Below are 461,373 nucleotides of genomic sequence, written 5' to 3' on the forward strand. Positions count from 1 at the left end.
GAATGGTGAATCTTTAACAGTTACCTTCAGGTATCTGAAAGAAGCTGAGCCGAACGAACTGTTTGGTGTTGTATACGGGGTTGTGAAGGACGCGAACGGTAATCCTATGCAGGGAGTAAAAGTCGAACTTCATTCCGATCCACGAATTACTTTTACCAACGAGAACGGCGAGTACCGCTTTGAGAATGTCGAGCTTGGGAAGCATACGGTTATATTGAAAAATCCATTTACCGACAAAGAAATTTCTCGGATCAACGTTGTTGCGTACAAGGACTACAGAGACTCAGATTCGACTACGGTTGAATCGGTGCAAGTAGCAGAAGAAGTAAAACGGTCAATCGAATTAAATGAATCAATGAGTACTCAACGGGTTGACTTCGTTATTGAAGCCATTGAACAACCAGAACCGGTATCGCCTGACAAAAAGTTCCCTATCATTCCGATAGTGGCGACTCCCCCGCTAATCATTATTCTTCTGGCGTACTCCAGAAGAAGGAATGTAGGTATTTACAACGGAGCTAATCTGCTGATCAAAAAGATTAGGGTGAAGGCGAAGCCTGAAACTGTCATTGATCTTACTGGTTATGCTGCAAGTGCATTCAAAGTGGTTTTCCGAAAGCCAAATAGTTTCAGGAATATTGATTTGTACATTAAATATGGCGACACCATTACGCAAGTCGAGTTGGCAGACGATCTAAACTTCATCGTGTTTTCTCCAGAGAATTAAATACAACAATACAGAAACACCTCGCGCTAAACGAGGTGTTTTCTTCTGTTCAGGGGTATAGACCCCGCCGCGCGAAGGTTTTCGAGAATTTTTGAGTTAATATCGTCTGACCGATGTTCTTGTGTTCTTGAAATACAAAGCATCGATAATTAGCCGATGAAACTAGTTGGTATTTTATATAGGCAACAGTTTTTCAATACGTTCTTGACCTCTAACGATTTCATGAGTTGATGTGAGAAAAATCTTATTAACAACAAGAGGAAAGGGTGATGATAATGACAGCTACACTGAATGAAGCAAGCACCTTAACCAAGACAAAGGACGAAACGCATACTCCACAATCCGATACAATTGACGACCTGCACTTCTCGTTCTTCTCCACTGACGAAAGCGAGATCAATGCTGGCATCGGGATGGGCATCGATCCGAGTCACAATTTTGACCGGGAGAAGAGTGACACTGAACCATTTGACGACCATGCCGAATTAGTCGTTCAAGTAGCCGAAGTCGATGATGCTGTACCGACATTAGAAAGCGATACTCCCGAACATCAAACCGATGAACCTGACACTCCCGCGGCAGAGCCGGAGAGAGAACGCTCATCTGGACTAATTATTCATTCTGACGAGTCAATAGAAACTGAATCCAGTCCGCCTGAACCTGATAATATTTTCGAGAAGAGCACCAAGCTTTTCGCTGAAGCACGAAGAGCTATGGATACTATAAAAATTGATCCAGCAGTACTTGAACCCAAATCTATTACTCCAGCACAAGACTCGCTCTATATCGAAGCCGATGTAGATACGATAATGTTTCCTAATGAACAGTTTGAAAATGACTATCAAGCTAAAAGTATTCCTGCCATAGAGAAAATTGTTGAAGTTCAGAGACCTATCGATGCAAACAAGAAAACAGCGACTCATACTCAAGGCACTAAACCAGTAAACCGTTTATATCGGTTTTTGCATAATGGGGTCAGGGAGATAATCAGTAAGATCGTTACAGCGATAAAGATTATTTTGATTAGTATCGTACTTATCTCAATAGTATCAGTTTTTTATGTACATTATGTTGATCCAAGTGTACCAGTAACCGAGATTCCAATGCAGTCTTACACGACAGTCAAAGAGTTGATAATCGCTATATACAAAGACATCTTGGAGTTTGTCAGGGAAGTAGCAAACAAGTAAATCATAGCTTCAAATATATTCATTCAAGCCCCCATCCCTCCAACCCAAGCTCAAGATTTGGATCGGGTATCAGGGGCGTTTCTTTTACATTCTGCTGACTTGATTTATAAAAGATGCGAGTAAGTTATACATACCGAACACAAATTTATAAAATCATGAAGGTCACTTTATAAAAACTAAGCTGAAAGTCACTCATCCCTTCCTTCTTATGTAGAATCCAGTCGAATTAAAGAAGGGGTTCGAACGGGAAGTGGAGAATATTTACTTTTATAGGATCAACGAAAAGCAATTCAGAAAAGAGTGATTAAATGACGAAGAAAAATGACCCGCTTGATGAAAAGAGCTCAAAGCAGCTTGCCGATATACTTAAGGATTTGTTTGGAGACAGCGATCCGTTCCCTGTGTTGAAAAGGGAATACAAACCGCTCCCTTTAAAGAAAAAGGGCGATATTGAGTATGAAGTCAGGTGGCACACGACTGATTTAGAAAAGGATGGACATAAGGTCATCCATGTAGCCCAGAACCGATTCGGGGAAAGTGTCATGATTTACCGCTTAATGTATGGTGACGGGATGGATGATGTAAACATTCATCTTAGGGTGAAGGTCATTTCCAAAGATGGGGTAAAAGCTCCAGATTCGAACGTCCACGTACATGTTGAGAACAAACATATGGATATCGCGGATATAAAGATTGAAGGAGAACGGGTTAACAGAGGTTACGGCTCGATCATGATGGAAGGGCTAATGAAGATTGTCCATGAAATGCAAATCAAAGTTATTACAGGATGGATTTCCTCTGTTGATTGGGATCACATCGACAGGTCGGAACATTTCTACAGAAAACACGGTTTCGACTGCCAACTCGATCATGAGAATAAGCGAGGTACCATTGTTTGGGTTAACCGAGAACTCGGATCTACTCAAGATTAACAATAGTGATTTATCCACGTTCTACGAAAAAGGGAGTTGAGAAGATCTGACTGTTATATTGAATGTAGTACTGACTGTAATTGAAATTTTACTCTATAATTTAGCGTTGCTAGTTCTTCTGATAGTACTCATACTAGCGCTGATTTTATTCTTCATGATTAAGCATAAAAGGAACATCGATGAGACACGTAATTTTATCAAAGAGTTGTTTGATAGAATACTGACATGGAATGAACGTTGGATTCCAGATGGATTAGACAAATGGGAGGAAGAAATCAGTCAAGATGGTGGATGCCAAAAGGTATCGTTCAGAGATTTTTTGAAGAGTTGCGGTTTTAGCTTTATTTTATCTGATAAATATTCTGCTTATTGGGGAGACCTGCAAAGTGTTGAACTTAAAGGTGTTAAGGTAGAAACGGAAAACTATTCGTTTAGTGTAAAAAAGTTAATTCACAAAGATCGGCAGCTAACTCTGATGTGTAAAATAGAGGGCAGTCATGACCAAAAGCCTCCAAGAATTAATAAAAATGGTGGGAAAATTAAAATTTACGGTCGCGAACTAAATGTAGAAATATTCCCTCTAGAAGATGAGGATACCACGCACATTATATCTGTAAATCAACCACTAGGAAATAACGAGATTTCCTATGGAACAGAGATATCAATAATATGCAAGCTGAATAAAAACGATTCAATAGATAATATAATTGAGGTACCACCCTTTGAGGTACCAGAAGTGACTGTCCCGACCCAGGTGAGCGATGTTTTCTCCAAAAGTAACTATTTATTGTTCTGTGCCTTAGGGGGATTTAATTTCATAGCACTTATAGCTGTCTTTATGATATCCCTCCTGCTAATTATATCTTGGAAGGTATTACCCTTCGTTATAGTAACAAGCGTTATATTTATATTGCTTTCGGTAAAGTTGAACATGAAGTTATTTGGAGTCATCTACAATTCATTGAGATCATAGTGGAAAAGGATATCATCTTTATTGAGTGGATAACGTGGAAGGAGCGAGTGTGTTAGCCAATGTATACAATAAATTTGGTCGAGTCATCGATACACAGTAATTATCTGAACAACAACAACTCTCGGATTAAGCTTGAATTTGACTTGCGTATATATGAAGATACTATCCAGTTCGTTAATATTTCGTTAACTGACCAATTTAGTCGCCTTCAGAATGTATTAGATATTCAGGTAAGTGCAAAGTCGAGCTATAGTGTTATCAAGAAGACTGTCGGACAAATCCAAACATCACTTTGGGTATTTAATCAAAACTCTGGTCACAACAGGTGGGACTGGATCATTGACTCTAACGACATTTCCACCCTAGAAGGGGTCAGGAATGGCGATCTTGAATTAGACATCGAAGTAAAAGCCATTGTTGAGATAACAGAAAATGGTAGTAAGATGATTCCGATCATAGGAAGAGAACGTGTTCGCTTCTCTGAAACGGACTGGATCTCTTTCATCAGGCATTTTGGGTATTCGACAAAATATGGTTTGTCGTTACCGCCATCTTTACTGAACGACAAAAATTGGATTGAGGCATATGATAGTCTTAATGATGCTAGGGAGCATATTCAAAGAGGCAAAACCTACGATGCTTTACGTCAATGTCTTTCAGTCATTGAGTCATATATTGATACTGATAAGCGGGGCGGTCCATACAGCGAAAGGGTTTGGGAAGAACTACTTCATGATATTACTCCCCAGAAGAAGGATGGGATCGCTGGTTTATTTGCAGGCGTAGCAACCTATTTGAATAAGGTTGGACATCATAGGAATTCTAGGCAAAAGGTCAATGGCAATTTAGAAACAATCCCATTAGATCAATATGAGGCAGAACTCCTGTTGGGGATATCGCAGCTTGTTGTGACTTATTTGGAAAGACTAAGGACGGATAAATAGGTTCGGGAGTGGGTTATAAAAAAGAAATGGTGATTATAATGAAAGCCTGGGCAAATATCGACACCTCACTGAAAACGTACACTGTTCACCTAGACCATGATGTATGTCCGCATGTCACTGAAATGAAGTACGGAACTGAGCTGGGATGGAAGAAGCAGCATGGAACAGGAAGTTGGAAACCGTTCCGCTCAAAAGAAGAAGCTGTAGATATTTACGATAATAGCTACAAAGAAAAGCTAACCCTAATCGAGTGTAATAACTGCAAGTAAAACAATTGAAGAGGCAGTACAGAATTCGCATGTTGAGTTCTGTACTGCCTTTTTGTATTTACGGAGATTATTGTAATTCAGCAGTTATTGCAGCATCTACTCTATAAGTACAGGACACGCTCTCCTTCGAAACTTCGATTAAGAAAGGATGATAGTCATGAATTTCCTTATTAGCGTAGAAAGGAGCTATAAGCGTTACAAGCGATTATTGCATTCAAAAGGTATCGATCGACGGACGAAGCTAATCCTCAGTGAGAAGTATAACGCCCTCCGACAGATTATTATCTTTCTATACGGAGATTTCCTCGATAACACTACGACTCATAATCAGCAGTGTGTGGAGATTTTCCAAACGAACAATTTCAGTATTCCTGAATCGGCATCCGATCTCAACTTGCCGGAGGACACTCTAAGGAAGGTTCTAACCAGTGTTGATCTAGAAATGATGACGATTGTCGGTAAAAGCACAATCGAGAATATCAACAAGGCTAGGACTATTTGGGACATTCAAAAAGCTATGAGGGGATTCAATAAAATGTTAAATCGGTTCCGTTATTCTGCTTAAATTGTTCTAGAAAGTGTATTTTCAATCATGACATTGATCCCGATTTGGCAGTTGCTACGGCATCAATTTTATATAAGTAGTCGATGCCCTTTTGTTCTGTCAATTGGGGTTCGATCTTCAATCACTATATTTTTCCGAAGAAAGGATTTGATCGAATGAAGTTCTTATCGAGACTTGAGAGTAATTATATTCGCTACTCGGATTTGATGAGTTCAAGTGGGACTGATCCGATGTTGAGACCACTTATTACGGAAAAGTTCAATGCCTTAAGATTTATTGCGTTCTTTATGGTTAATGAGTTCACAAGTCGCTTGTCTGGTCAATATCAGCTTTGCGTAAAAAGCTATATTTCAAACAAGCGTAACCTTAAAGCTGCAGCCGCTCAGCTAAACATTTCAGAAGAACAATTAAGAAGTGCCCTTTCTGAAGTCGATAATAAGATGCGTGTCTTTGTAGGTGAGAGGACGATTGATAATATCAATAGGGCAAAAACGATTCGGGGTATCCAAAGTGCACTGAGTCACTTCCATAATAATTGGCAAGGCTTCTCGGCTCAAAGTTCCTGATCTTGACGTAGCCTTGTAGAATTTATTATCAAAAATTGTTAGTCTTCTCTACGAGGCTCACAAATCGATTTTCTTGTATGGGTGGCTGTGCTATCGCTATTAAATCGATTACAGGGCGTTTAATTCTATATGGGGTAAGGCTTCACACTTTTTGCTTTGTTGTCGTTCAGGTTCGGCTTTGATTACATTACAATAGAAGGAACGCGTTTAAATACGATGTCGGCTTTTATGTTGGTAATAACCAGCGAATCATGCTATATTACCAAACAAATTTTCTATTGTATGAATCGATGCAAAGGATGATCGCTGTGGACTTGAAACAAAGAGTGGCTTTGTTCTACGGGCTTCGGTGGGAAACGTACCGGGAGACGTGTCTAAGAATAATAAACGAGAAAAATATATTGATGGATACTGATGTGAATCATGCGGTTCGCACACTTAAGCGAAGCGATCTCGAAGATCTTGAACTTACTTTGCTTGAGTTAATTGAGGAATTTGAAAAGAGTCAGTGTTAAATATCATATGGGTTGGAAAAAGGCAGTATAGGACTCGTTCATCGAGTTTTATACTGCCTTTCTTTTATAGCTCGTAAAAATAGTTGCTGGAATGGTCGAGGGCAAGTCCAAATTCAGCATCGGTATCTAGATTAACTATATAGAAGTAACGGATGCGGTATTGCATTTAGTTGCTAATCCTGAGGATTTCACCTTTGGGGTATGGCTCCCAAATGTCTTTCTCCCATATAAGAAGAAGCGATTCGTTTTCCGTTCCCGAGGTCGTGCCAATAGTTATCAGGATCGTCTTAAAAGAACACTATTCCTTCTTTGTTAGTGAAGTCGTTTCAAAACGGTTTGTCCTTCGGGTCATAACTCTTGAGTATTGCCCCTCTCAATTCCGTCCGATTTTTAGACGGTAGAATGCGGGTTTAGTCGGTGTCATAACTGGGGGTCATAAGTAAATTAAAAAATTGCTGGTGGTGATCTGAATTATGCCGAAATACGGGTATGCCCGAGTAAGTACTGTGGGTCAGTCAAGGCACGGTAACAGTTTGGAGCATCAGGTAAACCAACTATTATCGGAAGGGGTCGATCAATCCTTTATTTTTGTAGATAACTTTACTGGCTCGAAAATGGACCGCCCTCAATTCACAAAGCTATTACAAATATTAAAGGCTGGTGATACATTGGTTGTCACCAAACTGGATCGGTTTGCTCGTTCCACAGTCGAGGGTGAAAAGATTGTTAAGAATTTAATCGAACGAGGCGTTCGAATTCACATTCTTAATATGGGAATCTTGGACAACACACCGACCAGTATTCTGATACGCACCATCTTTTTCGCTTTCGCTGAATTTGAAAGAAACATGATCATTGAGCGAACTGCTGAAGGTAAAGCAATCGCCAAGCAGAAAACTGGATTCCGAGAAGGTCGACCACCTAAATTTACTAAAGTGCAGTTGGATTACGCGATTAGTTTACTTCAAACCCATAGCATGAATGAAGTCGTAAGCATAACACGGATCAGTGAAAGTACCCTAAAACGTGAGCTTCGAAGAAGAAGGAGTCCTATTTAAAAGTTTGATTACAATGGATCGCTTTCGAGCAAATTGAGCTTGATTAAATCGGGGGTGAGGCAATGTATCGATTACGAGAACTTGTAAAGTCCATCAATAAAGGCGTAGCAGCTGTCGAACGCAAAAAGCTCTTACCAAATGAGCCTAAGCAGATCATACATGAATGGTCACCGAACAATTTTCGTCGGCTTATTGTCGGGTTCGATTGGGCAGTTATTCAGCACTTTGTTACAAGTCAGCGTTTGCGTACTTTAATTGAACGTGTTGATTTAAGAACAGTATGTAAAAAAGATGAGGAGTTAATGGATTCGGAATCACACAAATACAAGTCGATCCTTTCTTCAGTTATCTCAGGGCGAGTTCTTTCTTCTCTTGAGGAGATCGTGTTTTGTACTGAGGAGTATCCCAAGAGGATGCTTTCCAGTGACACTTTTCTCAAAGATCTGATTGATGGAGATACGAATTACAACACTCGTTTTCCAAGACTTCGGCATATTTCCTACTGTTCATGCACGGTGGAAAAACTGTGGGATCTTCTTGAAAGGACAAGAAAGCCAACTGAATTAGTACTGGATGCAATTAAGGAAGAAGGCATTCAGATTCACCATTTCATTGAACCACATATAGAGGATTGGTGGTCTGGAACTTCGCTTCGCCCTCAATTCTACAGTATGGATTCAAGTATCCTTCAGGAGTATTTCGATAGGTTGAAGAATGAAATAGTAGTTGCTAAGCGTATTGAGCGGTTAGAGAAGATGATTAATAAGGATGATTTCGAAGCAATTGAAAAGTATAGCTCTACTATCATTTTGGTTATCAAGTGGGGGTTCGACTTAATCGACAAAGGGCAACAAGTATTTAATGAGGCTTCAGTAGACTGTCAGACAGTGTGGGCGCAGTATCTGTCATTTGAGAATGTATGCCAGGGTGTCCGTTATGAGCTTATCAAGAGTCCTGAATTTATCAAAGTGGTTATGCGGATTGATTTCGAGCGCATCGTTAAAGCCATGAGGAGTTACGGGGATGATGAAGATAACGTCCAAGTTGTACAAAGATTTCGTGATACGGTGATCAATCACATTTTGAAAGCAGAGGATGATTATGAGCTGGAGATAAATAAAGAGAGCATCGCTCATAGCCTGTTGATCCTACAAAAATTAGTAGGTATTACATTCGGACAGGTTGTTAGTGTCATCTACCTTTCGTTTATCAAGTACCTGACCCAAAATTCGGTCGAGAATGCTCAATACCACTTCGGCAGATTGAAAGCGCATATTCCAGATTTGACATACACCAGACCTATGATCGAGTACTGGAAAGATCATCTCAGTGATGGGGTAAGCAAGAGAGCGATGGATGCCATTGGAGCAAATGAAGTGTTAGTCGAGCAGTTCGACGTTCGCGCTAAATTTATTGAAGCTATCAAGATGTTAAATGGCTTATCGGTAGCAGGGGATGTGATCAAGGATGGATTTGTTGGGACAACTCCATAAAAACAATGAAGTAATCGCCGCGGCGGTCTATATATCAGTAGAAAACATGGATCGAGAGGAAGCTGAACGAGTTATTGTCGCGCAGCTCTACCAAATTCATTCTTTCGCTGACCAGCACAGTATAGTCATCATCGATTCTTACATTGAAAGAGAAGACGGTGAAACTGAACGGAAACGGCTTCGTGAAGATGCAAGAACTGGTCGGTACCGAGTAGTTCTTCATTGTGGGGATATTGATTCGGATAGTTTTTATGAATTTGGGGTCGTTGAAATAAATGTTCAACGGTACGAAGGAAAATGAAACCGTAATAAGGGAGAAGGTTACTATGGCTGAAAGTAGTGTAAAGGAGTTCAGAGATGAGTGCCTGAGCGTAATTTCAAAGCTGGAGTCATTACTTGAAATTGGAATTAGTAATAATGAAATCAAACCGTATGATATTTCTGCATTAAAGGAAAGAGTCTTATCAATCAGAACGGATAATGACATAAAACGGTTTATGGATGGATGGGACTTTATAAGGTTACAGAATCTCATGCGACTATGCGGCAAGGTGTGTTGTAAACATGTAGTTGAGCCGAACACGATAATGCAAATCTTTACTTGTAATGGTTGTCCGATTTTCTCGTTCGAGAAAAAATATTTATAGAAAGGGGTTCTCGGAAATGATAGGAAGACCCGATGGTTTACTCATTGCTCTATTTATTGACAAGCAACAGTGCTGTCATTCTGGAACGTTTGTTGGAAACTACAGTGAGTTTCGCCCCGATGTGAATCTTTTGAACAATCAGGATAAGTTACAAAAATACTATGAGGACAGCAGGTATCTATGTGTCATGCTTCATAATTGTATACGTACCCAAAAGGATTTCAAGGAGGTAATTGGATTAACAAATGAGAACGTACAAATAAACTGGGTAATAATCTTTGATGCCTTGGATCACATTTTCAAGCATTATACTGCGATGTCTTCATCTGGACTGCCCATAATCCAAACTATGCCATCTATTAAACAGGATGCGATTAAAATTAGACATTACCTAAGAAAACGGAAAGAAGAATTCGATTTGATCAGTTTGTCGGCTTTGAACATCCCTGCACCGATGGAGTTCGGGATGCAATTGAAAAGAGTGGTTGTTGGAGCGGGGGCATTTAACTAATTATCCAGTAATTGAAGGTGTCGATGAAATCCTCACCTATCGTTTGACGGATGATTATTTAATTGATCGATTAAAGCTCTAAGCCGATTTTCATAATGCCTATCGAAGAAAAAATGGATAAATAGTTGGTCATTGAAGAATTTTTTATAAATCTACAGTACAAATGAATTTCAGCACATGACGACAGAAACAAAACATATAAACAAGACAACGACTGTAAGGAATCAAACAAAGATCAAGCAGAGAAAGAACAGCAATCCAGGACAGGTAAGCTCTGAGGGAAACCTATATGGCTTCTCCGATTTCCCTCTATCTCACCATCCTCGACCAGAAAAACCACTCTACCCACTTCACCCGAGACTTATTGTAAACGGTGAAAGAGTTAGTAAGGAGTCAGTACCAGGGCTGAACTTGAAGCGGTTATAACACATTTCAATCATGAGAGGGGTATAAATATGCTCTTGCGTCATATTTGCGAGGTATGTGGTAAAGAAGAAGTTCTGTCTCCAGAACAGGGATACGATCAAGGATGGGACTACCCTCCCCAAATGGGTCAGTTCAAGATCATATCTCCGAGAACCTGTGGAAATTGTGCAATTAACGGCACTTTATGGTGGGCAATAAATATGGAAGGTAAGCAAGCTGACAGTTTTAACGAGAAGCAGCTCCAAACGTTCAATCGTATCTTGCAGGAGCCAGAGAGTATTCTGGTAACTTAATTAAACCGGAGGTCTATCAAGGATAGTTTTTTCGTCACATTGCAGATGCCAATAAAAACGGCATCTTTTTTATATGTGGTGATGTTCTTCCTTATTTATTGAAATTCTGAAGCAAATTTTCCTCTTTAAGCGGCACAAATCTCTTTTCTTGAAGGGGTTGAACTGGCGAGATTGATAATAAAGCGGTCGGTAAAAGCTTTAGCGGTTTGCAATCAGCAGTAGTGAGTAAATTATACAGAAACAAAAATCACACTTCACAGGGGGTGTGATTTTTTTTTTGCGTTGTACTACTTCGATAGGGTATCACGATCTTTGCTCGGGGGGAGTTGAAAACAACTTACGGAGTTGGCTCAAGAGTCGTAGACATAAGAGTAGAAACAAATTTTAATGACAAATATCAAGGAGGAAGAATGGCATGGAAAAACGAGAGTCCAAGTTCGGAGAAGTAGTTGATTGCATCGCTGGGTTAGGAATCGTCGTAAACAAGGACAATGAAGAAGGGCTGGCTTGGTATGGTCTGTATGGCTTAGTGAATGAGGAAGACGAATTAATAATCCCATGCGAGTATCTTAACTTGCAGATGGTTGATTACGGTTTGATTAGGGTTGAGAATCAGAGCGGTATCTACGCATATTTGGATCATCGAGGGAAAGAAGTAGTTCCCTTCTCGAGGGGTTACAATCTTGTGGGATCATTCTCTGATGGGAGAGTTGTCGTAGGTAAGTACACTCAACCCGTGGGGGAGTATCTAGACAAGTTTCATGAAAATGAGGAAGAAGATGATCCAATTGATTTCCTTGACGACCCTTTCAACGGTTCTGAGCGTTCCATCTTACATTATAACCCTTATTGTCCTAAGCTCATGGGTTACATCGACCAATATGGTAATGAAGCAATCCCATTACAGTATCAAGAAGCTAAAGATTTCTCCGAGGGGTTAGCCGCAGTTAAAGGTTGCAATGATAGGTGGGGTTTCATTGATAGTACTGGTCGGACGGTAATACCTTTCGAGTTCGATGAAGTGTTTGAATCTTATATTCCCGGTTATGAAGGTTTTATTGAAGGAACGGTAGTTGTCAAGAAGGAGGGCAAGTGGGGGACGATCAATCAAGAAGGTGCTACGGTAATTCCATTCGAATTCGATGATGTCCTCAAGTTTTATGTTGAAGGTGCGATTGTTTTTAAGAAAGATGACAGTTGGGGTGCAGTCACCCAAAGTGGCGAGATTATTGTTCCATTCCTCTATCCTGAGCAGGGTAGAGTTATAAAATTGTTCAAAAAAATAATGCATCTAGAGGAAAATGCCAAACTCTTAGTATCTCCTTGTAAAAAGCAATCAGTTAGGTAAAACCCTTAATGGAGATGATGTCTCCCGACATCATCTTTTTTAATTTCAACATATTGCTCAAGAGTCATAGGCAAGATAGTGTACGCAAATGAAAACTAGGAGGAAAAACAGAATGGAAAAGAAATTGGTTAAGCTCGTAGGCTACAGCAGTACAGCAAAATCTGGAATTGGTGAGTACAGGGATAACAAGGATAGAGGACTAACTGGCTTTTACAGAAACGAGAATGAGAACTCATTTGAGGTTATGGAATTAAACAAGGGTCATCGAGTTGTAAGCTATAAATTCCCGAAGATCGAAATTCCGTTCAAGTCAAAAATGCATAGTTGGCGCAACTTAGCATTCAGTTGTGATTGGTACTACAAAGATGAGCAGGCTAGAATCGACAAACTTAAAGAAGCTGTGGAAGATAGACAAAAACCATTTGGATATGTAGCACTAACAGATGATGCTATGTTCTGGTTCGACGGAATGGCTTTAGAATATGCAATGACGCAACAAATCAGGTATGGAGTTTCATTTGGATTCGTTGGTAATCACACTTTTGGGCAGCACTTCGATTTAGAAGCCTTTATCAAATCATATGAGTTGTTGGAAGAAGCTCACTACGGAGAACGAAAAGGTTTCATCATGAATGAGTTTGTCCAAAGCAAAATCCGGGCACTAAGTGAGCAAAAGATTCTCGACTGCCTTCAGGGGTATTTAAGTGGGAAAACAAATAGCGATTACGACCTGATCCTTTTGGGTTTACTGTTCGGTCACCCTATCGAAGCGACATTTGCAAGACTTGTCGGAACTATGGTATACAACAACATGCCCTAATCACTTCTTGGGGTTTCTTCTATCGATGCTTAAAGAACAGCACAATAACATTCGATCCTAATCAATTTATTCAAACGGAGGAATTTACAATGAAATATTACGTCTATGCAAGAAGTGCAATGCAATTCCCTGATGCAATCATAGCCCAAGTCAAAAAGTGCATGCAGTATGCCAATGAAAAAGGGTTTCTCATTGAAGAAGTATTCATCGATGACGGGTTTAGCGGCTTAGACGATGATCGACCAGGCTACAAAAAGCTCTTGAAGACCGCCCTGAACGGAGATACAATCATTGTTGCTTCAGCGGGATCTTTGACCCGAGATTTTGCTAAGGTATCAGAGCTAGGTAATCGGTACAGTTTAGTGTTGTTGGATAAAATCGCGTTATAAGGGGTAAGCAGAGCCGCCAACTAATTTGGCGGCTTTTCTGTATTAGGTTTACCCGATTTTCAATACGAACTGTCCTACACAGCTTACCCACTTATCCACCTTCCCCATGTAAGAAGTCACAATTTTTATTGAGAACAAACATTCGCTGACAGACTCATGTCAAAATTCACTTGTAAAATAAGAAGCGTAAGCAGTACCTTAGCATCAATGCAAATTTTTGCAGTATCACATAATGAAGCAGGCAGGTATTTATTGCAGATTGTCGAATTGGTACAATATACCTATAACCATTCGTTCGAAAGGGATATTTCTATGGGCGATAAAGATAAGAAAAAAGGTCATAACGGTTTAATTGATTCGACTATTGGAGCAGCAACAACAGAAAATATTGAGCGTTATGGTCGTGCAGCATCGGAGTTTATCAAGGGGTATAAAGGATCTGTCGATGCCGATGGAGACATCATTAGAAAAGGACTCAAGCAGATGTCCGAATCGAAGGTGCATCCTGATTTTAAGTATCAGAATATAAAGCAGCAAGCTGGATTTTCAGCCGAGATCCATTATGTTGATAAAACGAACGCCGAAAATATTATCAATAAGAACGACACTCGAGTCTACCGATCTAATGATATCGGTAGAGGAAATGACCCGCAATTCGACGTCTTATCTATTGATGATTCGGGCAACCCTACGTGGGGTGCTCAAATGAAGTTTTATGGGAAGTTTGAGACTCCGGAAGAAATAAAGAAGAGTTCAGAAGAATTGGTAAGGAAAATGACGAAAGATGATTGGAATAGATATCGTGGGAATGATGTCTTAGTCCCACAAGAGCAGTACGAAATTGCAAAGAAGTACGCCGAGGATAAAGCAAGGGACTTGACTGAGCAAGCTGAAAAACTTAGAACACAAGGGCAGTTCGATAAAGCTGGTATCTTAGAAGAGAAGGCAGAGAGGTATCGTCAAGTTTCGAGTGACTTAAAGGATAGCGGAATTACTTCAAAAGAAGCCATATTCCTGCGCGAACATCCCAAATTAGCAACTGCAAAATATGTGTTAGAAACTGCACATCAATCGGGTCTTGAAAATGCAAAGAGCGCAGCTGTAATTTCTGTAGCGATCTCAACTGCCCAAAACGTAACTAGTCTCATTAGAGGTAAGAAGCGTGTCGGAGAGGCGATTGTGGATGTAGCCAAGGATACTGCGGCAGGAGCTGCTACTGCATATGTCATAGGTGCTACTGATACTGCTATCAGGGGTTTCATGGCAGCAAGTAAGGAAAGTGTCTTTGTTAACCTATCAAAGAGCAACATGCCTGCTATGATCGCCACTGCCACAGTTCAAGTGGGTAAATCGCTAATTCGATATGCCAAAGGTGAAATAGATAGCCTTCAGCTTGTTGAAGAATTAGGTGAAAAAGGTACCGGCATGATGGCAGCCAGCTTTGGTGCGGCAATAGGAACAGCAGTATTCCCAGGCGTAGGAACAGTCATTGGGGGTATGGTTGGATATTTAGCAAGCTCATCAATCTATAATGCATGTATGCAGACCCTTCGAGAGGAACGATTTTCAGCAGAAAGAAGGGCAAAGATAAGTGCAATTGCATCAGCCGCTATAGAAGCGATGAATAAACAGGGTAATGAACTACAGGAAATGGTTGAAAGATTTTACGCTGAAAGACAGAAGGTTTTTACTGAATCACTTTCTATGATTGAAACTGCAAGTCGGTTTGAAAATATTGAGTTATTCACGCAAGGGCTAAGTAATATTGCGATTGAAATGGGTGGAGCCTTAAAATTTAAGAATTTCACAGAGTTTGATACTTTTATGTCCGACAAGAATGCGGTCTTAGAATTTTAATTTTATCAAGGAGGAGTATACATGCCATTACCATTAATACCTGCAATTGCAGCAGGGATAGCGGCTATTACTGCCGCGGCAGGAGTCAAGAAAGGCTTCGAAGCAAAGAGGGATATGGATAGAGCTAAATCCATTAACCAGACGTCCCAGGACATTGCAAAAGAGTCGGAAGACTTTATTGCAATGGCAAGGGAAAGTACAAATGAAGCCATTACAGAGCTTGGACAGGAGAAAATTCGAATTCTTACAACGTCGATCAATGACTTTGTATTGAATTTTGAAAAAATTAAGAATATCGATCTTAAAAACAGCCAAGGGATCGATGAACTCAAAAACTTCAATCCGACAAGTGAGAGTTTTAAGCAATTAAAGGAGGCATCATTTGAAGCGAAGAAAATTGCGATTAACGGATTAGCGGCAATCGGGTCTGGGGCTTTACTTGCCTACGGTACATACAGTGTTGTTATGAGTGGACTTGGTGGGCTTATAGTTACAGCTACGACTGGTACGGCATTAGGTACCCTTTCAGGTGTAGCCGCGACAAACGCGACACTGGCGTGGCTTGGTGGAGGGGCTTTAACCGCAGGCGGTTTAGGAGTAACAGGCGGTATGGTTGTTCTTGGGGGTATTGTGGCTGGACCAGCACTTGCCATTGGTGGAGCTATTTTTGCGAGCCAAGCTAAATCCGCTTTAAACGATGCATACGGCAACTATGATAAAGCCAAGGCTTTTAAGAAGCAGGCAAGGAACATCGGTATAGCCTTGAAAGCAATTTTTACTCGAGCGAATCAGCTAACTGAGCTATTAAAAAAGCTAGATGTCTTTTTTGCTTATCAAGTAGGAGTGTTACGCGATATTATTGATTCAAAAGGGGTTAACTGGCAGGATTATTCTAAGACAGAACAAGAAGAGATATACAAATGCGTCCAATTAGCTCAGGCTATTAAGGTTATTCTCGATTCGCCGCTTCTTAAGCAAGAGGGTCAATTGGATGAAGCCACAGAATATGTGCTTGAGAACGGTAATAAGTACCTCAATACGCTGATGAATCAATAAATGTTTAACTGTGATCAATGCGGATTGTGTTGTAAAAAGGTAGGGATGACCGAGCAATACAAACATTTGGATCGGGGCGATGGGGTATGTCTTCATTTTGACGTGGAGACGAATCTATGTAGTATTTACGAAACACGCCCCGTCATATGTAGAATAGATGAATCATACGAGTTGTTCTTTAAAGATCAAATGACTCTGGAACAATTCTACGCAATAAACTATAAGTCATGCGACATGCTTAAGAGATTGGAGAGTAATGGAATGAGTGATTTAAAGTCTGCACTGGTTGAAAAGTTTGAAGAGATCTTTGGCTATACACCCGGCGATGAATATGCACCAAGAGTTAAAAATGCCAGGGAAATTATTTGCCAAGGTCAATACAACAAGGATGAAATAATCGATATTACTGATACGAGCATTGGAAGCAATGGAAAGTCTGGATTAGTCTTAACGATTGACTCAGTTTGCGTGAAGGATTCGGCAAACTTCACTTCAAAATTCATAGCAAAATATGAGGATATTGATTATACAAGTATTAACGAAGATCGATTTTTAGGTTTAGATATTACTGCCCTAGAACTCCATATGAAGTATGGTACAAAATATCAAATCAGTATAGATAAAATTAGCAGGAGAAAATTGATGGATTTTATCGATTACGCAATCTCAATTTATCAAGAAGACGATGCGCTTGAATGGTAAGCTAGTAATTGATTCTTTAAAGCCAGGTGCAAATATATGCATCTGGCTTTTGTACTAAATGACGATAATCATTATAAGATTTTATCTTGGAGGAAACGACTATGACTTTAACTACTGATAAAAATGGCTGAACCAGTTCATTATAATGAACTTAAGACTTATCTCGAGGGGGCTAACCGGATGAAAGCATCGCTAGACTTTATTAAGCAATTGGAGTTATTGTATGAGCAGTACGAGCAAGAGGTAATCGAGAATCTGAAAGCCGGTCTTCTTAAAGAGAACACCGCCAAGACATACCTAACCCATTCAACCAATTTTGTCAGATGGTGTCGGAATGACTTTGTGCCTGGGGACAGAAACAAGTAGTGTAACAGTGTCTAGCCGCGGCGGGCTAACAACATGTTGTTAGCCATGCAAAATCATCTGCAGACTACAGAACCATATGCTATGATGTGGAAAAAGACGGAATAAGGGGGTATTACAATGCCTGTTCCTGACAAGAAAATTGTTATTAACAAGTTGGAGAAAAAGTACGGCTGCTCCTTTTCTATGATAAAGGGGAAGAAAATTATGTATCAGGGAATTGCGGATGGAAAACGAATTGTCATTTGTACTCCACACTCCAAGATTCATACGATCGGTAGGGGTTGGTTCGACCTTACGATAAAACAGGTCGAACTCTTGGATGATGCGGACTTAGCAATTTTAGTGATTCGTTTGGAAGATGGTAATATCTATATTGTAGATTTCAAAGAACTGCGTAAAATGATGACCCTTGATAATCAGATTGTGAATCCTAGAGAAGGTGAGCATTGGAAGTTCTATATTTGGGGAAATAACATTCAGGTGAGGGGTTGCTTGAATAAGTTTCAAGCAGTGCCTGAACGAATGATATCATAGCGACTGAGGTAAATGAAATGACAAAATTATTTTTACATAGTCGAGAAATGAGAAGCGTATTTCAGCTTTTAGGTAAACACGAGAATGATATAAGCTATAGTGTGGCATGGGGGTTGACGCAGTGTCCTTCATTTCTGAAGGTCTTTCTCCAAAATGTTCTTAAATGGAACGGTGATGTTAATGAAGTTGAAATTCGGATGCAGGAATATGAAAAGGGCAAAGGATTCACTGATATAGAAATTGAGTTGACCCAAGAATTTCACTTAATTATTGAGGCGAAGAGAGGCTGGAACCTTCCAGACATCACACAGCTTCAAAAGTATGCAACCAGAACATCCTTCATACAAAATCCTTGCCATGATAAGCGACTGATTGTATTGAGCGAATGCAGCAGAGATTACGCCAAGCACCGTGTCCCAGATCAAGTAAATGGTTTTCCGGTTGAGGTATTATCATGGAAGGACTTTTACCAATACTCCAAGCTGGCACATTCACTCGGAACACATGCTGAGAAGCGGTTATTGCAAGAATTGAATGTTTATTTGGGGAGTTTGATGACAATGCAGAAGCAAGACTCGAATATGGTGTATGTAGTATCTGTTGGAGCTGGATCTCCTGATGGTTGGTCAATTTCATGGAGAGACATTATTAGCAAGAAGAGGAGATACTTTCACCCTGTCGGTGGTAATGGATGGGTAAAAGAGCCACCTAACTACATTGCATTTCGTTATGATGGAAAACTGCAATCGATTCATCACATAGAAGGGTATGAGGTTGTCACTAACATGTCTAAAGTTTTTTCGGAGGCTACAGACGAGGAGTGGAAACCAAGTTTCGTATATCACTTAGGAGTTCCATTTGCTCCAAGTAATGAAGTTAAGACCGGAAACATATACCCCAATGGCAGAGTGTGGTGTATGTTGGATACATTGTTCACTTGCTCAACGATATCCGAAGCGAGGGATCTCACTAAGTCGCGTCAAAATAGTTAAAGGAATGGTCATGCTGGTTTCATCTCAAGAACATTTAGGCAAATGAAAAGAACCGAATCGATGTGGTATGGATGCACACTGATTCGGTTCTTTTTGTAGCTACAGCTTTCTGTACATCTGCTGATTTTGCGGCGTTTTCCCTAATATCTCAAGGGAGTTACTCGCATGGTTCTCGGCGTAGTTTAAGAACATGGAGCCAAGCTTAGTACGATTGCCCTTAGCGATCCGGTTCCATTCAAAGCCCCGAAACAGGTCTTTGACAAGGAACTCCTCACCTTGATCCAGACTTGGAACAGTTGCTTTGGCAATGTTCATCAAGTCTTCCAGAGAAGTGTTTTTATCGATTCTCATTTGACATTCTCCTTTCTGTTCGAGATTTACTCATAGTAGCTAATAGCTAGTAGCTTATAGCTACATAGTACATCTGCTTTCTATATCCGTCAAGTTGTATTTATTTGGGGTATGCTCAACAATTACTTGCATTAAATCACCGTCCAAGTTAGAACTACAACAACCTCAATGAAAGGCGGTAACGCCTATCTCATTGAAGATGTAAATTCTAATTGGAGGTTGTTATGGACAGAAAAGAAATCATAAAGACGTTAGGCGATCATTTTGGAGTAAAGCCTAAGTATATGGGGGTTCCGAGCTTCATTTATCAGATTGAGACTGATACGGAGATTTACTCGATTGACAGAGCGGGCAAGATCACGACTTCGAATGGCAAGGAGGTTGATCTCGACAGCGTATTAACTGGACAGGTTGCTGCCATACAAGACGAACCGCTCGAACCCACTGCACCAGTTGAACTGGTTGTTCAAGTTAATTCAGGCGATCCAGTCAATTCGACAATAAGCTCAAACGCCCTACTTGAAGTAGCAGTGCCGCTGGAAGGTCACACAGGGATAACACTTAGAAATTTGATTAATTTGCTTTACAGCAAACAAGTACTTGTAAAAAGATCACTTGGAATTGAATCGAATATTATCGAAGAAAGTTTTGCCAAAGCAATCAATGAAGCTAATGTCGATACACTGGAAAGTTTCAAGACAACGATATCAGAAATTGGTAAACAATACTGCCCAGGCATCACGTTCAGTTTTGATAGCAGTACGATCATCTTTAAGTTTTTCCAAGCAGAACGCAGTCCTGAAGAGATACATGCCTACACGCAGCTTGTCGGACTGTTAAACCAGACTGCGATGAAGTTAAAGTATACATCGCCCAAAGGCAAGGACACCGACAACGATAAGTTTACCTTCAGACTTTTCTTGATCCGGCTCGGTATGGTGGGAGAGGAGTATAAAACAACCCGCAAAATATTGTTGGCGAAGCTTGATGGTAACTCTGCATTCAGGGATGGCAAAAAGCCAGAGAAGGTTTCGACTGATGTATTAGAGGTTAACGAAACTGATGCTAAAGACATGATTTCAAGTACCAGGAAGGGATAATACACCATCTGTCGAATATTGCATCAAGAAATTCGTCTGGTAGGGTATTTTGTTCCAAAAATGAATCTTAAGTTGATGTGCTACATAGTTAGGCTGCCCACTGTCTGATAGCAAATGAATCAACCCTGTCAAAGTCGAATGACAGGGTTGATTTTTGCGAATTATTAACTGACAGGCTTCCGTTTTCGTTTGACTTTGTCTGCCTTTAGTTCTTCAACAACCTCAGAGATTGATAAATCATATTTCTTGATGGCGAAATCGACCACCAACATCAATTCCTCGTAAGTCCACATTACGACTTTCTTTTTGTACCTTCCGGCAAGATCCTGCAACACGGCTACAAAACCCTGTTCAAGTTCCCCTGCTACCACTATTCCTAAAACATTGACAGTAGTGTCCTTACATTTATAAACAAACTGTTGAAGCATCTCATAAGCTTTTGTGTCTGTTGGTTTTATCGGTTTCTTCTCGTAACTCTTGGCTATCCCTACAAATACCGCATCGTCCATACCAAGCATCTGGATTGTAAAGCTGATATCACCGTATTCTTGTCCATGATGCGGATGTAATTTATGATCAGTAAACGTTACAAAAGGTTTCATTATGCAGCGGACGCTTTTTTCATGCTGACAGGCTTGGCAGGCATCTACACTATGTTTAGAACATTTCTCTCTAAGTAAGCTCAACACTTCAGCAAGTTCTTCGCGGCGTTTAGGGGTAATTCTCCGATCCCAAACGGGCTTAAATTGTTGTAGTTCTCTCACTTTGAACATGACTTTCGAAGAGACTCTAGATGAATAGTGAACGACATTGTTTTGAAGATAGAAGGATTCTTCCTCATGAGAAAATCCCTCATCAGGAAAGTACTTGCTTATGATCTTTTCGGTAAGTTCGACTATAGTTGATTTAGGATTAATTACGACTCCATCATACCAGGAGTCTATTCTGACCTTATGATCCATTAAGCAGCGAACGTTATCCTGTTGAAGTTCGGTGTAACAGAATGAACATATGACCTTTGGAGCCTGTCCTCTTTTTACGGAAACCGTTAACAAGTCGGTGTTTCCGCAGTGATTACAGGTGATATCTGTATAATGGTCGCAACTATCGCAGTAAGGATAGAAGTGGGTAATGGTATGCTTCTTCAGTGAACCTACAATTTTATCAACATTTAAGTCGTGGAGCTTGAAGCTATCAATCTTTTTTACCTTACAGGTGACAACTGCCTTAATGACTTCCAAAATAACTTTTTTCTCGTCATTTGTAGTTGTGAAGGCAACAAGATCGGGATCTTCATCAAGTCCAAATGATTCGAACTTATCATCGATTTCGCCATTTTCCTGTATAGAGTTAATGTAATTCATGATCTGTCCGATTCGCCAAATCCCCCAACGTCTCATTTCAGAGGCTTTAAGCTGACGGGTAAGATAAATCTTGCCTTTGTCATTGTTGACCCCAAGAGTTGAGAAGAAGTCTCCGTCCTCGTCGATTGCTTCTTGATAAACTGAACTTGGCGAGTCGTACCCATCGAATTCAGTAAGTTGACCAACCTTATTACCAAGATCACTGTCAGCCAAAGTAACTTTGCTTGGCTTACCCGATTCGGGGTCAGGATTGCTCAAAGTGGTTCTTTTCATTGACTCTTTGCTAAACACACTGTCGACAATCTTTTTGGTGATGTTTACAGGTGAAACAAAGCAATCAAAGGCTCTTTCAAGAGTTTTGGATATTGTTCCAACTAATGACTCAGTAGGTATACTAATGCTCACAAAGCGTTGGTCAAAGTTGATCCATAAGAAACCGAACTTCAATTCGTAAATAAAATCGGACTGTTCGGTTTCAGGATTGATGTAATTATATCTCTCTTGATATTGTAACGAGATTTCTACCGTTTCGTGATTGACAACGGTTTGGTCAATAGCAAGTAGCCCAAATATGGTGTCATTGGGGTAAGTGATTGGCTTGAGCAACTCATTCATTTTGGACACACCAGTATTATTCTTGTGATCTGCAATGAATGAGGATGAACTCAGTTGAGGGTTATGCGGACGCAGCATAAACAGCCGAAAATTGGGTCTGCGGCTGTATCTATTATCTTCAAAACAGGTTTCGATATCAGATTCAGTTATCTCTGGTGAGATAGCCACAATCTCCACTAGTTTTTGCTTGTCAAGTCGCTCCAAAGCCACTTTTAAATCTCGTTTAACTTCACGTTTGACAACTACACGATAACGATTGATTAAATCCTGTTCGTCTACCTTTGAATATAACAGGTGACGTATAACTCCGTTCTGAACATGAAGTAATTTATCTGCGTGTTTTTCCGACATAATAACCCCCCTCTAAGAAACATTGAATATTAAGACTATTGTATCACATTTCCAGAATTGTGATGAAGAATGTCGATTAGGAGGCATTGGTTCAGACACTACTGCATCTATTGCGAGAGCAATCCATTGAAAGAGAAGCTTAATAATTGGGGCTTTAGAAGGATATCGGATGGGAATTGTAGAATATTGTAAGACTCCTGTGTATGAGTGGGGTAAAGAACACCTAAGGAGGTTTTACATTTGTCCTATCAGTCGGAAGCCCAGCTTGAGAAAAATCTGATCGAGCAACTTGTTCGTCAAGGCTACGAACGAGTGACAATAAATGACTACGATTCGCTTTTAGGAAACTTTAAACAGCAACTGAATAAGTTCAATGAGAAGAAATTAAATGGTCAGCCGTTAACAGATGCAGAGTTCAGCCGATTCCTAACTCAGATTGATGGAAAAAGCAATTTTGACTCAGCAAAGATTCTTAGGGATAAACAAGTGTTCCAGCGTGATGACGGAACAGAGGTCTATCTTGAGTTGATGAATACCCGTGATTGGTGTAAGAACATTTTTCAGGTCACCAATCAGACAACAGTCGAAGGGACGTATAAAAACCGTTATGATGTAACAATCTTCATTAACGGCTTACCCGTAGTACAGATCGAGTTAAAGCGCCGCGGCTTAGATTTTAAAGAGGCGTTCAATCAGATTCAACGGTATCGAAAACACTCCTTCAGGGGGTTATATCGTTATCTGCAGATGTTTGTTGTCAGCAATGGGGTTGATACGAAATATTTTGCAAACTCCGATGGTGACATCTTGTATTCACATACCTTTTTCTGGTCGGATGCAGAAAATAATCGGATCACCAATCTGAGCGATTTCACTTCCAACTTCCTAGAAAAGTGCCATATGGCGAAGATGATCGCCCGATACATGGTATTGAATGAAACCGAGAAGTTGTTAATGGTCATGCGACCGTATCAGGTCTATGCAGTTGAGGCACTTATTAAGCGTGCCTTGGAAACTAAGAACAACGGTTATATCTGGCACACAACTGGTAGCGGAAAGACATTAACCTCATTTAAGTCGAGTCAAATCCTTGCGAACGAACCGCATATAAAGAAGGTCTTCTTCCTTGTTGACCGTAAGGATTTGGATAGTCAGACATTAGCTGAATTCAACAAGTTTGAACCGGATTCGGTGGACATGACGGATGATACGGATAAACTTGTGGCACAAATTTCGGACTTAACGAAGCCGTTGATCGTTACTACAATTCAAAAGATGGCGAACGCTATAAAAAATCCTCGATATGAGGAGATCATGAAGCCGTATCAACAGGAGCGTGTTGTCTTCATTATTGATGAGTGTCATCGTAGCCAGTTTGGTAAGATGAAAAGACTCGTTGACAATCATTTTAAAGAGGCACAGTACTTTGGTTTCACGGGAACACCTTTGTTCGAGGAAAACAAAAGCCAAGACGGTCGGGTAACCGCCGATATTTTTGAGAAATGTCTACATACGTATCTGATTAAAGATGCGATCCATGATGGCAATGTCTTGGGGTTTTCGGTGGATTACATCCAAACGGTTGATGTTTCAATTAACGAAAAGGATCAGACCCGCGTAAAAGGAATTCTGACTGATGAAGTCTGGATGCATGATGATCGAATCCGTTTGATCGCTGAGAACATCATAAACCATCATGATCGGAAGTCACGCAGTAAGGGGTATACAGGACTATTCACTGTGGATAGCATCCCGATGCTGGTTAAGTACTACGACACCTTCAAGTCCATGTCACATAACTTGAAGATTGCCGGCATTTTCACCTATGGACAGAATGAGGACAGTGAAGGCGATGGACAAGACGAGCATTCTCGGGATAGCCTTGAACGTATCATCAAGGACTACAATGCTATGTTTGGAACCAACTTCTCAACAGATAAGTACCAAGGATATTTTGCCGATGTTTCTCGTAAAGTCAAGACTGCTCAGATCGATATCTTACTGGTAGTCAACATCTTTTTGACAGGATTCGACAGCAAAACTTTGAATATCCTCTACATGGATCGCTTCTTAAAATATCATAATTTGATTCAAGCCTTCTCTCGCACCAATCGGACGGAGAAAGCGACCAAACCTTACGGGAATATTGTATGCTTCCGCAATCTCAAGGAAGATACGGACGAGGCAATCAAGTTGTTCTCAAAGACAGATAGCGTCGATGATGTCCTGATGAAGAGTTACGAAGAATACCTTCAAATGTTCAGGGCAGCTCTGGTAAAAGTCAAAGCTCTCGCCGCTACGCCAGCGGAAGTAGATGCTTTGGAGCGGGAGGAAGAAAAACAAGAGTTTGTCATTAGCTTCCGTGAGCTTACCAAATATCTGACTCGTCTCCAAACTTTTACCGAGTTTGAATTCGACTCGGCTCGATTGGGTATTTCTGAACAGGAGTACCAGGATTACAAGAGCAAGTATCTCCGTATTTATGACGAAGTTAAGCGCGGCGGGGGTAAAGAATCGATCTTGGCGAACGTTGACTTCCTAATCGAGCTGATGCATACCGATCGGATTAATGTAAGCTATATCATGAATCTGATCCGGAACATCGATTTCGATAATGAAGAGCAGCGGGACAAGTCGGTAAAAGATATTGAAGATGAGATCAATCGGGCTGATAACGAGCAGCTACGACTCAAAGCGAATTTGCTGAAGGACTTCTTGCGAAAAGTAGTACCAACGTTAACCAATGCAGATTCGGTAGACGATAACTACAATGCCTTCGAACAAGAAGAACGTATGAAGGAAATTGAAGCATTCGCCAGTGAAGTGGGGTTATCGGCTGAAGTAATACAAGGCTTTGTACAGGAATATGAGTACGGCGGACTGGTCAACCAGCAAGAGATCAGTGATGCTGTTAAGTTGCCATTCCTCAAAAAACGAGCAATGATTCAACGGATTATCGAGTTCATCTCAGAGCACACCAAACGTTTTTCATAGTGCTATTTATAAAAATAGCAGAAAAGGACTTGCCTTTTCTGCTGTTTTTTATTATATTGAAGTTGTTGGTTTAATGCTATTTTAATAAATAGCAAAAGGGGAGGGTTGGTTTGAATTTAGAACAATGTGCATCGGTGGTGCAAGGGGCATTTTTATCCCGTATACAGACGTCACCTTCATTGGAGGCAGTAAAGCTTCCGGTCTACACGATGAAAGAAATGAACGAGTGGTTAAGTCCTGATCCCACATCGGTAGAGAATCAGCAAGATGCTTCTGATGTTCATGTAGATCAAGGGCGTTTGGTATCTTTACCACTCGCCAAAGAGGGTTTAGTCCTAATAAGCTTGACTGGACAACGAGCAGTAGCATTGCAGCAGGAGCATGCTGGAAAGTTGATCCCTTCTAACTTTGCCATCATTGAGCCTACAGGTGAATTGCATCCTGACTATCTGGAGTGGTATATCAATGAACATCCAGATTGTCGCAAACAATTGAAGATCGCAACGCAAGGTTCCAGTATAGCAGCTTTGTCGATTCAAATGCTTAGGACTTTGGAAATTTTTTTGCCACCTATGGACGATCAAGTGAAGATTGGTAGCGTCCATAGATTATTACATCGAAAAAATCGACTACTTCAGGAGAGAATCGTATGGGAACAGCAATATATCAAACAGTTATTGATGGGGTATCTAAAGGGGGAGGTAAACAGATGACAACGACCGAGTTACAACGTCATCAACAAGCCGAGTTACATAAGAAGCTTTGGGACATGGCAAATGACCTACGCGGTCAACTCGAAGCTTACGAGTTTAAAAACTATATACTTGGTTTAATCTTTTACCGTTATTTGTCTGACAAAACAGAGGATCGGGTTAATAGTCTTCTTAAGGAAGACAATATTTCTTACAGAGATGCTTGGAAGGATCAAGCTTATCGGGATGCTTTAAAAGATCAGCTCATTCAGGAAATTGGCTACGTCATTGAACCAGACTACCTTTTTTCGAGCATGATTGAGGAGATTGGTAAAGGAGAGCAAGGCAAATTCGATATTGAAATGCTACATAAAGCGGTCACCGCAGTAACAGAATCAACCCTTGGAGCGACGAGTCAGGATGACTTCCAAAATTTATTTGATGACATGGATTTGAATTCCTCCAAACTAGGGCGTGATGTAAAGTCTCGCTCCAAGCTAATCGCAAAGGTCATGGTCAATATTAATGATATCCCCTTCTTACATGATGATGTGGACATTGACGTTCTGGGCGACGCTTATGAGTATTTGATCGGACAGTTTGCTGCCAATGCGGGGAAAAAAGCTGGTGAGTTCTATACTCCACCACAAGTTTCCAAAATCATTGCTAAGATAGTTACGCTGGGTAAGAATGACTTAAGAAATGTCTATGACCCGACTTGCGGTTCAGGATCGTTGCTCTTGAGGGTCGCCAAGGAAGCGAGAGTCAGAAAGTTTTACGGGCAAGAGAAAACCTCAACTACTTATAACTTGGCTCGTATGAACATGCTCCTGCATGATGTGTCTTATCATAACTTCGATATTCAAAATGCCGATAGTTTGGATGAGCCGCGGCATCTAGATATGCGTTTTGAAGCCGTAGTAGCAAATCCTCCATACTCAGCAAAATGGAGTTCTGATGAAAAGTTCCTGCAAGATGAGCGGTTTAGTGCCTACGGAAAACTAGCTCCCTCATCCAAAGCCGATTTCGCTTTTGTTCAACATATGATTCATCATCTTGATGATAACGGAACAATGGCAGTTGTCCTTCCTCATGGGGTATTGTTCCGCGGTGCGGCAGAAGGAGTAATTCGTAAATACCTGATCGAAGAAAAAAACTACTTGGATGCGGTGATCGGCTTACCAGCAAACATTTTCTTTGGGACAACGATTCCAACGTGCATTCTTGTGTTCAAAAAGTGTCGAGAAGCGAATGATAACATTCTGTTTATTGATGCTTCCAATGATTTTGAGAAAGGTAAGAACCAAAATCGTCTTCGTGATGAAAATGTGGAGAAGATCGTTGAAACATATACGACTCGGCAAACTATCGAGAAGTATTCATATGCCGCTAGTATTGATGAAGTCAAAGAGAATGACTATAACTTGAATATTCCACGTTATGTTGATACTTTTGAGGAGGAAGAACTAGTCGATTTGAACAATGTACAAGCAAGAATTAAAGAGATTGATTCAGAGATACTACAAATTGATAAAGAATTAGAAACGTTTTTCAGAGAACTTGGAATACGGGAAGGTAACTAATATGAAGATATTGCCGAAGCTAAGATTTTCAGAATTTACGAATGAGTGGAAGCATAAAAAGCTTGGTGACTTAACAATAAAGGTGGGAAGTGGAAAGACTCCTAGAGGTGGTAGTTCCGTATATACTGATGAGGGCGTAGTATTTATCAGAAGCCAGAATGTTTTGAATGGACAACTGTTCTTGGATGACGTTGCGTATATTTCGGAGGAAGAAAATAACAATATGTTATCTACTCAAGTATATGAAAACGACATACTATTGAATATCACTGGAGCATCTATTGGTAGGAGTTGTATAGTTCCACTTGGTTTTCCAAGAGCCAATGTAAATCAACATGTCTGTATTATTCGAGTAAATAAAGGCTATGATCCTTCCTTCATAATGAATCAAATTATCTCATATAAGGTTCAAAAGCAAATTGATAGCTTTCAAGCAGGGGGAAATAGAGAGGGTTTAAATTTTGAGCAGATAAGAAATATAAGGGTTAGCATAACATCTGAAACAGAACAGCGTAAAATTGCATCTTTCCTCTCACTATTAAATCAAAAAGTGGAGAGACAGAAAGAGAAGATCGAAGAACTAGAGTTGTTCAAGAAAGGTTTGCTCCAAAAGATTTTCTCACAGGAGATTCGATTCAAAGACGAGAATGGGCAGGAATTTCCTGAGTGGGATTCATCGGTCTTAGAGGAATTAGGTTCGTTTACTAGAAACTACAGCTTTTCACGCAGTGTCGAGGGAGAAGGGGAATATCAACATGTTCATTACGGTGATATTCATTCTAAATTATCGGGAGTGATTACCTCACAGACGGAGCTTCCGTCATTAAGTATCGATACAGAAACAACATACACACTTCTTAAAGACGGAGACGTTGTATTTGCTGATGCATCCGAAGACACTTCTGATCTAGGTAAAAGCGTTGTTCTTCTTGAAGGTAACAATAGAAAAATAATTGGTGGGTTACATACCCATTGTTTTAGACCATATAGCCGGTTAGACTCGTTGTTTTTGCATTACTTTACACAGACTACTGAGTACAGGAAGTTTATTAATGTAAATGCAAATGGGGTATCAGTTTTTGGACTGTCAAAGCCAGCGTTATCAAGTCTAGAAGTTCCACTTCCTGATATTAAAGAGCAAAGAAAGATATCTGGTTTTCTCTACAAGTTATCTCAGAAGATTGAATTGCTTAAAAAGAAAAATACCGAGCTAGAAGTTATGAAAAAGGGTTTTATGAATCAAATGTTCGTCTAAAGCAAGGGGAATGACTCCCTTGCTTTTTATTTCTATTTGTTGTTATTTACCACCCAACAATGCCCCTTAACATCCACATAGAAATCCCATGTTTCCGGATCGAAATCGACCCAATTTTTCCTTGCTCCAAGAAAGCTCACTGCTTCAAGAACCATCTCATCATATCCAGAGCGCAATTCCTCAAACTCAGACATCAACTGTTCAATCTGTTTTTTCTTAAGTTCAATCACATCGATTATTTCCCGTAGCGACTCAGTTCTTTGTTTAGTAAGCACTCCAATGTATTTGCCGTGTTGTTCGATAATCCTATCGTTTTGCTCATAATCGTGATGCTTGAGTCTACTGAGTGGTTGACGAGAAAGAAAATCATAAATTTGAGCCAATTCAACATCTCCCTGTTTTTATGACCATTATACACATGCATCCTGCGAACTTCTAAAGCCGCCAATAACTGGCGGCTTTAAGCTTTAGCTTGTATCAAGTCATTCCCGTTTATGTCGAGCAACTCGTATGCTTTCCCTATCATGTCTTTGTCGCGGTCGAACAAGTGAATCGACTTATCATGAATACCACTCGTCGCAGTGACAAAATTCATTTGTTGTACCATAAATTCAGAATTGCAGAGTACAACTACTTTATTGCTATATGTAGTAAGCTCTTGCTGAAATAATACTGCTTTTTCTGCCACCTCTATTGAGTATACGGCTGGTTTTCCGTCAGTTGCCTTCATATCTCGATGATCAACAAAGACGCTAAGTTCTTCTTTTTGAAATGCGTTGCATATCCCCAACAGGGTTTTAGACATATGATCTACATGTTGTCCGTTCAGCAAGCCACTAACTTGAAAGGACAGAATCCGTTTATCACTGTCCAAATGATACTTGAACCGTTCAGAGATTGGAACGGTAAAGTCATGCGGTTGGTAAGCGAGGGTATCTGAAAGCCTTTCGACAGCAAACATATACGAAATTGATACATTCAATGCTTTAGCAAGTCGTTCGATATTATCCAAGCTGATATTTCGAAGTCCTCGTTCTACACCACTGAGATAGCTCCGATCCATTCCTGCTCGGTGAGCCAAGACTTCTTGAGACATCCCACTTCTTGCACGAAGTTCACGTATTCTATTCCCAAACTCAATTCTTATATTCACAAAATCCACCTCAAACTAATGCACTTTAATTAAGTCATTTCCGTTAATGTCAAGCAACTCGTATGCTTGTCCGACCATATCTTTATCACGACCGAAAAGAGGAACCGTAGGAATGCCACTTTCTTGGGTAATTCTTTTTAATTGGTGCACTTGAAATTCCGAATTACAGAGAACTACGGCTTTACTGCTATATAAAAGCAAGTTCCGTTGAAAAGCTATAGCTCTATCGGCAACTATTGGCGAGTAAACTACCGGTTCGCCATCAGAAGCTTTCATATCACGGTGATCAACAAATAATCTCAGTTCACCTTTCCCGAATGAACTACAAATTCCCATGAGGGTCTTGGACATAAAATCAACATTATCTCCTGTTAATAACCCATGAACCTGAAAGGCGAGTACCCTTCTGTCAGCATCAAGTTGATACTTAAACCTCTCTGTAAACGGTATCGAAAAATCATTTGGTTGATATGCAGGGGTTGACGAGAAGCGTTCGCTCGAGAACATGTACTCAACCGATACAGAAAGCGCCGCGGCGATCTTTTCGATATTAACCAGGCTGACATTGCGTTCTCCCCGTTCGACACCACTTAAATATGTACGATCAAGCCCCGCGCGATATGCAAGCGATTCCTGAGACATGCCACTTCTCGCCCTCAATTCACGGACTCTTTGCCCAAATTCATTCCGTATGTCCACAAACAAAAAGACCTCCTTCCCATATTCTTCTTAATAAGTATATCGGGATAGTAGGTCAAAAGTTATAGATATGATGGATAATTTAGTCGAGGTGGTGTTTTCGATGTGACTTAAAGTCAACTGACTAAGGAGTAGGTTCTAAATATCATGGACTAAGGGTTATCTGATTAAACAGGCGGTCGTCTGTCTTTCCACTCATCAATTTTTCGGGGGTCAACCTTCAACACTTCACAGATATGCAATGCAATATTGACAGTTGGAGTTGTCAGACCGTGTTCAATGTTTTGATAATGCTTCAAAGATATATTAACAGCGCGGCTGACGCTCTCTTGGCTAAGATTCTTCTTTTCCCTAGCTTCTTTCAATTTCATAAAGGATACAGCCCCTTGCATTCGTTTCCTTTATGTTAGGGAATACGCGAATTTTTGATAACTAATTATAGTTGGCGAAGTATAGTTCCTATATTATACTTATCAATATATGTCGAAATGCCTACTCTGGTAAGGAATAATGAGGATTTGTCTAGAAGGGGCAGTGGGACAGTGTTAAATAAAGTCTAACCAAAGGAGAAGATGCACTTGTCGAGTTCAGCACCACAATTAATCATCACATTCTTTTTACTCGTGATTATTGTTCCACCGCTAATTGCATTCTTTAAAGTCTCAGCTGAGGGAAAGTTAGGTCGAGGTGCAATTTTATCGGAAGAAGTATTGAAAAAGTTCAGGGAAGTATTCGCAGAACCAACGGAGAGATATATTGCTTCAATTGGTAATGGTTATATCATCAACTTCCTATCAGGGGGTTCGCTTGCCAGTGGATTTTCCGTCATTAGTAACAAGCGGGTTTACTTCAAAGGAAAGTGTTACTACAAAGAAGCTGGTAAGTTGAAAAAGTCTTTTGAAGAGCGGATGGTTGATCTGAAGGATGTGACCGGAACAGGTTACACCAGGGTTAATCCGATATCACTGTTGATTACTTCCTTATCTTCACTAGTTTTATCAATCATTCTTTTCGGTGTTCTAAGTAGCTTGGGAAGTAGTGATCAGGCAACAGTTATGAACATTTTGACATTTGTATTGATCGCTTCAATATTGAGCTTTTCAATCACGCTAACTGCATACATATTGAAACGCAAAAATTTGTTCGAGATCTCCTTCGCAGGGGGTATGATTGCCTTCAACATCAATTTGTATGATAAAGCAGAGATCGACGATTTTCAGAAGCAACTTAGAAGGGCTAAAGACCATGTTGTAGAATCAGCGCCTACTCAGGTTGCAGCGGCAGCCGCGCCACAAACGCCCACTGAAACTAACTCCAAACTTGGAATTGCTGACGAGATAAAGAAATACTCCGAACTACTACAGCAGAAGCTTATCACCCAAGAAGAGTTTGACGAAGCAAAAAAGAATCTCCTGTCCAATGGTAACAAATGAGTACTGTCGTTAAAGGATTAACCTTGAGCAATGGTGAGGAGATCAGAGCGGTATTAGGTAAAGGTAACATCGGGAACAAGGGTCAAAAGCCTGTAGTAGTTCTTACCAATAAGTACATCCACTTTTTCGGTGAACATTATCGGTATGATAATGGCGACACTTCCAGAAAAATATTCGAACCCGAATCGATACCGCTTCAAGATTTCATTGGTGCTGGCTACATACGTAAAAGATCGAGACGTAATCTCTACTACCTTGTAACGGTCGGGGTATTAATCACGATCCTGATGCAGATCTCTAGAGGAATGAAGAAATATGGTGCGCATTTTAGCCAAATTAAGCTTTATAGCTCGATATTGGCAGGAGTCTTTGTTATCGCCTTGGTTCTTTATCTATTTAAGAGGTACAAGCTGTTCGAAGTCGCCTTTGTAGGGAAAAGGATTTGTATTAGCGAACACCACTTTGAAAAATCAGATATCCAGTTATTTATCCAATCGATGTATCAGGCGAAGAGAACAGTTCAATAACTTGGCTTTTAGAGCAATTGCTCATGATAAGCATACAACAATGAAAATGGAGTGATGGAAAATGAAGAAGATATCTATGATGTTGGTCTTGTCTTTGGTTATTTCCCTGTTTACTTCACTAACGGTTATGGCTGAGAGTGGAGCGAAAGTTGAGACGAAGCAAGGAGGTTATGTTTCAATCTCAAACGTAACTGATAAAAAGCAGTTTATTGATGAAGGATCAGGTGTTGGAGATACGGTTTTTGTATCCGACAAGCCAGTAACGCTTACTATTACCGGAAAAGACCCGCATCCGAGTATCAGTTTCCTCCCTGACGCGAAGCTTGGTGGTGAGTCCTTCATTATGGGAGAAGCTTCCGAAGATATCGCTGTAAAAGGCAGTACCGTAAGTCTCAGCAAGAAGGGCTATTATGGGGTGAACGTGCGCTTCGGCAGCGAGTTTTCACCTGATACTGTTGCCGAATTCGTGGTGCAGATTGTAGGCGAAGGAACTGCAAGTAATGATCCTAAGACTAACTCCGAATCCGGTAACAGTGAAGCCGAACAAGGTATGTCGACAGTAAATGTTCTTAATGAAAATTCGGGGTATAAGATTAAATTCCCGAGCAGTTCTTTAAAGCTACAGAAAGTTAAGGGAAATGACGATGAGATCGGTGGTTTTGAAGTCTCTGCGATCACCTTAAAGACCCCGAAATTTGAGAAGGACTCTAATGTATTCTTGTTTGATCTGGTAACTACAAATTCAAAGGCTCATTCAGTTTATGTGAGTGTCGACAGCTATTTTGGTGGTCAAATGAAATATGTAGACGAGGAATTTAAAGACGGTAAGGTTTCCGTATATATGCCTAGTGTTACATTTGAATCTGTTGTTACAGACGATGTATTAGTTGCGTCTATTGAGGTTTATGACAAAGATCGTAATGTGATCGACTCGTTTAAGAATATTTACTTCATGTATGAAGGATTCAATCGTTACAAAGTGGTTGATGCAGATACAAATCAGTCGAGCAAGCCTGTATCTGCCAAGCCCACAGCATCCAAGGTTATTGTCAACGGCAAAGAAGTATCCTTTGAAGCCTACAACATCAATAACAACAACTTCTTTAAACTTCGCGACATCGCTTCAGTTGTGAATGGCACCGAGAAGCAATTTGAAGTGAAATGGGATGGAGCAAAGAATGCAATCAGCCTTCTTTCTGGTAAAGCGTACACTCCAGCGGGCGGAGAGCTTAAAGTATCCGCTAAGCCAGCAACAAAAGAAGCCAAGCCTACTTCTTCCACCTTATATATTGATGGCAAGGAAGTAAGCTTGGTAGCCTACACAATTGATGGTAATAACTACTTCAAGCTCCGCGACATCGCAAAAGCGTTCAACATTGGCGTAACATGGGATAGCAAAACAAATACAGTTGGAATCGACACGAAGATTGATTACAAAGATGAAGAGTAATTGACCATTAGGGGTTCCATTTTGGATGGTGTCTGTAACAGGCACCATCTTTTATTTTGCCCTTGTTGTATTTGGGGGCATCGAGGGAAGCGGATTTCAGTCGCATTATTTCTTTTGTTGAGCCATAGGAGCCATCCGAGATACAATTAGTGGATAAACATACAATTTTCCTAGCAGGGGGTAAACGATGAGCCTACCTTACGATAGAGAAGCCGAGTTGAAAGAACGATTCAATCAGTTCATAGCTAATAAAATAACCGGCTCCAATGAAGATTACTATTCTCGGATGTCAGTTGAAGACTTCGAAGACATAAAGACTACGTTGAAGGATATACACAACATTATTACATACAAAACGACCATCCGTTTCATTGACTGGGTAAGTGAACGCTTCCCTTATGTGAAGGAGAATTATCAAGTTTACTTGGAACAAGTACTAAAAACCAGACCGAATGATAATGGATACGATCTCATCGTTACTGGAGAGGTCAATATTATTGCCGAGATCAAATGTAACAAGCCGATCAATAATGGTTACAAATTTGGTTCAGCCCAAAGAAACGGAATCGTAAAAGATATTCTGGGGCTACTTGAAGGGAAATCAAAAGTAAAATCGAATCCCGCGGCAGCGTTTAAATTTTTGGTGATCTATGATTTTGGCGATCATACTTTATCCGCCGCGCAGCACTTAATAAAGAATTTGCAGGCTGATCTTAAGGAGAAGGTCGAAATTTATGAAGATAGTAACCTGCTAACGACAGATAAGGTGTATGTCGTATTCATTAAGTAAAGATTGGAAACAGGTCGTAACCACTTATCCGATTGGAAGGTGGTTTTTCTATAATTGAGCCAAAACTATCGATGGGTTAAAATATAGAGAATACTACCAATGATTGCTTCATGTGAAAGGAGAATTGAAAATGGATGTCATAAGATTAAACGAATTATTACCTTTAGACAAGAAAGTAACCACTATTTATACAGGTTCGGAGCTTCTGCTTGCCTATGAACTCGACAAGTATGCCCAAACCTTGCTTAAGAAGAAATTGGTTTTGTCCGATGTAACAATTTCAGAGGAATTGCTCATCGGTGAACACTTCAGTTTCGTGGTAACAAACGGGCTTGATGTGGGGTTCAAACCAATCGGGACATTGAAACCTTACTCCGATAGGAACTTCTTTACAAAATCGGTTGAGGGAGTCTACTTTAAGAAAGATACCGATGATGAAGTAGTGTTTGAACTGCAATCAGATATTATGGCTAATCAAGTCTTGAATGCTTCAAGTAAAAAATCTGCAGGATACATCAGCTTAATTGCTTATATCATGGTAAGAAGTGCTAAGGTCAACAAACCTATTCCGAAATTAATAATTGATCATGGGGCAGTTTATCCTGATGGTTTCGAATATGTGGATCTTTACATCCTTATGCGATTCGGAAATAGTTTGCTCGATGGATTAGTCGAGATAAGGTATCTTGAAGAATCGAGCACAGATAAAATACAACTTGATAAATTCTATAATGAAGCCGCAGATGGTCCATCCGAAATTAAAGAGCATCAATTTGATTGGATAGCTTTCGTTATGCAATTCAGACAGCGGGGATGGATGAACCGATTCTACAATAAAGCAGAAAAGTTTCAATATCTTACAAGCGAATTCGAGATAGGTGATGTCGTACTGCTGTATGAACGTATAGGTGCAACGGAGTCCAATCCGGGTAAACTTTCTGAGTGCTACCCTGCAGTAATTGAAGGGTTTGATGAAGACTCTATCTCATTAACATACTATCCAAGAGTCAAGACGCGATTGACAGAGGAAATTGAAATTGAAGCCATAAATTCAATTCCCGAAGAATTGCGTGTAGCCCAAAAGATACCTACGTATGTAAGGGAAAAAGGGAATCGAACTCTTATAAGTCATCGAGATGATAAAATTATGAGATACGATCAAGAGACTTACTTTTTTGGAAAGACAGTAAAGTTCAATCTAAATGATTTTGGTGTAGAGCGGTATACATACAATGAAAATAATTTTCTTCAACAATTATTTGAAACAGATGGAAGCTATCAGTTCATTCCCACAAATGAAGGAGACAAACTAGCCTTCTTCTCAACAATTGATACGGTCTATCATGTGTTCGAAGATTACAATGTTGAGTATAAAAAAGATAGGTTCCTAGAGAAGTATTATTATTCAAAAAACAGAAAGCCAGGATACTCGATTAGATTATTAGATCCGAAGGAGGGGTAAAATGGGTGCTGGTAAGAAAACAAAATATAATTCAAGATTTCTAGAAATCGGTCATCAGATAATAGCGGATATGCCAAAGAGTCGAAAAGAGAATTTATGTTCATTGTCTCATACTCTACATTTTGTTACTTTACTCGGATTTCAATCATTTAAGTCAAAGCGTAATGTCGCAGATGGTGTGAGGAAATCTGAACCATGTCCTACAAAGGTAGGTATCACCTTGATCTCTGATGTAGATATTGACGATGTTCCTGTCATTGATGTTCGTTTGGATAAGTATACGGGAATAAGTAAAGATCAGATCGGAAAACGTAAAGTAAAAGCAAATGAAAAGTTTGATCTTACCTATTACGAGTTTATGTTCTTGATGTTAAGGGATGAGTACGCTGGTTTTTTTGAAGCTAATGATGATCCTAGAGGTGGCTATGTTTCCTTATATTTGAAAGCATTTGAAAAAGGAGACGCCAAGTTACCCACACCATCGATTCAATTTAAGAGAAATAAGCCCAAGAACAAATCAGGTTATAGAGAAGATGTTGTTCCAATTACTGAACAGATCATCCCAATCGACAAGAAAGTTCAAGGTGAATGGAAGGTAATACCGAAGTACGCAGATAAGTATGGTCCATTACTGGAGCATCTACTGAAAAAGAGAGAAGAAGGCAAGAAGAGGAAAGCACAAAGCATGAGGGAACTGCATTTAACATCCAAATAAAAACCTGACTACAGTGTAGAATACCTTTGGTGGTCTACACTGTTTTTATTCATCCAAAATAAATTAGGGTCATTTTTTTTATGCAGGAGTTGAGACGAAAATTGGGAAAGTGCTCAAGAGTCTCGGAGAGTGATATACAAACCCGAGAAAGGTGTGCTTAAAATGGCAGCATCATATCAAACTCTTGAAGTCATGAAATCCTGTGTTTCACCAATTGTAGAACAGCTCGATGAGCGGCTGGCTCTTAAGGAACGGGGAATAACTTATGGAAAGAAAGATTTAGAAATGAACGCAAATACCTTTGCCACTTACACATTAAGTCGAATGCATCTCGTTCAGCTAGGTAACGCGCAGATTTATACCTATTGCAGTAAGGGGTATTACATCGAAATGAACGATAGGATGTTAAAGGCAATCTGCCGCGGCATTATTCATGAAGCAAAAACGGATATCTGGTGTCGGAAATGGGAGGGTGAGTACTTCGAGGCTTTAAGGAGAGAGATACCATTTGTTGAAGAAATGAATCCCGAAAAGGGGCTTATAAACTTAACGAATGGTATGTTAAATCTTTATTCGATGGAAATTATTAATCATGACCCAAGCTACTTATCCACCATTCAAACTCCGATTGAATATGACGGATCAGCATCGTGTCCGAAGTTTGAAGAATTCCTATTCGACATCTTTGAAGGTGATAGGGAGCGTATCATGCTTGTTCAGGAAATAATGGGTTACTGCTTCATACCGGACATTAAGATTCAAAAGGCATTCTTCTTCATTGGTTCAGGATCAAATGGTAAGAGTGTATTATCAGAAGTCATCCGTCACCTAATCGGAATCGGAAATGTGTCAAATGTTTCGTTGAAAGATTTAGGCGGTCGTTTTGGAATGCAGAACCTTCCGGGAAAATTGGTGAACGTTTCGACCGAAAATGAATTTGATCGGAAGTTCAATACTCAGAACTTTAAAATCTTAACTGGTGGAGATGCGGTAAACGTCGAGCAGAAGTTTAAGGCTTCTTTCAATACACGATTATTTGCAAAGACGATTGTGTTGCTGAACAGTATGATGGATTCCAATGACTTAACGAATGGGTATTTCCGCAGGCTTCAAATCATTCCGTTCAACAAAATTTATCGGGAGTTGCGAGCAGGGGAAGCTCCTATTGAGGGGGTAAGCTACATGGACAAGTCTTTGCTCGATAAGTTGCTGACAGAATTACCAGGCATACTGAATTTTGCAATGAAAGGTTTGGCTCGTTTAATCGAAAACAACTTTAATTTGACCGAGAGTAAAGTGTGTGAAAAAGCATTAGAGGATTATAAGGTCAGTCAAAACCCAATTCCCGAGTATTTCAATGCGCGGGTATATTGGGATGAAGGTGAAGTGACCTTAAGATCAGATTTCAAGCGTGATTTTTCTAGATGGGCTGAAAATAACGGTTTGGACAATGTGAAGTCCATAGGCTCAACAAAGTTTTGGGAGATGTTCAGCAGAGTTCTCATCGAGAAAGGCATTAAAGTTCGCGAGAAGAAAATCAACGGTGATTATTATGTCGAAGGGCTCGGGATTTACTTTTATTATCCGGAGTGAGTTTTTGAAGTAGCTCGCTTGCGAGCTTAAGGAGGAAAGCTCTATTTTGTAGAATTTCAATTATGAAGCACTTATTTCTCTGACTGTTTCTTGTCAGGAAGTGAGTGCTTTTTTTATTTGAGTCTAATTAATCTTTACCTGTAATTGAGTTGATTTCGTGTTACGGATATTTTTCAAGAGTCCTTAACAAGCAGGCATGGAGTTACCGCTCCAAATATCGTGCAAACGGAGTGTTAAACATGTCTGTAGTCATTAGTAAGTCAATCGAGTCAAGAAAGTCCTTCCTCTCCAAGGTCTGGTATTCCAACATGTCAGTGTTGCGGGTCATTGGAGGTGCATTATCTTGATTAAAGTGAAGATGGATAATGCAAATAAGTTGGTGTATGTCTGGATGACTGAGCAGGATAAGGATTCGGCGGAATTTTTGGAACTCAAGGAAGATCTCAAGACCAGAAAATTCAAGTCCTATAAACTAATCACATTCGTTTCTGGGACTGATGATGTCCTTGTTGATCTTGAAAAATTAGTGCTTCAAAATGCACTCAAAAACAATGTTGAACCAGTTTTCGATACCAAGGTACAATGACCCAAATCCAATGAAAATATAAGAAATGGGGTATCAAATATGACTAATTTTAAGGTTGTAAATTCTGGAGATAAGTGTTTGTTGATTGGTTATACACGTATTAGCCGCGATGAAGATAGAAAGAATTATGCTACAATTATTGCCCAAAAGAAGATAATTGCAAATCATGCAAAAGAGGTTTTTGGAAAAGAAATTTCTGAAAAGTATTTGTACGAAGATGATAATTACAGCGGATATTCATTCAACAGACCTGATTTTAATCGGATGTTAGAAGATATTAATTTTGCAATTGAAAATGGGTATCAAGTAGTACTTTTGGTAAAGGACATATCACGAATCGGGCGGCATAATGCTTATACATTGCTGTTTCTCGAAGATATGAAAAGGCTAGGTGTTCGAGTAATTCTAATAAGTGATAGCTACGACTCATTTGTTGATGATGACTCGATACTTGGAATTAAAACGTGGTATAATGAGAGGTATGTCAAAGATATAAGCACCAAAATAAAAGATAACAACAAGACAAAAATGATTGATGGCAAGTATTTGTCAGCAGTCCCTTACGGCTACAAGAGAGATTCGCTTGACCGAGAGAAAGTAATTATTGATGAAGAGACTGCTTGGGTAGTTAAGAAGATCTTCGAAATGTATTTACAAGGTGACGGCTACAGAAAAATTTGTATTTACCTGACTGAAAACGAAGTACCTACTCCATCAATGGTTATCCAAAGAAACAAGGAAGCTGAAGGTAAAGTTTACAAAAAAGATGTTACACATGTTTGGGTTCAGCGAATGGTTCAAAGAATCGTAAGAAATGACTTTTACATTGGAGTACTTCGACAAGGTAAATATAAGCTTGCTGAGATCAACGGGAAAATTCTGAGGGTCGATCCATCTCAGCACTATGTGTTTGCAAATAATCACGAACCTCTGGTAAGTGTAGAGGATTTCGAACTTGCACAGGAGATTGCTGAAAAACGTCTCACCATGCATTATAGAGGTTCGGGACATAAGCATGTAAACCTATTCACTGGCTTTCTTGTTTGTGCCGATTGCGGACGCGGTTTTGTTGCACTTAATAAGGAAGGTAAACATAAGTCCTACATATGCGGGACGTACAGAAGAGTAGGTAAAATAGCTTGTACAACACATTACATCTTAGATCGAACATTGCTGCTTGCAATAAAAGCCCACCTTGTTGTCCTCAGAGAAAAACTAAGCGATGCAATTAGTGGTTTTGATGGTAAATTGAAAGATCAGGTGAAGAGAACTGACAATCTAGATAAATCCCTCCAGAGGCTAAATTCAAGTCTAAAGCAACTTTCTGATGAACTGAAAGTAACAATGAAGCAGAGGATAAATGAAGTTGCTCGACGCCCCGAAGATGAGGAAATTATCTTAGAAACATATGCAGAAATTGAAGCTGAGAAGCGTTTGCTAATCAAAGATATTCAAAGGCAGATTGATGATTTAACTGAAATCAAAAAGCAATCTTCGAGGTTTCATGAAGGTTCAGTTACTGCTTTGAGCGTTCTTGATGAACTTATCGGAAAAGAGATGTTTGATCGTAAGGATCTTGGTTTGTTGGTTGATAAAATAATTGTCAACGAAAACGGAGAACCTACAATTTACTTGAAAGCCAATATTGAGAAATTGCTACAGTACGAAGGTGGGGATCATGACCCTGATGGTAACGGTGGCGGCTTTAAAGCCACCGTTACTTATAAAGCGGGGGCGGTAATCAAAACATTAGTTTCTACTCTAGCGTCAAACTTTTATGGAGGGGAACTCGTCAATGATACTGTCGGCTTAAAAGTACCATCGTTCACTACAAAGCCGGGGCATACGGCATTCAAGGCCTCGGCGCCATTTTGGTGGAACGGATCGAGGGTTGTTATTTTACCGTTGTGGGCTTGCCAGTTTCGCTATTGTCGGACATGCTGCCGGAATTTGGGATCAACGTCTTATAGTATACAACCTCTTAATAAACGCGAAATTGAGATTTGAATGAAGGGAAAGAAGGGGAATAAATGGAGACGCAAATGTACATGTTGCGCGACATCCCCCATCAGGAACGACCACGGGAACGCATGCTTCAGTATGGGGCGGGCGCCTTAAGCGACGCAGAGCTTCTAGCCATTTTGCTGCGGACGGGAACACGGCAGGAGTCTGCCATTCATCTTGCGCAGCGCATTTTGAAGCAGGTTGGCAGCATGCGCCGGCTTGTGGACATGAGTACTGAGGAAATGATGGCCATCAAGGGAATCGGCAGTGCCAAAGCCGTGCAGCTCAGAGCTGGAATTGAGCTTGGGCAGCGGCTGGCCCGTACCCGGATGGATCAGCCGGTCGTCATCCGCAGTCCGCGCGATGCGGCCGATGTACTTATGGAACAACTGCGTTATTTGCAAAAGGAACATTTTGTTTGTCTATTTTTAAATACGAAAAATCACATTATTGCTCAAGAGACGCTTTCAATCGGCAGTCTGAACGCCTCTATCGTCCATCCGCGCGAGGTATTTCGCGCAGCCATCAAGTGCAGCAGCGCTTCGATTGTGTGTGCGCATAATCATCCGAGCGGAGATCCGACGCCGAGCCACGAGGATATTTCCATGACTTTACGCCTAAAAGAAGCAGGGGAAATCGTAGGAATCGAGGTGCTGGATCACCTGATTATCGGCGATGGGGAGTTCGTAAGTTTGAAGGAGCAAGGCTTGATGTAATATAATAGTTGAGATTGACGAGGAAAGGGAGATTACAGCATGTTAGGGAGCTTCACGAAAGACTTGGGAATTGATTTGGGGACAGCGAATACGCTCGTTTATGTCCGGGGAAAAGGTATTGTTGTAAGAGAACCTTCTGTTGTTGCGATCCGTACGGATACGAAAAGCATTGAGGCCGTCGGCGAGTCCGCCAAAAAAATGATCGGACGCACGCCGGGCAACATCCGTGCCATCCGTCCAATGAAAGACGGCGTTATCGCCGATTTCGACACGACGGCAACAATGATTAAATATTTTATCCGCCAGGCTCAAAAACAGCGTTCGATGTTCCAGCGCCATCCGAATGTGATGGTATGCGTGCCATCCGGCATTACGGCTGTTGAACAACGTGCGGTCGAAGACGCTACGAAGCAAGCCGGCGCGCGCGAAGCCTACACCATCGAAGAACCGTTTGCGGCGGCCATCGGCGCCGATTTGCCGGTTTGGGAACCGACAGGCAGCATGGTGGTGGATATCGGCGGAGGTACGACGGAAGTAGCCGTGATTTCGCTTGGCGGCATTGTAACCAGCCGGTCCGTGCGCGTTGCCGGCGATGAAATGGATGAATCGATCATCCAGTACATCAAACGCCAATACAATTTGATGATCGGCGAAAGAACATCGGAACAACTGAAAATGGAAATCGGCTCCGCTCTGCCGCTGGAGAAAGTGGAAACGAGCGAAATCCGCGGACGCGACCTGGTTACCGGATTGCCTAAGACGATTACGATTACTTCGGATGAAATCAGCGAAGCCCTATCCGATACGGTGACCGCCATCGTGGAAGCCGTGAAGGTTACGCTTGAGAAATGTCCTCCGGAGCTGGCCGCCGATATTATGGACCGCGGCATCGTGCTGACAGGGGGCGGAGCTCTGCTGCGCAACCTGGACAAGCTGCTTGCCGAAGAAACGGGCATGCCTGTCATTGTGGCCGAAAATCCGCTGGATTGCGTCGCAATCGGTACCGGCAAGGCGCTCGAAAATATTCATTTGTTTAAATCCCGCAGCAGCTCGGCCGTACGCTCGAAGCGTTAAGCCGGAACTGGCGGGTCAACGTCAACCCCTGATTGTGGGAGAGAAATCAGAAGAGTTAGAGGGTGTTGAAACTGTTTAAGCTGCTTGGCAACAAACGCTTATTTGTCATTTTGATCGCCCTTGTTATGTTTATCGCACTGATGGGTTTCACGCTTGGTCCAAGAGCATCGTTATCGTGGCCTGAGAAGTTCATGAGGGACACTGTCGGTTTTGTCCAGAATATATTTTATAAGCCCGCTGGTTACGTAGCGGGCTTGTTTAAAGATATCGGCAATATGCGAGAAATATACGAGGAAAACGAAAACCTGAAAATTGCGCTTGCTCAGTATACGCGCGAGAAAGCAACATATAATTTCATTGAAGAAGAGAACAAAAAACTCCAAGAAGCGCTAAAATTTACAGAAGCTCAGATGCAGAAATATAACTATTCCTATCATATAGCGCAGGTGATCAGCGTAAACTCCGATCCGGTCAACCAATCTTTGGTTATTGACCTGGGGGAACGGGACGGGGTCAAGGTGGGACAATCCGTCATTTCGGTAAAAGGCATGGTCGGCGTCGTCAGCCATGTCAGCAATTTTACGTCGACCGTCAAACTGATTACTTCGATGGATGCCAAAGACCCGAATTCCAACGGAATTGCCGCCACTTCGATGGATAATCATCAGACATTCGGCATTGTGGAGAGTTATGACGAAGCAAGCAAGATGCTTTTGATGAACCAGATCAAAGAGGACGATCCAATCAAAAAGGGAGATATGATTGTCTCGCTGGGGGATACGGACAAATACCCGCGCGGCCTGATTATTGGTAAAGTTAAGAGCGTGGAGGAAAGCAAATTCGGCAAAACCCGAACGGCAATGATTCAACCGGAGGCGGAATTCCAGGATTGGAAGCTGCTGTTCGTCGTATTTACCCCGGAGGCGCCGAAGTAAATGACGATTCGTAAGCAAGTTCTGCTGCTGCTGCTGTTTTTGTTGTTTATCATGGAAGGAACCATCGTTCCGTGGATATTGCCAAGCTCATGGCAAAATGTCCTGATGCCGAATTTGGTCTTTATCGTATTGCTTTTTGTTTCTATTTATCATAATCGCCATACGGCTCTTGTTTTAGGCATTATTTTCGGCATGCTGCATGACGTTGTTTTTTACGGGGAGATGATCGGGCCTTTTTCGCTGGTGATGGGGTTCTCGACTTACATTATGGGATTTATTTTCCGTGTCCGCCGCGCGCCCATGCCATTGATGATGACGGTCGTTATTTTAGGAAGCCTGCTGTTCGACAGCATGCTGTATGCCATTTACCGGTTATTTTCCCTCACGCAAGTTACCTATGACTGGAATTTGCTGCATCACATTTTGCCTAATCTTGTTTTGCATTTTGTGTTCGGTCTGATCATCTATGTCCCTCTGCGCAAGCAGCTGGAGAAGATCGCAAGCCGGGAGAGAAAAGAGAAGGCGGCGTAATCTACACCGCCATTTTTCTTTTTCGGCAGGAACTTTGCCATCCGAAGACGAAATGTAAGTAGGATAGGGGGGACAGGCATGGCAGTAAAATCGAATCATGTTACGATTAAGGGCATCAAAGATGGCCTGGTATTCCTGCTTGACGATGAATGTGAATATGAGGAATTACTCGGTGAACTCCGCTACAAGCTGGAGCACAGCCATCAAAATATTTTGACCGGCCCCATCATTCACGTGGATGTCAAAATGGGGTCAAGAAAGATTACGGCAGAACAGAAGCAAGACATACTCGACATTTTAAAACAAAAAGGGAATTTGCTCATTCGCTCTGTCGAATCTCCTGATTCGGAGCCTGAGCAGGCACCCGCGTATGTGATCATGACTGGTATGGTGCGATCCGGACAGGTGCTGAACCATGATGGGGATTTACTTTTTTTAGGTGACGTCAACCCGGGAGGCAGTATTTTATGCACGGGTGATATTTACATACTGGGCGCGCTAAGGGGAATGGCGCATGCCGGGACCAAAGGCAATGAGGAGGCGATCATCGCCGCATCTCATTTTGCTCCGACGCAGCTGCGGATTGCGCAGCAAATCAGCCGTCCGCCCGATGAATGGGAGATGCGTGAAACGAGTATGGAATTCGCTTTTTTGCAAAATGGGGCCATGCGAATCGACAAAATTAGCAACATCGTACGTTTGCGGCCTGATTTTAACGTGTTTAAAGGGGTGTAGCACATGGGAGAGGCTATTGTCGTTACTTCCGGTAAAGGCGGTGTAGGCAAAACGACCACATCGGCTAATATCGGAACTGCACTTGCGCTGCTTGGCAAAAAGGTCTGTCTGGTGGATACGGACATCGGCCTCCGCAATCTGGATGTCGTCATGGGGCTCGAGAACCGAATCATCTATGATTTATGCGACGTTGCGGAAGGACGCTGCCGCTTGAATCAGGCGCTTGTAAAAGACAAACGTTTCGATGAGCTGTATATGCTGCCGGCTGCCCAAACGAAGGATAAAAACGCCGTATCGCCTGAGCAGGTTCGGGATATCATTTTGGAACTGAAAAAAGAGTATGAGTACGTTATTATCGACTGCCCGGCCGGGATTGAGCAAGGCTTCAAAAATGCGATTGCCGGCGCGGACAAGGCGATTGTCGTAACGACGCCGGAAAATGCGGCCGTTCGCGATGCGGACCGGATTATCGGACTGTTGGAAAGCTCCGACATCGAGTCGCCGAAGCTGGTTGTCAACCGCATTCGTCCCAATATGGTTAAAACGGGAGACATGCTGGATATTGAAGACGTGCTTCAAGTACTTAATATCGATTTGATCGGAATCGTCCCTGATGACGAGCATGTCATCAAGGCGGCGAACAGCGGCGAGCCGACGGTTATGAATCCCGATTCGAAAGCAGCCATCGCTTACCGCAACATTGCCCGCCGCATTCTTGGGGACACGGTGCCTCTGATGCATCTGGATCAGAAAAAGGGCATGTTTTCGAAATTCAAAAAATTGTTTGGCATCGGTTGATGCTTCGCCTTCCTCAGGAGGTTCGTGTTTCCTGCCACAAATCATGTTTCTACGATCAAAAGACGCTCATCTGAGCGTTTTTTTGATTATAGAGCTTTGTGGGGTTAAGTTTTTTGGGGTCCCCGCAAAGTATTTGGAATAGCAACGAAGCGTAGGCTCCACTTTGTGGGGTTATTTTTGTATGACTTTTCCGTTAAAAAACAGCCAATCATGTATAAGCGCTCTTCAAATCAGGTTAAGTTACATTGTACGGGACTTTTTGTCCCGGCACAGCTGCAATTGGCATAAATCCCCCTCGTGAAGAAGGAGTGAACAAGAATGTTCGGTATCCTGGCATCCATTTTTGTCATACAAATTGTTTATGTTTCTTTTTTTACCCTGCGCATGATCCTGACTTTAAAAGGGCAGAAATATTTTGCGGCAGTACTCAGCATGTTTGAAATTACGATTTACGTGCTTGGCCTCAGCATTGTTCTTAAATATGTCAATCAGCCGATCAGTCTCATTGTCTACGCGGTAGGTTACGGTCTGGGCGTGCTGGTTGGCTCCTGGATCGAAGGGCGGATCGCCCTTGGATACATTACGATGAAGGTGATCGTCAATGATCCGGAAAGCAGCATGGCCAGTTCTTTGCGGGAAAATGGGTACGGTGTGACCTCCTGGATCGGAAGCGGCCGGGATGGACACCGGCTGGTGTTTGAAGTGCTCGCCAAACGAAAAAACCAGAAAAAATTGTATGACACCATCCTAAAGCTGGACCCGAAAGCTTTTATTGTCGTTACAGAGCCGGTGCTGCTTCATGGCGGGTTTTGGGCCCGCGGCACAAAAAAATAATAAAAATTTGTTTCAACCTCTGCAAAATTGGGTAAGTAAATTAGACATATTGTTTGCGGGAGTGCAGGTGACGGGCCTTCTTGCAAAAAAGAAGGAGCGTTTTTTGCCTGCGCATTTTGCATTTGTCCATTCGGGCTAGAAGCAGCAGCACTACTTTTCGGGGCCGATTTGGATTGTTTTTTCCATCGTTTGAAATCATTTCACTCCCATTATCAATTCCTCTTTTTTCGTTTAAAGCGTCATGCTTCGTTTGGCCCCAGTAATTACATAATAGGCTGCACGTCTTTTTGTTTTTAACCTTCCGCCTTTTCTTCAGCACTTTTTGTTCCCCGATGGATGATTTGCCAAATGCTCCGCATAATATGGATACTGTTTGCAAAGGGGCGATTGAATGATTGTACTTGATCATGTGAACAAGGTCTATGATAATGGCTTTCACGCGTTGAAAGACATTAATCTCGAATTCAAAAAAGGGGAGATTACCGTTCTGATCGGACCGAGCGGCTGCGGCAAGTCGACGACGATGAAGCTGATCAACGCGCTTAACACGCCATCATCAGGCAAGGTGCTTATCGACGGTAAAGATATCTCGGGCATGAATCCGGTTGAACTGCGGCGCAATATCGGTTATGTCATTCAAAGCGTCGGATTGTTCCCGCATATGAATATTTCCAAAAACGTAGGCGTGGTTCCGCGTTTGAAAAAGTGGGACAATGACAAAATCGAGAAAAAGGTTAACGAACTGCTGGACATGGTCAATCTGGACCATAAAATTTATGGCACCCGTTATCCTTCCGAGCTAAGCGGCGGCCAGCAGCAGCGTGTTGGCGTCGTGCGCGCGCTTGCAGCCGATCCCGATGTTATTCTGATGGATGAACCGTTCTCCGCGCTTGATCCGATCAGCCGCGAGCAGCTTCAGGATGAACTGATCCGGCTGCAGCAGGAACTTCACAAAACGATCATTTTCGTTACGCATGACATGGATGAAGCGCTTAAAATCGCGGATACGATCGTGCTGATGAAAGACGGCGAGGTTGTGCAGGCAGGAAGACCTGATTCGATTTTGCGTCATCCGGCCAATGAATTTGTACGGAATTTCATCGGTTCGAAACGTCTGCAAGATGGCAATGAAAGCACCTATGAAATTCCGCTAGTGGATGAAGTGATGATTACGAATCCGGTGACGGCCTTCCCGAACAGAGGACTTGCCGAAGCGATCAAAATGATGGAAACGAAGCGGGTCGATTCCCTGCTGATCGTTGACCGGAACCGTCAGCTGCAGGGTGCGGTGTCGATCTATCGCGTGCTTGACCAATACGGCGAAGAGGGCAAAAGCGTTGCCGACGTCATGCATCCCGTCCGTTTTTCCGTGACTTCCGGAACGACGCTTCCGCAGGCGATCGAAATCATGGATAAACATCAGCTAAGCAATCTGCCGGTGATCGGCGAGAACAACCGGTTCCTCGGGCTCATTACAAGAGGCAGTGTGGTCAAGCATTTGGCCGAAGTGTATCCAACGATGGTTCCTCCGCTGCTGAACGGAGAGGATGAGTGATATGAATGCATTCTGGAGTTTTATCACGGAACGTTATCCGGATATCCTCAAAGCGCTGCAGGAACATCTCGTTTTGTCATTTTCAGCAGTGATCCTGGGGACGATCATCGCGGTGCCGATCGGTATTTTGCTGGTGTACAACCGGGTCGGCTGGATCAACAGCGCCGTTTTTTTTATCGCTAATTTATTCCAAACCGTCCCGAGCCTGGCGCTCCTTGCGATCCTGATTCCGCTGCTTGGCATTGGAATGAAACCGGCTATTCTGGCGCTGCTTCTGTATTCCTTGATGCCGATTCTGCGGAATACCTATGACGGATTTCGTTCGGTTGACAAGGGTGTGCTCAGTTCTGCCCAAGGGATGGGGTACAGCACGGCGCAGACGATCCTCAAGATCCAGCTTCCCTTATCGCTTCCTTATATTATGTCTGGAATCCGCATTACGACGGTGTACATTATCAGCTGGGCGACGCTTGCATCCCTGATCGGGGCTGGAGGCCTGGGCCAGTTGATCGTGTCGGGACTCGGCGTCAACAAACCGGAAATGATTTTTATCGGGGGCATAGGAGCGATTTTGCTCGCTTTGATCGCCGACGGTTTGCTTGGGCTGCTTGAAGGCTGGCTCGGCAGACGTTACCATCAGACCCGGGAGTCCGCCGTATGAGCAAAAGCCGAAGAAGCGGCCAAGAAAGGAGCGAGGGAAGCGTGATGAAACTGATAAAGCTGAAATGGATGCTGATGCCGATCTGTGCAATCCTGCTTGCCGGTTTGACTTCCGCTTGCGGGATTCAAAGCCAGGTTACCATCGGGACTCAAACCTATACGGAATCAAAAATTATCGCCGAAATGTACAAAGCTCTCATTGAAGACCGTACAAATCTTAATGTGGGCATCATTCCGGATCTGGCGTCAAGCTCGTTGGTCATCAATGCCATGAAAAGAAACGATGTTCAAATGGCTACTTTATATACAGGTGAAATCTTTAATAACCATTTTCCTATCAGCGGCTCCAAAGACCGTCAGCAGGTTTTGAAGGAAGCGCAGGAGGGGTTCCGGAAATACTACCAGTTCTCCTGGCTGGATCCGCTCGGATTTGAAAATACTTATGCGTTTACGGTGCGGAAAGATCTTGCCGACTCCAAAGGTTACACCAAAATTACCGATGTGAAAAAGGATATGGATGCGATGAAGCTTGGCGTGGATACCACCTGGCTGGAAAGAAGCACGGATGGTTATCCCGCATTTTCCAAAGCGTACGGCATCAAGTTCGGCCAGGTATTTCCGATGGAAATCAGCCTGGTGTACAGCGCGGTAGCGAACAAACAGGTGGATATCGTACTGGCTTATTCGACGGACTCCCGGCTGAAGGCGTATAACTTAAAAACGCTGCAGGATGACAAGCAATTTTTCCCTCCTTATGATGCGAGCCCGGTGCTTCGTTCGGACCTGCTGAAAAAGCATCCCGAAATCCAGGAAGCGATTGCCCCTTTAATCGGCCATCTGGATGCGGATACGATGATTGCGCTCAATTACCAGGTGGACATCGAGAAAAAAAGCGAGCGGGAGGTTGCAGTCGCATATTTGAAGGAGCAGGGCCTCTTGAAAAGCTAAAGGAGGGTAAGGAATGCAAAATGAATCTTTGACGTTTATGGACTTCCTGTCCTATGTTTCACGTAACAGCGGGATGTTGTGGGAGTATTTCATTCAGCATATTGTGATGGTGGTCATCGGCTTGGGGCTGGCGGTCGTTGTTGGAGTGCCGCTTGGCATTCTTTGCTCCAGAAGCAAGTGGGCGGCCAAAATCATTTTATTTATCACCAACATTCTTCAGGTGGTGCCCAGCCTCGCGATGCTGGTCATTCTGATGTTGTGGCTGGGACTCGGGACGAAGACGGTGATGGTGGGATTATTCCTGTATTCGCTGAATCCTATTACGCGCAATACTTACGTCGGACTAAAGCAGGTCAGCCCAAGTTATCTGGAATCCGGCAGAGGAATCGGCATGAGCGCTTTTCAATTGCTTGTAAAAGTCCGCTTTCCGTTGTCTTTGACCTATATCATGTCGGGTCTGCGCATTGCGGCCGTCATCGCGATCGGCGTCGTCACCATTGCGCCGCTGGTCGGCGGAGGCGGACTTGGACGGGAAATATATGCTGGCCTGAACAGCAATAACTCGCTGCGCATTTTTGCAGGCGCCATACCGGCCGCCCTTCTTGCCATCGTGGCCGATGTCGTGCTCGGGTATCTGCAGCGCAAAATGGATCTGGCCAAACGGAAGTCCGGTACGGCCCCTTCCCCTACGAATGCCCAGAATATAGGATGAGGTTTTAAGGCCGCGTTCATGTTCACGGAACTCCTTCCTAGCGAAGGGGTTCTTTGTTACCCGATTCTCTTCGTACCATATGCTTACCCTAAAGCTGCAGGCTTGTTCTAAAACAGGGACATCCCCTCATAAAATGAAATAAAGTGCGTGTTCAAAAAGGCCGGTTTTCAGCACCGAAGCTTAGCTTCCGATGTGCGTTTTTTCAAAACGCTTGAGTTGGATGAAGCGAGGGACTGGGGGACTTTTTGAACAACCTCTTAAAAACAAGCCTCGAAAGGGGATTAAGCGATGAATACGAAATCCTCCATCAAGCAGCGCAGGGATGAGCGAATCAGGGATCTTTTGCTGCGCGAAGAAACGGTCAAACCGCTGCCCCAGCCCATCCAAGATCCGCCATTATGGAACAAGGGAAGGCTGCCCGATCCGATTGAACCGGAGCCCGATCCGGAAAAAGTTTGGAAGACTGAGCATACGAAAGGCCGCGGCCCGTTCAGGTATAGAACGCGTTTTGTCTCCGGATTTATGTGGCGTTTGTTTTTCAGCGCGCTTCTTTTTATTTCGATATGGGGGATCTTCAAGTTTCCTCAGCCGTGGAGCGCCAAAGTCCAGGAGTATGTCATGCAGTCGTTGAATCGCGAAATGGATTTTCAGGCGGTGGAGGCGTGGTATGAGTCCCATTTTGGCAAAGCGCCGGCATTTATTCCGATTTTTAAGCAAAATCAGAACTCTCCACTGAAGGTAAATGCATCCAAATCATTGTATCCGCCTATCGAAGGCGATATCGTTCAGGCATTTGCCGTCAATTTGAAAGGCGTGGAAATCGCCCCGCGCAAGGTTTCGAATGCTCCGGTTCAGGTGAAAAGCATGGAAACGGGACGCGTCACTTCGGTTACCGGCGATGCTGAGAGCGGAATAACCGTCACGATCCAGCACACCGGGAAGCTGATAGCATCTTACGGCCATCTGGGCGAAACCCGCTTGAAAAAAGATGATTGGGTCGAAAGCGGCGATGTGGTCGGACAGTTGCAGCCTGCGCCGGAAGGAGAGACGCCGACTCTGTTTTTCTCCGTTAAAGAGGACGGTGATTACGTGGATCCGGCGGAAGTGATTCCCATTGATTAACATGCGGGGAATCAAGCTGTCACTGCATCCTTTTTTCGTTATTTTGATGCTGTTTTCCGTCATGACGGGGCATTTCCTGGAGTTGATCGTCCTGTTTTCCATCGTATTGATCCACGAATTGGGCCATTTGGCGGCAGCGCTTCTGTGCGGCGTCCGCATCCGCTCGATTCAGCTCCTCCCGTTCGGCGGAGTAGTTGAAATGGAAGATCACGGGCAGCTCACTGCCTGGAAGGAGATCGGGATCGCCATCGCCGGACCGCTGCAAAACGTTGTGATGATCGGCGCCGCGCTCCTGTTTCGTGAACTCGGATGGGGGGACGGCGCTTTTTTGGCTTATGTCATTTATGGCAACGGAATGATCGCTTCGTTTAACCTTCTCCCGATCCTTCCCTTGGACGGGGGGAAAATCCTTCAGGCCGCAGCCAGTTTATGGTTTCCTTATCACCAAACCCTGCTTTGGTCTTCGAGAATCAGTCTGGCGGGCAGCGCCGGCATGGTTTTACTTTCGGTTTCCTCCCTCCTGCTGGGCGAGGGCAGGATCCAGCTTAATCTTCTTATGATCGGTATTTTTTTGTTATATTCGAATTGGATGGATTACCGCCATATTCCCTACCGTTTTACCCGATTTCTGATGAACAGGGAAAAAAAGTATGGCGAAGCGGCCCGCATAGGAACATTGGCCCAGCCAATCATTGCGGATCCGGCGAAACATTTGGAGGGTATTTTGCGTCTATTTAAGAGGGAGAAGTATCATGTCATCTATGTGTTGAACAAGCAGGGGGGCTTGATCGCCATGCTTCCCGAGCAGCGATTGATTTCGGCTTATTTTGCCACAGACCGCCCGCGTACCTGATTATGGCATGAGCGGGTCTACACATACAACGAAAAATTGAAACAGAGGATAATCCCATGTAGGAGCTATGAACTAAACAGTGCGTGTTCAAAAAGGCCGGTTTTCAGCACCGAGAAGGTTGGATAAAGCTAGGGACGAAAGGAGCGGAGCTACACGTTTTCGTAGAAAACGACTTCGTAAGCATCTGCTTGTAGTGGGTACGTGAGCACCTGAAATGTTTCCGAAGGAAACATACTTCGTAAGCATCTGCTTAGGCCCGACTGAATTCAAGATTCGATGCCCTGGCCTGCTTCCTGATTCACTTCGTGCTAGATATAGAATTTATAAGTTATCAGCTACGCTGATGAAATTCTATATCGCAAGAAAAACTACAGCTAAAGGTGGTCTGTCTGCTGTGATAGTACGTCAATAGACGTTTTTCTTATCAAAAGCGGACTTTTTGAACAACCTCTAAAAGAGAATTCATGGCGAGGTGGGATGGAAATGTCTTCTAGCAGGGGTGAAGCCATGAAACAAATGATTGTTCATTGTGAACCGAAACTGACGCAGATGGCCCTCTTGGAGGAAGGCAAACTTGTGGAGTTTGCAGCTGAACGCAGCCAGAACCACAGTCTCGTAGGAAGTTTTTATAAAGGACGTGTCGTCAACGTGCTTCCGGGCATGCAGGCGGCTTTTGTGGATATCGGTCATAAAAAAAATGCATTTTTATATGTAGACGACGTTCTGCATCCGAATCTGGAGAAACAGCCGAAAGAGAAACCGGCGATCGAATCGCTGCTGCGTGTTGGGCAGGAAGTGATTGTGCAGGTGATGAAAGAACCGCTTGGCAACAAGGGCCCCCGCGTAACTACGCATTATTCGCTTCCGGGCCGGTGGGCCGTGTATATGCCTAATGCGGATTATGTGGCGGTCTCCAAGAAGGTTACCAAGGAGCAAGAGCGCAGCCGCCTGAAAATGCTCGGCGAAGAAATCCGGCAGGGTGGAGAAGGCGTGATCCTGAGGACCGTCTCCGAGGATGAGCAGCCGGAGGCTATCGCGGGCGATCTGGATTTGCTCCGCAACCAGTGGAATTTGATTCGGAAACGGGCTGAATCGAGCGCGGCGCCTGCTCTATTGCATCGGGATCTAAGCATCGTGCAGCGGTTCATTCGCGATGTGTTTGACCCGCATCATGATGAATTGAAAATCGACGGCGCTAAGGAAGCCAAGGAGGCTGAACTGTTTCTGGAGGAAATTACCCATGGCAGCCATCTGCCTGTCAGCGTCTATCAAGGGCATGAGCATATTTTCAAAGCCTACGGGGTGCAGGAGCAGTTGGAGCGGGATTTCTCGCGTAAAGTCATTTTGGAAAGCGGCGGTTCCATCGTGTGGGATCAGACGGAAGCTCTTACGGTGGTGGACGTAAACACCGGCAAATATACCGGCGGGGAGAATTTGGAGGATACGGTGACGCGAACCAATCTTCAGGCAGCGGAGGAGATCGCCCGGCTCATTCGGCTGAAAGATGTCGGCGGAATTATTATCGTAGACTTTATCGACATGGAGCAGGAGCAGCACCGCCAGGAAGTGGTGGACAGGCTGGAAGTCGGAATGAGCAAAGACCGCACGAAAAGCCATGTCGTCGGGTGGACCAAACTGGGCCTTCTCGAATTGACGCGCAAGAAGGTGAGGGACGATACGTCCATGCTGTTCACCAAGCCGTGCGATCAGTGCGATGGAACAGGCAGAATAAATCTGATAGGCATCCATTGACTAAGATGCTGGTCGTATGTTAATATCTATGAGTATGTGTCCGGTATTCATGCTTGTCACATGCTGTAACCGCTCCGGTCGGGTTGAAAAGCGCAGCTTACGGGCGGCCACCTGGATCAGGCGAGTCTGAGACATGAGGAGGTGCAAGCAAATGTACGCAATTATCGAAACAGGCGGTAAACAATACAAAGTTCAAGAGGGCGACGTATTGTACATCGAAAAACTGAATGCAGGCGACGGCGAAAGCGTAACTTTCGACCGTGTGTTGGCCGTATCCGGCGATAAAGGTTTGGTAGCTGGTACGCCGGTTGTTGCCGGTGCATCCGTAACCGCAAAAGTGGAGAGACATGGCAAAGGTCAAAAGGTTGTAGTATACAAATACAAACCTAAGAAGAACTACCACAAGAAACAAGGCCATCGTCAACCTTACACAAAAGTAACCATCGAAAAAATCCAAGCATAAGAAGGTGCGCGGATTGATTAAAGTGCGCATTTTACGCAAGCAGGATGGCAGCATTCATGGATTTGAAGTGAAGGGGCATGCGAACTATGCGAAGCATGGCGAAGACATTGTGTGTGCCGGCGTATCGACGGTCACGGTCGGAACCGTGAATTCCTTGGAAACATTAACCGGAACGATAATGGATAGCAGAATGAATGACGGCTTTTTAAGCGCCTATCTTCCTGGTGACGGGATGGAGGCCGGAGGCCGACAGGAACAGCTGCTGCTTGAGTCCATGGTTGTAATGCTGAATTCGATCGCAGAATCATACGGGAAGTATATTCAAATACAAGAAGTTATCATCTAAGTAAGGAGGTCGACAACATGTTAAAATTGAACCTTCAATTGTTCGCATCGAAAAAGGGTGTTGGTTCCACAAAAAACGGACGTGACAGTGAAGCGAAGCGCCTTGGCGTGAAGCGTGCTGACGGTCAAATCGTTACTGGCGGAAGCATTTTGGTTCGCCAACGCGGAACTAAAATTCATCCTGGTACGAATGTGGGAATCGGCAAAGACGATACTTTGTTTGCAAAAGTGGACGGCGTCGTGAAATTCGAGCGTTGGGGCCGCGACCGCAAAAAAGTTAGCGTCTACCCTGTTGAAGTCGCTCCTGTAGCGGCAGCGGTGGAAGCGTAAGTTGTCTTCCGCACCACAGGTTGAATTAACGAGAAGAGCCTTCGGCAATGCTTGCCGGAGGCTTTTTTTAAAATCTTAAGAGAATTGACGTACTCTCTAAGAAGGTAAACTGCATTTAGCGGTTGTTTTTCTTGCTTAAGAAAGTATAAGCTGCGCGTATACTCTGATCTTATATTTATCGCAGAATCGCTTACCGTCCTCGAAAAGGACGACGTAGGCGTTTCTTCGGTTCCGGCAGAGGATGGAAGGATCAGGAATTGCCAGTAAAGGCTGTCCGGACAAAAAGTGATGATTTTTTAGGCTCCCTTAGGCATTCTCTAGGCATTTATAAGCAGCAGGGATTAAGTAGGATATGTTTTTATGCAGCGGATGGATGAACTACGAAGGATTGCTGTGTTATACTGGTAATTGATGTAAGGATGATCGGTGATCAGGAACGGGGAGAGGCCATTGAAATCCTGGAAAAGCATATTGGCTGTATTCGTTGTATCTCTTGGAGTACCTTTGTATTTTGTCATTCAGGACAAGTCTTTGATTTGGAGCATCGTGCTGGCGTTGTGGGTAGCCGCAGTGCTGGCGGGAGGATATGTGGTGATCAGCCGCAGGCAAGAACATGAGAAGCAAATCCTGCTGCGCAGCTTTGAGGAGGCAGCGATTCGGACGCTGAATCATCACCGCCATGATTGGATGAACGATCTCCAGATCTTGTATGGTTATATCCGGCTAGGGAAAATTGATAAAGCTGTCGAGTGCGTGGAAAGAATAAAAGAGCGGATGAATCAGGAAAGCAAAATTTCGAAGCTGGGGATTCCGTCTTTAGTGTTCTTTTTGCAGTCGTTCCGGACAAATGGCAGCAATCTTGAGCTTGAGATCGCCGTGGATCAGGACATGCAGCTTGATAAGCTGAGTCCCCGGGACGGCGCCGATTTGGCGACGGTGATCATGCAGACGATTCGCGCTTATCAATACAGCGGCAAAGTTTCGTGTGGAGAAACGCGTAAGCTGCTGCTCGGCCTGCGGCAGAACGGTCCTGAAATTATCGTATGCTTTGAGGTAGAAGGCGCGGTGGGGGACCCGGAACTGCTTAAGGAGCAAATTTATAATGTGGTACAAGGCAAAAAAATGAAAGCGGAGCAGCTTCATCCCTCCCAGGCTTCATTTGAATTGCACGTGCCGTGTGAGTTATGAGGAAGGTGAAGTCATGTTTGTAGATAAAGCGAAAATTTACGTCAAGGGAGGCGACGGCGGCGATGGGCTTGTTGCCTTCCGCCGGGAGAAATACGTACCTGAAGGCGGACCTGCCGGCGGCGACGGCGGCAAAGGAGGCGACGTGATTTTTCGCGTTGACGAAGGCCTGCGTACACTGATGGATTTCCGTTACCAGCGCCACTTCAAGGCTAAACGCGGGGAAAAAGGGCGGAATAAAAGCCAGCAAGGCGCCAACGCAGAAAATATGATCGTGCGGATCCCGCCGGGAACCGTTCTGATCGATGATGATACGGGCGAGGTATTGGCGGACATGGTTCGGCATGGACAGCAGGTTGTCGTAGCGCGCGGCGGACGCGGCGGACGCGGCAACATCCGTTTTGCGACGCCTAACAATCCGGCTCCGGAGCTGGCCGAGCATGGCGAAGAAGGCGAAGAGCGATACGTTGTCATGGAACTTAAGGTCATGGCAGATGTCGGGCTTGTCGGATTTCCAAGCGTCGGCAAATCCACGCTGCTGTCCGTCGTTTCGGCTGCTCAGCCGAAAATCGGCGCATACCATTTTACAACGATTACCCCGAATCTCGGAATGGTTGAAGTGGGAGACGGCCGCAGCTTCGTCATGGCCGATTTGCCAGGACTGATCGAAGGCGCGCATGAAGGCGTGGGTTTGGGGCATGAGTTTTTGCGCCATGTGGAACGGACGCGGATCATCATCCATGTGGTGGATATGGCCGGGTCGGAAGGCCGCGATCCGTTCGAAGACTGGGAGAAGATCAATCAGGAGCTGAAGCTGTATAACGAGGCTCTTGCCGAGCGGCCGCAAATTGTGGCGGCGAACAAAATGGACATGCCTGAGGCCGAAGAGCATCTGGAGATGTTCCGGGGACAGGTGGCAGCCGTAAGACCTGACATCGAAATCATGCCGATTTCTTCGCTTACCCGTCAAGGGATTCAGGAGCTGCTTTATCGGGCGGCAGACATACTCGATTCGATTCCGCAGGAGGTTCACGTTGAGGAAGTGGCCGAAACGGCGGAAAGAAAAGTGTATAAGCTCGATAAGAAAGAGGAAGAGGATTCGTTTACGATTACGCGCGACAATGAAGCGTTTGTGGTGCACAGCGCCAAGATCGAACGGATGCTGAAGAGACTTCAAATGAATTCCCACGAAGCCATCATGAAGCTTGCCCGCACGATGCGCCACATGGGCATTGACGACGAACTTCGCAAACGCGGGGCGGTGGAAGGGACGATCGTCCGGATCGCCGATTTTGAGTTTGAATTCGTGGAAAGCAGCAGTTATTATTAAAAGAAATGAAAAGCCGTTTGCGGTGCACAGAAATGTGCCTGAACGGCTTTTTTTCATATCATATAAACTTCCGGGGTCCCCGCAAAGTAAACGGAATAAGCTTCAAAGGCTACACGATACTCAGTACTTTTGCTCCGCAAAAGCGCCCCTCTGTGAGAGGCGTCGGACTTCTTTCCGATACTCTTTGTAGGGTAATTTTAATACATAGAAAAGAGGATTCCCAAAGCGGGCGTTTCTCTTTTCTTCCGGATAAAAAGGGGCAATAACTATTGACCACAGGGACACATTTCTTTATAATGTCCACTATATGAAAACATGAGTCTTTGAGGAGAGGACGTTCGTGAAAGAACGCTATTATTTGGTCCGTGAGGATATTTTGCCTGAAGCCGTGGTCAAAACGATGCAGGTAAAGCAGCTGCTTGCGACCGGTGACGCGAAGACGGTGCATGAGGCTGTGGAGCAGGTTGGGATGAGCCGCAGCGCTTTTTACAAATACAAAGACGGCATTCATCTAATCAACCAGCTCGAAAGGGAGCGGATCGTTACGATTTCCATCGACATGGAGCACCGCTCAGGCATGTTGTCCAAAGTATTAAGTCTCGTTGCCGGCTTTGGCGGAAACGTGCTGACGATTCACCAGAGTATCCCGCTGCAGGGCGTGGCAAACGTGGTCATATCAGTAGAGGTTTCCCGTTTGAATGAAGAGCTGGGAGATATGCTGGAAAGCCTTCGCGGCTGTGCCGGCGTTAAACGCGCTAATCTCATCGGCCAGGGCTAGTTTTTGGAATAAGAGAAAACAAAACGAAATGGATGCAGGAAACAGGAGGTAGGAAAGGGAATGAAACCGGTAAAAGTAGGATTATTGGGGCTTGGCACCGTAGGAACGGGTGTCGTTAGAATTGTGGAAGGTCATCAGGAGGATTTGAGCAGTCAGGTCGGCTCTCCGATCATCATTGAGAAAATCGCCGTGAAAAACAGTGATAAATCCCGCAGTATAGAGGTGGATAAAGGGAAGTTGACGGAGGATCCATGGGAAGTGATCCGTGATCCCGAGATTGATGTGATTGTTGAGGTTATGGGCGGTATCGAACATACCAAAGCATATATTCTGGAGGCGCTGGAGCGTGGGAAGCATATCGTCACCGCCAACAAGGACCTGATGGCCTTGCACGGCTCGGAGATTTTGGCCAAAGCCCAGGAAAAGCAGTGTGACGTGTTCTACGAAGCCAGCGTTGCCGGCGGCATTCCAATTATACGTACTTTGATCGAAGGTTTTTCATCCGACCGTATTTTGAAAATTATGGGCATCGTCAACGGGACAACCAATTATATTTTGACGAAAATGAGCCAGGAAGGCGTATCCTACGAGGCAGTGCTTGAAGAAGCGCAAAAGCTGGGATATGCGGAAGCGGATCCGACCTCGGATGTGGAAGGTTTGGATGCAGCCCGCAAAATGGCCATTCTCGGAACGCTGGGCTTCCGCACCAATGTGGAGCTGAAAGATGTCAGCGTGCGCGGAATTTCCCAGGTTTCGAAAGAAGATATTATGTATGCGAAACGTTTGGGGTATGAAATGAAGCTGCTCGGCATCGCTGACCGGGAAGATGATCATGTGAGCATCAGCGTTCAGCCAACGATGGTGCGCAAGGGACATCCAATTGCCTCCGTCAACGGCGTGTTTAATGCGGTTTACGTGTACGGAGAAGCAGTGGGTGAAACGATGTTTTACGGTGCGGGCGCCGGCGAAATGCCAACGGCAACTTCGGTCGTTGCTGATTTGGTCGCGGTGATCAAAAACTTGAAGCTTGGCGTCAACGGTTTGAAGGCTATCGTTCCTTATAAACCGAAAAAGCTGAAGAGTGACGAACAAATCGCTTTTAAAAATTTCATTTTGCTGCATGTGGACGACAAGGCCGGCGTGCTTGCCAAAATCACTCAAGTATTTGCGGAGTTCGGGGTCAGCCTGGAATCCGTTGTGCAGCAGCCGAATGAACTGAACCCGGAAGCGGAAATTATTATCGTTACGCATCATGCGAGCAAAGCGAGCATGGACAAGGTGCTGCAGCATTTTGAAGGGCTTGAAGTTATTCGCAAGATCAAAAGCGTCTACCGTGTGGAGGGGTAATTATCCGTTTTATTACGTTTACCCGTTTTTATATAAAGGATTCCCAAAAATCCTGAACAAAGAAAAAAGGAGCCATACCGATGTCATACCAAGGACTGCTTCAAACTTATAAATCATATCTGCCAGTCAATGAAAATACGCCCCTGCTTACGCTTAAGGAAGGCAATACGCCGCTGATCCGCGCGGTGAATCTCTCGGAGGAACTCGGACTTGATCTGCATTTTAAATACGAGGGACTGAATCCTACCGGTTCTTTTAAAGACCGCGGCATGGTTATGGCGGTTGCCAAGGCCATCGAAGAGGGCAGCCGCACGATCATGTGCGCTTCTACGGGCAATACTTCCGCCGCTGCAGCCGCTTATGCGGCCCGTGCAGGCCTAAACTGCATCGTGCTTATTCCGAACAATAACATCGCACTTGGCAAACTGGCGCAGGCGATGATATACGGGGCCAAGGTTATTGCCATTGAGGGCAACTTCGACCGCGCGCTGGAAATCGTGCGCGAAATTACGGCCAAACATCCGATCACGCTCGTCAACTCGGTGAACCCATACCGCATCGAAGGGCAGAAAACGGCTGCGTTCGAGGTAGTCGACCAGCTGGGCAAAGCGCCTGACGTGCTGGCGATCCCCGTCGGGAATGCAGGCAATATCTCGGCTTATTGGAAAGGTTTTAAAGAATATCATACCGCAGGCAAAGCATCTTCGCTGCCGAAAATGGTCGGCTTTGAAGCCGAAGGCGCTATGGCTATTGTTAAGGGCGAGCCAATTCTTGAGCCTGAAACGATTGCCACGGCGATCCGGATCGGCAACCCGGCAAGCTGGAAAACGGCGGTTGCTGCGGCTGAGGAGTCTGGCGGACAAATCAATTATGTGACGGATGAAGAAATTTTGGCCGCCTATCGTATGATCGCCTCCCGCGAAGGAGTGTTTGCCGAACCGGCTTCCGCAGCATCGGTTGCGGGCGTATTAAAGCTGAAACGGGAAGGTTATTTCAAAGGCGGGGAATCCGTTGTATGCGTGCTTACCGGCAACGGCCTCAAAGACCCGAACGTAGCCTTGAGCACCGTTAACGCCGATCCGCTTGTTGTACAAGACACTGAAGAGGCAGTTATGGAGGCCATCGCCAAGTTGGAAGAGGCCAAAGCATGATCAGACCGGAAGGAGTATGTGTAAGGGTTCCTGCCAGCACTGCGAATCTCGGTCCCGGGTTTGACACGCTGGGCATGGCTTTGTCATTGTACTCATGGATCGGGATGAAAGCATCCGATGAAACGGTGATTCGTTTGTACGGAAGTGAAATGGAAGGAATACCGACGGATAAAAAGAACCTGGTTTATCAGGTGGCTCAAATGGTGTTTCGTGAAGCGGGCATTCACCTGCCCGAGCTGGAAATATCGATGTATTCCGACATTCCGCTCACCCGTGGTCTCGGCAGCAGCGCTTCCGCTATCGTTGGCGCGCTTTATGCCGCCAATGCCTTGATCGGATCGCCATTGTCCGAAGCGAGGCTGTTCGATATGGCGACTGCGATCGAGGATCATCCGGATAATGTCGGGGCTTCGTTGTTCGGCGGGCTTATTACGGCGATATGGGACGGCGAACATGCAGATTATATCCGGATGCAGCCGCATGAGGATTTGGAAGTGCTTGTCGTCATTCCGGAGTTTCAATTGTCGACGTCAGAAGCGAGAAAGGTGCTCCCCGATAAAATCAGCCGCAAGGATGCGGTATACAATATCAGCAGATCTTCTTTGCTTGTGGCCGCTTTGTGCCAAGGCAGACTAGATCTGATCAGCCGGGCAATGTCCGATCGCCTGCATCAGCCGTACCGGGCGGAGCTTGTGCCGGGCATGGCCGAAATATTGGATCATGCTGCGGAGCATGGGGCGCTGGGGATCGCGTTGAGCGGTGCCGGACCGACATTGCTTGCGCTCGCCCACCGTCGTTCCGGGCGAAAAGAGGAACTGGAGGCCTATCTGCTGAATACGATGAAAGCCGAGGGCATACGCGCCTCTGTACGGTGGTTGAAGCCGTCATCCGAAGGGGCGCGTCTGCTCGGCAGCATGCCATCCGGCTCACTTTTGGAAATGATAGAAGGGGAAATACACACATGAAGCGAATTGCATTATTGCCCGAAGGTTCGGTATCGCACGAGGCCGCGCTGCAATTACTCGGGGATGAACCGGCAGAACTTGTATACCACAAGCTGATCTCAGACGTGTTTTTATCGACGGTCCACGGAAAAACCGATTATAGCGTCATCCCCATAGAAAATACCATTGAAGGCTCCGTAAGCCTTCATATGGATTGGCTTGTTAATGAAGTGGATCTTCCCATTCAGGTGGAATGGGTTTATCCATCGATCCAAAACCTGATTGGAGACCGCAAGGAATTTGTGGCGGATTCGGGGGAGGTAGACTTTACGCGAATCCGGCAAATCTTGTCACATCCCGTGGCGACGGCCCAATGCCAGCAATTTATCCGCAAACATGCACCGCAGGCAGAGCTTGTGAATGCAGGAAGTACGACGGAAGCGGTGGGCATTGTGAAAGAACATCCGGGGCAGGGTCTTGCGGCCATCGGGACCAATCTCGGGGCATCCATACACAAGCTGGATGTATTGGCGCAGCGGGTGACCGACCATGACAACAATTACACCCGGTTCATTCTGATCGGCAACCAGCCGCTGGCTAAGCTTCCGCAGCAGATCAAGCAAATGAAAACAAGCATTCTGGTTACGCTGCCGGAGGATTTTCCGGGTGCGCTCCATCAGGTATTGGCGGCATTTGCGTGGCGGCGTCTGAATTTGTCCCGCATTGAGTCCCGCCCAACGAAGAAGAAACTGGGCAGTTATTATTTTTATATCGATGTTCTGGAATCGGTGGATTCCGTGCTGCTGACCGCGGCGATTGAGGAAATCAAGGCTTTGGGCTGTCAGGTGCGCGTTCTTGGCTCCTATCCAAGCTATACTTATCAGGAATTAATCTCGGAGGTGCTGTAGTTTATGTCAGAGCAGTGGATCTATCTGGATGGAGAATTCGTCACCAAAGAAAATGCGAAGGTATCGGTATTCGATCATGGTTTTTTGTACGGCGATGGTATTTTTGAAGGCATCCGCATCTATGAAGGCAATATTTTTAAATGCGATGAGCATTTGGAGCGTCTTTATGATTCCGCAAAATCGATAGACCTTATCATTCCGCTGTCTTTGGAGGAAATGCGGGAGGCGATGGCGGAGACAATCCGCCGCAACGATATGAGAAACGGGTATATCCGTCTTATTGTCTCCCGCGGAGCGGGCAATTTGGGGCTTGATCCAAGACGCTGCCCGAAACCGACGGTGCTGATCATTGTGGAACAGCTTGCGATCTACTCGGAAGAAGCATACAAACAAGGCCTTCGTGCCGTATCGGTATCCACGCGCCGCAATCTGCCCGACGCCCTGAATCCGAAGATCAAATCGTTGAATTACTTGAACAATATTTTGGTGAAAATCCAATCCAATCTTTATGAAGCGGATGAGGCGATAATGCTGAATGCGCAGGGCTATGTGACTGAAGGCTCTGGCGACAACATTTTCATCGTCAAAAGAGGTGTTGTGTACACTCCTCCTTGCTATCTGGGCGCGCTTGAAGGCATTACCCGCATGGCCATTATCGAGCTGTGCGAGAAGCTTGGTTACAAGCTGAAGGAAGAGCCGTTTACGATGCATGACATTTACATTGCGGATGAAGTATTCTTCACAGGTACGGCGGCGGAAGTTATCGCAGCGCGCGAAATCGACGGACGGATGATTGGCAAAGGCGAAGCAGGTCCGATTACGTTGAAACTGCTCGAAGAATTCCGCAAAGCGGTTACCAAGGACGGCTACAAAGTCTGGTAGCTATACGGACGTAGCGCCCGGTTCACGCGGCCGGGTTACCGAAAAATCCTTTCATGACAAGCTCATGGAAGGATTTTTTTGTCATAAGGGATGTCATCCGCCTATCCCGTGCATAAGATGTAGTAACGAAGGCGGACGATTTATGCGCCTATAAGAAGTTTAGGAGGTATTTGCCGCGTGAAGATACACATCGTAAAAAGTGGCGACACTTTATATGAGCTTTCTAAAAAGTATGGTATTCCTCTGCAAAAAATCATCGACGCAAACCCGCAAATTTCCGACCCCAATCAGCTGCAGATCGGACAAAAAGTCAAAATACCGGCTGAACCGGTGCAGGTTCCAAGTGCTGATCACATCATCCATAAGCATGTCGTCAAGCAAGGGGACACACTTTGGAAGCTGTCGAAAGCTTGGGGAGTATCCCTGAAAGAGATGATCGACGCCAATCCCCAGCTCAAAAATCCGAATGCGCTGCTTGTAGGAGAGGTAGTCAACATCCCTAAAGTCAAAGGCGATCCGGTAGCCAGCGAAAATGCCCATGCAAACGAAAATGTGAACGTGGCTCACGAAAAGTTACATCCTGGTGGAAAACATTTTACCGGTCCGAAAGAAGAAATCACGGCTCCAAAAGCGGAAGCTACCGCCCCGGCCCATTTGCCGCCGCAGCAGCTCGAAATGCCCAATCTCCCTAATCTTCCGAATGTACTGCCAAACATTACAAATGTAATGCCTGAAGTAACAGTGCCGAACATTATGCCGAACGTGCTGCCCGAAATGGTTAAACCAAACGAGACGCCAAACGTAAAGCCCGAAATGATTAAACCAAACGAGAATCCGAACATCATGCCGGAGATGACAATTCCGAACGTGATGCCGAACGTAATGCCTGAAATGATTAAACCGAATGAAAATCCGAACATCATGCCGGAGATGACAATTCCGAACGTAATGCCGAACGTAATGCCCGAAATGATTAAACAGCATGAAAATCCGAATATCATGCCGGAGATGATCATGCCAAACATGATGCTGAACGTGATGCCTGAAATGATTAAACCGCATGAGAACATGAATATTATGCCAGAGATGATCATGCCAAACGTCATGCCAAACGTGATGGGGGAAATGCATGTACCTAATGCCAAACCGAATATTATGCCTGTAGCCGAAAATAAACCTGCAGAGATCAAACCGATTGCTAAAGAGCCTTGCGGCTGCGATGATAATCAGTGGATCGGGGGAGCACATCATCCTTTTATGCAATACACGACCCCTGTTCACGAAGTAGGTTCTTATTATCATATGCCTTGTGACGATGGTGTTTTGGCTGAGCAAGTTTCAGAACATAAACATCATCATATGGGTAAAACATCGCATTATCCAGGCATTGTAGAGGGCGCAGAAGATCATTATACATCTAATCAATCCTGGGTAAGCCCTGCTACTCACGTACCTGGGGACGGACATTGGGATCATCACCATTGGGAAAACCATCAATCGCCTGTTGCTTACGAGCTAAGTATGCAGTCTCCTGTAAGCCATCATCCGAATCAGCCATTTCATCATGAACATATAGCGCCGATCTATGCCCCTAGTCCTTGCGGTTGTTCCGGAACGGCTCCGGTTTATCATGCGCCTGAACCTGCTTTTGTGGATCCATACTGCTATTCGCATTTTGTTCTCCCTCCATGGTGCTACCCGCACCCTATGATTGCGCCGGTAATGGAACCTTATGGCGCAGAACCGAATGCGCAGCTGGGCGCATACAGCCATGGGCCGAATATGCCGTTTCATGACCCGAATACGAGTTTTCCCGGATTGGGCGGCATGGTTGAGCCGATCTGGGACCGGGCTGAGCTAACAACCGTATATCCTCCACAGCAATCTGAAATTGAATCTGAATCTGAATCCGAGTCCGAAACTGAATCCGCGCCTTCCGCCAGCATAAATTCGGTCGAGGTGGCGGCTCAAGCGCCGAGGGAATCTTTTGAAACGGAAGAGACCGTAGGGAAGGCGGAGGCCGAACCCGCCAAAAAGGTAAAAACGCTGAGCAGTTCCAGAACTTCCCGCGATAAAGCACCAGCCAAAAAAGCCAAAAGCAAAAACAATGCCTCAAGACGGAAAAATCCTTGGATCAAAAGATAAAACTTTGACGAATCGATCCAATGCAAGCCTATTTTGTTGCAGATCGCACAAACAACAATTGTATAAAGCGGTCTCCCGCAGGTTGCAAAAACTTTGTGGGAGACCTTTATTTTGTCTGTCTGTTTATGTTAAGTAAATCATGTTAAAGCGTTCGAAAGACTAACGAGATTCTGACTATGCAGATGCTTAGCAGATAAGATGAGGAAGTAGCAGCCGTAAAGTCAATGATTGCATACGAACAGAAGTCTACAGTTTTTTTAAAAAAGTACTTGCTAATTACAAGACTAATATGTTATATTATTGTTCCGGCCAAGAAAACTATTAAAAGCCGGATAGTTTTTAAGAGAAAAAAAGTTTTAAAAAAAGCTTGCAAATCTCTGAAAAACATGATATATTATAAAAGTTGCCGCTGAGATAATGCGGTGAATAAAATGAAAGATTTTGATCTTTGAAAACTGAACAACGAGTGAGATAAGGGTTTCGCAACGAAACCAAAACGCGAGATTGTCGGGTTCATGACAGCTGTCTGAATCGATGATCAAGCAAATGAGAATTAATTTCTCGTCAGATTCAAAATGAGTCACAAACTTTCTTGGAGAGTTTGATCCTGGCTCAGGACGAACGCTGGCGGCGTGCCTAATACATGCAAGTCGAGCGGACTTGATGAGGAGCTTGCTCCTCAGATGGTTAGCGGCGGACGGGTGAGTAACACGTAGGCAACCTGCCTGCAAGACCGGGATAACTAGCGGAAACGTTAGCTAATACCGGATAATTTATCGCTTTGCATGAAGCGATAATGAAAGACGGAGCAATCTGTCACTTGCAGATGGGCCTGCGGCGCATTAGCTAGTTGGTGAGGTAACGGCTCACCAAGGCGACGATGCGTAGCCGACCTGAGAGGGTGAACGGCCACACTGGGACTGAGACACGGCCCAGACTCCTACGGGAGGCAGCAGTAGGGAATCTTCCGCAATGGGCGAAAGCCTGACGGAGCAACGCCGCGTGAGTGATGAAGGTTTTCGGATCGTAAAGCTCTGTTGCCAGGGAAGAACGACCGTTAGAGTAACTGCTAACGGAGTGACGGTACCTGAGAAGAAAGCCCCGGCTAACTACGTGCCAGCAGCCGCGGTAATACGTAGGGGGCAAGCGTTGTCCGGAATTATTGGGCGTAAAGCGCGCGCAGGCGGTCGCTTAAGTCTGGTGTTTAAGGCCAAGGCTCAACCTTGGTTCGCACTGGAAACTGGGTGACTTGAGTGCAGAAGAGGAGAGTGGAATTCCACGTGTAGCGGTGAAATGCGTAGAGATGTGGAGGAACACCAGTGGCGAAGGCGACTCTCTGGGCTGTAACTGACGCTGAGGCGCGAAAGCGTGGGGAGCAAACAGGATTAGATACCCTGGTAGTCCACGCCGTAAACGATGAATGCTAGGTGTTAGGGGTTTCGATACCCTTGGTGCCGAAGTTAACACATTAAGCATTCCGCCTGGGGAGTACGGTCGCAAGACTGAAACTCAAAGGAATTGACGGGGACCCGCACAAGCAGTGGAGTATGTGGTTTAATTCGAAGCAACGCGAAGAACCTTACCAGGTCTTGACATCCCTCTGATCGGTCTAGAGATAGACCTTTCCTTCGGGACAGAGGAGACAGGTGGTGCATGGTTGTCGTCAGCTCGTGTCGTGAGATGTTGGGTTAAGTCCCGCAACGAGCGCAACCCTTGATTTTAGTTGCCAGCACTTTAAGGTGGGCACTCTAGAATGACTGCCGGTGACAAACCGGAGGAAGGCGGGGATGACGTCAAATCATCATGCCCCTTATGACCTGGGCTACACACGTACTACAATGGCCAGTACAACGGGAAGCGAAGTCGCGAGATGGAGCCAATCCTATCAAAGCTGGTCTCAGTTCGGATTGCAGGCTGCAACTCGCCTGCATGAAGTCGGAATTGCTAGTAATCGCGGATCAGCATGCCGCGGTGAATACGTTCCCGGGTCTTGTACACACCGCCCGTCACACCACGAGAGTTTACAACACCCGAAGTCGGTGAGGTAACCGCAAGGAGCCAGCCGCCGAAGGTGGGGTAGATGATTGGGGTGAAGTCGTAACAAGGTAGCCGTATCGGAAGGTGCGGCTGGATCACCTCCTTTCTATGGAGTACCTCGCTTCCGTAGCGAAGCGGTACAAATAATAACGGTCAGCGAAAGCTGCCGGATCACTTTGCGAATGCAAAGTAACCATCTCACTCGTTGCTCAGTTTTGAGAGAGCAAACACTCTTTCAAATCGCCGATTCTGTTCATTCCACTTGTGAGAATGACATGAGAGCCGGTCTTGATCCTTGAAAACTAGATAACGAAACGAATTTGCGTTTTAGAAATATCCTTTTAGCTGCTTGTGTCTTCATTGTAAGACCAAGTAAAAAAAAAGTAGCAGCGAAGGTTTTGAGATCAGCGATCCTTTGCGAGCTTGTTTCCACCTTGATTTAATTCAATCGAGAAACAAGCGAACAACAGAGCGATGAGCGCAAAACCAGAGCGAACATGGTTAAGCTACTAAGAGCACACGGAGGATGCCTAGGCGCTAGGAGCCGATGAAGGACGTGGCGAACAACGATACTGCCTCGGGGAGCTGTAAGCAAGCTTTGATCCGGGGATGTCCGAATGGGGAAACCCGGCTGGTGTAATAGCCAGTCACTCACATCTGAATACATAGGGTGTGAAGAGGCATACCAGGGGAACTGAAACATCTAAGTACCCTGAGGAAGAGAAAACAATAGTGATTCCGTCAGTAGCGGCGAGCGAACGCGGATTAGCCTAAACCGGTCAGCTTGCTGGCCGGGGTTGTGGGACGTCTCACATGGAGTTACAAAGGAATTGGTTAGGCGAAGAGGTCTGGAAAGGCCCGGCATAGAAGGTAAAAGCCCTGTAGCCGAAAGTCAGTTCCCTCCGAGACGGATCCCGAGTAGTGCGGGGCACGTGAAACCCCGTATGAATCTGCCAGGACCATCTGGTAAGGCTAAATACTCCCTAGCGACCGATAGTGAAACAGTACCGTGAGGGAAAGGTGAAAAGCACCCCGGAAGGGGAGTGAAATAGAACCTGAAACCGTGTGCTTACAAGAAGTCAGAGCCCGATCTATGGGTGATGGCGTGCCTTTTGTAGAATGAACCGGCGAGTTACGTTCCCGTGCAAGGTTAAGGTGAGAAGCCGTAGCCGCAGCGAAAGCGAGTCTGAATAGGGCGACTTAGTACGTGGGCGTAGACCCGAAACCGTGTGATCTACCCCTGTCCAGGGTGAAGGTGCGGTAACACGCACTGGAGGCCCGAACCCACGAATGTTGAAAAATTCGGGGATGAGGTGGGGGTAGCGGAGAAATTCCAATCGAACTCGGAGATAGCTGGTTCTCCCCGAAATAGCTTTAGGGCTAGCCTCGGTGGGACAGTCGTGGAGGTAGAGCACTGATTGGGTGCGGGGCCCGCAAGGGTTACCAAGCTCAGTCAAACTCCGAATGCCATAGACTGATTAACCGGGAGTCAGACAGTGAGTGCTAAGATCCATTGTCAAAAGGGAAACAGCCCAGACCATCAGCTAAGGTCCCCAAGTGTGTGTTAAGTGGGAAAGGATGTGGAGTTGCACAGACAACCAGGATGTTGGCTTAGAAGCAGCCACCATTTAAAGAGTGCGTAATAGCTCACTGGTCGAGTGACTCTGCGCCGAAAATGTAACGGGGCTAAACACACCACCGAAGCTATGGCTTGATACGTAAGTATCAGGGGTAGGGGAGCGTTGTGTACAGCGTTGAAGGTGTACTGGAAAGAGCGCTGGAGCGTACACAAGTGAGAATGCCGGTATGAGTAACGAAAAGATCAGTGAGAATCTGATCCGCCGAAAGCCCAAGGTTTCCTGAGGAAGGCTCGTCCGCTCAGGGTAAGTCGGGACCTAAGGCGAGGCCGAAAGGCGTAGTCGAAGGACAACAGGTTGAAATTCCTGTACCACCGTAAACCGCTACGAGCGATGGGGTGACGCAGGAGGGTAGTGACGCGAGCTGATGGATGCTCGTCCAAGCAGTGAGGCTGATGTGTAGGCAAATCCGCACATCGTAAGGCTGGGCTGTGACGGGGAGGGAAAATTACAGTACCGAAGGTCATGATCTCACACTGCCAAGAAAAGCCTCTAGCCAGGTGAAGGTGCCCGTACCGCAAACCGACACAGGTAGGCGAGAAGAGAATTCTAAGGCGCGCGGAAGAACTCTCGTTAAGGAACTCGGCAAAATGACCCCGTAACTTCGGGAGAAGGGGTGCCCCGGTAGTGTGAATAGCACGAGGGGGCCGCAGTGAAAAGGCCCAAGCGACTGTTTAGCAAAAACACAGGTCTGTGCGAAGCCGTAAGGCGAAGTATACGGGCTGACGCCTGCCCGGTGCTGGAAGGTTAAGGGGAGCGGTTAGGAGCAATCCGAAGCTGTGAACCGAAGCCCCAGTAAACGGCGGCCGTAACTATAACGGTCCTAAGGTAGCGAAATTCCTTGTCAGGTAAATTCTGACCCGCACGAATGGCGTAACGACTTGGGCGCTGTCTCAACGAGAGATCCGGTGAAATTTTAATACCTGTGAAGATGCAGGTTACCCGCGACAAGACGGAAAGACCCCATGGAGCTTTACTGCAGCTTGATATTGGATTTGGGTACGATCTGTACAGGATAGGTGGGAGCCTTTGAAGCCTGAGCGCCAGCTTAGGTGGAGGCGCCGTTGGGATACCACCCTGATCGTATCTAGGTTCTAACCTGGTACCGTAATCCGGTGCGGGGACAGTGTCAGGTGGGCAGTTTGACTGGGGCGGTCGCCTCCTAAAGAGTAACGGAGGCGCCCCAAGGTTCCCTCAGAATGGTTGGAAATCATTCGAAGAGTGCAAAGGCAGAAGGGAGCTTGACTGCGAGACCTACAAGTCGAGCAGGGACGAAAGTCGGGCTTAGTGATCCGGTGGTACCGCATGGAAGGGCCATCGCTCAACGGATAAAAGCTACCCTGGGGATAACAGGCTTATCTCCCCCAAGAGTCCACATCGACGGGGAGGTTTGGCACCTCGATGTCGGCTCATCGCATCCTGGGGCTGAAGTAGGTCCCAAGGGTTGGGCTGTTCGCCCATTAAAGCGGTACGCGAGCTGGGTTCAGAACGTCGTGAGACAGTTCGGTCCCTATCTGTCGTGGGCGTAGGAAATTTGAGAGGAGCTGTCCTTAGTACGAGAGGACCGGGATGGACGTACCGCTGGTGCACCAGTTGTTCCGCCAGGAGCATGGCTGGGTAGCTACGTACGGAAGGGATAAGCGCTGAAAGCATCTAAGCGTGAAGCCCCCCTCAAGATGAGATTTCCCAACTAGTAAGACCCCTTGAAGACGACGAGGTAGATAGGTTGGAGGTGGAAGTGCAGCAATGCATGGAGCTGACCAATACTAATCGGTCGAGGGCTTATCCTAAATTACCCCAAAAAGTGAAGCGTATGCTTCGCGGATGATTCCGATTACTTTTCGGGGGCCCCGGGAACAAAACCGGGAAATGCTACGGAGAACTTTAAAACGCAAAACGTTTCGTATCTAGTTTTCAGGTGATCAAACATCTGAACTGATTTTTAAAGCTGCATGTCCTTTCTAAGGATGGATATTTTGCCGGTGAGTAATCATCGAAGCAAAGGCAGCGCAAAAATCCTGTTTGGTGGCGATGGCGGAGGGGTTCCACGCGTACCCATCCCGAACACGACCGTTAAGCCCTCCAGCGCCGATGGTACTTGGACCGAAGGGTCCTGGGAGAGTAGGACGCCGCCAAGCATACATATTCCCTGATAGCTCAGTTGGTAGAGCACTCGACTGTTAATCGAGTTGTCACAGGTTCGAGTCCTGTTCGGGGAGCCATTTACGGCCCGTTGGTCAAGGGGTTAAGACACCTCCCTTTCACGGAGGTAACAGGGGTTCGAATCCCCTACGGGTCACCATTTACTACTTTAGATTCAACTGGGGATGAGAATCCAATAGGGTTCGTCGGAGCGTCAACTTCGGTAGCGCCGCTTCGTAGTCTCGAACGAAGTGAGAGTATCCCCTACGGGTCACCATTTACTACTTTAGCTTCATCATGGAGGCTTAGCTCAGCTGGGAGAGCATCTGCCTTACAAGCAGAGGGTCGGGGGTTCGATCCCCTCAGCCTCCACCATAATTATATCAACGAAGTTTTTTAATGACGCGGGGTGGAGCAGCTCGGTAGCTCGTCGGGCTCATAACCCGAAGGCCGCAGGTTCAAATCCTGCCCCCGCAATTAACCTTCCTTACATAGGAAAGTGCCTCTGTGGAACCGTGGTGTAGAGGCCTAACATGCCTGCCTGTCACGCAGGAGATCGCGGGTTCGAATCCCGTCGGTTCCGCCATTATTGAATTACTTCAGGGATGAGAATCCGTATATCGGGTTCGTCGGAGCGACGACTTCGTTAGCACTGCTTCGCAGTCTCGAACGAAGTGAGAGTATCCCGTCGGTTCCGCCATTCTTTGCGAATTCAATTTTCTCATTGAGAGCCATTAGCTCAGTTGGTAGAGCACCTGACTTTTAATCAGGGTGTCGAAGGTTCGAGTCCTTCATGGCTCACCAGTTTTACTTATTGCTTTTGCGGACGTGGCTCAGCGGTAGAGCATCGCCTTGCCAAGGCGAGGGTCGCGGGTTCGATTCCCGTCGTCCGCTCCAATATATGCGCCCTTAGCTCAGCTGGATAGAGCGTTTGACTACGAATCAAAAGGTCAGGAGTTCGAATCTCTTAGGGCGCGCTTTATAAGCCGGTGTGGCGGAATTGGCAGACGCGCGCGACTCAAAATCGTGAGGGAAACCGTGGGGGTTCGAGTCCCTTCACCGGCATTATATTTCATTTCGGGATGTAGCTCAGCTTGGTAGAGCACCTGGTTTGGGACCAGGGGGTCGCATGTTCAAATCGTGTCATCCCGATTTCAAAGCCATCGAAATTATTCGATGGCTTTTTGTTGTATAAATCCGTTGTCCCCAGGCAAAAATAAGATAAAAAGACAGGGAATAGAAGGGGATTATCGTGAATGCATCTTGGATCAAAAAGAAGCTGCAGAAACAATGGCGTCGGTGGAGACGCCGGTCTTTAACGTTGGGATTATCTTCACTGGTCGTTGCGATGGTGTGGGTCAGCATGTATTTGCCTGATAAAGTTCAAAGCCTGCTAAGCAGCACACCGCCAGTAGCTATAGAAACGCTTCAACAATATCAGCAATCCGAAGGGGTGGATAAGTCGGCGGATCCAAACTTTTGGAATGAACTCAACAAATACAAACAAATCAATGAGGTCGTGGTCCGCCATAGTTATGTTTGCGGAGTAGAAGAACGCGCATTAGGCAAATTAAACACGGATGAAATTTATAATCTTCTCAATGAACATCCGACCTGGAAAGGGCAATTCGAAGGCCAGGGAAAAGTTGTATTGAACGAAACCATTCCGGACCTATCGCCGACGTGTAAACAACGGGCATACATGAGCATGGACAAGGACGGGAATTTATCTTTATTTGATGGCCCTCCTGAACAGGAAAAGGTGATCAGGACGTTTTTCCAATTGGATATTAATTCGCTAGAGTCCTCGTTACCCGAAGATGCTTTGAGACATCTGTACGATGGCATTCGTATTCAAGATATTGATGAATATAACAGCGTATTGTCCACATTCAGTGATTATGCACGAAAAGGTTAGACCTCCGTTACTTCTTTAGTTATGCTTCCATCCAAATCCGTAAAATCAAGATCCGCTCCCGGAATCACCGGGGGTGGATTTTTTTGATTTGCAATATTAATACTGTCGAACAAAGTCGTAACGTCCCTTCGGATAATTGACGTGAGGTCGGTTCATTAAACTTTTGGGACTCTTATCTCTTGGGAGAATAATATCTAAATATATTGGAAGAATTGAACAAATTATGAAATGTATATTTTTTATAGGAATATAGTAACTATTTGCGTTGACTTTTCCAAGGGGTAAATAGTAAAGTTCTTTGTAGAGGCTAGCTTATTTGATCAAACAGATATCCGGATAACAAACAGCGCCATTCTCTAAACCCAATAGAATAAAAGGATTTGGTCGTTTTGAACAGTTGTGATTTGCTATTGCTGATCGATTTAATGCAAGGAATAGACTACGATGATGCCGTTTTATGCACGGGGCTAAACAACCAGTTGTTCATGAGTAACTATGCAGATAAACAGTTATTTATGCTTCAAGGCAGAGGTATTCTTTTCGTTGACGACCTTCTTAAGCGCTTACATATAAACCACGAGATTTTAACAATCGACGAACTTCTCCAATTTGACAAAAACTTGTTGAATCAAGTATTGATTATCCTTCCGCACATCGACTTCGACAAAATTCAGCACTTTCAAAAAAATGTTGTTCAATTTATCAATCTGTATAGCTCATACACTGTTACCTCTATTAATGATGGAGAGATCGTATTAAGGGGGGTGGAAGAAGATGAATTCATAACCAAGAGGCTTAGCCTGAGAGATTTCTACCATTTATCCAATACGAAGATTAAGCCACTCTATGTATCCCAACGGATTGTTTACATACGAGATACTTTTGTCCCCCAAGAAATGATTACAGAATGTCTGGCAAACAATCTAAGGGAATTACTTGTGGACGACACCTACTTTGATGAAAAAGGAGGGTGGACTAGAGGTATTTCATTTTACGATGCAGTGAAGGACAAATTAATTGAAGGTTGGGATGATGATTTTAATAAAGTGAGTAAATTTGTTTTTTTTCAAAGCATGCTTAACGGAAGTTCCTTTTTTTACAGAAGAGAATTTTCCAATGCTCTAAAAAATAAATATCTTGTTGATGAAGAGATTATAAACCTCTTATATCAATCAGGAAATCTTTGGAGGAAATTGGGGAGATATTTAAGAGGACTCGTTGTTGAAAACAAACCGTTAGATAAACTATTTATCGAACATACTTTGACTGACATCAAGAACATAGAAACGTACACATTTAATAAAATGATTACCAATATGACGATTAAGGTGTGAAACTATGTTATTTAAAATTGAAGAAGGTCTTTGGTTTGATAATGAACACGTAGCAATTTACAAAGCGAAAGAATTACACCCGGACATGCTTAAAAATAAGAACCAACCTTCCGTCGGTGACGGTATCGAAAAAAGACGTGAAGATTGGAGACCCACCCTTATCTTTCTTTCAACGACCACATGTAATTTGCGATGTAAATATTGTTTTGCCGACTGTGGATCTTTCGGTGTGATTAATGAGAAAAAATCCTTTTCCTTCGATGATTATGTACAGGCGTATACGAAAATGTACAGTATGTTTGACGGAATATCATCGATATCTTTCTTTGGGGGCGAGCCGTTAATTAATTTCAAAGAAATAAGAAAATTTGTAAAGTACTTATATTCAACTTATAGCAAAGATCGGATTCCAAGCTTATCGGTGAATACCAATGCAACAATTATGAATCCTGAAATTATGGCTTTTCTAAAAGAATACAACTTCATAATCGGGACAAGCGTAGATGGTCCTAAAGCGGCTCATGATAGCAATCGAATAAGAGTGAATCAGTCAGGAACCTACGATCAGGTGATTGATAACTTGAAACAAATCAAAGAAAATGATTTGAACATAATTACCCAGTATACGTTTACGAAGCAGCATCTGGATCTATATGAAAAAGGAATGGCTAAAGAATGGTATGAGGGCATGGAGAGCCTGCCCATTAATAATTATGATCTAATACCTGTAAGCACAGCAGATATGCGCCACAGAATAGATATGAAGGACCCCGAAACGGTTCAAAAGTATACCGATTATTGTGAAGAAACGGCTGAATATTATCTCAATAAAATTTTAAACGAAGACATTTCCAAGGTGCCAAGAATGTTCATGGGATTATTCCTTAGAATCATGACCAGAACAGTACACAGGGATTGTTCAGCTGGATATTCCTTCTCAATCACTCCTGACGGGAACGTATTTCCTTGCCATGGTTTCGCCGGCAACCCTGAATTTGCAATAAATATGAATGATTTAAATGCGGAAGATGATTTCTCCAATAATCCTTGGTTCAAAAAGGTAAGAGAGATGAATCGCCTGAAAGTGACAAAATGTCAAGATTGTATTTCAAAAACAGTATGTGGCGCGTGGTGCAAAGCATTGGTCTTTAATGTTAAGGGAGAATTGAATGATGTGCTAGAGGAACGTTGCTTACTGATCAATACGTACACACGCAAAATCGTATCATTTCTGGTTCATGAGTATCCGAATCATAAAGAACAAATTAACAGAAAGGTGATTGAATATAATAGGGCTCAAAAGGAGCTTGAAGTAGCGTATGAGAGTTAGAGAAGATGTATGCTACTGTTTGAACAGGACTCTATTAGGGAAGAAACTAATGATTGGGATTAAAGAGAAAAATAGTTTTGTGACATTCAGCGGGGATTATGTATCCAAAGTGACCGACTTTATCGACAAATATAAACGCGAGGATATTCCGACTGAAGATCTTAGCGACGAGGACATAAAAATATGCAAAAGCTTAGATAAGATCGGATACTTGGACACATCCGTGGTATCTAGCAAAGAGACCTTTAATGAATTTAAAAAAATGGGGAAGGTATTATTTCGAATATGTCCCAAGAATAGCAGCTCTAAAGCCATTGGAAATAATAAGTTTGGCGCATGGGCCTTTATTTTGAGCGCGATCTTTATGGCTGGCTTCTGTTACTTTAATAGAAACTATATGCCTGCAAACATCGATTATGTGAACATGAGGATTTGGGAGATTTTATTAACAATAATCCTTTTTCCTCCATTAATAATGGCGTTTCATGAGCTTGGCCACTGTATCGCAGCTTGGTTTCAAGGGGTCAAAATAGCAAGCATCAGTTTAGGCTGGTTTTTTATCTATCCCCTTGTGTTAGTCCAATATCTCGGCATAAATCTAGAGACTCAGCGTCAAAAGCTGATTGTCATCGCTGGTGGCGTATACATGAACTTGCTCATGGCGGCAATTGGCGTCGGGTTGAAAGCATTCTTTCCAACAGTTTTTTTTGGGGCTGTCATTGATATATGGATTCTAGCTAATATTAGCACAATCATTACAAATGTTGGCTTGTTTGGCATGACAGATGGATACTTTATGTTTACTACTGTTGTGGGTGTGATGGATTTAAGGATGAAGGGCTATAAATATCTCAATTCAAAATTACGCAAAGCTAGAATAAATCTCAGGAATACCTACAGGCTGTGCGGGTGGTTATTAATCGGCCTCTATCTAAATGGAATAGTCAACATATATATACAGATCAATTATATTTCGAGTCTCTTTCATATTACGAAATGGATTATGTACGTCGTTTTATCGGTATTCGTTGCCTTGATGTCTATTAAATTTCTTCAACGAGTAAAGAAAGCTTTTTAATCCGTTAAAAAACAGCGTTATCTGCTGTTTTTTATAATCCCAAATAAACTGTAAAGGAGGGGGGAATAGGATGACCAACAATGAAAAAAACGTCGAAATGGAAGTCTTTGATCTGGAATTATTCGAAGAAGTTGAAGAAATCGTCACAGCTAGTTGGACGGGATGCGCAAGCTGCTGCAATTGATAACGTCATTTCCATCATAAGATTTCGGAATGTTTAGCTTAGACTGTAAAGAATAAAAAGGAGGGATAGGGTATGGCATTAAATCATGAAGAAAACGTCGAGATGGAAGCCTTTGAGCTGGAATTATTCGAAGAAGTTGAAGAAATCGTCACAGCTAGCTGGACGGGATGCGCAAACTGCTGCAATTAATAACGTCATTTCCATCATAAGTAGTCGGAATGTAAAGCTTACGCTGTAAAACGAATAAAAAGGAGGGATAGAGTATGGCAGTAAATCATGAAGAAAAAGTCGAAATGGAAGTCTTTGATCTGGAACTATTCGAAGAAGTTGAAGAGATCGTCACAGCTAGCTGGACGGGATGCGTAAGCTGCTGCAGCTAATCTGTAAACATGCCGCGTTCGCTTTCTTCCTCAGATGTTAATTCTACATGGATATTGGATTGACAATCTGAGGAGACTGCGGACAGGGATTACCCCGAAGCACTAAGGATATCTCCTTTTCGAATCTAACGTCTTAACCAGAGAAGGTGAAAGAGTGAAAAGCATCATGTGGAACCTACAAAAAAACAATAAAAAACAAATCTTCGTTTCGATCATAACATCGATTATGAATCTCATTGTAATAAGTGTATTTTCCATGTTAGTGGTGGAGATTTTGAATGTAAGAGAACAAACGAAGGTTATTTCAAGAGACGAAAATATGATGACGTATTTAACGGCGTTGATTGTCATATCGCTTATGATTATATTGTTCTCTCTATGGGTGATCAGAATCGTTCATCAGAGTTTATTTCATGCCAGAAAGGAATTTAATATACAACTTCGATTGGCAGGGATATCAGCCAAGCAATTAGTTGAGCTATATATGAAGGAAGCCTTGCCGGCGCAAATCATCGTTGTTCCAATCGGCATTGTTTTAGCGGAAGCTGCGTTCCATTGGATCAGTATTCAAAATGATATGTCCGTAGCATGGATAAATGCCCCGATTTTGATTGGTTCCGTTATGATGCATCTTTTAACAATAACAATTTGCTTAGCTATCACGTTTAGGAAATTGGTCAGATTCGATCCGGTAGAGGAGCTCCGGAGTCCGTACAAAGCAGGGCGAGTCAGAAAGCTGACAAAGACAGACCTGATTAAGGGGATAATTGGAATCGCTTTGATTTTATCAGGATTGATCTTCAAAACGGACGACAATCCGCTTGTACAGTTCTTGCCTTTAATCGGTGCTTTTTTAATATTTGATCTCATTCTCATCAGTGTTCAATACATATTAAAATTTATCGGGGTGAAAATGAAAATATTACCCCTTTATATGAGCCATGGGAACACTTTGGGAAACTACAAAAAAATAGATCCGATTCTTTCGACTCTAATTGTTGGGATTATGGTAAGCATAGGTCTTATGGGTATGTTTAACACTGCGAGAGTCATAACTAGAGAAACAGTGGAACAAAATGTATATTTTCAGCATATGATCGTGAATGAGCAGGTTAAACAAAGGATGACGGAAGAAGATTATCGTACCAAAATCAAAATGATCGACCCTAACGCTAAAGTTGCCTATGGCATTAATCTGGAAGCGAAAGATAAGGATGACGTTGTTAACACCGTTTTTGGAATTGATCCTGATTACATAAAATATGGGGAAAAGTTCGCCTTAACGGATGGAACAGATCCAACGATGAATTTAAGCAATGAAAATTTCAATGGAATATATTTGCCGAATTATTTTATTCCAGACAAGGATATTGGCAGCGACTACAAGCTGACGTTAAACGGCCATACAATGAATTTTGTTGTCGAGGGAAGGTTTATAGCCAATGGGAGCAGAGGAAGATATGGCTTTGTAAGCAAGGCATATCTGCAAAAATTAATGGGGCAAGCCGACCTGGTTAACTCAATGTATATTTTTGAGGGGAATGAGAAACTGGTCAGCAGTATGAGAGAGGACCCGAATGTTCTCCATCAAACGTATTTAGAGAAGGAAAGCATAGCGAATAATAGCTATAAAAATGCGATAAAAGGGACCGAGATATTTCAATTGTCATCTTTTGCAGTCGTCATGATTTCTGTTTTGATGCTTATACATTTTTTAACCACGACCTCTAGTAATAATGTGTTTGATATAAGCAGGTTTAGAGCCTTGGGAGTCCCTTCGAAAACATTAAAGATATCCTATATCGGGCAAGTTGCCAGTATTGTTACCCAATCCTTCCTGTTTGGAACCGTATTGGCTTATGCGTTCATAAGTGTGGGAATCACGATGGTTCTGGAGTATATCGATGTTCAAGTAGATCCCGTTATACCATGGGGCCCGGTTCTGATGACTTACCTGATCGTATTGACAGTCGGTCTTGTCGCGGCAGGCTTGTCTATTAAAAAGGCATTTCGGCCCGATTATACCAATCATTTAACGATACTAAATTAGGTTTGGAGAATATGTATGAAGAAATCGAGTATAGTTGCACGCAATTTGACGTATACCGTTTTTGAGGGAAGTGGCGAGAGAAATATCCTGAACCACATCGACTGCGAGATTGAAAGCAGCACATTGACAACGGTTACCGGCCCTTCAGGCTCGGGAAAAACGACTTTCATGTATGCGCTTGCGGGTTTGCTGAACATTTCCGAGGGAGAGGTGCTCTACTCTGACAACTCGATCTACAAATTAAAGCAAAATGATAGAGATCTGTTCAGATTAGAGAACATTAGTTTTATTTATCAGCACTTGAATTTATTTGGTTTTATGAATGTCGAAGAAAATATAACGCTTAATTACACGCTTCGAAAAAAGAAGATAACCCCGGAAATCAGCCAGAAAATAGATTGGTATTTAGAACTAATGAAGCTGGGGAAAATCAGAAAAAAGGAAATCCAATCTTTATCCGGCGGGGAAAAACAACGAATAGCGATTATCCGAGCTTTTATTTCTAAAGCGGAATTTATTTTTGCTGATGAACCAACTGGAAATTTGGACTATAAGAATAGCCTTTTATTTATGGAATGTCTGAAAGATATTATGAAGGAAAATCATTCAACCGTTATTTTAGTTACGCATAATAAAGAAATTAATGACTATGGGGATCAAAAAATAACATTAATGGATGGGAATATTATCTAGTATGGAGGCGGTCGTATGAATAATGTGAATGAAAGATGTAAAGAAGTGTTGGATATGCTGATAGATGCTCTGGGATTAGAGGATGTAGATAAAGATAACGTTAATTATGATGCACCTTTGTTTTTAAGCCAGGACACAAAAAATGAGGGCTTGGGGTTGGATTCGGTAGATGCTTTGGAAATTGTTGTAGCATTGCGGTCGAAATACAATTTGAAATTGAAGGACGAAGATAAAGGAGCGATGAGAAGTATTTCGACACTTGCAGCATTCATAGATAGCCATGTAAATCAAACGGTGGTGTAAGTGATGGAAACGAGGAGAGTCGTCGTAACGGGAATGAGCGTAATCGCAGCTAATGGTAACGATAAAAATGAATTTTTTGAAAACTCGCTAAATGGGGTAGGCGGAATACGAAAAACGAATCTTTTCCCGTCTGATCAATTGAGGACAGATTATTTTGGACAAGTTCAGAAGGAATATGTGTATGAGATCCAATCCGCTCAACAGGATACAAGATTGGAAAATATTTTTGATGATTTATGTACGGATTTATTATTGGATTCAGGAATCACGGTAGACGATATAAGAGGGTTTGGTTATAAGGCCGGATTTTCATTTGCAACTTCAGTAGGTACAAATGATTATACAACCGCACATGTCAAGGGGATCCTTGTAAATGCTCTTTCCAAAAGCAATCTTCATAAATTACCGGTAAAACTGGGGATTCAGGGTCCGATCTTTACAAATACATCAGCCTGCTCAGCTGGAACAACGGCTATTGGAACCGGGTTTTCGTTAATCAAAGCGGGGAATGCCGACATGGTTGTTGCCGGAGGAATAGATCCCTTAACAGAATTCTCAAGTTATGGCTTCCATGCTTTGCAAAGCTTAAGTAAAGAACCGTGTAAACCGTTTGATAAGAATAGAAGCGGCATATCTATAGGAGAGGGAGGAGCTCTTTTTTTACTGGAAGAATTACAAGCTGCGAAGAGCCGGAATGCAAAAATTTATGGTGAAATCATTGGATACGGATTAGGAAATGATGCATACCATCCAACAAGCCCAGACCCAACAGGCAAGGGGGCTTATCGAGTTATGAGCCAGGCGATCGAACAATCCGGATTGGCATCCGAAGATATCTACTATATCAACGCGCATGGTACAGGAACCGTTCTTAATGATGAAATGGAAGTTAAGGCTATGAATGAGCTGGGCGGAAATTATTATGTATCTTCAACGAAATCGTTAATAGGGCATTGTCTTGCTGCGGCAGGTGCGATCGAAATGGCGGCGACGGTTCTATGCGTATCTGAAGGAGCTGTTTTTCCAACCATTAACAGTATGGATGTTGAATTCGATCATCCGAAGATAACATTCGTGAAGGATAAAGGTATAAAACAACCAGTAAAATACGCACTTTCAAACTCTTTTGCATTTGGCGGCAATGCTGCAAGTATTCTAATTGGAGCGTACAAAGATGAGTAATGAAACGATAAAATACAATGTTAGCATTGCTCCTAGATTTGAAGATATGGACGCATACGGAATTATACATCATAGTCGATATTTGATCTATGCCGAAGAAGCAAAGCTGGCTTTTATGAAAGACCCCAAGTTTTTTGCAACCGATGTTGCAGCAGCATATGATAAATTTCTAGTCACGGAAGTAAACATAAAGTACATCAGATCTGTGAAGTATTTCGCTAATACATTACTTGACATTGAACTTCAATTTTCAATAGAAAATGAAGTGAAAATACGATTTGATTTTGCCATTTATCAAAATAAATCCGTTGCCTGCAGAGGTTATTCAATTCATGTTGTAACGGATCATGACAATAGATTAAGGCTGGAATTACCTGTTTCATTGAAGAATAGATATCAAGAGCTTATTTCGCAGGGGGAAAGAAGTTGATATGGATATAAATATAATGACAACTGGAATGGTGACACCTGCCGGAAATGATGAAAATACAATATGGACGAATATAATTGGCAACAAAACAGCGACTCAATTAAATAAGAAAATTAGCTTTACATCGGTGGTGTCTCCCGGAAAAGCAAGGAAGATGAGCAGATTTTCTCAATTGGGCTTATGCGCAGCTGTATCAAGTGTGAATAACATCGGCGATGCTTTTGCACAAATGGATAGAAACAGAGTGGGGGCTATTTTTACGACCGGTTACGGTCCTTTGGAGACGAATCTGGAGTTTGCCAAACAGATGATTCAGGATGAACCGGATTTTTGCAGTCCGACCGTATTTATGAACACCGTTCATAATGCTTGTTTAGGAAATATAGCGATGGAGTTGAAAATTACAGGCCCAAGTACAATGTTATTAGGCTCCAATCATTTTATGCTGTCAAAACTGATACTTGAAGAGAACAAGGCTGATTTAATCCTTGCCGGTTCAATAGAAGAATATAATGAGGAGTTAAAAGAGTCGCTCGAAGAAAATGGTCTGAAATCGAGTGACATTGGTGAAGCTTCTATCGTTTTTGGATTAGCCAGAGCTTCAAAAGACAGAAGTGACAATATTAAATTGACTGAAGTCGTTTCATTTGGATTGGGTTTTAATCCTTATGAGCATATAACGGAAGATAAAGTGAAGGAAAGTCGCTTGGGTGATTATTTGAAAGTTTTTTTTGAAAATAACCAAGTAGATGCCGTAATCATAAATGATAGAACTTCTGCCCTTGGACAATTTGAATATGAATTTTTGTCTGATCGAGCTGCCAAATGCATCATCATCGATAAATGTAATGATTTTTTTGGAAATGTTCTAGGATGCGACTTAGGACTAAAGCTGCTTGTAGCCAAATTATGTCTTGAGAACAATACGATACCGCCCAGTCTAAATACTAAACAGTTACAATATTCTTGCTTTGGCAAAGTGGCTGTATTATCAACTGAAATTACCGGCAATTATTCTATTGCTGTTTTAGAGAAATAGCCCAGCATGAACTAGGAGGAGCTTGCATGGACAGAAAACAAATCGTAATTATCGGTGGATCGAAGGGAATTGGAAAATCAATCGTAGAGGAGTTCATTTCTAAAGATTGTAACGTGATTTTCAGCTACTGCAAATCTGAGAGTGATGCGCTTGCAACCATAGAGAATTGTAAAAATGACGATGTAATCGTCAAAGCTCATTATTTGGACGTAACAAGCAAAGACTCGATTCAAACCTTTGTTGAATTTGTTGAACATAACTGCAGTAAGGTGCATGGAATTATTTATTGTACGGGAATCGTAAACGACCAGGCCATGATCCTTATGGAGGATGATAGTTTTGAGGAAGTTCTTCTTACGAATTTGCATGGATGTTTTTATGTCATAAAAAGTTTGCTCCCCATCGTGGACATGAAGTCAGGGGCCAGCATCGTAATTATAAGCTCTACGGGCGGAATTAGACCGGATGCTGGGCAGACGAACTATGCCGCATCGAAAGCAGGCATGATCGGGTTAATGGAATCGATGGCAAGGGAATTTGCCGAGAAAAAAATTAGAGTTAACGCAGTAGCCCCCGGTTTTATCGAGACAGATATGGTTAATATGGAAAACCCAAAAATTCAAAAATCGATTGCCCAAATCCCTATGAAGCGATTGGGTAGAACCGAGGAAGTAGCGAAAGCAGTGTACTTTTTATACAGCGATGATGCATCTTATATAACGGCTCAGACATTAGTGGTTGATGGAGGCAGATTATAGTGTCATTTCGTGAAGCTGCGAATTTGGAGAGCTGCTCTATTATACATTATTTTGAAAAAGCCGTAAAAACGAATGTTAAGGAAATCGCCGTTACGGATCAGAATGGTTCCTATACATATGAAGGTTTGGATCAGGCAAGTTCAGACATCGCCTATTATATTAAGAATCATCTGGCAAAGGAGAATCAAATCGTAGGCATACTAATGGACAGAACAAAAGAATCCATTAGCGCCATGCTTGGGATATTAAAAGCGGGACATACTTATATGGTTATGGATAAAAAATATCCTATGGAACGAATAAAGTTCATGGTTTCAGACGCTAACGTCAAATTAGTTCTTTGTGACGAACCGGAAATGATACATCATGGAGAAATTGAACATCTTGTTTATTTAAACGATATATTGGAAAATTCCGGGTGCGGTATTCCTATGAATCCCTATATTCATGACGTACATCACGGGGCATATATTATCTACACATCAGGCTCCACGGGCAAGCCTAAAGGTTTGGAAGTCAGTCATTTTAATTTGCTTGGATTGTATAAACATTGGACCAATGGCAATTTTGAACTCCAGGGTAGAAGCAGGTTAAGAACGGCCGTTATTTCACCTTTTGTTTTCGATATGAGCGTGCTCATGATATTTTTTAGCTTATTTAAGGGATATCATCTTTATATATTTTCGGATGAACAAAAACAAACCGGTAAAGATATTGTTGATTTTCTATCTGAAAATCAGATCGATTTTATGGATGCAACGCCAAATTACGTAAGGCTGATCGATAACTATCTCACTCTTCATCTAGGAAGCCGTTTAACAGTGAAAAGGATGTTTTGTATTGGAGATGTGTTAAGTTACAAATTGGCGAAAAATATCATAAACAATAGCGAATATCCGAATTTCAAGCTTTATAATACGTACGGACCAGCAGAATGCACGATATTTGTTACCTACTTTATACTGGATAGATCCAATATAGAAAAGTATTCCAAAGTATTCATCGGAAAAGCGACTAAAAACAGCTTTTTGCGAATCGTAGATGATTATTCCAATGAGTGCTTGCCAGGCCAGGTTGGAGAGCTTGTTATTTTGGGGGATAGTGTAGGGAACGGTTATATCGGTAAATGTGAAATAAAGTCCAATCCCTTTCAAGTAACTAACGGGATAAAGTCATATAGAACGGGGGATTTGGTAAGACTGGACGAAAGTGGAAACTATGAGTTCATTGGAAGAAAAGACAGACAGCATAAAGTAAATGGATACCGGATCGAGCTTGAAGAAATTGAATATTCAATAGAGTGTATAGAAGGAATTAGTGAAGTTAAAGTGCTGGTTGAAAAAGATAAATTTGGTTTTTCACGGATAAGCGCTTTTTATACAGGAGAGAGAGAATATAAGGCGGATGAAATAAGAAATAAAATAAAAAAATTGCTGCCTTATTATATGATTCCACAAGAAATACTGTACTGCAGCGAGTTTCCAACGACCCATAATGGAAAAGTGGATTATGCTGAGCTTCGAAGCCTTGCATGCGATCTTGAGGGGGAATCCCCCAATGATGTAAGCGCTTATGCTAGTTCTATGCTCTGTCAGCTGCTAGATTGCAAGATTGATGATCTAAATCGATCTTTTTTTGAAATGGGCGGCAATTCGATAACCTTGCTAGCTTTCATTAGCGGTATCAACGATAAGTTTGATTTGAATGTCGACATATCCAAAGTATATCAATCCAAGAACTTAAATAATCTTTTAAACTACTTGGGAAATCTGCAAGCAGACCAAGGTTCTTGCAACCATTCGTTTCATAGAAGCTGCAAGGAATTGATACCTGTCATTGAGCCTCAAAAGAAGCTTATCATTGAAGAACACAAACTCATGAAAAGCGCACCCAAGGAGCTAGATATTCATCGTTTTTCTTTATTGTATCAATTGATATTCCGCAAATCCATAAATGTATCGAGAATGAAAAACGCTATAAATCTGGTTATGTCAAAAAATGAAATATTTTATGTTCGTTTTTTGAAAAAAGGGAACCGCTATTTTATGAAATTGGATGACGAATATCATCGAATAGAGATCAAAACGAAGCGGAAACAAGAGCATATTTTATCGAATCTGTCGATGTTCTCGCTGGATCGCAAAGAAATGATTGAATTCATATGGGATGACGATACTTCATGTCTCTACTTACATATAAAGCATATACTGCTTGATTATATTTCAGTTCAATACTTTATCGATGATATTTTAAAGGCATATTATCATACGGGGGAACTTCCCGAAAGAAAAGGTTTTTTTTCTTACCTCAGTATGAGAAACGATATGAACGCAGAGACAGGCATCGAATATTGGAAAGAAAAAATGAAAAACAAGCCTGCTCGTACATGTATATTAGCCGATTCTTACGGGGAAAACCATTTCGATGTTATCACAACAAATTGCACGACCGAAATCTACGAATGCCTAAAAGATGCGGCTGCCAAACATGCTACCTCTATCTTTGTGGTGTTGCTTTCTGCTTTTTTGAAGGTGGTTTCCGAATATAGTCGCCAAGAAACACTGCTTATCGGTTGCTATTTTCCTGGCAGAAATTATCGATATGATAACGGGATCTTGGGCATGTTTACCAATGTCCTGCCTTTAATCATCAACATGACTAACGGCAAGGATGGCATGCTTCTGAATAAGGTTGAACAAGAGATATTAGATATCATGGAAAATCAGGACGTTTCACTGAGTAAATTATATCAGCTCATGCCTCTGTCGGACATATCTGACGGGGAGTTATTTGATATCTGTTTTAATTATCAGAATGATTGGATTGCTCGAAATGAGATATTAGACCAAGCCGTGCATATACAGACGATGAATATAGATCCTGATATTACGAACAGAGATTTTTATTTTGGCGTAATTGAAGAAAATGGTGGAATGAGATGGGAGATTAAATTTAATCGCGGTAAATATTCTGATCGATTCATTCACCGTTTTATCCATGATCTTAATAAAAAAATAGTACGATAAAAAGCTGCTAAAGCCTAAGATCAAATATGAATAAGGGACGATTATGGGAATGGAAAACATAGATATAAAAGCTATACTTCCACATCGATATCCGTTTTTGCTCGTTGATCGAATTGTGGAAGTGAAAAAAAATGAGTATGTGAAATGCCTTAAAAACGTTAGTAATAATGAACCCTTTTTTTCCGGGCATTTTCCTGAAAAAAGTATTTTTCCGGGCGTCCTATTAATAGAGGCATTGGCACAAGTTACAGGGATTATGTATGCCTATGAGCCCAATGAAGATACTGAGAGCCTGATCGGGTATCTGGCCGGAATCAAGTCCATGCGTTTTTACCGTCTAATTACTCCTGGTGATCAAATTATTTTAGAGTCAACATGCAAGATGACATGGGACAATATCATTGAAGCGGAAGTAACTGCCTACGTCGGCGATGAACTGGCAGCTAAAGGAGTTATAAGAGTAACTAAAAATGATGCATAATAGCAATAATGATGATGAAATATTGATTGCCTACATGAGTAATCAGTATGATTTCAGTTATTACAGCAAAATAAAACAGACCATCATACTGGATTATCTTCAGAAACAAAATGCCGCTTTCCATGCAGAAAATGATCAATTTCGTATTCTAACAACGAAGTACGGAAAACCCTATGTGGAATGGGATCGCCAAAGTAAATGCGCTAGTCCCGTCCACTTTTCCGTAAGCCATTCTAAAGATTACTGGATTATGGCCGTTTCATCCAATCCTGTTGGTATGGATATCGAATGGGCAAAAGAAAGAAGCTATAAAAGTGAATGCAGTATTTTTTTCCATGAAGCAGAACAGCTTTATTTAGAAAAACGGCCTTGGGAGCTAACTAAAATTTGGTCTGCAAAAGAAAGCTATTCAAAGTATTTAGGGATTGGCATGTTAAAAAGCCCCCAATTTTTTACCGTAATCGAAAATGATCACTTAATGAACAGAATAGGAACAATTGATATATTGCCATTATATTATTTTGAGGGATATCATTGCTTTATTTGTGGTCAGATAAAAAATTATAGATTAGTGAAGTATGACTGACGCAAATATAAAGTTTATAAAAAAATGACCGGATTGTTCATGTTTTTATCATATTCTTCATTTTAAAGTCTGTTGTTTTCAATTACGATAGAACCATAATCAAAATAGTATTGCGGGACTGGTTAAAGGAGCAGCATCGGGGATGGTTATTCGCCATCCGCTATTTGTGGATAACAGCCGGAATGAGCCAAGTTCCGTAAAACAAGAGGGAGAAGGGAAAATCTTGAGCACAAATACACATTCAGTCGTTATTGTCGGGTATGGAGGTATGGGAAGTTACCATGCCAAACTGATCGCAAACAACACGCGTTTGAAAGTCACAGGTACTTATGACATTTTGGAGGAACGGCGGAAAGTATCCGAAGAAGACGGTTACCCGGCCTATGAAAATTATGAAGCTGTATTAAATGATCCTGCCGTAGATGTTATTTTGATTGCAACGCCAAATGATGTTCATAAAGAGCTTGTTATCACGGCGTTAAGACATGGAAAACATGTTATTTGCGAGAAGCCTGTAACGATGTTTGTTAAGGACTTCGAAGAAATGATGGCGGTTTCAGAGGAAACCGGACGCGTCTTGATGGTTCACCAGAACCGCCGCTGGGACGAAGATTTCCTGATTATCAAAGAAATGTATGACAAAGGCATGATCGGGGACCTGTTCCAGATCGAATCCCGGGTGCATGGTGCTAACGGCATTCCTGGCGACTGGCGTCACTTGGAAGCTTATGGGGGCGGAATGCTGCTGGATTGGGGCGTTCATTTGCTTGACCAATTCGTGTTTATGATCGACAGTCGCATCAAAAGCGTAACCAGCCGCCTCAGCTTTATTTTGGGTGATGAAGTAGATGATGGCTTCGAAGCTACGTTGGAATTTGAAAATGGCGTAACTGCGATTGCCGAGGTAGGCACCACCAACTTCATTACGCTTCCGCGCTGGTATGTGAAGGGAACCGAAGGAACGGCCGTTATCGAAGACTGGTCGCTGAAGGGAAGAGCGGTGATCCAAAACCGCGAGGTGGGAAAAGTTGAACCGAAGCCGATCAAAGCCGGTGTCGGATTGACCAAAACGATGGCTCCGCCTTCCGAAGAAGCAACTCTGACGGAGTCCTTGCCAGAGCCATTCCAGCATAAGAGCAGCTTCTATGACAACTTTGCGGATGTCGTGGAAGGTGAGGCGGAACCGATCGTTAAAAACAACGAAGTACTGCGCGTTTTGAACCTGATTGAAAATGTGTTTAAAGCGGCCCGTACCCGTGAGGTAGTAAAAGACTTCGATATCTACGAGCCTAAAAACTAAGGGGATTCCAAAAGTATTCCCGATCGTCGCGAGCATGAAGGATAACCCTGGTTAATGTGAAGGGGAACCTTGGTCTAAAATTAAACAGCATATAAGTTTGATTTTCAGTGGCCGTCGAAGGAATTCGATGGTCTTTTTTCATGACAGAAGAAGTGGGAGGGGGTGTTATGCAGTCTGATTCATGTCATCTTTGGGATTAAGCGGATTAAAAAAGGTACTCCATTCGGCCGTAATGACCTCCTGGAATACCTCATTTTTCAGTCGTTTAAAATGTAATGGTCCAGTTCCGCGTGTCCGGCAAGTTACCGGATTGCAGGCCGGTGATCGTGTCATAAAGCTTTTGGGAAAGTTCTCCGATTTTACCCTCGTTAATCTTCATGGTGTGTTCTTTCCAATGCAGCTCGCCGACCGGTGAAATAACCGCAGCCGTGCCGGTGCCGAATACTTCCTCCAACAGGCCTTGCTGACTGGCTTCAAAAATTTCATCAATGGAAAGCTTGCGCTCCTCCACAGGGACTCCCCACTCTTGAAGGAGGGCGATGACCGAGCTGCGCGTGACACCCTTCAGGATGCTGCCGTTGATGGCCGGAGTAATCACTTTACCACCGATTTTAAAGAAAATGTTCATGCTTCCGACTTCTTCGATATATTTTTTTTCAATGGCATCCAGCCAAAGCACTTGGGAAAATCCATCTTTTTTGGCGTTTTCCTGGGCTTTGATGCTTGCGGCGTAGTTGCCGGCCGCTTTGGCAAACCCGATTCCGCCGCGAACGGCGCGGGTATAGTCGCTTTCGACATTGATTTTAACGGGTTCCAGACCGCCGGAGTAATAGGCGCCGACAGGCGACAAAATGACGATCAATTGATAGGTGTAAGATGAACGTACTCCAAGGCATGGTTCCGTAGCAATGATAAACGGCCTGATATATAAAGAAGTGCCTTTTTCCGTTGGAATCCAGCTTTTATCGATTTCGATCAAGGTTTTGATGGCATGGATGACAAAGTCCCCGTCGATTTCAGGAATGCCGAGACGGTCGTTGGAGCAATTCAAACGCTGCATATTTTGGTCGGGTCTGAACAACAGCACCTTGCCGGAATCCGTCAAATAGGCTTTCATGCCTTCAAATACTGCCTGGCCGTAATGGAATACCATCGCCGCAGGATCCATCACGATCGGTGCATAAGGTACGATTCTGGGATCATGCCAGCCTTTGTCCTTATGATAATCCATCACAAACATATGGTCCGTAAAATATTTGCCGAAGCCAAGCTTTTGACTATCCGGCTTTTCCCCTGGTGTTGCGGTTAACTGAACTTTGATCTCCTCGCTCATGGATACGCGCTCCCATCTTACATTATAATACATCTACTATAGTTAACAAAAAATGATTGGTCAATTCAATGTTATCAATTAAAATAATAGTTATCAACTATGGTGGAGGATTATACCATGGACTTTCGTCTGCTAGAGTATTTTTTGGCGGTATGCGAGGAACTTCATTTCACCAAAGCCGCTGCCAAATTGGGTATCAGCCAGCCGACGCTCAGCCAGCAAATCCGGCTGCTCGAAGAAAGAATCGGGACTCCTTTGTTTCGGAGAATCGGCAAACGAAATTATCTTACAGAAGCCGGACAGACGTTAAAAGAACATGCTTTGAATATTTTTCACGAGCTTGAACAGGCCCAAACGGAAATCAACGAGCTTAAGGGGATGGCGCGCGGCAAATTGACCATTGGCTGCTCCGGCAATCATTTGCTTACGGAAACGCTGATTTCTTTTCATCGCAAAATACCCGGCATCTCTATCTCGGTGCTTGAGCTTGCAACGGAAGAAACGAAAAAAGGCCTGCTGGATAACAAACTTGATCTTGGCGTGGTATTTTTGCCGCTGGATGATGACCAATTGGTCAGTATGGAGCTTTACACGGAGGAGCTTTGTCTTGCGGTTTCAGGGACGCACCCTCTGGCAGGGAAAAAGTCCGTTATGATGAAAGAGCTGGCGGAAGAACCGCTGGTTCTGTTTCCGGAAAAGTTTCTGGTACGGCGGATGATTGATGTTTACAGCAAAGAAGCCGGGCTGCGGATGGAGCCGATTATGGAGCTTTCCACCATGGATTCCATATTGCAGCTTGTACGGCTCAACGTCGGGGGAACGATTCTGCCAAGGACTTATTTGAATTTAATGCAGCATGCGGATGTACAAATCATCCCGATCGTAAATCCGGTTCCGCAGAAAAAAGTAGGCATCGTTTACCGCAAGCAAAAATTCATGAACGCCTCGGTGGCCGCTTTTATCCGTGAGCTTATCCACACCTACAATCCGTCCAAGTCGGTTGACGAGGAAGCAAATTCATAATGTAAGCAGGGTGCTTTAAATCTATTATGAAATTGATTCGAAGCTAGTCTATCAATGAGATCTACCTACTAGCGCAAAAATACTCTTTTCTGCCCGGACATAGACTTGGTATGAAGTTTTACATTATAATGAAGAGAACGAATACATATGTTCGCTTTAGTTCAAGGGAGAGAAATCATTTGCGCATTTTAGGAATTGACCCGGGGATTGCCATTGTTGGTTTTGGTTTCATCGATAAAGCCGGGAGCAAAGTGACTCCGGTGCAATACGGCTGTATTCAAACCGAAGCCCATACGCCCGATGAGGAGCGGCTGCTGCATGTGTATGAAGCCATGCTGCAGTTGATAGACAAATATAAACCGGATAGCGTCGCGTTTGAAAAGCTGTTTTTTAACCGGAACGTAACGACAGCTATGTCGGTCAGCCAGGCGCGCGGGGTTTTGATTCTGGCTGCGACCCAGCGCGGTTTGCCTGTGACGGAGTACACGCCGATGCAGGTCAAGCAGGCCATCGTCGGCTACGGCAAAGCCGAGAAGAAGCAGGTCCAGGAAATGGTGCGGATGTTTTTGCGGCTGCAGGCCGTACCCAAACCCGATGATGTAGCGGATGCTTTGGCGGTGGCAATCTGCCACGCCCATTCGTATACGTTAAATTCGAGAATAAATGAGGTATTGCGAAAATGATAGATTTTTTAAGAGGACCTGTCGCTCATCTGGAGAATGAATATATTGTGGTTGATGTTCAGGGGGTGGGATACCGTGTATTCTGCCCTAATCCATTTATTTTTGCCAAAATGGAGGGACCGGTGACCGTATATACGCATCACCACGTCCGGGAAGACGCCATGCTGCTGTTTGGTTTTCCGACCAGGGAAGAGCAGAGGCTGTTCCGCAAATTGATAGAGGTATCCGGCATCGGTCCGAAAGTTGCATTGGGCATTCTCGCGGGAGGCACGCCGGAGCATTTGGTCACGGCCATTTACCAGGAGAATATTACATTCCTGACCAAGCTGCCGGGAATCGGCAAAAAAACCGCCCAGCGCATGGTTCTTGATTTGAAAGACAAGCTGGACGGTTTCGGCACGGAAGTCATTGCAACAGGGCTGTTCGCCGTACCGGAGCCGGAAGCAGGGGATGGTTCGGCCTGGTCCGAAGCGCGGGAAGGTCTCAAGGCTTTGGGGTATACGGATGCGGAGCTTGACCGTGTATGGCTCAAGATCAAGGATGATACGGCGTTTGGGGATTCGGTGGACATATTGATGAAAAAGGCGTTAAAGCTGCTCTATGCAGGTTGAACAGGGATGGACAGCTGAGGAAAGAGGGGCGACACGAATGGAAGACCGGATCATTTCGGCCAATTTAATGATGGAAGACCAGGCGGTGGAGCTCAGCCTTCGCCCCCGATATTTGAATGAATATATTGGACAGAACCAGGTTAAGGAAAATCTCAAAATCTATATCGAAGCGGCGAAAATGCGCAACGAAGCGCTGGATCATGTGCTGCTTTACGGCCCTCCGGGCCTTGGCAAAACGACGTTGGCCAATATTATCGCCAATGAGCTTGGCGTGAATTTGCGTACCACGTCGGGGCCGGCGATCGAACGGCCGGGGGATCTGGCAGCGCTGCTGACCAATCTGCAGGAAGGCGATGTGCTCTTTATCGATGAGATCCATCGCCTGCACCGGACGGTGGAGGAGGTGCTGTATCCGGCGATGGAGGATTTTGCGCTCGATATTATGATTGGCAAAGGCCCGAGCGCGCGTTCCGTGCGCCTGGACCTGCCTCCGTTTACGCTCATCGGGGCAACGACCCGCGCCGGGCTGTTGTCCGCACCGCTTCGCGACCGGTTTGGCGTCGTCAGCCGGCTGGAGTTTTATACGGTCGATGAGCTCAGCTACATTGTGTCCCGGGGTGCGGACATCTTCGGGATTGAAATCGTGGGTGACGCTGCGGAAGAGATTGCCTTGCGCTCCAGGGGGACACCGCGGATTGCCAACCGCCTGCTGCGCAGGGTGCGTGATTATGCCCAGGTCCGCGGCGACGGCGTAATCACGCCGGCCGTTGCAGAGGAATCGCTGAAAATGCTGCAGGTGGATCCACGGGGATTGGATCAGATTGATTATAAAATGCTTACGGCAATGATCAACAGCTTTAGGGGTGGCCCTGTCGGCTTGGATACGATCGCGGCAACCATCGGGGAAGAAAGCCAGACGATCGAAGATGTCTATGAGCCGTATCTGCTGCAGATCGGTTTTCTGCAGCGGACGCCGCGCGGACGAATGGTTACGGCTGCGGCGTACCAGCATTTGGGACTCCCGATGCCGGAGCTGCGCTGACCGTAGGGGATAAGCTATACAGCAATTTTCAACTGAATAATAATGAACTACCTCTAAAAGACTTCATGGGATGCAAGGAGGAAATAAGAGAGTGAGAAACGTAACGATACCGAAAGTTGTTTCATGGTGCAGCAAAGGATTGCTTGCCGCTTTATTGGTAGCGGGGACTTTGCAGGTGCCTGGCGAGGCGGCCGCTAAGACGGCTGAACATATTCGCGTCGGATTGTATATGGATTTGGGCAGCACATATAAAGCCACAACAGGGGCGGTAACGATCTCTTCCGGCAAAGCCTGGACGGCGGGATTTAATGCAGCGGCGGGGCAAACCTCCCTGATAACGCTGGCGGCAGGAGAAGAGGCGAGATTCAGCGTCGACGGTTTCCGGGTCAAGGTGCTTGAAACGAAAGATCTGTCTGCCGCTACCGCGGCCTATAAAAAACTCGCGGCCACGGCCGACAAGCCGATATTATTTGCAGTACAATCCGCCGGGGGACAAGTTTATCAACTATACACCGGATATTATGCCAATGAGCAGACAGCCGTGTCAGCAGCAGCACGAGCAGCCAAGACCGCCGCAGCATATTTGAATGGACAAACGCCTGCCGCCAAAGGCGCCAAACATTTGACTGCAGGTACATACGCCTCCGAGAGCGAAGCCGCGGCTGCGGTAAGCACGATCAAAGCGGCAGGATTTGACGCCATGGCTGCTTTGGTGCAGACGCCTGATGGCGGCAGCCGCTATGAGGCCTGGATCGGCGAAGAAGCAAACGACAAGCAGCTGGCGGCGCTGAGCAGCAGCGTCAGCGCTGCTCTTCCGCAATTAAAGTTATCCAATGCCGACTCCAGTCTTCCGGCCTTTATCATCCGCGAGGATGTGAGTCTTGGCCAAGCCGTTAAGCATTTGCAGCTTAGCGGCAGCGAGGCCAAAGGCTGGATTGAGAGTGCGGGATCGGAACTCAAGGTGAAAGAAAAATCGAACCGTTCCTATCGCGGCGCGATGGAAATCAGTTCCTTAAACGGCCAACTGGCTTTGGTGAATGATGTTCCATTCGAGCAATATCTGTATTCGGTCGTCGGCGGCGAAGTGCCTGCCTCATGGCCGGCTGAAGCTTTGAAAGCCCAGGCGGTAGCGGGTCGCAGTTATGCGGAGTATCAAATCAGCCAAGGCAGTAAATTTAAAATCGCCGACGTCGTTGACACGACGCTAAGCCAAGTATACAACGGAACTTCGTCCGAGTCGGAAAACGTGATTAAGGCTGTCGACGATACTCAGGGAGAGGTTATACTCAAAGACGGAAAAGTGGTTGAAGCCGTATTTTCATCTAATGCCGGCGGGGTTACTGCCGATCCGTCCGAAGTGTGGAACAGCGGAGGGGACGCGTTTGCGAGCGTACCGAGCGAAGGCGATGAAGCGGCAATTAAAGGCCAGAAAATGTGGTATCATATTTTGCTTTCCTCCGGCAAATCCGGGTTTGTCCGCGAGGATAACGTAAAAGAAACCGAAACCGAAACGGTTACGGAGGGCGGACTGGCCCAAATGACGGTAACGGCCAAGGATACGAATGTCCGTCCGCTGCCGCTCATCCAATCCGATGCAAGTCCCGTAGCCAAAATGAATCCGGGCGATACGGCCGTTGTACTTGAGAAGGTTACGGAATCGGGCCCATATTCGTGGATTCGCGGGCCATACACATCAGCCGATTTGGTAAAGAGCCTGAAAGGCAAAACTGCAACTCCGGTTCCTTCCACGATCACTACGCTGGAAGTAACCAAACGGGGACCTTCCGGCCGGGTTACGGAGATGAAAGCAAACGGTCAGATCATTGACGTAAAGTATCCGGATCTGTTACGGTCCGCTTTTAATGGACTTCCAAGCACGTTGTTTGATATTGTGCAAACTGGAAGCTATACTGTACTGGGTGCAAACGGCACAACTCTTAACATCTCCGGTTCGGCCGATACGACGGTGCTTTCGGCTTCCGGACAAAGCACGGTGAAAGGCGGCGAGACCGTCGTCATGAACGGAGACCTTAACGCGCGCAGCACCGACGCCGGCTCGAGCTTCTGGTTTGTGGGCAAAGGTTACGGTCATGGACTCGGGCTCTCGCAATGGGGAGCTAAAGGGATGGCGGATGAAGGGTATGGCTACCAGGATATATTGAAACACTATTATCAGAACGTTACTATTGTTAAGGAATGACACAAATATGAATGTAGAGATGTATGACTTTGATTTGCCAGAGGAATTGATTGCCCAGACTCCGCTGCTGGAACGTACGGCATCGCGTTTGCTGACGCTGAACAAGCGCAGCGGGGCTATTGCCCATCATACCTTTAAAGATATTGTTGATCAGCTTCAATCCGGAGATACGCTTGTACTGAATGATACCCGGGTGATTCCCGCAAGATTGTTCGGAATCAAAGAGGATACGGGCGCCAAAGCGGAAGTGCTGCTTTTAAAAAATCTCGGCGAAGACCGCTGGGAAGCGCTCGTAAAACCCGGTAAAAAGCTGAAAACGGGCAGTGTTATCGTCTTTGGGGACGAACTTAAGGCGACGGTCGAAGAGGAAGGCGATATGGGAGAACGGGTGCTGAAGTTTTCCTATCAGGGAATCTTCCAGGAGATTTTAGACCGTTTGGGTCAAATGCCGCTTCCTCCCTATATCAAAGAAAAGCTTGACGATCGGGAGCGTTATCAAACCGTTTACTCCCGGAATGAGGGTTCTGCGGCTGCGCCGACGGCGGGCTTGCATTTTACCAAAGAGCTTTTGGAGGAAATCCGCCGCAAAGGCGTCACGATTGCCTATTTAACTCTCCATGTCGGCCTTGGCACATTTCGTCCGATCTCTGTCGACCGGATTGAGGATCATGTGATGCATTCGGAATATTATTCGATTTCCCAAGAAACGGTCGATATTTTAAATGCGGCGCGCGCACGTGGCGGACGAATTATTGCGGTAGGCACTACCTCATGCCGGACGCTGGAAACGGTAGGAAGCCGCTATATGGACGGACCGCTTGAGGCATGCAGCGGCTGGACGGATATTTTTATTTATCCGGGGTATGAATTTAAGGTGGTGGATGCTCTCATCACGAACTTTCATCTGCCGAAGTCTACGCTGGTGATGCTGGTCAGCGCATTGGCGGGCAGGGAGCATATTTTGCATGCGTATGAAGAAGCCATCAAAGAGAAGTACCGCTTTTTCAGCTTCGGCGACGCGATGTTTATCTATTAAGTCCGGTTATAGCGGAATTACAGAGGATGGTAATATAAATGACAGCAGCAGTTTATTATGAACATATCAAAACTTGCAAACAATCAGGAGCCCGACTTGGCCGCGTCCACACTCCCCATGGTGTGATTGAAACGCCCACCTTTATGCCGGTGGGGACGTTGGCAACGGTCAAAACCATGAGTCCTGAAGAACTCAAAGCGATGGATGCGCAAATCATTTTGAGCAACACCTATCATTTATTCCTTCGTCCCGGGCATGATATCGTCCGGGAAGCGGGGGGACTTCACAAGTTTATGAATTGGGACCGTCCGATTTTGACCGACAGCGGCGGTTTCCAGGTGTTCAGTTTGAGCGAAATGCGCAAAATTACCGAGGAAGGCGTTCATTTCCGCTCCCATTTGAACGGGGACAAGCTGTTTCTTTCTCCCGAGGTAGCGATGGAAATTCAGAACGCGCTCGGTTCCGATATCATGATGGCATTTGATGAATGCCCGCCATATCCGGCGGAATACGATTATGTGAAAAATTCGCTGGAGCGCACGACCAGATGGGCCGAACGCTGCCTCCAAAGCCATAAGCGTCCGCATGACCAAGGGCTCTTTGCCATCGTTCAGGGCGGCATGTATGAAGATTTGCGCAAACAAAGCGCCCGTGATTTGACTTCCATGGATTTCCCGGGGTATGCTATTGGTGGACTCAGCGTTGGAGAGTCCAAGCAGCTTATGTATGAAGTGTTGGATTATACCGTTCCTTTGCTTCCCGACAACAAGCCGCGTTATCTGATGGGCGTCGGATCTCCGGATGCGCTGATTGAGGGTTCGATTCGGGGAGTGGACATGTTTGACTGTGTTCTTCCGACTCGGATTGCACGTAACGGAACGACAATGACAAGCCAGGGACGGCTCGTGGTCCGAAACGCTCAATACGCCAGAGATTTTGGTCCCCTTGACCCTGCATGCGATTGCTATACTTGCCGGAACTATTCAAGAGCCTATCTGCGGCATCTGATTAAAGCCGACGAGACATTTGGCTTGAGACTGACGACGTATCATAACTTGCATTTCCTCATCAATTTGATGAAGAAAGTGCGGCAAAGCATCATGGAAGACAGGCTGCTTGATTTTCGCGATGAGTTTTTTGAACAGTATGGGCTTCATGAAAATGATAAAGGTTTCTAAGCCAGGGATCTTTTTTGCAAGTCCCAAAACAGCATTACAGGGTTAGTCCATGAAAGGGGGGAAAAGAGAACATGTTTAATATGTTTGAAAGCTTTGAATTGGCTGCGGATGCGACTCCAGCTGGGGGCGGCGGTCTTGTAGGTTTGATTCTGCCGCTTGTTTTGATGTTTGCGATCTTCTATTTCCTGCTGATTCGTCCGCAACAAAAGAAACAAAAAAGCCGCAATTTGATGCTGGGCGCATTGAAAAAAGGCGATAAAGTGGTGACGATCGGCGGTCTTCACGGAACCATCATGGAAATTACGGATGACGTCGTTGTGCTGCGGGTGAATGATGTAACCAAGCTGACATTTGACCGCAGTTCGATCAGTCATGCCAAAAGCAGTCCGGCTGAAAGCGAAAGCTAAACCGAAGCTACATAAGTTGGCTTTGATTCTAACTATAGGTAATGATCAAAAAGGCAGCTTCCCCTGGGGAAGCTGCCTTTTTGGCAATAAGATGTTCTGATTAAAAGCTATCAAACATTCTGCCGGACTGGCGAATCATATAACGATCCTTTTCTTTCAGAGAGAGCTTGGCAAACAAGATGCCGAGATTCGAAGCCAGAAGCCCCAGAATCGTACCTGCGACCATGTCCGTCAACCAGTGGATGCCCAAATAAAAGATGCTGAAGATAATAATAATGGCGCTGATCGTCGTGATGATCCCAAATCGGCGGTTACCCGACCGCAAACCTAAAACCATCAGGGTAACGGAAATGGATGTATGAAGACTTGGGAAGCAGTTGTCCAGACCGGATAAAGGCCTGTACTCCTTTTCGAAATTCGAAAATACATCAAGCATCAAGAAGGAGACCCCCGAAGGCGGGTACGACCAAACTTCGTTGACCGGAAAAAAGAGATAAAACGGTATAGCAATAGTGTAGTTAATTATGATTGCAATACAGGTCGCGAGAACAAATACTTTATTTTGCTCGGAAATATATACGCCAATCGAAGCGACGAGCAGTGATTGAAACACGACGACATAGAAGAAAACAGAGACAGGCGTAATATAGCTGCTGTGGAAAAAGTCTTGCAAATTTTTTACAAAATGACCTTCAAGACCGAAAACCCAAGGCGTAAAGTCATAATGCAAATCGAGCATTTTCTCTACCTGCAATTCGTAACTATTGACCAGGAGAATACCTACCATAATGGCAAAGAACAGCAAAAATTTACGAGAGACAAGCAATTCCTTAATAAAAAGATAAGCTGCTTTTAACGGATTGCGGAGCGTACCCAGCCAAATCAATAAGAGAATCGTTATTCCTGAGGCAATGGATATGCTCAGCATGGATTGATATAGCAAATTTGAAGAAGCCTCCTCTTGTAAGAATCAACTGGAATTAGTTTACCACATTTCAAGAGAAGAGACCTCTATTAATTATTTTTCAGGTTTACACCGAACATGCCGCCAAGGGCTGCCGAAGCAAACACGGTACTAACAAGTACCAGGTCTCCGACGCGAAGATGGCTGTCCAGTGCGAGAAATCCGATCAGCATAATCATCAGACCGTATAAAATGCCGGTAACCCCGCCATTGTACCAGCCCCTTTTTCCCGATCGCTTGCCGGCAATCAGTCCGCCGAGGGCGGCTGCGATGGCATGAACTACATAAACGTAGCGGGAGAGGTTTTCCTCATTCATTCCGCTGGACCAGAGCAAAAGCGAGAGGACAAGCGCGCCGATCATCATCCAGAGGAAAGAATAATACAGTCCCGACAGGATCGGGTTGGTGATACGGAAAGAAAATACGCGCCGGATCATGTGCATAACTAGAACCCCCTTAATATAATCCTTATTCCTTAAGTTATTGTAAATCTATGTCCAAGCCTTACCGGGTAGTACAAGTAATTTTCTAATCGCTATACCGCTGCGGAAGTGCATGGGAAAATTGGAAAACGGCCAAAATATCAGCATAAGTTTCCGCGAAAGAAGACGAGAAAGGAAGTTGGCCATATGACGTCGCATGTACTGATCATCGTTTTTCGTACCGTACTCATGTATTTCGTCATTTATTTAACGCTTAGGATTATGGGTAAGAGGGAAATCGGCAAATTATCCATTTTCGATCTCGTCATATCCATCATGATTGCAGAGATTGGCGTATTCGTGTTGGAGGATATCATGCGCCCGATCTCTGACGGCATTGTTCCAATGGTCACACTCGTCATCATCCAACTCTCCATCGCTTATATCAGCTTAAAGAGCAGAAAAATTCGCTTGTTATTTGAGGGAAAGCCGAGCATTCTGGTATCGGACGGCAAATTGCATCGGGGTGAAATGAAAAAACAGCGCTATAATCTGGATGATCTGCTGCAGCAGCTGCGCGGGCAAAACATTAAAAATATTGCCGATGTGGAATTTGCCATCCTGGAGAATTCTGGACAGCTTACAGTCATTCCTAAATCCAAATCCGAAACGAATCGGAACCCTTCCGCACGCCTGCATCCTGAAGTAGAGTTAGGATATAAAGCGCAATTCAAGCCCAAATCGAGAAAAAAAGTGCTCGTTCCGGCCGGATCGTTCAGCTACAGCACGCTTCCTATTCCGCTGATTATGGATGGGATTGTGCAGGATGACAACTTGCGCCTTCTGAAAAAAAACCGCTTCTGGCTAAAAAACCAAATTCAAAAACGGGGCGCCGCCGAGTTTAAGGATGTTTTTTTATGCTCCATTGATCATCAGGGCAGGGTGTATGTCGACCGGAAATAATCAGTGATTTTCATGCCGCTGGATTTCGGGGTTCGTCGGATGGGCCAAACCATCTGCCGATCACGGGCACTCTTCTGAGGTCGCGCGGCGAAACCAGCTTGATCGCAAAGACACTAATCAAAAAACCAACGACACCGGCCAGAAGTGCCGCGAAGAATTGAAACCAGCTGACATTGTTAAAAGGCAAATAACGGTAGGCATAGGTTGTTATCGCTGCCATGATGATCATGGCGCACGCAAGCTTCAGCATGTCAATCAGCTTGAAGCGGTACGCAAGCAGGCGGCTGACGCTGTAGCCGTGCATAACGGTGACGATAATACTGTTAGCGATAATGGCGATGACGGCGCCGTAAATCCCGTATTGAGGCTGCGAGGATAGGTACCAGATCAGAAAAAGTTTGGTCGATGCGCCAACCAGCATGTTAAACAGTGCTCTACCCGGCCGATCCAATGCCTGCAGCGCTGCCTGCAGCGGAGCCTGTACATATAGAAAAAGCGCAAACGGGGCGAGCATGCGCAGCATTCCCGAGATTTCCGTATTGTTGTACAGCAGCCCGCACAGCGGTTCGGCCAGCACATACATAACGACGGCAAAAGGTGCGCCGGTAACCAGGGCCAGACGGATGGTTTGATTCATCCGCTTGTGAATGGTGATCCGGTCTTTGCGGGCGGCCGCTTCGGACAATGACGGAACCAGGGAGACTGCCAGGGATGAGGTCAACGCCCCGGGCAAAAGCAAAACGGGAATGATCATGCCCTGCAGGGCGCCGTACTGCGCCGTGGCTACGGATGTCGCGATCCCGGCGATCGCAAGGCTTTGGGCGGTAATGATGGATTCAAACAGATAGGAGAAAGAACCGACGAGTTTGCCTGCCGTGACGGGGACGGTAATGTTCATCAGACGGTAAAACAGACCGCGTTTTTCCAGGGCGCTGCGTTTTGCTTGATCCGCCGCCTCGGAAGGCAAATGCCGTTCTTTACGGAATTGCCACAGCAGGGCAAGCAGTCCGAAAAACTCGCCTGCCGTTACCCCAAGCATGGCCCCGGCTGCGGCAAAAGCAAGTCCCTTTGGCAGCAGCAAATACGAAAACCATAACATGCATACGATTCTGGCCAGGGTTTCGATGATAGAAGAAGAGGCGGAAGGAATCATATTTTGTTTGCCCTGAAAGTACCCCCTGTACACGGATGATACCGCTACGATGACAAGCATCGGACTCATGCTGATAAAGGTGTAATATACGCGCGAATCCGTCAAAATATTTTGCGTGACCCATGGGGATAGCCAAATGGAGAGCATCATAAACAGAATTCCCAAGCCGACCGTCAGGATAAGGCTGACCCGGAGGACGAAAGCCGAATTTTGCGGCTTGTTCTCCGTCTCGGCTTCGGATACCAGCTTGGCCACCGCAAGCGGAATGCCACCTGTGATTACGGTGACCAGCACCAGAAAAAAGGGATAACCCAGCTGGTAAATGCCGACACCTTCGGCTCCGATGATCCGGGGCAGGGCGATCCGCGGAATAAAACCCAGGATCCGGTTAACGATTCCGGCTGCAAGCAAAATCATCGTGCCTTGAATAAACGTCTGTTTTTTAGGCGTTAGCTTGTTCAATTGTCCACTCCCTCTTCCATGTCGAAGCTCTGCTGCAACAGCAATTGTGACAGACCTTTTGTATATATGGATATGCTCTACTCGTCCATTCATACCACGGACTTTTTACAGCAGAACATTTGTGGGAAAAGAAGGAATAGGGGCCGTGAAGGGCGAATGTAGATTATACTAGACTTGAGAGTGACATCAGGCAAGCAGAGAGGAGGCTACACATGGTGGGCCCGGAGCAGATGAGTGAAAGCGAAATTGACGCCGTGATCGAGGCTTTATGCCAAAGCAAGGCGGAGGAATTCAGACTTGTCGGATATGAGTATGTCACCAGCAAAGACGTTTGGAAATGCATCAGCAGCAAATACGAAAAGGAAGGAATTCCTCCACTCTACAAACTGGTTAACGATATTCTCTCGCTTAAGGCGTTGACGTTTATGAACTATATGACAATATCTGCATATAAAGGTTCCTCTTTCGATTAAGGAAGAGGAACCTTTTCTGGTCGGCCTATGCAGGAGGAAAAGACAGGGAAATCAAAAAACCGACAAATATTGATAAATTGACTGCCTTTTGACGCATGGCTATAATAGGAATATTGAGAACGAAAGGGGAACTAGGAACGGCATGAAAAGAATCGCTACTTTCATTATCGTCGTGCTCGTTGCGACGGGGATCATGGCTTGGTCCACGCCGGGATTACTCGACAGTGTCCGGTTAGGCCTTGATCTTAAGGGAGGCTTCGAGATTTTATATGAGGCGACTCCGCTTGAACCGGGACAAAGTGTTACAAAGCAGTCCCTTACGCGTACGGCGGAAAGTTTGGAAAAAAGAGCGAATGCGCTCGGCACCAGCGAACCTGAAGTCACCACAGAAGGCACCAACCGGATTCGCCTTAAACTCGCAGGTGTAACAAACGAAGCCGAAGTCAGAAAAAAAATGAAGGAACCGGCAGTGTTGACTTTCCGCAGCGCAGACGGCTGTAAGGTGCCTGAAAAGAACGCTACGGAAAAAGATATATATTGCAAGGTGGAACTTGTCGGAAGCGACTTTGTCGAGAACGGGGCCGCTGTTGGTTACGACCAGTTGAACCGTCCTGTTATCGATATTAAAGTCAAGGACAAAAAGAAATTCGCCGATGTCACCAAACGTTTGGTTGGACAAAACCTCGCGATTTTCCTCGATGAAACGATGCTTTCGGATCCGCGAGTCCAACAAGAGCTGACAGACGGAAAAGCGCAGATTACAGGCAGCTACACCTTAGATGAGGCCAAGCAGATCCGCGATACGATCAATCTCGGCGCTTTGCCTTTGAAACTGACGGAAAAATACTCGCAAAGCGTAGGCGCGACACTTGGTAAACAGTCGCTTGAGAAAACGATCGAAGCCGGGATTATCGGCTCCATCGTCATTTTAGTGTTTATGATCGGGATGTACCGTTTGCCTGGCATAATTGCAAGCTTTGGTCTGATCGTTCATACATGGCTGCTTATTCTCGTATTTGTATGGGCCGACTTTACGCTGACGCTGCCAGGGATAGCCGCGTTTATTCTCGGGGTCGGGATGGCAGTCGATGCGAACATCATTACCAATGAACGGATCAGGGAGGAATTCCGCAACGGCAAAAGCGTTATGTCGTCGGTTAAAGCGGGCAACAAATCTTCCTTGCGCACGATTCTCGATTCGAATATTACGACGATTATCGTCGGTGCGGTCATGTTCGCTTTCGGAACAGGCGCTGTCAAAGGTTTCGCGCTCGTGCTGATCGTCGAAATCCTGTTGAGTATCTTGACCAACGTGTATTTCACCCACTTCCTGCTAGGTCTGTTGGTTAAGGCAGGACTGCTTAAAAAACCGAAGCAGTTCGGGGTAAAGGAGAGTGAAATCAATGCACTTTAAAAAGGAATTTGACTTTGTAAAGCTGAGCAAATATGCGTATATCTTCTCGATCGCACTTACGATTGCGGGGATTATCGCCCTTGCCGCTTTCGGTTTGAACTACGGCGTTGATTTCCAGGCAGGCTCGAACGTGGACGTGAAGCTTTCCAAAACCCTGACGAAAGCCGATATAGAACCGGTGCTTGACAAGATTGGAATTGCCAAAGATGCAACGATCTCCCCAGGGGAGAATCGGATGGGTATCCGCTTCACGAAAGTATTAACCGAGGACCAGGATGAACAGCTCAAAGCCGCTCTGCTTAAATTGGATGGCAAGTCTTCCATGGAAGTGAACACTGTCGATCCGGAAATGGCGAAGGAACTCGGGCGAAACGCTATCTATTCCGTTCTCATATCCTGTATCGGGATTATCATATACGTAAGTATCCGGTTTGAATGGCGTTTTGCCGTGGCCGCCATCATCGCGCTGCTGCATGACGCGTTTATGGTTGTAGCCGTCTTCTCCATCTTCCGGTTGGAGGTCAGCCTGACTTTCATTGTCGCTGTGCTGACGATCATCGGTTACTCGATCAACGATACGATCGTTATCTTCGACCGTATTCGCGAGAACTTGCGTTTCGGCAAGCAAAAAACACGTGAGGACCTGACGAACCTGCTCAACCACAGTGTCAATCAGATGCTGATGCGTTCCTTGTATACGGCATTTACCGTATTCATTGCAGCCTTCTTTCTGTTCCTTTTCGGGGGAGAATCGATCAAAATGTTCTCGCTCGCCATGGTTATCGGCCTGATCTTCGGGGCTTACTCCTCGATCTTCATCGCCAGCCCGCTGTGGTTGTTCTTTAAACACAAGCAAAAACCTAACCGGAAAGCGGTCAAGCCTTCCAAAGCGTAAGGCAAGCTGTACTACGGGTGAAAGCCGCGTCTTCTGCGACGCGGCTTTCAATCTGATCAAGAACTTTTCATGTGAATCTCATCCACAGCTCACTCATCTCGAAAACACGGATGTAAGGGATCGAAAGGCGGCAGTTGCATCCATTTCAAAGAATAGAATCGGCATGCTGGGCCTGCCGGAGAGGAGGCAAACATGAGCAATCAACGTTCACATTCTTCCGATACCGTCACCTGGACGGGGATGATCGGCGACTTGTCGCTTGCTGTTTTTAAAGGCGGGGTAGGATATTTCACTGGCAGCAAGGCTTTGCTGGGCGACGCCTTGCATTCTGCCTCCGATGCTGTGTCCGCTTTGAACCGGCTTATCCCTAGGCGCTCGTCTTTGAAAGGGAAAGGGAAAAGCAAACGTCCAACCCGGCCGTACAAGACAGAACCTGTGTTTGCAATTATTTTTGCGGTGCTAGTTCTGATGGGAGGGCTGCAAATCGCAGTCGCTTCAATCAGGGATATCGCTTCAGGGAACATTCGCATACCAAGGCAATTTGCTCTGATTGCTATTTTTATGTCTTTGGCTGTCAAAGAAGCCATTTTCCAGTTTCAATATCATTATTCGAAAAAGCAGGGGGATGGGCGGCATACGGCTTACGCTGAAGAGCATCGTTTCAGCTTGTATTCCTCATTGATCGTATGCATCGGCGTATTTCTGTCCGTGGCCGGAGATACCTTTGGGTGGAAAGCAATGACCTATATGGATCCGGTTGCTGCTTTGGTCGTAGCGGGTTTGGTGCTCCGGAAAGGGTATCTATTGATCATGAATTCGTTATACGGCTCGCTTGCTTCCGAAACGGAGCAGGAGGATGCCATCAGCTTTATCGAGACGGTTCAGCGGGTGCACGGGATTATTACCGTTGATGACCTGAAGACCAGGGAGCAGGGGCATTATATCACAGTGGACCTCAAGATTAGCGTAAATCCACGGATTACTGTTCTTGAAGCGAATGAGATCGCCGAACGGGCTAAAAAATTGCTGATGAACCGCTTTGTGCATGTTAGTGACGTGAAAATTCAAGTCGTTCCTTATGATCCCGGTTATCCGTACAAAACCAATCATCAGCTTGCGGATAACGATATGCCGACACTGATTCAATAGTTTTTTAGGGAATGCAAGTTTGTCAGCGCGATCAAAAAATAATAGACCATTCGATTTCCGAAAGTAGCCGTAATGACGGGCATTTTCCGTGCGAATCTGATTCACGATTTTTTTTGATCGCGCCTGACGGGCAGGGAAAGAAAGGTGAAGACGATTGTTAGAATCAAAATATTCCTGGCGGACTCCGGCCGGCAGCAGGGAGAAGGCGCGAAGTTTGGCAGAGGCTCTCTCGGTATCTCCGTTAACGGCTTCGCTTCTTGCTTCAAGGGGGATTGACAGCGCTGAAGCAGCGGCAAATTTTTTGAACGGAAATTTGGATGCACTGCATGATCCTTATTTGCTGCTAGGCATGGAGAAGGCCGTGCCAAGAATCCAACAGGCGATTGATCATGGGGAACATATTTTGATTTATGGGGATTACGATGCGGATGGCGTTTCCAGCACTTCATTAATGATTTATTTCATGCGGCATATGGGGGCTTCCTACGATATTTATATTCCGCATCGCTCCAACGAAGGATATGGACTACATAATCATGCGCTGGATTGGGCCCATCAGCAGGGAGTAAGCCTCGTGATTACAGTGGATACCGGAATCAGTGCGGTGGAGCAAATCGCGTATGCCAACGCTTTGGGGATCGATGTCATTGTAACGGATCATCATGAACCTCCGGAAGTGCTTCCCGAGGCTTATGCGTTGATCAATCCTAAGCAGCCGGGATGTCCGTATCCTTTCAAAGGCCTCGCGGGCGTGGGTGTAGCATATAAGTTAGCTCAGGCAGTACTGAAACAGCCGCCGGTCGAATGGACGGAAATCGTAGCCATCGGAACGATCGCCGACCTGATGCCATTAACCGGTGAGAACCGCATCTTGGTCAGCCGCGGCCTGGAATCCATGCGCCGCACCTCCTTTCCCGGCATTCGGGCTCTGATGGAAGTAAGCGGGATTGCTCCGGGAGCTGTCACATCCACCAATGTGGCATTCGGGATGGCGCCGCGGATCAATGCCAGCGGACGCCTCGATCATGCCGGTTCGGCGGTGGCCTTGCTGACGACGGAAGATGCCGAAGAAGCGCAGCGGCTGTCTCATGCACTGGATGAACTCAACAAAGAAAGACAACAGGTCGTGGAAACGATCGTGCAGGAAGCGCTTCTTCAATTGCAAGCTAAAATGAAGGATAACAACGTTCCGGATGTGATTGTTCTGGCAGGGGAAGGTTGGAACGTGGGTGTCGTAGGAATCGTCGCCTCCAAAATTCTCGAGCGGTATTACCGCCCCGTCATTATTTTGGGCATAGATCCGGAGACCGGAATGTGCAAAGGTTCAGCCAGATCCATCCCGGGGCTTGATATTTACGAAGCGCTTACTTCCTGTAAAGATCTTATGGATCATTATGGCGGCCATCCGTCCGCAGCCGGAATGAGTCTGAATCGGGAGCAGCTTGAGGCGTTTGAACAGGCCTTGAACCTCTATGCCGGACAGGTATTAACGGAAGCGGACTTTGTGCCTGTCATGCCAACGGATGGAGAATGGACACTGTCGGATATTCCGCTCTCTGTCGTTGACGAAATCGAAATGCTGGAACCCTTTGGTATGGCCAATCCGATGCCAAAGCTGATTTTTCGGGGAACGCAGCTGGCAGAGATACGGAAAATAGGCAAGGACGGCAAGCACTTGAAGCTTGTTGTCCGGCAAGGCGGAACGCGCATCGAAGCTGTAGCTTTCGGCAGGGGAGATCTGGCGGAGCTGCTTGAGGAAGGGATGACGCTCGATATTCTTGGGGAGGTTTCCATTAATGAATGGAACGGGTCAAGAAAACCCCAGCTTATGCTGCAGGACTTGAATATACCGGGTCCACAGGTATTCGACTTCCGTGATTCCAAGCAGCCTTGGGCTGACATGCAGCGGGTATACAACGCGGTTTCTGCGCATTTGCGGCTGGATTATCGGCATATCGCTGCCGTGTTTAATCCTCGTCTCGAAAGTTCCCCCAAATTGGAATTGAATGATTGTACCCTTTGGGTATATGATAAGAATGCTGGAATTTCGGCATTTAACGATGCGGCGAATATTTACGGTACGGATCATGTTACAACACTGTTTATGATTCATGCGCCTGATTCCGCAGATCAGTTGGATACGCTGCTTGCCTCGTTCAAGAATCTATCCAACTTATTTCTTCTTCATTCCGGACGAAGCAAGGCAGAGCGGATCACAATTCCGGATCGTGAACAGTTTAAACTGCTGTATGTACTATTGATGCGTATGGCGGCAGAACCGATCAGGGAGCAGGAAGCGCTTGTGCGTCTTAGTAAGCAGTCTTCCTCGACCCTTCGCATGGTTACGATGATGATGGACGTATTCGAGGAGCTTTCGTTTATACAGCGGCGCGACGGCTATATAACGATCATTCCGAAGCCGCCAAAGCGGGAGCTCAGCAGTTCCATGCATTTTTCCGCATTGGGCAGCTTGGCCGAAATGGAGCAGCATTTGCTGTATGCAAGCACCTCACAGTGCACCAGCTGGATGATATCCCGCCTGGAAGGCGTCAGCTAAACGCATGACCTTTTGTATATTACTTAGGAGGAGATTAGATTGAACTATAAAGATTATATTCGGGTGATTCCCGATTTCCCGCAGCCAGGGATCAGCTTTAAGGATATTACGACATTGCTTCAGAACGGAGAGATCTACAAAAAAGCCATCAACGACATGAAAGAGATGGTATCCGCCCTGAAAATCGATGTTATTGCCGGTCCTGAGGCGCGTGGATTTGTTGTAGGAGCTCCTCTGGCTTATGCGCTTGGCGTCGGCTTTGCTCCGATTCGTAAAAGCGGAAAACTTCCATACGAAACCATTGAGATCGGATATGACTTGGAATACGGCAAGGATCGTCTGGCGATGCATACGGACGCTGTCCGCAAAGGACAGAATGTATTGATTGCAGACGATTTGCTTGCAACCGGAGGTACGATTTCTACATCCGTCAATCTGGTGAAGCAGCTTGGAGGCAATGTCGTAGGGGCTGCATTCCTGATTGAGCTGGCGGCTCTGAACGGCCGCAATAAGCTGCCAGGGGTGGAAGTATTCTCCTTGATGACCTATGAAGACTAAACTGAAATGAATAAATGCTGATCCGGAAGAGACGTTTCCCGGGAAATAATACCTTTGGCTGATTACGGCCGAGGGTATTTTTTTGCTCTTTTTCCCCATTCCCTAATAAAACTTCAGTTGGCATATATCCGCTTGGTTCCTAAGGGGCCACAACTAATTCAACCGGAATAAAACTCCTATTTTTCATAATAAACAGAAAAAATTCTTTTTCAGGCGCTATAATTTTGTTATAATTTCCATTGAAAGCGGTTTAATATCTGTTTTTGTTGAAAAAACACCGCTGGAATCGGTCAGTCTTCTTTGGGATGACATCTTTAGACTTTTTATGTCTGAAAAATCTTGTGCATCACTATTACGCAAAGGGGCCGAGAACATGAAAAAGAGTAAAAAAAGAACTGTCAGCGTTTTATTGTCTGTGTTGCTGCTATCGTTTTTGTTGAGCGCTTGCGGAGGAGGAAAGTCAGGCGGGGAAGAAGGCGGTAAAAGCGCCGGTCCCGTTAAGCTGGAGTTTTGGACGATTTCGCTGCAGCCGACTTTTACCGATTATTTCAACAAACTGATTGCCGATTATCAAAAATCGCATGAGGGCGTGACCATTGAGTGGAAAGATTATCCGTACGATGCAGTCACCAATAAACTTCTGACCAGCATTGCCAGCGGCAGCAGTCCGGATGTGGTGAACCTGAATACCGAGTTTGCCAGTCAAATGGGATCCAAAGGCGCAGTGGTTGATTTGAATTCTTTCCTGACCGATGAGCAGAAACAATCTTATTTTGAAGGGATTTACAACTCGACGGTAATTGATGGCAAAGCCTATGCGCTTCCTTGGTATACGGGTACGGAGGTTTTGTTCATGAACACCAAAATCGTCAAAGATGCCGGGCTTGATCCGGCCAATCCGCCGAAGACTCAGGATGAGCTGGCCGCATGGGCCAAACAGATCAAAGAAAAGACGGGCAAATCGGGTTACGCGAGACAATGGGTATCCAACCTGTTCCCGAGGGAAGGCATTAAACTCCTGAACGATGACAAGTCGGCCGCGGCCTTTAATACGCCGGAAACGAAAACGATTCTGGAAGACATCAAGCAGAAAATCGCGGACGGCATCATTGTGAAGGAGGACGTACCTTTTACAAAGCAGATCCAGTATTACTCCAGCGAGCAGGTGGCCTTTGAAATGTCTGGGCCGACATTCATCAACTTTTTGAAAACTTCCGCACCGGACGTATACAAAAACACCATCGCCGTGCCGCTGCCTACCGGCCGTTCTGGCGTACGCCTGTCCAACAGCATGAATCTTGTCGTGCCGGCCAAATCGAAACATCAAAAAGAAGCCGTGGAGTTTGCGGCCTTTGTCACGAACGCAGAAAATCAAACTTCCTTTGCCAAAGCGGCTAATACGCTGCCGTCAACCAAAGAATCGATCAAAGATCCGTTTTTTACCGAATCGGACAATTCACTTGAGTCCCAAGCCAAAATTACCTCCGCCAACAGCTTGGATAAAGCGATTGATTATATGGTCGGCGTACCGAATGCAACGGATATCAACGCGGCCATAGCCAGAGGTTTGCAGAAGATCATGCTTAACGATGCGGATATCAATGCCACGCTGGATGCGATGGAGCAAGAGGTTAATCAGGTATTAAAAAAGTAGCCGGGCAAAAATGATCCGCTTATTGAATCCATGACTGACTATGGATTTTGGCAAATTGCTCGGGTGAGGACGGTGATACAAGGCATGAAAAAATGGGTTCATTCCGAATCCTTTACAGCATGGACGTTTATGGCGCCCGGACTGATTCTCGTTGCCGTATTTGTATTTTGGCCAATCATTTATGGAATTCCGCTATCTTTTACCGATTATTCCGTCATTTCCGAAACGCATTACGTCGGCTTTGATAACTTTGTCACGGCCTTTCATGATTCCAATTTTCTCACATCTTTATGGAATTCGCTGCTGTACGTCATCATCGTTCCAGTGATTCAGATCCTGTCGATTTTGATGGCTATTTTGGTCAATGGTAAAATCCCCGGCGTGAAAATTTTCCGTACCGCTTATTACATCCCTGTCGTCACTTCGATGGTCGCCGTGGCTTTGATCTGGAGCTGGCTGCTCAGCAATAACGGCGTGGTCAATTTTATTTTGCTTAAGCTGGGGTTGATCCATGATCAAGTCGCGTGGCTGTCGACAAGCAGTACGGCATTGTTTGTGCTGATGTTCATCACGATGTGGAAAGGGCTCGGGTATTATATGATGCTGTATCTGGCCGGGCTGCAGGGCATCCCTTCGGATTTGTATGAAGCCGCGCGGGTAGACGGCGCGAGCCGCTGGCATGTCATATGGAGCATTACGATCCCGCTGCTGCGTCCGCATATTCTGTTCTGCTCTTTAATTTCATTAATGGCAGCGATCCGCGTCTTTGACGAGGTCTACATTTTGACGAAAGGCGGACCAGGTACTTCGACCCTCACTTCCAGCGTGTATATTTTCCAAAAGGGCCTGGAGCAGTTTAATTTCGGTTATGCCTCGGCACTCGGACTGATTGTGAGCGTTTTGATCGGCGGGCTTAGCGTGCTGGTGTTCCGTTTTAATCAGAAAGGCGGTGTCAATCCATATTGATAATCGCGATTTCAAAAAACAAATGGCTTACTATAATCAGATTATTGATTGTTTACGTACTGTTGCTGGCGCTGGCCGTATTTATGATGGGACCGTTTTTATGGCTGCTCAGCGTGTCGCTCATGCCAGGCAAAAATGTGTTTTCCAATCCGCCGGCCATTTTGCCGACCTTTATCGATTTTGATAACTACGTTAAGGTTTGGCAGTTTATGAACTTTCCGAAATACATCTATAACACGGTGGTGATTACGGCCTTAGGCGTTGTATTTAACGTCATATTGGCCGCATTGACGGCCTACCCGCTTGCCACTTTTCGTTTCAAAGGCCGAAACCTGATCTTTGGATTGCTTATTGCCACCATGATCATTCCTTCATCAACCGCGATGATTGTTCATTATTTGACGATCCAGTGGCTGCATTTGGCGGATTCATTTCTGGGCGTCGTGCTGCCGTCCGCCGTTTCGGTGTTTAATATTTTTCTAATGCGCCAGACTTTTCTGGGCATTCCGCCGGATATCCGTGATTCGGGCAAAATGGATGGCGCATCCGAATTCCGGATTTGGTGGCAGCTGGTGCTGCCGCTGGTCAAACCGGCTATTGCCGTCATTTCGCTGCTGGAGATGATGGCGTTCTGGAACAATTTCCTATGGCCGATCGTCGTGCTCGATGATCCACAAAAGTATCCGCTGGCTGCGGCGCTTACCTATTTAAACGGACAGTTCTCTTATAATTTCGGCTGGATTGCGGCGGGGACGATGATTTCCGTGCTGCCGATCATTATCGTGTTCCTGTTCACCCAGCGCTACTATATGGAAGGGATTGCGGGTGCGATCAAAGGATAGCAGCCAATACACTGAATTTCATGAGTAAAAGGGAGCTGGCACAGTCATGACTAAACGAAACAAAATCGTATTTATCCCGCTGGACGAACGGCCTTGCAACTATGAATTCCCGTATCTGCTTGCACAGGGGACCGGGGTGCATATGGCGCGTCCGCCTATGGAGATGATGGGCCTCAAAAAGAGACCGGGAGACACAAAGCGGCTGTGGGGTTGGCTGGAGGAACAGTCTGCAGATGCGGACGGGGCCATCATTGCTCTGGATACGCTTTTGTATGGCGGCATCGTTCCTTCCCGGCTGCATGATATGGACCATCCGCAGGTGGCTGAACGCTTGCAAAGGCTGCGGGAACTCAAGCGGTGGAATCCGGATTTGAAAATATTCGCTTTCCAGCTTATCATGCGCTGTCCGCAATATTCGCTGTCGGATGAAGAGCCTGATTATTACGCGGATTGGGGCCGGGAGATTTTCCGGAAAGGATATATCGGCCATCGTTCGCAGCTCGGGATTGCAACGACAGAGGAGCTCGCGGAACTGGAGGATATCAATCGCCGCCTTCCGGCCGAGGTTCTTGAGGATTATATGGGCCGCAGAGCCGTTAATACAAGTGTTATCCTCGATGTCCTGGACTTGATTGCTGAGGGGACAATTGATTTTATGATTATCCCTCAGGATGACTCGGCGCCATACGGACATACGGCTAAAGATCAGCAAAAGGTAAGGGCGAAGATTTCAGAGCTTGATCTGGAACTGAAAACGTATATGTATCCGGGAGCGGATGAAGTCGGCTGCACGCTTCTCGCCAGAATGCTGAATGGTAACCTGAACAAAATTCCACTCATCTATCCGCGAATGGCTTCGGTGAAGGGGCCTTTTGTGACGCCGCTGCTCGAAGACCGTTCATTCTATGAAAGCTTGAAATATCACATCATGGCCGCAGGGGGCTTGATCGCATCTTCGGCGGCTGAAGCGGACTTGATTCTGCTTGTAAATACGCCGGGAGAAACGATGGTGGAAGCGACCTCGCAAGAGCAAGCGAATTTCAGTTACGACGTGTACCGGAACATTGTCGAATTGGTGGAGTACGGGGATTATATGCTCCGCAATCAGGGAAAACCCGTGGCCGTTGCCGATATCGGATATATGAACGGGGCAGACCGGAAGCTGGTGAAGCTGCTGAAGCAAAAAGAAATGCTGTTTGAGCTGGCCGGATTTGCCGGCTGGAACACAAGTTCCAATACACTTGGAACGGTTATTGCCCAATCGATGATCTACCTGCATGATGGCCCTACGCAGCAGCATCTGGATTTCCTGGCGCTTCGCTACGCGGAAGACTTATGTTATTGTTCCATCGTCAGAACGGCTTTAAATCAAGGCGAAGTCGAAGCGATGGGGCTGAGCAGGTTCGAGCTGGACGGACAACGCGGGAGGGTAGCGCAGCTGGTGAAGCAGCGGCTGGCGGATGCGCTTGAGGAGCGGGTGAACGGTAATGCAGGCCGGGTAGAAATTTTGGACTGCTGCATGCCATGGAACCGGACCTTTGAAGTGGGGCTTAGCGCGCGTTATCTTTTATCGGAATCATAATCAATTAGAAAATCGTTTATCGACGTACATTCTAAGAAGCCAGATCGCATTTAGCGGATGTTTTTCATTCAAGCAAAGAGCCGGCAGCTCCCGTCAAGGGGCTTGTCCGGCTCTTACGCTTTCTATCGATCATCAGTCAGGATTTTTTTCGACCAACTCATCATTTTTTTCATTGGAAAGTCCAAGCACCTCGATGAGTTTGAAGAACAGGCTGAGCGCGATGCCGACGATGGTAGCCAGCGCCATGCCTTTCAGATGAACTTTGCCGAGATCCAGTTGCACGCCGCTGATACCGACCACCAGCACAAGCGTGGCCAGAATCATGTTGGTAGGCTTGGAGAAATCGACCTTTTGCTCTACGAAAATGCGCAGACCCGAAGCGGCGATGACCCCGAACAGCAGCAGCGAGACGCCGCCCATGACGGGCACCGGAATATTGGCAATCACCGAGGAGAAGGTTCCCGAGAAGGAAAGGATGATCGCAAAGATCGCCGCGCCGGCAATAACGAAGATGGAGTACACTTTGGTTAATGCCATAACTCCGATATTTTCCCCATAGGTTGTGTTCGGCGTGGAACCGACGAAACCGGAAAGGATGGTAGAAATACCGTTGCCGAGCAGAGAGCGGTTAAGCCCGGGGTCTTTGGACAAGTCCTTACCGACAATGTTGCTGGTCACCAGCAGATGTCCGATATGTTCGACGATAACGACAAGCGATACGGGAATGATGGTAAGTATGGCATTCATATCAAATTTAGGAGTTGTAATCGTTGGCATTGTGAAGAGATGCGCATTTGCGATGGCTTCCTTATTAATCATGCCAGGCATAAAATAGGCGATGGCATATCCGGTAACGATCCCGATCAGAATATGAATGATTTTGGGAAAACCGCGGAACAGGACGGCGCCGATGACGGTAACGCCAAGCGTGGTCATCGAAAGGATCACGGCATTCGGATTAAACCAGTCGGCCGATGCGCCGGCCTGAGGGACAATGCCTGCCATACCGGCCGCGACGGGCACGAGCTCCAGACCGATCGTGGCGACGATGGCACCCATGGCTGCAGGAGGGAAAACGATGTCAATCCATTTGGTTCCGGTATACTGCACAATCAATCCGACAGCAATGAATATGAAGCCGGTAACTATAAATGCTCCGAGGGCAAGCGGGTAATTGTCCGTGTTACCCATCAGGACGAATTGCACCGGGGAAATAAAGGCGAAGCTTGATCCGAGGTAGGCGGGGATTTTGCCTTTACAGATCAAAATGTAGAGCAAGGTTCCGATTCCGTTCATCAGCAAAATCATGCCGGGGTCGACGCCGAAAAGGTTTGGTACAAGCACGGTGCTGCCGAACATGGCGAACAGATGCTGCAGGCTCAGCAGTATGCCCGGCCCCCAAGGAAGCTTTTCATTGACTTGAATTTCGCGTTGCAAATGGCTCACTCCCAAATTTCGAATTGTTTTTCGTTTCACGAATTGCATTCAATGAACTAGATTATCCAAGAAAACGACTTTTTTCAATCATTTTTTTTGCGATCGCAGCAAGAATTGCAAAAAAAGAGAAGATTGTTGCCGTGATTGCTTCTTGTTCCTCGCAAGAAATATTGACGTAGAGCCTTTCAAGCGTCATAATTATAGGAAATCTTGTTTGACCAGGGAACCTGCTTAGGATAAACGTCTGCGGGTTCTATTTCATATAGAAGGGAAACGGAAACGACTAGAATGGGCATTATGCGATTACTTGAAAAGGCTGAAGCCTATATAAAAGAGCCAGATTTGGAACGCATCCGGGAAGCCTATGATTTCGCGGATCAAGCCCACCACGGCCAGGTTCGCAAATCCGGCGAACCCTATATTCTGCACCCGCTCGCGGTTGCAGATATTGTCGTGAACTTGATGATGGATGCGACCTCCATCGTCGCCGCGCTGCTGCATGATGTCGTTGAGGATACCACCGTTTCACTGGAGGACATCAAAGCCAAGTTCGGCAATACCTGTGCGATGCTGGTTGACGGGCTGACCAAACTGGAGCGGATCCAGTTCCGTTCCAAGGAAGAGCAGCAAAACGAAAACTACCGTAAAATGTTCATCGCCATGGCGCAGGATATCCGCGTTATCGTCATCAAGCTGGCGGACCGGCTCCATAACATGCGTACACTGAAATACCAATCGGAAGAGAGCCAACGGCGGATTGCTTATGAAACGCTGGAAATTTTCTGTCCGATTGCGGATCGTCTTGGTATCTCGGCCATCAAAAGCGAAATGGAGGATCTGTCGCTCCGGTACTTGAATCCGCAGCAGTATTACCGCATCGCCAACTTGATTCATAAGAAACGCGCGGAACGCGAGCAATTTGTGGAGAACGTTATTTCACGGATCAGCGAAAAGCTGGACGAAATGGGTATCGAAGGAGATTTGTCGGGCCGACCGAAGCATATTTATAGCGTTTTTAACAAGATGACGACAAAAAACAAACAGTTCAATGAAATTTATGATCTGATTGCCATTCGCATTATTGTGGACAATATCAAGGACTGCTATGCTACGCTTGGAATCATCCATACTTTGTGGAAGCCGATGCCCGGACGCTTCAAAGATTACATCGCGATGCCGAAAGCGAACATGTACCAATCGCTGCATACGACGGTTGTAGGACCGAACGGGGAACCTACGGAGGTACAGATCCGCACCTGGGAAATGCACCGCACGGCTGAATACGGGATCGCGGCACACTGGGCATACAAAGAAGGTACCACGCCTGGGGGCAATTTTGAAAATAAAATGACGTTTTTCAGGGAGATTCTGGAACTGCAGCATGAAGCCAAGGATGCATCGGAATTCGTGGAATCTCTGAAAATGGATTTCTTCTCGGACCTTGTCTTCGTCTTTACGCCGAAGGGCGAGGTTATTGAGCTGCCTGTAGGCTCGGTGCCGCTGGACTTCGCTTACCGCATTCATACAGAGGTCGGAAACCGGACGATCGGCGCCAAGGTGAACGGGCGAATCGTACCGCTTGACCATCGTCTGAAAACAGGCGACATCGTGGAAATCCTCACCTCCAAACATTCCTACGGACCAAGTGCGGACTGGTTGAAAATTGCCCAATCTTCCCATGCGAGAAGCAAAATCAAGCAGTGGTTCAAAAAAGAAAAACGCGAAGAAAATGTGGAAAAAGGCCGCGATATGATCGAACGCGAGCTGAAAAACCGCGGTCTGGATCCGGCAGAGTGGACGACGGACGAAAAGCTGCTGGATGTGGCCAAAAAATTCGCCTTCAACGATGTGGATGATATGCTCTCAGGCATCGGTTTTGGCGGCATTACGGCATCCCAGATCTGTACTCGTTTAACGGAACGCCTGCGTAAAGAACAGGAAGAAGCAAGCCTGCTTGAGCTGACCGCAGAGAAAAAGGAAATCAAGGCGCCGCCTGAAAAAAGAACGCGACCGACTAACGGCGTGCGCGTCAAAGGCATCGACAATCTGCTTGTCCGCTTTGCCCGCTGCTGTAATCCGGTTCCGGGCGACGATATTGTCGGTTACGTCACGCGCGGACGGGGCGTTTCCGTTCACCGTACCGATTGTCCGAACATTGCGGTATCATCCGACGGCGAAGAAGCAGAACGTGTGATCGAGGTGGAATGGGAAGACGAAATCGAAGCGAATTACAGCGTGGACATCGAGATTACGGGCCATGACCGCAACGGACTGCTGAACGAGGTACTGCAGGCGGTTTCCGAGAGCAAAACGAATATTTCCGCCGTTTCCGGACGTTCGGATAAAAATAAAATGGCGCTGATCCACATGACGATTCTGATCCGCAACACCGATCATTTGCATTCGGTTGTCGAACGGATTAAGCGCGTGAAAGATGTTTATACCGTGCATCGGATTATTCAGTAACAGTCAAACTCCATCATTCGTGGAGTAATGCGAAAAGGAGCGTAATAAACCATCATGAGAGTTGTAGTACAACGGTGCAAAGAAGCGAAAGTGACGGTTGACGGGGAGACCGCGGGTCAAATCAATCAGGGATTGATGGTGCTAGTGGGCGTAACCCATGAAGACACGGAAAAAGATGCGCAATATTTGGCTGACAAGGTGGCCGGTTTGCGGATTTTCGAAGACGAAGAAGGTAAAATGAATTTCAGTGTCGCCGATGCCGGCGGCGAAATTTTATCCGTTTCGCAGTTTACGTTGTACGGCGACTGCCGTAAGGGCAGACGTCCGAACTTTATGGCGGCGGCTAAACCCGATGCGGCGCTTGCGCTTTACGACTGCTTTAATCGCGAGCTTGCGGCCAAAGGTTTGAAGGTTGAGACCGGACGTTTCGGCGCATTGATGGACGTGGAGTTTACCAATTGGGGGCCGGTCACGCTAATCATTGACAGTAAGGCGACGGCATAGGAACTCATCCGTTCGGGAATGCTGATAAAATAACCCCAGAATCAGCTTTTGCCGAAGGAGCTGTCATTTTATGCGTCAATCTTCCCAGGGAACTGCATTAAAAGAGCTGCCGCTCATTCCGCTCGAATCCGTAAAGGAAGCGGTAAAGCTGGAGCGGACAGGCAAAATTCCTTTTCCTTTATGGCATGGTTACAACAAAGGAACAGGATCGTCTCCATTCCGGCTGCGTTAATAAAAGAAAAAACGGCAAAAAAGCAGGTTTCTCATTGATTGAGATCCTGTTTTTTTTGAAAACCGATTCAAATTTCAGATTTAAGCCTGTTAGACATGCTTTCAATAGGGTAATTACAAAGTGTGCATGTCAATCCAATTCGTTCATGAAGGAGGCTAATGATCATGACAAAGCAAATTCAGGCTTATTTTAAAACTGAAGACGATGCGGAAAAAGCGAAAGCCCATCTGATCGGGGAAAATATCGAACATTTGGAAGTCGGGCGAATGTCAGCAGCGCCAAGCGGCCGCAGAAGAATCCTGCTGCCGTTAGTGCCTGCAGGTATGGCGGCCAACCCGAATCCGAGCGGAGCCTCCGGGATGGCCTGGGCGCCAGGAGCGGCTGGCATCCCGGCTGTTCCGGTGGTCGAAGAGGGAAGCGGTCTTCACCTTCAGCATGAAGGCATTCCGCCGGAATATAGTGGTGAAGAACATGAAGAAATTGAGGATGTTCCCGAATGGGCCGATTTGGATGCGGATGACTACCGCAACCTGGAATATATTTTGTCCTGTAAAGTAAAAGATAAAGACCATGCTGACATTGTTGATACTCTCCGGCATCATGGGGGGTATGTCGAAATTTTTGATTAGCACCGCCTGAAAAGTAAAAGACAAAAGCTAAGCGGATATACAGATCTTTTAAAACGCTTTCCTGTTTGTAATATAACTGTAATATTAGCTTCATCATCCTTTAATATAGCCTGTTTATAATAACTGCATGACCCCCTTTTTTAATATATAACCTTTGGACCTACAATACGGATTGTAGGTTTTTCTTTTGTTTCCCCCCTTGACTTTACTGAAGCGGTTCATTACAATCAAAAAATAATCTAAAAATCGATTCAATGACGGGACCAAGTAGTTCGTGACCCACCATCTCAGAGAGGAATCCCTAAGGCTGGAAGGATTCCATGGATGACCGGATGAATGACTTCCCAGAGAACAGGCGGCGAAAGCAAAAAAGCAGGCTCCTCGAGCGGGCAAGCTTGTGTTAGTAGACGTGCTGCGCGTAGCGGGCGTTAATCGTATGAAGCGGATGCATCGTAATGGTCAAGAAGCATCCGGAATGTGGGTGGCACCACGGGTGGTTGATTAAATCCAATCCCTCGTCCCTGTTTGCTTATGAGAGCGGCAGGGCGAGGGGTTTTTTGGTATATCCTCATCTTGCAAACCTGATCTTTATCTTGGAAAGCTTTGATTAAAAATATGATTCGAATGGAGGTAGACCGATGGCTTACCAAAAACCGACAGGCACTCAGGATTTTTTGCCGGGTATGGTGGAAAAGTGGCAATTTGTCGAGGAAAAAGCCAGGGACTTATGCCGGCGTTTCAACTACCGGGAAATCCGTACGCCGATGTTTGAGCAAACCGAGTTGTTTGAACGGGGCGTAGGGGAAACGACGGACATTGTCGAAAAGGAAATGTATACATTTAAGGACAAGGGCGACCGCAGCATGACGCTGCGCCCGGAAGGAACCGCAGGAGTTGTCCGCTCCTATGTAGAGAATAAGCTGTATGGGGAACCTGATGTCAGCAAGCTCTATTATATCGGGCCGATGTTCCGCTATGAAAGACCACAGGCGGGACGATACCGCCAGTTTCACCAGTTTGGCGTCGAAGCCTTCGGTGCTGTCGATCCGGCAATCGATGCCGAAGTGGTATCTCTGGGCTACCAATTCTGCAAGGAGCTTGGGCTGCAAGGGGTGAAAGTAGAGATCAACTCTGTCGGCAATCCGGCCAGCCGCGCGGCATACCGCGAGAAGTTGCTGGAATTCCTCACTCCGATGAAGGACAACCTCTGCAAGGACTGCCAATCCCGCATGGAGCGCAATCCGATGCGCGTCCTCGATTGCAAAGTGGATCAGGATAAGTTCGTGAATGCGCCTTCGATTCTGGACAGTCTCGATGAGGAATGCACGACCCACTTCGAGCAGGTGAAGCAGTATTTGACGGATATGGGCGTGGACTTCTACGTGAATCATCGTTTGGTTCGCGGGCTCGACTATTATACGCATACTGCGTTTGAATATAAGGCGCAGGGCATCGGCGCGATCGATACGATCGGCGGCGGAGGGCGGTACAACGGTCTGGTCAGCGAAATCGGCGGACCGGATCAGCCGGGGATCGGGCTTGGCCTCGGCCTGGAACGGATCTTGCTTATTCTTGACAAGCAGGAAATCGAGCTGAATGCGGTAAAACCGCTGGATGTTTATTTTGTGGCGCTGGGCGAAGCCGCGGACCGCGAAATCACGAAACAGCTGTATCAGGCGCGCAAGGAAGGCTTGTCGGCCGAACGCGATTACTTGGGCCGAAAAATGAAAGCCCAATTCAAATCGGCGGACCGCATGAATGCCAAAATCACGGCCATTCTCGGCGACGATGAGTTGGAGCGGGGCGAGATCGCGCTCAAATTGATGGCTACCGGCGAACAGCAAACGGTCAATCTGAACGAATTGGTTGAAAAGTTAAAGGAATTTGCCGAAAAGGCTTAAAGTTCGTGATCAAAAGCGGACTTTTTGAACAACCTCTTAAAACATAATAAAGGAGTATGAGAAAGCATGCTTAGGACTCATGACTGCGGAAGCCTGACTACAGGCCATATTGGGGAAACCGTAACACTGAATGGCTGGGTGCAAACCCGCCGCGACCTTGGCGGGGTATTGTTTATCGACCTGCGTGACCGCAGCGGTATCGTACAGATTGTATTCAACCCTGCATATTCCGGCGATGCGCTGGCGATCGCCGACAAGGTCCGCAGCGAATATGTGCTGTCGGTGACCGGTAAAGTCGTAAAACGCGACGAAGAAACAATCAATCCAAACCTCGCGACTGGCGAGATCGAAGTTCATATTACCGAAATTGAAGTATTGAATACGGCCAAAACGCCTCCGTTTTTCGTTGAAGACGGCATAGAAGTGGACGAATCGCTTCGTTTGAAATACAGATATCTGGACCTGCGTCGTCCGGAAATGCAAAAAACGCTGATGCTGCGCTCGAAAGCATCAAAAATATTCCGTGATTTCCTGGACGAGAACGGATTTGTCGATGTGGAGACACCGATTCTGACCAAGAGCTCGCCGGAGGGCGCCCGCGATTACCTGGTGCCTAGCCGCGTGCATTCCGGTGAATTTTTCGCCCTGCCGCAATCTCCGCAGCTGTACAAGCAGCTGCTGATGGTAAGCGGTCTGGAACGTTACTACCAAATCGCCCGCTGTTTCCGTGACGAGGACCTCCGTGCGGACCGTCAGCCTGAGTTTACGCAGGTCGACATCGAGACTTCCTTCCTCGACCGCGATACGCTTCTGAACATGATGGAGCAGCTGATGGTGAAATTGTTCAAGGAAACGATCGGCGTTGAGCTCGAAACTCCGTTCCAGCGCATCACGTACCAAGAAGCTATGGGCAAATACGGCTCCGACAAGCCGGATCTTCGTTTTGGCCTTGAGCTTGTCGAAATGAATGACATCGTGGCGAGCAGCGGCGTTAAAGTATTCGCATCCGTTATCGAAAAAGGCGGCGAAGTCAAATGTTTGAATGCTAAAGGCTGCGGTACTTGGAGCCGCAAGGACATCGACGACCTCGGTCCTTATGCCGCACGCTACGGCGCGAAAGGCTTGGCATGGATTCAAGTGAAAGACGGCGAATTCAAAGGGCCGATCGTGAAGTTCTTCACTGAGCAGGAAATCGAAGCGGTTAGAGAACGTACGGGAGCCGAAGACGGAGACCTGCTGCTGTTCTCCGCCGACAATAAAAAGGTCGTTGCCGACGTGCTAGGCGCGCTGCGTCTCAAAATCGGACGCGATCTTGGCCTGATCGACGACAATGTGTTCAAATTCGCGTGGGTTACGGACTTCCCGCTGCTGAGCTATGACGAAGAAGCCAAACGCTACGTAGCGGAACACCATCCATTCACCCGTCCAAACGACGAGGATTTGGAGCTGTTCGACACCGATCCGCTTAAAATGCGCGCACAAGCATACGACATTGTACTGAACGGCTATGAAGTGGGCGGCGGTTCGATGCGTATTTATAAACGCGAGGTTCAGGAGAAGATGTTTGATGCTCTTGGCATGACTCCGGAACTCGCGCGCGAGAAATTCGGCTACCTGCTGGACGCTTTCGAATACGGCACGCCTCCGCATGGCGGCATCGCTTTTGGACTCGACCGCCTCGTCATGCTTTTGGCCGGACGCAGCAATTTGCGCGAAACCATTGCATTCCCGAAAACGGCAAGCGCCACGGACTTGCTGATGGACGCGCCGTCTCCGGTCGATCCATCGCAGCTTGACCAGCTTCATATCAAACTGGCCAAAAAACCTGAAGATAACAAGGTCAAAGCCTAAGTAATAGAGGGAGGGCTCCATACACGATGCTCAACCAATTTTCCCGGACGGAACTTGCCATAGGGCCGGAAGGTCTGGAAGCGATGAAAAACAGCACGGTGGCCGTACTCGGCATCGGCGGAGTGGGCTCCATTGCAGTGGAGGCCCTCGCCCGCACGGGCGTCGGCAAGCTGATCCTGATCGACAAGGATGTCGTGGATATTACCAATATTAACCGGCAAATCCATGCGCTCACGACGACCGTCGGACAGAAAAAAGCCGACCTGATGGTCGAGCGGATTAAGCTGATCAACCCCGAATGCGAAGCGATCGCGCTGAATATGTTTTATACGGAAGAAACCTACGAAGAATTGTTTAAGTTTGACCTGGATTATGTATTGGACGCGTCCGACACCGTCTCTTACAAAATCCATCTGATCAAGGAATGTCTCAAACGCAAAATCCCGATCATCTCCAGCATGGGCGCGGCCAATAAAATGGATCCAAGCCGCTTCCAGGTGGCGGATATCTCCAAAACGACGGTCGATCCGATCGCGCGCGTCATCCGTACCAAACTCCGCAAGGAGGGCATCAAAAAAGGCGTGAAGGTCGTATTTTCGACCGAAGAGCCGATGAAGCCGCGGGTAGACGTAACGGAGAAAATCGTACCGGAAAATGCCCCTGCCATCCGCAAAGCGAAACAGCCGCCTGCCAGCAATGCATTCGTTCCGCCGGTGGCGGGTTTGATCATGGTTAGTGTGGCCGTCAAAGATCTGCTGAAGAAAGCCGGAATCGAAGTATAAAGAAAACCCGGTGCAGCATAACAGTCATATGGCGTGAATGTCCGTATATAACGGCGGTCACGCCTTTTTTAAATATAAGAGTTTATAATGTTCCGGGGGCCCCCGCAAAGTAATCGGAATAAGCTTCGAAGGCCGCACGTCACTTTGTGGGGTGATGTTATTTCGGATTCGGGTACAATTAGAACGTTTGTTAGATCTTTGGCGGTATCAGAAAGAGGAGGATTTCCTTTGAAATCAGGGTTTTGGCAAAATAGTCTCGGTCTCAGACCGGGCGACAGCTGGAAAAAAGAGCTCATTGCCGGAGTGGTTTCGTATTTTTCAGTTGTATACATTGTTATGGTAAACGCTAATATTTTGCATGATGCGGGCATGCCGCTGAAAGCGGCGATGATCGGCACCATCTTGACCTCGATCACCGGCTGTCTTTTGATGGCCTTTGGCGGCAAATCTCCGATCGTGGTCGTGCCAGGGATGGGGATCAACGCTTTTTTCACTTATACATTGGTCCATTCCATGAAACTGAGCTGGCAGGAAGCGCTGCTGGTGGTGTCGATAACGGGCGTTCTGTTTACGATTGTGGCCTTTACGTCCTTGTATCGGAAAATCAGCGAGTCCATACCGCATAATCTGCAGCACGGAATTACCGTCGGCATCGGACTGTTCATGACCTTCATCGGCCTGCAAAAAAGCGGTATCGTCATTGCGCATCAAACGACGTTTGTCGCCATCGGCCACTTTAGCGAACCGGCGGTGATCGTAGCCTGCATTACGCTGCTGCTGGCGCTCATTTTATTCATCCGGGGCGTTCAGGGCGGCCTGCTAATCAGCATTTTGGCGGGAACGGGACTGGCTTATTTGCTTGGTGCCATCAAGCCGCAGCAGCAAATGGAATCCGGTCATATTTTCAAGGAATACGGCACATTATTCGGACAGCTGTCATGGTCGGGAACCTTCAGTCTGGTCTTCTGGATCGCTGTTTTTCTGCTGTTATTGATCGTCGTTTTTGAAAATATCGGCCTCATCGCTTCTCAAACGCAGATGATTGATCGTCCCGAACGCTTCAAGGGAAGCTTGCGGGCGCTGTCGCTTACGAATATTTTCGCGGGAATTTTCGGCAGCAGCCCGGTTGTGGCGGCGGCGGAGACAACCGCAGGCATTGCGGCCGGGGGCCGGACCGGCATGACCTCTCTGGTGACCGCCGTGTGCTTCAGCGCCACGTTCTTTTTTATTCCGCTGCTTGCCTTTATTCCTGACAGCGCAATTGCTCCGATTCTGATCGTGATCGGCGGACTGATGGTGCAGAACGTCAAGGAGATGGATTTTGGCGATCTGACGGAAGCATTCCCGGGGTTTCTGATCATGGTCATGATTCCTTTCACATACAGTATTGTGGATGGCATGGCTTTCGGGTTCATCGCCTATCCGATCGTCAAACTGGCCCTAGGCAAGGGCAAAGAAGTTTCTCCGGTGCTTTATGTTATAGCCGCTTTGTTTGTCGCAAACTTTGTGCTGCATGCCTTGCTATAGACAGCATGAGGGAAAGGGGAACAGGACCGCTTGCCTTCCGGCAAGCGAGCTTGTGTTTTTCTAAGAGTGTTCACGAGAGTCGGGAGGAGGAATGACATGACACTCATACAATCATTCACAGAAGGACAAGAGATTACAGGGTTTTATCTATTGAAATCATCCACAATCAAACAAACGAATGCTACGCCGCCCAAGGATTATCTGGATATCATCCTATCGGATACGAGCGGGGAAATCTCGGCCAAATACTGGGATGCTTCCGCTGCAGACAAGGAGACCTTTTTTGCGCCGATGCTGGTAAAGGTCCGCGGCGTGGTCCAGCTGTACCGGGAACGCTTGCAGTTTAAAGTGAATAAAATCCGTCCGGCTGCCGAAGAGGACGGCTATCATATTACGGATTTTGTGCGCTCGGCGCCGGTCCCGCCCAATGATCTCGTATATGCCATCAAAACGGCAGCTTCGACGATTCAGGACACCGATATGCAAGTCATTATCGACCACTGCTTCGGCAAGGTCGGGGATAAACTGCTGCATTACCCTGCGGCTAAAGGCATGCATCATGCCTTTTATGCCGGTCTCGCCTATCATATGACGCGCATGCTGGAGCTGGCCGAATTCGTATGCATGCAGCGTCCTTTCCTGAACAGGGATTTGCTTGTGGCGGGCATCATTTTGCATGATATCGCCAAAACGGAAGAGCTGACGGCAGAGCTGGGCATCGTAAGCGAATACAGCTTTACCGGGAAGCTGCTTGGACATATTCCGCTTGCGGCTAGCTGGGTTACCGAGGCCGCAACCCAATATGGCATGGATTTGAACTCGGAAAAAATCGTGCTGCTGCAGCATATGATTTTGGCTCATCATAATTTGCCGGAATGGGGAAGTACCGTTCAGCCGCAAATTCCTGAGGCCCTTGCCCTTCATCTAATAGACCAGATGGATGCCAAGCTGCAGGCTGCGGAAGACGCGCTTGCCACCATGCCGGCGAATGAGGATTGGACGGCGCCGGTACGAGCGCTGGAGAACAAGTCGTTTTACCGGGCTAAAGGAAACTGAGACGCGGCAGGCGAGGCTTAAATACGTATTACAAAATCCCCGCAGGGCGTTTTAAAGGAGATTCATCATTCGAATGGTAAAACTACGTTCCGGGTTTGTCGCCGCTGCTGCGGTTCTTTGGATATTCGCGATGGTTGTGGCAGCCCATGCCGACTCATTGCGCAAGGGGGTTGTTCAGGTGCAGGAAAGGGAATCGCATAATGAAACCAAAAAAGAAGCTGGCGTAACGGAGAAAGCGGGCAAAAAGAACACGATCCGGGTACTGACCTACAATATTCACCATGGGGCGGGGATGGACCATGTCGTGAATTTGCAACGGATTGCCGATGTCATCCGGTCTACCAATCCCGATCTGGTTGCGCTGCAGGAAGTGGACCGTTATTTGATCCGAAGCGGGATGGCAAATCAAGCTGCTGTACTAGGCAGATTAACGGGCATGCATCATGAATTCGCCAAAGCGCTTGCTTTGGAAGGCGGCGAATATGGAATCGCCATTCTTTCCAGGCTTCCGATGGAATCGGTGCATACGATCATGCTGCCGAACGAAGCAGGCGGAGAACCCCGTGTAATGCTTACTGCAAAGCTGCTTCCGGGGCAAGGGCTGCCGGCGTTTGTGTTTGCAAATACCCATTTGGAATGGCAGGAAAACGCGGAGCTGGCTGAAAAAATCCGGAATGATCAGGCGAAAAAAATCCGGCAGTATCTGAAGGGGAAAACGCCGTATATACTGGCTGGCGACATGAACGCGCTCCCGGATTCGAAGCCGATGCATGTCCTGACGAAAGACGCGGAGGATGCAACGGTTTCAATTGGACCGACCCATGAGGAAGACGGGAAAATCGATTATATTTTATTCGACAAAAAAAGCGGGTGGAAGCTGGCTCTTACGGAGCGGATTCAAGAGAACACGGCGTCGGATCATTATCCCGTGTTCTCGATTTTTGAGTGGAGCCCACAGGGGAACATGACAAAGAATTAGCTGAAAAAGCCTATGTATAAGGGTTTTGTACATTCTTTATCCAAGGCGGACTCTGCTTGCACGGGATCAGGGTCCGTTTTAATTCTGCTAAAGGGAAAATACAGCAAAAAAACCGAAAAGACGCTCTATATAAGAGATCTTCCCGGTTTATGTAAAAAAAATATAAAAATTCGCGTTATTTTGTGAAACATATTGAAAGTAACATACGTATATGATACTATAAAATGTGCCCCAAAAATTATTATTAAATGATAATCAATTCCATAATAACATAATTTTCAATATAGGTCAATGGATTTTTTGAGGGGCAGGAGCGAAAGAGAATGGTCATCACGTAGAGATGATCTTTAGGGGGAGGGCGTACACGTGGCAAACGAGGAACACAATCATTTGGAAAAGGATGAAGCCGGTACGAACGATCATGAGCAAGCAGAATCTTATGCCGATGTAGAGCTTCTGCCGACAGGCATAAAAAATGACGACTCCGTGCGCATGTATCTGAAGGGAATCGGCCGCGTCGGCTTGCTGAGCGCGGAGGATGAAATTAATTTGGCCAAGCGGGTTGCCGAAGGGGATCAAGAGGCAAAAAAAATAATGGTGGAGGCCAACCTGCGCCTGGTTGTCAGCATTGCCAGACGTTATGCGGGACGGGGAATGCAGCTTCTCGATTTGATTCAGGAAGGGAATATGGGTCTGATCAAGGCTGTCGATAAGTTTGATTATACAAAAGGTTTCAAATTCAGTACTTATGCGACATGGTGGATCAGACAGGCGATCACGCGGGCGATTGCCGATCAAGGCAGAACGATCCGTATCCCTGTCCATATGATCGAAACGATCAACAAGCTCACTCGCGTCTCCAGACAACTGGTACAGGAATTGGGACGCGAACCCGAAGTAGAGGAGATTGCGCGTGAAATGGAGATGAGCGTGGAGAAGGTTCGGGAAATCATGAAGATTTCACAGGAGCCGGTCTCGCTTGAAACGCCGATCGGGGATGAAAATGATTCCAAGTTGGGCGATTTTATCGAAGATCATGACGCGCTTGCTCCCGTAGACTCCGCTGCTTATAAATTTTTGAAAGAGCAGCTCGGCGACGTGCTGGATACGCTAACGGAGCGGGAAGAAAACGTGCTTCGTCTTCGTTTTGGGCTGGAGGATGGCCGTACGCGGACGCTTGAAGAAGTAGGCCAGGTGTTTGGCGTAACGCGGGAACGGATTCGCCAGATTGAAGCCAAGGCTTTGCGCAAATTGAGACATCCCAGCCGAAGCAAAAGGTTGAAAGATTACATCGAATAAATGGGCTGTGGAAAGACGATGCTAAGGGCCAAGAGATTACAACTATTGACAACAATGGTTGTGCTCCTCTATACTGTGGCTTAGTTGCGAGTTTTTTCTTGCACCCGGGCATATGTATCCGTCACTGCAGATTAAGCTTTCGCATATCATGTTTTATGTAAATTAACTGATATGAGGTGGAAAGGAAATGGAAAAAGTATCAACTGTTCTTGTAAGAGTATTGGCTTAAGACGGGAGAAGTCTGCCCTTTTTTAACAAGCCATCTCGAGAACAGTCGATATGATCCGAATCCTTTCTTACTCTGAAATAAAAAGTGGGTAAAGTGGGTAAGGTGAGTTCGCCTTACCCACTTTTTGTTTTCTGCTAACAGAAAAAGAAAAAAAGCATATTCATTCAATTTCATAACGTCTGTTTCTCCGGATGGCTTTCGTTTGTGAAGCAAATCGAAACCAAAAGGAGAGAAAAAAAGATGAGTATTTTAAACGTTACAGATTTGACGCATATGTATGGCGACCAGATGACATTCCAACGCTTGAATTTCCGGTTGCTCCCTGGAGAGCATGCCGGCCTGGTCGGCGTTAACGGCGCTGGCAAGTCGACCTTATTCCGTCTGCTTACAGGCAGCCTGCTGCCGGATGCGGGCTGCATCGAATGGTCGCCGCAGGCAAAGGTTGGATTTTTGGAGCAGCATATCAGCCTGCAGGCGGGAATGACCATCAGAGAGTATTTGGAGCAGGCGTTTTCGCATTTGTTTGCGATGGAAGCGGAAATGAACCGTTTAGCTGCACAACTTGCAGAGCCTGGGGATCAGCTTGAAATCCTTTTGCGCAAATACGGAGAACTGCAGGCTGCGCTGGAACATCATGAGTTTTACCGGATTTCCTCCAAAATCGAAGACATCGCTTCCGGTCTGGGCATCACCGACCTGGGGCTCGACAAAGACGTAAGCAAGCTGAGCGGCGGGCAAAAAACCAAACTTCTGCTGGCTAAGCTGCTGCTGGAAGAGCCGCAGGTGCTTTTGTTGGACGAACCGACCAACTACTTGGATAAGGTGCATATCGAATGGCTCACCGGTTATTTGAAACGTTACCAGCATGCTTATATCGTCGTTTCCCATGACGAGCATTTCCTGAACGAAATTACGACCGTGATCTTTCACTTAGCGCATCAAAATATCAAACGTTATCCCGGCAATTACCGGCAGTTTCAAAAGGAACTGGCGTTGGGGCAGGTCCAGCAGCAGACGGCGTACGAGAAGCAAACCAAGGAGATTCAAAAACTGGAAGACTTTATTGATAAAAATCGGATCCGCAAAGCCAAGCAGGCGAAAAGCCGCGAGAAAATGCTCAGCAGAATGGTCCGGGTGGAGAAACCAACGCATGGCCCTTCTCCGCGTTTTATGTTCGAGCTGCCGGGAGCTTCGGCTGGAGCGGCGGTTTTCGAAACGAAACAACTGCAGGTAGGTTATGACCGCCCCCTGTTCAAACCATTGTCGCTGAGGGTACGAAGAGGCGACAAGATCGCGATTGTCGGCGAAAACGGCGCCGGCAAGTCAACGCTGGTGAACACGCTGCTTGGCCATCTCAAACCGCTGGGCGGGGACTTACTCGTTCCAGAGCTGCTCCAAACGGCTTATTACCGCCAAGAGGACATCGCGCCGGCAGAGACGCCGCTTGTAAAGGTGCATTCGCTGCGGCCGGATCTGACGCACAAGGATATCCGTAAAGTGCTGGCGATGTCCGGACTTACGGCAGAACATATCATCAGGCCGATCCGGGCGCTCAGCGGCGGCGAGCAGGCCAAAGTGCGTTTGTCGGAACTGATGCTGACGCCAAGCCATCTGCTGGTTCTGGATGAACCGACGAATCATCTGGACACGAGGGCTAAGGAAGCGCTGAAAAAAGGGTTGATGGAATTTCCGGGTACGGTTCTTCTGGTCTCCCACGAGCCCGCCTTTTATGAGGGTTGGATTACGGATGTTTGGAAAGTGGGGGAGTGGAGAAACGCCCGCGAATAATTTTGAAGGGAAATCACGGCCCGCACTCGGCAGGCCGGCGGTAATCAAGAAGCTATGGAGAATATGCCTTCCATGTGATATACTGTAAATCCTTTCTAAGCGGGCTTACAGCTCACGACTAAGCACCAGCTTATCAGGACAGGGACGTTCTGTGGCAGCTTTGGACACGAAATATTTTGCAGATGAATGTCATAGAAACAGTCCTCCCGAAGCCTTTACGGCTTACGGAGAATCTTTTAGGAGGTAACTGAAATTGGAGCAAACTTTTCAAAGTGCCTATCAAGAGGAAAAACGAAGGCTGGATGCAACGATCGCGGAAATTGACAGACAGCTGCAGCGGCTGCGCAGCATTGAGGTTTATACCGGACATGATTTTACAGAGCAAGTGCTGGAGGCAGGACGCGAGGAGAAAAGACAAGCGTTGGCGAAAAGCCTGCCGGCCCCCTATTTCGGACGGCTGGATTTTCAGGGGGGGAAGGATTTGGAGCCAAGGCCGCTTTATATCGGCAAAATTGGCGTCGATCATGCTGAAATCGGCGAACAGCCGATGGTCATCGACTGGCGTGCGCCGATCGCCAGCGTATTTTATTCCTTCACAGGCGGGGACGAGCCGGCAGCCTACGAGGCGCCGGAGGGCATCATCGAAGGGATGGTGTATTTGAAGCGCAACTTGGTGATCCGTCAGCAGATTTTGGAACGGGTATCCGATACCTTCGACCGGAGCAGCGATCAGCCGGCCGTATCGGATGAGTTCCTCGTCTACCGGCTCGGCGAAAATAAAGACAACAAGCTGCGCGACATCGTCTCGACCATCCAGGCGGAACAGGACAAAATCATCCGTGCGGCCAAAAATACTGCCTTGATTATCCAGGGGGTTGCGGGAAGCGGAAAAACGACGGTGGCGCTTCATCGTCTTGCCTACTTGCTTTATCAATACAAGGAACAGATTACGGCTGAAAAAATGATTATTTTTGCGCCGAACCATATGTTCCTCGATTATATTTCCAATGTGCTGCCCGAACTTGGCGTGGCCGATATCCAGCAAAGCACCTTTGCGGATTGGGCCTTGCAGCTGCTCGGAATCGAACTTCCGGTTGCGGACGCATCGGAAACGCTCGCTTACTGGTTCGAATCGGCAGGGGGCATGCCTGAAGTGACAGACGAGGCTCCCGGCCGCTTCAAAGGCTCCATCGCGTTTATGAACATGGTTCGCGCCTGCGTGGAGTCCATGGAGAACGCTTCGGTGCCCGAAGCGGATTTCATACCATGGGAAGGAGCGGTCCTTTCGCGCGATACGATCCTCCACTGGTTCCATGAGGAATATAAACCTTATCCTTTGGCCAAACGCAAGGAGCGGGTTATGGCAAGAATTCACCGCTGGATCGAGATGGAGCTGAAAAAGTCGCCATCGGCCACCGTGCTGAAGGAACGGAAGAAAAAAGCTTCCCAGCGCGAAAAATCCTACGCATCCAAATGGCCGAAATATGAGCCGCTCATGCTTTATAAGATGATGTTCAAAGCAGCGAAAATGCAGGCAGGCTGGCCTGAAGAAGTGCTAAAGCCTATCCCTGGCGGCATCATGAAATCCACGCAAAAGGATTTGAAGCAAAACATCATTCGTGAAGAGGATCTGCCGGCGCTTCTGTATATGCATTATCTGCTGAACGATATTACGGGGGAACAGCGCTTCGACCATATCGTCATCGACGAAGCCCAGGATTTTTCCCCGTTCCAGGTTGCGGTGCTGGATCTGTTTGTCAAAGGCCATTCCTTTACCATTCTCGGTGATCTCTCCCAAGGCATTCATGCATACCGCGGCGTTCACGTCTGGGAGGAAATGAGTTCGCTCTATGCCCCCGACCAGACGGCCTATTTTGCGCTGACGCGCAGCTACCGGTCAACGATGGAGATCATCGAATTCGCCAACCGGATCTTGGAGAAGGGCGTGAAAAGCGATCTGCTGGCGGTGCCTGTATTCCGGAGCGGCAATCCTGTGCGATTGATTGCTTATGGAAACAAAGGGCAGCAGCGGGCCCAGGAGCTTCGCAAAGGGATGCAAAAGCTGTCCGCCGGCGAATACCGCACGGTCGCCATTTTGACCCGGACGCTCCAGGATGCGCAAGCGCTGTATGAGCGGCTACGGCCGGACATGCCGGAACTGCATTTGATCGATGGCGCCAAAAAGGTGTACGAGGGCGGCCTCTCTATCCTGCCTGTATACCTGTCAAAAGGTCTGGAGTTCGATGCGGTCATCGTTGCGGATGCGGATGAGCAGCATTACGGCGCTTCGGCCTGGGATGCCAAGCTGCTGTATGTCGGCTGCACGCGCGCGCTGCATGAGCTGTGGCTCATGCATGAAGGTCCTTTGCCGGATTTTTTGCAAAATATGAATGAAGATATCGCGGTTGCAGGCTGGTAACATGGTCAAACCAAAATGATCAAAAAAATCAGGTAAAGAATATATATACTTGTTCTTTCGCTTGAAGCGAAGCTCTAAATATGAGTTAATAAAGGTGTCGGACGGCCGACTACTTTCTACAGAAAGGAGCTGATGCAATTTTGATCACAAATTACGAGGTGGTTTCCGCCTAAAGCGGAAATCGCAATGTGCAGGGAGACCGGTACAGGTCTCCCTAATTACCTTTTAAAAATATACGTACATAACAGAAAGGAGGGAACGATAAAATGTTCAAAACCAAAACAGTTAAATCGAACCAACATATGTTTAAGGAGGACGTTTATCGTGAATTACAGAAATGGGAGGGATGTGCTTCCCCCTAGTTTGCTGAAGGAGCTTCAGAAGTATATTGAGGGTGAATTGATTTACATCCCGAAAAAAAGCAGTGAGCGTGTCGGCTGGGGAGTCAATAGCGGCACCCGGCAGATGATCGAACGCAGAAATAATGAAATATACGACCTTCATTGCAACGGTCATTCAGTGGAAGCCTTAACCAAAACCTATCATTTATCCGTGGAAAGCATCCGGAAGGTGATCTTCAAAAAGCGGGCGGAACGGGAAGCGGACGCAGTAAATCAAAATATGTCCGCGCGCCGCTAAGATCACATGCGAGCCATGGATAAAGAAATGCTTTTATACAAGCCATTTGCCTTGATAACCAGGGATTTTATAGCAATTATAAAAATAAATATTGATCCCTGCCCGAGGGCATCCCTAAAAGTTAAAAGAACTTAGGGATGCCTTTTTTCGCTTGCGGACTTGTCATGAACAAATCATGAATAACGGCAGATTACCTGTCCCATTCGTCTCGTATGGACGAAAAAAAACAGTCTCATAAAAAAGGGAGATCATCATGCGGCATCAAGTGACTGAAGAGTGGAATGAGGAGATGTGGCTTCAGGCTGAACCCATCTATCAGGAAGGTTTTCCGGAGCATGGGCGAAAAAACCGAAAACTGATTAAACGGATGTTTGAAAGAGGGCTGTGCGCGCTGCATCTCTGGCAGGTGCAAGGCGTTCCAACGGCCATGGCGCTGACGGGAATGGACCGGAAGGAAAATCTGCTGGTCATCGATTACATCGCAGTACGGGGCAGCGTTCGCGGCAAAGGTTTAGGTCTAGGTTGTCTGCAAGATCTAAAAACATGGGCGCAGGCCAAAAGCTGCAGAGGCATCGTCATCGAAGCGGAAGCGGATCCGTCCCCGGAAAACGAAAGGAGAATCGCTTTTTGGGTAAAAGCGGGGTTTACGTTAACGGATTACGTGCATGCGTATATCTGGGTGCCTGAAACATATAGAGCGATGTATCTGAGCTTGGATACGGAGAATCCCGTAAAATCACTAGAACAGGGCAAAAACTTGTTCAAAGCCATTCTTCGTTACCATGAAAAAGCTTACCGCGGCAGTAAATAATTTTTAATGTGCATATAGGATTGGGACAGCCACCTCGCCCGATTCGAGGGACTCCGGCTGGACGAGTATCCGGCGATATACCAAAAGCGCTGAAAAAATAGGAAATGGCAAGGATACCTGCAGCAGCCGGCAGGTATCCTGTTTTTCTGGGAGAATGTTATAAGAGACAACATACACACCCAATGGGAGGACTCAAGCGATGAATGAAAAGATTCAATATGCCGCACAGGTGAAGCCTACGGAAAGGCAGCTGTCCGTTCAGGAGATGGAATTTTATTCGTTTATTCATTTTACGGTTAATACATATACCGATGCCGAGTGGGGGACAGGAGAGGAAGATGCGTCGATATTTAATCCGACTGAACTTGATGCGGACCAATGGGTTGCAGCGGTGAAATCCGCCGGGATGAAGGGATTGATTTTGACATGCAAGCATCATGATGGATTTTGCTTATGGCCGAGCCGGTATACAGAGCATTCCGTCAAGAACAGTCCATGGAAAGGTGGACAAGGGGATGTGGTCCGGGAGGTATCCGAGGCCTGCCGCCGGGGAGGAATCAAATTCGGCATTTACCTTTCTCCTTGGGATCGGCATGAGCCGTCTTATGGCGATTCTGAGGTTTATAACGAATATTTCAAAAATCAGCTGCGGGAGCTTCTTACCGGATACGGCGACATCTTCTGCGTCTGGTTCGACGGCGCTTGCGGCGAAGGACCGAACGGAAAGCGGCAGGTGTACGATTGGGATGCTTATTATTCACTGATTCGGGAATTGCAGCCGGGAGCGGCCATTTCCGTATGCGGTCCGGATATCCGTTGGTGCGGGAATGAAGCGGGACATTGCCGCGAATCGGAGTGGAGCGTCGTGCCGGCATTTCTTCGCGACAATGAAAAAATCCAGGAAAATTCCCAGCAGGAGGATGACCGTGAATTTGCCCGCAAATACAGCTCGGAGGATGAGGACTTGGGGAGCAGGCAGGTGATCGAGCAGGCGGATGAGTTGATCTGGTATCCTGCCGAGGTGAATACGTCGATCCGTCCGGGATGGTTCTATCATGCGGCGGAGGATGAGCAGGTGAAGCCGCTGGAAGAACTCATCGACGTCTATTACGGGGCTGTTGGCGGCAATGCCACGTTTTTGCTGAATCTTCCGCCTGACCGCCGTGGACTCATCCATGAAAATGACGTGCAGCGCCTGAAGGAGCTTGGGGAATGGATGAAGAAGACTTTCCATGCCAATCTGGCATCGGGAGCCTCCGCGCTAGGATCGGAGACGTCGGACGGCCATGATGCCGCATCGGTGCTTGACGGCAGCCGGGATACATTTTGGGCGCCGCATGAAGGGACGGAGCAGGCTTCGGTGACTTTGGACCTGCAGAAAACAGTGAAGTTTGACCATGTCGTGCTGCAGGAATACCGGTACACCCAGCGGATCGAACGCTTCCAACTGGAATATATGGAAGAAGGCGAATGGCATACGTTCTTTAAGGGAACGGTCATCGGATACAAACGCATCTGCCGTTTTCCGGCCGTGACAAGCCGTTATATCCGGCTTACGATTACCGAGTCCAGATGGTGTCCGAATGTTTCCGCATTTGAAGTGTACTACGGCGGTTAAAGCGAATGATCTGCCCGGCCCGGGTATGGTATGATAGGGGGGACAGCTTCAGTTACTATTGCACATGCATGACCGCTGCGGCTACGGATCGTTCTTACGATCGCTGTTGCCTCCAGATTTCTTGAATCTATCCTATTAAGGATAAAAATCCGGAGACAGCTTATGCTTTCGATGCTAGTTTTCCTTCGGAAAGCTTTTAGGCGAACGCTAACGCTTCTTCAGAACGATTCCGTCCCCTCCGCTACTACGTCTGTAAATATACGTAACTGAAACTTAATGATGTTGATTTTAGCTCAAGGACGTGAGTACAGATGGACTTATTTTCTTTCCAGCAGGAGGAAGAGCGTGACGGGAGATTGCTGGCCGACCGGATGCGCCCGACCACGCTGGATGAATATATCGGGCAGGAACATATTATCGGACCCGGCAAGCTGCTGCGCCGGGCGATCGAAGCGGACCAGGTAACTTCCATCCTTTTATACGGCCCGCCGGGCTGCGGGAAAACGACGCTGGCCCACATCATCTCGCAAAAAACGCAGGCCGATTTTGTACGCTTGAATGCGGTGGATGCATCCGTCAAGGACGTGCGCGAAGTCATCGACCGCGCGCAAAACAATAAAGCGATGTATGGAACAAAAACGATTCTGTTTCTGGATGAAGTGCATCGCTTCAACAGCTCGCGGCAGGATGCGCTGCTGCCGGCGGTGGAGAAAGGAACGATTATTTTCATTGGGGCGACGACGGAGAACCCGTTTCATTATGTCAACGGGGCTTTGATGAGCCGCTCCACCCTGTTTCAACTGCAGCCTTTAACGAGAGAACATTCCATGAAAGCGATGAAGCGGGCGCTTGCCGACGAGGGCAAAGGGCTCGGATTCATGAAGCTGCGGGTTGATGAAGAGGCGTTGGATCATATCGCGACGATGGCAAACGGAGACATCCGCCGGGCGTTAACCGCGCTTGATCTTGCGGCCATGACGACGCCGCCCGAAGACGACGGCACCGTTCACGTTACGCTCGAAGTGGCGGAAGAATCGATCCGCCGACCGACGGTACGTGCGGATGAATCGACGCAATACGACGTGCTGTCGGCTTTTCACAAGAGCATCCGCGGCTCCAGCGACGCCGCCTTGTTCTGGTTCCTCTACGCGGTGGAGAAGCTCGGCATGGACCCGATGGTGTTCATCCGCCGCCTGATTGCCGCCAGCAGCGAGGATATCGGCCTTGCCAACCCGCAGGCCATGGTGCAGGCCGTCAGTGCTTTGGAGGCATACCGGAACAACGGCTGGCCGGAAGCGAAGCTGAATATCGCGCAGGCGATCCTGTTTGCGGTCGAAAGTCCGAAATCCAACGCTGTTTATACGGCGATTTCGCGGGCGATGACGGCGATTGATGAGCTGAAATCGGCAGAGGTGCCCCTGCATCTGCGCGATACGCATTATAAAGGAGCCGTGAAGCTTGGACATGAAGGATATAAGTATCCCCATGATTACCCCGGACATTATGTCAAACAGGATTATTTGCCTAAGGCGATTTCGCGCCGCGTGTTTTACCAGGCTACGGAGCAGGGGAACGAAGCCAAAATTCAGATCAACCAGGAGCGCAGACGCAATCAGTTTCTTTCCAGAGATGAATAATCGTATTACAGGGAAATATTCAAACAACGAGCAGGATTCCATATATGGGATATAGAATGTTTTGCACAGACAAGAAAAAAGCCGCTGTCCGGATTGACCGGACAATGGCTTAAGGTCTGTGCATTATTTTTGCTTGATGGCAGGCGGCTCGAACGGGATTTTCTCCACTTTATCGATGATCCCGCCACCGAGGCAAACCTCATCCTGATAGAATACGACGGCTTGGCCCGGCGTAATTGCTTTTTGCTGCTGGGCAAACCGAACATGAACGGTTCCGTTCTCCAGCCATTCCAGCGTAACTTGCTGATCGGGCTGCCGGTAGCGGAACTTGGCGGTGCAGTTGAAAGGTTCTTTGGGCACATTCCCTTCGCCTGCAATCCAGTTCACGCCTGTAGCAATCAATCCCGTCGAATACAGGCTGGGGTGCTTGTCTCCCTGCACGACGTATAGAATGTTGTGCTCTAAATCTTTGTCGGCTACGAACCAAGGCTCGCCGTTACCTGAACCGCCGATGCCGAGGCCCTGGCGCTGACCAAGCGTGTAGTACATCAGGCCGTCATGACGGCCTTTGATTTCGCCGGTAACGATATCCACCATATTGCCGGATTGGGCAGGCAAATATTGGCTTAGAAATTCCTTGAAATTGCGTTCGCCAATAAAGCAGACGCCTGTGCTGTCCTTCTTCTTGGCCGTGTACAGACCTGCGGCTTCCGCGATGCGGCGGACCTCGGGTTTGGGAAGATGGCCGATCGGGAACATCGCTTTGGACAGCTGTTCCTGATTCAATGCATTCAAGAAATAGGTTTGGTCTTTATTGTTGTCCACGCCGCGTAGAAGCTTGAAGACGCCGTCTTCTTGCACGAGGCGGGCGTAATGGCCTGTAGCGACATAATCGGCGCCGAGATCGAGCGCTTTATTCAGAAATTCACCGAATTTGATTTCGCGGTTGCACATGACATCCGGATTTGGTGTACGTCCCGACTTATATTCATCCAAGAAATAGGTAAATACTTTATCGAAATACTCTTTCTCGAAATTGACTGTGTAATAAGGGATATCTATCTGTTCGCACACACGGCGCACATCTTCTGCGTCCTGCTCGGCGGTGCAGACCCCGAATTCATCGGTGTCGTCCCAGTTCTTCATGAAAATGCCGATGACATCGTACCCCTGCTCCTTGAGCAGAAGCGCGGTAACCGAAGAATCAACGCCGCCGGACATCCCGACGACAACGCGTGTGTTTTGGTTGTTGTTTGACAAGAATAATCACCATTTCTATTTTGAAATTGTGCCCATGAACGTATTGTAACATAACCTGTCATGATTCACATCAGAAAAGCTTTTGTCCATAAGTGAAGAACATTTTAGAGTTTTGTCATTGTTTATTTACCAAAAAGCTGCCGGATATGTTAACATAAGCAAAGGGTTATGATCGGAATACGCAGATTTGCCTCAGGGCTTTTAGGTCTGACGGAGTCCGGACAAATTAACGAAACATGAATTTTTTGAAAGAGGTGCCATCTTTGAAGATATCGACAAAAGGGCGTTATGGCTTGACGATCATGATGGAGCTTGCGGCGAAATACGGCGAAGGCCCCATCTCTTTGAAAAGCATTGCTGAGAAAAACCAGCTTTCCGAGCATTATTTGGAGCAGCTGATCGCTCCGCTGCGGAATGCGGGGCTTGTCAAAAGCATCCGCGGGGCATACGGCGGTTATGTTCTTTCCCGCGAAGCGTCCGAAATTACAGCCGGAGACGTTATCCGTGTTCTGGAGGGGCCGATTTCCCCGGTGGATTTTACCGAAGAAGACGATCCGGCCAAGCGGAATCTGTGGCTTCGTATCCGTGATGGCATTGCCAATGTGCTGGACTCGACCACGTTGTTTGATTTGATATCCTATCAGGAGCAGGATACCGCCGATAACTACATGTTTTACATTTAAAAAAGGAGATGCTTCAGATGAATTCCATTTATTTGGATCATGCGGCATCCACACCCGTACATCCAGAAGTTGCGCAAGAAATGCTGAAAGTGATGACAGGCCAATACGGCAATGCATCCAGCGTCCATGCTTTCGGCCGCTTAGCCAAACGCACGGTGAGCGGCGCCCGGGACCGGATTGCCAAGGCCCTTTCCTGCCATCCGGATGAACTCGTATTTACCGCTGGCGGAACGGAAAGCGACAATCTCGCTATTTTCGGCGTCCTTTCCGCCACCGCTAATACCGGTAAGCATATTATAACTTCAGCTATCGAGCATCATGCGGTTTTGCATGCTTGCGAAGAGCTGGAGAAGACGGGATATCGCGTCACCTACCTGCCGGTTGATTCTACAGGAAGGGTTCGTGTAGAGGATGTTAAGAGCGCATTGACAGAAGAAACGGTGCTGATCACCGTCATGTACGCCAATAATGAAGTCGGCACGGTGCAGCCGGTCAGGGAAATCGGCGAGCTTGCGCGCAGCCGCGGCGTTCTTTTCCATGTGGATGCCGTTCAGGCTTTGGGCGCTGTACCGATATCTTGCCATGATCTGCCGGTGGATTTAATGAGCTTTTCCGCTCATAAAATCAACGGGCCCCAAGGAGTTGGCGCCCTTTATGTCCGCCGAGGGGTGCATCTTGGGCCGCGTTTGCATGGAGGGCTTCAGGAGAAAAAACGCCGCGCCGGAACCGAAAATATCGCGGGAATCGCCGGCTTCGCCAAGGCGGTGGAGATTGTAACGGCCCAATTGGAGAAGCGCAGAGATCATGATTTTGAGCTCCGGCAAACATTTATCCGCTTGCTGGAACAGAAACTTGGAGAAGACTCGTTTATTATCAATGGACATCCCTCTGAATTTTTACCTCACATTTTGAATATCAGCTTCCCGGAAACAGATACGGAGACGTTTCTGATGAACCTGGATATGGAAGGCGTTGCGGCAGCCAGCGGCTCGGCATGCACTTCGGGTTCAATTGAACTGTCCCATGTACTTCAGGCTATGAAACTTCCACAAAATGTTTTGCGTTCCGCGATTCGTTTTAGCTTTGGTTTGGGTAATACTACTGAAGATATGGAATACGCCACTGAAAAAATTGCAACCATTCTTCGTCGTTTACGTAATAGAAGTTAGGGATTCTCTATGTATGGACAAGGAGGGATATGTATTCCATACCACCCGGAAACCGGAAAAGGACGGATGCCCTGGGCATCGGTCCCGCCCATAGCGGGACTCCTTCGGGTTTCAATTTCAGTTGGATAGGTGGGATCCTGACCGTGAAGTTCCAAGAATTGATCGGGCTTGCCGTTTTTGATGTGGAAAAAGGCAAGGCGATCGGCAAGATCAACGATGTTCATATTAGCGAAGACTGGAAGATTCAAGCGATGGAGCTTGAAGGCAAAGGTCTCTTTTCCAGCTCGGCCAAGTCAGTATCCTGGGAGGATATTCTGGCCTATGGCGAAGACGCTGTGATGATTCGTAATCAACAGGCTGTTCGAAAGACGGAAGCCGACGATATACAATTCACTTACCTTCTGGGTAAAAACAAATTAAAAGATTTAAGCGTCCTTACGGAGGACGGCGTTCTTCTCGGTAAGGTATCGGACGTTTATTTTGACCAGGAAATGGGAAATACAATACTAGGTCTGGAAATCAGCGACGGTTTCGTCTCGGATTTGATGGAAGGCCGGAAATGGTTGCCGCTCGCGCAGGACATGTCCATCGGGAAAAATGCGATCATGGTTCCTTCAAGAAGCGAGGAACGCCTGGAGAAAACCATTCATTCTGTTAACGGATAGGTGATATATGAATATGAGTATGAGATGTCCTAACTGCAATTCCAAAGATATCGGTAAAATCGGCTCCCATCAGTTTTATTGCTGGGGCTGCTTTATTGAACTTACGGTCAACGGGGAGAAAATGTCCGTTTATCAAGTAGAGGAAGATGGAACGCTCAGTTCGCTGGATGATCTGTTTTTCGAGGAAATTCCCCAGGAATTCCCGCACATTCATGCATCGAATTAAAGGGCTTATAAACCTGAATCTTCTTTAGAAAAGAAGCCTATCACTAGCGCTCGCTTGCTGGCGCACGTTAGTGAGGGGCTTCTTTTTTATATAAGTTGAACAAGTGGTTGTCTTTTTTTGATCGTATGCCGATATGTTTTTTTACTATTTCAGTGCGGTTATGGCCTCGAACGCAAGGGAACCAAAGGTTAATTTCTCGCTTTCGTACATATAATAACGTGTACAGCAAGTCCGAAAGGAGGATAGCCGCTTGGAGAAGCTGACCGCAAACAAATGGTTCCGTCTTTTGATCTGGTTCATTCTCGCCCTGATCGCGCTTTATTTCATATGGCAGCTGCGCCCCATGTTCACGAACGTCTACCGGTTTCTTAAAGCCGTATTTGCGCCCTTTATCGTCGCGATGATCATCTCTTACGTATTAAACCCCGTCGTTTGCCTGCTAGCCGACCGGAAAATGCCGCGAAGCATTGCGGTACTGCTGATCTACGCGGTGTTTCTTACCAGTTTGGCGGTCATTCTTATCAACTTGATTCCGATGCTGCTGGAGCAGATTGAAGAGCTGAATGAGCATTTGCCGGAAATGACCATGCATGCCCAGAGCCTGATGACGCGTCTGGATCAGAAACTATTGCCCGGGGGAGTCACGGCTGGCGTAAACCAATGGTTTCTGCGCTGGGAGGATCGGATTGCGGCGGGGATTTCCGACTTTATCGACAATATCGGCACAACGATCAATCTGGTGCTAAACATATTCATCATCCCGTTTCTCATCTTTTATATCCTTAAGGACTTCGACGTGTTCGAACGGGCAATCGTTTCGTACCTGCCCCGTTCCCGGAGAAAGGCGACGGTCAGCCTGCTTAAGGAAATCGATCTGGCGCTGGGCAATTACGTGCGGGGGCAATTTCTCGTCTGCTTGATCATCGGCGTGCTTGCTTACATCGGATATATGCTCGTCGGCATGCCTTATGCGTTATTGATGGCGAGCATCGTGGCCGTTTTTAATATCGTTCCTTATCTGGGCCCTTTTCTGGGAGCGGCTCCGGCGGTGGTGATGGCATCGACCATCTCATGGAGAATGGTGCTGCTTGTCATCGTCGTCAACTGGATATGCCAGCTTTTGGAGAGCAATGTCATTTCGCCGCAGGTGGTGGGCAAAACGCTTCATTTGCATCCTATGACGATTATTTTTGCGCTGCTGGTTGGAGGGGAGATTGCGGGCGTTATGGGGCTGATTCTGGCCGTTCCGTTTTTTGCGGTGCTTAAGGTGCTTCTTCAGCATTTTTTTGCTTATTACATCAAGCGAAAAACGACATAAAGCCGCCTCATTGACATTCAAATCATCCGCCGATATACTTGTTAACATATGAGCAAAATAGACAAAACGGCGATGAAATAAAGTACGGCGGGAGCACTCCATGGACAGAGAACGGATTCCTTCATGCGTTACAGCGTGTCGGCTGCAAGAATCCGCATGCGGGTACCGGCCGGAAAGCTGATTTCGGAGTGCGGGCAAAACCCGCCGGTTGGCCCCGTTATAGGCTGATACGAGGAGATCGTTCCCCTTGAGGCGGTGCGCGCGAAAACGCTGCGGACAGGCAAGAGCGATAACCAGGGTGGTACCGCGATATGATCGTCCCTGAATAATATTTCAGGGGCGTTTTTATGTTGTTTTTTGAACCTGAAATAAACAATATCAAATCTGGAGGCTGTACATGATGAAAGCAAGTGAAATTCGTTCAAAATGGCTGGAGTTTTTTGCTAGTAAAGGACATAAAATCGAACCAAGCGCACCGCTTGTTCCGCACAACGACCCGTCGCTGCTGTGGATCAATGCCGGCATGGCTCCGCTCAAACCTTATTTTGACGGCCGGGTCAGCCCGGAAAATCCGCGTCTGACCAACTCGCAAAAATGCATTCGCACCAACGACATTGAAAATGTAGGCAAGACCCGCCGCCACCATACGTTCTTCGAAATGCTCGGCAACTTCTCGATCGGAGATTACTTCAAAGAAGAAGCCATTACTTGGGCTTGGGAGTTTCTGACCGGAAAAGAATGGATCGGATTTGATCCGGAACGTCTGTCGGTAACGGTATATCCGGAGGATGAGGAAGCTTTCAAGCTTTGGAATGAGAAAATCGGGCTGCCTGCAGAACGCATCGTGAAGCTGGAAGACAACTTCTGGGATATCGGCGAAGGTCCTTGCGGCCCATGTACCGAAATTTTCTATGACCGCGGCGACGCTTACGGCGACCTGTCCGATCCGGAAATGTATCCGGGCGGCGAAAACGAGCGTTTCCTGGAAGTATGGAACCTCGTATTCTCTCAATTCAACCATAACAAGGACGGCTCCTATACGCCGCTTCCAAATAAAAATATCGATACGGGCGCAGGCTTGGAACGTTTCGCATCGATTCTGCAAAATGTGGACTCGAACTTCGACACCGATTTGTTCCAGCCGATCATTCAGCAAACGGCTAAGCTTGCCGGCGTGAAATATAACGACAGCACGGAAAAAGACGTGGCGCTTAAAGTCATTGCCGACCATATCCGCACGGTTGCTTTTGCCGTCGCCGACGGCGTGCTTCCTTCCAATGAAGGCCGCGGTTATGTCATCCGCCGTTTGCTCCGCCGCGCCGTTCGTTACGGCAAGGTGCTGGGTCTGGACCGTCCATTCCTCTATACGCTGACCGAAACCGTTGGCGACATTATGGGCGTATACTATCCGGAAGTTGTTGAAAAACGTGAATTTATCGAAAAGGTGATTCGCACCGAGGAGGAACGTTTCCACGAAACACTGTCCGAAGGCCTTGCCATTTTGGAAGAGATCAGCAAAAAAGCGCTGGAAAGCGGCAGCAAAATGATCAGCGGTCCCGATGCTTTCAAACTGTACGATACTTACGGATTCCCGTTTGATTTGACCGAGGACTTTGCTGCAGAGCATGGGCTTACGGTGGATCGCGAAGGTTTCGATGCTTCCATGCAGGAACAGCGTGACCGCGCGCGTGCGGCCCGTCATGAAAGCGGCGGGATGAAGGTGCAGGGCGGCGTACTTTCCGACTATACGGTTAAAAGCGAATTTGTTGGATATAATGACACGGTAAAAGAGTCGAAAATTTTGGCCATCATTGTGGATGATGCCATGGTGGATATGGCCGGGGAAGGACAATCTTGCCAGGTTGTTCTCGATGCGACTCCTTTCTATGCCGAAAGCGGCGGCCAGGTCAGCGATGAAGGGCTTCTGCGCGGCGGCACCGTAACCGCGAAAGTGGAAGGACTCTTTAAGGCGCCCCATGGGCAGCATGTGCATATCGTAACGGTGGAAGCCGGAGACCTGAAGGTCGGCGAGACGGTAAAAGCGGAAGTGGATCAAAGCAAACGCCGCGATATCGTGAAAAACCATACGGCGACTCATTTGCTGCACAAAGCGCTTAAAGAAGTGCTTGGCGACCATGTCAATCAGGCAGGATCTTTGGTCGAACCGCAGCGTCTTCGTTTTGACTTCTCCCATTTCGGGAGCATCGCGCCGGAAGAGCTGGCCGACATCGAGCGCCGCGTGAATGAGCAGATTTGGAACGGCATCGATGTGAACATCGAATACAAACCGATCGACGAGGCGAAAGCGATGGGCGCCATGGCCCTCTTCGGCGAAAAATACGGCGATATCGTGCGCGTCGTACAGGTTGGCGATTACAGCCTTGAGCTTTGCGGCGGATGCCATGTCCGCAATACGTCGGAAATCGGTATTTTCAAGCTTGTGAGCGAAAGCGGGATCGGTTCCGGGGTACGCCGGATCGAAGCGGTAACTGGACGCTCCGCGTATCAGTTTATCGAAGGCCAGCTGGATTTGCTGAAGCAATCTGCCGAGCTGCTGAAATCCAATCTGCAGGATGTGCCGAAGCGGATCGAATCCGTACATGCCCAAGTGAAGGAACTCAGCCGTGAGAACGAATCGCTGCAAAGCAAGCTGAGCATGATTGAAGCAGGTCAATTGACCGAACAGGTCAAATCAGTAGGCGGCAAGGAACTGCTTGCGGTCCGCGTCAACGTCGGCAGCATGGATGCGCTCCGGAATCTTGCGGACGAGCTGAAAAATAAGCTTCCTTCCGCTGTGCTGGTTCTAGGCGCGGCAATCGAAGATAAGGTCAACTTCGTCGTATCGGTGCCGCAGGAGCTGACCAAGTCCGGTCTGCATGCAGGCAAGCTCGTGAAGGAAATTGCGACGGTTTGCGGCGGCGGAGGCGGCGGCCGTCCGGATATGGCGCAGGCAGGCGCCAAAGATGCAAGCAAGCTGGATGAGGCGCTTAAGCTGGCTGAAGAACTGGTAGCCAAAGCATAAAATATGTTAAAGGAGGATTTTGCAGACCTGAACTAAGGTTGTGCAAAATCCTTTGATTAAAATATATGATATGACATATAATTCGAATAAATTTCGTATTATTTGTCCTGGAGTTTACTTACATCGGGATGATTATGTTATATTAGAAGAGGAAATGAAGCCTTAGGGATCAATTCGTCTGAGCATGCCGCCAAGCATGCTTTTGAAGAAGCGAGGTGTTTCGAATGGACTCCATGGATAAGACGATGAAGTTTAATGTGAAGGGCGATGAGAAGGAAGCATCCGCCAAGGATATCCTTCTTACGGTGTATGATTCATTGGTTGAGAAGGAATATAATCCGATCAACCAGATTGTCGGCTATCTTCTCTCGGGAGATCCGGCGTACATCCCTCGCCATAACAATGCCAGAAGTTTGGTAAGGAAAAAAGAGCGTGATGAGTTGATTGAAGAGCTGGTCCGGTTCTATTTAGCCAATCACCGATAGGAGAGTTGTAACTTGAGAATCATGGGATTGGACTACGGCGACCGCAAAATTGGTGTTGCCGTCAGTGATTTACTCGGATGGACCGCGCAGGGGGTTGAAGTGGTGGAACGCCGCCGCGACGGCTCTGAAATGCAGCGTATCGCGGAATTGACCCGCGAGTACGAAGTGGAGGAAATCGTCGTCGGTTTGCCTAAAAATATGAATGGCAGCATCGGCCCCCGCGGAGAAATCTGTATTGATTTCGCTGACAAGCTTAAAGACATGCTGAAATTACCCGTCCACCTGTGGGATGAGAGGCTGACAACGGTGTCTGCCGAGCGGACACTGATTGAAGCCGATGTCAGCCGAAAGAAGCGTAAGCAAGTTGTGGATAAAATGGCTGCAAGCTTGATTTTACAAAATTATTTGGACTCAAAGACTAAAGGGTGAGGGTGATAACAGATGACTAATGAGCGTAACTATTTTGAGGAAGAACCGGATATTATTTATATTCCCGACGACGAAGGCAATGAAGAAGAATTCGAAGTCATCATGAAATTCGAAGTTGACGGATCGGATTCCAAGTACATGATGGTTGTTCCGCTGGAAGCGTCAGACGATGACACGGATGAAGTGTATGCCTTCCGCTATGAGGAAGACGGGGACGACCTTAAGCTTTACATGATCGAAGACGATGATGAGTGGGAGATTGTGGAGGAAACTTTCAATACACTCGTCGCTGAGCTTGATGGAGGTAATGAGCATGAATGATTTCTCTGCAGACCAGGCCGTATGGACTTCCGTTTTGAAGGAAACATTCGGTCCGACTGTGGAGCTGGAAGACGAAGACGGTTCCACCGAAGTCTACGATCTTGCAGCGGAATTTGAAGTATGCGGTCAAACCTATGCGGTTCTGCAAAGTCCTGGGAACAAAGACGGTGAATACAACATTTTGAAAGTAGTCAAGTCGCCGGAAGGTAATATGGAGCTTGTGACCATCGATGACGATGATGAATGGGAAAATATTACCGAGCTTTACGACGAAATGACCTTTCCTGAGGATCGCGAGGATTGATTGTGCGCACTTTGCGGCTGCTTGGTGAAGGCTGAATTCAAACATGAATAACCTGAAGAGGGCGGTGCAGACCGTCCTTTTTGGCTGTGAAGGGTTGGATTTTTTTGAAAGCTGTCAAAGTTGTGATTGTGATTCTGGTCATCCTGCTGCTTGGAGCAGGCGGGGGCGCCTATTATATATGGAACGGTCTGCAGCCCGTCAAAGCTTCGGATCAAGCTGTACAATTTACCATCGAACCCGGAAGCGGCACGTCCCAAATCGCACAGGTTTTGCATAAAAACGGCTTAATCAAAAATGAAACGATATTTAAAGGGTATCTGAAGTGGAAGAAAGAAGGGACGCATTTTAAGGCTGGTGTTTACGAGGCCAAGCCGGGGATCACGTTGGACGAGCTGATTGCCAAATTGAACAGCGGGGATGTCATGAAAGAATCGATGAACCGGATCACGATTCCCGAAGGGTATACCATTGAGCAAATAGCGCAAAAGGTAAGCGAGGCAACCGGGACGCCAGCGGATGCTTTTTTGCAGGTGGCTGATCATCCGGGGAATGAGGCGACCGTTGCTTTTAGTGAGGCTGCGAAGATCGGGAATCTAAAACACGCGGCAGAAGGATATTTGTTCCCGGAAACCTATGAGTTTAAAAAGGACGCCGGCGTCAATGACATTTTTCATAGAATGATGGAACAAATGCAAAGTAAGATTGACAACATTCCCGACCTGCAGCAGAGATTAAAAGATCGAGGCATCACGCTGCATGAGATGCTGACGATTGCGTCGCTTGTTGAACGCGAGGTTGTCGTGGATAAGGAGCGTCCGCTTGTGGCCGGAGTCATTTATAATCGTATTGATAAAAAAATGAAGCTGGAAATCGATGCTACCGTACAGTATGCGCTCCCTGAGCCGAAGGAAAGGCTGCTATATAAAGATTTGAAAGTGGAGAGTCCTTATAATACCTATTTGCATGAAGGCCTTCCGCCAGGACCAATCTGCAGTCCAAGCCTTGCGTCTATTGAAGCCGCATTAAGTCCGGAAGCATCCGATTATTTATATTACGTCACCAAGAAGGACGGTTCGCATGAGCATTTATTTGCCAAGACGTATCAAGAGCATTTAAACAATATCAAAAAGAGTAAAAGCTAAGCCGAAATAAAAGAGGTGCGGTATGACGAAACAACATAAGCTAATGATTACAGCCGGATCATTGGAGGAATGTTCAGCATATATCGATGCGGGCGCAACGGAGCTGCTGATCGGCGATAGACGGTATGGGATCCGGATGCCGGGGTATTTCCTGGAAAACGATATTCGAGAAGCAGTGCGTCTGGGACAAGCACGCGGCGTCGATGTCATCGTAAACATGACCAACGTCATGACCAATGATATGCTGGAAATGCTGCCGGATTACGCAGCATTTTTGCAGGATGCCGGGGTATATGCGGTTGAATTCAGCGACCCCGCGATTATGGCTGCGGTCAAAAAATATGCGCCATCGCTTAAGCTTCATTGGAATGCGGAAATGATGTCCACCAATTATGCGACAGCCAATTACTGGGGACGCAAAGGGGCGTCGCGTATTGCCGCGGCCAAGGAACTCAATATGGATGAGATTTTGGAGCTGAAGCAGCATCTGGACATTGAAGCGCAAGTTCAGGTTCACGGCATGACGAATATTTACCACTCCAAACGGAGGCTGGTGGAAAGCTATATGATTCGTCAGGGGCGTCCTGTTGACGGCGGGAGCCTGAATATAGACCGCGGCCTTTTCCTGACCGAGGATGAGCGCCCGGGGGAAAAGTATCCAATCTATGAAGACGAGAGCGGAACGCATATTATGAGCTCCGATGACATTTGCATCCTGGAGGATTTGCATCTGCTGCTGCAGGCCGGAATCGAAAGCCTGAAAATTGAAGGGCTTTTGAAACCGATCGCTTATAATACGGCCGTCATTAAGGCTTATCGCAAGGCCATCGACGCATATGCGGCAGACCCTGGCAGCTATCGTTTCCAGGAAGAATGGCTGGATCCGATTCGCGAGCTGCAGGATCCGGAGCGCGAACTGACCTTCGGATTTTTTTACAAGGAACAAGTTTATTAAGCAAGAGGGGGACCATTACCGTGGAAAGTACATTATACAAACCGAAATATCGTGGGGAGCGGGTCCGCCTTGCGAAGCCGGAGCTTTTGGCGCCGGCCGGGAATTTGGAGAAACTGAAATTCGCTGTCCATTATGGAGCGGACGCAGTATACATTGGCGGACAAAAATACGGGCTCAGATCCAATGCGGACAATTTTTCATTCGAGGAAATGCGCGAAGGGGTCGAGTTTGCCAAGCAGTACGGGGCAAAAGTATTCGTAGCAACCAACATCTATGCCCATAATGAAGATCTCGACGGAATCGAGGAATATTTGCTGGGTCTGCGTGACGCAGGAATTGCGGCGATTATCGTCGCGGATCCGGCCATTATCGAAGTGGCACAGCGCGTAGCACCGGAGATTGAGGTTCATCTCAGCACCCAGCAATCCACCCTGAATTGGCAGGCGGTGCAATTCTGGAAAGAGGAAGGCTTGCCGCGCGTCGTGTTGGGCCGGGAAGCAAGCCTGGAAGAAATATGCGAAATCAAAAAACATGTCGACGTTGAAATCGAAGCATTTATTCATGGGGCCATGTGTTCATCGGTTTCGGGACGCTGCGTATTGTCCAACCACTTTACGGACCGGGACTCCAACCGCGGAGGCTGCTGTCAGTCCTGCCGCTGGAAATACGACCTGTATGCAGACGGCGGGAATATGGCGGAAGGTTTCGCCGAAGCGGCTGCCCCGGCAACGATGGAACCGGGCGTTACGCGGATACCTCTCTTTGGCGAAGAGGATATTGCGTTTACGATGGGATCGAAGGACCTCTGTATGCTGGAGCATATTCCGGACTTGATTGAAGTCGGCATCGACAGCTTCAAAATCGAAGGACGGATGAAATCCATCCATTACGTAGCTACGGTCGTGAACGTGTATCGCCAGGCCATCGATGCTTATTTCGCCGATCCTGAACATTATATGCTTAAGCCGGAATGGCTGGAAGAGCTCAATAAAGCGGCGAACCGCCCGCTGAACACCGGATTTTTCTATGATACGCCGGATCATGAGGATCATATCTACGAACCTGAGGATAAAGCGGCGCCGTTTGACTTTGCGGGGCTTGTGCTCGAATATGACGAAGCGACTCAAACAGCCCTTATACAGCAACGGAACTTCTTCAAAAAAGGCCAGGAAATCGAATTTTTTGGCCCGAAAGGCACCTTTTTTAAACAAACGGTAGGCGAAATATGGGATGAAGAGGGACAACTTCTGGATGTAGCACGCCACCCTTTGCAGCGCATTCGCATGAAGGTGGATCATCCGGTCGCATATTTTGACATGATGCGGAGAAAGCATTCTTAGGTCGTTTTTCACAAAAAATTCACAGAGCAAGCTGCTGGACACTATTGTTCAGCGGCTTTTTTTGTATAGGGACGTAAGAAGCATGCATATTAGGAAAATAGTTGTAAAGAATTTTGCGAAAAACCAAAGGATAATGGTGGAAAATGTCGAAGAATAAGATATAAGGTTAGAAATTTAAGCGGTAGGTGAGGAAATTGGGAGAGGTTCAAAAGAAAGAACAGGAAGAAGGTAAGAAAAAACGCTGGGGGAAACAGCAGCATAAAGGAGAACAGGAGGTGGCGGCAATTCCCAAGAAAGATGATGCGGGTAAGATGAAATTCAGCATACGCGGCGCTGGAGCACAGCTCAGCAGGATGAATCCTTCCAAATCCGTCGGCGTGAAGCTGTTTTTGATCTTTTTTGTGGCCATCGTATTTTTTGTGCTGATTTTAGGTCTTACGTCGTATAGCAAGGCCAAGAGCACTATTCAGCAAAATGCGGCAACTGCGAATAAACAGACCATTATACAAACATCCCAAAAGCTTGACATCATTTTGAAGCAATATGAGGATACTGCGCTGCTGATTTTCTTTGATCCCGAAATGCAAAGCTTGATTAACGACTTATCGTCTACACAGACAAGCGCGTACGATATGTTTGTCTTGAACGATAAAATAGGCAAAAAGCTGAGTAATCAGATCAACAGCGGTAGCATCAAATCCATTTATTTGGTGCCTTCGAAGGAAGATCAAAATCCGATCGTTGCCGGAAGCGCAGGCATCGATATGTCGGAAGTACGCAATGAGGCTTGGTACAAGGAAGCTAAAGGCAAAAATAAAGCCTTCTGGATTCCGACCGAAAAGGGAAAAGACGGGACAAATAGTTTCAGGCTCGTCCGTCCTCTGCAAAGTTTGTCCAATAGCGGGCAAACCTATATGATAGTCTTCGAGTTGAAAGCATCGACCATTGAAGATCAATTAAAAAATATCGATTTGGGCGAAGGCAGCAAACTGCAGCTGGTCTCGGCCGACAACAAGGTAGTCGCTTCCAGCGATGACGGGGAGGCGGGGAAAGAATCGGTATTTACCTTCATGCAGGGTCAGAAGGATGCCGCAAGCAGTCTGGAAACCAAAGACGACAAGGGCAACGGCGTATTGGCCGGTTATGACACTTTGCATGTTAACGGCTGGCGACTGGTAGGCACGATTCCTACCAAGCTGCTCGTCAAAGATGCGCAGGGCATTATGATATTGACGCTCGGATTTATGGTTGGCGTCGTTATTATTGCGATTCTGATCGGCTGGTGGATGGTTCACATGATCGCAAAACCTTTAAGTCGGTTGAAGGATCTGATGATCGAAGGTTCCAAAGGAAATCTGAAAGTGCGGACAGACTATAAATCTTCGGACGAAATCGGCGAGCTGGCTGCAAGTTTCAATATGATGATGGATCAAATTACGCAGCTTGTTGAGCAGACGAACACGACGGCGCGTGCTGTCCTTGAGACCGCTGCCGAATTGACAGATGCGTCGAAGAAAACGGCCGTTTCGGCGAGGGAAATCGCCATTGCGACCGAGGAAATCGCCAATGGTGCGAGCAGCTTGGCGACTGAAGCCGAGCGCGGCAATGAATTGACCGAAAACATTTCGAGCCAAATGCAGATCGTTGTATCGGCCAATGAAGAAATGAGCAGCTCTGCTCGCCATGTCGAGCAGTCCAGTCAGCGCGGAACGAAACATTTGAACGAACTGATGGACAAGACGCATCAAACGGAAGAGATGACCCAATCCTTGATGCATAAGGTTGACAACCTGAAGCAAACGACCAATTCGGTTAATAAAGTGCTTGATGTGCTGCAAAATATTACGAAGCAAACGAATATTTTATCGCTTAACGCGACCATTGAAGCTGCGCGTGCAGGCGCCGCCGGTCAAGGTTTTATGGTTGTAGCCGACGAAATCCGCCAACTGGCCGATCAATCCAGACAATCCATCGATATGGTAGGCCAGATTGTAGAGAAAATCATGGCTGAAATGAATGAAACGGTGCTGGCTTTGCAGGAAGCGAATCCTTTATTCCGGCAGCAGATGGATTTTGTGAAGGAAACCAACGATATTTTCGTTTCCGTACAGGAGCAGATGGGGGATTTCACGAAGCGGCTCGATTCAGTAACCGAATCGATTGGCACGTTAAACCAGTCGCAGGTGATTCTGTCCGAAGCGATGAGCAACGTCAGCGCGGTGGCCGAAGAGTCTTCCGCTACTTCGGAAGAGGTCGCCTCGCTCAGCAATGAGCAGCAGAACATCGGCGAACAACTGGTACAGCTTTCGGGCAAACTCGAAAATGTATCCAATGAACTGAAGGAAACCTTGTCGTTGTTTACGCTGTAAGATTCATATATCAATGCCGCCCCTAAGGCAAAGCCGATAGGGGCGGCATTTTTTTGACATATCAGAAAGTATAACCTCCCGGGGTCCCCGCAAAGTAATCGGAATAGGTTTCGAAAGTCACGCGTCACTTTGTGGGGTTGAATTTCCGGGGTCCCCGCAAAGTAATCGGAATAAGCTTCAAAGGCTACACGTCACTCCGTACTTTTGCTCCGCAAAAGCGCCCCTCTTCGAGAGGCGCCCTTACTTCTTTCCGATAATCTTTGCGGGGTTATTTTGCGCCGATTGGGGGCTTTCCAAATAGGGCATAATGGAAAAAAAGTCGTAAAAGGATCGGTGCGGTATGATGTTCAAGCATAAACAGCGTATTTTTTACGGATTGATTATTTTAACGGGGATACTGGTTGTACTTATCCTTAGATTGGCGTATATCCAGCTGGTACTCCGGGTTTCCAGCCTGCCGGAGAGCGTGTACACGCTGCAGGAGATGTCGGTTTTGCAGCGTGAGCGTGGAGTCGTGCTGGATTCCGGAAGAGGGAATATATATGACCGGAGGGGCGTGCCGATAACCGGAGAAACCGTTTCGGCGGCGGTGTTGTTCCCGATCGACAAGAAAACGCTGGCCAATGAAGACGGCAGCCTTGATCCGGTAGCGAAGGTCTTAGGCGTCGATACATCCAGTTTGATAAAGATGTGGAATGGCCTAAGCGTCCCGGTTTTTTGGCAGGGCGATTCCCGCAGCGCGCCGCTTGCATTGACGCCGCAGCAGGCAAAGCGGATATCGGAGCTGAATTTCAGCGGCATCGAAGTTCTGCCATATACCCAGAGATACTTAAACAAACCAAGCGGAATGCAGTGGCTCGGTTTCCTGTCGGAACTTTCAGGGCAAAAACATATGCCCCATACGGGATATGCATTTCGTGAGGGAGCGGCAGGACTGGAAAAGACGCTGGAAACGCTCCTTCGCGGCGCCGGGCCCACAACGGCGTATTATTCCGTCGATGGAGCCAACCGTGCTATACCGGGAACGGGCATTCAGCTCAAATCGCCGAATAATCCTTATTATCCGCTGCGGATCAACACAACGATCGATTTATCGCTGCAGCGCCAGATCGAAGAGCTTACGCAAAAGGCCGGCATGAAGGAAGGTGCCGTCGTTTTGCTTGACGCCAGCAATGCGGATGTGATTGCGATGGTGTCGCGGCCATTTTATAATCCGCTGGACATCCATCCCGAGCAGCGGGAATGGAATAACCGCGCGGTGCAAGCCGCCGTTCCCGGCTCGATTTTCAAAATGGTGGTGGCGGCGGCAGCGCTGGAGACAGGTGCAGCATCTGGGAGCGAAGTATTCTATTGCCCCGGTAAATACGGCAAGTATGGCTTGTCCTGCTGGAAAACATCCGGACATGGTTCGCTTACGCTGGAGCAAGCATTAGCCAAATCCTGCAACGTCGTGTTTGCGGAGTTGGCCGAACGGATGACGGGGGGAGATTTGGAAGCCGCTGCAAGCAGACTGGGCCTCGCGCGAACTGTAGGATGGGAGGCCAAAAACAAGCTCGGCATGCCTGTGCTGAGGCCTTTTGATCATGAAGAAACCGGTAGCGTATTTATAAGTGAGACTGCAGCTTTGGATGGCGGGGTACGGGCCCAGTCGGGAATCGGGCAGAGGGATGTACGGGTGACGCCGCTGCAGGCCGCCAATTTGGTGGTGACCCTTTTGCATAGGGGGCAAGTCCGGGCGCCGCGCATTCTTGAGAGCATATCTTATGCAAACGGTCAAATCCTGCAGCGGTTCAATCCCCATCTTGCGCCTGCAAATACGGGGAGCATCCGGCCTGAAACGGCGCATTTATTGACCGAATGGATGCGGACGGTTGTGACGGAAGGAACCGGAACTTCACTTTTGAAGGCGAAATGGCCGCTTGCAGGCAAATCAGGAACCGGGCAGGTGCTAACAGCGGGAGGGCAGCGCAACAACCAATGGTTCATCGGTTATGGACCTGCCGACCAGCCGAAATATGCCGCAGCCGTTTTGTTTCAAAATATGCCTTCAGGCGGCAGCAACCAAGCCACCGCTTTATTCGGAGAGATCATGAATCTGCTTGCTTCCCGGAAGCCGTAGGCTCCGGCGATTTGGCGTTCAAGTCAAACGGGGAGACATCAAATTCGTCCTCAGGCAAATGGATCCACTTTTGGAGATATCCCTGCTGCATCAACTCTTTCAACAAAATCAGCAGCACCGGCGAAAGCACAAGGCCCGCAATGCCGAACACGGAGAGCGAGATAATCATGAAGGACAACATGAGAAAAGCGGATGAGATCCCGATGGATTTGCCGGAAATTCTCGGTTCCAGAAGCTGACGCGTCAGCAAAACGACGGCGAGCAAAATACATAGACCGACGGCCAAGCTGGTATTGCCGACGATAAAGAGATAGACGATCCATGGAATCAGGACAACCGGCACGCCCACCAAAGGCAAAATGTCAAACACGGCGCAGACGAGTGCCAATGACAGCTCATTTCCTGTTTGCAAGATCAGGAGGCCGACATATACCAGCACCATGGTGATTATGACCATAATCAATTGCGCCTTGATGTAGGAACCTATCGCTTTTAAAACATATGTGGTCAGGAAAGCGTGGGCATTTTTCAATGTTTTTGGGGACTTGTCCCGCATAATTTTGCGCCATCCGCCAATTTCGGCGCTAAGGAAAAAGGCAAGAATGATCGCGACGCCAAAATTGGCCATAAAAGTTGAGAACGAGCTGAAGAATGATACCATATACTTTAAGAAACCGGTCATCCAGACGGTGGCATAATCGGTGAAGTTTTTGAAGTTTTCATTCATCTTTTCCGTGATGCTTGCCGGCAGAGCTTCGATTTTATGCTGGAGAAAAGCTGTAGTTTGGGTGAAGGCCGTTTGAATCATATGCGTATATTGGGGCAAATTATCCTGAACCTGGGCAATTTGGGATACAACAATCAATCCAAGGCCAAATAAAATGCCAAGAATGACAAGAACGAACAATATAACGGAAATGGCTGCTGCCAGCGTTTTAGGCAAACCTCTGCGGTTCAAAAATTTAGCCATGGGTTCGATCATAAAAAAGACGAGAAAGGATAAAAATACGGGGGCTGCGATCTGGTATAACCTGCTGAAGGCGTACATAATCAATAGCACGGTCAGCACAATCATCCCGATGTCCAGAAAGGTCCTCCAATATTTTTTGTAAAGGGGAAGCATAATCGATTATCACTCCTAAGTGTTTGGGTGGGGTCCTTGCGATTGTTACGAAAATTTATAAAATTATGCCTATTTTTCGAAGGGCTGTGATAAAATAAAAGGTAGCGTCTTTATAATTTTCAGAAAAAGGTACAGCTCCGAATACCTTCATTTTTGCTCTAATGCAAAAAAATTGCATGATAGAGCTGATTTGCCAGTTTTGGCGCTGTATGCCACTTCTAGATTTCATTCTATAGGGATACCTGCCTTTCGGCAAGTCAAAGTCAATCAGAGAAAAGTGGGGATTATGACATGGAGACTTTGCTGCTTTGGTTGTTCTACATTTCAACTTTTTATGCGTTTATTCCCGGACTTATCACCCGTATTTTCGGTTTCCGCGTTTTCCGAAGGGGCAGCAGCGAAAATGAATTTGCGCTGACCTTTGACGACGGCCCAGATCCGCAGTATACGCCCCAACTCCTGGATTTATTGAAGAAGTATGACGCCAAGGCCACCTTTTTCGTGGTCGGCTCCCATGCCGAACAAAATCCGGAACTGGTGAAACGCATGTATGATGAAGGCCATCTGATCGGCATTCATAATTACGTGCACAAGTCCAACTGGCTCATGCGGCCGGCGACCGTAACGAAGCAGATCATGAAGACGGATAAAATCATCCATTCGATTACGGGCGAGCGCTCCGGTTATTATCGTCCTCCATGGGGAATCGTCAATCTCTTCGATTTGAAGAAAAAACGACGCCGCAGATTCAAAATCGTACTCTGGTCCGCCATGTTTGGCGACTGGAGGGAAAATGTCGGCGCCGATCGCTTGACGGAAAGGATTCTAAGCAAGCTTCAGCCGGGAGAAGTAATGCTGCTGCATGACTGCGGCACGACCGCCGGAGCAAACCCTAACGCTCCGCAGCAAATGCTCATTGCTTTGGAAAGGGTGCTGAAAGAAGCGGAGCAGCGCGGTTTGAAGAGCATCCGGATCGACGATATGGTCAAGGCCAAGGAGAATGCGCCTGAAAGGAAAGTGCCGCGCTTCAAGCTGGTAGTCGTCAAACTGTGGTTGTTGTGGGAAGCTATCTTCCACAAAATGTTCCGGCTCAAAACAGTCAATCCGTCTGACCCGCTCCTGCACTACAGAGTGCGAAAATACAGCGGAAAGTCCATCGAGATGGAAGATAAGACGCTGCTCCAAAAAGGAGATCAAGTCGTCGAGCTTCATCTCGATAATGAAAAGATGTTTCAAATGGGAATCAGGTCGCGATCTTCCGTTCATTTGGCTATTCAGATGATCCGATCCATGGAGAAGGAATTTCCGAGGTTGGCCCAGCTGTTGGCTCAGGATTCGGCGGCAATGGACGCCAAGGCGCTTTATGGCGTGTCGATGGTCAACCGCGGACCCGAACAGTTCGGGTTCCAGATTGTAGATTTGAAGGACGGGCTTTTTTCTACTTCAAGCCGGCTTTATTTGAAATTTCTGTTAAGCGTTATTCATCCGTCCGGACAATCACGGTTAAAGGAACATGCCCAGCGGTTGGTTCCGAAAATGCTGCTTATGCCGATCGGCGAGTTTATGGAGCGGTATGCTGAAAGCGGCTCCCACCGCCGCCATCAAGAGCCCAACCGGAGGGGCACTGAGCCGGCGGAGGGGACAGAGCATCATGAGCGGAATCTGGGAACAGCGCAAGGATTGGAAGGTTCTACTTCTGCTATTTGAAATCTGTTGATCAACCGCAAAAAAAGAGGCGGTACCATCGGCATCAAGCCTTTCGGTACTGCCTCTTTTTGAAATGAGGAATCAGTTAGATCTTCATGACGCCGCCTTGGCTGGCATTGGTTACAAGCTTGGAGTAACGGGCGAGATAACCGGTTTTCACTTTTGGTTCGAAGCCTTTCCATTCGGAACGGCGGGCAGCCATTTCCTCTTCGCTGACATGAAGCTCGATTTTACGGTTATTAAGGTCGAGTTCAATGATATCCCCGTCTTTGACAAATGCGATCGGTCCGCCTTCTGCGGCTTCCGGTGAAATATGGCCGATGCTGATGCCGCGGGATGCGCCGGAGAAGCGGCCGTCGGTAATCAGGCCGACTTTGGCGCCAAGCCCCATACCGGCGATTTGGGAAGTCGGAGCAAGCATTTCAGGCATCCCGGGTCCGCCCTTAGGCCCTTCATAACGAATGACAACTACCATGCCTTCCTTCACTTTGCCGCCTGCGATACCTTCAAGCGCTTCATCCTGAGAATCGAAGCAGATGGCAGGTCCTTTATGGTAACCGCCGACCGAAGGATCAACCGCACCGACTTTAATGATCGAACCTTCCGGGGCCAGGTTGCCGTACAATACGGCCAGACCTCCGCGTTCGGAATAAGGCTGGTCGATCGGGTGGATGACGTTTTTATCGAGAATTTCGCAGCCGGCTACGTTTTCCGCAAGCGTTTTGCCGGTTACGGTGATACGGTCGCCGTACAGGGCGCCAGGTTTTTTCAAAAGTTCATGCAATACGGCGCTTACGCCGCCGGCGGCATGGACATCTTCGATAAAGTAATCGGATGCTGGAGCCAGCTTGGAGATATGAGGCACGCGGTTCGCGACTTCATTGATTCGCTCCAGCGGGTAATCAATGCCTGCTTCTTGGGCAAGAGCCAAGGTGTGAAGCACAGTATTGGTGGAGCCGCCCATCGCCATGTCCAGCGCAAAAGCATTGTCGATGGATTCCTTTGTAACGATATCGCGCGGTTTCAGATCCATTTTGACAAGCTCCATCAGCTGCCGTGCCGATTGCTTGACGAATTCCTTGCGCTCCTCTGCGACCGCCAGGATCGTTCCGTTGCCCGGCATGGCCAGACCCAGCGCTTCAGCCAAGCAGTTCATGGAGTTGGCGGTAAACATGCCGGAACAGGAACCGCAGGTTGGGCAGCCGTATTGCTCAAGTTCCAGCAGATCCGAATCGGAAATTTTACCGATTTGGTGGGCGCCGACGCCTTCGAACACGGACGTCAAGGAAAGTTTGCGGCCTTTGCTGTCCACGCCGGCTTTCATCGGTCCGCCGCTGACGAAGATGGTCGGGATATTCACGCGAAGCGCGCCCATCAGCATGCCTGGCGTAATTTTATCGCAGTTCGGAATGCAGACCATGCCGTCGAACCAGTGTGCCGAAACGACGGTTTCCAAGGAATCGGCGATAATTTCGCGGCTTGGCAGCGAATAGCGCATGCCGATATGGCCCATCGCGATTCCGTCATCGACGCCGATGGTGTTAAATTCGAAAGGAACGCCGCCTGCTTCGCGGATGGCTTCTTTTACAAGCTTGCCGAATTCCTGAAGATGGACATGCCCCGGAACAATGTCGATGTAAGAATTACATACTGCAATAAACGGTTTGCCGAAATCTTCATCTTTTACGCCGGCTGCACGCAGCAGACTGCGGTGCGGAGCGCGGTCAAAGCCCTTTTTGATCATGTCTGAACGCATTTTGTTAGCTGCCATGATGTCTCTTCCCCCTAATTTAAAATGAATGTGTAAGTATCTCGCTTTACCGCGGTTACTGAAAAAAGTGCCCGAATAAACGATTTTAAATGAGTCTATCATAAAATGAGAGGTTTTTCTAGCAATGATCGTAAAGCTGCTGGGAGGAAACATGCGCCGACACGAAAAAAGGCAGCCCCCTCCCGGTGAAGGAAAGAGCTGCCTTGATTAGCTTTTATTTTGATCGTTTATCCAGACGGATCAGTTTTTTCCGCCCTTGCGTCCGATCTCTTGATAAAACTCCTTGTCATGGTTTTCGGAGGTGGCTTCGCCGCCCTTGCGTCCGATTTCCTGATAAAAGTCCTTGTCATGGTTTTCGGAGGTGGCTTCGCCGCCCTTGCGTCCGATTTCCTGATAAAAGTCCTTGTCATGAGTCTTCGCGGTCGTCTGGCCGCCTTTGTGTCCGATCTCCTGGTAGAATTCCTTGTCATGGTTTTTGGAAGTGGCTTCGCCGCCCATACGTCCTGCTTCTTCTCTGCTCATTTTGGTTTCATTATTACGTGCCATTACAAATCACTCCTTGGTGGATGTTTTTTGTTAGCTGCGCGCATTTTTTACTTACCACATATTCGTCGGAGTGAAACACAATATGATCAAAGCTGGGCGCTATCAAATTTCAATCATCGCTTAAAAACAGGATATAAATATCCGTTATGAAGTTCTGCCGATAGACATTCGCTCCAGACGCAAAATCCATGTCACGGGAGGTTCGACCACAGGCCGGGCCATTTTTCTGACGATCGGCTGGGCCAGGGCAACGGCCAACAGCACCGCCCCTGCAATCAGCAGCATCGCCGCTGCCGGATGATGGATATAGCTGTAAAGGCCCGACACAACGGCCAGACGGATGATAAAACCGTGCAGCAGGAATACGTACAGCGTACGCCGCCCCAAATCAGTGAGATGGCTTTGCCCGAATGGCACCCAGGCCAAAAATGCGGCGGCCGAAGCAAATTGCAGCCCGTATAAGGCAAGCCGGTATAAGCCGGCGTACCATTCGGTGTGTCCAAGCTGCATAAAGGTCATGCTGCCGAAAAGCCAACCTTCCGGCATTTGCAGCCCCCACAAGGCAATAATGACAAACAGCGTTGCCGAGGCAGCGGCGGCAATCATTCTTTTTTTCTTGGTGAAAAATTGCACAAAGGCATCAAACGAAAAATGATAACCGATCACGAAAAAGGGCAGGTATACAAACGTCCGGCTGAAACTTAACCAGGCCCCGTCAAGCGGCAGATAGCCGATCAATACTCCTAGCGCCAGCGAAATCACGACTTGGGTGGTCGGCGAAAGCTTGCGCATCCCCAGCGTCAGCAAACGCCATCCCATATGGCTGGCCAGAAACCAGAGCAGCAGGTATGGAGCGAAAAACGAACGGTGAATGTTTTCCACCCGGAAAACGGTCATATCCAGAAACGAATACAAGCTTTGAAAAATGATATATTGCAAACCGATCTGCAGCAGTGTTTTGCGGCCGGCCGTGCCGTCAAGCCCGCCTTTGGCGAAATACCCGGTCACAAATACAAACAGCGGCATATGAAAGGTAAAAATCCATAGAAATAACGCATGCAGGCCGTCCATTTGATGGATCAACGGCTCAATGGCATTTCCGATAAAAACGGTCAAAATCAAGATAAAACGCAAATTCAAAAAATAGGTTTCTCCCTGCTTGGGCAACGTCTTTACCATGATGACTCCCTCCAATTGATTACATCTTTAAACTACTATGGTTTAAAGGAAAGGATTGTGATTTTAATCACAATAGAAAACGCTAACATTCAAATCAAGTGTGTCAATGTGATGAATTTGTTTCGTATTGACAACCCCAGCCGCTCCGCTGACAATAGGTAGAGACTTCAATATGGAAAGGAGTAGACTTTAATGCGGCAGGATAAGGCAGCTTTAACGCCTGAACTGGTTACTTTCGGTGAGAGTATGGGATTGTTTACGGCGCAGGACTCCAGGGGTTTGGAATATGCTTCGACTCTACATAAATCGTTTGGCGGAGCGGAAAGCAATGTCGCTATCGGCGTGGCCAGATTGGGGCACCAAGCAGGCTGGTTCGGGGCCCTCGGAAGCGATCCGATCGGAACGATGATATATAAAGCGATTCGCGGCGAAGGCGTCGATGTATCGCGTGCGGTGATCAACGCCGAAACGCCGACGGGGCTGATGATCCGTGAAAACACGGCAGGCAAATCTTCGGTTTATTATTACCGCAAGTTTTCCGCAGCAAGCCAAATGCAGCCGGAGCAATTGGATGCGGCGTATATTGAAAACGCTAAAATTTTGCATGTGACAGGCATTACGGCAGCCATTAGCCCATCGGCCTTGGCATGTGTTGAGCGAGCGATGGATATAGCGCGCGGCGCTGGCGTAAAGATCAGCTTCGACCCCAATTTGCGGCTGAAACTGTGGACATTGGAACAAGCACGGGGCGTATTGCTGCGGTTGGCGGAGAAAGCGGATTATTTTCTGCCCGGGCTTGATGAATTAAAGCTTCTTTACAACGTGGAGGAAGCCGAGGCAGTATTTGAAAAGCTCTCGGATTTGAATGCGGTTTCCGTGATCAAGGGCGGGCCCGATTTGACCTATGTGTTGGAGAATGGCAACCTCACGGAAGTCCCTTATTTCAAGGTGGATCAAGTGCTGGATACCGTTGGGGCCGGCGATGGCTTCTGCGCGGGGTTCATTGCGGGTCTGTTAAATGGAAATACGACGGTGGAAGCTGTCCGCCTCGGCAACCTGACGGGTTCGATGGTGATTCAAGCGGTGGGCGATTGGGAGGCGCTGCCGACCTGGGAACAGGTTGAGGCCAAGCTGGCGCGCAAAATGCATATTGAAAGATGATATTTCGTTGAATGTCCGGGGAATACATAGATACCTTTGTGAAAATATTGACAATTTCGGTGATTGTTGTATTCCAATAGACATCGTCCCGGGATTTCCATATAATGAGTGAAAAGGAGCGTATAATTGTGAAAAAACTCCAGGTTTTACAAAAAATCATTGATAGTGGTGTTGTGGCGGTTTTGCGTGGAGACTCTGCGGATCAAGTTGTTGCCATGGCCGAAGCGGCCATTGCCGGCGGCATTAAGGTTATTGAAGTTACTTTGACGGTGCCTGGGGCCCTGCAGGCGATTGAGAAGCTGAGCCGTCTGTACAGCTGGAAAACGGAGGATTCCGACAAGTTTGCCATCATCGGGGCAGGTACGGTGCTGGAGCCTCAAACCGCTCGTGCCGCGATCATGGCTGGGGCCGAATTTGTGGTTGGGCCGTCGCTCAATCCGGAAACGGTTAAAATATGCAATCTGTACCGTGTGCCGGTCATGCCGGGAGTGATGACCGTTGCCGAAGTACAGCATGCCCTGGAGCTTGGCGTCGATATCGTGAAGCTGTTCCCGGGAAATCTGTATGAACCGGGCATCATTAAAGCGATGAAAGGGCCGATGCCGCAGGCGAACTTCATGCCGACTGGCGGGGTATCGTTATCGAATCTTCAGGACTGGATCAAGAGCGGAGCCGTGGCTGTCGGGATTGGGTCTGATTTGACAACCGAAGCCGTCAAGGCAGGCAATATGGATTTGGTGCGGAGCAAGTCCGAACAATATATGCAAGCTTACCGCGCTGCTAAACAGAATTAATGCACGTACGAAGCCCTGCGGGGCTGATATGCGGCTGCTTCAGCCGCTTCCGAGCGGCTGATGAACAGCCTGCCGTCCCTCGGGGCGGCAGGCTGTTCACGTAGCTGCAGCTTCGATAAATCTCGAATTAGAGCAGACAAGGGCATGAAACTTGAACATATGTGGAGGTGCACAAAGAGTGCGGAAGACTGAAACATTGGCTTCTTGGATAGAACAAAGCAACAATATTGTTTTTTTTGGCGGAGCGGGTACCTCGACGGAAAGCGGCATTCCAGATTTTCGCTCCGCCGCCGGTTTGTACCAAACGGAACAGCATTCCCCTTATCCGCCTGAGGTTATGCTCAGCCGCTCCTTCTTCGTCAAGATGCCGGAAATATTTTTTGATTTTTACCGCGGCAAAATGCTCCATCCCGATGCCAAACCCAATGGCTGCCACAGGCTTTTGGCCAAATTGGAGGCGCAGGGCAAGCTGAAGGCCGTGGTTACCCAAAACATTGACGGATTGCATCAAATGGCCGGCAGCAAGGAAGTTTTGGAACTGCATGGTTCGGTACACCGCAATTATTGCATGGGCTGCCGCCGCTTTTTTGAACTGGAGAAGGTGATGGCCAGCAAGCATCTGGTCCCGCGCTGCCCGTACTGCCAAGGGATCATTAAACCGGATGTCGTGCTGTATGAAGAAGCTCTCGACCAGCATGTCCTCATCAGCTCGATGGATAGAATCGCCCATGCCGATTTGCTGATCATCGGTGGTACCTCCCTGACAGTGAATCCGGCTGCGGAACTGGTTTCTTATTTCCGGGGAAGCCGTTCGGTGCTGCTGAATCTGGACCCTACCCCTTACGACAGCAAGGCGGGGCTTATCATTAACGATAAAATCGGAGATGTCATGGAAGAGGTCGGCCAGCTGCTGCGAATATGAAGCTTAAATGGCGGGAGAGAACAACCTCAAATACAGAAAGGCGGAGTTCATATGGCTTACACACCAAGCGAAGCACGTTATGAAGAGATGATTTATAATCGCTGCGGCCGATCGGGACTCAAGCTTCCAGCCATTTCCCTTGGTCTCTGGCATAATTTTGGCGGCGTTAATATGTTTGAGAATGCCCGGGACATGGTTACGCGCGCGTTTGACCTCGGAATTACGCATTTTGACCTCGCGAATAATTATGGACCGCCGCCTGGCTCCGCCGAGGAAACCTTCGGCAAAATCCTGAAGCAGGATCTGCAAGCCTACCGGGATGAGCTGATCATATCGTCGAAGGCCGGGTATTATATGTGGCCCGGGCCTTACGGCGAATGGGGCTCCCGCAAATATCTCATCTCAAGTTTGGATCAAAGCTTAAAGCGGCTTGGCGTGGATTACGTTGATATCTTTTACTCCCACCGGTATGACCCGGATACGCCATTGGAAGAAACGATGATGGCGCTCGATCATATCGTTCGCTCTGGCAAGGCGCTCTATGTGGGCATATCCAACTACCCGGCCGAGCAAACCGCGGAAGCGATTTCGATCCTGAAATCCTTGGGGACTCCGCTTTTAATTCACCAGCCGAATTATTCGATGCTGAACCGCTGGATCGAAAACGGCCTGCAGGAAGTGCTTGAAGCAAATGGAGTCGGAACGATCGCCTATACGCCTCTGCAGCAAGGCCTGCTGACAAACAAATATTTAAACGGCGTTCCGGGCGATTCACGGGCTGCAAGCGCATCCGTCTTTCTGAATGCGCATGATATCACGCCTGAAGCCTTGCGCAAAATCCGCGCATTGAACCAACTGGCTGCGGCCCGCGGCCAAAGCCTGGCGCAGCTTGCGCTGGCCTGGGTGCTTCGCGGCGGAAAGGTGGCTTCGGCTTTGATCGGCGCCAGCCGCGCCAGTCAGATCGAGGACAATGTGGCGGCGCTGAAAAATCTGGAGTTCAGCCGTGAGGAGTTGGACCGTATCGAAGCGATCCTGAAAAAAGAAAACGAGTCGTAAATATCACTATGTTCCCAATTCAAACAACCAGCCCGCATCCCTGTGACAAGGAAGATGCGGGCTTTTGAAATTCGGCCCCGGGCCCAATCAAACGAGACAGTCGTGCATGGAAACAGGCGAAGCCGCCACCAGAGCACGGTATTGGCTTGGCGAATGGCCGCACAGCCGCTTGAACTGCCGCGAGAAATAAAGCGCGTCGGTCAGTCCGACTGAGGCTGCGATCTGCTCGATCGACAGCTCGGGGCGTTCCCGCAGCAGCTTGCGTGATTTATCGATCCTAAGCTTCAGCAGATAAGTCACGGGGGACATGCCGGTCTCTTTTTTGAAAATGCGGGACAGGTAAGCGCGGTTATATCCGAGACTTTCGCTCATTTGTTCGATCGAGACCGGATGTGCGTATTGGGCGGATAAGTAGTGGATCATCTGTTTGACTGTCCGCTGAACCTGGGACTCGATCCCTGTCAGACGGATTTCGCTCGCCAGAATTTCCCGGGCTTCGGAAAACATAAGATACAGATAACCGAGCGCCGCCATATCGGCGCTTTCCTTTTTGCTGTAAAAGGCGTTTGATATATGGCTGATAGACGATGGAATCAGGCTTTCCGGGCCGGTGAACAGCACGCACTGGCCTCCCGTAAAACCGGCGTTTTCAACGAGAGTTTTGGCATCGCTTCCGGAGAACGCCATCCAGCGGTAGCGCCACGGGTCGCTTACATCCGAGGCATAGCTGATCAGCCGGCCGGGATGAATCAGAAAGCAGCTGCCTTCCCCCAGCTCATAGAAATGCTGTTCGGACCGGAATTGGCCCCGGCCGCTCTCCACGTAATGCAGCAAATAGTAATCGTATATTTTGGGTCCGACGATATGCAGCGGTTTGGTCTGGCTTTCACCAGCGAACAGCACATGCAGCGGGCTTTGATCATGATAGACGGGATTGGATGCCACGCTGTAGGTTTCCTGAATGGGCATAAGAAGGACTCCTTTTTTCGATAATGTCGTATATCAACAATTATAAGCGCCAAAGTCACATATATCCATATTGAACAAACATAATTGCATTAACAGACACGGTGTTTTATTTTTATAATCAAATCAGAAAGTAACCATAAGGAAAGGATGGGTGCATCGCAAATGGATTTGAATTCGCTTAAACAGCGGTTTATCGAAAAATACGGAGACAACGGAAACGAGATACGGGCATTTTTGGCTCCCGGGCGCGTGAATCTGATCGGGGAGCATATCGATTATAACGGAGGTTATGTTTTGCCTGCCGCGCTCGAGTTTGGGACGACGCTGCTGGTCCGCCGACGGGAGGATGAAACGATCAGACTTGCCACAACCAATTTTCCATATGAATATGAGTTTAGCCTGAAAGAATTGGGCAATAAAAAAACCGGGGAATGGGTCGACTACGCCATCGGCGTCATGGTGGAAAATAAAAAATCCGGCTGCCCGGTCACGAAGGGATACGATCTGCTTTATCATGGCGAAATTCCGAACGGAGCCGGCCTTTCTTCATCCGCCTCGATTGAAGTGGTGACGGGATTCGCGCTGCAAACGATGGAAGGTTGCACTGCCGACACCGTACAGATCGCGCTTCTATCGCAGAAGGCCGAGAACGAGTACGTCGGCGTCAACTGCGGCATTATGGACCAATTTGCCGTGGCGAACGGCAAGCAGGATCATGCTATCCTGCTGATGTGCGATACGCTGGAATATAAACATGTACCTTTCAGTACAGGGGCTTATAAAATCGTCATCGGCAATACGAACAAGCGCAGAGGGCTCGTGGATTCGGCATACAATGAACGCAGACAGCAGTGCGAAACGGCATTGGACATTTTGAAAAAGGAAATGGGCACGCTCCAATTTTTGGCGCAGCTGAAACCCGAGCAGTTCAGCACGCTCCAGGCACATCTTACGGACGAAACGGTCAGACGGCGGGCCAAACATGTCGTTGAGGAAAATCAGCGGGTTTTGGATTCGGTTGAAGCCTTGAAAAACAACGATCTGATGCGGTTCGGCAAGCTGATGAACGAGTCGCATGCTTCGCTGAGGGATTTGTATGAGGTCAGCTGCGAGGAGCTGGATGTCATGGTCGAGGAAGCGCAGCGCATTCCGGGAACGCTTGGCGCCCGCATGACCGGCGCAGGTTTTGGCGGCTGCACGGTATCCCTTGTACATGAGGAAGATGTCGACCTGTTCGTGCAGCAGGTGGGCCAGGCCTATGAAAAACGCACGGGACTTCGAGCGGAGTTTTATGTGTGCGGTACGGGCGACGGAGTAAAAGAACTGAAGGAGGATAAATGAGATGGCGATTCTGGTAACAGGTGGAGCGGGATATATCGGTTCCCATACGGTAGCTGCATTGCTTGCGCGCGGCGAAGAAGTTGTCGTGCTGGATAATCTGCAAACAGGACACCGCGATGCGCTGCTTGGCGGCAAACTGTATGAAGGCGATTTGCGGGACAAAGAGCTGCTTTCCAAACTGTTTAGCGAAAACAACATCGATGCTGTCATTCATTTTGCGGCCAATTCGCTAGTGGGCGAAAGCATGCAAAAGCCGGTCAAATATTACGACAACAATGTTTTTGGAACGCTTTGCCTGCTGGAAGCGATGGATGCCGCCGGAGTGCGCCGAATCGTTTTTTCTTCCACCGCGGCGACTTATGGCGAACCGGAACGCGTGCCGATTATGGAAAGCGACCGGACGCAGCCGACCAACGTTTATGGCGAAACAAAGCTGATGATGGAGCGGATGATGTCCTGGTTCGATCAGGTTCTGGGCATCAAATACGTCGCCTTGCGTTATTTCAATGCGGCAGGCGCGCATGACAGCGGCAAAATCGGCGAAGATCACCGCCCGGAAAGCCATCTGATCCCGCTGGTGCTGCAAACTGCGCTCAAGCAGCGCGAAAGCATCGCAGTGTTCGGGGACGATTATCCGACAGAGGATGGAACCTGTGTCCGCGATTACATCCATGTAAGCGATTTGGCTGATGCCCACCTGCGTGCGGTGGATTATTTGCGCAAAGGCGAGAGCAGCAACGTGTTTAATCTTGGCATCGGCTCGGGCTTCTCGGTGAAGGAGGTCATTGAAACGGCCAAAAAGGTGACCGGGCTTGAGATTTCTGTAGTCATCCAGCCGCGCCGCGCCGGGGATCCGGCAGTACTGGTCGCCTCCTCCCAAAAGGCGAGGGAAGTGCTTGGATGGAACCCGACCCGCGACAAGCTGGAAGACATCATTCAAAGCGCATGGAGTTGGCACCAAAGCCACCCGCATGGTTACGGAGACTAGTAAGGGGGAGAAGAAGTGACTGTATCCGCAACAGCCAGAACGACAGAACAAACTAAAGCTCTGACCGCAATTGAGCAATTGGTTCACTTTGCGCTCGAGCGTGGATTGATTGAATCCGTGGACGAAGATTACGCCCGCAATCTGCTGCTGGAGATGTTCGGCTTCAGCGAGCCCTATCTCGGGGAAGAGGAGCCGGAACAGCTTGAGGGTCCGCAGCCCGCGCTGGATATTTTGATCGATTATGCTTTTGGTATCGGCCTGTTTCCGGAGAATACGGACACTTACCGCGATCTTTTGAATGCCAAAATCATGGGGAATTTGCTGGCCCGTCCTTCGGAGATGCTGCGGGAATTCAACCGTTTGGCGCATGCACATGGCATCGAGGCGGCGACCAACCGCTTCTACCAGCTATCGATTGACAGCAATTACATCCGCATGGATCGCGTGAGCAAAAATGTCTACTGGGAGCACGAATCCGAATACGGTGTCATTGAGATGACCATCAATTTATCCAAACCGGAAAAGAGCCCGAAGGAAATCGCCATGGCGAAGCTGCTGCCGCCTCCGGTCTATCCGAAGTGTCTGCTGTGCCGCGAAAATGTCGGGTATGCCGGACGGGTTAACCACCCGGCTCGCCAGAACCTCCGGACGATTCCGCTCACGTTGAATGGGGAACCATGGTTCTTCCAATATTCGCCTTACGTGTATTACAATGAGCACTGCATCGTGTTCCATCATGACCATGTGCCGATGAAGCTGACCAAAGACACCTTGCGGCGCCTGCTCGAATTCGTGGATGTTTACCCGCATTATTTTATCGGTTCCAATGCCGATCTTCCGATTGTCGGCGGCTCGATTCTGACCCATGATCATTTTCAGGGGGGACGGCATACTTTCCCGATTCAAACAGCGCCTAAGGAAGCGGTCTTTAGCCATCCCGATTATGCGGGGACAACGGCCAGCATCGTGAAATGGCCGATGTCCGTGCTCCGTCTGACCGGCACGGATAAGGAAATTTTGCTGGAACTAGCCAATAAGATCTATGAAGACTGGAAGCAGTACAGCGATCCGGACGCGGATATCCTGGCATTCAGCGGTGAAGGCGCAAACAAGGTGCCGCATAATACGGTTACGCCGATCGCACACCGTACGCCGGACGGAAGTTATGAAATGGACCTGGTTCTGCGAAACAACCGGACCAGCGAAGAATATCCGGCAGGCATTTTTCATCCGCATGAAGAAATGCATCATATCAAGAAGGAAAATATCGGCCTGATTGAAGTGATGGGCCTGGCGATTTTGCCGGGACGCCTTAAGGAGGAACTGGATCTTACGGCCGATATCCTTGCCGGTGACACCGAGCTTTACGATACCCTGGTAAGGCAGGAGAACCCTTCGCTTGCCCAGCATAAACCGTGGATTATGGAGCTAATTGCGAAGTATGGCAGAAGCCGCAGCAAGGAAGAGGCTTGGAAGCTCGTGCAGTCCGAAGTCGGCAGCATTTTCGTGGAAATATTGGGCCATGCAGGCGTATATAAAAGAACGGAGGCCGGGCAAGAAGCATTCCGGCGCTTCGTATCGCATCTTGGATGCCGTCCGGTTGAGTAATATGATATAACCTCTGACTTATACGAAAACCGCCCGAACTCCCTGCGTTAAGGGAAGGGCGGTTTGTTTTTGTTCCGGATGAAGCATTATAATGGATAGGTACCATTTATATGTTGACTTCGGGAGGCGATGTGAGAGTGAATTCATTTGAATTTCATAATCCGACCAAGCTGATTTTCGGTAAAGGCAAACTGGATGCATTAAAAACAGAAGTCCCGAAATACGGAAAAAATGTCCTGCTCGTATACGGCGGAGGCAGCATCAAACGCAGCGGCCTGTATGACAACGTTAACGCCCTGCTGAAGGAAATCGGCGCCCAGGTAACCGAGCTGAGCGGTGTTGAACCGAATCCGCGTTTATCGACGGTGCATAAAGGTGTAGACCTGTGCCGTGAACATAATATTGACCTGATCTTGGCCGTCGGCGGCGGCAGCGTCATTGACTGTGCGAAGGCAATCGCCGTTGGGGCCAAATACGACGGTGACATGTGGGATTTCGTGGAGCGCAAGGCGGTTGCGAAAGATGCGCTCCCGCTTGGCACCGTGCTGACGATTGCAGCGACAGGATCCGAAATGAACGGCGGTTCGGTTATCACGAACGAAAAAACGCAGGAAAAAATGGGTTGGGGCAGCCCTTATGCGTACCCCGCTTTTTCTATCCTGGATCCCGTTCTTACCTTCACGCTGCCAAAAGACCAAACGGTCTATGGGATGGTCGATATGATGTCCCATGTGTTAGAGCATTATTTCCATAAGGAAACAAACACGCCGGTTCAGGACGGTTTTTGCGAAACGATTCTGCGGACCGTGATCGACACGGCACCCCGACTGATCCATGATCTGGAAAATTATGAAGACCGTTCGACGATTATGTACTGCGGCACGATGGCGCTGAACGGCGTATTGAATATGGGGTATGCCGGGGATTGGGCGACGCACAACATCGAGCACGCCGTTTCGGCGGTATATGATATTCCGCATGGCGGCGGCCTGGCGATCCTGTTCCCGAACTGGATGAAATACAATCTGCATGTGAATCCGGGACGGTTTAAGCAGCTTGCAGTCAATGTATTCCATATCGACCCGGCAGGCAAAACCGACGAAGAAGCCGGGCTTGAGGGCATTCAGGCACTGCGCGACTTCTGGAGTTCCATTGGCGCGCCGAGCCGCCTTGCCGACTATGATATCGATGACAGCCAACTCGAAGTTATGGCCGAGAAAACCGTCCGTTTCGGACCATTCGGCAGATTTAGTACCTTAAATAAAGAAGACGTCGTTGAGATTTACAAGATGTCTTTGTAACAAATAGCGACAAAGGGGCTTTCCGCGAGGAGGCCCTTTTTGCTGATCATTCATATAGCTTTTCTCGTAAAGCATCAAACAATTTAGCTTATGTAAAAAAATGGGACAATTAGGTATAATGGAAGTGTCCAGATTTTTATTGCTCAGATTTAATGGCAGAAATTTTGAAAACGCATACACCAGATTGCCCCGGCCATCAAATTTTTAGACATAATCCATCTTAAATTCATCATACCCGTCGATCATTTGAACTACAGAAATAAGTTGGTTTCCGTGAAATGGACGATAATCAGGATGTAAAAGCGTCATGCGAAGAATTTGAAAAAACGAAGGTGGGACCGCTATGGAGCATAAAAAGAGATATCATGCCAAATCCCTGCAATATCAAAATCGGCTGATTGTGGTGGAAGGACCTGTATCTCCGGAACAACTGCGGGTTATGCGCATGCACCCAGAACTAAATGCATTCCGTCACCCACAGGACCAGAAGCAGGCGCTTGAAGAGATTGCAAGGCTATTGGAAGGCAGAATTATTTTAGCACGCGACGGCCAAACCATTGTCGGCTATGTTACGTTTCATTATCCGGATGAACAAAGTCCTTGGTCGGAACGGAATATGGATGATTTGATCGAATTCGGAGCCATTGAGGTAGCCGGTTCTTACCGCATGCTCGGGTTGGGGAAAGAAATGATGCTGCTTTCTTTTGAGGGCGGTCAAATGGAGGATGCAATCGTATTTGCAACCGAATATTACGAATATTGGGATATACATAACAGTAAGCTCAGCGCATGGGATTACCGCCGGATGACGGAACAATTGTTGAAACATGTCGACATGTTCAGATATGACACAGACGACCCGGAAATATGTTCCCATCCGGCGAACTGCCTGATGGTCCGTATCGGCAAGGATGTGCCGCTATCGTCCATAGAGAAATTTGACCGTATGCGTTTTCGGAGAAGTTTTTTGTATTAACAATCTTTCGGATTCCCATATTTCGTGCCCAGAATTTTTTCCGGCAGGAAAAATTTGAAACAAGATCGAACCTTATTACGTATATCCTTATATAGAATCAATTTCATAATGGATAAAATGCCGAGTGTTTGGCAGTATGAAATTGATTATAGGCAGATTGAAAATTAGGATTTTGCAAAAATCCAAAAAGCGACTTTCTAAGGTCGATATACAGGCCAAAATCCGTTTTACTTGCCCTGTATATTTCATCCGGAAGCGGAACCGAATTTTGCAAAATCCAGGGTTTGGGAGGATGCTACCATGGAAACGCTTTTTTGGAGCTGTCTGGCAGGCGGAATCCTGTTTGCGGTGGTCAGCGTCGTTTTGGGCGATCTGGTCAGCCATGCCCTTGACGGGCTGCTCGACTTTTTGTCGGTCGATTTCCTGAAACCGATGGTCATCGCAAGCGCAGTGACGGTGTTTGGCGGAGCGGGCATTTTGCTTACGCATTACACGAGCTGGAGCAATGCAGCGGTGGTGTTGATATCGGCGGTCCTTGCCATAGTGATTGCGGCGCTTGTTTTTTTCTTTTATGTCAAGCCCATGAACAACAGTGAAAACTCCACCGCATATTCCATCCGCGAACTTTCGGGCCGCATTGGCGAGGTCACCATACCGATTCCCGAATCGGGTTTCGGCGAGGTCATGATCAAGCTCGGGGCCGGGAACACCGTGCATATCGCTTCAAGTCTCGAACGCTGCGTGCTTGCTGCCGGCACAAGGATTGTCGTCGTTGACGTACATGACGGGGTATTGCGTGTTACCAAATTAGACGAGAAAAGAGGAGATGTGGTTTGATGGATTTGCCTGATTACCTGCTTATCCCAATCATCGTTGTCGGGGTTATCATTATTTTGGGATTGGCTTTCTGGGCCCGCTACAAAACGGTAGGTCCGGATGAAGCCATGATCGTAACGGGTTCCTTTTTGGGAAGCAAAAATATTTCGGAGGATGAATCAGGGCGCAAAATCAAGATCGTCCGTGGGGGCGGAGCCTTTATTTTACCGGTTTTTCAGCGGTCGGAGTTTATCTCCTTACTTTCCCACAAGTTGGATGTTTCAACCCCGGAGGTTTATACCGAACAGGGGGTTCCGGTTATTGCCGACGGCGTAGCCATCATCAAGGTTGGCGGTTCGATCGAGGACGTCGCGACGGCGGCGGAACAATTTATCGGCAAACCGATTGATGCGCTGAAGGGTGAAGCCCAAGAGGTGCTGGAAGGCCATCTGCGGGCGATTCTCGGCTCCATGACCGTGGAGGAAGTGTACCGGAACCGCGACAAGTTCGCGCAGGAGGTTCAAGGCGTGGCGGCCCGTGATTTGAAGAAAATGGGGCTGCAGATCGTCTCCTTTACGATCAAGGATGTCCGCGACAAGCAGGGATATCTGGATGCGCTCGGCAAACCCCGGATAGCAGCGGTGAAGCGGGATGCCGAAATCGCGGAGGCCGAAGCAATGCGGGACGCACGGATTCAAAAGGCGAATGCCGAAGAGCAGGGGCAGAAGGCCGAGTTGCTGCGCGATACGAACATTGCCGAAGCCACGAAGGAAAAAGAGCTGAAGGTCGCGTCCTTTAAGAAAGATCAGGACACTGCCAAGGCTGAAGCCGACCAGGCATACCATATCCAGGAAGCCCGCGCCAAGCAAACGATGGTCGAAGAACAGATGAAGGTCGAACTGGTCCGCAAGGAACGCGAAATCGACTTGCAGGAAAAAGAAATTATGGTTCGGCAAAAGCAATACGACGCCGAAGTGAAGAAAAAAGCGGATGCCGACCGTTACGCTGTCGAGCAGGCGGCCGAAGCGGATAAAGCGCGTAAAATGCGCGAGGCCGACGCATTGCAGTATTCCATTGAAACGCAGGCCAAAGCATCAGCAGAACAGAAACGTCTGGAAGGTCAGGCAATTGCCGATGCGGAGCGGGCCAAAGGTACCGCCGAAGCCGAGGTTATCCGCTTGCGCGGTCTGGCCGAAGCCGAAGCGAAGGAAAAACTCGCGGAAGCGTTCCAGAAATTCGGAGAAGCAGCCGTGCTCGACATTATCGTCAAGATGCTGCCTGATTTGGCAGGGAAAATCGCGCAGCCGATTTCCTCGATCGACAAGCTTACGGTCGTGGATACGGGAAAAGGCGAAGGCGCGGCCCGCGTGAGCAACTATGTGACCGAACTGATGTCCACCGCACCGGAGATGCTGAAAAACGTATCCGGCATCGATGTTGAAGGGTTGATCAAAAACTTGACGGGAAAATCGAAACCTGCTCCGGTCGTGGCCCAGCAGGAACGCGAGCTGGTGAATCTCGAAGCGGGGGCGGCGCAGGAAGATTAATTCGCCGTATAGTACGCAATAGAAATTGATGTATCAAGAAGGCATGGGATAAAGCCGTGAAGGCTTCCGTTCCATGCGCAAGCGTTGGTCGATCAACAAAAAATGGCGCCGCAGGGATTCATCCCTTGCGGCGCCATTTTTGGCGGTTCTTGTAGCGCGATCAGAGGCCCTTTAGCTTAGCTGCAGGCGCAATTCAGCACCGGCTTGCGCGCGGCCGTCGTTTCGTCCAGACGGGTAACCGGCGTATCGTAAGGTGCATTCAGAAGCAGCTCCGGCTGCTCCTCGGCTTCCTTGGCGATTTGGATCATCGTATCGATAAACGCATCCAGCGTATCTTTGCTTTCGGTTTCCGTCGGTTCGATCATGATACATTCTTCCACATTAAGCGGGAAGTAGATGGTTGGCGGATGGTAGCCGAAATCAAGCAGGCGTTTGGCTACATCCAGAGTACGCACACCATATTGCTTCAGCGGCGTGCCAGACATCACGAACTCGTGTTTGCAGATGCCTGGATACGGAATATCAAAATAAGGTTCAAGACGTTTCATCATGTAGTTGGCGTTCAGCACGGCGCATTCCGATACGCGGCGCAAGCCTTCAGGACCATAGCTACGCATGTACGTATACGCCCGGACCAGAATGCCGAAATTGCCGTAATAAGCTTTTACGCGGCCGATCGATTGCTCGTTAGCGCCTTCCAGCGTAAAGAGGCCTTCTTCTGTTTTCGTAACGTACGGTCGCGGCAGGAACGGCGTGAGCAGACTTTTTACGCCGACCGGGCCTGCGCCGGGACCGCCGCCGCCATGCGGCGTGCTCATCGTTTTGTGCAGGTTCAAATGCACAACGTCAAAGCCCATGTCGCCAGGGCGGGTGATGCCCATGATGGCGTTGGAATTAGCGCCGTCGTAGTACAGAAGCCCGCCGGCTTCGTGAACGATTGCGGCTATTTCCTGGATCTGCTCTTCGAACAGGCCGAGCGTGTTCGGATTGGTCAGCATCAGGGCAGCCGTGTCGCTGCCGACTGCTGCGCGCAGCGCATCCAAGTCGACCAGTCCTTTGTCCGTGGACGGGATCGTGATGGTTTGCAGCCCGGCAACGGAAGCGCTGGCCGGATTCGTACCATGCGACGAGTCCGGCACGATCACCTTGTCGCGCTGCTCTCCGCGGCTTTCATGGTATGCGCGGATCATCATGAGGCCGGTCCATTCGCCATGTGCGCCGGCGGCCGGCTGCAGCGTTACGGCATCCATGCCGGTAAGCCCCGCCAAATCCTGCTGCAGCTGATACAACAGCTGGAGTGCGCCTTGGATGCTTTCTTCGGGCTGATAAGGATGGAGTTTGGCGAATCCCGGGTAGCGCGCTACATCTTCATTGACTTTCGGATTGTATTTCATCGTGCAGGAGCCAAGCGGATAAAATCCGTTGTCCACGCCGAAATTGCGGCGGGAAAGCTCGGTATAGTGGCGGATAACATCAACTTCGAATACTTCAGGCAAAGCCGCCGGCTCGCTGCGCAGCATGGAGGCCGGAATGACGGATTCCGCTTCCAGCTCCGGCACGTCGAGTTCCGGCAGGGAGTATGCGATACGTCCGGGATGGCTCAGTTCAAATATCAATGCTTTTTCCTGTATCATAAACAGCCCTCCAGCAGTGATGCGAATTGGTCAATCTGTTCTTTGGTTCTGCGTTCGGTCACGGCGATCAGCATATGTCCTTCAAGCTCCGGATACGAGCGGCCAAGGTCATAACCTCCAAGAAAACCTTCCTTGAGCAGCTTCTTGTTGACGTCGGAAACGGATGCGCCGCCAGGAAGCTTGATTACAAATTCATTAAAATATGGAGCCGTATACGCCAGCGTCACGCCAGGCACTTTGGTCAGCCGATCTGCGGCGTAATGGCTTTTTTGCAAGTTAAGTTTGCCGACATCGATCAGTCCCTGTTTGCCCATCACCGACAAATATACGGAGGCGCAAAGCGCAAGCAGCGCCTGGTTCGAACAGATATTCGAGGTCGCTTTTTCACGGCGGATATGCTGTTCACGGGCCTGCAGCGTCAGCACAAAACCGCGTTTGCCGTTCCGGTCGACCGTCTGGCCGACAATCCGTCCCGGCATTCTGCGCATATGATCCTTGGATACGGCGAAAAATCCGCAAGTCGGACCGCCTAACGAAGCTGCAATGCCAAGCGGTTGGGCGTCTCCCACCACGATATCGGCGCCAAGCTTGCCGGGTGCTTCCAGAAGTCCCAGCGACAATGGATTGGTGCTTACAACCATGAGGCCTTTGTGGGCATGGATCAGGTTGCCGATCGCAGCGAGATCTTCAACCGAACCGAAGAAGTTCGGGTTTTGCACCAGAACGGCGGCGGTATCGCCTGTGACAACCTTGGCCAGTTCTTCCATGTCCGTTACGCCATTTTTGGTGCCAACTTCCACGATGTCGAGTCCGAGACCATGGGCATAGGTGTGAATCACCTGTCTGGATTCCGGATGAACGGCAGAGGAGATCACGAGCTTGCTGCGCTTGGTAGCCGCACTTGCCAGTGAACCGGCTTCAGCAAGGGCTGTCGCGCCGTCATACATGCTGGCATTGGCAACAGCCATGCCCGTAAGTTCGCAAATATAGGATTGGAACTCGAATATGGCCTGCAGCTCGCCTTGGCTTACTTCGGCTTGATAAGGCGTATAGGCGGTATAAAATTCCGATCTCGATACCACATGGTTGATCACGGACGGAATATGATGGTCATAAAGTCCGGCGCCAAGGAAGCTTGGGTATTGGTCGGTATTGGCGTTTTTGGCGGCAAGGGCGGACAAGTGGGTAGTAAGGGCATATTCGTCCAGACCTTTGGATACGGGCAGTTCGCCTTTAAACCGGATTTCGTCCGGGATATCCTTGAACAAATCTTCGATGGAGTTCAGTCCGACGGTTTTCAGCATTTCCTGCTGATCCTGCTCGGTCATGGGCAAATAACGATGTTTCACTTGGAGTCAGCTCCTTTTCGGGCTCTTTTGTAAAAAGGCGTGCTTACAACTTCGGCTTTCAGACGTTTGCCGCGTATTTCCACTTCAACCTGCGTGCCGGTCGCGGCATGATTGCTGTCAATCAAAGCAAGGCCCAGGTTGCGTTTGAGGGTTGGCGATTGGGTTCCGGTAGTGATTTCACCGATCTGCGTGTCGCCGGCATAAACAGGATAATGGGAACGCGGGATGCCGCGGTCAATCATTTCCACGCCGACCAGTTTCCGCGGAACGCCGCTGCTTTTTTGCTGCTGTAGCGCTTGTTTGCCGATAAAATCATCCTCTTGGTTCAGCTTCACGAAAAAGCCGATGCCGCCTTCCAGCGGGGAGATTTCTTTGGACAGTTCCTGGCCATAAAGCGGCAGCTTCGCTTCAAACCGGAGCGTATCGCGGGCGCCGAGTCCTGCGGGCAGCAGTCCGTGCGCTTCTCCATGCTCGAACAATCCTCTCCATACAGTGGGAGCATCCGCCGCTTTAAGGTAAATTTCAAATCCGTCTTCACCGGTATAACCTGTGCGCGAGATAAGGACGGATGCGCCGAACAAGTTTACATTTTGCAGGAAGTGAAACGAACCGAGCGCTGACAGATCCGCATCTACGAGGGGATTCAGAATTTCCTCCGCTTTAGGTCCTTGGATCGCGAGAAGAGCCGTTTCGTCGGATTGATTGGTCATTTGAACTCCATTTTTCAGATGCTGCTGCAGCCATTCCCAGTCTTTGTCGATGTTGGATGCGTTGACGACAAGCATGTAAGACTGCTCTTCCAGCTTGTAAATCAGCAAATCATCAACGACGCCTCCGTCCGGATAACACAGGGCACTGTACTGCGCCTGGCCGGGTTCGAGTTTAGTTACATCATTGACGGTCATGTACTGAATAAAGCTTTCGGCCTCCGGACCGCTCACCATAAACTCTCCCATATGGGACACATCGAATAAACCGGCGGCTTCACGAACGGCCTCATGCTCTTTATGAATGCCGCTAAACTGGACCGGCAGCTCCCAACCGCCAAAATCGATGCACCGCACGCCAGGGATTTCGGCATACAGAGGGTAAAGCGGGGTACGTTTCAGCTCGGACACGTTTCCATCTCCTTCTCTATTCACATTTTTAAAAAGAGGATTTTGCAAAATCCCGAAAACACAAAAAGGACAGGCAGAAGAATAAGCATACCGCATTTTGCGGCATACCGGTTCTTATGCTCTGTCCTTGGTACCTGAGAGTTACCTTGCCAAATACGGCCGCTGTAAGACTAAAGGATAATAAAGCTTCAGTGCCGGCAGGCAAGTTTCCCCTTGGGTGATTCTTCGGTCAAGAATTCTCTCCAGAGATGCGTCCGATAATGGTCCTTTTGCCTGAGAGATTCACCCTGTTGTAAGGGTTTACTCCTTCGGCGTCACTATATAAAAGAGGTTGTTCAAAAAGTCCGCTTTTGATAAGAAAACCAATCGAGGTCAATACAAGGATGAGCGACCGCGATGCAAAGGTAGGTTTTCTTGCGATATAGAATTTCATCAGCTGTGCTGATAACTCATGAATTCTATATCTAACACGAAGTGAATCAGGAAGTGAACTCGGCATCGAATCTTGAATTCAGCCGGGCCTTCTGGTGCTCACGTACCCACTACGTACGCTCCGCTCCTTTCGTCCCTATCTTCATCCAACCTTCTCGGTGCTGAAAACCGGCCTTTTTTGAACACGCATTAAATCAGTAATCTCTCCCATTACCTTCATCCGCTATTGAATTGTCTTACTACCATTAATACTCAAAGGCGGCGGGAATGTCAACAGAATTATGAGGCAAAAACCCAGGATTCAAGGCAAGGAAGAATCTCACAAAATCTTTTGATTTTTTCTTCCTTTTTTATACAGATTAATGACCGGCTCCGGCATTGCGCTTGGCGCCATGAAGTACATCCGCAGCGGCATGCGGATATAGGCGGCAGACACTCCACAATATGCATAGCGGCAAGGGCTGGCCTTGGATGCGGGAAATGGCTTTCGTTATATTGACACCGCTGTTCCCTCTGCTTTATTCTTAAGGTGATTAGGATTGTAAATGGTTCCAAAACATAATTGATTTCGATATATAGCGGATGAAGGCGAACGGGAGAGACCGTCCCCGGCAAGGAGGGCGGCACCGAAGGAGCAAGCTGCATGTACGCACATACAGGCGGCTAATCTCTCAGGTACAAGGAACCGTCGCCGGACGCGGCTCTGGAGAGAGCGTCAGCCACCCAAGGGGAACGCGGAAACGGTGATTTCCGTTTAAACTCTCAGGTACAAAGGACAGAGAAAAAGGTGCTGCATGCCTTTTTTGCTGTCTTTTTCTTTTGAAAACTATGCATTGTATGCGTTTTTCAGCAGAGCTGATGATGTCCGCGGGACATAAACCATTTTGAAAACTGTTCAAATTCCTGATACGAATACTTGCACAGGAGCGTGGAAGTCCTTGAGATTCAAAAATGTATTTTCTATCATCGGTCCGTCCATGGTGGGCCCCTCCAGTTCCCATACCGCTGGCGCCGTACGAATTGGGAGAGTTGCGCGCAAGCTGCTGGGTTGCCAGCCGGAGAAAGCGCAGATGACCTTGTTCGGATCTTTTGCCGAAACCTATTGGGGGCATGGGACGGATTTGGCTTTAACGGCCGGGCTTCTTAATTTTGACACAGACGATGAACGGATTCCGGAAGCCGATCTTGAAGCGGAGAAAGCCGGGATGGTCACGGAATGGGTGCAAGGAAAAGGAAACGGTCCCCATCCAAACTCCGTGAAAATATCGCTTTGGGGCGGAGACCGCAAGGCCGAGATCGTGGCGGCTTCGATCGGCGGAGGTACGATAGCGGTTTACTCGCTGAACGGTTTTGACGTGCAGATTACAGGGGAGTATCCGACGATTGCCGTCACCCATTCCGACCGTCAGGGCGTGCTTGCCAGTTTGACATCGCTGCTCAGCCGCGAAGGGATCAACATCGGTTATATGGACGTGGACCGCAAAGGACGAAGCGAAGCGGCCATGACGGTGTTTGAATTGGATTCTGCTCCTGAGGGGAGCCTGATCGAAGAGATGTTGAAACTGCCGCATGTTTTGGAAGTGACGTTGATTGATTTGACCCAAAGGAGCTAATGGACTTATGAGATTCGAAACGCTGGATCAGCTGGCAGAAATCTGTCTAAAAGAAAATAAAACGATTGCAGAAGTAATGCTGGCGGATCAAGCCAAGGAAACGGGCATTTCTGCGGATGAGGTATTCCGGCAGATGGCGGAATATTATCAGGTCATGAAGGAAGCCGTCCAAAAAGGACTGACAGGCAATACCAAATCCCGCAGCGGGCTGACGGGGGGCGACGCCAAAAAAGTGGCGGATTACATGCGGCAAGGCGAATCTTCGCTTGGCGGTCCGTCCGCGACGGCGATGGCATATGCGCTGGCCGTATCTGAAGTGAACGCCTCCATGGGCAGAATCATTGCCACGCCGACCGCCGGCTCCTGCGGGATTATCCCCGGCGTGTTCGTCAGCGCGCAGGAGCGGTTCGGCTGGGATGACGACAAGCTGGTTCACGGCTTGTTTACCGCCGGCGCGATCGGCTTCGTTATCGCCAACAACGCTTCGATTTCCGGCGCGGAGGGCGGCTGCCAAGCCGAAGTCGGATCCGCGATCGGCATGGCGGCCGGGGCGATGGTCGAGCTGCGGGGAGGTTCGGCGCAACAGGCTGTACATGCCGTAGGCCTTGCTTTGAAGAACTGCCTGGGCCTCATCTGCGATCCCGTTGCCGGGCTGGTTGAAATCCCCTGCATCGTGCGGAACGGTCTGGGGGCCGTCACCGCGCTGGCAGCAGCCGATATGGCCCTTGCCGGCGTCGGCAGCGTGATTCCTGCCGATGAAGTTATCGGCGTCATGCTTGAGGTGGGCAGCGCCATGCCGACCAAACACCGCGAAACCGGTAAGGGCGGTCTGGCCGCAACACCTACCGGACGCAAGCTGACCAAAGAACTGGTCGAGCAGCGCCGCCGCAAAGCCAAGGAAGCCAAAGAAGCCAAACAACCACCGTCAGACACCAAATAATGGCTCATCAAAGTAACATGTTACGAAGATCATTACACTAATCGAAGGAGAGTTGTGAACAAATGAGCAATGTGAAAGAGAACCGTTGGTACAGCAAGGATCATGAATGGGTAGAAAAGGTAAGCGGAAACGTCGTGCGCATCGGAATCAGCGATTTTGCGCAGCATCAGCTCGGAGATATCGTGTTTGTGGAGCTGCCGGAAGAAGGCGCGGAAGTTGCAGCCGAGGAGAGCATCGGGACTATCGAGTCCGTAAAAACCGTTTCGGATCTGTTCTGTCCTGTCGGCGGTCAAGTCACGAAAATCAATTCGCAGCTCAGCGATGAGCCCGAACTCGTAAACAGCGAGCCGTACGACGGCGGATGGATGTTGGAGATCGAGGTGGAAGGCGATCTGGAAGAGCAGCTGTCGGCACTTCTGGACGCGGAGCAATACGAGAAATTTATTGAAGAATAATTATATATTTTACGGAGGGCCGTCCCAAGATTTATGTGGGGCGGTTTTTTTGTTCCCTATACTAGTGGGAAATAGAACATGAGAAGGGGGGAACCTAACATGAGAAACATCACAATCGAATTATGATTGCGAGTGCTAAGACTTGAAGTGAGCCCCGGCCAATGGAATCAATTGATTGAGGACATGAAGTGAGCCCCGGCCAATGGAATCAATTGATTGAGGACATGAAGTGGTCCCGGCAAACGGAATCAATTGACAGAGGACATGAAGTGGTCCCGGCAAACGGAATCAATTGACAGAGGACACGAAGTGGTCCCGGCCAATGGAATCAATTGACTGGCTGCTCCATCCGGAAAGTTGCAAAAGTGCATCTATTTCAGCGTTCCAGGCGATTATGGCTAGAAAGCTTGCAAAAGTGCATCTTTTCCCCAGCTTTTAGGCATAAGCAAACGATCCATGGTCAAATGGATGTACTTTCGCAACAATTTTGCGTTTCACGCTATAGAAAGCCTGAAAAGGATGTACTTTCGCAACAATTTTTCATTTAACGCTATAAATTCCTGATAAAGAAGTACCTTTGCAACATTTCTCTATTTTACATGATCGGCTGTCTGAAAAAGGCAGCGCCCTGAATTCATTTCATCATGGATTAATATCCAGGTTCAATCACTTCATATACATCCATGAAGGAAATTGATCCCGATTGAACGAATTTTCCTTTTTATACATATTAACGGCTATAAAAGAGCATTTTGCAAAAATCCAAGGAGCAACTTTCAATCAGCAATATATAGAGCGAAACGGTTTAGTTCGTCTATATATTGTACCCGGAAGCGGTTGGGATCGAATTTTGCAAAATCCTGAAATATAAATCACCGAACGGCCGTTTCAAATTTGGGCTGTTGCAAAGCGCATATAAACCTTTGCAATTGGCAACACAAACACATAGGATGTGATGAAGCTATTTTTGCATACATCGAATGTTTATGTTGTGGTGGTGTATAAATCATGTATGACACAGCTTATTACGACGGCCGCGATCTGGGCTGCACTTATTCCGGAATGGAAAGCATATTTAGGCTTTGGGCGCCGGACGCCAGGAAGGTATCATTGGCTCTTTACCAAGATGCGGGCAGCTATAACTCCGAAGGAAAGGTAACCGACCATGCAGGCGGCCTTGAAATCGGCATGAAGGAATGGAAGGATGGCGTCTGGTTCCTCCGTTTCTTTGGCGATCTCGCAGGGCGGTATTATATGTATAAAATCGAAGGCCGGGATGGCGGCATCCGTTATGCCGCAGATCCGTATTCCCGCGCAGTCAGCGCTAATGGGGCAAGATCGGCCATCGTCGATTTGAAAGCTTGGAACCCGCCGGGATGGGAGGAAGATAAGCGGCCGCCTATGGAGAGTCTGCAGGATTCCGTGCTGTATGAGCTGCATGTGCGGGATTTTTCGGCGGACCCGGAAGCGGGTTTTAAGTATAAAGGCAAATATAAAGCATTTACGGAAACAGGACTGCGCGATGATGAAGGAAATAAAATCGGCATCGACCATCTGGAGGAGCTTGGCGTTACGCATGTCCATCTGCTTCCGGTTTCCGATTTTCAAACGGTGAACGAGCTGCGGGTGGATGATCCGGATTCATCCGAGCCGAAATATAATTGGGGGTATGATCCGCAGCATTATAATGTGCCGGAGGGCTCTTACGCAACCGATCCGCTTAAGCCGGGGGTGCGAATTCGCGAGTTTAAGGAAATGGTGATGGCTCTGCACCGCAAGGGTATCCGCGTCATTTTGGATGTGGTATATAACCACACGTACAACGTGGAAGAAGGTCCGTTTGAACCGGTTGTTCCGGGATATTATTATCGTAGGGATGCCGAGGGCAAGCTTGCGAACGGTTCAGGCGTCGGCAATGAGCTGGCAACGGAGCGACCGATGATGCGAAAATACATTTTGGATTCGGTCCGCTACTGGGCAGAGGAATATCATATTGACGGCTTCCGTTTTGATCTGATGGGATTGATGGATACGGACACGATCACGCAAATTGCCGATGAGATCCACCGCGAGGTGGACCCTTCGATATTGATTTACGGGGAGCCGTGGACAGGCGGAGAGACGCCTTTGCCTTTGCGGCAGCAAACGCTGAAAGGCACTCAAAGAAGCAAGGGGTTCTCCGTCTTTAACGATCATTTTCGCGCAGCGATTAAAGGCGACAGCGACGGGCAGGGGAAAGGGTTTGCCACAGGCCGGCCGGAAATGGAGGCGGAAATTATCGAGGGCATTAAAGGGGCTGTGCATGATTTTGCGGATTCACCGCTAGAAACGATCAATTATGTGACCGTCCATGATAATCTGAATTTGTGGGATAAAATTTTAAAGACGCAGGGCCAACAAATGGAAGCCGGATTTCAGGAAATCCGCGACGGGGAGCTGGTCGGCGGAGGAAGCTTACGGGAAATGGTGGAGCGGTCCGAACCCTATCGAAGCGTAGACAAGGAGCATGTTCTGCAAAGCGAGACGGTAAAGAGGGCTATTTTGGCCAATGGCATCGTTCTGACCTCGCAGGGAATACCCATGATTCAGGCCGGCGACGAACTGCTGCGCACGAAATACGGCGACCATAACAGCTACCGCAGCGGGGATATCGTCAATGCGATCCGTTGGGGAAACAAGCGGAAATTCAAACCGGTTTTCGATTATTACCGCGGACTGATCGAGCTCCGAAAAAACCATCCGGCCTTTCGCATGACCTCCAAAGAGCAGGTGGAAAAACATTTGAAGATGCTTCGCAGCGAGGATAACACGGTGGCTTATATGCTGAAGGATTATGCGAATGGCGACGTTTGGAAAAATATTATTGTCGTTTATAACGCCAACCGCCATGAAATCAACCTGGACATTCCGTTTTCCTTGACCGGATGGAAAGTGGCGGTGAACAGCAAACATGCCGGGAATGAGGCTTTGGACTGCATCGTGGATGAAGAAGTGGCCGTTGCCGGTTTGTCGATGATGGTGCTGTATGAAGAAGTAGGAGGCACGCCGCGCCAGGTTAAAAAAGTCGAAATTCAATATGAACGTCCCGACGGCAAATACGATGGATGGAATTTATGGGTTTGGGGCACAGGTTATCACGAACGGCGGGTAGATTTCGAACGGATGGAAAACGGCAGGGCGGTCGCTTCATTTATCGTTCCGTCCCATGTCAAAAGAATCGGTTATATCGTGCGTTTGAATGATTGGGAAGCAAAAGATGTGGAGCGCGACTCTTACATTGAGCTTGGCCCTGGCCAAAGCGCCGCAACCGTGTTGATCCGCAGCGGTTCGGAGCATTCGAAAAAAATAAGCTGACGGTTCATGACGCCGCGCCGCCCCGGATAGGGGCGGTTTTTTGAGATTATAGAGTCTATAAGTTTTAAGTGGAGCTTAAGTCATTTTATAATCGCAAGAAAACATCCGCCAAATACGGGCTGTTTTCTTAGAAAGTACGTCGAGATGTTTTTCTTTCTTGATTTTCATGAAACTGCTTGCCCTTGAATTTCCAGGATTTATAATGAGTTTAGAAATGAAGGGAGGCGGCAAACTTTGAAAGAAAAAGTTCTGGGAGCTTACGCCAAACTCGCCAAAGATTATGAGCTGCATGTGGATGCCGAGAGCGGAGCCAATGCTTATTACGAGCGGCCGGCGATGCTGGCGTTTTTGCCCCAAGACATGACGGGCTGCTCCGTGCTTGATGCCGGATGCGCCGCAGGCTGGTACACGGAGCAGATGGCCGGGCGGGGAGCCGAAGTTGCAGCCATTGATGTCAGTCCCGAGATGGTGGAGGCCGCGCAAAGACGGGTTGGAAGCCGGGCCGGGGTGCAGGTGCAGGACTTAAGCGAAGCGCTTCCGTTTGCCGGCGAAACATTCGATTTGATCCTGAGCTCGCTAACCTTGCATTATGTTGAGGACTGGCAGCCTGTTTTTGCGGAATTCCGGCGCGTCTTGAAGCCGGGAGGACGGCTGCTGTTTTCAGTGCATCACCCTTTTATGGACTTTACGGTTTTTGACCGGCCGGATTATTTTGCCAGGGAGCTGATTGTCGACCGCTGGACGAAAAAAGAAGTGGGAGAGGTGGAAGTCGCGTTCTACCGGAGACCGCTGCAAGAAATCATCAACACCACCACGGATTATTTTATCTTGGATAAAATGATTGAACCCCTACCGGTAAAGGAATTTTTGGAACGTCTGCCGCAATCGGCAAAATTTTATGACCGTCTTTTGCATCGTCCTCATTTTTTGATTGTTGAGGCGCATAAAGTTTTGTGAGGAGTCGCGAATGATTTGACAAGTTGTGTATTCGGGGCTAAAGTAATACGTGAAGCAACTGTAAATCATTTTATATGAAATCCACTGGGGGAGTCGCGACGAAAGCGGCTGAGACAAGGATACTTGGACCCTTTGAACCTGATCCGGATCATACCGGCGTAGGAAAGTGGAGTCGGACTTTACAAGTTCCGGTGGACATTTTTATGATATGGGAAAGGATGAACTTCAAGAATCCGCATCCTTATATCGCAAAAAGCAACCGCTAAAAGCGGTCTGTCTACTTTGGGAATACGTCGATAGACGTTTTCCTTAAGATGAACCTGATGAAGCCGCTCCATTTTCGGGGCGGCTTTTTTGACATATCAGACAGTATAAACTCTTACGGGGTCCCCGCAAAGTAATCGGAATAGGCATCGAAGGTCACGCGTCACTTTGTGGGGTTGAATTTCCGGGGTCCCCGCAAAGTAATCGGAATAGGCATCGAAGGTCACGCGTCACTTTGTGGGGTTGAATGTCCGGGGTCCCCGTAAAGTAATCGGTATAATCTCAAAGGTCACTTAGTACTTTTGCTCCGCAAAAGCGCCCCCCTCTTCGAGAGTCGTCGGAATTCTTTCCGATACTCTTTGTGGGGTTATTTTGTATGCGGCCTTCGCGCCCCCCTGCTTGGATTTCATCCCAATTTCATGCGGAGGTGCAGATTTATGAGGAGTTTTACGGAGGAACTGAGAAGCGAGGCGGAACCGATCTTCAAGGCGATTTTTGATCATCCGTTCGTCAGGGGGATTGCGGAAGGGTCTTTGCGAAAAGAGCAGCTGGTTCATTATGTAAAACAGGATTTTGAATATTTGAACGCTTTTATGCGAATATACGGAATTGCGATTTCCAAATGCGAGAGCCGTGAAACAATCGAGTTTTTTAACGAACAGATCTCGTTTATTCTGCACAGCGAAACGCATCCGCACAACAACTTCTGCCAAGTTGCCGGTGTTTCATATGAGGAAATGCAAGGTTATCCGCTTGCTCCGTCGGCAAGCCATTATACCCGGCATATGCTGGCTGTTGCCCATGAAGGGACGCTTGAAGATATTATGGCTGCGCTGCTGCCATGCCCATGGACCTATACCGAAATCGGCAAAAGATTGCTGGAGGAGATCCAACCTGATGCATCCCATCCGTTTTATGACTGGATGCATTTTTACGGGGATATGGAAGACGGCGTCACCGGGCAGATGCGCAGACTGTTGGACGGGTGGGCAGAATCGTTAAGCCCGGCGCGAAAAAAACGTCTGAAAGAGCATTTTATGGCAAGTTGTCAGCTGGAATACTTGTTTTGGGACATGGCCTATCGTCTGGAAGAGTGGCCGGTAAACATGACGGAAGGGGAGAAGGTGGGATGACGGCGATATCGGAAATGCAGCTTCTTCCGCAGGAGATCAAACGGCGCCGGCCGCTCGTACATAACATCACGAATGTGGTTGTGACGAATTTTACGGCTAACGGACTGCTGGCCGTCGGAGCATCCCCCGTCATGGCGTACGCGCGCGAGGAGGTTGCGGATATGGCGAAAATGGCAGGCGCCTTGGTGCTGAACCTGGGGACGCTGAGCGCGGAGCTGGTGGAAGCAGCGATTCTTGCCGGCCGCTCGGCCAACCAACATGGCGTTCCCGTGCTTCTCGATCCGGTGGGCGCAGGGGCAACGCCATTTCGAACCAAAGCGGCGCTGGAGATATTAAACAATGTCCGCGTCTCCTTGGTACGGGGCAATGCGGCCGAAGTGGCGAATTTGATCGGCGAAGCCGCCGCTATCAAAGGCGTCGATGCGGACGGCATGGAGGAGGCGGAAGCCCCGACCGATCTGGCGGCGCGGGCAGCGCATCGGATCGGAAGCGTCGTGGCCATTTCGGGCAGGGAAGACGTGATTACGGACGGCGAAACCGGATACGTGATCCACGGAGGCCACCCGATGCTGACGCGGGTAACGGGAACCGGCTGCCTGCTCACATCCGTGATGGGAGCGTTTGCAGCGGTGGAGTCCGATATATTAAAAGCCGGAGCGGCAGGATTGGCTTTTTATGGCGCGGCGGCGGTCAGAGCATATGCAGCCGCTGGCAAGCGGGGGCCGGGGAGCTTCCAAACGGCATTTCTTGACGCTTTGGCCGAGATGGATCAATTTCCGGTTGCGGAAGACGCTGTTATCCGCCACAAGATTCCAGCCGGAAGAGGGTTTCTGCAATGATAAACCAACGGCAGATGAAAGAATACCTGCGGCTGTATCTGGTGCTTGGCAGCGTGAACTGCAAAACCGATCCCGCATCCGTGGTGGAGGAAGCCATCCGCGGCGGCGTGACGATGGTACAGTTTCGGGAAAAAGGGCGGCATGCACTAAAAGGAGAAGCCAAAAAGGAGCTGGCGATACGCATCCATTCGGTATGCCGCCGTTTCAAGGTCCCGCTGATCATCAATGACGATGTGGATCTGCTGTTGGAGATAGATGCGGAGGGGATCCATATCGGCCAGGAGGATGAGCCGGCGCATGAGGTGCGGGCGCGAATTGGCGATAAAATCTTGGGACTTTCGGTTCATACGCCGAGGGAAGCAGAATTGACGGCAGCACAGCAGGTGGATTATTTGGGGGTCGGGCCGATTTATCCGACCACATCGAAAGAAGATGCCCGCCAGCCCCGGGGACCGGAGATGCTGCGCGAAATCAGGTCCATCGGCACGCCGCTGCCTATGGTCGGAATCGGAGGAATTTCCGCGGAACGCGCGGCGGATGTGATTCGGGCCGGTGCGGATGGATTGGCGGTCATTTCAGCGATCACAGGTGCAGAAGACATATGCCAAGCCACCCGGAAGCTGGCTGAGGCAATTCCGGTCATAGACCGCCACAATTCATGAAGCAAGAACTGATCAAATCATTTCCCCACATTCATTGTTATTGGAACCTGCCGTTTGGCGGGTTCTTTTTCATCCGTGCAAATCATTGGTTCTACTTGTGTTTGAAAGCCTCCGGTAAATTGGGTTGGCTTCAAATTAGTGTTAGAATGTAAGCATTAGAGCTCACGAAGAAAGGGTGTACGAATTTGGAAGAACTCATCATTCGCATACATTGCGGTCTTATTGAAGGCATTAAAGATAACGGCGTACGGGCCTGGCGGGGGATTCCATATGCGCAGCCGCCTGTTGGAGAGCGGCGCTTCCGCAAACCCGCACCCGTCAAGCCCTGGACGGGAACAAGAAAAACGGAAACGCCTGGACCACTAGCGCCGCAGCCCGTAGATCCGGCCGGCGGGGCGTTTGGCCTCAAACGCGATACCTTCCCGCAGTCGGAGGACTGCTTGTATTTGAATGTATGGGTACCGGATATACCGGTGGAGGAGCCGCTGCCGGTCATGGTTTGGATTCACGGCGGAGCGTTTGTAACCGGCGGAGGCGGATTGCCGATTTATGACGGTTCCGAGCTGGCGCGCCGGGGCGGCTTGATCGTCGTCTCTCTAAGTTACCGGCTTGGGCCGTTTGGGTTTGTCCATTTGGGTCCCTTTTCCGGGGAAGGGGAAGACAGATATGTCAGCAATGCCGGACTTCTGGATCAGATTGCTGCGCTTGAATGGATTCAAAACAATATCGCCGCATTTGGCGGTGACCCGAAGCAGGTGACTGTGTTCGGCGAATCGGCCGGGAGCATGAGCATCGCCGCATTACTCGCCATGCCTGCCGCCAAAGGCCTGTTCTGCCGCGCAATTATGCAGAGCGGCGCTTCGCAGGCGCTTCCGGACCGGAATGGCCGAATTCTGGCGCAGAACCTGCTTGACGAGCTTGGCGTTCCGCAGGATGACCTGGACAAGCTTGCTTCGATTCCGACGGAGGAAATCATGCGGGCAGGCAACAAGCTGAAGCAGGCGGCAGGAGCCGGAGCAGTGATGCTTTTCCAGCCTGTCATTGACGTCAAGGAGCTGCCTCTTTCTCCGCTTGAGGCTGTTGCCCAAGGCGCGGCCGCGGGAATTGAAGTGATCATCGGCACCAACCGCGACGAAGGAGCGCTGTTTATTAAAGATGGCATGCCGCTTTTGGCAGAGGAGGAGAACGCCAAAGCTTATGTTGCGGTTACGGGCGCCCCGGAAGCGGAATCCTGGATCAGGGATTATCCGTTAACGGTCGATGGACAGCGCGAGGCCATGACCGAGCTGTACTTCTGGAGGTCGTCGCTGCAATTTGCCGATGCCCAGTTAAAGCATGCGCCTGTATGGATGTACCGTTTCGATTTCGGCATGACTCCGGGGCATCCTTTGCTGGGCAAGGCATTCCATTCGGCGGAGATTCCGTTTGTGCTCCACAATCTGGATCTTCTTCAGTCTGCCGGAACTCCGGTAGATGAAAGAATGCGGAGCGTGGCGGAACAGATGGTGAATGCCTGGGCAGCCTTTGCAAGGAGCGGTAATCCTTCGACAGAAGGCTTGGATTGGCCGGCTTATCGCGAGGATCAGCGGTGGACGATGGTTTTTGCGGAAGAAAGCAGGGTTGTCCGCGACCCCGAAGCCGAAAAGCGCCGAAAGCTGACCGGAAAAAATTAAACCATGTTGCAGGCTGGCGGATCGCCTGTTTCTGTTTTCCATAATTTTTGAGAATAATATGCTCAAGGAGGCATGGAATGAGGAATTCAATCTATGAATTGGTGGAGACCAGCGACACGCTGCCCTTCGATGTTGCCCTGCACAGCGTCAATTATGTACCCAGTCACTGGCATAACAGCATGGAGATTATTTTCGTGCTGCGCGGCACGCTGGAGGTGACTGTCGATAGCCGGCAGCACAGCCTTTCGGAAGGCGACGTGCTCGTGATCAACTCGAGCCATGTACATGAAGTGATCGGGCTGGATATGAACATCATTGCGACTTTTCTGATTCCGGACGGTTTTATCAAGGCGAACCTGAAAGGTTTCGAGTCTGTCTATTTCGACTGCGATTCCCGGTCGGCAGGCAAGGAGCAGCGCCAGGGGCTTGACCGGATCCGCCAGCTTTTGGCCGAGATGGTTCACCTCCGGTATAAAGGGGGAGAAGTATACGAGCTTGAAATGCAGATCCGGATGCTCGGCGTGCTGTCAGCGCTTGCCCAGCAGTTCCGCGCCGAAGCGCAAAGCGGGGCGATGAACGAGAAATACAAAGAGCGAATGCTGCGCATTATTACCTATATCGACGAGCATTATGATGAGCCGCTTTCGCTGCAGGATATTGCGGAGCGGGAGTTTTTGTCCGTCCCGTACCTGTCCAAATTTTTCAGCGACAACATCGGCCTCAATTTCCAGTCCTATCTGACCAGCATCCGGCTGAAAAATGCGGTCGAGGAGCTGCTGAGCTACGAGGAAGAACGGATTGCCGATCTTGCGCTGAAGCACGGCTTTCCGAACGCCAAATCCTTTTACTCCGCATTCAAAAACCGATACCATATGACGCCGAATGAATACCGGAAGCAATACCGCCCGGGCATGGGAGAGCGCCAGGATAAGCCTTCCTCCAACTACCTGGCCTTCAACCAGTCAAGCGCCTTAGGGATTATCAACCAGTATTTAAAGCGCAGCAAGTCCGATGAGCAACCGCAGGTGCAGGCGCTATCGGCCAAAGTTGATGCGGTGGATTTATCCGCGCCCGGCGTTTTGGTTCGACATACCTGGAAAAACATCATCACGATCGGAAAAGCCAAAGAAGGGCTGCATGCGGATGTGCAGGAACAGATACGTTATGTGCAGCAGCGCTGCCCCTTTCACGCGATCCGGTTTCACGGTATTTTCGATGATGAGATGATGGTGTACCACGTGGATGGAGACGGTAATCCCCATTATAATTTTCGTTTCGTGGACCAGCTCTTTGATTTTTTGTTGTCAGTCGGATTGAAGCCGTTTGTCGAACTTGGATTTATGCCTTTTGCGATGGCGGCGGATCCGGATAAAAAGGTGTTCTACAAACATAGTTATGTAAGCGGACCGCAATCCGTGGAACGCTGGTGCGAGTTGGTTGAACATTTTCTGCACCACTGCATGAACCGATATGGGCAAGACGAGGTGGAGAGCTGGAAGCTGGAGTTTTGGAACGAACCCGAACTCGATGTGTTTTGGCCCGGATCGCGTCAGGAATACATGGACTTTTACCGCCAAACCTACCGGAAGGTCAAGCAGGTGTCGGAGCGGCTGCAGATCGGGGCACCCGGACGGATCATCAGTTTGTTGTCGACGGACTTCAACCGGGAGTTTTTTGCTTTTTGCCGGAATGAAAAATGCGTGCCGGATTTCATTCCGGTTCATTTCTATCCCCATGAGCAGCTGGATGAGATGGTGAGCGCGGAGCAGTTGAGCCGATTGTACCAACAGGAGCCATACCGTATTATGCTCGATCAGTTCGGAGGCATCTCGCCCGATCCGGATTATCTCAAGCATATGCTGAAAAGTGAAATATCCAGTTTGGCGGAGCTTGAACTATCCGGGCTGCCGGTCTATCTTACCGAATGGAACTCCACGGCATTTCACCGGGAACTGACGAATGATACGTTATACAAAGCCGCTTATATTGTTAAGAACATCGTCGAAAACCTCGACCGCATTGAAGGTTTCGGTTACTGGGTTTTGAGCGACAACATTGAGGAGACGCCCGCATCCGAACGGCTCTTTCACGGTGGTCTGGGTCTCATCGCACAGTACGGCATCCCGAAGCCGGCCATGCTTGCTTACGAGCTGCTGGCGAAGCTGGGGGAACGCTTGGTTACGCGAGGCAACGGATATATTGTGACATCCGGAAGAGGGCGTTACCAGGTGCTGAGCTACAACTACTGCCATTTTGATGATCTGTACGCGCTCGGAGATATTTCGTTTATCGATGATAAAAATCGGTATAGCGGATTTAAAGAGGAAAAGACGTTCAAACTTGAGCTGGAACTGCGGAATATTCCCAAAGGCCGCTATCGCATGGTCACATATCATGTGTCCAGAGCGCTGGGCAGCAGTTATGACGAGTGGGTGCGCATGGGGGCTCCGGCTTACGTCAACGCGGAGGAAATTGCATATTTGAAAGCCGCCGCCCGGCCGCGCATGGAGATCAGGCAAATCGATATCGAGGATTGCGCTGCTTACACCGTCGTGTTGGAACCGCATGCGATTGAGCTAATGGAGTTGTTTAAGCTGGAATAGGTAAGGATGGTAACATCTTACCCGGAATCCCCTTGTTTGTGTCAATTTTTAATGTCGTCCGCCCAGTTGATCGAAGCGCTTTCAAAAAAACCCTTAAAAATTGCAATTGAACACGGTAAGCCGCCGCCTGTCTGAAAGGAGGCGGTTTCATTTATACTTATATATGTAATCGCTTTCAATTTACTATGGGAGGTAACCGATATGTCGCAAACAACGATGAACGGGCAGGTGAAAACGCCTTTGGGCCGTTTGACTTTCGGCATCATGTTGGGGTACGGCCTGATGATGATCGCGCTGATGACCCCGGCGGTGCTGCTCTTGACGTTTAAAATGACTGAAATCGATCCAAACGGATATACCACTTCTTACGGTCTGGTTGCGGGGGTCGGCGCTTTCTTTGCCCTAATTGGCAATCCGATCGGAGGCGCGATAAGCGACCGGACAAACATATCATTCGGGCGCCGGCGCACATGGATTTTAATCGGGCCCCTGTTTGGCTGTGCTGCTTTATTTTTCGTAGGTATGGCAACGCAGGATTGGCAGGTAGTCGTCGGATGGTCAATCGCGCAGCTCTTTTTCAATTTCGGGATGGCTGCCTATACGGCGCTGGTTCCCGATCAGGTACAGGAAGAAAAGCAAGGTACGATTTCGGGCATGATCGGGCTCGTGCTGCCGGTGGCTATGGCCGTCGGGATGGTGCTGATGATGCTGATGACACATGTGCCTTCTGCCACGAAATGGGCCCTTTTGTCCATCATGGGCATTGTGGGACCGGTGCTTAGCCTGTTTTTGATTCGTGACGGCAAAATTGAGCGGCAGCCCAAAACGAAGGAGCAAGTGCCGCTCGGCGAAAAAATCAGCAAGATCTATCCAAGCCCTCGCAAGTTCCCGCATTTTACCTGGGCTATCGTATCCAAGTTTTTGCTGATGATGGGATATTGCAGCACTTTGTATCTGGCAGTCATGCTGGTCAACCGAATGGGCTTTACGGAAGCGCAAGCAACCAACAGCGTCGGTACGATTAACATCATTTCGATGCTGGCGATGGCGGTGACGAGCATTTTCGGCGGCGTGCTGTCCGATAAATTCCGCAAACAAAAACCGTTCCTATATGGTTCGGCGCTGATTATGGTGATTGGCATTTTGATGTATGCATTCATTCCGCATTATGCTTCCTTTATTGTCGCTTCGGCAATCATCGGCCTTGGGGCAGGCTGCTTTACGGCGGTGGATATGGCGCTTGTGGCCCGGATTCTGCCGCGCAAGGAAGATGCCGCCAAAGATTTTGGTCTCATGAATGTTGCGAATGCGCTTCCGCAATCCATCGTGCCTGCGATCGCGCCGCTGCTGCTCGGTATTGGGGGCTGGTCTTTCTTTTACATCGTCTTGGCCGTTTGCGTCCTGTTGGGAGCCGCAGCCGTGAAGCCGCTGCCCGAAATTGGCGAAAAGACAGAGAAAGGGCAGGGAGCGGAAAGCAGCCAAGCTGCAATCCATCACGTTTAATTTAATGCCCGATTACATCCTGGGAGGGAGAAAACCATGACTAGAAACTTAAAAGAATTGATTGCGCAAATGACCGTTGAAGAGAAGGCGAGCTTATGCTCGGGATTAAATATGTGGCAAACCAAAGCCGTGGAGCGGGTAGGGATTCCGTCGATCGTTATGACCGATGGTCCCCATGGATTGCGCAAGCAGGAGAGACCTGGAGATATGTCCAGCAAAACCGTGCCGGCAACCTGCTTTCCGAGCGGAGCGGGCCTCGCTTCTTCTTGGGACCGCAATCTGATCCGTGAAGTGGGGCAGGCGCTTGGCGAAGAATGTCTGGCGGAAGACGTACAGATTATTCTGGGTCCTGCTGTTAATATTAAGCGATCGCCGCTGTGCGGACGCAACTTTGAATACTTTTCCGAAGATCCGTATTTGGCATCGGAAATGGGTGCGCAGCATGTGCTTGGCGTTCAGGAAAAAGGGGTCGGCACATCCGTCAAGCACTTTGCAGCGAATAACCAGGAAACGCTGCGCAACTCCATCAATACGATTGTCGATGAACGTACTTTAAACGAAATCTATTTGCGGGCATTTGAAGGACCGATTACTGAAGGCGATGCCTGGACGGTGATGTGTGCCTATAATTTGGTGAATGGGGACTTCTGCTCGGAAAATGAATATTTACTGACCGATGTGCTCAAAAAACGCTGGGGACACGGTGGATTCGTCATGACGGATTGGGGAGCGATCAACGAGCGGGTGAAAGGGCTGAAGGCAGGCCTTGAGCTTGAAATGCCATATGCGGGACCGGAGCGCGACCGCATGATTGCAGAAGCCGTCAAATCGGGCGAACTGGATGAAAAAGTGTTGGATGAAGCCGTGGAACGCATGCTCAAGGTCATCTTTGCCGCATACGATGCGCGGCAGGAAGGCTACCGGTATGACCGCGAAGCGCATCATGCCCTTGCTAGAAAAGCGGCTGCAGAATGCATGGTGCTTCTGAAAAATGAAGGCGGCTTGCTTCCGCTGAATCCTCAACAATCTGTGGCGGTAATCGGTGCATTGGCGGATAAGCCCCGCTATCAGGGCGGAGGAAGCTCGCATATTTCTCCATACCGTTTGGATGAGGCCCTTGCAGCGGTCCGCGAAGCGGCTGAAGGCGAGGTCGGATATGCGCAAGGCTACAGCCTGACGGAAGATGTTATGGATGATGCGCTTATGAACGAAGCGGTCGAGTTGGCAGCCGCAAAGGATGTTGCCGTGATTTTTGCCGGGCTTCCCGACTCCTTCGAATCGGAAGGTTTCGACCGGACTCATCTCGATATGCCGTCTTCCCAATGCGAGTTGATCCGGCGCGTGGCCGCCGTTCAACCGAACACGGTCGTCGTTTTGTCCAACGGCGCTCCAATCGTTATGCCATGGCTGGATGATGCAAAAGCCGTTCTTGAAGGTTATCTGGGCGGGCAAGCGACAGGCAGCGCCGCAGCGGACGTATTGTTCGGCAAGGTGAATCCGAGCGGCAAGCTCGCGGAAACGTTCCCGGTCCGGTTGGAACAAACGCCTGCTTACCTGAACTTTCCGGGAGGCAAAAACGAAGTCTTTTACGGGGAAGGGCTGTTTGTCGGATACCGTTATTACGAAGCGAAAAAAGAGAAGCCGCTGTTCCCGTTCGGCTATGGTCTAAGCTACACGACCTTTGCTTACGAACAAATCGAGATAGATAAGGAACTGATCAAGGATACGGAATCGGTCAACGTGACTGTCACTGTCCGCAACACCGGCAGCCGAGCAGGCAAAGAAATCGTTCAGCTGTATGTCAAACCGGTGGACAGCTCGGTGGTAAGACCGGTGAAGGAACTGAAAGGCTTCGAGAAAGTAAGCCTGCAGCCGGGCGAAGCGAAGAAGATAACTTTCACATTGGACAAACGCGCTTTCGCTTACTTTAATACCGAGATTCACGACTGGTTCGCCGAAACCGGCGCATACGAAATCGTTGCGGGTCCGTCTTCAGCGGATACGCCGCTTGCGGCGGAAGTTAAAGTGGTCTCCACCGGCGTTCCATTCCGAAAGGTCACTCGAAATACCAAGTTTTATGAGCTGCTTGCCATTCCGGAAACGGCTGCGTTTGCGGAAAAAGCAATGAATGACAGCGTGGAAGGACTTAAACAAATGGGGGCTTTGTTTGCCGAAAGCATGGGAGACGGCGGCTTGGCACAACTGTTTGATGCGGTCGTGAAATGGAAGAAATACGACGGGCTGCGTTCGATGGCTGGCCTGATGGGCGGCAATACGAGCGAAGCGGATTTGGAAAAGATCATCCGCGAATTGAATGAAAAGTTAGGACTGTAAGCAGGTGCACAAGGAAGGGAGACGGACATGAAAAACAACAAGACAACCGGTACGACGGAGCAAATCGTTTATGTTCATAATCCGGGAGGACCCACATTAGGGTACTCTAAGGTCTCCGGCGTCGGCATTCTCGAGCAGGACGGCTTATTTTTCAAGGACCTGAATCGAAACGGAAAGCTGGATCCTTATGAGGATTGGCGGCTGCCTGCCAAAGAGCGGGCCAAGGATCTGGCTTCCAGAATGTCGATCGAGCAAATCGCCGGCCTCATGCTGTACAGCAGGCATCAGGCGGTCCCCGCTGCAAGCGGCGGCTGGTTTGCCGGAACTTATAACGGGCAGCCTTACGAAGCGAGCGGAGCCCAGCCCTGGGATCTGACCGATGAACAGAAGGCGTTTCTGGAAAATGACCATCTACGGCATATCCTGATCACAACGGTCGAAAGTCCGGAAATTGCCGCACGCTGGAATAATCAGGTGCAGGCTTTCGCCGAGGGCAGCGGACTTGGCATTCCGGCAAACAACAGCTCCGACCCGCGCCACAGCCCGGATTCAAGTGCGGAATTTAATGCCGGATCAGGCGGGAAAATCTCGATGTGGCCGGAACCTTTAGGCCTGGCAGCGACATTTGATCCTGCCGTTACCCGCAAATTCGGCGAGGTGGCTTCCAAGGAATACCGCGCATTGGGAATAACGACAGCTTTGTCTCCTCAGGTGGACATTGCCACCGATCCGCGCTGGTTCCGGTTTAACGGGACCTTTGGCGAAGATCCACAGTTGTCTGCCGATATGGCACGCGCTTATGTGGATGGCTTTCAGAATTCCGAAGGAGAACGCGAGCTTGCGGAGGGATGGGGTCTAGACAGCGTTAACGCGATGGTGAAGCACTGGCCTGGAGGCGGCTCGGGAGAAGCGGGGCGCGACGCCCACTTTGGATGCGGCAAATACGCGGTTTATCCGGGAGGACGTTTTGCGGATCATCTGAAACCTTTTATCGATGGAGCTTTCAAGCTGGAAGGAAAAACAGGGAAAGCTTCCGCCGTCATGCCGTATTACACGATTTCGTTCGGACAGGATCCGGTGAATGGCGAAAATGTCGGCAACTCCTACAATGCATACCTGATTCGCGACCTATTGCGCGATGAGCATGGATATGACGGCGTCGTTTGTACCGATTGGATGATCACGGCCGATGAATCGGCCAGCAGAGACTCATTCCTGTCGGGGAAATCCTGGGGAGTGGAGCATCTGACCGTAGCCGAACGGCATTACAAGCTGCTTATGGCAGGCGTCGATCAGTTTGGCGGCAACAACGAAATCGGTCCCGTGCTGGAGGCGTACCAAATGGGGGCCGCCGAACATGGCGAAGAATGGATGCGGGCCCGGTTCGAGGCATCGGCCGTACGGCTGCTGCTGAACATGTTCCGCCTTGGTTTGTTCGAAAATCCATACTTGGAGCCGAATCATAGCGCGGAAATCGTGGGCTGCCCTGAATTTTGCAAAGCAGGTTACGAGGCCCAACTGAAATCCGTGGCGATGCTGAAAAATAAAAACAATGTGCTCCCGCTTGCACGAAAAACAAAGCTGTACATTCCGAAGCGGTTTATCGCGGCGGGGAAAGACTGGTTTGGAAATCCTACGCCGGAAAAGCTGGAGTATCCAATGAGTCTCGATGTTGCGGCAAAATATTTTACAATAACGGAAAATCCGGAAGAGGCGGATGCGGCGCTTGTTTTCATCGAGAATCCAAAGTCGGGGTTCGGATACAGCCAGGAAGACCGCGATCGCGGCGGCAGCGGTTATGTGCCAATCAGCTTGCAGTATAAGCCGTATACAGCCGAAACTGCGCGCGAGGTCAGCCTTGCGGGCGATCCGCGCGATAGCGACATCCTGAACCGCTCCTATCGGGGCAAAAGCGTCAGAACGCATAATGAAGCGGATTTGGACATGATTTTGAAAACCGTGGACGCGATGAAAGGCAAACCGGTCATTGTCAGCATGCTGTTATCGAATCCGGCGGTCGTTAGCGAATTCGAGCCTTATGTGGATGCGATTGTGGCGAACTTTGGCATTCAGGATCAGGCACTGCTCGATATTTTATCCGGGGATGCCGAACCTTCAGGTCTTCTTCCGATGCAAATGCCTGCCGATATGCGTACGGTCGAGCTGCAGCTTGAAGACGTGCCGCATGATATGGATTGTTACAAGGATTCGGAAAACCATGTCTATGATTTTGCTTTCGGTTTGAACTGGAGTGGCGTCATCGACGATGAACGCACCCGCGCTTACCGTCAAGGAATCACCCCAAACAAGCGTTGAATCAAAAAGCAAAACGGATGGGAATCATAAGCATGCTGCTGCAAAAGGATTCAGCCAAGCGAAAAATGCCGATTTACAACAGCTGGCGTGATTTGATAAAGTAAATGGCAGATTCTCTTGGACAGGATTGCATATGAGAATTGACAGCTGAATCCCGACATAGAAAGAAGGCAGAAAAGAAAATGAATCAAACCGTATTGTCTCCGCTTGTCAAAGCGCTGGGCCTTCAGCCTCATCCGGAAGGCGGATGGTATAAGGAATTGTGGAAGGCGTCATTTGAAATTCCGAAGGAAGTGCTTCCTGCTAAGTACTCCGGTTCGCGTCCTTCGGCTTCATCGATTTATTTCCTGCTTCATCCGGGCGAGTTTTCCAAATGGCATCGGGTGTATTCGGATGAAGTGTGGTTATGGCATTCAGGATCGCCACTGCAGCTTGTCCTGGGAGGAGACGAAGAGAATCCGGGCGAGCGCAAAGAAATCGTTCTCGGCACGGATTTGGAAAAAGGACAGGTTCCGCAGGCGCTGGTTCCGGCAAATGTATGGCAGGAAGCGCGTCCGCTAGGCGATGAACCGGTTCTCGTCTCCTGCGTTGTATCCCCGGGTTTTCATTTTGACGATTTTACCATGATTGATTAAAAGGCTTTATGGATTACGAGAAACCTGCTGCGATATGATGCGGCAGGTTTTTTTGGCAGTATAGAATTTATAAGTTTTTTTGGGGGTCCCCGCAAAGTATTTGGAATAAGCATCGAAGCATAGGCTCCACTTTGTGGGGTTATTTTATAATATCTTCTGGGTTCCCGCAAAGTAATCGGAGTAAGCTTCAAAGGCCACGCGTCACTCCGTACTTTTGCTCCGCAAAAGCGCCCCTCTGTGAGAGGCGCCCTTACTTCTTTCCGATACTCTTTGTGGTTTTTTTTGGCGTTAGTCATTGTATTTCGGGAAATATTCATCAAAAATGTTTGGACCGCCTCCGTAAAGGGTAAAAAATAAATATGCCGACTTGTTTGCGGCTATATTAAGGGAGGTAATTCAAAGATGTCATCACATTCGCTTACAGCAGAACAGAGAAACGACACAAATCATTCGAGTTTGCGCCGTCTTAGAGAAAAAGGTCGTATTCCTGCCGTAGTATACGGTTCCCAAACCGATAGCATACCGATCAGCGTGGATGCGAAGGAATTGATGAAGGTTGCCAGAACGGGACGTACGGAGATGTTCAAGCTTAAAGTGGAAGGTTCCTCCGACCTGAATGTCATCATTAAGGATTTTCAAAAAAAGGGCGGGGAATGGTCGCATGTTGACTTTTTGCATATCTCTGCCGACAAGCCGCTGCGTGTTCGCATTCCGATTGAATTCCTTGGCACTGCTGAGGGTACGAAAGCCGGAGGCGTGCTGCAGCATCAGGAAACGGAGCTTGAAGTTGAAGGGCTTCCCGCTAAACTGCCGACTTCGATCGAAGCGGATATTTCGCATATGAAGATGGGTGACAAGCTGGTTGCCGGAGACATCAGGCTGCCTGAAGGAGTAAAATTAATAGCTTCACCGGAAGAGGTTATTGCTACGGTAACGGCTTCCCGCGCTGCTGTGGAAACCGAAGCGGAATCCGAGGAACAGGCCGAATCTGAGGCTGATACAGCTAAAGCAGGAGAGTAACCACTAACGGATAAACATATACACAAGCAAAACCCGGCCAGATTCGGCCGGGTTTTTAAGATTATAGAAGTTTTAAACGGGAGCTTATACAATTCTATAATCGCATCCGCTAAGTGCGCGGCCCTCGCTTCTTAGAAAGTACGTCGATAAACGTTTTTTCCAAAATGCGGTATTCCGGAACGTTGGGTGCGCTGATTCCCCGCTAAACATTCCTGTGTAGGCTAAGAAAATGGTCTTTGAAAAAAAAAGGAGCGCCTCGTATGATAGGGGTGAGACGGGTCAAATGCCCTAAAAACCTATCAGGAGGCGCCTACTATGAAGTTTACTCGAATTGAAGTTACAAATCAACGGATTGAACGAATTACCACCCAGCACGCTATCGTGGGGATCGACATCGCCAAAGAGAAGCACGTCGCTCAAGTGACCAACTTCCGCGGTATCGTACTCACGCGTCGGCATCTGACCTTTGCAAATACGCTCGAAGGCTTTGAGAGGCTGATGCGCTTTACCCAAGAAGTACAGAAGAAGCAGGGATTGACATCGGTTATCGTCGGCCTCGAGCCGACCGGACACTACTGGTTTAATCTAGCCCATTGGCTGCGGAAACAAGGAATCGAGGTCGTCCTGGTGAACCCAGTCGTGACGCATCGCAACAAGGAGAACCGTGACAATAGCCCGTCCAAAAACGATGCCAAGGATGCCCTAACCATTGCCGATGCGGTCAGCCGCGGCTTCTATACCGAGTTTACCCCGCAAGCAGGCCAATTGGAGCAACTCAAGACGCTGATGAGCGATCGGGAATTCTGGGTGAAATATGCTATCAGTTTGGGTAATCGCATCGTCCGCTGGATCGACATGTACTTTCCGGAGTTCCAGCTTGTTTTTAAAGACTGGAAGGCCGAGCGCTCGTTGGCTTCCCTGCGGGCTTTTCCTTTACCGTGCGAGTTGCAGGACCTGAACGCCGATGAAGTCATCCAGCGCTGGCACGAACAAGGCATGAGACGCCCGGGTGGAGTTACCGGGAAAGCGAAGGCGGTCCAACTCATCCAGGCGGCCAAACGCAGCATTGGCCGTACCGAGGGATTGGAGCAGGCAAGGCGAGATCTGCAGCGCCTGCTGACGGCGTACGACCAGATTACAAGCCACCTGCAAGAGATGAAGGAAGAAGTCGAAGCGCTGCTAGGGAAGATCCCCATGGCCAAACAGTTGCAGAGCATCCCCGGGATGGGCCCGACCACGATCGCAGCCTTGCTGGGATTCGCCGGCGATCTTGGTCACTATGCCCATGGACGGCAGCTCTTGCGCCGCGCCGGGCTCAATCTGGCTGAACGAACCTCCGGCAAGTACAAAGGTCAGATCAAGCTCTCCAAACGCGGAGACAGTGCGCTGCGCAAATATTTCTTTTTGGCTATGCTCACCTTGGTGCGTGAAAACCCGGACTTCAAACGGTGGCATGAACACAACTTGAACAAGGGCATGAAGAAGATGGCTTCGTTATTCAAATTAATCGGCAAGCTGGCCCGGATCGTCATCGGGATGGTCCAGCGTGGAGAAACGTATCGCCCTGAGATCGGTGTGAAGCAGGCCGCCTAACCCCGAGGATTCCTATCGATCCCGTAGCACCTGTCGCCCCGTCGTATTACGAATATTGTCTTATTCGCAGGATCTCTAATATGCACAGAGAACCGAGTGCCAGTTTCGCAAGGGCATAGACCCGTCACCTAAACGCTATCGGTCTCCACGCCTTGGGTAGGTATGACGAAGGAATGGAAGGACAATGATCCGTTGAGACATGGGAGGGTGAACCTCCAAGGGCCAAGTGGAGCGTGCAGTATACCAGCACCCACGAAGTGCGTATAAGCGTAGCTTCTGTTCTTGCACGCCCGTTTGTCGAAAAAAGCGGTGTCTACTTCTTCATTCCGGCTCTCGTTCTGTTTTACAAGGCGAAGGAATTCTGCGAATAAGTGAGTATTCGTGAGAAAACACCTTAAATACGAGGGACGAAACTGGGTATAGTTATTTGGGCGAGACACGGCCTAATATCCTCTATTTCATCCAAATAGCAATCCACCGTTTCGTTAGAAACTTCAAGGCCTCTATTTTGGCTCAATAGCGATCTACCGTTTCGTTAGAGAACTGGAGCGGGCTCAGCAGCGTAATAGCGTTATATAGATGCTTTATAGAGCTGATCACCTCATTTTTTCTCCACAGTTACTCAGCGGCGCTCATCCAATCCTCGTATAACTGCTGAATTTTCGCTTTCAGCCGCTCGCTATCCTCGTGCAGTTCCGCCAGTTTGTTTGCGTCACAGGCAATGGTCGGGTCCATCATCCGTTTCTCAATGTCCAGAAGCTGTTGCTCGGCGTTTTGAATTTCGGATTCCCAAGCTACGGATGCCGTTTTGGAAGTGGACTTGGGCCGTTTTACGGCAGGGTCGAAGGAAACCGCAGCGGTGGATGTCAGAGCCGCTTTAGGTGTCTCCGGCTGTTTTATAGGAACCGGACGGGCATGGTATTCTTCCAATCCGCCCGGGATCACCCGCAACTCACCTTCTTCCAAGCTCCAGATTTGACTCGCAAGCCGGTTAATGAAGTAGCGGTCATGGGACACCGCCAGGATCGTTCCCGGGAATTCCTCCAGTGCTTCTTCCAGCACTTCTCTGGAATCGATGTCCAAATGATTGGTCGGCTCATCGAGAATCAGCAAATTCGGCTTCAGCTCCATCAGCACGGCAAAACGCAGCCTCGTCCATTCCCCGCCTGAGAGGCTCGAAATATTTTTGAAAACATCCGCTCCGTAAAAGAGAAAGCGTGCCAGCTTGCTCCGTGCCTCGCCTTCTTCGATTCCGGCCTGCTCACGGTAGAACTGCAGTACGGTCTGCTGCGCATGTTCCGGATGCTCCTGCTGCGCCAGATAACCGGTTACGACGCGGGAGCCCAAGGCTAGGTTTCCTTCGGTAACCTCCTCACTGCCCAAAATCATTTGCAGCAGGGTGCTTTTCCCGCAGCCGTTGGCCCCCAGCATCATGACGGTTTCCCCGTACCGAAGCAAAGCGTTTATACCCCGGAACAGGAAATGATCACCGAAAGCTTTGCCTACATCGTCAAGAACCAGCACCTGCTTGCCGGAGCGGTCATCCTGCTGCAGCTGCAGGTCCATTTTTTTGCGTTCGAGCACAGGACGTTTTAGTTTGACCATGCGGTCCAGCGCTTTTTGCATGGAGGCTGCGCGGCGGTGAAAGCTTGGGTTCGGCGGATTGGCTTCGTTGCCCCATTGGATCAATTGTTTGATGCTTTCCTGCATTTTTTTGATCTTTTTCTGCTGTTCCTGATATTGCGCGAATTGAAGCAGCAGCCGTTCTTCCTTCTCTTTTTGGTAACCGCTGTAGTTGGTATGGTAAATAAAAGCTTCGCCGTCTTCGATTTCAATGACCTTGGTGACAAGCCGGTCAAGAAAATAGCGGTCATGCGAAATGGTCAGCACGGTGCCTTTGTAATCCGCCAAAAACTGTTCCAGCCACTCCACTGCGGCCATGTCCAGATGGTTGGTGGGTTCATCCAGCAGCAGAATATCCGGCTTTTCAAGCAGCAGCGCCGCCAATCCGATTTTGGTCTTTTCTCCGCCGGAAAGGGAAGCAAAGGGTTGGGAAAGCTGCTGCGCAGGGATGTCAAGACCGTTTGTCACCTTCGTGATGGAAGATTCAATCTCGTAACCGTCAGCGCGTTCGAACTGCTCCTGCAATTTGCCGTATTCCTCGAGCCAGCCCGCCATAGCTTTGGCGTCACCGGTTTGATCAGGGTCCGACATGAGGGCTTCGAGCCCGCGCATCCGCTTCTGCCATTCAAGCGGGGCGGCAAAAGGACGGAGCAGGACGTCATATACGCTTTCCGCAGGCGAGGCTTCCGGAATTTGCGCGAGCAAGCCGATCTTAGCCCCTTTTTGAATCGCGATGGTTCCCTGATCGGGTTTGTCACCGTCTTCCCCTTTGAGCAGGCGGAGCAAGGTTGTTTTGCCGCTGCCGTTGCGGCCGATCAGCGCGGCTTTTTCTCCCAGCGAAATTTCGAAGCAGATATCGGACAGCACCAGTTCGGCGCCATGGTATTTTTGTACGTTTTTGCATTGAATCATCATTTTATTTTCCTCCATAGATGCCGGAACCTACAGAAAAAAACCGCAAGGAAATGTCCCTGCGGCTGAACGTTCAACGCTTATTGTCCGTTGAAGTTAAGGTAGGAGCGGCATTTCGCAATTTTTTGAAGCAACCGGATATTTAAAAATGGACAGACTGATCCCGTGAAATGTTGATGCATGAAAAATTCCGGATAATGCCATCGGTAATTGATTGATCCGGTCGTTCGAAAAATTGCGCACCACTTCTACCTCACCTCCTGTTTTACAAAGTTATGACCAATTGTACCCGGTTTTTCATCAGACTGCAAGGGCTCGCCATCGTATTTGTGGATATTTTGGGCGGGAAGGATGTTTGCCTTCCGGGGAAGAGGCGGATGAAGTAATCTTTGAATCGTATTTAAGCAAAATGAAGCGCAGAAAAACAGTATAATAAAATAAAGTGTAAATTAAACAGCAATATGGAGGCCGTGATGAAAAAAATCATGTTTACCGGCGGCGGTTCCGCCGGCCATGTGACCGTAAATATGGCGCTGATGCCGCTTTTTCTAAAAGAAGGCTGGTCCGTGGAATATATAGGTTCCAAGCAGGGAATTGAGAGGGAACTGGTAGGCTCTCTCGCCGAAGTGAAATATTTTCCGATCTCGACAGGCAAGCTGAGAAGATATTTGGACATAAAAAATATTAAGGATCCCTTTAAGGTGATCAAAGGCGTGCATCAAGCCTACCGATTGATCAAAACGCGCAAACCGCAGGTTTTATTTTCAAAAGGGGGATTCGTATCCGTCCCGGTCGTGATCGGGGCATGGTTAAACAAAGTGCCTGTCATCATTCATGAGTCCGACATTACGCCGGGCCTCGCGAACCGCATCTCGATTCCGATGGCATCCGTCGTCTGCACGACGTTCCCGGAAACGGCCGAACAAATGAATACGGCCAAAAGCCGATATGTGGGCGCGGTGGTCCGGGAGGAGCTTCATCAAGGCAACGCGGATCGCGGAAGGGATTTTTGCGGTTTTGAGCGGAATCAGTTTGTTCTGCTGATCATGGGAGGAAGCCTTGGAGCCCGCAAAATAAACGAAACGGTAAGATCGGCGCTGCCTACCCTGCTAAATTATTTTCAAGTCGTTCATATATGCGGGAAAGGGCAGGTCGACCCGAGCCTTGACATACCCGGCTATTGCCAGTACGAATATATCAACGATGAATTGCCGGACGTCCTGGCCATGGCGGATTTGGTGATTTCCCGCGCCGGCTCCAATTCGATTTTCGAGTTTTTGTCGCTTCGAAAGCCGATGCTGCTCATTCCGCTCACCCTGCAGCAGAGCAGGGGGGATCAAATCCTCAACGCCCGTTCGTTTGAAAAGGCGGGATACGGCAAGGTATTGGAGGAGGAAAACCTGAATGAGGTTACCCTCGTTTCAGGGTTGATGGAGGTGTTCAAAAGCCGGAAGGAAATCGTTGAAAACATGAAAAACAATGCGAATTCCGATGCCCTGTCCGCCGTATTCCATCTCATTAAAGAGACGGCCAATCGACAATAAAGAGAACAGGAGTTCTTGATTTTGCGGAATGTATGGTATATTGATAAGAAGATGATAAGAAAATGATAAGAAAATGATAAGAAGCGATAGGTACTACCCGGAAAGGACGGACTCATGCTGGCATTTACCGCGGAACGAATTCGAATTTTATGCGGCGCGACAGGTTATAAACGCGGAGAAACGATGATGGAGCACGGCCAGGTGATGGTGGCGGAGCGGGATGACGAAGGCCGCTGCAGCAGGGCCGTCGTGCAGGACCAGGAAGTTTTCCATGTTCATATCGAACTTGACGATAACGATTTTCATGCGGAATGCGAATGTGCCGCTTTCGGCGGTTACTATCCATATTGCAAACATATCGCGGCCGTTTTAATCCTTATGCTGGAGGAGGATAAAAATGGAGGACAGGCCGTTGGGCGCCGCCCAGGACAAGTGATGCCGCTGCCGACCACTGGCGTGACTTCGCGTGATATCCGGCTGACGAGCGGATTGATCGACCTGTTCGACAAGGCTGCAAGCCATAGGCGCAAAAAGGCGGGCCAAAAACTGGCGAACGCTTTAAAGGAAACGCTTAGCGTTGAATTTTTGTGCAAAATTACGGATGAATATTTGCCGGACCCCAAGTTCCGAATCGAGATGAAAATGGGGCTGAAAAAGCAATATATCGTGCAGAATATCCGGCAGCTGCTGCTGCATGTCGATGAAGGGAAACAGCTCCCTTTTACCAAGCTGTTTATGTATGATCCGGGTTTGCACAGCTTCCGGGACGAGGATTGGGCCGTCATTGAGCAGCTGATGCGCATAGCAGACAGTGAATTTGCTTATGATGAAACCGGAAAATATTATGCCGGCTTTTCCTCATCGGGAAATCAGCGTTTGCTGACCATTCCCCCTCTGGCATGGGACGCGCTGCTGCCGCTGTTGATCGAAGCCGGGGCACTTTTGGAACGGGATTTTGGCGATCCGGTACAGCTGCAGGCGGCGGAAGGGACGCTTCCGGTCTCGTTTGAAATCAGCAGCGGCACGGGCGAAGCTTACAGCTTTGAAATCCGGGGGCTCAAAAGGGTCAAGGTGATGAACGCATATCGCTGCGCTGTTTTGGAGGATCGGATATACCGTCTGCAAGACCGGGAGCTTTTTCTGTTATCCGAAATGAAATCGATGCTTTACCGCCATGACCATGCAAAAATTCAGGTTTCCCCGCATCAAATGGATGCGCTTATGGAGCGGGTGGTTCCGGGTTTGCGCCAAATCGGCAGCGTCTCGGTGGATTCCGCAATCCGCGAACGTATCGTTCAGCCGGCGCTGTCCGCCAAGCTTTATTTGGACCGGGATGAATCCGTGCTTAAGGCTAGGGGCGAATTTGTGTATGGAGGGATTGTGATCGATGCCCTCGCGGATGACTGGGATGCGCGCAAAGACAGCGAACTGATCCTGGTAAGGGATTCGGATAAAGAACGGAAGCTGTTGGATCTGCTGACCGAAAGCAGTTTTGTAAAGTGCGAAAAGGAATGGGTGCTGGATCTTGCGGAGGAGGAAAGCGTATATGACGTGCTGTATCATCTGCTGCCGCGTCTCGATTCCTGGGTCGAGGTTTATGCCACCGATTCAGTGAAACAGATGATGCATATGGGACGCAAAGCTCCAAAGATCAAGGCCGATGCGGATCAAACCATGAATTGGCTGGAGATCAGCTTTGAATTGGATGGGATCAACGAGAAGGAAATTCGCAAGATTTTGCTCAGCATCGTGGAGAAAAAGAAATTTTACCGCCTCTCCGAGGGTTCGTATTTATCGCTTGAAGGGGAAGCTTTCCAGCTGTTTGGCGAGTTGTATGAAGACTTCGGCATGAAAAAAGGGGACGTGACCGGGAGCCGGATGCAGCTGCCTGTTGTCAGAGGGCTTCAGCTTCGGGACCGGGAAAGCGGCAGTTTGCAGCTCGGCAAATCGCTGCGCGCTCTGCTGGATCACATGCTCCGTCCCGGGCATGGGGAATTCGCGATCCCGGCGGAGCTGGAAACCGTCTTGCGGGATTACCAGAAGGAAGGTTATCAGTGGCTGAAAACGCTGGGCTCCTACCGCTTTGGCGGCATTTTGGCCGATGATATGGGCCTTGGCAAAACGCTGCAAAGCATAGCCTTCATTTTGGCGGAAGCGCGTGAGCAGGCGGTGCGCCAGCCGATCTTGATCGTTGCGCCGGCATCGCTGGTTTACAATTGGGAAAGCGAGTTCCGGCGGTTTGCCCCGTCCCTGAAAGTCCAGGTGGCGCTGGGCGCGAGAAAGGAACGCATCGATTCTCTTCTGCGCATCGCGGATCGGGAGTCGGAAACAGAAGCCGATGAACAAACGCCGGATCAGGATGCGGATGTCATCATCACCTCCTATCCGTCGCTGCGCAAAGATATTCGTATCTATAGGGAGATGGCGTTCAGCACTTTGTTTCTGGACGAGGCACAGGCGATCAAAAATGCATCGACCCAAACCGCGCAAGCTGTGCGGGAACTGACGGCAGGATGCAGGTTTGCGCTGACCGGTACGCCGATTGAAAATTCCGTAGACGAGTTATGGGCGATTTTTGATGCCGTGTTTCCGGGGCTTTTTGCCGGGATCAAAAACTTCAGGGGGCTTACGCCCGAACGGGTTGCCAGAATGGTTCAGCCCTTTATTCTACGGCGGCTGCGTGCCGACGTGCTTGAGGAGCTGCCGGAACGGATCGAGACGGTGCAGCAGTCGGAGCTCAGCCGGGATCAGAAAAAGCTCTATGCAGCTTATCTGGAGGAATTCAAGGAAGAGACGATCCGTGATCTTGAATTTGAAGGTTTTCAGCGGAGCCGCATGAAGATTTTGGCCGGCATTACCCGGCTGCGCCAGCTATGCTGCCATCCGGCCTTGTTCGTTGAGGATTACGAAGGGGAGTCCGGCAAGCTGGAACAGCTGCTTGAGATGGCGCAGGACTGCTTGGAAAGCGGCAGAAGGATTCTGATTTTCTCCCAGTTCACGAGCATGCTGCGGATCATCCGCAGTGAGTTCGGCAAATTAGGCATTCCCGTTTTTTATTTGGATGGACAAACCCCGGCCAAAGAGCGTCTGGATATGTGCGACCGTTTTAACGCCGGGGAACATGACGTATTCTTGATTTCGCTCAAAGCCGGAGGTACAGGGCTGAATCTGACCGGAGCGGATACCGTCATTTTGTATGATTTGTGGTGGAATCCCGCAGTGGAAGAGCAGGCGGCGGGGCGGGCTCACCGGATGGGGCAGAAAAATGTGGTCCAGGTCATCCGGCTGGTAACGAAAGGAACCGTGGAGGAAAAAATGCTGGAGCTTCAGCAGCGGAAAAAAGACCTGATCCGCGATGTGATGGAGCCTGGCTTCGATTCGCAAACGGCACTGTCGGAACAGGAAATTCGCGAACTCCTCGCCCTGTAGGTTTAATTTATACCAGAGAATCCCATGATAGTCATGGGGTTCTCTTTTTTCTAAATGCGGTCTGTCTTCTGTGAAAGTACGTCGAAAGACGTTTTTGTTAAGATATTAGAAAGTATAAGTTTTTTGGGGTCCCCGCAAAGTATTTGGAAGAAGCATCGAAGCATAGGCTCCGCTCAGTACTTTTGCTCCGCAAAAGCGCCCCTCTTTGAAGGGCGCCCTTACTTCTTTCCGATACTCTTTGTGGGGTTATTTTATTTTGTTTGAGTATTTATGAAGGAGTTTTGGAGGGGATGGCGAAAATGTATCTAGTATATTTGGCCTATGATCTGATATTCATGGATTTTTGATATGAGGAGAAGAAGGATATGGGATACAGTACCGATGAGAATCCATCTGCCGGGTTTCCGCTGCTGCAGTCTTTTCTTGACCGGAAAAAAGAAAACGAGGTTTGCCGAAGACGAAAGGAACTGCTGGCGCAAAAACATTCCTTGAAGAATAACCGGACGGATGGGAACGAAGCCGAAAAACACGCATTTGAAGCGGCATGGTATGATCATCAGTTAGAGTGGATTGCATCCGTACACCGGATGTGCGGGGAATCGATTGCATGGGATCAAATCGCGGCCACAATGCCTCCGTTTCCGAGGGGAGAGAAGGGCCCGCGTGAAAAGCTGGCTGAAGCAAGCTGCCTTGAATACAAGCCGACACGGATGCAAAAGCTTTTGAAGCAGGATGACGCCATCAGGCGGGAGCTGGAGAAGCGGCTTGAAGAGGCCAAGGAGCAGGATCGGCAGGAGTATACCCGTTGGAAGAATGTAACGGATTTTGCGCACAGTATTCTGGAAGGGAATCGTACAGCCTACCTGCAGGTATTGGAAGAAATCGCGCCGCTAGCGGATCTGCAGATGATGGGAAGCGGACTTGAGTATACCGTTGTGGATGCGTTGACGGTAGAAGTGGAAATGGACGTGAACTCCGGGCAGATGATCCCGCATGAGTCCAAACAACTGAGCGGGGACGGAATGTTTACGGCAAACCCGCTTCGCATGGAAGAGCGATATGAACTCGAACGTCAATACGTATGCGGTTCGGTGCTCAGGGTCGCCCGCGAATTGTGTGCGGTGCTGCCGGTCGATACGGTTCTCGTTCATGCCAAAGATACGAAATTCAACCGGGAGACAGGTCAGGAGGAATATGTGACGGTGTTGTCGATCCGGTTTGAACGTCCTTTGCTATCAAAATTGGATTTGGAGAAGGCGATCTGCCCCCAGCTGAAGGCTTATTTTCATCATCATGTCAAGTTCGATGCCGCATGGGGGTTTTTGCCGGTTGAGCAGTTGGGCCGCCTTTAAATATCATAATATGATCATGCCGCTGGACTGCGGGATTTTGCCTGATTTATTCATCAGATGCAAAGTACCGACGGGACGACGGCTTTTTTTATGCATGCTAGGCAGTCATTCCCTTTTTTGCCCCATTTTCATCTTGGCTACATTACTTTCAGAACATTTTGAAGTAAACGTTGCGGTCTGAACGACTGCTGGATGGATTCCAGCAGCCAATATCTCTAAATCGCCTATTTTGCGCCCTGATCAAGGGCGCTTTTTTAGTCTATAGGATGAGGAAAGTTATCCAATACCGGCGCTTCACGCGTAAAACCTGGATGAAAATTAAGCTTCAAAAGGCTTGAGAATCCGGGCATACGGCGGAAATCATAAAGTTTTGTCATCAGGGTTCCTGACAATATAGCGTTTTCATTTTGTTGAGTGTCAGGCTGACGCTGGCTAGGATTGGATATAGGGCGAACGGCATATTGCAAAGTTTCGTTCTACAAAAATCTAAAAGGAGGCTATTCTCATGGCCCAATCTACTTCTTTCTCCGCGTCCGGCGCCGCACGGGTCGGGGTTCAAAAATTCGGGCGCTTCCTGAGCGGCATGGTCATGCCGAACATCGGAGCGTTCATTGCGTGGGGCTTGATTACCGCACTTTTCATTCCGACAGGCTGGATCCCGAACGAATACTTCGCTAAGCTTGTCGACCCCATGATCAAGTATTTGCTCCCGCTGCTGATCGGGTATACCGGGGGCACGATGGTGCACAAGCAGCGCGGCGGGGTCATCGGCGCCCTGGTCACCATGGGTGTCATCATCGGAACCGACATTCCGATGTTCCTCGGCGCAATGGCGGTTGGACCAGGCGCCGCCTGGGTGCTCAAGAAATTTGATCAAGCCGTTGAAGGCAAAATCAAGTCTGGCTTTGAGATGCTGGTTAACAACTTCTCACTTGGCATCATCGGCGGCGTGCTCGTTCTGATCACTTATTCGATCGTTGGACGGATCATTGAAGCCGTAACGAATGTTCTTTCTTCCGGCGTCGAGTTTCTGGTTCATCATCATCTGATTCCGCTGGTCAACATTTTGATCGAGCCAGCGAAAGTGCTGTTCCTGAACAACGCCATTAACCACGGCGTTTTGAGCCCGATTGCGATTGAGCAGGCACAGAGCGCAGGCAAATCGATCCTGTTCATGCTGGAATCGAACCCGGGTCCGGGGCTTGGCGTCCTGCTCGCGTATATGATCGTTGGCCGCGGTTCGGCCCGTCAATCCGCCTCAGGGGCTGCGATTATCCACTTTTTCGGCGGTATTCATGAAATTTACTTCCCTTACATTCTGATGAATCCGCGCCTGATCCTTGCCGCAATGGCTGGCGGTGTGACAGGAACATTCACGTTCTCGCTGATGAACGCAGGCCTCGTCGGACCGCCTTCACCCGGCAGCATCATTGCTTACCTGGCTATGGCGCCGCGCGGTGAAATTCTTCCGGTGCTCAGCGGCGTGATCACCGCGGCGATCGTATCCTTTGCCGTGGCCGCGCTTCTACTGAAGACGAGCAAGAAGTCGGAAGAGGACCGGGAAGATCTGGATGAGGCAACCCAAAGAGTGAAAGACATGAAAGCTGCAGGAACTTACACTGCAGCGGCTGCCGCTGCATCAGAAGGGGACAAAGAAGCTACGCCTAACACCGGAGTAACTGGTACCGCAGCGCAGAAGAGCAAGGAGGAGGTTCATAAGATCATCGTTGCTTGCGATGCCGGAATGGGATCCAGCGCCATGGGCGCTTCAATTCTACGCAAGAAGATGAAAGCCGCAGGATCGGCAATCGAAGTGATTAACACGGCCATCAGCGACATTCCGTCCGACTCGGATATCGTAGTGACGCATAAGACGCTGACGGACCGTGCTCGCGAAGTGGCACCGCAAGCGGAGCATATTTCCATCGACAATTTCCTGAAGAGTCCGGAATATGACGAGCTTGTAGAACGCCTGAAATAACTATAAACGCTAGGGCGAATGGATGCGGGTATTTGGGCCGGCATTAGCGCCTATTGCGACCGTTATGGAGGCTTATCGGATGGAACTGACACACCGCGTTGGACAGATCCTGGGTTTGTTACTGCGCAGCCCGTATGAAAGCACGGTTGCGGAAATCGCGAGCAGCATTCGCGTCAGCCCGCGGACTGTGCACAGGGAACTGGATGCGGTAGAGAGCTATCTGCACCGCTATGGGATTACCCTGCACCGCAAGGCCGGTTCCGGACTCATCGTGGAAGGCAAGCCCGATGAGATTGAAAAGGTCCGGTCGGAACTGCTCGTTCCGGCCAATGTTGAATTCTCGGCGGATGAACGGCAGATTTACCTGCTTTACAGGCTCCTGGCATCAAGGGAACCGGTTAAGCTGTTCACGCTGGCTCACGAGATGAAGGTAACCGTCCCTACCATCGGAGCGGACTTGGATGATTTGACGGACTGGATTGGCAATCAGGGATTGTTGCTCATTCGGCGGCGCGGCTACGGGGTGGAAATTACCGGATCGGAGTCGCTAATTCGCGAGGCAATACGTAACCTCATACAGTATCGGCTGGATGATCTGTGGCTTATCGCCGGAGCTGGCCAAAAGCCGCTGCATCCGGTGGATGCGAAGATGGCCGAATTAGCGGGCGTGGACTGCATTACGGTGATTGAAGAAATTTTATGGAAGTGGGAGGAGATGGAACAGAAGGAGCCTTTCAGTGAAGATGCCTATACCGATCTGCTGATCCGTCTCTCCATTGCCGCGTCCCGCATTCGCTCAGGCATCGAAGTCAGCGAAGCGGAAGCCGCGCGGCTCGCTAATTTGCAGGGATTTGGCCGGGCAGGCGGAATGCCGCTACCCGATACGAAGCTAAAGGCGGCAGATACCTTGTGCAGGCAGCTCGGCGAAGCGCTGAATACGACCTATTCATCCGCTGAAGTGAAGTATGCAGCCGAACTGCTTGAGAGGGCTTCCGCGCATTCAAGCGGAATGCTCCCCGCGGACGATTTGGAGCTGGCCGGATCGGTCAGGTCGTTCATCCGAAAAATGGGGGAACTGGACGCGAACGATTACACCGCGGACCGATCCCTCCGGGATGGTCTGTTCACTCATCTGAAGGCGGCAATGGAGCGAATTAGCGCCGGGCAGCGTATCCGTAATCCGCTGCTGGAAGCGATCCGCAAAAATTATTCGGTGCTGTTCGGCCGGGTCCGGCAGGCAGCGGATATCGTATTTCCGACCATCCTTATTCCGGATGAGGAAATCGCTTTTTTGGTGATGCATTTCGGGGCTTCACGCGAGCGGCTCGGACAGGTTCACCCGCATGTGCGTGCGGTGATCGTATGCACGAGCGGGATCGGAACTTCCAAAATGCTGGCAGCAAGGCTTCGGAAGGAATTTCCTCAGATGCACATTGTGGAGCAGGCATCATGGTATGAAGCCGCCCGGATCCCGAAAACAAACTACGACCTTATCATCAGCACCGTGGATTTGTCGATTCCCGAAGAGCAATACCTGAAGCTTAGCCCGCTGCTAACCCCTGCAGAGGCGGATAAACTGCGTGACTATATCCGAAGACGCGTCATGCAGAAGACGTTGAACGAGATTCGGGCAGACAAACCGAAGCCGCCCAAACTCTTGGAGGATTTTGGCCCTCCGCCCGGAGAGTTAGAATCGACTGCCAGCTGTGGTGAAGCGGACCGCAGGCCCGAGATGGAAGGCTTGCTTTCCCTGAGCAAAACCGTTCAGCAGAGCATCGAGCTGCTCGAAGCCTTCCGGGTTCTTCCGCTACGGATAACAGGGGCGCCAAGTCTTGGCAAGTGGCTTCGCGCTGCTTGCAATCACCCGGAACTCGGGGAGGTCATCAGCGATCCTGAAGCTGTCGTCCTGCAACTGCTGCAGCGTGAACAGCATGGGACGCAGCTGATCCCGGGGACGGAGCTGGCGTTGTTTCACACGCGGAGCGAGATGGCGAAACGACCGTCCTTAATGCTGTTCGAGCTGGATCAGCCGTTCAAAATGGACGATTCGGGCCCTGTCGAGCTGTCGCGTTTTCTGCTGATGCTGGCCCCGAGACAGCTGACCGGCGAAAGCTTGAAAGTACTGAGCGAAATCAGCGCAACGCTGCTGGACAGCGATATGATCGAGGCGCTTGCGGAGGGGCGGGAGCACCGGATAAGGGATCTGATGTCCGCCCATCTCCGCGCTTACTTAAAAAACAAACTGGAGAGAGAGTGATCATCAATGAGCATTTTATCCGCAGATCAAATCCGTTTAAAGGTGAAAGTATCCGACAAATACGAAGCCATTCGCATGGCCGGCCAGATGCTGGTCGACGGCGGTCACGCGGATTATGAATATATCGAGAAAATGATAGAACGCGAAAATGCGCTCTCAACCTATATGGGCGCCGGGCTCGCCATTCCCCACGGTACCAATGAAGCCAAAGGGATGATCAAATCCACCGGGCTTGCCGTGCTGCAAATCCCGGATGGAGTTGATTTCGGCGGCGACGAGCCGGCCGTGCTGGTGGTCGGAATCGCCGCGCAAAACGGCGAACATATGGATATTCTGACCAGCGTCGCCATGGTATGCTCGGATGAGGACAGCATGGAAGCCATCCGTACGGCGAAGACTGCGGAAGAAATATTGGGCATTTTTGAAAGCGGGATGGAAGAATGAAGGCTCTTCACTTTGGCGCAGGCAATATCGGCAGAGGATTTATCGGTCTGCTGCTGTCGCAGTCGGGATACGAAGTTGTCTTCTCCGACGTCAATGAATCGTTGGTCCGGTCGCTGCAGGAACGTGGATCTTATACCGTAACCATCGCGGACGAAAATGGGGAGCGTATCCCCGTTCACGGAGTACGTGCCATTGACGGCCGGGACCTTGCTCTGGTTGCTGAGGAGGTTGCGACGGCCGATTTGGTTACGACGGCGGTCGGCGTTCCGATCCTGAAGCATATTGCGCCGGGCATTGCCGCAGGGATCAAGCTTCGCATGAAGCGAGGAGGTTCTTCGCTTCATATCATTGCATGCGAGAATGCCATCGGGGCCAGCACCCAGCTGAAGGAACATGTTATGGGTCTGCTATCTTTGGAAGAGAAGCAGCAGGCGGCTTCGATCGCAGCTTTTCCGGATTCGGCGGTGGACCGTATCGTGCCGCTTCAGCATCATGAAGATCCGCTTGCCGTTACGGTGGAGCCCTTCTATGAATGGGTCATCAACCGCTCCCAAATGTTCCCGGGTGCGAAGGAAATCAGCGGGGTTCATTACGTTGACGACTTGATTCCTTACATCGAGCGGAAGCTGTTTACCGTGAATACCGGCCACTGCAGTGCAGCCTATGCCGGTTACCGCAAAAGGTATGACACCATTCAGGAAGCCATGAAGGATGAAGAGGTGGTTGGCCTCGTTACCGGAGCGCTGCAGGAAACGGGAAGCATGCTGGTGCGTGCCTACGGCTTCGACGCTGCGGAGCATGAAGCTTATATCCACAAAATTGTAGACCGTTTCCGCAACCCTTATTTAAGTGATGAGGTTATCCGGGTCGGCCGTTCTCCAATTCGCAAGCTTTCGCCTGATGACCGTCTGGTGCGGCCGGCACTTCGGGCTTGGGAGCAGGGAGGAAACATCGGACATTTGACAAAGGTGATGGCGCTTGCGCTCAAATTCGATTACGCGGGGGATCCGGAGGCAGCCCGGCTGCAGGGTCTGATCGGAGAGAAGGGCGTACGCCGGGCGTTTGCCGAAGTGAGCGGGCTTGAATCCGATCATGCTCTGACCCAGCGCGTCATGGACGATTATGAACGGTGATGATGGATAGATAGGCAGCAAAGTAAATGGTGATTGGGCTCAGAAAAGATCGTAAACACTAAGGAGGTATTGCCATGAGCCATCTGTTGACAGGCGTTCCCGCATCGCCGGGCATTGCCATTGCCAAAGCTTACCGGCTGGAATCGGAGGGATCCGTACCGCAGCGGAAAGCGGTCGATGACATTGCGGCCGAGAAAAAGCGGTTAAAGGAAGCCGTCGAAGCGGCAAAAGCCGATATCGACAGGATCCGGGAAGAGACACTGGAGCGGCTTGGTCCGCCAAAGGCCGAAATTTTCGAGGCGCATTTGTTTCTTCTTGAGGACCCCGACCTGATTGATGCCGCGATGGACCAGATCGAGAGTGAAGGCATCAACGCAGAATATGCGTTGCATGAAGTGGCATCGGGAATCATGGAGGCTCTGCGTTCCATGGATAATGAGATGCTACGTGAACGGGCGGCGGACGTAAAAGATATTACCGGGCGGGTGATCACTAAGCTTGAGGGGCGTGAGCACATCGCGCTCTCCGAACTGAACAGCGAAACGATCCTGATCGCCAAGGATTTGACCCCTTCGGATACTGCCCAATTGAATCTGGAATTTGTGCGCGGATTCGTGACAGAAATTGGAAGTCGCACTTCCCATTCCGCTATTATGGCGCGTTCGTTGGAACTGGCAGCCGTTGTCGGCGCGGGGTCGGACGCTTCCGGGATCCGCACGGGAGACATGGTCATTCTGGATGCGACCGCAGGTCAGGTGATCGTGAACCCGTCGGACCGGCAGCTGGAGGAATATTCGGTACGCAAGCGGGAATATGAGGAGTATCAAATCCGGATGCGCAGCTATGTGGAACGTCCATCGGTCACTGCGGACGGCGCCCAAGTCGAGCTTGCAAGCAATATTGGCGGCATCGATGACCTTGAGAAGGTGCTCGCGAATGGAGCTGACGGCATCGGTCTGTTCCGAACGGAATTTCTGTATATGGGCCGCACCACGTTCCCGACCGAAGAAGAACAGTATTCCGTTTATAAACATGTGTTGGAAAAAATGGGCGGCAAACGTGTCGTGATCCGCACATTGGACATTGGAGGAGACAAGGAGCTGTCCTATCTGCAGCTGCCGAAGGAAAACAATCCGTTTCTAGGCCTTCGCGCCATCCGCCTGTGTCTCGAGCGCAAGAATTTATTCCGCATCCAACTAAGAGCGCTGCTCCGGGCAAGCGTGCACGGCAAACTCGCGATCATGTTTCCGATGATCGCCGTCCTGAGCGAACTTCAGGAAGCCAAGCGGATACTTGCTGAAGAAAGAGCCAAGCTGGAGCAGGAGGGGATCCCGGTGTCTCACTCCCTGGAGGTCGGCATCATGATCGAAATTCCCGCCGCAGCCCTGGCGGCCGATATTTTGGCCAAGGAAGTGGACTTCTTCAGCATCGGCACCAACGATCTGATCCAGTATACGATGGCGGCGGACCGCATGAACGAATCGGTCTCCTACTTATATCAGCCGCATCACCCATCGATTCTTCGCCTGGTGCAGCTGGTCATTCAGGCGGCCAATCGGAACGGAAAATGGGCCGGCATGTGCGGAGAGATGGCTGGTGATTCAGCAGCGATTCCGCTGCTGCTTGGTCTGGGACTGCATGAGTTCAGCATGAGCGCGTCATCCGTCCTTCCGGCACGGGAGCTGGTCTCCCGCTTGTCCAAGCAGGAATGGTCCCGGCTGACGGAACAGGCGCTTGGCATGAGCTCGCAGCAAGAGGTGCTTGATTTTGTAAACCAACAACTTAGGAGTGAAGCATAAGCTATGGTATCCCAAACTTTTACTGTCATCCACCCGCAAGGGTTTCACGTCCGTCCAGCCAAGCTATTCGTGGAAAAGGCCAATACATTCCCGTGTAAGGTCACCTTGTTCAAGGGCGAGAAGAAAGCCAATGGAAAAAGCTCTCTTGGTCTGTTGACACTGGGAATTTCAAGGGGGGACGAAATCCGTCTGGAAGCCGACGGCGATCAGGAGGAGCAGGCCTTGCATGAGCTCGGCCACATGCTTACGAAAATTTACGAGGAATAGGAATATGTGCAAGGCTTCTGCTACACGCAGCTTACAGATGTGGAGCAGAAGATCAACGGACTGCTCACCTATGACCGTGTACCTAAAGTTCCGCTCGAGAGGATCCGCCGGATGGTGTTGAATCGGTCCGCAGATTAACCTGAAAAAACCGCGCCCCGCGCTGCCGCATTGGGATCGATGCTGTGTGCGGGGTTTTTTTGTTGCTTCCCAAAGCGAAAGAATCCCGCGTTCAATTATGAATTGGTACCATGTCCTCTTGATCCGCGGCAGGGAGTATTTGTTAGAATATAATAATAAATTGGCAAAATGCCTTTGTAAATAACATGCCTAATGTAAATGTAAAAAGAGAGCATCAGGAGAACAGGAACGGGAGTGAGCGGATGAAGAAATGGATGCTGACGCTGGCGGCTTTTGTGCTGATCATGGTGATGACCGGCTGCCGGGAGACAGGTTATTCCATGGATCGAGCGGATGTGAAGGCCCATATTATGCCTGATGGCGATTTGTACGTAGAAGAACTGTTTACTTATTCGTTTCAAGGCAGTTTTAAGGGAACGACGAGGTATGTCGCTGCGGATCATAACGATATCGAGTTTTTTGAAGCCTATGCCCCGCCGAAAGGCAAAAAGCTGGGGAAATTCTCCTATGAAAATCTCGAGCGTCTGAAAACGGAATGGGATAAGGACAATGATACGTATTACACATACAATGCGGCCAAGGATGAGGTCAAGCAGGTGTATTACCGCTACCGGATTCATCAGGCTGCCGTAAAATACAGCGACATAGGGAAGCTGGACTGGAGTTTTTTCAAAAAAAACGAACAGGACATAGCCAATGTCACCGTGGATGTGTACCTTCCTTCAAGCTACAATCCGGCCAATGTTCATGCCTTTCTGCATGACCGGACAGGCGGAAAACTGACGACAGGAGGTGAGTCGGCTGCTCATTACGAAAATCCGGAGCTGTCCCAATACGGCGATGCAGAAATAAGGATCTTTTTTCCGCAGGAGCAGATGCCGCTCATGGTCGAAAGCGATGATCAGGCATCCTACCAAAAACTGCTGGCATCCGAGCAGAAATATCAGGAGCGGATAGATGCCCGGGACGCGTTCATGCAAAAAGCGGATGGTCCAATTCAGGCGCTGATCGTTATCAGTCTTTTCGGCAGCGTGATGTACTCCCTCTCCTGGAGAAAAATAAAAGCGTGGCTCAGCCGCCGCGAAGTTACGGAGGAGGAACTGCAGCAGCTTGATCCTCTGCTCAAATCCTATATATGGCGAAAAGGAAAATTGAAGCAAAAAGATTTTGTGGCCGGGCTTATTTCCCTAAAAAGACGCGGTTTGGTTACGGTAAAGGAAGTTTCCGCATCCAAGCGTTTTTTGGAGGAACCTACGGCGCCGGATATGACGCTGCAGTTTACTTACCATGGTACTTTGGAGCAGCTTAATGAGGCGGATCGCCATTTGATCCAGTGGCTTTTCAGCAAAAGGAACAATACTTGGGTATTCCAGTTGGATTCTGTAGCCGGGCCGACATTCAAGGAAAAGGAACACCCCGAGCGGCTGACCTATTACCGCCAAGCAGCGAAAAAGCATGAGGAACGGTTCAAAGAATGGAAAAAGATCATTTCAGACATAGAGCCGTACTCGCGCGAGGTCAGGGTTAACAAGCTTTCCGGATGGCTGGTGCCGCTGATGGTCATCTTACATTACGGGTTGCTGCTTTATCTTTTTTATGCCGATGCCGCCTCCCGTCTGGAGGTTATATTAGTGGCAGTTATAGTGGGCATTTTCGGCGCTGTCGCTTGTTTGAAACATCGCTCCAAGCTTTGGATCATCCTTTATTTCGTTGCTTGTTTTGCCGCCGGAACCCAGTTGGCTTACGAGAAAGTGGCGGACAACTATTTGATTTTGGCGCTCTGCTCGATGCTGTTTGCGGTCCTTGTTCCCAGACATGTCTTGTCTGCAACGATGCTGCGGTACCGGTATGCGCTTAAGGCATGGAAGAAGAAGGTTAAAAAAGGCGATGATTTTTGGACGGGGAGCGAAACCGATGTGGAAAGGAATGCGGAGAATGCGGTTTTGATCGGCATGATTCCGGAATATATGAAAAACATGAACACCAAGAGACAGGAAGGAGCGACCGCATATGCGGCTGCGGCTCCGATTCTCTTCAGCGTCAATTTTCTATCTTCGCTGCAATATACGCAAAGTAATCTTAACTTTACGCCCCCAAGTTCTTCCACCGGTTCGGGAAGCAGCTACAGCGCCAGCGGCGGAAGCGGCGGCGGGGGAGGTACAGGGGCTTTTTAGCCCCTGTATTTTTATGCATAAAGTTTGTGTTTTACCTCACATCGGATGGCATGTATCCAAAAATCCGTTTATAATAGAGAACAGAATGAAAGCAAAGAGATACTATATTGATTGCTTTGGGAGGATTTTATGAAACAGATTAACATTGGTATTGTAGGCTACGGAAATTTGGGCAAAGGCGTGGAAAAAGCAATCCGCCAAAACCCTGATCTTCAGCTTGAAGCGATCTTTACCCGGCGGGAGCCGCAGGGCGTACAGGCAAGCGTTCCAGTTTTACATATCTCGGAAGCGGAAAAATACGTCGGTAAAATTGACGTCATGATCCTGTGCGGAGGATCGGCAACCGATTTGCCTGAACAAGGACCGGAGTTCGCCAAGCTTTTCAATACAGTTGACAGCTTCGATACGCATGCGCGCATTCCTGAGTATTTTGCGACGGTGGATGCCGCAGCTTCTGCCGCTGGACATGTCAGCGTTATCTCCACAGGTTGGGACCCGGGCCTCTTCTCGCTGAACCGCATGCTTGCGGAAGCGATTTTGCCTGAAGGCAAAGAATACACGTTCTGGGGCCGTGGCGTCAGCCAAGGTCACTCCGATGCCATCCGCCGCGTGGAAGGCGTTAAAAACGGCGTGCAGTACACGATTCCGGTGGAAGCGGCGGTGGCTAAAGTGCGTGCCGGCGAAAATCCGGAACTGACAACCCGCCAAAAGCATCTGCGCGAATGTTTTGTCGTGGCCGAAGAAGGCGCGGACCTGGCCCGGATTGAAAAAGAAATTAAAGAAATGCCGAATTACTTCTCCGACTATGATACAACGGTTAACTTTATCAGCGAAGAAGAGCTGAAAGCCAACCATTCGGCGATGCCTCACGGCGGTACCGTGCTTCGCAGCGGACGTACCGGCGAGAACAGCACGCAAATCATCGAATTCGGCCTGAAGCTCGACAGTAATCCGGAGTTTACGGCCAGCGTGCTGGTCGCTTATGCGCGTGCGGCGGCAAAGCTGTCCGCTCAAGGAGACAAAGGCGCCAAAACGGTATTCGATATTCCGTTCGGCCTGCTGTCGCCTAAATCGGCAGAGCAGCTGCGCAAGGAATTGCTGTAACTTATAAGCGAACCGGTTGCATAAAGGCATCATTCCATCCATAATGGGTTGGAATGATGCCTTTTTCCATTTCATTTGGAAGAACGGACCGAAAGGAGCGGAAATCCTCATGTTAGACCCGCGCTCATTATATCTGCGGAGCATGATGCTGAAGAGGGAAGAGGTGCCTTCGTTTCGGAGATATCCTTTTAATTTGCCTGCGGTTCACGATTTTGCCAGCCTGTCATTTCGCCAGCCGGTGACCTTTATTGTGGGGGAAAACGGTTCGGGAAAGTCGACGCTGCTCGAAGCGATGGCCATCGCCTGGGGTTTTAATCCCGAGGGAGGAACGGTCAACTTCGCTTTTGAAACTCAGGCCTCCCATTCGGAACTGCATCAATATCTGCGCTTGGCCAGGGGGACGACAAGGCCGAAGGATGGCTTCTTCTTCCGGGCGGAAAGCTATTATAACGTAGCAACGAATATTGACCGGTTGGATGCCGAGGAGAGCTTCGGCCCTCCCATCAGGGATTCGTATGGCGGCAAATCGCTTCACGAGCAGTCTCATGGCGAAAGTTTTTTTGCCGCTTTCATGCATCGGTTCGGAGGCAGGGGGCTGTATCTGATGGACGAACCGGAAGCCGCCTTGTCTCCGCTGAAGCAGCTGTCTATGCTGTCCCGCATACATCAGCTGGTCGCCAAGCGGTCGCAATTCGTGATCGCAACGCATTCGCCGATTCTGATGTCCTATCCGCATGCTGAAATATGGCTGCTGGATGAAAAGGGCATGCGCCAGGTAGAGCTGGAGGAAACAGAGCATTATATCATCACACGGAAAATGATGAATAACCGCGAGCAGATGCTGGATATTTTGCTGGAAGAAGAGTATTGACAGCCTGGCTTGCCATGGCCTAGGGAATTAAACGCGATTGAAGCGAATTTTTAGAGCGTGTTTAAATATCATATTGTTGTCTACTATATTTCTACAAAAAAAGCGGCTGTTCACCGGTTCAAGAGAGAACCAAGCGAACAGCCGCTTTTTAAAGCTTAAGCTTGTGAATTTACGCTTTTACGCCGAGCACGGCTTCCCTGCACTCGTCGGAGCAGAAGGATTGGTGCTCTTCTTCGCAGTCCGTGCAGCAAACATGTTGTTTGTTGCACACCGGATTCGCGCAGTTGATGTAGCGGTCTTCCGTTTTGCCGCAGTGATGGCATTTGGCAATAACCACGTCTTCATCGGTACGGTTGATCGGCACCGAAATGCGTTCGTCGAAGACGTAACATTTTCCATCCCACAGGCGACCTTTTACTTCAGGGTCCTTGCCGTAGGTGACGATGCCGCCTTCAAGCTGGTTAACATCTTGGAAGCCCTCATGGATAAGGAATCCGGTCAGCTTCTCGCAGCGAATGCCGCCCGTGCAGTAGGTTAATACTTTTTTGTCCTTGTACTCGCTAAGGTTGTTGCGGATCCACTCGGGAAACTCGCGGAAAGATTCGACCTCGGGACGGATGGCGCCTCTGAAATGACCGATGTCGTATTCATAGTCATTGCGGCCGTCGATGACGACGACGTCATCTCTCTCCAGCAAATCATGCCATTCCTTCGGTGAAAGTCTTTTTCCGCCGATTACGTTCGGGTCAAGCGGTTTTTCGTAACGGAACGTTACGAGTTCCTTTTTATGGCGCACGAAAATTTTCTTGAACGCATGGCCGTCGGCTTCGTCGATTTTAAAGAAGACGTCGGAGAACAGAGGATTGGCTTTCAGGTCATTCATATATTTTTCGGTTTGTTCCACTGTTCCGGACAATGTGCCGTTAATCCCTTCAGACGCGATCAAAATGCGTCCTTTGACGCCAAGATCCTTGCAGTATTGCAGATGTTCCGCGGTAAACTGCTCCGGATCAGGGATATTCACGAACTTATAATATAGCAAAATGCGGTAATCTTTTGATGCTGTCATGATTATTCACCTATCTTGTTTTGTAAATTTATCTTAAGAATTGAGAATTTTAAGTTTCCGGCGAGACCAAGACATCCCATAAGCGTAAAATAACCCCACAAAAGAGTATCGGAAAGAAGTCCGACGCCTCTCAAAGAGGGGCGCTTTTGCGGAGCAAAAGTACTGAGTGGAGCCTATGCTTCGATGCTTATTCCAAAAGGCGGTCTATCTTCTGAACTCACGCCAATAGACGTTTTTCTAATCTATTGTAGATGATCGGAGTAGCGATAGTCAACTTCAAAAGTGTGGAACTCATCCCATAAGCGGCTGTAAAACGCTGGTATAGCCATTATTTCCAGCTTGCTCGCGGGAAGAGAATAAATTCGAGAAAATGAAGAAGATAATCGATAGAGCTTGCCTAAAAAGACCGATATAGTAAGGTTGTACTTGAGAAAAACTACCACTAAATGCGGTCTGTCTTCTATGAAAGTACGTCGATAGGCGTTTTTCTTAAGATATCAGAAAGTATAAACATTCGGGGAAGCGCATCCTGATATCGCAAGAAAAACTACCGCTAAATGCGGTCTGTCTTCTATGAAAGTACGTCGATAGACGTTTTTCTTAACATAGCGCGCCTAGCCAAGCTAGGCACAACTCATTGATGAAAGTTCAATCGAGGTAAGAGCCAAGTCGCCTCGTAGCTGACAGGCAACTGGTGGAGAGATCCTAAGGTTGAAGCCCTGTGACAAAGTAACTCCGAGAGGAGTGCGAGCAAAACAGCAGGCCGTAACATGAAGTGAATCCTGCCGCGTCGTCAAAAAGACCTGAAAAGGACAAGAGGGAGTCGAGCCTCGTATGTTTGGGCGAAGACCATGGAACGCGTGAAGCCCTTGGAAGTGCAGCGCGGAAGAACTCTCCGGCGTAAGGGGATCGGCATGCTGGGAAAGTTGTGCTTGGAACTAGGGAGACCCTAACCCGCACGAGATTTTTTTTCGTAAGGAGCGGACCTATAAGCCCGAAAGGTGAAGTGGCGAGCTGCGGGAAGGGAGTCGGAGGGGGCCGTAGTACCTGTGAAGTGAGGACAACAAAACCTCATGGAGGGAAGGGCGCTGAAAGGCAATACCCTACTTTGTTCAAGTAAGTTGAGGAGGTACGAGTGAGTGAATGCAGTCAAACCTGCTAACTACGCCAAAGCCAAAGCTCAAGAACTTCAAGACAAGCTATATCTTGCCGCCAAGGAAAATCCTAAGCGAAGGTTTCATGCACTCTACGACAAGATTTATCGGGAAGATATTCTTTGGGAAGCATGGAGACGAGTCAAAAGCAATAAGGGCAGTGGAGGTATCGATGGAATAACGATTGATCACATCGTGAAGGTATACGGGGCGGAGCGGTTCGTGGAAGAAATCCGTGAAAAACTGATTTCGGGAACGTATCATCCACTACCGGCCAGACGCAAAGAGATAGCCAAGTCGGACGGAAAACTTCGCCCGCTTGGAATTCCTTCTATAATCGATCGCGTTGTGCAAATGGCAACCAAAATCGTAACTGAGCCGATCTTCGAAGCGGATTTCAAGGATTGCTCCTATGGATTCCGACCCAAACGAAGCCAACATGGTGCCATTCGCCATATCCGACGAGAGGTCAGAAAAGGCGTATATTGGGTAGTAGATGTTGATATTAAAGGCTACTTTGACAACATTCAACATGAAAAGCTGATGAAGCTTGTGGAGCAAAGAATAAGCGACAGAAGAATACTCAAGCTGATGTGGAAATGGCTGAAGGCAGGATTCGTAAAAGATGATCAGTTCTACGAAACCGACCTCGGAAGCCCTCAAGGCTCAGTCATAAGTCCGTTACTTTCAAATATCTACCTGAACTACCTCGACACGATCTGGGAAAACAAATTCACTGAACTTGGCGCCATCGTTCGATACGCGGACGATCTAGTCATCCTGTGCAAAACCAAAGAGCAAGCGATGAAATCGATAGATGTACTGAAAGCTGTATTTAGCAAACTTGAGATACAGATCAATACATCCAAATCCAAGCTCATCAACCTATGGGACGATAAGAGGGGATTCGACTTTCTGGGCATGCATCACCGAAAAATTCCAAAGCAGGTGAAGGGTGTGGATCGCTATATGTTGCGAAGTTACCCCTCGAAGAAAGCCATGAAGAATATGAAGGAAAAGGTAAAGGAAGTCACTGAGCCGCGTAATCGACTATTCTGGACAATGAACAGAATGGTCGAAGAACTCAACCCGAAGATTCAAGGGTGGAGAAATTACTACGCGATAGATTCTTTTGCTGATCTATTTCTGAATAAAATCGACTGGTACATTCGGAAAAGGTTGACCTTGTTTTGGAACAAGAAACGTAATCGTCATAAGAAGCACAGTAAATCCAGAGTCGCGAGCATTGTTGCGCAGCATTCGGGATTAAAGAAACTTGTAGGATAGGAAAGTATCGCAAAGCGGAAGAAAGAAGAACATCGGAAAGCCGGATGACGGAAAACGTCACGTCCGGTTTGATGCAGGGGGAGCTGGAAAAGTAAAGAAGAGGGCTTTCACCCTCCAATGAAATTTCAGTTCTCTACTCTACAACTTCCCGGGTCCCCGCAAAGTAATCGGAATAAAAGGCTACACGTCACTCAGTACTTTTGCTTCGCAAAAGCGCCCCTCTGTGAGAGGCGTCGGACTTCTTTCCGATACGCTTTGTGGGGGTATTTTAAAAAGCTGTACGGTCAATTTAGGGGGACTTGCCGATGCGAGAATTTTCATTTGGGGGAATGTTCCGCCGGAACCCGCTGCGGTCCATCGGAACGAGAATTGCGCTGATTATGGTTTTGGCCATCCTGACTTTTGTAGCGATCACCGGCGGGGTGTCCTATCAAATCTCCAAAAGAGCGCTGGAGAGGGAAGTAACCGGCGCGTATCTGGAGACCGCGTTTCAAACCAGCCGCAAGCTTGATTTTTTATTCCAGTCCTTTGAGCGGATTTTGCTGCAGATGATGGTAGACAAAACGATGCAGCATACGATCCTGGAAATGTTTGAACGGAAGAATGATCCGGCGGAATATACGCAGCTTGCCGATTCACTTGATACGATTTTGCAATCCTATATGTTTTCGAGCGCGTACATCACCTCCATTGAGGTGCTGCAAACCGACGGCACGGTCATTCCGACGCGTTCGGGGCTCTTGGCGAGTGCAAATTACGGAACGAAAAGCTGGTTCAACAACATTATCGGAAATAGCGGCAAGTCCGTTTGGATTGATCATAATTTGGTTGGCAATCGGAATACGAACCCGACCGTTACGGTCGGAAGAGTGATTTCCGGAGAAGGTTCATCCCAAGGATACTGCGTGATTCTGATAGATATCGATCTGGCGGCCATCAAGGAACAGGTGGAGCATGTATATATGGGGGACGGCGGCAGCATCCAGGTGATCAGTCCCGAAAATCAGGTGATTTACAGTAAAGCTGCTTCGCAAATCGGCCGAACATCAAGCATTTCTTTGCCTCCGGAAGGCATGAGCATGCCCAAGTATGCATCACTCGGTTCGGATCAATCGGAGCAAATTGTGATGGCCAAATCGGAAATAAACGGCTGGTTCACCATCGGCGTGATTCCTGTCAGCGAAATGCTGAAGGACGCGAAGAAGATTTTCCAGGCGACATTATGGGTTCTCTGCTGCGCTTTCGCGCTTGCTGTTCTGATAGGCTGGCTTGCAGCCCGTATGATCGGGAGACCGCTTGGGCGTTTGCGCGAGCTGATGAAGCAGGGGGCGGGCGGCAATTTGATGGTGAGAACAAATGCTACTTCCAGTGATGAAATCGGCCAGGTTGGCCGGAGCTTTGATGAAATGATGCATCATTTAACCGAACTTGTGCATCAGACGGGGACATCCGCTGCAGATATGCTTGAGATGGCCGGCGAGCTTTCAGGCGTCTCCAAGGGTACCGAAGAAACAGCCAAAGAAATTGCCTCCGCTACTTCAGATATTGCCAAAGGCGGGGAAGAACTTGCATGTGCCGCCGAACAGGGCAAAGAGCTGGCGCAAAAATCAAAAGAGCAGACGGAGAGGCTTGTTGGGACCAGCGCGGTCATGCAAAAGCTTGCGGAAGATGTCAATAGAACCAGCCGCATGGGGACGGAATATATGCTTGAGCTCATGCAAAAGACCGGGAACATGGAGGAACGGATTGGCTCCATCACCGCCAAGATAGCAAAACTGCAGGAAAGCACGGAGTCGATTTCGAAGGTGGTTGAAATTTTGACCGGGCTGATGAAGCAGACGAATATACTGGCATTTAACGCTACGATCGAGGCGGCGAGAGCTAGTGGCAGCGGCAAAGGATTTAAGGTGGTGGCCGACGAAATCCGTGTTTTGTCGGAGCAAGCCAAGGAGTCGGTGGAGTCGGTTGGGCAAATCACGGACGCAGTCCGAAAAGATATTGAAGAAACCGCTCTCGTTTTGCAGGAGTCAAACCCGATTTTCATGCAGCAAATTTCATCCGTAAAAAAAGCAGACACGCTTTTCGCTCAGGTAGGCTGGCAAATGGATGAGTTAATGAAACATCTGGTGCTGGTCAACGGTTCCATTCTCGAGCTGAAGCAGTCTCAGCTGCTGCTGACGGACGCGATGGCGGCCGTAAGTACCGTGTCGGATCAATCGCTGGCTGTCTCCGAGGAAGTCGCTTCGCTCAGCAGCGAGCAGCTTGGCATCAGCTCGGGTCTGGTACAGCTGTCCAGAAAACTTCAAGTGTTATCAGGCGCATTAAAAGACTCCCTTTCCCGGTTTAAAACCTGAGCCGGGTGGAAGTCTTTTTTTGCAGTATAGAATTTATAAGTTTTTTTGGGGGTCCCCGCAAAGTATTTGGAATAAGCATCGAAGCATAGGCTCCACTTTGTGGGGTTATTTTATGACAAAAATCGCGATATAGAGGGAAATGACCGAGCTGATGATGTTTTAGCTTATTTAATGGCTCCTGCCGTAATTCCGTTTGCAATTTGCCGCTGGAAGAACATATAGACGACCAGTACTGGAACCATGGTAATTAACAACCCTGCGAAAAGCGGACCCCATTCGGTGCGGTATTGCATTTGCGCCTGCATCATGGCGATCCCGACAGGCAGCGTATAGTGGTCCGGATCATTGACCAGAATCGTGCCGATGATATATTCGTTCCAAATGTTCAGGACGTTGACGATGCCGACCGTAATCAGACCAGGCTGGGACAAAGGCAGCATCACCCTGAAAAAGATGCCGAAATACGAGGCGCCGTCGATCGCAGCTGCTTCTTCAAGCTCTTTGGGCAGGCTTTTGAAAAAGCCGACTAGGACGAAAATGCCGAAAGCGATCAGCGTAGAGGCATACACCAGAATCAGACCCAGTGACGAGTTCGTCAGATTCATGGAGTTCAGCAGGAAAAACAGCGGAATCAGCGCCAGGCTAAAGGGAATCATCATGGACGCGATATAGATGAGATAAAGCACGTTGCTGCCTTTAAACGGATATCTTGCGAGCACGTACGCCGTCGAAGCGGCCAAAAACAATCCCAGCAGCGTCGAGCCGACCGTAACTACAACGGAATTCATAAAATATTTATCGAAGCTGAATTCGCTCCATACATAAGAAAAGTTGCTCCACAGCAGTGGAAGATCCGGAAGGGACCAAGGCATTTTACGGAAAAACTGATCATTGTTTTTGAGTGCATCAAGCAGTGTCCACAGGAGCGGATAAAGCACGGACAACCCCCAGATGATCAGTATGGCGTAGAATATGATTTTGAAAAATGGATTTAAACCGCCTGATTTCATCGTTTATTCCTCCCGTGCTATTTTAAATCAACTGATCTCAACCGTTTCCTGACGCATTAACCGCTGCAGAATGAGGGTCGTAATCAGCGAAGCGACCAAAATCAGGACGCCGATGGCCGCACCGTAACCGAAATGGTATTGGGTGAAAGCCATTTGGTACAAGTAGGAGCCCATAACCTGGGTCGAGTTGTCGGGTCCGCCGTTCGTCATGATCATGACGATGACAAAGGAGCCGTTGAGCGTCGTCATCATGATGTTCAGGATCGACACCTTCATTTGCTCCCATATGAGCGGCAGCGTGATATGTTTAAACTGTGCCCATTGGCCTGCGCCCTCAAGGCTGGATGCCTCGTAATACGAATCCGGAATGCCCTGGATAGCCGCGATGAGAAGGATCATGTAAAAGCCGATGCCCGCCCAAATCGCCGGAGGCAGGAGCATCCAAATCGTATGGCTTGTAAAGCCGAGCCAGGTGATATCCACCTTGTCCTTCGTAAATAGCGACAGAAAGGAGTTCAAAAAGCCGATTTGCGGATTATAGATGAAATTCCATAGCACGCCAATGACGACAACGGAAATAACATTCGGAATAAAAAAGATGGAGCGGAAGAAATTCGATAACTTGAAACCGAATCGGGTTAATGCGACCGCAAAAAAGGTAGCTATAATCATAATGCCGATAATTTTGCCGGCGACCAGAAAATAGTCGTTGCCTATGGCGTTCCAAATAATCGGATCGTGGAACATTTCCTTGAAATTGTCGAAACCGATAAACGTTTTATTGTCCGAAGAGCCTGACCAGTCAAACAGGGAATAATACATCGCCTGAATCACGGGATAAATCGTGAACAGGCAGAAAAACAGAAATGTGGGAAGTATGAAGGTTGCGATAAACAGGTTGCGCTGCCACTTGGCTGTACCCAATTTCATCCGGTTAAACCTGCCTTTCCAAAAATAAATTTAAGAGGTACCGACCTTTTTGAACACGAAATTTAAGGAGGATGACCGAAGAGTAAATCCTCGTCATCCTCCGTCCCGATTCACCAGCAGTTATTTTTTTGCCGAAGCTTTTTTGGCTACTTCTACTACGCGTTCAACCCATTGTTCAGGGGTGATTTTGTTGATCGTCAGAGCGTCCGTTGCATCCTGCATGGCCTTGTCTACGTCGGCGTTAAACGTAATGGCAGGCACGACGACCGTATTCGAATCCGTCAGGTATTTGGCGGCGTCTTTAACATGGCTAGGCGCATTGGACGCGCTGATGTCGCCTTTGATGTTGGAAGGAGCGCCGCTAAGCTCTGCCCACTGGGAAGCTTGAGCTTTGGAGAAGACGAACTCCAGGAAGGCTTTGGCGGCTTCTTTGTTCTTTGCATTCTTCGCGATGGCTACGTTCGCTGTGGATGTGTTCGCAACGACTTTTCCGCCGGCATCCTGCGTAACCGAAGGGATGAAGCCGAAGGAGAATCCGCCCGGAACGTCTTTGGCCATTTCGTTTGGCAGCCAGAGGCCGTTCGGAATGAAAGCATCCTTATGCTGCAGGAAAAGCATTTGAGAGTCTGTATGGTTAATTTGAATGGAGGCTTTGTCAATGAATCCTTTATCGCGCAGCTCCACGATTTTCTTCAGGGCGGTCAATACAGCCGGTTTTTGGAAAGCCTCGACTTTGGAAGCCGCCATGTCCTGAAGGATCGATATATCGTTGTTATTTGCGGAAACGATTGCCGGATAGAGGACAGAACCATTGATGTAATAAGGATATTTGCCTGTGTGGATAAATGGCGTTACGCCTGCTGCTTTAATTTTGTCGCTCACAGCCAGGAAGGACTGCCAGTCTTTCGGCTCTTCCCAGCCTTTTTCTTGGAAGAAGGCTTTATCCCAGAATATGCCCCAAGAGTTCAGAACGAGCGGAATATCATAAACCTTGCCGTCGAATTGTTGTGGGGGCTGAGCCAGAATATCGGTAATTTTATCGCCGTCGATATTTTTGGCATCCTTCAGCCAATCGGTCAGATCTTCGAGCTGCCCGTCTTCGACCATTTGCCGGTCGTTCAGATTCGGTCCGTCGATGTAGACGAAATCAGGCGGATTGCCTCCGACCCAGCGCGGTTTCATTTGATCATTGATTTTCGGGCCGCCGCTTTCTTTAATTTTCAAATCCGGGTTGGCAGCCTGGAAGTCGGCGATGACCTTCTTCCACCATTTATCGCCGTATCCGCCGACGAAGTATTGAATTTCGAAATCGCCCGTCAGTTTTTTGGCTCCGCTGTCGGTTCCCGATTTGTTTCCTTCATCCTTGTTCGTTGCCGCCGGTTCTTCTTTTTTTGGGGGCTCGGGTTGTTTCGCTTCTTCTTTGGAACTGCCGCAGCCTGCAAGCGGAGCGACGGTCAGCAAAGCCGCGATGCCGAGTGCGGCCAATCTTGTTTTTGACATCATAAAAGCTAACCCTCCTTCGATTATGTTCAACGCCATATTTGTCTATCGCCATTAATTTACAGCGCCTACATTCATCATAGAGAGATAGGACTTACAGCTCCATCGAAATTCTTCCATGAATTCTTTGTTATTTTCTTTTCTCGAAAAATTGAGGAATAAAGGGATATTTACGTTTGGACTGCGGCAGCTTTTCCATGGTTCGTCTGTCTTATTGCTTATGAAGCAAGAGAAGCCGCTTCTGCTCTGTTTCCGCAAATTGCTGCAGATCATCGAGCGCCTGCTTTGGCGACAAACGGTCATGAAGCACGGCCTCCCCCAATTTCCGGGCGGTATCCATGACGGCCTGCCATTCGGGCTGCCCGATCGGATAAAAGCTTGCTGTCCGCAGCGCGGCCAAATCGGCTTTCATATCCTCATTGGCGGAACCGAGCCGCTCTCCGGTTAGCTTGGTTACGGGCAGGAATCCCTCCTCCTGGATGATTTGCTCGTAGACCGGGCTGGAGTACAGATAATCCAGAAATTTGGACAACGCCTGCTTGTTCGTATGGTCGGTTTTGAAAGAGACGAGCAAATCCTGCACTCCGAAATTAATAGGCTTGACGCCGTCCTTGACGGGAATCGGCCCCTTATCGAATTCGAGCCCGGGAAATTCGCGCGGGACGACCTTGGCGAAATAGTTGCCCGAGATCATCATTCCAAGCTTGCCGTCCCCAAGCACGCGCTGCTTCTCGTCCCGCGTCGTTACGGATGGGTCGGAATCGGTCAAACCTTCCATATACATCTCCTTCAAAAAGGTCAGGCCTTCCACATTTTCGGGCGAGTTGATAGTCCATTTTCCGTCCTTGATCCAGCCGCCGCCTGCCCCGATGAAAAAATAAGAAAGATAGGCCTGGATTTCATTGTCGGTCAGATCGACGCCAAAGCCGCGGGCTTTCCCGGTATTTTTGATTTTGCGCGCATCTTCTTTTAGCTCAGACCATGTTTGGGGAGGGGAGGCGATCCCCGCATCACGGAACAGCTCTTTGTTGTAATACAGCTTTCGTACCGAAGACACGAATGGAATGCCGTATTGCTTTCCTTTCCAATTGCTTCGCTTTAGCAGGTCCGGATAAAATTGGGCCTTCAGTTCCGGCGAGATGATCTCGTCCATGTCATTGAGCAGTCCGTTGTTGGCAAAATGCGTATACACGTTGGTGTTGAGAAGATCCGGCGGCTGGTTTTTGCTGATCATGGTGGTGTAAATGATATCGAGAATATCCCAGTTGGCCACTTGAAGGTTAATGACGATATCGGGATTTTTCAGCATAAAGTCCTGAACCAGACTTTCAAGCAGCGGTCTCGTTTGCGAGCTGTACTCCGAGGCGACAAAGTTGATCACCGCCGGCGCTTCCTCTTTCGGCTGCGGCGTTTTCCTGGTTTGTGCCGAACTCGAGCAGGACAGGAGCAGCGGCGTTATGAGCAGTAAAGACAAAAATAATTTTGCGAGTCCGGACAGCAGGCGGGGGTTCATCTGGCTCTCACACCTTTCGTATCAGGTCCTAACAACCATTATTTATCGATAAACGGGAATAACAGTTTCTGGTTTTCCTGGGAATACATATTTTCTTTGGTGACGACGATGGAATTGGTATAGGTGACAGGTTTTACCTTTTTCCCTTCCAGCAAATCCAGCGCTGTCTGCACGCCCAAATACCCGATGTTGAAAGGCTGCTGCACGACGGTCGCGTTCAGCGTTTCTTCTTCCAATAGACGGATTTCGTTGTTGGAGGTGTCGAAGCCGATCAGCTTGATCTGCCCGCTTTTATTGGCGTCTTTAATGGCTTGGGCCGCTCCCAGTGCCGCCGACTCGCTCAGCGCGATGATGGCGTTCAAGTCGCTATGATCCCTCATGATCGTTTTGGCGATCAGGTAGGCGCGCTCTTCGGAATCCGAGCAAAAATAAGTGCCGTACACGCTGTCCGAATATGGGAGGAGGGCTTCACGGACGCCCTTTTCCCTCTCCGTGGATACGCCTGACGTGACAAAATCGCTGATAATGACCGATTTGGGTTTGTTCCCCGTCTGCGCAAGCGTAACCTTGCCTGCTTGAACCCCTGCGGCGGTATGGTCATTGGAGACAAACGTCGGCGGAGTTTCCAGATTAACCGGCGTATCGATAATGACCAGGGGGATGCGGGCCTCCTGTATTTTTTTCAGCTCCGCGATAACGCGGTCATCGTTGATCGGAGCTATGACGACCGCTTGCTGTTTTTGATCAAGCACCTCTTCCAGCAGCTGGACTTGTGTATCGATATCGGTCTCCTGCAGCGGGCCGCTGATGGCGATCCCCGCACCGGCTTCCTTTGCGGCTGCCTGGGCCCCGGCACTGACCGTTTGCCAAAAATCCGAACGGATATTATGTTCCTTCAGGATGACGGTAATGCTGCGCTCCTGTTCCGGAGTGGGAATGAACAGCTTAAAGTACAAAATGATATAAACGACCGATGCAATAAAAATGATGGTCATGAGCAGAGTGGCACGTTGTATTCGCATGGGCTGCTACTCCTTTATTTTGGGAATGGTAATGGTCACGGTCGTACCTTCCTCCGGCTCGCTCCGGATTTGGATGCCGTATGTGCCGCCAAAAAACAGCTTCACCCGTTCGTTGACATTGCCGATTCCGATGCCGCTGGTGGATTTCGTTTTCTGCTTTTTGCTGTCATGCACCGTCCAGATTTCTTCGAGCTGCCCGGGCGTCATGCCCATTCCGTCATCTTCGACTTCAAAAATAATGACTTCTTCCTGCTCGCGGCCGCGAATCGTGATTTTGCCGGGTTCCGGCTTATTGCGGATGCCATGGTAAATGGCGTTCTCCACAAAAGGCTGCAGAAGGATCTTTAACGTATTGTAATGCAGGATTCCTTCGGAAACGTCGATCTCATATTCGAGCTGCTCGCCGTACCTCATTTTCTGAATCAGCAAATAGTTGGTGATATGCTCCACTTCAACCCGGATCGGGACAAGCTCCTTGTCTTTGGTGATGCTGGCGCGAAAAAGTTTGGCCAGAGCGGAGGTCATCAGCACGACTTCCTCGTGTTTTTTCTGTTCGCCCATCCAGATGATGGAATCGAGCGTATTGTACAGAAAATGGGGATTGATTTGGGATTGGAGCAGCATCAGCTCGCTTTTTCTTTTGCTTTCCTGGTTCTCTATGATTTCCTCCATCAAATTTTTGATCTGCGCCAGCATCAGGTTAAAGGCGCGTCCAAGCTGGCCGATTTCGTTAATCGGTTCAATATTGGTCCTGACGTCGAAATTGCCGCGTTCAACCTTCTTCATGTCGCGCTGCAAAATCCGCAGCGGCTTCGACACGCGGTAGGACAGAAACAGCGACAGGAGCAGAGAGAAGAGAACGCCGATAATGGCATACAACACAATGGAATTGCGGATCGTGCCTTCGCCTGCAATCAGATCGTCAGTATATGCCACGCCGACGATTTTCCAGCCGAAGTTCGTATCCTGAACGGAATAAATGCGCTTGCCTTTGTCATCATCGACGGTGAAGGAGGAGCCGCTTTTGGCCGCAGCCGCCCGGGAAATCTGCTCGGAACGCAAATTGCTGTAGATAAGCTGCTGCTGCGGATGGTATATGATGTTCCCCGATTGATCGACGATAAAGACGTATCCTTTTTTACCCATATTGATTTTGCTGCAGATATCGTTGATGATGCTCAGGTTCAAATCGACCAGGAAAATGCCTTCGCCGCGGATGCCGTCCGTGCTTTTCAGTTCGCGGCTTAGCGATACGACCCAGCGGTATTCGTTTTGGATGATGTTCTGGACATGCGGAGGCGAGATGACCGATTGGCCGCCTTTGCTTTTGGCCTCCTTGTACCAGGACTGTTCTTCCGGTTTGGTATGCGGATTCAGAAGCGTAATTCTCCGGTCGGAGACATTAAATCCGTTATATCCGAAAACCATGATCGCCGAGATGTCTTTGCGCGAGTAAAGTATGGCCTGGAATAGATCCGAAATCCGCTTTTCATAGGGCATCCGGTCGCTCTTGTTGATAAAGTTGTTGTTGGAGATATAATATTTGACGTCCTTGTTCGTCATCGCCAGTATGCTGATGTTTTCCATGTTGTCGATGTAGGATTGGATATTGGAGTTGACCTGCCTGATAATTTCCTGAACATAGCTCTGGGAGTTGGTTTCAACCGCATCGACCGACAGATGGTAGCTGTTCAGGCTGATGACCATGACCGTAACCAGGATAAGGCAGGAAAAGGTAAAAAAGATGCTTGATTGTATGCTTTTGAACGGCCGAAAGGGAAGAAATGAGGCATGTTTTTTTAACATCAGGCCTGAATCTCCTTGGCAAGCCGTTCGCGATACTCCCGCGGGGTCATGCCGGCATGTTTTTTGAAGAGAATGCTGAAGTAGTTGGGATCCCCATATCCGACTTTTCCGGCGATTTCATAAAGTTTCAGCGCGGTATGCTGCAGCAGCTCCTTGGCTTTATCCATGCGCACCCGGGTCAGGTATTCCACGAAGGTTTCGCCGGTATGCTGTTTGAACACCAGGCTGAAATAGCTTGTGCTCATCAGCACGTGGCGGCAAATATCCTGCAGCGATATTTTTTCTTGCGAATAATGGGTTTCGATATATTCGGCAGCCTTGCGGACTTGTGCCAAAGTGTAGTGATTGCGGTTATCGGCAATAGCCGTCATAACGGAAGCCGCGCTTTCTTCAAGCCAGTTTCCGATTTCATCCAAAGTCTTGAATTTGTATACATCGGTCAGCTGAATCCTGAAATCTTCGAGACCAAGCTCCTGCGTAGCGTTGACCAGGGAGAGGATGACCTTCTGGATATGGAGAATGCTGGAGTCGAGCGGAGCCATGCTCACTTTAAGATCAGCGACAAATTTCTGGATCAACTGGCGCACATCTTGCAAAGAGCCTGTTTTCACCGCGGAAGCCAGCTGTCTGTCCCAATCGTTCCTGGGCTGAGTTCCGCCGGCGGGACGGCCTTCGACATCCAAGATGCTAAGCACCCGGTTCTTGCCGAGCAAAAAGCGGTAATCAAGCGCGGAGAGCGCATTGGCGTACGAGACCGGAAGCTCTTCCGCATTTCTTACGGCCTGCCCGACGCCGATGCTGACCGTAAATTTCAAAAACTTATCGATGTAATAACGGGCCTCTTCGGCGATACGGTACGCCTGCTCGTAAAGCGCGGATTCTTCGGGTTCGCCGGCAAGCAGCAAAACGATGCGTTCCTCCCGCGTCCGAAAAAGCAGTTGGCCTTCGCGTCCGGCGATCTCCTCGAGCACGTTAAAGGCCGCGTAGCGGAGAATTTCAGTATCGCCGCCCCGATCGGAACGGATTTGCCGTTCTCCAAAATCATCGATATCCACCACCATGACCAGCTGCAGCGGAGCAAGCGGATTCAGTCCGAAATATTGGAATCGTTCCGCAATCTCCGGAGCTTTGAGGCCGTTTACGACCAGCCGCTCCAAAAAACGCTCCTTCAGCAGCGGCAAGCTTTGCTTTAACTGGCTGTACAGACGGCTCAAATCCTCATGCTGCCGGGTTACCTCATCCATTTCGCGCTTGACCTTCTGCAGCAGCTCCCGCATTTCATGGGCTGTAATCGGTTTCAAGATAAAGTCGGACACTTTCAGCCGGATCGCCTGCTGCGCGTATTCAAATTCATCAAAGCCTGTAAGGATAATGATTTTAACGTACGGATATTTCCGGACCACGGCTGCAGCCAGCTCCAGCCCGTCCATAAACGGCATGGAAATATCGGAAATGATCACATCCGGCACGGTATGCTCCATCGCTTCAAGCACCTCGCGGCCGTTGGCAAAGTCGCCAACCAATTCAAAGCCATGCTCCTGCCAGTTTATCGTTCGTTTCAGCCCGTCACGGACAACCGCTTCGTCATCAACGATAAAAACGTTATACACCTCGGCGTCCCCCTTGTCTGTTAACATTGGATCTGGAATAATTATACTTTAAAAGGATATTTGTGCATACCGTCCTGTCGATTTTTGCATGCTGCAAGCCGGATGTGCGAATCCGCACAGTGCGTGTTGGAATTGGAAGATTATAATAAGCGGACCCAAGACGAGGGGGCGGGGCAGCAGCCGCTTACGCTGCAGCCACGGCTTTTGTTTTTTCGGTTTTGACAGAATATAGGCACTGTGATTTAATTTGGATTATGTGACCTAAATGCAAAATTGGAAAATAACAGGAGGTGGATCAGGTGGCAACGATCAAAGATGTGGCGAAACACGCGAATGTATCGACCACCGTGGTATCCAAGACGCTAAACGGATATACCGACGTCAGTGAAGAGACCAGAAAAAAAGTGCTTAAGGCCGTGGAGGAATTGAATTATTCCCCGAATATGCTGGCCAAAAACTTGAAACAAAAAGTGACTAAATCCATTGCCCTCATTTTTTCGAATTTTGAGTACTCCAACGGCAAAGACGGCGTTTTGTTCAAGATGATGACAGGTATTTTTGAAGCGGCATCGCATTATAATTACGAGGTGCTTCTCTACACACGCAGCTTGTCCGAGCAGCAGGATAAGTCGTATTGGCAGTTCTGCAAAGAGCATAAAGTATCGGGAGCGGTTATTACGGGATTGAAAACAACGGACCCGTATTTTTTGGAAATCGTGGACAGCAATTTTCCTTGCGTCGTGATCGACGCGGACATTACGGGCATGAACACCGGCTCCATCATGACGGAAAACGTGGAAGCGGCCAAATGTGCGGTCCAGTATTTGATCGATCACGGACATCGCCATATTGGAATGGTGAACGGGCATAATTACGCGGTTGTCAGTAAGGAACGCCAGGAAGGTTACCGTCAAGCGCTTAAGGAGAACGGAATCGCATACGATCCGTCGCTTGTCGTCAACGCCGACTATACTGAAGAATCCGCTTATGAGCTTGCTGAAGGATACCTTAAGGCCCATCCGGAGCTGACGGCTATTTTCTTCGCGAGTGACCTGATGGCGATCGGATTCATGAGCCGCTGCCGCGAGCTGGACGTGTCGATTCCCGAAAAATTATCGATTATCGGGTTTGACGATATCGTTTTATCCAGTTATACAACCCCAAGGCTTACGACAATCCATCAGGATTTTCAGCAGATGGCCTTTTTGGCTTTTGAACAGGTGATCCGTATTCTTGAAAAAAAAGAAGCCGGGAGCCATCAAAAAATTTCTTTTCAAGTAGTTGACAGGGAATCTGTAGCGATGATATAATCATGCCGGAAGCGCTTTCAGATTTTTGATATTTTTTTAAGGATTTCGAAATCGATTTCGATTCAACGAAATCAAGGTTTTTAGAGAGAGGAACAGGAGTTGAAACACATGCTAAATTATCATGCAATAAACAACCCTGAACTTACACAGTGGAGCTTTACAGAGACAAAATTCAATCCGCTGGCTCAGGGAAAATGCGAATCGGTGATGTCCCTTGGCAATGGTTATATGGGGCTTCGCTCGGCTACCGAGGAAGCTTATATTGGGGGAACCCGAAACTTATTCGTGAACGGGACGTTTAACCGGTTTGACGATTTGGAGGTAACGGAGCTGCCGAATGCGGCGGATGTTACGCAGGTGGAGCTGCTCATCGACGGCCAGCGTTTCTCACTGGAGACCGGGAGCGTGACCGACTATGAGCGCACGCTGAACCTGCGCGATGCCGAGCTGACCCGTTCCTTTGTTTGGAGGAGTGATCAGGGAAAAAGAATCCGGTTTGAATTCAAACGGTTTGTGTCGATGCATGATCTGCATCTGATCGGGATGAAGGTGCAATTGACCCCTCTGGATGAAGGCATCACGCTTCGTCTTGCGTCCGGCATTAATGCCCAGATGAGCAATTCGGGCAGCCAGCATTTCCATGAGGGCGAAAAACGGATCTTTGACAAAAAATATTTGCAGCTGATTCAAACGACGACAGAATCCAAGGTTGATTTTGTGATGAATGCCCTGCACAGTTTTTGGATCGACGGCGTTTCCGCCGAAATCAAGCCGCAAATGGAAATTGAACGCCGCAAAATGGAGATGGCTTACAGTTTGGATTTGCAGGCGGGACAGACGCTGAAAATGCAGAAGCTGATTCAAGTGCATACAAGCCGCGATGCGGATGTTGAAGGCGCAGGCGAGCTCGAAAAACTTCGCGCGCATTCGCTGCAAGCGCTTAAGAAAGCCGAAGAAGCCGGATATGACCAGCTCTTTGAACAACACCGCCAGGCATGGGCAAGCATTTGGGAAAAATACCATTTCGAAATCGAATCCGAAGACAGCTTTGATTTGTTGGCTTTACGGTTTGCGATTTACCATTTGATGGTGATGACGCCGGTGCATGACCGCCGTATGGGAATCGGCGCCAAGGGATTGAGCGGAGAAGGGTATAAGGGGCATTCCTTCTGGGATACCGAAATCTTCATTCTGCCATTCTTTATCTACAGCGAGCCGAAAGTGGCCAGAACGCTTCTGGAGTACAGATATCTTGGACTTGAGGGAGCAAGAAGAAAAGCGCGGGAAAATGGATTCAAAGGCGCGATGTATCCTTGGGAAGTCGCTTGGCCAAGCGATGGGGAAGTGACTCCGGTATGGGGCGCCGTAGACATCGTCACGGGCAAGCAAACGAAAATCTGGTCCGGATTTATTGAGCAGCACATCACTTCGGACATTGCTTACGCCGTATGGCATTACTATCAGTCTTCCGGAGACCAGCAGTTCATGGATGAATGCGGTTATGAGATGATCTTCGATACGGCAACCTTCTGGGCAAGCCGTTTGGAGTGGGACGAGGAAGGCTCCAGATATGTCATCAACGAAGTTATCGGCCCGGACGAATACAAGGAGCATGTAGACAACAATGCGTTCACCAACTATATGGCGCATTTCAATCTTCAATTGGCCCTTGAATATTACAACGAGCTGAAGACCCGCAATCCGGAATTGCTGAGCCGCCTAGAGTCCAGTCTGAACTTGGATCAGGCTTCACGGGAATGGCAGGAGAAAGCCGACGCGCTCTACTTGCCGAAGCCGGACGAACGCGGCATTATCGCCCAGGACGACACCTATTTGCAAAAGCAAATCATCGATCTGGCGCCATACAAATCGCAAACGAAAGTGGGAACGTTGTTCCAGGATTACAGCCTTGATCAAGTCAATGAGATGCAGATATCCAAACAGGCGGATATTCTGATGTTGTTCTATCTGCTGGAAAACCGGTTCGCTCCGGAGCTGAAGCGGGCAAATTACGATTATTACGAACCAAAAACGCTGCATGATTCTTCGTTGTCCTTCTCAACGCACAGTATTCTCGCAAGTGATTTTGACGATAAAAAATTGGCCTATCAGCTTTTCCGTCGGGCTACCGAAATCGATTTGGGACCGCATGAACACTCGTCTGACGCAGGTATTCACTCAGCCTCCCTCGGAGGAATCTGGCAATGCGTTGTTATGGGATTTGCGGGAGTGAGAATGCTAAATGGTGAGCTTCACCTGCATCCGAAAATGCCGGACACATGGAAGCGGTTATCCTTCCCGCTTTACTGGAAGGGCTCAAAGCTTAAGATCAGCATCACCGAGGATCAAGTAGAGATAAAAACGGATCAAGACGCCGAAATCGAACTCGTGATTTACGGGAAGAAAACGGCTTTTACCGGACAGCTGCAATTCGAAATGATACACATTTAATTTTCATTTAGGGAGGTCAATTGATTATGAAAAAATGGTCTGCAGGTCTCGCGTTTATTTTGATGTTCAGCATGGTGCTCAGCGCATGTTCCTCCGGTTCTTCCAAAGATGCCGGCAGTGACGGCAAAGGCGACGGCGCTTCGGATCAGGTCGTTGAACTTAAATTCACGACTTGGGGAGAGCTTACGGCCGACTCCGTTGAGAAAAAGCTGGCTGACCAGTTCAATGAAACGCATCCGAATATCAAGGTTACTTTTGAGCCGGTTCCGGGCGATGGTTATGCTACGAAGCTGACGACTTCGCTGGCAGCTGGTCAAGCGCCGGACGTATTTCTGATCGGCGAAGGCGACTATTTCAAATACGTCGATAAAGGCGTTGTCGAACCGCTGGACGATTTCATTAAATCCGACAGCTCGTTCAAAACGGATATTTTCCAGCCGGATCTGATCAACATGGGCAAGATCAACGACAAGCTGTACTATTTGCCAAAAGACTTTAACCCGCTCGCTCTCTGGTACAATAAGCGGATGTTCGACGAAGCCAAAATCCCTTATCCAAATGAAAAGTGGACTTGGGATGATATGATCAGCGCCGCCCAAAAATTGACCAAAAAAGACGACAAGGGCAAAGTCAAGGAATTTGGCTTCAATGCTACGAAATGGGAATATCCGATTTATATCTACCTCTGGCTGAACGGCACCGATATCGGCAATGAGGATGGAACGAAGGCTGAAGGTTTCATGAACAGCGACAAGACCGTTGCCGCGATGGAGAAATACGTAGCCCTGACCAAAGGTGACAACCGCGTATCTCCGACTCCTCAAGATACCGAAACGCTTGGCGGAGACTCCTCCATGTTCATGACGGATAAACTGGCTATGATGATTACGGGACGTTGGGTCAAATCTGACCTGGATAAATCGGATGTGCAATACGGATCGGCTCTGATTCCTACCGGCGCAAACGGCGAACGCGCGAGCATCATCGCGGCTGCCGGCTGGGCCATGAATGCAAACGGCAAGCATAAAAAAGAAGCTTTTGAACTCATGAAATGGCTCTCCGGCACCGAAGCGCAAAAGGCTCGTTCCGAAAAAGGCCAAGTGCTGCCTGCAACGATCGCTGAGCTGGATCAAGTGAAAAGCAAGGAAGTTGTAGACAAACCGGTTATCGAAATGATGGCATTCGCGAAAAAACCGATTTCCATGCGTTCCGTTAACGCTCCGATCTTTACGGAAGAATTCAATAAAGCAGTTGAAAAAGTGCTGCTGGAGAAATCTACCGTCAAAGAAGCACTGGACGAAGCGGCTAAAAACGTAGACAGTAAGGTTAAGAAGTAAAGCGGAGGGGTGGAGCTGCATCCATGCCGTTTCACCCTCAAGCTACACCGGTTGCGGCGGCCCGGAAACGGGCCGTAACCGCACCCGTCAGTCAAGGAGGTCTCCATGCGAAATTCACGATCAGAGAGAGCCGGCTATTTATTCATCCTTCCTTGGTTTTTGGGTTTATTGATTTTTACATTAGGGCCCATGCTGTTTTCCTTGGTGCTGTCTTTCAGTAAATGGGACATCATCACGGGCATCGGTTCGATTGAATTCGTAGGACTGGATAATTTCAAGGCTATTTTTCATGATGAGTTATTTTATCAATCCCTAAAAGTTACGTTTATTTTTGCACTTGTATCCGTACCGCTGTATCAAATCGTATCCATTTTGATTGCGCTGCTGCTTAATATGCGCACGCGGGGCATGAAGTTTTTCCGCCTCATTTATTTTATGCCTTCCATCATCCCTGCCGTGGCTGTTTCGATGATGTGGATCATGATCTTTAATCCGGAGTATGGGATTCTGAACCGTGCCCTGGCATGGTTCGGCATTGAAGGGCCTGCCTGGCTTCAGGATCCGAATTATGCGCTCGGGGCGTTGATCGTCATGGGCATTTGGGGTGTGGGCAATACCATTATCATTTATCTGTCCGGCCTTCAAGGGGTTCCGGAAGAGCTTTACGAAGCCGCTCAACTGGATGGCGCGGGAGCGTTCCGCCGGTTTATGAGTGTAACAGTGCCAATGATTTCGCCGACGATCTTTTTCAACCTGATCATGGGGATTATCGGCGGGTTCCAATACTTCACGCAGGCCTTCGTGATGACCAACGGGGGACCGCTCAACTCCACGCTGTTCTATAATCTTTATTTGTACAACAAGGCGTTCGTCAGCTTTGAAATGGGATATGCTTCGGCATTGTCCTGGATACTGTTCGCCATCATCCTGATCTTCACTCTCATTGTCATCCGCAGTTCTTCCATGTGGGTTTACTACAATGGCGACGATGACCGGGATTAAGGGAGGGAAAACATCAATGATTATCAATCGACATAAATGGAGTATCGGTCGGCTGATCACTTTTCTTGTATTGATTGCAGGGGCTGCGATCGTCCTTGTTCCGCTGCTGTGGACCGTATCGACCTCGCTCAAATCCCCGGCGGAGGTATTTCAGGATTCCTTCATTCCAAAGGTATGGCATTGGGATAACTACAAAAATGCGGTGACGGCCGTTCCGTTCTTTTTATTCCTCAAAAACACGCTGATCATTCTGGTGCCGGTTATGATCGGCACGGTCTTCTCTTCAGCGTTATGCGCATATGGCTTCGCTCGTTTCAATTTCAAGGGCAAGCGCTCTTTATTCCTGGTGCTGCTCGCAACCATGATGCTGCCCGGCCAAGTTACGATGATTCCGATGTTTATCATATTCAAGGAGGCCGGTTGGGTCGATACCTTCCTGCCGCTGATCATTCCTTCGTTTTTCGGTGGCGGTGCCTTCAACATCTTCCTGATCCGCCAGTTCATGCGCGGCATTCCGAAGGATCTGGACGAAGCGGCTTTTATGGACGGGGCATCCCGTTGGAGCATTTTTACGCGGATTATGCTTCCGCTCAGCAAGCCGCCGCTGATTGCGGTTGCCATTTTTACATTTATGGGCGTATGGAATGACTTCCAGGGACCGCTCATTTATCTGAATACGAACACCAAATATACGCTTGCGCTCGGCTTATCCATGTTCAAGGGATTGTACAACGTGGAATGGAATATGCTGATGGCGGCAACGGTGCTGATTATGCTGCCGGCCATTATCGTATTTTTCTTCCTGCAGAAATATTTCATTGAGGGTATTTCCTTGTCTTCGGCCATGAAGGGTTAAGCAGCAGGATAACCGGGTTTGATCACGGATAGAAGAGGAGAATTGGATGAAGAACATACGCAGCAGACACCCGTTTCCGGTTTATTTGACGGCAGGAGAATATATGAAGGCGATCGGCACGCAGGATGGATATTTTCCCGACTTCGGACATCATCTCGCGGGCGAAATGGGCGGCATCTGGCTGCATCCCATCAAGCTGCTGGACGGCTTCTGGCTTCGGATCAAGGATAAGAAACGCGATATTTCCGTATGGGCCAAAGCCGATGAATTTATCAATTATGCCTGGGGCAGCGAATTCCGCTACGATCATGGACTCGGACATATTCCGGTCTCGATAAGACGGACCCAGTTTGCTCCGGAGCTGGAAAAAGGCATGGTCGTGAGCTATGAGCTCCACAATTATTCGGACCAGCCGGTTGAACTTGAACTGGAGCTGCTGTGCCGAACCGATCTGCGCCCCGTATGGTTCTCGGAGGAAATCGGGATTCGGGACGGCGAAGAGGACCGTTTTGAGACGGTATCCGCTTGGGCTGGACTTGCGAAGGACAGTGGAAACGACTGGTTCGTTAAATTTGGAGCGGATATGCCTGGCGTAACGGGACAGCGGCTGCGTACGGGCGCCGGGTTGATCGGTCCGGAATGGACGGCGGGAAAAGGCACGGGGCTGTCCATTACTTCCGAGAAAACACTTGCACCCGGCGAAGTTTACGCATTTCATGCGTATATTGCCGGTTCCTATACTTCCCAAGCGGAATGTGAGGCAACGTACACCCGTCTTCAAGACCATGAAGAGCTGCTTCGCGACAAAAAGCGGAAATACGAGCAGATCGATGCCGTTTCCCGGTTGGAAGTGGAGGGCGAAGAACGGCTGAACGATATTTTCAGTTGGGTAAAATGGAATACACAGTGGCTCGTGCAGCGCGTGGATTCGATTGGCCGCGGGCTGACGGCAGGATCGCCGCATTATCCGTGGTGGTTTGGCTGCGATAATTCCTATTCGATTCAAGGTTTGATGGCGATCGGGGATTTCGAGCTTGCCAAAGATACGGTGGACATTTTGCGCCGCTCGTCCTGGGAAACCAACGGCAACGGACGCATTGTCCATGAGATCACGACGATGGGCGCGGTGGCGAATCCCGGGAACACGCAGGAAACGGCCCATTTCATTGCAATGATCTGGGAGATGTTCTGCTGGACGGGGGATCTTGCATTTTTGCGGGAAAACTATGAGACATGCGTGAAAGGAATGGATTGGCTGCTGCAGGAGATGGATCCGGATCAGGATTTATTCCCTTCGGGCTACGGCATCATCGAAATTTCAGGCTTGAACATGGAATTGATCGACTCTGCCGTATATACGGCGCAGGCTGCGTGGGCGCTTGCGCAAATGAGCGGTGTTTTATTCGATTTCGGCAATGCAGAAGCGTACCAAGCGCTCGCCGACCGGATGAAAAACGCGATCAATGACATGTACTGGTGTGAAAGCGAAGGTCTCTTCGCTGATGCGGTCGCTCCGAAAAAAGATATCGTGCCGAAAGTGGATCATCTGGCTCGCATTGCCGAGAAGCATGGCATCTCGGGTTACCGTGAATACTTGGAGGGGCTGCTTGGTTCGGCTGAAGACGAAGAAGCCGACCGCGGCTGGCTGCTCAACAAAAACTGGGTTATTGTCACCCCGATGGAAACGGGAATTGCCGATCCGGAGAAGGGGCGCCGCGCCTTGGAGCGTATGCGGTCCGGCGAATTTATCGGCGAATATGGAACTTATCTGTCCGGATTGTATCAAAGCGAAATCATGACCATTTCCACTGGCGCGCACGCGGTCGCAGAGGCCGTTTATGGCAATCCGAATGCAGCGCTGGACTTGCTGCAGCGGATGATGAGCACCTTCTCCATGGCTTTGCCGGGTTCCATGAACGAAATGTCCCCGGACTACGGATGCGCGGTCCAGGCCTGGACGGTATATGCGGTGGCTGTTCCAATCATCCGGCATTTGATCGGGATCAAGCCGCTGGCTCATCTGCGTTCGCTGCATATTAAGCCGCTGCTTCCAGACGCCTGGGAAGGCAAGCAAATCACGCTGCGGCAGCTGCGGATCGGGGATACTACCGTGGATATTACGCTTATGTCTAAGCTGGGAACATTGCAAGCGGACATCATCAATCCATCCGGCTACAAGGTTATTCTCGAATGGAACGGCGAAACTTATATTTCCGAAGAAAAGCAAATATCGATCACAATGTAATACCATATAAGAGCGCGTAAGAGCGCGAGTTCAAAAAGGCCGGTTTTCAGCACCGAGAAGGTTGGATGAAGCTAGGGACGAAAGGAGCGGAGCGTACGTAGTGGGTACGTGAGCACCGGAAGGCCCGGCTGAATTCAAGATTCGATGCCGACCCCGCTTCCTGATTCACTTCGTGATCAAAAGCGGACTTTTTGAACAACCTATAAAATGACGGATAGGCAATCAGGAGGGCGTGACCATGAAATTACAGGCCGTATTATTTGACCTGGACGGGGTCATTACAGATACAGCAAAATATCATTTTACAGCATGGAAACAGATGGCGGAGCGAATCGGCATCGAGATCGACAGCGAATTTAACGAGTCGCTGAAAGGGATTGAGCGGATGCAATCGCTGGAACGTATTTTGATTCATGGGCAGCAGGAACATAAGTATACGCAGGAGGAAAAAGAGCGTCTTGCTCAGCAAAAAAATGATGAGTATGTCGCTTTGCTGGCCAGCTTGACTCCGGAAGATACCTATCCAGGGATCAAGGAATTGCTGCAGCAGCTTCGGGATAATGGAATTCCGGCAGTTATTGCTTCAGCCAGCAAAAATGCGCCGCTGATCCTGGATGCTCTTCAGCTGAGGGACTATTTCCATGCCATTGTAGATCCAAGCGGCATTCCAGGGAAACCGCAGCCGGATATTTTCCTGAAGGCAGCGGAGCAGGCAGGGGCGGACCCGTCATGCTGCATCGGCGTCGAGGATTCCCAAGCAGGCATCGAAGCGATCAGAGCTGCAGGCATGTATGCGGTGGGTATCGGTGAAGAGAATATCCTCGGACCTTTCGGAGCGGATATCGTATATGCATCGACCCGGGAGCTCTCACTGCAAAAGCTGCTTGCGGCAGCAAATCTCGAATAGATGTAAGGAAACAGACAAAAAAATGCACGAAGGCAGCCCAGGGTATGAGACCCTGGGCTGCTTTATAGTTAAGATATGGGGTCCCCGCAAAGTAATCGGAATAGGCTTCGAAGGTCACACGTCACTTTGTGGGGGTATATTTGTGGGGTTATTCAACGCCTTTTCCCGGTATTCCATGGGGGAGATTCCCTCCAGATCGCGGAAGACCCGGTTAAACTGTTTGACGTTTTCGAATCCGACCTGCTCCGCAATTTCGTATACCTTTCCATGAGTTCTTTTCAGCAGATCTTTTGCTTTTTCGATCCGTACCTTTTTTAGATAGGGAACAAAGCTCATCCCGGTAAAATGTTTAAAGGATTCACTGAAATAAGAATAATTCAGCGAGACATAATTGGATACGGTCGCCATGTTGAGCGGTTTGTCGTAATTCCGCCGGATATAATCGATGGCTGCTTTCATCTCCGCATGCCCGACATGCGCATCTTTAATATCATTAATGTAGCTGTCCAGCCGCAGCAGCAGGTCTTCCGCAGCATGGATATAGCCGCTTAGCGTTTCGCTGTGGTATAGATAACCTACTTTTTTGTAGCTTTTCAAAATTTCAACCGATGCTTCCCCATAGCTTGCAAATACCTGGTCAAATACAAGTTCATTCAATAAGCGGCTGAGCTGTTCGAGATACGAGATATCATAACGTTTGATTTCCTGCACGTCCATGATCCCATGCAGCACATCCGCGATCTCCTGCTTTTTTCCTGTTCCCAACAGATTGGCCAGCTTGCGGAATTTTTCTTCCGGATAGTCCTGTGGCGCGAAGAGACGGTTGACATCTTCATAATAAAAGAGGGCGCCGTTCTGATTGATATTTAGCATTTTATATTTCAGAGCTTGTTTTCCCTGAATGTAGCTGGTTTTAACTTGTTCGGGCCCTACCGCATTCGCGCTGACGCCAATCCAGACCGCCAGCCTCTTGTCATGCAGCAGCCGGGTGAAAGCGGCCTTGGCTGGCTCATCCGAAGCAATGACGACCACGTTTTTATCTTTATCTTCAAAGCAGACGCAGGCATCACCCGAAAAAGCATCAGCCCACAGCTTTTTCAAAACCTCATTTTGCGAGCGTGAGGTTTGCATCACGCCGCAGACATAGGATTGATTCAAGAGATGAAGGCCAGCCTTGGCGCACCGCTGCTCCATTTCGGGTTTCGAAATATCCGGATGGAGGAAAATATAATTTAACTGGTCGGCTGCGTGTTCTTCGCGGTATTTGACCAGTTCTTCGAGATTGCGGTTCATCTCATGCTCCTGCTTCAGATCGTTTGTTGTCCGCTCCAAGGCTTGGTACAGCTCCTCGCGCACGATCGGCTTCAGTAGATATTCCCTGACTTTATACGATATCGCCTCTTTAGCGTATTGAAAATCATCATAGCCGCTGAGGATCACGAAAGCCGGAGGAAGGGGATCTCGGCTGAGCTCCTGAATAAGCTCCAGACCATCCATGCCGGGCATACGTATATCCGTTATGAGCATATCGGCTTTTTCATCGCGGTACAGCTCCAAGGCCTCCGCTCCTCCTGCGGCTAGCCGGATGCTGTACATGAAAGGATACTCTCTTTCGATCATGGCTTTTAAACCGGCCCTTATGTTACGTTCGTCATCCACGATTAAAAGTTTGTACATATCAGGATTCGCCTCCATTGAAGTTGTGACGAGGGATTTTCATCAAAACCCGGGTGTATATTCCTTCTTCGCTTTCAACCCATAAGCCGTATTCATGACCGTAAAACAGCTGCAGCCGCTGGTGAACATTGCGCAGGCCGATGCCGCTGCCCTTTCGTTCTCCATGAGCGAGACCGTCGGTGACGGCAGTTAGAACAAGCGGAGGGCCTTCGTGTTCCAAACAGCGGATCTTGCGGTTCAACTCCACTGTTTTTTCGGCGGACATTCCTGTTCCGTCATCTTCAATGACGATAATCTGCGCCCGGTTTTCAGTGAAGGTTTTTAACGAGATATTCAAATCGGAGTTTTCCGAATTGCCGCTGCGCAGTCCATGTTTAACGGCGTTTTCGATGATGGGCTGCAGGGACATTTTCAGCACCTCAAGTTCATACTCCGGCTCTCCCAGCTGCATACGGAAATGAATTCTTTGTTCAAAACGCAGGTTCATCAATGCGAGATAATGGCGGATATGATTGATTTCCTCGCGCAAACGGACAAATTCGCCGCTCCATCTCAGGTTGTAACGCATCATGCTTCCCAGCGAGGTCAAGGCATCGGAGATAGGCCGCTGATTTTCCACTTCAGCCAGCATTTTGATGTTTTCCAGCGTATTGTACAGAAAGTGCGAATCGATCTGGTTTTTCAGCGTTTTCAGCTCGGCTTCCTTGGTAGCAGCCTGTTTGTTGACCGCATCGGCGATGAGCTCATTGATTTTGTTGATCATTTTACGGAAATGATGGGTAAGTTCCCCGACCTCGCTGCCGCCGCCAACCGGGAGCTGGATATTGAAATCTCCGAGGCGGATTTTTTTCATCGACAGCGTCAGCTGCCGCAGTTTTTTCAAGATAAGCGAATTGAGAAAAAAGGTAGAGACGGACAAAATGGCAATCAGCACTACATTCACCATCAGAATGTTATTGCGCGTTTTGTTTAGCTCGGCCAGCACGGCCTGCATGGAAGTGATCTGCACAATGTAGGCCCGGATGCTGTCTATGTACGTATACACGATAAGATAAGGTTTGCCGGATAGGTTCAAGTTAAAATGAACGAATGTGTTTTCAACCGTATGATGAAGCTTATCGCCTAACCTCGCTTCCGCAAGCTGGACGTTGGAGAGCAGGGGGGCTTTATCGGGATAGTGCATCCGTCCGTTGTCATTTATAATAAGCATTTGCGATTGCCCGGTGTCGTTGATTTTGAAGGTGCTGGGAAAAAAGCTGGTTAGCAGCATATCGACTTGGATCAGGCCAATATGTTTGCCTTTTGGATATTCGATTTCGCGAAGCAGGGACATTTTCTGGCGGAACTCTTTTTCATCCCGAACAAGATTATGGATCGGCTCTTTGTCACGTTCCGATATCTGCCATAAGCCCGCACCGTTCATGCGGTCGAGCTTCTCGTACCAGGCCTCGTCCCGCACCCTGTTTTCCTTCAGGAAAACGGGCCAGATTTCGCTGAGGAATGGATTGTCCGAGAATATGCGGATATGCTCGAGATCCGGGTTATTGAACTGAAGGCGCAATATGCTGTTAACGGTGCTGTTGCTGAAATCGATCAGCTCAGCCGTGTCCGTTTCATCCGCACGGTCGAGATAATACATGACTTCACGGTCGGAGAGGGTCAGCTGCACAGCACGCTCCATCGTTTCCATATTGTTTTTGATGTTGTTTTTTTCGATTTCGATCGAATTTTCGCTTTTACGGATGATGTCTTTGGTGAAACTTTCGTTCAGCTGCCTGAAAATGATTAATGAGAACACGATGCTCGGGATCAAAATGATGATGATATAAGAGAAAAACAGACGCTGCTGCAGCGAATAATTCTCCAGTTTGCGAATGAAAAGCCGTATCCATCCGCGTAAGCGTTCGTACATTGGAATCACATCCGGTTTGTTTTTGCCATGCGGCATGATCTAAAGATGAAAATCCAAAAAGCCCGCGCAAAAATGGGGCTTTTTGGATGGTTCACTGCTATTTATTTCAGGATTTTTGCAAATCTTTATTTCAGAAACTCTGCAAGCTTTTTCACATTGTCTTCGAATTTGGCCTGTTTATATGCCTCGACCTTGTTGAAACCGGCTTTGTCCCGCTTCTCGAGGAACTCGTTCCAGATCTTGTCGAATTCTTCGTCCGATTTGCTGATTAGGAGCTTCGGCAGCGTTTTGCCCCAAGTTTGCGCAATCTTGGTGCTGGCGATGCCTTCTGCCGAGTTGCCTGTCGGATTGATGTTGTCGTATTGCGAGAAGCTTGTGGTTTTGCCTTTGGTCCAATCTTCCATTTGCTTGAAAGGTTCGACGCTAGGCGGCTGCCATTGCAGGATCATGTTGGTGTCCTGCATCATCCAGAAGGTGAGGGAAGAGCCGTATTTTTTATCGAACGCGGAACGGTCCTTGTTCAGCAGCTCCAGCACTTCCGGTTTGAATTGGTCTTTGCCGTCAATCGTATCATAACTTACGCCTTTTTCGCCGAGGTAAAGATCCTTTTGACCTTCTTCGCTGATGAGGTATTCAAGGAACCGGATGGCTCTGGCTTTGTCTTTGACCTTTTTGGAGATCAGCGTTACTGTCCAGCCGGAGATGCCCGGTCCGGCGAGCGTCGGCGGGTCCAGCTTCGAGTTGGCGGGGCCGTCAACCGCGATATATACGGAATTCGGATCTTTGGCATACAGTGCATTCTCTTGGGCCGTCAGGTCGCTGCGCTGATACAGCATGGCGAAATAACGACCTTGGGCGATTTTCTCTTCCATCTGCGGCCGTTTGTCGATGAAGACGTCTTTGGCCAGCAGCCCTTGCTCATTCGCCTGACGGAAGGTTTTCAGCCAGCGAATATATTCGGGATCGGTTTGGCGGTCATATAGTTTCCCGTCTTTTTCATACGGAATCGCCAAGTAGTTCTGCAGGTAGCCTTCAAGGCTGCCGTTGCCTACATCATTAAACTCGGTCAAGCCAAACGGGATCAGTGGTTGTCCTTCCACTTGAGGGAATTTCTCCTTGGCCATTTTGAGCGCATTCAGGAAACCTTCGGGGGTGCGCATATCCGGCTTGCCCAGCGCTTCATACATGTCTTTGCGGACAAGGAACGTCTGGTTGGAAACATAATCCCGCGAATATTTCTCAAAATCTTTCGGCGAAGAAGAGGAGTTCGGATACACATACGTGTTGCCGTCATCCTGTTTGTACCAAGCCAGCTTGGCCGGATCGGCCACTTTCATAAAATAAGGATCATATTCCTCCGCAAGTTTGTTCAGCGGCAGTACCAGATCGCCTTCGATCATGGATTTCACGCCGTCTTCCCACCAACCCAGCGTAATGAAATCCGGGAGGCTTCCGGAAGCGATCATCGTGTTCAGCTTTTCGTTCTCATTGCCTGCCGGCACGATGAAGTTGAGGCTGACGCCGGTTTTTTTCGTGACGTATTGGGAGGTCGGATCCACGCCCCATTTGTTCGCGAACCAGGAGAAATTCAAATACCAGTCGAACGTGATCGGCGAAGTGTCGAGTTTCCAGCCGGGTTCATCGGCGGATGCCGTTTTCGTTTCCGGGGAAGATTCGGTCTTGTTCCCTGGCTGCTCTGCCGATTTGGGTTCGTCCTTGCCGGATGAGCCGCCGCATGCGGCGAGCGAGAGCATCAGCGTAAAAGCCACGAGCAGCAGGCTGCTCTTGCGAAATGCGTTTTTTCTCATCAAATTTACCCCTCTCGTTATATTTTGGTGAAGCATGTGTTGCCGATTAGAAAAAAGCTTCCTATTAGTGCGTGTTCAAAAAGGTGCTTCCTGATTCACTTCGTGTTAGATATAGAATTTATAAATTATCAGCTGCGCTGATGAAATTCTATATCGCAAGAAAAACATCTGCTAAAAGCGGTCTGGCTTCATAGAAAGTACGTCGATAGATGTTTTTCTTATCAAAAGCGGACTTTTTGAACAACCTCTATTAACCTTTGATGGAGCCGATCATAAGACCTTTGACAAAATACCGCTGCAGGAACGGGTATGCGATCACGATCGGCGCCGTTGTCACCACCATGGTCGCCAGTTTGATGGATTGAGAAGTAACGTTTTTGGAAATGCCTCCAGGCATGGCCGATGCCATCTGGTTGGAGCTGGATTGCGCGACGATCCGATAGAGATAGGTTTGAATCGGCTGCAGATCCATATTGTTGATGTAGATCATGCCTGTAAAATAATCATTCCACTGATAGACCCCGTGAAAAAGGGCGATAGTAGCGATGACTGGCATGGAGACCGGGATAATGACGCGTACGAAGATGGAAAAATCGTTGGCTCCGTCGATTTTCGCCGCTTCCTCGAGTCCATCCGGGATTTCCCGGAAGAAGGTCATAAATATAATCAGATCGAAAAAGCTGAACATCGCCGGAATGATATAAACGAGAAAGTTATCCAGCAAATGCAGGTCGCGGATCAACAAGTAGTACGGAATAAGGCCGCTGTTGAAAAAAAGGGTGACGGTGCCGATCAAAATATACACCTTTTGTAAGGCTAAATCCCGGCGGGAGAAGGCATAGGCTACCATCGCGGTAAAAAAGACATGCAGCACCGTACCGAGCAGCGTCTTCGCCACCGTCACGCCCATCGCGGTCATGATACCGCTGCTGCGGAAAACAGCTTCATAGCTTTCCAGGCTGAAGATCCGCGGCCACCAATAGATGCCGCCGCGCATGGCGTCCTGCCCTTCATTAAAGGAGTTTACGAGCACATACCAGATGGGATAGAGCGTTACAAAGCAAACGGCCAGCATGATCAGCACGTTGAAAGCGTCAAACGCCACATCCCCGGCGGTTCGGCGATTCAGTTTGAACATGGGACTTTAACCACCTTTGTATCAGAATAGGGATGTATCATTGATTTTTTTGGATACCGAATTGGCGATCAGGAGCAGCACAAGCGCAATCAGCGATTTGATCAGGCCTACGGCCGTGGAATAGGAGAAACGGTTATTCACAAGGCCGGTTTGATATACGTACACGTCGATCACGTTGCTGGCGCTTTCGTTCAGCGAGTTGCGAAGCACCAGGATTTGATCGAAGTTCGAGTTCAGAATGCCGCTGACGGCCAGAATAAAAAGAATCGTGATGGTGCTTTTGATGCCTGGCAGCGTCACATACCACATCCTTTGGAAGCGCCCGGCGCCGTCGATGGTTGCGGCCTCGTGCAGATCCGGAGAAACGCCGGCAATCGCGGCCAAATAGATAATGGCGGACCAGCCAAGTTCCTTCCATATATCCGATGCAACGACGATACCCCAGAAATATTTGGGCTCCGCCAAGTAACTGATCGGTTCCTTGATGATGTGCAGCGCCATCAGGATATGATTGATGATCCCCACATCCGCAAGCCAGGTAGCCAGGATACCGCCGAGAATGACCCAGGACAGGAAATGGGGCAGATAGGAAATGGTCTGCACCGCTTTTTTTAGCCGGATGGACCTCAGCTCGTTCAGGAAAAGGGCGAACAAGATCGGCAGCGGAAAACCGATAATCAGCTTGAGCAGGCTGATGCCGAGGGTATTCCAGATGACCAACGGCAGATCTTCGTCTTCAAAAAACGCTTTGAAGTTGTCCAATCCGACCCAAGGCGCTTCCGCAATGGAATGGGTGATGACATACTGCTTGAATGCGATAATGATGCCGTACATCGGTATGTAATTGAAAATAATCATCCAGGCGACGCCAAGCAGCGCCATCACCTGCAAGTATTTCTGACTCCACAGCTTGCGCAGCAGCGTTTTCCTCCTGCCCCCCGGGGCAGCGGAATCCGGCTGCATAAACTCTGCGCCGAGTTTGGCACTCATGCGATCGAACCTCCTGTGTATGTGTAAGTGCTTTCAAATCATTGCACTTCTAATTGTAGGCCGGGATGAAAGGAAGAAACAGGTATGAAATTTCGTTTTTAGGGTTGCGTTTTTCGGATTTTACTCAAAAATAAACCCGGAAGGTCATTGTGAAAGGAACGTATGTTTTGTTACGATCATGGCATTAGGTTTCAAAAATTGGCGTTTTGAACGGAAAGGAGGAGCTGCCGGTGTTTCAATATACAGATGAGGAATACGAAAGGGTGGATTTCAGCCAGGCGGATTTAAGAAATGGGGAGCTTAAGGGGTGCATCTTTACTCGCTGCAATTTTCGCGGAACGCAGCTCGATGAAATCTGGACCAGCGGCTGCCGGTTTATCGAATGCGATTTTGGCGGTGCGGCTTTTAATGCATCTTTACATACTCGTTCGGCGTTTACGAACTGCCGTTTTGCGGGAGCGAACCTGTTTGTCGCCAAATTCGAGGATTGCAAGATGGTCGGCAGTGATTTCGCTGGAGCGCTTCTTGATGGTATAACCATTCGGGGAGGGGACTGGTCATACACGAACCTGCGGCAGGTAAATTTGTCGAAGCAGATACTGAGGGGCATGAGGTTGATGGAAGCGGATCTTAGCGAAAGCAATCTTCAAAAGGCGGATCTGCGGGAAGTCGATCTTACCGGGGCGAAGCTGTTCAAAGCATCCTTAAAGGGAGCCGATCTGCGCGGAGCGAAAATGGATAGAATCGACTACCGGTCATTTGATCTAACGGGGGTAAGGATTGATTTGGAGCAGGCCGTGAATGTGGCCCGTTCCTTTGGAGCCAAGGTGGATTAATTGAATTTTATATATGGTTGTAATCATAAAACAAAGGCATCCAAGCTGTCACCAGCTGCGGATGCCTTCCGTATAAATGAACGCCTATTGATCTCTGTTCGCCGATTTTCGACATGGATAGCTATAATTCTGCAAATTCTGGATACAATATACATATTCGCGGGTCCCTCTCGGAAAGATGATGCTGATCCTAGCGGGGGGCCAGAGGAGGAGGCGGTTCATTAGATGAATAGCGATGAATGGATCATACACCTGACCGAGCTGCGCAAACGGCTGATTTGGGTAATGCTCTTTTTTATCGTAACGCTGGCTGCGGGTTTGTATATGTCGCCCCAAGTGCTGCTGTATATTAAAAATCGTCCCGCCGCCGCCGGCATCGCTTGGAATGTGTTTTCATTGACGGACGGCATGTTCATTTACATGAAATGCGGCTTTTTGGTCGCTGTGTTTTTCACGCTGCCGCTTGCGCTGTACCATATCTGGGCATTTGTCCGTCCAGGCCTGACCGCAGAGGAGGCGAAAAAAACCTTTTGTTTTATTCCGCTGGCTTTTGTCCTGTTTATCATCGGGGCTGCCTTCAGCTTTTATGTCGCTTTTCCGATGATGGTCTCCTTTCTATCCCAAATGAACAAAACGGTTGGAGCCGTAGAGACCTATGGGATGGACAAATATTTTTCGCTGCTGTTCAGCGTTGTGTTTCCGTTAAGCTTGGCTTTTGAAATGCCTGCGGTTGTCCTGTTTTTGACCCGGCTCGGCATTCTTGGGCCTGCGCTGCTGAAAAAAGCCCGGAAATATGTCTATCTGGTTTTGGCCATCGTCGGCTCCATGATTTCCCCGCCGGATTTCGTGTCGCATCTGTCCGTGACCATACCGCTGATTATGCTGTTTGAGCTCAGCATTCTTGTTTCCGGCTGGTATATGCGCAAGAAGGAGACAAGCAATCCACTTATCGATCCGAAAGGAGGCGCGAGCCATGTTTAACAATATTGGATTACCAGGGCTGCTTATCATTTTGATGATCGCTTTGGTCGTATTCGGACCATCCAAGCTTCCGCAGCTTGGACGGGCTGTCGGCGATACATTGCGGGAATTCCGTTCATCCACCAAAGGGGTGGTCGAGGAAATTACGAATGAAACGGAGATTGAACCGGAAAAGCTGGCTGAAAAAAATTAGAATATCTTATAGAAAAAACACCTCCTTGATACGCCGAAAGCGTCAGAGGAGGTGTTCATGTTTTGCGGTTCATTTGCCGGTATGCAGCTTAGCGCTGGCTTTAATCTTTTGCAGTTCGCTTGTTAATTTGCTGAGCGGCTTGCCTGCACGCACATCGGTTTTCACTTTTTTAATGGTCTTGATCGCCTTGGGATCGTGTACGGTGTAAATTTTCACTTTTTTGCCGTAAACGCCTTCGACCTCATGACGGATCAGGTCCCGGTTCGTTTCGGTGATGTCCCGCTGGCCGATGGAATAGCCGGTGGCCTTGGGGCTCATATACCCTTTGCCGGATGCACCTTCATTGGGGCTCAGCACATTATGGGGCTGGGGTTTGGAGTTTTTGCTGCGGATGTGGTGATCGGGATCGCCGATATAAACCGAATCTCCGAGCGCGAGCACGCTGATCCCCGTGATGCCGGCCGATTCCAGCCGATTCTCGAGGGTGATGGATTCGGGGGTGTCATGCAGGCTGGATGTGCCGATGCGGCCATAGACGCCTGAGCCCATTCCGCTGTAGGTGGTTCCGTTTTTATTGGTTGTCCGGACTTTATCGCCGTTAAAATGCGGAATGACTTTGATGCTTTTCGTATGCGGATGGTGCTCGGCCGGATGATGTGCATGCTGCTGATGCTGTGTTTTGGATTGGATTTTGACAGGCGCCGTTTGCGTTTTTTGCTTCACTGTATTGCAGCCGGCTAAAGCAATCGCGACACATAAAGCGGGAACGGCCGCCTTTGCCCAGGGTCCTTTCATGGATATTCCCTCCCTTGTGTTAAAACATAGGTTTAGCATTATCTTTTGCAGGATGTATTATTTGTGGGATTATTCGACAAAATAACAAAAAAATGAATTTTCACCCATCTATATTGGTGTATTTCCATATCAACAGGAGGTTGACTTTTATGGCCAATGGAACTGAAGAGCAGGATTTGAAAGACCATAAAGAGCCCGACCAATCGCGCCGCAACTTCTTGAAAAACTCCGGGTATGCCGTGGGCGGCCTCATCGTCGGCGGCGTGGTCGGAAGTTTGCTCCGGACTCCAAAGAAAGCGGCTACGAACAACAATGTAAATAACGGAACAACGTCGAAAACTCCTGCCGGCGAAGTCGTTAACTTCAACCAGGCGCTGATGTATTTTACCCAAGAGCAGTTTCTGATTGCAGAGGCCGCAACGGACCGCCTTTTTCCTTCCGATGCTAATGGCCCCGGCGGGAAGGAGCTTGGCATCGCTTATTTTATTGACCATCAGCTCGCGGGCGAGTGGGGCACAAACGGCAGAGAGTATATGCAAGGGCCCTTTTTTAAAGGGGAAACGACGCAAGGGTATCAAGGCCGCTTGAAACGCCGGGAGATTTTTGATATCGGGCTTCAGGAAATGCAAAACTACAGCAATAAAAAATACCAGAAAAAGTTCAAGGATCTGGCGCCGGAAGAACAGGACGCCGTGCTGAAGGCCTTCGAAACGGACGAAGTCAAGCTGACCACCATTTCAGCCAGCGGCTTTTTCAAAACGCTTTTCTCAAGCACGATGGAAGGAGCTTATGCGGATCCGCTTTACGGCGGAAACGGGAACATGGGCGGCTGGAAGCTGAAAAACTTCCCTGGCAACCAGATGTCCTACACCAATATCATCGAAGCGGATAAATTCGAAAAAATCCAGCCTGTCAGCTTAAGAGAACATCTACCACATTCCTAAAAGTGCGTGTTCAAAAAGGCTGATTTTCAGCGCCACAACATCTAAAAACAACCTGAGGTGATACGAATGGCAACGAAATTGCCCAAAACAGATGTCGTCATCGTCGGCGTCGGCTGGGGCGGCGGCATTATCGCAGCGGAGCTGACCAAAAGCGGATTGTCCGTCGTCGGACTGGAGCGCGGCAAAGAACGCAAAACCGAAGACTATTACATGGTGCACGACGAATTGCGTTATGCGCTTCGTTATGAAATGTTCCAGGATTTATCCAAAGAAACGATCACGTTCCGCGGGAACGAAAAAATCAGGGCTCTGCCGATGCGATCCTACGGTTCCTTTCTGCTGGGCGATGGCCTTGGCGGCTCCGGCGTTCACTGGAATGGACAAACCTTCCGTTTTTTGCCATACGATTTCGAGATTAGAAGCAAAACGATCGAACGTTATGGAAAAAGCAAAATTCCGGACGGCATGACCATTCAGGATTGGGGTATTACGTACGACGAGCTGGAGCCTTATTTTGACAAATTCGAAAAAACGGCGGGCATCTCCGGCGAAGAAAACCCGCTCGCAGGCAAGCGATCCGCCAAGTATCCGACGCCGCCGATGAAAACGACCCCGGGCATGAAGATGTTCGCCGACTCCTGCAAAACCTTGAAATATCATCCGTATCACATGCCTTCCGCGAACTTGTCGGAGCAATACACCAACCCGGACGGCATCGCGCGCGCAGCTTGCCAGTACTGCGGTTTCTGCGAACGTTTCGGCTGCGAATACGGCGCCAAGGCGGACCCTGTCGTGACGGTGATCCCGGTAGCGGTGAATACGGGCAAATTCGAGCTGCGCACGCATTCGAACGTAAGGCGGATTTTACATAAAGGCGGCAAGGCGACGGGCGTATTATATGTCGACACGACCACAGGCGAAGAATACGAACAGCCGGCGGATATCGTCGTGATGACGAGTTATGTTTTTAACAATACGCGGCTTTTGCTGCTTTCGGGAATCGGCAAACCCTATGATCCGAAGTCGGGAACGGGCGTCATCGGCAAAAACTATGCCTATCAGGTGCTTAAGGGAGCGGGCATCGGATTTTATGAAAACAAGGAATTCAACATCTTCGCGGGCGCAGGTTCGCTTGGCATGTGCATGGATGATTTCAACGGCGATAATTTCGACCATAAAGATTTGAAATTCATCCATGGCGCCAACATATCCTTCAGCCAAACCGGCGCGCGCCCAATCCAGAACAATACCGTTCCTCCGGGCACGCCGACATGGGGCAAAGATTTTAAGGCGGCATCCATCAAATATGCCAACCGGCATCTGAATGTGGGCGCTCAGGGGGCCTGCATGCCGTTCCGTCACCATTATCTTGACCTGGATACGACGTATAAAGACGAATTCGGCGATCCTCTAATGCGGATTACGTTCGACTTCGAGGACCAGGATCGGGAACTGGTGAAATTCATGGGGACCAAATGCGGCGAAATTTTGAAGCAGATGGGCGCGGATAAAGTCGTTGCAAACACGGAACTTGCGCCTTATGAAATTACGACCTATCAATCAACCCACAACACCGGAGGCGTCATTATGGGCGGCAGTCCCGATACCTCTGCGGTAAACAAATATTTGCAAATGTGGGATATGGATAATCTGTTTGTTGTCGGGGCTTCGGCATTTCCGCATAACAGCGGCTACAACCCTACGGGGACGGTAGGCGCGCTGGCTTACCGGGCGGCGGAAGGGGTTCTTAAGTATCACAAAAAACCGGGAAGTCTCGTTTAGAGGCATATATGAAAAGCACAGAAGCCGCGAAGGGGAATGTTCCCTTTTGCGGCTTTTTTAATTATCCGCTGATGAAGTTTTTTGCTGCCGGCACGACTTTGGTTCTCGCGGCTTTTGTTTTTTTCTTCGCCGGCGCCGAGAAGGGCTTATACCCTCCCGGATAGATCAAGCCGATTTTGCAGCCCAAGTCCAGGGAAAGCCGCTCCGCAGAGGTTTGTTCCTCCTGCTGGATCAGATGGAGCAATATATGCGCACAGGCTTTGGCATCATCAAGCGCATCATGGTGATGAAGCGGGATGCCGTACCATTCGGCAAGCACGTTCAGTTTGTGGGAGGGCAGCCAGTTCAGCATTTTTTTGCTGAGCAAATACGTGCAGTAATAATGGAAGCTTGGATATTCGATTGAAGCACGGTCAAGACAATATCGCAGTACGCTCATGTCAAATGAAGCGTTATGCGCGACGATGTGTTTGCCGTCAAGCAGCGGCTGCAATTCAGGCCAAAGCTCATGAAAGGTGGGCATGCCCTGTACCATCGACTCCGTTATGCCATGAATTTGTATGTTGCGGTAATCAAAAGGCTGGCCGGGATCGATCAGCCAGGACCGTTCAGACACGACGGCGCCGTCCTTCACTTCGACCAGGCCGAGAGAACAGGCGCTGCTGCGGTTTGCGTTTGCGGTTTCAAAGTCAATCGCTATAAAATCCATAAGTAGTGCTCCTTACTAACATTGTATGTTCATAGTAAAACAGGAGAGAGGGGATTACAATCTTGCTTTTCGTTTTGCGTATGGGCTGAGCGGTTTTAATTACTGAGATCGATTTAAAGGACATATCTAGTATCTAAGCACTCTAAAAGGGTGCTCTTTGGCCATTAAGGCCTTTAGGGCACCCTTATTCCATCAGTTTAAGAAACTCCTGCAAAACTTGCGATTTCTCCTCTTTTCTCCACACAAAAGACATCTCCATGCTGTAATCGGCTTCATCCAACTCTCGATAGATGACCCCGATGTTCCTCTGATTCTGGAATGAGGCGGGGACAAAGGCAACACCCACACCTGCAGATACAAAAGCAACAATGGTCAGAATTTCCGGCGTTTCCATAGATATTTTGGGCTGATATCCGGCTTTATAACATAGATTGATAACAGCATCATGGTAAATCGAACCGTTATTTCGGGAAGGTATAATAAATTCTTCATTGGCAAGATCTTGTGTACGTAAACTTGTTCGGCTTGCTAATGGATGCGTATCTGGAAGAGCCACGATGAATTTCTCCCTAAGAATGACTTTGGAATTCAATAAAGGATTTTGGATTGGGGTCCGAACGATAGCCAAATGAATACTTCCATCATGCAAAGCTTGCAATTGGTTGGACGTTTTCATTTGATGTATCACCAAATTCACTGAAGGAAACCGCAAACGATAGTTCTGCAGAATAGGAACAATATTATAAGTAGTCGAACCTACAAATCCAATGTCAAGTCTGCCTGTAGCACCCTTATGAGCCTGTTCTGCGGCGTTCGCAGCCCTTTCAATATGTTTCAAAGTCAGCCGGCATTCTTCTAAAAATACCTTTCCCGCTTCTGTAAGTTCAACTCGTTGCTTGTTGCGAAATAATAGCGGAAATCCCAATTCATTTTCTAACTGGCGAATTTGTTGGCTAAGGGGTGGCTGTGCAATGTTTAAGCGGGAGGCGGCCCGGCCAAAATGCAATTCCTCAGCAACGGTAACAAAGTAACGCAGATGTCGTAGTTCCATTATCTTCCCTCCCGTTACTATCATTTTACATCTTTGTAGTTTAATTTAAAATGCATTGCCCTACAATCATCGCATCATACATACGGCATATTACGAGAGACGATATGAATATTAGACGGGTGAATAGAATGATTTTAAACTTTAGTTAATGTTGGAAAATAAGATGAACATCATAATTAGTGCTTGAAAAAGGCGAAAGTAGCGGAGGGGACGGAATCGATCTGAAGAAGCGACAGCGTTCGCCTTTGTCTCCGAATTTCTACCTTTTTGAAAAATAAAATTCAAGAAATTTGGAGACAACAGCGATCGGAAGAACGATCCGTAACCGCAGCGGTCACCTCGCACAATGTCAAGAACTAATTTCAGTATTGAGCCAAAAAATTCATAAAGGAGAGGAAAACGATGAGTACGCAATATCAACCTGGTCTTGAAAACGTGATCGCAAGTGAGACAACCATTTCTTATCTTGATGTTGAGAATGAAGAGATTGTATTGCGTGGTTATAACTTGATCGAACTTGCGAAACAAGTGACATATTTGGACATTGTCGGGTTAATGTTGGACGGTACCCTGCCCACAAGTGATCAGCGTATTTCGTTGGAAGATCAATTGAAATCCGAATATGATTTTCCACAAGATGTACTTTCTATGCTGAAGCTGTTCCCCGAGAAGGCGAATTTAATGGATGTCCTAAGAACAGGAGTCTCAGCTATTGCCAGTTATGACGATGAACTCGAGGATCGGTCCCGAGAAGCGAACTATCGAAAATCGATCCGGTTGTTAGCCAAAGTGCCGCAAATCGTCGCTAACGGTTACCGTGCCGTATCCAAGCAGCCTTTCGTGGAACCGCGCAAGGATCTTTCCTATACTGGCAATTTTCTATATATGATTACAGGCAAAGAGCCCATGAAAATGGAGGAAATGGTGTTTGACCAATCCTTGATCGCGTACAGCGAACATGAAATGCCAAACTCCACTTTTGCCGCACGGGTTATCGCCTCGACCCAAGCCGATATATATGGAGCGTTAGCTGGTGCAGTTGCATCCCTTAAAGGCACTTTGCACGGCGGCGCGAACGAAGCGGTTATGAAAATGCTGCTCGAGGTTGGATCGGAAGCCGATATTGAACCGCTATTGATGGATAAATTATCCCGGAAAGAACGTATTATGGGCTTCGGTCACCGTGTTTATATGAAAAAAGTAGATCCGCGCGCAGTGCTTATGAAAGAAGCGTTAGCCGAATTGGTTAAGGAAAAGAATCAGCAGGAATTATTACGTATGTGCGTCATAGGGGAAGAAGTGATGAAGCGGGAGAAGGGACTTTATCCAAACCTGGATTATTATGCTGCCCCGGTTTATCATCTTCTCGGGATTCCCATTGAATTGTTTACACCGGTTTTTCTCGCCGCAAGAACGATCGGCATTTGTGCGCACGTTATAGAGCAGCATGAAAATAATCGGTTGTTCAGGCCGCGCGTCCTTTATAAAGGACCACGGAATTTACATCCCCAAGATTCTTCATATATTCAAATTGGAGAGGGAGAGCTGAATGAACACTGTTAAATCTATACAAGCGAATGATGTAAGAGTCGATCCGATCCTGGTTGAGATTGCGGATTATGTATTGGATCATGTTGTAGAGAGTGAAGAAGCATATCACATCGCTCAGCATGTCCTGTTAGATTCAATAGGAACTGGAATATTATCATTGCGATTTCCGGAATGCACGAAGCATCTCGGACCGATTGTTCCAGGGGCATTTCTGCCAGGCGGGGCAAGGGTACCAGGAACGAGATTCGAACTTGATCCTGTTCATGCGGCATTCAATATCGGCTGCATGATCCGGTGGCTCGATTATAATGATACCTGGCTTGCTGCCGAGTGGGGACATCCTTCGGATAACCTCGGAAGCATACTTGCAACCGCTGACTACTTAAGCCGAAGACGTGTATCAGAAGGGCTTACGCCACTGAAGATCAAAGATGTGCTGACTGCCGCCACCAAAGCCCATGAAATTCAGGGCGTACTGGCGCTTGAAAACAGCTTGAATCGCGTAGGTCTGGATCACGTGCTCTTTGTAAAAGTTGCGTCTACGGCAGTGGTTACGGCCATGCTGGGAGGAAATAAGGATGAGGTTATCAATGCGCTCTCCAATGCGTGGCTCGATGGCGGCAGTTTAAGAACTTACCGCCATGCCCCGAACACCGGATCGCGAAAATCCTGGGCGGCTGGCGATGCCACAAGCCGGGCGGTACGTCTGGCTCTGATGGCCGTAAACGGGGAAATGGGATATGCCACCGCGCTTTCGGCACAAAACTGGGGATTCCAGGATGTTTTATTCAAGGGTAAGGAATTGACCCTCGGACGCCCGCTTGGTTCTTACGTCATGGAAAACGTGCTGTTTAAAATTTCTTTCCCTGCTGAATTTCATGCACAAACTGCGGTCGAATGTTCCTTTGAACTTCACGAATCGGTGAAAGACCGGTTAGACGAGATCAGTCAAATTACGCTGACCACGCATCAATCGGCTATCCGGATCATTGATAAAAAAGGCCCTCTGAACAATCCTGCAGACCGGGATCATTGTTTACAATATATGGTTGCGATCGGGTTGTTGTTTGGTACGTTAACCGCAGAACATTATGAGGATGAGTTGGCAAATGATCCAAGAATCGATGCGCTTAGGGATAAAATGATCGTCATCGAAGATGAACAGTACAGCAAAGATTATCTCGATCCGGCGAAACGATCCATTGCCAATGCGATTCAAATACACTTCAAAGATGGAACTCACACGGAAAAGGTCGTTTGCGAATATCCGATTGGCCATCGGCGGCGGCGTAAAGAAGGTTTGCAGAAAGTTATCGAAAAATATGAAGCCAATTTATTAACGAGATTCCCGCGGAAAAAGACAGCCGACATTATACAACTCTCATTAGATTATGACCGCTTGCTTAAGACGCCGGTTCAGCAATTTATGAACATGTTTGTGATCTGATTTGCGAAAATTAAGGCTTACTGGAGGTAATTATGGCTTGGCTAATTGAAGAGGAACCGGACCAAAAGCAGTTGGCTGCACAATTCCGAAAGCTTGTTAGTGGCCCAACGATTGTTAAAATTCCCGGAGCTCATGATGGGATGGCTGCAAGAATTGCCAAACAATTTGATTTTAAAGCGATCTATCTCTCTGGAGCCGCTTATACGGCCAGCAGAGGTTTGCCGGATTTAGGCCTTATCTACTCCAACGAGGTAGCTGAGCGTGCACGCGAGCTGATTCGCGCATCCGGACTCCCATTGTTGGTTGATATCGATACAGGTTTCGGAGGTATATTAAACGTAGCCCGAACCGCAAAGGAAATGGTGGAGGCTAAGGTAGCAGCCGTTCAAATTGAGGATCAGGAAATGCCGAAAAAATGCGGCCATTTAAATGGCAAGAAGCTTGTTTCCGCTGAGGAAATGGTTCAAAAAATCCGTACGATCAAAGAAGTGAGTCCTACACTTTTCGTTGTTGCCCGTACAGATGCGAAAAGCGTGGAAGGAATCGAGGCGGCAATGGATAGAGCTAAACAATATCTGGCTGCGGGGGCGGATGGTATTTTCCCGGAAGCATTGGAAAGCGAAGAAGAATATAGACGTTTCAGTTCCTCTGTAAATTGCTCTTTGCTGGCCAATATGACTGAATTCGGAAAAACTCCATATTATACTGCGGATCAATTTGAAAGCTGGGGATATAACATGGTAATCTATCCCGTTACCTCCCTGCGAGTGGCGGCCAAAGCGTATGAGCGGGTTTTTGCGGAGATCAGCCAAACCGGGACGCAAATAAATTCACTCCATGATATGCAGACGAGACAAGAACTTTACGATTCGATTCGGTATTATGATTATGAAGCGTTGGATGGAAAAATAGCGAAGACCGTTTTGCCGAAACCGTAAAAAAGATTATTTACCATGCAAAGGCGCCGTGAAACAACGGCGTCTTTTTGTGGTGTGGCGTGCCCAACCAAGCACGCATCTCTAGCCGGTGTAAGCCCGATCTAACAATGTTAATAGTAAAACAGGAGAGAGGGGATTTCATCTTGCTTTCGTTTTGCCGAAGCTTGGCTGAAAATGATACAATAATACATAAAAAACTGGAAGAGGCGAAGCCATATGACAATGGAAAACAACCGTATGCTTGTATTCGTAGGTTCTTATGCCGAGGAATCCACGGGCGGCGTGTATGTATATGAATTTGACGAAAAACTTGGGGAACTGGCCCGTCTGGATCAAGTCTCCGGACTAAAAAATCCGACTTTCCTTAACTTGGATACGAAGCAGCGCCGCTTGTACGTCATCAGCGAAACGGCTGCGGAAGACGGCTCGAAACGAAGTGACGCCGTTTCATTTCATATTCTTCCCGAAGAAGGGAAGCTGCGGGAGATCAACCGCGCGAATGCGCTTAACGGCCCTTCATGCCATATCCAGCGCAGCGCGGACAACCGTTATCTGACGCTTGCCAGCTATCATAAGGGTTCGATCAGCTTGGTTGAGCTGAAGGCAGACGGATCTGTAGGTCCTGTATTGGATATCCGGAATCATCAAGGGCAGGGGCTAGAGCAAAAATCGCATGTTCACTCCTCCTTTTACAGTCCGGATCAGCGTTTTTTGTTTGTAAGCGATTTGGGTCTGGATACGATCTTCATCTACCGGATCGATAGCGGGGAAGGGAAGCTTGTACTTCACGGAGAGGCTAAAGTCAAGCAAGGTGCGGGGCCGCGCCATCTGACCTTCCATCCAAACGGAAAGTTCGCCTACGTGATCAATGAGCTGGATTCCACCGTGACCGCGTTCAGCTATGATGCGGATCAAGGAGCGTTAACGGAAATCGAAACCGTATCGACGCTGCCTGAAGGAACCACCGTGGATAACGGATGCGCGGAAATTACCATTTCCGAAGACGGACGTTTTCTGTATGGTTCCAACCGGGGACATGACAGCATTGTCGTATATGCGGTTGATCCGGCGGCAGGCCGGCTGAATGTCATTCAGCATGTGTCCGTAGAAGGGAAGCATCCGCGGCATTTCTCCATCGTTCCAGGCGGCCGTTACGTGCTTGCGGTGAATCGGGATACCAACAATTTGACGGTATTTGCGAGAGACGGAGAGAGCGGCAAGCTGAGCTACACCGGCAAGTCGTATGAAATTTCGAAGCCTGTCTGCGTTTGGGCCGATCGGTTTTAATATGAATCCTCAATTCGACGAATCAATGTTGCATTCAAGGAAGGGGAAGATATGGATAGAGATCGGCAAATTTTAGCGTTAATCAAAGAAAACCCATTTATTTCCCAACAAGAATTATCAGCGAAACTCGGACTGTCCAGATCAGCCGTCGCCGGTTATATATCCGCTTTAATGAAAAAAGGTGAAATCATCGGACGAGCCTACATCGTTCGGGAGGAGTCACGGATTACTTGCATCGGCGGGGCCAATATAGATCGCAAATCACAAACTTTGCAGCCTATTCAATACGGAACGTCCAACCCGGCAACGATTAAACAGTCTACCGGAGGCATATCGCGAAACGTGGCGGAGAATTTGGGCAGGCTGGGATGCCGAGTTTCCCTGATCACTTTAATCGGAGACGATCAAGAAGGAAAATGGCTCATGGAAGAAACCAAGCGCTACGGAGTGGATGTCAGCCAATGCTTGGCCGTGAACATGGAAAAAACAGGGACGTATACCTCTGTTTTTAACGATACAGGCGAAATGGTTCTCGCAGTTGCCGATATGCAAATCTACGACCAATTCAGCATCGAATTCATTGAAGCGCGTTGGTCGCATCTGGCATCGTCCAATATCATATTCGCCGATTCCAACCTTCCCAAAGAATCTTTGACTTATTTGATCAAAAGATGCGAAAAAGAACAGCTGACGTTATGGGTCAAGCCGGCTTCCGCACCCAAAGCTTCGAGACTCCCTTTTAATCTGCAGGGGATCGAGCTGCTGATTGCCAATCGCGAGGAAACAGCAGTATTGACTGACCTGGAAATTGCCACGATTGACGACTGCAAGAAAGCGGCTGAACAGATCATTCAACGCGGAGCCAAGCAAGTGATATGCACCTTGGGGCGAGAGGGAGTGTTCTGGGCAGCGCGTGACGGAAGACAAGAGCATCTCCTTCCCTTCCAAGGAGAGGTTCCGTACAGCACTGGCGGTGAGGAAGCCTTGATTAGCGGCGCGCTGTTCGGTATGACGCATGGGGAACCATTCGAGCAAGCTGTACGTTTAGGGATGGCTGCTTCAATGATCACCTTGCAAACCTCCGATGCCATTGCTGACATCACGATTGAGCAGCTTTATTCGCTGGTTAAAAAAATAACAATACATGATTAAATTTCGTGATCGATTGTTTTGAAACAATCAAATCATCAGATATGAATCGCCGATCGTTCCTTACGCCAGAGGACCGATCGGTTTTTTTGCGTCAAGAATCAGTGTTTGCTAATCAAAAAAAAGAATTGACAAACAATAATGTAAGCGTATACTAAACATAAGTTTATAATAACAACATTTGTTTAGGGGGTGTGGAATTTGCGTGATGCCTTTCGCGATGCCTTTATTGAGGGAGAACTAAAATCCCCCATGATCTGTATCGGGGGAGCAAATGTTGATAAGAAATTGTATGTCAAAAATGAAATCGTTAACAAAACATCGAATCCGGTCAAATCCTCCAGAACAGTTGGCGGAGTAGCAAGAAACATTGCAGAAAACTTGGGACGGTTAGGGGAAGACGTTATCCTGCTTTCGGCGAGAGGGAATGATCCAGACTGGCTGGACATTTACCAGTCGTCCTCACCGTATATGAATTTGAACCATGTCACCAAGTTCGAGGATGCAACTACGGGCTCCTACACAGCTGTTTTAGACCAGAACGGCGATTTATCGATAGCGCTGGCGGATATGGATATTTTCGATCGGCTTACGCCCGAGCTGCTTTTGAAAGACATCGATCTTCTTCTCCAAGCGAAATGCATTATCGTGGATTTGAATTGTCCCATTGAAACGATCGAGTTTCTACGTGTCTTTACAGCCCGGCATCAGATTCCATTCGTCATTATCCCCGTATCGTCCCCCAAAATGAACAGGCTTCCAAGAAATCTGTCCGGCGTGAGTTGGCTCATCGTCAATAAAGACGAAACAGAATATTACATGAACATCAATATCCGCGATATGAAAGATTGGGAGGAGGCAGTCGCCAGGTGGCTGGAGATGGGAATCAAAAACGTGATCGTAACCAACGGTTCCAAGGGAGTCGTTGCAGGATTTGAGAATGGAGGAATCCATCATTATCCGGCAATCGCAGCGCCGATTGTCGTCGACGTCACGGGAGCGGGAGATTCTTTTTGCGCAGGCGTGATCTATTCCTGGCTGCAAAGGAAAAAAACAGATTCCATTATCCAATCCGGTCTGGTGAATGCGCAAAAAACGATCATGTCCCAATGTACGGTCCGACAAGAATTATCCCGAAAACAATTTAATTTAGAGATGGAGGAATTTCAAATGAAACAATACATCGAACTGTCCGCAGAGGTACAACAAGCCAAAGAGGAAGGAAAAGCCATCGTGGCTTTGGAATCTACGATCATTTCCCATGGCATGCCTTACCCGCAAAACGTCAAAACCGCCCGCGAGGTTGAACAAATCATCCGGGATCAAGGCGCCGTTCCGGCAACGATCGCGATCATTGACGGAAAAATCAAAATCGGCTTGACGGATGATGAACTGGAGCTGTTCGGAAAAAGCTCAGGCGTGGCTAAAGTATCCAGACGCGATTTGGCCCAAGTGATCGCAACCAAACAACTGGGTGCAACGACGGTCGCAACGACCATGATCTGCGCTGATTTGGCGGGCATCAGAATCTTTGTCACAGGGGGGATCGGCGGGGTTCATAAAGGCGCAGAAACGACGATGGATATTTCCGCAGACCTTGACGAGCTGGCCCAAACGGATGTGGCCGTCATTTGTGCAGGCGCTAAATCCATCCTGGATCTGGGGCTTACCCTGGAATACCTTGAAACCAAAGGGGTACCGGTCATTGGATATCAGACGGAATATCTGCCGGCATTCTACACGAGAAAAAGCGAGCATAAGTTAAACTTCTCGACGGATTCTATCGAAGTTATCGCCGAAACGTTGAAAACCAAATGGGAGCTGCACCTGAAGGGCGGGGCCGTGATTGCAAATCCGATTCCTGAAGAGTATGCCATGGATGAAGAGTTTATCAATGGAATCATCGCTCAAGCGATCAAAGAGGCCGAAGACAATCATATTATCGGCAAAGACAGCACGCCATTCCTGCTTGGAAAAATCAAAGATTTAACAAGCGGCCAAAGCCTTGCTGCCAACATCGAGTTAGTCAAGCACAATGCGAAAGTCGGCAGCCAAATCGCAGTCAGCTTCAACAATAAAACGAAATAATACGTAATAATAAGAAATACGAGTTCATCCGAATTGAATCTGGTTATATAAAAACTGCATCTCATATTGTTAGATGATGTCTAACAATTGAGGTGCATTTCATTTTTGGGACAACCTCTTTTTTTGCTAAGATAACAGAGAGCATGTTTATCGCATCAGCAATAGGCATGATGAAATGGATTCATTTATAAAGTATTTATTAACTTTCAGAGCAGCGAAGTTTCGCTCGTTATAATAAGCATCAAGGAGAGGGATACACCATGGGGATACTGCCTAATCAGGCGAAAGCCAAAATATTGATCGTCGAAGATGATCCGCAAATCGCGCGCATTGTTTTGGATCATTTGCGGCGGGAAGATTTTGAGTGTACATGGGCTTCCACCGGCCTTGAAGGTTGGGAGGAGTTCCGCCGGATGAAGCCGGATCTCGCTGTCGTGGATATTATGCTGCCGGAGATGGACGGTTTCGATCTATGCCGGAATATCCGTCTCGCCAGCGACGTGCCGCTTTTACTGATGAGCGCGAAGCAGGAGGACCAGGCGAAGGTAGAAGGGCTTGAGCTCGGAGCGGATGATTACATCACAAAACCGTTCAGTTTGACCGAAATGACGGCACGCATTAAATCGCATTTACGCAGATTCCGGCGTTATCAACATCCGGATCACGTGAACAAAGAGCAAGTCTGGAGCTATGAAGGCGGACTGACGCTGGACATCGCGAAACGGCAAGCTGTTATGGAAGGAAGAACCCTAGAACTGACCTCAAAGGAATGGTCGCTCCTGCATTTGCTTGCCGCTCATCCGGAACGTTTATTTACTAAAAAAGAGCTGTATGAGCATGTCTGGCAGCAAACGGACGCCGAAGGCAACAATACGGTGACCGTACATATCAAATCGCTGCGCGGCAAGCTGAAGGAAGATCCGCGCGATCCGCGCCTGATTCAAACCGTATGGGGCAGCGGATACCGCTTTATCGGAGTCAAGCTGCCATGAAGATGAAAACATGGGTTTTGCTGAGTTACCTGGTTGTCATGCTCCTTCCCCTTGTGGCCCTATATGGTTTGTACCTGATCCTGAACAGTTTTTATGAACGGCAGAACGTCTCGGAAACCATCACGGCATCCAAAGAAATGACGGCGATTGAAGAGAAGCTTGAGAATACCCGATGGTACCGCGTTCAGCCGAGAAGCAATTATGCTCCAATCGAGTCGCTTACGGGTCCGTCCGTCTGGATAGATTTATACCGCAGTGACGGATTTAAGCTTTATTCTTCTACGGATAAGGATGTATTCGGCTACATGATCAAAAGAGACATGGAAAGCTTGTATGCGGGGCTTTATGATCGAAAAGAAACAAACAGAACCTTTTCTATCAAAAAACCGGTATTTGCGGACGGCCAGGTCATCGGATTTTACGAAATAACTTTAGCCCGGAAAAAATGGACGGAAGGGGTGCGCAACCGCACTTTCATAATCGGAGCTTTGCTTCTGTTGTTTCTTGCCGCTTTGTATGTGGCGATTGCGTTTCTTCTGAATCGTAAGCTGGGCAGACCGCTCGGGTTATTAATTCGCAGAATGCAGGCATTTGCCAAAAACGAACCGCTCCCGGAAGCCAGGTATACCGCCGGAGGAGAGATTGGCGAAGCGCTGCAGCAATTTGACCGGATGCGACACCAGATCGAAGAGGCAAGGCAGGAAGTAGAGCGGCAGCAGCAGGCTAATAATTTTATGGTAGCTTCTCTCTCGCATGATCTGAAAACGCCTTTAACTTCCATCCGTGCTTATGCAGAGGCTCTGGCCGATCCTGCCAGGCTCGAGAAACAAGAGCGGGCCGAATATGAAACGGTGCTGCTTGCAAAGGTGGGTCAAATGCAGCAGATGATCGATGATCTGGCCGTATATACCTCGCTTCGTTCTTCCAGCCTGCCTGCCGAGCCGGTAGTGGTCGAAAGTGAAGAGTTTTTCGATATGCTGCTGTCCGGGTATGAGGCTTTAACAGGAGAAAACGGATTAAACCTGACGACCTCCGTCCGGTTGACCGGCTGCTGCAGCGTTGAACCGAAACAAATGACAAGGCTGATGGACAACCTGATGAGCAATGCGGTGAAATACGCGTGTTCCGGGGGGGTGGTCTGGGCTTCGGCGCAGGATTCGGATCTTGATTTGCCGGCATGGATTTTTCCGGAGGTCAAACCCGGAATCAAGCGCCCGGATGAACCCGAAATTTGGCTGCTCGTTCAGAACGAAGGCCCGGTTCCGGGACCCGAACAACTGCGGCTTTTGCATGAACCATTTTACCAAGCCGATACCGCCCGTACGTTAAAAAGAGATAAAACAAGCTCGGGCCTTGGGCTGAGCATCGTGGATATGATTGCCAGACGGCATGGGGGAAGCCTCGAGCTGCATGCTGATCCTGACCGGGGAATGCTTGCCTTATGCCGCTTGCCCAAACTTGCCCAAAATAAAAGGGAGATGAAATAAAATGATGAAAAGAACTTTGATATTATGCGCAACTTTGCTTATGACCGTCGTTGCCAGCGGATGTACACCAGGCGATAAATTGTCGCCGGATGAGCTGATCTCAAAAGTGGTTGCCGCCGATCCCCAGGTTGCTCCTTATGAGGTCGAAGGTAAGGTGCGGTATTATGAAGATAATAAATTAACCGAGGACAGCACGTATTCAGCCCTGTATGATCCTGCAAATGGCCGGGTACGGTATGAATCAAAGGCGAAGGGCGAAGTCACGATTTCCGTTAATGACGGTAAACAGATCACTTTTTACCAAACCGCAAAAAAAACAGCAACGATTGGAAGTGCGCCGAAACTGGGTATCTCTGGAGATCATTCTTTGAAAGGCCCGACCCTTAAAATGATAGAAGCGGTCCGGAAAACGCATGATTTGGAGACGCTGCCCAACGAAAAGGTTGCCGGCCGGGATACCTATCATATCCGCATGACGCCAAAAACAGAAGGTACGTTGTATGGCAAGCAGGAGCTGTGGATCGACACCAAGACCTGGAGCGAGCTCAAAGCAATCGTGGAAAACGGGAACTCCAGATTCGAGAGCGAAGTCACGCATCTTAACGATTCACCCGTCATTTCGGACGACAGCTTCAAGCTTAAGCTGCCTTCGGATGTGAAAGTAACACGGATGGAAGATCTTGCCGCGAGCAAAAAAATTACGCTTCAGGAAGCGGTGAAGGCGGTAGGAAAGTCTTTTAATTATTGGAATCGGGAGGACATGAAGCTTGACAGCATCGAGCTTGATGAGCTCAAGGGGAAGATTAACCGCAGCGAAATCACCTTGAATTACATGAAGGATGGCGTTGCATACGTCAGTCTGAGTATTTTCCCGGCGCCTTCCACCAAAGACAAGAACTTCGGCATGATTGACGTCAAATCGATCGAAGTCCGCGGACATAAGGGAATTTATGACGAAAATATACGCTTCATCATCTGGGATGAAGACGGACTGAGATATTCACTGCAGCTAGCACATCCGGATTTGAAGCTTGACGAAGCTTTGAAGCTTACTGCGGCGATGCAACCTGCGAAATAATGTTCAACAAGCCGCCCGGCTTCGGGCGGCTTGTTCTTTAAGCAGCACTAACTCATTGTTTTCGGGCTTTGCCGCTGCCGACTTGCCTAACTGCAAGTGCCTGCTTATTTTTAGCCCATTTAAATGTGCCCCCGCTCAAGGCGGGATACTGCTAATTCTATTGCTTGGATTTATAAAACTCATGATACAATTTCATTAACGCCCGTTTTTCGATGCGTGATACATAGCTGCGGCTAATGCCAAGCTCTTTGGCAATCTCCCGCTGCGTCCGTTCTTCGCCGCCGTGCTCCAGCCCGAACCTGCCCTTAATCACCTCTTGCTCACGGTCATCCAGGATGTCGAGATTGCGGTAAATTTTGCTTTTTTCGATTTTCAGCTGCACCATATCCGCCACGTCATCGTTTTCGCTGCCCAGGATATCTATCAATGTAATTTCATTGCCCTCTTTGTCAGTCCCGATCGGATCATGAAGCGAGACATCTTTCCTTGTTTTCTTCAAAGATCTCAAGTGCATTAAAATTTCATTTTCTATGCATCTCGCCGCGAAGGTGGCCAGCTTGGTTCCTTTGTTGGGCTGGAAGCTTTCAATCGCTTTGATAAGGCCGATGGTTCCAATGGAGATCAGATCCTCCAAATCTTCGCCGGTGTTGTCGAATTTTTTGACGATATGGGCTACAAGCCGCAGATTATGCTCTATAAGCATATTACGGCTAACCGGATCGCCCTCTGCCATACGCTGGAGATGCATCGTTTCTTCTTTTTCGGTCAATGGCTGTGGAAAAGCGTTGTTTTTCACATAAGAAACGAGCAATGTCAACTGCTTGATAAACAATGCGATGGTCGAAAACAATTCCATTTTGTATCAGGCACCTCCCATGTCAATGAGCCGAAGGGGAAGAGCCCGCTCCAGCACACAGTGAAGCTCAGTTCTACATTGTATGTGGGCAAAGGCCTATGTGTGCCTGTTTTAGGCAAGAAAAAAATGGCATAGAGATGATAAGTTAGACTGGATGTTTGTTCCTTCTATGCCGTATCATGGAGATGGGGAAAATCAAAATCCAATGAAAGCGTCTCCTTTGCAGATGCGGAAATAAAAGCGGATGAAATGCGGATTTTGTAAAAACATGCAAAACAATGGGGGGGCTAGGCGAAAAGATGGGGACAAGCTTAAAATTCAGGGAAGACGGCACGTTTATTATCGTACAGTTCACGGATGTCGAATTTATCGATGAATATGATTTCGACCCCGAATCACCCAAAATGGATGAAGAGACGCGGCGTATGATGGAAATGGTCATACGGGAAGAACAGCCCGATCTGATCGTATTTACCGGTGACGTCATTGCCAGCGCCAGAACTAAAGATCCTATCGGATCCTTCCGCAGGGCCGTGTCGGTCGCGGAGGATAACGGTGTTCCGTGGGCTGCTGTATTTGGCAACCATGATTCGGAAGGAGAGGTGCCGAGATCAAAGCTGCATGAAGTTCAGCTGGAACACGCATATTGCGTGGCAAAAGCCGATCCGCCGGGAGTGAGCGGCAGCGGCAACTTTGTGGTGACGGTCATGAACGAGCGGAATGAAGCGGCAGCGGCGTTATATTTTCTCGATAGCGGGGATTATTCACCGTTCGGGGGATATGATTGGATTCATCGGGACCAGATCGAATGGTATGCTTCCGAGTCGGGGAACCTGACGCGGCAAAACGGCGGGAACCCGTTGCCTGCGTTAGCCTTCTTTCATATTCCTCTCCCGGAATACAACGAGGCGTGGGATCGCCATGTTTGCTACGGACACCGGCTGGACGGAACCTGCTGCACCCCGACCGTCAATTCCGGATTTTTCGCAGCGATGCTGGAAATGGGGGATGTAATGGGCACATTTGTAGGCCATGATCATGCCAATGATTTCTGGAGCACGCTCCATGGCATCCGTCTCTGCTACGGCCGCGCAGCCAAATATGTCAGCTATGTTGATGGCAAACGCAGCGATTATTTTCCGACAGGGGCGCGGGTGATCCGTTTAAAGGCAGGCGAGCGTGAGTTTGACACATGGATCCGGGAAAATGACGGGACCGTCGTTTATGAGCAGCCGGAACACCTGCCGGAGTATGGCGGGAAAAGGTAATCGCGGCCGGCCTCGTAACCCCAACTCAAAGTGAAACGGAGGGAGTAGCTGGTGTGGAAATATATTTTGAACCGTACGCTGCAATCCATAGTTGTATTGTTAATTGTATCTTCAGTTGCATTTTCTCTGATGCATTTGATGCCCGGGAACCCGTGGACAAGATTTGGAATGACGGAGCAGCAGTTACAGGCAGTAGAAGAAATGAAGCAGCTGCACGGATTTGATTTGCCGATATATCAACAATATATCCGCTGGCTGGCAGGCCTTTCGCAAGGTTATTTGGGACTTAGCTATGATTTTGTACCGATTGACAGCTTTATCTGGGATTTTGCGCGAAATAGCTTGATTTTACTCGGGACGGCATGGTTGATTTCGCTGATGATTGCCATCCCATGGGGAATACATAACAGCTTGAAGCCGGGCGGCGTTTCCGACAGATTGGCCACGCTCCTCGGACTTATCGGTTTTAGCATACCTGCCTTTGTGCTTGGGTACTGGCTGCAGCAGCTGTTTGCAATGAGGCTGTTGTGGCTGCCGCCGAGCAGTATGCATACCCCTTCGAAAGCCGGCGATATTTTTGACTTGATTCAGCATATGGTTCTTCCCGTTGCAACGCTAACCTTGGGCATGTTGGCGTATTATCTAAAGTTTATCCGTAACGGAATGCTCGAAGTTTTGGAATCCCCTTACTTGATCACAGCCAGAGCCAAGGGGGCATCCGAAAGAAGAGTCATTTACCGCCATGCTCTGAAAAATACCCTTATTCCGATCATTACGTTGATTGCAATTGATATTCCCGCACTCATCGGTGGATCGGCCGTTGTAGAAAATGTCTTTCATTGGGAAGGACTTGGCTTTTTAATGTTGACCTCGGCTTTGCAACGGGATTTACCGGTTTTAATCGCCATCATATTGATTTTATCCATTTTTATTATTGCCGCTAATTGGTTGGCTGATGTTCTCTATACCCTCGTCGATCCACGCGTTCGATTAACTGGAAAAAAACGATCGTAAAATATTTAGTAAAAGGCTTTTCTGGTCATTCAAGCAGAAGATTTGGATGGCCTCCTCATTTTTCAGTCTTCAGACCGAGTGAAATTCCATTCCGGCGGTTGATTTCTTAACCGTCCCATGAGGATATGATGGGAATATAATATTTAGGAGGTTGTTCCCATGAACCGGATGAATCCCGTTACCCAGATTACCCGCGAATTCGCTGCCGGAAATATAGTTCAATTAAAAATGGATATTCAGGTTTTAGGAAATGTGAGGATTTATTTCGATGCCGGGGAGACGTGTTCGGTTTCTGCGTGCGGGGACCCGCACCTAATGCCCGACATTATGGAATACATGGACGATACGTTGTTTATATCGGCTAAAAATCTGAAGACTTATCTTACCAAAGGGCAAAGGGAAAAGCTGTTGCTTGAGATCCATGTGCCCGAACAGACCAAACTTTCGCTTAACTTCTTAGCTGGCGTCGTTATCTTGGAAGGAGGAACAGGCCAAGTAAAAATAAAGGGCTGGTCAGGAGAAGTAAGCGGCCGGACATATTCGCAGGATGTTCATATCAAACTTCACTGCGGCGATGTCTCACTGAGAGGACTCCCGGGAAAAGCGCGGATTGAAATCGGTCTGGGCAGCGCCTCTTTAGGCTGGGCCGAGCTTGGGGGAAGGGAAGATATCGATATCAGCTGCCGTTTTGGAGGCGTTGATTTGCTCTTGCCTCCGGAGTCATCCGAGAAACAGGAAGAGGGAGGAATTCTCAAAAAGTTTCGGATGCAGAATCGCATAGGGTCTAGATTGAAAGCGCGTGTTGGATTTGGTGGATTGGATGTCCTGGAAAAGCAATGAAGTGCATCAGTGATAAGCGGTTCTGATAAAAATACCATATTTGACTTTTTCTTCTTTTTAGGGTTTGATCAGTATATAGCATCCTTTGAATAAGCTGAACACTATCTGAATTTTAAAGCAGAAGATTTTTTCGGATACCAAGCAGTTAAAAGGAGGCCTACCATGCATAATCAAACTCAAGCCGATCCGCCCAAAAAGACCGCGCTCGTTACGGGAGGAAGCCGGGGAATCGGGCGCGGCATCGCGCTTGCGCTGGCTGAAGCCGGCTATGAAATCATGATCACCCATTATCGTGACGATGTTATGGCAGAACGAACGGCTGAAGAAATCGCCCGTTTGTCGGGCAGGGTATGTACGGTGCGCGAAGGCGATTTGCGGGAAGCGGAGGAAGCCGTAGGAACTGTCGCAGAGGCGATAAGGGCGATGGGGCAAATCGATGTGCTTATTAACAATGCGGGGATCGGCATGTATTCCTCTATCACCGAGCTTCCGCTTGCGCATCTGGATGATACCATGAACCTGAATTTCCGCGCCCCCATGCTGTTGATGCGAGAGGCATCGAAAGATATGATAGAAGCCGGGCGCGGCGGCAATATTATCAATATCGTATCCACGCATGCGGAGCGGGCCTATCCGGGCGATGCCGTATATGGCGGACTCAAAGCCGCGTTAAAGCGGGCTACGGAATCGGTGGCTCTGGATTTGTCGCCATACGGCATTCGGGTTAATTGCATTGCTCCCGGCGGGATTCTCGTGCGGGAACGCGAGCCGTTTCATGACCAGATCGGCGCCAAGATTCCGCTCGGAAGGGTCGGCATTCCTGAAGATATTGCCCAGGCGGCGCTCTGGCTTGTATCCGACCATGCCTCATACATTACCGGCATTACGGTCCGGATTGACGGCGGACTGATCCTGCCGGGCATGCCGGAAGATGGAGAAAGTACATGGGGCTTCCGGAAGGTTCAGCCTTTTACAGTGAATTCATGAGCGGGAAAACGAACAAACGGCAGGATCCGGTTCAGGCCGGATTACTGCCGCTTCTTGTGAAAATGAAGTCTTCAGATCGTCTGCTTGGGTGACGGATTATCGGGCGTGCGCTGCATGCGGCGTTTGATCTGTTCCAACGTCCGTCTGGATACCGTAATCGTGCGGGGATAAGCGAATTCATCCCTAAAATGAAGGGTATTGCCATCGATATTTGTAATTCTATTCACATTCACGAAAAGATTAAGCGCCGCGCGGACGAAATTGGGCTGCGCTTTGAGCGAAGCCAGTTCAGCGGAGGAAAGTCTCTTTTTTATAATATAGTTCCTGCCGTGAAAGATAACCTGCTCATGACTGCCCGTTTTGAAGAAAAAAGCATCGGTGACAGGGTCGAAACTTTGATATTCATATACCACCTTATCGTTTTGGTTCATCTTGCAAAAGCCCCCTTTTAGAAGATGATTTCCGTTAGCGCTTTCATTTTAACATAATTTTGTACTGTATATCATATTTTTTTGTGAAATTTATCAATTTTTTTGTAAGCTTGGACAAAAATGAAATGTAATTCAGCTATTTGATCGGATAATAAAAGTATTGCTAGGGGAAAAACAGCCTGCGAATCCAGGTATATCGGAATTCGCAGGCTGTTTGTTAAGAATTTACAAGTTTTTTGGGGTCCCCGCAAAGTATTTGGATTAAGCATCGAGCATAGGCTCCACTTTGGGGTTATTTTAAGCAGCGGTTTCGGAAATCAGACATTTTCCAAAATCGTGTTCAGCGTCGTCCGGTCAAGACCTTTAACAAGCTTGATCAGCAGCTCTTTGGCCGCATCGTAATCATCCGTGTGAATGATCGAAGACGAGGTATGAATGTAACGGGAGCAAATTCCGATCACGGTCGACGGTACGCCGATACCGCTCAGATGAACTTGTCCGGCATCGGTTCCGCCCTGGGATACGAAATACTGATATTTGATCTTATGGGTGTCGGCCGTATCCTGAACGTATTCAACAAGTCCGCGGTGGGTCAACATCGACGGGTCAAAAATGCGGAGCAGCACGCCTTGCCCGATATGGCCGAAGGAGCCTTTGTCTCCGGTCATGTCGTTAGCCGCGCTCGCATCGAGAGCGAAAAAGATGTCGGGCTGAATCAGGTTGGCTGCGGTCCGGGCGCCGCGCAAACCCAGCTCTTCCTGAACGGTGGCGCCGCAGTATAAAATATTCGGAAGTTTTTCCTTGTGAACCGCTTCAAGCAGTTCCACGGCCAGGCCGACACCGTAACGGTTGTCCCACGCTTTGGCCATAATTTTCTTCGGATTGGCGAGCGGCGTAAAGTCGCAAATCGGTACGATTTGCTGTCCTGGCCGAATGCCGAAAGATTCCGCATCCTCGCGGTTATCCGCGCCTACATCCAAATACATCGTTTTGATGTCAACAGGTTTGTTGCGTTGCGATTCATCGAGCAGATGCGTAGGAATGGAGCCAACCACGCCGATGACCGGACCTTGAGGCGTAATAATTTTCAGGCGCTGCGCCAGAACGGCTTGGCTCCACCATCCTCCGAGCGGCTGAAAGCGAATCATGCCGGTGTCGGAGATGCCTGTCACCATAAAACCGACCTCGTCAAAATGGCCGGCAACCATAACTTTAGGTCCTTGCTCATCACCCCGGAGCACACCGAAGAGGCTGCCGAGACGGTCCTGGACAAACTCATTCGTATATGGAGTTATCAATTCCTTTACATAATTGCGAAGTTCTTTTTCAAAGCCCGAAGCTGCGGGGAATTCCGTCAGCTTGCGGAACAGGTCCATTGTTTTTTGTTCCATGCTTTAATACGTCTCCTTTGCCGTTTCATTTCATCGTTTCGGTTTTATCACACCGCATTTGATGTTATCCATCCTATAGTATGAACGCCTTAAGTCGGATTGTCCATGATCCTGGGGGGGACGCACATTGTTTTTTTTTTCGAATACGATATATGTGGATGAACGTCCAGATCAGGTGCAGAAAGGAGCATCAACCATGGAGTTCATGCATGCCAACAGAGAAATGATTTTGGTTATCGTGCTGTTTATTTTTCTTCTTATCGTACTGCTGTGTTTTTGAACGGGGAGTGGCGGCAATCGTTTTTCCCGCGGGCATTCCATTAAACAGCTGCCGAAGCAAAGATGCTATGGCGGCTGTTTGCCGTGAACGAACGACTCTTTTATACATCATAATTTTGCAAAAAAACCACATAACAATCCATTGCAAGACAAATAATGAAAAAGGAAAGAAGAAGAGGAGGTGCTGGCATTGCCTGCAGGCGCAAAAAATAAGGGGGGACATTTCAGCCTGGACTCCCTGACGCACACGGAATATCAAGAGATTGCACAAAAGCATGAGCCGCCGCGCAGCATTTTCAAAAACTGCTTGTTGGCCTTTTTGTTCGGCGGCGGCATCTGCCTGCTCGGACAAGCTATTCAGCAAGGTTTCGTAGCCTGGTTCGATATGACGGTGAAGGAAGCCGCTAGTCCGACAGTTGCCGTGCTTATTATTATTTCCGTTATTTTGACCAGCTGTGGCGTATACGACAAAATCGCACAGATCGCGGGCGCTGGTACAGCAGTCCCGGTGACCGGGTTCGCCAACTCGATGTGCTCGGCAGCTTTGGAGCATAAAGCTGAAGGCTACGTGCTTGGGGTGGGTGCGAACATGTTTAAGCTGGCCGGATCCGTGATCGTTTTCGGCACCGTGGCAGCCTTTTTCGTCGGACTGGTGTACGCCGTCTTCGGGCTTGAGGGAGTGCATCATCCATGAGATTAAATGGCCAGACCTGGGAATTCACCTCGAAACCCGTCATCCTGTCTGCGGCGGCGGTGGTGGGTCCCGAAGAAGGCCAAGGGCCGCTTTCCACCGATTTTGACTATGTGTACGATAATATCGATATCAACGAAAAAACATGGGAGAAAGCTGAGCGCAGGCTTTTGGAGCAGGCGTCCCAGCTGGCTGTAGTCAAGGCGGAGCTCACCAAGGATCAGATCCAATTTTATGTGGGCGGGGATCTGATGAACCAAATCATCAGCAGTACCTTTGCAGCCAGAACGCTGGGGGTTCCTTACTTGGGGGTTTTCGGAGCTTGCTCGACATCGATGGAAAGCCTTGCGCTCGCCGCGCTTCTCGTGGATACAGGGGCAGCGGAGCGTGTTCTGGCCGGAACGGCCAGCCATAACTGCACGGCTGAAAAGCAGTTCCGTTATCCGACGGAATACGGCGCGCAGAAGCCGCCAACAGCGCAGTATACCGTGACGGGCGCGGGCTGCAGCGTTGTCGGCAAGAATGGAAAGGGGCCGGTCATTGCCAGGGCCACGATTGGCAGAGTCATGGATCTGGGGATCAAAGACCCGCTTAATATGGGCGCCGCGATGGCTCCGGCTGCAGCGGATACTATTGCCGCACATTTTCGCGATACAGGGCTTACCCCCGGGTATTATGACCTGGTTATTACCGGCGATCTGGCTTCCGTAGGCCTGCCTATTGCCAAAGAGCTGTTGCAAAAGGCGGGGGTTCATATGAATGGGACGGAGTTTACCGACTGCGGTTTGCTCATATACGATCTTCAGAATCAAACCTACGTGAAAGCGGGCGGAAGCGGCTGCGGCTGCTCGGCTGTCGTTACTTACGGACATTTGCTGAAAAAACTGATTCATAAAGAACTAAAAAAGGTGCTTGTCGTGGCAACGGGGGCGCTGCTTTCTCCGCTTTCGTACCAACAGGGGGAAAGTATTCCCTGCATCGCCCATGCGGTAGCACTGGAAATGGAGGATTAGACATGCAGTTTTTATGGGCATTTATCATTGGCGGGTTAATTTGCGTGATCGGGCAAATCATGATGGATGTGTTCAAACTGACCCCGGCGCATACGATGAGCACGCTGGTTGTGGCAGGTGCGGTGGCGGACGGTTTTGGCTTATACGATCCCCTTGTGAAATTTGCCGGAGCCGGAGCATCGGTACCGATAACTAGTTTCGGTAGTTCCCTTGTTCACGGAGCGCTGCAGGAGCTTAAAAGGGACGGGTGGATCGGGATCGTCACCGGGATTTTCGAAGTAACCAGCGCGGGGATATCGGCGGCAATCATCTTCTCCTTTTTGGCCGCTTTGCTTGTCCGTCCACGTGGGTAAGCCAAAACATTCCAGCATGCGGCAGAATCAGCGGGGCTGTCCAAAGGCAAAGATTTATGCCTGGGGAGAGCCTCTTTTGCATGAGCAAAAGCTGCAGCTGGTTCCCGATTTTTTTACAGAGAGAATCTGTTGAGGTATACTACGAATTTAGGAGTCTTGCACAATGTACTTCGCACGAATAAATCATGTACAATGTAAGATATATGTTTCTTAAGATCTCAGGAAGCATAAACTTCCGGGAAGAGCATCCTGATACCGCAGGAAAAGCATCCCCTAAACGAGTCTGTCTTCTTACAGAGTCGGCGATGAACGTTTTTCATATCTCAAAATTTAACATTCATATTTTTGGTAAGCGATTCCAATTTATATGAAAATAGCATGTTACAAGGAGGCAAGGATCTATGCCCGTAAGCAGCGAATCCCTGCAAACCGTTTCAGCCATAAGAACCAATCTTGAATCCTGCATTTTAGGCAAAAGCTTTGAAATCCAGCTACTGCTTACAGCACTTCTTGCAGAAGGGCATATCCTGATCGAAGACGTGCCAGGTACAGGCAAAACCCAAATGATCAAAGCGCTGGCCAAGTCCATGAACGGCGATTACCGCCGGGTTCAGTGCAATCCTGATATTCTTCCGAGCGATATAACGGGCGTATCCGTATTCCATCCGCGCGAAGAACGTTTCTTTTTCCGTCCGGGTCCGGTTATGACCAATATTTTGCTGGCGGATGAAATCAACCGCGCCACGACAAAAACGCAATCGGCGCTGCTTGAAGTGATGGAAGAACGGAATGTGACGGTGGATGGAGAGACATACGAGCTGCCCAAGCCTTTTATGCTTTGCGCCACCCAGAATCCGATTGATTTCGAGGGAACCTATATGCTTCCGGAAGCCCAGCTAGACCGTTTCATGATGAAGATCAGCATGGGTTACCCTGACGCCGCAACCGAGAGAAACCTTCTCCGGCAGCACAAAACGGGGCAGCCCGTCGACCAGCTCCAACCTGTGGCGAATATGCATCAGATTGCGGAAATGCAGAAAGAAATCCGGAATATTTTCATCGATGACGCCGTAACCGACTATTTGCTGAAAATCGTTCGCGCGACCAGGCAGCATCCGGCCGTTCTTCTTGGAGCCAGCCCGCGTGCATCCCTGTCTCTGATGATGGCCGGCAAGGCTTACGCGTTTATTCAGCAGCGGGACTATGTGCTGCCAGATGATATCAAAATACTTTCTCCGTATGTTCTATCACACCGGATCGTTATGCGGCCGGAATCCCGGCTGGATAACGTGAATGCGGAGTCCGTCGTTAAGAATATTTTGCAGCAGGTTCATGTGCCTGTAGCTCTGGAGCGCTAAAGACCATGGTAACGCTGCCGAAGACAATCAAATCGATGCTGCAAAATCCCCGCTTTTGGGCTGTGCTTGCAGTGTGGACTGTCGGCCTGCTGTTCGTTTTGTTTCAAGGAGGCAAAACAGCATTGATGCTGCTTATGATGATCAGCGTTCTGGCCGTTTATTTGTTAGCCGGCGGACTGGGAGGCATCCGGCGCGTCCGCGGCGAGCGCAGTCTCTCGGCTTCGCTGGAGCAAGCAGAAGCGCTGCGTGCAGGGGAGCAGGTGAAGGTGAACCTGCGTTTTTCCGTACCTGGATTTCTTCCGATGCCATACGTCATTATCCGTGAGGTTATGAAACGGCATAACGGTGAGACATGGTCGTTTGAGGAAAGCGTGGTCCCCGATTTGCGAGGCAGCGGCGAAATTATGTTCCAAACGCCGCCGCTAGAACGCGGGAGATACTTTTTTACTAAAACGGAATGCGTAACGGAAGATATTTTCGGGTTCGTCGAACATAAAGGAACTTTCCATGTCCCCGGGCAGTTTAGGGTATTACCGCGAACGATCCCGATTCCCGGCTGGAAGATCATCGATAAAAATTCACGCTTAGCGGGCCCGCAGAGGGTAGCCGCTTCGCGCAGGGAAACAACGCAAATCAACGGTGTCAGAGATTATGTCTACGGGGACCGGATCTCGCGGATCCACTGGAATGCGACAGCCAGAACGGGTTCCTGGAAGTCCAAGGAGTTCGAGTATGACTCCATACCCAAAATCATGATCGTCCTCGACGCCATATCGGGGCATTATTCCTCGGACAAGCAATTTGAACTGGCTGTTTCGACCGCAGCCTCGCTGATCAATTATGCTTCGCGCGAACGGCTGTGCATTGGGCTCGCGACTGTGGGGGAACAACTCAAGCTGTTTGCCCCGAGCGAAAACTACAATGATCGCGAGCGGATGATGCATCATCTGGTCGATGTGACGGCGGACGGCTTTGGTGATTTGCTGCCGAAGCTGGAGAAGGGCGGGAGCTTCATTCCTTCCGGCTGCTTGTTTGTCCTGGTTAGCCCGGGAAGCGGCAGCAATACGCTGGAGCTGCTGCGATGGGCCGATATGCGCGGATATACCCCCTCTCATATTTTGGTGGGAACATCCGGCAATCATGATAAGCAGGCCTGGGTTTCCATGCTGAAGGCACGCGGGACTTTCAGCTGCGCGGTTAAGGATCTGCATGAATTGCCGGCAGCTTTGGGAGGAGGAATGCCATGAAGACCTGGTTTTCTTATTTTAGAAATTCGCTTTTTTATTCGTTATCCATTTTCTGGATTTGGATTATGGGTCTGCAGTGGATTTCTTTTATGGATTTTACGTGGTACGAAGAGACGAAAGCAATCGCTTTGTTTGTCATCACTTTAGTCACCGTATGTGAGATCGTGCTGCCAATCAAACGCGTCTACCGGATGATTCTGGAGGGCGCTGCCGTCTTTTACATCATATATAGGGAACTCCTCAATTATTGGGTTTATACGCCTTCGGGGGCAATGGCAAACCGCATTCAGCAATATATTGAAAATCTTTCACCTTATATTTGGATCGCTTTAGGAGCCTGGTTTCTCATGCTGATTAGCCCCCTTCTTGTCAGCACGAAGCGCAGGATCCTCCTCTTTTCAGGGATGAATGTGATCGCTTTTTGCATTTTTGATTCTTTCACGCCGATCGATCTGTGGCGCGAGGTTGCCTGGACGGTTTTTGCGGCACTCGGTTGGCTCGTAAGCGAGCATCTCCGCCGCTTTCAATCGCGGTTCCCGGCAGGTTGGAGGAGGCTGCGGAAATATCCGCTTAAAATTTTGATTCATGCCGCTGTCTTGTTTACCGTTATTTTCGTAGCCGGCGTCAATATGCCGACGGTATCGCCGGTATTGACCGATCCATACACCGCTTGGGTGGGGGGCTCGGGAGGCACCTTCTCCAATGGTGCGGATGTAAGCGGCGAATTGAAGTCTGCCAAACCAGCCAGCACTTCCGGATACAGCCGTAATGACAATCATTTGGGCGCAGGGTTTGATTTTGACTATTCGCCCGTCATGTCGGTGAAATCCGACCAGCGCAGTTACTGGCGTGGTGAAAGCAGAAAGGTATACTCCGGAAGCGGCTGGTCCGACTCCGGAGGCGGCGATCTCAAAGAAGTGGATGCGGGTTCTGTGCTGCATAGCAGCGATCCCCCTGCGGCGGGAGGATCGGAAACGCTGGAGCAGACTGTTACCATGCTGAACGATAACGTATATCCTGTTCTGTTCGGTGCTTTTCATGTAACTGAAATCAAGGAGATTGATAATGCGGAGGGGGGCAGCCTTTTATGGGATCAAAGCCAATCCGCACTGCGCTGGAATGCTGATCCCAAGCATCCGCAGTACCCGAAGACATATACGGTCGTGTCGGAGCTTCCCGTCATTCCGGAAGACGAGATCCGCGGCAAAACGTTCAAAGATTTGTACGGCAAAGGCAAACATGATGTGGACGAAGAATATTTGCAAATCCCTAAGGATTTCCCGGAGCGCACGCGCAAGCTGGCTGAACAAGTGACTTCCACTGCAAAAACGCCGTATGAAAAAATAGGATTGCTGCAAAACTACTTAATAAATAACTTCAAATATACAAACTCGCCAGATCTCTCCAAAAAAAACAGCAGTGATTTCGTTGACAGCTTCCTTTTTGAAGTGAAGGAGGGCTACTGCGATTATTTCTCGACATCGATGGTGATGATGGCCAGGTCGCTGAATATTCCGGCCCGTTGGGTTAAGGGCTATGCGCCGGGCCAACAGCAAATGGAACCTGATGCGATGCAGCAATTAGGCGGAAATGCACCTGATTCAGACACATACACCATCACCAACGCAGATGCCCACTCTTGGGCCGAAGTCTATTTTGGGCAGTATGGCTGGGTGCCCGTCGAGGCTACGCCGGGCTTCAATATGCCGCTGCTGACCCATCAGGGAGACAGCGAGCCCGTCACTGTACCGGAAGTGGAAGAGGAGCCGCAGCCGGAAGAGCAGACGAAAAGTCCGGTTATGGATGCAGGGAGTAAGGAGTTTAGTCTTTCCCGCGCGGCTGTGGGCTGGATTACGGCTCTTTGCGTTACTGCGCTAGCGGCATACGCTCTGTGGTATTACCGGATTCCTTTACGGTTCCTTCTTGTCGGGGTCCGGAAGGGGCAAAAGCTGACTGCCGACCAAAAAGTAATCGTCATGACAGAACGGTGGCTGCGTGTAATGAAGCGCAAGCGCATTTACCGAAGTCCGCATGAAACGCTGCGTGAATCGGTGGGCAGATGGAACCGGGAGCGGCCGGCCCTTGCTCCTTCCCTGAATGCGCTGCTCATGCTGTTCGAAAAAGCAAGGTACAGTCCCGCATCCATATCGGAAGCCGAATGGAGAACCGTATACGCCCACAGCCGAGAGCTGCGGGCAGCCTTGAAACATGGGGATGATCAGGCGGCATAACCCGTGATCTTGCCCGGCGCCTTTCGGCCCGGGCGTTTTTTTCAGATTGGGGGTCCCCGCAAAGTATTTGGAATAAGTATCGAAGCATAGGCCTCACTTTGTGGGGTTATGTTGGGGGGGCCCCGCAAAGGAATCGGAATAAGCTCCAAAGGCCACATGTCACTCCGTACTTTTGCTTCGCAAAAGCGCCCTCTGTTGAGAGGCGTCGGACATCTTTCCGATACTATTTGCGGGGGTATTTTAGTTCCTGATAAGGGGGCCGGGCAGTTGATGAATACCGGAATTTCCGGAACCCCGAATCCATGAATATGGCGACTGAATTCTATGGAATGATATTGCTGGACGTTCTTTTACTAACCACGTAGATTATGGTATAGTTTGTCCTATGAAACTGAGGTGACAACAATTTGCTCGAAAAGTTAATCCCTAAATTAAGGGTGGATACAGTATTTGATATCGATTTGGAAGGCTTGTATGCCAAGGGTTACAGAGGAATAATCACCGATCTGGACAATACGCTGGTCGGAGCGAAAGAGCCGCTGGCGACGCCGGAACTGCTGACTTGGTTCGAGCGGGTCAAGCAAATCGGTTTCAAGCTGGTTATCGTATCAAATAACAGCATGGAACGCGTAAAGAATTTTGCCACGCCGCTTGATCTCAAGTTTGTGCACCAGGCACGCAAGCCGAGGAACGCCCCCTTTCGAAAAGCCATGAGCATGCTGGGACTGAGCGGCCAAGAAACGATTGTCGTTGGCGATCAAATGATGACCGATGTGTATGGAGGCAACCGCATGGGTCTTTTTACAGTGCTCGTACTTCCGATTTCGATAGCGGATGAAGGCTGGGGGACGAGGATCAACCGCCGCCTCGAAAAAATAGCACTGAAACGCTTGCGTAAAAAAGGATTATGGCTTGAGGAGGAAAAACATCAGTGAAAGACCCGATTGAAGGACAAGGCGTCCTCAAATGCAGCGGCTGCGGCATCGAGCTGCAGGTGTCGAATCCCGATTTGCCGGGGTACGTCCCGGAACAATCGCTCGGCAATAACCCGGTGGTATGCCGGCGGTGCTTCCGAATTAAAAACTATAATGAGGCTTCTTCCGTGACGGTAGACCAGGATGAATTCCTGCGGCTTTTAAGCCAAATCGGCGGCAAGAAAGCGCTCGTCATTCATATTGTCGATTTGTTTGATTTCGACGGCAGCTTGATTTCGGGACTGCAGCGATTCGTAGGCAACAACCCCGTCATCCTCGCCGTCAACAAAATCGACCTTCTGCCGAAAGTGACGAACTGGAACAAAGTGATCAACTGGGTTCAGAAGCAATGCAAGGAGCAGGGACTCAAAACCGAGGAGATCATCCTGTGCAGCGCGAAGAAAAATCAAGGTTTCGATCGCCTGCTGGATGCAGTGGCCGAGCGCCGAGGCAGCCGCGACGTTTATGTAGTGGGAGCAACCAATGTGGGCAAATCGACCCTGATCAACCGGCTAATCCGCGATTACAGCGACCTGGAACAGGAACTGACGGTATCCCGTTATCCAGGCACGACACTGGATATGGTCAGCATCCCTCTGGATGACGGCCATTTCATAATCGATACCCCGGGCATCGTTTACCCATGGCGTTATAGTGAGATGGTTGACCGCAAGGATTTGGGGGCGATCATGCCGGAAAATCCGCTGAAGCCGATGGTTTATCAGCTTAATGAAGGCCAAACGCTATTCTTCGGAGGGATGGCCCGCTTTGATTTTATCCAGGGAGAGCGGCAATCCTTTACCTGCTTTGTCAGCAGCAGATTGAAGATTCACCGGACCAAGCTGGAGAAGGCGGATAGCTTATTTGAAGAGCATGCGGGCACATTGCTGTCGCCGCCGAATACTGAAGATCTGGGCAAGCTCCCGGAGTGGACCAGACATGAGATTCGGGTTCCCAAAGGCGCCAAGCTGGATCTGTTTATTTCCGGCCTCGGTTGGGTCAAGGTGAACAGCGATCAAGGCGCTTTAACGGCCATCCATGCGCCTAAAGGCGTCAAAGTGGTGTCCAGACCCTGTTTGATCTGATGTAAGCTTGGGAGAGGCGGGATACAATGGTAAATACGGAATTGCTTGCAGCGACAGGGGCGCTGCTGCTTGGTGTGATCGGCGATCCGATCGCCCATTCCAAATCGCCAGTTATGCACCAGGCGGCATTATCGGCACTGGGACTGCCTGGAGCCTATGTTCCGATGCATGTCAAGCGTGGACGGGCAGAGGGAGCTATCACCGCAATCAAGGCTCTTGGCTTTCGGGGGATCAATGTGACGATCCCTCACAAAGTGGATGTAATCCCCTTTCTGGATCATCTGGATGAGACGGCCTTACGAATCGGCGCAGTCAATACGATCGTAAATGATCATGGCATTCTGACCGGGTATAATACGGATGGCATCGGTTACGTTCGTTCGCTGAAAGAAGAGGCAGTGCCTGATCTCCAGGGGAAAAGGATCATGGTGCTGGGGGCTGGCGGTGCTGCGCGGGGCATTGTATATGCATTGGCGCTGGAAAAACCGGACCGGATTGTCATTGCCAACCGCACGGCCGACAAGGCGGAGGCGCTGGCAGCAGAATGGAAGGATCTGGCGGACATTCGCGGAATATCCATGGAGGAACTGCCGGCATATCTTATAGAAACCGACATTCTAATCAATACGACTTCGGTCGGCATGCATCCGCTTATGGCCGATACGCCGGTAGCGGTTGGTTTGATTCCCGAGGGAATCGTGGTCAGCGATCTGATCTATAATCCGCTGCAGACGAAATTGCTGACGGAGAGCAAACAGAAGGGCTGCACGATTCACGGCGGGTTGGGAATGTTCGTGAATCAAGGCGCCTACGCATTGGAATACTGGACCGGCCTGCCGGCCCCGGTAGCCGCGATGAGAAACGCCGTGCTGAATGATATGGGAAAATGATTCCTTTCCTTTCGGGAATAAGGAAAACAATTGAATATTAAGGAGAAGTATACATGTTAACGGGTAAGCAAAAACGCTATCTTAGATCCCTTGCACATCATTTGGACCCGATTTTCCAAATCGGAAAAGGCGGGACCAATGAACAGCTTGTAAGGCATATTAACGAAGCGATTGAAAAAAGGGAACTTATAAAAGTCAGCGTGCTGAACAACTGCCTTGACGATAAACATGAAATGGCCGAAGAGCTTGCGGAAAAAGCCAAGGCTGAGTTGGTGCAGGTGATCGGGAACACGATTATTTTGTATAAGGAATCCAAAGATCATAAACAAATAGAATTGCCATAAGCGGGAGGTTTCACCATGAAGGTAGGCATCATGGGCGGCACCTTCGATCCGATTCATATCGGCCATTTGCTGGCCGCTGAAGCGGCAAGGGATTCGTTCGGGCTTGACGAAGTCTGGTTCATGCCAAGCCATATCCCGCCCCACAAGGAACAGGCCGGAGCATCGGGAGAGGACCGGCTCGGCATGGTGGCCGAAGCGATTTCGGACCACCCCTGTTTCCGAACGCTTGACATTGAGATCAGAAGAGGCGGCGTTTCCTACACCATTGATACGGTGAAGGAAATTCGCGGCTCTTTTGAAGATATAGAGTTTCATTTTATTATCGGCGCTGATATGGTGAATTATCTCCCCAAATGGGAGGGGATTGAGGAACTTGTTAATCTTATGAGCTTTATCGGCGTGGGACGACCAGGGTCAACATTAAATCTCGCGGCGTTGCCGCCTTATTTACATGGTAAGGTGCTGCTTGCCGACATGCCCCAGGTCGATATTTCATCGACGGAAATCAGGGAAAGGCTGGCGACAGGCCATTCGATCCGCTATATGGTAACGGACAGCGTCTATGACTATATCAGAAGGAGAGGATTGTATGGAATTCAGCCGGGAAGAACTGATTAAATCGGTTTCGGAGCAAATGCCGGCCATGCGCTGGCAGCATACGCAGGGTGTGATGCAAACGGCGGTTAAGCTTGCCGAGAAATACGGGGCTGATCCGGCGAAGGCTGAGCGGGCCGCGATTTTGCATGATGTTGCCAAATATTGGCCCGTCAAAAAGATGGAAGCCATGATCCGGGATAACGGCTTGTCCCAGGATCTGCTGCTTTACGATAAAGCGCTTTGGCATGCGGAAGTGGGAGCTTTTGTCGCCAAACAAGATTATGGTGTTGAGGACCAGGAAATACTGGATGCGATCAGGTATCATACGTCGGGGCGAACCTCGATGACGCTGCTGGATAAGGTGGTATGTCTGGCGGATTACATTGAACCCGGAAGGGATTTTCCAGGGGTGAATAATATCCGGGAACTGGCCAACCATAGCCTTGAAGAGGGACTGGTTGCAGGCTTTGATTCCACCATCAGCTTGCTCGTGTCGCGGCGGCAAATTATTTTCCCGATGACGGTCCTTGCCCGTAATGATCTTATAAAACAGTTGGAGGCGAATTCATGACCCTTACATCAGAAGAATTGTTAAATCTGGCAGTCGCAGCTGCCGAAGATAAAAAAGCAATGAACATCGTAGCGCTGGATTTGAAAGGCGTTTCGCTGATTGCGGATTATTTTATCATATGCCACGGGAATTCGGATGTTCAGGTTCAGTCCATCACCACGGAAATCCGCAAACGCGTGCATGAAGCGGGTTCGGAAGTCCGCGGGATCGAAGGTATGAACTCTGCCCGTTGGGTGCTTATCGATTTGGGGGATGTCATCGTGCATGTCTTCCACCGGGATGAGCGCGAGTATTACAACATCGAACGACTGTGGTCGGACGCCAAGGTTGTGGAAACGGTATGAATCCGGTCGCAGGTACGATACAGACATATGAAGTCATGCGCGAAGTATCCCCTTACGGGTATTTCCTGGATGCGGATGGACAGGATGTCCTGCTGCACTACTCAGAACTTACGCGCGAGATCAAGCCGGGCGATCAGGTAGAGGTGTTTATCTTTTACGATACCGAAGACCGGCTGGCAGCCACGATGAAAAAACCTTACCTCACGTTGGGCGAGATGGCCAAGCTGGTTGTTGCCGATGTTCATCCGCGGCTTGGATGCTTTCTGGAGATGGGGCTTGGGCGTCAGCTTTTGCTGCCGGTGCGCGAGCTGCCTGAGATGAAAGAGCTTCGTCCGCAGGTAGGGGATTCGGTGTTTGTCATTATGGAGCATGACAAGCAGGGACGTCTGCGCGCCAAACTGGCGGGGGAGCAGGAGCTGTCCCAGCATGCTTTCAGAGCCCCTGAAACATGGCTGAACCAATGGTTTAAAGCCACGGTGTACAGACCGCTGCAGATGGGAACGTTTGTAGTCCTGGACGGCGGAGTGGTTGGGCTTGGCGTTATCGGGATGATTCATTCCTCGGAACGTGTGCGATTATTGAGGCTTGGCGAGGAAGTCGAAGTCCGCGTCGCCCATATTCGTGAGGACGGGCGCGTCAATCTGTCGATGGCCCAGCGGAAGGAAGTAGGCCGCGATCTGGACTCGGAACGGATTCTGTCCTTCCTGAAAGAGCGTCCAACAGGCGATATGCCGTATTCGGACGCAACGCCTCCGGATATTATCAAGCAGCGTTTCGGCATCAGCAAATCGGCCTTTAAACGGGCTTTGGGCAAGCTGATGAAGGAAGGTCTCGTGACTCAAAAGGAAAATTGGACGTATTTGGTCAAACGGGATGCTGATGGGCAGGATAGTTAAACCTGAAAGAGAAAGTGCGGTGTCATCATGTCTTCTTACAAAAAATTTGCATACGTTTATGATGAATTGATGGAGGAGATGCCTTACCCTGATTGGCTCCGCTTCGCGAGGCAGGCTTGGGAAAAGCATGGCACCATGCCCAAGAGCGTCGTTGAGCTCGGCTGCGGTACGGGCAGCATTACCATTCCGCTCGTCAATGCAGGCTTTGAAGTGACGGGTATCGATTTATCTGCGGATATGCTGTCCGTCGCCAGAAGGAAAATGGATACCACGCCCCAGGGCTTAAGGCTTCACCAAGAAGGCTCCATTCGTTGGGTTCAGCAGGATATGCGGGAATGGAAAACCCCCGACCAGGTTGACACAGTCATTTCTTTCTGCGATTGCTTTAACTATTTGCTTGAGAAGCAGGATGTCGTTTCGGCATTCGTCCAAACATACAACGGTTTAAAGCCTGGGGGGATTTTCCTGTTCGATGTTCACCATCCGAATACGTTGATCCGATACGACGAAGAGCAGCCGTTTGTATGGGATGAACGGTCGGTATCTTACATATGGACTTGTGAACTGGATAAATCCCGCTGTGAAATCGAACATCATTTGAGTATTTTCGCAAGGGAAGAGCAAAGCGGTTTGTACCGCAGGTTCGAAGAGACGCATGTCCAGCGCGCCTATGATCCGGAATGGTTAAAAACGGAGCTGAGCAAGGCAGGCTTCCGCGACGTGAAATGTTATGCGGATTTCGAATGGGTTGAAGCAGGCGATGATGCCCAGCGCCTTTTTTTCGTGGCAGTTAAATAGGGTTCAGCTTGAAATAATGGATTTTTCAAACGTAACGGGAACAAATAATGCCTCGGAAGCTTAATCCGGGGCTTTTTTGAAGATTATAAAATATATAGGGATGCAGGTTGAAATGGATGGGCGTGGCGGCAGCAGCGGCAAAATGAGAAAGGATGGAATATATGAAACTTACAGATTTGAAAAATAAAACAGCGATTATTACAGGTGCTGGCAAAGGCATCGGCCGTGCCATTGCGACGGCGCTTGCCAAGGAAGGCGTAAACCTTGGGCTGATGGCCAGAACCGCTTCCGATCTTGAGGCGCTCAAGGAGTCGCTCTCCAAAGAGTACGGCGTGTCAGTCTATATGGCAACGGCTGACGTATCCTCACGTTCCGAGGTGGAAGCGGCGGTGTCCAAACTTAAAGAGGAACTGGGCCGCATCGACATTCTGATCAACAATGCGGGAATTGCCACTTTCGGCACCGTTGCCGAGATGAATCCAGAGGAATGGGAACGTATTATTCAGGTCAATTTGCTGGGGACGTATTATGTTTCCCGTGCGGTTCTCCCGGCAATGCTTGACCAGAATAGCGGCGATATCATCAATATTTCGTCGACGGCGGGGGAAAAAGGATTTGCGACGGGTTCAGCCTATTGCGCTTCCAAATTCGGCATCATGGGCCTGACCGAGTCGCTTCTTCAAGAGGTTCGCAAAAAGAACATCCGCGTCGTTGCGCTTACTCCAAGCACCGTAAATACGGATCTGGCCCGCACCAACAATCTTAGCATCGGCGAGGAAGACCGGATGATGCAGCCGGAGGATGTGGCTGAACTAACTTTGGCCGCCTTGAAGCTTCCGGCGCGCGTGTTCGTGAAATCTGCCGGGATTTGGACAACTAATCCGCAATAATTCCCGATGAGGAAACGTCTAATACTTTCCCCCAAGGTGCTCGTGTTTGCTGCGGGTATGGGGCTTGATGGCCGGGCGGGTGCCTTAGTAAGCGGTACGGCGGCTTGCTGCCGACTCTGATTAGCGGATTGACTGTGCCGCTTGTTTTATATATAATGTGATTTAATGTTAAGAGAACTTTATATCTTTGGCAATGATGAGGGGTATTAGTTTCGGCAGGGTCACCCAGAGAGCCGGCGGTTGGTGCAAGCCGGTTGACAAAGCGGAATGAACTCACCTCGGAGCCATGGTTTGAACGCAGTTTATGGAGAGTTGTGATGCCAAAACTACGCTAAGAACCATCGCCTTACCTCCGTTAAGGGTGCAAAGGGAGTGGAAAATAAAGCATATTTTCCGCTAACTAGGGTGGTACCACGGGAATCAAACCTCTCGTCCCTAGCGCTAATACGCTATGGATGTAGAGGTTTTTTTAATTATTGCATGATTATGCGGTCTGACTTTAGTGAAATATGAAGAAGAAGTGTTTTGTATTTTGGCTCGTTTCAAGCGAAGGAACGCTGGTAGCGAGCGGCGGACCGCCTGACAGTAAGAAGGGGAGATCAAATGATGAGTGAAAATCAGCAGCAGGTTCAAGGATATCATCCTCAATCCATTGAGCCGAAGTGGCAAAAGTATTGGGATGAGCATCATACGTTCAAAACGGGCGAAAACCCTGAAAAACCAAAGTTTTATGCACTGGATATGTTCCCGTATCCATCAGGCGCCGGTCTACATGTAGGCCATCCTGAAGGTTATACGGCTACCGATATCATATCCCGTTACAAGAGAATGCGCGGCTATAACGTGCTTCATCCGATGGGCTGGGATGCGTTCGGTTTGCCTGCGGAGCAGCATGCTCTCGATACCGGCGAGCATCCGCGCGACATCACGGTGAAAAATATAAACAACTTCCGCCGTCAGATCAAATCCCTCGGATTCTCCTATGACTGGGACCGCGAGATCAGTACGACGGATCCGGAATACTATAAATGGACGCAATGGATTTTCATCCAGCTGTACAAAAAAGGCCTTGCTTATGTCGCGGAGCTGCCTGTCAACTGGTGTCCGGCTTTGGGAACGGTGCTTGCCAACGAAGAGGTTATTGACGGCAAGAGCGAACGCGGCGGACATCCGGTAATCCGCAAGCCGATGAGACAATGGGTGCTGAAAATTACTGAATATGCCGAGCGTCTGCTTGAGGATCTGGAAGAACTCGACTGGACGGAAAGCATTAAGGATATGCAGCGCAACTGGATCGGGAAATCCAAAGGAGCGGAAGTGAATTTCGCCATTGAAGGCCAAGAAGGCCATCTGACGGTGTTTACGACCCGCCCGGATACTTTGTTCGGCGCCAGCTACTGCGTGCTTGCTCCTGAGCATGAGCTTGTGGCGGAAATTACGACGCCGGAGCAGCAGGAAGCCGTCAAAGCGTATCAGGATCTGGCCGCACGCAAAAGCGATTTGGAACGCACGGATCTGGCCAAGGATAAAACCGGCGTGTTTACGGGAGCATACGCAGTCAATCCGGTAAACGGCGCCAAACTGCCGATCTGGATCGCCGACTATGTTCTGGCCGGTTATGGAACGGGAGCCATTATGGCGGTTCCTGGCCACGATACGCGCGACTGGGAATTTGCGAAGCAATTCGGCTTGGACATCATTGAGGTTGTCAAAGGCGGCAATGTGCAGGAAGAAGCTTATACCGGGGAAGGCGAACATGTTAATTCCGGCTTCCTGGACGGAATGGGTACCTCCGATGCCATCGCGAAGATGATCGCATGGCTTGAAGAGAACGGCAAAGGTCAAGGAAAAACGACCTACCGTCTGCGCGACTGGCTGTTCAGCCGCCAGCGTTATTGGGGCGAGCCGATTCCGATTCTGCATCTGGAAGACGGAACGATGAAGACCGTGCCGGAGGATCAGCTTCCGCTCATGCTGCCGGATATTGATCAAATCAAACCGTCAGGAACGGGTGAATCTCCGCTTGCGAACGTAACCGAATGGGTGGAGACGGTAGATCCGGAGACCGGCATGAAAGCCCGCCGCGAAACGAATACGATGCCGCAATGGGCTGGAAGCTGCTGGTATTACCTGCGGTTTATCGATCCGCATAACAAAGAAGCGCTCGTTTCGAAAGAGAAGGAACAACAGTGGCTGCCTGTCGATCTGTATATCGGCGGCGTGGAACATGCGGTACTGCACTTGCTGTACGCACGTTTCTGGCACAAAGTTCTTTACGATTTGGGTGTGGTCAGCACCAAAGAGCCGTTCCAGAAGCTGGTTAACCAAGGCATGATTCTCGGAACGAATAATGAAAAAATGAGTAAATCCCGCGGCAATGTCATCAATCCGGATGAAATCGTCGAGACTTACGGCGCGGATACGCTCCGCGTATATGAAATGTTCATGGGGCCGCTGGAAGCGACGAAACCGTGGAACGAAAATGGCGTGGAAGGCGCACACCGCTTCCTGTCACGCGTATGGCGGCTTGTGGTTAACGATGACGGCAGCTTGAATTCGAAGATTACGAATGGCGAAGGCAGCGAGGACTTCAAACGCGTTTGGCATAAAACGATCAAAAAAGTGACCGATGATATGGAACATATGCGCTTTAATACGGCGATCAGCCAGTTGATGATTTTTATCAACGACGCATATAAAGCGGATAGCCTTCCGCGCAAAGCGCTCGAAGACTTCACGCAGCTGCTGTCTCCGTTTGCGCCGCATATCGCCGAAGAGCTGTGGGCTCGTCTCGGCCATCAGGAATCGGTCACATATGTGCCTTGGCCTTCTTTCGATGAAGCATGGACTGTGGAATCCGAAGTGGAGATCGTGATCCAGGTGAACGGCAAAATCGTGCAGCGCGCCAAAATTGCCAAGGACATGGACAAGGAAGCGCTGGAGAAGTTTGGCATGTCCCAGGAGAGCGTACAGGCGGCTATTGCCGGCAAAACCGTACGCAAAGTGGTTGCGGTACCAGGCAAACTGGTGAATATTGTAGCCAATTAAATCGCATAAATAGGGTCGAAAAGCATTCAATCCCCGTACAGCATATGTTGTACGGGGATTTTTTTGAAATAGCGGGCATATAAGCTTGAGTGAAGACCTTTATATCACTTCCTACGCCTTGGGGTCGCCAAAAAGGATATCGCATTTTTGTAAGTCTTCATCATATTTGCCGTATGTTGTAGCGATCAGTTGATGAAATACGCCATCCAGGCTTTGCTTCAGCAGGGACAGGGCTTTGGCGGTAATGCCGCCGGGAACAGCTACTCTTTCCTGCAGATCAAGAGGTTTGAAACCTCCTTCCGTCAGCAGCTTGCCCGTTCCAAGGAGCATCTCCCCTGCCAGCGCCGTAATCTCTTCGCGGTTTATGCCTGTGATTTCCACGGCCGCATTAACCCATTGTTCAAGGAAGAAGCTGATAAATGCTGGTCCGCAGCTGGAGAAGTCTGAAGAAATCCGCACATAGGATTCATCGATTTCTGTCGGTTTGCTGATGGAACCCAGCAGCTGTTCAATCAACAGCCTGTCTTTTGGCGTTATACGGGTGCCGTACATGCAAAGCGAGTCTCCGCTAAAGGTCAAATGCGTAATGCTGGGAATCACCTTGGCGATTTTGCAAATCAGGGCTTCTTCAAGGTGGCGGATCTGAACGGGACTGGTAATGGATACCAAAATCTGGTCCTGGTTCAGCTTATCCTTGATTTCATCTATTACAACTTTATACTGAAGCGGTTTAACGCATAAAAATATGATGTCGCTATTGCTCACAGTTTCAATATTATTGCTGCATACATTAAGTCCGGGGTGACGCTGTGCCAGCAAATTAACCTTGTCTGCAGTACGGTTGCTGGCGAAGATTTGTTCGGGTAAAAGTGCACCGGAAGTGATGAAGGCATCGAGCAACACACTTCCCATACTGCCGGTTCCGATAAATCCTACCTTCATATAGGTCCCCTCCTTTCGTGCTTTGCGGTAACGACGCAATTCTTCTCCTTAATGTATGCGCATGTGCTTGGCCGCATGACGGCTTTTTCGGCAGCAGGAATGAGAAAGAGAGTCCAATTTTATTGAATAAGGGGTGTATGTCTATGAAACGTTTAAAGCTGGGGATCAGCGTATGCTGCGCAATCCTGGGAAGTGCGGCGATTTTGCTGTCGGGGATGAAACATGAGGATCCGGCACATGCATGGCAGCCGCTGAATAATAAACTGGCGGATGCGATGAAGGAGGATGCAGAGCAGGAACTGGGCAAACAAACGGAACACCCGGCTTCCGGCAGCGGGAAAAACAGCCAAGGAAAAGAAAGGGCAGCGGAGGGGATAAAGGCGGGGCAACCGGCATCACAATCGGCGCAACCGGCACAACCGGACCAAATGACACAACCAACGGAACAACAGCCTCAAGCCCTGCAATCCGTGAAGACGGGATCCATCTCTGCGCCTATAGAGAAGCAGGCACCTGCGCAGGAGCCGATAAGCCTGCCGGCAAACACCGCCCCGGATCTCAGTGGAACAACTTCTGTGAACGCTGGCGCATCATCCGATTCCAAGATTCATATCAATACGGCCCAAGCCGCCGAACTGATGAACATTCCCGGCATCGGAGCCAAGAAAGCACAGGCCATTATCGAATACCGCAACGGGCACGGGCCATTCAAAAAGGTAGCGGATTTGGTCAAGGTCAAAGGGATCGGCCCCAAAATGCTCGAGAAAATGAAACCTTACATAGCGCTTTAGCCTCAGTCGTATGTTACAATGTTAACAACCATTCTACGAAAACAGGTGATTTGACGTGAAGGAAGCAAAACGCAAAGATTGGGACACTTATTTTATGGACATCGCGTATATGGTTTCCACGCGTTCACGCTGTCCACGCAGACATGTCGGAGCCGTGCTGGTGCAAGGTAAAAAACTGCTGGGTACCGCATACAACGGTGCGCCGATGGGCGTTCCGGATTGCTCCGAGGCAGGCTGCATGATCGCTGAAGAAATCGAAATGATAGAGCATGACGGCAAGCAGGAAATGGTTAAAAAGCAGCGGTGCGTGCGAACCATTCATGCCGAGCAGAATTTGCTGCTCTTCACCGACCGGATTGACCGGGAAGGCAGCTCCGTTTATGTGACGGACGAGCCCTGCTGGACCTGTGCGAATATGCTCGCTAACAGCGGCGTAACGGAAATTGTGTACCATCGTCCTTATCCGAAGGATTCGGATAAGGTGAAGGAGATGATGAAGCAGAAGGGGATTATATTCCGCGGACTTGACTCGTACGAGCCGCCGCGCGAAACCGTCATGGTTGTCTCTGACTGATTGGAATCATAAGGAACCGGGGAAGGACCTCTGCCCAATGCGGTAATGACCGCAGGCAGAGGTTTTTTTGTTTGCGGTGTCAGAAAATTCACTTTCTATAAAATAGCTAGGGGGGATTGGCCGTGAAGGGAAGGCCGTTGATTGTTTGGACGGTAGGTTGGCTGGCGGGGGCAAGCCTTGCTTATACATTTTCCGGGCTTCATTTATATCTGGTATGGACCGGTGTGACGCTGCTGCTTGTGATTCCTGTTTTGCTGCAGCGCACACTTCTTAGAACGATGCTGATTTTATGGCTGGCTTTGACGATGTCCGGGATATACTGGACGTGGAATGACGCACGGAACGTGACGGAGCTGCCGCAAGCATTGGCCGTGGATGGCACTCTATTGCACGGATCGATGCTGCAGGTTGAAGGGGTGATCGTTACGCAGGTTGATGTCGATGGAGACCGAGCGGATATGCAGGTCAGGCTGCAGCAAGTTAAGATGATGGACTCCGCAGGTTCCGGCGGGGCTTCCCCGGTATCGCGAAGCCTGGGGGAACGGGTAATGGTGCAGGTCAAGCTTCTCGCCAAGGACCAGCAAACCGAAGCGGCAAAATGGCAGCGCGGCGACCGTATCAAGCTCAGCGGCATGATCGAATATCCTTCCACCGCCCGTAATTTCGGCGGATTTGATTATGCCGCTTTTTTGCGCACCCAGCATATCCACTGGATATATAAGGTGAACGGGATACGGAATGCGGAAGTTTCACCCGGATCCCCTTGGGGTCCGCTTACCGTTCTGCGCTGGAATGACCGTCTTCGCACCGTACTTGGGGATAAAATCGAGCAAATATTTCAAGAACCTCATGCCGGGTATATGAAGGGGCTTCTCATTGGTATGAAGGATGATATCGATCCTGAAACCTATTCGCAATTTTCCCAGTTGGGGCTCACGCATATTCTGGCGATCTCCGGCATGCATGTCGCGGTTTACGTCGGAAGTCTTTTATTTATGTTGTCCTTGTTCAAAGTCAGCCGCGAAAGGTCTTTGCTTGTCGTCATGTTATTGATCCCGCTGTACGTGCTTTTGTCCGGCGTAAGTCCCTCCGTTGTGCGAGCGGGCATCATGAGCATCATCGGCCTCTATGCCGCCAGGAAAGGCTGGCTGAAGGACGGCTTGAATGTGTTGGCGGCAGCCGCTCTGCTCATGACGCTGTGGAATCCCTATTATTTACTGAATGTCAGCTTTCAATTGTCATTCTTGGTTACAGCCGGGCTGATGATTTACATTCCGCTTATGAATCCGCTTCTTCGTTTTCTACCCAAACGGATAGCCGCGGCAGCCGGGGTGACACTGGTGGCGCAGCTGGTTTCGTTTCCGCTTACGATTTATTATTTCAATCAGTTTTCCCTGCTGTCGTTTACAGCCAATTTTGCATTGGTGCCGCTAATTACCCTTTTTACGCTTCCGTTCGGAGCGGGGGCGCTGATTCTCGGTTTGATCTGGCTTAAGGCCGGGAAAATGGCCGGCTGGCTCATTGAACTTCAGAATGATGTTATCTTCAAGCTGATCCGTTTTATGAACGGTTATCCGCAGTTTGTGATGATTTGGAAATCGCCTTCTCTGATATGGATCATCGCTTATTTTATCTTGTTATATCTGCTGCTGTATTTGGCCGGCAAGCTGATGGGGGATCGTAAAACGCGGCTGCCGATTCAGCGCGAAGCGGACGAAACAGCGGAACTTGACGGGATCCGCAAGGTAACCTCTGGAAAAAAACTTACTTTAGCCGCGAATAGAACAAGGGCTGCATTTGTGGGGATTATGCTTGGCTTTATTTTTCTGTTATATTGGGAATACCGACCGGCATCCTATTATGGGGCGGGACTGGTCCAGTTTTTGGATGTTGGTCAGGGAGACGGCATTTTGATCACTACGCCCGAAGGACGAAATATCTTGGTGGATGGAGGGGGAACCGTAAGCTTTCGCAGACCCCAGGATGCATGGAAGGAGCGTAAAAAGCCTTTTGAAGTTGGGGCAAAGGTTGTTGTGCCCCTTCTGAAGCAGCGAGGAGTTCATCATTTGGATGCGGTTATCGTCACGCATGCTGATCAGGATCATGCCGGCGGACTTCAGGCCGTCTTGGAACAGATTCCTGTAAAGGCCTTTATGTTTAACGGAACTTTGAGCGGTACGAAAGCTTTTGAAAAGTTGATGAAAACGGCACTTGGCCGGAACATCCCCGTTTATGCGGTTCATCAAGGCATGAAGCTGCAGCCGGACAAGCATACGGAAATGATGTTTATAGCACCGGAATCGGAAGCGGTGGAACAGGAAGAAGTGCCGATCGTGAAGGATCAAAACCATATTTCCGTTGCTTTCCTGCTGACCATGAACGGCGCCAGGCTGCTGTTTACGGGCGATATGGACAAGGCCGCCGAAGAGAATATACTGAGCCTTGCGGATTCGCGTCAAGCCGGGGCGGTTCAGGGGGTGTCCGGAGCCGGAGCATTCGTACTGCCGGAGGGCGGTATCGATGTCTTAAAAATCGCCCATCATGGCAGTAAATCATCCAGCGGGGACAGCTGGCTTGATTATTGGAGACCCAAAGCTGCAGTGATTTCAGCGGGTGTGAACAATTTATACGGTCATCCGCATGCGGAGGTCATGCAGCGGATCGAAGATCAGGGGTCCGAACTGTATCGGACGGATCGAAGCGGTGAGGTTCAGATGCTCATTCGTCCGGGAGGGATCCAAATCCGCTGCATGTTGAACCCGACTGGAGAATAGAAACGGTGACGAGATGATATAACCGCTTGGTGACCCGTTGTATTTCGACTGGCCGGTATAAAAGTTTAAATGTAAGAAAAACGTCTATCGACGTACTCTCTAAGAACACAGACCGCTTTTAGCGGATGTTTTTCTTGCGATATAAGGAAGCTGAGGCTCCGAAACTTATACTTTCTTATATCTTAAAAAAATGTGTAATCGGATTACAATGACTGCCGAATTATTCATGATGACGGGTTCACTAGAATTTGGTATTCTTAATTGGGGTTTACCACTCTCATGGGAGGCCCGAAGTTACCCTTGCGTACATAAGAAAAACGTTTATCGACGTACTTCTATGAAGCCAGACCGCATTCAGCGGTGATTTTTCTTGCGATTATAGAATGCTTAAGCTCCGCTTGAAACTTATGAATTCTATAATCATAAGATACACAAGGTCTTATGAATGAATACGGAAAATTTGGTGGACGTACCTCGCGGAAAAAGCGGGGGATGTTCGGGTGTTTCGCATGTGATTAAGAAGGTTCGGTTCTTGCTGGAAGCCGATAAAATTTTTAATCCAAAAAAAAAGGTTACAATTTGCAACAATTTAGCACTCTTGCACGTCTGTAAGATTGCAGGGAGAGGGGGATCCTTTGTGGTAGAGCAGGGACTCATCAGAGCCGCTCAATCGGGCGATCGCGACGCTCTAATCACCCTATTAAGAGAAATTGAGCATCAAGTATACCGCACAGCCTATTATATTTTGAATGATGAACAGGATGCGATGGATGCTTCCCAGGAAGCATTGATTCGAATCTACACTAAAATTGGTTCCTATGAGGAAAAGGCGCAGTTTAAAACATGGGTTCAACGGATCGTAACGAATATTTGCATCGACAAATTCAGGCGGTCTAAACCAACGGTTTCCATAGATGAGCATGAGCTGGTGTTTCAGGATAAGCAAAATGTGGAACAAGCCGTTATGTCCTCCTATCTGGCTCAGGATATCCAAGAAGCCATTGAACAGCTGCCGGATCATCATAGAAGCGTCATTGTTCTTCGGTATCTGCAAGATTTTTCCTATAATGAAATCGCTGACTGTCTGAACCTTCCACTCAACACAGTGAAATCTTATCTGTTCAGGGCCAGACAGCAGCTTCAGAACATGCTTCAAGAGCATCAGAAAGGTGGTGTATCAGGATGAATTGTTCAGAGGTGGTGGAGTGGATGCACCGTTATTTGGATTATGATTTAAGCGAGGAAGAGACCGTTCAACTCTATGAGCATTTAAAACAGTGTCCTGAATGTGCGGAAACCTTTCGAATGCTGAAATCATTATCCAGAGATCTTGAAGACCTTCCCAAAGTTACGCCAAAATTCAGCATTGTCGACGCTATCATGCCCCAGCTTGATGCGATAGATCAGGCGCAGCAGGAAAAGAGCGCCTCGCGCGAGGAAGCACCAGCAGAGATGGTGCCTGTACCTGTACGTCCGGTGCGAACAAGCAAATTCCGCAATTCCGTAGCCGGACGCACGGTTATGGGAGCGGCGGCAGCCGTAATTATTTTGGGAGTTGCGATATATAATTATCCTCCTAAGCATTTGTCAACCGCTGAAGAGCCTGCCTATAAAGCGGCAGAGCAAAAAAACGCCGATAGCGCGGCGTCCAAATCTTCAAGCGGAGGCGTCCAAGGAAGTGGCGGAGATCAACAGACTGTCGAACCTAAGCAAGAACTCTACAGCAACGATACTTCTGCCCCGGATGCTCCTTCCGAGGGAACTGCTGGCAGCAACGAGAAAGTGTTGGAGCCGGAACCTCCTGCGGATCAGGAACTCAAAACGCTTCCGCCGACTACGGAGACTCCTACAAGCAAAGCGGATGAGAAGCCATTGACCCGCAGCGTAGAAGAAGGTAAAGTCGATAAAAAGGCTGCGAATAACAAAAACACGACTCCAGAAACTCCGGCTGCAAATGATTCCGGCACTTCGGTGCAATCGAGCAGCCCGAGCAAGGACGCTCCGGCGGCGGATGCTTCCGCTCAGGATAAAGCGGTAAACGGGGGCATTTCCGGCAGCAATGCCGGCGAAACTCCAGAGAGCAGCAGCAATAACAACAATAGCGGCGGCGGCTATCGGAATAACATCATGGCGGAAATCCCTACGGAAGGTAAGGGGAATAAAGTTCAGGAACATACCCCCAAGGATGATACAACTTCCATGGGAATCACTTCGACCACTGCACCGCCGACCCAAGTCAACTCGCCTGACGGTAAATATGCTGCTTCTGTAGAGGATAACAAGTTGGTCATCTACAGCATATCGGACAGCGACGGCCAGAAGAAATCGGTCAAGACAATTGACCTTTCAGGCAGTTGGGTATCCGGAGTTTGGTCTGCGGACAGCACTGTCTTTACGTATCAAACTTCGGATAATCAGGGAGCCACTACAAGCAAAACGGTCCGGGTTGAAAGCCCGGATAATGCAAACCCTTAAAAAACACCCCAAAAAGTGGCGTGAAGCTTTGAAGCAACACCGATTACTTTTCGGGGACCCCGGGAACAAAACCGGGAAATGCTGCGGAGTACATCTACAGATTACAAAAAAGGAAACCACCGGGGTCTGCAGTTTGCACATTTTCGGGAGATATGGAATAGGATAATACGGTTAGAGTTGAACCAGAATCGTCGTATGACCACTGGCGGCAAAGTTTCTAGAGCTTTGCGGGTGCCGGTGTTTATCATAGATGAGCTGGGACAGAAAGGCCTTCCTTGCCGGGAGGCCTTTCTGTTTGGTTTGCCCCGCTGGCGATTTTTGATAATATATAAAAGTGCAGGCCCAATTGAGCAGGGCTACATAGATGAAAAGGGGGCCTAAGCATGGACGTGAAAGCCGCAATCAAGGCGGTCAAGCAGGGCCAAATCTCGCCAGTCTATTTGCTGTACGGAACGGAAAAATACCAAATGAACGAATTTGTCTCCTTGCTTGTGGAACAAACGATTTCCAAGGAAGAGCGCGATTTTGCTTTGGTTCATTACGATCTGGCTGAAACGCCGCTGCAGGAAGTTATTGAAGAAGCAGAGATGCTGCCTTTTATGGTGCCGCGCAAACTGATTCTGGTTCAGGATGCCGCCGTGTTCACGGCAGGCAAAGACTATGCCAAGGTGGAACACCGCGTAGAGTCGCTGCTTGAATATATGAAAAATCCGGCCGAATACAGCGTGCTTGTATTTATGGTCAATCAAGAAAAACTTGATGAGCGTAAAAAAGTAGTAAAAGCTATTAAAAGCGATGGCATGCTGCTGTCGTTTATGCCGCTTGGCAGTGAGGATCTATTGAAATGGGTTGGCAAAAAAGCCAAAGAACATGGTTGTGCGCTGGAGGAAGGGGCTGCCGAAATCATTATTCGCAATGCCGGAACACAGCTGCAAACCTTGGCTGCTGAAATCGACAAACTTTGCCTCTATGCTGGCCGGGGCGGAGTAATCCGCGCTGAAACGGCGGACCAATTGATTGCACGCAGCATGGAACAAAATGTGTTCGCCCTCGTAGAGGATATTGCGAATCTGCGGATTGACCGGGCGCTCGCGATTTTTTACGAGCTGCTAAAGCAGAAGGAAGAGCCGATCAAGATCGCTGCCCTAATCGCCAGACAATTCCGCATCATTCTTCAAGTCAAGGATTTGGCTGGTCAAAGCTATTCCCAGCACCAAATCGCCTCCCAGCTTGGGCTTCATCCCTATGCGGTCAAAATTGCCGGGGAACAAGCCCGGAAATTTCAGGCTGCGCAGCTCAAACAGATTTTAAGCAGACTGGGCACTTTGGATTATGAAATGAAAACAGGCGCAATTGATAAAGTGCTCGGACTGGAGCTTTTCCTGCTCAAATTGGCGGCTTGATAAAAATCTATTTGATGAAGCATTTATGAAGCAGCCCTTGCTTCTGTGTAAGCAGAAATAAGGGCTGTTTTATGGTTTATAAGAACGACTTCGCAAAGAAAAATAATCATGTCCTGCGAATGGGGAGAAAAGTCCGGAACCGAATTTTGGTTTCCGGGCTTTTTTAGCAGTATAGAATTTATAAGTTTTTTTGGGGGTCCCCGCAAAGTATTTGGAATAAGCATCGAAGCATAGGCTCCACTTTGTGGGGTTATTTTGGTGCTAAGAAAGCATTAGCAATGCTTAAGGGACTTCCTTCCTAGTATCTATACTAAACGGTAAAAATTTTTTGTTGAATTTGCATTAATGCAAAACTATTGTATTAGGGAAACAGATATGATAGATTACAAATGGTTCGAAAAAAAAGCAGATTTCAGATTGCTAGAATTCAGACAGTAGGAGGATAACAATTTTGTACGGTAAATCGTGGATTCAGAAATTGGTGTTGGCTTTATTCGTTTTTATTTTTACCATCACATCGCCGGCATTGACATTTGCCGCCAGGGATGAAGGGATGGAGTCCGCGGCGGCGCCCGCATTCTCCGGCAGTATAGAGGCGGACAGCTATCGGATTGATCCCCGAATCATCGAAGAGTTTCAAAGTAAGAACTATGTGACCTATATTGTAAAAATGGCAGAGCAGTCGGATGTGAATTCAATCTCCCGGAATGCGCTGCAGTGGTCGTCGTTGAAAGGAGAATCATCAGCAAAGCAAAAAAGAACGGTTCGCAATTTCATCGTGAACTCGCTGATGGATACGGCGGAGCAGACGCAATCCGGAATTACGCAGGAACTTGAACAGATGGAAGCTTCCGGATTGGTGCGGGATTTCCATCCGTTTTATATTGTCAACGCGATTGCGGTTACAAGTACTAAGGATGCGATGGAGAAACTGGCCAAACGTCCCGAGGTAGAAAAATTGGTACCAAACAATACATATAAGCTTCAATCCGCTCCGGAACCGAAGTCGTCTTTAAGCGGTGCGGCACAAGCCGGGGCGGGAAAAGAAGTTCCATGGAATCTGCGCAACATCAGTGCGGAGCAGGCCTGGAAGCTTGGCTTTGACGGGGCTGGAGTCGTTGTAGCCAACATGGACTCCGGAGTGGATGGCAGCCATCCGGCGCTTAAGCAAAAGTGGAGAGGGCTCGGTAGCCCGAATCCCGAGCTAAGCTGGTACGACGCCACCATCGCAACGACAAAGTTCCCAACGGATGGAAATGGCCACGGCACGCATGTCATGGGAACGATGGTTGGCTCCGAAGAGGACGGGAGCAACAAGATCGGCGTGGCTCCGAGAGCTCAGTGGATTGCGGCCCGGGTGTTCGACTCGAGCGGCGAAACGAGCGACGATGCCCTGATCAAGGCAGGAGAATGGATTCTCGCTCCAACCGACAAGCAGGGTAACAAACATCCGGATATGGCGCCGGATGTTGTCAACAATTCATGGGGAAATGTTCCGGCAGGAAAAAACGAATTTTTCCAGGATATCGTCAAAGCATGGATTGCCGCAGACATCTTTCCGGCATTTTCTGCGGGCAATACGAAGCCGCCCGAAAACAACGGAGGTTCGGGTTCGATTACGGCACCCGGAAACTACCCTGAGTCTTTTGCTACGGGAGCGGTGGATATCAACAACTGTTTGGCGAATTTTTCGCTGCAGGGGCCTACTCCTTACGGGCAAATGAAACCGGAAGTGGTTGCGCCCGGCGTCAATATCCGGTCGGCAGTTCCCGGGGGCGAATATGCGCTGATGAACGGAACGTCGATGGCCAGCCCGCATACGGCAGGGGTTGCGGCGCTGATCAAGCAGGCTAATCCGGCGTTAAAAGTAAATGAAATAGCGCGAATTTTGAAAAATACCGCCGACTCATTGACGGATCAGGGATTCCCGCAGACGCCGAATAATGGCTACGGATGGGGTATCATTAATGCTCTTAGCGCGGTATCCAGCCAAAAGCAAGGTTTGGGAAGCGTTACCGGGCAGGTTACGATCGATGGAACCGATACCGGCAGCCCGACCATTGAGCATGAGCCGGTTGAATTGGTGTTCAACATATTGGAAAAAGAAATGTTTGCACGGGTCAAAGACGATGTCAGTGTAGACTCCGTAGAATTATATGTACGCGAGAAGGGAAAGGATCAGTGGAACAAACATGTGATGCTCCGTACTTCCGGCAGCCATCAGAATGGCGTGTACGAGGGCGGCATTCCAGTTGACGAACTTTCGCTTAATGGAATTGAATATTATATTAAAGCGACTGATTTTAGCGGCAACGCCACTCAGACGGACATTTATCCGGTAAGAGTATCGAAAGGCGTCAAGATCGGTTATACGCAGGATTTTGAAACCTCGATCGAAGGATTCGGCTTTAGCGATACATCAGGGGTGTGGCAATGGGGAGTGCCTACCAGCGGGCCCAAAAAGGCTTTTTCGGGCACGAAGGTCATGGCAACCGTACTGGATGGCAATTACCCGAATGGCGCCAATACCTACTTCGAAATGCCCGTGATCGATTTAACGGATAATGAGCATGCGGTGCTTTCATTTACGCACTGGTACAAGCTCGGCGATTGGTGGAATGCATCATATGATCTGGCAGAGGTGTTTATTGGCGGGAAGAAATCGAATTTCCAGTTCGAAAGGGTAAAAACATATCGGATGAGCAGCACCAAATGGACGACGGAATACATCGATCTTTCCCCGTATAAAGGGGATCAGATTTATGTTGTCTTTAACCTGCGGGGAGATTACGGCAGTGACGAGGGCTGGTACATTGACGATATTAAAATACAAAGCCCGGATCCTGATCTTCCCGTGGCTCCGAAAATTAAAGTGAGAAGCAATTCTCCAGGCAGAGTGATCCTCGACTTTGACAAAGAACCATCCGGCAAGCTGAAAGAATATGTGATTTACCGCAAATCGGAGCCGGACGGGGAATTTAAGGAAATCGGCACTACCAATTCCTATAATTACAGAGATGAACCGCAGCCGCAAAAAGGAACGTATTATTACGCGGTTAAAGCCCGTACGGTAAGCCAGACGATGAGCGAGTTTTCGAATGTCGTATCCTGGACGTTTACGGGTGGCAAGGAAATTTTTGGCGATGACTTTGAAGGACCGGACAAGGGATGGACTCTCGATGGCTTAGGCGAGGAATGGGAGCGAGGCATTCCGCATCCAACGAAGGGACCGAAAAAAGCCGTCTCCGGACAAAATGTTTGGGGAACAAATCTGAGGGGCCCATATGGTGGCAAAGTGAATCAGAGTCTGATTTCACCGGAAATCGATTTGACTGAGGCGAAACATGCATCGCTTTATTTCCAACAGTGGCATGAGATTGATGATGGAGATCAAGGCGCCGTTGAAGTGAGCAAGGATAACGGGAAGACATGGAAATCGCTTGCCGTATATCCGAAGCGGGAATACGACGTAAATCATCCGAATAGGTTCTGGTATTTGGAGGAACTGAGTCTCGATGATTATGCAGGGGAAAAGATCAAGTTCCGTTTCCGCTTTGAAAGTAAGAACGACTCGACTGACTTCGGATGGTACATTGATGATGTGGAGGTTCGGGAAACACCACCGGTAATGAACAGAATCAGTTCGGTCTCTTCATTGGCGGGCAAGTCGAAAGACACGCGCAGCTTAGAAGATAGTCATTCCCGATTGGAGCCGGAAGAGACGGATCCGCTGCCAACGTTGGATACGCTAAAGGCGGCAAAACGGGAAGCCTTCGTCCATGGAATTCCGGTCCAGCCATCTGCGCTGCAAAGCGTAAGTTCATCCGGCCTGCCGATTATGGCTGACGTCACCATGCTGGAAACCAAGCGAACGACCCGCTCCGACGCGGGAACCGGACGCTATACGCTGAAACATCCTCCCGGAGAGTATACGCTTCAGGTTGAAGCATACGGTTATAAAACCGAGAAGAGAACAGTGAACATAGAAGAAAACCGCCCCTTTACGGCGGATGTTCATTTGACGCCGCTTGCCAAAGGCAAGCTTACAGGGAAGGTGACCAATATCGCAACCGGGAAACCGGTCGCAAACGCGTCCGTCAGACTGATGAATGATGCGCAAGTTGCTCCGGCTGTGACAAACAGCGAAGGAGAATTTGAACTTGAAGCGTATGAAGGGGACTATCAGCTGTCGATTTCTGCCTTGAATTATTTGACGGTCGAACATCATGTTTCGATGAAGGGAAATGGCACGGTGACTGGCTCTTACGAACTTCATGGTTTTAACGGCGAGACTTCGGACGAGCTTTATTATGATGATGGGGTTACCGATAATGCCAAAGCTCTGCCTCTCTCCGGCGATGCCTACGCGGTTCGGATGACTACCAACGGACCTGCGCAGGTGACGGGAGCGCGCTTCTTATTCTGGAGCCAAGGTTGGCCGAACCCCGGAGGAGACAGATTCAAATATGCCGTTTACGATGCAAACGGGCCGGATGGACTTCCAGGGAAACTGGTAGCCGGACCATATGAAGGGAAGGCGAACCGTAACGGCGATTGGACAGACGTAGTGATCCATAACCCGGTTATTTTCAACGGCGATTTCTATGTGGCCTATATTCAAGAAGGCGTGATGCCGAATGTTCCCGGGATGTCCATGACGAAGACGGAAGGTAAATCCGGACGTTCATGGAAGCAAATCCAAGGAACATGGAGAAAAGCGGGCAGCGACGACGGCGATTATATGATCCGGGCGAAAGTCGCCAACGTCACGGAAGAGCCAGTGATTACCGAACCTGTTTCCGGAACCGATGTTCACGATGCAGAAGTAACAGTGAAAGGTACTTATCCGACAGACGGTACGACGATCCAATTGTATCGCGGGGACGTTCTCGCGGGCTCAGGGGTCGTGGAGAAAGGAAGATTTGCGATTCCGCTTGTTCTGGAACGGGGAGAGAATCAACTTTTTGCGGTCGCGGAAGCAGATGGACAAGCTACGAGTAAGTCCGCGATCATTACCGTGAACTACATTGTTCCAGCACAAGAAGGAGGGATTCAATCGATCGCCGTCACTCCGGGCGAAGTGACATTAAAAGAAGGTGAGCAGTCAACGCTGCAAGTGACAGCTAACGTGAAAAACGAAAATGGCGATATCGTTCAAATGCCGCTCAAAGACGGTCTTAAGTTCGCGTCTTCGGATAATCAAATTGCAAACGTGGATGAAACAGGACGCGTGACGGGAATCAGCGAGGGTACGGCGGTCATCACAGTTACCTACCAGCAATGGAGCGCGCAAGCAACCATCCATGTTGAAAACGAAGGCGGGCAGCCTGCTGAAGGAGAGGTTCAATCCATCACCGTCGATCCGGACGAAGTGACATTAAAAGAAAGTGAGCAGTCAACGCTGCAAGTGACAGCTAATGTGAAAAACGAAAATGGCGATATCGTTCAAATGCCGCTCAAAGACGGTCTTGAGTTCGCGTCTTCGGATAATCAAATTGCAAACGTGGATGAAACAGGACGCGTAACGGGAATCAGTGAGGGTACGGCGGTCATCACAGTCACCTACCAGCAATGGAGCGTGCAAGCAACCATCCATGTTGAAAGCGAAGGCGGGCAGCCTGCTGAAGGAGAACTTCAATCCATAACGGTACATCCCGATCAGCTTAAGCTTTACGTTGGCGATGCAGAATCGCTTACCGTTACGGCATTAGTGAATAAAAATGGAGAAATTCAAAAGGTGCCTGTAACAAACCAGCTGCTGTTTGCATCGTCGGACGATCGCATTGCGAAAGTTGATCGACAGGGGCAGGTATCGGGACTCAGCGAAGGCATCGTCGAAATTACCGTGGTTTATAAGGATAAGCAAGCAGTCTCCAGAGTAGTTGTTCAGAAGAGACATACCGAACCGACCGAACCGACCGAACCGTCGACGCCGCCTGGGGGCGATTCGGGCAATACTGGAGGTTCAGGTAATACAGGTAGTTCGGGAAGTACGGGCGGTTCAAACAGCTCAACCGCTGCAAGCGGTTCGAATAACCCGGCAGCTGCCGGAAAGGAAACTAAAGTTCCGGTAAAAGCTGATGGGAAGGCATTTATTTTGTCGGAGCAAGCTCTGTACGGGTCCGGGAAAAAATCGGCCATTGCAGAATTGCAGCCGGAGTGGGTTGATGCACAGCTATCGGGAACCGTTAAAGAGCCGGTCAAGCTGGATTTGACGAAAATAAACTTCGGCGATTATGAACATGTAGGTATTAAAATGAATCCGCCGGAAGCGAAAAAAATTCAAAAATCCGGTAGGGCATTTCATATCGAGGGCGACCATTTCTCGTTGACGATTCCGGAGGAGGCTTTCGTTGACTTCATGACGGACGCTGGTTTCCAATTGAAGATAGCAGCTCAAGCTGCTGCGGAACATCGATCAGGGGCGCGGGCAGGATCGAAATCGGCTGGCGGACGAGAAGTGTCAGGACGGGTAATGTTCAGCAATCCAAGCGGCAAATTGACACATTCGGTTAATCTACGGCTGAATCTTGATTCCGCTTTGGCAAAAGATCCGCGAAAAGCAGCCACGTATATGCTGGACAGCAAGGGACAATGGATTGTTGCAGGCATATCGCTTCATTCCGATCAAAGTCTTTCATTGCAAGTTAAACAGCCAGGGACGTTTGTCTTGCAGGAATTTGCACCGACCTTTGCCGATATCGCAACCCACTGGGGACGGGATGAAATCGAAGTGCTTGCGGCGCAGCATATTTTGAAGGGGACAAGCGAAGGAGTGTTTACGCCGAATGCTCCGGTCACACGGGCCCAATTCATGACCATGTTGGACCGTTTAACAGGTGATCAACCGGAGGGTACGGACCGATTCAGCATGCCGGGTGGGCAGGAGGCGCTAACCCGTGCAGAAATGGCAAGCCTGCTTGTGCAGCGGATTACCGAAGATCAAATTCCTGCCTCGATCCAACTGGATTTCAAAGATCAGGATAAGCTGACGGCTGCCGAAAAATCATCGGTTGCTTACGCAGTCGAAAAAGGTTGGGTCCAGGGAATGGACGGAAATCGATTTGGCGGCGACCAGACTTCCAACCGTGCGCAAGTGGCAGCCATACTGTATCGTTATATGAAATCGGTAAACAAGATATAGCAAAATGAAGCGGTAAAAGATATTGTTTGATGTAGGGTTCAATAGTAACGAATAGGAAACTCCGCCCAGTCATAGGGCGGAGTTGTTGTTTTTGTGCTTAACGCTTTGGCGACTGCTTATTGTTACGCCAAATGTATCTAAAGGGGCAAAGAAACCACTTTAGTGATTTAACGTTCTAGAGGATGACGGCGTATCCGTCTGATGACTGAAACGCTGGGACCAGAAGGCCAGCCCCATTGTCAGCAGCAGCAGAATGCCCGTTACCCAAAATACGGTATGAATGCTGAACACGCCGCTGATGGCGCCACCTGCGAGCGGGCCGAGCATGCCGCCGAGCTGGTTTGAGGTTTGGCTCAGGCTAAACGCTCTACCGCGGAATTCGCTTGCGGTTGCACGCACAACCAGGCCATTAAGAGCCGGAAAAACAGCGCAGAAGAAGCAGCCATACAAAAATCTGACGATGGAAAACGCCCAGATGTTATGAAACGGAATCTGCAGCAGAGAACCGACGCCGCCGGCAAATAGCCCGATCAAGAGCACTTTCTGAAAACCGATTTTATCGGCAAGTTTGCCCCAGCGCGGGGCAAAGATGATGCTGGCGATGCCGACCAAAGAAAAGATGACTCCGGCCAGAATCGAAGCGTTGGAGGCTGAATGTCCGAACCCTACAATATACAGCGGCAGTACCGGCTCGATGGTCATGACGGAAAACTGCGTAAACATGGTCAAAATCAGCACGACAACAAGCAGTTTATTTTGTGCCGCCACTTTGATTGTATTAAATACGGAGACCCGTTCTTTGCCCGGAACGAATTTTTCTTCTTTTACGTACAAGATGACCAGTATGGTCGCAAGGAGACAAAGCACGCCCGCGCTGGCAAAGGCCATTCGATTGCTAAAGAGCTTAGCCAGAACGCCGCCGATCAGCGGACCCATGATGCTCCCGGTCGCCGTGGCGGTCGACATGGTGGAAAGGGCATATCCGACTTTATGTTCCGGCGTATTGGTGCCCACAATGGCAATCGCCCCGGGGATAAAACCCGAGAGCAGACCTTGCAGAAGCCGCAAAATAAGCAGCTGCACCGGACTGGTGACAAAGGAAGTAAGGATATAAATGACGCATAACACGAAGCCGGCGCGAATGATCATCGCTTTGCGGCCGTATTTGTCGCCGACCGACCCCCAAAACGGAGATGAGATCGCACCGGCCAAAAACGCGCTGCTGAACAGCAGGCCGGACCACATTTCAACGTTTTCGGTGACACCGATTTGGATCAAAAAGATGGGGAGAAACGGCACCACCATCGAGAAGCTTGAAGATACGATCAAAGAACCGAACCATAACACCCATAAGTTTTTCTTCCAGATTTCCATTGCCTTTCGCCAACCTCCTGACTTGTGATGTGGGCTTTTGCAATAAAAATGTATGTACGAGACATTGAATCAAAAAGTCCTGACCAGCTTTATCGGCTGTTCAGGACTTTTCATTTTTTTTCATCGTATGGATAGCGCATCTTATGCTTGTGCATTCAGAGCGTTAAGTTTTTTCGCCAAGCGGGATTTCTTACGGCTCGCTGCGTTTTTGTGTACGAGACCTTTGCTTACAGCTTTGTCCAGCTTACGGGAAGCGGCTTGTACTGCAGCTTTTGCAGCTTCAACTTCAGTATTTACCAGCGCAGTATCGGCAGCTTTAATAGCTGTACGAAGCGCAGACTTTTGGGAAGCATTAAGCGCACGGCGTTTGTCGTTCGTTTTTACGCGTTTAACGGCGGATTTAATGTTTGGCATTGCATTCACCTCCTGTAAGGCATTCGAATAACTCGAAATGATTCACAACTTAAAATAGTTTAGCATGGGGGTCCACAAAAAGCAATACTTAAAGAGGTTGTTCAAAAAGTCCGCTTTTGATAAGAAAACCAATTGAATAATTGAAGCGGGCCTCCCGCACACTATAAAGAAGAAGGAAAAGGAGGTTGATTGTGAGATGGAGTTGGATTTGCGACAATATTCCGTGCGTACGGATCTGGCGGTTGATTCAAGAGAACTTGCCGCGAAGCAGTATCCGGATTCGATTCCCGGAGTGGATGAAGAGGTTTCGGAGAAGGACGGGATCAAGATCACCCGGCTCAATGTACAGACTGATGAGGGCTCCCAGGCAATCGGCCGCATCAAAGGGCATTATGTCACTCTGGAGGTGCCGGGGCTTCGCAACGGCGATACAAGTTTGCAGGAACGGGTATCGGAAGCTTTTGCAAGGGAGTTTGAAGATTTTTTGACGCTGATTGGCATTCAAAAGAAAGACACCGTGCTTATCGTCGGTTTAGGCAACTGGAATGTGACGCCGGACTCGCTTGGTCCGCTTGTGGTGGAAAATGTGCTGGTTACCCGCCAATATTTTGAACTGATGCCGGATCAGGTTGCCCCGGGCTACCGCCAGATCAGCGCGATTGCGCCGGGCGTGCTTGGCATTACTGGAATCGAATCCAGCGAAATCGTTCAAGGCATCGTGGAGCGGACCAAGCCGGATCTGATTATCGCCATTGACGCTTTGGCATCGCGTTCGCTGGAACGTGTAAACACGACGATTCAAATCGCGGACATCGGCATCCATCCGGGATCGGGAATCGGCAACAAGCGGCGCGGATTAACCAAAGAGGTGCTTGGCGTGCCCTGCATCGCCATCGGTGTGCCGACGGTCTGCTATGCGTCTACGATCGTAAACAACGTTATGGAAATGATGAAGAAACATTTTGGCGGGGATCAGAACCAGACGCGAGAAATTATGGGGCTGCTCGACAGCATTTCCGAAAACGAACGGCTGGCGCTTGTGAAGGAAGTTCTTGAGCCCCTTGGTCATGATCTGATCGTGACGCCAAAAGAAATCGATGAATTCATAGAAGATATCGCCAACATCGTGGCCAGCGGCTTGAATGCCTCCCTGCATGATGCCGTGGATCCCGGTAATTCCGGCGCATACACGCATTAATCGAAGCCCGAGTCCCGCGTTATTGATGAAATCTATAAAACTCTTCAAGGAAGCCTGCAAATCTATCGCGGCTTTCTTTTTTTGTGGAAACATACCAGTTTTGGTTCTAGCGAATCTCTTTTGCTCATAGTTTTGAAGTATAAGAGAGTTCAGGAGGACGACACTATGAAGAGAACTGGCTTTCAGCTGTGGAATATCGGCAAATGGAGAGCAAAAATGATGCATATGCTTTCCATGGGGCGCACATTTTTGCTGTTGGTATTAGGGTCGTTGGTATTTTTTGTCACGCTTGGTCTCGGCGGAATGGCGGAACACCGGTTGAATTCATCGCCCGTTTCTTCCATGAAGGGGTTTGCGGCTTCACTATCCAGCAAATTTTTCATAGACATGCTAGGTATGGAACTGCCTCATATGCAAAAAGAAAAAGGAGAATCGACGTTTTCGGGTGAAAAAATGACTTCCTTCGTATTTCAAATGCTGACAAGCGTCAATCCGCGCGATCCCAAGAGTCTGATGGCCAAAGAAATGCCGGGAATGGGAACGACGGATCCGGTACTGATTAGAACCGCAGCAGGCAATCAAAATTTGGATCCCCCCGAGGACTATCACCTTCCGCTCGAACCGGAGGAGAAAAACGGTCACAACCCCGCTGCCGATCAGCCGCAGGAATCTAACAAAGCTTCTGTGAAGGAGCCTGAACCTGGGCCCAAAAAGGAACCGGGCAACCAGGAAAGCGGCAAGTCAAGAAACGGCAAATCGGCCCCTGAAGAATCTGGTAAACCGGAGAAGCCTGCGGTGAAGCCGACAAGCAGGAAGGTTGTCATGATCTATCATTCTCATCCGCGGGAAGCTTATAATCCGCTGCTTGGCAAAACCAGCAATAATCCCAGTTCCGCATCTCCTTCGAAAAACGTCATGCTTGTCGGCAAATATATGGCCAATAAACTGGAAAAGCTGGGGGTAGGAACGATTCATTCGGAGAAGGATTATGCGACGGCCGTGGATGACTATAATTACAATTTTTCATATAAATATTCCCGCCAGACAATTAAAGCAGCTCTTTCGCAGCATAACGGACTGGATTATCTTATCGATATCCACCGCGATTCGCAAAAACATGCCAAGACGACAACGGTGATCAACGGAGCGAGTTATGCCCAGGTATTTTTTATCATCGGCCATGAAAATAAAAATTGGCGTAAAAACGAAGCTTTCGCCAACGCCATACATGCGGAGTTGGAGAAGTCTTATCCGGGAATATCACGGGGAATTTGGGGTAAAACTTCTTCTCAAGGCAATGGCGAATATAATCAATCCCTTTCCGGAAACAGCATATTAATTGAGGTCGGCGGAATAGATAGCACTAACGAGGAGTTAAAGCGGACGGCTGAGCTGTTGGGACAAATTATCGGGGATTTGTATTACAAAGATCAAAAGGCCGAGAAGGCGAATACGGACAAGCCTGGATCTGCGGTGAAGGCAGGCTCCAATAGTTGATATGAAAATGTAGTGGAAAGGGAGGGGCCGGAATGTCGAAATGGGTCAAAAGGATATGGATGGTAGGTATATGGGCAGGAATCGGCGTACTGATCGGGATGCAGCTGGCCGGCTCCGGCGGCTCTCCGGACTCCGGAAAGAAAGCGGTGTATGCGGAACAACGGGCGGTGCCTGCATATGCGAACCAAGTACCGGCGCCGCGCAAAAGCTCGAATCACTTCAAAGTGCAGGAAGAGCAGCCGGATCAGGTGGAAGTGCAGGATAGCCGCATGCAAACGCCTGAGCAGATACTGGCGCCCAATACCGGCAAACCATCGGTGGATGTGCTCGCGGACAAGACGGCCGGTCTGCTTCAGAATCTGTCCCAGAAAGGAATCCGGCTTGTTGTATCCCTGTTCGACTCCATTACCGAGTAACTCCAGTACGAGTGGGATTGCCCGCCTTTATTTCAACTGCTATAATAAATTGATTGACACATCAGGCTGTTTTGGGGGTAGGGCATGACAGACGTACAAGCTAGGCAAAAGAAAATTAGGAATTTCTGCATTATTGCACATATAGACCATGGCAAATCAACGCTTGCCGACCGGATTCTGGAGTACACGGGGGCGCTGACTTCCCGGGAAATGCAGGATCAAGTGCTTGATCAAATGGATCTGGAACGCGAACGCGGCATTACGATTAAATTGCAGGCCGTACATCTAACATACAAGGCGGATGACGGCGAAGAGTATCTTTTGAACCTGATCGACACGCCAGGGCACGTCGACTTTACCTATGAGGTATCGCGAAGCCTTGCGGCTTGCGAAGGGGCGCTGCTGGTCGTGGACGCCGCTCAGGGGATTGAAGCGCAAACGCTCGCCAACGTGTATCTTGCACTCGACAACGACCTGGAGATTATTCCGGTTATCAACAAAATCGACCTGCCGAGCGCCGATCCGGATCGCGTCAAGCAGGAAATCGAAGACGTGATCGGCCTCGATGCCAGCGAAGCGGTTCTTGCTTCAGCCAAGGCGGGCATCGGGATTAAAGAGATACTTGAACAGATCGTCAAGCAGGTTCCGCCTCCGACGGGAGAATCGGAAGAGCCGCTGAAAGCTCTTATTTTCGACTCGCATTATGACCCGTACAAGGGCGTTATCGTATACGTGCGCGTCATCAACGGCAGCATCAAAGCCGGATCGAAAATCAAAATGATGGCGACGGGCAAAACGTTTGAGGTTATCGAGGTTGGCGCGTTCAAGCCGCGGATGACGATCGTGGATGAGCTTAAGGTCGGGGACGTTGGTTTTATCGTGGCCGGGATCAAGCATGTCGGCGATACTCGGGTCGGCGATACCGTCACGGACGCCAAAAACCCGACGCCGGAACCGCTGCCGGGCTACCGGAAAATCAATCCGATGGTATATTGCGGCTTGTATCCGATCGAAACGTCGGAATACAATGATTTGCGCGAAGCGCTCGAGAAGCTGCAGCTGAACGACGCGTCGCTCAGTTTCGAACCGGAAACCTCCAGCGCGCTCGGATTCGGTTTCCGCTGCGGATTCCTCGGTCTCCTGCATATGGAGATCATTCAGGAACGCATCGAACGGGAGTTTAACATTCCGCTGATTACGACGGCTCCGAGCGTTATTTACCGCGTTACGCTGACCAACGGCGAAGTGGTGGAAATCGATAACCCGTCCAACTATCCGGAAGTCGGCAAAATCGATTCGGTCGAGGAACCATACGTCAAAGCGGCGATCATCGTTCCGAACGATTACGTAGGTACGGTCATGGAGCTGTGCCAGGGCAAACGCGGCGAATTCGTCAATATGGAATACCTGGACACCACCCGCGTCACGATTACGTACGAAATACCGCTGTCGGAAATCGTATATGATTTCTTCGATCAGTTGAAGTCCGGAACGAAAGGTTATGCTTCGTTTGACTACGAGATGTCGGGTTACCGCCATTCCAATCTCGTGAAGATGGATATTTTGCTGAACGGCGAGCAGGTCGACGCTTTGTCGTTTATCGTGCATCGGGACCGCGCTTACCAGCGTGGACGGATCATTTGCGAGAAGCTGCGCGAGCTGATTCCGCGCCAAATGTTCGAGGTGCCGATCCAGGCATCCGTCGGTACGAAGGTTGTTGCACGCGAAACCGTCAAAGCGATGCGCAAAAACGTGCTTGCAAAATGTTACGGCGGCGATATCTCGCGTAAGCGGAAGCTGCTTGAGAAGCAGAAGGAAGGCAAAAAACGCATGAAGCAGGTCGGCAGCGTGGAAGTGCCGCAGGAAGCGTTTATGGCCGTTCTGAAAATCGACGACAATTAAAACCGCCATGTTATAAACAACAAAGCAATAGCCCCACCTCGTGGGGTTATTTCATATTTTAGGAGGGGAATGAACACATGACAAACATCAAACCGCATTCGGGCGAGGCCGCAGCGCTTCAGGGAGAACGTAAACCGCAAGCGGTCTATATTCATATTCCCTTTTGCACCAACAAGTGCTTTTATTGTGATTTCAACTCTTACGTGCTGAAAAATCAGCCGGTGATGGAATATTTGCAGGGTCTTGAACGGGAAATGGAACGTACGGTACAAGAGGTTCCCCCAGGCGAGATCAAAACTATTTTTGTAGGCGGCGGCACGCCGACCGTTTTGAAGCCGGATGAGATGGCCTATTTTTTGAAGACGGTGCGCACCTATTTTCCGGATTGGTCGGATGAAATTGAATTTTCCATGGAAGCGAACCCGGGAACAACGGATTTGGAAAAGCTTTCGGTTATGCGCGAGGGCGGGGTCAACCGCGTTAGTTTCGGCGTTCAGTCATTCAACAACGGGCTGCTGGAGCGAATCGGGCGGATCCACGACACGGATGACGTCTATCAGAGTCTGGAAAATGCCCGCAAAGCCGGCTTTGACAACATGTCGATCGACCTGATGTTCGGCCTGCCGAATCAAACGGTCGAAATGCTGGCAGAGAGCGTGGACAGGGCGCTGGAGCTTAACCTTCCTCATTATTCCATCTACAGTCTTAAGGTGGAAGAGAATACGCTTTTCCATACGATGTATAAAAAAAACCAGCTTCCGCTTCCTAGTGAGGACGAAGAGCTGCAGATGTACCTGCTCCTGATGGATCGGATGAAAAAGGCCGGTTACGAGCAGTATGAAATCAGCAATTTTGCCAAACCCGGTTTCCACAGCCGCCACAATATGGCTTATTGGTTGAACGAGGATTATTACGGGCTAGGGGCTGGAGCACATGGATATATGGCTCGTCAGCGTCATATGAATATCAAGGGGGTTAATCCGTATACGGAAGCGACGAAGGAAGGATTGCCTCGGCACGAAACCTTTGTTGTTCCCAAAGAGGAAGCCATGGAGGACTTTATGATGGTAGGCTTGCGGGTGCTCAGCGGGGTTTCCGAGCAGCACTTCAAGGAACAGTTTGGTCTATCGATCGAGGACGTTTTTGCTAAGCCGCTGCATAAAATGCTGGATGCTGGACTTCTGGATAAAACGGAGGCAGGTTACAGGCTCAGCGAAAAAGGGCTTCTGTTTGGGAACGACGTGTTTGGCGAATTTATAGGCTCCATCACATTAAAAGAATAGCTTGCACTTCTATGCGTGTTGTTGTATATTTATTCATATTATCGAACAGCGACGTGTAGAGGATGCGCAAAATTTTCCAGGCGACAGCTTGTTTTGCATCATCCTCGGGGTAGGAGGAGGAGTAAAATGCCGGCTGTAGTCACATGCAGAGTTGCGGTCCCGGAGGATATCGAGCCGCTTTTTCAGATGATCGATGGATATGCGAAACAGGGGATCATGCTGCCCCGGTCCCGCAAGGTGCTCGAAAAGCAGCTGGACCAATTCGTGGTAGCGGAAATGGACGGCATCGTCATCGGCTGCGGTTCGCTTTGCCGCTTGGGCAGCGATTTGGTTGAAATCCGCTCCTTGGGCATTCAAGACGGACACAAAGGGCTTGGAATCGGCTCCATGCTCGTAAGCAAATTGACGGAGGAAGCGAAGCGCCAAGGGATTCCCAAAATCATGGCATTAACGTATGAAGTATCCTTTTTCGTCAAAAACGGCTTTTCCGTGGTGGAGAAGGAGATTTTCCCCGAAAAGGTATGGACGGATTGCGTGAACTGCAGCAAGCAGTCCTGCTGTGACGAAATCGCCGTGCTTAAAACGCTCGATTAGCTTATGCCTATATATTATAGAAGCAACCACTTTCCAAACCGGCTTCCGGGCCGCAGGAAAGTGGTTTTTTGTTTACAAAAGGCGGTCTGTCAACCGCGAAATGCATCGGTATAATAGTTTTAATACGTGTTGAACAACCTCTTTAAGAGGAAAAGTGAACGGTTGCCTGCTGTTATCAGTCATATAGTCAAGAAAGCAGCAAGGGAGGTGGAGTTAAGTGAATGATCGCGAGCTGTTTGAAACCTACAAAAGCCAGGTTTACCATCTTTGCTATTATATGATGCAAAATCGTTCGGACGCCGAGGATCTGTGCCAGGAGGTTTTCGTAAAAGCCATCCTTGCCGACAGATCGCAAGTCCGCGACCTGAAGTCATGGCTGCTCCGGATCGCTTCGAATGAATGCAACAGCGTGCTCAGAAGGCGCAAAAACGGCTGGGCCAAAGAGCTGAGCGCATATTTGCTCACGCGGCCCGGTCCATCCAACCCTGTTGAGGAAAACATGGATCAGCAGGAAATCAGAATGGAATTTGAACGGATGTACGGCAAGCTGCCGGATAAAATCCGGATGGTGGTCACGCTTCGATACGTCAATGACATGACGGTGCCGGAAATCGCGGATGTCATCAACATTCCGGAAGGAACGGTAAAATCGCGGCTCAACAGGGGAATCAAACTGCTGAAAAAAATGACAGGATTAAAGAAAAAGGAGATGATTGGAAATGAGTCGGTTTTATGAAAATGAGATAAAGGAAAATATCCCAACTCCACCAAGGCCGGATTATGACGAGATGTGGCTGTGGATCGACGGTGAAGCTGCCAAACGGCGGGCTGCTGGCGTGGTGCAAGCAGCTCCGCCCGCAAGAAGCCGGAAGAAGTTCATTCCAGCCGCCATCGTATTTTCATGCTTTATGGTTGCAGCCGTTCCCGTATTTGCAGGAGTTACATTCGATTGGGGCAAACTTTACGGGGGACAGAGCGTAACGAATGCGCTGAATAACGGCCTCGGCCAGCGTTACGATCTTGATGTGGCGAGCAAAGGCGTCACGATGAGCCTCAAAGGGGTCGTTACGGACGGAGAGAAAATGAAGCTGCTGGTGGCGGTGGATACGGCTCTGAAGCCCGATGAATACGACGCGGTTGAATTCGATCACGTTGTGATCAAAGAAGATAACGGGAAAGAACAACCTGTGAACGGATACTTGAGCTACGATGAAAAAAGCGGAAAGCTGCTTGGTATTTATGAGACGAAAGACACCTTAAAAAACAGCGAAAAAAACTATACTTTGGAAGCCGGGAACCTTGTGTACCTTAAAAACAAGGATGTCGTATTGAAAGAGGCTCTAAAGGGGGGGCGGACCGTTTCCACGGGTGAGACTCTCTATTCTTCCATTGACATCAAGTCGGTGACTGAGTCCAAGAAGGGCTTGGCTGTGCGGTATAACGTAACCACAACGAACGAAAAAGACGGTGGGCATTATGATCCGCATTTGACGGTGATGTCTAACGGCAAACAGAGCCGTGGGGCCACGACTCAGCTTCCTCCCGAAGGTGCAGGCGTACTTATGGAACAATTATTCGGCAATATGACCGAAAAAGAGTGGGATGCCGCCGAAGTCCGTTTCAATTATATGAAGGAAACGGAGCGGATTGCGGGGAAATGGTCCTTCCATTTTAAAGCGGACGGCAAAAAGGCTAGCGAAGCCCTTTATTCACAGCCGCTGCAAACGAGCAGTGAATTTAAGGACAAAGCAGCTATGTCTTTGGAGCGCCTGACGGTTACGCCGCTTGAGATCATCGTCAACATTAAAGAGATTGAAACTGCGACGAACGGCACGTTAAATGCTAAGTTTGCGACAGTTAGCTATAATGATGTACGGTTGAAGATCGGAGATCAGGAAATTAAAGGCTCTTTTTGGATAAAAGGGGATTCTCCGGATAACTATGAAAATGTATTTTCTTTCCAATCGCCGGAATGGTATAAAGATTGGTCCAAGGTTCCGATGAAGCTGATTTTGCGGGAACCAGTCGTGCATGCGCGGGATACAACGGCCAACTGGCTGAAACTGAACCAACCTACAGCGGAAAAACAGTCTGTGGATATGGATATGAATCCGTTTAAGATTCACTTCACTTATTATATGGATGGGAAAGACCTTGTCGTCGAATCCGATTCGGATTCCGAAAACTTCAAGGGCATCAGCCAAACGATGATTCGTGTCGATGGCGAAGGGCTTTATCCTAAACCTTCGTCAAGAGGACCCAACGCGCCTGTCAAAAATATTGAAAGATATCCCGATTTCAACATGAAGGAATCGCTTGAAATCAATCCGGGATTCTACCAATATTATGATTCGGCCCGGGCTGTCGAAATTACGCTGCAACAATAGCAAATCCGGCCTATACCCATACCGAACTGACTTGACAATGCTCAGGTCAGTTTGGTATTTTTGTATTAGTGGTTAGCACTCATTAGAGTCGAGTGCTAACGACGAGGGAATTAAGCAACCAGAGGGAGGGGAAGAAATGCTGACCGAACGCCAAAGATTAATCCTGAATGCCATTGTTGACGATTATATCCGTTCCGCGGAACCCGTCGGCTCGCGCAGCATATCTAAACGGGGAGATGTCGGATTCAGTCCTGCGACCATACGCAACGAGATGGCTGATTTGGAAGAACTGGGTTTTTTGGAACAACCCCATACATCGGCCGGGCGCATCCCTTCTCATAAAGGTTACCGATTTTATGTTGACCATCTGGATCTGATGCGGCAGACGCTTCCGGAAGGACAGCGCATACTGCGTGCGTTTTTCGCCGAGAAGCTGAATGCTACGGAGCAGGTTATCCAGCATGCCGCCATGATCTTATCCCATATGACCAACTATACTTCCATCCTGCTGGGGCCGGAAGTTTTTCATACGTCTCTGCGCCATTTTCAGCTTCTGCCGCTGAATGAAACGACGGCAGTGGCGATTATCGTAACCAGCACTGGCCAGGTTGAAAGCAAGACGGTGACCGTACCGTCCGGCGTTTCCGTTTCCGAAATGGAGAAAGTGGTTAATCTCCTGAACAGCAAGCTGGTGAATGTGCCTCTTTATAAGCTTAAAGCTAGTTTATACCGCGAGCTTGGCGAAGAAATGCAGCGCCATCTGACCAACTACGAAGAGATCATGAACATTCTGAACAATGTGTTCATGGATGAAGAAACGGATCAGCGCGTGTATTTGAGCGGGGCGACGAACATGCTTACGCAGCCCGAATTCAAAGACGTGGAGAAGGTCAAGGATATTCTGGATGTGCTTGAAGAAACGCCTACCCTGATGAAAATGATGGCTTCCATGCAGGGAGCATCGGGAATTCAGGTTCGGATCGGAACCGAAAACGATCATGAGGCTTTTGCCAACTGCAGCCTGATTACGGCGACCTATTCGCTTGACGGCGAAGCGCTCGGGACAATCGGCATCCTTGGTCCGACGCGGATGGAATACGCGAAGGTAATGGGCATTTTGGACATTTTGTCCAAGGACCTGACCAAGGTGCTGTCAAAGCTGAATAAATAAGGGGGCCAATAATCGATGAGTCAAGGCCAGCAGCCGGTGAGCGAAGGCGAGGAGAGATACGCCGCGCTGCTTAACAATAGCAATGCCGTCCGTGCCGTTACCTCGGCGGTCGAAGGAACCCTGGGACCGAAAGGGCTTGACGTTATGCTGGTTGGCGACCGCGGAGAAGTTATTATTACCAATGATGGAGTGACCATTTTGGATAAGATGGATATCGGTCACCCGGCAGCCAGATTGCTGATTCAGGTCGCCCGTTCCCAGCAGAAAAAGGTTGGGGACGGCACAACCACGGCAACGGTGCTTGCAGGTGCATTGGTACAGGAAGGGGTATCCCAGATCGTCAAAGGCGTACCTGCCTCCAAAGTCGTGACCGGAATGCAGCAGGGAATCCGGCTCGCAGTAGAATCTTTGAAAAGCAGGGCCAGAGAGATCAGCGATCTTGATGATCCTTTGCTGGCCAAAGCCGTATATGTCGCGGGCAGGGAGCGGGAAGACATCGCCCGGCTCGTGATGGAAGCCGCTTCGGTGATCGGAATCCGCAAGCTGAAAGATCCTGCTTATCAGTTGGCCGATGCGGTTACGGCACATGAAAAAGGTAATAATGAAGTATTTGAGGGGATTTTGCTGAAACAAACGCCACTGCATCCCCATGATACGCCTGATCTGGCCGATACTCGCATCCTGGTGCTGCATGATGCGCTTGAGCCCGAAACTCTCGATGAGGAAGTACTCACAACCGAAGCCGGGTTCGCCCGCTATATGGAGCTAAGGGAGCGTTTCGCCCGTGATTTGCATATGCTGGCTGATCTTGGCGTGGGTCTGGTGCTTCTGGAAAAGGGAATCCATCCGGATGCCGAGCAGTTCTGCATGGATCATGGAATGATGGTGATCCCGCGCGTAAGCCGAAAGGATATCGCTCGTGTCAGCATGATGACCGGGGCTGTGCCGCTGCGGCGGACAGCTTTACATAAAGACAGGGAGTCTCTGGACCGGCTGCTGGGATATGCCCGTCGGACTTATTATGACGAACTGCTGGAGCGTGTCCGGATCAGCGGCGGCCCCAAGGCCGATCCTTTTGTTACGCTGATCGTCGGAGCCAGCACGGCCGAGGTTGTTGGTGAATCGGCCCGGATCGCCGCAGACGCGGCTTCCGCGCTGCAGGCAGCAATCAGCGGCGGAATTTTGCCTGGCGGCGGCACCGCCGAGCTGGCCGTTTCCTACGAGCTTGAGCGCCAGCGTGAAACGGTAAAAGGGATGGAGGCGTTCGGGATTGCGGCAGTAGCCGCTGCCCTGCGCAAACCGATGTCCCAAATCCTGCTGAACGCCGGCTACAATCCGCTCGAGAAGATGGAGGAGGCACGTGCCGCCCAAATCGCGGAAGGTAGCGATGGCATAGGCATCGATTGCGATTCCGGCATGGTCATCCGGTATGAGGAGAAGGGGATCGTCGATCCCGCGCTCGTTAAAATTCACGGGCTGCAGACGGCTGGCGAAGTCGCTGCGGCAGTATTGCGCATTCATAACGTCATCAAGATGCGGAGCGCGAGCGGAAATGATTGAACAAGGCTTGTTTGATGCCAAAATTAGGGCGCGATCAAAAAAATAGCGAGTCAGATGAATCGAATGTCTATTATTTTTTAGATCATGCCTAGATAGAGCATATTAAGGAGGTGAAGACATCTTGGAAAATAACAAGGAATTTCAAGAAAACGAAATCGAAATGAATGAAAACCGCGAGGCTGAAATAGCAGAAAACGAAAACGAAGCTGCTCAAGCAGGCACAGATGCTTCTTCGAAGGCTGAGGAACATACGGAAGGAAATGCGGAGGAGAATGCGGAAGTTATCGATGCCGCTCATCTGCAAAATGAGGTGAAGCGTCTGCAGTCTCTGGCTGATGACTATCAGCAGCGCGCCTTGCGAACCCAGGCGGATTTTGACAACTACCGGAAGAGAACGCTGAAGGAGAAAGAGGACTTTGCCAAATATGCATCGTCCAAGCTGATTACGGAGCTGCTGCCGATTATCGATAATTTCGATCGCGCCATTGCCGCCGCCGGCGACAGCCCTGAAATTGAATCTTTCGCCAAGGGCGTCAGCATGATTTTCCGTCAGTTCGAAGGCGTGCTGAAGGCCGAAGGGCTTGAAGCGATGGAAGCGGTCGGGCAGCCGTTTAATCCTGAATTCCATCAGGCGATCATGCAGGTGGAAAGCGATGAGCATGAAGAGGGCATCGTCGTTGAGGAAGTGCAAAAGGGCTACATGCTCAAAGACAAAGTGCTGCGTCCGGCCATGGTTAAAGTCAGCATGTAATTGCGGCTGTTTAATATAGAAGAACATATTCATTTATTCTGAAGGAGGATATATTCATGAGTAAAGTTATCGGTATTGACCTTGGAACCACCAACTCCTGCGTAGCCGTAATGGAAGGCGGCGAAGCAGTTGTTATCCCTAACCCGGAAGGTGCGCGTACAACCCCCTCGGTTGTAGGCTTTAAAAAAGACGGCGAGCGGATCGTCGGTGAAACAGCAAAACGTCAAGCCATTACCAATCCGGATCGTACCATTCACTCCATTAAGCGCCACATGGGGACAAACCATAAAGAAACGATTGAAGGAAAAGATTATACCCCGCAAGAAATTTCGGCTATGATTCTGCAAAAGCTGAAATCCGATGCAGAAGCTTATTTGGGCCAAACGGTAACCCAAGCGGTTATTACGGTTCCGGCTTATTTTAACGACAGCCAGCGCCAAGCAACCAAAGACGCGGGCAAAATTGCCGGTCTTGAAGTGCTTCGGATCGTCAACGAACCAACTGCCGCGGCGCTCGCTTACGGTCTTGAAAAAGCGGAAGACCAAACGATTTTGGTTTATGACCTCGGCGGCGGTACCTTCGACGTATCCATTCTCGAACTGGGCGACGGCTTCTTCGAAGTAAAAGCAACAAGCGGCGACAACCATCTGGGTGGCGACGACTTCGACCAGGTGATCATCGACTATCTCGTGAACGAATTCAAAAAAGAGCAAGGCATTGACCTGAGCAAAGACAAAGCTGCCGTTCAACGCTTGAAAGACGCAGCCGAAAAAGCGAAAAAAGAACTTTCCGGCGTTCTGACCACAACGATTTCTCTGCCGTTTATCACAGTGGTAGACGGTGTGCCTCAGCACTTGGAAGTGAACCTTACCCGCGCTAAATTCGAAGAAATCTCTGCTGATTTGGTAGAACGTACGTTGGGACCAACCCGTCAAGCTATGAGCGATGCGGGCATGACAGCTAATGATATCGACAAAATTGTGCTGGTGGGCGGCTCGACTCGTATTCCGGCCGTACAAGAAGCGATCAAGAAACTGACAGGCAAAGAGCCGCATAAAGGCGTAAACCCGGACGAAGTGGTTGCCCTCGGCGCAGCGGTTCAAGCCGGTGTCTTGACCGGTGACGTTAAAGACGTCGTATTGCTGGACGTAACTCCGTTGTCCCTCGGTATCGAAACCGCCGGCGGCGTGTTTACGAAAATGATCGAACGCAACACGACGATCCCTACAAGCAAATCGCAAATTTTCTCGACTTACGCGGACAACCAGCCAAGCGTCGAAATCCACGTGCTGCAAGGCGAACGCCAAATGGCGGCAGGCAACAAAACGCTCGGACGCTTCATGCTTGGAGACATTCCTCCGGCACCACGCGGCGTACCGCAAATCGAAGTTACGTTTGACATCGATGCCAACGGTATCGTAAACGTGTCTGCAACGGATAAAGGCACCAACAAAACGCAAAAAATCACGATCACTTCTTCCAGCGGTCTGAGCGACGAGGAAGTAGACCGCATGATGAAGGATGCCGAGGCTCATGCCGAGGAAGACCGCAAGCGCAAAGATCTGGTGGAAGCGAAAAACAACGCTGACCAGCTTGTATACTCCACAGATAAAACCATCAAAGACCTGGGCGACAAGGTCGATGCGGGCGAAGTGGAAAAAGCGAATGCAGCTAAAGACAAAGTAAAGGCAGCGCTGGAAACAGACGATTTGGAGCAAATCCAAAAAGCAACCGAAGAACTGACCGAAATCGTGCAGCAGCTGTCCGTGAAATTGTATGAGCAAGCGGCTCAGGCTCAACAAGGCGCTGAAGGTGCCCAAGGCGGCCAGGAAGGCGCAGCTAAAAAAGACAACGTAGTCGACGCGGATTACGAGGTTGTTGACGAGGATAAAAAACAAGGGTAACCTTAAGAAAGTTATGTTCAGGAAGGGAAGGTCAAAGCCGGGGCATCCCAGGTGCTTCGGCTTTCCTTTTTCCATGAGCGGCATATTCCAGAGGAAACAACGGGGGTGGAAGAGTGGCTGATAAGCGTGATTACTATGAGGTACTTGGCGTAGGCAAAAATGCTACGGATGATGATATTAAAAAGGCATACCGCAAGCTCGCCCGCCAGTACCATCCGGACGTCAACAAAGCGGCTGACGCGGAAACCAAGTTTAAAGAAGTCAAAGAAGCTTATGATGTGCTCAGCGACAGCCAGAAACGCTCCACTTATGACCAGTACGGACACATTGATCCGAACCAGGGCATGGGCGGAGGATTCCAGGGCGCTGATTTCGGCGGCTTTGGCGATATTTTCGATATGTTTTTCGGAGGGGGCGGCGGGCGCCGCGACCCGAATGCGCCGCAGCGGGGGAATGACCTTCAGTACACGATGACGATCGAATTTAAAGAGGCCGTCTTCGGCAAGGAAACGGATATTACGATTCCGCGTACGGAAACCTGTGACACCTGCCACGGCAACGGAGCCAAACCGGGCACCAAACCTCAAACCTGTTCCGTCTGCCACGGCACAGGGCAGCAGGAAGTGGTACAAAACACGCCGTTTGGCCGTATGGTAAACCGCCGTGCATGTTCGAACTGCAGCGGTACGGGCCAAATCATTAAGGATAAATGCCCGACTTGCCATGGCAGCGGCAAGGTTAAGAAACAGCGCAAAATCCATGTCAAAATTCCGGCCGGCGTAGATGACGGAGCCCAACTCCGCATGACCGGCGAAGGTGAAGGCGGACTCCGCGGGGGACCTTCCGGCGATTTGTACATCGTCATTCGCGTGAAGAGCCATGACTTCTTCGAACGCGAAGGCGATGACATTTACTGCGAAATTCCGCTGACATTCGCTCAGGCGGCTCTTGGGGATGAGATCGAAATTCCGACGCTTACGGAAAAAGTAAAGCTCAAAATTCCTGCGGGTACCCAAACGGGAACGTATTTCCGCTTGAAAGGCAAAGGCGTTCCGCGCCTGCGCGGGGTTGGACAGGGCGACCAACACGTAAGAGTCGTTGTCGTTACGCCAAGCAAGCTGAGCGAGGAACAAAAAGAGTTGCTGCGCCAGTTTGCTTCCCTTGACGGTGAGCAGACGCATGAACAGGAGCAGTCCTTTTTCGACCGGATGAAGCGTGCTTTCCGCGGCGAATGATTTTCAATGAAATATTGCCAAATAATGAATTGATGAGCCGGCCAGACAATGGCCGGTTTTTTGCCATTTCATGCAAATGTTGCTTTTTTCGCGGTATGCGCATATTCATTCCGGGTTAGGCAGAATCTAACGAAAGGCATGAAAGCCTATTTTACTGGTTAATAAACAGACCACTAACACAGGCAGGTGAGCGTTATGGCAGAAAAAAATATTTTGGCCTATTTTAAAAGTCCCGAAGAAGCCGAAAGCGTATCCAAGAAGTTGCAGGCGCTGCGTGTCGTGGACATGTCGATCGACCGTTTCAGCATGTACCCGGATACCGATCCGTACGGCGCGCCGAATCTATCCGGGAGTATGGGAAGTTTATCCTCCGTGACCTATGGGAACACGCTTGGCGGCGATTCTACCAACGTTCTGGCTGCAACGAATGTGACTGCAAGCGGGATGAGCGACGGGGGCCAGGGCGGACCCACTGGTAGAGATATTTTGCTAACGGTTGTGGTAGAGGAAGAATCTTTCGACAAAGCCATGAGGATTATCGAAGACGCCGGCGGTATGGTGTAATTCGCGAGTGATGACGATTGTTAATTGCCGTTACAAATTCGAAAGAGGGTGCTACCATGGCAAGCCGCGATAAAAAAGGACGCATTATGACGAAAACGGAAAAAATCAAGGAACTGATGTCCATGAAAAATGAAGATGTGGAGTTTTCGGGGGCGCTGGCGGATGCGGACGATGTGGAAGCGATCCGCCGGAGTGAAGCCGCCGATGACCGCCAGCTGCGAAAAATGGATGACGGCTGGACTTCGTAACGATTTTCAACGAGCGATAACCTGTTAGAAAGACCGCGTATTTAGCCCGGAAGGGAGGCGCGGTTTTTTAAATTTGAATAGGTTTTTCGGGGTCCCCGCAAAGTATTTGGAATAAGCATCGAAGCGTAGGCTCCACTTTGTGGGGTTATTTATCGCTTGAGGATTCGGAAAAAAGCTGGTTTCCTTAAAATTTTGTACTCCACCATGCATGTATAGTACAATAAAAGGTATGCACGATGTTGAGGAGGAAGATGAAAACGATGTTATGGCATGAAATGACAATACATACGACCGAGGAAGCCGTGGAGATGATTTCCAATTTCCTGCATGAAGCAGGTGCCGGGGGCGTCTCCATCGAGGAATCCGGTACATTGAACAAAAAACGCGACACTTCTTTCGGACAATGGTTTGAAGTGCCGCTCAATGACATACCTGAAGGGCAAGCCGAAATCAAAGGGTATTTTTCGGAGGAGACTCCGGTGGAAGATATTTTGGAGGAAGTCAAACACAGAGTCGAAGAACTGCGCGATTTCCAGATTGATCCGGGCGATGTTCGCTATGAACTTAAGACTGTAAACGAGGATGACTGGGCGACGGCCTGGAAGGATTATTTCAAACCGCTGCGCGTATCCGACCGGCTGACCATTAAGCCGACCTGGGAAGAATATACGCCGGCGCATGAGGCGGAAAAAATCATCGAGCTGGATCCCGGCATGGCTTTTGGAACAGGTACCCATCCGACGACGGCTCTTTGCCTGCGCACATTGGAGAAGGTCATCAAGGGCGGAGAAGAAATGATCGATGTCGGCACGGGATCTGGCATCTTGTCCATCGGCGCGGTTTTGCTAGGCGCAAAACATGTCCTTGCCCTTGATTTGGACCCGGTGGCGGTCTCGAGCGCGCGTGAAAATACGGCCTTGAACAAGATGCAGCAGCAGATCACCGTGAAGGAAAGCGATTTGCTCGGCCTGCTTAATGGCAAGGGCGGAGATGATTTGGGCATTACGCTGCCGGTGAATATCATTGTGGCCAACATTCTGGCCGAGATCATTTTGCTGTTTATTGATGATGTGTACCAAGCGCTTGAGCCGGGCGGCATTTATATCGCTTCGGGTATTTATAAAGACAAAGAGAAAATCGTACAGCAGGCACTTGAGGATTCAGGTTTTGACATTGAAGATGTATGCCGCGAAGAGGACTGGATCGCATTTGTAGCTAGAAAGAGGTCATAATGGATTTTTTGAACAAAATACTTAGCGTACCGCTGGAACAACTTCCGTTTTATTTAATTGTGCTCGTCATAGCGTTTACGGTGCATGAATTTTCGCATGCTTATTTTGCCTATAAATTCGGCGACCCGACGGCGAAATTGATGGGCCGGGTGACGTTAAACCCTGCGGTTCATTTCGATCTGCTCGGAATCATATTGCTGCTGATTGCCGGCTTTGGCTGGGCAAGACCTGTTCCGGTCAACCGGGACAACTTCAAAAGCCCGCGCTTGATGGGCGTCGTTGTTTCCGCCGCCGGGCCTTTAAGCAATTTTTTTATGGCGGTGCTTGGAACGTTTGTGTACGCGTTATTGATCAGCACCGGGGTCTTGACTTCCATTTCGAATGCGAAGGTAGTTGAGGCAATCATTATCTTTTTCCAATTATTTGGAATGATGAACTTTTTCCTGTTCCTGTTCAACTTGATCCCATTGCCGCCGCTTGATGGCTACCGGATCGTTGAGGATCTGGTTCCGCACAGGTTCCGGGCCAAACTTCAACAGTTCGAACAGTGGTCGGTATTTATTTTTCTCCTGATTTTGTTTATTCCGGTATTGCGTGAACATACCATTAAACCGATCTATATGATGGCTTACGGCCTTTATTATCATTTCATGAATGTCTTTTTACATCTCATGTAGGCCATACTGGAGATGGTTTTTAACCCCAATCGGCATTGTTTGCAAACATGTACTGGTCACAGCCGGGGCAAATGATGTATGATGAAGTTTGTGATTTTTTAAAATAGGATGTTGATGCTGAATGCAGCGGTATTTTGTATCGCCAGAGCAGTTTATGGAACATACAGTAGAAATTTCCGGCGAGGATGCACGCCATATATCGAAGGTCATGCGCGGCAAAACCGGGGACAAAATGATTGTCAGCGACGGCCTTTCCCGCGAAGCGCTCGTGGAAATAACGGCCATTGAGCAGGGGACGGTAACCGCCTCCGTCGTGGAATGGCTCGAAATGGCGCATGAGCCTGCCGTCAAGGTAACGATCGCCCAAAGCTTGCCGAAAGGGGATAAGATGGAAACCGTCATTCAAAAATGCACCGAAATCGGCGCGGTTTCGTTTATTCCTTTCATCTCTGAGCGTACGATCGTTCAATACGACGCCAAAAAAGAATCCAAGCGGCTGGAACGATGGAATAAAATCGCCAAGGAGGCGGCGGAGCAGAGTCATCGGAACACGGTTCCGCAAGTAGCGCAGCCGCTTTCTTGGAAGCAGCTGCTGGCGACATTTCAAAACTACGGCGCCGTTTATTTTTGTTATGAAAAAGAAAACGGCCTGCTGCTGCGCGATGCGCTGAAACCGTTTATGCAGTCTATACAGGCGGACCAAGCGCGGAGTATCCTGCTCCTTGTAGGTCCCGAAGGCGGATTCAGCGAAGAAGAATGCCGGCAGGCAGAGGAAGCGGGAGCTGCGAGCATTGGGCTCGGCAGGCGGATCCTGCGCTGCGAAACAGCGGGAATGGTTGCCCTTGCGTGCATACTATATGAATCCGGAGAAATGGGGGGAGTTTGAAAATGCCATCCGTTGCATTTTATACACTAGGTTGCAAAGTGAATTTTTACGATACTGAAGCCATCTGGCAGCTGTTCAAAAAGGAAGGTTACGAGCAGGTTGATTTCGAACAGACAGCCGATGTTTATTTAATCAATACATGCACGGTGACCAACACCGGGGACAAAAAAAGCCGGCAGATCATCCGCCGCGCCGTTCGCCGCAATCCGGAAGCGATCATCGCGGTGACAGGCTGCTATGCGCAAACCTCGCCGGCCGAAATTATGGACATTCCCGGCGTGGATTTGGTCATCGGAAACCAGGACCGCGACAAAATCCTGTCGTACGTAAATGAAATTCGTGAAAAACGCGAGCCGATCAATGCGGTCCGCAATATTATGAAAAATCGCGTTTTTGAGGAAATGGACGTGCCCGATTTTGCCGATCGGACGCGCGCGTTCCTCAAAATTCAGGACGGCTGCAACAATTTCTGCACGTTCTGCATCATTCCATGGTCGCGCGGATTGTCCCGCAGCCGTGATCCGAAAAGCATCGTTACCCAAGCGCATCAGCTTGTGGAGGCGGGGTATAAGGAAATCGTCTTGACTGGGATCCATACCGGCGGTTACGGCGATGATCTCGAAAACTACCGTTTATCCGATTTGCTGTGGGATTTGGATAAGGTGGACGGGCTGCAGCGGATTCGTATCAGCTCCATCGAGGCCAGCCAGATTGACGAGAAAATGCTGGAAGTGTTAAACCGCTCGTCCAAAATGTGCCGTCATCTGCATATTCCGCTGCAGGCGGGAGACGACCACGTTCTGAAACGGATGCGCCGCAAATATACGACCGAGGAATTTTACAACAAGATGCAGATGATCCGTCAGGCCATGCCGGATGTCGGCATTACGACGGACGTCATTGTCGGCTTCCCGGGAGAAACGGATGAAATGTTCCGTAATGGCTACAACTTCATGAAGGAAATCAATTTCTCCGAAATGCATGTGTTCCCGTATTCCAAACGGAATGGTACCCCTGCGTCTCGGATGGAGGATCAGATCGACGAGGAGATCAAACATGAGCGCGTACGCGAATTGATCGCCCTGTCCGAGCAAATGCAGCTCTCTTATGCGGAGAAATTCGTAGGCCAGGTGCTGGACGTCATTCCAGAGGGCTCCAAAGAAACCCATGGAATAGGGAGAATGCACGGCTTTAGCGATAACTATTTGCAGCTTGTTTTTAACGGGTCCGAAGATCTTCAAGGTCATCTATGCCGCGTGAAATTGACCAAAGCAGGTATAAACGAATGCGAAGGGCAGCTTGTTCGGGTGCTGGACGGAACTGCGGACGCTGCAGTCTAATAGTGCGAGTTCAAAAAGATCGGCTTTCAGCACTGTCAAAAGCGGACTTTTTGAACAACCTCTAACATATTGCTGATCTAACAAGGATTTCATTTCCATGCAAGAAAAAGGAGATGAAGTCCTTGTTGTGCGGATGGAGCCCGCAAGAAAACGGCGCGATGATCCGAAATCCTGGGCTTTAATGGGATACACTTTAATCATTTTTCGCTGGTTATCATTTGCCAATACGGAGTTTTCTCCATATCGGCAAATAACATAGCGGCAGCGCTGCTGCCGAACAGATGATATTGAACAGCGTCTGGGCGCGGGCAATCTGGGCTCCGTCGTCTGCGGACAATGCTGCGGATAACCACTGCAGCTGTTCGATAAACGGCATAAACAGAAGCGCGCCGCCCAGGTTGAGCACAACATGCGTCCAGGCCACAAATTGGCCGGATTTCGTACTGCCGATAGCGGCAATGACCGCCGTTACGCAGGTTCCCACATTGGCTCCAAGCACGATCGCAATGCCGATCCCAACCGGCAGAGTGCCTGAGGCTGCGAGGGCAATCGCCAGTCCGATCACGGCGGCACTGCTGTGCATCAGCGCAGTTAATACCGCTCCGGCGGTAATTCCCCACCAGACATTATGGGCGGCCTGCGCAATGAACCAGCCGAACAGGCCGGTATTCTCCAGAGGAGGGCCGATCATTTGCATGACGCGGATGCCCAGCATAACTAATGCAAACCCCGCTATGGCGAGGGATATTAGCTGTATGGGCCGCCATAAATGCGCGCACGCACGCATGAAAAACGGTTTGTATTCGTCGGCAATGACCGCAAAGGTCCAGGCCAGGCCGGAGACGCCCAGCAAAGGCAATGCGATTTGGCCGATTTGCAGTCCGATCAGCTCGGTTGTGATGCAGGTCCCGATATTGGTCCCCAGAATAATGCCAAGCGTCCGTTCATACGTAAGCAGGCCGGCATTCACAAGGCCCATCGTCAGGACCGTAACGGCAGTGCTGCTTTGAAGTATCGCCGTAATACCTGTGCTGAACAGCATCCCTTTGAGCGGGGAAGAGGTCGCTTTCCGAAGAAAGGACGATAGCAGCGGTCCGGCCCAGCTGCCCAGGGCCGTTTCCATGATCTTCATGCCTGCCAGGAAGATGACCAGCCCGTAAATAACGGGAAAAATAATCGTATTAAACATGGTGAGGGCTCTCCTTTAAAGTGTGTGTTCAAAAAGGCCGATTTTCAGCACCGAGAAGGTTGGATGAAGCTAGGGACGAAAGGAGCGGAGCGTACGTAGTAGGTACGTGAGCACCGGATGGCCCGGCTGAATTCAAGATTCGATGCCGAGTTCACCTCCTGATTCACTTCGTGTTAGATATAGAATTTATAAGTTATCAGCAAAGCTGATGAAATTCTATATCGCAAGAAAACCTACCTTTGCATCGCGGCCCTTTCATCCTTGGACTGACCTCGATTAGTTTTCTTAAGATATCAGAAAGTATAAACTTCAAAGGAATTTGCATCCTGATATCGCAAGAAAAACTACAGCTAAAGGTGGTCTGTCTGCTGTGACAGTACGTCAATAGATGTTTTTCTTATCAAAAGTGGACTTTTTGAACAACCTCTTAAAGGGTTCTTGTCCATGTATTACTTATATGTTTCAGACAGGACGGGCATGACTTTGATAAAGGGCGGCCAAAGGGCGTTATTTATTTGGAAATAAGAGTTTGGCATAATGTAAATATACGAAACAGATATAGGAGTAGGGGTGGACAAGTTGGCAACCGTCATTCTTCAAAAAGGCCGAAAAAAAAGGCTGGAACAGGGACATCCCTGGATTTATAAAAATGAGATTGAAGCCGTGGAAGGCAATCCTCTCCCGGGGGATCTCGTTCATGTGGTAAACCATCAAGGACGTTATCTGGCGACGGGGTACTACAATCCGGCATCGCAAATTACGGTGCGTGCCGTTTCTTACCGCGAAATCGGGCACATGGACCAGGCCTTTTTCGCCGAACGTTTTCTTGCTTGTCTCAAACATCGGGAACGCTTCCTGAATGAAGGAAATGCGTACCGGCTTGTATACGGCGAGGCTGATTTTTTGCCTGGGCTGATCGTCGACCGATTCGATGATGTACTGGTAATCCAGCTTTTGACGCTCGGAATGGATGCCCGCCGCAAAGAGATCGTAGATGCGCTGGTTGAAGTAATGAACCCGAGAGGCATCTATGAACGAAGCGATGTGCCGATCCGCGAGCTTGAAGGGTTGGAGCAGAGGAAGGGCGCGGTATATGGGGATTGTCCTCGGTATGTAACAGTTCGGGAGAACGGCCTTCTAATCCGCGTGGATATCGAAGAGGGGCAGAAAACCGGGTATTTCTTTGACCAACGGGAGAACCGTGCCTCTATCGAGCCGCTGATGACTGGTTGGGGCGGACGCAGCGGCATCACCATACAGGATGTCGAAGAAAACGGGCAGATGGTGAAACGTCCGGTCAATAAAAGCGGAAAAATCGTTACATTCCCGTATTGGGACGGTGCTACGGTCTTGGAATGCTTTTCGCATACGGGCAGTTTTACGCTGCATGCCTGCAAATATGGGGCTAAAAAAGTGACCTGTCTGGATATTTCACAGCATGCGATCGACAGCGCGAGCGAAAACGTGGAATTAAACGGCTTTGGCGACCGGGTGGAGTTCGTGGTGGACGATGCATTCCAATATTTGCGTTCCCAGGTCAAGGGACTGGAGGAAAGACAAAAGCGTGCAGCCAGCGTTTCCGAGAAGGTGGACACCTCGCAGAAAATGACTGCAGGCGGCGGCAGAACCTGGGATGTGGTTATTTTGGATCCGCCGGCATTCGCCAAGACCAAAAGCGCGGTCAAAGGCGCCTGCAGAGGGTATAAAGACATAAACCTTCATGGCATGAAGCTGGTCAATGAAGGCGGATACCTGGTAACGGCAAGCTGTTCGTACCATATGCGCCCGGATCTATTTCTTGCGACCATTCAGGAAGCGGCGGCCGACGCCGGCAAAATTTTGCGGTTGATCGAATGGCGCGCGGCAGGGAAGGACCATCCGCAAATTTTGGGCGTGGACGAAGGGCATTACTTGAAATTCGCGATTTTTGAAGTTCGAAGCAGGACATTTTAAGTGTGAGTCCAAAAAGATCGGTTTTCAGCAGCCGGCAGGGTCTAAAGCAGATCCCGCCGGCTGTTTTATATCCAGGGATACGATGTGACCAATCATTACCGTTAAGCTCTTTTGATAAATGAGTGATAGAATAGTTTAGGTCTTTGTCTTTTGTTTGCAGGGACAAGTTGTGCCGGAACAAACATATGTTCTACTATACGGCGATTATGATATACTAAATGATATATTTGTTGATTCTATTTCAGAAATTGAATTTCATAGAGCGACAGAAATCCGTAAATATTGGAGATTGCCCCGGAGTTTCGGTGAAATCTCATATACATAGATTAAAGGAGGAAGCATAATGCCGGTTCATTTTCTGATCGGACGTTCGGGAAGCGGAAAAACGACAACCATTCTCGAAGATATTTCATCCAGGCTGGGGACGGCGCCGCAAGGAAAGGCGATGATATTGCTGGTTCCGGAACAAGGCTCGTTTCAGGCCGAGCACGGGCTGGTCACGACTGGACGAGTTAAGGGAAGCGTGAGGGCCCAAGTGCTGAGCTTCCGTCGTCTGGCTTACCGCGTTATGCAGGAGACCGGGGGAGCAGCACGTATTGCGATCAGCGATGAGGGCAAAAAAATGCTGCTCTATAAAATCATTCAGCATCGTAAAGACGAGCTGAAGCTTTTTGGCGCTTCTGGAGATCAGCTCGGGTTTGTCGGCCGGCTGAGCGACGTATATACCGAAATGAAGCGTTATTGCATCGATTCCTCTGCCGTGAAGCAGGTGTTGGACCAGATGGCGCATATGCCGGGAGCCACGCCGATCCTGCGCAGCAAACTTGAGGATTTATGGACGATATACAGGGATTTCGAGCAGGAAATGTCCCCGCTGTACATCGATGAGGAGGATCATTTAATCCGGCTGGCAAGCGCGGTGAAAGACTCCGATTATTTGCGGGATGCGGACATATGGATCGACGGTTTTCACGGATTTACCCCGCAGGAGCTTGAGGTTGTCGGCCAGCTGATGGTTCATGCCGGATCGGTAACCGTCTCGCTGACGCTTGACAGGCTTTATGACGGGGCGAGCATGCCGCATGAGCTGGATTTGTTCCATCCGACTGCGACCACTTTTATTAAGCTTAGAGGAATGGCGGAGGACCTTGGACTGGAGATCGGACATTCGGTTCTTGCACCGCCAGTTCTTCCCCGTTTTCAGGATAGCCCGGTGCTGGCCCATCTGGAACGGGGGTATGACCGCAGGCTGCGTTATCAGGGTGCTATGGGTGAAGGCGCCGAAGGGATTGAAGGGATTTCCATTTATCAAGCCGCGGGGCGCCGTGCGGAAGTTGAAGGCGCGCTGCGTGAGATGCTCAGGCTCGCCCGCGAAGAAGGTGTGCGCTATCGGGAAATGGCTGTGTTTGTCCGGAATCTTGGGGATTACGAGCATTTTGTCCTGCCTTTGTTTCAAGATTATGGCGTTCCGCTGTTCCTGGATCAGAAAAGAAGCGAGCTGCATCATCCGCTAGTTGAATTCATACGCGCCGCGCTGGACGTGGTTCGGCGTTTCTGGCGGCACGAAGATGTATTTCGGTGCGTAAAAAGCGAGCTGCTGCTTCCGCTGGACGGATCGCTGACGCGAGAGGATATGGACCGGCTCGAAAACTACGCGCTTGCTTGCGGCATACAGGGTTACCGTTGGACGGATGGACGCCCGTGGAAAGGGATGCCAAGCTTGTCGCTTGAAGAGGGCGGAACCACGGAACAGAAAACGGCCGAGGAAATGCTGGAGCTGATGGAGCGCTGCCGGAGCGCGGTGGCTTCGCCGCTGTCCGCTTTTGATAAAAGAATCCGGCGCGCCAAGACGGCCCGGGAAATGAGCGCGGCGGTATATAGTTTACTTGAGGATGCCGATATTCCGCGGAAACTTGATGCGCGCAGCCGGGAGGCGCTGCAAAACGGCCGACCGGAGTCTGCGAGGGAACATCGGCAGCTGTGGGGAGAAGTGCTTGATTTGCTGGACCAGATTGTCGAGATGATGGGTGAGGAAAAGATGGCGTTCGACCTGTTTGCCGGCATTTTGGAAACAGGGCTTAGAGAGCTGAAGCTCGGATTGGTGCCTCCCGCGCTGGATCAGGTGCTGGTCGGAACGATGGACCGCACCCGTACGAGCGGCATCAAATATGTTTTTTTGCTTGGGGTAAATGACGGCGTGATTCCGGCGGTATACCAGGAGGACGGGATTATAACCGAGCAGGAACGCTCCATGCTCGCCGATACCGGCCTGGAATTGGCGCCAGGCATATCGCGCAAGCTGCTGGACGAAAGGTTCCTGATCTACAACGCTCTTACGTCCGCAAGCAGTCATGTGTGGATCAGTTATCCCGCAGCCGATGACGAAGGGAAGGAGCTTCTGCCCTCGGAAGTGGTGCGGCATTTGACCAAAATGTTCAAGGGACTTAAGATCAAGCAGCTGTTGACACAGCCGGGAGCGGATCAGCCGGCCTTTGAGCATGAAGCCTATATCGAGCATCCGCGCCAAACGTTAAGCCATCTGATTGTCCAGCTGCAAAGATGGAAGCAGGGCGCCAAGATGCCTGAACTATGGTGGAACGTGTACAACTGGTATCTTCAGGATCCGACCTGGCGCGGGCCTCTGGATATGCTGCTGCGCTCCCTCTTTTACCGGAACGAGACGCGGACGCTTACGGCAGGCACCAGCCGCAAGCTCTACGGCAGCAAGGTCCGCACCAGCGTATCGCGGATGGAAAGGTTTGCGGCATGTCCGTTTTCGCATTTTGCATCCTATGGCTTGAAGCTGAAAGAACGGCAGCTGTACCGCTTGCAGGCGCCTGACATCGGGCAGCTTTTCCATGCGGCTTTGAGTGCGATGGCTGCCAAGCTGAAGGAGCAGCAGCGCAGCTGGGGCAGTCTTACGGTTGAGGAATGCCGGAGGGAAGCGGAGATGACGGTGGAACGGCTGGCCCCGATGCTTCAAGGCGAAATTTTGCTCAGTTCGAAAAGATACGGTTACATTTCGCGCAAGCTGAAAAATATTGTGGGCAGGGCATCGATCATCCTGGGAGAGCATGCGCGGCGCGGCAACTTCGAACCGGTTGGCTTGGAGCTCGACTTCGGCCCTGGAAAACCGCTGCCGCCGCTTACGTTCGAGCTCGACAACGGATCGGTCATGGAGGTTGTCGGCCGGATTGACCGCGTCGATATGGCGCAAGGGGAAGACGGATTGCTGCTGCGCGTGATCGACTATAAATCAGGACAGAAGGACCTTAGACTGCATGAGGTTTATTACGGGCTTGCCCTGCAGATGCTCACCTATCTCGACGTTTTGCTTACTTATGCGGAAGATTGGCTGGGCAGCAAGGCGCTGCCTGCCGGCACGCTTTATTTCCATGTTCATGATCCTATTTTGCAGTCCGCCAACGGCATGACGATGGAGCAGGCGGCGGAGGAACTGCTCAAGCGTTTCAAAATGAAAGGGTTGCTGATGGCCGACCGTGATGTCGTGTCATTAATGGATACCTCTTTGGATAAGGGTTACTCGTCTATTTTGCCGGTTGCAGTCAAAGCGGATGGAAGCTTCTACAGCAGCGCATCGGTTGCGAGCCCCGAGCAGTGGGAGGATTTGCTTAGCTCCGTCCGGCACAGTATCGAAACCATCGGCACGAGGATCACGGAAGGCGATGTCAATATCCAGCCGTATCGTATTCAACAGGAGACAGCCTGTACGTTCTGCCCGTTCAAACCCGTCTGCCAGTTTGACGAAGCGGTTGAAGGGAACCATTACCAATTGCTGGGCAAACCGGATAAATCGCAGATGTGGAAATTGCTGTCCGAACGAAAAGGAGGAGAACAATCTTGAGCCTGTTACCTAAACCTGAAGGCAGCCAGTGGAGTGACGACCAGTGGCGGGCGATTGCGGAAACCGGTGATGACATTCTTGTGGCCGCTGCTGCCGGATCGGGCAAAACTGCAGTGCTTGTGGAACGGATTATCCGGAAAATCATGGACAACGGGCAGGGATTCAGCGTGGATCGTCTGCTTGTGGCCACCTTCACCAAAGCAGCCGCGGCGGAAATGCGGGACCGCATCCGCCAGGCCCTGGATCAGCAGCTTGAGTTGGATCCCGACAATGTGCACTTGCGCCGTCAGCTGGCGCTGCTTGGCCGGGCATCCATCACCACGCTGCATTCGTTTTGCCTAGAGGTCATCCGGCGTTATTATCAGATGATCCCCCTTGACCCTAACTTCCGCATTATCAATGAAAATGAAGCCGAGCTTTTGCGCCAGGAAATCATGGACGAACTGTTTGAAGAAAAATACGGTGCGGAAAACGAAGACAGTGATTTTATAAGGTTGGTGGATTGGTTCAGCGGAGAACGCAGCGACGACGCGATGCATCTTCTCGTTCAAAAGCTGTATGATTTTTCGCGCAGTCATGCTTGGCCTGATCGGTGGTTGAGAAGCATGGCGGAAGCCTTTGAAGTCAATGATACGGCGACTCTGGGACAAACCGCCTGGGTGCAGAGCATTCTGCAGGATGCCCGCCTGGCTTTGGCAGGCGCGGAAGGGCTCCTTCGACAAGCGCACGGACTTGCGATGGTACCGGGAGGTCCCGGCGCATATGCGGATAACCTGAATGCCGACCTCGAGATGATCTGCGCTTTGCAGGCAGCGATGGAGAACTGTGCTTGGGAGGAACTGTATGATGTTTTTCAGGGTACTTCTTTCGGTAAGCTGAAAAGCGTACGCAAGGAAGAAACGGATCCGCAGCTGCAGGAACGCGTCAAGGAGCTGCGCGAGGCGGTCAAAAAGACGGTAAACGACCTGCGCGGCGCGCTGTTTGGCCGTCCTGCGGAAGCTTTTTTGGCGGAATTGAATGAGGCGGCCCCGCTAATGAGGGAATTGGCTGAGCTTGTCATTCAGTTCGGTGAGCGTTATGAATCGGAAAAACGGCAGCGGGGAGCGGTCGATTTCAATGATTTGGAGCATTACTGCCTGCGGATTCTGCTTCATCGCGATTCGACGCCTGAGCATCCGATGCCTTCAGACGCGGCTGTGGAATACCGCGAGCAATTCGATGAAGTATTGCTTGACGAATACCAGGACACCAACAGCGTTCAGGAGACGATCGTCAACCTGATCTCCAGGGAGCTGCCCGGCAACCGTTTTATGGTTGGCGACGTCAAGCAAAGCATATACAGGTTCCGGCTGGCTGAACCAGGACTATTCCTGGATAAATACCGCAGATACGGAAGCAGTGGCGGCACCGGCATCCGCATTGATCTGGCGCGGAATTTCCGCAGCCGGATGGAAGTGGTGAATGCGGTCAATGTGATTTTCCGCCAGATCATGAACGAAACGGTAGCCGAGATCGGCTACGATGAACGGGCCGAGCTGGTATATGGCGCATCTTTCCCTGGTGCGGAGCAGGATACGCAGGGAGACGGCTCGAACCCTTATGCGCCTGAGCTTCTTTTGATCGACCGGGCCGGAAGCGGCCCTGCGGTAGAAGAGACTCAGGAGGGGAACGGCGAAGGTTTCGTACAGGAAAGCGAAATGCTGGAGATGGAGACGGCGCAGCTCGAAGCGCGGGCCATTGCCCAAAAGATCCGGAACATGATGGGCGATACGGCTGCCAAACCTTTGCTCGTTTACGATAAGGGGCTGAAGGAAATGAGGCCGGTGCAATACGGGGATATGGTCATTTTGCTCCGTTCGGCTTATCTTTGGGGACCCCTGATCATGGAGGAGCTCAAGCAGCTTGGCATCCCTTGCGACGGCGAGCAAAGCCGCGGTTACTTTCAGGCGACGGAAGTGGAAGTAATGCTGTCCCTCCTGCAAATCATCGATAATCCGCTGCAGGATATTCCGCTTGCAGGCGTACTTCGTTCACCCATTGTCGGATTGACTGAAGAGGAATTGGCGCAGATTCGACTGGCCCAGAGCGGTTCCTTTTACGATGCGCTGGTTGCGTCGGTACGGATCGGGACGGAGGCGGTTGACGATGCGGCAGCGCAGGAGCTCTTCAGAGGGCGGTCGGAGGCCGCGGCTGCTTTGGCCGGAGAGATTCATGGCGGCACCAGCGATTTGGCGCATATTCCTATCCTTGACATCGACCAAGGCATTTCGCCAAGACTAAGACATAAAATTCATAATTTCATCATGCAGCTGGAAAGCTGGCGCAATGCGTCCCGGCAAGAAAATCTGGGCGATCTGATCTGGCGGGTTTACCGGGAAACGGGATATTTGGATTGGGTCGGCGGGTTGCCGGGGGGCATCGAACGCCAAAACAACCTGAAGGCTTTGCATGACCGTGCCGTCCAGTTTGAACAGACGACCTCATCAAGGGGATTGTTCCGTTTTCTGACCTTCGTGTCCCGGCTTCGCGACCGCGGCGGCGATCTTGGCGGCGGCAGCGGGACCGATCACAAGGATCATGCGGTCCGGATTATGACGATTCATAAGAGCAAGGGCCTTGAGTTCCCGGTTGTTTTCCTTGCAGGCATGTCCAAAACCTTTAATCAGCAAGATTTAAACGCTTCTTTTCTTATGCATAAAGAGCTGGGTTTCGGACCCAAGTTCGTGGACGAGGAGAAGCGGGTAAGCTTCCCTACGCTTCCAAACCTTGCGATCCGCCGCAGATCGCAGCTGGAGCTGCTGGCCGAGGAGATGAGGGTGCTGTATGTCGGCTTGACGCGCCCTAAAGAAAAACTGATTCTGATCGGTACGGTCAAGGATCTGGGCAAAAAGGTATCGGCCTGGGCACAAGTGCTGGAGCGGCCCGAATACATGCTGCCGGATTATTTGCTCGCCAAAGGACGCAGCTACATGGATTGGGTCGGTCCGGCACTCATCCGCCACCCGGGAGCCGCTCATGTGCGGGAAACGCAGGGACTTGGCACCGCCGTTTCGCCGGTCTTATCGTCCGATCCTTCCGCCTGGAAAGTGTCGGTGCTGACGGTGGACGAGCTTTCGCTTGCGGTACTCGGCGGCTGGGAAGAGGAAGATGAATCGACGCCAGAACGGAAACAGCGGCTGCATGCTTTGCTGCAGCGCCGGCACGTGGATGTGGAGGAAGGAGTGAACTGCCCGGGCGAGGCTGCCGTCGGATCGCGTCTGTCCTGGACGTATCCGTATGGGATGGTTACGAAGCTGGCGGCCAAAACATCCGTATCGGAAATGAAAAAGCTGCTGGCGCTTCAGGAGCAGCCATCCTTGAATTGGCTCGAGGACAAACAGCTCCACAGGGAATTGACGGAAAGCACGGATGTTTCGGCCTATACGCTTCAGCTCCGGCGTCCGAAATTTATGGAACGGGATGCGCTCACGCCTACGGAGCGCGGCACGGTGTACCATACGCTTATGCAGCACATCCCGCTGGGACAAGGCGTGGTCGATGCCGCAGTCGTAGAAGAAACAGTCAGCCGGCTGGTGGAACGCGAGCTGCTGCGGGGCGACCAGGCAGCGATCATCCGCCCGGAAGAAGTCAGCATGTTTTTTGCCTCGGAGGTGGGAGCAAGGCTGCTGGCGGCGGAGTGGTCGGCCCGTGAAATGCCGTTCAGCTACGGTTTGACGGCAGAGGAGGCGCATAAGGGACTGTTTGCGCAGGACCTTGTTATGCAAGGCAATGCCGATTTGTTTGAGATTTCCGCATTAAGCGGGGAAACGGTGCTGATTCAAGGCGTTGTCGATTGCCTATTCCGCCAGGAAGGCAAACTTGTGCTCGTGGATTATAAAACGGACCGAGTTCTGGAGCACAGGGGCGGCATCAACGCTCTTGCCGAACAGTACAGATTTCAGCTTAATTTGTATGCCAAGGCGCTTAAAGATATTTTGCATGAAGAAGTCAGCGAGAAATGGCTGTACTTCTTTGATGGGGGACATGCGGTGCGCTTGTGATACGTTTTTTGAGCGGATTTTGACCATGGATGAGTTTAAGCATAGAAAATCTCTGGGAGCAACAGCGATCGAAAGAACATTTCGCCCGGCTGCCTTCATCCGCTCAAGCATTTGTTCGACTTATATAGGCGAGAGCCGCCGGACATCCGGAGACCTCACATGGAAAGGGGAGAAAGCGGGCATGCGGATATTGCACACCGGTGATTGGCATTTCGGAAAAACGCTTGAAGGCCGCAGCAGGCTGAGAGAGCAGGAAGATTTCGTGGACGAACTCGTCCGGATCGCAAACGAGCAGCAGGCGGATATGATTTTGATGGCGGGAGACGTGTATGACTCCGTCAATCCGCCCGCTGCGGCGGAGCAGCTTTTTTATGAAGCTTGTGCAAGACTGACGGAGAATGGGAGGCCGCTGGTAGTCATTTCGGGCAACCATGATCAGCCCGAGCGGGTCGCTTCGGTATCACCGCTGGTTGCCCGCCAAGGAATTACGCTCATCGGGCTTCCGGTGGCTGAACCGGTATCGGTTGGCATCTCCCGGACCGGGGAGACAGCCAAGATCGCGGCACTTCCGTATCCTTCCGAATCAAGGCTGAATGAACTGCTGTCCGCGGAAGGGGTGGAAGATGAGCTGCGCAGGGCATACAGCGCCCGCGTAGGCATGCTGATGGACAAGCTGGCACAAGGATTTTCCCCGAAAACCGTCAATCTGGCGATGAGTCATATATACGTTCTGGGCGGCCTGGAATCCGATTCCGAGCGTCCGATCCAGGTTGGAGGGGCTTATACGGTTGACCCGTCAGCGTTATCCATCGGGGCCCAATATACGGCGCTTGGGCATCTTCACCGCCCACAGGCGGTTAAAGGGGACGGCATCATCCGGTACAGCGGCTCCCCGCTTGCCTACAGCTTTTCAGAGGCAGGCCAGGCGAAGTCCGTCATGATGCTGGATGTTGCTCCGGGAGAGATACCGGCAATGGAAGAGATTTATCTCGCTTGCGGCAGGCCGCTGGTACGCTGGAAGGCAAAAGGAGGGCTTGAGGAGGTATACCGCTGGCTCGACGAAGGCAGGGATGCACTGGCCTACATAGATCTGGAAGTATTTCTTACCGAATCGATGTCTCTCGGCGATATTCAACGTTTGCGCAAAAGCAGAGACGGTTTTGTTCATATTCGGCCGATTTATCCGGAGATGGAGCTGGAGCAGGAGCATTACGAGCGGTCCGGGCTTCCGGTTTCCGAGCTGTTTCGCAGGTTTTACCAGCGCCAGAGCGGCGGTGCCGAACCAGGGGATGAATTGGTGCAGCTGTTTCTTGAGCTTGTGGAAGAAGACGAGCAGCCGAAGGAGGAGAATGCCGTATGAAGCCGATCACGCTTAAGCTTTCCGGCCTGCAAAGCTACAGGGAATTGCAGCAGATTGATTTCGAAGATTTATGCGATATGGGCTTGTTCGGTATTTTCGGGCCGACCGGCAGCGGCAAATCCACTTTGCTTGATGCCATGACGCTCGCCTTGTACGGCAAGGTTGAACGGGCCGTAAACGGCACACAGGGGATTATGAACCATTCGGAGGATGCCCTGTTTGTTTCTTTCCGCTTCGAATTGTCTTCCGCCGAAGGCAAACACCGTTATCGCGTTGAGCGGCGATTCAAGCGTACGGGCGAGTTGTCCATCAGCAATACGGTCAGCCGATTTATCGAGATCACCGCCGAAGGCGAAAATATCATCGCCGACAGACTTGCTGAGGTAACGCGCTGCGTCGAGGAAAAAATCGGCCTGAAAATGGACGACTTTACGCGGGCGGTTGTTCTGCCCCAAGGGAAATTTGCCGAATTTCTTTCCTTAAAGGGCAGCGAGCGAAGACAAATGCTGCAGCGGCTGTTTCATTTGGAGCGGTATGGAGATCAGCTTGGCATGAAGCTCAGCCGCCGGATCAAGGAAAACGACGGGGCCCTGAAAGCCGTGGAAGCGGAACAGCAAGGTTTGGGGGAAGCAGGGGAGGAAGCGCTCAAGGCTGCGGAAAAGCAGCTTAGCGAAGCGGTCGTCCACGCAGAATCTATGCGGACGAAGCTCCAGCGTTTGACCCGGGAGGTTGAAGAAAAGGGCAAGATTCGCGAGCGGCAGCTGGAGAAAAACCGGAAGCAGGCTGAACTTGATCGGCTGCAGGCGGCGGAGGAAGAAATGCGGCGGCTTGAGCTGAAGCTTGAAAAGTCCGCGGCATCGGCGGCTATAATGCCTGCACTCGCTTTATGGCGGGAGAGTTTGCAGGAACTGAAGCGGAAAGAAGCGGACAGGGCAATGCTGAAGATGGCTGCGGAGCGGGCAGAGCAGGCAGCAGCCGAAGCCGGTGCCGCAGATGATACGGCACAGGAAGCCTTGGCCGCGGGCGAACCCAAACTTCTGCAGCGTCGGGAGCAGCTTGAGCAGGCGGTTGTCCTGCAGCGGGAACGCGATGCCGTCAAAGCGCTTTATGAGCAGCTTGAACATCAGCAAAAGGAAACAGCCGGTGGAGTGGAAGGGCTGCGGCAGTCGCTTGCCAAAGAACAGGAGCTTTTGAACAGGGGTACGCAGAAGCAGGCAGAACTGCAGGAGCAGTTGCACGGCTTGGAAATCACGTCCAAAGAACGCAGCCTTGTCCAGAAGGCAATGCAGCTGCGGCAGATGCTGAGTTCCGCTGCAGAACGCGAGCTCAAAGCAAACAAGGAACTTGAGCAGCAGCAAGCGAAGCTGGCGGCAGTCCTGGAGAAGCTGGAGCTGACAGAAAAAGAACGGCTGCAAATGCAGGAACGGGAGCAGGCATTTGCCATCCGGGCCGGCGGCTGTTACGCGGAGGCTGGGAAGCTGGCGCTGCTGACGGAAAGCGAGCTTCTGGCCATCGATGCCGATGAGCGGCGGCTGCGGGAGGAACTCCGGCAGGAGCAGCTGCACAGCTTGTCGCTGGCGCTAGCGGCGGAGCTTGGGCCAGGGCAGCCATGCCCGGTCTGCGGCTCTCTTGACCATCCTGCGCCAGCCCGTCCAGATGCGGCTGAAGCTAAGCTGCATGAAGATGTGCTCGTGCAGCTGCAAGGCCTTAAAGCCCGGCTGCAGGAGGGCAAATACGCCCAGCGGCAGCTTGTTCAGGAATGCTCCGGTCTGCTGGATGGGACAGGTGCATCCGAATTGCCGGAGGGAATGGCACAAGCGGCCGCGGCCGCGGAATGGCAAGGGAAGCCGGCTCGGACGGAGAGTTCCCCGATCGTTACGTGGGAGGAGCGTCTGCATATGCTGGAAGCTTCCCGAAGCAGCCTTTCGGGTGAACTTAAGGCTTTGAAGACAGAACGTTCCGAACTGAATGACCAAGGTGAAGTTTTGCGGCAGCAAGCGCTCAAGCAGACCGCAGAAGCCGACACATGCAAAGCTGTACTGCAACAGTTAAAGGCAAACCTCGAACAGTTGAGCGAAGAAATATCGAAATTGAAGGTGCAGTGGGCCGAAGAGCTTGGGGACATTCCTTACGAAGAAGCGGAGAATCGCTGGTCCAAGATGCAGAATCAGGACCGGGAAGCGGAAGAGGTGAAGGATCGCCTGCGCCGGAGCATCCCATTCCTGGAAGAGAAAAAAAATGCCGTCCAGTCTTTGGAACAAAACCTGCTGGAAGCGGAAAAGCGGATGATCCAGTTGGAAGCCGAACTCCGCGGCAAACGGGAGCTATTGCAAGAGAAACAGGAGCGTCTGCGTACCTGGATAGGCGACCAGCAAGCCGAAGGGCTGTTGGAAGCATGCGTGCGGGAGCTGGGAGCGCTGCGAGAGACGGCAGCCGAAGCGAAACGCTCCAGACAGGCCGCTGAGCTGGCCAAGCATGAAAGCGCCAAAGCATATGCCATGTCCCGTCAAGCCGAGGAGTCGGCCGCCGCGCATCATGAAGCTGCAGCCAAACGTTGGGAGCAGCAGCTGGCGGATTCCGCATTTGCCAATATGGCCGAAGTGGAAGAGGCTCATATTCCGCCACAGGAAGCAGAGCAGCTTGGACTGAAGGTCCGGCAGCACCGGGACCGGGAACGGGATCTTGTGGCAGCTATCCGTCATATAGACGAGCAGTTGATCGGCAGTTCGCTAACCGAAGAAGAGTGGGTGAATGCGAGCCGCGAGCTTGAGATGGCCCGCCAGCTGGGCGAAGAAGCGCTTCAGCGCAAGGGCCGGGCGGAACGGGACCTAGAGGATATCCAGAAACGCCATGTCCGTTGGAAGGAGCTCGAGCAGCTGCGGCTTGAGCGGCAGCGGGAAGCGGAGAAGCTTGCCAAGCTGCAGTCCTGTCTGCGCGGCAATGCTTTTGTCGAATATATCGCGGAGGAACAGCTGATGCAGGTCAGCCAATCGGCGTCCCAGCGCCTAAGATTCCTCACCAAGCAGCGTTATTCGCTTGAGGTGGACTCCGGGGGCGGCTTTCTGATCCGCGATGATGCGAACGGCGGGGTGCGCAGACCGGTTTCGACGCTGTCCGGAGGGGAGACCTTCCTTACGTCCCTGTCTTTGGCCTTGGCGCTGTCCGCACAGATTCAGCTCCGCGGACAATATCCTCTCCAGTTCTTTTTCCTGGACGAGGGTTTCGGAACGCTTGATCCAGAGCTGCTGGAGACGGTCATCACATCCCTGGAGCGGCTTCATAACGACCATCTTTCGGTTGGCGTCATCAGCCACGTGCCTGAACTCAGGGCGCGGTTGCCGCGCAAGCTTATTGTCATACCGGCCGAACAGGCGGGCGGGGGCTCGAAAATTATGACGGAACAAATGTAGTGATGTTTTTCACAGTTACAGCTGCAAGCAGCTGTTATAATACAGTCAAGCCGACATCTTGTTTATGAAGCACCCCGGCGGACGTATGGCAGGGATCGTTATTCCTTAACATACGTCCGTGCGAAGCAAAGCTGGCATCCAGCTTTAGCGGGTGCTTCTTTTTTTTTGACTGCATACCGCTATGGCGGCCATACAACATTATGGATACAATGCCGCATGTCCATCCGCCAATTGCAAGGCCTATAATAGGAATGCAGCTGCATCAACGTTTTTCTCTGAATCGAGTAGCCTTTTGCCCAGTTTTGAATATGATGATCCTGTAAATTGCTAACTGGGGAGGATCAATACAGTGGAAAAGATTGGGGCCAAAGAAGTATGTAAAAAACATATTTATCGCTATGTGAGAGTTACGATGGTGGATGGAAGTTCTCATGATGGATTTATTGAACATGTCGATGAGGAGAATGTATATCTTGCAGTGCCGGTCGGCCATGAAAACATACCGCACCATCATCATGGCCATGTGAGTCCATATCATTACGGCGGCTGGGATCCTTGTTTCCGATTCCCGGCACCTGATTCGCGGGCGTTTTTTCCTTATTACGGATTCGGTTACCCGTTTTTTGGTTACCCGTACGGACGCCGCTTTAACCGGCTGGTTTTGCCGCTGGCTGGCCTGACCGCGCTTTCGCTGCTTCCGTTTTTTTAATCGGATCTGGCTGGATTCGCCGTTTCGTCCAATATCGAGGTAAAGGGCTTTCCTGCCGGGAAGCTCTTTTTTTTAAGATTATAGAATTTATAAATTTTCTTGCTACGCTGAACAATTCTATAATCGCAAGAAAAACATCCGCTAAATGCGGTCTGTCTTCCTAGAAAGTACGTCGATAGACGTTTTTCTTATAGAATTTATAATTTTTTTTGGGCCCCGCAAAATATTTGGAATAAGCATCGAAGCACAGGCTCCACTTCGGGGGTTATTTTTTGCCCGAACATTGGACGTGCCGCCCCGAAATCCGGTATGATGAAATCATCCAAAAAAAATATTACATATCGGAGGCGACAAATCATGGACTGTCTCTTTTGCAAAATTATCGAAGGAAGCATTCCTTCGCAAAAGGTTTTTGAAAATGAAAGAATTTTGGTGTTCAAGGATATTCAGCCGGCGGCACCGGTGCATGTGCTAATTATTCCCAAGAAGCATATCGCTTCCATGAACGATGTGGAGGAGCAGGATCTTCCGCTTATTGCCGAGATGCATCAGGTTGCTCAGCAGGTTGCGAAGGAACTGGGCGTCGCGGATACCGGTTACCGCCTGATCAACAACTGCGGACCGGACAGCGGCCAAGCTGTGCACCATATTCACTACCATCTGCTTGGCGGGGCCAAACTGGGGGCTCTGACAGGGATTTCGGACTCGCATTCGTAAATCGGTTTGCGGGATTTCAAGATGCTTTCTGAAAAAATAGGCATCAAGGTTGACACCCTATTTCTCTTTCACCTATAATTAAGTTTGATGAACCGTGTTATTGCTCTTGGACGGTCTGGTCGGAGGGAGGGAAAACTGGTGTCTGAAACTAAAGTTCGCAAAAACGAGTCTATTGATGCTGCACTTCGCCGCTTTAAGCGCTCCATCGCTAAGGATGGTGTATTGGCTGAGGTGAAGAAACGCAAGCATTATGAGAAGCCAAGCGTAAAGCGCAAGAAAAAGTCCGAGGCTGCTCGTAAGAGAAAGTTTTAGGAGGAACTGAACGATCATGAATCTTAGCGAACGATTGAACGAAGATATGATACAAGCGATGAAGAGCAAAGACAAGTTCAAGCTCTCCACTATTCGAATGGTTCGTTCAACGATCAAGAATCTTGAAATAGATTTGAAAAGAACTTTGGATGACAACGAAGTGCTTGATATCCTCAGTCGTGAAATTAAACAGCGCAAAGATGCCCTCCAAGAATTTAAAAAAGCAGGTCGTGACGATCTTGCGACAACTGTCGAAGCGGAAATTGAAATTATCGGTCAGTACCTTCCCGAACAGCTTTCCGAAGAAGAAATAAAAGTTATTGTACAGCAGACCATCCAGGAAACCGGTGCTTCTTCGAAAGCCGACATGGGGAAAGTGATGAGCGCGCTGATGCCGAAAGTCAAAGGCCGCTCAGACGGAAAAATCGTGAACCAGGTGGTTCAACAATTTCTGCAATAAATCGAAACGTGAAACACCCCTTTTTAGGGGTGTTTTTTCATGGTGTTGAAACGTAGAACCTTTTACTGCGTAATAACTACTATTGGCGGAACAATATATTATAATGAAGTTGAAAGGAGGGGAAGGATGATGAATACATACAGCAGAATAAGAAATTCAATGATGTGGTTACTGGTTCTCTTTGTGCTGATTGCAGGGACAGCGGCGTTTGTCCCGGGTCTGGCGGAAGCGGAAGCTGAGAAAGCAGCACCTGTTTATATCATTCCGGTGGAACAGAAAATCGAGACCGGGCTTGAAAAATTCCTGAAGCGCGGATTCAAGGAGGCCGAAAAATCAAATGCCGGCCTGATCGTATTGGAGATCGATACGCCGGGCGGGCTTGTAAATACGGCGCAGAATATCGGCAAAATGATCCGCGAGAGCAAAATCAGGACGGTTGCTTACATACATGGCAACGCCGCCTCCGCCGGCAGCTACATTGCCCTAAATGCGGATAAAATAGCGATGACTCCGGGGAGCATGATCGGCGCGGCCGCGATCGTGGACAGTACGGGGAAACGGGTGGATGACCCTAAACTTGTGGCCGCCTGGAAATCCGAGATGTCCGCCGCAGCGGAATCAAGCGGGAGAAACGGCAAAATAGCCGCAGGCATGGCGGACATCAACATGGTGGTGGATATGCCGGAAATCGGCGAGACCAAAGAGAAAGGCGAAATCATTGCCTTATCCAGCGAGCAGGCGCTCAAAGTCGGATTTGCAGACAAGATCGTCTCATCGCCTGAAGAGGCCGTATCTTGGATGGGATATCAGGCCGATAATGTCGTTCGGATGGATCATACGGGAGCAGAGAGGATCGCTGCATTCTTGACCCATCCCGTCGTCATGACGGTGCTCCTGTTTCTTGGTATCGCTGGTATCGTCATCGAACTGATTGTGCCTGGATTTGGCGTTCCGGGGATCATTGGGGTAGCGGCGTTTGTTCTGTATTTCTTTGGAAATTATGTGGCCGGATTTGCCGGCAATGAAACTTGGCTGCTCTTTATTGTGGGGCTTGTCCTTATGATTTTGGAAATGTTCGTCCCGAGCTTCGGTATTTTGGGCGTCTTGGGAGCGATCAGTTTGATAGCCGGGGTTGTGCGGGCGGCATATGACACCAGCCATGCGCTGTTGTCGCTCGGGATTGCCTTCGCCGCGGCCGCTGTCGTCATCGTCATTGTGGCGATCGTATTCAAGGAGAGGGGCATCTGGAATCGTTTTATCCTCAGCGAGTCGCTTACCAAGGAGCAAGGGTATGTTCCAACGGAATCCAAGGAGAGTTTGCTTGGCCGGGAAGGCGTCAGCGTGACGCCGCTAAGACCTGCAGGCACCGTGATCATTAACGATGAACGGATCGATGTGGTAACAGACGGGGAGTTCATTCCGAAAGATATGCCGGTCGTAGTGATCCATGTCGAAGGTGCGCGTGTGGTAGTCAAACCGAAATAAAGCCTGTTTTTTAACCGGATATCATGTAACATAAAGATAAGGCGTCAATAAAAAAAATCAAAAAACTCAAATTGGAGGATTTATTTATGGACGGTACTTCTTTGATCCCGATTTTGCTTATTGCTGTCGTGGTTATTATTGTGCTGAGCGTGTTTTTTAGCTTCTTTCCGCTTACGCTCTGGATCTCTGCCTTGGCGGCTGGCGTCCGCATCAGCATCATAACCTTGGTGGCGATGAGACTCCGCCGGGTTACGCCAAGCCGGATTGTCAATCCGCTCATCAAGGCAACCAAAGCCGGGCTGGGATTGAACATCAACCAGTTGGAAAGCCACTATTTGGCCGGCGGTAACGTGGACCGGGTCGTCAATGCGTTGATTGCGGCCCAGCGCGCGAACATTCCGTTGGAATTCACCCGGGCGGCAGCTATTGACCTGGCAGGCCGCGATGTGCTGCAGGCCGTACAAATGAGCGTTAACCCACGCGTTATCGAAACGCCTGTCGTCGCTGCTGTAGCGAAGAACGGTATTGAAGTTAAAGTTAAAGCAAGAGTGACCGTGCGTGCCAATATCGACCGTCTCGTCGGCGGTGCTGGCGAAGAAACGATCATTGCCCGTGTAGGCGAAGGGATCGTTACTACCGTTGGTTCCAGCGACGCCCACAAGGACGTTCTCGAGAATCCGGACAGCATCTCCCGTACCGTGTTGTCTAAAGGTCTGGATGCGGGTACCGCATTTGAAATTTTGTCCATTGATATCGCCGACGTTGATGTAGGCAAAAATATCGGCGCATACCTGCAAACCGAGCAAGCGGAAGCGGATAAACGCATCGCGCAGGCGAAAGCGGAAGAACGGCGCGCCATGGCGGTTGCGCAGGAACAGGAAATGAAGGCGCGGGTCGTGGAAATGAGAGCGCGCGTGGTCGAATCCGAATCCGAGGTACCGCTCGCGATGGCGGAAGCGCTCCGTTCAGGAAAAATCGGCGTCATGGATTACATGAATTTGAAAAATATCGAAGCGGATACCCAAATGAGAGGTTCGCTTGGCAAGATGGGTGAGGGAGATCAAAACGGCCCCCAAAATAACAAATAGGGGATGATGCCTCCATGTGGATCTTTGAACATTTCTATTGGATCCTGATTATCGGATTTGCAATCCTTTCCGCCCTCAGCAAAAGCGGTAAAAGAAAGACGAATCAGAACCCGCAGGGAATGCCTACATTCGGCGGCGGGGCAGGCATGGAGCAGAGAACCGCTCCCGCGAACCGGCAAGCTTCGAGCAGACGGCGTGAAGAGGAGGCGGATGCGCGCGCGAGCTCAAGCGAACCAAGATATTCAACCGGTTCGGACGACTGGAGTGAGGAAACTTCGTCAAGTGCGCAGCGGTCCTACGAATTGCAAACTGCCGGCCCCGACTATGAAACAGGCGAGGGTGTGTCCGGAATGTGGCAGGAAGAGAGACCGGATCCGTTGGCCGATTACAGCAGGGACATGGAAAAGCATTTGGAGCAGGTCAATGCTTCGTTGAACCGGATCGAAAAAACAGCAGTTTCGGCCCCTGCAAAACAAACAAGAGGAGAACGGCCTGCTTCGAGACTGGCGAGCGAGGCGAGAAAAGGCATAATATGGGCCGAAATTCTTGGACCTCCACGCTCCAAACGGCCGTATGGCGGACGGAAATAAACAATATGTATGCAATATTCTAAAAGTGCATGTTCAAAAAGGTCGGTTTTCAGCACCGAGAAGGTTGAATGAAGCTAGGGACGCAAGGAGCGGAACGTACGCCTTAGTACGTGAGCACCAGAAGGCCCGGCTGAATTCAAGATTCGATGTCGAACCAGCTTCCTGATTCACTTCGTGTTAGATATAGAATTTATAAATTATCAGCTGCGCTGATGAAATTCTATATCGCAAGAAAAACATCTGCTAAAAGCGGTCTGGCTTCATAGAAAGTACGTCGATAGATGTTTTTCTTATCAAAAGTGGACTTTTTGAAGAACCTCTAAAACAGCCTTTTCTGCAGGATGGTGGATTGATTGTGTTCCACTGCTTGCGGGAAAGGCTTTTTTTTGGGTCCTCCAAAGTATTTGGAATAAGCATCGAAGCATAGGCTCCGCTCAGTACTTTTGCTCCGCAAAAGCGCCCCTCTTTGAAGGGCGTCGGACTTCTTTCCGATACGCTTTGCGGGGTTATTTTGGCATGTTCGAGCATATTGGCGTCCAATTCTTACAGCGGATTTGATAATCTCTCATAAAAAGGGCGGACCGGGCATAAGTTGTAAAGTACAGGAAGGGGGAAGACCTTCGTATGACCCGGATCAGCCGCAGACTGCGGAAATGGACAAATGAAGTATTGGATTTGCCGCAGGACGTTCTGCTCGATCTGCCTCGGATTACACTTGTGGGAAACAAGGAGCTTTCCGTTGAGAATCATCACGGTGTGCGGCATTTTTCAGAGAATAAAATGGTTTTGTCCCTGAGCGAGGGCTCGCTGGAAGTAGAAGGCTCCGGACTGATGATCCGGACGATTCTGCCGCAGGAGGTCCTGATTGAAGGGATCATCGTCAATATAAAATATATAGGAACGGGGGAGAGTTCATGAAAATACCTACGCTTTCCGGCATACGCGGCTGCGTTCAGATTTCGGTCAGGGGAGAGAGCATCAATCATTTGGTTAATGCTTTGGCGGAGTCGGGCATTCCCGTATGGGATATCCGGCCAACCAGCGAACATACCGCAGACATGAAGCTGCTCTTAAAGGATTTTCATGCGCTGCGCCCCTTATTAAAGCGGACAGGCTGCCGGCTGCATGTCACCCGCCGGATCGGGGTGCCCTTTTTAATGGTCCGGCTTTATAAGCGCAAATTTTTCGCGATCGGCATCATGTTGTTTTTTGTGCTGCTTTTCTTGCTCTCTTCCCTGGTCTGGAACGTTAATGTTACTGGAAATGAGAAACTGGCAACCGAAGATATTTTGAAGGCGGCCAAAGAAGAGGGCATCCGGCCTTATCAATGGATTTTTCGTTTGAAGGATGCGGACAAGCTGTCGCGTGCGCTAAGCCTAAAGCTGCCTGAAGCCTCCTGGATCGGTGTGGAGAGGAAGGGCACGACGATCACGATCCAGGTCGTGGAGGCGGAAAGGCCGGATAAGGATCCGCTGGTTAGTCCGCGCCACTTGGTCAGCAGTTCGGATGCGGTTGTAACGAGCATTTATGCGGAGCAGGGCCGGCCGCTGGTTCAAAAGAACACGCGCGTCAAAAAGGGACAGGTGCTTATATCGGGAGTAATGGGCGACGGTGAAGCCAACTCGCAGCACGTCGTGGCCAAAGGGGAAGTCAAGGGCCTCGTTTGGCATGAATATCAATTGCAGGTGCCGCTTGTTCAAAAGCGGAAAGTATATACGGGAGACAGAAAAGATAAAAGCTATCTCGTGCTTGGAAATCGGGCGATTCAGCTGTGGGGATACGGCAAAGAGCCGTTTGAAACGTCGGAGACGCTGACTGAGCTCGATCCGCTAACCTGGCGCTCTTTCAAGCTGCCGGTAGGTTGGATGACGGAAAAAGTGATGGAAGTAACCGAACAACAGGAGACGCTGCAGCCCGAGGAAGCCAAAAAACTTGGAATTCAGGGAGCTATTCGCGATATTTTGGCGAAATATGGGACAGATTCGCAGATCATCAGCCAAAAAATTTTGCATGAGAAGAAAGAGAATGGTAAAGTTTATATGAAAGTACTTTTTGAGGTGGAAGAGAGCATTGCCAAAGAACTTCCCATAGTTCACAGTCAAGGAGAATGAGGCTATTTGTCAGAAAAAAACCACAGCTCGAAAATATCATTGCATAGTGCAGGTGAAGGACTGTCCATTTTTGGACCTCAGGATACTTTTCTTAAAATGATTGAAGAACAGATCCCGGCCCAAATCGATTCACGGGAAGCGGAAATTACGATCCGCGGCGAAATGCATAACGTTCAGGTTGCCGAGCATCTGTTTGAAGTCCTCCTGGAGCTCGTCCGGAACGGTCATATTCTTTCGGAACGGGACGTCGCCTATGCAATCGATCTAGCCAAGGATTTCCGTGCGGACCAGCTGCTGGACCTGTTTAAGGGAGAGATTACGACAACCTTCCGGGGCAAGCCGATCCGCGTCAAAACCATCGGACAAAAGCATTATGTAACGACCATCCGCAAGCGCGACATCGTGTTTGGCATCGGCCCTGCCGGCACGGGCAAAACTTATTTGGCCGTTGTATTGGCCGTTGCGGCTTTGAAGGAAGGGGCCGTAAAGCGTATTGTACTTACACGCCCGGCCGTGGAGGCCGGAGAAAATCTCGGCTTTTTGCCGGGGGATTTGCAAGAGAAGGTAGACCCGTACCTGCGTCCGCTTTACGATGCCCTTTATGATGTGATGGGGCCGGAGCAAACGGCGAAAGCGCTGGAAAGAGGACTCATAGAAATCGCGCCGCTGGCGTATATGCGCGGACGTACGTTGGATGATTCCTTTATCATTTTGGATGAAGCCCAGAATACGACGCCAGAACAAATGAAAATGTTTTTAACACGCTTGGGTTTCGGTTCGAAAATGGTCATTACCGGCGATGTGACGCAAATCGATTTGCCTAGAGGCAAAAAGTCGGGATTGATCGAGGCTAAAAATATCCTCAACGGGATTGAGGAAATCGGCTTCGTTTATTTTGCGGAAGAAGATGTCGTCCGACACTCTCTTGTTCAGAAAATCATTACTGCTTACAACCAAGCTGCAGAAAATCAAGATTAGAGGGGATTATCTTTATGACTTCGAAAGAAATGTCATCAGGCAAATCTTTCTCAATTAAAAATGTGGGCTGGAAACATAGCGCAGGAACACGCTATGTTCTCTTTTTATGTCTGGCCGTGCTGTTTTATGTCAGCCTCGCACCCAAGCTGTTGCCTGAACGGTATAACATACAGGTAGGGACGCGCAGCGAGAAGGAAATCAGGGCGCCGATGCAAATCCCGAATAACAAGGCGACGCTGAAAGCCCAGGAACAGGAGGCGGAACGCGTACAGCCGATCTATACGATCATGTCGGTGCCCAATGAAAATCTGGTCGTCTCCATTTTGGACCGGATCGACCGTTTGAACCAGGATGACCAGGTTTCGCGCGAAGATAAAATTTCCATCTACCGCTTGGAAATTCCGCAGCGGTCCAAGGACTTTATTCAAAACTTTGTTAACGCCAACCGCGGATCGGGCAACTATCCGGATAAATTGCTGGATGAAATGCTCAAGATAACCAGCCAGCAAACTTATAAAATACCAGAGGAAACCTTCATCAAAATTCCTAGGCTGACCTCAGATGATATTGCCGGGATGAAGCCTGTCGCGCGAGAAATCGTTTCCCGTCTAACGAATGACCAGATCGTTGAAGCGCAGGCTGCGCGCGCCAAGGTCGCCGAACTGGTCAGCGCCAGCTCGCTGAACCAGCGCACGGCGCGCGAAGTCGTGCAGGAATTGTCCAAGCTTGCGATAACCGCCAACAAGTTCTACGACGAGGAAGCGACCAAAGAAGCGAAGGTTCAGGCACGCGAAAACACGCAGACCGTTTATATCAAGCAGGGAGATTTGCTTGTTGCAAAAGGTCAACTGATTACTGAAGATCTTTACAATTTGCTGGATGACAACGGCCTGCTCAAAAACGAGGTTAATTACTGGCCTCAGCTTGGGCTGCTGATGTTATCGCTGCTGCTGGCGCTCGGACTGCTGCTGTTTATCCGCCAGTCGGAGCCCGGTAAATTCCGCTACAATAACTCACAGCTGCTGATGCTGGTGCTTATTTTTATCATTACGATAACATCCATGCATCTGGCGGGAATTTTGCAGAGCAATGAAAGACCGTATATCGGTTACGTAGCGCCCGTTGCTATCGGCGCAACGCTTGTAAGCCTGCTGCTGGACATGATGCTTGCCTATTTCTGCGCTATTTTGTTCAGTATTTTGGCGAGCGTGATCCTGAATGTGCATCAGGGGCAAATGTTCGACTTTACTTTCGGCTTTTTCGCGCTGGTCGTTTCCATTGTGGCCATTTTTACGATTCACCGGGCAAGTCAGCGCTCCACCCTGCTCAAGGGCGGAATTATGGTTTGCTTGTTTGGATCATTGTCGGTGCTTATCATAGCGTTGATCAGCAGCGGCCAATGGAATCAGGTGCATACGCTGTATTCGATTTGCTTCGCTTTTGCAGGCGGTCTGCTGACTGCGATTTTGGCAATCGGGCTAATGCCGTTTTTCGAGGTCACTTTCGGTATATTGTCAGCACTCAAGCTGGTTGAGCTCTCTAATCCGAATCACCCGCTGCTGCGAAAATTGCTTACGGAGACGCCGGGCACGTATCACCACAGCGTCATGGTAGGGAATCTTTCCGAGGCTGCCGCGGAAGCGATTGGAGCCGACGGCTTGCTGTGCCGGGTCGGATCCTATTACCATGATATCGGCAAAACGAAGCGGCCAAGCTATTTTATCGAAAATCAAAATAATATGGAAAACCCGCATGATTCCTTGGATCCGAAAATGAGCAAATCGATTATTGTCGCGCATGCGCGGGACGGTGTGGAAATGCTCAAGGAATACAAGATCCCGAAGCCGATCCGGGATATCGCAGAGCAGCATCACGGGACCACGTTCCTCCAATTTTTCTACCATAAAGCGCTGCGCCTGGCGGAAGAACAGGGCAAGGAACCCGATTTTACCGAAGAGGATTTCCGCTATCCGGGACCGAAAGCCCAGTCCAAGGAATCCGCGGTTATCGGAATCGCCGACAGCGTGGAAGCGGCCGTGCGTTCCCTGCGCAATCCAACCGTGGAGCAGGTTGAGTCCATGATTGAAAAAATCATCAAAAGCCGTTTGGATGACCATCAGTTCAATGAATGCGACCTGACGATGAAGGAATTGGACATTGTCGCCAAGACGCTGAAGGAAAGCGTAATGGGAATATTCCATTCGAGAATAGAGTACCCGGAAGAGATTAAAAAGAACAAAACGAACGAGGATGCAAAAAGGAGCGGAAAGTAAATGGGACTGCAGCTGGCATGGAATAATGAGCAGCAGGAGCTTCCAATCAGCGATGAGCTGATCGGAACGCTCGAGAAGCTGCTGGAGAAAGCTGGACAAGCCGAGGGCGTAGAGGACGGCGAGGTGGCGCTGACCTTTGTCGATGATAAACAAATTCATGAACTGAATAAGGAATACCGCGGCATCGACCGTCCGACCGACGTATTGTCCTTCGCCATGAACGAATTCACCGATGAAGAACTCGATATCGTTTATGATGTGGAGGAAGACGGTGAGCTGGCCGATCTGCCTGAAATGCTCGGAGATATTATTATTTCAGTGAATCGCGCAAAGGCGCAAAGCGAAGAATATGGGCATTCCCTTGAGCGGGAAATCGGCTTTTTATTTGTTCACGGTTTCCTGCATTTGCTGGGATATGATCATCAGGACAAAGAAAGCGAAGCCGAAATGATGGGCAAACAGGAAGCCGTTCTGGCGGAAGTGGGGCTTACGCGCTAATGCGGAGCGGGTCTCTCCTGGCCTCGTTCGGTTATGCGCTGCAGGGCATAAAGTACGCGCTGCGTACGCAGCGCAATATGAAGATTCATGCGGCCGCGGCGGTCGTCGTAGTTGCGGCGGCGTTGTGGCTGCATTTGTCCTGGCTGAGGTGGATCGTCCTACTGCTTGCCATCACGCTTGTGATTGCTTTGGAACTGCTGAACACCGCGCTTGAAGCGGTTGTAGATCTGGCTTCTCCCGAGCTTCATCCTCTAGCCAAAGCAGCTAAAGATACGGCTGCCGGCGCTGTGCTTCTGGCGGCTGTTTTTGCCGTTTTGGCAGGGATCATCGTCTTTTACCGTCCAGTGATGGATTTGCTTGGATGGAGCGGTTAGTATACTATGAGTTTACGCAAAATTTAAGGAGGCAATAATGATGGATTCTGCTCTTTTGCTGCAAGAAGCGATCAAAGCACGGATGAATGCCTACACGCCGTATTCCGCTTTTGGGGTAGGCGCTGCACTGCTGGATCAGAATGGACATGTTCACCATGGCTGCAATGTGGAAAACGCTGCTTACGGTCCTTCCAACTGTGCGGAACGGACCGCATTGTTCCGGGCTATCGCCGACGGCCATAAAGCCGGAAGCTTTAAGGCAATAGCCGTGGTAGGCGATACGGACGGCCCGATTACGCCTTGCGGCGTATGCCGCCAGGTGCTGGCCGAGTTATGCGACCCCGATATGAAAGTTATCATGGGGAACCTGAAGGGCGATATGAAGGAAACAACAGTACGTGAGCTGCTCCCTGGCGCTTTTGGTCCAGCCGATCTGAAAAGCGCCAAAAAATCTTAAAGTGCGTGTTCAAAAAGGCCGGTTTTCAGCACCGAGAAGGTTGGATAAAGCTAGGGACGAAAGGAGCGGAGCGTACGTTTGGGTACGTGAGCACCGGAAGGCCCGGCTGAATTCAAGATTCGAAGTCGAGTTTCTTCCCGATTCACTTCGTGATCAAAAGCGGACTTTTTGAACAACCTCTAAAGTGTATCGATACCAAATAGAGCATGGTACTTTCTGGGGCCCGTCTCCGGCGCTGGCAATTGCAGTTAATGCCTGGCGCAGGATTCAGGGCCCCGGGCAGTCTTTTTCGAGAAACGGGAAGGAATACTTAAGGAGGTTGCAAAGAACTATGGCGAAAGCGTCATACAAATCCGGCTTTGTGGCAATCGTCGGCCGGCCTAATGTAGGCAAATCGACACTCATGAATCAGGTCATTGGGCAGAAGATTGCCATCATGTCCGATAAGCCGCAGACGACGCGCAATAAAATTCACGGCGTTTATACAACCGATGAGGCGCAAATCGTATTTCTGGATACGCCGGGGATTCACAAGAGACAATCGAAACTTGGGGATTACATGAACCAAACCGCGCTCAATACGCTGAAAGAAGTAGAGGCGGTTTTGTTCCTGACTGACGTATCCGAAGGTTTTGGCGGCGGGGACCGCTTTATTATCGATCAGTTAAAAAGCGTAAAGACGCCGGTCATTCTCGTGTTAAATAAAATCGACAAAATCGAGCCTGATGCGCTGCTGCCGATCATTGAGCAGTATAGCAAGCTGCATGAATTTGCGGAAATCGTGCCGATCTCTGCTTTGAATGGCAATAATGTGGAGCGGCTGTTGGAGCAGGTGGCGAAATACTTGCCAGAAGGACCGCAATATTATCCGGCGGATCAAATTACGGATCACCCGGAACAATTTGTTTGCGCCGAACTGATCCGCGAAAAGATCCTTCACCTGACCCGGGAGGAAGTGCCCCATTCGATCGCGGTAACGATTGAGGACATGCGCGTGCAGGACAATGGGGTTGTTTACATTTCCGCGGTTATTTTCGTGGAGCGCGATTCGCAAAAAGGGATTATTATCGGCAAACAAGGCGCCCTTCTGAAAGAAGTCGGGAAGCAGGCCCGGCAGGATATTCAAAATCTGCTGGGGTCGAAGATATTCCTGGAGTTATGGGTAAAAGTTAAAAAAGACTGGCGCAACCAAGAGCGCGTGCTTCGCGACCTCGGGTTCCACCGCGACGCATAATCGTATTATGCCGTATTCCTCCGAATGGCAGGATTTGCTTCACATAGTTCCGGTGATTCCGCCACATCCTATTTTTGAAGATGCAGACGTCATTTCCAAAGAAAGGATGAATACGAATGCGAGATTTTTCGTGGAAGTATTTTGCGATGACTGGAGATGTGGATGCTTATTTGCTCTACCGGGATTACGGGAGCATGGTTGTGAACGACGCGGCTGCTGGGCCGGAAATGGCTGCAGCGGAAGAGACGGGGAATGATGAAGAAGACGAATAATCTGTGGCTGCTCCAGGAATGGCTGGGGGAAGAGGCATGCTATACAGGGTGGAAGGGATCGTCATCCGCAGCATGGACTACGGCGAAGGGAACAAGATCATTACGATTTGCACCGAGAACACGGGCAAAATAGGTGTTTTGGTCCGCGGAGCAAAAAAAGTTAAAAGCCGTCATGCTGCATTAACGCAGCTGTTTACAGAAGCTGAATTTGTGTTTTTTAGAAATGGTACGGGTCTTGGGACGCTGAATTCCGGCGAAATCATCAGCCCGCACCATATCATCCGCCAAGATTTGATCCAAGCGGCTTATGCATCTTATGCCTGTGAGCTGCTGGATCGGGTGCTGCAGGATGAGGAGACGGGAAGCTTTTGGTACCAGCAGCTTAAGGCTTGCTTGAATGCGCTGGAGGATGGCAAAGATCCCGGAATCATCATCAATCTGTACGAAATGAAGATACTTCAGGCTGCAGGATACGGACCAGAGCTCCTATCCTGCATTTCTTGCGGCAAAGACTTGTCAGGGGACGACAGCTCCGCGGTAAGCCCGAGGCTTGGCGGCGTGCTTTGCCGCTCTTGCAGGCATCTGGATCCACCGGCGCTGAAGCTTTCCGCCAAAAGCCTGAAGCTGCTGCGGTTGTTTGCGCGGCTTGACCTGAGAAGACTCGGCCACATCGATGTAAAAGAGGATACCAAAGCCGAACTGAAGACCGTCATGCGTGCCTTTATGGATATGCAGCTTGGACTTCATCTGAAATCGCAAAGTTTTCTGGATCAGATGGACAAGTACGGTCTTTAAAAATAATTTGACTTCCCGCAGGAAATCCGATAATATATATTAAGTTTCTTTTAATTGTCTGACATGCGTTGAACGGATAAGTAGTGAATTTCTGATTTCAGAAGCGAGCCGGGGATGGTGCAAGCCCGGTGGTTCGGATTCATGAAAGGCGCCCGGGAGCATGATATGAAATCGGCTTAAAAGCGGATTGCTGATCTCCGGCAGCGGAGAAACGCAATCAAGTAGGGTGGAACCGCGGGAATGACAGCTCTCGTCCCTATGTCTGTACGACAGGCATGGGCGGGGGCTTTTTTAATTTCGGGTCCCCGCACTTTGCGGGGTTATTTAACGTCCCGACAATGCCCCGCGGCAGACCGACAAGCTGTCAAACAAAGAACGCCATAGAAGGCAAAGGAGAGGCGCATATGAATTTTCAGCAGATGATTTTGACGCTGCAGCAGTTTTGGGCGCAGCAGAACTGTATTATCGTTAACCCTTATGATACGGAAAAAGGTGCGGGAACGATGAATCCGATGACCTTTCTGCGGTCGCTTGGGCCTGAACCGTGGAAGGTTGCTTATGTTGAACCTTCCCGCCGTCCTGCGGACGGACGTTACGGCGAGAACCCGAACCGCCTGTATCAACATCATCAGTTTCAAGTCATTATCAAACCTTCCCCTGACAATATCCAGGAGCTCTACTTGGAAAGTCTGAAGGCGCTTGGCGTAGACGCCATGCATCATGACATCCGGTTTGTTGAGGACAACTGGGAGAATCCTTCGCTCGGTTGCGCCGGCCTTGGCTGGGAAGTATGGCTTGACGGGATGGAAATTACCCAATTCACTTATTTTCAGCAGGTAGGCGGAATCGAAACGCATCCGGTTGCCGTGGAAATCACTTACGGTATGGAGCGTCTTGCTTCCTATATTCAGGACAAAGAAAATGTGTTCGATCTGGAATGGGTGGACGGCATCTCGTATGGCGACGTATTCCATCAGCCTGAATTTGAGCATTCGAAGTATACATTTGAAGTATCCGATGTCAAAATGCTTTTTACGCTTTTCAACATGTATGAGCAGGAAGCCAAGAAAGCAATGGATCAAAACCTCGTATTTCCGGCTTATGACTATGTATTGAAATGCTCCCATACTTTTAACCTTCTCGATGCCCGCGGCGCTATCAGCGTCACCGAACGGACAGGCTACATCACCCGGGTACGTAATCTCGCAAGGCAAGTCGCGGCGACTTATGTGGAGGAACGCGAGAAGCTCGGCTTCCCGCTCCTGAAGAAAGGAGGAGATCTGAATGCCTAAGGATCTGTTATTTGAAATCGGTCTGGAAGAAGTCCCGGCGCGTTTCCTGCGTGCGGCGATGGATCAGTTAAAGGATAAAACGGTGCAATGGCTGGAGCAGTCCCGCCTTTCCCACGGTGAAGTGGAAGCTTACGCAACGCCGCGCCGTCTGGCGGTATTGGTTAAGGGCGTAGCTGAGAAACAAGACGATGTGGAGGAAGAAGTCAAGGGACCTGCCCGCAAAATCGCATTGGACGAAAACGGTAATTGGAGCAAAGCGGCGCTCGGGTTTGCACGCGGGCAAGGCGCCCATCCTGAGCAGTTCACATTCAAAGAACTGAACGGAGTCGAATATATTTACGTCACCAAAAGTAGTAGGGGCGTTGAAACGGCCTCCATTCTGTCTGAAGGGTTGCTGGGCATTCTGTCTTCGATGACTTTTCCCAAAAACATGCGCTGGGGCAGCTACGACTATAAATTCGTCCGTCCGATCCGCTGGCTCGTTGCTTTGTTTGGATCGGATGTAGTCGATTTGGAAGTGACCAGTGTGAAATCAGGAAATGTGACGCGCGGGCATCGTTTCCTCGGAACGGAGGCCGTCATTAAGGAAGCTGCCGCTTATCCTGAGATTTTGCGCTCGCAGCACGTCATCGTTGACGTTAAGGAACGCGAAAAAATGATTTTGGAGCAAATTACCCAGCTGGCGCAGGAGAAAAACTGGAAAATCGCCATCAAGGAAGACTTGCTCGAAGAAGTTCTGTTCTTGGTGGAAACGCCAACGGTGCTGTTCGGTACGTTTGACCCGTCTTTCTTAAGTATTCCGCAGGAAGTGCTGATTACATCCATGCGAGAACATCAGCGTTATTTCCCTGTACTGGATGAACAGGGCAAACTGCTGCCGTACTTCGTTACGGTTCGCAACGGCGACGGCACCTCCCTGAACGTGATTGCCAAAGGGAATGAAAAGGTTCTGCGGGCGCGCCTTTCCGATGCCAAGTTTTTCTATGATGAAGATCAGAAACTTGAAATCAAGGATGCGCTCTCCAAATTGGAAAGCATTGTTTTCCATGAAGAAATGGGTACGGTTGGAGACAAGGTGCGCCGCATTCGCAAAATCGCGGACCAGCTTGCGGTAGATCTCCAGGTTTCCGGAACGGAACAGGAGTATGTGAGCCGGGCGGCCGATATTTGCAAATTCGATCTTGTAACGCAAATGGTTTACGAGTTTCCGGAGCTGCAAGGGGTCATGGGTGAGGATTACGCCCGCAAGGCCGGCGAACATGAAACGGTGGCCAAAGCGGTTTTCGAACATTACCAGCCGCGGTCCGCATCGGATGATCTGCCATCCACGCTGGTGGGCTCCATTGTAAGTATTGCGGATAAAATCGATACGATTGTCGGCTGCTTCTCGATCGGCATTATCCCGACAGGCTCCCAGGATCCTTATGCGCTGCGCCGTCAATCGCAGGGGATCGTGCAGATTTTGTTATCCAAGCAAATGCCGCTGACTCTCTCACGCGTATTTGACATTGCTATTGGCGTACATGCCGAGCTTCGGGAAATGAAACGTCAGGGTAACGAAATCCGTAAAGATCTGGAGGAATTTTTCAGTCTGCGGGTGAAGAAGCTCCTGTCCGAAAATCTGCGTTATGATGTTGTCGATGCGGTGATTTCTGCCGGATTCGATGATATCATGTCTGTTGTTTCGCGCGGGAACTCCCTCATGAATGCGGTGAACAGCGGCGACGACTTCAAAACAACCATCGAATCCTTCAACCGGGTCAGCAATCTGGCGGCCAAAGCAACAGGCGCTTCCGTCAGCGAAAGCCTTTTGCAGGAAGAAGCGGAGAAAGAATTGCATGCGGACTGGATGGGGATTCAGAAACCGTATCTTGCCGCGCTTGCGGAGAGGGACGGGGAGAAGGCGCTGGAACTTTTGGGACAACTGAAAGCATCCATTACGCATTTCTTTGACTCTGTTATGGTCATGGCCGAAGACGAGAAAATCCGCAGCAACCGTTTGGGCCTGCTGGCACAAATCGATCATGGATTTAAACAGTTCGCTGATTTTAACAAGCTGGTGTATTAGGTAACGATAGATTTAACAACTCACGGAACGGGATGAACGGCGGCGCTGTTCGCCTGTTCCTTATGCGTTTGACGGACTGTCAAAAGTTGTCTTTTGGCGTAAAGAAGGATTTTGCCGCCTGCTGCTCGTATATAATAATACGTAAAAACCATGATTACAGGGTGATATTCTGGCTCATATGCATACGATGCGCATTGTCGTTGACGGAGACGCCTGTCCCGTGAAGCATGAAATTGGCGAGGTCGCCAGAACCTTCCACATTCCTGTGCTGATGGTTTCTTCTTATGACCATTTTATTCAGGGTGAAGAAGGTGTGGAGACGGTTCAGGTGGACCGCAGCGATCAAAGCGCGGATCTTTATATTGCGAACCATATCAGATATGGGGATGTTGTTGTGACGCAGGACTACGGTCTGGCCGCGCTCGCGCTCTCCAAAGGCTGTCATGTCATTTCTTTTAGGGGCGGGACTTACACAGGTGAAAATATTGAGTTTATGTTGGATCGGCGTCATCATCAGGCGAAAGCAAGAAGAAGAGGCAGCTATGGCAAAGGTCCCAAACCGATGACCCAGGCGGACAAAATTTATTTTCAACAGAAACTGACAAAACTTTTACACAAGTTGCAGGAGAATGTTTAACGGTAGCGAATAATATTTTACGTGCCAAAAAGAGATGAAGGTGGTTTGGATGAATGCCGGACAAGGTAATATTCCGGAAAAGGTTATCGATGCGGTACTGGCGCAGCATGACATTGTTGATACGGTAAGCAGGTACGTTCATCTGACCAAGCAGGGGAAATACATGAAAGGCCTCTGCCCGTTTCATTCGGAGAAAACCCCCTCTTTTACGGTTACGCCGGATCGGCAGATTTTTTATTGTTATGGTTGCGGCAAGGGTGGAAATGCCATCAAATTCAGGATGGAAATCGAAGGATTATCCTTCCCCGAGGCTGTTAAAATCATGGCAGAAGAAAGTCAGATTGAGCTTCCGGAAAAGCAAGGGGTTATAGCAATACCTGCGAATCCAGAAAGGGACCGCCTGCTTCAGGCCTACGAATGGACGGCCAAATTTTATAACTTTTTGCTCAAAAATACCGAGCACGGCAAAGCGGCGATGGATTATTTGCGTTCGCGCGGCTTTGGCGACAAAGTGATCGATCAGTTTCAAATCGGCTATGCGCCGGACCGATGGGATACGCTGGTTCAATTTTTAACCAAAAGATCTTTTGATCTCAGCGAGATGGAAAAAGGCGGGCTGCTGTCCACAAGAAACGACGGCGAGGGTTACCTTGACCGTTTCCGCGGACGCGTCATGTTTCCCATCACGGACAGAAACGGTAAAATTATCGCTTTTGCCGGAAGAATTTTGGGCGATGGGCAGCCGAAATATTTGAATTCGCCGGAAAGCAAGCTCTTTAATAAAAGCCGGATTTTGTACAATTTGCATCAGGCCAAACCATCGATCCGCAAGCTGCGGCAAATCGTTTTATTCGAAGGATATGGGGATGTGATTTCGGCCTGGGAAGCAGGTGTCCAAAATGGTGTGGCGACGATGGGCACTTCTTTGACAGAGAGTCATGCTGCCCTGATGAAGGCGATGGCGGATGAAATCATTGTTTGCTACGACGGCGACCGTGCCGGACAAGCTGCGGCAATGAAGGCGATTCATCTGCTTGAAAATGTGGGGCTCAGCGTTAAAATTGCCGTTATAAACGAAGGTCTCGATCCGGATGAGTTCATCAAAAAATACGGAGCGGACCGTTTTCGGAGGCAAATTATCGATGGTGCGGTATCAACCACAAAATTTAAGCTTATATATCTGAAAAAAAACCATATACTGCTAGAAGAAGATGGCAAGATCGCATATACGAAGGAAGTGCTTCCGATTATTGCGGTACTCCCCTCATCAACCGAAAGGGAAGTGTATTTGCGGGAGCTCGCTACCGAACTTGAGCTTTCCTTTGAAAGTCTGAAGCAGGATTGCAACGAGATTCGCCAGTCCATGCAAAAAAACATTCCGGATGGGGATAATAACGACAATTGGTGGAATAATGGTAGGCATAAAAAAGGGCAAATTCCTGCGCCTACATTGCTCCCGGCATACCATACCGGAGAACGGCGTCTTTTGGCGATGATGCTGCAGGATGCCGAAGCGGCAAGCTATGTGGAAAAGCGGCTTGGCGACGCATTTAACATCGATGATCATGCAGCGATTGCTGCTTATCTATATGCCTATTACGCACAGGGCAAACCCCCGGATATCAGCCGGTTTATGTCGTCTTTGCACGATGATCGGCTGGAGAAAACAGTCAGCTCCATTTCCATGATGGAAACACCTCCGGAATGGAATGTTCAGGAGCTCGATGATATTATCCGGGAAATACAGAAAGTTCCGCAAAAAAAACAGATCGACAAGAAGAAAGAAGAAATGATCATTGCCGAGCGTTCGGGGGACTTTTTGCGTGCAGCACAAATTGCAAGTGAGATTATAGCCCTAGAGAGACAGTAGAGAAAACAGGCTTGAATGTTTCTAGGGAGGAGGGAGTCGAGTTATGGCGAATGATCAGCATACTGAACTAGAGACAGAATTTACGCTTGATCAGGTAAAAGACCAACTGATTGAACAGGGTAAAAAGAGATCTTCTTTGAATTACAAAGATATTATGGAGAAATTGTCTCCATTTGATCAGGACCCTGAACAGATTGATGAATTTTATGAGCAGCTCGGCGATTTGGGGATTGAAGTGATCAACGAAAGTGACGAGGATGATAACGGTCTTCATCGCCAGTCCGATGACCATGACAATCATGACAACGACGATTTCAGCTTCGATGATGACTTGTCTCTGCCGCCGGGAATTAAAATCAACGACCCCGTCCGGATGTATTTGAAGGAAATCGGGCGTGTTCCCCTCCTTTCTGCCGATGACGAAGTGGAACTGGCGAAACGGATCATGAACGGGGACGAGGAAGCGAAGCGGCGTTTGGCGGAAGCCAACCTGCGGCTTGTTGTCAGCATCGCCAAGCGTTATGTCGGACGCGGCATGTTGTTCCTTGATTTGATTCAGGAAGGCAATATGGGTCTGATCAAAGCGGTTGAGAAATTTGACCATAATAAAGGATTTAAATTCAGTACGTATGCAACCTGGTGGATTCGTCAGGCCATCACCCGCGCGATTGCGGATCAGGCGAGAACGATCCGGATTCCGGTTCATATGGTTGAAACCATCAATAAGCTGATCCGGGTATCCCGTCAGCTGTTGCAAGAATTGGGGCGTGAACCGACGCCGGAAGAAATCGCCGCCGAAATGGAGCTCAGCGTGGAGAAGGTTCGAGAAATTATGAAAATTGCTCAAGAGCCGGTATCGTTGGAAACGCCGATCGGTGAAGAAGATGATTCCCATCTTGGCGACTTTATCGAGGACCAGGAGGCTTTGGCACCGGCAGATGCTGCAGCTTATGAGCTTCTGAAGGAACAGCTGGAGGATGTGCTGGATACGCTGACAGAGCGTGAGGAGAATGTTCTCCGTCTCCGGTTCGGTCTTGACGACGGACGCACGAGAACGCTTGAGGAAGTAGGCAAAGTATTTGGCGTAACCCGTGAGCGTATCCGCCAAATCGAAGCCAAGGCGTTACGGAAACTGCGTCATCCGAGCCGCAGCAAACGTCTGAAAGATTTTCTCGAATAAACATGTGTATTCTTGACCTTCTGCAGGTTTTACGCAGCAAGGTCTTTTTTTTAAAACATACGGGTTCTAAATTTTTCTTTCTTTTAGAACGACTTCCTTTATTTGTTTTTTATTTTAGCGTTTTTTGCGAGTCAATGCAAATAAATGGATGGATTCACATGATAAAGGGCGAGGCTGCAAAGGGGACGGAATCGATTCTTACGAAGCGGAAGCGTTCGGCTGAAAGTTAAATTTTGATATGGTATAGACAGGTTGTATGAAAACTAAAAGGATACGTGGGTGCGACATGAAATTATCAAGAAGATTAGAGATGATTATGGAGCTTATTCCTGAGGGGAGCAGGCTTGCGGATATCGGGTCGGATCATGCGCTGCTGCCGGTGGCGGCGGTGAAATCGGGCCGGGTTGTTCAAGCCGTTGCCGGCGAAGTGAATCCGGGACCTCTTAAAGCGGCGGCTAATCAGGTAGCGGAGGCTGGACTTCAGAGCAGCATTTCGGTCCGGAGCGGTGACGGATTGGCCGTTATCGAGGCAGGCGAAGTTGATGTAATCACTATAGCCGGCATGGGGGGGAGCCTGATTGCCAGCATTCTGGATGGCGGTCAAGACAAACTTGCGCAAGTGGAGCTGCTGATCCTACAGCCCAATGTTGGGGAAGACATTCTCCGGCGCTGGCTGATGGAACACGGCTGGCTGCTTACGTCTGAAAAGATTTTGGAAGAGGATGGCAAGATATATGAAATCCTGACAGCCGTTCCCGAGCAAGGCGATCAGCGTATCAGCAGCCAATTGCTGTATGCCGATCAAGAGTGGCCGCGTTTCAGCGGACAAGGTACTTTTACCGTCACGAAGGATCTGCTGCTGCGCATGGGGCCGTGGCTTCTCAAAGAACCGACGCCGGTTCTGACGGACAAATGGAATCGCGAACTCGATAAATTGGGCGGTATTTTGGAGTCATTATCAGGCTCGAAGCTGGAATCGGCAGCGGCCAAGGCGCTGCAGGTCAAACAGGAAATCGAGCAAATCAAGGAGGTACTTGCATGTTTGCAAAAGGACAAACAGTAATTCAATATATGGAGCAGCTCGCTCCCAAATATTTGGCTTATCCGGATGATCGGGACAGAATCGGGCTTCAACTCGGAACGCTGCAAAAGGAAATCCGGACGATTCTGGTAGCGCTGGATGTAAACGAGGAAGTTGTCGATGAAGCCGTGCGAGTGGGGGCGGATCTCATCATTGCCCATCACGCCATTATTTTCCGCGCCTTGAAACATATCCAAACGGACTCGCCGATGGGAAAAGTGTATGAACGTTTGATCAAAAACGATATTGCCGTGTATATCGCTCATACGAATCTTGATATTGCCGAAGGCGGGATGAACGACTGGATGGCCGAAGCGCTTGGCATCCAACACACGGTGCCGGTTGAAGAGACGCAGCGCGAGCAGCTGTACAAGCTGGTTGTTTTCGTTCCTCGGACCCATGCGGATCAAGTCCGTGAAGCTTTGTTTGGCGCCGGGGCGGGGGCGATCGGCAACTACAGCAGCTGCAGCTTTAATATCGAAGGAACCGGAACCTTTATGCCCGAGGAAGGAACGAATCCGTTTTTAGGCTCAGTAGGGAAACTGGAAAAAGCGGAAGAGATGCGAATTGAAACCATTGTGCCGCAAGGGATCCGCAGCCATGTGATTCAGGCTATGCTCAAGGCTCATCCCTATGAAGAAGTTGCTTATGATATCTATCCATTGGATTTGAAAGGGCGGGCTTTTGGCCTCGGCAGGGTTGGAAAGCTGGATCAGGAACAAACTCTCGCCCAATTTGCGGATAAGGTCAAGGAAAAGCTTGACGTGCCTTATGTACGGGTTGTCGGCGATTTGAACCGGATTCTCCGCAAGGCGGCCGTCATCGGCGGCTCCGGCGGCAGATTTTATCCAGCGGCGCGCTTCCGCGGCGCTGACGTGCTCGTTACCGGCGATGTGGACTACCATACGGCACAGGATGCGTATCATGCGGGAATTGCACTCATCGACCCTGGACATCATGCGGAAAAAATCATGAAGATAAAAGTTGCGGAATGGATGAAGGCCAAACTGGAACAAAACCGGTACGAAACGAAAGTCATCGCTTCCGAAATTAGCACGGAACCGTTCCGTTTTATGTAACAGCCAAAAACCGTTAATGTTGGAAGATGAATAGGATTGAAACCTAGCCGATTTCCATGTATACTATATTTCAGTTGTCCGGAAAGTTTGACAGACAATCGCTGGCGGCGCGTAAGGCGCCGCGAGAGGAAAGTCCGGGCTCCATAGGGCAGGGTGCTGGATAACGTCCAGTCAGCGCGAGCTGAAGGATAGTGCCACAGAAATGGACCGCCGATGGCCGCTGCAAGCGGATCAGGCAAGGGTGGAACCGAGGTGTAAGAGACCCCGAGGAGCGCTGGTGACATCGTTCCTGGTAAACCCCACCTGGAGCAAGACCTAATGGAACGCAGCTTCTTTGGAAGCAGCCTTAGCCCGAGGCGCGTTCGGGTTGGTCGCTTGAGCCAATTAGCAATAATTGGCCTAGATAGATGATTGTCGCTTATCCGCGGGAGGGTAGTTCCCGTTCATACCGCGAAGAGTACAGAACCCGGCTTACGTAAAACTTTCCTAACTGCAACCATATGAATTTAACGAATACTTGTCAAAGGCGGCATCCCGTTTTCCGGTGATGGCGCTTTTTTGGCAGTATAGAATTTATAAGTTTTTTTGGGGGTCCCCGCAAAGTATTTGGAATAAGCATCGAAGCATAGACTCCACTTTGTGGGGTTATTTTGCATTGTCAGCGATCATATTTTGCAGCAGCTTACATGTCAAATCGTTGACGACTTGTATTTGTCATACGAGCCTGATTTAGTCATATATCTCATGAACAAGGACAAAAGTACAAACACAGGCGATTGGACTGTAATAAAATGTACTAAATCAACGAAAGGAGCTGCTTGTGAATGCATCGTCCTCACTGCTTCCACTGTCCGCCAGCGGATCCGGTTTATACAGACCCATCTGTTGTTGTTAAAGATTTTTATTATCCGCAAATCGTTCCTGTTGTCCACACGGTTGAAATTGTAAAAAGACATCATTGCGTCCCTGTGCCTAAGCATATTTGCAACTATGTCGTAAGAGATGAATATATCGCTCCCGTTGCAACAAGCATGAAACGCGGCAGACGTTAATCACTGCCATTTATGACAGTGAAAAAAAGCAATCCGTTCTAAAACGAACGGATTGTTTTTTACTGTTGTTTTGCGATCATTCCGAGACTTATTTTCGACGCAGCAATATGGACTCGATTTTCTTCCGAACATGCTGCGGCCAAAACTGCAGCGGAGCTTCGCTTTTTCCGGCGGCTTGCAGTGCTTTGAAAATATCGATTTGGCCATAACCATAATATTTATCCCGGCCTTTCGGGCCCAAATCTATGGTGCTGCTGCGCATGATGTCCATGACTTGCTTGTTGGTCAAATCGGGATTTTGCGATCTTATTAAAGCAGCCATTGCCGCAACATGCGGGCTTGCCATAGAAGTTCCCGATAATGCCGCATATTGGTTGCCTGGATAAGTGCTGGCAATACTGGTTCCGGGGGCGGCGACATCGATGTAATCTCCATAGTTGGAATACGAAGCACGCTTCATATTCGAGTCGGTTGCGGCGACGGCTAGTACCTCCGGATAGGCTGCTGGGTATCCCGGCCGTTCCGTATTGTCATTGCCGGAAGCGGCAACAAGCACGACATCTTTGTCATAGGCGTATTTCACGGCATCATGGAGAAATTGGGAATCGGCGTAGTTGCCAAGGCTCATGTTGATGACTTTGGCTCCATTGTCAGCGGCCCAAATGATACCTTCAGCAACGGCATAAGTCGTTCCGGAACCGGATTTATCAAGCGCTTTAACTGGCAGCATTTTGTTGTACCAGCTGATGCCTGCGACGCCTTCGTTATTGTTTACGATCGCGCCGATAATACCTGATACATGCGTGCCATGCCCGACGTCATCATCCGGATCCGAGTCGGGGTTAATCACGTTGTAGCCGTTAAGAAGCCTTCCCTGAAGATCCGGATGATTAAGGTCCGCGCCGGTATCCACAATGCCGACAATAACGTCGTTGCTGCCGCGGGACAAATCCCAACCTTGGTTTGTCTCAATGATAGGGAGATTCCATTGGTATTTGGAAAAGAGCAAATCGTTAGGGACATTCGGAAGGCTGCTGTTATCCTTGATTTTGTCGTTGGTCATATAAAGATAGTGAGGTTCGACGTACAAGGGATTCCAGTTTTTCAAAAAATATGATTTAAGCTGGCTGTAATCCATGCCATTGGCGTGAAATACAAAAGCATAACCGAGCTTGCGGGATGATTGGGCTCTTAATTCGTGCATAATCCGGTTCATATCCTCGCGGGATGGGTCATGGCGAAACCGGACCACGATTTCATTTTCATAAAAATGGCTTGCTTTTTCATTGTCATGCCCGGTTCGGACAGTAATATCGCGGAGCGTATCGGCGTGTACCGATTCGACCTTGTATTTTCCTTCCTTCGGATAAGGAATCAGGCGCAGGTTTTTTTTCTGATGATTGGCTACTTCTGTTAATATTTTCTGGTTCATTAAAGCAATGACGCCCTGTTTAGGTTTTTTACTCGAAGGTTCGGCGATGACAAAATATTGTTTACCGTCCAATTTAAAAGAAGGGGATTCGTACGAATGCTGCTGGCGAATGCTTTGTTCGGCTTTGCCCATGTATCCTTTTAAAACGGCTTGATCTTCGGCGCTCCAGTCTTTTTTGGCGGTAAATATCCGCTTCTTTCCGCTTTTGGCATCTTGCCATACGATCATGGTAAAATGGTCATGTGATTTTTGAAGTTTCCGCATATAATCGGAAATTTGCGCAGGACCGGCGTCATTAAGTTTTTGAAGCATCGAAGTTAGATGCTGCTTGGCGTCGAGCCGGGTTAAACGGTCGGTGGAGGCGATATCCTGCGCCATCATGCTTTGCTTGGAAATATGTTCTTGCTTCGGAGTCGGAACCACCGGTTCCGAAGCTTGCTTGCGGGGATGGGTATTGGTCGAATAGGGAACCTGCATAATGATAATCAGCGCCGCAGCGGCGGCGGCAATACCGATTCCGGTCCAGGTACGACGGGACATAAGATAAACCTCCTGCTCATGAAATTACCTTTATCGTGAGGAGAGACGGCTTATTTTATACCCGGGAAAGAAAGTGGCGGTAAATCCCTTATTTAATGGGTATAACCGACTCAGAAAGGGATACCGTTTTAAATGGTTTTGTGTTAGGATAGTACATGGAAAAAAGATGCTGTAAAGCGGTTTATTTGTATGATTTACGGGTGTTTGTACTGAGGAACCATTAAGGGGGAGCAAATTAGCTATGTCAGCAAGTAATGTTCAAAAATTGTGTGAGACTACGAAAGGGAAGCTGAAATACGCGATCGACAAGCTGGAGGTTTTTCTGAACGAATATTCGCTAGCGCAGCTTGCACCGGAACCGACCGAGGAAATGCTGCATTTTTATAAAGGATTCCTCTCGGATTTGCGTCATCTTCTCGTTTTTAGCGAAGTTTCTTCAGAGAAGCTTGGAGTCGCGCTGCGCCGTGCCAACTTCGATACCGATTTTGCTGAGAAAGCTCTCTACAATGTATATCACCAGTGCGTAAATAACTTTTTCTATCCAAAAAGCGAAAGTTATTCCGAAGATGGGCGATATGCCTATACCGGACAGGACGCGATCCGTTTCCGGATAAAGCCGGTGCGGCCGGTACGGGACATCATACTGGACATTACGAAAGTATTTGAAGATCTTAGGGATGACCTGACTTATTACGAAAGCGACTACTTAACGGAGCGCAGAATGCAAAAACAGCGTACTCACGCCTAATAGTAACCAACACCAATAACAATGTGATTAAAGATGCTCTCTGGGCATCTTTTTTTGTATTTCGGGGTCTCCGCAAAGTAATCGGAATAAACTTCGAAGGCCGCACGTCACTTTGTGGGGTTATTTTGATTTTTCGGGGTCCCCGCAAAGTAACCGGAATAAACTTCGAAGGCTGTACGTCACTTTGTGGGGGTTTATCTCACTGGAACCTCCGCCAGCAACTGACAACGAGCGCCCGTATAGAAGCAGGATGGCAAGGAGACAATGGTATCTGAGGTGATCCTAAATGAATGATCAAAGAACCATTGTTAAATGCAGCGTTAGCAACTGCAATTATTGGGGCGAGCAAAATGTTTGCAAAGCCGATCAGATTTTGATTGAAATCGACAAACATGCCTCCGCAAAGTACAGCGAAGAGTTCGGGCATGAGCATTTTGCCGAGCATAAAGATTATGCCGAGAATTCATCTGCAACTTGCTGCCTGACATTTAAACCGAAATCATCTTGACACGAACCGTAAAGCAGTCGAAACCACCAGTTGCAGGGAGGTACAGGGATGAAGGATTTTAAAGAACATGAGGAACGCAAAAAGTCAAAACGTGCAAAAGATTCTAAACGGTTCCGCACAGACTATCCGCGCCAGGATCACCGCGAGGAAGAATATGCTGCGGAAGTGGCTCCGCCAAGATCGGACCGTTATGAGATCGACGAAGACAAGGATCGCACTGATGATGAATCCATCGGCAGAACTGCCGGGTATGTCGGCCTTGCTTGCGGAATCGCATCGCTGTTCATGTGGTCCGTCGTGCTGGGACCGGTCGCCGCAATTGCCGGCTTTTATGCTTACAGCAAAGGAAGCAGGGTAATGGGAGCCTGGGGAATGGGGCTTGGCATTCTAGCGACGCTGAGCTATTTTATTCTTATTCCATTCACAAGATAATCATATCCGGTCAAGCCAAGCTCCATAGCGTCTGTCCCGTGTGAAGCAGCGGGAGGGCGCTTTTTTGTTTTTGTGGCAAAATATAGCGCAAAATGCCAAAGGCATGTTAAAATAACGGAAACAAAGCCAAATTACTTTTGAAGAAAACGAGGTTATACGCATGCAGATCGATTCGTCAACCGCGAAGCAGATGGTATCACTTCAGGATAACAGCCGCATTCAAAATAAGGACGAGCTTCTTCAGGACATTATCAAAAATGGAAGCAGCTCGGATTTTGGCGTTATTTTGCAGCAATATGTCAATTCATCATCAGAGGGCGGCTCCAGTGCCGACGTTCCTCCTATACCTGCAGGAGTTTCGTACAGCGACGGTTTATTATGGCAGCAGCTTGGCCCAACTGAAAAACCGGAGGTTGCAGAGACTCATTCTGCAGGGGCCTCCCGCCATGTTTCAGGGAAAAGCAGTCCGTCGGCTTATGATGACTTAATACGTCAAGCCAGCCAAAAGTACGGTGTGGATGAGGCATTGATCAAAGCGGTGATTGATACCGAATCCTCCTTTAATCCGAGTGTCGTTTCATCGGCAGGAGCGAAGGGACTGATGCAGCTGATGGACGGAACAGCCGCGGGACTGGGGGTCAGCGATCCGTTTGATCCGGCCGAAAACATTGATGCGGGCACGCGTTACCTGTCTTATCAAATCAAGCGTTATAGCGGGCAGGTAAATATGGCTTTGGCAGCGTACAATGCGGGACCTAACCGTGTGGCCAAACTGGGGGTATCCACTGATGAGCAGTTGATGGATAAATTGGATATGCTGCCGCTCGAGACCAGGAAATATATTAGTAAAATCGCAAATGCACGTTTGAAATACGAAGTTTAAGGCCCGATCAAGAAAATGTCTGCTCAAATTTGTTGATCGCGTCAATTCGGATTTTCGGATAGAACAACGACATACGGGATCAAACGGGGAAACACGCAGCAAGAATGGCATTTTATCGTTATAACCCTCTGTTTGATCTCTTTGCATTGTCCGCAAGTTTTGGGAGTTGGAGGATGATAATATGCTATATTGGGATCATGCGGCAAGCACGCCGCCTTATGATGAAGTCATTCAAACGATGGCCGATGTCATGAGAAAACATTACGGCAACCCTTCCTCCATCCACCGGATGGGCGAAGATGCCGCGAAATTAATCAAGCGGGCCCGGGAAGTATGCGCCGCATCTTTGCATGTAACCCCTTCGGAGATCATTCTGACGTCAGGAGCGACCGAAGGGAATAATCTGGCGATCAAAGGAACGGCCCTTCAATATGCAAGCCGCGGCAAACATATCGTCACGACCCGGATCGAGCATCCTTCCGTTTATGAGAGCTGCCTGGAGCTTGAAAAATATGGGTATGAGGTAACTTTTCTGCCGGTTGACGCCAATGGCAGGGTTAATCCGGACGAGTTTGCCTCGGCCGTGCGGAAAGATACGATTTTGGTCAGCGTAATGCATGTGAATAATGAAACGGGTGCCGTCCAGCCTTTGGTCGAAATTGGCGAGGCCGTTAAGAAAGCGAATCCGCTTGCCGTTTTTCATATCGACGGGGTTCAGGGCTTCGGTAAATTGCCAGTTCAGCTGAAGGAATGGAAGGCGGATTTGTATACATTGTCTGCGCATAAAATCCGCGGACCGAAAGGAACGGGAGTGCTGTACAAACGTGAGGGCATCACCCTTCATCCGCTTTTGTCCGGGGGGAAACAGGAAGCGGGAGTGCGGGCCGGAACCGAAAATATTCCGGGATTCGTCGCGATGGCCAAGGCGATGCGTATGGCTGGCGAACAGACAGAGACGTTTATGACGGAAGTAGGAGCGCTCAGGGACGAACTCATGGCATGGATTCAAAAGACGCCGTGCCTTGAGCTGAACAGCTCGCCGAAAGGTGCGCCGCATATCGTAAACGTATCGTTTCCGGGGATGAAGTCGGAGGTTCTGCTTCATTCATTGGAGGAGCACGGCATGCTTGTTTCCACCAAATCGGCCTGCTCTTCGAAAATCGCCGAACCAAGCCGGGTGCTGCTCGCTATGGGGCGGAGCGAAGCTTCGGCTTCCAGCGCGATCCGGATCAGCATGGGTCTCACCCATTCGCGCGAAGATTTACGGCGGCTGCTCGCAGCACTTGAATCTGCAGTGAAACGTTTAGAACCGCTGCGACAGGAAGGATTGAATTAATTTGAAATATGATATGCTAATGATCCGTTATGGAGAGCTTACATTGAAAGGCAAAAATAGAGGCCGCTTCGAAAGAACGGTGTTGAAGCATGTGGAATCCGTGCTTTCTTCTTTTCCGGCTGCGCAAACCCAGACCGAATACGGCAGGCTGTACATCATGCTAAACGGCGAGGATGCGGCTAAAGTATCCGCGGAGCTGAAAAAAATATTCGGGCTTCATTCGATCAGCCCGGTCCTGGTTTGTCCGTCGGAATTGGACCAAATTATCGAGACAAGCACATCATTTATTCGACAACTGGCTCCAGCGGAAGGAACGACGTTTAAGGTAACGGCCAGACGGGTGTGGAAGCGATTCCCACATTCGTCGCATGAGATGAATCATTTGGTCGGGGCTCCCGTGCTGCAAGAATTCCCGCAGCTAAAGATCAGCATGAAGCAGCCGGAGATTGAGCTTCGCATCGAGATCAGAGAACATGGAACTTATATATACAGCGAGGTTATCCACGGTGTCGGCGGCTTCCCAAGAGGCAGCAACGGCAAGGCCATGCTGCTTTTGTCAGGGGGCATCGACAGCCCCGTAGCAGGCTATTCCGGCATGAGACGTGGCCTGGAAGTGGAATGCGTGCACTTTTTCAGCTATCCGTTTACAAGCCCTAAGGCCAAAGAGAAGGTACTGGAACTGGCGAAAGTGCTCTCGGGCTATACGGGCTCAGTGAAGGTGCATCTGGTTCCGTTCACGGATGTGCAAACTTCCTTTACCACCGTGGGTCAGGATAATCTGATCATTACGTTGATGCGCCGCTCGATGCTGAGGATCGCTACTAAGCTGGCGGAGCGCCAGGGAGCGCTTGCGCTTTTGACTGGAGACAGTCTTGGCCAAGTGGCCAGCCAGACGCTGCAGAGCATGAATGTCATTGGACGCGCGACCGATCTGCCCATATTGCGGCCGCTCATTACGATGGATAAAAACGAAATTGTGGATATCGCCCAAAAAATCGGCACGTACGATTTGTCGATATTGCCATATGAGGATTGCTGCACTTTGTTTGTGCCGAAATCCCCGACGACTAATCCCAATTTGCATGTTGTGGAAAGAGTCGAAGCATCGATTCCGAATCTGGAAGCCATGCTTGAGGAAGCAGTGAAGCAGACGGAAACGGTGGTGCTGCGTCCCGATTCCGTGATCGAGGTGGACCGCGAGGAAACCATCGACGAAAATTGGTTCTAATACGGGCATAAGAAGAGCCGTTCCCAAGGTCAATCTGACTTGGGAACGGCTCCTTTTCTATAACTTATGGGGTCCCCGCAAAGTAATCGGAATAAGCTTCGAAGGTCACGCGTCACTTTGTGGGGTTGAATTTGTGGGGTTGAATTTCCGGGGTTATTTTAGTAGGCGGAAACCAAGCTTCGGTCCCGTTTACTGTATTTTTCGCGATATCTTTAATTGTAAGAACTGCGTTTTTGATTTTTTCGCCGATTCGAATGTTTTTTAACGTAGCCTGCTGCGAGTACTCCAATCATGACGATGGCGATGAGTGCGATTCGAACCGCAGAATGGCTTTCAAAGAAAGGCTGAAGTCTTTTTTCCTGAGTAATCATTTTAGATGCCGTATAAGCAAGCACGGCTGAACCAAGATAAATGATCCAGGGAAAACGGTTGATCAGTTTGATAAAAATCGTGCTGCCCCAAACGACAATCGGGACGCTGATCAAAAGACCTAAAACAACGAGCAAAATATTTTGTTGCGCGGCACCGGCAATAGCGATAACGTTATCGAGTCCCATCGCCGCATCCGCCATGATAATCGTCCCCACGGCGCCCCAAAATGTCCGGCCCGCTTTGACATCGGCATGTTCGTCGTCATCGGCCAGCAGTTTGTATGCGATGCCAATGAGCAAAACGCCGCCTGCCAGCAGAAGCCAAGGAATGTTCAGCAGCCAGACGACGATGACGGTAGCCGCGATTCTGAGCAGCACCGCGCCGCCGGTTCCATAAAAAATAGCCTTTTTCTGAGTCGAGGATGGCAGGTTCCTCGCAGCAAGGCCAATGACAATGGCGTTATCGCCAGCTAATATGAGATCCAGAAAAACGATATTGATCAGTTTTGCCAAAAACGATACTATGGATGCTTCCACCATCAGGTCACTCCTCATAATGACTGTAAACGCTACGGAAAGAAACGGACAACACTTCCATGAAAAGGATTGCAGCAAAACTTGCTAAATTGCGTTCACCCATTATAGGATTATTTTTCTATAGGAGTCAAGCATAGCATGGCCACCGGAAGCATAGATGTAATGGTGGGGGTGTTGTCCGTTGGAATCCATATGGCTGCTTGTTCAAATCCTGATGATCAACCTGGTATTGAGCGGAGATAATGCGGTGGTCATTGCGCTGGCAAGCAAAAATTTGCCGCCCAAACAACGAAAGCTGGCTGTGTGGTGGGGGGCGCTAGGGGCGGTTGTGCTCAGATGCATATTGACGTTTATGGCCGTGATTCTTTTAAAAATTCCTTTCGTACAAGCCGCAGGAGGGGCGCTGCTGTTCTGGATCGCCTTTAAGCTTCTGGCAGACGACAAGGACGACATTCGGGTAGACCAGTCGGCATCGATCTGGAAAGCGGTTAGAAGCATTTTGGCTGCCGACTTTATTATGAGCTTGGACAACGTACTTGCTTTAGCCGGTGTGGCGGACGGTGATCTGGCCTTAATCGCCATCGGGATCGCCATCAGTATCCCCATCGTCGTGTTCGGGAGCAATTTGATCGTAGGTCTCCTTCACCGTTTTCCGGTGCTCGTTTATTTGGGTGCAGGGATATTGGGATACACAGCCGGCGAAATGCTGCTTCAGGATTCCAGAATGGGTTTTTTGCTGTCTTCGATCATACCCGAGCTGCACCATCTGGTGCCAACGCTGCTGACGGCACTTGTCATTATCGCGGGCGGCTATCGCAAGCTGTCGCTCCGCCGTTCATAAATGGATTCAACCCGCCGGGCTGATGCCCGGTTTTTTTAGCAGTATAGAATTTATAAGTTTTTTTGGGGGTCCCCGCAAAGTATTTGGAATAAGCATCGAAACATAGGCTCCACTTTGTGGGGTTATTTTAGGTGGTTTTTGCTAGAGAATCATAGTCTTTTTGTTTTTTTTCAGATAAACTGAAAGGATGTGACCAAATGAAACTAAAAAGACATATGAAAAGAGTGTATGGCAATTGGACTTCAATAAAAATCGTTATATGTGGATCACCGCTATATGCATCATACTTGTATCGCTGCTTGTGATCGTTGTTCACAAGAATGATCTCATGCTTGGCAGTTTATCCAAACTTGACAATGATGATGTCCGTTATATCCGCAGCGGTAAACATCTTCTTGAAACCGGTCAGTTGATCTATTACAATCCCACGACATCATTATCCGCGTTTATTATGCCGGGTTTATCGCTAATTATTGCGGGCATCATGTGGATTTTTGGCACCGGAGATATAGGGATGTTCGCATTCCGGATGTTTCAAGTCATTTTAACGGCGGCGTCGGCAATATTTGTTTATAAGATTACGGAATACATCGCGGGTACAAAAACGGCAAAAATCGCGATCACATGCATTGCCTTGTACGTGCCCATTTATTATGTCGCCGATTTGTTTTTGACGGAAGCCTTTTTCACTTTTACGCTCACGGGCATGACTTATCAATGCCTGCTCGCATTAAACAAAAACCGCGGGCGTGATTATGTTTGGCTCGGTCTCTGGATTGCCGCAGCGGTTTACTTTAGGCCTACGGCTGCATTATTTCCGCTTACGATCGGGATCATTTGGTTGTTTCAGCGGCGGGGCATCGTTTATATGATTAAAAATACGCTGATTTTATCGGTTACGATTGTGATCTGCCTTTCGCCGTGGTGGATTCGGAATTATCAGGTATTTCATGAGTTTATTCCGCTCACCAATTCATCGGCCAACCCGTATTTGCTGGGAATGCTTATTTTCGAGCAGGAGCCGGCGGATTTTATCAAACATTATCCGGATCTATATAACGCATGGAGCCATGGCACCGAAGAAGAGCAAAAAGCGCTCGCCAACAAGATTTTTGCTTTTCAGATCAAGCATCATCCGATTTCCTTTATCTCCTGGCTGCTGTTTGGAAAATTGATCCGCCTGATCATCATTCCGTTTTATTGGACGCCTGTCTTGGGGATTCCGTACGTCGCTGCAGGAGCGGTGCACCTTATTTTGCTTTACTTTGGCGTAGCAGGGGTGATATCACTTGTGAAAAAAAGGAACCGGAACGGAATGATATTATGCGCAGTCATGGCTTATTTCATTGTGGTCTATCTGCCGTTTTTCACTTTTGAACGTTATTTCTATCCAACGATGTTCCTGCTGATCTCAGCGGCGGCGCTTGGAGTTCAGCAGTACGGCCCACCCTTACGCGATAAATGGAACCGGAGATTTAATAGGAAAACCGCTGCTTGAAATCGGTCTCTCATTTCATTTGCCAAGCCATTCAGACGGCTTGCTATAGTAAAATTTTACGAAGCGAATAATGGTTTTTTCCCTCTTTTTCATGATAAACTAAAAGTGAAAACATGTCGGATCCTGACGGGATGGCATGCAAGGTTATATAAGAAAAGAGGGTGGGGAAATGTCCTCCAAAAACGACGTAAGATTGGGTTTATTCATTGTTATTGCCGGTGTTGTGATTTTGCTGGGGAAATTGGGCGTGTTTGGTTTTTTGGGGCGCACGCTGTGGCCGCTTGCCGTCATCATCGTCGGCATATTGGTTCATATGTTGTTTTTCAGCAACCGGGTCAGAGCCTACGTCCTGATTCCGGGAGGCGTACTGGTCGTTTACGGTTTATTATTTGGCATTTGCAATCTTTGGGGCTGGGGGCTTATGTCCTATCTTTGGCCGATACTGATGTTTGGCGTTGCTGTGGGCGTATATGAATATTATATGTTTGAAAAGCCCAAACCTGAAGGCGTGCTGTTGATCGCACTGCTGCTCGGAGTGGTGTCGCTGGTTCTTCTTTTCTTTACTTTGCTGCATACCGGGGGCATTTACGTGCTGGCGCTTCTGCTCATCGCGATTGGAATTTGGTTTATTTTCGGAAGGGGCAAGCCAAAAGGGAAAAAGTGGAATGGCGGTTGGTGATGGATTTCGACCGGTTTCATTTTCTGGAAAACGCTTGTTTTTTTCTGAAAATTCACTATAATATAAGGGATATGTTGAAGCGTCGGCATTACCGCCCGGCGCTTCTTTTGGTGAGACATTCGCATTGATTTGAAAGGGAAAGGATCTGGATAAAAGTCATGCATTCAAGAGATAAAATTCGCAACATCGCGATTATTGCCCACGTAGACCATGGTAAAACAACGCTGGTGGATCAGCTCCTGCAGCAATCCGGTATTTTCGGGAAACACGAGCATTTGCAGGAACGGGCCATGGACTCCAACGACATCGAACGTGAACGCGGGATTACCATTTTGGCCAAAAATACGGCTATTACGTATAAAGATTATTTGATCAACATTGTAGATACACCGGGACACGCCGACTTCGGCGGTGAGGTGGAGCGGATCATGAAAATGGTCGATGGCGTACTGCTTGTCGTAGACGCTTATGAAGGCTGCATGCCGCAAACTAAATTCGTGCTACGCAAAGCGCTTGAGCAAAACCTCACCCCGATTGTGGTCGTCAACAAAATTGACCGTCCGGCAGCTCGTCCGGTTGAAGTCATTGACGAAGTACTCGATTTGTTCATCGAACTGGAAGCCAATGACGATCAACTGAATTTCCCCGTTGTGTACGCTTCGGCCTTGAACGGCACATCAAGCATGGATGCTGAAAAGCAGGATGAAAACATGCTTTCCTTGTACGAAACCATCATTGACCATATTCCGGCTCCAACGGAAAAAGTGGATGAACCGCTGCAATTTCTCGTAACCCTCATGGATTACAACGAATATCTCGGTCGTATCGCGATCGGACGCGTCAACCGCGGCGTGATCAAGCAAGGCCAGTCCGTTACGGTTATCATGCGCGACGGAAAAAGCAAAACCGCCCGGATCGAGAAGCTTTTCGGCTTCCAAGGGCTTAAACGAATCGAAATCGAAGAAGCCGGCGGCGGCGACATCGTGGCGATTTCGGGGATTAAAGACATCAATATCGGCGAAACCATCGCGGATCCGCAAAATCCGGAAGCATTGCCTGTCCTGAAGATCGACGAACCGACGCTGCAAATGACCTTCCTGGTCAACAACAGTCCGTTTGCAGGACGCGAAGGGAAATGGGTAACCTCCCGTAAACTTCGTGAACGCTTGATGAAAGAGTTGGAAACCGATGTCAGCTTACGCGTGGATGAAACCGACAGCCCGGATGCATTTATCGTTTCCGGTCGCGGCGAACTTCATCTTGGCATTCTGATCGAGAATATGCGCCGTGAAGGATATGAAATGCAGGTATCCAAACCGGAAGTTATCGTGCGCGAAATCGACGGCAAAAAAATGGAGCCGATTGAACGTCTGATGATCGACGTGCCGGAAGAAAGCATGGGCGCCGTCATGGAAAGCCTGGGTACCCGCAAAGCGGAAATGGTGAACATGATCAACAACGGCAACGGACAAGTCCGTTTGGAATTCCTGATTCCTGCGCGCGGCCTGATCGGATACCGGACCCACTTCCTGACACTGACCCGCGGATACGGGGTTATGAACCATGCATTCGACAGCTATGGACCTCTCCACAGCGGCCAAGTCGGCGGTCGTCATCAAGGCGTGCTCGTGTCCAGCGAAAACGGAACAAGCACGTTCTACGGCATGATGAGCGTTGAAGACCGCGGAATCCTGTTCCTTGAGCCGGGTACGGAAATTTATGAAGGAATGATCGTAGGCGAGCATAATCGCGATAACGACATCGTTGTTAACATTTGTAAGGAAAAACAACTGACAAACGTGCGTTCAGCGACAAAAGATGATACAGTAAAAATGAAGACGCCTCGCATCTTCTCGCTCGAACAGGCCCTTGAGTACCTGAACGACGATGAATACTGCGAAATTACGCCTAAATCGGTTCGTCTCCGCAAGAAGATTTTGAACAAAAGCGAACGGGAGCGTGCCGAAAAGCACCGTAAGATGGCTGAAGCCAATCTGTAAGCGCGTGTTCAAAAAGGCCGGTAAGTACGTACAGGCCCTTTCGGCCTGTAGCTGAAAGGAGTGTAACCGCAAAGTGCAAGCCTGGTTTGCTTCGCATCCGCTTGTGTCTTACATCATCATTTTCATATTGATTACATTTGTCTACAACAAGGTATTCCGAGTTAAACAGAAGCTCCCTTTGTTAAAAGAAATTTTGCTTTATATTCTGATGGCTTTGGGATCAGGCATGCTGCTTATATTCCAGCACGACAAGCTGCCGATCATTCAATGCCTGCTCGTTGCAGTTGCTTTAATGCTGCTGGTGCGCGTTCGCTATTTTGTGGAAGCCCGGCAGAAAAAGAAAGCAGAGGCGGCAGCGAAGAGAAGTTGACGGACCGCTTGAACCCGCCACCCTTCGGCTTTTTTGCCCGGGGAGCGGGTTCTGTGCAATCATTTTCATTTCGTATATGTCTTATGGTCTAAGAAAGAGTCACTTTTTTTGTGAATGGGTGTCGTTTGGTCAAAATGTATGTTCAAAAAGATCGGTTTTCAGCACCGAGAAGGTTGAAAGAAGCTAGGGACGAAAGGAGCGGAGCGTACATGGGGTACGTGAGCACCGGAAGGCCCGGCTGAATTCAAGATTCGATGCCGAGCCCGCTTTCTGGTTCACTTCGTGTTAGATATAGAATTTATACGTTATCTAGCTACGCTGATGAAATTCTATATCGCAAGAAAACCTACCTTTGAATCGCGGCCCTTTCATCCTTGATTGGCCTCGATTGGTTTTCTTATCAAAAGCGAACTTTTTGAACAACCTCTCAAAATAAATGAAAAAGGTGTTTGAGATGAGTTCCAGCAATAATAATCTACCTCCACGATCTCAAAGCGGCAGCCAAAACAGGAAACAGCCGCCAAAAAAGAAGAAGAAAAAGAAAAACGGGTTCAAATCATTTTTGAAATTGGTCTTAATCGTCATCATTTTGGCCGTTTTGGCGGTGGGCGGATATGCCGGATGGCTGTATTACAAGGCTGAGAACGGCGTGCTGAACACAGGCAATAACAATCCGGTACCTCCGGAGAAATCAGCCAAGGTGAAGCCGATCACGATGCTTTTGCTTGGGACGGACTACCGGCCTGAGACAGGCACGCATCTTTCGGACGTGATCATGGTTACCGCATTTAATCCGGAGACCAAAACCGTCACGGTCGTTTCGCTTCCACGGGATACGCGGATCAACCTGAAGGGTTATAGACCCAACAAGGCAAACGCTTATTATCCGATTTTCTTGTCGGAAGAGAAAAAGGGCGGTAAAAATGCCATGGATGAGATGAAAACCATGATGAGCAAATACATGGACATTCCGATCGATTATGTCACGGTTCTTAATTTCCAGGGCTTCCGGGATGTTGTTGATGCTCTCGACGGCGTCGATATCAATGTCGATGCGGATATGTGTTACCGGGACAAAGCCGACGGGACAAACATCAATTTGAAAAAAGGCGAGCAGAAACTGAACGGCGAAAAAGCACTGGACTATGTGCGTTACCGTAAATCGAACTGCAGGCCGAAGACGAAACCTTCCGATGATTTTGACCGCAACCGCAGGCAAAATGAGGTTCTTCACGCGCTGATCGATAAAATGCAAACATTCAAGGGCGTAACGAGTCTGGGCAGTGTTCTGGATGCGGCGGATAAAAACATGGAAACCGACATTGAAAACGATCAGATGAAAAACATGATTTCCACGTATTGGACGATCAAAAAGGAAAACGTCAAATTCATGCCGATTACGGGTAACTGGAAAAGCCCTTACGTATATGTGAATGATGACGAGCTTGATAAAGCAAAACAGGCGCTGAAGGATGAACTTGCAGGCAAAGGCCTGCCGGCAGCCTCGACGGATTCGGCGGAAAAAGCGAATCCATAAACTTTGGGTGCAATATTTGCGAAGCCACCTAATATAATAGAGTACATTGGAACCTGTACAGGAGGTCGAAGAAGATGACTGTAGCGGTTGCACACTGCGCTCTGCCATTATTGAAATTAAATGTAGCATCTGCCAGCCAGCAGGTTCTTAAGCAGGACGTGATTGGTCTGTGTTCAGGTGCGTCCATAGAAAAAGCCTAGTGAGAAGCTCACTAGGCTTTTTCTTCATTCCTTGCGGAAATAAGCTTGAATTTCGGGGGAACGCCGGAAACACATTAATGTCTGGAGGTCGGCGCAACCGGCGGAGCCTGGGTTCTCGGCTTGACATCCTTCGGAAGCTGCGGAATGATTCGCCCGACAATATCAGCCAACTCCGACGCGAAACCGGACACGGGCTCGCCCTTTTTAATGTGATGTCCAATCTCGGCAATCCGGTTGGATAAATCCATATCGGCAGTCACAAGCGCGTTTTTGCCCCGTGGATCCTTCCGCAGCGCTTCGGCTACGGAATATTTAATGTTACCGACTCTGGACCGGGTAAGATGGCCATCCACGTCAATACCGACGACCGCCGTATTGCCAAACACGACCGCATGCGCTTTTTTGACTCCGGCGACTCTTTCGGCGATCGCTTCAAGATGATCTTTTACAGCCAAATCGGTTGTTTGTTCGGCAGACCGAACGGCGGGATTCCCGGTAGATTTCGTCGTAACCCGGTTGTATTTGGTGGAAGCGGCCGTCGGTCCTTGTTTACTTTGAGGAGAGGGTGATGCGTTTTTGTTATAAGGCTTGTTACAGCCGCCGACAACAGCAAGTACCAGCACAATAAGCAGAAGCATTCTCATATGTGATCGTCCTTTCCAGGTCATAGATTCTGATGGCGATTTGTAGATTAGGATGTCCATGATTGAACAATTTATGTGTCATTATGAGTTAGTGGAGGGAGAAATATGAGAAAGATTTTTGTACTGGATACCAATGTGCTGCTTCACGATCCGGGAGCGATTTACGCTTTTGAAGAACATGAGGTTATTATCCCGGCAGTGGTCCTGGAAGAAATTGATTCGAAGAAACGGAATGCCGACGAAATCGGGCGCAACGCCCGTACGGTTTCGCGCTTATTGGATCAACTGAGGGAAAACGGGCACCTGCATAGCGGGGTTTCGTTATATACCGGCGGCAGCCTGAAAGTGGAACTGAATCACCGGAGTTTTCTGAAGGTCCAGGAGATGTTCGGGGAAATATCCAATGACAACCGCATACTCGCTGTCGCTTTGAATTATCATATGGAGGAGGGCGAGAAGGAGGATCCGGCGCAGGTCATTCTGGTAAGCAAGGACGTTCTTGTGCGGATCAAGGCCGATGTACTCGGGCTGAATACGCAGGATTATTTGTCGGACCGGACGGCAGACCCAGGTGATCAATATACCGGCAATCTGAAGCTGAAGGTTCATCCTTCGATCATCGATGAGTTTTATTCCTATCGTTTTCTGCCTGTCAAACCGCTTCAGCTCTCCTATGCGCTTCATCCGCATGAATTTGTGATATTAAAGGACGAAATGGGCAGTACCAAATCGGCGCTGCTTAAAGTCAATGCGGATGGCTTACGGCTTGAGCCGCTTTATCTGAGCAATGACCCCGTATGGGGAATTTGCGCGCGGAATGCCCAGCAGCGGATGGCGCTTGAACTCTTATTAAACGATGACATCCCGCTAGTGACCATTACCGGAAAAGCGGGGACAGGCAAAACGCTGCTGGCGCTGGCGGCCGGACTGATGAAGGTAGAGGATGAGCATAAGTACAAGAAACTGCTGATCGCGCGGCCCGTTGTTCCTATGGGCAAAGACATCGGCTATTTACCCGGCGAAAAAGAAGAGAAGCTGCGTCCCTGGATGCAGCCGATCTACGATAATCTTGAGTTTTTATTCGATACGAAAAAGTCGGGGGACATTGATAAAATATTGATGGGGCTTGGCAGCATTCAGGTGGAGGCCCTCACCTATATCCGCGGCAGATCCATCCCGGGGCAGTTCATTATCATCGACGAAGCGCAAAATCTGTCCCGGCATGAGGTGAAAACCATCGTATCCCGTGTGGGAGAAGGCAGCAAAATCATTTTGATGGGGGATCCGGAGCAAATCGACCACCCATACCTCGATGCTTCGAGTAACGGTTTGACGTATATTGTGGAAAAATTCAAGCAGGAAGGAATTAGCGGGCATATTACCCTGGAGAAAGGGGAACGTTCCAAACTGGCGCAATTGGCCGCGGATTTGCTGTAAGAGGTTGTTTAAAAAGACCGCTTTTGATCACGAAGTAAATCAAGAAGCGGATTCGGCATCGAATCTTGAATTCAGCCGGGCCTTCCGGTGCTCACGTACCCAAACGTACGCTCCGCTCCTCAGTCCCTAGCTTCATCCAACCTTCTCGGTGCTGAAAACCGCCTTTTTGAACACGCACTATACCTTTAAAATTTTAAAGGCGGATTCATGAGTCCTGGCTCTTTCTGTTCAATCCGGACGGAAGGCCAGGGCTTTTGATCATGGCTCTTTCGGGAGCCTTGTGGCGGTCAAAAAGACACTTCCAACAAAAGGTAGGACAAGCGCACTACCTTTTTGATAAAATGATTGGTAATGGAAATTAGGGATTTCGGATCGCCAGAGGAGGCCAAGAGATTTGAAGCGGAAAAATTATTGGTTTTTGTTCGCCATTCTGCTGCTGTCATTAACCAGTTTGTCCCAAGGCCAGAATTTGAACCCGAGCAGCGGAAGCGGTCAAGAGAGGAAAACGATGTCTTGGAATCCGCAGCCCTCCTCGCCGCAAGATACGAATAAGCAGCCCATTCGGGTTGTTACCCATCTGGGTGAATCCGATTACAAGGAACTGCTTGATATAAATCATGATTTTGTTACGGACACGGGCATTCAGGTAGAACTTCGGAACATACCGGATGCCGATGCTTACCGCCAGCTTACGGCAATGCTTGAAGTAGGCGAAGGTCCGGATATTATGCTTGTCAACAGCCCCTGGATTCGGCCGCTGGCATTCAACGGCTATATTTTGCCTGCTGAATCGTATCAAAGCAACACAAGCGGGAGCGATGTCATCAGCCCGATTTTGTCAATGTTGGAATGGAACGGCTATGAGTGGGGAATTCCGCTGGACATGGACCCTTATGTTCTGGTTTGGCAGGTTCAAGCTTTGGAATCCATGGGGACTTCCGGTATTCCGGAATCGACCAAGGAATGGAAGGACATGCTGGCCAGGCTGGAAAGCCGCAAGGACCAGCAGAAGGCGGTCGCGGTGCCTGCTGGTGATGCTTATGCTTTTGCTGCCTTGTTTTCAGCGGCTGGAGGTACCAGCCCAGCGGATGTTACCGCCGATGAGCTGGAACCGGTCGGCCGGATAAGGCCCTGGATCAAATTTATTGATAACGGTGCGATGCAGGAAGCATGGACAAGCTTGAAAGAAGGCGAACTGGCCTTGATGACGGCCCCTTTCAGCGCAGTTCATGAGAATAAAAACAGCACGCTCGCCTTGCGAATCCCTGAACGGATGTATGCCGCCAATCCCTTTTTGCTCCGTGGAAGATCTTTTGCCGTGTCTTCTCAGGCGCAACATCCCGAAAAGGCGGCGGAATGGATCGCCTACATGACTTCCGACAGCTCCCAACGGAGCTGGTACGATTCGACAGGGAATCTGCCGGTACTGAAGCAAATATACGAAGCTGATCGATTCCAATGGTTGAAGCCGCCAATCGCGCTTGACTTGCTGCTGAAACCTGCCGATGGAGGAGGAGCCGATAGCCGGCTGCAATCCAAGTGGGAGGATTTCGCCAAGGCGTCCAAGCTTTTCCTGACCGGTAAAAGCACGGAACAACAATATAGGGAGGCCATGAACGGCCACCCTAAGGAGAAAACCGGGAATTGAACGTTTCCCTCCTTTATTACATAGAGAGCTTCAAAGTGACATGCAGCACTTGATCGGTGCTGGTCACATCCGTGGCTTTGACGAACGAAACGATTTGCTGCGGATAGAAGCCGAGATCAAATTCGTTTTCAAGCTGGCTGCAGGTTGTATCCGGCAGTTCCAGTCCGTTAAACACAAGTTTGTCGACGTGGAATAAAATCGAATTTTGGGGCTCGTTTTCGATGCTGTAATGTCCTTCGACCTGAAGGCTCAGGCTGCCGCTTTTGCCCTCGGCGATGATTTTGCCGTCTTTGAAATGGAATGCAAAATTTTTAAATATTTCATTTTTGTTTCTGAGAAATTCATTCAGATCATTTTCATTCACTTCGATGTTGTATGTGGTGCCGTTCGTCCGAATGGCGCCTTTTTTGCTTTGGACAAACTCCGGAAGATCATCCATGGCCGACGAGAGCGCTGAAAAATAACGTTTAACCTCATAAATTCCTACGTTGTCCCAATATGCCGTAAATTCCTTGATCAGTTTCTTCATTGCTTCCGGATCGCTGCTTCCGGCTATGCCGCTGTCCAGTTCCTTCTGCAGAGCCAACACGCGTTCCCGCTGCTTGATGAGATTATCCTTGATGATGGCGAGCTGGTTATTGGACCGCTCCAGCTTGCGCTTTGTATCCTTGATGGTCTGATATTCCGATTGGTATGCATCCAGCACAGTCTTGTCCTGATCCATAATCATGTCATAAAAGCCGTATAATTCGATGAGATTGCTTAAACTTTTGGCGGAAAACAGGATCGTAAATAGATTGTCCCTTTCGCCCATATAATAGGATCGGATGATGACCCCAGCGCGTTCGCGGCGAGTTTCGATTTGTTCTTCTTTCGCTTTCATCTCGGCTTGAAGCTTGTCAATTTCGATTTGCGTCTGCTCCTGCCGGTTCGTAATCCGCTCGATCTCATGATCAATTTCCACGATGGACAGGCTTTTTTGCAGCAGCTGCCGTTGGTCTGGATCCGCAGACATTCCCGGATCAGCCAAAAGCGCTTGACCCGGGTGCAGCAGGGAGAGAAGCAAGATCGGCACAGCCAAAACCGCCAGGCGCATACGTCTTATGATGTCCTTCACAAATCTTCCTCCTCTCCAGGCTGTTCCTTGGACGCGATCAGGAAAATAATAGAACAATTAGATTGTCCTGATCAGCCATTTTCTTGACCGCGTCCGGACAACAAGAACTGCCGGTCCCTCATGTAAAAAATATATGCTTGTTTATAAAAAATATCATCTTTCCTTATCTTAACAGGAACATAGAGCTTGAAACAAAGAAAAAAGACGATCCGGTGAGTAAACTGTACCCTATGTAAAGGACATTTAAAAAAAGTCTAGGCAGATTGAAGAAGATGATCTCTGTATTGAACAGGGGTCATCTTTTTTAAATTCCATTGATACCTGTAGTGGTTGTAATAGGTTATGTAGTCCTTAATCTCCTGTTTTAACTCGTGCAAAGTCAAACAAGGTTTAATGGAAGCCTGATCTTTAAAATGGCCAAAAAAGGATTCCTGAGGGGCGTTATCCCAGCAGTTTCCTCGCCTAGACATGGATTGTTTCAATTTCATTTTCTTAACCATTTTTTGAAAATCCGGATGTGTATAATGAGATCCCTGATCAGAATGAATGAAGGCACCATCGGCTCTCTTAAACCTTCGATTTTTCTTAAGTTTCAGGAGAGTATCTGTCGCAAGATCCATGGTGATCCGATCTGACACATGATATGCCAAGATTTCATTGGTTGAGCTGTCTTTGATTGTTGATAAGTAAGCTTTTTTACCTGATCCGTAAAATAAATAGGTGATATCAGTCAGCAATACCTTACCTGGGATGTTCTGCTTAAACTCCCGGTTCAGCAGATTAGGAACGACCCTGTGCTCCTGGGTAGCCTTCATCATCCGTTTATAGGGATTGGCCTTTCTGAAGGGACATACAATGTCGTATTTCTTCATAATCCTCCTAATCCGTTTCAAATTGTAGATTACCTTAAACTGCCCCTCCAATGTCATCTTGATGGAACGGGCCCCTTTCTTTCGTCTTTTGAAATGAAATGCTTTTAAGATTACTTCTCTTAGCTGCTCATCTCGCTGTTCCTTCTGGCTTCTCTTTTGCGTTGCTTCAGAAGACCAGTACCTGTAATATCCACTTCTGGAGACACCTGACACCTTACATAAATAATTGACCATACGGTGGAGCTGATATTTCTCGATGATCGTATGAATAAGGATATATTTCTGGCTAGGTGACAGCCTTATTTCTCGCTCTGCCCCCTTTCTGCAAAACGAATCTTTTTTAACAACTCGTTCTCCGCTTTTAACAAGTTGTTCTGAGCTTCCAACCTGGCATACTTCTCTTCCAGCGTCAGTTCCCGTTTAAGAGGTCTTCCTGATGCTTGGCTTCTTGTATCCTGCAAACCTAAGATTCCGTTCTCCTGGTAGCTCGCACGCCATCTATTCCCTGAGGATTTGACTCTTTGGACCCCGATGACGGTTACGTCAAAACCACATTCTTCAAATATTTCTCTTGGCAGCTTGCCTTGGTTGCTCTCTGAGATGAACAATTGCTTAAACGCATCCGTATACGTAATTGCCTTTGAAGATACGGACTTCACATAAGGATTGTTAGATAACAGCTTGATTTCTTTATCTGTGAATATTTTCTTGCTCATACCATTCCTCTTTCCCATCTTCTTGTTATAGACAAAAGTACCCTATCGAGAGACTTTTTTAAAGTGTCTACTCGATAGGGTACAGTTTAGAGCGGATCGCCTTTTTAATAAAATTTCTTAAGCCATTGATCGGTAACTACAGCGGTAGACCCATTTCAAAGACTGTCCAATAGCTGAAACCGGTAAAGGTAACGATCATATAGCCCCAGAAGAGAAGAATGTAGGTTTTTTCAGTGAATTTCAGATAACCCAAAATCATGAAAAAAGCGGTCTGCGCGAAGAACAGCAGAGCCATTTCGACCATGTTCCCAGCAAAAGCCATCAGTCCGATCGCAAGCGTAAAGAAGCCAAGAACTCGAAACATTCGTGCCACGTTGAAGCCCCCTCTCTTATGTACGGTCTAGCTTTACTACACATCATTATAACGTTTACACAAAATTGTGTAAACGAAAAGTCGTCAACAAATATGAACTTTTTTAAGATTAAAGGCCATTGCCATGGCTTTTCCTTAATTATTGTGATCATTGTTATGGAAAGTATTCATGGTATGGCTGTTTATTTTCCGGCGAATGAAGTATGATCCCGTTAAAATTTGGCAATACAATTTAGTATCAAATAGATTCTATGAACTCTATGAGAAGCATAGAAATGAAAATAAGCAGCTGTTATACCCCATTCAAACCATAAAGAAGCAATGGGTTTGGAGACGGTTATTTTAGGATGTTGTTAGGAGGGTTTTGTTGCATGACAGCAGTAAGACAAGATGCATGGAGCACCGATGATGATTTGATTTTGGCGGAGGTAACCTTGAGGCATATCCGCGAGGGCAGCACGCAGCTGGCCGCATTTGAGGAGGTTGGCGAAAAGATCGGCAGAACACCTGCAGCCTGCGGATTTCGTTGGAACAGCTGTGTCCGCAAAAAGTATGAGGAAGCCATCAGTCTGGCCAAAACGCAGCGGCAAAAAAGAAGCTACTACAAAAAGCAGCCTGCGAATGCCGGATTGCAGGTGGCCGGACTGGGATTGGAAGCTGAAACTGGATACTACAAGATGGAGGGAACAAGCGAAGAGTCGCTGTCCATTGATGCGGTCATCCGCTTTTTGCGACAGTGGAAGGGAAATTTGCAAGAAAATGGCCGCCAAATGAAAATGCTCGAAAAGGAACTGCGCGAGAAGGAAGAGGAAATCGCCAATTTAAGAAGGATAAACGAACAGTTAAGCAAGGAAGTCAGCGAGGTTCAAACGGACTATCGCGTTGTCAATGATGATTATAAAGCGTTGATCCAGATTATGGACCGTGCACGTCGCCTGGCCTTTTTAACGGAAGAAGAGGAAGAACTCAAGACACGTTTTAAAATGGATGCGAACGGAAATCTTGAACGCATCGAGTAGACGTTTAATCATAACATGTCTATACACGAACACCCGTTACGGATTGGCGACAGCCAAAGCGAGCCGAACGGGTTTTTCGTCACTTTGCGGGGTTATTTTTGCGTAGTCCGGGGTCCCCGCAAAGTAATCGGAATGAGCATCGAGGGCTAAGCGTCACTTTGTGGGGTTATTTTTGCGTAATTTCCGGGGTCCCCGCAAAGTAATCGGAATGAGCATCGAGGGCTATACGTCACTTTGTGGGGGAATATAAGCATCATGATGAAAGTCTATGCCGCTTATGGCATCAGACTTTTTCTCGTTTCTTCGGCTTCATGCGATATAATAATTGATGAAGAAGCTTAACGAATGGATTCGAAATGATAAACATAAGCAGGTGACGGACAAAATGATCATAGATGTGATTGGAGGCGGCTCGCTGGGGCTGCTGTACGGGGGCAAACTTGCCGCGTCCGGGGCGGATGTGAGAATCTGGTGCCGGTCGGCAAAACAGGCAGGCGAGATCAAATCCAAAGGGATATTCATACGCAATACTTTCGGCGCGATGGAGGCGCAGGCGAAGCCCGGAACTTTCAAAGTTGGCATTCTTGATGAATTTGCGGAAGCATGGAGACAAAATCCGGGACAATGGATTTTCCTGATGACCAAGCAAAAAGACGTCGAGAACGCCTGTCTTATGTCGGTCGGCCGACTTGCCATGGACAAGCTGATGCCAGGCAACATTCCGGGTATGGTCTGTTTTCAAAACGGGTACGGACATATGGAACGGCTGGAAAAAATGCTGCCAGGCTGGCCGCTGTATGCGGCAGTAACGACGGAAGGGGCGAAGAGGGTCGCCCAGAATGAAGTGGCGCATGCGGGTGCGGGCACGACATGGTTCGGAATCGGCCGGCCATCGGGGGGGACAGAGGGCCCGCATCCCGAAAAGTTGGAGAAAATGCTGCAATTAGCAGGATTTTCGGCGGTTTTATCGAATGACATCGATAGCAGAATTTACCGGAAGCTGCTGATCAATTCGGTCATTAATCCGCTGACTGCGCTGTGGAATATCCGAAATGGGGAACTGCTTGCGTCCGAGCAGCGGATGCGTGTGATGAGAACACTGCTTAACGAGGCGCTGGCGGTGTATGATGCTTGCGGCATCCCTTGGGAAGAAGATATTTGGGATCAGATCTTGGAGGTTTGTCATTCGACGGCGGGTAATATCTCTTCAATGTTGAACGACGTGCAGTCTGGAATTCCTACCGAGGTGGACTGGATCAACGGCAGTATTGTCGATCTGGCGGAAAAATCCGGGATCCGTGCAGCTGCCCATGAACTCATAACCGGGTTGATCAAAGGACTGACGATACGAGAGGAGTAGTTTACATGGATTTTTTGAAAAATTCATTTACCTTTTTAAGCATTCTCCCGTTTTTTCCTTTTTTGCTCGTATACTTTATCCATTATCGGTGGAAACATAACAAAAAGGCTTCATTAAAACTCGCCATGGATGTAACGACGCTGTTTTTGATCATCTCCGTTTCTGCGTTATTTAATCTGAATTTTGACTCTAAATTCGGATTTTACCTTATTTTGCTGCTGCTGCTTATTGCGATTGGGCTGATAGGCAGCGCGCAAACCCGAATCAAGGGTAAATTAGATATCCAGAAAATGGCGAAAATTATTTGGAGAATGACCTTTGTCCTTATGAGCTTCAGCTATCTTGTTTTTACATTAATTGGTTTGTTCAAATACATATTCATAACAATGTCATAATTAATTATACAGGTTTAACATAAGGCGGAAACAGCTCTGTTTTTAATTTAGCCGGGTTCCTTCTACGATTTTAGTATAGATTTTTTTGACCACTGGTTGTATAATCTTTAACCATACACTTAATAACCTTAGGGGGATTACATCATGAGAAGGAAAACACTATTAACCCTACTAACGATGCTCCTTGTAGTAGGCACCGTTCTTGCGGGTTGCGGCTCCAAGAATGGAGGCAGCAAAGGAAACTCCGCCGCTGCCAAAGATCAAGTGCTGCATATTAACCTTAGCTCCGAGCCGCCGACTTTTGATCCGGCTCAAGCGCAAGACAGCCAGTCTAATACAGTCTTGAATATGATGTATGAAGGTCTGGTCCGCTTGGATGAAAGTAATAAACCAATCCCCGGTGTTGCCGAGAAATGGGATGTTTCTTCCGATGGATTGAAATACGTTTTCCATCTTCGCAAAGACGCGAAATGGAGCAACGGCGATCCTCTAACGGCGAAAGATTTCGTCTTTGCCTGGCAGCGTGTGCTTGACCCAAGCACGACACCGGCCCCTCCTTATGCTTACCAGTTGTATTACATTAAAGGTGCCGAAGAATACAATAACAAGAAAACCACGGATTTTTCTCAAGTTGGCGTCAAAGCAACCGACGACAACACATTGGAAGTCACCTTAAAGAACCCAACCCCTTATTTCCTTAGCTTGACTTCGTTTTACACTTTCTTCCCGGTTCACCAATCCGTCAAGGACAACGCGAAATGGGCTACCGATCCGAAATCGATGATTTCAAACGGAGCATTCACGATGACAACTTGGACAACCGGCCAAAAGATCGAAGTTTCGAAAAACGCGAACTATTGGGATAACAAAGATATCAAGCTAAACAAAATTACGATGTCCCTTTCCAACAGCGGAGCAACCGAGCTGTCCAGTTACAGAAGCGGCCAGTTGGATTTTGCGGGTATGCCGAACGGGGAAATTCCTACCGACCAAATACCTGCGATCAAAAAAGAACTGAAGGACGAGCTTAACCTTAAGCCTATCGGCGGCGTGTATTACTATCTGTTCAACGTAACCGCCAAACCGTTCGATAATGAAAAAATCCGCAAAGCCTTTGCGATGGCGATCAGCCGCCAGGAAATCGTCGAGAAAGTAACGCAAAGCGAAGAAAAACCTGCATTCGGATTCGTACCTCCGGGAATCGCTGGCGAAAAAGCAGAGTACCGCACCGAGCATAAAGACGATTTCTTTACTGAAAATGCAGATGAAGCGAAAAAACTGCTTCAAGAAGGTATGAAGGAAGAAGGTTATACTACCCTTCCGCCAATTACTTTGATTTACAACTCCAGTGACAAGCATAAGAAAATTGCTTTGGCTGTCGCCGACATGTGGAAGAAAAACCTGGGAGTCGACGTGAAAACGGAAAATCAGGAGTGGGGCGTGTTCCTCAAAAACCGCAGAAACCTGAACTACCAGATCGCACGCTCAGGCTGGAGTCCGGACTACAACGATCCAATGACTTTCTTTGACCTGTGGACTTCGAAGAGCGGCAATAATGACACAGGATTCAAAAACAAAGAATATGACGCTTTAATTAGCGATGCTCATAGTTCTTCAGATAATGCCAAGCGCATGGATGATTTCTCGAAAGCCGAAACTCTTTTGATCAAGGATCAACAAGTGCTGATGCCGATTTACTACTACACCAACGTGGCACTGATCAAACCGAACCTGAAAGGCGTAAACATCAATTATGCCGGTCAAGTTGATTTTACGCGGGCTTACTTTGAGTAATAGAACGTTTGTGTAGATTAGAGAGATAAGTAATTCGGGATATATATGTGGGTATCCATATATATCCCGTTTTTTTTGCATCAGATGATGATTGTGGTAGATATTTCTTTACTTAGTAATAAATAGATTGGACAAAAGTACTCATTATTCTTTAAAATCGAATTATGTCGAAAAATGTAGAATAATATTTAAAAGGGGAGGGTAATCGGGCATGGTTCGTTACGTAGCCAAAAAGTTTTTTTATATGCTGCTATCATTGTTCATATTGATATCGGCGACATTTTTCCTGATGAAAGCCATACCTGGGGATCCTTTCATGTCTGAAAAAAAGGTTCCGCCTGAAATACAAGCCCGTTTAATGGAACAATATGGACTCGATAAACCGGTTTATGAGCAGTATTTTAAATATCTGGGCGATATCGCTACAGGTGATTTTGGCATATCGATGAAACATCAGAACCAAGAAGTTACGGGTATCATACTGGATACGTTTTCCGCTTCCTTAAAGCTCGGATTGTGTGCGATCGTTATCTCTATCATTGTCGGTATTTTGCTCGGCATGCTCGCAGCCCTCTATCATCGCAAGCTGATCGATAATGTGGCGATGGTTCTAGCGGTGCTGGGAATTGCCGTACCAAGCTTCGTACTGGCGTCCTTGATTCAGTTCATCTTCGCCGAGAAGCTCGGATGGTTTAATGTTATGGGCTTTGACGGTCCGCTTGATTATGTGCTGCCTGTGGCGGCTTTATCTGCGCAACCGATTGCCTTTATTGCACGCCTGACCCGATCCAGCATGCTGGAAGTGCTTCATGCCGATTATATCAAGACAGCGAAGGCGAAAGGCCTGAACTGGCTGACCATTATGTTCAGACACGTGATCCGCAACGGCATTTTGCCTGTCGTTACCTATGTTGGCCCGATGACAGCCAATATTATCACGGGTTCTGTCGTCATCGAGCAGATTTTCGGAATCGGCGGAATTGGCAAAGTGTTCGTTGATTGTATCACAAACCGTGACTATACCATGATTATGGGTGTGACCATTTTCTACGGCATTTTGCTGATGCTTGCCCGTTTTTTGACAGATATCGTATATGTGCTGGTTGATCCGCGTATTAAATTGACCGGCGGGAAGGAGGGTTGACGGTGGCAGCAAATGATACAGCGTTGACGAGCGCCCATGCGGAACTAACGCCAGAAGACTTCCGTAAAATCGGCGTGGATGAAAAGCAGGCCGAGGTCATCCAGCGGGAAAGTATTTCGGCGTGGAGAGACGCATGGCAGCGTCTGCGCAAAAACAAAATGGCGATGACCAGTCTGATTGTGCTTTTTATCATTATTTTGACGGCAGTAATCGGCCCGATGATTTCCAAATATAACTACTATTCGAATGATCTGCTTAATACGAACCAGCCGCCGTCCAAAGATCATTGGTTCGGAACCGATGATCTCGGCCGGGATATGTTCGTCCGGACTTGGATGGGCGCCCGCATCTCGCTTACGGTCGGCCTTGCGGCTGCCCTGATCGACCTCATGATTGGCGTGATTTATGGCGGGATCATGGGCTTCTTCGGCGGACGCGTGGATGCAATCATGAATAAATTTTCGGAAATTTTATATTCGATTCCTTATATGCTGGTAACGATCCTGCTGCTGGTGGTTTTTGAGCCAAGTATCGGAACCATTATTCTGGCTTTGACCATCACGGGCTGGATCAACATGTCCTGGATTGTGCGCGGCGAGATCATGCAGCTCAAGAACAGGGAATTCATCTTGGCATCCCGTTCCATGGGCGCAGGCTCGGGCCGACTTTTGTTCAGGCATCTGCTTCCTAATGCGGTAGGTCCGATTATTGTCACGTTGACGTTGTCGGTGCCTAACGCAATCTTCTCGGAAGCTTTCCTGAGCTTCCTTGGTCTAGGCGTACAAGCTCCGGTGGCATCGCTTGGTTCGATGATCAACGACGCGCTGACAGGATGGATGTATTATCCTTGGCGGATGCTTTTCCCGGCGATTCTGATCAGTTTGACCATGCTTGCATTTAACATTTTCGGTGATGGCCTCCGCGATGCGCTCGATCCGAAATTGAAATAACGGGAGGTGAGATTCAAGTGGAACCGATTTTGCAAGTCAAAAACCTGCAGGTCTCTTTTAACGTAAAAGGCGGAGAAGTTAAGGCCGTACGCGGCATGAACTTTGAAATAGGGAAAGGGGAAACGGTAGCGATCGTCGGTGAATCGGGGAGCGGTAAAAGCGTGACCGCCCAGACGATTATGCGCCTCATCCCGTCTCCGCCATCCCAAATCAAAAGCGGCGAAATTATTTTTCAGGGTGAAGATATCCTGAAAAAATCCAATAAACAGATGGAAGCCATCCGCGGTAAAGATATCGGCATGATCTTCCAGGATCCGATGACTTCCCTCAATCCTACCATTAAGGTTGGCAGACAAATCACGGAAGTGCTGATGAAGCATCAAAAGATGTCGAAAGAAGAAGCGAAAAACCGCGCCATCGAGATGCTGAAACTTGTAGGCATTAAAAACCCGGAGGAGCGTTTCGGGCAATATCCACATGAATTCTCCGGCGGGATGCGTCAACGCGCCATGATCGCTATTGCGCTGGCGTGCAATCCGGCGCTTCTGATTGCCGACGAACCGACGACGGCACTGGACGTGACGATTCAGGCGCAAATTATGGATGTCATGAAGGAGATGCAGCAAAAGTTCGGTACTTCCATCATCCTGATTACGCATGACCTCGGCGTTGTTGCCGGCATGTGCGACCGCGTTATCGTTATGTATGCGGGCGAAGTCGTGGAAACCGGAACGAAGTGGGAGATTTTCAAGAATCCTCAGCATCCTTATACAAAAGGTTTGCTCCGTTCCATGCCGCGTCTCGATCAGAAGAAAAACGAACCGCTCATTCCGATCATCGGCACGCCGCCGGACTTGATCAAACCGCCGGTCGGCTGCGCGTTCTGTGCACGCTGCGACGAAGCGATGAAAGTTTGCGAGCGCCTGAATCCGGGTTCCACGGAATTCAGCGAAACTCATACGGCCCGCTGCTGGAACCTGCATGAGATGGCGAAGGAGGTTCATTCGTCATGAAAGACAACCATTTGATTGAAGTCGAAGGATTGAAAAAATATTTTAACGTCGGCGGCGGCAAAATCGTCAAAGCCGTTGATAATATCAATTTCTTTATCCGTGAAGGGGAAACGCTCGGTATGGTCGGCGAATCCGGCTGTGGCAAGTCGACGGCTGGACGCACCATACTCCGGCTGTATGAGCCTACCGGCGGCAGCGTCCGGTTTAACGGAACCGATATCTACAAACTGTCGCCCGGCAAAATGAAAGCTATGCGCCGCGATATGCAGATGATCTTCCAGGATCCGTACGCATCGTTGAATCCGCGCTTTACCGTTTCGGACATCATCGGCGAAGCGCTGGATATTCACAAGCTGGCGGGAAGCCGCAAGGAACGGAAAAAGCGGATCGAGGAGCTGCTGGATATGGTCGGACTTAATCCCGATCATGCTACGCGTTATCCGCATGAATTTTCCGGGGGACAGCGCCAGCGGATCGGCATTGCCCGGGCGCTTGCGGTCAACCCTAAATTCATTATTTGCGACGAGCCGATTTCTGCGCTTGACGTTTCCATCCAGGCGCAGGTGGTCAACCTGCTGAAAGAACTGCAGGAACGTCTCGGATTGACTTATTTGTTTATTGCGCATGATTTGTCCATGGTCAAGCATATCAGCGACCGCGTAGCCGTGATGTATCTTGGCAAAATGGTGGAACTTGCGGATAGCGAAGAGCTTTACGCCAATCCGATCCACCCTTACACGAAGACGCTGTTGTCGGCCATCCCGATTCCGGATCCGGAAATCGAGGAGAATAAAAAGCGGATTTTGCTGAATGACGAGCTTTCGGGCCCGATTCATTCGGCAAAAGGAGATAATGGCGCGCAGGAGGAAGACACAAGGCTGGTTGAAGTATCAAAAGGCCATTGGGTTGCCGCTCCTTACGCATAAGTTTAGAAAGGCGACCGCCGGATCATCCGGCGGTTTTTTTATGTTAAGGATATGGGTTTTATAAAGTAGTTTTTTGGGGTAGGCTCCACTTTATGGGGTAATTTAGTATCCGGGGTCCCCGCAAAGTAATCGGAAAAAGCTTCGATGGGCACACGTCACTTTGTGGGGTGATTTTTAGATATTAGTATCCGGGGTCCCCGCAAAGTAATCGGAATAAGCTTCGATGGGCACACGTCACTTTGTGGGGATATTTTATTTTGGGGATGACATATCGATGCGGGAAGCGTTATAATTATAAAACTGTAACTGATTTAGAAGCATTTCAAGTCGAATAACGGATTTGCCCTGTTTTGCTTTTGACGCATGAAATAAGTTTAGTTACAATCAAAGGGGATTTTGCAAAAATCCAATGCACCTTTTTTCGGCAATATATGGGTCACTTGAACAGGTACAAAAATAGGAGGCAGACCTCATGAATGTTGTTTCAGATTCGCTGAAGAGCGGCTCGGCTCTCGCAGACGATTATATAAACCACTTTGCGCGCGTACAGGAACTGTATGAAGCGGATTTCCGCGAGGAGGCCGCCTGGGGCAGCCGGCTCAAATGGCTGGATGAGTCCGAAGAAACCCGGGTGGGCAGAAAAGAACTGGTGTCTTGTCTTAGAAAATACAATAAACGCCATAACGACCATCAGGAGGTACATAAATCTCTCGATTTGCTGGAACAGACCGGTACGCTTGCCGTCGTTGGCGGACAACAAAGCGGACTGTTTACCGGTTCGCTGCTTGTCGTCTATAAGGCGCTTACGATCATTCTGGCTGCAAAAGAGGCACAGGAGAAGCTGCAGCGGCCGGTTGTGCCCGTATTTTGGATTGCAGGCGAAGATCATGACTGGGATGAGGTGAACCACACTTATGTCATGACGCCGGAGCTTGAGATCGCCAAAATCAAAATGGATGCGGCACCTGGTCCGAAAGGGCCGGTAAGCAACACCCCGGTTACTTCCGAGCAGTGGCGAAAAGCGCTGGATCAATTGGCGGTCATGCTGCCGGACAGCGCCAACAAGCCGGAAATCGTCGAGCTGCTGCATCAGTCGGCTAAGGAGTCCGACAATTTAAGCGATGCTTTTGCCAAGCTGCTGGGACGTTTGTTTGGGGAAATGGGCCTGATTTTGCTCGATTCGGCGGATCCCGGCTTGCGCAAGCTGGAAATATCCGTGTTCAAGCGGATGATCGAACATAACGACGAACTTGGCCAAACCTATCAATCCGCGGCAGCCCGTATTACGGGTAAAGGCTACCAGCTGCAGGCGGATGTATCGGCAGAAAGCGCCAATCTCTTTTACATTTACCAAGGAAACCGGCTGCTGCTGCAAAAACAGAACGGAAACTTTACGGACCGGAAAGGCGCGGTAAGATTCAGCAAGGAGGAGCTGTACCACGAACTCGAAAGCCACCCGGAACGATTCAGCAATAACGTACTGACGCGGCCGCTTATGCAGGAATCTCTGCTCCCGGTGCTCTGTACCGTGCTGGGCCAGGGTGAAATCTCTTATTGGGCGATTACGAAAGACGCCTTCCCTGTGCTCGGCTTGCAAATACCGATTTTGCTGCCGCGGATGTCTTTTACATTGGTAAGCGGGACGCTGCGGAAGTATATGGATCATTTCGGACTGTCTTTCCAAGACGTCCAGCACCGTTACGAGGAGAAACGCCAGAACTGGTTGAATGCCCAGGCCGATCTTCATATTGAAACCAGATTCGAAGAGACGCGAGAAGCTTTTGCCAAGCTGTACGGGCCGCTTATCCATGAGCTTGGGACGATTCAGCCCGGGTTGATCCCGCTTGGGGAGAAAAACATGGGCAAGATTCTGGAGCAGGTCTCTTATCTGGAACGGAAAACGAAGCAGGCGCTGGAACAGCAGCATGAAGCGGCGCTTCGTAGATGGGAGCATATTTACGTATCCTTGTTCCCCATGGGCAAACCTCAGGAAAGGGTTTATAATATTTTCTACTATATAAATCGTTACGGCTTCGGCTGGATCGGCGAAATCCTGGGAAGCTGTACGCGCTACACGGCAGAACATCAAATTATCGAAATGCAGTAAACGGCAAAATGAACTTTAATCGACATTATGAGGAGGTTTTTCATGAGTACACTGTCTTTGAAGAACAGCGTGGTAAAAGATATGGCTTTAGCCCCGGAAGGACATCTGAAGATCGACTGGGTAGAAGCGCATATGCCGGTGCTGAACCAAATCCGCAAGCAATTTGAAGCGGAGCAGCCTTTTAAAGGCCTGAAAGTCACGATTTCGCTCCATTTGGAGGCCAAGACCGCTTATTTGGCAAAGGTCGTTCAGGCAGGCGGGGCTGAAGTGACGATTACGGGCAGCAATCCTCTGTCGACTCAGGATGATGTGTGTGCAGCGCTGGTGGAGGACGGTGTAACGGTACTCGCCAAATACAATCCGGACCCGGCGGAATACAAGGAGTTCCTGATCCGCGCCCTGGAGACCAAACCGGACCTCATCATTGACGACGGCGGCGACCTCGTTACGATTCTGCACTCGGAGCGTCCCGATTTGCTGGCAACGATCCGCGGCGGCGCGGAAGAAACAACGACGGGAATCATCCGTCTGAAGGCGCTCGAGAAAGAAGGGCTGCTCAAACTGCCGATGGTAGCGGTGAATGATGCTTACTGCAAATACCTGTTTGATAACCGTTACGGAACAGGCCAATCGGTGTGGGATGCGGTGAACCGGACCACGAACCTGGTCGTGGCAGGGAAAACGGCTGTCGTCATCGGCTACGGCTGGTGCGGCAAAGGGGTCGCCATGCGCGCGAAAGGGCTCGGAGCGAAAGTGATCGTGACCGAAGTGGATCCGATCCGTGCCGTTGAAGCCCATATGGACGGCTTCGAAGTGATGCCGATGGCCGAAGCTGCGAAGCACGGCGATTTCTTCGTGACTGTAACAGGCAACCGTGACGTTATTGCAGGCGAGCATTTCGATGCGATGAAAGACGGAGCCATTTTATGCAATGCCGGCCATTTTGACGTCGAGATCAACAAAACGGATTTGTCCGAACGCGCAGGGGAGATCCGCACCGTACGCCGCAATATCGAAGAGTACAAGCTGCATGATGGGCGCAAACTCTATCTGCTGGCAGAAGGCCGTTTGGTCAACCTGGGCGCGGGGGACGGGCATCCGGCGGAAATTATGGATATGACGTTTGCGCTTCAGGCAATGTCTCTGAAATACGTGAACGAAAACTATAAGTCGATCGGCAGCAAGGTTTTGAACGTGCCATACGAAATCGATCAGCAGGTGGCCCGCTACAAGCTGGAAAGCCTCGGCATCGGGATCGATACGTTTAGCCGCGAACAGATTGAATATTTGGACAGCTGGACAGGACATGAATAAGCGGTAGAATAGAATGAAAAATCATTCTCGCAAAAACCCCTTGAAATCCTTATGGATCAAGGGGATTTTGTTTTGTTTGCCCCGAATGTCTGCTAATAATATCCAAAAAAAGATGAAAGCGAAGAAGGATTTTGATTTTAAGCAGCGAATCTAGTATCCTTAAGTGGTGGAAAGTGGTGCAAAGTGGGGATTTAGGGTAAGGAGTTGAGTGGCCGCATGTTTATGGGAGAGTTTCAGCACAGCATCGACGATAAAGGCCGCTTGATCATCCCTGCCAAATTCCGTGAGCTTTTGGGCTCTTCCTTTGTGATCACCCGCGGCTTGGACCAGTGCCTTTTTGTTTACCCTATGCAGGAATGGAGCATTCTGGAGCAGAAGCTGAAATCGCTGCCGCTGATGAAATCGGATGCGCGTGCATTTACCCGGTTCTTTTTCTCGGGCGCCACGGAATGCGAATGGGATAAACAGGGAAGGGTAAATTTACCGGGGAATCTCCGGCAATACGCGAAGCTTGACAAGGAATGCGTCGTGCTTGGAGTATCCAATCGCGTAGAAATCTGGAGCAAGGATACTTGGGAGGCTTATTTTCAGCAGTCTGAAGGTGCGTTTAACGAAATTGCTGAAAAGCTGGTTGATTTTAATTTCGAATTGTAATGAGTATGGAGGGCTGCAGCTTGTTTCATCACATCACGGTGCTTAAAGAAGAAGCGACAGAAGGGCTGCACATCAAACGAGACGGCATTTATGTCGACTGTACGCTTGGCGGGGCGGGGCACAGCTCCCTGATCGCATCCAAGCTTGGAGAATATGGCAGGCTGATTGCGCTGGATCAGGACGACTGGGCGTTGGATCATGCCAAGGAGAAACTGGCTTCCTATGCGGACAAGGTTTCGCTCGTCAAAACGAATTTCCGCCATTTGGAGGAAACGCTGAAGGGACTCGCGGTTCCGATGAAGGACGGGATTCCCCAGGTTGACGGCGTATTGTTTGATCTGGGCGTTTCATCGCCGCAATTTGACGAAGGAGAGCGCGGATTCAGCTATAACCATGATGCGCCTCTGGACATGCGGATGGATCAGTCCTCGGAATTGACCGCCTGGCATATCATTAATGAGTGGCCGGAGCAGGAAATCGCGCGGATTTTGTTCCAATACGGGGAGGAGAAGTTCTCCCGGCGCATTGCGAAGTTCATTATCGAACACCGCGAGCAGGCGCCTATTCAAACTACGGGACAGCTTGTCGATATTATCAAAGAAGGCATCCCGGCGGCGGCGCGCAGAACCGGAGGACATCCGGCGAAACGGAGCTTTCAGGCGCTGCGGATTGCCGTCAATGATGAACTCGGCGCTTTTGAAGAGGCGCTTCATCAAGCCGTGCGCTGCTTGGCACCCGGGGGCCGGGTATCGGTCATTACGTTTCATTCGCTTGAAGACCGGATTTGCAAGCAGATTTTCAACAGTTATGTAGGAAGATGCACATGTCCTCCCGACTTTCCAATGTGCGTATGCGGAGGGAAAGGCGAGCTTAAGCTGGTCAACCGGAAACCGATTGTGGCCGGCGAAGAGGAACTTTTGCAGAATCCGCGCGCACGCTCGGCGAAGCTGAGAGTTGCAGAGAAACTATAGGAATGATTTGGGCTCTATATTATAATTAGTGCTTTACAAAAAACGAAAGTAGCGGAGGGGACGGAATCGATCTGAAGAAGCGATAGCGTTCGCCTAAAAGCTTTCCGAAGGAAAGCTAGCATCGGAAGCATACGCTTTGTCTCCGAATTTCTACCTTTTTGAAAAATGAAATCAAGAAATTTGGGGACAACAGCGATCGGAAGAATGATCCGTAACCGCAGCGGCCACCTTGCACTTTGTCAAGAACTAATTTCAGTATTGAGCCATGATTTGAATTCAAATTCTATGCTTTGAGTGCAAGTTCAAAAAGGTTCTGGTTCATTCAATCAAAAGCGGACTCTTTGAACAAACTCTTGAAAAAAGCGTAAGACTATGATGAAGGGGAAGAAGACATGGCCTACACCCGTGGTAACTTGGCAGTAAAAGAACAAACACAGACTAAGCGCACATCTCCCGGTTACCGGGAAAAAACGATGGTGGTAACACGCCGTACATCTCTTCCAACGAAAGAGAAGCTGTTGTACCTGCTCACCGTCATTGTATGCGTCATGGTAGCAAGCCTGATCATCTGGCAAAACGCGAATATTTACGGGCTGAACAAGGAATACCAGCAGGCGGAAAGAGCGATTAAAAGTGCGAAAGCGGAAATCAATAAACTGGTCGTATTGAAGCAGCAGCTTGAAGTGGGGATCCGCAATGAAGCGAAAAAGCTTGGATACCAGGAGCCGATCGACCAGCCGGTGATTAATGTGGAACGGACGCCGATAGCTTCCGGAACAGTAAATTCGGACGTGAAGGGAAACGCCAAAAAATAGGCTTGCGAGGGTTGAACGATGGTTAAAAGAATAAAACTGCGCACATTGCTCCTAGGAGGATTCATCACCCTCCTTTTTGTTGTTTTAATATTCCGAATGTTTTCGCTGCAGATTGTGCAGGGACGCGAATGGCATGAGCGGGGCGCCGCCAAATGGGTCAAGGAATCGGATATTCCGGCAGAGCGGGGGATTATTACGGACCGTAACGGGGATGCGCTTGCGATCAATGCTCCCGCATACACAGTCGTTGTCAGTCCTAAGATCATTCAGGCCAATGGCCTGGAAGATATGATCGTGGACGGCCTTCACCAAATTTTGGGCAAGGACGTCAACGAACTGAAGGAGATTATGATCGCAAAAGATCCCAAAAGCGGCGATTTCGCCAAAAGCCGTGAAGTCCGGAACGAAGGCTGGAAAATCGACGAAAACAAGAAAACGCAAATCGATAAGCTGAACGAAAAGCTGAAAGAAGCGCTAAAAGGGAAAAAGAAAGGTCAGGAAACGGGCCTCGGCTTAATAAAAGAATCCAAACGCTATTATCCGAAAGGATCATTAGCTTCCCATGTGTTAGGGTATACGGACCGCCAAGGCAATCCCGTCGCCGGGCTTGAAATCTACATGAATAAGGTCCTGGAGGGAGATAAAGGACATCTGAAATACGAGTCGGATACCTCTGGCGATAAGCTCCCCAATTCGGAAGAAATCTATAAGGCGCCTGTCAATGGAAAAAATATTAAGCTGACGATTGACGATACGATCCAGTATTATATCGAAGATGCAATGAAAGAGGCGTATGATAAATATCAGCCGATCAGTATGACGGTCATCGCGGCCGATCCGAAGACGATGGAGATTCTCGGCATGGCCAATTTGCCGACATTTGATCCGAATACGTATTGGAATACCCAAGATCAGCAGGACTTTTTCAATTATGCTGTCAAAGCGACTTATGAACCGGGTTCCACCTTTAAAATCATCACCTTGGCCGCGGCGGTGCAGGAGAAATTATTTGATCCGAACGCAAAATTCAAGTCCGGCCAAATCATGGCGCCAGGCACGCGGACTCCCCTGCACGACATTGTCCGGTCAGGCTGGGGAACGATCTCTTATCTGGAAGGGGTCAAACGTTCCAGTAACGTGGCTTTCGTTAAACTAGGGGAAATGCTGGGCAAGGAACGGCTGTTGAAGTATATAACGGATTTTGGTTTCGGCAAAAAGACAGGCATCGATCTTCCGGGAGAAATAGCACCGGAAATCAGGCTTCCCGGCCCGGTCGAAACGGCTACTGCTTCTTACGGTCATGGCGTATCCGTTACGCCGATCCAGCAGCTTGCGGCGATCAGCGCCGTGGCAAATGGGGGCAAGCTGTTAAAACCGCAAATCATTAAAGAAACATATGATCCGAACAATGGGACAACGGAGCCTTATAAAGCTGAGGGTCGTCAGGTCATCTCGCCGGAAGCCGCGAAGGAAACAAGCGGATATCTGGAGCAGGTCGTTGCGGATCAGTCGATAGGCACAGGCCGCCATGCATACATTGACGGTTACAGAGTCGCCGGTAAAACCGGTACCGCCGTTAAAAGTATTAATGGACAATACGATTATTCCAAATCGGTCGTTTCCTTTATCGGTTATGCGCCGGTCAACGATCCGAAAATTGCCGTCATCGTCATTATGGACCAGCCTAACGATTCGACGGTGGGCGGGGGCAAGGTTGCCGCTCCTGTCTTTAAAAAGATTGTGCAGCAATCCCTTCAATACATGGGAGTTCCCAAAACGACGACGACTAAAACGGAATCCGGCAGCAAAAACGATGCTATTCAAGCGCAAAACCGTCCGCCTGCCCCGGATCTGGTACAGAAAAGCATAGCCGATGCCGAAAAGCAGCTGCTGAAATCCGGCATCGCGTTTGACACCTTGGGCAAAGGCCCGACGGTCATGAAACAGTTCCCTGCCAAGGGGACGCCGTTAAATCCGGGGCAGCGTATATATCTGCTAACCGAGACCGACAAAACGATGGAGGTTCCCGATCTTAGAGGCGAATCTCTGCGCGATGCCCTGGATGTGCTGACGTTGATGAAAGTGGCCGTAAACGTGAACGGCGAAGGTTATGTTGCCGGCCAGCAGGTCGTCAATCAGGGCGGCAAACGAATCGTGCAGCTGACGATGAAACCATCATACGATCCAAACGAACAGACTGAAGAGGACGCCAATGGGGAGCAAAGCGACCAGCAAAACCAGGAGGACGAAACAAAGAATAGCGATAAAAGCAAAAAGACCAAAAAAACGGACGATAAAAAGGTCCGCTCCTCCACGGGCAGAACCAACGGCAAAAATAGAGACAATTAAACAACCTCTCAAACAGCTTGTTCTAACCCCTGTTTGTCCTGAATACCATGATAGGAATAACGGTCATGATTTCAGGATAAGCGGGGAGGAGTAACAGGTGAAAGTTTCGAACGTAACGCGCAGACGCAGACTGCTGGTGATTTTGACGGGACTATGCTTGCTGTTTGTTGCTATAATAGTAAGGCTCGCTTATGTACAGCTCGGCCAAGGCCCGGAGCTTGCGGCCAAAGCGGAAGAAAACTGGAGAAGAAATATTCCGTCCATGGCCAAAAGGGGAGAAATCCAGGACCGCAACGGTACCGCGCTTGCATACAACATCAGTTCGCCAACGATTATGGCAGTTCCGGTGCAGGTGAAAGATCCGGACAAGACGGCCAAGCTGCTCGCGCCCCTTCTCGGAATGACGGAGGAAAAAGTTAAAAAAACGATTACGAAAAGGGAATCAAGCGTGAAACTACAGCCCGGCGGACGCAAAATTACGATGGAGCTCGCTCAGAAAATTCGTGATTTAGATCTGCCGGGTATCGTTGTTGCTGAGGACAATAAGAGGTATTATCCTTATGGGGATCTTGCAAGCCACATTCTTGGCTTTACGGGAATCGACAATCAGGGGCTGACCGGCATCGAGCAGAAGTATGACAGTGAACTTAAAGGGATCAATGGAAGCGTCTCTTATTTGTCGGATGCAGGCGGACGCATCATGCCGGGCTCCTCGGAGAAATACAACGTTCCGAAGGACGGGCTTACTTTGCAGCTGACACTAGACCAATCCATTCAGTCGATCATGGAGCGGGAGCTGGATCAAGCCATGCTTCAATATCAGGCCAGAGGCGCCTGGTCCATCGCCATGAATCCGAAGACGGGCGAAATTTACGCGATGGCCAGCAGACCGGGATATGAACCGGGCAATTACAAAGAGTACCCGGCGGAAGTGTATAACCGAAACCTGCCGATCTGGATGACATATGAGCCCGGCTCCACCTTCAAGATCATCACTCTTGCAGCTGCGCTTCAGGAAAAAAAGGTGGATTTGAAGAACGAACGATTCTTTGATCCGGGCTACATCAAAATCGGCGGCGCAACGTTGAGATGTTGGAAGCGGGGCGGGCATGGCAGCGAAACCTTTATGCAGGTTGTGGAAAATTCCTGCAACCCCGGGTTTGTCACGCTGGGCAACCGCTTGGGGAAAGATACGCTTTTTGGGTACATCCGCAATTTCGGATTCGGTTCGAAAACGGGGATTGACCTGAACGGGGAAGAAAACGGAATTTTGTTCAAGCTTTCGAAGGTCGGCCCGGTTGAACTGGCAACCACGGCTTTCGGTCAGGGGGTATCGGTTACGCCGATTCAGCAGGTGGCTGCCGTTTCGGCGGCCATAAACGGCGGCAAGCTGTATAAGCCTTATGTGGCCAAAGCGTGGGTGAATCCCGATACAGGCGAAACGGTCAGCGAAAACAAGCCGCAGCTGGTCAGACAAGTGATTTCCGAGGAGACATCCAAGCAGGTCCGTGAAGCGCTGGAAAGCGTCGTGGCCAACGGCACGGGCCGTCCGGCCTTCATTGACGGCTACCGGGTGGGCGGGAAGACGGGGACGGCGCAGATTGTGGTGAACGGAAGGTATTCCGCCTCGGAGCATATCGTTTCCTTTATTGCCTTCGCGCCGGCCGACGATCCTCAGCTTGTGGTATATACCGCCGTGGACAATCCGGCGGGCATCCAGTTCGGAGGCGTGGTAGCTGCGCCAATCGTGCAGCGCATTCTGAAGGATTCGCTTCATGTCCTCAATGTGCCTGAGCGCAAGGATCAAATGCCTAAGGCGTATAGATTCGGAGAAACGCCGATCGTGACCGTGCCGGATTTGGTCGGAGCAACGGTACAGGATTTGTACGAAGATTTGAACATGAACTTCATGCTGGCAAAATCGGGCACCGGCAACACGGTGGTCAGCCAGGCACCAAAGCCGGGCAGCCGCGTGGAGAGGGGGTCGACCATCCGTATTTATATGGGGTCCGATCCCAACCAAGGCGAGCAGGGCAAAGCTCCCGATTAAAGTCTTAATTATCGCAGCAGTGACGATAATAGAAACTAGAGCGAGGGATATGTAATGAAATTAAACGAATTGGCTTCAACACTAACAATCGCACAAATTACAGGCAACGGAGATATCACCATCACCGGTCTTCAGACCGACTCGCGCAAAGTTGCGCCGGGGGACGTATTTATCTGTTTGCCCGGCCATACGGTGGACGGCCATGATTATGCTGCCCAGGCAGTCGAAAAGGGCGCGGTGGCGCTCGTGGCAGAGCGGCAGCTTGATCTTGACCTTCCACAAATTATCGTCAAAGACAGCCGTTATGCCATGGCCGTTATGGCGGATGCCTTTTTTGGCTCCCCAAGCTCGCATATGAAGATGATTGGCGTAACCGGAACCAACGGGAAAACGACAACGACTTACCTGATCGAAAAAATGATGAATGATCACGGGGTGCCTACAGGCCTGATCGGAACGATCCAAATGCGTTACGGCGGCCGTACGTTCCCGATGTCCGGAACGACACCCGAAGCGCTTGAACTGCAGCGTTCCCTGGATGACATGTCCGCAAACGGCGTGCAGTGCTGCGTGATGGAGGTTTCCTCCCATGCGCTGGAGCAGGGGCGCGTGAAGGGGACCGATTTCCGCACGGCGGTGTTCACCAACCTGACTCAGGATCATCTCGATTACCATAAAACGATGGATGAGTACAAAGCGGCCAAGGGGCTTTTCTTCGCCCGGCTCGGCAACAAATTCGCGCATCAGAAAAACCAGCGGAAATATGCCGTGCTGAACGCCGATGACGAGGCTTCAAGCTATTTCGCCAAGGTGACCGCGGCCGAGGTGGTTACATACGGTCTCGGCGAAAAAGCCGATGTGCGCGCATCGAATATTTCCATCACGGCCCAAGGCACATCTTTTCATGTGGATACGTTCCGGGGCAGCACCGATATTAACCTGAAAATGGTCGGCAAATTTAACGTTTATAATGCGCTGGCCGCCATTACGGCAGGTTTGCTGGAAGGGCTGGAGCTGGACGGGATTAAGCGCAGCCTCGAGTCGGTGCCTGGCGTTGACGGACGCGTGGAATCCGTGGATGAAGGACAGCCGTTTGCGGTTATCGTGGACTATGCCCATACTCCGGATGGTTTGGAAAATGTGCTGAAAACCGTAAATGAATTTGCCAAAGGCCGGGTGATTACCGTATTTGGCTGCGGCGGGGACCGCGACCGGACCAAACGTCCGACCATGGGCAAACTGGCGGCAAAATACAGCGATTTTGTCATGGTTACTTCGGATAACCCGCGGACTGAAGACCCGGAACTCATCCTGAAAGATATCGAGGCCGGCTTGCATGAGGATTCCGTTCCGCAAGAGCGCTATCAGCTCATCGTGGACCGGCGCGAGGCCATTCAAAAGGCTATTGAAATGGCAAGCCCGGACGATGTAGTATTGATTGCGGGGAAAGGTCATGAGACCTACCAAATTATTGGGCATACAAAATACGATTTTGATGATCGCGTAGTTGCCAAGGAAGCGATAAGGGGTATGGATAAGTGATTACGAAAAAGCTGGGTGAAGTAGCGGTCATGTGCGGAGGAGAGCTTGCGCATGACCATGATTATGATATACAGGTGAAAGGGGTTTTTACGGATTCGCGCAAGCTTGTCGCCGGCAGGCTGTTTGTGCCGCTTGTCGGTGAGAAGTTCGACGGCCATGCCTTTGCTGCGGCAGCGCTTGAAGGCGGCGCATGCGGCGTCCTCTGGCAGCGCGACCGCGGCGTTCCGCCACAAGGTCCCGTCATTTTGGTGGATGATACGCTTGACGCGCTGCAGGCAATGGCCAAAGCTTATTTGGCGGAAGTCGGCTGCCGCGTGGTCGGCATAACGGGAAGCAACGGCAAAACGACCACCAAGGACATGGTTTATGCGCTGCTGAAAACGTCCTTTAAGGTTCATAAAACCGGCGGGAATTTCAATAACCATATCGGTATGCCGCTGACCATTCTGGAAATGCCTGCCGACACGGAAATTGCCGTACTGGAGATGGGCATGAGCGGAAGACATGAAATTGAGTGTCTGTCCGCGATTGCAAGCCCCGAAGTGGCGGTCATTACCAATATCGGCGAGGCTCATCTGTTGCAGCTTGGATCAAGACATGAAATTGCCCGTGCCAAGCTGGAAATCGCAAGCGGCATGAAGCAGGGCGGTTTGCTGGTGTACCATGGCGATGAGCCGTTGATCCCGCTTGTGCTGGATGAACCGGATACCATCAAACCCGAAGGGCTCAAAACATTTACCTTCGGTATGGATCCGGGCAAAAATAGCGACTATCCAACCGGCATGATGTTCCACAGCAAAGGCGTTATTTTTACATCTCATCTTCATCCGGAGGCCGGACTCGAACTGCCGCTGCTTGGCCAGCATAATGTCATCAACTGTTTGGCTGCGCTTGCTGTCGCGGATTACTTCGGCGTCGGCGCCGAAGAGATTCGCGAAGGTCTCTCCGGGCTTCATTTGACCGGAATGCGCATCGAGCAAATCACCGCTCCGAGCGGGCTGACAGTCCTGAGCGACGCCTACAATGCCAGTCCGATGTCCATGAAAGCGGCGATCGATGTACTGGACAGCCTGAAGGGACACCGCCGCAAAATTGCCGTTCTCGGGGACATGCTTGAGCTTGGGCCGAAAGAGTTCGAGTATCATGCTGAAGTCGGGGAATACGCTGCGGATGGCAAAGTGGATATGCTGTATGCTTTCGGTACGCTATCTGCAGAGATGGCGAAAGCCGCCCGGTTAAAAAATCCGGAGATGCTCGTATACCATTTTGACGATAAAAAAGAACTTATTTCTCACCTCGCCGGGCAAGTGCATCCCAAGGATATTGTGCTGATCAAAGCTTCGCGCGGCATGAAATTGGAAGAAGTTGTGGATGCTCTTGTCAAGGAAGACTTTCATAATTAACGTACGAGGGGGGTGAATCCATGGACTATCAACTACTGCTATTAACTATAGGCGTTTCATTTATTCTTGCCGTCATTGCCTCACCGCTTCTGATTCCGCTGCTCAGGCGCTTGAAATTTGGGCAGCAGGTGCGTGACGACGGGCCGCAGAGCCATCTGAAAAAAGCCGGCACACCCACGATGGGCGGCGTCGTGATCATTTTGGCGTTTACGCTGACCTTCTTGAAATTTTCGGTCGTGAATACCGATTTTTATGTGCTGCTGGTGGCAACGTTAGGATTTGGCCTCATCGGATTTCTCGATGATTATATCAAAATCGTATTTAGACGTTCGCTCGGACTGACGGCACGCCAGAAACTGATCGGCCAGCTGCTTTTTGCGGCGATTATGTGCATACTGCTGATACAAAACGGCCACAGCACGGCGATCAGCATTCCGGGAACTTCCTTGTCATTCGACTGGGGCGGATTTTTCTATTACCCGTTTATCGTGATCATGATGCTGGCCATCAGCAACGCGGTTAACTTTACGGATGGCCTGGACGGTTTGCTGTCGGGAGTCAGCGCCATCGCTTTCGCCGCTTTTGCGCTTGTGGCGATGCAGGCGACATCGTTGTCGGCAGCCGTATGCGCTGCAGCCATGATCGGTGCGGTGCTTGGATTCCTCGTATTTAATGCGCATCCCGCCAAAGTGTTTATGGGCGATACGGGTTCGCTTGGCATTGGGGGGGCCATCGGGGCGATTGCGATCGTAACCAAAACCGAGCTGCTGTTCATCATCATCGGCGGCGTGTTCGTCATCGAAATGCTGTCCGTCGTGCTGCAGGTGGTCTCTTTTAAAACCAGAGGCAAACGCATATTTAAAATGAGTCCGATCCACCATCACTTCGAATTGTCCGGCTGGTCGGAATGGCGCGTAGTCATCACGTTCTGGTTTGTAGGCATCATACTCGCAGGCATTGGACTTTACTTGAACAAGGGGTTGTAGACAATGAAGCATCCAGAATTATACAGGGGCAAGGAAGTTATCGTATTGGGGCTGGCTAAAAGCGGTGTACAAGTTGCCAAAGTTTTGCACAGCTTCGGCGCGATTGTAACGGCAAACGATCAAAAAGACAGAGATCAATGTCCAGAAGCCGGGGAACTGGAGGCGCTCGGAATTACCGTCATTTGTGGCGGACATCCGGAGAATCTGGTTCATCCCGGTATTTCTCTGCTTGTCAAAAATCCGGGTATTCCCTATAAGGTTCAGCCTGTGCAAAAAGCGTTGGACCTTGGCATTGATGTGATAACCGAAGTGGAAGTTGCCTATCATATCTGTGATGCGCCGATCATCGGCATTACCGGCTCCAACGGGAAAACGACAACGACAACCTGGGTCGGCAATATGCTGGAAGAAGCCGGCATGCGTCCGATTGTGGCAGGAAATATCGGCACGCCGCTATGCGAAGCCGCGCTAGGCGCGGACAGCGGCAATTGGATGGTGACCGAGCTCAGCAGTTTTCAACTGAAAGGTACGCGGGAATTCAGACCTCGCATCGGATGTTTGCTTAATGTGGCGGAAACGCATTTGGATTACCATGGGGACATGGAAGATTACGTAGCTTCCAAAGCGAAAATATTTGCCAATCAGGGAGAAGGAGATACCGCAGTCCTCAATTGGGATGATTCAACCTGCCGCAAGCTCGTTCCCTACATCAAGGCCAAACTGCTGCCGTTCTCTACCAATGAAGAGTTGGTGGAAGGGGTTTATGTCAGCCCGCCTTATATCCCGGATGTAGAGGATTCGCTGCCGCGTGCGATCGTATACCGCGATGCGCACGGTCAGGTGACGGAGATCATCCCCGTGGAGGAAGTCGGTATTCCGGGCCGCTTTAATATCGCAAACGCGGCGGCGGCCTGTGCGATTTCGATCGCGGCAGGCGCGCCTCTAGATCGGTTAAGAGGCCCATTGTCCTCCTTCCGCGGCGTTGAACACCGGTTGGAATATGTAATGGATCGCAGTGACGTCGCTTTTTACAACAATTCCAAGGCTACCAATTCCAAAGCGACGGCGATGGCGCTCGCATCCTTTAAAAGGCCAATTGTGCTGATTGCCGGAGGACTGGACCGCGGTTCGGATTATACGGAATTAGTGCCGGTTTTGTCGGAGCGGGTGAAGGCGGTCGTAGCGCTTGGCCAAACCGCGCATAAAATTGCGAAAGCAGCCGAAATGGCGGGATTAAAGCAGATTGTTGTCGTCGATAATGGAGAGGACGCCGCCGAAACGCTCCGCGCAGCTGTAAAAGAAGCTGCAGCCGCCGCAAGCCCGGGAGACATCGTGCTTTTGTCACCGGCTTGTGCCAGCTGGGACATGTTTGCCTCATACGAGGTGCGTGGACGCATTTTTAAAGAGGCGGTGCATAATCTTTAAGTAGGGGGGTGGATAAGCCCCTACTTTTGTGCAAAAGGTGGCCTCTTCATGAACAAGACACGCCCGGCGCCGGATTTGTGGCTTTTTCTCTGCATTTTGAGCTTGCTGATCGTCGGTATGATTATGGTGTACAGCGCAGGCTCTGTATTGGCATTTCACGAATATGGGGATTCCTTTTATTTCGTTAAGCGTCAATTGCTGTTTGCAGGATTGGGACTTGCTGCAATGTTTTTTACAGCCAGCATCGATTTTCGCGTTTGGAAAAAATATGCCCAGATCATCTTGATCGTTTGCTTCGCGCTTCTCGTCATTGTTTTGATCCCCGGGGTCGGGGTTGTGCGCGGAGGCGCTCGCAGCTGGCTTGGGATCAGTTCGTTTGGCATACAGCCCTCCGAGTTTATGAAACTCGGCATGATTCTTTTTCTCTCCAAATGGCTGAGCAGCGAGGAGTGGGATATCACGAAGTTCGGCAGAGGCTTGATGCCGCCGCTTGGCCTGCTCGGTCTGGCTTTCGGTCTGATTATGCTTCAACCGGATTTGGGCACGGGCACTGTTATGATGGGGGCGTCCATGATGATTATTTTTACGGCCGGAGCCCGTCTTAGCCATTTAGGGATGCTCGGCTTGGCCGGAGCGGCCGGGTTCGTCGGACTTATTCTTGCAGCGCCTTATCGGCTAAAGCGCATTACCGCGTTCCTTGATCCGTGGTCCGACCCGCTGGGGGCAGGTTATCAAATTATTCAATCATTGTACGCTATCGGCCCGGGAGGGCTGGGCGGCCTTGGGCTTGGCATGAGTCGGCAAAAGTACAGCTATGTTCCGGAGCCGCAAACGGATTTTATATTTTCGATTCTAGCTGAAGAACTTGGCTTCATCGGCGGTCTGATCGTGCTGCTGCTGTTCCTGATTTTGGTATGGCGGGGCATGCGCATTGCGATGACGATTCCGGACCGCTTTGGCAGCTTGCTTGCCGTAGGTATCATAGGCATGGTTGCGGTTCAAGTCGTCATTAACATCGGCGTGGTCATCGGACTTATGCCGGTAACCGGCATTACGCTGCCGCTCATCAGCTATGGCGGATCATCGCTTACACTGATGCTGACCGCCTTGGGAATTTTACTTAATCTATCACGTTATGCGAGGTGATCAGCATGCGCGTCGTTCTAACCGGCGGCGGTACCGGAGGGCATATTTATCCGGCTGTCGCTGTTGCGAGGCAGTGTGAAATAGAAGATCCTAATTCAGAATTTTTATATATCGGCGGTACGAGAGGTTTGGAAAGCAAACTGGTGCCGCAAGAGCAAATTCCTTTTCAATCGATTGATATTACCGGCTTCCGCCGCAAATTGTCCGCAGACAATCTTAAGACGGTGATCCGGTTTCTCAAAGGCGTGAAAACATCCAAACGGATGCTGGCCGAATTTAAGCCGGACGTGGTGATCGGTACCGGCGGTTATGTATGCGGCCCTGTCGTTTATGCGGCGGCCAAGCTCGGTATTCCGTGCATGATCCATGAACAAAATGCGATTCCCGGGTTGACTAACAAATTTCTCAGTAAATATGTCAATACCGTTGCTGTAAGCTTTGAGGGTTCGGAACATTTCTTCCCTAAAGCAAAGCGGGTTATCTATACAGGCAATCCGCGGGCAACCACCGTGCAATCTGCCAATCGGGAACGCGGGTTTGCAACGCTTGGCATCCCGATGGAAAGTTCTGTCGTGCTTGTTGTTGGCGGAAGTCGCGGGGCAAAAGCCATCAATGATGCGATGATCGACATGGCGCCGATGTTGGAAGATCTCAAGCATATCCATTTCGTATACGTGACCGGGGAGAATTACTTCGAGAAGACGCGGGAAGATGTTCGCAGAAGACTCGGAAGCATGCCGAATCATCTGCATGTACTTCCGTACGTGCATAATATGCCGGAGGTACTGGCAGCGACTTCACTTATCGTCAACCGGGCAGGAGCATCCTTCCTTGCCGAAATTACTTCTTTGGGGATTCCTTCCGTCTTGATTCCGTCGCCAAACGTCACCAACAATCACCAGGAAGCCAATGCAAGGCAGCTTGAGAAAGCGGGAGCGGCGAAGGTTATTTTGGAAAAGGATTTGACGGGGCGGCAGCTCTATCAAATGATTGAGGAAATCATGGGCGATATCCAGGTGCAAAAGGGTATGTCCGAGCAATCCCGCAGATTGGGCAAGCCCGATTCCGCCAATATGATCGTCGAAGAGATGCGCCGACTGACGGCAGGACGCTAAACGGGCTGGGCGATTGTCACACACCGGGTACGTACGACATAAGATACTCTATAATCGTGACAGTCACCACCCGAAAGCCGGCCCCCTGGATTGACCCGAATGTTGCAGTCCGATCCGTAGCTGTCCCTATTACGGATATTCTTGCATTCAGGCAAATACCGGTTAATTGACGAGAGCCGCCCGCCGCAAGTAACTGTATCCATGCACGCCGGAGCCCGCGGGTCTGATGTGTCACGCTAGAATAAATAAGTCCGCTGAAAGATTGTACTGGATATTCACCGGTCAAACGACAGCAGAGGACGTTCTCATTCCAAAGCATTGACGTTAACGGGATGTCAATTCCGGGTAAGGCATCAGGGCAGATGCCTCTTGAGGATCATGCAGCGGTTGAGGGGTAAACTCGGAGGTGATACATTGGACAAATTGGTGATTGAGGGTGGCAAATCCCTATCAGGAACCATACGTATCCATGGAGCAAAAAATGCCGCTCTGCCTATTTTGGCAGCGAGCTTGTTGGCCGCAGGCAAGGTTCAGCTGAGCAATGTTCCCCGTCTTCTGGATATTGAAGTGATGCTGAACATCCTGGATCGGATCGGCTGCACGACCTTGCATGATCGGGAGACGGTTGTAGTGGATACGTCGTCCGCCAATTCGTTTCATGTACCGGAAGATTTGATGAAGCAGATGCGTTCTTCCATCTTTTTGATGGGGCCTCTGCTGGCGAGGTTTGGGGAGGTGGCCGTATACCAGCCCGGCGGCTGCGCGATTGGAGAACGCAAAATCGATCTTCATCTTCGGGGGCTTAAAGCGCTTGGCGCCGAAATCGAGGAACTCGAAGAGCAGATTATTTGCAGGGCCGCTAAACTGAAAGGTACCGATATCCATCTTGATTTCCCCAGTGTCGGTGCGACCGAAAACATCATGATGGCGGCCGTTATGGCCGAAGGCACGACAATCATCACCAATGCGGCGCGCGAGCCGGAAATTCAGGATTTGCAGAATTTCCTGAATGCCATGGGCGGAAGCATTATCGGGGCGGGAACGGACACGATTACGATCCAGGGGGTAAGCCGGTTATCGCCCTGTTCGTATACGATTATCCCCGACCGGATCGTGGCAGGGACCGTAATGATTGCCGCGGCCGCAACCAGGGGCAACGTGACGCTGACTCATTCGAATCCGGCGCATCTGTCATCCTTGATCCACGTCCTCAAGCGGGCCGGTGTTCAAATCAGTACCTGCAATGATATAATAAATGTGAGCTGCATGAGCCGTCCCAAAGCGATTGAACGTATTGTGACATCGCCGTATCCGTCATTTCCGACCGATTTGCAGTCCCAGGTGATGGTGCTGTTGTCGCTCGCCGACGGTTTCAGCGTGATGAAAGAGACGGTTTTTGAAGGCCGGTTTAAGCATGTGGATGAGCTGACCCGGATGGGGGCGGATATATCGACTGATTTAAACTGCGCATTTATCCGCGGCGTACAGCGGCTTTATGGAGCCACTGTGGAAGCGACGGATTTAAGAGCCGGAGCGGCGCTTGTGATTGCCGGACTGGCTGCCCAAGGGAAAACAATCGTGGAACAGGTGCATCATATAGACAGAGGATATGAACATATTGAGCAATTATTCCAAAATTTAGGTGCGGATATGCACCGATTTACACCGGTGCCCAAATCACTGGATTTAGCTAATTAACACCATGCTTATCCCCTCTGCCAGAGGGGATAAGAGGTATTTTGTGGAGAGAATCCTATGCCAAAAGCTCACATTCCCGTTTTAAAAGAAAACAAGCCCAAGAAAAAGTCCAGCCGGAAAGTCATTGCCGTTTTGGTGCTGTTGTTTGCCGCGATCCTGGTCGTTTTGTTCTTCCGCTCACCCGTAAGCCAGGTGACGGAGATCCAATTTACGGGCAGCACATTCTCCTCAAGGGAGCAGTTACTGAAGGCCAGTGGGCTGAAGATGGGAAGCCAATATTTTGGCGTTTCGCCTTCCAACGTTGAAAGCCAGCTGTTACAAATCAAATCGATTCAAAAAGCGGTAGTGGACAAGCATTTCCCGGGCAAAATCAGCGTGAGCATCCAAGAGTACCCGACAGTGGCTTACGAACTGGGGGCTGACGGGAAACTCGATGCGATTCTGGCCAGCGGTTCCAAAGTTGCCGTAAACAGCAGCGGTATCGCTGTGGAGAAGCCGATTTTGACCAAATGGAGCGCCGATGATCCTAATAAAGCCAAGCTGTGCAAGGTGCTGGGGCAAATCCCGAATGAGCTGACCTCGGATATTTCTGAGATTATGCCTTCTCCAACGGCCTCTTTTCCAGACAGAATCAAGATGTACACCAGATCCCGTTTTATTGTGATCACTTCGATCTCGCTTTTGACCGATAAAATCGAATATTTGAATCAGGTGATCGAGACGGCGCAGCCGGGGACCATTACGATGCTGGAGGCTGACTCATACACACCTTTTCAGCCTGTAACGACCGAGGACCCGAGCCAAAAAGCCACTACTCATGGCAACTAAAAAATGTTACAATTAATTTTATGGGTTATCTATACAGTTCGAACTAAATTTTGTTTTTTTAATGCCGATAAAGTTATTCGGAGAGAAAAGGTGTTTGTTCGTTTTGTCATTGAAGTATCCCTCTTTTTTCTTTAAATTTTTATATTGGATTAGTAAAAGTTGGCATCGAAAAAATTGTAGAAAAAAGAGGGATCGATTATTCTATGTTGAATATGTAGAATTGAGTGTTTGAGTCATTTGGGAAGATATTTTAGAAAACAGGAGGTGCCACAGTTGAGCAACAATGACATCATTGTTAGTTTGGACATCGGTACATCCAAAGTTCGTGCTATTATTGGGGAAGTGAATAATGGAACCTTTAATATTATTGGAGTTGGATCTGCCGACTCGGAAGGAATTCGCAAAGGTGCGATTGTAGATATTGACCAGACAGTTCAATCTATCCGCAGTGCCGTTGATCATGCGGAACGCATGGTCGGTATTGAAATATCGGAGGTTTATGTCGGCATTTCGGGCAATCATATCGGACTTCAATCCAGCCACGGTGTCGTGGCAGTATCGAACGAGGATCGGGAAATTGGCGAGGAGGATATTGAACGCGTGCTTAAAGCCGCGGAGGTTGTGGCTCTTCCGCCTGATCGGGAAATCATTGATGTGGTTGCAAAACAATACGTAGTAGACGGCCTGGAGGGAATTCATGATCCGCGCGGCATGATCGGCGTCCGGTTGGAAGTCGAAGCCATCATCATTACAGGCGCGAAGACGGCCATACATAATCTGTTGCGCTGCGTTGAAAAATCAGGTCTCAAAATTAAAGATCTGGTTCTCATGTCTTTAGGGGCGGGACAACTTGCCTTATCTAAGGATGAGAAAACGATGGGCTCGGTATTGGTCGATATCGGTGCAGGATCTACGACAATCGCCATTTTTGAAGAAGGCACCATGGTTTCAACGTCTACACTGCCGATTGGCGGTGAATTTGTGACTAATGATATCGCTTATGGCCTGCGGACGCTGACGGATCAGGCGGAGAAGGTCAAGCTGAAATACGGCTGCGCCCTGATGGCGGATGCCGCTCCTGACGTTACCTTCAAAGTTGTCCGTATCGGCAGCAATGTGGAGAAAGAATTCAACCAAGAAGATTTGGCTGCGATCATTGAGCCGCGGGTACAGGAAATATTCCATCTAATCCGTGAAGAAGTGAAACGTCTTGGTTACGTTGAGCTCCCAGGGGGTTATATACTTACTGGCGGCACTGTATCCATGCCAGGAGTTTTGCAGGTTGCCCAGAGCGAACTCGCAACATCCGTCAGAATTGCCGTGCCTGATTATATTGGTGTAAGAGACCCTGGTTATACCAGCGGTGTCGGCATTTTGCACAACGTCATGCGCAGCATCCGATTGCGCAGCACAAGCGGCGCAAACGTGAGCAGTGCGGGCAACAAGAAAACAGTGAACCGCCCTAAAGCGAGTCCTGCTTCGAATCCGGAGACCGCCCAGAAACCCGGCTTTATTGAAAGATTGAAAAATATTTTCAGTGATTTCATATAGGCTAAATAAAGTGGACGGGCCATCCATGCACAATGAGGGGGAGATGGAAAAGTATGTTGGAATTTGATTTTGAAATGGAGAGCTTGGCGCAGATTAAAGTAATTGGAGTAGGTGGCGGCGGAAGCAACGCCGTTAACCGCATGATTGAAAATGGCGTACAAGGCGTGGAATTCATTACGGTGAATACCGACGCCCAAGCTTTACATATGGCCAAATCGGAACATAAACTGCAAATCGGGGATAAATTGACCCGCGGTCTTGGTGCCGGAGCCAACCCTGAAGTGGGCAAAAAGGCGGCTGAAGAGTCGCGTGAATTGATCATGAATACCCTCAAAGGTGCTGACATGGTGTTCGTTACCGCTGGTATGGGCGGCGGCACAGGAACAGGCGCTGCTCCGGTCATTGCGGAAGTCGCAAAAGAATGTGGAGCATTGACCGTAGGCGTGGTGACACGCCCGTTTACATTTGAAGGGCCCAGACGTTCCAAACAGGCCGTATTGGGTATTGATGCTCTCAGAGAAAAAGTCGATACGCTGATTGTTATTCCTAATGATCGACTCTTGGAAATCGTAGATAAAAAGACTCCGATGCTTGAAGCTTTCCGCGCAGCCGACAACGTGCTTCATCAAGCGGTGCAAGGTATTTCCGACTTGATCCAGGTTCCTGGCCTTATCAACCTCGACTTTGCGGACGTAAAAACGATCATGACCGAGCGTGGTTCCGCTTTGATGGGAATCGGCGTTGCCAATGGAGAGAACCGTGCAGCGGAAGCGGCTCGGAAAGCGATTATGAGTCCGCTGCTCGAGACTTCGATCGACGGCGCTCGTGGCGTCATCATGAACATTACCGGTGGAGCGAACCTGTCGCTTTACGAGGTTAACGAAGCGGCTGAGATTGTAACCGCCGCTTCCGATCCAGAAGTGAACATGATCTTCGGTGCAATCATCGACGAAGGTATGAATGATGATATTAAGGTAACCGTCATCGCGACCGGTTTCGAGAGCCATGGCGTGCCGGCGCAGCCTGTACGTAAGCCGGGAGCAGCGCCAGCCGAACCCGAGGTGACCCGCAGCAACCAGACGAGTAACCTTCGTCCGTTTGGCAACCAGCCTAGCGGCGATCAATTGGACATTCCGACATTCCTGCGGAATCGTTCACGTCAGAACAAGGAATAATAACATCCTATTTGCATAAAGACCCGTATTCCATATTGAATGGAAGCGGGTCTTTTGTGTTATAAGTCATTAAGACCTGCCAGATGCTTAAATACCGTTAACGAAACCGGGGAGGTCTATAGCTGCACATAGGTGAAGAGGAATGGTAGGGTGAGTGAATAGTACGGAAAAGATGCGCGAAACTGTGGGCTTGCACATAGGTGAAGAACAACGGCCGGTTGGGTGAACTATGCGTGAATGATGCGCTAACGAAACGGGGAAGCGTTAAAACCGTAAAAACGGCGCTGAAAAAATTTTAACGAAACATCATATATCGTTATTTGATCAAAAAGCAGCCAAACTACCTTCTAAGTTGGTTCATAACGATCTCCAGTTTCTTTAGAAAAATGAGAAGCACGATTTTGCTCAAATAACGCTTGCAGGTTTCGTTAGAGGTTCCAAAAGAGACGGAATCGAAATCATTGAACGGGAACCGTAGAAATTCAATTTGCAGAATACGTCGGTAAGACAAATGAGTTTAGTTCGCTGTGCCGTGGGAAAATTTCGATCGTCAAAATTAGCGAAACATGCCGGCGGTTATTTTGCAGATATACATTTCACCCAGATTTTCAACGAACATTTCCTCACATCCACTGCCATCTGTGCTTGAAATGCACCTTCAAAAACCTTCGGAACTCGACAAAAAAAGTTGATGTCCAGCTCCCAATTTTAGACAGACTTTGAATCGGGTTCTTTTTATACTAAATACATCTCCCAAGTAAAAAGCCACGATGGACGATGAAGGTTATCATAGCAATTTCCGAAAGAATCCACTTATACGGGCAGGTGATGAAGGCTGGTTGTCTATATTGATCTGATTTTCATCACCAACCTGTTAATCGATGGCGCGCTCTTGTGGCTTACCGCCTGGATGAGGAAACAGCGGCTGCGGTGGTGGCGGTTGGCGGTAGCGGCGATGGTAGGAGCGCTGTACGTCGTTATGATGTTTCTGCCTGAGCTTTCCTTTATGTATACCTTTATCATTAAATTTGCATTGTCTCTGCTCATGCTCTGGATTGCTTTTGGTTTTGGAAGTCTGCAAAACTATATCCGGAATATGGGGGCTTTTTATATCATCAACTTTGCGGCCGCAGGGGGAATTATCGGTATCCATTATTTGCTTCAAAATACGGGAGAGATTTTTAACGGTATATGGTTTACGGCTTCGGGCGGACTTTCATTTGAACTGAAAATCGGGTTTTGGTTTACGTTTATCATGTGTTTTGCCGTGCTGTTGTGGTTCAAATTCGTATATTCCACGCGGCGGAAGCTGGAGAATAGGCAGGAGTACATGGGAGAGGTAATCGTCACGATCGGAGGTTATGACGTTAGCTGTACAGGTCTTTTGGATACCGGAAACCAGCTTGCCGATCCTTTGACACGGACGCCTGTCATGGTAATGGAAGCAGCGCTTTGGAAGGAAAAGCTTCCGGCATCCTGGCTGGAACGGCTTTCCGGGGGAGAGCCGGACAAACTCCTCCTGGAGATGAACGATGCAGACTTTGAATGGCGTGACCGGCTGCGGTTGGTGCCATATCGCGGAGTGAACCGTGGCTCGGCTTTTATGCTTGCTATCAAACCGGATGCCGTGGAAATACGAATCGGCAATCAGACAAGCCGTGCAGTTAAGGTTTTGATAGGGCTGGATGGGGGGAATTTGTCCGGCGACAGATCTTATCAGGCAATTATCCACCCAGATCTGGTGCAGGAGGAAAACAGTGTGAAGACTGAAACGAAGCCACCTGTAACTCCTACGTCCATCGGTTTATAGCGGCTTTGGTGCGCTGGGCTGAAAATGATGGCGTGCCTGCGAAGACAGTTTCATTTGTGAAGTTTATGTAATGCCAGTTTTCTACGGAAAACGGAGCCCTGCTTACGAAGATGAATTTTCCTTCGGAAAATTAGGCTTATGCTAACGAAGTAAATTTCCCTTCGGAAAATTAAGCTTATGCTTACGATGACAGTTTCCCTTCGGGAAACTTTTAGGAGGACGACAAATGCTAGTAAAATGGCGATTGATGGCTCAACTGCAATATTACCGGCTCCTATTTCTGCTGGGATTAAAAAGCGAAGAAATCTATTATATCGGCGGCAGCGAGGCGCTCCCTCCACCGCTGACACGCGAGGAAGAGGAGTATCTTCTGCAGCGGCTCTCCACAGGAGATGCAGCGATCAGATCGATGCTGATTGAGCGCAATCTGCGCCTGGTTGTCTACATTGCCCGCAAATTCGAAAACACCGGCATCAACATCGAGGATCTGGTATCCATCGGTGCGATCGGGCTGATTAAGGCGGTCAACACGTTTGATCCCGAGAAAAAGATCAAGCTCGCAACCTATGCTTCGCGCTGTATAGAAAACGAGATTTTGATGTATTTGCGCCGCAATAGCAAAATTCGCAGCGAGGTTTCTTTTGACGAACCGCTGAACATTGATTGGGACGGCAATGAGCTTCTCCTTTCGGATGTGCTCGGGACCGAGAACGATACCATATACCGCAATATCGAGGAACAAGTCGACCGGAAGCTGCTCCACAAAGCGCTTGAAAAACTGACCGACCGGGAGCGCACGATTATGGAACTTCGTTTCGGGCTTCAGGATGGCGAAGAGAAGACGCAAAAGGACGTCGCGGATATGCTCGGGATCTCTCAATCCTACATATCAAGACTTGAAAAAAGAATCATTAAGAGACTTCGGAAAGAGTTTAATAAGATGGTGTAGCAATTTTCCAGTCAGGAATAAAATGAGCCCCCAGGGAGATAATGTACATTAATGTTTCTTCTTGGGAGGTATATCATCATGACCCGAAACAAAGTCGAAATTTGTGGTGTGGATACCGCAAAATTACCGGTCCTAACCAATGTGGAAATGCGGGAATTGTTTCATGACTTGCAGCAAAACAACGAACGGTCAGCCAGAGAAAAGCTGGTTAACGGCAATTTGAGACTGGTCCTCAGCGTGATTCAGCGCTTTAACAATCGGGGGGAGTTTGTCGACGATTTGTTTCAGGTAGGCTGTATCGGACTCATGAAGGCCATTGATAATTTTGACTTGTCGCAAAACGTGAAATTTTCGACCTATGCGGTTCCGATGATCATCGGGGAAATTCGCAGGTATCTAAGGGACAACAATCCGATTCGCGTATCGAGATCGCTGAGGGATATCGCCTATAAGGCGCTGCAGGTGCGCGATTCCTTGACGAATCAGAATTCCAGGGAACCAACCATTTTCGAAATTTCCGAAGTATTGAATGTACCAAAAGAAGATGTCGTGTTTGCTCTGGATGCCATCCAGGATCCTGTATCGCTGTTCGAGCCGATTTACCATGACGGCGGAGATCCCATTTACGTGATGGATCAGATCAGTGACGATAAGAACAAGGATGTTTTCTGGATCGAGGAAATCGCCCTGAGGGAAGCTATGCAAAGGCTGGGGCAGCGGGAAAAAATGATTTTGTCCATGCGTTTCTTTGAAGGGAAAACCCAAATGGAGGTAGCCGATGAAATCGGTATTTCCCAGGCCCAGGTATCACGCTTGGAAAAATCGGCGATTCAGCAGATGCAAAAACACGTAAAGTCCTAAAGACCACCATCAAATGAAATATAGCGATTCTCGCGCCAGTTTATGTTGGAGCCAAATCGTGATAACTGAAGAGCGATCCGGACAGGGTCGCTTTTTCCAATGTCTTTAATCGAAGTACCTGCCACAAACCTTGGAAAAAATGCCAGCCATATTATCCGCTGCAGGAGGAATTCCATAAAAAGAAGGGCATTTTGCCCAGCCCGCACATATACATATCATATATGCGTGAAGAAGCGGACGAGACAGCGAAATTTAGGAAAAGGGGTTGCGGTCTTTGATTCCAGATCAGCGGGCGGTGGAAAAGAATATGAAGATATCCGATTTTCAAACAAAAGATGTCATCAATATTGTGGACGGCAAGAGACTCGGCCAGATCAGTGATCTCGAGCTTGATCTCCGTCAGGGCCGGATCGACGCTATTGTCGTGCCCAGCTATAGCAAATTTTTAGGTTTATTTGGCGGGGGAGCGGATTTGATTATTCCATGGGGCAATATAGTTAAAATCGGCTCTGATGTAGTGTTGGTCAAAATGGAGGAGCTCAAGACCCTTCAGGAAGAAAAAGCATCCGCGGCTTATTTGGAGCGATCGGAACGGGAGCGTCGAAATTACAGGGACTTGTGAGGGGCGGATATGGTACACTGGTAGTCGAGGTGAATAGGATGGAACCGTTTGTTTTGAGGGAGGCTGGAGATCAGCCTGCGCTGTTTATGCTGGAATCCTGGATGAGCGGCTGCGAAGAACTTACCGCCGGTTTTACAGGGAGGAACGGAGGCGTGGGCCAAGCGCCTTATGATACGTTGAACTGTGCATTTCATGTCGGCGACCGTCCGGAGGACGTGATTGCAAACCGCAAACTTGTTGCCGCCGGACTTGGATTCGAAATTGATGCATGGACATGCGGGGAACAGGTTCACCGTGCCGATATCGCCGTGATCGATCATGCGCGGATTGGGGCCGGAAACTTAAACAGAGAGTCGGCGATTCAGGATACGGATGGACTTCTAACCAATATGCCTGGCGTGTTGTTGACATCCTTTTACGCGGATTGCGTACCTCTCTTTTTCTTGGATCCGAAGCAAAAAGCGGTCGGGTTGGCTCATGCAGGATGGAAAGGGACTGTAGCCAAGATCGCGGTCAAAATGACGGAACGGATGCAGGAGGCTTTTGGAAGCCGGCCTGAGGATATCCGGGCAGCCATCGGTCCTTCGATTGGATCCTGCTGTTATGAAGTCGATGGAAAAGTCATTTCCCATGTCCATGATTTAGAAAAAAATTTCCTGGGCAATGGCGACGACCACCGTCCCGACTTGTACACAGCCAAAAATAACGGCAAATTCATGCTTAACTTGAAAGAATTGAATCGACACATTATGATTAAAGCAGGAATATTGCCGACTCATATCGAATGTACATCATATTGTACGAGCTGTCGCAATGATTTGTTTTTCTCATATCGTAAGGATGGGGGAACAACGGGACGAATGGCTAGTTGGATCGGTTTAAAAGAGAGGTGAGCCTTCCATGAGTCTGGAAGAGCGAATAAGGGAAGTTAACAAACGAATTGAACAAGCGTGCCTGCGCAGCGGCAGGTCCGCTGAAGACGTAAATATTGTAGCAGTAACTAAATACGTATCTACGGCGATGGTAGACAAGGTATTGGCCAGCGGCCTGAAGCATGTGGGGGAGAACCGTTGGCAGAATGCACAGGAAAAATGGAACGCCCTCGGCAATCGCGGAACTTGGCATTTCATTGGACATTTGCAAACGAATAAGGTCAAAGATGTCATCGGCAAATTTGAATATATTCATTCATTAGACAGGATGTCTCTGGCGAAGGAAATGGAGAAGTGCGCTGCTGCTCATGGGTTGGTCGTTAAAACCTTCCTGCAGGTCAATGTTTCCGGAGAAGAAAGCAAATATGGGATGGCTCCGGCAGAAGCCGCAGCTTTTTTAGAGGAAATTCAGAAGTTCACTCATATTCGAGTGATCGGCCTTATGACCATGGCGCCATTTGAGGATCGGCCGGAGGATACTCGCATTGTGTTCAGGGATCTTCGCGAGCTGAGGGATGATTTGAATCGCAGGGGCGTAACAAAAGAACCGTTAACAGAGCTTTCCATGGGCATGTCAAACGATTTTGAAGTTGCTATTGAGGAAGGAGCGACCTGGGTCCGTTTAGGCAGCATTTTAGTTGGGAAAGAGGAGGGAGAATGATGAGCGTCATGAATAAATTCATGTCTTTTTTGGGATTGCAGGAGCAGGAGGAAGTGGTCGAGCGGGAGCAGCTTCCCGCTGAAGAAGAAATTGAAACTCCGGCGCTTGAAACGCGTAAAAACCAAAGAGTAAATAATGTCGTCAGCATTCACTCGCAAAAAAACGTTAAGGTTATCCTGCATGAACCACGCTCCTATGATGAGGCCCAAGAAATTGCCGATCATTTGCGTTCGCACCGTACGGTGGTCGTGAATCTGCAAAGAGTGCGCACCGATCAGGCACTGCGGATCATCGATTTTCTCAGCGGCACGGTCTACGCTTTAGGCGGCGGCATTTCCAAGATTGGTGGCAACATCTTTTTGTGCACGCCGGATACGGTTGAAATTTCAGGCACCATTTCGGAAATACTGGGTGATGAACATGACTACAACAGAATGAGGTGAACCAATTTTGACCGATGTAATCATAATTGTGCAGTACCTGTTTCGAATTTATTTTTATATGATTATCGTTTATGTACTGATGTCCTGGCTTCCAAATATCCGTGAAAGCTTTATCGGCGAGTTTTTGGGCAAGCTAGTCGAGCCGTATCTGTCACCGTTCCGCAGGTTTATACCGCCGATTATGGGGGTTATTGACATTTCCCCGATTGTTGCGCTGTTTGTTCTCCAATTCGCCGAGCGGGGCGTATACGCAATCCTGTTCCAGATTTACAAGTATACATTATGAAATTGGATATTTACGAGCATTTTCATCCGGACGAGCGTGAGTTTGTTGACAAAGCCTGGGAATGGATCGTTCATGCGGGCCAGTTCCACGAAAGCAGGCTAACGGACTTTTTGGATCCGAGGCAAACCGTTATTCTGGAGTCCCTGGCCAACCGTCATCCGGATGTGCAGGTCCGTTTCGACGGGGGCCATGCCGAGGCGGAGCGGTGCCGGGCGCTTATCGCTCCCGATTACCGTGATTTAAGCTCCGAGGATATGAAGCTGAAGGTGCTTCGCATCGATTCCACAGACCAAAAATTTCTGGCCTTGGAGCATGGGGACTACCTGGGATCGATTCTCGGACTCGGAATCAAACGTTCCAAAATCGGTGACATTCATGTACTGGAAGATGGCTGCCATGCTGTTGTTTGTGAGGAAATCAGCGCTTTTCTTGATATGAATTTAAATCAGGTACACCGTATACATGTCCAGAGCGAGATTTTGCCAATTGAGCAGCTGCGTATAAGCAAAACCTCATTGGAGATGCTTGATATTACGGTGGCTTCTTTGCGTCTTGACGGCATTGCGTCCGATGTTTACCGTCTAAGCCGGAGTAAAGTGCTGGTTCCAATCCGGGCGGGACGCTGCCGCGTAAACTGGAAAACCGAAGAGGATCCTTCTGTTCAGCTAAGAGAAGGGGATGTCGTCTCTATGCAAGGATTTGGCCGTTTCAAGGTGCTGGAGGCGGGAGATGTCACCAAAAAGGGGCGCTACCGGGTTAGAGTAGGTAAATTTGTGTAGACTCTCAGCAGGAAATAGGTTTTTCCTGTCGAAATGAATTATTCAAGCGATTACTAACAAAATGGTTTTCTTCAGCCGATACAATCCAAAGTGGGTTGTATCACAGATCCGTTTGATAACAGGGAGACCTGAACATTCTTAGGAGGTGCACATCTATGCCATTAACGCCACTGGACATACATAACAAGGAATTTTCCCGCCGGCTCCGGGGTTATGATGAAGATGAAGTCAATGAATTCCTCGATCAGGTCATTAAGGATTATGAAAGCGTCATTCGGGAGAACAAGGACCTTCATAACCAATTGTTGTCTTTGCAGGAAAGACTGGACCATTTTCTAAATATTGAGGAGACGCTTTCTAAAACGATCATCGTAGCCCAGGAAGCGGCGGATGAAGTGAAAAACAATGCGAAAAAAGAAGCGCAGCTTATCATTAAGGAATCCGAGAAAAATGCCGACCGGATTATTAACGAATCATTGGCAAAGTCGCGGAAAATCGCAATGGAAGTGGAAGAACTTAAAAAGCAGGCATCAATCTACCGCACCCGTTTCCGGACGTTGGTTGAAGCTCAGCTTGAGCTTTTGAGCCAAGACGGCTGGGATGCGCTGGAAGCCGCCAGCGAGGCTCTTGAAACGCCGCGTGAAGCAAATGAAGTGTATTAGAGGTTGTTCAAAAAGACCGCCTTTGATAAGAAAAACATCTATCGACGTACTTTCTATGAAGCCAGACCGCTTTTAGCAGATGTTTTTCTTGCGATATAGAATTTCATCAGCGCAGCTGATAATTTATAAATTCTATATCTAACACGAAGTGAATCAGGAAGCGGGTTCGACATCGAATCTTGAATTTAGCCGGGCCTTCCGGTGCTCACGTACCTAAACGTACGCTCTGCTCCTCAGCCCCTAGCTTCATTCAACCTTCTTGGTGCTGAAAACCGATCTTTTTGAACACGCACTATTAGGCTTCTGCTTGGTTGACTTTTGGGTGAAAAAAGACTATAACTATAGTCATATCGGTTTGTTGTGCATCGCACAATAACTATGCGTATACGTATTCGATGATGGGATAAGTAAGCTTTGGAAGCTGTTCTCCAGAGAGTTGGCGTTTTGCTGAGAGCCAATGTTCAGACCGAAGCCGAAGATCCTCCCTGAGAAGTGAGGCTGAATCGTTAGTTTGCTAACGTGCGTAAGCCAAGCCGGAATGCCGAACGTTATATCGGCTCCTTGTTGAGAAGAGGTTGCCCTGCGGGCAGCTTTAAAGGCGAGGACTTGAGGAGTCGTTCAGGGATTATGATTTTCCCCTTGAGCGGAATTAGGGTGGTCACGCGAGCAGAAGCCTCGTCCCTTTATTGGGATGAGGCTTTATTTGTGTTTTCGAAGCTTCTTCGAGATCTTTTTTCGAATCCCCCTAAATCCCCCTTTTCCAAAAGGGGGACCCCAGAGGGCGCCGCCCTCTGGACACCCAAAAGTTTGGCGAGGGATGGAAAGTGGCGCAATAAAGGTGCTTTAGGTGGAGTGATTGATTCATCCTCGTTCTCTCCTCCGGGATCGTCCTCGGAACCTTTCATGCGTGCGTGGGTGCGGCGCGATAAAGGTGGTTTAGGTGGAGTGCCCGGTTCATCCTTGACTCCCCTTCGGGATCGTCCTCGGGAACCTTCCATGCGTGCTTTGAGTGTGGAGCAATAAAAGGTGCTTTAGGTGGAGTGCCCGGTTCATCCTCGACTCCCCTCCGGGATCGTCCTCGGAACCTTTCATGCGTGCGTGGGTGCGGCGCGATAAAGGTGGTTTAGGCGGAGTGCTCGGTTCATCCTCGCTCTCCCCTCCGGGATCGTCCTCGGGAACCTTTCATGCGTGAATTGGGGGGATAGCGCAAAAGTAACTTTTTTCGATTTGGCCAAGGTGCGCATCCGTTAAGCGTGCCCCGTTCTTTGCAAAGCAAAGAATAGGGGCGAAAAGCGGGTATAACATACAAAGTTTGAAAGTCCGTCCTCTGTGACTGTTCAGAACCATTTCGGGAGTCCAGAGGGCAGAGCCCTTGGAGTCCCCCTTACGAAGGGGGATTGAGGGGGATGGGAAAACACCATTTCGGGAGTCCAGAGGGCGGAGCCCTCGGAGTCCCCCTTACGAAGGGGGATTGAGGGGGATGGGAAAACACCATTTCGGGAATCCAGAGGGCAGAGCCTCGGGATCCCCCTTATGAAGGGGGACTTAGAGGGATGGGAAAATCTTTCGAAAGATTTTGGAGGTTGAAAAAGATGCAAAAAGTCGATGTCAAAGAAAAAGCGCGCACACGCGATTTGCGCGTGCTGAAAAAATGGAATGAGGAAGGCACCTTCCGCAAATCCATGGAAAACCGGAAGGACAGACCGAATTACGTGTTTTATGAAGGGCCGCCAACTGCTAACGGCGCACCGCATATCGGGCACGTGCTGGGCCGGGTCATCAAAGACTTTATCGGCCGCTACCAAACGATGAAAGGTTATCGCGTCGTCCGCAAAGCGGGCTGGGATACTCACGGTTTGCCGGTTGAGCTTGGCGTGGAAAAGCAGCTCGGCATTTCCGGCAAGCAGGAAATCGAAAAATACGGCGTTGAAGAGTTCGTGAAGAAATGTAAAGCCAGCGTATTCGAATACGAAAAACAGTGGAGAGAGCTGACCGAAGCCATCGGCTACTGGACAGACCTCGATCATCCATATATCACGCTTGAGAACAACTACATCGAAAGCGTATGGAACATCCTGGCGACCATCCATGACAAAGGCCTGCTGTACCGCGGCCACCGTGTCAGCCCATATTGCCCGTGCTGCCAAACAACGCTCAGCTCCCATGAGGTGGCGCAAGGTTATGAGGACGTCAAGGATCTCAGTGCGACAGCCAAATTCAAGCTGCATGACAGCGGCGAATATGTGCTGGCTTGGACGACAACTCCTTGGACGCTTCCGGCTCACGTGGCCCTCGCCATGAATCCGGATATGGACTATGTACGTGTACAGAAGGACGGAGAAGTTTATATCGTAGCCAAAAACCTGGTCGAAGACGTGATGAAAGAAGACTATAAGGTTTTGTCCGCGCATAAAGGTTCCGAGTTTATCGGAAAATCCTATACCCCGCCATTTACGTATACGAATCCGGAAAAAGGCAATCTGATCGTTGGCGCTTCTTTCGTTACGGATGCGAGCGGTACAGGTATCGTTCACATGGCGCCTGCGCACGGTGAAGATGACTACAAAACCTGCCGCGAAAATGGCATCAGCTTCATCAGCGTTGTCAACGCCCAAGGACGTTACACCGATGAAATTACGGATCTGGCCGGACGTTTCGTCAAAGATTGCGATCTGGACATCGTGAAGATGCTTTCCGAAAAAGGACTGCTGTTCAGCAAGGAAAAATACGAACACAGCTATCCATTCTGCTGGCGCTGCAAATCTCCGCTCCTCTACTACGCGATGGAGAGCTGGTTCATCGAAACGACTGCCGTTAAAGATCAACTGATCGCCAACAACAACGGCGTGGAGTGGTTCCCGGGCCACATCCGCGAAGGACGTTTCGGCAAATTCCTTGAGGATCTGGTGGACTGGAACATCAGCCGTAACCGCTATTGGGGTACGCCGCTGAACGTTTGGGTCTGCGACTCCTGTAAAAAGGAATACGCTCCGCACAGTTTTGCAGATCTGCGAGAGCGTGCGACTACGGCTCTTCCTGATGATTTTGAACTGCACAAGCCTTACGTGGACGAAGTAAAAGTAAAATGTCCACACTGCGATGGCGGCGTAATGGAGCGTACATCCGAAGTCATCGATGTATGGTTTGACAGCGGTTCGATGCCGTTCGCGCAGCATCATTATCCATTTGAAAATGAGCAAAATTTTGAAGAACAGTTTCCTGCGGACATGATTTGCGAAGGCATTGACCAAACCCGCGGCTGGTTCTACAGCTTGCTGGCGGTTTCCACGCTTTTCAAAGGCGTAGCGCCATATAAAGCGGTTATCGCTACAGGACATATTCTCGATGAGAATGGACAGAAGATGTCCAAATCCAAAGGCAATGTCATCGACCCTTGGGAGATCATCAATGAATTCGGAACCGACGCGTTCCGTTGGGCGCTCCTGGCCGACAGTGCGCCTTGGAACAGCAAACGCTTCTCCAAAGGTATCGTCGCGGAAGCGAAATCCAAGGTCGTGGACACGCTTGTTAACACCCATTCATTCCTGACGCTGTATGCGAACATCGACGGGTATGATCCGGCGGAACATCCGTTCAAGCTTCCTGAGAACAAACTCGACCGCTGGATTCTGTCCCGTTTGAACAGTTTGATCCAGGTTGTTGACAAAGGCCTTGCGGTGAATGACTTCCTGAATACAGCCAAAGGCATCGAAGCTTTTATCGACGAGTTGAGCAACTGGTATATCCGCCGCTCGCGCGACCGTTTCTGGGGCAGCGGCCTGACCGAAGACAAGCTTGCCGCTTACGGCACGCTGACACATGTGCTGCTGACGCTTTCCAAACTGATGGCGCCATATACGCCGTTCCTGTCCGAAGACATTTATACCAACCTCGGCAGTGGCAGCAGCGTGCATTTGGCGGACTTCCCGCAAGCGGATGAGGCGCTGATCGACAAAACGCTTGAAGCGGACATGGAAGCGGCCCGGCAAATCGTTGAGCTTGCGCGCAACGTGCGGAATGAAACAGGAATTAAAACGCGTCAACCTTTGTCTGAGCTGATCATCTCCATGGATCATCCGTTTGATGCCGCAGGTTATGAGGGAATCATCAAAGAGGAAATCAATGTGAAGAACCTTGTGGTTGAAACAAGCGACAGCGGGTTCGTGGATTTTACACTCAAAATGAATTTGAAAGTAGCAGGCAAAAAATACGGCAAAAACATCGGGTTCCTCCAAGGCTTCTTGAAAGATCTGTCTCCGGATGAAACGAGAGCTGCAGTACAATCCGGAAGTATCCGCGTAACATCTCCGGCAGGCGAGGAGCTTGAAATTACGGCCGATGAGCTGCTTGTCGAGAAAAAGGCCAAGAGCGGTTTTGCTTCAGCTTCCGGGTACGGCATCACGGTTGCCTTGAATACGGAGATCACGCCTGAACTCGAGCAAGAAGGTTGGGTCAGAGAAGTGGTCCGTGCCGTTCAGGATTACCGCAAAAAGCTGGATCTCCCGATTGAAAAACGCGTTACTTTGGTTCTGGACGCAGACGAAGAGCTGGCTAAGGCTATTCAGGCGTTTGACAGCGTGCTGCGCGAAAATGTTCTGGTCAAAGATGTGTTATTCGGCAAGGAAGACCAGATGGAAACAGTGGAGTTGGCGGGTAAAAAGCTCGGCATTCACATTGCCGGATAAGGTTTGTTGTTTAAAGTTGTTCCAATCCGATCAATTTGATGCTTCCTTATTGAATGAGAGCCGCCTTTTAGGCAAATAATAGCAAACAAAATGAATAAACGAGCCTTCAAGCGCAAGATCGAGTGATCTTGCGGCCTTGGGCTCGTTTGTTTTCTTTTTCGTTATGCAAGGTGACGAATTCAAGAGGGGAAGAATCCATGGTGAATGACCCAAAAAACGGCGAAACGAATACGGATGAAAAGCAATTGAACCGGATTTATAAGCTTACGGCCCAAATTGCCGATGAACTGGAGCGATCGCGGATCGCCGATTATACCCAACTTCTGCATAAACCGCTGCGGTTGATTTGGTTGAATGTGCTGGCCGGAACGGCGCGCGGCGTCGGGATCGCGATCGGCTTTACATTTTTTGCAGCAACGATCATTTATGTTTTGCAGGTGCTCGGTGCCTTAAATCTGCCCATTATCGGGGATTATATTGCGGACATCGTACGCATCGTTCAGCGCCAGATGGAGTTGAAATCGTATTAGGCGTTTTGCTGCAAATAGAGGTCATCAGAGAAGGAAATCCTCTTCGTCCTCATCTTCTTCGGCGAGACGATACATATCGACGCCTTCGCCCATGTCCATATATTTGCGGTATTGCTGGTTCCGCACGATGTCGATCAGATTGCCGTAAATATCGGTGGCGACAAAAGCCTCGTAAGGCTCAACGCATCCTTCCAGCTCTTCCGAGGCTTCGATTTCCATCTCTTCGTAGCTGTGGATTTCATTGCCTTCGGCCATTGCCGGCGTATTGGATGACCCGAAATTTTCGACAGCCTGCCATGTATCCTCGCCGTCGAAACCGTTTTGATCATCGCGTTCATCGAGGCTTGTTCGGCCAAAGGGCGGCATCAAGAAGTTTTCCTCCACCGGTCGGTAGTTTGACACATGATGTCTGGGAGTGTCCTCAACACAATATTCTGTCGTCGGGACTGCCTCGAGACGGGCATAGGGGATGGGCTTGCCGCAAATCGGACAGATGCCGTAAGTACCTTGATCAATACGTTCTAATGCATCACGGATAGACGCCAGCTGACGGTCATCATGATTTTGAAGCATGAGGTCCACTTCACGATTATATAATTCCGTAGCTACATCCCCAGGATGGTTGTCAATGAGCGAAAGTTCGCCGATTTCATCGCGCATGGATTCATCGAGGCCGTAAGAATCGTTTTGCTCGTCTTTTTGCTCTAAGGACCGTTTCTGCTCCTCCAGTTGGGAACGGAGGTGTTTAAGCTGCGAAGCGGTAAGATGCTGCATGGATATGAACCCCTTTCCTTGTGACTCTGGCGGGAAGGCAGCCGCCCTTCAGACCATTTCTCCATTTTATGATGCGCGAAACGAGAAGGTTTTACATAAGGAAAATCTTCTCGGGGATGGTCGTTAATGGACGATTTCTGAGATGCTGTGCTACAATATACAGGTCCTTACACGACATCAAGCCGAAGGGTTTTGCCGGCTTAATTGATAAGAACGGAGTGACTTGAGACAGTGTTTTATTACATTCTCGCTTTTATCGCGTTTTTAGTGGATCAGGGAACGAAATTTATCATTGCTAAGAATTTGGAGATCGGTCAGGAGATTCCTGTCATCGGTAATTTTTTCTTGATTACTTCCAGCCGCAACCGCGGCGCCGCTTTTGGCATTCTCCCGAACCAGAGATGGTTTTTTATTACCATTACCATCGTTGTGGTGGTCGCCATCATCTGGTACATGCAGCGAGTGCGGGCAACTTCTTCCCGGAAACTGCTGCCGCTGGCGCTTAGCCTTGTATTGGGAGGAGCCATCGGCAACTTCTTGGATCGGGCGTTAAACGGGGAAGTTGTGGACTTTTTAATGTTCAATTTCGGAAGTTATACGTTCCCGATCTTTAACATTGCGGATTCCTGTATCGTTGTCGGCGTCGGGCTGATTTTATTGGATTCGCTGCTTGATATGAAAAAAACGGCACCAGAGAGCGAGAGCGAAGAAGGGAATGAAACGGTGTGAGCGAAAACGAGATCAGGGAGTGGGTCATCGACCAGGCCTACGCCAAAGAGCGGATCGACAAATACATCACAGAATCCTGGGAAGATGAGGTATCCAGATCTCAAGTGCAGTTATGGATCGCATCCGGCCATGTCATGGTAAACGGCAAGGCTGTAAAAGCCAACTACAAGCTGGCCGAAGGCGATCATCTGGAAGTAACCGTGCCGGAACCATCGATTGTGGAGATTGTTCCGGAAGATATTCCGCTCGATGTCGCTTATGAAGATCGTGATGTAATCGTTGTGAACAAGCCGCGGGGGATGGTCGTTCATCCGGCTCCCGGCCATTCGTCGGGAACGCTGGTTAATGCGTTGATGTACCATTGCAAAGACCTGTCCGGGATTAACGGGGAGCTGCGGCCGGGAATCGTGCACCGGATCGACAAGGATACTTCGGGCCTGCTGATGGCTGCCAAAAACGATAAGGCGCATGCTTCGCTTGCCGCCCAACTAAAAGATCACAGCGTTACACGCAAATACGTCGCTTTGGTGCATGGCAATGTAAGCCATGATCAAGGGACTGTTGACGCGCCCATCGGGCGTGATCCCCAGGATCGTAAAATGTTTACGGTGACGGATAAAAACAGCAAGCATGCGGTTACGCATTTTGCTGTATTGGAGCGCTTTGGCGACTATACCTTGCTTGAGCTGCAGCTTGAAACAGGACGGACCCATCAGATCCGCGTCCATATGAAATTTATCGGACATCCGCTGGTAGGCGATCCTGTATACGGGCGCAGCAAAGGGATCAAAATGGATGGGCAGGCACTTCACGCCAAAGTGCTTGGATTCGTTCATCCTTCGAGCGGGGAATATATGGAGTTTGCGGCTCCGCTTCCGGAGGATATGGAGAATCTGCTGGAAAACTTGCGCAGCCGGTGAAAATGCAAATGATGCGATAAATAATCCATGGCATTCAGCCATGGATTCCTTCATATTTAGGGTTAGAGTTTTTGCCTTAATGTGCGTGGTCAAAAGCGGACTTTTTGAACAACCCCTAAATAGGAGATGAGTAAACATATGAGCATCGAGCATTACCAAAACACGTATATTCAGAACAATTTTGCCGACCGGATTGGCGGGGCCAATTACGGTAAGGATACGGCGATATATAAGTTTGAAAAAATAAAACGGGCCAAAGCGCAAGCCAAAAAGGATTTTCCGAATGTCGAACTGATCGATCTTGGCGTTGGCGAACCTGATGAAATGGCGGATGCAGGCATTGTCGCCAAGCTGGCGGAGGAAGCGGCCAAGCCTGAAAACCGCGGTTATGCCGACAACGGTATCCCTGAGTTCAAGGCAGCCGCCGCCCATTACCTGAAGGAAGTCTTTCATGTAGAAGGCATTAACCCTGAAACGGAGGTTCTGCATTCCATCGGCTCCAAGCCGGCGCTTGCGATGCTGCCCTCATGCTTTATCAACCCTGGGGATGTAACGATTATGACCGTACCTGGCTATCCGGTGCTGGGCACACATACTAAATACCTGGGCGGCGAAGTATACAATGTTGAGCTCAAGAAGGAAAACAACTTCCTGCCTGACCTGGATTCCATTCCGGAAGATATTGCCAAGCGGGCAAAGCTTTTTTATCTCAATTACCCGAATAATCCGACGGGAGCAAGCGCGACCGCAGAGTTTTTCAGCGAAGTTGTAGCGTGGGCGAAGAAGCATAATGTCATCATCGTTCACGACGCTCCGTATGCAGCGTTAACTTATGACGGGCTTAAACCGCTCAGCTTCCTGTCCGTTCCCGGAGCCAAAGACGTAGGTGTCGAGCTTCATTCTCTGTCCAAATCCTACAACATGACCGGTTGGCGGATCGGCTTTATCGCCGGTAACCCGCTAGTGGTGAAGGCTTTTGGCGACGTGAAGGACAATAACGATTCCGGACAATTCATCGCGATTCAAAAGGCTGCCGCATACGGTTTGTATAACCCGCAAATTACCGAGCGTATCGCAGCCAAATATTCCCGCAGGCATGACATGCTGGTTGCTGCGCTGAACGAACTTGGATTTAAAGCCGAGAAACCGAAAGGTTCCTTTTTCCTGTACGTCGAAGCGCCGAAAGGAATCAAAGGCGGCATCCGTTTCAACTCCGGCGAGGATTTCTCCCAATACCTGATCCGCGAAAAACTGATTTCCAGCGTGCCTTGGGATGATGCCGGCCATTTCGTCCGTTTTTCCGTGACGTTTATCGCGAGTGGGGAAGAAGACGAACAACGCGTAATCAATGAAATCAAAAACCGTCTGAGCGACGTTGAATTTGAATTTTAAACAAGTTCTATCTAAGGGCAGCTTAAGGATTTTTTCATCCTTGGGCTGTCCATTGTTTTTGCAGCAAATAAATTCGTAAAATTCCTCGTAACTCTAATGAAGTCTTTGAGAAAAAGTTCCTGTTCTTATCATATACTGTTGATAAAACGACAACATATCTCTTGTATACCGGGGAGAGGAGCGATGTAGTTTATGGTATTGGAGGGCGAAGGACTTCAGGAACAAAACAGGCTTGGTTTACTGATTAAATCGGCATTATCCGCCAAATCCATGTCTATGCGGAAACTAAGTGCGGCAATAGGGATGGATACGGCATCCATATCGCGGATCGCGAGCGGAAAACAGCAGCCCAAACTGGAGCATTTGCAGCGGTTTGCCCAGCATTTGGATATCCCGTTGTTGGATCTGTTAACCGCTGCCGGCTTTGAAGCGGCAGAACCTAAAGACAGTCTCGGAGAGCTGCGGGACGCGCTTGAAGGCAGCGGAGTCAATGTGGATAATATGGCAACCCAAATCCGCAAGGAATTGCATAAATATGAGGCATATGCACAAACGGAGGAAGGTAAGGAATTGATCGAAAGCTCCTTTTTAGCCAAGCTGGATCAGCTTCGAAGCGCAGGTTACTACATTGACCTGCTGCGCGAGCTTTATCGCGATTATGCTTCTGGACAGCTGCCTGCAGCCGAGCAGTACGTCATCGGAAGCGCCCTTTTGTATTTTGTGCTGTCGGCGGATATTATCCCTGATTTCCATTTTCCCTTTGGTTATATTGACGATGCCATTGCCGTCCAGATCGTCATGGAGCAGCTTGAGCTTTTACGAAGATCCTCGTGATTTTTAAAGTCAAAAATGTTAAAGTGTAATGTATGGAAATGACATTTGATTAAGCTTGGGAGCTGATTGGCCTGTTAAATCGTGTGAACTGGTCTTTATTTGCGGAACATCTGTCCGAACTTCGGAAAAGGCTGTTTTGGATTCTCGCCGTTTTTTTGGCGTCGATGATTACGGCGATGTTTTTTACCGATGATGTTCTGCATTTTCTGAAAAGCCGACCGCCGGCCTCGCTGGTTGCCTGGAACGCGTTCAGTCCTTTTGACGGGATTAAAATTTATATGTATCTCTCCGCGGCATTATCTATGATCGTGGCCGTGCCGTTCACCTTGTTCCAGATCTGGGGATTTGTCAAACGGGGATTGCGGAAGGATGAGCGAAAAGCGGCACTCAAATATATTCCGGCGGCTTTTGTGCTGATAATCGTCGGTTTCGCCTTTGCCTATTTCGTGGTCTTTCCGATGGCATTCCGGTTTACAACCGATATGACGAAAAATTTAGGTTTGGTTGAAACTTATGGGATCGCGCAGTATTTTTCCTTCCTGACGAATATCGTCGTACCGGTCTCGCTGGCTTTCGAGCTGCCGGTGATCGTCATGTTTTTGACGAGACTCCGGATTTTGAATCCGGCCAAGCTTGTAAAAATACGTAAAGTATCTTATATGGTGCTGGTCTTTATCGCCTGCATGATTTCTCCGCCCGAGTTTTTTTCGCATATTTCGGTATCGCTGCCGTTTATCGCGCTTTATGAAATCAGCGTGCTCATGTCGCGCGTCGTTTACCGCAAGCAGCGGCGTTTGGACACGGAATATGGAGACCGAATGAACTATGGGGCGGTGTAAACGGACAAGCCGTTATTGCCGGTTCTGAATGTTTAAGTCTGATAGGAGGTATTCGTATTATGCTTAGCGATATCGGTGTGCCGGGATTTATTTTGCTGGCCGTGCTGGCGCTTCTGCTGTTCGGGCCAAGCAAGCTTCCAGGACTGGGGCGTGCCGCAGGAAAGACGCTCCGCGAGTTCAAGCGGGAAATGAATGAGATTTTCGGTGACGGTAAACCGGCTCCGCGCAAAACGCAATCTACCGGGCAAGCGGAAGGGGATCAAGCGACTGGGGTTAAGTCTGAATCAATGCAGTCCCGCAACCTTCCGGAATAAATTACCATAAATTTTTCGGGGATACGACTGTTGACATTACGGAATAGGTCTGTCATAATTCTCTGTAGTTAAATATGCACCTTTAATTCAGTCCCGTGAGGCTGGCAAGGTAACGTGAACCGAGGTTCACTTTCGCGGCATGCGCATGTCTATTTTGCGCCGTTCCGAAAGAATCCCTCGCGTCCAATTACGTCTAACGATATTAACTCCTTGCCGATTACGGCAAGGAGTTTTTTGCATGTTCACGGGTGATAATGTATCAATATCGCTTATAAAAAGGAGTGCGAAGAGGTATGAGTAACGAAATACATGTCATTATGGACGAAGCTGCGATCCGCCGGGCATTAACGCGGATTGCGCACGAGATTTTGGAAAGAAACAAGGGGATTGAAAATTGCGTCCTGATCGGAATCAAAACACGGGGCGAGTTTTTGGCGAAGCGGCTTGCCGACAAAATCCTTCAGATCGAAGGAACGCCGGTCCCTTGGGGGGCGGTGGATGTCACTGCTTATCGGGATGACCAGAAGGTTGTTGATCCGAAAGTCGCTTTGGATGTGAACCAAGAGCTGAAAGCTCTTGAAATCCGAGAGAAAAAAGTAATTTTATTCGATGATGTGCTCTACACCGGCCGGACGATTCGGGCAGCGATGGACGCGCTGATGGATTGCGGCAGGCCGCAGATGATTCAGTTAGCGGTACTGGCGGACAGAGGACATCGCGAACTGCCGATTCGCCCGGATTATATCGGGAAAAACGTGCCCACCTCGAAGCAGGAGCAGATCGAAGTCGCGCTGACGGAAACCGACGGCAAAGACGAGGTAACGATTTTCCAAAACCGGGAGGAGAAATAACGATGATGACGATGACGAAGCTTCAGGAACGCAGCTTGCTCGGATTAAAGGATCTTAGCCGAAGCGAAATCGAATCCATTCTGGATCGGGCCGAATATTGGGCGGGGCACGAAGAAAAATTGATCCCGGTTTTAAGCTCGCGGTTTGTAGCCAACATGTTTTTTGAAAACAGCACAAGAACGCGTTTTTCCTTCGAGATGGCCGAGAAACGGCTCGGCGCCCAGGTGCTCAACTTTGCGGCCGCTGCCTCGAGCGTGGAAAAAGGCGAATCGATATACGATACGGTCAAAACGCTGGAATCGATGGGGATTGAAGCCGGAGTCATCCGGCTGAAGCCGGTAGGCGCCCTCCAAGAGCTGGCCGGCAAAATTTCGGTGCCCCTGATTAACGCGGGGGACGGAAACAATGAGCATCCGACACAGGCGCTGCTGGACCTGTTTACGATGAAGAAACGGTTCGGGACTCTACAGGGACTGAGCGTCTCCATTATCGGCGACATTTCGCACAGCCGGGTGGCAAGATCGGATCTATGGGCGCTGCAAAAGTTTGGAGCCGAGGTTAAGTTTTGCGCCCCGGCCAATATGGCGGCGCCGGAGCTTGACGCTCCTTATGTATCAATGGACGAAGCGCTGAAATCGGATGTCGTGATGATGCTGCGGGTACAGCTCGAGCGGCATGAATCCGGCATACTGAAGTCGGCAGAGGAATATCGGGCGCAATACGGATTAACAGAAGAACGTGCGGCAAAGCTTTCGAAGCATACGCTGATTATGCATCCGGCACCGGTGAATCGGAACGTGGAAATCGATGATGCGGTCGTTGAATGTGGGCAGTCGGCCATATTCACACAGATGAGCAACGGGGTTCCGGTACGGATGGCAGTTATGGAAAGAGCGTTAAGGTAGGCGAGGGCAGGAATTTTTACGCCATCATATTAATAAATATACACAAATCTGAATTAATATTATACAATAGAAATCAACGAGCGGAGGGAAACAGCATGCACATTATTACAAATGCCAACGTGTTGAATGAACAAGGTGAAATTACGACTAAACACATCGTTATGGAGGGCGGGGTCATCCGCACTCTGATCGATGGGGATTCGGAGTGGAAACCGCTGGAGGGTGCGGAGATTACGGATGCCGCCGGCAAACTGGTAACGCCTGGACTTATCGATATGCATGTTCATTTGCGCGAGCCTGGTTTTGAACATAAGGAGACGATTGAAACAGGAAGCCGTTCGGCAGCCAAAGGCGGTTTTACGACGATTGCTTGCATGCCAAACACCAAACCGGTAACGGATAATCCGGAAACGGTGAAGCTTGTGCTGGATAAAGCCCGTGAAGCGGGAATCGTCAAGGTTCTCCCCTATGCGGCCATTACGGTGAGAGAGCTTGGAAGGGAACTGACCGATTTTACTGCGCTTAAGGCTGCGGGAGCCATCGGCTTTACGGATGACGGCGTTGGCGTGCAAAATGCCCAAATGATGAAAAATGCGATGCGGATGGCACGTGAGCTGGATATGCCGGTAATCGCGCACTGCGAAGAAAACTCGCTGGTTGAAAAGGGATGTGTTACGGAAGGCAAATTTGCCGAAAAGCATGGGCTTGTAGGCATCCCGAACGAATCGGAAGCGATTCATGTCGGCCGTGACATTCTCCTCGCCGAAGCGACGGGCGTTCACTACCATGTCTGCCATGTCAGCACCGAGCAATCCATCAGGCTGATTCGCCAAGCCAAATCGATTGGCATTAACGTGACCGCGGAGGTATGCCCGCATCACCTGATACTGTCCGATGAAGATATCCCGGGCCTTGACGCCAACTGGAAAATGAATCCTCCGCTTCGTTCGCCACGTGATGTAGAGGCATGTATCGAAGCGCTGCAGGATGGAACGCTCGACATGATCGTAACGGATCATGCGCCTCATACCGAAGAAGAAAAAGCCAAAGGAATGGAAATGGCACCTTTCGGCATCGTCGGTTTCGAAACGGCGTTCCCGCTGCTGTACACGAAATTCGTGGAGACAGGGCTTTGGGATCTTGCGTTTCTGGTTCGCCGCATGACGGCCGATCCTGCGAGAGTGTTTGGACTGAATGCCGGCAAGCTGGAAGAGGGAGCGCCTGCGGACTTGACCATGATTGACCTTGATGCTGAAAAAGAGGTTGATCCGAACCAATTTGCAAGCAAAGGACGGAACACGCCGTTTACCGGATGGAAGCTGAAAGGCTGGCCGGTCAAAACATGGGTGGACGGCAAGGTGGTATGGGCCGAATAACGGCCGCCCTGCCCAAAGATTGATCTGTAAGTTGAACTAAAGAAAAGGATAAGGAACAGGCAAGAGGGAGAAAGATTTACGGAGAAGCGAAGCGTTCGCCTAAAAGCTTTCCGTAGGAAAGCTAGCATCGTAAGCATACGCTTTGTGAGCGGATTTCGACACATGAATGAGTTTAAATCATAGAAATCTGGGAGCAACAGCGATCGAAAGAACATTTCACCCGGCTGCCCTCTTCCATACTTTCATTGGTTCAACTTATATAGAAGAAATAGAAAAGACAAGAAGAATGCTGCGGGGAAAGTTTTGTTTTTGCAGCATCCTCAAAACATACGTATCTGACAGAGGAGTGAGTGGAATGCAGGCAAGATTGCTTCTGGAGGACGGAACACTGTTTACAGGCAGTGCATTCGGAGCCGAAGGCGAAAGAACAGGCGAGGTTGTATTCAATACGGGAATTACGGGTTATCAGGAAGTGCTGTCGGATCCATCCTACTGCGGACAGATCGTGACAATGACATACCCGCTGATCGGCAACTACGGAATTACGCGCGATGATTTTGAATCCGCAGCGCCATACGTGCACGGATTCGTCGTGCGCCGCCATGAAACGGTGCCGAGCAACTGGCGCGCGGAATACAGCGTGGACAATTTATTGAAGGAATACGGCATCGTCGGCATCAGCGGCATCGATACGCGCATGCTGACCCGGATGATTCGCCAGCACGGCACGATGAGAGGCATTCTTACCACTTCGGCTGCATCGGTTGAAGAGCTGAGAGAACGCCTGGCGGGCAGCCCGATGCTTACCAATCAGGTAGCAACCGTTTCGACCCCGCATGTGTACAGCAGCCCAGGCTCCAAAGAGCGGATCGTTCTGGTGGATTATGGCGCGAAAACAGGTATTTTGCGCGAATTAACCGCTCGCGGCTGCGATGTGGTGGTAGTGCCTCATGACACGACGGCAGACGAAATCCGCCGCCTGAATCCGGATGGAATCCAGCTCTCGAACGGCCCCGGGGATCCGAAAGACGTACCGCATGCAATCGATACGATCCGGGAGCTTCTCGGCGAGTACCCGATCTTCGGGATCTGTCTCGGACACCAGCTGTTTGCGCTTGCTTGCGGCGCGGATACGGAAAAACTCAAGTTCGGTCACCGCGGCGGCAACCACCCGGTCAAAGACTTGAGAACGAACCGCTGCTACATCACTTCTCAAAACCATGGCTATACGGTTAACGAGCAGTCGATTGCCGGTACGGAACTTGAAGTTACTCATATCAACAACAACGATAAAACGATCGAAGGATTGAAACATAAAACCTATCCGGCCTTCACCGTGCAGTATCATCCGGAAGCGGCGCCGGGACCGTATGACAACAGTTATCTCTTCGATCAGTTTCTGGATATGATCAGAGAACATAAAAAACAACATCCGGCGAATCCGCGCCAAGCTGAGCTTGCTGCAGCCGCGAAAGGAGAACGTTAATTATGCCACTAAATAAACAGCTTAAGAAAATCCTTGTTATCGGCTCGGGCCCGATCGTAATCGGTCAGGCGGCGGAATTTGACTATGCGGGCACGCAGGCCTGCGAAGCGCTCAAAGAAGAAGGAGTCGAGGTTGTACTGATCAACAGCAACCCGGCAACGATTATGACGGATACGAATATGGCAGACAAAGTCTATATCGAACCGATTACGCTCGACTTCGTCACCCAAATCATCCGCCAGGAGCGTCCGGACGGACTGCTCCCGACGCTTGGCGGCCAAACAGGTCTGAATATGGCGGTTGAACTGGCGAAAGCAGGCATTCTCGAACAGGAGAACGTGAAGCTGCTCGGAACGCAGCTGACATCCATCGAAAAAGCGGAAGACCGCGACCTGTTCCGTGACCTGATGCGCGAGCTGGAGCAGCCGGTTCCGGAAAGCACGATCGTCACGACGTTGGAAGAAGCGCTTGCCTTCGCGGAAGAAGTCGGATATCCGGTCATCGTCCGTCCGGCTTACACGCTTGGCGGTACCGGCGGCGGCATTTGCGCAACCGAGGAAGAGCTGCGCGAAACGGTTTCCTCCGGAATCCGCTACAGCCCGATCGGACAATGCCTGATCGAGAAAAGCATCGCCGGCATGAAAGAAGTCGAATATGAAGTCATGCGCGACGCAAATGACAACTGCATCGTAGTCTGCAACATGGAAAACTTCGACCCGGTAGGCGTACATACCGGCGACAGCATCGTCGTAGCGCCAAGCCAGACCTTGTCCGACCGCGAATACCAAATGCTGAGATCGGCATCTCTGAAAATCATCCGCGCCTTGAATATCGAAGGCGGATGCAACGTACAGTTCGCGCTTGACCCGCACAGCTACCAATATTACGTCATCGAAGTGAATCCGCGTGTAAGCCGCTCATCTGCGCTTGCTTCCAAAGCGACAGGTTACCCGATTGCGAAAATGGCCGCCAAAATCGCTTTGGGTTATACGCTTGACGAGCTGGTCAATCCGGTTACCGGCCAAACCTATGCATGTTTTGAGCCGACGC

At 48.9% G+C, this 461,373-nt stretch carries 377 protein-coding genes, 10 tRNA genes, 3 rRNA genes, 1 other RNA gene, 6 pseudogenes, 4 riboswitches and 2 other annotated features (2 of these 403 only partly in view); of the genes and pseudogenes, 346 read left to right on the forward strand and 51 right to left on the reverse strand.

What is annotated here, in order from left to right:
* The 20 genes and pseudogenes from L6442_RS08385 to L6442_RS08475 form a co-directional block, all read left to right on the forward strand.
* Nucleotides 1–727, forward strand: partial view of an InlB B-repeat-containing protein gene (locus L6442_RS08385; protein ID WP_212980059.1) — the 3' end only. It extends 3,527 nt beyond the left edge of the window; the window shows 727 of its 4,254 coding nt (coding positions 3,528–4,254); its start codon lies off the left edge, out of view; the stop codon is at nt 725–727.
* Nucleotides 728–1,002: 275 nt separating this feature from the next.
* Nucleotides 1,003–1,917 carry a hypothetical protein gene (locus L6442_RS08390; protein WP_212980058.1) on the forward strand — a complete coding sequence of 305 codons (915 nt, stop codon included), beginning with the start codon at nt 1,003–1,005 and terminating at the stop codon, nt 1,915–1,917.
* 308 nt (nt 1,918–2,225) lie between these two features.
* Nucleotides 2,226–2,849, forward strand: coding sequence for a GNAT family N-acetyltransferase (locus L6442_RS08395; protein WP_212980057.1), 624 nt, complete (start codon nt 2,226–2,228; stop codon nt 2,847–2,849).
* A gap of 58 nt (nt 2,850–2,907) precedes the next feature.
* The gene (locus L6442_RS08400) at nt 2,908–3,822 is read left to right on the forward strand and encodes a hypothetical protein (protein ID WP_212980056.1); all 915 of its coding nucleotides are present in this window, start codon (nt 2,908–2,910) and stop codon (nt 3,820–3,822) included.
* Nucleotides 3,823–3,881: 59 nt separating this feature from the next.
* Nucleotides 3,882–4,766, forward strand: a complete 885-nt coding sequence (locus L6442_RS08405; RefSeq protein WP_212980055.1) for a hypothetical protein — start codon at nt 3,882–3,884, stop codon at nt 4,764–4,766.
* A 989-nt stretch (nt 4,767–5,755) separates the two neighbouring features.
* Nucleotides 5,756–6,166 carry a hypothetical protein gene (locus L6442_RS08410; RefSeq protein ID WP_212980054.1) on the forward strand — a complete coding sequence of 137 codons (411 nt, stop codon included), beginning with the start codon at nt 5,756–5,758 and terminating at the stop codon, nt 6,164–6,166.
* 988 nt (nt 6,167–7,154) lie between these two features.
* The gene (locus L6442_RS08415; RefSeq protein WP_212980053.1) at nt 7,155–7,739 is read left to right on the forward strand and encodes a recombinase family protein; all 585 of its coding nucleotides are present in this window, start codon (nt 7,155–7,157) and stop codon (nt 7,737–7,739) included.
* Nucleotides 7,740–7,801: 62 nt separating this feature from the next.
* Nucleotides 7,802–9,232, forward strand: coding sequence for a hypothetical protein (locus tag L6442_RS08420; protein WP_212980052.1), 1,431 nt, complete (start codon nt 7,802–7,804; stop codon nt 9,230–9,232).
* Nucleotides 9,207–9,533, forward strand: a complete 327-nt coding sequence (locus L6442_RS08425) for a hypothetical protein (RefSeq protein WP_212980051.1) — start codon at nt 9,207–9,209, stop codon at nt 9,531–9,533. Before L6442_RS08420 ends, L6442_RS08425 begins: the two co-directional genes overlap by 26 nt.
* 362 nt (nt 9,534–9,895) lie before the next feature.
* Nucleotides 9,896–10,390 carry a hypothetical protein gene (locus L6442_RS08430; protein ID WP_127505937.1) on the forward strand — a complete coding sequence of 165 codons (495 nt, stop codon included), beginning with the start codon at nt 9,896–9,898 and terminating at the stop codon, nt 10,388–10,390.
* 1,134 nt (nt 10,391–11,524) lie between these two features.
* Complete coding sequence (locus tag L6442_RS08435; RefSeq protein WP_212980050.1) at nt 11,525–12,457, forward strand: WG repeat-containing protein; 933 nt, start codon at nt 11,525–11,527, stop codon at nt 12,455–12,457.
* Between the two features lie 112 nt (nt 12,458–12,569).
* On the forward strand, nt 12,570–13,277 hold the full coding sequence (locus L6442_RS08440) for a hypothetical protein (protein WP_127505943.1): 708 nt from the start codon (nt 12,570–12,572) through the stop codon (nt 13,275–13,277).
* 89 nt (nt 13,278–13,366) lie between these two features.
* Nucleotides 13,367–13,666, forward strand: a complete 300-nt coding sequence (locus tag L6442_RS08445; RefSeq protein ID WP_212980049.1) for a recombinase family protein — start codon at nt 13,367–13,369, stop codon at nt 13,664–13,666.
* 207 nt (nt 13,667–13,873) lie between these two features.
* The gene (locus tag L6442_RS08450; RefSeq protein ID WP_212980048.1) at nt 13,874–15,523 is read left to right on the forward strand and encodes a hypothetical protein; all 1,650 of its coding nucleotides are present in this window, start codon (nt 13,874–13,876) and stop codon (nt 15,521–15,523) included.
* Nucleotides 15,524–15,544: 21 nt separating this feature from the next.
* A complete protein-coding gene (locus L6442_RS08455) occupies nt 15,545–16,579 on the forward strand; it encodes a hypothetical protein (RefSeq protein WP_127505949.1) in 1,035 nt (344 codons plus the stop codon).
* Nucleotides 16,580–16,750: pseudogene (locus tag L6442_RS33065) on the forward strand (YkgJ family cysteine cluster protein); the annotation flags it as partial.
* 90 nt (nt 16,751–16,840) lie between these two features.
* Nucleotides 16,841–17,281 (forward strand): hypothetical protein, encoded by a 441-nt coding sequence (locus tag L6442_RS08460; protein WP_237100269.1) that lies wholly within the window; start codon nt 16,841–16,843, stop codon nt 17,279–17,281.
* Nucleotides 17,282–17,461: 180 nt separating this feature from the next.
* Complete coding sequence (locus L6442_RS08465; RefSeq protein WP_212980046.1) at nt 17,462–17,647, forward strand: hypothetical protein; 186 nt, start codon at nt 17,462–17,464, stop codon at nt 17,645–17,647.
* Nucleotides 17,648–17,764: 117 nt separating this feature from the next.
* Nucleotides 17,765–18,181, forward strand: coding sequence for a hypothetical protein (locus tag L6442_RS08470; protein WP_212980045.1), 417 nt, complete (start codon nt 17,765–17,767; stop codon nt 18,179–18,181).
* A 17-nt stretch (nt 18,182–18,198) separates the two neighbouring features.
* Nucleotides 18,199–19,173 (forward strand): hypothetical protein, encoded by a 975-nt coding sequence (locus L6442_RS08475; protein ID WP_212980044.1) that lies wholly within the window; start codon nt 18,199–18,201, stop codon nt 19,171–19,173.
* 99 nt (nt 19,174–19,272) lie between these two features.
* Here L6442_RS08475 and L6442_RS08480 read toward each other — a convergent pair whose 3' ends face one another.
* Complete coding sequence (locus L6442_RS08480) at nt 19,273–19,524, reverse strand: single-stranded DNA-binding protein (RefSeq protein WP_205571027.1); 252 nt, start codon at nt 19,522–19,524, stop codon at nt 19,273–19,275.
* A 224-nt stretch (nt 19,525–19,748) separates the two neighbouring features.
* Here L6442_RS08480 and L6442_RS08485 point away from each other — a divergent pair, with 224 nt between their 5' ends.
* A complete protein-coding gene (locus L6442_RS08485) occupies nt 19,749–20,624 on the forward strand; it encodes a hypothetical protein (protein WP_212980043.1) in 876 nt (291 codons plus the stop codon).
* Between the two features lie 164 nt (nt 20,625–20,788).
* On the opposite strand, the gene L6442_RS08490 is transcribed toward L6442_RS08485, so the two are convergent.
* Entirely contained in the window at nt 20,789–22,954 is a 2,166-nt protein-coding gene (locus tag L6442_RS08490) for a hypothetical protein (RefSeq protein WP_212980042.1), read from the reverse strand.
* A 240-nt stretch (nt 22,955–23,194) separates the two neighbouring features.
* Between L6442_RS08490 and L6442_RS08495 the strand changes: the two genes are divergently transcribed.
* The 4 genes from L6442_RS08495 to L6442_RS08510 all read left to right on the forward strand — a co-directional run bounded on the left by L6442_RS08495 (nt 23,195) and on the right by L6442_RS08510 (nt 29,478).
* Nucleotides 23,195–25,948 (forward strand): type I restriction endonuclease subunit R, encoded by a 2,754-nt coding sequence (locus L6442_RS08495; RefSeq protein WP_212980041.1) that lies wholly within the window; start codon nt 23,195–23,197, stop codon nt 25,946–25,948.
* A 110-nt stretch (nt 25,949–26,058) separates the two neighbouring features.
* Nucleotides 26,059–26,661: a restriction endonuclease subunit S domain-containing protein gene (locus L6442_RS08500; RefSeq protein ID WP_210088625.1), complete on the forward strand. Its 603-nt coding sequence runs from the start codon at nt 26,059–26,061 to the stop codon at nt 26,659–26,661.
* The gene (locus L6442_RS08505; protein ID WP_210088741.1) at nt 26,658–28,223 is read left to right on the forward strand and encodes a type I restriction-modification system subunit M; all 1,566 of its coding nucleotides are present in this window, start codon (nt 26,658–26,660) and stop codon (nt 28,221–28,223) included. Before L6442_RS08500 ends, L6442_RS08505 begins: the two co-directional genes overlap by 4 nt.
* 1 nt (nt 28,224) lies before the next feature.
* Nucleotides 28,225–29,478 carry a restriction endonuclease subunit S gene (locus L6442_RS08510; protein WP_210088624.1) on the forward strand — a complete coding sequence of 418 codons (1,254 nt, stop codon included), beginning with the start codon at nt 28,225–28,227 and terminating at the stop codon, nt 29,476–29,478.
* A gap of 32 nt (nt 29,479–29,510) precedes the next feature.
* On the opposite strand, the gene L6442_RS08515 is transcribed toward L6442_RS08510, so the two are convergent.
* The 4 genes from L6442_RS08515 to L6442_RS08530 all read right to left on the reverse strand — a co-directional run bounded on the left by L6442_RS08515 (nt 29,511) and on the right by L6442_RS08530 (nt 31,701).
* Entirely contained in the window at nt 29,511–29,861 is a 351-nt protein-coding gene (locus L6442_RS08515; RefSeq protein WP_210088623.1) for a hypothetical protein, read from the reverse strand.
* Between the two features lie 77 nt (nt 29,862–29,938).
* Nucleotides 29,939–30,631: a helix-turn-helix domain-containing protein gene (locus tag L6442_RS08520; RefSeq protein WP_210088622.1), complete on the reverse strand. Its 693-nt coding sequence runs from the start codon at nt 30,629–30,631 to the stop codon at nt 29,939–29,941.
* A 15-nt stretch (nt 30,632–30,646) separates the two neighbouring features.
* Nucleotides 30,647–31,330 carry a helix-turn-helix domain-containing protein gene (locus tag L6442_RS08525; protein ID WP_237100270.1) on the reverse strand — a complete coding sequence of 228 codons (684 nt, stop codon included), beginning with the start codon at nt 31,328–31,330 and terminating at the stop codon, nt 30,647–30,649.
* A gap of 167 nt (nt 31,331–31,497) precedes the next feature.
* Nucleotides 31,498–31,701, reverse strand: a complete 204-nt coding sequence (locus L6442_RS08530) for a helix-turn-helix domain-containing protein (protein WP_120463187.1) — start codon at nt 31,699–31,701, stop codon at nt 31,498–31,500.
* A 207-nt stretch (nt 31,702–31,908) separates the two neighbouring features.
* Between L6442_RS08530 and L6442_RS08535 the strand changes: the two genes are divergently transcribed.
* The 64 genes and pseudogenes from L6442_RS08535 (at nt 31,909) to L6442_RS08850 (ending at nt 90,811) form a co-directional block, all read left to right on the forward strand.
* The gene (locus L6442_RS08535; protein WP_120463186.1) at nt 31,909–32,763 is read left to right on the forward strand and encodes an SHOCT domain-containing protein; all 855 of its coding nucleotides are present in this window, start codon (nt 31,909–31,911) and stop codon (nt 32,761–32,763) included.
* A gap of 23 nt (nt 32,764–32,786) precedes the next feature.
* The gene (locus L6442_RS08540; protein ID WP_212980040.1) at nt 32,787–33,290 is read left to right on the forward strand and encodes a hypothetical protein; all 504 of its coding nucleotides are present in this window, start codon (nt 32,787–32,789) and stop codon (nt 33,288–33,290) included.
* 61 nt (nt 33,291–33,351) lie between these two features.
* Nucleotides 33,352–34,740: a stalk domain-containing protein gene (locus tag L6442_RS08545; RefSeq protein WP_212980039.1), complete on the forward strand. Its 1,389-nt coding sequence runs from the start codon at nt 33,352–33,354 to the stop codon at nt 34,738–34,740.
* A 187-nt stretch (nt 34,741–34,927) separates the two neighbouring features.
* Nucleotides 34,928–35,530 (forward strand): hypothetical protein, encoded by a 603-nt coding sequence (locus L6442_RS08550; protein WP_210088619.1) that lies wholly within the window; start codon nt 34,928–34,930, stop codon nt 35,528–35,530.
* Nucleotides 35,531–35,660: 130 nt separating this feature from the next.
* Nucleotides 35,661–36,992, forward strand: coding sequence for a hypothetical protein (locus L6442_RS08555; RefSeq protein WP_120463183.1), 1,332 nt, complete (start codon nt 35,661–35,663; stop codon nt 36,990–36,992).
* Between the two features lies 1 nt (nt 36,993).
* Nucleotides 36,994–37,707, forward strand: coding sequence for a hypothetical protein (locus L6442_RS08560; protein ID WP_120463182.1), 714 nt, complete (start codon nt 36,994–36,996; stop codon nt 37,705–37,707).
* A 162-nt stretch (nt 37,708–37,869) separates the two neighbouring features.
* Complete coding sequence (locus tag L6442_RS08565) at nt 37,870–39,300, forward strand: DNA primase family protein (protein ID WP_212980038.1); 1,431 nt, start codon at nt 37,870–37,872, stop codon at nt 39,298–39,300.
* Nucleotides 39,301–39,643: 343 nt separating this feature from the next.
* The gene (locus tag L6442_RS08570; protein WP_210088616.1) at nt 39,644–39,886 is read left to right on the forward strand and encodes a hypothetical protein; all 243 of its coding nucleotides are present in this window, start codon (nt 39,644–39,646) and stop codon (nt 39,884–39,886) included.
* 39 nt (nt 39,887–39,925) lie between these two features.
* A pseudogene (locus L6442_RS08575) lies at nt 39,926–41,071 on the forward strand (recombinase family protein); the annotation flags it as partial.
* A 647-nt stretch (nt 41,072–41,718) separates the two neighbouring features.
* Nucleotides 41,719–41,856: pseudogene (locus L6442_RS08580) on the forward strand (Maf family protein); the annotation flags it as partial.
* 60 nt (nt 41,857–41,916) lie between these two features.
* Complete coding sequence (radC, locus tag L6442_RS08585) at nt 41,917–42,606, forward strand: RadC family protein (RefSeq protein WP_272880324.1); 690 nt, start codon at nt 41,917–41,919, stop codon at nt 42,604–42,606.
* 39 nt (nt 42,607–42,645) lie between these two features.
* Nucleotides 42,646–43,680: a rod shape-determining protein gene (locus L6442_RS08590; protein WP_194235222.1), complete on the forward strand. Its 1,035-nt coding sequence runs from the start codon at nt 42,646–42,648 to the stop codon at nt 43,678–43,680.
* Nucleotides 43,681–43,742: 62 nt separating this feature from the next.
* Nucleotides 43,743–44,615 (forward strand): rod shape-determining protein MreC, encoded by an 873-nt coding sequence (gene mreC, locus L6442_RS08595; protein WP_212980036.1) that lies wholly within the window; start codon nt 43,743–43,745, stop codon nt 44,613–44,615.
* Nucleotides 44,616–45,146 carry a rod shape-determining protein MreD gene (mreD, locus tag L6442_RS08600; protein ID WP_194235220.1) on the forward strand — a complete coding sequence of 177 codons (531 nt, stop codon included), beginning with the start codon at nt 44,616–44,618 and terminating at the stop codon, nt 45,144–45,146.
* A gap of 78 nt (nt 45,147–45,224) precedes the next feature.
* A complete protein-coding gene (minC, locus tag L6442_RS08605) occupies nt 45,225–45,881 on the forward strand; it encodes a septum site-determining protein MinC (RefSeq protein WP_194235219.1) in 657 nt (218 codons plus the stop codon).
* 3 nt (nt 45,882–45,884) lie between these two features.
* Entirely contained in the window at nt 45,885–46,679 is a 795-nt protein-coding gene (minD, locus tag L6442_RS08610; RefSeq protein WP_194235218.1) for a septum site-determining protein MinD, read from the forward strand.
* Between the two features lie 318 nt (nt 46,680–46,997).
* Nucleotides 46,998–47,513 (forward strand): DUF2179 domain-containing protein, encoded by a 516-nt coding sequence (locus tag L6442_RS08615; protein WP_194235217.1) that lies wholly within the window; start codon nt 46,998–47,000, stop codon nt 47,511–47,513.
* 391 nt (nt 47,514–47,904) lie between these two features.
* Entirely contained in the window at nt 47,905–49,068 is a 1,164-nt protein-coding gene (locus L6442_RS08620) for an ABC transporter ATP-binding protein (protein ID WP_212980035.1), read from the forward strand.
* Nucleotide 49,069: 1 nt separating this feature from the next.
* Complete coding sequence (locus tag L6442_RS08625) at nt 49,070–49,729, forward strand: ABC transporter permease (RefSeq protein WP_212980034.1); 660 nt, start codon at nt 49,070–49,072, stop codon at nt 49,727–49,729.
* 44 nt (nt 49,730–49,773) lie between these two features.
* Nucleotides 49,774–50,676 carry a glycine betaine ABC transporter substrate-binding protein gene (locus L6442_RS08630; protein ID WP_212980083.1) on the forward strand — a complete coding sequence of 301 codons (903 nt, stop codon included), beginning with the start codon at nt 49,774–49,776 and terminating at the stop codon, nt 50,674–50,676.
* Between the two features lie 13 nt (nt 50,677–50,689).
* A complete protein-coding gene (locus L6442_RS08635; RefSeq protein ID WP_194235214.1) occupies nt 50,690–51,388 on the forward strand; it encodes an ABC transporter permease in 699 nt (232 codons plus the stop codon).
* A gap of 288 nt (nt 51,389–51,676) precedes the next feature.
* On the forward strand, nt 51,677–52,510 hold the full coding sequence (locus tag L6442_RS08640; RefSeq protein ID WP_212980033.1) for a M23 family metallopeptidase: 834 nt from the start codon (nt 51,677–51,679) through the stop codon (nt 52,508–52,510).
* On the forward strand, nt 52,503–53,363 hold the full coding sequence (locus L6442_RS08645; protein WP_194235212.1) for a M50 family metallopeptidase: 861 nt from the start codon (nt 52,503–52,505) through the stop codon (nt 53,361–53,363). The genes L6442_RS08640 and L6442_RS08645 overlap by 8 nt, the downstream gene beginning before the upstream one ends.
* Before the next feature lie 507 nt (nt 53,364–53,870).
* Nucleotides 53,871–55,115, forward strand: coding sequence for an Rne/Rng family ribonuclease (locus L6442_RS08650; protein ID WP_212980032.1), 1,245 nt, complete (start codon nt 53,871–53,873; stop codon nt 55,113–55,115).
* Nucleotides 55,116–55,172: 57 nt separating this feature from the next.
* Nucleotides 55,173–55,253: a sequence feature (ribosomal protein L21 leader region), on the forward strand.
* Between the two features lie 13 nt (nt 55,254–55,266).
* Nucleotides 55,267–55,578: a 50S ribosomal protein L21 gene (rplU, locus tag L6442_RS08655; RefSeq protein ID WP_194235210.1), complete on the forward strand. Its 312-nt coding sequence runs from the start codon at nt 55,267–55,269 to the stop codon at nt 55,576–55,578.
* A gap of 13 nt (nt 55,579–55,591) precedes the next feature.
* The gene (locus L6442_RS08660) at nt 55,592–55,924 is read left to right on the forward strand and encodes a ribosomal-processing cysteine protease Prp (protein WP_212980031.1); all 333 of its coding nucleotides are present in this window, start codon (nt 55,592–55,594) and stop codon (nt 55,922–55,924) included.
* 17 nt (nt 55,925–55,941) lie between these two features.
* Nucleotides 55,942–56,253, forward strand: coding sequence for a 50S ribosomal protein L27 (gene rpmA, locus L6442_RS08665; RefSeq protein ID WP_194235208.1), 312 nt, complete (start codon nt 55,942–55,944; stop codon nt 56,251–56,253).
* Between the two features lie 450 nt (nt 56,254–56,703).
* Nucleotides 56,704–57,441 carry a Spo0B domain-containing protein gene (locus L6442_RS08670; protein ID WP_194235207.1) on the forward strand — a complete coding sequence of 246 codons (738 nt, stop codon included), beginning with the start codon at nt 56,704–56,706 and terminating at the stop codon, nt 57,439–57,441.
* A gap of 13 nt (nt 57,442–57,454) precedes the next feature.
* Entirely contained in the window at nt 57,455–58,768 is a 1,314-nt protein-coding gene (obgE, locus tag L6442_RS08675) for a GTPase ObgE (RefSeq protein ID WP_212980030.1), read from the forward strand.
* A 340-nt stretch (nt 58,769–59,108) separates the two neighbouring features.
* Nucleotides 59,109–59,546: an ACT domain-containing protein gene (locus L6442_RS08680; protein WP_212980029.1), complete on the forward strand. Its 438-nt coding sequence runs from the start codon at nt 59,109–59,111 to the stop codon at nt 59,544–59,546.
* Between the two features lie 60 nt (nt 59,547–59,606).
* A complete protein-coding gene (locus L6442_RS08685; RefSeq protein WP_194235204.1) occupies nt 59,607–60,893 on the forward strand; it encodes a homoserine dehydrogenase in 1,287 nt (428 codons plus the stop codon).
* A gap of 80 nt (nt 60,894–60,973) precedes the next feature.
* Entirely contained in the window at nt 60,974–62,044 is a 1,071-nt protein-coding gene (thrC, locus tag L6442_RS08690; RefSeq protein ID WP_194235203.1) for a threonine synthase, read from the forward strand.
* Complete coding sequence (gene thrB / locus L6442_RS08695) at nt 62,041–63,009, forward strand: homoserine kinase (protein WP_212980028.1); 969 nt, start codon at nt 62,041–62,043, stop codon at nt 63,007–63,009. The genes thrC and thrB overlap by 4 nt, the downstream gene beginning before the upstream one ends.
* Nucleotides 63,006–63,896: a prephenate dehydratase gene (gene pheA / locus L6442_RS08700; protein ID WP_194235201.1), complete on the forward strand. Its 891-nt coding sequence runs from the start codon at nt 63,006–63,008 to the stop codon at nt 63,894–63,896. Before thrB ends, pheA begins: the two co-directional genes overlap by 4 nt.
* Nucleotides 63,897–63,899: 3 nt before the next feature.
* On the forward strand, nt 63,900–64,778 hold the full coding sequence (ilvE, locus tag L6442_RS08705) for a branched-chain-amino-acid transaminase (RefSeq protein WP_194235200.1): 879 nt from the start codon (nt 63,900–63,902) through the stop codon (nt 64,776–64,778).
* A gap of 177 nt (nt 64,779–64,955) precedes the next feature.
* A complete protein-coding gene (locus L6442_RS08710; protein WP_212980027.1) occupies nt 64,956–66,923 on the forward strand; it encodes a LysM peptidoglycan-binding domain-containing protein in 1,968 nt (655 codons plus the stop codon).
* Nucleotides 66,924–67,512: 589 nt separating this feature from the next.
* Nucleotides 67,513–69,066, forward strand: a 16S ribosomal RNA gene (locus tag L6442_RS08715).
* 393 nt (nt 69,067–69,459) lie between these two features.
* A 23S ribosomal RNA gene (locus tag L6442_RS08720) occupies nt 69,460–72,387 on the forward strand.
* Between the two features lie 231 nt (nt 72,388–72,618).
* A 5S ribosomal RNA gene (gene rrf / locus L6442_RS08725) occupies nt 72,619–72,735 on the forward strand.
* Together the 16S, 23S and 5S rRNA genes with 10 tRNA genes alongside form the textbook arrangement of a ribosomal RNA operon.
* A gap of 8 nt (nt 72,736–72,743) precedes the next feature.
* A tRNA-Asn gene (locus L6442_RS08730) sits at nt 72,744–72,819 on the forward strand.
* Between the two features lie 5 nt (nt 72,820–72,824).
* Nucleotides 72,825–72,899 (forward strand) — tRNA-Glu (locus L6442_RS08735).
* A gap of 139 nt (nt 72,900–73,038) precedes the next feature.
* Nucleotides 73,039–73,114: transfer RNA gene (locus L6442_RS08740), tRNA-Val, on the forward strand.
* A 28-nt stretch (nt 73,115–73,142) separates the two neighbouring features.
* Nucleotides 73,143–73,216 (forward strand) — tRNA-Met (locus L6442_RS08745).
* 32 nt (nt 73,217–73,248) lie between these two features.
* Nucleotides 73,249–73,325: transfer RNA gene (locus tag L6442_RS08750), tRNA-Asp, on the forward strand.
* Between the two features lie 142 nt (nt 73,326–73,467).
* Nucleotides 73,468–73,543, forward strand: a tRNA-Lys gene (locus L6442_RS08755).
* Nucleotides 73,544–73,561: 18 nt separating this feature from the next.
* Nucleotides 73,562–73,636, forward strand: a tRNA-Gly gene (locus tag L6442_RS08760).
* 6 nt (nt 73,637–73,642) lie between these two features.
* A tRNA-Arg gene (locus L6442_RS08765) sits at nt 73,643–73,716 on the forward strand.
* 8 nt (nt 73,717–73,724) lie between these two features.
* A tRNA-Leu gene (locus L6442_RS08770) sits at nt 73,725–73,804 on the forward strand.
* A gap of 13 nt (nt 73,805–73,817) precedes the next feature.
* Nucleotides 73,818–73,891: transfer RNA gene (locus L6442_RS08775), tRNA-Pro, on the forward strand.
* A gap of 100 nt (nt 73,892–73,991) precedes the next feature.
* Nucleotides 73,992–74,657 (forward strand): BofC C-terminal domain-containing protein, encoded by a 666-nt coding sequence (locus L6442_RS08780; protein WP_237100271.1) that lies wholly within the window; start codon nt 73,992–73,994, stop codon nt 74,655–74,657.
* 389 nt (nt 74,658–75,046) lie between these two features.
* The gene (locus tag L6442_RS08785; RefSeq protein WP_194232357.1) at nt 75,047–75,991 is read left to right on the forward strand and encodes a hypothetical protein; all 945 of its coding nucleotides are present in this window, start codon (nt 75,047–75,049) and stop codon (nt 75,989–75,991) included.
* A gap of 4 nt (nt 75,992–75,995) precedes the next feature.
* On the forward strand, nt 75,996–77,321 hold the full coding sequence (locus L6442_RS08790) for a radical SAM/SPASM domain-containing protein (protein ID WP_194232356.1): 1,326 nt from the start codon (nt 75,996–75,998) through the stop codon (nt 77,319–77,321).
* A gap of 49 nt (nt 77,322–77,370) precedes the next feature.
* Nucleotides 77,371–78,399 carry a site-2 protease family protein gene (locus L6442_RS08795; protein ID WP_194232355.1) on the forward strand — a complete coding sequence of 343 codons (1,029 nt, stop codon included), beginning with the start codon at nt 77,371–77,373 and terminating at the stop codon, nt 78,397–78,399.
* A 718-nt stretch (nt 78,400–79,117) separates the two neighbouring features.
* Nucleotides 79,118–81,013 (forward strand): ABC transporter permease, encoded by a 1,896-nt coding sequence (locus tag L6442_RS08800; RefSeq protein WP_212979753.1) that lies wholly within the window; start codon nt 79,118–79,120, stop codon nt 81,011–81,013.
* A gap of 15 nt (nt 81,014–81,028) precedes the next feature.
* Nucleotides 81,029–81,706 (forward strand): ABC transporter ATP-binding protein, encoded by a 678-nt coding sequence (locus tag L6442_RS08805; RefSeq protein WP_212979754.1) that lies wholly within the window; start codon nt 81,029–81,031, stop codon nt 81,704–81,706.
* A 15-nt stretch (nt 81,707–81,721) separates the two neighbouring features.
* Nucleotides 81,722–82,009, forward strand: a complete 288-nt coding sequence (locus L6442_RS08810; RefSeq protein WP_194232352.1) for a phosphopantetheine-binding protein — start codon at nt 81,722–81,724, stop codon at nt 82,007–82,009.
* A gap of 3 nt (nt 82,010–82,012) precedes the next feature.
* Nucleotides 82,013–83,191, forward strand: a complete 1,179-nt coding sequence (locus L6442_RS08815) for a beta-ketoacyl-[acyl-carrier-protein] synthase family protein (protein ID WP_212979755.1) — start codon at nt 82,013–82,015, stop codon at nt 83,189–83,191.
* The gene (locus L6442_RS08820) at nt 83,184–83,621 is read left to right on the forward strand and encodes an acyl-CoA thioesterase (RefSeq protein WP_212979756.1); all 438 of its coding nucleotides are present in this window, start codon (nt 83,184–83,186) and stop codon (nt 83,619–83,621) included. The genes L6442_RS08815 and L6442_RS08820 overlap by 8 nt, the downstream gene beginning before the upstream one ends.
* Nucleotide 83,622: 1 nt before the next feature.
* Nucleotides 83,623–84,660, forward strand: coding sequence for a beta-ketoacyl synthase N-terminal-like domain-containing protein (locus tag L6442_RS08825; protein ID WP_212979757.1), 1,038 nt, complete (start codon nt 83,623–83,625; stop codon nt 84,658–84,660).
* Nucleotides 84,661–84,686: 26 nt separating this feature from the next.
* Nucleotides 84,687–85,418 (forward strand): SDR family NAD(P)-dependent oxidoreductase, encoded by a 732-nt coding sequence (locus L6442_RS08830; protein WP_212979758.1) that lies wholly within the window; start codon nt 84,687–84,689, stop codon nt 85,416–85,418.
* Nucleotides 85,418–88,444 carry an amino acid adenylation domain-containing protein gene (locus L6442_RS08835; protein WP_212979759.1) on the forward strand — a complete coding sequence of 1,009 codons (3,027 nt, stop codon included), beginning with the start codon at nt 85,418–85,420 and terminating at the stop codon, nt 88,442–88,444. Before L6442_RS08830 ends, L6442_RS08835 begins: the two co-directional genes overlap by 1 nt.
* Before the next feature lie 49 nt (nt 88,445–88,493).
* The gene (fabZ, locus tag L6442_RS08840) at nt 88,494–88,925 is read left to right on the forward strand and encodes a 3-hydroxyacyl-ACP dehydratase FabZ (RefSeq protein WP_212979760.1); all 432 of its coding nucleotides are present in this window, start codon (nt 88,494–88,496) and stop codon (nt 88,923–88,925) included.
* Nucleotides 88,915–89,511, forward strand: a complete 597-nt coding sequence (locus L6442_RS08845; protein WP_194232345.1) for a 4'-phosphopantetheinyl transferase family protein — start codon at nt 88,915–88,917, stop codon at nt 89,509–89,511. Before fabZ ends, L6442_RS08845 begins: the two co-directional genes overlap by 11 nt.
* A gap of 223 nt (nt 89,512–89,734) precedes the next feature.
* Nucleotides 89,735–90,811 (forward strand): Gfo/Idh/MocA family protein, encoded by a 1,077-nt coding sequence (locus L6442_RS08850; RefSeq protein ID WP_272880325.1) that lies wholly within the window; start codon nt 89,735–89,737, stop codon nt 90,809–90,811.
* Between the two features lie 265 nt (nt 90,812–91,076).
* Here L6442_RS08850 and L6442_RS08855 read toward each other — a convergent pair whose 3' ends face one another.
* Nucleotides 91,077–92,144, reverse strand: coding sequence for a branched-chain amino acid aminotransferase (locus tag L6442_RS08855; protein WP_212979762.1), 1,068 nt, complete (start codon nt 92,142–92,144; stop codon nt 91,077–91,079).
* Nucleotides 92,145–92,261: 117 nt separating this feature from the next.
* On the opposite strand from L6442_RS08855, the gene L6442_RS08860 reads away from it, so the two are divergent.
* From L6442_RS08860 to yajC, 8 genes are all read left to right on the forward strand, one after another.
* The gene (locus tag L6442_RS08860) at nt 92,262–93,167 is read left to right on the forward strand and encodes a LysR family transcriptional regulator (protein WP_212979763.1); all 906 of its coding nucleotides are present in this window, start codon (nt 92,262–92,264) and stop codon (nt 93,165–93,167) included.
* A 179-nt stretch (nt 93,168–93,346) separates the two neighbouring features.
* A complete protein-coding gene (gene ruvC / locus L6442_RS08865) occupies nt 93,347–93,850 on the forward strand; it encodes a crossover junction endodeoxyribonuclease RuvC (protein WP_194232341.1) in 504 nt (167 codons plus the stop codon).
* Nucleotides 93,847–94,461, forward strand: coding sequence for a Holliday junction branch migration protein RuvA (gene ruvA / locus L6442_RS08870; protein WP_194232340.1), 615 nt, complete (start codon nt 93,847–93,849; stop codon nt 94,459–94,461). The genes ruvC and ruvA overlap by 4 nt, the downstream gene beginning before the upstream one ends.
* Nucleotides 94,462–94,498: 37 nt before the next feature.
* Complete coding sequence (ruvB, locus tag L6442_RS08875) at nt 94,499–95,503, forward strand: Holliday junction branch migration DNA helicase RuvB (protein ID WP_212979830.1); 1,005 nt, start codon at nt 94,499–94,501, stop codon at nt 95,501–95,503.
* 91 nt (nt 95,504–95,594) lie between these two features.
* Complete coding sequence (locus tag L6442_RS08880; protein WP_237100272.1) at nt 95,595–97,703, forward strand: SpoIID/LytB domain-containing protein; 2,109 nt, start codon at nt 95,595–95,597, stop codon at nt 97,701–97,703.
* A gap of 7 nt (nt 97,704–97,710) precedes the next feature.
* The gene (queA, locus tag L6442_RS08885) at nt 97,711–98,739 is read left to right on the forward strand and encodes a tRNA preQ1(34) S-adenosylmethionine ribosyltransferase-isomerase QueA (RefSeq protein WP_212979765.1); all 1,029 of its coding nucleotides are present in this window, start codon (nt 97,711–97,713) and stop codon (nt 98,737–98,739) included.
* A gap of 38 nt (nt 98,740–98,777) precedes the next feature.
* Nucleotides 98,778–99,917 (forward strand): tRNA guanosine(34) transglycosylase Tgt, encoded by a 1,140-nt coding sequence (gene tgt, locus L6442_RS08890; protein WP_194232336.1) that lies wholly within the window; start codon nt 98,778–98,780, stop codon nt 99,915–99,917.
* Between the two features lie 80 nt (nt 99,918–99,997).
* Nucleotides 99,998–100,324, forward strand: coding sequence for a preprotein translocase subunit YajC (yajC, locus tag L6442_RS08895; RefSeq protein WP_212979831.1), 327 nt, complete (start codon nt 99,998–100,000; stop codon nt 100,322–100,324).
* Between the two features lie 100 nt (nt 100,325–100,424).
* Here yajC and L6442_RS08900 read toward each other — a convergent pair whose 3' ends face one another.
* Nucleotides 100,425–101,267 carry a phosphatase PAP2 family protein gene (locus L6442_RS08900; RefSeq protein ID WP_237100273.1) on the reverse strand — a complete coding sequence of 281 codons (843 nt, stop codon included), beginning with the start codon at nt 101,265–101,267 and terminating at the stop codon, nt 100,425–100,427.
* 71 nt (nt 101,268–101,338) lie between these two features.
* A complete protein-coding gene (locus tag L6442_RS08905; RefSeq protein WP_194232335.1) occupies nt 101,339–101,731 on the reverse strand; it encodes a TIGR04086 family membrane protein in 393 nt (130 codons plus the stop codon).
* A gap of 186 nt (nt 101,732–101,917) precedes the next feature.
* On the opposite strand from L6442_RS08905, the gene L6442_RS08910 reads away from it, so the two are divergent.
* Nucleotides 101,918–102,673, forward strand: a complete 756-nt coding sequence (locus L6442_RS08910) for a YetF domain-containing protein (RefSeq protein WP_194232334.1) — start codon at nt 101,918–101,920, stop codon at nt 102,671–102,673.
* 10 nt (nt 102,674–102,683) lie between these two features.
* Here the strand turns inward: L6442_RS08910 and spoVB are convergent, their stop codons facing one another.
* Nucleotides 102,684–104,381 (reverse strand): stage V sporulation protein B, encoded by a 1,698-nt coding sequence (gene spoVB, locus L6442_RS08915; RefSeq protein ID WP_212979766.1) that lies wholly within the window; start codon nt 104,379–104,381, stop codon nt 102,684–102,686.
* Nucleotides 104,382–104,500: 119 nt separating this feature from the next.
* Between spoVB and L6442_RS08920 the strand changes: the two genes are divergently transcribed.
* The 10 genes from L6442_RS08920 to L6442_RS08965 all read left to right on the forward strand — a co-directional run bounded on the left by L6442_RS08920 (nt 104,501) and on the right by L6442_RS08965 (nt 116,378).
* Nucleotides 104,501–104,761 (forward strand): post-transcriptional regulator, encoded by a 261-nt coding sequence (locus L6442_RS08920; RefSeq protein WP_228101162.1) that lies wholly within the window; start codon nt 104,501–104,503, stop codon nt 104,759–104,761.
* A gap of 142 nt (nt 104,762–104,903) precedes the next feature.
* The gene (secD, locus tag L6442_RS08925; RefSeq protein ID WP_212979767.1) at nt 104,904–106,175 is read left to right on the forward strand and encodes a protein translocase subunit SecD; all 1,272 of its coding nucleotides are present in this window, start codon (nt 104,904–104,906) and stop codon (nt 106,173–106,175) included.
* Nucleotides 106,165–107,070: a protein translocase subunit SecF gene (gene secF, locus L6442_RS08930; protein WP_212979768.1), complete on the forward strand. Its 906-nt coding sequence runs from the start codon at nt 106,165–106,167 to the stop codon at nt 107,068–107,070. Before secD ends, secF begins: the two co-directional genes overlap by 11 nt.
* A 192-nt stretch (nt 107,071–107,262) precedes the next feature.
* Nucleotides 107,263–108,219, forward strand: coding sequence for a cation diffusion facilitator family transporter (locus L6442_RS08935; protein WP_212979769.1), 957 nt, complete (start codon nt 107,263–107,265; stop codon nt 108,217–108,219).
* A 154-nt stretch (nt 108,220–108,373) separates the two neighbouring features.
* Entirely contained in the window at nt 108,374–110,776 is a 2,403-nt protein-coding gene (gene recJ / locus L6442_RS08940) for a single-stranded-DNA-specific exonuclease RecJ (protein ID WP_212979770.1), read from the forward strand.
* 39 nt (nt 110,777–110,815) lie between these two features.
* A complete protein-coding gene (locus L6442_RS08945; RefSeq protein WP_194232328.1) occupies nt 110,816–111,334 on the forward strand; it encodes an adenine phosphoribosyltransferase in 519 nt (172 codons plus the stop codon).
* A 373-nt stretch (nt 111,335–111,707) separates the two neighbouring features.
* Entirely contained in the window at nt 111,708–112,988 is a 1,281-nt protein-coding gene (locus L6442_RS08950; RefSeq protein WP_194232327.1) for an ABC transporter substrate-binding protein, read from the forward strand.
* 84 nt (nt 112,989–113,072) lie between these two features.
* Nucleotides 113,073–113,954: a carbohydrate ABC transporter permease gene (locus L6442_RS08955; protein WP_194232326.1), complete on the forward strand. Its 882-nt coding sequence runs from the start codon at nt 113,073–113,075 to the stop codon at nt 113,952–113,954.
* Nucleotides 113,951–114,796: a carbohydrate ABC transporter permease gene (locus L6442_RS08960; protein ID WP_228101161.1), complete on the forward strand. Its 846-nt coding sequence runs from the start codon at nt 113,951–113,953 to the stop codon at nt 114,794–114,796. Before L6442_RS08955 ends, L6442_RS08960 begins: the two co-directional genes overlap by 4 nt.
* A 46-nt stretch (nt 114,797–114,842) precedes the next feature.
* The gene (locus tag L6442_RS08965; protein ID WP_212979771.1) at nt 114,843–116,378 is read left to right on the forward strand and encodes a DUF4127 family protein; all 1,536 of its coding nucleotides are present in this window, start codon (nt 114,843–114,845) and stop codon (nt 116,376–116,378) included.
* 132 nt (nt 116,379–116,510) lie between these two features.
* Here L6442_RS08965 and uraA read toward each other — a convergent pair whose 3' ends face one another.
* Entirely contained in the window at nt 116,511–117,815 is a 1,305-nt protein-coding gene (uraA, locus tag L6442_RS08970; RefSeq protein ID WP_212979772.1) for a uracil permease, read from the reverse strand.
* A gap of 288 nt (nt 117,816–118,103) precedes the next feature.
* Here uraA and L6442_RS08975 point away from each other — a divergent pair, with 288 nt between their 5' ends.
* From L6442_RS08975 to L6442_RS09055, 17 genes are all read left to right on the forward strand, one after another.
* A complete protein-coding gene (locus L6442_RS08975) occupies nt 118,104–120,281 on the forward strand; it encodes a RelA/SpoT family protein (protein ID WP_212979773.1) in 2,178 nt (725 codons plus the stop codon).
* A gap of 54 nt (nt 120,282–120,335) precedes the next feature.
* Nucleotides 120,336–120,785 carry a D-aminoacyl-tRNA deacylase gene (gene dtd, locus L6442_RS08980; RefSeq protein WP_212979774.1) on the forward strand — a complete coding sequence of 150 codons (450 nt, stop codon included), beginning with the start codon at nt 120,336–120,338 and terminating at the stop codon, nt 120,783–120,785.
* 70 nt (nt 120,786–120,855) lie between these two features.
* Nucleotides 120,856–121,017 (forward strand): hypothetical protein, encoded by a 162-nt coding sequence (locus L6442_RS08985; RefSeq protein WP_212979775.1) that lies wholly within the window; start codon nt 120,856–120,858, stop codon nt 121,015–121,017.
* 164 nt (nt 121,018–121,181) lie between these two features.
* The gene (locus L6442_RS08990) at nt 121,182–121,646 is read left to right on the forward strand and encodes a hypothetical protein (RefSeq protein ID WP_212979776.1); all 465 of its coding nucleotides are present in this window, start codon (nt 121,182–121,184) and stop codon (nt 121,644–121,646) included.
* Between the two features lie 638 nt (nt 121,647–122,284).
* Nucleotides 122,285–123,547, forward strand: coding sequence for a histidine--tRNA ligase (gene hisS, locus L6442_RS08995; protein ID WP_212979777.1), 1,263 nt, complete (start codon nt 122,285–122,287; stop codon nt 123,545–123,547).
* A 66-nt stretch (nt 123,548–123,613) separates the two neighbouring features.
* Entirely contained in the window at nt 123,614–125,398 is a 1,785-nt protein-coding gene (aspS, locus tag L6442_RS09000; protein ID WP_194232317.1) for an aspartate--tRNA ligase, read from the forward strand.
* A gap of 26 nt (nt 125,399–125,424) precedes the next feature.
* Nucleotides 125,425–126,180, forward strand: coding sequence for a tRNA threonylcarbamoyladenosine dehydratase (locus L6442_RS09005; RefSeq protein WP_194232316.1), 756 nt, complete (start codon nt 125,425–125,427; stop codon nt 126,178–126,180).
* A gap of 228 nt (nt 126,181–126,408) precedes the next feature.
* Nucleotides 126,409–127,707 (forward strand): NCS2 family permease, encoded by a 1,299-nt coding sequence (locus tag L6442_RS09010; RefSeq protein ID WP_212979778.1) that lies wholly within the window; start codon nt 126,409–126,411, stop codon nt 127,705–127,707.
* Nucleotides 127,708–127,803: 96 nt separating this feature from the next.
* Complete coding sequence (locus L6442_RS09015) at nt 127,804–128,763, forward strand: 3'-5' exoribonuclease YhaM family protein (protein WP_212979779.1); 960 nt, start codon at nt 127,804–127,806, stop codon at nt 128,761–128,763.
* A gap of 73 nt (nt 128,764–128,836) precedes the next feature.
* The gene (locus L6442_RS09020) at nt 128,837–129,742 is read left to right on the forward strand and encodes an endonuclease/exonuclease/phosphatase family protein (protein ID WP_212979780.1); all 906 of its coding nucleotides are present in this window, start codon (nt 128,837–128,839) and stop codon (nt 129,740–129,742) included.
* A 390-nt stretch (nt 129,743–130,132) separates the two neighbouring features.
* Nucleotides 130,133–131,041: an RNA polymerase sigma factor RpoD gene (rpoD, locus tag L6442_RS09025; RefSeq protein WP_228101173.1), complete on the forward strand. Its 909-nt coding sequence runs from the start codon at nt 130,133–130,135 to the stop codon at nt 131,039–131,041.
* Between the two features lie 469 nt (nt 131,042–131,510).
* Nucleotides 131,511–133,058: an ABC-F family ATP-binding cassette domain-containing protein gene (locus tag L6442_RS09030; RefSeq protein WP_212979781.1), complete on the forward strand. Its 1,548-nt coding sequence runs from the start codon at nt 131,511–131,513 to the stop codon at nt 133,056–133,058.
* A gap of 253 nt (nt 133,059–133,311) precedes the next feature.
* Nucleotides 133,312–135,477, forward strand: a complete 2,166-nt coding sequence (locus L6442_RS09035; RefSeq protein WP_212979782.1) for a HelD family protein — start codon at nt 133,312–133,314, stop codon at nt 135,475–135,477.
* Between the two features lie 324 nt (nt 135,478–135,801).
* Nucleotides 135,802–136,116 (forward strand): CD3324 family protein, encoded by a 315-nt coding sequence (locus tag L6442_RS09040; RefSeq protein WP_212979783.1) that lies wholly within the window; start codon nt 135,802–135,804, stop codon nt 136,114–136,116.
* Between the two features lie 253 nt (nt 136,117–136,369).
* Nucleotides 136,370–136,927: a GNAT family N-acetyltransferase gene (locus L6442_RS09045; RefSeq protein WP_212979784.1), complete on the forward strand. Its 558-nt coding sequence runs from the start codon at nt 136,370–136,372 to the stop codon at nt 136,925–136,927.
* A 199-nt stretch (nt 136,928–137,126) separates the two neighbouring features.
* On the forward strand, nt 137,127–138,545 hold the full coding sequence (locus L6442_RS09050) for an alpha-L-fucosidase (RefSeq protein ID WP_212979785.1): 1,419 nt from the start codon (nt 137,127–137,129) through the stop codon (nt 138,543–138,545).
* A gap of 311 nt (nt 138,546–138,856) precedes the next feature.
* On the forward strand, nt 138,857–140,182 hold the full coding sequence (locus tag L6442_RS09055) for a replication-associated recombination protein A (RefSeq protein ID WP_212979786.1): 1,326 nt from the start codon (nt 138,857–138,859) through the stop codon (nt 140,180–140,182).
* A gap of 123 nt (nt 140,183–140,305) precedes the next feature.
* Here L6442_RS09055 and mnmA read toward each other — a convergent pair whose 3' ends face one another.
* A complete protein-coding gene (gene mnmA / locus L6442_RS09060) occupies nt 140,306–141,442 on the reverse strand; it encodes a tRNA 2-thiouridine(34) synthase MnmA (RefSeq protein ID WP_212979787.1) in 1,137 nt (378 codons plus the stop codon).
* 263 nt (nt 141,443–141,705) lie between these two features.
* Here mnmA and cymR point away from each other — a divergent pair, with 263 nt between their 5' ends.
* From cymR to L6442_RS09135, 15 genes are all read left to right on the forward strand, one after another.
* Nucleotides 141,706–142,125 (forward strand): cysteine metabolism transcriptional regulator CymR, encoded by a 420-nt coding sequence (cymR, locus tag L6442_RS09065; RefSeq protein WP_194232305.1) that lies wholly within the window; start codon nt 141,706–141,708, stop codon nt 142,123–142,125.
* A 17-nt stretch (nt 142,126–142,142) separates the two neighbouring features.
* Complete coding sequence (locus L6442_RS09070; protein WP_212979788.1) at nt 142,143–143,294, forward strand: cysteine desulfurase family protein; 1,152 nt, start codon at nt 142,143–142,145, stop codon at nt 143,292–143,294.
* A gap of 143 nt (nt 143,295–143,437) precedes the next feature.
* Nucleotides 143,438–143,959, forward strand: coding sequence for a PRC-barrel domain-containing protein (locus L6442_RS09075; protein WP_212979789.1), 522 nt, complete (start codon nt 143,438–143,440; stop codon nt 143,957–143,959).
* Nucleotides 143,960–143,978: 19 nt separating this feature from the next.
* Nucleotides 143,979–144,185: a hypothetical protein gene (locus L6442_RS09080; RefSeq protein WP_194232364.1), complete on the forward strand. Its 207-nt coding sequence runs from the start codon at nt 143,979–143,981 to the stop codon at nt 144,183–144,185.
* Between the two features lie 250 nt (nt 144,186–144,435).
* A complete protein-coding gene (locus L6442_RS09085) occupies nt 144,436–145,503 on the forward strand; it encodes an AI-2E family transporter (RefSeq protein ID WP_212979790.1) in 1,068 nt (355 codons plus the stop codon).
* Nucleotides 145,504–145,903: 400 nt separating this feature from the next.
* Nucleotides 145,904–148,525 (forward strand): alanine--tRNA ligase, encoded by a 2,622-nt coding sequence (gene alaS, locus L6442_RS09090; protein ID WP_212979833.1) that lies wholly within the window; start codon nt 145,904–145,906, stop codon nt 148,523–148,525.
* A 224-nt stretch (nt 148,526–148,749) separates the two neighbouring features.
* Entirely contained in the window at nt 148,750–149,010 is a 261-nt protein-coding gene (locus L6442_RS09095) for an IreB family regulatory phosphoprotein (protein ID WP_194232302.1), read from the forward strand.
* A 12-nt stretch (nt 149,011–149,022) separates the two neighbouring features.
* A complete protein-coding gene (gene ruvX / locus L6442_RS09100; protein WP_212979791.1) occupies nt 149,023–149,439 on the forward strand; it encodes a Holliday junction resolvase RuvX in 417 nt (138 codons plus the stop codon).
* Between the two features lie 12 nt (nt 149,440–149,451).
* Entirely contained in the window at nt 149,452–149,760 is a 309-nt protein-coding gene (locus tag L6442_RS09105) for a DUF1292 domain-containing protein (protein ID WP_194232300.1), read from the forward strand.
* Nucleotides 149,753–150,064 (forward strand): DUF1292 domain-containing protein, encoded by a 312-nt coding sequence (locus tag L6442_RS09110; protein WP_212979792.1) that lies wholly within the window; start codon nt 149,753–149,755, stop codon nt 150,062–150,064. Before L6442_RS09105 ends, L6442_RS09110 begins: the two co-directional genes overlap by 8 nt.
* A 104-nt stretch (nt 150,065–150,168) precedes the next feature.
* Nucleotides 150,169–151,206, forward strand: coding sequence for an endolytic transglycosylase MltG (gene mltG / locus L6442_RS09115; protein ID WP_237100274.1), 1,038 nt, complete (start codon nt 150,169–150,171; stop codon nt 151,204–151,206).
* A gap of 22 nt (nt 151,207–151,228) precedes the next feature.
* Nucleotides 151,229–152,161 carry a peptidase U32 family protein gene (locus tag L6442_RS09120; protein ID WP_212979793.1) on the forward strand — a complete coding sequence of 311 codons (933 nt, stop codon included), beginning with the start codon at nt 151,229–151,231 and terminating at the stop codon, nt 152,159–152,161.
* Nucleotides 152,162–152,181: 20 nt separating this feature from the next.
* Nucleotides 152,182–153,501: a peptidase U32 family protein gene (locus tag L6442_RS09125; protein ID WP_237100275.1), complete on the forward strand. Its 1,320-nt coding sequence runs from the start codon at nt 152,182–152,184 to the stop codon at nt 153,499–153,501.
* A gap of 194 nt (nt 153,502–153,695) precedes the next feature.
* Nucleotides 153,696–155,870, forward strand: coding sequence for a methyl-accepting chemotaxis protein (locus L6442_RS09130; RefSeq protein ID WP_237100276.1), 2,175 nt, complete (start codon nt 153,696–153,698; stop codon nt 155,868–155,870).
* A gap of 340 nt (nt 155,871–156,210) precedes the next feature.
* A complete protein-coding gene (locus tag L6442_RS09135) occupies nt 156,211–157,989 on the forward strand; it encodes a peptidoglycan D,D-transpeptidase FtsI family protein (protein ID WP_212979795.1) in 1,779 nt (592 codons plus the stop codon).
* Here L6442_RS09135 and L6442_RS09140 read toward each other — a convergent pair.
* Nucleotides 157,958–159,112 (reverse strand): AI-2E family transporter, encoded by a 1,155-nt coding sequence (locus tag L6442_RS09140; RefSeq protein ID WP_212979796.1) that lies wholly within the window; start codon nt 159,110–159,112, stop codon nt 157,958–157,960. The two genes, L6442_RS09135 and L6442_RS09140, sit on opposite strands and share 32 nt — an antisense overlap.
* A gap of 291 nt (nt 159,113–159,403) precedes the next feature.
* Here L6442_RS09140 and L6442_RS09145 point away from each other — a divergent pair, with 291 nt between their 5' ends.
* Entirely contained in the window at nt 159,404–160,819 is a 1,416-nt protein-coding gene (locus L6442_RS09145) for a polysaccharide deacetylase family protein (RefSeq protein ID WP_212979797.1), read from the forward strand.
* Between the two features lie 85 nt (nt 160,820–160,904).
* Here the strand turns inward: L6442_RS09145 and ilvD are convergent, their stop codons facing one another.
* From ilvD to L6442_RS09160, 3 genes and pseudogenes are all read right to left on the reverse strand, one after another.
* A complete protein-coding gene (ilvD, locus tag L6442_RS09150; RefSeq protein ID WP_212979798.1) occupies nt 160,905–162,590 on the reverse strand; it encodes a dihydroxy-acid dehydratase in 1,686 nt (561 codons plus the stop codon).
* 246 nt (nt 162,591–162,836) lie between these two features.
* Nucleotides 162,837–163,136 (reverse strand): annotated as a pseudogene (locus tag L6442_RS09155) (KGG domain-containing protein); the annotation flags it as partial.
* 144 nt (nt 163,137–163,280) lie between these two features.
* Nucleotides 163,281–164,315: an acyltransferase family protein gene (locus L6442_RS09160; protein ID WP_212979800.1), complete on the reverse strand. Its 1,035-nt coding sequence runs from the start codon at nt 164,313–164,315 to the stop codon at nt 163,281–163,283.
* A gap of 192 nt (nt 164,316–164,507) precedes the next feature.
* On the opposite strand from L6442_RS09160, the gene L6442_RS09165 reads away from it, so the two are divergent.
* From L6442_RS09165 to mgrA, 4 genes are all read left to right on the forward strand, one after another.
* Nucleotides 164,508–165,476, forward strand: coding sequence for a sugar kinase (locus L6442_RS09165; RefSeq protein WP_212979801.1), 969 nt, complete (start codon nt 164,508–164,510; stop codon nt 165,474–165,476).
* Between the two features lie 128 nt (nt 165,477–165,604).
* Nucleotides 165,605–166,270, forward strand: a complete 666-nt coding sequence (locus L6442_RS09170) for a bifunctional 2-keto-4-hydroxyglutarate aldolase/2-keto-3-deoxy-6-phosphogluconate aldolase (protein WP_194232289.1) — start codon at nt 165,605–165,607, stop codon at nt 166,268–166,270.
* A 178-nt stretch (nt 166,271–166,448) separates the two neighbouring features.
* Nucleotides 166,449–167,192 (forward strand): NAD-dependent protein deacylase, encoded by a 744-nt coding sequence (locus tag L6442_RS09175; RefSeq protein ID WP_212979802.1) that lies wholly within the window; start codon nt 166,449–166,451, stop codon nt 167,190–167,192.
* A gap of 51 nt (nt 167,193–167,243) precedes the next feature.
* Nucleotides 167,244–168,248: an L-glyceraldehyde 3-phosphate reductase gene (gene mgrA, locus L6442_RS09180; protein WP_212979803.1), complete on the forward strand. Its 1,005-nt coding sequence runs from the start codon at nt 167,244–167,246 to the stop codon at nt 168,246–168,248.
* Nucleotides 168,249–168,335: 87 nt separating this feature from the next.
* On the opposite strand, the gene L6442_RS09185 is transcribed toward mgrA, so the two are convergent.
* Nucleotides 168,336–169,217: an AraC family transcriptional regulator gene (locus L6442_RS09185; RefSeq protein ID WP_212979804.1), complete on the reverse strand. Its 882-nt coding sequence runs from the start codon at nt 169,215–169,217 to the stop codon at nt 168,336–168,338.
* Between the two features lie 162 nt (nt 169,218–169,379).
* On the opposite strand from L6442_RS09185, the gene L6442_RS09190 reads away from it, so the two are divergent.
* From L6442_RS09190 to L6442_RS09220, 7 genes are all read left to right on the forward strand, one after another.
* The gene (locus L6442_RS09190) at nt 169,380–170,558 is read left to right on the forward strand and encodes a galactokinase (protein ID WP_212979805.1); all 1,179 of its coding nucleotides are present in this window, start codon (nt 169,380–169,382) and stop codon (nt 170,556–170,558) included.
* A gap of 1 nt (nt 170,559) precedes the next feature.
* Entirely contained in the window at nt 170,560–171,546 is a 987-nt protein-coding gene (gene galE, locus L6442_RS09195; protein WP_212979806.1) for a UDP-glucose 4-epimerase GalE, read from the forward strand.
* A gap of 15 nt (nt 171,547–171,561) precedes the next feature.
* Complete coding sequence (locus L6442_RS09200; protein ID WP_212979807.1) at nt 171,562–173,154, forward strand: UDP-glucose--hexose-1-phosphate uridylyltransferase; 1,593 nt, start codon at nt 171,562–171,564, stop codon at nt 173,152–173,154.
* 137 nt (nt 173,155–173,291) lie between these two features.
* The gene (locus tag L6442_RS09205) at nt 173,292–174,455 is read left to right on the forward strand and encodes an iron-containing alcohol dehydrogenase (RefSeq protein WP_212979808.1); all 1,164 of its coding nucleotides are present in this window, start codon (nt 173,292–173,294) and stop codon (nt 174,453–174,455) included.
* Nucleotides 174,456–174,798: 343 nt separating this feature from the next.
* Entirely contained in the window at nt 174,799–175,431 is a 633-nt protein-coding gene (locus tag L6442_RS09210; protein ID WP_212979809.1) for a GNAT family N-acetyltransferase, read from the forward strand.
* A 300-nt stretch (nt 175,432–175,731) separates the two neighbouring features.
* A complete protein-coding gene (locus L6442_RS09215) occupies nt 175,732–176,268 on the forward strand; it encodes an NfeD family protein (RefSeq protein WP_212979810.1) in 537 nt (178 codons plus the stop codon).
* Complete coding sequence (locus L6442_RS09220; protein ID WP_212979811.1) at nt 176,268–177,794, forward strand: flotillin lipid rafts scaffold protein FloT; 1,527 nt, start codon at nt 176,268–176,270, stop codon at nt 177,792–177,794. The genes L6442_RS09215 and L6442_RS09220 overlap by 1 nt, the downstream gene beginning before the upstream one ends.
* Nucleotides 177,795–177,970: 176 nt before the next feature.
* Here L6442_RS09220 and gcvPB read toward each other — a convergent pair whose 3' ends face one another.
* From gcvPB to gcvT, 3 genes are read right to left on the reverse strand one after another with little or no spacing between them, the layout of a single operon-like run.
* Nucleotides 177,971–179,428, reverse strand: coding sequence for an aminomethyl-transferring glycine dehydrogenase subunit GcvPB (gcvPB, locus tag L6442_RS09225; RefSeq protein ID WP_212979812.1), 1,458 nt, complete (start codon nt 179,426–179,428; stop codon nt 177,971–177,973).
* On the reverse strand, nt 179,425–180,777 hold the full coding sequence (gene gcvPA / locus L6442_RS09230; protein ID WP_212979813.1) for an aminomethyl-transferring glycine dehydrogenase subunit GcvPA: 1,353 nt from the start codon (nt 180,775–180,777) through the stop codon (nt 179,425–179,427). Before gcvPA ends, gcvPB begins: the two co-directional genes overlap by 4 nt.
* Complete coding sequence (gene gcvT / locus L6442_RS09235) at nt 180,774–181,895, reverse strand: glycine cleavage system aminomethyltransferase GcvT (RefSeq protein ID WP_212979814.1); 1,122 nt, start codon at nt 181,893–181,895, stop codon at nt 180,774–180,776. The genes gcvPA and gcvT overlap by 4 nt, the downstream gene beginning before the upstream one ends.
* A gap of 119 nt (nt 181,896–182,014) precedes the next feature.
* Nucleotides 182,015–182,143, reverse strand: a riboswitch (glycine riboswitch).
* 3 nt (nt 182,144–182,146) lie between these two features.
* Nucleotides 182,147–182,244: riboswitch (glycine riboswitch) on the reverse strand.
* 666 nt (nt 182,245–182,910) lie between these two features.
* A riboswitch (glycine riboswitch) is annotated at nt 182,911–183,024 on the forward strand.
* Nucleotides 183,025–183,265: 241 nt separating this feature from the next.
* Between gcvT and sdaAB the strand changes: the two genes are divergently transcribed.
* The 16 genes from sdaAB (at nt 183,266) to L6442_RS09315 (ending at nt 206,221) form a co-directional block, all read left to right on the forward strand.
* Complete coding sequence (gene sdaAB, locus L6442_RS09240) at nt 183,266–183,940, forward strand: L-serine ammonia-lyase, iron-sulfur-dependent subunit beta (protein ID WP_212979815.1); 675 nt, start codon at nt 183,266–183,268, stop codon at nt 183,938–183,940.
* A 7-nt stretch (nt 183,941–183,947) separates the two neighbouring features.
* Nucleotides 183,948–184,880 (forward strand): L-serine ammonia-lyase, iron-sulfur-dependent, subunit alpha, encoded by a 933-nt coding sequence (sdaAA, locus tag L6442_RS09245; protein ID WP_212979816.1) that lies wholly within the window; start codon nt 183,948–183,950, stop codon nt 184,878–184,880.
* Nucleotides 184,881–184,942: 62 nt separating this feature from the next.
* On the forward strand, nt 184,943–185,335 hold the full coding sequence (gcvH, locus tag L6442_RS09250) for a glycine cleavage system protein GcvH (RefSeq protein ID WP_212979817.1): 393 nt from the start codon (nt 184,943–184,945) through the stop codon (nt 185,333–185,335).
* A gap of 1,008 nt (nt 185,336–186,343) precedes the next feature.
* Complete coding sequence (pulA, locus tag L6442_RS09255) at nt 186,344–188,689, forward strand: type I pullulanase (protein WP_212979818.1); 2,346 nt, start codon at nt 186,344–186,346, stop codon at nt 188,687–188,689.
* A gap of 234 nt (nt 188,690–188,923) precedes the next feature.
* Complete coding sequence (locus L6442_RS09260) at nt 188,924–189,646, forward strand: class I SAM-dependent methyltransferase (RefSeq protein ID WP_212979819.1); 723 nt, start codon at nt 188,924–188,926, stop codon at nt 189,644–189,646.
* A 76-nt stretch (nt 189,647–189,722) separates the two neighbouring features.
* A riboswitch (TPP riboswitch) is annotated at nt 189,723–189,828 on the forward strand.
* Between the two features lie 519 nt (nt 189,829–190,347).
* Nucleotides 190,348–191,043, forward strand: coding sequence for a thiaminase II (tenA, locus tag L6442_RS09265; RefSeq protein WP_212979820.1), 696 nt, complete (start codon nt 190,348–190,350; stop codon nt 191,041–191,043).
* The gene (gene thiM, locus L6442_RS09270) at nt 191,040–191,882 is read left to right on the forward strand and encodes a hydroxyethylthiazole kinase (protein ID WP_272880326.1); all 843 of its coding nucleotides are present in this window, start codon (nt 191,040–191,042) and stop codon (nt 191,880–191,882) included. Before tenA ends, thiM begins: the two co-directional genes overlap by 4 nt.
* Nucleotides 191,879–192,544 carry a thiamine phosphate synthase gene (gene thiE / locus L6442_RS09275; protein ID WP_212979821.1) on the forward strand — a complete coding sequence of 222 codons (666 nt, stop codon included), beginning with the start codon at nt 191,879–191,881 and terminating at the stop codon, nt 192,542–192,544. The genes thiM and thiE overlap by 4 nt, the downstream gene beginning before the upstream one ends.
* A gap of 185 nt (nt 192,545–192,729) precedes the next feature.
* Nucleotides 192,730–194,217, forward strand: coding sequence for a carboxylesterase/lipase family protein (locus L6442_RS09280; RefSeq protein WP_212979822.1), 1,488 nt, complete (start codon nt 192,730–192,732; stop codon nt 194,215–194,217).
* A gap of 77 nt (nt 194,218–194,294) precedes the next feature.
* A complete protein-coding gene (locus L6442_RS09285; protein WP_212979823.1) occupies nt 194,295–196,820 on the forward strand; it encodes a GH39 family glycosyl hydrolase in 2,526 nt (841 codons plus the stop codon).
* Between the two features lie 201 nt (nt 196,821–197,021).
* Entirely contained in the window at nt 197,022–198,323 is a 1,302-nt protein-coding gene (locus tag L6442_RS09290) for an MFS transporter (RefSeq protein WP_212979824.1), read from the forward strand.
* 36 nt (nt 198,324–198,359) lie between these two features.
* The gene (locus L6442_RS09295; protein WP_212979825.1) at nt 198,360–200,657 is read left to right on the forward strand and encodes a glycoside hydrolase family 3 C-terminal domain-containing protein; all 2,298 of its coding nucleotides are present in this window, start codon (nt 198,360–198,362) and stop codon (nt 200,655–200,657) included.
* Between the two features lie 27 nt (nt 200,658–200,684).
* On the forward strand, nt 200,685–202,973 hold the full coding sequence (locus L6442_RS09300) for a glycoside hydrolase family 3 protein (protein WP_212979826.1): 2,289 nt from the start codon (nt 200,685–200,687) through the stop codon (nt 202,971–202,973).
* A gap of 182 nt (nt 202,974–203,155) precedes the next feature.
* Nucleotides 203,156–203,608 (forward strand): cupin domain-containing protein, encoded by a 453-nt coding sequence (locus L6442_RS09305; protein ID WP_212979827.1) that lies wholly within the window; start codon nt 203,156–203,158, stop codon nt 203,606–203,608.
* Nucleotides 203,609–204,010: 402 nt separating this feature from the next.
* Complete coding sequence (locus tag L6442_RS09310; RefSeq protein WP_212979828.1) at nt 204,011–204,628, forward strand: 50S ribosomal protein L25; 618 nt, start codon at nt 204,011–204,013, stop codon at nt 204,626–204,628.
* Nucleotides 204,629–204,943: 315 nt separating this feature from the next.
* On the forward strand, nt 204,944–206,221 hold the full coding sequence (locus L6442_RS09315) for an IS110 family RNA-guided transposase (protein ID WP_237099969.1): 1,278 nt from the start codon (nt 204,944–204,946) through the stop codon (nt 206,219–206,221).
* Between the two features lie 618 nt (nt 206,222–206,839).
* Here L6442_RS09315 and abc-f read toward each other — a convergent pair.
* Nucleotides 206,840–208,759 (reverse strand): ribosomal protection-like ABC-F family protein, encoded by a 1,920-nt coding sequence (gene abc-f, locus L6442_RS09320; protein WP_212978686.1) that lies wholly within the window; start codon nt 208,757–208,759, stop codon nt 206,840–206,842.
* A 467-nt stretch (nt 208,760–209,226) separates the two neighbouring features.
* Between abc-f and L6442_RS09325 the strand changes: the two genes are divergently transcribed.
* From L6442_RS09325 to L6442_RS09380, 13 genes and pseudogenes are all read left to right on the forward strand, one after another.
* Nucleotides 209,227–210,300 carry an undecaprenyldiphospho-muramoylpentapeptide beta-N-acetylglucosaminyltransferase gene (locus L6442_RS09325; RefSeq protein WP_212978685.1) on the forward strand — a complete coding sequence of 358 codons (1,074 nt, stop codon included), beginning with the start codon at nt 209,227–209,229 and terminating at the stop codon, nt 210,298–210,300.
* Nucleotides 210,301–210,414: 114 nt separating this feature from the next.
* Nucleotides 210,415–213,729 carry a DEAD/DEAH box helicase gene (locus L6442_RS09330; protein WP_212978684.1) on the forward strand — a complete coding sequence of 1,105 codons (3,315 nt, stop codon included), beginning with the start codon at nt 210,415–210,417 and terminating at the stop codon, nt 213,727–213,729.
* Nucleotides 213,730–214,094: 365 nt separating this feature from the next.
* Complete coding sequence (locus L6442_RS09335; protein WP_212978683.1) at nt 214,095–215,081, forward strand: hypothetical protein; 987 nt, start codon at nt 214,095–214,097, stop codon at nt 215,079–215,081.
* A gap of 505 nt (nt 215,082–215,586) precedes the next feature.
* On the forward strand, nt 215,587–217,062 hold the full coding sequence (locus L6442_RS09340) for a PTS mannitol transporter subunit IIBC (protein WP_194232867.1): 1,476 nt from the start codon (nt 215,587–215,589) through the stop codon (nt 217,060–217,062).
* A gap of 79 nt (nt 217,063–217,141) precedes the next feature.
* Nucleotides 217,142–219,319, forward strand: coding sequence for a BglG family transcription antiterminator (locus L6442_RS09345; protein ID WP_212978682.1), 2,178 nt, complete (start codon nt 217,142–217,144; stop codon nt 219,317–219,319).
* Nucleotides 219,320–219,325: 6 nt separating this feature from the next.
* Complete coding sequence (locus L6442_RS09350) at nt 219,326–219,763, forward strand: PTS mannitol transporter subunit IIA (RefSeq protein ID WP_212978681.1); 438 nt, start codon at nt 219,326–219,328, stop codon at nt 219,761–219,763.
* Nucleotides 219,760–220,896, forward strand: coding sequence for a mannitol-1-phosphate 5-dehydrogenase (locus tag L6442_RS09355; RefSeq protein ID WP_212978680.1), 1,137 nt, complete (start codon nt 219,760–219,762; stop codon nt 220,894–220,896). The genes L6442_RS09350 and L6442_RS09355 overlap by 4 nt, the downstream gene beginning before the upstream one ends.
* A 74-nt stretch (nt 220,897–220,970) precedes the next feature.
* Nucleotides 220,971–222,695 (forward strand): phosphoenolpyruvate--protein phosphotransferase, encoded by a 1,725-nt coding sequence (ptsP, locus tag L6442_RS09360; protein ID WP_212978679.1) that lies wholly within the window; start codon nt 220,971–220,973, stop codon nt 222,693–222,695.
* A gap of 3 nt (nt 222,696–222,698) precedes the next feature.
* Nucleotides 222,699–222,962 (forward strand): HPr family phosphocarrier protein, encoded by a 264-nt coding sequence (locus L6442_RS09365; protein WP_212978678.1) that lies wholly within the window; start codon nt 222,699–222,701, stop codon nt 222,960–222,962.
* A 6-nt stretch (nt 222,963–222,968) separates the two neighbouring features.
* A pseudogene (locus L6442_RS32820) lies at nt 222,969–223,100 on the forward strand (hypothetical protein); the annotation flags it as partial.
* Between the two features lie 242 nt (nt 223,101–223,342).
* Nucleotides 223,343–225,274 (forward strand): DUF2207 domain-containing protein, encoded by a 1,932-nt coding sequence (locus L6442_RS09370; RefSeq protein WP_212978677.1) that lies wholly within the window; start codon nt 223,343–223,345, stop codon nt 225,272–225,274.
* Between the two features lie 129 nt (nt 225,275–225,403).
* Nucleotides 225,404–226,378, forward strand: coding sequence for a diaminopimelate dehydrogenase (locus L6442_RS09375; RefSeq protein WP_194232860.1), 975 nt, complete (start codon nt 225,404–225,406; stop codon nt 226,376–226,378).
* Between the two features lie 109 nt (nt 226,379–226,487).
* Entirely contained in the window at nt 226,488–227,249 is a 762-nt protein-coding gene (locus L6442_RS09380; RefSeq protein ID WP_194232859.1) for an AAA family ATPase, read from the forward strand.
* Nucleotides 227,250–227,418: 169 nt separating this feature from the next.
* Here L6442_RS09380 and trhO read toward each other — a convergent pair whose 3' ends face one another.
* Nucleotides 227,419–228,318, reverse strand: a complete 900-nt coding sequence (gene trhO, locus L6442_RS09385) for an oxygen-dependent tRNA uridine(34) hydroxylase TrhO (RefSeq protein ID WP_194232858.1) — start codon at nt 228,316–228,318, stop codon at nt 227,419–227,421.
* Nucleotides 228,319–229,457: 1,139 nt separating this feature from the next.
* On the opposite strand from trhO, the gene ltrA reads away from it, so the two are divergent.
* Both ltrA and L6442_RS09395 read left to right on the forward strand, forming a co-directional pair.
* On the forward strand, nt 229,458–230,759 hold the full coding sequence (ltrA, locus tag L6442_RS09390; RefSeq protein WP_212978676.1) for a group II intron reverse transcriptase/maturase: 1,302 nt from the start codon (nt 229,458–229,460) through the stop codon (nt 230,757–230,759).
* A gap of 305 nt (nt 230,760–231,064) precedes the next feature.
* Nucleotides 231,065–233,113, forward strand: coding sequence for a methyl-accepting chemotaxis protein (locus tag L6442_RS09395; RefSeq protein WP_212978675.1), 2,049 nt, complete (start codon nt 231,065–231,067; stop codon nt 233,111–233,113).
* 164 nt (nt 233,114–233,277) lie between these two features.
* Here L6442_RS09395 and L6442_RS09400 read toward each other — a convergent pair whose 3' ends face one another.
* From L6442_RS09400 to L6442_RS09430, 7 genes are all read right to left on the reverse strand, one after another.
* The gene (locus tag L6442_RS09400) at nt 233,278–234,123 is read right to left on the reverse strand and encodes a carbohydrate ABC transporter permease (RefSeq protein WP_212978674.1); all 846 of its coding nucleotides are present in this window, start codon (nt 234,121–234,123) and stop codon (nt 233,278–233,280) included.
* A gap of 27 nt (nt 234,124–234,150) precedes the next feature.
* Nucleotides 234,151–235,053 (reverse strand): carbohydrate ABC transporter permease, encoded by a 903-nt coding sequence (locus tag L6442_RS09405; protein WP_194232855.1) that lies wholly within the window; start codon nt 235,051–235,053, stop codon nt 234,151–234,153.
* A gap of 120 nt (nt 235,054–235,173) precedes the next feature.
* On the reverse strand, nt 235,174–236,556 hold the full coding sequence (locus tag L6442_RS09410; RefSeq protein ID WP_194232854.1) for an ABC transporter substrate-binding protein: 1,383 nt from the start codon (nt 236,554–236,556) through the stop codon (nt 235,174–235,176).
* Nucleotides 236,557–236,764: 208 nt separating this feature from the next.
* Complete coding sequence (locus L6442_RS09415; RefSeq protein ID WP_212978673.1) at nt 236,765–238,066, reverse strand: extracellular solute-binding protein; 1,302 nt, start codon at nt 238,064–238,066, stop codon at nt 236,765–236,767.
* A gap of 38 nt (nt 238,067–238,104) precedes the next feature.
* On the reverse strand, nt 238,105–239,088 hold the full coding sequence (locus L6442_RS09420) for a substrate-binding domain-containing protein (RefSeq protein WP_212978672.1): 984 nt from the start codon (nt 239,086–239,088) through the stop codon (nt 238,105–238,107).
* 6 nt (nt 239,089–239,094) lie between these two features.
* Nucleotides 239,095–240,894, reverse strand: coding sequence for a cache domain-containing sensor histidine kinase (locus L6442_RS09425; RefSeq protein WP_194232851.1), 1,800 nt, complete (start codon nt 240,892–240,894; stop codon nt 239,095–239,097).
* On the reverse strand, nt 240,894–242,504 hold the full coding sequence (locus tag L6442_RS09430) for a response regulator (protein ID WP_212978671.1): 1,611 nt from the start codon (nt 242,502–242,504) through the stop codon (nt 240,894–240,896). Before L6442_RS09430 ends, L6442_RS09425 begins: the two co-directional genes overlap by 1 nt.
* Nucleotides 242,505–242,803: 299 nt before the next feature.
* Here L6442_RS09430 and L6442_RS09435 point away from each other — a divergent pair, with 299 nt between their 5' ends.
* The 7 genes from L6442_RS09435 to pgmB all read left to right on the forward strand — a co-directional run bounded on the left by L6442_RS09435 (nt 242,804) and on the right by pgmB (nt 252,612).
* Nucleotides 242,804–243,814, forward strand: a complete 1,011-nt coding sequence (locus L6442_RS09435; RefSeq protein WP_212978670.1) for a LacI family DNA-binding transcriptional regulator — start codon at nt 242,804–242,806, stop codon at nt 243,812–243,814.
* Between the two features lie 108 nt (nt 243,815–243,922).
* Nucleotides 243,923–246,265, forward strand: a complete 2,343-nt coding sequence (locus L6442_RS09440) for a glycoside hydrolase family 65 protein (RefSeq protein ID WP_212978669.1) — start codon at nt 243,923–243,925, stop codon at nt 246,263–246,265.
* Nucleotides 246,266–246,291: 26 nt separating this feature from the next.
* Entirely contained in the window at nt 246,292–247,602 is a 1,311-nt protein-coding gene (locus tag L6442_RS09445) for an ABC transporter substrate-binding protein (RefSeq protein WP_212978668.1), read from the forward strand.
* A 105-nt stretch (nt 247,603–247,707) separates the two neighbouring features.
* Entirely contained in the window at nt 247,708–248,604 is an 897-nt protein-coding gene (locus tag L6442_RS09450; RefSeq protein ID WP_212978667.1) for a carbohydrate ABC transporter permease, read from the forward strand.
* Nucleotides 248,605–248,620: 16 nt separating this feature from the next.
* The gene (locus L6442_RS09455; RefSeq protein ID WP_194232845.1) at nt 248,621–249,460 is read left to right on the forward strand and encodes a carbohydrate ABC transporter permease; all 840 of its coding nucleotides are present in this window, start codon (nt 248,621–248,623) and stop codon (nt 249,458–249,460) included.
* 46 nt (nt 249,461–249,506) lie between these two features.
* A complete protein-coding gene (locus tag L6442_RS09460; protein WP_212978666.1) occupies nt 249,507–251,705 on the forward strand; it encodes an alpha-L-rhamnosidase-related protein in 2,199 nt (732 codons plus the stop codon).
* 238 nt (nt 251,706–251,943) lie between these two features.
* Nucleotides 251,944–252,612 carry a beta-phosphoglucomutase gene (gene pgmB / locus L6442_RS09465; RefSeq protein WP_212978665.1) on the forward strand — a complete coding sequence of 223 codons (669 nt, stop codon included), beginning with the start codon at nt 251,944–251,946 and terminating at the stop codon, nt 252,610–252,612.
* Between the two features lie 114 nt (nt 252,613–252,726).
* On the opposite strand, the gene L6442_RS09470 is transcribed toward pgmB, so the two are convergent.
* From L6442_RS09470 to L6442_RS09490, 5 genes are all read right to left on the reverse strand, one after another.
* Nucleotides 252,727–254,289: a response regulator gene (locus tag L6442_RS09470; RefSeq protein WP_212978664.1), complete on the reverse strand. Its 1,563-nt coding sequence runs from the start codon at nt 254,287–254,289 to the stop codon at nt 252,727–252,729.
* A 1-nt stretch (nt 254,290) separates the two neighbouring features.
* Nucleotides 254,291–256,201, reverse strand: a complete 1,911-nt coding sequence (locus L6442_RS09475; RefSeq protein ID WP_212978663.1) for a cache domain-containing sensor histidine kinase — start codon at nt 256,199–256,201, stop codon at nt 254,291–254,293.
* A 125-nt stretch (nt 256,202–256,326) separates the two neighbouring features.
* Nucleotides 256,327–258,009, reverse strand: coding sequence for a type 2 periplasmic-binding domain-containing protein (locus L6442_RS09480; RefSeq protein WP_212978662.1), 1,683 nt, complete (start codon nt 258,007–258,009; stop codon nt 256,327–256,329).
* Nucleotides 258,010–258,259: 250 nt separating this feature from the next.
* Nucleotides 258,260–259,147, reverse strand: coding sequence for a carbohydrate ABC transporter permease (locus L6442_RS09485; RefSeq protein WP_212978661.1), 888 nt, complete (start codon nt 259,145–259,147; stop codon nt 258,260–258,262).
* Between the two features lie 21 nt (nt 259,148–259,168).
* Complete coding sequence (locus L6442_RS09490) at nt 259,169–260,137, reverse strand: ABC transporter permease (protein WP_194232838.1); 969 nt, start codon at nt 260,135–260,137, stop codon at nt 259,169–259,171.
* Nucleotides 260,138–260,367: 230 nt separating this feature from the next.
* On the opposite strand from L6442_RS09490, the gene L6442_RS09495 reads away from it, so the two are divergent.
* The 3 genes from L6442_RS09495 to L6442_RS09505 all read left to right on the forward strand — a co-directional run bounded on the left by L6442_RS09495 (nt 260,368) and on the right by L6442_RS09505 (nt 262,147).
* Nucleotides 260,368–260,973 (forward strand): pentapeptide repeat-containing protein, encoded by a 606-nt coding sequence (locus tag L6442_RS09495; RefSeq protein ID WP_212978660.1) that lies wholly within the window; start codon nt 260,368–260,370, stop codon nt 260,971–260,973.
* A gap of 225 nt (nt 260,974–261,198) precedes the next feature.
* Nucleotides 261,199–261,954 carry a twin-arginine translocase subunit TatC gene (gene tatC, locus L6442_RS09500; RefSeq protein WP_212978659.1) on the forward strand — a complete coding sequence of 252 codons (756 nt, stop codon included), beginning with the start codon at nt 261,199–261,201 and terminating at the stop codon, nt 261,952–261,954.
* Complete coding sequence (locus L6442_RS09505; RefSeq protein ID WP_194232835.1) at nt 261,947–262,147, forward strand: twin-arginine translocase TatA/TatE family subunit; 201 nt, start codon at nt 261,947–261,949, stop codon at nt 262,145–262,147. The genes tatC (L6442_RS09500) and L6442_RS09505 overlap by 8 nt, the downstream gene beginning before the upstream one ends.
* A 69-nt stretch (nt 262,148–262,216) precedes the next feature.
* On the opposite strand, the gene L6442_RS09510 is transcribed toward L6442_RS09505, so the two are convergent.
* Nucleotides 262,217–262,942 (reverse strand): hypothetical protein, encoded by a 726-nt coding sequence (locus tag L6442_RS09510; protein ID WP_194232834.1) that lies wholly within the window; start codon nt 262,940–262,942, stop codon nt 262,217–262,219.
* Between the two features lie 149 nt (nt 262,943–263,091).
* Here L6442_RS09510 and L6442_RS09515 point away from each other — a divergent pair, with 149 nt between their 5' ends.
* Nucleotides 263,092–263,886 carry a gluconate 2-dehydrogenase subunit 3 family protein gene (locus L6442_RS09515; RefSeq protein ID WP_212978658.1) on the forward strand — a complete coding sequence of 265 codons (795 nt, stop codon included), beginning with the start codon at nt 263,092–263,094 and terminating at the stop codon, nt 263,884–263,886.
* Between the two features lie 66 nt (nt 263,887–263,952).
* On the forward strand, nt 263,953–265,668 hold the full coding sequence (locus L6442_RS09520; RefSeq protein ID WP_194232832.1) for a GMC family oxidoreductase: 1,716 nt from the start codon (nt 263,953–263,955) through the stop codon (nt 265,666–265,668).
* A 61-nt stretch (nt 265,669–265,729) separates the two neighbouring features.
* Here the strand turns inward: L6442_RS09520 and L6442_RS09525 are convergent, their stop codons facing one another.
* Together L6442_RS09525 and L6442_RS09530 are read right to left on the reverse strand one after the other, a co-directional pair.
* The gene (locus L6442_RS09525; protein WP_212978657.1) at nt 265,730–266,377 is read right to left on the reverse strand and encodes a 3'-5' exonuclease; all 648 of its coding nucleotides are present in this window, start codon (nt 266,375–266,377) and stop codon (nt 265,730–265,732) included.
* A 184-nt stretch (nt 266,378–266,561) separates the two neighbouring features.
* A complete protein-coding gene (locus L6442_RS09530) occupies nt 266,562–267,428 on the reverse strand; it encodes a LysR family transcriptional regulator (RefSeq protein WP_212978656.1) in 867 nt (288 codons plus the stop codon).
* Between the two features lie 402 nt (nt 267,429–267,830).
* Here L6442_RS09530 and mmgD point away from each other — a divergent pair, with 402 nt between their 5' ends.
* The 10 genes and pseudogenes from mmgD to L6442_RS09580 all read left to right on the forward strand — a co-directional run bounded on the left by mmgD (nt 267,831) and on the right by L6442_RS09580 (nt 279,445).
* Complete coding sequence (gene mmgD / locus L6442_RS09535) at nt 267,831–268,991, forward strand: citrate synthase (RefSeq protein WP_212978655.1); 1,161 nt, start codon at nt 267,831–267,833, stop codon at nt 268,989–268,991.
* On the forward strand, nt 268,978–270,426 hold the full coding sequence (locus L6442_RS09540) for a bifunctional 2-methylcitrate dehydratase/aconitate hydratase (RefSeq protein WP_212978654.1): 1,449 nt from the start codon (nt 268,978–268,980) through the stop codon (nt 270,424–270,426). The genes mmgD and L6442_RS09540 overlap by 14 nt, the downstream gene beginning before the upstream one ends.
* Nucleotides 270,427–270,458: 32 nt before the next feature.
* Nucleotides 270,459–271,364, forward strand: coding sequence for a methylisocitrate lyase (gene prpB, locus L6442_RS09545; protein ID WP_212978653.1), 906 nt, complete (start codon nt 270,459–270,461; stop codon nt 271,362–271,364).
* Nucleotides 271,365–271,580: 216 nt separating this feature from the next.
* Complete coding sequence (locus tag L6442_RS09550; protein WP_212978652.1) at nt 271,581–272,651, forward strand: lactonase family protein; 1,071 nt, start codon at nt 271,581–271,583, stop codon at nt 272,649–272,651.
* 51 nt (nt 272,652–272,702) lie between these two features.
* A complete protein-coding gene (locus tag L6442_RS09555) occupies nt 272,703–273,803 on the forward strand; it encodes a carbohydrate kinase (protein WP_212978651.1) in 1,101 nt (366 codons plus the stop codon).
* A gap of 249 nt (nt 273,804–274,052) precedes the next feature.
* Nucleotides 274,053–274,889 (forward strand): annotated as a pseudogene (locus tag L6442_RS09560) (carbohydrate kinase family protein); the annotation flags it as partial.
* An 81-nt stretch (nt 274,890–274,970) separates the two neighbouring features.
* On the forward strand, nt 274,971–275,888 hold the full coding sequence (locus L6442_RS09565; protein ID WP_212978694.1) for a pseudouridine-5'-phosphate glycosidase: 918 nt from the start codon (nt 274,971–274,973) through the stop codon (nt 275,886–275,888).
* Between the two features lie 260 nt (nt 275,889–276,148).
* A complete protein-coding gene (locus L6442_RS09570; RefSeq protein WP_212978650.1) occupies nt 276,149–276,880 on the forward strand; it encodes a response regulator transcription factor in 732 nt (243 codons plus the stop codon).
* On the forward strand, nt 276,877–278,367 hold the full coding sequence (locus tag L6442_RS09575) for a HAMP domain-containing sensor histidine kinase (protein ID WP_212978649.1): 1,491 nt from the start codon (nt 276,877–276,879) through the stop codon (nt 278,365–278,367). The genes L6442_RS09570 and L6442_RS09575 overlap by 4 nt, the downstream gene beginning before the upstream one ends.
* 1 nt (nt 278,368) lies before the next feature.
* Nucleotides 278,369–279,445: a LolA family protein gene (locus L6442_RS09580; protein WP_212978648.1), complete on the forward strand. Its 1,077-nt coding sequence runs from the start codon at nt 278,369–278,371 to the stop codon at nt 279,443–279,445.
* A 157-nt stretch (nt 279,446–279,602) separates the two neighbouring features.
* Here L6442_RS09580 and sigK read toward each other — a convergent pair whose 3' ends face one another.
* Nucleotides 279,603–280,301 carry an RNA polymerase sporulation sigma factor SigK gene (gene sigK, locus L6442_RS09585; protein ID WP_194232819.1) on the reverse strand — a complete coding sequence of 233 codons (699 nt, stop codon included), beginning with the start codon at nt 280,299–280,301 and terminating at the stop codon, nt 279,603–279,605.
* A gap of 299 nt (nt 280,302–280,600) precedes the next feature.
* Between sigK and L6442_RS09590 the strand changes: the two genes are divergently transcribed.
* From L6442_RS09590 to L6442_RS09605, 4 genes are all read left to right on the forward strand, one after another.
* Nucleotides 280,601–281,569 carry a metallophosphoesterase family protein gene (locus tag L6442_RS09590; protein WP_212978647.1) on the forward strand — a complete coding sequence of 323 codons (969 nt, stop codon included), beginning with the start codon at nt 280,601–280,603 and terminating at the stop codon, nt 281,567–281,569.
* A gap of 51 nt (nt 281,570–281,620) precedes the next feature.
* Entirely contained in the window at nt 281,621–282,583 is a 963-nt protein-coding gene (locus L6442_RS09595; protein ID WP_212978646.1) for an ABC transporter permease, read from the forward strand.
* 159 nt (nt 282,584–282,742) lie between these two features.
* A complete protein-coding gene (locus tag L6442_RS09600; RefSeq protein WP_212978645.1) occupies nt 282,743–283,423 on the forward strand; it encodes a DUF4097 family beta strand repeat-containing protein in 681 nt (226 codons plus the stop codon).
* A gap of 162 nt (nt 283,424–283,585) precedes the next feature.
* Nucleotides 283,586–284,410 carry an SDR family NAD(P)-dependent oxidoreductase gene (locus L6442_RS09605; protein ID WP_212978644.1) on the forward strand — a complete coding sequence of 275 codons (825 nt, stop codon included), beginning with the start codon at nt 283,586–283,588 and terminating at the stop codon, nt 284,408–284,410.
* Between the two features lie 71 nt (nt 284,411–284,481).
* On the opposite strand, the gene L6442_RS09610 is transcribed toward L6442_RS09605, so the two are convergent.
* Nucleotides 284,482–284,841, reverse strand: coding sequence for a LytTR family transcriptional regulator DNA-binding domain-containing protein (locus L6442_RS09610; protein ID WP_194232815.1), 360 nt, complete (start codon nt 284,839–284,841; stop codon nt 284,482–284,484).
* 317 nt (nt 284,842–285,158) lie between these two features.
* The gene (locus tag L6442_RS09615) at nt 285,159–286,232 is read right to left on the reverse strand and encodes a M42 family metallopeptidase (protein ID WP_212978643.1); all 1,074 of its coding nucleotides are present in this window, start codon (nt 286,230–286,232) and stop codon (nt 285,159–285,161) included.
* A gap of 127 nt (nt 286,233–286,359) precedes the next feature.
* On the opposite strand from L6442_RS09615, the gene L6442_RS09620 reads away from it, so the two are divergent.
* The 18 genes from L6442_RS09620 (at nt 286,360) to leuS (ending at nt 303,841) form a co-directional block, all read left to right on the forward strand.
* Complete coding sequence (locus L6442_RS09620) at nt 286,360–286,512, forward strand: hypothetical protein (protein ID WP_212978642.1); 153 nt, start codon at nt 286,360–286,362, stop codon at nt 286,510–286,512.
* 189 nt (nt 286,513–286,701) lie between these two features.
* On the forward strand, nt 286,702–287,205 hold the full coding sequence (spoVAC, locus tag L6442_RS09625; RefSeq protein WP_212978641.1) for a stage V sporulation protein AC: 504 nt from the start codon (nt 286,702–286,704) through the stop codon (nt 287,203–287,205).
* Nucleotides 287,202–288,215, forward strand: coding sequence for a stage V sporulation protein AD (spoVAD, locus tag L6442_RS09630; RefSeq protein WP_212978640.1), 1,014 nt, complete (start codon nt 287,202–287,204; stop codon nt 288,213–288,215). The genes spoVAC and spoVAD overlap by 4 nt, the downstream gene beginning before the upstream one ends.
* A 2-nt stretch (nt 288,216–288,217) precedes the next feature.
* Entirely contained in the window at nt 288,218–288,568 is a 351-nt protein-coding gene (gene spoVAE / locus L6442_RS09635) for a stage V sporulation protein AE (RefSeq protein ID WP_194232811.1), read from the forward strand.
* Nucleotides 288,569–288,969: 401 nt separating this feature from the next.
* Nucleotides 288,970–289,926 (forward strand): AAA family ATPase, encoded by a 957-nt coding sequence (locus L6442_RS09640; RefSeq protein WP_212978639.1) that lies wholly within the window; start codon nt 288,970–288,972, stop codon nt 289,924–289,926.
* 5 nt (nt 289,927–289,931) lie between these two features.
* A complete protein-coding gene (locus tag L6442_RS09645; RefSeq protein WP_212978638.1) occupies nt 289,932–291,173 on the forward strand; it encodes a DUF58 domain-containing protein in 1,242 nt (413 codons plus the stop codon).
* The gene (locus L6442_RS09650) at nt 291,170–293,404 is read left to right on the forward strand and encodes a DUF4129 domain-containing transglutaminase family protein (protein ID WP_212978637.1); all 2,235 of its coding nucleotides are present in this window, start codon (nt 291,170–291,172) and stop codon (nt 293,402–293,404) included. Before L6442_RS09645 ends, L6442_RS09650 begins: the two co-directional genes overlap by 4 nt.
* 407 nt (nt 293,405–293,811) lie before the next feature.
* A complete protein-coding gene (locus tag L6442_RS09655) occupies nt 293,812–294,339 on the forward strand; it encodes a YqeG family HAD IIIA-type phosphatase (protein WP_194232807.1) in 528 nt (175 codons plus the stop codon).
* Nucleotides 294,336–295,463, forward strand: coding sequence for a ribosome biogenesis GTPase YqeH (gene yqeH / locus L6442_RS09660; protein WP_194232806.1), 1,128 nt, complete (start codon nt 294,336–294,338; stop codon nt 295,461–295,463). The genes L6442_RS09655 and yqeH overlap by 4 nt, the downstream gene beginning before the upstream one ends.
* A 26-nt stretch (nt 295,464–295,489) precedes the next feature.
* Nucleotides 295,490–296,353 (forward strand): shikimate dehydrogenase, encoded by an 864-nt coding sequence (gene aroE / locus L6442_RS09665; protein WP_212978636.1) that lies wholly within the window; start codon nt 295,490–295,492, stop codon nt 296,351–296,353.
* Between the two features lie 53 nt (nt 296,354–296,406).
* Nucleotides 296,407–296,697 (forward strand): ribosome assembly RNA-binding protein YhbY, encoded by a 291-nt coding sequence (gene yhbY, locus L6442_RS09670; RefSeq protein ID WP_194232804.1) that lies wholly within the window; start codon nt 296,407–296,409, stop codon nt 296,695–296,697.
* A 15-nt stretch (nt 296,698–296,712) separates the two neighbouring features.
* A complete protein-coding gene (gene nadD / locus L6442_RS09675) occupies nt 296,713–297,315 on the forward strand; it encodes a nicotinate-nucleotide adenylyltransferase (protein ID WP_194232803.1) in 603 nt (200 codons plus the stop codon).
* The gene (gene yqeK / locus L6442_RS09680) at nt 297,287–297,865 is read left to right on the forward strand and encodes a bis(5'-nucleosyl)-tetraphosphatase (symmetrical) YqeK (RefSeq protein WP_194232802.1); all 579 of its coding nucleotides are present in this window, start codon (nt 297,287–297,289) and stop codon (nt 297,863–297,865) included. The genes nadD and yqeK overlap by 29 nt, the downstream gene beginning before the upstream one ends.
* Entirely contained in the window at nt 297,862–298,209 is a 348-nt protein-coding gene (rsfS, locus tag L6442_RS09685) for a ribosome silencing factor (RefSeq protein ID WP_194232801.1), read from the forward strand. The genes yqeK and rsfS overlap by 4 nt, the downstream gene beginning before the upstream one ends.
* The gene (locus L6442_RS09690; RefSeq protein WP_212978635.1) at nt 298,206–299,105 is read left to right on the forward strand and encodes a CvfB family protein; all 900 of its coding nucleotides are present in this window, start codon (nt 298,206–298,208) and stop codon (nt 299,103–299,105) included. The genes rsfS and L6442_RS09690 overlap by 4 nt, the downstream gene beginning before the upstream one ends.
* A 27-nt stretch (nt 299,106–299,132) precedes the next feature.
* The gene (locus tag L6442_RS09695) at nt 299,133–299,903 is read left to right on the forward strand and encodes a class I SAM-dependent DNA methyltransferase (protein ID WP_212978634.1); all 771 of its coding nucleotides are present in this window, start codon (nt 299,133–299,135) and stop codon (nt 299,901–299,903) included.
* 161 nt (nt 299,904–300,064) lie between these two features.
* Entirely contained in the window at nt 300,065–300,793 is a 729-nt protein-coding gene (locus L6442_RS09700; RefSeq protein WP_212978633.1) for a 3-ketoacyl-ACP reductase, read from the forward strand.
* 184 nt (nt 300,794–300,977) lie between these two features.
* Nucleotides 300,978–301,233, forward strand: a binding site (T-box leader).
* 166 nt (nt 301,234–301,399) lie between these two features.
* Nucleotides 301,400–303,841, forward strand: a complete 2,442-nt coding sequence (gene leuS / locus L6442_RS09705) for a leucine--tRNA ligase (protein ID WP_212978693.1) — start codon at nt 301,400–301,402, stop codon at nt 303,839–303,841.
* Nucleotides 303,842–303,952: 111 nt separating this feature from the next.
* Here leuS and comER read toward each other — a convergent pair whose 3' ends face one another.
* Entirely contained in the window at nt 303,953–304,783 is an 831-nt protein-coding gene (comER, locus tag L6442_RS09710; RefSeq protein ID WP_212978632.1) for a late competence protein ComER, read from the reverse strand.
* A 143-nt stretch (nt 304,784–304,926) separates the two neighbouring features.
* On the opposite strand from comER, the gene L6442_RS09715 reads away from it, so the two are divergent.
* From L6442_RS09715 to L6442_RS09745, 7 genes are all read left to right on the forward strand, one after another.
* Complete coding sequence (locus tag L6442_RS09715; protein WP_237100277.1) at nt 304,927–305,574, forward strand: helix-hairpin-helix domain-containing protein; 648 nt, start codon at nt 304,927–304,929, stop codon at nt 305,572–305,574.
* 55 nt (nt 305,575–305,629) lie between these two features.
* Nucleotides 305,630–306,148 carry a deoxycytidylate deaminase gene (locus L6442_RS09720; RefSeq protein ID WP_194232795.1) on the forward strand — a complete coding sequence of 173 codons (519 nt, stop codon included), beginning with the start codon at nt 305,630–305,632 and terminating at the stop codon, nt 306,146–306,148.
* Nucleotides 306,149–306,270: 122 nt separating this feature from the next.
* Nucleotides 306,271–308,922, forward strand: a complete 2,652-nt coding sequence (locus tag L6442_RS09725; protein WP_212978630.1) for a ComEC/Rec2 family competence protein — start codon at nt 306,271–306,273, stop codon at nt 308,920–308,922.
* A gap of 637 nt (nt 308,923–309,559) precedes the next feature.
* Entirely contained in the window at nt 309,560–310,108 is a 549-nt protein-coding gene (locus L6442_RS09730; RefSeq protein WP_194232793.1) for an RNA polymerase sigma factor, read from the forward strand.
* A complete protein-coding gene (locus L6442_RS09735; RefSeq protein WP_212978629.1) occupies nt 310,105–311,397 on the forward strand; it encodes an anti-sigma factor in 1,293 nt (430 codons plus the stop codon). The genes L6442_RS09730 and L6442_RS09735 overlap by 4 nt, the downstream gene beginning before the upstream one ends.
* Before the next feature lie 383 nt (nt 311,398–311,780).
* On the forward strand, nt 311,781–312,800 hold the full coding sequence (gene holA, locus L6442_RS09740; RefSeq protein ID WP_212978628.1) for a DNA polymerase III subunit delta: 1,020 nt from the start codon (nt 311,781–311,783) through the stop codon (nt 312,798–312,800).
* 451 nt (nt 312,801–313,251) lie between these two features.
* Entirely contained in the window at nt 313,252–319,944 is a 6,693-nt protein-coding gene (locus L6442_RS09745; RefSeq protein ID WP_212978627.1) for a S8 family serine peptidase, read from the forward strand.
* Between the two features lie 159 nt (nt 319,945–320,103).
* Here the strand turns inward: L6442_RS09745 and L6442_RS09750 are convergent, their stop codons facing one another.
* Together L6442_RS09750 and rpsT are read right to left on the reverse strand one after the other, a co-directional pair.
* Entirely contained in the window at nt 320,104–321,318 is a 1,215-nt protein-coding gene (locus L6442_RS09750; protein WP_194232790.1) for an MFS transporter, read from the reverse strand.
* 141 nt (nt 321,319–321,459) lie between these two features.
* Nucleotides 321,460–321,732, reverse strand: coding sequence for a 30S ribosomal protein S20 (rpsT, locus tag L6442_RS09755; protein ID WP_194232789.1), 273 nt, complete (start codon nt 321,730–321,732; stop codon nt 321,460–321,462).
* Nucleotides 321,733–321,928: 196 nt separating this feature from the next.
* Here rpsT and gpr point away from each other — a divergent pair, with 196 nt between their 5' ends.
* The 19 genes from gpr (at nt 321,929) to mtaB (ending at nt 342,577) form a co-directional block, all read left to right on the forward strand.
* The gene (gene gpr, locus L6442_RS09760) at nt 321,929–322,930 is read left to right on the forward strand and encodes a GPR endopeptidase (RefSeq protein WP_194230107.1); all 1,002 of its coding nucleotides are present in this window, start codon (nt 321,929–321,931) and stop codon (nt 322,928–322,930) included.
* Nucleotides 322,931–323,095: 165 nt separating this feature from the next.
* A complete protein-coding gene (locus tag L6442_RS09765; RefSeq protein ID WP_212978626.1) occupies nt 323,096–324,427 on the forward strand; it encodes a stage II sporulation protein P in 1,332 nt (443 codons plus the stop codon).
* 32 nt (nt 324,428–324,459) lie between these two features.
* Complete coding sequence (locus L6442_RS09770; protein WP_212978625.1) at nt 324,460–324,843, forward strand: hypothetical protein; 384 nt, start codon at nt 324,460–324,462, stop codon at nt 324,841–324,843.
* An 84-nt stretch (nt 324,844–324,927) separates the two neighbouring features.
* Complete coding sequence (gene lepA / locus L6442_RS09775; protein ID WP_212978624.1) at nt 324,928–326,745, forward strand: translation elongation factor 4; 1,818 nt, start codon at nt 324,928–324,930, stop codon at nt 326,743–326,745.
* A gap of 77 nt (nt 326,746–326,822) precedes the next feature.
* Nucleotides 326,823–328,028, forward strand: coding sequence for a radical SAM family heme chaperone HemW (gene hemW, locus L6442_RS09780; protein WP_212978623.1), 1,206 nt, complete (start codon nt 326,823–326,825; stop codon nt 328,026–328,028).
* Nucleotides 328,029–328,154: 126 nt separating this feature from the next.
* Nucleotides 328,155–328,622: an N-acetyltransferase gene (locus L6442_RS09785; RefSeq protein WP_212978622.1), complete on the forward strand. Its 468-nt coding sequence runs from the start codon at nt 328,155–328,157 to the stop codon at nt 328,620–328,622.
* 217 nt (nt 328,623–328,839) lie between these two features.
* A complete protein-coding gene (locus tag L6442_RS09790; RefSeq protein WP_212978621.1) occupies nt 328,840–329,358 on the forward strand; it encodes an RNA polymerase sigma factor in 519 nt (172 codons plus the stop codon).
* On the forward strand, nt 329,342–331,009 hold the full coding sequence (locus L6442_RS09795) for a DUF4179 domain-containing protein (protein WP_212978620.1): 1,668 nt from the start codon (nt 329,342–329,344) through the stop codon (nt 331,007–331,009). The genes L6442_RS09790 and L6442_RS09795 overlap by 17 nt, the downstream gene beginning before the upstream one ends.
* 136 nt (nt 331,010–331,145) lie before the next feature.
* Complete coding sequence (hrcA, locus tag L6442_RS09800) at nt 331,146–332,180, forward strand: heat-inducible transcriptional repressor HrcA (RefSeq protein ID WP_194230099.1); 1,035 nt, start codon at nt 331,146–331,148, stop codon at nt 332,178–332,180.
* 15 nt (nt 332,181–332,195) lie between these two features.
* A complete protein-coding gene (locus L6442_RS09805; protein ID WP_212978619.1) occupies nt 332,196–333,740 on the forward strand; it encodes a TCP-1/cpn60 chaperonin family protein in 1,545 nt (514 codons plus the stop codon).
* A 121-nt stretch (nt 333,741–333,861) separates the two neighbouring features.
* On the forward strand, nt 333,862–334,491 hold the full coding sequence (grpE, locus tag L6442_RS09810) for a nucleotide exchange factor GrpE (protein ID WP_237100278.1): 630 nt from the start codon (nt 333,862–333,864) through the stop codon (nt 334,489–334,491).
* 56 nt (nt 334,492–334,547) lie between these two features.
* The gene (dnaK, locus tag L6442_RS09815) at nt 334,548–336,395 is read left to right on the forward strand and encodes a molecular chaperone DnaK (RefSeq protein ID WP_212978618.1); all 1,848 of its coding nucleotides are present in this window, start codon (nt 334,548–334,550) and stop codon (nt 336,393–336,395) included.
* Nucleotides 336,396–336,508: 113 nt separating this feature from the next.
* Nucleotides 336,509–337,630: a molecular chaperone DnaJ gene (gene dnaJ / locus L6442_RS09820; protein ID WP_212978617.1), complete on the forward strand. Its 1,122-nt coding sequence runs from the start codon at nt 336,509–336,511 to the stop codon at nt 337,628–337,630.
* Between the two features lie 195 nt (nt 337,631–337,825).
* Nucleotides 337,826–338,194 carry a hypothetical protein gene (locus L6442_RS09825; protein ID WP_212978616.1) on the forward strand — a complete coding sequence of 123 codons (369 nt, stop codon included), beginning with the start codon at nt 337,826–337,828 and terminating at the stop codon, nt 338,192–338,194.
* A gap of 56 nt (nt 338,195–338,250) precedes the next feature.
* The gene (locus L6442_RS09830; protein ID WP_194230094.1) at nt 338,251–338,442 is read left to right on the forward strand and encodes a YfhD family protein; all 192 of its coding nucleotides are present in this window, start codon (nt 338,251–338,253) and stop codon (nt 338,440–338,442) included.
* A 260-nt stretch (nt 338,443–338,702) separates the two neighbouring features.
* Nucleotides 338,703–339,674, forward strand: coding sequence for a 50S ribosomal protein L11 methyltransferase (prmA, locus tag L6442_RS09835; RefSeq protein WP_212978691.1), 972 nt, complete (start codon nt 338,703–338,705; stop codon nt 339,672–339,674).
* On the forward strand, nt 339,674–340,351 hold the full coding sequence (locus L6442_RS09840) for a site-2 protease family protein (RefSeq protein ID WP_194230093.1): 678 nt from the start codon (nt 339,674–339,676) through the stop codon (nt 340,349–340,351). The genes prmA and L6442_RS09840 overlap by 1 nt, the downstream gene beginning before the upstream one ends.
* 121 nt (nt 340,352–340,472) lie before the next feature.
* On the forward strand, nt 340,473–341,237 hold the full coding sequence (locus L6442_RS09845) for a 16S rRNA (uracil(1498)-N(3))-methyltransferase (protein ID WP_212978615.1): 765 nt from the start codon (nt 340,473–340,475) through the stop codon (nt 341,235–341,237).
* Nucleotides 341,238–341,239: 2 nt separating this feature from the next.
* Nucleotides 341,240–342,577: a tRNA (N(6)-L-threonylcarbamoyladenosine(37)-C(2))-methylthiotransferase MtaB gene (gene mtaB / locus L6442_RS09850; RefSeq protein ID WP_212978614.1), complete on the forward strand. Its 1,338-nt coding sequence runs from the start codon at nt 341,240–341,242 to the stop codon at nt 342,575–342,577.
* A gap of 214 nt (nt 342,578–342,791) precedes the next feature.
* Here mtaB and L6442_RS09855 read toward each other — a convergent pair whose 3' ends face one another.
* A complete protein-coding gene (locus L6442_RS09855) occupies nt 342,792–343,766 on the reverse strand; it encodes a Na/Pi cotransporter family protein (protein WP_212978613.1) in 975 nt (324 codons plus the stop codon).
* 579 nt (nt 343,767–344,345) lie between these two features.
* Here L6442_RS09855 and L6442_RS09860 point away from each other — a divergent pair.
* From L6442_RS09860 to rnpB, 30 genes are all read left to right on the forward strand, one after another.
* On the forward strand, nt 344,346–345,719 hold the full coding sequence (locus L6442_RS09860; protein ID WP_212978690.1) for a class I SAM-dependent rRNA methyltransferase: 1,374 nt from the start codon (nt 344,346–344,348) through the stop codon (nt 345,717–345,719).
* A 343-nt stretch (nt 345,720–346,062) separates the two neighbouring features.
* A complete protein-coding gene (gene addB, locus L6442_RS09865) occupies nt 346,063–349,584 on the forward strand; it encodes a helicase-exonuclease AddAB subunit AddB (protein ID WP_212978612.1) in 3,522 nt (1,173 codons plus the stop codon).
* A complete protein-coding gene (addA, locus tag L6442_RS09870) occupies nt 349,578–353,624 on the forward strand; it encodes a helicase-exonuclease AddAB subunit AddA (protein ID WP_212978689.1) in 4,047 nt (1,348 codons plus the stop codon). Before addB ends, addA begins: the two co-directional genes overlap by 7 nt.
* A 181-nt stretch (nt 353,625–353,805) precedes the next feature.
* Entirely contained in the window at nt 353,806–354,984 is a 1,179-nt protein-coding gene (locus L6442_RS09875) for an exonuclease SbcCD subunit D (RefSeq protein WP_194230088.1), read from the forward strand.
* On the forward strand, nt 354,981–358,394 hold the full coding sequence (locus L6442_RS09880; protein ID WP_212978611.1) for an SbcC/MukB-like Walker B domain-containing protein: 3,414 nt from the start codon (nt 354,981–354,983) through the stop codon (nt 358,392–358,394). The genes L6442_RS09875 and L6442_RS09880 overlap by 4 nt, the downstream gene beginning before the upstream one ends.
* A gap of 349 nt (nt 358,395–358,743) precedes the next feature.
* Nucleotides 358,744–359,103, forward strand: coding sequence for a hypothetical protein (locus L6442_RS09885; RefSeq protein ID WP_212978610.1), 360 nt, complete (start codon nt 358,744–358,746; stop codon nt 359,101–359,103).
* Nucleotides 359,104–359,460: 357 nt separating this feature from the next.
* Nucleotides 359,461–359,820 (forward strand): histidine triad nucleotide-binding protein, encoded by a 360-nt coding sequence (locus L6442_RS09890; protein WP_194230085.1) that lies wholly within the window; start codon nt 359,461–359,463, stop codon nt 359,818–359,820.
* A gap of 138 nt (nt 359,821–359,958) precedes the next feature.
* The gene (gene rpsU, locus L6442_RS09895; RefSeq protein WP_036712328.1) at nt 359,959–360,132 is read left to right on the forward strand and encodes a 30S ribosomal protein S21; all 174 of its coding nucleotides are present in this window, start codon (nt 359,959–359,961) and stop codon (nt 360,130–360,132) included.
* 16 nt (nt 360,133–360,148) lie between these two features.
* A complete protein-coding gene (locus L6442_RS09900; RefSeq protein WP_194230084.1) occupies nt 360,149–360,592 on the forward strand; it encodes a GatB/YqeY domain-containing protein in 444 nt (147 codons plus the stop codon).
* Nucleotides 360,593–360,721: 129 nt separating this feature from the next.
* Nucleotides 360,722–362,077 carry an NfeD family protein gene (locus L6442_RS09905; protein WP_212978688.1) on the forward strand — a complete coding sequence of 452 codons (1,356 nt, stop codon included), beginning with the start codon at nt 360,722–360,724 and terminating at the stop codon, nt 362,075–362,077.
* Nucleotides 362,078–362,163: 86 nt separating this feature from the next.
* Nucleotides 362,164–363,165: a flotillin-like protein FloA gene (floA, locus tag L6442_RS09910; protein ID WP_194230083.1), complete on the forward strand. Its 1,002-nt coding sequence runs from the start codon at nt 362,164–362,166 to the stop codon at nt 363,163–363,165.
* 14 nt (nt 363,166–363,179) lie between these two features.
* The gene (locus L6442_RS09915; RefSeq protein WP_212978609.1) at nt 363,180–363,755 is read left to right on the forward strand and encodes a hypothetical protein; all 576 of its coding nucleotides are present in this window, start codon (nt 363,180–363,182) and stop codon (nt 363,753–363,755) included.
* 624 nt (nt 363,756–364,379) lie between these two features.
* A complete protein-coding gene (yqfC, locus tag L6442_RS09920; protein WP_194230081.1) occupies nt 364,380–364,673 on the forward strand; it encodes a sporulation protein YqfC in 294 nt (97 codons plus the stop codon).
* The gene (gene yqfD / locus L6442_RS09925; protein WP_212978608.1) at nt 364,670–365,866 is read left to right on the forward strand and encodes a sporulation protein YqfD; all 1,197 of its coding nucleotides are present in this window, start codon (nt 364,670–364,672) and stop codon (nt 365,864–365,866) included. The genes yqfC and yqfD overlap by 4 nt, the downstream gene beginning before the upstream one ends.
* A 6-nt stretch (nt 365,867–365,872) precedes the next feature.
* On the forward strand, nt 365,873–366,844 hold the full coding sequence (locus L6442_RS09930) for a PhoH family protein (protein ID WP_212978607.1): 972 nt from the start codon (nt 365,873–365,875) through the stop codon (nt 366,842–366,844).
* A 14-nt stretch (nt 366,845–366,858) separates the two neighbouring features.
* Entirely contained in the window at nt 366,859–369,117 is a 2,259-nt protein-coding gene (locus tag L6442_RS09935; protein WP_194230078.1) for an HD family phosphohydrolase, read from the forward strand.
* Complete coding sequence (gene ybeY / locus L6442_RS09940; RefSeq protein WP_212978606.1) at nt 369,118–369,615, forward strand: rRNA maturation RNase YbeY; 498 nt, start codon at nt 369,118–369,120, stop codon at nt 369,613–369,615.
* Nucleotides 369,615–369,989: a diacylglycerol kinase family protein gene (locus L6442_RS09945; protein ID WP_212978605.1), complete on the forward strand. Its 375-nt coding sequence runs from the start codon at nt 369,615–369,617 to the stop codon at nt 369,987–369,989. Before ybeY ends, L6442_RS09945 begins: the two co-directional genes overlap by 1 nt.
* Before the next feature lie 40 nt (nt 369,990–370,029).
* Complete coding sequence (gene cdd / locus L6442_RS09950; RefSeq protein ID WP_194230122.1) at nt 370,030–370,446, forward strand: cytidine deaminase; 417 nt, start codon at nt 370,030–370,032, stop codon at nt 370,444–370,446.
* Between the two features lie 331 nt (nt 370,447–370,777).
* A complete protein-coding gene (gene era, locus L6442_RS09955; RefSeq protein ID WP_194230075.1) occupies nt 370,778–371,680 on the forward strand; it encodes a GTPase Era in 903 nt (300 codons plus the stop codon).
* 116 nt (nt 371,681–371,796) lie between these two features.
* Complete coding sequence (locus L6442_RS09960; protein ID WP_228100870.1) at nt 371,797–371,952, forward strand: YqzL family protein; 156 nt, start codon at nt 371,797–371,799, stop codon at nt 371,950–371,952.
* Nucleotides 371,953–371,988: 36 nt separating this feature from the next.
* Nucleotides 371,989–372,747, forward strand: a complete 759-nt coding sequence (gene recO, locus L6442_RS09965) for a DNA repair protein RecO (RefSeq protein ID WP_212978604.1) — start codon at nt 371,989–371,991, stop codon at nt 372,745–372,747.
* 404 nt (nt 372,748–373,151) lie between these two features.
* Entirely contained in the window at nt 373,152–374,039 is an 888-nt protein-coding gene (gene glyQ / locus L6442_RS09970) for a glycine--tRNA ligase subunit alpha (RefSeq protein ID WP_194230073.1), read from the forward strand.
* On the forward strand, nt 374,032–376,107 hold the full coding sequence (gene glyS, locus L6442_RS09975; protein WP_212978603.1) for a glycine--tRNA ligase subunit beta: 2,076 nt from the start codon (nt 374,032–374,034) through the stop codon (nt 376,105–376,107). The genes glyQ and glyS overlap by 8 nt, the downstream gene beginning before the upstream one ends.
* A 178-nt stretch (nt 376,108–376,285) precedes the next feature.
* Nucleotides 376,286–376,744, forward strand: a complete 459-nt coding sequence (locus L6442_RS09980) for a YaiI/YqxD family protein (protein WP_212978602.1) — start codon at nt 376,286–376,288, stop codon at nt 376,742–376,744.
* 49 nt (nt 376,745–376,793) lie between these two features.
* On the forward strand, nt 376,794–378,614 hold the full coding sequence (gene dnaG / locus L6442_RS09985) for a DNA primase (RefSeq protein WP_212978601.1): 1,821 nt from the start codon (nt 376,794–376,796) through the stop codon (nt 378,612–378,614).
* 43 nt (nt 378,615–378,657) lie between these two features.
* Entirely contained in the window at nt 378,658–379,794 is a 1,137-nt protein-coding gene (gene rpoD / locus L6442_RS09990; protein WP_194230069.1) for an RNA polymerase sigma factor RpoD, read from the forward strand.
* A gap of 286 nt (nt 379,795–380,080) precedes the next feature.
* Entirely contained in the window at nt 380,081–380,857 is a 777-nt protein-coding gene (locus L6442_RS09995) for a tRNA (adenine(22)-N(1))-methyltransferase (RefSeq protein WP_212978600.1), read from the forward strand.
* The gene (locus L6442_RS10000; RefSeq protein WP_212978599.1) at nt 380,833–381,954 is read left to right on the forward strand and encodes a Nif3-like dinuclear metal center hexameric protein; all 1,122 of its coding nucleotides are present in this window, start codon (nt 380,833–380,835) and stop codon (nt 381,952–381,954) included. The genes L6442_RS09995 and L6442_RS10000 overlap by 25 nt, the downstream gene beginning before the upstream one ends.
* Nucleotides 381,955–382,036: 82 nt before the next feature.
* Nucleotides 382,037–382,443, forward strand: an RNA gene (rnpB, locus tag L6442_RS10005) — RNase P RNA component class A.
* 651 nt (nt 382,444–383,094) lie between these two features.
* Here the strand turns inward: rnpB and L6442_RS10010 are convergent.
* Nucleotides 383,095–384,978 carry a S8 family peptidase gene (locus L6442_RS10010; RefSeq protein ID WP_212978598.1) on the reverse strand — a complete coding sequence of 628 codons (1,884 nt, stop codon included), beginning with the start codon at nt 384,976–384,978 and terminating at the stop codon, nt 383,095–383,097.
* A 241-nt stretch (nt 384,979–385,219) separates the two neighbouring features.
* Between L6442_RS10010 and L6442_RS10015 the strand changes: the two genes are divergently transcribed.
* The 6 genes from L6442_RS10015 to thiI all read left to right on the forward strand — a co-directional run bounded on the left by L6442_RS10015 (nt 385,220) and on the right by thiI (nt 390,113).
* On the forward strand, nt 385,220–385,726 hold the full coding sequence (locus L6442_RS10015; protein WP_212978597.1) for a YpuI family protein: 507 nt from the start codon (nt 385,220–385,222) through the stop codon (nt 385,724–385,726).
* A gap of 286 nt (nt 385,727–386,012) precedes the next feature.
* Nucleotides 386,013–386,234: a DUF1540 domain-containing protein gene (locus tag L6442_RS10020; protein WP_194230064.1), complete on the forward strand. Its 222-nt coding sequence runs from the start codon at nt 386,013–386,015 to the stop codon at nt 386,232–386,234.
* A 48-nt stretch (nt 386,235–386,282) separates the two neighbouring features.
* Nucleotides 386,283–386,666, forward strand: coding sequence for an MFS transporter (locus tag L6442_RS10025; protein WP_194230063.1), 384 nt, complete (start codon nt 386,283–386,285; stop codon nt 386,664–386,666).
* Between the two features lie 160 nt (nt 386,667–386,826).
* The gene (locus tag L6442_RS10030; RefSeq protein ID WP_212978596.1) at nt 386,827–387,549 is read left to right on the forward strand and encodes a lytic transglycosylase domain-containing protein; all 723 of its coding nucleotides are present in this window, start codon (nt 386,827–386,829) and stop codon (nt 387,547–387,549) included.
* 181 nt (nt 387,550–387,730) lie between these two features.
* Nucleotides 387,731–388,885, forward strand: a complete 1,155-nt coding sequence (locus tag L6442_RS10035; protein WP_212978595.1) for a cysteine desulfurase family protein — start codon at nt 387,731–387,733, stop codon at nt 388,883–388,885.
* 1 nt (nt 388,886) lies between these two features.
* A complete protein-coding gene (gene thiI / locus L6442_RS10040; RefSeq protein WP_212978594.1) occupies nt 388,887–390,113 on the forward strand; it encodes a tRNA uracil 4-sulfurtransferase ThiI in 1,227 nt (408 codons plus the stop codon).
* Nucleotides 390,114–390,325: 212 nt separating this feature from the next.
* Here thiI and L6442_RS10045 read toward each other — a convergent pair whose 3' ends face one another.
* A complete protein-coding gene (locus L6442_RS10045; RefSeq protein ID WP_373871813.1) occupies nt 390,326–391,024 on the reverse strand; it encodes a TerC family protein in 699 nt (232 codons plus the stop codon).
* A gap of 178 nt (nt 391,025–391,202) precedes the next feature.
* Between L6442_RS10045 and L6442_RS10050 the strand changes: the two genes are divergently transcribed.
* From L6442_RS10050 to L6442_RS32825, 7 genes are all read left to right on the forward strand, one after another.
* A complete protein-coding gene (locus L6442_RS10050) occupies nt 391,203–391,862 on the forward strand; it encodes a TerC family protein (protein WP_212978592.1) in 660 nt (219 codons plus the stop codon).
* A gap of 235 nt (nt 391,863–392,097) precedes the next feature.
* Nucleotides 392,098–393,360, forward strand: a complete 1,263-nt coding sequence (locus L6442_RS10055; RefSeq protein ID WP_212978591.1) for an ArnT family glycosyltransferase — start codon at nt 392,098–392,100, stop codon at nt 393,358–393,360.
* A gap of 169 nt (nt 393,361–393,529) precedes the next feature.
* Nucleotides 393,530–394,039 (forward strand): hypothetical protein, encoded by a 510-nt coding sequence (locus L6442_RS10060; RefSeq protein ID WP_212978590.1) that lies wholly within the window; start codon nt 393,530–393,532, stop codon nt 394,037–394,039.
* Nucleotides 394,040–394,197: 158 nt separating this feature from the next.
* Nucleotides 394,198–396,039, forward strand: coding sequence for a translational GTPase TypA (typA, locus tag L6442_RS10065; protein WP_212978589.1), 1,842 nt, complete (start codon nt 394,198–394,200; stop codon nt 396,037–396,039).
* Nucleotides 396,040–396,112: 73 nt separating this feature from the next.
* The gene (locus L6442_RS10070) at nt 396,113–396,409 is read left to right on the forward strand and encodes a YlaH-like family protein (protein ID WP_194230054.1); all 297 of its coding nucleotides are present in this window, start codon (nt 396,113–396,115) and stop codon (nt 396,407–396,409) included.
* Nucleotides 396,410–396,863: 454 nt separating this feature from the next.
* On the forward strand, nt 396,864–397,946 hold the full coding sequence (locus L6442_RS10075) for an LCP family protein (protein WP_212978588.1): 1,083 nt from the start codon (nt 396,864–396,866) through the stop codon (nt 397,944–397,946).
* Between the two features lie 74 nt (nt 397,947–398,020).
* Nucleotides 398,021–398,146 (forward strand): hypothetical protein, encoded by a 126-nt coding sequence (locus tag L6442_RS32825; protein ID WP_272880327.1) that lies wholly within the window; start codon nt 398,021–398,023, stop codon nt 398,144–398,146.
* 74 nt (nt 398,147–398,220) lie between these two features.
* Here the strand turns inward: L6442_RS32825 and L6442_RS10080 are convergent, their stop codons facing one another.
* On the reverse strand, nt 398,221–398,790 hold the full coding sequence (locus L6442_RS10080) for a YhcN/YlaJ family sporulation lipoprotein (RefSeq protein WP_212978587.1): 570 nt from the start codon (nt 398,788–398,790) through the stop codon (nt 398,221–398,223).
* 105 nt (nt 398,791–398,895) lie between these two features.
* On the opposite strand from L6442_RS10080, the gene L6442_RS10085 reads away from it, so the two are divergent.
* Complete coding sequence (locus L6442_RS10085; RefSeq protein WP_212978586.1) at nt 398,896–400,227, forward strand: PhoH family protein; 1,332 nt, start codon at nt 398,896–398,898, stop codon at nt 400,225–400,227.
* A 394-nt stretch (nt 400,228–400,621) separates the two neighbouring features.
* Complete coding sequence (locus tag L6442_RS10090) at nt 400,622–401,875, forward strand: extracellular solute-binding protein (protein ID WP_212978585.1); 1,254 nt, start codon at nt 400,622–400,624, stop codon at nt 401,873–401,875.
* 16 nt (nt 401,876–401,891) lie between these two features.
* Here the strand turns inward: L6442_RS10090 and L6442_RS10095 are convergent, their stop codons facing one another.
* From L6442_RS10095 to L6442_RS10105, 3 genes are all read right to left on the reverse strand, one after another.
* Nucleotides 401,892–402,992: a coiled-coil domain-containing protein gene (locus L6442_RS10095; protein WP_212978584.1), complete on the reverse strand. Its 1,101-nt coding sequence runs from the start codon at nt 402,990–402,992 to the stop codon at nt 401,892–401,894.
* A gap of 254 nt (nt 402,993–403,246) precedes the next feature.
* Nucleotides 403,247–404,580 (reverse strand): IS3 family transposase gene (locus tag L6442_RS10100; RefSeq protein WP_373871871.1). Its coding sequence is split into 2 segments (ribosomal slippage): nt 403,247–404,193 and nt 404,193–404,580, totalling 1,335 coding nucleotides; the frame shifts between segments, so codons are not numbered across the junction.
* Nucleotides 404,581–404,716: 136 nt separating this feature from the next.
* A complete protein-coding gene (locus tag L6442_RS10105; protein ID WP_194230049.1) occupies nt 404,717–404,953 on the reverse strand; it encodes a DUF2626 family protein in 237 nt (78 codons plus the stop codon).
* Between the two features lie 371 nt (nt 404,954–405,324).
* Here L6442_RS10105 and L6442_RS10110 point away from each other — a divergent pair, with 371 nt between their 5' ends.
* From L6442_RS10110 to L6442_RS10290, 37 genes are all read left to right on the forward strand, one after another.
* Complete coding sequence (locus tag L6442_RS10110) at nt 405,325–405,972, forward strand: RsfA family transcriptional regulator (RefSeq protein WP_212980086.1); 648 nt, start codon at nt 405,325–405,327, stop codon at nt 405,970–405,972.
* Nucleotides 405,973–406,300: 328 nt separating this feature from the next.
* Nucleotides 406,301–407,332, forward strand: a complete 1,032-nt coding sequence (locus L6442_RS10115) for a ketopantoate reductase family protein (RefSeq protein WP_237100279.1) — start codon at nt 406,301–406,303, stop codon at nt 407,330–407,332.
* 5 nt (nt 407,333–407,337) lie between these two features.
* A complete protein-coding gene (locus tag L6442_RS10120) occupies nt 407,338–407,727 on the forward strand; it encodes a DUF3397 domain-containing protein (protein ID WP_212980087.1) in 390 nt (129 codons plus the stop codon).
* Between the two features lie 144 nt (nt 407,728–407,871).
* Nucleotides 407,872–409,521 carry a peptide ABC transporter substrate-binding protein gene (locus tag L6442_RS10125; protein WP_212980088.1) on the forward strand — a complete coding sequence of 550 codons (1,650 nt, stop codon included), beginning with the start codon at nt 407,872–407,874 and terminating at the stop codon, nt 409,519–409,521.
* Nucleotides 409,522–409,732: 211 nt separating this feature from the next.
* Entirely contained in the window at nt 409,733–410,665 is a 933-nt protein-coding gene (locus L6442_RS10130) for an ABC transporter permease (RefSeq protein ID WP_194230045.1), read from the forward strand.
* Nucleotides 410,666–410,667: 2 nt separating this feature from the next.
* Nucleotides 410,668–411,615, forward strand: a complete 948-nt coding sequence (locus L6442_RS10135) for an ABC transporter permease (RefSeq protein ID WP_272880328.1) — start codon at nt 410,668–410,670, stop codon at nt 411,613–411,615.
* 17 nt (nt 411,616–411,632) lie between these two features.
* Nucleotides 411,633–412,628 carry an ABC transporter ATP-binding protein gene (locus L6442_RS10140; protein ID WP_194230044.1) on the forward strand — a complete coding sequence of 332 codons (996 nt, stop codon included), beginning with the start codon at nt 411,633–411,635 and terminating at the stop codon, nt 412,626–412,628.
* The gene (locus tag L6442_RS10145) at nt 412,625–413,554 is read left to right on the forward strand and encodes an ABC transporter ATP-binding protein (protein WP_194230043.1); all 930 of its coding nucleotides are present in this window, start codon (nt 412,625–412,627) and stop codon (nt 413,552–413,554) included. The genes L6442_RS10140 and L6442_RS10145 overlap by 4 nt, the downstream gene beginning before the upstream one ends.
* Before the next feature lie 472 nt (nt 413,555–414,026).
* Nucleotides 414,027–415,661: a bacillithiol biosynthesis cysteine-adding enzyme BshC gene (bshC, locus tag L6442_RS10150; protein WP_212980089.1), complete on the forward strand. Its 1,635-nt coding sequence runs from the start codon at nt 414,027–414,029 to the stop codon at nt 415,659–415,661.
* A 42-nt stretch (nt 415,662–415,703) separates the two neighbouring features.
* Nucleotides 415,704–416,975 (forward strand): adenosylhomocysteinase, encoded by a 1,272-nt coding sequence (locus L6442_RS10155; protein WP_212980090.1) that lies wholly within the window; start codon nt 415,704–415,706, stop codon nt 416,973–416,975.
* Between the two features lie 216 nt (nt 416,976–417,191).
* Entirely contained in the window at nt 417,192–417,629 is a 438-nt protein-coding gene (mraZ, locus tag L6442_RS10160) for a division/cell wall cluster transcriptional repressor MraZ (protein WP_194230040.1), read from the forward strand.
* A gap of 20 nt (nt 417,630–417,649) precedes the next feature.
* Complete coding sequence (rsmH, locus tag L6442_RS10165; protein WP_212980091.1) at nt 417,650–418,600, forward strand: 16S rRNA (cytosine(1402)-N(4))-methyltransferase RsmH; 951 nt, start codon at nt 417,650–417,652, stop codon at nt 418,598–418,600.
* A 392-nt stretch (nt 418,601–418,992) separates the two neighbouring features.
* A complete protein-coding gene (locus L6442_RS10170) occupies nt 418,993–419,415 on the forward strand; it encodes an FtsB/FtsL family cell division protein (RefSeq protein ID WP_194230038.1) in 423 nt (140 codons plus the stop codon).
* Nucleotides 419,416–419,433: 18 nt separating this feature from the next.
* Entirely contained in the window at nt 419,434–421,764 is a 2,331-nt protein-coding gene (locus L6442_RS10175; protein ID WP_212980092.1) for a penicillin-binding transpeptidase domain-containing protein, read from the forward strand.
* A gap of 97 nt (nt 421,765–421,861) precedes the next feature.
* Entirely contained in the window at nt 421,862–423,814 is a 1,953-nt protein-coding gene (locus tag L6442_RS10180) for a stage V sporulation protein D (RefSeq protein WP_212980093.1), read from the forward strand.
* A gap of 54 nt (nt 423,815–423,868) precedes the next feature.
* Entirely contained in the window at nt 423,869–425,356 is a 1,488-nt protein-coding gene (locus L6442_RS10185) for a UDP-N-acetylmuramoyl-L-alanyl-D-glutamate--2,6-diaminopimelate ligase (protein ID WP_212980094.1), read from the forward strand.
* Nucleotides 425,356–426,759 carry a UDP-N-acetylmuramoyl-tripeptide--D-alanyl-D-alanine ligase gene (locus L6442_RS10190; RefSeq protein WP_306436701.1) on the forward strand — a complete coding sequence of 468 codons (1,404 nt, stop codon included), beginning with the start codon at nt 425,356–425,358 and terminating at the stop codon, nt 426,757–426,759. The genes L6442_RS10185 and L6442_RS10190 overlap by 1 nt, the downstream gene beginning before the upstream one ends.
* 20 nt (nt 426,760–426,779) lie before the next feature.
* Nucleotides 426,780–427,745, forward strand: coding sequence for a phospho-N-acetylmuramoyl-pentapeptide-transferase (gene mraY, locus L6442_RS10195; protein ID WP_194230033.1), 966 nt, complete (start codon nt 426,780–426,782; stop codon nt 427,743–427,745).
* Between the two features lie 3 nt (nt 427,746–427,748).
* Nucleotides 427,749–429,170 carry a UDP-N-acetylmuramoyl-L-alanine--D-glutamate ligase gene (murD, locus tag L6442_RS10200; protein ID WP_212980096.1) on the forward strand — a complete coding sequence of 474 codons (1,422 nt, stop codon included), beginning with the start codon at nt 427,749–427,751 and terminating at the stop codon, nt 429,168–429,170.
* A gap of 48 nt (nt 429,171–429,218) precedes the next feature.
* On the forward strand, nt 429,219–430,316 hold the full coding sequence (gene spoVE / locus L6442_RS10205; protein ID WP_194230031.1) for a stage V sporulation protein E: 1,098 nt from the start codon (nt 429,219–429,221) through the stop codon (nt 430,314–430,316).
* Between the two features lie 5 nt (nt 430,317–430,321).
* Entirely contained in the window at nt 430,322–431,431 is a 1,110-nt protein-coding gene (gene murG, locus L6442_RS10210) for an undecaprenyldiphospho-muramoylpentapeptide beta-N-acetylglucosaminyltransferase (RefSeq protein WP_212980097.1), read from the forward strand.
* 414 nt (nt 431,432–431,845) lie between these two features.
* On the forward strand, nt 431,846–433,129 hold the full coding sequence (gene murA, locus L6442_RS10215; RefSeq protein WP_212980098.1) for a UDP-N-acetylglucosamine 1-carboxyvinyltransferase: 1,284 nt from the start codon (nt 431,846–431,848) through the stop codon (nt 433,127–433,129).
* Nucleotides 433,130–433,186: 57 nt separating this feature from the next.
* Nucleotides 433,187–433,957: a cell division protein FtsQ/DivIB gene (locus L6442_RS10220; protein WP_194230028.1), complete on the forward strand. Its 771-nt coding sequence runs from the start codon at nt 433,187–433,189 to the stop codon at nt 433,955–433,957.
* A gap of 273 nt (nt 433,958–434,230) precedes the next feature.
* The gene (ftsA, locus tag L6442_RS10225; protein ID WP_194230027.1) at nt 434,231–435,508 is read left to right on the forward strand and encodes a cell division protein FtsA; all 1,278 of its coding nucleotides are present in this window, start codon (nt 434,231–434,233) and stop codon (nt 435,506–435,508) included.
* Between the two features lie 53 nt (nt 435,509–435,561).
* Nucleotides 435,562–436,683: a cell division protein FtsZ gene (gene ftsZ, locus L6442_RS10230; RefSeq protein WP_194230026.1), complete on the forward strand. Its 1,122-nt coding sequence runs from the start codon at nt 435,562–435,564 to the stop codon at nt 436,681–436,683.
* An 835-nt stretch (nt 436,684–437,518) separates the two neighbouring features.
* Nucleotides 437,519–438,493 (forward strand): sigma-E processing peptidase SpoIIGA, encoded by a 975-nt coding sequence (gene spoIIGA, locus L6442_RS10235; RefSeq protein WP_194230118.1) that lies wholly within the window; start codon nt 437,519–437,521, stop codon nt 438,491–438,493.
* A 226-nt stretch (nt 438,494–438,719) separates the two neighbouring features.
* Complete coding sequence (gene sigE, locus L6442_RS10240; RefSeq protein ID WP_212980099.1) at nt 438,720–439,442, forward strand: RNA polymerase sporulation sigma factor SigE; 723 nt, start codon at nt 438,720–438,722, stop codon at nt 439,440–439,442.
* Nucleotides 439,443–439,520: 78 nt separating this feature from the next.
* Nucleotides 439,521–440,303: an RNA polymerase sporulation sigma factor SigG gene (gene sigG, locus L6442_RS10245; RefSeq protein ID WP_194230024.1), complete on the forward strand. Its 783-nt coding sequence runs from the start codon at nt 439,521–439,523 to the stop codon at nt 440,301–440,303.
* A 307-nt stretch (nt 440,304–440,610) separates the two neighbouring features.
* Nucleotides 440,611–440,925, forward strand: coding sequence for a YlmC/YmxH family sporulation protein (locus tag L6442_RS10250; protein WP_194230117.1), 315 nt, complete (start codon nt 440,611–440,613; stop codon nt 440,923–440,925).
* Nucleotides 440,926–440,963: 38 nt separating this feature from the next.
* Nucleotides 440,964–441,818, forward strand: coding sequence for a peptidoglycan editing factor PgeF (pgeF, locus tag L6442_RS10255; RefSeq protein ID WP_212980100.1), 855 nt, complete (start codon nt 440,964–440,966; stop codon nt 441,816–441,818).
* A gap of 7 nt (nt 441,819–441,825) precedes the next feature.
* Nucleotides 441,826–442,518: a YggS family pyridoxal phosphate-dependent enzyme gene (locus L6442_RS10260; protein WP_194230022.1), complete on the forward strand. Its 693-nt coding sequence runs from the start codon at nt 441,826–441,828 to the stop codon at nt 442,516–442,518.
* A complete protein-coding gene (locus L6442_RS10265; RefSeq protein ID WP_194230116.1) occupies nt 442,518–442,961 on the forward strand; it encodes a cell division protein SepF in 444 nt (147 codons plus the stop codon). Before L6442_RS10260 ends, L6442_RS10265 begins: the two co-directional genes overlap by 1 nt.
* 4 nt (nt 442,962–442,965) lie before the next feature.
* Nucleotides 442,966–443,247 carry a YggT family protein gene (locus L6442_RS10270; RefSeq protein ID WP_194230115.1) on the forward strand — a complete coding sequence of 94 codons (282 nt, stop codon included), beginning with the start codon at nt 442,966–442,968 and terminating at the stop codon, nt 443,245–443,247.
* Nucleotides 443,244–444,026 (forward strand): YlmH family RNA-binding protein, encoded by a 783-nt coding sequence (locus L6442_RS10275; RefSeq protein WP_212980101.1) that lies wholly within the window; start codon nt 443,244–443,246, stop codon nt 444,024–444,026. The genes L6442_RS10270 and L6442_RS10275 overlap by 4 nt, the downstream gene beginning before the upstream one ends.
* 155 nt (nt 444,027–444,181) lie before the next feature.
* Nucleotides 444,182–444,688, forward strand: a complete 507-nt coding sequence (locus tag L6442_RS10280) for a DivIVA domain-containing protein (RefSeq protein WP_212980102.1) — start codon at nt 444,182–444,184, stop codon at nt 444,686–444,688.
* 1,592 nt (nt 444,689–446,280) lie between these two features.
* Nucleotides 446,281–449,373, forward strand: a complete 3,093-nt coding sequence (ileS, locus tag L6442_RS10285; protein ID WP_212980103.1) for an isoleucine--tRNA ligase — start codon at nt 446,281–446,283, stop codon at nt 449,371–449,373.
* Between the two features lie 197 nt (nt 449,374–449,570).
* Nucleotides 449,571–449,903 carry a DUF5665 domain-containing protein gene (locus L6442_RS10290; RefSeq protein ID WP_212980104.1) on the forward strand — a complete coding sequence of 111 codons (333 nt, stop codon included), beginning with the start codon at nt 449,571–449,573 and terminating at the stop codon, nt 449,901–449,903.
* Between the two features lie 24 nt (nt 449,904–449,927).
* On the opposite strand, the gene L6442_RS10295 is transcribed toward L6442_RS10290, so the two are convergent.
* Nucleotides 449,928–450,677, reverse strand: coding sequence for a TraR/DksA C4-type zinc finger protein (locus L6442_RS10295; protein ID WP_194230017.1), 750 nt, complete (start codon nt 450,675–450,677; stop codon nt 449,928–449,930).
* A gap of 231 nt (nt 450,678–450,908) precedes the next feature.
* Between L6442_RS10295 and lspA the strand changes: the two genes are divergently transcribed.
* From lspA to carB, 11 genes are all read left to right on the forward strand, one after another.
* Entirely contained in the window at nt 450,909–451,406 is a 498-nt protein-coding gene (gene lspA, locus L6442_RS10300; RefSeq protein WP_212980105.1) for a signal peptidase II, read from the forward strand.
* Nucleotides 451,403–452,326, forward strand: a complete 924-nt coding sequence (locus L6442_RS10305) for an RluA family pseudouridine synthase (RefSeq protein WP_212980106.1) — start codon at nt 451,403–451,405, stop codon at nt 452,324–452,326. The genes lspA and L6442_RS10305 overlap by 4 nt, the downstream gene beginning before the upstream one ends.
* A gap of 138 nt (nt 452,327–452,464) precedes the next feature.
* Nucleotides 452,465–453,718, forward strand: coding sequence for an LL-diaminopimelate aminotransferase (locus L6442_RS10310; RefSeq protein ID WP_212980107.1), 1,254 nt, complete (start codon nt 452,465–452,467; stop codon nt 453,716–453,718).
* A 192-nt stretch (nt 453,719–453,910) separates the two neighbouring features.
* Nucleotides 453,911–454,552 carry a helix-turn-helix domain-containing protein gene (locus tag L6442_RS10315; RefSeq protein WP_212980108.1) on the forward strand — a complete coding sequence of 214 codons (642 nt, stop codon included), beginning with the start codon at nt 453,911–453,913 and terminating at the stop codon, nt 454,550–454,552.
* Between the two features lie 83 nt (nt 454,553–454,635).
* Entirely contained in the window at nt 454,636–455,391 is a 756-nt protein-coding gene (gene tatC, locus L6442_RS10320; protein WP_212980109.1) for a twin-arginine translocase subunit TatC, read from the forward strand.
* Nucleotides 455,392–455,450: 59 nt separating this feature from the next.
* Complete coding sequence (gene tatA / locus L6442_RS10325) at nt 455,451–455,705, forward strand: twin-arginine translocase TatA/TatE family subunit (RefSeq protein ID WP_212980110.1); 255 nt, start codon at nt 455,451–455,453, stop codon at nt 455,703–455,705.
* A gap of 293 nt (nt 455,706–455,998) precedes the next feature.
* The gene (gene pyrR, locus L6442_RS10330; protein ID WP_212980111.1) at nt 455,999–456,556 is read left to right on the forward strand and encodes a bifunctional pyr operon transcriptional regulator/uracil phosphoribosyltransferase PyrR; all 558 of its coding nucleotides are present in this window, start codon (nt 455,999–456,001) and stop codon (nt 456,554–456,556) included.
* A 2-nt stretch (nt 456,557–456,558) separates the two neighbouring features.
* Complete coding sequence (locus tag L6442_RS10335; protein WP_212980112.1) at nt 456,559–457,461, forward strand: aspartate carbamoyltransferase catalytic subunit; 903 nt, start codon at nt 456,559–456,561, stop codon at nt 457,459–457,461.
* A 95-nt stretch (nt 457,462–457,556) separates the two neighbouring features.
* A complete protein-coding gene (locus L6442_RS10340) occupies nt 457,557–458,837 on the forward strand; it encodes a dihydroorotase (RefSeq protein ID WP_212980113.1) in 1,281 nt (426 codons plus the stop codon).
* A gap of 355 nt (nt 458,838–459,192) precedes the next feature.
* The gene (locus tag L6442_RS10345; protein WP_212980114.1) at nt 459,193–460,323 is read left to right on the forward strand and encodes a carbamoyl phosphate synthase small subunit; all 1,131 of its coding nucleotides are present in this window, start codon (nt 459,193–459,195) and stop codon (nt 460,321–460,323) included.
* A gap of 2 nt (nt 460,324–460,325) precedes the next feature.
* Nucleotides 460,326–461,373, forward strand: partial view of a carbamoyl-phosphate synthase large subunit gene (gene carB / locus L6442_RS10350; protein WP_212980115.1) — the beginning only. It continues 2,168 nt past the right edge of the window; 1,048 of the gene's 3,216 nt are visible here — the first part of the coding sequence; its start codon is at nt 460,326–460,328; the stop codon falls past the right edge of the window.

This window comes from Paenibacillus azoreducens (assembly GCF_021654775.1).
GTDB lineage: Bacteria > Bacillota > Bacilli > Paenibacillales > Paenibacillaceae > Paenibacillus_AQ > Paenibacillus_AQ azoreducens.

Coding starts and splice junctions, on each gene's coding strand:
- L6442_RS09615 (WP_212978643.1), bottom strand. CDS start 286,232: ATGGAACAAAAAACAATGGACCTGTTCCGCAAGCTGACGGAATTCCCC.
- prmA (WP_212978691.1), top strand. CDS start 338,703: ATGTTATGGCATGAAATGACAATACATACGACCGAGGAAGCCGTGGAG.
- trhO (WP_194232858.1), bottom strand. CDS start 228,318: ATGACAGCATCAAAAGATTACCGCATTTTGCTATATTATAAGTTCGTG.
- L6442_RS10120 (WP_212980087.1), top strand. CDS start 407,338: ATGGATTTTTTGAAAAATTCATTTACCTTTTTAAGCATTCTCCCGTTT.
- L6442_RS09305 (WP_212979827.1), top strand. CDS start 203,156: ATGAATCAAACCGTATTGTCTCCGCTTGTCAAAGCGCTGGGCCTTCAG.
- L6442_RS08470 (WP_212980045.1), top strand. CDS start 17,765: ATGCCTGTTCCTGACAAGAAAATTGTTATTAACAAGTTGGAGAAAAAG.
- L6442_RS08555 (WP_120463183.1), top strand. CDS start 35,661: ATGGATGTCATAAGATTAAACGAATTATTACCTTTAGACAAGAAAGTA.
- L6442_RS09485 (WP_212978661.1), bottom strand. CDS start 259,147: ATGTTCAAACTGAATCGCCGAACCGCCGGGGATGTGGCGTTTGACGCT.
- mraZ (WP_194230040.1), top strand. CDS start 417,192: ATGTTTATGGGAGAGTTTCAGCACAGCATCGACGATAAAGGCCGCTTG.
- L6442_RS10315 (WP_212980108.1), top strand. CDS start 453,911: ATGGTATTGGAGGGCGAAGGACTTCAGGAACAAAACAGGCTTGGTTTA.
- L6442_RS09915 (WP_212978609.1), top strand. CDS start 363,180: ATGTGGATCTTTGAACATTTCTATTGGATCCTGATTATCGGATTTGCA.
- L6442_RS08805 (WP_212979754.1), top strand. CDS start 81,029: ATGAAGAAATCGAGTATAGTTGCACGCAATTTGACGTATACCGTTTTT.
- tgt (WP_194232336.1), top strand. CDS start 98,778: ATGACAGCAGCAGTTTATTATGAACATATCAAAACTTGCAAACAATCA.
- mreD (WP_194235220.1), top strand. CDS start 44,616: ATGACGATTCGTAAGCAAGTTCTGCTGCTGCTGCTGTTTTTGTTGTTT.
- L6442_RS08905 (WP_194232335.1), bottom strand. CDS start 101,731: ATGCACATGATCCGGCGCGTATTTTCTTTCCGTATCACCAACCCGATC.
- leuS (WP_212978693.1), top strand. CDS start 301,400: ATGAGTGAAAATCAGCAGCAGGTTCAAGGATATCATCCTCAATCCATT.
- L6442_RS08950 (WP_194232327.1), top strand. CDS start 111,708: ATGAAAAAGAGTAAAAAAAGAACTGTCAGCGTTTTATTGTCTGTGTTG.
- L6442_RS10340 (WP_212980113.1), top strand. CDS start 457,557: ATGCACATTATTACAAATGCCAACGTGTTGAATGAACAAGGTGAAATT.
- pyrR (WP_212980111.1), top strand. CDS start 455,999: ATGAGTAACGAAATACATGTCATTATGGACGAAGCTGCGATCCGCCGG.
- glyQ (WP_194230073.1), top strand. CDS start 373,152: ATGAATTTTCAGCAGATGATTTTGACGCTGCAGCAGTTTTGGGCGCAG.
- glyS (WP_212978603.1), top strand. CDS start 374,032: ATGCCTAAGGATCTGTTATTTGAAATCGGTCTGGAAGAAGTCCCGGCG.
- L6442_RS09460 (WP_212978666.1), top strand. CDS start 249,507: ATGAAGAACATACGCAGCAGACACCCGTTTCCGGTTTATTTGACGGCA.
- L6442_RS09645 (WP_212978638.1), top strand. CDS start 289,932: ATGGTAACGCTGCCGAAGACAATCAAATCGATGCTGCAAAATCCCCGC.
- spoVAD (WP_212978640.1), top strand. CDS start 287,202: ATGAGATTAAATGGCCAGACCTGGGAATTCACCTCGAAACCCGTCATC.
- L6442_RS08425 (WP_212980051.1), top strand. CDS start 9,207: ATGGATTTGTTGGGACAACTCCATAAAAACAATGAAGTAATCGCCGCG.
- mgrA (WP_212979803.1), top strand. CDS start 167,244: ATGGCTTACACACCAAGCGAAGCACGTTATGAAGAGATGATTTATAAT.
- L6442_RS09450 (WP_212978667.1), top strand. CDS start 247,708: ATGCGAAATTCACGATCAGAGAGAGCCGGCTATTTATTCATCCTTCCT.
- L6442_RS08625 (WP_212980034.1), top strand. CDS start 49,070: ATGAATGCATTCTGGAGTTTTATCACGGAACGTTATCCGGATATCCTC.
- L6442_RS08465 (WP_212980046.1), top strand. CDS start 17,462: ATGAAAGCATCGCTAGACTTTATTAAGCAATTGGAGTTATTGTATGAG.
- thrC (WP_194235203.1), top strand. CDS start 60,974: ATGTCATACCAAGGACTGCTTCAAACTTATAAATCATATCTGCCAGTC.
- L6442_RS09370 (WP_212978677.1), top strand. CDS start 223,343: ATGAAGAAATGGATGCTGACGCTGGCGGCTTTTGTGCTGATCATGGTG.
- L6442_RS09945 (WP_212978605.1), top strand. CDS start 369,615: ATGCGGAGCGGGTCTCTCCTGGCCTCGTTCGGTTATGCGCTGCAGGGC.
- L6442_RS10015 (WP_212978597.1), top strand. CDS start 385,220: ATGTCAGCAAGTAATGTTCAAAAATTGTGTGAGACTACGAAAGGGAAG.
- L6442_RS10260 (WP_194230022.1), top strand. CDS start 441,826: ATGAGTCTGGAAGAGCGAATAAGGGAAGTTAACAAACGAATTGAACAA.
- yqfD (WP_212978608.1), top strand. CDS start 364,670: ATGAAAATACCTACGCTTTCCGGCATACGCGGCTGCGTTCAGATTTCG.
- L6442_RS08565 (WP_212980038.1), top strand. CDS start 37,870: ATGGCAGCATCATATCAAACTCTTGAAGTCATGAAATCCTGTGTTTCA.
- ruvA (WP_194232340.1), top strand. CDS start 93,847: ATGATAGATTTTTTAAGAGGACCTGTCGCTCATCTGGAGAATGAATAT.
- L6442_RS10025 (WP_194230063.1), top strand. CDS start 386,283: ATGAAGGATTTTAAAGAACATGAGGAACGCAAAAAGTCAAAACGTGCA.
- L6442_RS09005 (WP_194232316.1), top strand. CDS start 125,425: ATGCTCAACCAATTTTCCCGGACGGAACTTGCCATAGGGCCGGAAGGT.
- L6442_RS10060 (WP_212978590.1), top strand. CDS start 393,530: ATGTCCTCCAAAAACGACGTAAGATTGGGTTTATTCATTGTTATTGCC.
- L6442_RS10310 (WP_212980107.1), top strand. CDS start 452,465: ATGAGCATCGAGCATTACCAAAACACGTATATTCAGAACAATTTTGCC.
- L6442_RS09650 (WP_212978637.1), top strand. CDS start 291,170: ATGAAGACCTGGTTTTCTTATTTTAGAAATTCGCTTTTTTATTCGTTA.
- L6442_RS09520 (WP_194232832.1), top strand. CDS start 263,953: ATGGCAACGAAATTGCCCAAAACAGATGTCGTCATCGTCGGCGTCGGC.
- L6442_RS09805 (WP_212978619.1), top strand. CDS start 332,196: ATGAGTCAAGGCCAGCAGCCGGTGAGCGAAGGCGAGGAGAGATACGCC.
- L6442_RS10280 (WP_212980102.1), top strand. CDS start 444,182: ATGCCATTAACGCCACTGGACATACATAACAAGGAATTTTCCCGCCGG.
- L6442_RS09510 (WP_194232834.1), bottom strand. CDS start 262,942: ATGAAAGGACCCTGGGCAAAGGCGGCCGTTCCCGCTTTATGTGTCGCG.
- L6442_RS09605 (WP_212978644.1), top strand. CDS start 283,586: ATGCATAATCAAACTCAAGCCGATCCGCCCAAAAAGACCGCGCTCGTT.
- L6442_RS09590 (WP_212978647.1), top strand. CDS start 280,601: ATGGGGACAAGCTTAAAATTCAGGGAAGACGGCACGTTTATTATCGTA.
- L6442_RS09220 (WP_212979811.1), top strand. CDS start 176,268: ATGGATTTGCCTGATTACCTGCTTATCCCAATCATCGTTGTCGGGGTT.
- L6442_RS10000 (WP_212978599.1), top strand. CDS start 380,833: ATGTTTGCAAAAGGACAAACAGTAATTCAATATATGGAGCAGCTCGCT.
- yajC (WP_212979831.1), top strand. CDS start 99,998: ATGTTTGAAAGCTTTGAATTGGCTGCGGATGCGACTCCAGCTGGGGGC.
- L6442_RS09525 (WP_212978657.1), bottom strand. CDS start 266,377: ATGGATTTTATAGCGATTGACTTTGAAACCGCAAACGCAAACCGCAGC.
- L6442_RS09960 (WP_228100870.1), top strand. CDS start 371,797: ATGCGAGATTTTTCGTGGAAGTATTTTGCGATGACTGGAGATGTGGAT.
- L6442_RS09110 (WP_212979792.1), top strand. CDS start 149,753: ATGAATGATTTCTCTGCAGACCAGGCCGTATGGACTTCCGTTTTGAAG.
- L6442_RS09530 (WP_212978656.1), bottom strand. CDS start 267,428: ATGGAACTACGACATCTGCGTTACTTTGTTACCGTTGCTGAGGAATTG.
- L6442_RS08920 (WP_228101162.1), top strand. CDS start 104,501: ATGGTGGGCCCGGAGCAGATGAGTGAAAGCGAAATTGACGCCGTGATC.
- L6442_RS08410 (WP_212980054.1), top strand. CDS start 5,756: ATGAAGTTCTTATCGAGACTTGAGAGTAATTATATTCGCTACTCGGAT.
- murG (WP_212980097.1), top strand. CDS start 430,322: ATGCGCGTCGTTCTAACCGGCGGCGGTACCGGAGGGCATATTTATCCG.
- rplU (WP_194235210.1), top strand. CDS start 55,267: ATGTACGCAATTATCGAAACAGGCGGTAAACAATACAAAGTTCAAGAG.
- L6442_RS10035 (WP_212978595.1), top strand. CDS start 387,731: ATGCTATATTGGGATCATGCGGCAAGCACGCCGCCTTATGATGAAGTC.
- rsfS (WP_194232801.1), top strand. CDS start 297,862: ATGACCCTTACATCAGAAGAATTGTTAAATCTGGCAGTCGCAGCTGCC.
- L6442_RS08550 (WP_210088619.1), top strand. CDS start 34,928: ATGAGCCTACCTTACGATAGAGAAGCCGAGTTGAAAGAACGATTCAAT.
- L6442_RS08935 (WP_212979769.1), top strand. CDS start 107,263: ATGAGCAATCAACGTTCACATTCTTCCGATACCGTCACCTGGACGGGG.
- murD (WP_212980096.1), top strand. CDS start 427,749: ATGAAGCATCCAGAATTATACAGGGGCAAGGAAGTTATCGTATTGGGG.
- holA (WP_212978628.1), top strand. CDS start 311,781: ATGGACGTGAAAGCCGCAATCAAGGCGGTCAAGCAGGGCCAAATCTCG.
- L6442_RS10275 (WP_212980101.1), top strand. CDS start 443,244: ATGAAATTGGATATTTACGAGCATTTTCATCCGGACGAGCGTGAGTTT.
- floA (WP_194230083.1), top strand. CDS start 362,164: ATGGACGGTACTTCTTTGATCCCGATTTTGCTTATTGCTGTCGTGGTT.
- L6442_RS09335 (WP_212978683.1), top strand. CDS start 214,095: ATGGGATACAGTACCGATGAGAATCCATCTGCCGGGTTTCCGCTGCTG.
- L6442_RS09825 (WP_212978616.1), top strand. CDS start 337,826: ATGGCAGAAAAAAATATTTTGGCCTATTTTAAAAGTCCCGAAGAAGCC.
- mraY (WP_194230033.1), top strand. CDS start 426,780: ATGGACTATCAACTACTGCTATTAACTATAGGCGTTTCATTTATTCTT.
- obgE (WP_212980030.1), top strand. CDS start 57,455: ATGTTTGTAGATAAAGCGAAAATTTACGTCAAGGGAGGCGACGGCGGC.
- L6442_RS08685 (WP_194235204.1), top strand. CDS start 59,607: ATGAAACCGGTAAAAGTAGGATTATTGGGGCTTGGCACCGTAGGAACG.
- fabZ (WP_212979760.1), top strand. CDS start 88,494: ATGGAAAACATAGATATAAAAGCTATACTTCCACATCGATATCCGTTT.
- typA (WP_212978589.1), top strand. CDS start 394,198: ATGCATTCAAGAGATAAAATTCGCAACATCGCGATTATTGCCCACGTA.
- L6442_RS08405 (WP_212980055.1), top strand. CDS start 3,882: ATGTATACAATAAATTTGGTCGAGTCATCGATACACAGTAATTATCTG.
- L6442_RS08650 (WP_212980032.1), top strand. CDS start 53,871: ATGAAACAAATGATTGTTCATTGTGAACCGAAACTGACGCAGATGGCC.
- queA (WP_212979765.1), top strand. CDS start 97,711: ATGAATGTAGAGATGTATGACTTTGATTTGCCAGAGGAATTGATTGCC.
- aroE (WP_212978636.1), top strand. CDS start 295,490: ATGGTAAATACGGAATTGCTTGCAGCGACAGGGGCGCTGCTGCTTGGT.
- L6442_RS09380 (WP_194232859.1), top strand. CDS start 226,488: ATGTTAGACCCGCGCTCATTATATCTGCGGAGCATGATGCTGAAGAGG.
- thrB (WP_212980028.1), top strand. CDS start 62,041: ATGATCAGACCGGAAGGAGTATGTGTAAGGGTTCCTGCCAGCACTGCG.
- L6442_RS09765 (WP_212978626.1), top strand. CDS start 323,096: ATGAAGAGAACTGGCTTTCAGCTGTGGAATATCGGCAAATGGAGAGCA.
- L6442_RS09365 (WP_212978678.1), top strand. CDS start 222,699: ATGGTATCCCAAACTTTTACTGTCATCCACCCGCAAGGGTTTCACGTC.
- L6442_RS08545 (WP_212980039.1), top strand. CDS start 33,352: ATGAAGAAGATATCTATGATGTTGGTCTTGTCTTTGGTTATTTCCCTG.
- L6442_RS09570 (WP_212978650.1), top strand. CDS start 276,149: ATGGGGATACTGCCTAATCAGGCGAAAGCCAAAATATTGATCGTCGAA.
- L6442_RS10020 (WP_194230064.1), top strand. CDS start 386,013: ATGAATGATCAAAGAACCATTGTTAAATGCAGCGTTAGCAACTGCAAT.
- L6442_RS09345 (WP_212978682.1), top strand. CDS start 217,142: ATGGAACTGACACACCGCGTTGGACAGATCCTGGGTTTGTTACTGCGC.
- L6442_RS10175 (WP_212980092.1), top strand. CDS start 419,434: ATGGTTAAAAGAATAAAACTGCGCACATTGCTCCTAGGAGGATTCATC.
- L6442_RS09395 (WP_212978675.1), top strand. CDS start 231,065: ATGCGAGAATTTTCATTTGGGGGAATGTTCCGCCGGAACCCGCTGCGG.
- L6442_RS08390 (WP_212980058.1), top strand. CDS start 1,003: ATGACAGCTACACTGAATGAAGCAAGCACCTTAACCAAGACAAAGGAC.
- pgeF (WP_212980100.1), top strand. CDS start 440,964: ATGGAACCGTTTGTTTTGAGGGAGGCTGGAGATCAGCCTGCGCTGTTT.
- tatC (WP_212978659.1), top strand. CDS start 261,199: ATGAATAGCGATGAATGGATCATACACCTGACCGAGCTGCGCAAACGG.
- L6442_RS09135 (WP_212979795.1), top strand. CDS start 156,211: ATGATGTTCAAGCATAAACAGCGTATTTTTTACGGATTGATTATTTTA.
- L6442_RS09300 (WP_212979826.1), top strand. CDS start 200,685: ATGAAAAACAACAAGACAACCGGTACGACGGAGCAAATCGTTTATGTT.
- L6442_RS10335 (WP_212980112.1), top strand. CDS start 456,559: ATGATGACGATGACGAAGCTTCAGGAACGCAGCTTGCTCGGATTAAAG.
- L6442_RS09875 (WP_194230088.1), top strand. CDS start 353,806: ATGCGGATATTGCACACCGGTGATTGGCATTTCGGAAAAACGCTTGAA.
- L6442_RS09350 (WP_212978681.1), top strand. CDS start 219,326: ATGAGCATTTTATCCGCAGATCAAATCCGTTTAAAGGTGAAAGTATCC.
- yhbY (WP_194232804.1), top strand. CDS start 296,407: ATGTTAACGGGTAAGCAAAAACGCTATCTTAGATCCCTTGCACATCAT.
- L6442_RS09330 (WP_212978684.1), top strand. CDS start 210,415: ATGCTGGCATTTACCGCGGAACGAATTCGAATTTTATGCGGCGCGACA.
- L6442_RS09050 (WP_212979785.1), top strand. CDS start 137,127: ATGAATGAAAAGATTCAATATGCCGCACAGGTGAAGCCTACGGAAAGG.
- L6442_RS09830 (WP_194230094.1), top strand. CDS start 338,251: ATGGCAAGCCGCGATAAAAAAGGACGCATTATGACGAAAACGGAAAAA.
- aspS (WP_194232317.1), top strand. CDS start 123,614: ATGCTTAGGACTCATGACTGCGGAAGCCTGACTACAGGCCATATTGGG.
- addB (WP_212978612.1), top strand. CDS start 346,063: ATGCCGGTTCATTTTCTGATCGGACGTTCGGGAAGCGGAAAAACGACA.
- L6442_RS09900 (WP_194230084.1), top strand. CDS start 360,149: ATGAATCTTAGCGAACGATTGAACGAAGATATGATACAAGCGATGAAG.
- L6442_RS09440 (WP_212978669.1), top strand. CDS start 243,923: ATGCTAAATTATCATGCAATAAACAACCCTGAACTTACACAGTGGAGC.
- sdaAA (WP_212979816.1), top strand. CDS start 183,948: ATGAGATTCGAAACGCTGGATCAGCTGGCAGAAATCTGTCTAAAAGAA.
- minC (WP_194235219.1), top strand. CDS start 45,225: ATGGCAGTAAAATCGAATCATGTTACGATTAAGGGCATCAAAGATGGC.
- ilvD (WP_212979798.1), bottom strand. CDS start 162,590: ATGGCAGCTAACAAAATGCGTTCAGACATGATCAAAAAGGGCTTTGAC.
- L6442_RS09785 (WP_212978622.1), top strand. CDS start 328,155: ATGCCGGCTGTAGTCACATGCAGAGTTGCGGTCCCGGAGGATATCGAG.
- ruvB (WP_212979830.1), top strand. CDS start 94,499: ATGGAAGACCGGATCATTTCGGCCAATTTAATGATGGAAGACCAGGCG.
- secD (WP_212979767.1), top strand. CDS start 104,904: ATGAAAAGAATCGCTACTTTCATTATCGTCGTGCTCGTTGCGACGGGG.
- L6442_RS08910 (WP_194232334.1), top strand. CDS start 101,918: ATGACGTCGCATGTACTGATCATCGTTTTTCGTACCGTACTCATGTAT.
- gcvPB (WP_212979812.1), bottom strand. CDS start 179,428: ATGATACAGGAAAAAGCATTGATATTTGAACTGAGCCATCCCGGACGT.
- radC (WP_272880324.1), top strand. CDS start 41,917: ATGGAGACGCAAATGTACATGTTGCGCGACATCCCCCATCAGGAACGA.
- L6442_RS08815 (WP_212979755.1), top strand. CDS start 82,013: ATGGAAACGAGGAGAGTCGTCGTAACGGGAATGAGCGTAATCGCAGCT.
- galE (WP_212979806.1), top strand. CDS start 170,560: ATGGCGATTCTGGTAACAGGTGGAGCGGGATATATCGGTTCCCATACG.
- prpB (WP_212978653.1), top strand. CDS start 270,459: ATGGCTTGGCTAATTGAAGAGGAACCGGACCAAAAGCAGTTGGCTGCA.
- L6442_RS08990 (WP_212979776.1), top strand. CDS start 121,182: ATGACAAAGCAAATTCAGGCTTATTTTAAAACTGAAGACGATGCGGAA.
- recO (WP_212978604.1), top strand. CDS start 371,989: ATGCTATACAGGGTGGAAGGGATCGTCATCCGCAGCATGGACTACGGC.
- L6442_RS09695 (WP_212978634.1), top strand. CDS start 299,133: ATGTCTTCTTACAAAAAATTTGCATACGTTTATGATGAATTGATGGAG.
- mtaB (WP_212978614.1), top strand. CDS start 341,240: ATGCCATCCGTTGCATTTTATACACTAGGTTGCAAAGTGAATTTTTAC.
- L6442_RS10110 (WP_212980086.1), top strand. CDS start 405,325: ATGACAGCAGTAAGACAAGATGCATGGAGCACCGATGATGATTTGATT.
- L6442_RS32825 (WP_272880327.1), top strand. CDS start 398,021: ATGACTGTAGCGGTTGCACACTGCGCTCTGCCATTATTGAAATTAAAT.
- L6442_RS10155 (WP_212980090.1), top strand. CDS start 415,704: ATGAGTACACTGTCTTTGAAGAACAGCGTGGTAAAAGATATGGCTTTA.
- ilvE (WP_194235200.1), top strand. CDS start 63,900: ATGTCAGAGCAGTGGATCTATCTGGATGGAGAATTCGTCACCAAAGAA.
- L6442_RS09700 (WP_212978633.1), top strand. CDS start 300,065: ATGAAACTTACAGATTTGAAAAATAAAACAGCGATTATTACAGGTGCT.
- L6442_RS08640 (WP_212980033.1), top strand. CDS start 51,677: ATGAATACGAAATCCTCCATCAAGCAGCGCAGGGATGAGCGAATCAGG.
- L6442_RS09935 (WP_194230078.1), top strand. CDS start 366,859: ATGACTTCGAAAGAAATGTCATCAGGCAAATCTTTCTCAATTAAAAAT.
- L6442_RS09770 (WP_212978625.1), top strand. CDS start 324,460: ATGTCGAAATGGGTCAAAAGGATATGGATGGTAGGTATATGGGCAGGA.
- L6442_RS09880 (WP_212978611.1), top strand. CDS start 354,981: ATGAAGCCGATCACGCTTAAGCTTTCCGGCCTGCAAAGCTACAGGGAA.
- L6442_RS08630 (WP_212980083.1), top strand. CDS start 49,774: ATGAAACTGATAAAGCTGAAATGGATGCTGATGCCGATCTGTGCAATC.
- L6442_RS09555 (WP_212978651.1), top strand. CDS start 272,703: ATGGATAGAGATCGGCAAATTTTAGCGTTAATCAAAGAAAACCCATTT.
- L6442_RS09690 (WP_212978635.1), top strand. CDS start 298,206: ATGAATCCGGTCGCAGGTACGATACAGACATATGAAGTCATGCGCGAA.
- L6442_RS08475 (WP_212980044.1), top strand. CDS start 18,199: ATGACAAAATTATTTTTACATAGTCGAGAAATGAGAAGCGTATTTCAG.
- L6442_RS08395 (WP_212980057.1), top strand. CDS start 2,226: ATGACGAAGAAAAATGACCCGCTTGATGAAAAGAGCTCAAAGCAGCTT.
- L6442_RS09575 (WP_212978649.1), top strand. CDS start 276,877: ATGAAGATGAAAACATGGGTTTTGCTGAGTTACCTGGTTGTCATGCTC.
- L6442_RS08485 (WP_212980043.1), top strand. CDS start 19,749: ATGGACAGAAAAGAAATCATAAAGACGTTAGGCGATCATTTTGGAGTA.
- era (WP_194230075.1), top strand. CDS start 370,778: ATGGCGAAAGCGTCATACAAATCCGGCTTTGTGGCAATCGTCGGCCGG.
- minD (WP_194235218.1), top strand. CDS start 45,885: ATGGGAGAGGCTATTGTCGTTACTTCCGGTAAAGGCGGTGTAGGCAAA.
- L6442_RS09490 (WP_194232838.1), bottom strand. CDS start 260,137: ATGAGTGCCAAACTCGGCGCAGAGTTTATGCAGCCGGATTCCGCTGCC.
- L6442_RS08820 (WP_212979756.1), top strand. CDS start 83,184: ATGAGTAATGAAACGATAAAATACAATGTTAGCATTGCTCCTAGATTT.
- L6442_RS08490 (WP_212980042.1), bottom strand. CDS start 22,954: ATGTCGGAAAAACACGCAGATAAATTACTTCATGTTCAGAACGGAGTT.
- L6442_RS09285 (WP_212979823.1), top strand. CDS start 194,295: ATGAGGAATTCAATCTATGAATTGGTGGAGACCAGCGACACGCTGCCC.
- sigE (WP_212980099.1), top strand. CDS start 438,720: ATGCTAGTAAAATGGCGATTGATGGCTCAACTGCAATATTACCGGCTC.
- L6442_RS09750 (WP_194232790.1), bottom strand. CDS start 321,318: ATGGAAATCTGGAAGAAAAACTTATGGGTGTTATGGTTCGGTTCTTTG.
- L6442_RS09045 (WP_212979784.1), top strand. CDS start 136,370: ATGCGGCATCAAGTGACTGAAGAGTGGAATGAGGAGATGTGGCTTCAG.
- hrcA (WP_194230099.1), top strand. CDS start 331,146: ATGCTGACCGAACGCCAAAGATTAATCCTGAATGCCATTGTTGACGAT.
- L6442_RS09165 (WP_212979801.1), top strand. CDS start 164,508: ATGCGGCAGGATAAGGCAGCTTTAACGCCTGAACTGGTTACTTTCGGT.
- L6442_RS08510 (WP_210088624.1), top strand. CDS start 28,225: ATGAAGATATTGCCGAAGCTAAGATTTTCAGAATTTACGAATGAGTGG.
- L6442_RS09845 (WP_212978615.1), top strand. CDS start 340,473: ATGCAGCGGTATTTTGTATCGCCAGAGCAGTTTATGGAACATACAGTA.
- L6442_RS09375 (WP_194232860.1), top strand. CDS start 225,404: ATGAAACAGATTAACATTGGTATTGTAGGCTACGGAAATTTGGGCAAA.
- L6442_RS09185 (WP_212979804.1), bottom strand. CDS start 169,217: ATGCCCATTCAGGAAACCTACAGCGTGGCATCCAATCCCGTCTATCAT.
- L6442_RS08430 (WP_127505937.1), top strand. CDS start 9,896: ATGATAGGAAGACCCGATGGTTTACTCATTGCTCTATTTATTGACAAG.
- rpmA (WP_194235208.1), top strand. CDS start 55,942: ATGTTAAAATTGAACCTTCAATTGTTCGCATCGAAAAAGGGTGTTGGT.
- L6442_RS09290 (WP_212979824.1), top strand. CDS start 197,022: ATGTCGCAAACAACGATGAACGGGCAGGTGAAAACGCCTTTGGGCCGT.
- L6442_RS09480 (WP_212978662.1), bottom strand. CDS start 258,009: ATGAGAAAAAACGCATTTCGCAAGAGCAGCCTGCTGCTCGTGGCTTTT.
- gpr (WP_194230107.1), top strand. CDS start 321,929: ATGGAGTTGGATTTGCGACAATATTCCGTGCGTACGGATCTGGCGGTT.
- ptsP (WP_212978679.1), top strand. CDS start 220,971: ATGAGCCATCTGTTGACAGGCGTTCCCGCATCGCCGGGCATTGCCATT.
- L6442_RS08460 (WP_237100269.1), top strand. CDS start 16,841: ATGAGTGATTTAAAGTCTGCACTGGTTGAAAAGTTTGAAGAGATCTTT.
- L6442_RS09120 (WP_212979793.1), top strand. CDS start 151,229: ATGACGAAACAACATAAGCTAATGATTACAGCCGGATCATTGGAGGAA.
- L6442_RS09600 (WP_212978645.1), top strand. CDS start 282,743: ATGAACCGGATGAATCCCGTTACCCAGATTACCCGCGAATTCGCTGCC.
- spoVB (WP_212979766.1), bottom strand. CDS start 104,381: ATGAATGGACGAGTAGAGCATATCCATATATACAAAAGGTCTGTCACA.
- tenA (WP_212979820.1), top strand. CDS start 190,348: ATGAGGAGTTTTACGGAGGAACTGAGAAGCGAGGCGGAACCGATCTTC.
- L6442_RS09445 (WP_212978668.1), top strand. CDS start 246,292: ATGAAAAAATGGTCTGCAGGTCTCGCGTTTATTTTGATGTTCAGCATG.
- lepA (WP_212978624.1), top strand. CDS start 324,928: ATGACAGACGTACAAGCTAGGCAAAAGAAAATTAGGAATTTCTGCATT.
- spoVE (WP_194230031.1), top strand. CDS start 429,219: ATGAACAAGACACGCCCGGCGCCGGATTTGTGGCTTTTTCTCTGCATT.
- L6442_RS10125 (WP_212980088.1), top strand. CDS start 407,872: ATGAGAAGGAAAACACTATTAACCCTACTAACGATGCTCCTTGTAGTA.
- L6442_RS08790 (WP_194232356.1), top strand. CDS start 75,996: ATGTTATTTAAAATTGAAGAAGGTCTTTGGTTTGATAATGAACACGTA.
- L6442_RS08560 (WP_120463182.1), top strand. CDS start 36,994: ATGGGTGCTGGTAAGAAAACAAAATATAATTCAAGATTTCTAGAAATC.
- ileS (WP_212980103.1), top strand. CDS start 446,281: ATGCAAAAAGTCGATGTCAAAGAAAAAGCGCGCACACGCGATTTGCGC.
- pheA (WP_194235201.1), top strand. CDS start 63,006: ATGAAGCGAATTGCATTATTGCCCGAAGGTTCGGTATCGCACGAGGCC.
- L6442_RS09415 (WP_212978673.1), bottom strand. CDS start 238,066: ATGAACCCCCGCCTGCTGTCCGGACTCGCAAAATTATTTTTGTCTTTA.
- L6442_RS09400 (WP_212978674.1), bottom strand. CDS start 234,123: ATGAAATCAGGCGGTTTAAATCCATTTTTCAAAATCATATTCTACGCC.
- L6442_RS09295 (WP_212979825.1), top strand. CDS start 198,360: ATGACTAGAAACTTAAAAGAATTGATTGCGCAAATGACCGTTGAAGAG.
- pulA (WP_212979818.1), top strand. CDS start 186,344: ATGTATGACACAGCTTATTACGACGGCCGCGATCTGGGCTGCACTTAT.
- L6442_RS10295 (WP_194230017.1), bottom strand. CDS start 450,677: ATGCAGCATCTTACCGCTTCGCAGCTTAAACACCTCCGTTCCCAACTG.
- L6442_RS09580 (WP_212978648.1), top strand. CDS start 278,369: ATGATGAAAAGAACTTTGATATTATGCGCAACTTTGCTTATGACCGTC.
- L6442_RS08635 (WP_194235214.1), top strand. CDS start 50,690: ATGCAAAATGAATCTTTGACGTTTATGGACTTCCTGTCCTATGTTTCA.
- L6442_RS09980 (WP_212978602.1), top strand. CDS start 376,286: ATGCATACGATGCGCATTGTCGTTGACGGAGACGCCTGTCCCGTGAAG.
- dnaK (WP_212978618.1), top strand. CDS start 334,548: ATGAGTAAAGTTATCGGTATTGACCTTGGAACCACCAACTCCTGCGTA.
- L6442_RS09475 (WP_212978663.1), bottom strand. CDS start 256,201: ATGTACGAACGCTTACGCGGATGGATACGGCTTTTCATTCGCAAACTG.
- dtd (WP_212979774.1), top strand. CDS start 120,336: ATGAGAGTTGTAGTACAACGGTGCAAAGAAGCGAAAGTGACGGTTGAC.
- L6442_RS09080 (WP_194232364.1), top strand. CDS start 143,979: ATGAGATGTCCTAACTGCAATTCCAAAGATATCGGTAAAATCGGCTCC.
- L6442_RS09405 (WP_194232855.1), bottom strand. CDS start 235,053: ATGAAATTGGGTACAGCCAAGTGGCAGCGCAACCTGTTTATCGCAACC.
- thiM (WP_272880326.1), top strand. CDS start 191,040: ATGACGGCGATATCGGAAATGCAGCTTCTTCCGCAGGAGATCAAACGG.
- L6442_RS09715 (WP_237100277.1), top strand. CDS start 304,927: ATGAAACGTTTAAAGCTGGGGATCAGCGTATGCTGCGCAATCCTGGGA.
- L6442_RS08445 (WP_212980049.1), top strand. CDS start 13,367: ATGAAATATTACGTCTATGCAAGAAGTGCAATGCAATTCCCTGATGCA.
- hemW (WP_212978623.1), top strand. CDS start 326,823: ATGACAAACATCAAACCGCATTCGGGCGAGGCCGCAGCGCTTCAGGGA.
- L6442_RS08955 (WP_194232326.1), top strand. CDS start 113,073: ATGAAAAAATGGGTTCATTCCGAATCCTTTACAGCATGGACGTTTATG.
- L6442_RS10345 (WP_212980114.1), top strand. CDS start 459,193: ATGCAGGCAAGATTGCTTCTGGAGGACGGAACACTGTTTACAGGCAGT.
- L6442_RS09455 (WP_194232845.1), top strand. CDS start 248,621: ATGATTATCAATCGACATAAATGGAGTATCGGTCGGCTGATCACTTTT.
- secF (WP_212979768.1), top strand. CDS start 106,165: ATGCACTTTAAAAAGGAATTTGACTTTGTAAAGCTGAGCAAATATGCG.
- L6442_RS09425 (WP_194232851.1), bottom strand. CDS start 240,894: ATGTTAAAAAAACATGCCTCATTTCTTCCCTTTCGGCCGTTCAAAAGC.
- L6442_RS09795 (WP_212978620.1), top strand. CDS start 329,342: ATGAGTCGGTTTTATGAAAATGAGATAAAGGAAAATATCCCAACTCCA.
- L6442_RS09540 (WP_212978654.1), top strand. CDS start 268,978: ATGAACACTGTTAAATCTATACAAGCGAATGATGTAAGAGTCGATCCG.
- L6442_RS08420 (WP_212980052.1), top strand. CDS start 7,802: ATGTATCGATTACGAGAACTTGTAAAGTCCATCAATAAAGGCGTAGCA.
- L6442_RS09070 (WP_212979788.1), top strand. CDS start 142,143: ATGAATTCCATTTATTTGGATCATGCGGCATCCACACCCGTACATCCA.
- L6442_RS08450 (WP_212980048.1), top strand. CDS start 13,874: ATGCAAATTTTTGCAGTATCACATAATGAAGCAGGCAGGTATTTATTG.
- L6442_RS10030 (WP_212978596.1), top strand. CDS start 386,827: ATGCAGATCGATTCGTCAACCGCGAAGCAGATGGTATCACTTCAGGAT.
- L6442_RS10265 (WP_194230116.1), top strand. CDS start 442,518: ATGAGCGTCATGAATAAATTCATGTCTTTTTTGGGATTGCAGGAGCAG.
- L6442_RS09995 (WP_212978600.1), top strand. CDS start 380,081: ATGAAATTATCAAGAAGATTAGAGATGATTATGGAGCTTATTCCTGAG.
- L6442_RS09640 (WP_212978639.1), top strand. CDS start 288,970: ATGCCCGTAAGCAGCGAATCCCTGCAAACCGTTTCAGCCATAAGAACC.
- L6442_RS09355 (WP_212978680.1), top strand. CDS start 219,760: ATGAAGGCTCTTCACTTTGGCGCAGGCAATATCGGCAGAGGATTTATC.
- L6442_RS10170 (WP_194230038.1), top strand. CDS start 418,993: ATGGCCTACACCCGTGGTAACTTGGCAGTAAAAGAACAAACACAGACT.
- L6442_RS09145 (WP_212979797.1), top strand. CDS start 159,404: ATGGAGACTTTGCTGCTTTGGTTGTTCTACATTTCAACTTTTTATGCG.
- L6442_RS09160 (WP_212979800.1), bottom strand. CDS start 164,315: ATGGTAAAGACGTTGCCCAAGCAGGGAGAAACCTATTTTTTGAATTTG.
- L6442_RS08860 (WP_212979763.1), top strand. CDS start 92,262: ATGGACTTTCGTCTGCTAGAGTATTTTTTGGCGGTATGCGAGGAACTT.
- L6442_RS09515 (WP_212978658.1), top strand. CDS start 263,092: ATGGCCAATGGAACTGAAGAGCAGGATTTGAAAGACCATAAAGAGCCC.
- L6442_RS09840 (WP_194230093.1), top strand. CDS start 339,674: ATGGATTTTTTGAACAAAATACTTAGCGTACCGCTGGAACAACTTCCG.
- L6442_RS09550 (WP_212978652.1), top strand. CDS start 271,581: ATGACAATGGAAAACAACCGTATGCTTGTATTCGTAGGTTCTTATGCC.
- L6442_RS08615 (WP_194235217.1), top strand. CDS start 46,998: ATGTTCGGTATCCTGGCATCCATTTTTGTCATACAAATTGTTTATGTT.
- L6442_RS09055 (WP_212979786.1), top strand. CDS start 138,857: ATGGACTTATTTTCTTTCCAGCAGGAGGAAGAGCGTGACGGGAGATTG.
- L6442_RS08975 (WP_212979773.1), top strand. CDS start 118,104: ATGGGCATTATGCGATTACTTGAAAAGGCTGAAGCCTATATAAAAGAG.
- L6442_RS08440 (WP_127505943.1), top strand. CDS start 12,570: ATGGAAAAGAAATTGGTTAAGCTCGTAGGCTACAGCAGTACAGCAAAA.
- comER (WP_212978632.1), bottom strand. CDS start 304,783: ATGAAGGTAGGATTTATCGGAACCGGCAGTATGGGAAGTGTGTTGCTC.
- mmgD (WP_212978655.1), top strand. CDS start 267,831: ATGAGTACGCAATATCAACCTGGTCTTGAAAACGTGATCGCAAGTGAG.
- L6442_RS09855 (WP_212978613.1), bottom strand. CDS start 343,766: ATGTTTAATACGATTATTTTTCCCGTTATTTACGGGCTGGTCATCTTC.
- sigK (WP_194232819.1), bottom strand. CDS start 280,301: ATGGAATTGTTTTCGACCATCGCATTGTTTATCAAGCAGTTGACATTG.
- L6442_RS08985 (WP_212979775.1), top strand. CDS start 120,856: ATGCGTCAATCTTCCCAGGGAACTGCATTAAAAGAGCTGCCGCTCATT.
- cdd (WP_194230122.1), top strand. CDS start 370,030: ATGGATTCTGCTCTTTTGCTGCAAGAAGCGATCAAAGCACGGATGAAT.
- L6442_RS10145 (WP_194230043.1), top strand. CDS start 412,625: ATGAAAGACAACCATTTGATTGAAGTCGAAGGATTGAAAAAATATTTT.
- L6442_RS09215 (WP_212979810.1), top strand. CDS start 175,732: ATGGAAACGCTTTTTTGGAGCTGTCTGGCAGGCGGAATCCTGTTTGCG.
- L6442_RS09610 (WP_194232815.1), bottom strand. CDS start 284,841: ATGAACCAAAACGATAAGGTGGTATATGAATATCAAAGTTTCGACCCT.
- L6442_RS10130 (WP_194230045.1), top strand. CDS start 409,733: ATGGTTCGTTACGTAGCCAAAAAGTTTTTTTATATGCTGCTATCATTG.
- dnaG (WP_212978601.1), top strand. CDS start 376,794: ATGAATGCCGGACAAGGTAATATTCCGGAAAAGGTTATCGATGCGGTA.
- hisS (WP_212979777.1), top strand. CDS start 122,285: ATGGCTTACCAAAAACCGACAGGCACTCAGGATTTTTTGCCGGGTATG.
- L6442_RS10115 (WP_237100279.1), top strand. CDS start 406,301: ATGAAGAAGCTTAACGAATGGATTCGAAATGATAAACATAAGCAGGTG.
- ftsZ (WP_194230026.1), top strand. CDS start 435,562: ATGTTGGAATTTGATTTTGAAATGGAGAGCTTGGCGCAGATTAAAGTA.
- L6442_RS09190 (WP_212979805.1), top strand. CDS start 169,380: ATGGATTTGAATTCGCTTAAACAGCGGTTTATCGAAAAATACGGAGAC.
- L6442_RS08830 (WP_212979758.1), top strand. CDS start 84,687: ATGGACAGAAAACAAATCGTAATTATCGGTGGATCGAAGGGAATTGGA.
- L6442_RS09420 (WP_212978672.1), bottom strand. CDS start 239,088: ATGCGAATACAACGTGCCACTCTGCTCATGACCATCATTTTTATTGCA.
- L6442_RS09565 (WP_212978694.1), top strand. CDS start 274,971: ATGAAACAATACATCGAACTGTCCGCAGAGGTACAACAAGCCAAAGAG.
- L6442_RS10085 (WP_212978586.1), top strand. CDS start 398,896: ATGAGAAAGATTTTTGTACTGGATACCAATGTGCTGCTTCACGATCCG.
- L6442_RS08845 (WP_194232345.1), top strand. CDS start 88,915: ATGATGCATAATAGCAATAATGATGATGAAATATTGATTGCCTACATG.
- L6442_RS09410 (WP_194232854.1), bottom strand. CDS start 236,556: ATGATGTCAAAAACAAGATTGGCCGCACTCGGCATCGCGGCTTTGCTG.
- L6442_RS09140 (WP_212979796.1), bottom strand. CDS start 159,112: ATGCTTCCCCTTTACAAAAAATATTGGAGGACCTTTCTGGACATCGGG.
- L6442_RS09310 (WP_212979828.1), top strand. CDS start 204,011: ATGTCATCACATTCGCTTACAGCAGAACAGAGAAACGACACAAATCAT.
- yqfC (WP_194230081.1), top strand. CDS start 364,380: ATGACCCGGATCAGCCGCAGACTGCGGAAATGGACAAATGAAGTATTG.
- L6442_RS09340 (WP_194232867.1), top strand. CDS start 215,587: ATGGCCCAATCTACTTCTTTCTCCGCGTCCGGCGCCGCACGGGTCGGG.
- L6442_RS10185 (WP_212980094.1), top strand. CDS start 423,869: ATGAAATTAAACGAATTGGCTTCAACACTAACAATCGCACAAATTACA.
- alaS (WP_212979833.1), top strand. CDS start 145,904: ATGAAAGCAAGTGAAATTCGTTCAAAATGGCTGGAGTTTTTTGCTAGT.
- L6442_RS08810 (WP_194232352.1), top strand. CDS start 81,722: ATGAATAATGTGAATGAAAGATGTAAAGAAGTGTTGGATATGCTGATA.
- rpsT (WP_194232789.1), bottom strand. CDS start 321,732: ATGCCAAACATTAAATCCGCCGTTAAACGCGTAAAAACGAACGACAAA.
- yqeK (WP_194232802.1), top strand. CDS start 297,287: ATGGAATTCAGCCGGGAAGAACTGATTAAATCGGTTTCGGAGCAAATG.
- L6442_RS10250 (WP_194230117.1), top strand. CDS start 440,611: ATGAAGATATCCGATTTTCAAACAAAAGATGTCATCAATATTGTGGAC.
- L6442_RS09735 (WP_212978629.1), top strand. CDS start 310,105: ATGAATTGTTCAGAGGTGGTGGAGTGGATGCACCGTTATTTGGATTAT.
- L6442_RS09015 (WP_212979779.1), top strand. CDS start 127,804: ATGACACTCATACAATCATTCACAGAAGGACAAGAGATTACAGGGTTT.
- L6442_RS10010 (WP_212978598.1), bottom strand. CDS start 384,978: ATGTCCCGTCGTACCTGGACCGGAATCGGTATTGCCGCCGCCGCTGCG.
- L6442_RS08795 (WP_194232355.1), top strand. CDS start 77,371: ATGATTGGGATTAAAGAGAAAAATAGTTTTGTGACATTCAGCGGGGAT.
- sigG (WP_194230024.1), top strand. CDS start 439,521: ATGACCCGAAACAAAGTCGAAATTTGTGGTGTGGATACCGCAAAATTA.
- tatA (WP_212980110.1), top strand. CDS start 455,451: ATGCTTAGCGATATCGGTGTGCCGGGATTTATTTTGCTGGCCGTGCTG.
- L6442_RS08825 (WP_212979757.1), top strand. CDS start 83,623: ATGGATATAAATATAATGACAACTGGAATGGTGACACCTGCCGGAAAT.
- L6442_RS08505 (WP_210088741.1), top strand. CDS start 26,658: ATGACAACGACCGAGTTACAACGTCATCAACAAGCCGAGTTACATAAG.
- L6442_RS09095 (WP_194232302.1), top strand. CDS start 148,750: ATGGACTCCATGGATAAGACGATGAAGTTTAATGTGAAGGGCGATGAG.
- gcvH (WP_212979817.1), top strand. CDS start 184,943: ATGAGCAATGTGAAAGAGAACCGTTGGTACAGCAAGGATCATGAATGG.
- spoVAE (WP_194232811.1), top strand. CDS start 288,218: ATGCAGTTTTTATGGGCATTTATCATTGGCGGGTTAATTTGCGTGATC.
- L6442_RS08855 (WP_212979762.1), bottom strand. CDS start 92,144: ATGAGCGAGGAGATCAAAGTTCAGTTAACCGCAACACCAGGGGAAAAG.
- L6442_RS09315 (WP_237099969.1), top strand. CDS start 204,944: ATGAAGTTTACTCGAATTGAAGTTACAAATCAACGGATTGAACGAATT.
- pgmB (WP_212978665.1), top strand. CDS start 251,944: ATGAAATTACAGGCCGTATTATTTGACCTGGACGGGGTCATTACAGAT.
- L6442_RS08620 (WP_212980035.1), top strand. CDS start 47,905: ATGATTGTACTTGATCATGTGAACAAGGTCTATGATAATGGCTTTCAC.
- bshC (WP_212980089.1), top strand. CDS start 414,027: ATGAATGTTGTTTCAGATTCGCTGAAGAGCGGCTCGGCTCTCGCAGAC.
- L6442_RS09030 (WP_212979781.1), top strand. CDS start 131,511: ATGAGTATTTTAAACGTTACAGATTTGACGCATATGTATGGCGACCAG.
- L6442_RS08965 (WP_212979771.1), top strand. CDS start 114,843: ATGACTAAACGAAACAAAATCGTATTTATCCCGCTGGACGAACGGCCT.
- L6442_RS10290 (WP_212980104.1), top strand. CDS start 449,571: ATGGTGAATGACCCAAAAAACGGCGAAACGAATACGGATGAAAAGCAA.
- L6442_RS08455 (WP_127505949.1), top strand. CDS start 15,545: ATGCCATTACCATTAATACCTGCAATTGCAGCAGGGATAGCGGCTATT.
- L6442_RS09505 (WP_194232835.1), top strand. CDS start 261,947: ATGTTTAACAATATTGGATTACCAGGGCTGCTTATCATTTTGATGATC.
- L6442_RS10220 (WP_194230028.1), top strand. CDS start 433,187: ATGCCAAAAGCTCACATTCCCGTTTTAAAAGAAAACAAGCCCAAGAAA.
- L6442_RS09470 (WP_212978664.1), bottom strand. CDS start 254,289: ATGTACAAACTTTTAATCGTGGATGACGAACGTAACATAAGGGCCGGT.
- L6442_RS08435 (WP_212980050.1), top strand. CDS start 11,525: ATGGAAAAACGAGAGTCCAAGTTCGGAGAAGTAGTTGATTGCATCGCT.
- L6442_RS09905 (WP_212978688.1), top strand. CDS start 360,722: ATGAATACATACAGCAGAATAAGAAATTCAATGATGTGGTTACTGGTT.
- L6442_RS09105 (WP_194232300.1), top strand. CDS start 149,452: ATGACTAATGAGCGTAACTATTTTGAGGAAGAACCGGATATTATTTAT.
- L6442_RS10045 (WP_373871813.1), bottom strand. CDS start 391,024: ATGGTGGAAGCATCCATAGTATCGTTTTTGGCAAAACTGATCAATATC.
- rpoD (WP_194230069.1), top strand. CDS start 378,658: ATGGCGAATGATCAGCATACTGAACTAGAGACAGAATTTACGCTTGAT.
- nadD (WP_194232803.1), top strand. CDS start 296,713: ATGAAGGTAGGCATCATGGGCGGCACCTTCGATCCGATTCATATCGGC.
- L6442_RS10075 (WP_212978588.1), top strand. CDS start 396,864: ATGAGTTCCAGCAATAATAATCTACCTCCACGATCTCAAAGCGGCAGC.
- L6442_RS08530 (WP_120463187.1), bottom strand. CDS start 31,701: ATGAAATTGAAAGAAGCTAGGGAAAAGAAGAATCTTAGCCAAGAGAGC.
- L6442_RS09020 (WP_212979780.1), top strand. CDS start 128,837: ATGGTAAAACTACGTTCCGGGTTTGTCGCCGCTGCTGCGGTTCTTTGG.
- L6442_RS09890 (WP_194230085.1), top strand. CDS start 359,461: ATGGACTGTCTCTTTTGCAAAATTATCGAAGGAAGCATTCCTTCGCAA.
- ybeY (WP_212978606.1), top strand. CDS start 369,118: ATGGGACTGCAGCTGGCATGGAATAATGAGCAGCAGGAGCTTCCAATC.
- L6442_RS09210 (WP_212979809.1), top strand. CDS start 174,799: ATGGAGCATAAAAAGAGATATCATGCCAAATCCCTGCAATATCAAAAT.
- thiE (WP_212979821.1), top strand. CDS start 191,879: ATGATAAACCAACGGCAGATGAAAGAATACCTGCGGCTGTATCTGGTG.
- L6442_RS08480 (WP_205571027.1), bottom strand. CDS start 19,524: ATGAGAATCGATAAAAACACTTCTCTGGAAGACTTGATGAACATTGCC.
- abc-f (WP_212978686.1), bottom strand. CDS start 208,759: ATGATGATTCAATGCAAAAACGTACAAAAATACCATGGCGCCGAACTG.
- L6442_RS08415 (WP_212980053.1), top strand. CDS start 7,155: ATGCCGAAATACGGGTATGCCCGAGTAAGTACTGTGGGTCAGTCAAGG.
- L6442_RS10080 (WP_212978587.1), bottom strand. CDS start 398,790: ATGAGAATGCTTCTGCTTATTGTGCTGGTACTTGCTGTTGTCGGCGGC.
- L6442_RS08590 (WP_194235222.1), top strand. CDS start 42,646: ATGTTAGGGAGCTTCACGAAAGACTTGGGAATTGATTTGGGGACAGCG.